316 protein-coding genes, 2 tRNA genes and 1 riboswitch (1 of these 319 only partly in view) are annotated in these 337,929 nt (G+C 67.9%); of the genes, 185 read left to right on the top strand and 133 right to left on the bottom strand.

The genetic code is table 11. The features are described 5' to 3' along the window. Window positions 1-323: 323 nt before the first annotated feature. Both DK26_RS14835 and DK26_RS14830 read left to right on the top strand, forming a co-directional pair. Window positions 324-2,357, top strand: a complete 2,034-nt coding sequence (locus tag DK26_RS14835; protein ID WP_066473738.1) for a M23 family metallopeptidase — start codon at window positions 324-326, stop codon at window positions 2,355-2,357. A gap of 30 nt (window positions 2,358-2,387) precedes the next feature. Next, window positions 2,388-3,305, top strand: a complete 918-nt coding sequence (locus DK26_RS14830; RefSeq protein WP_066473735.1) for an AEC family transporter — start codon at window positions 2,388-2,390, stop codon at window positions 3,303-3,305. A 36-nt stretch (window positions 3,306-3,341) separates the two neighbouring features. On the opposite strand, the gene gluQRS is transcribed toward DK26_RS14830, so the two are convergent. Then, window positions 3,342-4,232, bottom strand: coding sequence for a tRNA glutamyl-Q(34) synthetase GluQRS (gluQRS, locus tag DK26_RS14825; RefSeq protein ID WP_066473882.1), 891 nt, complete (start codon window positions 4,230-4,232; stop codon window positions 3,342-3,344). 89 nt (window positions 4,233-4,321) lie between these two features. Between gluQRS and DK26_RS14820 the strand changes: the two genes are divergently transcribed. Further along, window positions 4,322-4,963, top strand: a complete 642-nt coding sequence (locus DK26_RS14820) for a DNA-3-methyladenine glycosylase (RefSeq protein WP_066473732.1) — start codon at window positions 4,322-4,324, stop codon at window positions 4,961-4,963. A gap of 102 nt (window positions 4,964-5,065) precedes the next feature. Here DK26_RS14820 and DK26_RS14815 read toward each other — a convergent pair whose 3' ends face one another. Together DK26_RS14815 and DK26_RS14810 are read right to left on the bottom strand one after the other, a co-directional pair. After that, complete coding sequence (locus tag DK26_RS14815; RefSeq protein ID WP_066473729.1) at window positions 5,066-5,851, bottom strand: aldolase/citrate lyase family protein; 786 nt, start codon at window positions 5,849-5,851, stop codon at window positions 5,066-5,068. 176 nt (window positions 5,852-6,027) lie between these two features. Further along, window positions 6,028-6,351, bottom strand: coding sequence for a DUF1476 domain-containing protein (locus tag DK26_RS14810; RefSeq protein WP_066473726.1), 324 nt, complete (start codon window positions 6,349-6,351; stop codon window positions 6,028-6,030). Window positions 6,352-6,752: 401 nt separating this feature from the next. On the opposite strand from DK26_RS14810, the gene purC reads away from it, so the two are divergent. The 4 genes from purC (at window position 6,753) to purQ (ending at window position 9,153) form a co-directional block, all read left to right on the top strand. Further along, window positions 6,753-7,547 (top strand): phosphoribosylaminoimidazolesuccinocarboxamide synthase, encoded by a 795-nt coding sequence (gene purC / locus DK26_RS14805; protein ID WP_066473723.1) that lies wholly within the window; start codon window positions 6,753-6,755, stop codon window positions 7,545-7,547. 41 nt (window positions 7,548-7,588) lie between these two features. Then, window positions 7,589-8,128 (top strand): hypothetical protein, encoded by a 540-nt coding sequence (locus tag DK26_RS14800; protein ID WP_157089653.1) that lies wholly within the window; start codon window positions 7,589-7,591, stop codon window positions 8,126-8,128. An 82-nt stretch (window positions 8,129-8,210) separates the two neighbouring features. Next, window positions 8,211-8,453 carry a phosphoribosylformylglycinamidine synthase subunit PurS gene (gene purS, locus DK26_RS14795; RefSeq protein ID WP_066473714.1) on the top strand — a complete coding sequence of 81 codons (243 nt, stop codon included), beginning with the start codon at window positions 8,211-8,213 and terminating at the stop codon, window positions 8,451-8,453. A 4-nt stretch (window positions 8,454-8,457) separates the two neighbouring features. Then, complete coding sequence (gene purQ, locus DK26_RS14790) at window positions 8,458-9,153, top strand: phosphoribosylformylglycinamidine synthase subunit PurQ (protein ID WP_066473712.1); 696 nt, start codon at window positions 8,458-8,460, stop codon at window positions 9,151-9,153. Window positions 9,154-9,300: 147 nt separating this feature from the next. Here the strand turns inward: purQ and DK26_RS14785 are convergent, their stop codons facing one another. From DK26_RS14785 to DK26_RS14775, 4 genes are all read right to left on the bottom strand, one after another. Next, window positions 9,301-9,900, bottom strand: a complete 600-nt coding sequence (locus DK26_RS14785; protein WP_066473711.1) for a DsbE family thiol:disulfide interchange protein — start codon at window positions 9,898-9,900, stop codon at window positions 9,301-9,303. After that, window positions 9,897-10,073: a heme exporter protein CcmD gene (gene ccmD / locus DK26_RS28555; RefSeq protein WP_083533234.1), complete on the bottom strand. Its 177-nt coding sequence runs from the start codon at window positions 10,071-10,073 to the stop codon at window positions 9,897-9,899. Before ccmD ends, DK26_RS14785 begins: the two co-directional genes overlap by 4 nt. A gap of 13 nt (window positions 10,074-10,086) precedes the next feature. Beyond that, the gene (locus tag DK26_RS14780) at window positions 10,087-10,845 is read right to left on the bottom strand and encodes a heme ABC transporter permease (RefSeq protein WP_066473710.1); all 759 of its coding nucleotides are present in this window, start codon (window positions 10,843-10,845) and stop codon (window positions 10,087-10,089) included. Window positions 10,846-10,950: 105 nt separating this feature from the next. Continuing rightward, window positions 10,951-11,193, bottom strand: a complete 243-nt coding sequence (locus tag DK26_RS14775) for a hypothetical protein (protein ID WP_066473709.1) — start codon at window positions 11,191-11,193, stop codon at window positions 10,951-10,953. A gap of 210 nt (window positions 11,194-11,403) precedes the next feature. On the opposite strand from DK26_RS14775, the gene DK26_RS14770 reads away from it, so the two are divergent. After that, window positions 11,404-11,616 carry a hypothetical protein gene (locus DK26_RS14770; protein ID WP_066473707.1) on the top strand — a complete coding sequence of 71 codons (213 nt, stop codon included), beginning with the start codon at window positions 11,404-11,406 and terminating at the stop codon, window positions 11,614-11,616. A 21-nt stretch (window positions 11,617-11,637) separates the two neighbouring features. Here DK26_RS14770 and ccmB read toward each other — a convergent pair whose 3' ends face one another. Together ccmB and ccmA are read right to left on the bottom strand one after the other, a co-directional pair. Further along, on the bottom strand, window positions 11,638-12,306 hold the full coding sequence (gene ccmB / locus DK26_RS14765) for a heme exporter protein CcmB (protein ID WP_066473705.1): 669 nt from the start codon (window positions 12,304-12,306) through the stop codon (window positions 11,638-11,640). Further along, a complete protein-coding gene (ccmA, locus tag DK26_RS14760) occupies window positions 12,303-12,899 on the bottom strand; it encodes a heme ABC exporter ATP-binding protein CcmA (protein ID WP_066473879.1) in 597 nt (198 codons plus the stop codon). Before ccmA ends, ccmB begins: the two co-directional genes overlap by 4 nt. Window positions 12,900-13,157: 258 nt before the next feature. Between ccmA and acnA the strand changes: the two genes are divergently transcribed. From acnA to DK26_RS14705, 11 genes are all read left to right on the top strand, one after another. Next, window positions 13,158-15,857 carry an aconitate hydratase AcnA gene (acnA, locus tag DK26_RS14755; protein WP_066473702.1) on the top strand — a complete coding sequence of 900 codons (2,700 nt, stop codon included), beginning with the start codon at window positions 13,158-13,160 and terminating at the stop codon, window positions 15,855-15,857. Between the two features lie 257 nt (window positions 15,858-16,114). Continuing rightward, window positions 16,115-16,396 (top strand): acyl carrier protein, encoded by a 282-nt coding sequence (locus tag DK26_RS14750; protein ID WP_066473700.1) that lies wholly within the window; start codon window positions 16,115-16,117, stop codon window positions 16,394-16,396. A gap of 279 nt (window positions 16,397-16,675) precedes the next feature. Then, the gene (locus tag DK26_RS14745; RefSeq protein WP_066473698.1) at window positions 16,676-17,137 is read left to right on the top strand and encodes a 3-hydroxyacyl-ACP dehydratase FabZ family protein; all 462 of its coding nucleotides are present in this window, start codon (window positions 16,676-16,678) and stop codon (window positions 17,135-17,137) included. 2 nt (window positions 17,138-17,139) lie between these two features. After that, window positions 17,140-18,270: a beta-ketoacyl-ACP synthase gene (locus DK26_RS14740; protein ID WP_066473696.1), complete on the top strand. Its 1,131-nt coding sequence runs from the start codon at window positions 17,140-17,142 to the stop codon at window positions 18,268-18,270. 12 nt (window positions 18,271-18,282) lie between these two features. Continuing rightward, window positions 18,283-19,566, top strand: a complete 1,284-nt coding sequence (locus DK26_RS14735; RefSeq protein ID WP_066473687.1) for a beta-ketoacyl-ACP synthase — start codon at window positions 18,283-18,285, stop codon at window positions 19,564-19,566. Further along, entirely contained in the window at window positions 19,563-20,309 is a 747-nt protein-coding gene (locus DK26_RS14730) for an SDR family oxidoreductase (RefSeq protein WP_066473679.1), read from the top strand. Before DK26_RS14735 ends, DK26_RS14730 begins: the two co-directional genes overlap by 4 nt. A gap of 98 nt (window positions 20,310-20,407) precedes the next feature. Further along, complete coding sequence (locus DK26_RS14725; RefSeq protein WP_066473678.1) at window positions 20,408-20,656, top strand: CopG family ribbon-helix-helix protein; 249 nt, start codon at window positions 20,408-20,410, stop codon at window positions 20,654-20,656. Continuing rightward, entirely contained in the window at window positions 20,653-20,937 is a 285-nt protein-coding gene (locus DK26_RS14720) for a type II toxin-antitoxin system mRNA interferase toxin, RelE/StbE family (RefSeq protein ID WP_066473676.1), read from the top strand. Before DK26_RS14725 ends, DK26_RS14720 begins: the two co-directional genes overlap by 4 nt. Window positions 20,938-20,950: 13 nt before the next feature. Then, window positions 20,951-21,973 carry a zinc-binding dehydrogenase gene (locus DK26_RS14715; RefSeq protein ID WP_066473674.1) on the top strand — a complete coding sequence of 341 codons (1,023 nt, stop codon included), beginning with the start codon at window positions 20,951-20,953 and terminating at the stop codon, window positions 21,971-21,973. A gap of 211 nt (window positions 21,974-22,184) precedes the next feature. Further along, window positions 22,185-23,165, top strand: a complete 981-nt coding sequence (locus tag DK26_RS14710) for a lipid A biosynthesis lauroyl acyltransferase (RefSeq protein ID WP_282568038.1) — start codon at window positions 22,185-22,187, stop codon at window positions 23,163-23,165. 68 nt (window positions 23,166-23,233) lie between these two features. Further along, on the top strand, window positions 23,234-23,986 hold the full coding sequence (locus DK26_RS14705) for a DUF1223 domain-containing protein (protein ID WP_066473671.1): 753 nt from the start codon (window positions 23,234-23,236) through the stop codon (window positions 23,984-23,986). A gap of 10 nt (window positions 23,987-23,996) precedes the next feature. Here DK26_RS14705 and DK26_RS14700 read toward each other — a convergent pair whose 3' ends face one another. The 3 genes from DK26_RS14700 to DK26_RS14690 all read right to left on the bottom strand — a co-directional run bounded on the left by DK26_RS14700 (window position 23,997) and on the right by DK26_RS14690 (window position 26,227). After that, window positions 23,997-24,605, bottom strand: coding sequence for a TPM domain-containing protein (locus DK26_RS14700; protein ID WP_066473666.1), 609 nt, complete (start codon window positions 24,603-24,605; stop codon window positions 23,997-23,999). Between the two features lies 1 nt (window position 24,606). Continuing rightward, complete coding sequence (locus tag DK26_RS14695) at window positions 24,607-25,407, bottom strand: TPM domain-containing protein (protein WP_248309982.1); 801 nt, start codon at window positions 25,405-25,407, stop codon at window positions 24,607-24,609. A gap of 208 nt (window positions 25,408-25,615) precedes the next feature. Then, complete coding sequence (locus tag DK26_RS14690) at window positions 25,616-26,227, bottom strand: LemA family protein (protein ID WP_066473662.1); 612 nt, start codon at window positions 26,225-26,227, stop codon at window positions 25,616-25,618. A gap of 141 nt (window positions 26,228-26,368) precedes the next feature. On the opposite strand from DK26_RS14690, the gene ggt reads away from it, so the two are divergent. Then, window positions 26,369-28,132 (top strand): gamma-glutamyltransferase, encoded by a 1,764-nt coding sequence (gene ggt, locus DK26_RS14685; protein WP_066473659.1) that lies wholly within the window; start codon window positions 26,369-26,371, stop codon window positions 28,130-28,132. A gap of 25 nt (window positions 28,133-28,157) precedes the next feature. Here ggt and DK26_RS29685 read toward each other — a convergent pair whose 3' ends face one another. The 4 genes from DK26_RS29685 to DK26_RS14665 form a co-directional block, all read right to left on the bottom strand. After that, window positions 28,158-28,505 carry an RcnB family protein gene (locus DK26_RS29685; RefSeq protein ID WP_066473657.1) on the bottom strand — a complete coding sequence of 116 codons (348 nt, stop codon included), beginning with the start codon at window positions 28,503-28,505 and terminating at the stop codon, window positions 28,158-28,160. 314 nt (window positions 28,506-28,819) lie between these two features. Continuing rightward, window positions 28,820-29,299 (bottom strand): hypothetical protein, encoded by a 480-nt coding sequence (locus tag DK26_RS14675; RefSeq protein WP_066473655.1) that lies wholly within the window; start codon window positions 29,297-29,299, stop codon window positions 28,820-28,822. 3 nt (window positions 29,300-29,302) lie between these two features. Beyond that, window positions 29,303-30,529 carry a 23S rRNA (adenine(2503)-C(2))-methyltransferase RlmN gene (gene rlmN / locus DK26_RS14670; RefSeq protein WP_066473654.1) on the bottom strand — a complete coding sequence of 409 codons (1,227 nt, stop codon included), beginning with the start codon at window positions 30,527-30,529 and terminating at the stop codon, window positions 29,303-29,305. Between the two features lie 204 nt (window positions 30,530-30,733). Further along, entirely contained in the window at window positions 30,734-31,300 is a 567-nt protein-coding gene (locus DK26_RS14665) for a hypothetical protein (protein ID WP_066473651.1), read from the bottom strand. 220 nt (window positions 31,301-31,520) lie between these two features. Between DK26_RS14665 and DK26_RS14660 the strand changes: the two genes are divergently transcribed. Beyond that, window positions 31,521-32,492, top strand: coding sequence for an NADPH:quinone oxidoreductase family protein (locus tag DK26_RS14660; protein ID WP_066473648.1), 972 nt, complete (start codon window positions 31,521-31,523; stop codon window positions 32,490-32,492). Window positions 32,493-32,627: 135 nt separating this feature from the next. Here the strand turns inward: DK26_RS14660 and DK26_RS14655 are convergent, their stop codons facing one another. Continuing rightward, complete coding sequence (locus tag DK26_RS14655; RefSeq protein ID WP_066473645.1) at window positions 32,628-33,008, bottom strand: YkvA family protein; 381 nt, start codon at window positions 33,006-33,008, stop codon at window positions 32,628-32,630. 159 nt (window positions 33,009-33,167) lie between these two features. Here DK26_RS14655 and DK26_RS14650 point away from each other — a divergent pair, with 159 nt between their 5' ends. Beyond that, a complete protein-coding gene (locus tag DK26_RS14650; protein WP_066473642.1) occupies window positions 33,168-33,953 on the top strand; it encodes an SDR family NAD(P)-dependent oxidoreductase in 786 nt (261 codons plus the stop codon). 121 nt (window positions 33,954-34,074) lie between these two features. Here the strand turns inward: DK26_RS14650 and DK26_RS14645 are convergent, their stop codons facing one another. Further along, a complete protein-coding gene (locus DK26_RS14645) occupies window positions 34,075-34,707 on the bottom strand; it encodes a septation protein A (RefSeq protein WP_066473639.1) in 633 nt (210 codons plus the stop codon). Next, a complete protein-coding gene (gene ftsY, locus DK26_RS14640) occupies window positions 34,704-35,912 on the bottom strand; it encodes a signal recognition particle-docking protein FtsY (RefSeq protein ID WP_066473636.1) in 1,209 nt (402 codons plus the stop codon). The genes DK26_RS14645 and ftsY overlap by 4 nt, the downstream gene beginning before the upstream one ends. 164 nt (window positions 35,913-36,076) lie before the next feature. Between ftsY and DK26_RS14635 the strand changes: the two genes are divergently transcribed. The 3 genes from DK26_RS14635 to DK26_RS14625 all read left to right on the top strand — a co-directional run bounded on the left by DK26_RS14635 (window position 36,077) and on the right by DK26_RS14625 (window position 38,691). Beyond that, complete coding sequence (locus tag DK26_RS14635; protein WP_066473634.1) at window positions 36,077-36,757, top strand: RNA pseudouridine synthase; 681 nt, start codon at window positions 36,077-36,079, stop codon at window positions 36,755-36,757. A gap of 89 nt (window positions 36,758-36,846) precedes the next feature. Beyond that, entirely contained in the window at window positions 36,847-37,500 is a 654-nt protein-coding gene (locus DK26_RS14630; protein WP_066473632.1) for a DUF6875 domain-containing protein, read from the top strand. A gap of 21 nt (window positions 37,501-37,521) precedes the next feature. Beyond that, on the top strand, window positions 37,522-38,691 hold the full coding sequence (locus tag DK26_RS14625) for a GNAT family N-acetyltransferase (RefSeq protein ID WP_066473630.1): 1,170 nt from the start codon (window positions 37,522-37,524) through the stop codon (window positions 38,689-38,691). 13 nt (window positions 38,692-38,704) lie between these two features. Here the strand turns inward: DK26_RS14625 and DK26_RS14620 are convergent, their stop codons facing one another. The 4 genes from DK26_RS14620 to DK26_RS14605 all read right to left on the bottom strand — a co-directional run bounded on the left by DK26_RS14620 (window position 38,705) and on the right by DK26_RS14605 (window position 41,481). Next, entirely contained in the window at window positions 38,705-39,004 is a 300-nt protein-coding gene (locus tag DK26_RS14620; RefSeq protein WP_066473874.1) for a 4a-hydroxytetrahydrobiopterin dehydratase, read from the bottom strand. Between the two features lie 4 nt (window positions 39,005-39,008). Then, window positions 39,009-39,587, bottom strand: a complete 579-nt coding sequence (gene thpR, locus DK26_RS14615) for an RNA 2',3'-cyclic phosphodiesterase (RefSeq protein WP_066473628.1) — start codon at window positions 39,585-39,587, stop codon at window positions 39,009-39,011. Window positions 39,588-39,758: 171 nt separating this feature from the next. Continuing rightward, a complete protein-coding gene (locus tag DK26_RS14610; RefSeq protein ID WP_066473626.1) occupies window positions 39,759-40,814 on the bottom strand; it encodes an aldo/keto reductase in 1,056 nt (351 codons plus the stop codon). Between the two features lie 73 nt (window positions 40,815-40,887). Next, the gene (locus DK26_RS14605) at window positions 40,888-41,481 is read right to left on the bottom strand and encodes an arylesterase (RefSeq protein WP_083533248.1); all 594 of its coding nucleotides are present in this window, start codon (window positions 41,479-41,481) and stop codon (window positions 40,888-40,890) included. Window positions 41,482-41,674: 193 nt separating this feature from the next. On the opposite strand from DK26_RS14605, the gene DK26_RS14600 reads away from it, so the two are divergent. From DK26_RS14600 to DK26_RS14585, 4 genes are all read left to right on the top strand, one after another. Next, window positions 41,675-42,394: an ABC transporter ATP-binding protein gene (locus DK26_RS14600; protein ID WP_066473623.1), complete on the top strand. Its 720-nt coding sequence runs from the start codon at window positions 41,675-41,677 to the stop codon at window positions 42,392-42,394. 2 nt (window positions 42,395-42,396) lie between these two features. Continuing rightward, on the top strand, window positions 42,397-44,991 hold the full coding sequence (locus DK26_RS14595) for an FtsX-like permease family protein (RefSeq protein ID WP_066473620.1): 2,595 nt from the start codon (window positions 42,397-42,399) through the stop codon (window positions 44,989-44,991). Between the two features lie 219 nt (window positions 44,992-45,210). Next, window positions 45,211-45,984 (top strand): Bax inhibitor-1/YccA family protein, encoded by a 774-nt coding sequence (locus DK26_RS14590; protein ID WP_066473618.1) that lies wholly within the window; start codon window positions 45,211-45,213, stop codon window positions 45,982-45,984. A gap of 85 nt (window positions 45,985-46,069) precedes the next feature. After that, the gene (locus DK26_RS14585; RefSeq protein ID WP_066473616.1) at window positions 46,070-46,609 is read left to right on the top strand and encodes a GNAT family N-acetyltransferase; all 540 of its coding nucleotides are present in this window, start codon (window positions 46,070-46,072) and stop codon (window positions 46,607-46,609) included. Between the two features lie 3 nt (window positions 46,610-46,612). On the opposite strand, the gene DK26_RS14580 is transcribed toward DK26_RS14585, so the two are convergent. After that, window positions 46,613-46,981 (bottom strand): DUF2794 domain-containing protein, encoded by a 369-nt coding sequence (locus DK26_RS14580; RefSeq protein ID WP_066473614.1) that lies wholly within the window; start codon window positions 46,979-46,981, stop codon window positions 46,613-46,615. A gap of 345 nt (window positions 46,982-47,326) precedes the next feature. Then, a complete protein-coding gene (locus DK26_RS14575) occupies window positions 47,327-47,875 on the bottom strand; it encodes a peroxidase-related enzyme (protein ID WP_248309981.1) in 549 nt (182 codons plus the stop codon). Between the two features lie 223 nt (window positions 47,876-48,098). Here DK26_RS14575 and DK26_RS14570 point away from each other — a divergent pair, with 223 nt between their 5' ends. Together DK26_RS14570 and DK26_RS14565 are read left to right on the top strand one after the other, a co-directional pair. Continuing rightward, window positions 48,099-52,940 (top strand): NAD-glutamate dehydrogenase, encoded by a 4,842-nt coding sequence (locus tag DK26_RS14570; protein WP_066473612.1) that lies wholly within the window; start codon window positions 48,099-48,101, stop codon window positions 52,938-52,940. A gap of 13 nt (window positions 52,941-52,953) precedes the next feature. Continuing rightward, the gene (locus DK26_RS14565; RefSeq protein WP_066473611.1) at window positions 52,954-53,166 is read left to right on the top strand and encodes a Trm112 family protein; all 213 of its coding nucleotides are present in this window, start codon (window positions 52,954-52,956) and stop codon (window positions 53,164-53,166) included. Window positions 53,167-53,205: 39 nt separating this feature from the next. Here DK26_RS14565 and DK26_RS14560 read toward each other — a convergent pair whose 3' ends face one another. Next, entirely contained in the window at window positions 53,206-54,459 is a 1,254-nt protein-coding gene (locus DK26_RS14560; RefSeq protein ID WP_066473608.1) for a ubiquinone biosynthesis hydroxylase, read from the bottom strand. Between the two features lie 179 nt (window positions 54,460-54,638). Between DK26_RS14560 and DK26_RS14555 the strand changes: the two genes are divergently transcribed. From DK26_RS14555 to xth, 6 genes are all read left to right on the top strand, one after another. After that, the gene (locus DK26_RS14555) at window positions 54,639-55,505 is read left to right on the top strand and encodes an acyl-CoA thioesterase II (RefSeq protein ID WP_066473606.1); all 867 of its coding nucleotides are present in this window, start codon (window positions 54,639-54,641) and stop codon (window positions 55,503-55,505) included. Between the two features lie 300 nt (window positions 55,506-55,805). Beyond that, complete coding sequence (locus tag DK26_RS14550; RefSeq protein WP_066473604.1) at window positions 55,806-56,144, top strand: P-II family nitrogen regulator; 339 nt, start codon at window positions 55,806-55,808, stop codon at window positions 56,142-56,144. A 29-nt stretch (window positions 56,145-56,173) separates the two neighbouring features. Beyond that, entirely contained in the window at window positions 56,174-57,520 is a 1,347-nt protein-coding gene (locus tag DK26_RS14545; protein WP_066473602.1) for an ammonium transporter, read from the top strand. Between the two features lie 208 nt (window positions 57,521-57,728). Beyond that, window positions 57,729-60,308: a DNA translocase FtsK 4TM domain-containing protein gene (locus tag DK26_RS14540; RefSeq protein ID WP_066473601.1), complete on the top strand. Its 2,580-nt coding sequence runs from the start codon at window positions 57,729-57,731 to the stop codon at window positions 60,306-60,308. 190 nt (window positions 60,309-60,498) lie between these two features. After that, window positions 60,499-61,323, top strand: coding sequence for an outer membrane lipoprotein carrier protein LolA (locus DK26_RS14535; protein ID WP_083533247.1), 825 nt, complete (start codon window positions 60,499-60,501; stop codon window positions 61,321-61,323). 141 nt (window positions 61,324-61,464) lie between these two features. Continuing rightward, entirely contained in the window at window positions 61,465-62,280 is an 816-nt protein-coding gene (xth, locus tag DK26_RS14530) for an exodeoxyribonuclease III (RefSeq protein ID WP_066473588.1), read from the top strand. 27 nt (window positions 62,281-62,307) lie between these two features. On the opposite strand, the gene DK26_RS14525 is transcribed toward xth, so the two are convergent. After that, a complete protein-coding gene (locus DK26_RS14525; RefSeq protein ID WP_066473586.1) occupies window positions 62,308-62,772 on the bottom strand; it encodes a cyclic nucleotide-binding domain-containing protein in 465 nt (154 codons plus the stop codon). A 4-nt stretch (window positions 62,773-62,776) separates the two neighbouring features. After that, window positions 62,777-63,463 (bottom strand): response regulator transcription factor, encoded by a 687-nt coding sequence (locus tag DK26_RS14520; RefSeq protein WP_066473583.1) that lies wholly within the window; start codon window positions 63,461-63,463, stop codon window positions 62,777-62,779. 276 nt (window positions 63,464-63,739) lie between these two features. On the opposite strand from DK26_RS14520, the gene DK26_RS14515 reads away from it, so the two are divergent. From DK26_RS14515 to DK26_RS14505, 3 genes are all read left to right on the top strand, one after another. Next, entirely contained in the window at window positions 63,740-64,291 is a 552-nt protein-coding gene (locus DK26_RS14515) for a L,D-transpeptidase family protein (protein WP_066473578.1), read from the top strand. 152 nt (window positions 64,292-64,443) lie between these two features. Then, window positions 64,444-64,821, top strand: a complete 378-nt coding sequence (locus tag DK26_RS14510) for a glyoxalase superfamily protein (RefSeq protein ID WP_066473576.1) — start codon at window positions 64,444-64,446, stop codon at window positions 64,819-64,821. Between the two features lie 131 nt (window positions 64,822-64,952). Beyond that, window positions 64,953-66,722, top strand: a complete 1,770-nt coding sequence (locus DK26_RS14505; RefSeq protein ID WP_248309973.1) for a sensor domain-containing diguanylate cyclase — start codon at window positions 64,953-64,955, stop codon at window positions 66,720-66,722. A gap of 55 nt (window positions 66,723-66,777) precedes the next feature. Here the strand turns inward: DK26_RS14505 and DK26_RS14500 are convergent, their stop codons facing one another. Then, the gene (locus tag DK26_RS14500; RefSeq protein ID WP_184231708.1) at window positions 66,778-67,476 is read right to left on the bottom strand and encodes a YggS family pyridoxal phosphate-dependent enzyme; all 699 of its coding nucleotides are present in this window, start codon (window positions 67,474-67,476) and stop codon (window positions 66,778-66,780) included. Between the two features lie 90 nt (window positions 67,477-67,566). Between DK26_RS14500 and leuS the strand changes: the two genes are divergently transcribed. Genes leuS through holA form a run of 3 tightly spaced genes read left to right on the top strand, consistent with a single transcriptional unit; the run spans window position 67,567 to window position 71,767 of the window. Continuing rightward, the gene (gene leuS, locus DK26_RS14495) at window positions 67,567-70,191 is read left to right on the top strand and encodes a leucine--tRNA ligase (RefSeq protein WP_066473573.1); all 2,625 of its coding nucleotides are present in this window, start codon (window positions 67,567-67,569) and stop codon (window positions 70,189-70,191) included. After that, window positions 70,178-70,723, top strand: a complete 546-nt coding sequence (gene lptE / locus DK26_RS14490; RefSeq protein ID WP_066473570.1) for an LPS assembly lipoprotein LptE — start codon at window positions 70,178-70,180, stop codon at window positions 70,721-70,723. Before leuS ends, lptE begins: the two co-directional genes overlap by 14 nt. Before the next feature lie 18 nt (window positions 70,724-70,741). After that, the gene (gene holA / locus DK26_RS14485) at window positions 70,742-71,767 is read left to right on the top strand and encodes a DNA polymerase III subunit delta (protein ID WP_066473561.1); all 1,026 of its coding nucleotides are present in this window, start codon (window positions 70,742-70,744) and stop codon (window positions 71,765-71,767) included. On the opposite strand, the gene DK26_RS14480 is transcribed toward holA, so the two are convergent. From DK26_RS14480 to mnmE, 5 genes are all read right to left on the bottom strand, one after another. After that, window positions 71,768-72,655: a ParB/RepB/Spo0J family partition protein gene (locus DK26_RS14480; protein WP_066473558.1), complete on the bottom strand. Its 888-nt coding sequence runs from the start codon at window positions 72,653-72,655 to the stop codon at window positions 71,768-71,770. A gap of 33 nt (window positions 72,656-72,688) precedes the next feature. Further along, window positions 72,689-73,519 (bottom strand): ParA family protein, encoded by an 831-nt coding sequence (locus tag DK26_RS14475; protein ID WP_066473557.1) that lies wholly within the window; start codon window positions 73,517-73,519, stop codon window positions 72,689-72,691. Beyond that, the gene (gene rsmG, locus DK26_RS14470) at window positions 73,516-74,172 is read right to left on the bottom strand and encodes a 16S rRNA (guanine(527)-N(7))-methyltransferase RsmG (RefSeq protein ID WP_248309972.1); all 657 of its coding nucleotides are present in this window, start codon (window positions 74,170-74,172) and stop codon (window positions 73,516-73,518) included. The genes DK26_RS14475 and rsmG overlap by 4 nt, the downstream gene beginning before the upstream one ends. Beyond that, complete coding sequence (gene mnmG / locus DK26_RS14465) at window positions 74,169-76,058, bottom strand: tRNA uridine-5-carboxymethylaminomethyl(34) synthesis enzyme MnmG (protein WP_066473555.1); 1,890 nt, start codon at window positions 76,056-76,058, stop codon at window positions 74,169-74,171. The genes rsmG and mnmG overlap by 4 nt, the downstream gene beginning before the upstream one ends. 90 nt (window positions 76,059-76,148) lie before the next feature. After that, a complete protein-coding gene (gene mnmE / locus DK26_RS14460) occupies window positions 76,149-77,459 on the bottom strand; it encodes a tRNA uridine-5-carboxymethylaminomethyl(34) synthesis GTPase MnmE (RefSeq protein ID WP_066473553.1) in 1,311 nt (436 codons plus the stop codon). A gap of 61 nt (window positions 77,460-77,520) precedes the next feature. Between mnmE and DK26_RS29680 the strand changes: the two genes are divergently transcribed. Further along, window positions 77,521-78,144, top strand: a complete 624-nt coding sequence (locus DK26_RS29680; RefSeq protein WP_248309971.1) for a thioredoxin domain-containing protein — start codon at window positions 77,521-77,523, stop codon at window positions 78,142-78,144. After that, window positions 78,039-79,523: a thioredoxin domain-containing protein gene (locus DK26_RS14455; RefSeq protein ID WP_248309970.1), complete on the top strand. Its 1,485-nt coding sequence runs from the start codon at window positions 78,039-78,041 to the stop codon at window positions 79,521-79,523. Before DK26_RS29680 ends, DK26_RS14455 begins: the two co-directional genes overlap by 106 nt. An 81-nt stretch (window positions 79,524-79,604) precedes the next feature. Here DK26_RS14455 and rho read toward each other — a convergent pair whose 3' ends face one another. From rho to hemE, 3 genes are all read right to left on the bottom strand, one after another. Beyond that, entirely contained in the window at window positions 79,605-80,870 is a 1,266-nt protein-coding gene (rho, locus tag DK26_RS14450; RefSeq protein ID WP_066473551.1) for a transcription termination factor Rho, read from the bottom strand. A 226-nt stretch (window positions 80,871-81,096) separates the two neighbouring features. Further along, window positions 81,097-81,522: a protoporphyrinogen oxidase HemJ gene (gene hemJ / locus DK26_RS14445; protein WP_066473550.1), complete on the bottom strand. Its 426-nt coding sequence runs from the start codon at window positions 81,520-81,522 to the stop codon at window positions 81,097-81,099. A gap of 12 nt (window positions 81,523-81,534) precedes the next feature. Further along, entirely contained in the window at window positions 81,535-82,560 is a 1,026-nt protein-coding gene (hemE, locus tag DK26_RS14440; protein WP_066473549.1) for a uroporphyrinogen decarboxylase, read from the bottom strand. A 461-nt stretch (window positions 82,561-83,021) separates the two neighbouring features. Here hemE and DK26_RS14435 point away from each other — a divergent pair, with 461 nt between their 5' ends. From DK26_RS14435 to dnaQ, 5 genes are read left to right on the top strand one after another with little or no spacing between them, the layout of a single operon-like run. Continuing rightward, window positions 83,022-83,852: a pyruvate, water dikinase regulatory protein gene (locus DK26_RS14435; RefSeq protein ID WP_066473548.1), complete on the top strand. Its 831-nt coding sequence runs from the start codon at window positions 83,022-83,024 to the stop codon at window positions 83,850-83,852. Next, complete coding sequence (locus DK26_RS14430) at window positions 83,849-84,472, top strand: Maf family protein (RefSeq protein WP_066473547.1); 624 nt, start codon at window positions 83,849-83,851, stop codon at window positions 84,470-84,472. Before DK26_RS14435 ends, DK26_RS14430 begins: the two co-directional genes overlap by 4 nt. Before the next feature lie 17 nt (window positions 84,473-84,489). Next, the gene (locus tag DK26_RS14425) at window positions 84,490-85,320 is read left to right on the top strand and encodes a shikimate dehydrogenase (RefSeq protein ID WP_066473544.1); all 831 of its coding nucleotides are present in this window, start codon (window positions 84,490-84,492) and stop codon (window positions 85,318-85,320) included. Window positions 85,321-85,333: 13 nt separating this feature from the next. Next, on the top strand, window positions 85,334-85,945 hold the full coding sequence (gene coaE, locus DK26_RS14420; RefSeq protein ID WP_066473541.1) for a dephospho-CoA kinase: 612 nt from the start codon (window positions 85,334-85,336) through the stop codon (window positions 85,943-85,945). A 2-nt stretch (window positions 85,946-85,947) separates the two neighbouring features. After that, on the top strand, window positions 85,948-86,658 hold the full coding sequence (gene dnaQ / locus DK26_RS14415; protein ID WP_066473537.1) for a DNA polymerase III subunit epsilon: 711 nt from the start codon (window positions 85,948-85,950) through the stop codon (window positions 86,656-86,658). 9 nt (window positions 86,659-86,667) lie between these two features. Here dnaQ and DK26_RS14410 read toward each other — a convergent pair whose 3' ends face one another. Both DK26_RS14410 and secB read right to left on the bottom strand, forming a co-directional pair. After that, window positions 86,668-87,411, bottom strand: coding sequence for a TerC family protein (locus DK26_RS14410; RefSeq protein WP_066473535.1), 744 nt, complete (start codon window positions 87,409-87,411; stop codon window positions 86,668-86,670). Window positions 87,412-87,575: 164 nt separating this feature from the next. Beyond that, on the bottom strand, window positions 87,576-88,076 hold the full coding sequence (gene secB, locus DK26_RS14405; RefSeq protein ID WP_248309969.1) for a protein-export chaperone SecB: 501 nt from the start codon (window positions 88,074-88,076) through the stop codon (window positions 87,576-87,578). A gap of 254 nt (window positions 88,077-88,330) precedes the next feature. On the opposite strand from secB, the gene DK26_RS14400 reads away from it, so the two are divergent. Genes DK26_RS14400 through DK26_RS14380 form a run of 5 tightly spaced genes read left to right on the top strand, consistent with a single transcriptional unit; the run spans window position 88,331 to window position 92,219 of the window. After that, a complete protein-coding gene (locus DK26_RS14400; RefSeq protein WP_066473531.1) occupies window positions 88,331-89,059 on the top strand; it encodes a Tim44/TimA family putative adaptor protein in 729 nt (242 codons plus the stop codon). Continuing rightward, window positions 89,056-90,225: an MltA domain-containing protein gene (locus DK26_RS14395; protein WP_157089651.1), complete on the top strand. Its 1,170-nt coding sequence runs from the start codon at window positions 89,056-89,058 to the stop codon at window positions 90,223-90,225. The genes DK26_RS14400 and DK26_RS14395 overlap by 4 nt, the downstream gene beginning before the upstream one ends. A gap of 4 nt (window positions 90,226-90,229) precedes the next feature. Beyond that, window positions 90,230-90,793, top strand: a complete 564-nt coding sequence (locus DK26_RS14390; RefSeq protein WP_066473528.1) for a Smr/MutS family protein — start codon at window positions 90,230-90,232, stop codon at window positions 90,791-90,793. Further along, window positions 90,790-91,164, top strand: a complete 375-nt coding sequence (locus DK26_RS14385) for a helix-turn-helix domain-containing protein (RefSeq protein WP_066473526.1) — start codon at window positions 90,790-90,792, stop codon at window positions 91,162-91,164. The genes DK26_RS14390 and DK26_RS14385 overlap by 4 nt, the downstream gene beginning before the upstream one ends. Window positions 91,165-91,220: 56 nt before the next feature. Next, entirely contained in the window at window positions 91,221-92,219 is a 999-nt protein-coding gene (locus DK26_RS14380; RefSeq protein WP_066473524.1) for an adenosine kinase, read from the top strand. A 94-nt stretch (window positions 92,220-92,313) separates the two neighbouring features. On the opposite strand, the gene hemA is transcribed toward DK26_RS14380, so the two are convergent. After that, window positions 92,314-93,525: a 5-aminolevulinate synthase gene (hemA, locus tag DK26_RS14375; protein ID WP_066473853.1), complete on the bottom strand. Its 1,212-nt coding sequence runs from the start codon at window positions 93,523-93,525 to the stop codon at window positions 92,314-92,316. Window positions 93,526-93,696: 171 nt separating this feature from the next. On the opposite strand from hemA, the gene DK26_RS14370 reads away from it, so the two are divergent. After that, on the top strand, window positions 93,697-95,328 hold the full coding sequence (locus tag DK26_RS14370; RefSeq protein WP_066473522.1) for an aromatic amino acid ammonia-lyase: 1,632 nt from the start codon (window positions 93,697-93,699) through the stop codon (window positions 95,326-95,328). Between the two features lie 138 nt (window positions 95,329-95,466). Here the strand turns inward: DK26_RS14370 and DK26_RS14365 are convergent, their stop codons facing one another. The 3 genes from DK26_RS14365 to rpsO form a co-directional block, all read right to left on the bottom strand. Continuing rightward, complete coding sequence (locus tag DK26_RS14365) at window positions 95,467-96,102, bottom strand: pyridoxamine 5'-phosphate oxidase family protein (protein ID WP_066473514.1); 636 nt, start codon at window positions 96,100-96,102, stop codon at window positions 95,467-95,469. Window positions 96,103-96,244: 142 nt separating this feature from the next. Then, window positions 96,245-98,413: a polyribonucleotide nucleotidyltransferase gene (pnp, locus tag DK26_RS14360; RefSeq protein ID WP_066473511.1), complete on the bottom strand. Its 2,169-nt coding sequence runs from the start codon at window positions 98,411-98,413 to the stop codon at window positions 96,245-96,247. 259 nt (window positions 98,414-98,672) lie between these two features. Next, on the bottom strand, window positions 98,673-98,942 hold the full coding sequence (gene rpsO, locus DK26_RS14355; RefSeq protein ID WP_066473509.1) for a 30S ribosomal protein S15: 270 nt from the start codon (window positions 98,940-98,942) through the stop codon (window positions 98,673-98,675). 231 nt (window positions 98,943-99,173) lie between these two features. Here rpsO and DK26_RS14350 point away from each other — a divergent pair, with 231 nt between their 5' ends. From DK26_RS14350 to ligD, 3 genes are read left to right on the top strand one after another with little or no spacing between them, the layout of a single operon-like run. Then, window positions 99,174-99,410, top strand: a complete 237-nt coding sequence (locus tag DK26_RS14350; RefSeq protein ID WP_066473505.1) for a hypothetical protein — start codon at window positions 99,174-99,176, stop codon at window positions 99,408-99,410. Then, entirely contained in the window at window positions 99,410-100,285 is an 876-nt protein-coding gene (locus tag DK26_RS14345) for a Ku protein (RefSeq protein ID WP_066473503.1), read from the top strand. The genes DK26_RS14350 and DK26_RS14345 overlap by 1 nt, the downstream gene beginning before the upstream one ends. Before the next feature lie 18 nt (window positions 100,286-100,303). Beyond that, window positions 100,304-102,835: a DNA ligase D gene (ligD, locus tag DK26_RS14340; protein ID WP_066473502.1), complete on the top strand. Its 2,532-nt coding sequence runs from the start codon at window positions 100,304-100,306 to the stop codon at window positions 102,833-102,835. Here the strand turns inward: ligD and DK26_RS14335 are convergent, their stop codons facing one another. After that, window positions 102,836-103,207, bottom strand: a complete 372-nt coding sequence (locus DK26_RS14335; RefSeq protein ID WP_198162335.1) for a helix-turn-helix domain-containing protein — start codon at window positions 103,205-103,207, stop codon at window positions 102,836-102,838. A gap of 116 nt (window positions 103,208-103,323) precedes the next feature. Between DK26_RS14335 and DK26_RS14330 the strand changes: the two genes are divergently transcribed. Next, window positions 103,324-103,935 (top strand): NAD(P)-dependent oxidoreductase, encoded by a 612-nt coding sequence (locus tag DK26_RS14330; protein WP_066473499.1) that lies wholly within the window; start codon window positions 103,324-103,326, stop codon window positions 103,933-103,935. A 90-nt stretch (window positions 103,936-104,025) separates the two neighbouring features. On the opposite strand, the gene DK26_RS14325 is transcribed toward DK26_RS14330, so the two are convergent. Then, window positions 104,026-105,204: a fumarylacetoacetate hydrolase family protein gene (locus tag DK26_RS14325; RefSeq protein WP_066473848.1), complete on the bottom strand. Its 1,179-nt coding sequence runs from the start codon at window positions 105,202-105,204 to the stop codon at window positions 104,026-104,028. A 204-nt stretch (window positions 105,205-105,408) separates the two neighbouring features. On the opposite strand from DK26_RS14325, the gene ugpB reads away from it, so the two are divergent. The 5 genes from ugpB to DK26_RS14300 all read left to right on the top strand — a co-directional run bounded on the left by ugpB (window position 105,409) and on the right by DK26_RS14300 (window position 110,507). Beyond that, window positions 105,409-106,731, top strand: a complete 1,323-nt coding sequence (ugpB, locus tag DK26_RS14320; protein WP_066473498.1) for a sn-glycerol-3-phosphate ABC transporter substrate-binding protein UgpB — start codon at window positions 105,409-105,411, stop codon at window positions 106,729-106,731. Window positions 106,732-106,792: 61 nt separating this feature from the next. Continuing rightward, window positions 106,793-107,674, top strand: coding sequence for a sn-glycerol-3-phosphate ABC transporter permease UgpA (gene ugpA / locus DK26_RS14315; RefSeq protein WP_066473495.1), 882 nt, complete (start codon window positions 106,793-106,795; stop codon window positions 107,672-107,674). Window positions 107,675-107,813: 139 nt separating this feature from the next. Further along, a complete protein-coding gene (locus DK26_RS14310) occupies window positions 107,814-108,572 on the top strand; it encodes a creatininase family protein (protein WP_066473493.1) in 759 nt (252 codons plus the stop codon). After that, a complete protein-coding gene (ugpE, locus tag DK26_RS14305; protein WP_066473490.1) occupies window positions 108,572-109,420 on the top strand; it encodes a sn-glycerol-3-phosphate ABC transporter permease UgpE in 849 nt (282 codons plus the stop codon). The genes DK26_RS14310 and ugpE overlap by 1 nt, the downstream gene beginning before the upstream one ends. A 7-nt stretch (window positions 109,421-109,427) precedes the next feature. Next, window positions 109,428-110,507 (top strand): sn-glycerol-3-phosphate import ATP-binding protein UgpC, encoded by a 1,080-nt coding sequence (locus DK26_RS14300; protein ID WP_066473487.1) that lies wholly within the window; start codon window positions 109,428-109,430, stop codon window positions 110,505-110,507. 21 nt (window positions 110,508-110,528) lie between these two features. Here DK26_RS14300 and DK26_RS14295 read toward each other — a convergent pair whose 3' ends face one another. Next, window positions 110,529-111,281, bottom strand: a complete 753-nt coding sequence (locus DK26_RS14295; protein WP_066473484.1) for a sulfite exporter TauE/SafE family protein — start codon at window positions 111,279-111,281, stop codon at window positions 110,529-110,531. A 207-nt stretch (window positions 111,282-111,488) separates the two neighbouring features. Between DK26_RS14295 and DK26_RS28550 the strand changes: the two genes are divergently transcribed. Continuing rightward, on the top strand, window positions 111,489-112,172 hold the full coding sequence (locus DK26_RS28550) for a L,D-transpeptidase (protein ID WP_184231707.1): 684 nt from the start codon (window positions 111,489-111,491) through the stop codon (window positions 112,170-112,172). Between the two features lie 8 nt (window positions 112,173-112,180). Here DK26_RS28550 and DK26_RS14285 read toward each other — a convergent pair whose 3' ends face one another. Together DK26_RS14285 and DK26_RS14280 are read right to left on the bottom strand one after the other, a co-directional pair. Continuing rightward, window positions 112,181-113,065 (bottom strand): hypothetical protein, encoded by an 885-nt coding sequence (locus DK26_RS14285; protein WP_066473476.1) that lies wholly within the window; start codon window positions 113,063-113,065, stop codon window positions 112,181-112,183. A gap of 13 nt (window positions 113,066-113,078) precedes the next feature. Then, a complete protein-coding gene (locus DK26_RS14280; protein WP_066473474.1) occupies window positions 113,079-113,816 on the bottom strand; it encodes an IclR family transcriptional regulator C-terminal domain-containing protein in 738 nt (245 codons plus the stop codon). A 120-nt stretch (window positions 113,817-113,936) separates the two neighbouring features. Here DK26_RS14280 and DK26_RS14275 point away from each other — a divergent pair, with 120 nt between their 5' ends. The 8 genes from DK26_RS14275 to DK26_RS14240 all read left to right on the top strand — a co-directional run bounded on the left by DK26_RS14275 (window position 113,937) and on the right by DK26_RS14240 (window position 121,171). After that, window positions 113,937-114,797: a CoA-transferase gene (locus tag DK26_RS14275; RefSeq protein WP_066473472.1), complete on the top strand. Its 861-nt coding sequence runs from the start codon at window positions 113,937-113,939 to the stop codon at window positions 114,795-114,797. A 5-nt stretch (window positions 114,798-114,802) separates the two neighbouring features. Beyond that, window positions 114,803-115,573, top strand: coding sequence for a CoA-transferase subunit beta (locus tag DK26_RS14270; RefSeq protein WP_066473470.1), 771 nt, complete (start codon window positions 114,803-114,805; stop codon window positions 115,571-115,573). Then, window positions 115,570-116,280 carry a protocatechuate 3,4-dioxygenase subunit beta gene (gene pcaH / locus DK26_RS14265; RefSeq protein WP_066473468.1) on the top strand — a complete coding sequence of 237 codons (711 nt, stop codon included), beginning with the start codon at window positions 115,570-115,572 and terminating at the stop codon, window positions 116,278-116,280. Before DK26_RS14270 ends, pcaH begins: the two co-directional genes overlap by 4 nt. Next, a complete protein-coding gene (gene pcaG / locus DK26_RS14260; RefSeq protein WP_066473466.1) occupies window positions 116,270-116,851 on the top strand; it encodes a protocatechuate 3,4-dioxygenase subunit alpha in 582 nt (193 codons plus the stop codon). The genes pcaH and pcaG overlap by 11 nt, the downstream gene beginning before the upstream one ends. Before the next feature lie 193 nt (window positions 116,852-117,044). Continuing rightward, complete coding sequence (locus tag DK26_RS14255) at window positions 117,045-117,941, top strand: 2-dehydro-3-deoxygalactonokinase (protein ID WP_066473463.1); 897 nt, start codon at window positions 117,045-117,047, stop codon at window positions 117,939-117,941. Further along, complete coding sequence (locus tag DK26_RS14250; protein ID WP_066473455.1) at window positions 117,938-118,846, top strand: ribokinase; 909 nt, start codon at window positions 117,938-117,940, stop codon at window positions 118,844-118,846. Before DK26_RS14255 ends, DK26_RS14250 begins: the two co-directional genes overlap by 4 nt. A 141-nt stretch (window positions 118,847-118,987) precedes the next feature. Next, a complete protein-coding gene (locus DK26_RS14245) occupies window positions 118,988-119,512 on the top strand; it encodes a TIGR02281 family clan AA aspartic protease (protein ID WP_066473452.1) in 525 nt (174 codons plus the stop codon). Between the two features lie 159 nt (window positions 119,513-119,671). After that, window positions 119,672-121,171 carry a phosphomannomutase/phosphoglucomutase gene (locus tag DK26_RS14240; RefSeq protein WP_066473450.1) on the top strand — a complete coding sequence of 500 codons (1,500 nt, stop codon included), beginning with the start codon at window positions 119,672-119,674 and terminating at the stop codon, window positions 121,169-121,171. A 137-nt stretch (window positions 121,172-121,308) separates the two neighbouring features. Here DK26_RS14240 and DK26_RS14235 read toward each other — a convergent pair whose 3' ends face one another. Then, entirely contained in the window at window positions 121,309-121,746 is a 438-nt protein-coding gene (locus tag DK26_RS14235) for a pilus assembly protein N-terminal domain-containing protein (protein WP_066473846.1), read from the bottom strand. A gap of 493 nt (window positions 121,747-122,239) precedes the next feature. On the opposite strand from DK26_RS14235, the gene DK26_RS14230 reads away from it, so the two are divergent. The 9 genes from DK26_RS14230 to DK26_RS14190 all read left to right on the top strand — a co-directional run bounded on the left by DK26_RS14230 (window position 122,240) and on the right by DK26_RS14190 (window position 130,997). Then, the gene (locus DK26_RS14230) at window positions 122,240-122,410 is read left to right on the top strand and encodes a Flp family type IVb pilin (RefSeq protein WP_066473445.1); all 171 of its coding nucleotides are present in this window, start codon (window positions 122,240-122,242) and stop codon (window positions 122,408-122,410) included. 201 nt (window positions 122,411-122,611) lie between these two features. Continuing rightward, on the top strand, window positions 122,612-123,124 hold the full coding sequence (locus DK26_RS14225) for a prepilin peptidase (protein WP_066473442.1): 513 nt from the start codon (window positions 122,612-122,614) through the stop codon (window positions 123,122-123,124). 127 nt (window positions 123,125-123,251) lie between these two features. Then, entirely contained in the window at window positions 123,252-124,025 is a 774-nt protein-coding gene (gene cpaB, locus DK26_RS14220) for a Flp pilus assembly protein CpaB (protein WP_066473440.1), read from the top strand. Beyond that, complete coding sequence (locus DK26_RS14215; RefSeq protein WP_248309968.1) at window positions 124,022-125,533, top strand: type II and III secretion system protein family protein; 1,512 nt, start codon at window positions 124,022-124,024, stop codon at window positions 125,531-125,533. Before cpaB ends, DK26_RS14215 begins: the two co-directional genes overlap by 4 nt. A gap of 35 nt (window positions 125,534-125,568) precedes the next feature. Beyond that, window positions 125,569-126,309 carry a CpaD family pilus assembly protein gene (locus DK26_RS14210; protein WP_248309967.1) on the top strand — a complete coding sequence of 247 codons (741 nt, stop codon included), beginning with the start codon at window positions 125,569-125,571 and terminating at the stop codon, window positions 126,307-126,309. Next, window positions 126,309-127,565, top strand: a complete 1,257-nt coding sequence (locus tag DK26_RS14205) for a P-loop NTPase (RefSeq protein ID WP_066473437.1) — start codon at window positions 126,309-126,311, stop codon at window positions 127,563-127,565. Before DK26_RS14210 ends, DK26_RS14205 begins: the two co-directional genes overlap by 1 nt. Window positions 127,566-127,611: 46 nt before the next feature. Continuing rightward, window positions 127,612-129,006 (top strand): CpaF family protein, encoded by a 1,395-nt coding sequence (locus DK26_RS14200; RefSeq protein ID WP_248309979.1) that lies wholly within the window; start codon window positions 127,612-127,614, stop codon window positions 129,004-129,006. A 21-nt stretch (window positions 129,007-129,027) separates the two neighbouring features. Continuing rightward, on the top strand, window positions 129,028-130,008 hold the full coding sequence (locus DK26_RS14195; RefSeq protein WP_066473433.1) for a type II secretion system F family protein: 981 nt from the start codon (window positions 129,028-129,030) through the stop codon (window positions 130,006-130,008). An 11-nt stretch (window positions 130,009-130,019) separates the two neighbouring features. Continuing rightward, on the top strand, window positions 130,020-130,997 hold the full coding sequence (locus DK26_RS14190; protein WP_066473431.1) for a type II secretion system F family protein: 978 nt from the start codon (window positions 130,020-130,022) through the stop codon (window positions 130,995-130,997). Between the two features lie 221 nt (window positions 130,998-131,218). Here DK26_RS14190 and DK26_RS14185 read toward each other — a convergent pair whose 3' ends face one another. Next, entirely contained in the window at window positions 131,219-132,079 is an 861-nt protein-coding gene (locus tag DK26_RS14185) for a tetratricopeptide repeat protein (RefSeq protein WP_066473430.1), read from the bottom strand. Between the two features lie 136 nt (window positions 132,080-132,215). Between DK26_RS14185 and DK26_RS14180 the strand changes: the two genes are divergently transcribed. From DK26_RS14180 to DK26_RS14170, 3 genes are all read left to right on the top strand, one after another. Further along, complete coding sequence (locus DK26_RS14180; protein ID WP_066473423.1) at window positions 132,216-133,601, top strand: leucyl aminopeptidase family protein; 1,386 nt, start codon at window positions 132,216-132,218, stop codon at window positions 133,599-133,601. Window positions 133,602-133,682: 81 nt separating this feature from the next. Next, entirely contained in the window at window positions 133,683-134,036 is a 354-nt protein-coding gene (locus tag DK26_RS14175; protein ID WP_066473420.1) for a MarR family transcriptional regulator, read from the top strand. A gap of 44 nt (window positions 134,037-134,080) precedes the next feature. Beyond that, on the top strand, window positions 134,081-134,950 hold the full coding sequence (locus DK26_RS14170) for an NlpC/P60 family protein (RefSeq protein WP_066473418.1): 870 nt from the start codon (window positions 134,081-134,083) through the stop codon (window positions 134,948-134,950). On the opposite strand, the gene DK26_RS14165 is transcribed toward DK26_RS14170, so the two are convergent. From DK26_RS14165 to DK26_RS14115, 11 genes are all read right to left on the bottom strand, one after another. After that, window positions 134,944-135,888: a glyoxylate/hydroxypyruvate reductase A gene (locus DK26_RS14165; protein ID WP_066473416.1), complete on the bottom strand. Its 945-nt coding sequence runs from the start codon at window positions 135,886-135,888 to the stop codon at window positions 134,944-134,946. The genes DK26_RS14170 and DK26_RS14165 overlap by 7 nt on opposite strands. Further along, window positions 135,885-137,210: a thymidine phosphorylase gene (deoA, locus tag DK26_RS14160; protein WP_066473413.1), complete on the bottom strand. Its 1,326-nt coding sequence runs from the start codon at window positions 137,208-137,210 to the stop codon at window positions 135,885-135,887. Before deoA ends, DK26_RS14165 begins: the two co-directional genes overlap by 4 nt. Then, window positions 137,210-137,974 carry a deoxyribose-phosphate aldolase gene (gene deoC, locus DK26_RS14155; RefSeq protein ID WP_066473407.1) on the bottom strand — a complete coding sequence of 255 codons (765 nt, stop codon included), beginning with the start codon at window positions 137,972-137,974 and terminating at the stop codon, window positions 137,210-137,212. The genes deoA and deoC overlap by 1 nt, the downstream gene beginning before the upstream one ends. Window position 137,975: 1 nt before the next feature. Next, window positions 137,976-138,788, bottom strand: coding sequence for a purine-nucleoside phosphorylase (locus tag DK26_RS14150; protein WP_066473406.1), 813 nt, complete (start codon window positions 138,786-138,788; stop codon window positions 137,976-137,978). Window positions 138,789-138,848: 60 nt separating this feature from the next. Next, a complete protein-coding gene (locus DK26_RS14145; protein WP_066473404.1) occupies window positions 138,849-139,262 on the bottom strand; it encodes a cytidine deaminase in 414 nt (137 codons plus the stop codon). Between the two features lie 7 nt (window positions 139,263-139,269). Next, window positions 139,270-140,241 (bottom strand): ABC transporter permease, encoded by a 972-nt coding sequence (locus DK26_RS14140; RefSeq protein WP_066473403.1) that lies wholly within the window; start codon window positions 140,239-140,241, stop codon window positions 139,270-139,272. 3 nt (window positions 140,242-140,244) lie between these two features. Then, a complete protein-coding gene (locus tag DK26_RS14135) occupies window positions 140,245-141,345 on the bottom strand; it encodes an ABC transporter permease (protein WP_066473400.1) in 1,101 nt (366 codons plus the stop codon). Next, window positions 141,342-142,877 carry an ABC transporter ATP-binding protein gene (locus tag DK26_RS14130; protein ID WP_066473398.1) on the bottom strand — a complete coding sequence of 512 codons (1,536 nt, stop codon included), beginning with the start codon at window positions 142,875-142,877 and terminating at the stop codon, window positions 141,342-141,344. The genes DK26_RS14135 and DK26_RS14130 overlap by 4 nt, the downstream gene beginning before the upstream one ends. Continuing rightward, a complete protein-coding gene (locus DK26_RS14125) occupies window positions 142,874-143,611 on the bottom strand; it encodes an MBL fold metallo-hydrolase (RefSeq protein WP_066473396.1) in 738 nt (245 codons plus the stop codon). Before DK26_RS14125 ends, DK26_RS14130 begins: the two co-directional genes overlap by 4 nt. Before the next feature lie 25 nt (window positions 143,612-143,636). Further along, window positions 143,637-144,638: a BMP family ABC transporter substrate-binding protein gene (locus DK26_RS14120; protein WP_066473394.1), complete on the bottom strand. Its 1,002-nt coding sequence runs from the start codon at window positions 144,636-144,638 to the stop codon at window positions 143,637-143,639. 137 nt (window positions 144,639-144,775) lie between these two features. After that, window positions 144,776-145,546: an SDR family oxidoreductase gene (locus DK26_RS14115; RefSeq protein WP_066473391.1), complete on the bottom strand. Its 771-nt coding sequence runs from the start codon at window positions 145,544-145,546 to the stop codon at window positions 144,776-144,778. A gap of 175 nt (window positions 145,547-145,721) precedes the next feature. Between DK26_RS14115 and moeB the strand changes: the two genes are divergently transcribed. Then, complete coding sequence (gene moeB / locus DK26_RS14110; protein ID WP_066473388.1) at window positions 145,722-146,510, top strand: molybdopterin-synthase adenylyltransferase MoeB; 789 nt, start codon at window positions 145,722-145,724, stop codon at window positions 146,508-146,510. 10 nt (window positions 146,511-146,520) lie between these two features. Here the strand turns inward: moeB and gshB are convergent, their stop codons facing one another. From gshB to rsmI, 3 genes are all read right to left on the bottom strand, one after another. Further along, on the bottom strand, window positions 146,521-147,468 hold the full coding sequence (gene gshB / locus DK26_RS14105; protein ID WP_066473385.1) for a glutathione synthase: 948 nt from the start codon (window positions 147,466-147,468) through the stop codon (window positions 146,521-146,523). 68 nt (window positions 147,469-147,536) lie between these two features. Next, window positions 147,537-147,917, bottom strand: a complete 381-nt coding sequence (locus tag DK26_RS14100; RefSeq protein ID WP_066473382.1) for a YraN family protein — start codon at window positions 147,915-147,917, stop codon at window positions 147,537-147,539. Beyond that, window positions 147,914-148,846 (bottom strand): 16S rRNA (cytidine(1402)-2'-O)-methyltransferase, encoded by a 933-nt coding sequence (gene rsmI / locus DK26_RS14095; protein ID WP_066473379.1) that lies wholly within the window; start codon window positions 148,844-148,846, stop codon window positions 147,914-147,916. Before rsmI ends, DK26_RS14100 begins: the two co-directional genes overlap by 4 nt. A 174-nt stretch (window positions 148,847-149,020) precedes the next feature. On the opposite strand from rsmI, the gene DK26_RS14090 reads away from it, so the two are divergent. After that, a complete protein-coding gene (locus DK26_RS14090; protein WP_248309966.1) occupies window positions 149,021-150,238 on the top strand; it encodes a penicillin-binding protein activator in 1,218 nt (405 codons plus the stop codon). Between the two features lie 134 nt (window positions 150,239-150,372). On the opposite strand, the gene DK26_RS14085 is transcribed toward DK26_RS14090, so the two are convergent. Then, window positions 150,373-152,658, bottom strand: coding sequence for an NADP-dependent malic enzyme (locus DK26_RS14085; RefSeq protein ID WP_066473377.1), 2,286 nt, complete (start codon window positions 152,656-152,658; stop codon window positions 150,373-150,375). A 131-nt stretch (window positions 152,659-152,789) separates the two neighbouring features. Next, window positions 152,790-154,622: a methyl-accepting chemotaxis protein gene (locus DK26_RS14080; protein WP_066473375.1), complete on the bottom strand. Its 1,833-nt coding sequence runs from the start codon at window positions 154,620-154,622 to the stop codon at window positions 152,790-152,792. Between the two features lie 102 nt (window positions 154,623-154,724). Between DK26_RS14080 and mutS the strand changes: the two genes are divergently transcribed. After that, a complete protein-coding gene (gene mutS, locus DK26_RS14075) occupies window positions 154,725-157,457 on the top strand; it encodes a DNA mismatch repair protein MutS (protein ID WP_066473372.1) in 2,733 nt (910 codons plus the stop codon). 115 nt (window positions 157,458-157,572) lie between these two features. On the opposite strand, the gene DK26_RS14070 is transcribed toward mutS, so the two are convergent. Further along, complete coding sequence (locus DK26_RS14070; RefSeq protein WP_066473370.1) at window positions 157,573-158,829, bottom strand: TIGR03862 family flavoprotein; 1,257 nt, start codon at window positions 158,827-158,829, stop codon at window positions 157,573-157,575. After that, window positions 158,826-159,869 carry a GMP reductase gene (locus DK26_RS14065; protein ID WP_066473368.1) on the bottom strand — a complete coding sequence of 348 codons (1,044 nt, stop codon included), beginning with the start codon at window positions 159,867-159,869 and terminating at the stop codon, window positions 158,826-158,828. The genes DK26_RS14070 and DK26_RS14065 overlap by 4 nt, the downstream gene beginning before the upstream one ends. A 190-nt stretch (window positions 159,870-160,059) precedes the next feature. Between DK26_RS14065 and DK26_RS14060 the strand changes: the two genes are divergently transcribed. The 15 genes from DK26_RS14060 to phoB all read left to right on the top strand — a co-directional run bounded on the left by DK26_RS14060 (window position 160,060) and on the right by phoB (window position 174,427). Further along, complete coding sequence (locus DK26_RS14060; RefSeq protein ID WP_066473366.1) at window positions 160,060-160,413, top strand: metalloregulator ArsR/SmtB family transcription factor; 354 nt, start codon at window positions 160,060-160,062, stop codon at window positions 160,411-160,413. Beyond that, window positions 160,410-160,883: an SRPBCC family protein gene (locus tag DK26_RS14055; RefSeq protein ID WP_066473363.1), complete on the top strand. Its 474-nt coding sequence runs from the start codon at window positions 160,410-160,412 to the stop codon at window positions 160,881-160,883. The genes DK26_RS14060 and DK26_RS14055 overlap by 4 nt, the downstream gene beginning before the upstream one ends. A 65-nt stretch (window positions 160,884-160,948) precedes the next feature. Then, the gene (locus tag DK26_RS14050) at window positions 160,949-161,623 is read left to right on the top strand and encodes a glutathione S-transferase family protein (protein WP_066473361.1); all 675 of its coding nucleotides are present in this window, start codon (window positions 160,949-160,951) and stop codon (window positions 161,621-161,623) included. Window positions 161,624-161,662: 39 nt separating this feature from the next. After that, a complete protein-coding gene (locus DK26_RS14045) occupies window positions 161,663-162,136 on the top strand; it encodes an SRPBCC family protein (RefSeq protein WP_066473359.1) in 474 nt (157 codons plus the stop codon). A 144-nt stretch (window positions 162,137-162,280) separates the two neighbouring features. Further along, the gene (locus DK26_RS14040) at window positions 162,281-164,071 is read left to right on the top strand and encodes an SbmA/BacA-like family transporter (protein ID WP_066473355.1); all 1,791 of its coding nucleotides are present in this window, start codon (window positions 162,281-162,283) and stop codon (window positions 164,069-164,071) included. An 81-nt stretch (window positions 164,072-164,152) separates the two neighbouring features. Then, complete coding sequence (locus tag DK26_RS14035) at window positions 164,153-164,719, top strand: hypothetical protein (protein WP_198162333.1); 567 nt, start codon at window positions 164,153-164,155, stop codon at window positions 164,717-164,719. A gap of 337 nt (window positions 164,720-165,056) precedes the next feature. Further along, on the top strand, window positions 165,057-166,577 hold the full coding sequence (locus tag DK26_RS14030; protein ID WP_066473353.1) for an ABC-F family ATP-binding cassette domain-containing protein: 1,521 nt from the start codon (window positions 165,057-165,059) through the stop codon (window positions 166,575-166,577). 407 nt (window positions 166,578-166,984) lie between these two features. Continuing rightward, on the top strand, window positions 166,985-167,932 hold the full coding sequence (locus DK26_RS14025) for a lysylphosphatidylglycerol synthase domain-containing protein (protein WP_066473351.1): 948 nt from the start codon (window positions 166,985-166,987) through the stop codon (window positions 167,930-167,932). Between the two features lie 94 nt (window positions 167,933-168,026). Continuing rightward, window positions 168,027-169,076 carry an ATP-binding protein gene (locus DK26_RS14020; RefSeq protein ID WP_066473348.1) on the top strand — a complete coding sequence of 350 codons (1,050 nt, stop codon included), beginning with the start codon at window positions 168,027-168,029 and terminating at the stop codon, window positions 169,074-169,076. A gap of 108 nt (window positions 169,077-169,184) precedes the next feature. Further along, entirely contained in the window at window positions 169,185-170,210 is a 1,026-nt protein-coding gene (gene pstS / locus DK26_RS14015) for a phosphate ABC transporter substrate-binding protein PstS (RefSeq protein ID WP_066473338.1), read from the top strand. 77 nt (window positions 170,211-170,287) lie between these two features. Then, window positions 170,288-171,256 carry a phosphate ABC transporter permease subunit PstC gene (pstC, locus tag DK26_RS14010; RefSeq protein WP_066473336.1) on the top strand — a complete coding sequence of 323 codons (969 nt, stop codon included), beginning with the start codon at window positions 170,288-170,290 and terminating at the stop codon, window positions 171,254-171,256. Window positions 171,257-171,270: 14 nt separating this feature from the next. Next, window positions 171,271-172,104: a phosphate ABC transporter permease PstA gene (gene pstA / locus DK26_RS14005; RefSeq protein WP_083533225.1), complete on the top strand. Its 834-nt coding sequence runs from the start codon at window positions 171,271-171,273 to the stop codon at window positions 172,102-172,104. Window positions 172,105-172,128: 24 nt separating this feature from the next. After that, the gene (gene pstB / locus DK26_RS14000) at window positions 172,129-172,935 is read left to right on the top strand and encodes a phosphate ABC transporter ATP-binding protein PstB (RefSeq protein ID WP_066473334.1); all 807 of its coding nucleotides are present in this window, start codon (window positions 172,129-172,131) and stop codon (window positions 172,933-172,935) included. Between the two features lie 41 nt (window positions 172,936-172,976). Continuing rightward, complete coding sequence (phoU, locus tag DK26_RS13995) at window positions 172,977-173,699, top strand: phosphate signaling complex protein PhoU (protein ID WP_066473331.1); 723 nt, start codon at window positions 172,977-172,979, stop codon at window positions 173,697-173,699. Between the two features lie 29 nt (window positions 173,700-173,728). Further along, window positions 173,729-174,427 (top strand): phosphate regulon transcriptional regulator PhoB, encoded by a 699-nt coding sequence (gene phoB, locus DK26_RS13990; RefSeq protein WP_066473329.1) that lies wholly within the window; start codon window positions 173,729-173,731, stop codon window positions 174,425-174,427. 139 nt (window positions 174,428-174,566) lie between these two features. Here the strand turns inward: phoB and DK26_RS13985 are convergent, their stop codons facing one another. The 3 genes from DK26_RS13985 to DK26_RS13980 all read right to left on the bottom strand — a co-directional run bounded on the left by DK26_RS13985 (window position 174,567) and on the right by DK26_RS13980 (window position 175,633). Continuing rightward, window positions 174,567-174,887, bottom strand: a complete 321-nt coding sequence (locus tag DK26_RS13985) for a YnfA family protein (protein WP_066473327.1) — start codon at window positions 174,885-174,887, stop codon at window positions 174,567-174,569. Continuing rightward, window positions 174,884-175,009 carry a hypothetical protein gene (locus DK26_RS29865; protein ID WP_282568037.1) on the bottom strand — a complete coding sequence of 42 codons (126 nt, stop codon included), beginning with the start codon at window positions 175,007-175,009 and terminating at the stop codon, window positions 174,884-174,886. The genes DK26_RS13985 and DK26_RS29865 overlap by 4 nt, the downstream gene beginning before the upstream one ends. A 72-nt stretch (window positions 175,010-175,081) precedes the next feature. Continuing rightward, window positions 175,082-175,633, bottom strand: coding sequence for a GcrA family cell cycle regulator (locus tag DK26_RS13980; protein WP_066473833.1), 552 nt, complete (start codon window positions 175,631-175,633; stop codon window positions 175,082-175,084). A gap of 540 nt (window positions 175,634-176,173) precedes the next feature. Here DK26_RS13980 and DK26_RS13975 point away from each other — a divergent pair. The 3 genes from DK26_RS13975 to DK26_RS13965 are packed head-to-tail and all read left to right on the top strand — an operon-like array spanning window position 176,174 to window position 179,330. Then, window positions 176,174-177,394 (top strand): aspartate aminotransferase family protein, encoded by a 1,221-nt coding sequence (locus DK26_RS13975; protein ID WP_066473318.1) that lies wholly within the window; start codon window positions 176,174-176,176, stop codon window positions 177,392-177,394. Between the two features lie 2 nt (window positions 177,395-177,396). Further along, window positions 177,397-178,326 carry an ornithine carbamoyltransferase gene (gene argF, locus DK26_RS13970; RefSeq protein ID WP_083533224.1) on the top strand — a complete coding sequence of 310 codons (930 nt, stop codon included), beginning with the start codon at window positions 177,397-177,399 and terminating at the stop codon, window positions 178,324-178,326. Next, entirely contained in the window at window positions 178,326-179,330 is a 1,005-nt protein-coding gene (locus tag DK26_RS13965; protein WP_066473830.1) for an Hsp33 family molecular chaperone, read from the top strand. The genes argF and DK26_RS13965 overlap by 1 nt, the downstream gene beginning before the upstream one ends. A gap of 108 nt (window positions 179,331-179,438) precedes the next feature. Here DK26_RS13965 and argE read toward each other — a convergent pair whose 3' ends face one another. Both argE and apaG read right to left on the bottom strand, forming a co-directional pair. Continuing rightward, the gene (gene argE / locus DK26_RS13960; protein ID WP_066473827.1) at window positions 179,439-180,569 is read right to left on the bottom strand and encodes an acetylornithine deacetylase; all 1,131 of its coding nucleotides are present in this window, start codon (window positions 180,567-180,569) and stop codon (window positions 179,439-179,441) included. 44 nt (window positions 180,570-180,613) lie between these two features. After that, window positions 180,614-181,006, bottom strand: coding sequence for a Co2+/Mg2+ efflux protein ApaG (gene apaG / locus DK26_RS13955; protein ID WP_066473313.1), 393 nt, complete (start codon window positions 181,004-181,006; stop codon window positions 180,614-180,616). Window positions 181,007-181,221: 215 nt separating this feature from the next. Between apaG and DK26_RS13950 the strand changes: the two genes are divergently transcribed. The 3 genes from DK26_RS13950 to DK26_RS13940 all read left to right on the top strand — a co-directional run bounded on the left by DK26_RS13950 (window position 181,222) and on the right by DK26_RS13940 (window position 183,266). Then, window positions 181,222-182,394 (top strand): 2'-deoxycytidine 5'-triphosphate deaminase, encoded by a 1,173-nt coding sequence (locus tag DK26_RS13950; RefSeq protein WP_248309965.1) that lies wholly within the window; start codon window positions 181,222-181,224, stop codon window positions 182,392-182,394. Window positions 182,395-182,773: 379 nt separating this feature from the next. Beyond that, window positions 182,774-183,079: a hypothetical protein gene (locus DK26_RS13945; RefSeq protein ID WP_066473310.1), complete on the top strand. Its 306-nt coding sequence runs from the start codon at window positions 182,774-182,776 to the stop codon at window positions 183,077-183,079. A gap of 112 nt (window positions 183,080-183,191) precedes the next feature. After that, a tRNA-Gly gene (locus DK26_RS13940) sits at window positions 183,192-183,266 on the top strand. A gap of 529 nt (window positions 183,267-183,795) precedes the next feature. On the opposite strand, the gene DK26_RS13935 is transcribed toward DK26_RS13940, so the two are convergent. The 7 genes from DK26_RS13935 to DK26_RS13905 form a co-directional block, all read right to left on the bottom strand. Beyond that, on the bottom strand, window positions 183,796-188,019 hold the full coding sequence (locus DK26_RS13935; protein ID WP_157089650.1) for an autotransporter domain-containing protein: 4,224 nt from the start codon (window positions 188,017-188,019) through the stop codon (window positions 183,796-183,798). 119 nt (window positions 188,020-188,138) lie between these two features. After that, window positions 188,139-190,328 carry an autotransporter-associated beta strand repeat-containing protein gene (locus DK26_RS29860; protein ID WP_066473305.1) on the bottom strand — a complete coding sequence of 730 codons (2,190 nt, stop codon included), beginning with the start codon at window positions 190,326-190,328 and terminating at the stop codon, window positions 188,139-188,141. A 750-nt stretch (window positions 190,329-191,078) separates the two neighbouring features. Then, entirely contained in the window at window positions 191,079-193,367 is a 2,289-nt protein-coding gene (locus tag DK26_RS13925) for a glycoside hydrolase family 31 protein (RefSeq protein WP_083533222.1), read from the bottom strand. Between the two features lie 20 nt (window positions 193,368-193,387). Beyond that, window positions 193,388-194,455: a sn-glycerol-3-phosphate ABC transporter ATP-binding protein UgpC gene (gene ugpC / locus DK26_RS13920; protein WP_066473303.1), complete on the bottom strand. Its 1,068-nt coding sequence runs from the start codon at window positions 194,453-194,455 to the stop codon at window positions 193,388-193,390. Beyond that, complete coding sequence (locus DK26_RS13915) at window positions 194,455-195,507, bottom strand: carbohydrate ABC transporter permease (protein ID WP_066473300.1); 1,053 nt, start codon at window positions 195,505-195,507, stop codon at window positions 194,455-194,457. The genes ugpC and DK26_RS13915 overlap by 1 nt, the downstream gene beginning before the upstream one ends. Then, entirely contained in the window at window positions 195,504-196,454 is a 951-nt protein-coding gene (locus DK26_RS13910) for a sugar ABC transporter permease (RefSeq protein ID WP_248309978.1), read from the bottom strand. Before DK26_RS13910 ends, DK26_RS13915 begins: the two co-directional genes overlap by 4 nt. A gap of 83 nt (window positions 196,455-196,537) precedes the next feature. Continuing rightward, window positions 196,538-197,815, bottom strand: coding sequence for an extracellular solute-binding protein (locus tag DK26_RS13905; protein ID WP_066473292.1), 1,278 nt, complete (start codon window positions 197,813-197,815; stop codon window positions 196,538-196,540). Window positions 197,816-197,978: 163 nt separating this feature from the next. On the opposite strand from DK26_RS13905, the gene DK26_RS13900 reads away from it, so the two are divergent. The 10 genes from DK26_RS13900 (at window position 197,979) to DK26_RS13855 (ending at window position 211,597) form a co-directional block, all read left to right on the top strand. Continuing rightward, complete coding sequence (locus DK26_RS13900) at window positions 197,979-199,034, top strand: LacI family DNA-binding transcriptional regulator (protein WP_066473290.1); 1,056 nt, start codon at window positions 197,979-197,981, stop codon at window positions 199,032-199,034. A gap of 267 nt (window positions 199,035-199,301) precedes the next feature. Then, entirely contained in the window at window positions 199,302-199,886 is a 585-nt protein-coding gene (locus DK26_RS13895; RefSeq protein ID WP_066473286.1) for an ANTAR domain-containing protein, read from the top strand. After that, window positions 199,883-200,929, top strand: coding sequence for a CmpA/NrtA family ABC transporter substrate-binding protein (locus DK26_RS13890; protein ID WP_066473284.1), 1,047 nt, complete (start codon window positions 199,883-199,885; stop codon window positions 200,927-200,929). The genes DK26_RS13895 and DK26_RS13890 overlap by 4 nt, the downstream gene beginning before the upstream one ends. A gap of 309 nt (window positions 200,930-201,238) precedes the next feature. Continuing rightward, the gene (locus DK26_RS13885) at window positions 201,239-202,543 is read left to right on the top strand and encodes a CmpA/NrtA family ABC transporter substrate-binding protein (protein ID WP_066473282.1); all 1,305 of its coding nucleotides are present in this window, start codon (window positions 201,239-201,241) and stop codon (window positions 202,541-202,543) included. Window positions 202,544-202,546: 3 nt separating this feature from the next. After that, window positions 202,547-203,761, top strand: a complete 1,215-nt coding sequence (locus DK26_RS13880; protein ID WP_066473281.1) for an FAD-dependent oxidoreductase — start codon at window positions 202,547-202,549, stop codon at window positions 203,759-203,761. Continuing rightward, window positions 203,761-206,460 carry a nitrate reductase gene (locus tag DK26_RS13875; RefSeq protein WP_066473277.1) on the top strand — a complete coding sequence of 900 codons (2,700 nt, stop codon included), beginning with the start codon at window positions 203,761-203,763 and terminating at the stop codon, window positions 206,458-206,460. The genes DK26_RS13880 and DK26_RS13875 overlap by 1 nt, the downstream gene beginning before the upstream one ends. Window positions 206,461-206,498: 38 nt before the next feature. Beyond that, window positions 206,499-207,407: a nitrate ABC transporter permease gene (gene ntrB / locus DK26_RS13870; protein ID WP_083533221.1), complete on the top strand. Its 909-nt coding sequence runs from the start codon at window positions 206,499-206,501 to the stop codon at window positions 207,405-207,407. A gap of 10 nt (window positions 207,408-207,417) precedes the next feature. Continuing rightward, entirely contained in the window at window positions 207,418-208,209 is a 792-nt protein-coding gene (locus DK26_RS13865) for an ABC transporter ATP-binding protein (RefSeq protein ID WP_066473275.1), read from the top strand. Window positions 208,210-208,220: 11 nt separating this feature from the next. Further along, window positions 208,221-210,017, top strand: a complete 1,797-nt coding sequence (locus DK26_RS13860) for a NirA family protein (RefSeq protein WP_066473269.1) — start codon at window positions 208,221-208,223, stop codon at window positions 210,015-210,017. Next, window positions 210,014-211,597 carry a sulfite reductase subunit alpha gene (locus tag DK26_RS13855; protein WP_066473264.1) on the top strand — a complete coding sequence of 528 codons (1,584 nt, stop codon included), beginning with the start codon at window positions 210,014-210,016 and terminating at the stop codon, window positions 211,595-211,597. Before DK26_RS13860 ends, DK26_RS13855 begins: the two co-directional genes overlap by 4 nt. Before the next feature lie 38 nt (window positions 211,598-211,635). Here DK26_RS13855 and DK26_RS13850 read toward each other — a convergent pair whose 3' ends face one another. After that, window positions 211,636-212,625 (bottom strand): tripartite tricarboxylate transporter substrate binding protein, encoded by a 990-nt coding sequence (locus DK26_RS13850; RefSeq protein ID WP_066473261.1) that lies wholly within the window; start codon window positions 212,623-212,625, stop codon window positions 211,636-211,638. 80 nt (window positions 212,626-212,705) lie between these two features. On the opposite strand from DK26_RS13850, the gene DK26_RS13845 reads away from it, so the two are divergent. The 5 genes from DK26_RS13845 to DK26_RS13830 all read left to right on the top strand — a co-directional run bounded on the left by DK26_RS13845 (window position 212,706) and on the right by DK26_RS13830 (window position 216,407). Next, window positions 212,706-213,368 carry a GntR family transcriptional regulator gene (locus DK26_RS13845; RefSeq protein WP_066473258.1) on the top strand — a complete coding sequence of 221 codons (663 nt, stop codon included), beginning with the start codon at window positions 212,706-212,708 and terminating at the stop codon, window positions 213,366-213,368. Then, window positions 213,368-214,495 carry an enolase C-terminal domain-like protein gene (locus tag DK26_RS13840; protein ID WP_066473255.1) on the top strand — a complete coding sequence of 376 codons (1,128 nt, stop codon included), beginning with the start codon at window positions 213,368-213,370 and terminating at the stop codon, window positions 214,493-214,495. Before DK26_RS13845 ends, DK26_RS13840 begins: the two co-directional genes overlap by 1 nt. 246 nt (window positions 214,496-214,741) lie before the next feature. Beyond that, complete coding sequence (locus DK26_RS13835) at window positions 214,742-215,527, top strand: SDR family oxidoreductase (protein WP_066473251.1); 786 nt, start codon at window positions 214,742-214,744, stop codon at window positions 215,525-215,527. A gap of 83 nt (window positions 215,528-215,610) precedes the next feature. Further along, a complete protein-coding gene (locus DK26_RS29015; RefSeq protein ID WP_157089648.1) occupies window positions 215,611-215,781 on the top strand; it encodes a hypothetical protein in 171 nt (56 codons plus the stop codon). Between the two features lie 23 nt (window positions 215,782-215,804). Continuing rightward, window positions 215,805-216,407: an SCO family protein gene (locus tag DK26_RS13830; protein ID WP_066473248.1), complete on the top strand. Its 603-nt coding sequence runs from the start codon at window positions 215,805-215,807 to the stop codon at window positions 216,405-216,407. Between the two features lie 113 nt (window positions 216,408-216,520). Here the strand turns inward: DK26_RS13830 and DK26_RS13825 are convergent, their stop codons facing one another. After that, the gene (locus DK26_RS13825) at window positions 216,521-218,356 is read right to left on the bottom strand and encodes a glycosyltransferase (protein WP_083533220.1); all 1,836 of its coding nucleotides are present in this window, start codon (window positions 218,354-218,356) and stop codon (window positions 216,521-216,523) included. A 173-nt stretch (window positions 218,357-218,529) separates the two neighbouring features. Further along, complete coding sequence (locus DK26_RS13820; protein WP_066473246.1) at window positions 218,530-218,997, bottom strand: helix-turn-helix domain-containing protein; 468 nt, start codon at window positions 218,995-218,997, stop codon at window positions 218,530-218,532. Between the two features lie 76 nt (window positions 218,998-219,073). Here DK26_RS13820 and DK26_RS13815 point away from each other — a divergent pair, with 76 nt between their 5' ends. The 7 genes from DK26_RS13815 to DK26_RS13790 are packed head-to-tail and all read left to right on the top strand — an operon-like array spanning window position 219,074 to window position 224,461. Next, on the top strand, window positions 219,074-221,440 hold the full coding sequence (locus tag DK26_RS13815; RefSeq protein ID WP_066473243.1) for a heavy metal translocating P-type ATPase: 2,367 nt from the start codon (window positions 219,074-219,076) through the stop codon (window positions 221,438-221,440). 11 nt (window positions 221,441-221,451) lie between these two features. Continuing rightward, entirely contained in the window at window positions 221,452-222,072 is a 621-nt protein-coding gene (locus tag DK26_RS13810; RefSeq protein WP_066473240.1) for an isoprenylcysteine carboxylmethyltransferase family protein, read from the top strand. Continuing rightward, a complete protein-coding gene (lspA, locus tag DK26_RS13805) occupies window positions 222,069-222,596 on the top strand; it encodes a signal peptidase II (protein WP_083533219.1) in 528 nt (175 codons plus the stop codon). Before DK26_RS13810 ends, lspA begins: the two co-directional genes overlap by 4 nt. Then, entirely contained in the window at window positions 222,593-223,027 is a 435-nt protein-coding gene (locus DK26_RS13800; RefSeq protein ID WP_066473238.1) for a hypothetical protein, read from the top strand. The genes lspA and DK26_RS13800 overlap by 4 nt, the downstream gene beginning before the upstream one ends. Further along, on the top strand, window positions 223,024-223,149 hold the full coding sequence (locus DK26_RS29855; protein ID WP_282568036.1) for a hypothetical protein: 126 nt from the start codon (window positions 223,024-223,026) through the stop codon (window positions 223,147-223,149). Before DK26_RS13800 ends, DK26_RS29855 begins: the two co-directional genes overlap by 4 nt. A gap of 34 nt (window positions 223,150-223,183) precedes the next feature. Further along, window positions 223,184-224,104 (top strand): cation diffusion facilitator family transporter, encoded by a 921-nt coding sequence (locus tag DK26_RS13795; protein WP_066473237.1) that lies wholly within the window; start codon window positions 223,184-223,186, stop codon window positions 224,102-224,104. 54 nt (window positions 224,105-224,158) lie between these two features. Continuing rightward, window positions 224,159-224,461 (top strand): hypothetical protein, encoded by a 303-nt coding sequence (locus DK26_RS13790; protein WP_066473235.1) that lies wholly within the window; start codon window positions 224,159-224,161, stop codon window positions 224,459-224,461. A 4-nt stretch (window positions 224,462-224,465) separates the two neighbouring features. Here the strand turns inward: DK26_RS13790 and DK26_RS29010 are convergent, their stop codons facing one another. Next, window positions 224,466-224,630 (bottom strand): hypothetical protein, encoded by a 165-nt coding sequence (locus DK26_RS29010; RefSeq protein ID WP_157089647.1) that lies wholly within the window; start codon window positions 224,628-224,630, stop codon window positions 224,466-224,468. 214 nt (window positions 224,631-224,844) lie between these two features. On the opposite strand from DK26_RS29010, the gene DK26_RS13785 reads away from it, so the two are divergent. Next, window positions 224,845-225,483, top strand: a complete 639-nt coding sequence (locus DK26_RS13785) for a transglutaminase-like cysteine peptidase (RefSeq protein ID WP_066473228.1) — start codon at window positions 224,845-224,847, stop codon at window positions 225,481-225,483. A 23-nt stretch (window positions 225,484-225,506) separates the two neighbouring features. Here the strand turns inward: DK26_RS13785 and DK26_RS13780 are convergent, their stop codons facing one another. Next, window positions 225,507-226,130, bottom strand: a complete 624-nt coding sequence (locus tag DK26_RS13780; protein WP_066473225.1) for a DsbA family protein — start codon at window positions 226,128-226,130, stop codon at window positions 225,507-225,509. Window positions 226,131-226,317: 187 nt separating this feature from the next. On the opposite strand from DK26_RS13780, the gene DK26_RS13775 reads away from it, so the two are divergent. Then, window positions 226,318-227,373, top strand: coding sequence for a murein L,D-transpeptidase family protein (locus tag DK26_RS13775; RefSeq protein ID WP_066473222.1), 1,056 nt, complete (start codon window positions 226,318-226,320; stop codon window positions 227,371-227,373). Between the two features lie 126 nt (window positions 227,374-227,499). Beyond that, window positions 227,500-228,120, top strand: a complete 621-nt coding sequence (locus DK26_RS13770; RefSeq protein ID WP_066473219.1) for an SCO family protein — start codon at window positions 227,500-227,502, stop codon at window positions 228,118-228,120. Window positions 228,121-228,457: 337 nt separating this feature from the next. Here the strand turns inward: DK26_RS13770 and DK26_RS13760 are convergent. Next, window positions 228,458-228,533: transfer RNA gene (locus DK26_RS13760), tRNA-Ala, on the bottom strand. A gap of 173 nt (window positions 228,534-228,706) precedes the next feature. After that, entirely contained in the window at window positions 228,707-229,108 is a 402-nt protein-coding gene (locus DK26_RS13755) for a TIGR02300 family protein (RefSeq protein WP_066473204.1), read from the bottom strand. Window positions 229,109-229,417: 309 nt separating this feature from the next. Here DK26_RS13755 and cmk point away from each other — a divergent pair, with 309 nt between their 5' ends. Both cmk and DK26_RS13745 read left to right on the top strand, forming a co-directional pair. Beyond that, the gene (gene cmk, locus DK26_RS13750; RefSeq protein ID WP_066473819.1) at window positions 229,418-230,059 is read left to right on the top strand and encodes a (d)CMP kinase; all 642 of its coding nucleotides are present in this window, start codon (window positions 229,418-229,420) and stop codon (window positions 230,057-230,059) included. Window positions 230,060-230,274: 215 nt separating this feature from the next. Then, a complete protein-coding gene (locus DK26_RS13745) occupies window positions 230,275-231,087 on the top strand; it encodes a DUF1194 domain-containing protein (protein ID WP_066473817.1) in 813 nt (270 codons plus the stop codon). A 38-nt stretch (window positions 231,088-231,125) separates the two neighbouring features. Here DK26_RS13745 and DK26_RS13740 read toward each other — a convergent pair whose 3' ends face one another. After that, window positions 231,126-232,325, bottom strand: coding sequence for a multidrug effflux MFS transporter (locus DK26_RS13740; protein WP_066473202.1), 1,200 nt, complete (start codon window positions 232,323-232,325; stop codon window positions 231,126-231,128). A gap of 77 nt (window positions 232,326-232,402) precedes the next feature. Further along, window positions 232,403-233,821, bottom strand: coding sequence for a sodium:proton antiporter (locus tag DK26_RS13735; RefSeq protein ID WP_066473200.1), 1,419 nt, complete (start codon window positions 233,819-233,821; stop codon window positions 232,403-232,405). Window positions 233,822-234,033: 212 nt separating this feature from the next. Here DK26_RS13735 and DK26_RS13730 point away from each other — a divergent pair, with 212 nt between their 5' ends. Then, complete coding sequence (locus DK26_RS13730; protein WP_066473198.1) at window positions 234,034-234,822, top strand: class II glutamine amidotransferase; 789 nt, start codon at window positions 234,034-234,036, stop codon at window positions 234,820-234,822. Between the two features lie 62 nt (window positions 234,823-234,884). Further along, the gene (gene hrpB / locus DK26_RS13725; RefSeq protein ID WP_066473191.1) at window positions 234,885-237,383 is read left to right on the top strand and encodes an ATP-dependent helicase HrpB; all 2,499 of its coding nucleotides are present in this window, start codon (window positions 234,885-234,887) and stop codon (window positions 237,381-237,383) included. 6 nt (window positions 237,384-237,389) lie between these two features. On the opposite strand, the gene DK26_RS13720 is transcribed toward hrpB, so the two are convergent. Continuing rightward, window positions 237,390-239,531, bottom strand: a complete 2,142-nt coding sequence (locus DK26_RS13720) for a PBP1A family penicillin-binding protein (RefSeq protein WP_066473189.1) — start codon at window positions 239,529-239,531, stop codon at window positions 237,390-237,392. 314 nt (window positions 239,532-239,845) lie between these two features. On the opposite strand from DK26_RS13720, the gene DK26_RS13715 reads away from it, so the two are divergent. After that, window positions 239,846-240,241: a DoxX family protein gene (locus tag DK26_RS13715; protein WP_066473187.1), complete on the top strand. Its 396-nt coding sequence runs from the start codon at window positions 239,846-239,848 to the stop codon at window positions 240,239-240,241. A gap of 101 nt (window positions 240,242-240,342) precedes the next feature. Here DK26_RS13715 and trxA read toward each other — a convergent pair whose 3' ends face one another. From trxA to DK26_RS13685, 6 genes are all read right to left on the bottom strand, one after another. Then, window positions 240,343-240,663: a thioredoxin gene (trxA, locus tag DK26_RS13710; RefSeq protein WP_066473185.1), complete on the bottom strand. Its 321-nt coding sequence runs from the start codon at window positions 240,661-240,663 to the stop codon at window positions 240,343-240,345. Window positions 240,664-240,771: 108 nt separating this feature from the next. Next, entirely contained in the window at window positions 240,772-244,248 is a 3,477-nt protein-coding gene (gene addA, locus DK26_RS13705) for a double-strand break repair helicase AddA (protein ID WP_066473176.1), read from the bottom strand. Further along, window positions 244,245-247,349 (bottom strand): double-strand break repair protein AddB, encoded by a 3,105-nt coding sequence (gene addB, locus DK26_RS13700; protein WP_066473173.1) that lies wholly within the window; start codon window positions 247,347-247,349, stop codon window positions 244,245-244,247. The genes addA and addB overlap by 4 nt, the downstream gene beginning before the upstream one ends. Window positions 247,350-247,355: 6 nt before the next feature. Beyond that, window positions 247,356-248,114, bottom strand: a complete 759-nt coding sequence (locus tag DK26_RS13695; RefSeq protein WP_066473170.1) for a nucleotidyltransferase family protein — start codon at window positions 248,112-248,114, stop codon at window positions 247,356-247,358. 109 nt (window positions 248,115-248,223) lie between these two features. Further along, the gene (gene tsaE / locus DK26_RS13690; protein ID WP_083533215.1) at window positions 248,224-249,855 is read right to left on the bottom strand and encodes a tRNA (adenosine(37)-N6)-threonylcarbamoyltransferase complex ATPase subunit type 1 TsaE; all 1,632 of its coding nucleotides are present in this window, start codon (window positions 249,853-249,855) and stop codon (window positions 248,224-248,226) included. Beyond that, on the bottom strand, window positions 249,852-252,251 hold the full coding sequence (locus tag DK26_RS13685) for a PAS domain-containing sensor histidine kinase (RefSeq protein WP_248309964.1): 2,400 nt from the start codon (window positions 252,249-252,251) through the stop codon (window positions 249,852-249,854). The genes tsaE and DK26_RS13685 overlap by 4 nt, the downstream gene beginning before the upstream one ends. Before the next feature lie 517 nt (window positions 252,252-252,768). Between DK26_RS13685 and DK26_RS13680 the strand changes: the two genes are divergently transcribed. After that, the gene (locus tag DK26_RS13680; RefSeq protein WP_066473167.1) at window positions 252,769-254,694 is read left to right on the top strand and encodes an AI-2E family transporter; all 1,926 of its coding nucleotides are present in this window, start codon (window positions 252,769-252,771) and stop codon (window positions 254,692-254,694) included. A gap of 65 nt (window positions 254,695-254,759) precedes the next feature. Here the strand turns inward: DK26_RS13680 and ahcY are convergent, their stop codons facing one another. From ahcY to DK26_RS13650, 6 genes are all read right to left on the bottom strand, one after another. Beyond that, on the bottom strand, window positions 254,760-256,160 hold the full coding sequence (ahcY, locus tag DK26_RS13675) for an adenosylhomocysteinase (RefSeq protein WP_066473164.1): 1,401 nt from the start codon (window positions 256,158-256,160) through the stop codon (window positions 254,760-254,762). Between the two features lie 226 nt (window positions 256,161-256,386). Further along, on the bottom strand, window positions 256,387-256,725 hold the full coding sequence (locus DK26_RS13670; RefSeq protein WP_083533214.1) for an HPr family phosphocarrier protein: 339 nt from the start codon (window positions 256,723-256,725) through the stop codon (window positions 256,387-256,389). Further along, complete coding sequence (locus tag DK26_RS13665) at window positions 256,722-257,123, bottom strand: PTS sugar transporter subunit IIA (RefSeq protein WP_066473161.1); 402 nt, start codon at window positions 257,121-257,123, stop codon at window positions 256,722-256,724. Before DK26_RS13665 ends, DK26_RS13670 begins: the two co-directional genes overlap by 4 nt. A gap of 102 nt (window positions 257,124-257,225) precedes the next feature. After that, window positions 257,226-257,669, bottom strand: a complete 444-nt coding sequence (locus tag DK26_RS13660; RefSeq protein WP_184231704.1) for a serine/threonine protein kinase — start codon at window positions 257,667-257,669, stop codon at window positions 257,226-257,228. 5 nt (window positions 257,670-257,674) lie between these two features. Further along, window positions 257,675-259,480 carry a sensor histidine kinase gene (locus DK26_RS13655; RefSeq protein ID WP_066473155.1) on the bottom strand — a complete coding sequence of 602 codons (1,806 nt, stop codon included), beginning with the start codon at window positions 259,478-259,480 and terminating at the stop codon, window positions 257,675-257,677. Window positions 259,481-259,543: 63 nt separating this feature from the next. Further along, on the bottom strand, window positions 259,544-260,245 hold the full coding sequence (locus DK26_RS13650; RefSeq protein WP_066473148.1) for a response regulator transcription factor: 702 nt from the start codon (window positions 260,243-260,245) through the stop codon (window positions 259,544-259,546). Between the two features lie 138 nt (window positions 260,246-260,383). Here DK26_RS13650 and DK26_RS13645 point away from each other — a divergent pair, with 138 nt between their 5' ends. From DK26_RS13645 to DK26_RS13635, 3 genes are all read left to right on the top strand, one after another. Further along, window positions 260,384-261,133, top strand: a complete 750-nt coding sequence (locus tag DK26_RS13645; protein ID WP_066473144.1) for a DUF2470 domain-containing protein — start codon at window positions 260,384-260,386, stop codon at window positions 261,131-261,133. Between the two features lie 211 nt (window positions 261,134-261,344). Next, entirely contained in the window at window positions 261,345-262,955 is a 1,611-nt protein-coding gene (locus tag DK26_RS13640; RefSeq protein WP_066473142.1) for a phosphoenolpyruvate carboxykinase, read from the top strand. 35 nt (window positions 262,956-262,990) lie between these two features. Next, entirely contained in the window at window positions 262,991-264,013 is a 1,023-nt protein-coding gene (locus tag DK26_RS13635; protein WP_066473140.1) for a DUF4105 domain-containing protein, read from the top strand. Here the strand turns inward: DK26_RS13635 and DK26_RS13630 are convergent. Continuing rightward, on the bottom strand, window positions 264,004-264,744 hold the full coding sequence (locus tag DK26_RS13630) for a SprT family zinc-dependent metalloprotease (RefSeq protein WP_066473131.1): 741 nt from the start codon (window positions 264,742-264,744) through the stop codon (window positions 264,004-264,006). The genes DK26_RS13635 and DK26_RS13630 overlap by 10 nt on opposite strands. Window positions 264,745-264,840: 96 nt before the next feature. On the opposite strand from DK26_RS13630, the gene rhuM reads away from it, so the two are divergent. Beyond that, window positions 264,841-265,974 carry a RhuM family protein gene (gene rhuM, locus DK26_RS13625; protein WP_248309963.1) on the top strand — a complete coding sequence of 378 codons (1,134 nt, stop codon included), beginning with the start codon at window positions 264,841-264,843 and terminating at the stop codon, window positions 265,972-265,974. A gap of 10 nt (window positions 265,975-265,984) precedes the next feature. Here rhuM and phaZ read toward each other — a convergent pair whose 3' ends face one another. Then, window positions 265,985-267,286: a polyhydroxyalkanoate depolymerase gene (gene phaZ / locus DK26_RS13620; protein WP_066473127.1), complete on the bottom strand. Its 1,302-nt coding sequence runs from the start codon at window positions 267,284-267,286 to the stop codon at window positions 265,985-265,987. A gap of 195 nt (window positions 267,287-267,481) precedes the next feature. Between phaZ and DK26_RS13615 the strand changes: the two genes are divergently transcribed. Then, on the top strand, window positions 267,482-268,831 hold the full coding sequence (locus DK26_RS13615; RefSeq protein WP_066473810.1) for an ActS/PrrB/RegB family redox-sensitive histidine kinase: 1,350 nt from the start codon (window positions 267,482-267,484) through the stop codon (window positions 268,829-268,831). A gap of 139 nt (window positions 268,832-268,970) precedes the next feature. Continuing rightward, complete coding sequence (locus DK26_RS13610; RefSeq protein ID WP_184231703.1) at window positions 268,971-269,540, top strand: ActR/PrrA/RegA family redox response regulator transcription factor; 570 nt, start codon at window positions 268,971-268,973, stop codon at window positions 269,538-269,540. Between the two features lie 7 nt (window positions 269,541-269,547). Here the strand turns inward: DK26_RS13610 and DK26_RS13605 are convergent, their stop codons facing one another. After that, window positions 269,548-270,405, bottom strand: coding sequence for a hypothetical protein (locus DK26_RS13605; protein ID WP_066473115.1), 858 nt, complete (start codon window positions 270,403-270,405; stop codon window positions 269,548-269,550). A gap of 101 nt (window positions 270,406-270,506) precedes the next feature. Then, the gene (gene mmcB / locus DK26_RS13600) at window positions 270,507-270,971 is read right to left on the bottom strand and encodes a DNA repair putative endonuclease MmcB (RefSeq protein WP_066473113.1); all 465 of its coding nucleotides are present in this window, start codon (window positions 270,969-270,971) and stop codon (window positions 270,507-270,509) included. Window positions 270,972-271,084: 113 nt separating this feature from the next. Here mmcB and DK26_RS13595 point away from each other — a divergent pair, with 113 nt between their 5' ends. Both DK26_RS13595 and DK26_RS13590 read left to right on the top strand, forming a co-directional pair. Then, window positions 271,085-272,104 (top strand): glycosyl transferase, encoded by a 1,020-nt coding sequence (locus tag DK26_RS13595; RefSeq protein WP_066473111.1) that lies wholly within the window; start codon window positions 271,085-271,087, stop codon window positions 272,102-272,104. Next, the gene (locus tag DK26_RS13590) at window positions 272,101-273,033 is read left to right on the top strand and encodes an NAD-dependent epimerase/dehydratase family protein (RefSeq protein ID WP_066473109.1); all 933 of its coding nucleotides are present in this window, start codon (window positions 272,101-272,103) and stop codon (window positions 273,031-273,033) included. Before DK26_RS13595 ends, DK26_RS13590 begins: the two co-directional genes overlap by 4 nt. On the opposite strand, the gene DK26_RS13585 is transcribed toward DK26_RS13590, so the two are convergent. From DK26_RS13585 to DK26_RS13575, 3 genes are all read right to left on the bottom strand, one after another. Beyond that, the gene (locus DK26_RS13585; protein WP_066473107.1) at window positions 272,954-274,921 is read right to left on the bottom strand and encodes an SDR family NAD(P)-dependent oxidoreductase; all 1,968 of its coding nucleotides are present in this window, start codon (window positions 274,919-274,921) and stop codon (window positions 272,954-272,956) included. The genes DK26_RS13590 and DK26_RS13585 overlap by 80 nt on opposite strands. A gap of 84 nt (window positions 274,922-275,005) precedes the next feature. Next, complete coding sequence (locus tag DK26_RS13580) at window positions 275,006-275,602, bottom strand: TetR/AcrR family transcriptional regulator (protein WP_066473105.1); 597 nt, start codon at window positions 275,600-275,602, stop codon at window positions 275,006-275,008. 135 nt (window positions 275,603-275,737) lie between these two features. Further along, entirely contained in the window at window positions 275,738-277,228 is a 1,491-nt protein-coding gene (locus DK26_RS13575; RefSeq protein ID WP_248309962.1) for a cobyric acid synthase, read from the bottom strand. A 386-nt stretch (window positions 277,229-277,614) separates the two neighbouring features. Here DK26_RS13575 and DK26_RS13570 point away from each other — a divergent pair, with 386 nt between their 5' ends. Next, a complete protein-coding gene (locus DK26_RS13570; RefSeq protein WP_066473807.1) occupies window positions 277,615-278,769 on the top strand; it encodes an aminotransferase in 1,155 nt (384 codons plus the stop codon). On the opposite strand, the gene DK26_RS13565 is transcribed toward DK26_RS13570, so the two are convergent. The 6 genes from DK26_RS13565 to hisF all read right to left on the bottom strand — a co-directional run bounded on the left by DK26_RS13565 (window position 278,760) and on the right by hisF (window position 283,451). After that, window positions 278,760-280,148 (bottom strand): hypothetical protein, encoded by a 1,389-nt coding sequence (locus DK26_RS13565; protein ID WP_066473102.1) that lies wholly within the window; start codon window positions 280,146-280,148, stop codon window positions 278,760-278,762. The two genes, DK26_RS13570 and DK26_RS13565, sit on opposite strands and share 10 nt — an antisense overlap. A 26-nt stretch (window positions 280,149-280,174) precedes the next feature. Beyond that, the gene (locus DK26_RS13560; protein WP_066473101.1) at window positions 280,175-280,525 is read right to left on the bottom strand and encodes a RidA family protein; all 351 of its coding nucleotides are present in this window, start codon (window positions 280,523-280,525) and stop codon (window positions 280,175-280,177) included. 161 nt (window positions 280,526-280,686) lie between these two features. Next, a complete protein-coding gene (locus DK26_RS13555; protein ID WP_066473099.1) occupies window positions 280,687-281,133 on the bottom strand; it encodes a YqaA family protein in 447 nt (148 codons plus the stop codon). Between the two features lie 197 nt (window positions 281,134-281,330). Further along, window positions 281,331-282,305 (bottom strand): type I pantothenate kinase, encoded by a 975-nt coding sequence (gene coaA / locus DK26_RS13550; protein ID WP_066473802.1) that lies wholly within the window; start codon window positions 282,303-282,305, stop codon window positions 281,331-281,333. A gap of 55 nt (window positions 282,306-282,360) precedes the next feature. Continuing rightward, on the bottom strand, window positions 282,361-282,681 hold the full coding sequence (locus DK26_RS13545) for a phosphoribosyl-ATP diphosphatase (RefSeq protein ID WP_066473097.1): 321 nt from the start codon (window positions 282,679-282,681) through the stop codon (window positions 282,361-282,363). Between the two features lie 5 nt (window positions 282,682-282,686). Beyond that, window positions 282,687-283,451 (bottom strand): imidazole glycerol phosphate synthase subunit HisF, encoded by a 765-nt coding sequence (gene hisF / locus DK26_RS13540; protein WP_066473095.1) that lies wholly within the window; start codon window positions 283,449-283,451, stop codon window positions 282,687-282,689. Window positions 283,452-283,616: 165 nt separating this feature from the next. On the opposite strand from hisF, the gene DK26_RS13535 reads away from it, so the two are divergent. Next, window positions 283,617-284,417: a transporter substrate-binding domain-containing protein gene (locus DK26_RS13535; RefSeq protein WP_248309961.1), complete on the top strand. Its 801-nt coding sequence runs from the start codon at window positions 283,617-283,619 to the stop codon at window positions 284,415-284,417. A 145-nt stretch (window positions 284,418-284,562) separates the two neighbouring features. After that, window positions 284,563-285,282 (top strand): carbonic anhydrase, encoded by a 720-nt coding sequence (locus tag DK26_RS13530; protein ID WP_066473093.1) that lies wholly within the window; start codon window positions 284,563-284,565, stop codon window positions 285,280-285,282. Window positions 285,283-285,304: 22 nt separating this feature from the next. Here DK26_RS13530 and DK26_RS13525 read toward each other — a convergent pair whose 3' ends face one another. From DK26_RS13525 to hisB, 5 genes are read right to left on the bottom strand one after another with little or no spacing between them, the layout of a single operon-like run. Next, complete coding sequence (locus DK26_RS13525) at window positions 285,305-285,772, bottom strand: DUF29 domain-containing protein (RefSeq protein ID WP_066473091.1); 468 nt, start codon at window positions 285,770-285,772, stop codon at window positions 285,305-285,307. 32 nt (window positions 285,773-285,804) lie between these two features. Further along, on the bottom strand, window positions 285,805-286,548 hold the full coding sequence (gene hisA, locus DK26_RS13520) for a 1-(5-phosphoribosyl)-5-[(5-phosphoribosylamino)methylideneamino]imidazole-4-carboxamide isomerase (RefSeq protein ID WP_184231702.1): 744 nt from the start codon (window positions 286,546-286,548) through the stop codon (window positions 285,805-285,807). Further along, window positions 286,536-287,192, bottom strand: coding sequence for an imidazole glycerol phosphate synthase subunit HisH (gene hisH, locus DK26_RS13515; protein WP_066473087.1), 657 nt, complete (start codon window positions 287,190-287,192; stop codon window positions 286,536-286,538). Before hisH ends, hisA begins: the two co-directional genes overlap by 13 nt. Further along, window positions 287,189-287,674 (bottom strand): DUF2628 domain-containing protein, encoded by a 486-nt coding sequence (locus DK26_RS13510; protein WP_066473080.1) that lies wholly within the window; start codon window positions 287,672-287,674, stop codon window positions 287,189-287,191. Before DK26_RS13510 ends, hisH begins: the two co-directional genes overlap by 4 nt. Before the next feature lie 12 nt (window positions 287,675-287,686). Further along, a complete protein-coding gene (gene hisB / locus DK26_RS13505) occupies window positions 287,687-288,274 on the bottom strand; it encodes an imidazoleglycerol-phosphate dehydratase HisB (RefSeq protein ID WP_066473078.1) in 588 nt (195 codons plus the stop codon). A gap of 308 nt (window positions 288,275-288,582) precedes the next feature. On the opposite strand from hisB, the gene hslV reads away from it, so the two are divergent. From hslV to DK26_RS13420, 17 genes are all read left to right on the top strand, one after another. Next, window positions 288,583-289,152 (top strand): ATP-dependent protease subunit HslV, encoded by a 570-nt coding sequence (hslV, locus tag DK26_RS13500; RefSeq protein ID WP_184231701.1) that lies wholly within the window; start codon window positions 288,583-288,585, stop codon window positions 289,150-289,152. Window positions 289,153-289,223: 71 nt separating this feature from the next. Next, complete coding sequence (gene hslU / locus DK26_RS13495; protein ID WP_066473076.1) at window positions 289,224-290,531, top strand: ATP-dependent protease ATPase subunit HslU; 1,308 nt, start codon at window positions 289,224-289,226, stop codon at window positions 290,529-290,531. After that, complete coding sequence (murJ, locus tag DK26_RS13490; RefSeq protein ID WP_066473068.1) at window positions 290,528-292,123, top strand: murein biosynthesis integral membrane protein MurJ; 1,596 nt, start codon at window positions 290,528-290,530, stop codon at window positions 292,121-292,123. Before hslU ends, murJ begins: the two co-directional genes overlap by 4 nt. 52 nt (window positions 292,124-292,175) lie before the next feature. After that, a complete protein-coding gene (gene trpS / locus DK26_RS13485; protein ID WP_066473066.1) occupies window positions 292,176-293,246 on the top strand; it encodes a tryptophan--tRNA ligase in 1,071 nt (356 codons plus the stop codon). Between the two features lie 143 nt (window positions 293,247-293,389). Beyond that, window positions 293,390-293,884, top strand: a complete 495-nt coding sequence (locus DK26_RS13480) for a universal stress protein (RefSeq protein WP_066473064.1) — start codon at window positions 293,390-293,392, stop codon at window positions 293,882-293,884. 96 nt (window positions 293,885-293,980) lie between these two features. After that, window positions 293,981-294,547, top strand: a complete 567-nt coding sequence (locus DK26_RS13475) for a NifU family protein (protein ID WP_066473062.1) — start codon at window positions 293,981-293,983, stop codon at window positions 294,545-294,547. A gap of 173 nt (window positions 294,548-294,720) precedes the next feature. Then, window positions 294,721-295,404 (top strand): tRNA (adenosine(37)-N6)-threonylcarbamoyltransferase complex dimerization subunit type 1 TsaB, encoded by a 684-nt coding sequence (gene tsaB, locus DK26_RS13470; protein WP_066473049.1) that lies wholly within the window; start codon window positions 294,721-294,723, stop codon window positions 295,402-295,404. A gap of 2 nt (window positions 295,405-295,406) precedes the next feature. After that, window positions 295,407-295,907: a GNAT family N-acetyltransferase gene (locus DK26_RS13465; RefSeq protein WP_066473048.1), complete on the top strand. Its 501-nt coding sequence runs from the start codon at window positions 295,407-295,409 to the stop codon at window positions 295,905-295,907. Between the two features lie 84 nt (window positions 295,908-295,991). Beyond that, complete coding sequence (locus DK26_RS13460) at window positions 295,992-296,801, top strand: lysophospholipid acyltransferase family protein (protein WP_066473047.1); 810 nt, start codon at window positions 295,992-295,994, stop codon at window positions 296,799-296,801. A 124-nt stretch (window positions 296,802-296,925) separates the two neighbouring features. Beyond that, the gene (miaB, locus tag DK26_RS13455; protein WP_066473044.1) at window positions 296,926-298,278 is read left to right on the top strand and encodes a tRNA (N6-isopentenyl adenosine(37)-C2)-methylthiotransferase MiaB; all 1,353 of its coding nucleotides are present in this window, start codon (window positions 296,926-296,928) and stop codon (window positions 298,276-298,278) included. Between the two features lie 98 nt (window positions 298,279-298,376). Continuing rightward, window positions 298,377-299,531 carry a PhoH family protein gene (locus tag DK26_RS13450; protein ID WP_083533241.1) on the top strand — a complete coding sequence of 385 codons (1,155 nt, stop codon included), beginning with the start codon at window positions 298,377-298,379 and terminating at the stop codon, window positions 299,529-299,531. After that, a complete protein-coding gene (gene ybeY / locus DK26_RS13445) occupies window positions 299,528-300,124 on the top strand; it encodes an rRNA maturation RNase YbeY (RefSeq protein ID WP_083533212.1) in 597 nt (198 codons plus the stop codon). Before DK26_RS13450 ends, ybeY begins: the two co-directional genes overlap by 4 nt. After that, window positions 300,121-301,098, top strand: a complete 978-nt coding sequence (locus DK26_RS13440) for a hemolysin family protein (RefSeq protein WP_066473041.1) — start codon at window positions 300,121-300,123, stop codon at window positions 301,096-301,098. The genes ybeY and DK26_RS13440 overlap by 4 nt, the downstream gene beginning before the upstream one ends. Continuing rightward, entirely contained in the window at window positions 301,098-302,693 is a 1,596-nt protein-coding gene (gene lnt, locus DK26_RS13435) for an apolipoprotein N-acyltransferase (RefSeq protein ID WP_083533211.1), read from the top strand. The genes DK26_RS13440 and lnt overlap by 1 nt, the downstream gene beginning before the upstream one ends. A gap of 117 nt (window positions 302,694-302,810) precedes the next feature. Beyond that, entirely contained in the window at window positions 302,811-303,224 is a 414-nt protein-coding gene (locus DK26_RS13430; protein WP_066473030.1) for a helix-turn-helix transcriptional regulator, read from the top strand. 156 nt (window positions 303,225-303,380) lie between these two features. After that, on the top strand, window positions 303,381-304,586 hold the full coding sequence (gene metK / locus DK26_RS13425) for a methionine adenosyltransferase (protein ID WP_066473027.1): 1,206 nt from the start codon (window positions 303,381-303,383) through the stop codon (window positions 304,584-304,586). Between the two features lie 144 nt (window positions 304,587-304,730). After that, complete coding sequence (locus tag DK26_RS13420; RefSeq protein ID WP_066473025.1) at window positions 304,731-305,423, top strand: tRNA (guanine(46)-N(7))-methyltransferase TrmB; 693 nt, start codon at window positions 304,731-304,733, stop codon at window positions 305,421-305,423. On the opposite strand, the gene DK26_RS13415 is transcribed toward DK26_RS13420, so the two are convergent. Continuing rightward, the gene (locus tag DK26_RS13415; RefSeq protein WP_083533210.1) at window positions 305,398-306,486 is read right to left on the bottom strand and encodes a DUF2336 domain-containing protein; all 1,089 of its coding nucleotides are present in this window, start codon (window positions 306,484-306,486) and stop codon (window positions 305,398-305,400) included. The genes DK26_RS13420 and DK26_RS13415 overlap by 26 nt on opposite strands. A 265-nt stretch (window positions 306,487-306,751) precedes the next feature. Here DK26_RS13415 and rimP point away from each other — a divergent pair, with 265 nt between their 5' ends. The 8 genes from rimP (at window position 306,752) to DK26_RS13375 (ending at window position 317,135) form a co-directional block, all read left to right on the top strand. Continuing rightward, window positions 306,752-307,453 (top strand): ribosome maturation factor RimP, encoded by a 702-nt coding sequence (gene rimP / locus DK26_RS13410; RefSeq protein ID WP_349236328.1) that lies wholly within the window; start codon window positions 306,752-306,754, stop codon window positions 307,451-307,453. A 5-nt stretch (window positions 307,454-307,458) separates the two neighbouring features. Continuing rightward, window positions 307,459-309,051: a transcription termination factor NusA gene (nusA, locus tag DK26_RS13405; protein ID WP_066473021.1), complete on the top strand. Its 1,593-nt coding sequence runs from the start codon at window positions 307,459-307,461 to the stop codon at window positions 309,049-309,051. 37 nt (window positions 309,052-309,088) lie between these two features. After that, a complete protein-coding gene (locus tag DK26_RS13400; protein WP_083533209.1) occupies window positions 309,089-309,817 on the top strand; it encodes an RNA-binding protein in 729 nt (242 codons plus the stop codon). Continuing rightward, complete coding sequence (gene infB, locus DK26_RS13395) at window positions 309,814-312,657, top strand: translation initiation factor IF-2 (protein WP_066473013.1); 2,844 nt, start codon at window positions 309,814-309,816, stop codon at window positions 312,655-312,657. The genes DK26_RS13400 and infB overlap by 4 nt, the downstream gene beginning before the upstream one ends. A 156-nt stretch (window positions 312,658-312,813) precedes the next feature. Then, the gene (gene rbfA / locus DK26_RS13390; RefSeq protein ID WP_066473011.1) at window positions 312,814-313,263 is read left to right on the top strand and encodes a 30S ribosome-binding factor RbfA; all 450 of its coding nucleotides are present in this window, start codon (window positions 312,814-312,816) and stop codon (window positions 313,261-313,263) included. Further along, window positions 313,253-314,212 (top strand): tRNA pseudouridine(55) synthase TruB, encoded by a 960-nt coding sequence (truB, locus tag DK26_RS13385; RefSeq protein ID WP_083533208.1) that lies wholly within the window; start codon window positions 313,253-313,255, stop codon window positions 314,210-314,212. Before rbfA ends, truB begins: the two co-directional genes overlap by 11 nt. 89 nt (window positions 314,213-314,301) lie before the next feature. Continuing rightward, on the top strand, window positions 314,302-315,333 hold the full coding sequence (locus tag DK26_RS13380; RefSeq protein ID WP_066473009.1) for a proline racemase family protein: 1,032 nt from the start codon (window positions 314,302-314,304) through the stop codon (window positions 315,331-315,333). Between the two features lie 89 nt (window positions 315,334-315,422). Continuing rightward, window positions 315,423-317,135, top strand: coding sequence for a hypothetical protein (locus tag DK26_RS13375; RefSeq protein WP_066473006.1), 1,713 nt, complete (start codon window positions 315,423-315,425; stop codon window positions 317,133-317,135). 19 nt (window positions 317,136-317,154) lie between these two features. On the opposite strand, the gene thiE is transcribed toward DK26_RS13375, so the two are convergent. The 12 genes from thiE to DK26_RS13315 all read right to left on the bottom strand — a co-directional run bounded on the left by thiE (window position 317,155) and on the right by DK26_RS13315 (window position 329,554). After that, window positions 317,155-317,823 (bottom strand): thiamine phosphate synthase, encoded by a 669-nt coding sequence (gene thiE / locus DK26_RS13370; RefSeq protein ID WP_066473003.1) that lies wholly within the window; start codon window positions 317,821-317,823, stop codon window positions 317,155-317,157. Between the two features lie 90 nt (window positions 317,824-317,913). Beyond that, the gene (locus tag DK26_RS13365) at window positions 317,914-318,663 is read right to left on the bottom strand and encodes a hydroxyethylthiazole kinase (protein WP_198162330.1); all 750 of its coding nucleotides are present in this window, start codon (window positions 318,661-318,663) and stop codon (window positions 317,914-317,916) included. After that, window positions 318,660-320,552: a phosphomethylpyrimidine synthase ThiC gene (gene thiC / locus DK26_RS13360; protein WP_066472998.1), complete on the bottom strand. Its 1,893-nt coding sequence runs from the start codon at window positions 320,550-320,552 to the stop codon at window positions 318,660-318,662. The genes DK26_RS13365 and thiC overlap by 4 nt, the downstream gene beginning before the upstream one ends. Window positions 320,553-320,631: 79 nt before the next feature. After that, a riboswitch (TPP riboswitch) is annotated at window positions 320,632-320,736 on the bottom strand. 106 nt (window positions 320,737-320,842) lie between these two features. Then, on the bottom strand, window positions 320,843-321,055 hold the full coding sequence (locus DK26_RS13355; RefSeq protein ID WP_066472996.1) for a hypothetical protein: 213 nt from the start codon (window positions 321,053-321,055) through the stop codon (window positions 320,843-320,845). A gap of 177 nt (window positions 321,056-321,232) precedes the next feature. Beyond that, window positions 321,233-321,433: a hypothetical protein gene (locus tag DK26_RS13350; RefSeq protein WP_066472994.1), complete on the bottom strand. Its 201-nt coding sequence runs from the start codon at window positions 321,431-321,433 to the stop codon at window positions 321,233-321,235. Between the two features lie 74 nt (window positions 321,434-321,507). After that, entirely contained in the window at window positions 321,508-321,801 is a 294-nt protein-coding gene (locus DK26_RS13345) for a hypothetical protein (protein WP_066472991.1), read from the bottom strand. A gap of 135 nt (window positions 321,802-321,936) precedes the next feature. Continuing rightward, on the bottom strand, window positions 321,937-322,965 hold the full coding sequence (locus DK26_RS29850) for an OmpA family protein (protein WP_282568034.1): 1,029 nt from the start codon (window positions 322,963-322,965) through the stop codon (window positions 321,937-321,939). A 1,198-nt stretch (window positions 322,966-324,163) separates the two neighbouring features. Next, a complete protein-coding gene (locus DK26_RS13335; protein WP_066472987.1) occupies window positions 324,164-325,057 on the bottom strand; it encodes a polysaccharide deacetylase in 894 nt (297 codons plus the stop codon). Window positions 325,058-325,059: 2 nt separating this feature from the next. Further along, window positions 325,060-326,781 (bottom strand): ABC transporter ATP-binding protein, encoded by a 1,722-nt coding sequence (locus DK26_RS13330; RefSeq protein WP_066472984.1) that lies wholly within the window; start codon window positions 326,779-326,781, stop codon window positions 325,060-325,062. Between the two features lie 127 nt (window positions 326,782-326,908). After that, window positions 326,909-327,787, bottom strand: coding sequence for an ABC transporter permease (locus tag DK26_RS13325; RefSeq protein WP_066472982.1), 879 nt, complete (start codon window positions 327,785-327,787; stop codon window positions 326,909-326,911). Then, the gene (locus DK26_RS13320) at window positions 327,787-328,758 is read right to left on the bottom strand and encodes an ABC transporter permease (RefSeq protein WP_066472980.1); all 972 of its coding nucleotides are present in this window, start codon (window positions 328,756-328,758) and stop codon (window positions 327,787-327,789) included. The genes DK26_RS13325 and DK26_RS13320 overlap by 1 nt, the downstream gene beginning before the upstream one ends. 94 nt (window positions 328,759-328,852) lie before the next feature. Further along, the gene (locus DK26_RS13315; protein ID WP_066473790.1) at window positions 328,853-329,554 is read right to left on the bottom strand and encodes a creatininase family protein; all 702 of its coding nucleotides are present in this window, start codon (window positions 329,552-329,554) and stop codon (window positions 328,853-328,855) included. Between the two features lie 96 nt (window positions 329,555-329,650). On the opposite strand from DK26_RS13315, the gene DK26_RS13310 reads away from it, so the two are divergent. The 8 genes from DK26_RS13310 to DK26_RS13275 all read left to right on the top strand — a co-directional run. After that, the gene (locus DK26_RS13310) at window positions 329,651-330,202 is read left to right on the top strand and encodes a MarR family winged helix-turn-helix transcriptional regulator (RefSeq protein WP_066472978.1); all 552 of its coding nucleotides are present in this window, start codon (window positions 329,651-329,653) and stop codon (window positions 330,200-330,202) included. A gap of 161 nt (window positions 330,203-330,363) precedes the next feature. Continuing rightward, window positions 330,364-331,917 (top strand): ABC transporter substrate-binding protein, encoded by a 1,554-nt coding sequence (locus DK26_RS13305; protein ID WP_066473788.1) that lies wholly within the window; start codon window positions 330,364-330,366, stop codon window positions 331,915-331,917. 189 nt (window positions 331,918-332,106) lie between these two features. Then, window positions 332,107-333,054 (top strand): isoaspartyl peptidase/L-asparaginase, encoded by a 948-nt coding sequence (locus DK26_RS13300; RefSeq protein WP_066472966.1) that lies wholly within the window; start codon window positions 332,107-332,109, stop codon window positions 333,052-333,054. A gap of 160 nt (window positions 333,055-333,214) precedes the next feature. Continuing rightward, entirely contained in the window at window positions 333,215-334,255 is a 1,041-nt protein-coding gene (locus tag DK26_RS13295) for a 2-dehydropantoate 2-reductase N-terminal domain-containing protein (protein ID WP_066472960.1), read from the top strand. Continuing rightward, window positions 334,228-334,983 carry a glucose 1-dehydrogenase gene (locus DK26_RS13290; protein ID WP_066472959.1) on the top strand — a complete coding sequence of 252 codons (756 nt, stop codon included), beginning with the start codon at window positions 334,228-334,230 and terminating at the stop codon, window positions 334,981-334,983. Before DK26_RS13295 ends, DK26_RS13290 begins: the two co-directional genes overlap by 28 nt. A gap of 121 nt (window positions 334,984-335,104) precedes the next feature. Continuing rightward, on the top strand, window positions 335,105-335,314 hold the full coding sequence (locus DK26_RS13285) for a cold-shock protein (protein ID WP_066472955.1): 210 nt from the start codon (window positions 335,105-335,107) through the stop codon (window positions 335,312-335,314). Between the two features lie 547 nt (window positions 335,315-335,861). Further along, complete coding sequence (locus DK26_RS13280; protein WP_066472953.1) at window positions 335,862-337,076, top strand: ABC transporter substrate-binding protein; 1,215 nt, start codon at window positions 335,862-335,864, stop codon at window positions 337,074-337,076. Between the two features lie 99 nt (window positions 337,077-337,175). Then, window positions 337,176-337,929 carry the start of an ABC transporter permease gene (locus DK26_RS13275; protein WP_066473785.1) on the top strand. It continues 1,136 nt past the right edge of the window, so the window shows 754 of its 1,890 coding nt (coding positions 1-754); it begins with the start codon at window positions 337,176-337,178; the stop codon falls past the right edge of the window.

Raw genomic sequence — 337,929 nt, 5'->3', positions numbered from 1 at the left:
CTTCATGAAGTTTTTTAGACAAAGATGCAGAGAGACGAAATTTGGGCCGACAATCAAAGGCTTACGAGACAGGCCGCGGTGGGACACGGTCCCTCCGTGTATGACGCCCTCGAATCCAGCCTGGAGAGCGAGTCGGGAGGTCCGCCCGCAAAGGGCCGCATTCCCCCTTCACTGCCCTTCGCGCGCGGCTGCCCGTCCACTCCCGTGGGTTAGATTTGATTCCCACGCGCGAGGAAGGCATGCTCGTGTCGGTTTTTTAGGAGAACCTGCCGCCTGCGGCACCAGCCCGTCGGGCGATCAACGGATTCGGCCAAGCTCACCACATGAACGCCCCCCCCGAACTGAGATTGCCGCATGAGCCGCTCACGCCCGAAGCGGCGGCGCTGCTCGTCGATCTCGGCATCGATCCGCCGATCCAGCCGGCGGGCGCGTCCCCGATCGGGCTCGACCGGCGCGGCGTCTCCCTGCGCTGGCTTTCCGCCTGCATGCTGGTCGGCTCCTGCGGCGCGGCCTTGCTCGGCGGCGCGATTCTCGTGGCGATGCGCGGCGACACCAGTTTCGCCGAGCGTCCGGAGACGGTGACGGCGCGCCAGGTCAGCGGCGCCGGCGGCGGCGCCCGCAAGGGCGACAAGCTCGTCGCCGAACAGCCGATCGCTTCGGCCAGGCACACCGCCCGCGCCCCGATGTCCCAGCGCGTCGGCGACCGCGAGGTCATCAAGGTCCGCCCCTATGTGCGCCTCGCCTCGAATCTCTCACTGACCACCGGCGTCTATGCCACCAACATTCCGCCCTTCAATCCGCTGCGACTCTTCGCCGAGGGCGCTCCGGGTAGCGAACGCTATGCCGAGCCGGTGACGGAACTGCCCGATGCCGACGTCTCGATCACCAAGCGCGACCTCGCCGAACTCACCATCCAGTCGACCAGGGCCAATCTGAGCGACGCCGAGGTGACCGCGCAGATGGAAGAGGAGCGCGCCAACCTCGCCGCCAGCGACCGCCGGGCCGCATTGCCGATCCCGCCGCAGCTGATGCTCAGCCGCACGCTCGGCCAGGGCGCCGCGGCCGCGGCGACCGGCGATCTCCTCGGCTACGCGCCAGCGACCGACACCTCCTTCTCCGGCATCGAGGTCCGCGTCGTCCCCGAGAACGTCACCAATGCGCTGAAGGCGCCGATCGCCGCGACCCGCGAGCCGCAGGTCGAGGAGAAGCTGTTGATCACCCGCCGTGGCGAGAATTTCGAGACGGTGGTCCGCAATGCCGGCGCCAGCCGCGACCAGATCGTTTCGATGATCAACGCCTTCGGCGGCAAGGTGAAGGTCGCCGCCCTCCCGGAAGGCCAGGTGCTGCAGGCCCTGTTCGCTCCCGGGCCGCGGCCGGGCGACAGCCGCCAGATCGTCCGCGTTTCGCTCCTGGAAAACGGACGGCCGGCGGCCATGGTCGCCGTCAACGACAAGGGCGTCTTCACCCCCGTCGCCCTGCCTAGGGCCGAGCCGCTCAGCCCGCAGCAGAAGGCTCAGACCGGCAATGACGACGAGGAAGACGAGGACGAGGAGAGCGGCGGCTCCGGCGCCCGCCTCTATGAAAGCCTCTACGAGACCGGGTTGCGCCACGACCTGCCGCGTCCGCTGATCGACGAGCTCGTCCGCATCTTCTCCTATGACCTCGACTTCCAGCAGCGCGTGCGCGGCGGCGACAATCTCGAGGTCATCTTCACCGACGAGGATGAGGGCGACCGCCCCGAAATCCTCTCAGCCTCCCTGACGATCGGCGGCGAGACCCGTCAGGTCTACCGTTTCCAGGCGCCCGAGGACGGGCTGATCGACTATTTCGATCCGGAAGGTCGCTCGCTGAAGAAGTTCCTGCTGCGCAAGCCGATCAGCGATGCCGAGATGCGCTCCGGCTTCGGCATGCGCTACCACCCGATCATGCGCTATTCGAAGATGCACACCGGCGTCGACTGGGCGAACAAGATCGGCACGCCGATCCTCGCGGCCGGTAATGGCACGATCATCAAGGCCGAATGGGATTCCGGCTATGGCCGGCGCATCGAGATCCAGCACGCCAATGGTTACGTCACCAGCTATTCGCACCAATCGGCCTTCGCCAAGGGCATCGCCCCCGGCGTCAAGGTCCGGCAGGGGCAGGTGATCGGCTTCCTCGGCAATACCGGCCTCTCGACCGGCCCGCATCTGCACTACGAGGTCATGGTCAACGGCAACTTCGTCAACCCGATGAAGATCAAGGTGCCGCGCGGGCGCGAGCTCGAGGGCCGTACCCTCGCCGAATTCAACCGCCAGCGCGACGAGATCCAGGGGCTGATCGTCCGGGCCGGGGGCCAGACCGCGCAGGCGCGCTGAGCCTCGTTCCGCGCCGGAGCAAGACGCCCGATGCTGTCCTCGCTGCTGATCGTCCTGCCCGTCTTCGGCCTGATCGCGCTCGGCTATGGCGCGCGCTGGACAAGAATCCTGCGCGAGACGACCGGCGAAGGCCTCTCCGATTTCGTCTTCGTCCTTGCCGTGCCCTGCCTGCTGTTCAAGACGCTGGCGACGGCGGCAATCCCCGCCGACCAGCCCTGGGGCTACTGGATCTCCTATTTCACCGGGCTCGGCGTGGTCTGGCTGATCGCCCAACTGGTGGCGCAGCGCATCTTCAAGCGCAGCGGGCCGGAGCTCGTCGTTTCGGGCTTCGCCGCCGCCCAGTCGAACACCGTCTTCGTCGGCATTCCGATGATCCTCAAGGCCTATGGCGACGCCGGTGCCGTTCCGCTCGGCCTGCTGCTCGTCGTCCACCTGCCGGTGACGATGACGATCGCGACCCTGCTGGCGGAACGCGGTTCGGCCTCGTTCGCGCTGCTGGCGAAACGCCTTTTCACGCACCCGATCATCCTCGGCATCCTGCTCGGCGCTGCCGCCCGGCCTGTCATCGGCCACTTTCCGGCACCGCTCTGGACCATCATCGACCTGCTCGCCGCGGCGGCCGTGCCCTGCGCGCTGATCAGCCTCGGCATCGCGCTGCGCCGCTATGGCCTGGCCTCCGGCATCGGCTTGCCGCTGGTGCTGAGCACGCTCAAGCTGATCGTCCACCCACTGATCGTCTGGGTGCTGGCGACGCAGGTCTTCAACATGCCGCCAGCCTGGGCGGGCGTCGCCGTGCTCTTCGCCGCCTGCCCCTGCGGGATCAACGCCTATCTCTTCGCCGAGCGCTACCGCCAGGGCGTCGCCGATGCCTCGAGCGCAATCGCGCTGTCGACGGCGCTCTCGCTGTTCACCACCATCGGCTGGCTGACTTGGCTCGGGGCGGGTTGAACCACAGCGCGGCCGACTGGTCCGCCAGCGAGCGATTCACGTGAAACCAAGCTGCCGCCGGATCTCGGCAGGCGTCACCCCTTGCGCCCGCAGATCGGCGAGACCTGGCGACTGCCGGCTCTTCGCCAGCTTCTGGCCGGTCTCGTCGGCCAAGAGCCGATGAAAATGATAGAGCGGCGTCGGCAGTCCGAGCAGGCGCTGCAGCACGACGTGGATATCGGTCGCCGCCTCGAGATCGCGGCCACGCACGATATGGCTGACGCCCTGAATGGCATCGTCGACGACGACGGAAAGATGATAGCTCGTCGGCACATCCTTCCGCGCCAGCACGACATCGCCCCAGCGTGCAGGATCGACCGCGATCCGCTGCTCGTCCCCCGACGCATCGAAAACGGAGTAGGCAAAAGCGGGACAGGATAGATTCGCGCTTGCGAGCGCGCGATCCATGGCGAGACGCAGCACATGCGGTTCGCCGGCCGCCATCCGCTCGTCTCTCTCCTTTTCGGACAGGTCGCGGCAGCTTCCCGGATAGAGCGGCGCGCCGTCCGGATCGCGCGGCCAGGGCTTTCCGGTCTCCGCTTCGCGCCGCGCGACCGCCAGCTTCACATCCTGTCTCGAGCAGAAGCAGGGATAGACCAGCGCCATCTCCTGCAGCCGCGCCAGCGCGCTGCGATAATCGTCGAAATGCTCGGATTGCCTGCGGACCGCGCCGTCGAAACGCACACCGAGCCAGGCCAGGTCCTCGTCGATGCCTTGCTCGAACTCCGGCCGGCAGCGCGTCAGGTCGATATCCTCGATCCGTAGCAGCAGCTGGCCATCAAAGCGCGTGCAAAGCTGCGCACTGGTCAGCGCCGAGAGCGCGTGGCCGAGATGCAGCCGCCCGTTCGGGCTCGGAGCGAAACGGAAAACGGGTGGGGACTTCGCCATCGCCTCCTGTCTATGGTCGGAGCCGAGCGTCGCCAAGCCCGCGCTCTCCTGACAGGATCGGCGCAAACCTGCACCATAGATTGCCTGCCATGCCGAGAATCACCTGCGACGCCGATCTTGAGGAGGGCATGGCTGCCCTCGCCACCCTCGACCCCGCCTGGGAGCCAATCATCGCGCGCACAGGCATCCCGCCGCTGCGCCGGCGCGACAGCGGCTTTATCAGCCTCGCTTCGATCATCGTCTCGCAGCAACTTTCGGTCGCCAGCGCCCGGGCGGTTTGGGCAAGACTGGAAGGCGTGTTCGACCCGCTGACGCCGGAGCGGGTTCTGGTCGCGAGCGATGAGGAGATGCGGCTGTCCGGCCTGTCGCGGCCGAAACAGAAGACGCTGCGCGCCGTCGCGACCGCGATCGCCGAAGGCCGGCTTGACCTCGCCGGGCTGGAGACGGCGACACCCGAATTCGTGCATGAGCACATGACCGCCGTCTCCGGCATCGGGCCCTGGACGGCGGATGTCTATCTGCTGTTCTGCCTCGGCCACCGCGACGGCTTCGCCGCCGGTGATCTTGCCGTGCAGGAGGCGGCGAAGCTCGCCTTCGGGCTGGCGGCCCGGCCGAAACCGGCCGAGCTCCTCGCCCTCGCCGAGGCCTGGCGCCCCTGGCGCGGCGTCGCGGCCCGCTTGCTCTGGGCCTACTACGCCGCACTCAAGGCGCGCGAAGGCGTCAACGCCTGAGCATTTCCGAGCGAAGTGGGCTCCGGTTCGCGTGAAGAAAATGCGATGAACAAAGACTACGAGCACTCCCGCGCCTCGGAGAAGCGCGGGAGTGCTCGGGCTTCAACCCTTGATGATCTTGAGCGCTGCCTGGCTCGCCGCGCGCAGCAGGCCGGTATCGCTCATCACCGTGACGAGCCGCGCGCCCATCTCGACGCCCTGCTTGGCCCGCTCGGCGCTCGCCGCATAGAACGCGACCGGCTTGTTCACCGCATTGGCACGGGCCACGATATGGCGCACCGCGTCGTCGACCTCCTTGGCGGAGGCGTTGACGGAAGCACCGCCCGAGAGCGCGATCGACAGGTCGGAAGGGCCGACGAAGAGCGCGTCGATCCCGTCGAGGGCGAGGATGTCGTCGACGATCGCCATCGCCTCGCGGGTTTCGATCATCGCGAAGGTCAGCGAGAAGTCGTTGGCCTGCCGGAGATAGCCGTTCTGGTCGAGCCCGGAGGCGCCGAGGCCGCCATAGCTGCCCCAGCTGCGCTCGCCGTGCGGCGGATACTTGGCATAAGCGGCGAGGCGGCGCGCATCCTCGATCGTGTTGATCATCGGCGCGATCACGCCGGACGCACCGGAATCGAACAGCTTCGAGACGTTCTGGAACTCGCCGACCGCGATGCGTGCCAGGGCCGGCTTGCCGGCCGCGTTGATCAGCGGGATCGCGCGGATGACCTCGCCCAGCGTGATCGGGCCATGCTGCATGTCGAGCGTGACCGCGTCGAAGCCTTCCTGCGCCAGGATCGCCGAGACGCTCGGATCCGGGAGGCCGCACCAGGCGGAAAGCAGCGTCTCACCCTTGGCGAGACGGTCTGCGAGCGAGGAGAGCACGGTCGGCTTGGTGGCGGTCATCGGGCAGCTTCATCCGGTTGCGGCCGCTCTTCGTCGGCGGCGCGCTGAAACTGGACCCAATTGCGGGCCAAAGGCAAACAATCCGGCATGCACCCTGCTCGGGGACGCCTTGCGAATCGCGCGCCTTTCCCCACCGGCAGCCGCGCCTGCCGGGCGCGGCCCCGTGGCGAGGCGCCTCAGCGCCCGGCCTGGATCTCTTCGGCCGCCCGGATCAGTAGATCCTGCATGACCTGGCGGATCTCGGTGTCGCCGGCCGCGACATTGCCAGCCGCGAAATCGGCCTTGACCTTGCGCACCACGTCCTCGTCGCCGGCTTCCTCGAAATCGGCCAGCACGACCGACTTGGCATAGGCCTCGGCGTCGGCACCGCTCTTGCCGAGCTTCTCCGCAGCCCAGAGGCCGAGCAGCTTGTTGCGGCGCGCCATCGCCTTGAAACGCAGCTCCTCGTCATGCGCGAACTTGTTCTCGAAGGCATCCTTGCGCTGGTCGAATGTCGCCATGACGGTTCTGTTCCTCTCCGGAATCGCGGGGCTCGTGGCAGATCGGTCTAAATCGGCCTTCCCCGCCATATAGAATGCGACGGCCGACGCGGCTAGAGCACCTACCGCTCGGCGTGGCTCAACTTGGCAGGCCTCGGGGCTCCTGGCCTTGGCCTTGCTACAGCTCGTCACGGGCGGGGCGGTGGCGTTTCACGGCCCCTCGGCGCCCTTTGTTGCGTTTGCAGCGCGAAAGGCCCATATAGCGCGAAGCGTGGCAGTTCCGTTTGGAAGCATGCGCGCGAGAGCCAGCCGGATCGGCGCGTCAGGATCGAACTCGAAAGAGCAACGGGATTGCGCGACAGCGTGCTGAACAGGGCCAAGATCCCGCCGCGGGAAACCGCGACCAGAGAGAGGCCGACCCTTTGGATTTCCTCAAGCCACGGTATATCCCGATGAACCGCCGTCGTCGCATTTACGAAGGCAAGGCGAAAGTCCTCTATGAAGGACCGGAGCCTGGCACGCTGATCCAGCATTTCAAGGACGACGCGACCGCCTTCAATGCCAAGAAGCATGAAGTGATCGACGGCAAGGGCGTGCTGAACAACCGCATCTCCGAGCACATCTTCAGCAACCTGAACGATATCGGCGTCCCCACGCACTTCATCCGCCGCCTGAACATGCGCGAGCAGCTGATTCGCGAGGTCGAGATCATTCCGCTCGAGGTCGTGGTCCGCAACGTCGCCGCCGGCTCGCTGTCGACCAAGCTCGGCCTCGAGGAAGGCACGCAGCTGCCGCGCTCGATCATCGAGTTCTATTACAAGAACGACGCGCTGAACGACCCGATGGTCTCGGAAGAGCACATCACCGCCTTCGGCTGGGCGACGCCCCAGGAGATCGACGACATCATGGCGCTCGCCATCCGCGTCAACGATTTCCTATCCGGCCTCTTCCTCGGCGCCGGCATCCGTCTCGTCGACTTCAAGATGGAATGCGGCCGCCTCTGGGAAGGCGACATGATGCGCATCGTCGTCGCCGACGAGATCAGCCCCGATTCCTGCCGTCTCTGGGACATCAAGTCGAAGGACAAGATGGACAAGGACCGCTTCCGCCGCGACATGGGCGGGCTGATCGAGGCCTATACCGAGGTGGCGCGCCGCCTCGGCATCATGGGCGAGAACGAAAAAACCGGCCCGGCCGGGCCGCGCCTGGTGCAGTGAGCGCCGGGATCGCTGTCGAACCGACATCGAAACGGGGGCGCTTGCGCTCCCGTTTGCGTTTTGGCGCGCTGGCGCTGGCCGTCGTGCTGCTCGCCGGCTGCGCGGACCATTTCGGGCCGGGCCTCGTCCAGCTCGCCGCAGGCCGCGGCTGGGAGCCGCTGCCGATCCAGAGCTGGGTCGTCAATGACGGCATCACCCCGAAGGCGATCGTCTATTGCCCGCCTGAGGACTGCGTCCGCCCCGGCGTCGCCGCCCTGCTGAGCTTCGAGGGCCGCGAGGCGATCGAGATGGAGCGTGCGCTGGCGCTCGACCCCGCCCGACTCGCCCGCGCCTTCGCGAAGCCTGCGAACAGCAAAACGAAGAAGCCGGCCAAGCCGGCGAGCACCACCACCGTCTCGCGCTTCAAGCTCGACGGCACCAACGGCATCCTGGTCGAGATACGCGCCAAGGAGGGCCACCGCCTCGCGTCGACCGCGATCCTTTACGCCCGCAAGGACAAGGTGCTTTCGCTCGCCATCGCCGTCACCAATGATTCGCAGGCCGCCCGTGACTATGTCCGCGCCACCTGGGAAAGCCGCTGAGACAGCGTCCGAGACCAGCAAAGAGTTGAGCCGGCGCCGATTCACCGCTAAGCCACCGCCAAACTTCCGACCGGAGATCAAGATGAAAGCCCGCGTCACCGTCACCCTCAAGACCGGCGTGCTCGACCCGCAGGGCAAGGCCATCGAGGGTGCGCTCAAATCCCTCGGCATCGCTGGCGTCGGCTCCGTGCGCCAGGGCAAGGTCTTCGACATCGAGCTCGACGGCGCCGACAAGGCCGTGGCCGAGGAGACCCTCAAGGCCGCCTGCGAAAAGCTGCTCGCCAATACGGTGATCGAGAACTATCGCGTCGAGATCGGAGCCTGAGCCGATGAAAGCCGCCGTCATCACCTTTCCAGGCTCCAACCGCGACGGCGACGTCGCCAAGGCCTTGAAGCAGGCCGGCGCCACCGTCGCCCATGTCTGGCATGGCGACCACGAGTTGCCGGCAGGGACCGACCTCGTCGTGCTGCCCGGCGGCTTTTCCTATGGCGACTATCTGCGCTGCGGCGCCATTGCCGGCCGCGCCCATATCATGGATGCGACGCGGGCCCATGCGGCGCGCGGCGGCCTCGTGCTCGGCATCTGCAACGGCTTCCAGATCGCCTGCGAATCCGGCCTTCTGCCGGGCGTTCTCGCCCGCAACGCCAATCTGAAATTCGTCTGCAAGCGCCAGCATCTGCGCGTCGAGCGCAACGACACGGCCTTCACCTCCGCCTATGCCAAGGGGCAGATCATCGATGTCTGCATCGCCCATGGCGAAGGCAATTACATCTGTGATGCCGAGACCCTGGCCCGGCTCGAAGGCGAGGGCCTCGTCGCCTTCCGCTATTGCGATGCCGAAGGTCAGATCACGGCCGAGGCGGATCCGAACGGCTCGCTCAACCACATCGCCGGCATCTATTCGCCGAACCGCAATGTGCTCGGCCTGATGCCGCATCCAGAGAACCTGATCGACGGGCTCGTCGGCGGCACCGACGGGCGCGGCATGTTCGAGAGCCTGGTCAACGGCCGCAAGGCGGCCTGAGGCGCTCACCTCGTTCTCAGAGGGAGCGACGGCACGAACGCGCGCGCCCCATGAACACCGGTGTTTCGAGAAAGCTGCGCTCGTCGCAGCTTTTTTCGTTTCAAGGCGGGCTTCAGCAGTCCCGCCCGACCACGGCGCAGGCGCGCCTCACTTCACCAGTGCTGCCGCCTTCGCCAGCATCTTGGCGGCGCTTTCGCCGGTCAGCGCCCCGACATGCTTGTCGACGATGCGCCCGTCCGGGCCGATCAGGAAGGTCTCGGGCACGCCATAGACGCCCCATTCGATCGCGGCGCGGCCGGGACGATCGACCCCGACGGCCGAATAGGGGTTTCCGAGCGCGCCCAGGAAGCGGCGGGCATTCTCGGCCTCGTCCTTGTAGTTCATGCCCACCAGCACGACCTTGCCCTGCTTGACCGCTGGCGACTCGCCCATCGCGACCAGGAAGGGATGCTCGACCCGGCAAGGCGCGCACCAGCTGGCGAAGACGTTGACGATCGTCGCCTTGCCCTTGGCGAGATCGGCCATGCCGAAGGCAGGCACCTGCTTGCCGTCACGCTGCAGGCCTTCCAGCTCGGTCAGCGTGACCGCCGGCGCCGGCTTGCCGATCAGCGCCGAGGGGACCTTGCTGGCATCGCCGGAGAACAGGCCCGCCAGGAAAACCAGCGCCAGCGCCCCGAACAGGATGAGGGGTATGGCGAAAAGCCAGGGCGAGCGCCTGGCCGGCGTTTCAGCGGAGGTCTCGCTCATGACGTCTTCCGTTCGGAGCGGCGGCCGATACCCTGCTGTTCCAGCAGCGCCAGCGCGCGGCGCTGGGCCCGGCGGTCGAGCAGGATTGCTACAGCGAGCCCGCTGAGGATCAGGGCCGAGGCCAGATAGGCGGCGAGGATGAAGCCGCCATGGGGTCCAAGTCCTGTGATCATCGCGTCGCCCGCATCATTCTGCCGCCTGCAGGGACAGCCGGTCGAGGCGCTCCGCCTCGAGGATCTTCAGGGTCCGCACGCGCCGGCGCAGCAGTTCCGCTTGCATCGCGACCGCGTGTAGCCACAGCGCCGCCAGGGTGAAGCCGATGGCCAGGATCAGCAGCGGCCAGAGCATCGAGGTATGGATGGTCGGCCCGCTCAGCCGCAGCACCGAAGCCGGCTGGTGCAGGGTGCTCCACCAGTCGACCGAGAATTTGATGATCGGAATGTTGACGCTGCCGACCAGCGTCAGGATCGCGACCGCGCGTCCGGCCCGCGAAGGCTCGTCGATCGCGCGCCTCAGGGCGATGACGCCGAGATAGAGCAGGAACAGCACCAGCATCGAGGTCAGCCGCGCATCCCAGACCCAGTAGGTCCCCCACATCGGCTTGCCCCAGAACGAGCCGGTGAGCAGGCAGACCAGAGCGAACGCAGCCCCAATCGGCGCCGCCGCCTGCTGCGCGACATCGGCGAGCGGATGCCGCCAGATCAGCACGCCAAGCGCCGAGCAGGCCATCATCGAGTAGAACATCATCGCCAGCCAGGCGGCCGGCACATGCAGGTACATGATGCGGATGGTCTCGCCCTGCTGGTAATCGGCCGGCGCAACGAACCAGGCGAGATAGAAGCCGACGAGCAGCAGCAGCACCGCCAAACCAGCGATCCACGGCAGCAGCAAATTCGAGACACGCATGAAGCGCGCCGGATTGGCCAGTTCGATCAGGCTTGCCATGGGCTCGCGCTAAGGGACGGTGCTCTTCTTTCGACCAGAGAGCATGTAGCAACCGCCGGCCGCGCTCACAATCCGGCGGTTGCGCCTGCGACGTTAGAGCCGCCTCTAGGCCTCGTCCTTGTCCAGCGAATCGTTGGCACCGCTTTTGTCGACCACGCCGAAGCTGCCGGACCGCACACCTTCGCCCGCGAGCGCGAAGCCCTCGGCGAGCAGGCCGCGGCGCAGCAACTCCCGTACCGCGGCTGCGCGGCTCGGCATGCGCTTCTCGAAGCGCCAGTTCTCGACGGCTCGCAATTCCGCGGCACTGAGCATGATCTGCAGCCGCTCGCCGCGTTCAAGGTCCGACATGGTGCGCCCCCGCCGCACTGCAAATGAGTAAGTGATGATATAGGCGGCTCCTGCTCAAGCGCAAGCGCTGCCAACTCTTCAGCAACCACCGTCGGCTGAGCGTCATGCGCCGGAGCCTCAACTGGCGCAGGCTACTAACTAATTGAAATAATTATCTTTTTGTTGACTTGGAGGCCTTCGAACCCTAGGGTCACCGCAGGAGGGATTGCCATGCTCGTCAAGCTATCTGATCCCATGCAGCGGGAGATCGAGGCGACAGTGCGCCTCAAGGCCGGCGAGTCCCGCGTGCTCGATGTCTTTGCGGTCGCCGAAGAGGTGCAATTGCGCTTCCAGGACGCCAATGTCGCGCTGGAAGACATCGCCGCCCTCGTCGCCAGGCTGGGCGCGCAGAGTGGTTGCGCGCTCGAGCTCGACGGCGCCTGACCCAACCAGCGGCCTGAAGCCCTATTCCGACTGTCGCAGCGCAGCCGCGGCAGCGATGCAGCCGACCACGATCGCGCAAAGCGTGATCGCAGCGAGGATCAGCAGTGGTGTGCCGGCCGGTAGCGGCCCGCCGCGCGCAGCATCCACCGCCGAGACCCCGAAGATCAGCACCGGCACCGTCAGCGGCGCGACGATCACCGGCAGGATCAGCCCGCCGCGGCGCAGGCTCGCCGTCAGCGCCGCCGCCGATGCGCCGATGAAGCTCAGCGCTGGCGTTCCGACGATAAGACTCGCGACCAGCGGCAGGATCGCCTCGGCCGGCAAGGCGACGAGCAGGCCGAGCAATGGCGCCGCCAGCGCCAGCGGCAGCCCGGTCGTCAGCCAGTGCGTCACCCCCTTGGCGAACACCGCAAGCTCCAGCGGCAACGGCGAGGCGCGCATCAATTCGAGCGAACCGTCCTCCTCATCGGCCTGGAACAGCCGGTCGAGCCCGATCAAGGTCGAGAGCAGCGCTCCCAGCCAGAGGATCGCCGGGCCGATGCGCGAGAGCAGGTTGAGATCCGGCCCGAGCGCGAAGGGGATCAGCACGACCACGGTCAGGAAGAAGACCAGCGCGAGTTCGCCGCCGCCGCCGGCGCGGGCAGCAAGAGCAAGGTCGCGTCTGAGCACGGCAAGGAAAGCGCGCCTCACGGGCCGATCCTGAGTTCGCGCGCGGCATCGATGCCGAGCGGCCCATGCGTCGCCGCCAGGATCGCGCCGCCGGCGGCCAGATGCGCCTGCATCAGCCCGACCAGCATCTTCTGGGCATTCACATCGAGTGCCGCCGCCGGCTCGTCGAGCAGCCAGAGCGGCCGCGCCGCGACGAGAAGCCGGGCCAGCGCCACGCGCCGCCGCTGCCCGGCCGAGAGATAGCCGACCGGAAGTGCGCCGACATGCGGCAGGCCGACCGCTTCCAGCGCCTGTTCCGGCGTGGCGGCCGCGCCGCCGAGCAGATCCTGGGCGAAGCGCAGATTCTCCGTCGCCGTCAGCGCGCTCTTCAACCCGTCGCGATGGCCGACGAGATGGGCCGCCTCGGTCAGCGGCGTCTCGCCAAGCCCCTCAAGCCGGATCGTGCCGGCCTCCGGCCGCAGGCGCCCGCAGAGCATCGCGATCAGGCTCGACTTGCCGGCGCCGTTGCGCCCGGTCAGCGCCAGCGCCTCGCCATTGCCGAGCCGGAAGCCGACCCCCTCGAAGATCAGTCGCCCGCCGCGCCGGCAGACGAGGCCCTCGGCGCTCAATGTCAGGGTCTGATGGGAAATCTGCGTCACGAAACCCGCGCTTTTCCTCGAACATGCCGGCCCTCGCGGAGCGCGCATCGACCCTGTAGCGGCCTTCTTGGAATTGATCTATAGAACCCGTGGCTACGCCGCACGCCGATCCGGCGCGGGGCTCGGGCACTCCCGGGGCGGCGCGCGCGTCATGCGCAATAGGCCTTCGACCGGCTGATTCCGCAAGGGTCTCCGGCTCGCGACCGCAACCCCTTGATCAGGATGTAAGCCGATATGGCCTCGCTCGATTCTTTCAAATGTCGCCGCACCCTGTCCGCAGGCGGCAAGACCTACACCTATTATTCTTTGCCCGACGCCGAGGCGAACGGCCTGCCCGGCATCTCGCGCCTGCCCTTCTCGATGAAGGTGCTGCTCGAGAACCTGCTGCGCTTCGAGGACGGCCGCTCCGTCACCAAGGCCGATATCGAGGCGTTCGTCGCCTGGGCCGATGACAAGGGCAAGGCCGGCAAGGAGATCGGCTTCCGCCCCGCGCGCGTGCTGATGCAGGACTTCACCGGCGTTCCCGCCGTGGTCGATCTCGCCGCGATGCGCGACGGCGTCGTGGCGCTCGGCGGCGACCCCGCCAAGATCAACCCGCTCGTCCCGGTCGACCTCGTCATCGACCATTCGGTGATCGTCGACGAGTTCGGCACCCCCAAGGCCCTCGCGCAGAACGTCGAGCTCGAATACGAGCGCAATGAGGAGCGCTACAAGTTCCTGAAATGGGGCCAGGGCGCCTTCGACAATTTCCGCGTCGTCCCCCCCGGCACCGGCATCTGCCACCAGGTTAACCTCGAATACCTTGCCCAGACCGTTTGGACCCGGACCGAGACGGTCGACGGCGTTGAGGTCGAGGTCGCCTATCCCGACACCGTTGTCGGCACCGATTCGCACACCACCATGGTCAACGGCCTCGCCGTTCTCGGCTGGGGCGTCGGCGGCATCGAGGCGGAAGCCGCCATGCTCGGCCAGCCGCAGTCCATGCTGCTGCCCGAGGTCATCGGCTTCAAGCTGACCGGCTCGCTGCGCGAAGGCATCACCGCGACCGACCTCGTGCTCACCGTCACCCAGATGCTGCGCAAGAAGGGCGTCGTGGGCAAGTTCGTCGAGTTCTTCGGCCCCGGCCTCTACAATCTGACGCTGGCCGACCGCGCCACCATCGCCAATATGGGCCCGGAATACGGCGCGACCTGCGGCTTCTTCCCGGTCGACTCCGAGACGCTCGACTATCTCACCACGACCGGCCGCAAGTCGGACCGGATCGCCCTGGTCGAGGCCTACAGCAAGGCGCAGGGCCTGTTCGCGACCCCCGAGACGGCCGACCCGATCTTCACCGACACGCTCGAGCTCGATCTCTCGACGGTGCAGCCTTCGATGGCCGGCCCGAAGCGTCCCGAGGGCCGCGTCGACCTCTCCGCCGTCAAGGCCGGCTTCGCCGCCGCGATGGAGACCGAGTACAAGAAGGCCGCCGAGATCGCCCGCCGCGTCCCGGTCGAAGGCAAGTCCTTCGATCTCGGCCATGGCGACGTCGTCATCGCCGCCATCACCTCCTGCACCAACACCTCGAACCCGTCGGTGCTGATGGCTGCTGGCCTTCTCGCCCGCAAGGCGGTCGAGAAGGGCCTTTCGGTGAAGCCCTGGGTCAAGACCTCGCTGGCGCCCGGCTCGCAGGTCGTCGCCGAGTACCTGGCGAAGTCCGGCCTGCAGACCGATCTCGACCAGCTCGGCTTCAACCTCGTCGGCTTTGGCTGCACCACCTGCATCGGCAATTCCGGCCCGCTGCCGGCGCCGATCTCCAAGGCGATCAACGAGCAGGGCCTGATCGCCGGCGCGGTGATCTCCGGCAACCGCAACTTCGAGGGCCGCGTCTCGCCGGACGTGCAGGCGAACTATCTCGCCTCGCCGCCGCTGGTCGTCGCCTATGCGCTCGCCGGTTCGGTGCAGACGGACCTGACCAAGGAGCCGCTCGGCACCGGCAAGGACGGTCAGCCGGTCTATCTCAAGGACATCTGGCCCTCCAACAAGGAGATCCAGAGCTTCATCCAGCAGAACGTCACCCGCGAAATCTTCGAGGCCAAATATGCCGACGTCTTCAAGGGCGACGCGCATTGGCAGGCCGTGGATGCGCCGAAGAGCCAGACCTATGCTTGGGACGACAAGTCGACCTATGTGCAGAACCCGCCCTATTTCCAGGGCATGAACCGCCAGCCGGCCGCCGTCACCGACATCCAGGGTGCCCGCATCCTCGGCCTGTTCGGCGACAAGATCACCACCGACCACATCTCGCCGGCCGGTTCGATCAAGGCCGCCTCGCCCGCGGGCAAGTACCTGATGGACAATGGCGTCGCCGTCGCCGACTTCAACCAGTACGGCACGCGGCGCGGCAACCATGAGGTGATGATGCGCGGCACCTTCGCCAATATCCGCATCCGCAACCACATGATGGGGCCGAACGGCCGCGAAGGCGGCTACACCATCCACTATCCCAGCAAGGAAGAGCTGCCGATCTACGACGCGGCGATGCGCTATGCGGCCGAGAAGGTGCCGCTGGTGATCTTCGCCGGCGTCGAATACGGCAACGGCTCGTCGCGTGACTGGGCGGCCAAGGGCACTAATCTGCTCGGCGTCAAGGCCGTGATCGCCCAGAGCTTCGAGCGCATCCATCGCTCGAATCTGGTCGGCATGGGCGTGGTGCCGTTCACCCTGGCCGAGGGCACGAGCTGGGCCTCGCTCGATCTCAAGGGCGACGAGACCGTGACCATCAAGGGTCTGGCGACCGTCAAGCCGCGCCAGATGCTCGAAGCCGAGATCACCTCGGCCGATGGTAAGGTCAAGAAGGTGCCGATCCTCTGCCGCATCGATACGCTGGACGAGCTCGACTACTTCAAGAACGCCGGCATTCTGCACTACGTGCTGCGCGGCATAGCCGCCTGAGCCGAAACGCCGGAGCCGCAAGGTCTCGGCGAAGACTTCTCGGCAAAGACTTGGCGGCGTCTTGTCCGTCCCTCGGAACGCCCGGTTTGCAAACCGGGCGTTCTGTTCTTGCAGCGCCTCAAGGTTGTCCAATTCTGCACCGAGGTGTAAGGGGGCGATCACAGCCATTCCTCGGCGGGGGGCTTGGGGCAGGCGCGGGACCTTTCCGCGCCCGGATGCCATCCGCCTTCATCATTGAAAACGACGGGAGCACCCGCATGTCCGCCACGTTCGAGACGGTCGCCGGCATCATTTCCGAGACCTGCGACATTCCGCGCGAGAAGATCACGCCCCAGAGCCACGCCATCGACGATCTCGGCATCGATTCGCTCGCCTTCCTCGACATCGCCTTCGCGATCGACAAGGCTTTCGGCATCAAGCTGCCGCTCGAGCAGTGGACCCAAGAGGTCAACGAGGGCAAGGCGCCGGCCGAGCAGTATTTCGTGCTCGAGAACCTCTGCAAGCGCATCGACGACCTCGTCGCCGCCAAGGCGGCCTGAGCGCCACCACCTGGACAAATCGGTCCGATAGTCACCCTGCCGGAGCGGCCGATCCGCCCGGCGGCCTTGAGCGCGGCCGGCGCAACCGATAGAGCAGGACGCTGAAGCGCTGCGGCGAGGGGCTGGCCTCCGCGTCACGGCGCCTGGAGCGGAATGCGAAAAGGCGGCAACCGGTTTTTCGCATGCCGCTCCAGCTCTATTCATGAGAGACGGTTTCGGTCTCGGGCGAACGCCACGCGTTTCGTCCGACGGCGTCCGGCTCTAACCGGTTGGAAATGCATGCGCCTCGAATATTTCGACATGATCGATCAGGTCGCGAGCTTCGTTCCGGCGGAGAAGCGCATCGTCACCCGCTCGACCGTCCCTGCCGCGAGCCCGGTCTTCGAAGGCCATTTTCCCGGCCACCCGCTGGTTCCCGGCGTGCTGCTGACCGAGACCATGGCCCAGGCCTCCGGCTACCTGCTGCTGGCGCTCAACCGGCTCTCGCAAATGCCCTTCCTGATGATGGTCGACAAGGCGCGCTTCCGCACCTTCGTCGAGCCGCAGGCGGTGCTCGACGTCAGCGCCGAGCTCGTCCATGAGGGCTCCGGATACGCTGCGACCAAGGCGAAGATCACGATCGACGGCAAGCCGATCTGCGATGCCGAACTGCGCTTCCGCCTGATGCCCTTCCCCGCCGACATGCGTGCCTTGATGGAGGCGCGCATCGCCGCCATCGGCCTTAACCCGGAAGCGGCCTGACCATGGCACATGACGTCCTCATCACCGGCATCGGCCTCGCCTCCAGCCTCGGCGAAGGCATCGAGCCGCATGCCCAGGCGCTCGCCGCCGGCACGGCCCCGATCGTCGACGAGACCAGCTTCGCACCCTATCCGCTGCACCCGCTGAAGCCGCTCGAGCTCGACCGGCAGATCCCGAAGAAATCCGACCAGCGCCAGATGGAGCCGTGGCAGCGCCTCGGTGTCTATACGGCGGGCCTCGCCCTCGATTCCGCCGGGCTGAAGGACGATGCGCAGATCAAGAGCGAGCTGCAGGTCATCGTCGCCGCCGGCGGCGGTGAGCGCGACCATGCCGTCGATGCCGCCATCCTCACCGGGCTGCGCGGCGCCAATCAGCCCGGCCCGTTCCTGAACGAGCGCCTGATGGGCGACCTCAGGCCGACCCTGTTCCTGGCCCAGCTCTCCAATCTGCTCGCCGGCAACATCGCCATCGTCCACGGCGTCACCGGCGCCTCGCGCACCTTCATGGGCGAGGAGCAGGCCGGCGTCGACGCGATCCGCACCGCCCATGCCCGCATCGCCTCCGGCCAGGCGCAGGTGATGCTCGTCGGCGGCGCCTACAACGCCGAGCGCCGTGACATGCTGCTGCTCTTCGAGCTCGGCGGCTTCCTGCGCACCGGCGCCTTCGCCCCGGTCTTCGCCCGCGAGGATGCGCCCGGCATGATCACAGGCAGCGCCGCTGCCTTCCTGGTGCTGGAATCGGCCGAGCATGCCAAGGCGCGCGGCGCCCGTGCCCATGCCCGTCTGAGCCAGGTCGGGGCACATCGTAGCCGGCGCCAGCCCGGCTCGGTCGCCAAGGGGCTCGACGAGCTGCTCGCGGGCTTCGGATCGATCGCCCCCGGCGCACTCGCGGTTTCCGCCGCGACCGGCTGCGCCGAGATCACCGCCGAGGAGGCCGCTGCCATCGCCGCCGCCGCGCCGAAGGCGAGGCGCGTCGCCACCGGCGATCTCGTCGGCCACGCGGTAGAGGCCGCCTTCCCGGTCTCGGTCGCGCTCGCCGCCGCCGCGCTCTCCACCGGCGCTGCGGATGAGGCAATCGTCACCGGCGCCGCCCATTGGCGCGGCGAGGGCGCTGCCCGGCTGGTCAAGGTCTGAGGGAGGTTCGACATGACCGCTAGCCATCGCGACAGCCAGGGCCGTCCCATCGTCGCCGTCACCGGCCTCGGCCTCGTCACCTCGCTCGGCCAGGGCAAGGACGCCAACTGGGAAGCGCTGACCGCCGGCCGCTCCGGCATTCACCGCATCGAGCGCTTCCCGACCGAAGGCCTGCGTACCACCATCGCGGCGACCGTCGATTTCGTCTTCGACCGGCCTTTCGCCGCCCCAGAGCTCTCCGAGAAGCTGGCGACCCTCGCCGCCGAGGAAGCCGTCGGCCAGAGCGGCCTCGGCGAGCCCGGCGACTTCCCGGGCGAGCTCTTCATGGCGGTACCGCCGGTCGAGATGGAATGGCCGCAGAAGCAGGAGATCGCGCAGGCGATCGAGGGCGACGCCGATTACGACGCGTTGCTGCGCGCCGCCGCGACCCATAAATACAAGGCGATGCACGAGCTCTTCCTGTTCGGCGGCGTCGCCGAGCACATCGCCGAGAAGTTCGGCACCAAGGGCTCGCCGATCTCGCTCTCGACTGCCTGCTCCTCCGGCGCGACCGCGATCCAGATGGGCGTCGAGGCGATCAGAAGAGGCGAGACGCAGGCAGCCTTGTGCATAGGCACCGACGGTTCGGTCCATGCCGAGGCGCTGATCCGCTTCTCGCTGCTCTCGGCCCTCTCGACCCAGAACGACCCGCCGGAGGCCGCCGCCAAGCCGTTCTCGAAGAACCGCGACGGCTTCGTCATGGGCGAGGGCTCGGGCGCGCTGGTGCTCGAGGATTACGACCACGCTCTGGCCCGCGGCGCGACCATTCTCGGCATCATCGCCGGTTGTGGCGAGCGCGGCGACGGTTTTCACCGCACCCGCTCGAGCCCTGACGGCAAGCCCGCGATCCTCGCCATGCAGGACGCGCTCGCCGATGCCGGGCTGACGCCGGAGGATGTCGACTACATCAACGCGCACGGCACCTCGACGCCGGAGAACGACAAGATGGAGGCGATGAGCTGCTCGGCCGTGTTCGGCGAGCGCATGGCCAGCCTGCCGATCTCGTCGAACAAGTCGATGCTCGGTCATACCCTGACCGCGGCCGGCGCTGTCGAGGCGGTGATCTCGCTCCTGACCATCGCCAATGGCCGCATCCCGCCGACGATCAACTACCAACAGCCGGACGCCGCGATCGCGCTCGACGTCGTGCCCAACCAGGCCCGCGACGCCAAGGTCCGCACCGTGCTGTCGAACTCCTTCGGCTTCGGCGGCCAGAACACCTGCCTCGTCCTGACCGCGGAGCCGAAAGTACCATGACGCGGATCCTGGTCACCGGCGGCGCGAAGGGTGTCGGCGCCGCGATCGTGCGTGCGCTGGCGGGCGCCGGCCACGACGTCGATTTCACCTATCGCTCCTCGGGCGAACAGGCGCAGGCGCTCGCCGCCGAGATTGCGCAGGCACAGTCCGGCCGCGCGATCCGTGCCCTGCCTCTCGATCTCTCGGATAAGCCGGCGCTGGATACCTTCTGCGAGACCGCAGAGGACGAAGGCTATTTCGGCTTCGTCCACAATGCCGGCCAGCCCTATGATTCCCTCGCCGCGATGATGGTGCAGGACAAGGCCGAGGCGGCGATGCAGGTCAATTTCTGGGCCTTCACCCGCCTCGCCAAGAGCTTGGTGCGTGGCATGGTCCGGGCCCGGGCCGGGCGCATCGTCGCGATCGGCTCGGTCGCGGCGCTGCGCGGCAACCCGGGCAATGCCGCCTATGCCGCCTCCAAGGGCGCGCTGATCTCCTATGCCAACACGCTGGCGGTCGAGACCGGCAAGCGCGGCGTCACCGTCAACGTGATCGCTCCGGGCTTCGTCGATACCGACATGATGGCGCCCTACGCCGCCTATCGCGAGAAGATGGAAAGCCAGATCCCGGCCGGCCGTTTCGCCAGGCCGGAGGAGGTCGCCGGCCTCGCCGCTTTCCTGATGAGCCCGCCAGCGGCCTACATCACGGGCACGGTCCTGCCGATCGATGGCGGGCTGACGGCGCAGATGGGCGTCCATCGCTGAGTCCTGCACGAACGCTTCACGTGAAACATGGTAAACGCGCAGCGCTTGGCGCTGCGCCGCGAACTGCCTATGTTCATCCCGAACCGGAGTGAACCATCATGACGGCAGCTTTCACCATCCGCCTCGACGACGAAACCCTCGCCAAGCTCGACGCGCTGGCGGCAGACACCGATCGCTCCCGCAACTGGCTCGCCGCCAAGGCGATCGAGAACTACGTCGAGCTCAATGCCTGGCAGATCGATCAGATCAAAGCCGGGCTGGCGGAAGCTGATCGCGGCGAATTCGTCAGCGAGGCAGATCTTGATGCGATCGAGGCCGAAATTCAGGCCAAGATCGATCTTCCATGAAGATCGCCTGGACACCGCGCGCTCAGCACAATCTGCGTGACGCGGCAGGCTATCTGACGCAGTTCAATCCACATGCGGCGCTCGCTATGGTCCGAACCATCCGCGCGGCACCGCAACAGCTCTTGAACCACCCGGCAAGCGGCCGGCCCGGTCGCATCGACGGCACGCGGGAACTCGTGATCACCGGAACGCCCTATATCCTGCCTTACCGCGTGCGCCACGACGCCATCGAAATCCTCGCCGTCATCCACACCTCCCGGCAATGGCCGGACCAGTTCTGAAAGACGAAGCCCCATGCTCTCCCTCCAGCTCCATGGCGATCGCGACCTCCGTCTCGAACAGATCGATCCGCCGCCGCCGCCCGCTCCGGGCGAGGTGCAGATCCGGGTTCGCGCCGTCGGCCTGAACTATCTCGATCTCTGGGGTTTCCGCGGCATGGCCTTCGCCAAACGCAAGATGCCGCAGGCGGCCGGTGTCGAGGCAGCCGGCGAGGTCGTCGCGATCGGCGAGGGCGTCTCGCGCTTCCGCGAGGGCGACACGGTGACGATGTACGGCGCCGAGACCTGCGGCCATTGCAAGGCCTGCCGCGAGGGCCGCGACAATCTCTGCGAGAACGTTGCCGGGATCATGGGCTTCCATATCGACGGCTTCGCCCGCGAGATCATCAACCGGCCCGAGCGCCTCGTGATCAAGGCGCCGAAGGGCGTCAGTTTCGAGGAGGCGGCCTGTGCGCCGATCGGCTTCGGCACCGTGCAGCACATGCTGTTCGACAATGCGAAGCTCGAGCCCGGCGAATCCATCCTCGTTCATGCCGGCGGCTCCGGCATCGGCACCGCGGCGATCATGATGGCCAAGGCTATCGGCTGCACCGTCTACACCACGGTCGGCGACGACGAGAAAGGCGCCAAAGCCAAGGCGCTCGGCGCCGACTTCGTCGTCAACTACAAGACCGAGCGCTTCGAGGGCGAGGTGCGCCAGCTCACCAAGCGCAAGGGCGTCGATGTCGTCTTCGAGCATGTCGGGGCCGACACCTGGAACGGCTCGCTGCTCTGCCTGAAGCGCGGCGGCCGGCTCGTCACCTGCGGCGCCACCTCCGGCCCCTCGACGACGATGAACCTGATGCAGCTCTTCCAGCAGCAGTACCGGATCTTCGGCTCCTTTGGCTGCCGGATCGAGAACATCAGCCAGTCGCTCGACAAGATGGCGGCCGGCATGAAGCCGGTGATCGACTCGGTCTTCCCGCTCGCCGAATTCGAGAAGGGCCTCGCCCGGATCGAGGGCCGCAAGGTCTTCGGCAAGGTCATCGTCACGCTCTGAGACCCGGCCCATGCGCCGCGAGACTTGACGCGCCGGCCATGATCCCGCAAGTCGCGCCCCGGTACCCTTCCAAAGCCGCCGGCAGCGGTTTTCGCGGCGGTGGGGCGCCGGAACTGGAAATCGATCACGTTTCCGTATTCGCGCCTCCCTGCGGAATGCGACGTGATCCGGCGACGGGTCCGACCCGCGCCTGATGGGTCGGGCTCGTAGATTGAAGCGATTGAAGCAGTTCGCGACGCGCCTCGGCGCAGGCTTGATGATCGGGCTGGTGCGGGCGTTCTTCGCCTTCCTGCGCGCACTCGGGCCGGAACGCGCCTCAAATCTCGGCGGCTGGCTCCTGCGCAGCGCGAGCCCGCTGATCCCTGTCAACCGCGTCGCCTATGCCAATGTCCGCGCCGCCTTTCCGGGTATCGCGGATGCAGAGGCCAGGCGTCTCGTCCGCGGGGGCTGGGAAAATCTCGGCCGCACCGTAGCCGAATACGCCCATCTCAAGACGCTGTTCGACTATGACTACCACAACCCCGACCCGAACGGCCGCGTCGAGGTCGTCGGCATCGAGCACTTCGTCGCGTTGAAGGATGACGACAAGCCGGGGCTGATCTTCTCCTCCCATCTCGGCAATTGGGAGTTGCCGGCGATCTGCGCCGCGACCTACGACCTCGACACCACCGCGGTCTTCCGCGCTCCCAACGATCCGGCGATCGCGGCCGTGGTCCACGAAATCCGCTCAGGCGCCATGGGCGGGCTCGCCGCCGCCAAGCAAGGCGCGGCGTTCGCCATGCAGGGCGTACTCGAGAAGGGCGGCCATCTCGGCATGCTGATCGACCAGCATTTCACCCGCGGCGTCGTGGTTCCCTTCCTCGGGCGGCCGGCGCTGACCAACCCGATCCTCGGCAAGTTTGCCCGCCGCTTCGAGTGCCCGGTGCATGGCGTGCGCGTCATCCGGCTACCGAACCATCGCTTCCGCATCGAGTTGACGCCGCCGCTCGACCTGCCGCGCGACGCCAGTGGCGAAATCGACGTCACCGGCGCGATGGCGATGATGACCGCCGTCGTCGACGGCTGGGTCCGCGAACATCCCGAGCAATGGCTCTGGATGCATCGGCGCTGGCGGCCGAACATGATCAGCGCCGAGGCGCTGCGACAATTTGGGGAAAGGGCGCCGCTGGCCCCCGTTTTCAAGGCAAAGTGATTTCCAAGTGAGCAGGTACTGGCGCTTTTGGTAACGGACTGCTTGTATCTGGCACCGAGCTGAAACCGATGTCCGTCCGCAACCGCCTCTTCGCCACGCTCGCCGCCCTCCTCTTCGGCGGCCCGTTGGCGTTTGCGCAACAGGCGCCGGTGCAACCTAAAGCGGTGGTCGAACTCTTCACCAGCCAGGGCTGCTCCTCCTGCCCGGCCGCCGATGCGCTCTTCGTCGAGCTCGCCAAGGACCCCGGATTGATCACCCTGTCCTTCCCGGTGACCTATTGGGACTATCTCGGCTGGAAGGACACGCTCGGCCAGCAGGCTTTCACCAAGCGCCAGAAGCTCTATGCCAAGTCCCGCGGCGACGGCCAGGTCTATACGCCGCAGGCGGTGATCAACGGCACCAGCCACATAGTCGGCTCCGACCGGAAGGGCATCGAGAAGCTCGTCCAGGAACAGGGCGTGGCCGGCTTTCCGGTCAAAGTCTCGCTCAAGGAAGCCGACGGCGAGCTGAAAATCGCGCTCAGCCCGACCGAGGCCAGCACGAGCGAGCAGCCGGCCGGGGTCTGGGTCATCGCCTTCAGCCGGGCGACGGCCGTCCCGATCGAGCGCGGCGAGAACACCGGCAAGACCGTCACCTATGCCAATGTCGTGCGTGGCGTGACCCGGGTCGGCGACTGGTCGGGTTCGGCCGTCACCCTGAGCGCGCCACTCTCGGTGACCCAGCAGCCCAATGCCGACGCCTATGTCGTGCTGGTGCAGACCGACCAGCACCGGCGTGGCGGCCCGATTCTCGCCGGCACGATCCTGGGCGCGGCGCGCTGAGCCGACGGCCTTAGAGAATCACCACCTTGTTCGGGAGTTCGTCGACATCGTTGGCCGCTGGCGGCGCGTGGGCGGCCAGGACCTGACCGACCGCGGCGACGGCCGCCTCGAGCCCCTCGCGGAGCCGGCTCTCGCGCGCTGCGGCGAGCAGCGGCTCGATGATCCCCTTCCAGGTGGCCTCGTCGACCTTGCCGTCGATGCCGGCATCGGCGACGATCTCGGCATAGCGCTCCTGAACGGCGACATAGAGCAGCACGCCGGTCCGGCCACGCGTCAGCGTCAACCCGCGCGCCGTGAATTCACGCAGCGCCGCTTCATGCGCATAGCGCCGCTTGACGAAGCCGGGCACGAAGCGCCCGCCGCGACCATACCAGAGCAGGACGGCCAGCAGCAGCGCTGCCGCGATCAGCTGCAGCAGGAAAATCCGCGGCGCGCTCGTCATCGTCAGGGCCAGCAAGGGCCAGGGCACGAACACGGCGACGGCCAGCGCCAGAACCACCGGCACCGCGAGATAGCTGCCGGCGGCGCGGTCGACCACCACCACGATCTCGCCGGAGGTGCCCCGCTCGGCTTCGCGCACCGCCTCGGCGATGGCATCGCGATCGTCGGAATTCAGCATCTCACCAATCCCCTGAAGCCCCACCGCCACCTGACGAGCCGCCTCCTCCCGAGAAACCACCCGAGCTTGAGCCGCCTCCCCACCCCGAACTCCAGCCGCCGGAGGAGGAGCCACCGCTCCAGCCCGAGCCACCAGAGGGCGGCAGCACAATCCAGCGCCCGTCGCGCGTCCGGTGCCGGCGCGCCCCGCCGCTCGCCCGGCCGAGCTCGCGCATGAAGCTGACGATCAGGATGAACACCGTGATCATGACGAAGATCACGGCGAGATTCTCGGCCCAGGAGGTTTCGTCCTCCCTGACCTGCGCCCGGCGCTGCCATTCCTCGGCATCGCCAGTCAGGATCGACAGGATGGCGTCGACCCCGCCCTCGATTCCGCCGGCGAAATCGCCGTTCTTGAACTTCGGCGCCACCGCGGTGGTGATGATGACCTTGGAGAGCGCGTCGGTCAGCGCCCCTTCGAGCCCATAGCCCACCTCGATGCGGACCTTGCGCTCGTTCGGCGCGACCAGCAGCAGCGCGCCATTGTTCTTGGCCTTATCGCCGAGCCCCCACGCCCGGAACAACCCGTTGGCATAGTCCTCGATCGTCAGGCCCTGCAGCGAGGGCACGGTCGCGACGACGAGCTGGTCGGTGGTCTTCTCCTCATGCGCCCTTAGCTTCCCGGCGATGCGGGCGCTGGCCTCGCCGTCGAGCAGCTTGGCGCCGTCGACGATACGTCCGCTCAGGGCGGGGTAACTCGGCTCGGCTGCGGCGGCGAGGAACGGGAAGAAGAGGAAGAGCAGCAGGGAAAGCCATGCCGCAATGACAGGGCGAGCCAGCTTCTTTCCTTCTCCCGGGTGAGAGAAGGCGGTGCGAAGCGCCGGATAAGGGCCTGTCGTTTCCGCAGAAGGAACAACCACGCCGCTGCTCCTCTTCCGGAAAGGGCGGACGCTCACCCCTGCCCCTCTCCCACTCGGGAGAGGGGTTCCCCGCGCTTGCCCACGATCGGCAGAGTCCATTGAAGGACTTAAGTCAGAACTTCACCGCCGGCGGCCGCTCCGCCCCGGTCGTCGCCGCAAAACTCTCCATCGGCTTGGCGCCCCAGAACAACCGCGCCCAGATCACGCCCGGAAAGGTCCTGATCTCCGTGTTGAAGGCCTGCACCGCCTGGATGTAGTCGCGGCGGGCGACCGTCACCCGGTTTTCGGTGCCTTCCAGCTGCGATTGCAAAGCAAGGAAGTTCTGGTTCGACTTGAGATCGGGATAGCGCTCCACCGTGACCATCAGGCGTCCGAGCGCGCCGGAAAGCTGATTCTGCGCGTCCTGGTATTCCTTGAACTTGGCGGGGTCGGTGATGGTCGAGGCATCGACCTTGACCTGCGTCGCCTTGGCACGGGCCTCGATCACCTGCGTCAGCACCTCGCGCTCCTGCTGGGCATAACCCTTCACCGTCTCGACCAGATTGGGGATCAGGTCGGCCCGGCGCTGATACTGGTTCTGCACCTCGCCCCAGGCCGCCTTCGCCTTCTCCTCCAGCGTCGGCACGTTGTTGTAGCCGCAGCCGGCGAGAGCGAGGCCGAGCATCCCGACCAGCAGCAGGGCGAAGGAGCGGCGCAAGGCCGGCGAGGGTGCGAGGAGAACCATGGGACGAAACCTTGGCTGGAGCGGAAGAATCCGACGGCAGAGCATAGCTGCGCCGCGAGGCAGATCAAAGACACGCCGAGCATGGCGCGACGGGAGCGATTGGGACTAGTCTTAGCCGGCGCAAGGCGAGAGGAATGCACCATGCCGCGTACGCTGTCCCTCCTGGCCGGATTTTCGCTGCCCGCGGCCGGACTCTGGCTCGCACTCGGCGCGCCCGCCGCCGCACAACAGAGCCTCGCCCCGCCGCCGGAGGCCGCGACCGGCCGCACCGCCCGGACGATGGGCACCGCTCAGCGCTTCATGGCAGCTGCCGCCAACCCGCTCGCCGCTTCCGCCGGACGCGACATCCTGCGGGCCGGAGGCAGCGCCACAGACGCGGCGATCGCGATCCAGCTGGTGCTCAACCTCGTCGAGCCGCAGAGCTCCGGCATCGGCGGCGGCGCCTTCTTCGTACACTGGGACGAGACGGGAAAGCGCCTGACCACGCTGGACGGACGCGAGACCGCACCGAAGGCGGCAAGGCCGGATCGCTTTGTCGACCCTGACGGCAAGCCGATGAAGTTCGTCGACGCGGTGGTCGGCGGGCGCTCGGTCGGCGTCCCCGGCACCGTCAAGCTGCTCGAGGAGGCACATGAGCGCTGGGGCAAGCTGCCCTGGTCCGAGCTGTTCGCGCCGGCGATCAAGCTGGCAGAGGAGGGGTTTGCGATCTCGCCGCGCCTCGCGGGCCTGCTCGCGCTGGAGAGGACCCTGATCAAGGACCCGCGCGCCGCCGCCTATTTCTACGAAGCCGATGGCAGGCCGAAAGCGGTCGGAACCATCCTCAAGAATCCGGCCTTCGCCGCGACCCTGCGCGCCATCGCCGGGCGCGGTGCCGACGCCTTCTATGAGGGCGAGATCGCGCAGGACATCGTCGCGACCGTCACCGGCCACAAGGACAATCCCGGCGACATCACGCTCGAGGATCTCTCCGGCTACACGGTCGAGGAACGTGCGCCGGTCTGCGGCCGCTACCGCGTCTACATGCTCTGCGGCATGGGCCCGCCAAGTTCCGGCGCCATCGCGGTGCAGCAGATCCTCGGCATCGTCGAGACTGCGGACATGGCCCGCCTCGGCGCCGGTCCGGAAGCGGCGCACTGGTTCGCCGAGGCCGGCCGCCTCGCCTTCGCCGACCGGGCGCTCTATATCGCCGACCCCGCTTTCCTCAGCGTCCCCACCACCGGGCTGATCGACGAGGGCTATCTGCGCGGCCGTGCAGGGCTGATCAACCCCGACAAGTCGATGGGCAAGGCGACGGCCGGCGATCCCCCGAACAAGCGGGCCCAATTGCTCGCGCCGTCGGACGGAATCGAGAACGGCACCAGCCATATCTCGGTCGTCGACGCCGCCGGCAACGCCGTCTCGATGACCACGACGATCGAGGACGGGTTCGGCTCGCGCCTGATGACCAGGGGCGGCTTCCTGCTCAACAACGAGCTGACCGATTTCAGCTTCGCGCCGATCGAGGACGGCAAGCCGGTCGCCAACCGCGTCGAGCCCGGCAAGCGGCCGCGCTCCTCGATGGCGCCGACCATCGTTTTCGACGCTTTCGGCCGGCTCTATGCCGTCACCGGCTCGCCCGGCGGTAGCCAGATCATCGGCTATGTCGCCAAGACGCTGGTCGCCCTGCTCGACTGGAAAATGGACCCCCAAGCCGCCGTCGATCTCGGCAATTTCGGCAGCCGCAACGGCCCGACCGAGCTGGAGAAAGGCACCGAGGCGGAAGGCTGGAAAGCGGCGCTGGAGGCCAAGGGTCACGATGTCCGCCTGCTCGAGATGACCTCGGGCATCCAGGCCATCGTCAAGACGCCGGCCGGCTATCTCGGCGGTGCCGATGGCCGCCGCGAGGGCGTGGCGATCGGGGATTGAACCCCGACCGCCCTGTTACCCGACTTTACCGTGCGGCCGTGACCGCCGCGACCAGACCGGTCGCCATGCTCAGCAGCAGGTAGTTGTTGTCGATCTTGACCCAGGTCTGCCCGCGGCCCGGCGTGCGCAGGCCATGGCGGTGATAGTCCCGCACCTGGCCGTGCCGGCGCCAATCATTCATGCGCTGGCCCTTCGCCCAGCGATAGTGGCGGACCTCCTTCTGGCGGACATGGCCGCGACCGGGAACATGGATGACCTTCTTCTCGACATCGTAGGAATTGGAGCTAGGCCCATGGTAACGCGGCTGAGCAATGGCTGCAGAAGAAGCAATAACGATAAAGCTCGAAACAAGAATAATGGAACGTTTGAACATGGCTAAACTCCGTTGTTCGATAGATATAATTTAGCCATCAGGTATGAACCGAATCTGAATCGTTCCATTAATGTTCTGTAATGGTCAGGATAGGTGGAGTTATTAGAGCCAGATGGGAAAACTGCGCTCCGCAGAACGGTCCGATCGTCTTCGCCGTCGTTCCGGATGGAGCGGCGCGGAGCACCGGAAGCCATCGCAAAGCGTCCGGAATGGCGAGGCGGGGCGGAATACGCTTTGGTTTGGCTGCTGCCAGCTCTGCAGCGATCGCAAAGCGCTTCGCAGAGTTTGCGGACGCGCTTCGCGTCCTTTCGGGGTCAGGCTGGATCCGCCCGTTCCCCGCCGGCACCGCGCCCGGCGATCACCCAGTAGACGAAGCCGGAAGCCGCACCGACCAGGAACAGCGCGGAAATCACCTGCACCTCGGCGATGCTCGGCGCACGCGCCATGCCGAGCATGGCGAGCGGCAGCAGCGCCGCCAGGACACCGGTCAGGCCGCTCTGGATCAGCCCGCTGCGCAGGCGGAAGAGCTCGCAGCCGATCGCGACGAGCACGACCGGCGCCACCAGGATCGCGAAGCCGAGCCGGCCGAGCAGCGAGAACGCCGCATCCGCCGCCGGGCCGGGGTCGAAGCCCTGCGCCGCCATGTCGAAGAGAGCCGCCATCAGCCGCTCGAAGCCGCCGCCGATCAGCCGGCCGAGATCGGGCGAGACGACGCTCGCGATCAGGAGCGCGAACAACCCGGCGCCAGTCGCGAAAAGCAGCGCGAACGGGATCAACAGCAGCCAGCGCAGCATCGTTCAGCCCGCGAGCGCCGCAGGCTGCTCGGCCTCGCTTTGCTCCAGCATCAGCCTGGCTCTCGCCGAGAGCTTTTCGGTCTCGCTCTTGAGCTGGCCGCAGGCGGCGAGGATGTCGCGCCCACGCGGGGTCCGCACCGGCGAGGCATAGCCGGCACGGAAGACGATCTCGGAGAAGCGCTCGATCCGCTCCCAGTCCGAGCACTCGTATTTCGTGCCTGGCCAGGGATTGAACGGGATCAGGTTGATCTTGGCCGGGATGCCCTTGAGCAGGCGCACCAGCTCGCGCGCATCGGCGTCGCTGTCGTTCACGCCCTTCAGCATCACATATTCAAAGGTGATACGCTTGGCGTTCGACAGGCCCGGATAGTTCCGGCAGGCTTCGAGCAGCTCCTTGATCGGATACTTCTTGTTGAGCGGCACGAGCTCGTTGCGCAGATCGTCGCGCACCGCATGCAGCGAGATCGCCAGCATCGTGCCCATATCGTCGCCGAGCGGGCCGATCTGCGGCACGACGCCGGAGGTCGAGACGGTGATGCGGCGGCGGCCGAGCGAAAGCCCCTCATTGTCGGCGATCACGTCGATCGCGTCGCGCACGCCGTCGAAATTGTAGAGCGGCTCGCCCATGCCCATGAAGACGATGTTCGAGACGAAGCGCCCGCCATCATTCGGCACGAAGGCGCCGTCCGGGGCGCTGCGGTTCGGGAAGTCGCCGAGCCGCTCGCGCGCCACCATCAGCTGGGCGACGATCTCCTCGGTGGTGAGGTTGCGCACCAGGCGCTGCGTGCCGGTATGGCAGAAGGTGCAGGTCAGCGTGCAGCCGACCTGGCTGGAGACGCAGAGCGTGCCGCGGTCGACCTCGGGAATGTAAACGCACTCGATCTCGGCGCCGCGGTCGCGCGGGCCGGTCGGCGCCATGCGCAGCAGCCATTTGCGGGTGCCGTCGCTCGAAACCTGCTCGGCGGTCACCTCCGGCAGGTCGAGCGTGAAGCGCTCGGCGAGCGCGCTGCGCAGGCCCTTGCCGATCGTCGTCATCGCCGCGAAGTCGCGGACGCCGTAATGATAGATCCAGTTCCAGAGCTGGCCGACGCGCATGCGCCGCTCCTTCTCGGGAACGCCGATCTCGGCCAGCGCCTCGGCCATGCCGGCGCGCGTGCGGCCGACCAGCGAAGGGCGCCGCGAAACGGGTTCGACCGCCGGAGCGGTGGACGAAAGGGCGGTAACAGTCATCGGAACTCGGTTCGAAACGGGCCACCGGGCCCTGAATTTCCGCGGCTCATAGCATGAAAACCCGGCATCGTGAAATCACGAGCGAGCGGGCGGGCATGCATATGCGTCCGGCCCTCGGGAACGGACGCGATCGGCAAGGAGCGGAAAGGCCGCGACAGGGCGGCCATATCGAGGGAAGCGTGGCCTCTCCGAAGAGAGCAGGCGCTATTTGCAGGCGTCCTCGGCCCGCTTGACGATCTGCGAGATGCCGGCGAGCGAATACTTGTCGCTGGTCGGGTTGCCGCGCTTCGAGGTGCCCTTGATCTCGAGCGCCGAGCCCTTGCGCAGCGCGTCGAGCATGCGGCCTTCCTCGGCCGGATTCTTCAGCCAGACGTTCTGGCCCTTGGCGACGAGGACGAAGCGCTCGCTGCCGATGATCGCCTGATGCTCGACATCTTCCTTGAGGTCGAAGTTCATCACCAGGCTGATCTCGTTGCGCACGCCCTCGGTCGGCCGGTTCGAGATGAACAGTAGCCCCTCGACATCCTTGAGATTGGCGGGCGAGCGGCTCTCGGCCTTGGAGAGCGCGTAGCAGATCTTGGAGCGGCCCTGCTGCGAGGAAAAGGCCTGCCATTTGCCGGCGGTTTCGAGCAGCAGCGCCTGGCCCTGACCGCTGGGCGCGCGCTGCGCCATGGCTGAGCCCGGCGCCAGCAAGGCGAGCGCCGTCAGGCTGAAAAGGGCAGCCGCCGTCAGCGGGCGGCGGGCGGAGAGGGGAGCCGGCTTGCGAATCATGGATCGCCACTAATCATCAGAAATCTTAACGCCAGATGGAGGCTATGCGAGATCGGCGATCCGGCCAGCGCGCCACGGCGCATAGGATGTCACGATCCTGGCAAAAATGCGAATAATCCGCCGTGCTTTCCGAGCGGTTTCCCCCGCGGCCGCATCGTGCCAGCTTGTCGCGGATCGAGGCCGCGAGCCGGCCGAAAACTCCAGGAGGAACCGACTGCCGATGAAGGCTCTGCTCTGCGAGGCCCATGGCCCGGCCGAGACCCTGGTCGTCCGAGACCTGCCCGCACCTAAGCCGGGACCGGGCGAGATCGCAATCGAGGTCACCGCCGCCGCGCTCAACTTCTTCGACACGCTGGTCATCCAGGGCCGCTATCAGGTCAAGCCGGCGCTGCCCTTCTCGCCCTCGGCCGAATGCGCCGGCATCGTGAGCGCGCTCGGTGAGGGCGTGACCGGCTGGCGCGTCGGCGAGCGGGTCGCCGCCTGGCTCGGCCATGGCGCGGCGCGGGAGATCGTCGTAGTTGCCAGCGAGGCGGCGATCCGGATTCCCGACGGGCTGAGCGATCAGCAAGCTGCCGGGCTGTTCGTCACCTATGGCACCGCCATGCACGGGCTGATCCAGCGCGGCGAACTGAAGCCCGGCGAGACGCTCGCCGTGCTCGGTGCCGCCGGCGGGGCTGGGCTTGCCGCCGTCGAGATCGGCGCCCTGCTCGGCGCGCGCGTCATCGCCGGCGCCTCCTCACCGGAAAAACTCGCTCTGGCCCGCGAACATGGCGCGCAGGAGGGCCTGGACTATGCCGCGGACGATCTGCGGGCCGGTCTGCGCCGTCTCGCCCGCGACGGGCTGGACGTGCTCTACGACACGGTCGGCGGCGATCTCGCCGAGCCGGCGTTGCGCTCGATGGGCTGGGGCGGGCGCTATCTCGTCGTCGGCTTCGCCGGCGGCGCCATCCCCAAGCCGCCGCTCAACCTGTTGCTGCTCAAGGGCTGCGATCTGCGCGGCGTGTTCTGGGGTGATTTCGTCCGGCGAGAGCCCGCCGCCCACCGCGCCAATATGGAGCGCCTGCTCGGCTGGGCCGCCGAGGGCAGGATCCGCGCCCATGTCCACGGCGCCTTCCCGCTCGAACGCGCCGCCGAGGCCTTCGCGCTGATCGCGGAACGCAAGGCCCAGGGCAAGATCGTGCTGACGCCCTGAACTCCGCGGTCGTCCCGGGCGACCGTAGGGAGACCCGGGACCCATTCCGGAACCTTGTTCGGAAAGGCTCTGGAATGATCCCGGATCGGCGCGGCTTCGCCGCTTGTCCGGGATGACCACAGGGTTAGAGAGTTCTCAAAGATCGGCGAGGATCTTCTTGGCCCTTGCACGATGCTCGACGGTGATCGAGCCCGCCACCGCCGCAATCGCCGCGGCGAGCACCGCCGCATCGTCGGTGAAGCCGAGGAACGGCATGATGTCGGGCAGCGCATCGACCGGCAGCACGAAATAGCCGAGCGCGCCGAGCAGGGTGTAGCGCACGCGCCGCGGCGTCGCCGGGTCGCGCGCGCAAATCCAGGCGGCGAGCCCGTCCTCGGCGAAGGGGATGCGCTTCGCCACACGCCGGAGCAAGGCCATGAGCTCCGAGCCGAAGCGCTCCTCGTCGCGCAGGCTCCGGCGGATCGCCGCCATCTCCTCGGCGGTGAAGCGCTGGCTGAAGCCGAATCCCTCGCTCATCTTTCTCCTCCATGGCGCGCCAATGATGCGCGCTTTCGACGCCAAGATGTGGCCCCGCCCGCAAGCGTGCACAAGGGAGGCCGCTAGAATCGCTCTTGGAGGCGGAGCATCGCGCCTCTAAACCCCTTGCAGCAATGTCAAAAGCTTGAGGAACGCGCCATGCAGCTCGATTCGTCCCTTGCCGCCATCGTCACCGGCGGCGCTTCCGGCCTCGGCGAAGGCACGGCGCGCATGCTCGCCAGCCATGGCGTCAAGGTCGCGCTGTTCGATCTCAACGCCGAGCGCGGCGAAGCGATCGCCAAGGAGATCGGCGGGCTGTTCGTCGCCTGCGACGTCACCGACGAGGCCTCGGTCGACGCTGCCCTGCAGAAATCCCGCGCCGCCCATGGCGTCGCCCGTATCGTCGTCAACTGCGCCGGTGTTGCGCCCGGCCGCCGCGTCGTCTCGAAGAAGCGCGAGACCGGCGAGCTCGTCGCCCATGACCTCGCCACCTTCGAGAAGGCTGTCGCGATCAACCTGACCGGCACCTTCCGCCTGATCGCCAAATCGGCGGTGGCCCTGGCGACGCTCGATCCGGTCACGCCGGATGGCGGCCGCGGCGTCTTCGTCTGCACCGCCTCCGTCGCCGCCGAGGACGGCCAGATCGGCCAGGCGGCCTATGCCGCCTCGAAGGCCGGCGTCGTCGGCCTGACCCTGCCGGTCGCCCGCGACCTCGCCGGGGTCGGCATCCGCATCGTCACGATCATGCCCGGCCTGTTCGAGACGCCGATGTTCGCCGGCCTGCCCGACGATGCCCGCGCCTCGCTCGCCGTCTCGGTGCCGCATCCTTCGCGCCTCGGCCGGCCGGCCGAATACGCCGCGCTGGTGAAGAGCATCGTCGAGAACGACATGCTGAACGGCACCGCGATCCGCCTCGACGGCGCGATCCGCCTCGCGCCGAAATAAGGGAACGCGTCGTGCTCGGGCCCGCCCCGAGCATCTCTGGCCGGAGGAGGCTCCTGTCGCCGCCTTATCGTCAGGAGATTCTCGGGTCTGCGCTTCGCGCCGCCCGAGAATGACGCCCTGCCTAACCTTCCGCGCCCTCGCGCTTGATCTCGTGCTTCAGGATCAGCGGTGTCTGGGCCAGTGCGAAGATCATGGTCAGCGGCATCACGCCCCAGACCTTGAAGGCGACCCAGAAATCCTGGCTCTGGGTCCGCCAGACGAGCTCGTTCAGCGCCGCCAGCACGAAGAAGAACAGGCCCCAGCGCAGCGTCAGCTTGCGCCAGCCTTCCGCGTCGAGCTGCAGCACGCTGTCGAGCACCAGCGCCAGCAGGGATCGGCCGAACCAGAGCCCGCCGAGCAGCACGCAGCCGAACAGCGCGTTGACGATGGTCGGCTTGACCTTGATGAAGAAGGCATCGTCGAGCGCGATGGTCAGGCCGCCGAAGACCGTGACCACCACGGCGTTGACGATCGCCATGCGCGGCAGATGGTTCATCAGGATCTTCGACAGCGCCAGCGCCAAAAGCGAGGCGGCGATGAAGATGCCGGTCGCGACGAAGATGCGCCGGTCCGAGGCGACGCCGAACAGCCGGTCGCCATAGGAATTGGCGAAGAAGAACACGGCGAGCGGGCCGAATTCGAGCGCGAGCTTGAGCAGCGGGTTGATCGGCTTCGCCTTGCCCGCCTCCGTCGCGCCCGCTGCCGTTTCGCTCATGCCATCTCTCCCAATCCCGCCACGGCGCGCGCGAAATCGCGGGCCTGGAACGGCTCCAGATCGTCGACGCTCTCGCCGACTCCGATGAAATGCACCGGCAGCCCGAACTGGGCCGCCAGCGCGACGAGAATGCCGCCGCGGGCGGTGCCGTCGAGCTTGGTCATCACCAGCCCGGTGACGCCCGCCGTCTCGCGGAAGGCCTCGACCTGGCTGACCGCATTCTGTCCGACCGTCGCGTCGAGCACGAGCAATGCCGCATGCGGAGCCTGCGCATCGAGCTTCTGGATCACCCGCACCACCTTGGCGAGCTCGGCCATAAGCCCGGTCTTGTTCTGCAGCCGGCCGGCGGTGTCGATCAGCAGCACGTCGGTGCCCGCCGCCTTCGCCTTCTGCAGCGCCTCGAAGGCGAGCCCGGCGGCGTCGGCGCCTTGATTGCCGGCGACCACCTCGGTTCCCGTCCGCGCGCCCCAGACCTTGAGCTGTTCGATCGCGGCGGCGCGGAAGGTATCTCCCGCCGCCAGCATCACCGACTTGCCCTCGGCCCGGAACTTGGCCGCGAGCTTGCCGATCGTCGTCGTCTTGCCCGAGCCGTTGACGCCGACCATCAGGATCACGAACGGCTTTTTCGTGGCGTCGATCACCAGCGGCATGGCGACCGGGGTGAGGATCGCCTCGACCTCGCGCGCCAGGATCGCCTTAACCTCATCGGGCTCGATCTGCTTGTCATAGCGCCCCTCGCCGACCGCCTTGGCCACGCGCGCGGCGGTGGCGAGGCCGAGATCGGCCTGGATCAGGATGTCTTCGAGATCCTCGAGGGTCGCGGCGTCGAGCTTGCGCTTGGTGAAGAGGTCGGCGATGCCGGTGGTCAGGGCCGAGGAGGTCCGCGACAATCCGTCCGCAAGCCGCCGCCACCAGCTACGCTTCGGCTGGGAAGGCTCGGCTGCGACGATCGGCAGCGGTGCGTCCTCGCCGAGCAGCACCTCCGGAGCGAGCAACGGCTCGGGCTCGGGCTGAGGCTCCGGCTCGGCCGGAAGCGCGGGCGCAATCTCAACCGGGCTTTCCGGTTCCGCCACGGGTTCGGCGACCGGCTCCGGGAGTGGAGCGGTCTCGACGACCGGGGCAGCCGGCTCCTGCGGCCTGGGCTTCTCGTCCAGCCCGAACAGCTTCGAGAAGAAGCCGCGCTTTTTCGGTTCGGTCTCGCTCATCGCTTGCCCTGACGCCGCTCGCCGCGACACTTCCGGTTGCATGGCCCTGCGGCCTTCGTTAGCGCAATGCCATGAGCCAGCCGGACCGACCAGTCTTTTCGCCAGAAGCCGCGCCAGGGGAGCATCTCTCCGAGCCACCCTTCCCCCTGCTCTACCGCGATGCGATGATGCTCGTCATCGACAAGCCGGCCGGGCTGCCGGTGCATCGCGGCCCGCAGGCGAAAGGCCGTGTCATACCGGTACTGACCGACCATCTCGACGCGCTGCGCTTCGGCCTGCCGCGTCGCCCGGAAGCCGCCCACCGCCTCGACAAGGATACGTCCGGCTGCCTCGTCCTCGGCCGCCACCCGCGCGCCATGGCGCAGCTCAATCAGATGTTCCGCGATGGCCGGGTCGGCAAGACCTATTGGGCGGTGGTGGAGGGTGAGCCGGCCGCCGATGAGGGGCTGATCGACTTCGCGCTCGCCAAGCTCTCGCCCGATCGCGGCTGGTGGATGAAGACCGATCCGGCCGGCCTGCCCTCGCAGACCCGCTATCGCGTGCTCGGCCGCGGCCGGCTCGAGGCGACGCCGCTCGCCTGGCTGGCGCTCGAGCCGCTGACCGGGCGGACGCACCAGTTGCGCGTCCATTGCGCCGCGAGCGGCTGGCCGATCCGCGGCGACGAGATCTACGGCACCGCGCCGCGCAGCGGCGGACCCGGCCTGCATCTACATGCCCACGAGCTGGTCCTGCCGCTCTATCCGAAGCGCGACCCGGTCCGGGTCGTGGCGCCACCGCCGCCGCACCTGCATGCGGCGCTCGCCGCCTGCGGCTGGGCTCCCGGCGAAACCTTTCCGAAACCCTAACGGCGCTCCGGCCTTGCCCTATGGTCCGGTCAACCATTCCCTAAGCCGCGCCTGCTATCGCTGGTTGCAGAGGCGCGGAGCGCAGGATCATGCTGGAGCAGGTGGCGAGAACGGCTGAGGTGCGCAGCGCGCTTCTGAGCTTTGCGCAGGCGCGCGCCGAGATCGCGGCCCGGCCCGAGGCGAATGCCGCGCTGGCGACGCTCGCCGACTGGGTCGAGAGTTACCTGATGCGCGAGCATCCCGAGCTCGGCCGCACCGGCGCCGTTTGCCCCTTCACCCGCCAGGCGGCCCGTATCGACACAGCGCGGCTCGCGATCTGCGAGGCCGGGCCGGACGAGGAGGAGCGCGCCTTCGCGCTGATCCGCGGCAGCTTCGCAGCGCTCGACGAAATCCCCTGCAAGCCCAGCATGGCGCATTTCCGGACGATCATCGTCGGCTTCCCGCATTGCGACGGCGAAGCCGGACTCGCCATGCTCCAGCACGTGCAGAAGCGGAACAAGTTCCATTCGCTCAGCCGGCGCCGGATGATCGGCCTGATGCATGCGGAATCGGACGCGCCGGGCCTATGGAACCCTGATTTCCGGCCGTTGCGCTCGCCCTTGCCGGTGCTCGCCATCCGCCATCTCGTCGAGTACGACGCGCCATTCGCCGTACGCCACCCTTTGCTGCTCCTGCCCTATCTCGCCCATTTCAGGCTGGCCGGCGCCAGGCGCCTGATCCAGCATCTGCGCGGCCAGGCCTGAGCCGTGCTGGCGAGCACTGCGATGGCGGAGGCCGGAATCCGGCGTCCCACTGGCGATGCCGTCATGGCGCCGCTCGCGCTCGAAGTCCTGACAGATCGCGCCGCCTTCGAGGCGCTGAAGCCGGAATGGGACGACCTTTTCGCCCGCGCCGGCATGCCGCAGCAGCTCTTCCTGCGCCATGCCTTCCTGCGGCACTGGTGCGACCATTATCTCGATGTGAGGAGCCGCATCTGCATCCTCGCCGGGCGAAGCGAAGGCAGGCTGGTGATGCTCTGGCCGCTGGTGCGCAGACGCAGTCTCGGCCTCGACATCGTACAACTCATGGGAGCACCGGTCGCCCAGTTCGGCGATGTCCTGGTCGAGCCGGGTCCGGATAGACCGCGCTGGCTCGATGCCGGCTGGGACGCGCTCGACCGGCTCGGCGCCGACCTCTTCGAGATCCGCCAACTACGGGCCGATGCGGCCCTTTCCCGATCCAACACGGCGCTGCTGGTGCAGCGGCAGGACGCGCCCTTCGCCGACCTCGCGCAGCGCGTATCGGCCGAAGGTCCGAGCATGGCCTATCCGGCTCGCGAGCGCTCGAACTACCGCCGCCGCCTGCGCCGCCTCGCCGAGCGCGGCGAGCTCGGCTTCGGCGCCCTGACGCCGGGCGCCGAGGCGGGCGCGCTGGCAATGACAGCGGTGGCGATGAAGCGCCGCGCCCTCGCCCGGCACGGCATTCTCGCCCCGACGGTCGCCGATCCGCGCTTCCAGGATTTCTTCACCGCCCTCGCCAGCGACGCGGCGGACGAGGCGGGCCTGCGGCTTTCGACCATCACCAGTGCCGGTCGCCCGATCGGGATAGATATCTCCTTCGACTGCATGGGCCGCAGCTTCGGCCATGTCATCGCCAGCGATCCCGATTTCGAGCGCGAGGGCATCGGCCGCGTCCTGATCCATCAGGCCTTCGCCGGAGCCAAAGCACGCGGCAGCACCGTCTTCGACCTGCTCGCGCCGGCCGATCCCTACAAGCTCGAGCACGCCGATGGAACGGTCGCCGTCTACGATCTCGCCATGCCGTTGAGCTGGCGCGGTCGTCTCGTTTGCAAATTGGCGTTGCCGCGCCTGCGCCCGGCCTTCAGAGCCCTGGCGAAGCGTCTACCTACCGCCTGGGTCCGCCGCTGGCTGAAAGCAGGCCGGCAATCTGATTGACCGGCGGCTCCCCTCAGCCCGCCATCGCGTCCATGGCGCGCGCCATCCTGATGTCGAGTTCGGTCAGACCGCCGGCGTCATGGGTCGCGAGCGTCACCTCGACCGTCTTGTAGACATTCGACCATTCCGGATGGTGGTCCATCTTCTCGGCCAGCAGCGCGACGCGGCTCATCCAGCCGAAGGCCTCGCTGAAGTCGCGGAAGACGTAGCGCCGGCTGATCGCCTCCCGGCCCTCGGCCAGCTTCCAGCCGGCGAGGACCGCCAGCGCTTCCTGCCGCGCCTCGGGGCTGAGACGCTTGGGCCGATCGTTCATCATCTCACCTCCGCTCGGAAGCCGCGCGGCTCGGCCGGTTCGGATAGGCCGGGCCAAGCGGGTAGGCCGCCTCCAGCACATAAGGACCGCCGCCGATCGATTCACGCGAGGAGAACAGGGCGACGCGACGCGACGTGAAGCTGATCGGCCGCACGATCGGATGGGTCGCGAGATAATGCGCGACATCGAGCGGCGAGACGTCGCGCAGGCGGGCCAGCGTGACGTGCGGCAGGAACTTGCGGCCTTCGGCCGGCAGTCCGAGACGGCGCATCAACCGTTCCAGATCGGCCTGCAATTCGCTGAGCTGCGGCGTCGGCTGGACCCGCGCGAACACGGCGCGCGGCCGGTCGCCACCGAAGCTGCCGAGCTGGTCGAGCGTGATCGTCAGCGGCGGCGCTTGGACGTCGTGCAGGAAGCTGTCGACGTCATGGGCCATGCGCCGGTCGATATCGCCGAGAAAGCGCAGGGTGATGTGGTAGTCGGCCGGCTCGATCCAGCGCGCACCGATCAGCCCACCGCGATGCAGCGTCAGGGCCGAGGCGACCTCGGCGGGAATCTCCAGGGCAGTGAAAAGCCGCGGCATAGCCCTATCAGTGCCAAGCGTTTGTGACTCTGGCGAGACGAAGCCTCGCATTGCCGGACGCAACCGGCAAGCCGGCTCACAAGTGTTCGTCATGCTCGGGCCAGGCCCGAGCATCTCTCATTCGGAAATTCCCGGCTCTCCGCGTGGTTTCGGCCGGGAAAGGCGCGCCGCTTACGGGCAGGGATTGCCGAAGCGCTGGTGGACGGCGTCGATTTTCGCTTCGAGTTCGGCGGAAAGCGTCACCGCGGCCGAGCCGATCGCGGTCTTCAACTGCGCCATGCTGGTCGCGCCGATGATGTTGGAGGTGACGAAGCAGCGCGAGGTGACGAAGGCAAGCGCCATCTGCGCCGGATCGAGCCCGGCTTCGCGGGCCAAGCCGATATAGGCCCTGATCGCTTCCTCGGCGCCAACAGTCTCGTAACGCTGGCCGCGGGCGAACAAGGTGGAGCGCGCGCCGGCAGGGCGGGCACCATCGAGGTACTTTCCGGTGAGGTAACCCTGCGCCAGCGGCGAATAGGCCAGCAGGCCGACCTGCTCGCGCAGCGCGATCTCGGCCAGCGCCGTCTCGAAGGTGCGGTTAAGGAGGTTGTAGGCGTTCTGGATCGACTGGACGCGCGGGCGCCCGTTCTGCCCCGCCTCGGCGACGAAACGCATCGTGCCCCAGCCGCTCTCGTTGGAAAGGCCGAGATGGCGGATCTTGCCGGCCTTCACGAGGTCGGCGAAGGCGTCGAGCTGCTCGGCGATCGGCGTCTCGTCCGCCGCCGGTTCGAAGGCGGCCTTGCCGAAGCGGGTCGGGTTCGAGCCCCAGGCCATCGGCCGGTCGGGGAAATGGATCTGGTAAAGGTCGATATAGTCGGTCTGCAGCCGCTTCAGGCTCTTGTCGACCGCTTCCTCGATCTGCCGGCGGTTGACCCGCGTCGGCCCCTTGTCGTCGCGGAACCAGTCATTGGCCGAGCGGCCGATCACCTTCGAGGCGAGGATCACCTTGTCGCGATTGCCGCGCGCCTTGAACCAGCTGCCGATGATCCGCTCGGTCGCGCCTTGCGTCTCCGGCTTGGGCGGGATCGAGTACAGCTCGGCGGTATCGAAGAAGTTCACGCCCTGGTCGAGCGCATAGTCCATCTGCTCATGGCCTTCGGCCTCGGTGTTCTGCTGGCCCCAGGTCATGGTGCCCAGGCAGATCGCCGAGACCTTGAGATCGGTGCGGCCGAGTTGACGGTATTCCATGACGCAAGGCTCCGGAGACGGACGCGCCTTGCGCGCCGCGGACAGGGTAGGATGAGGCGGAAGGCGCCTGCGCTCAGGAGCGCGGGCGCAAGGTGGCGAGGAACCGCTCCACCGTCGGCAGGATGCGCGTCGCGATGACGCGCACGCCTTCCGCCGTCGGGTGTAGCAGATCGGGCTGGTTCAATACCCGGTCGCCGGCGATTCCGTCCAGAAAGAATGGATAGAGGATGAGGCCATGCTTCTCGGCGAGGCGGGGATAGAGGCCGTCGAAGCGCGTCGCATAGTCGCTGCCGAGATTGCGCGGCGCATACATGCCGGCGAGCAGCACCGGGATGCCGCGTGCCTTGAGCCTGGTCACGATCGCGTCAAGCGCCTTCTCCGCCACCGCCGGATCGATGCCGCGCAGCGCATCGTTCGCCCCGAGCTCGAGGATGACCCCGTCCGTTCCGTCGGGCACCGACCAGTCGAGCCGCTCGAGCCCGCCCTGCGAGGTGTCGCCGGAGACGCCGGCATTGGCGATCTCGACGGAAATTCCCTTCTCGCGCAGCAGCTTCTCCAGCACGGCGGGGAAGGCGGCGCTGCCGGGAAGATTGTAGCCGGCCGTCAGGCTGTCGCCGAGCGCGACGAGCTTCAGCGGCGGCGTCTGGGACTGGAGCGGCGTGGTCATGGCGTGAAAACCCAAAACGAAGGCGAACATCAGGGCCGCGGCCCAAAATCCGCGCAATGGCTGGATTCGGGCGCCGGAGCGCCCATATCGGTTGGCGGCCCCGGCCTTGCAGGCAACGGTCATGGCGGGTCTTTCTCCTTCGGCTCCGGAAGCGGCGCGTGGGAGCGGCATCGGATGGGATGAGAGCGGAAACATGGCGGTGAGCGAGCAGGGCCCCTCGGCGATCGAATTGCGCGACGTCGAACTCAGTCTGGGGCGCGGCGCCGCCCGCGTCCATATCCTGAAGGGCGTCTCGCTGGCGATCGCGGAGGGCCAGGCGACCGGTCTTACCGGCCCGTCCGGCTCCGGCAAGTCGACCCTGCTGATGACCATGGCCGGGCTGGAACGGCCCGATTCCGGCCTCGTCAAGGTCGCCGGCCAGGATCTCGGCGCCCTCGGCGAGGACGAGCTCGCCGTGTTCCGCGGCCGACGCATCGGCATCGTCTTCCAGTCCTTCCACCTCGTGCCGACGATGACGGCGCGCGAGAACGTCGCCCTGCCGCTCGAACTCGCCGGCGCCGCCGACGCCTTCGAGCGCGCCGGCGCCGAGCTGCGCAATGTCGGCCTCGGCGAACGCATGGACCATTACCCGGCCCAGCTCTCGGGCGGCGAGCAGCAGCGCGTCGCCATCGCCCGCTCCGTCGCGACCGATCCGGCGATCCTCGTCGCCGACGAGCCGACCGGCAATCTCGACGAGGCGACCGGGCGTTCGATCGTCGACCTGATCTTCGGGCTGCGGCGCGAGCGCGGCGGCACGCTGGTGCTGGTCACCCACGATCTCTCGCTCGCCGCCGCCTGCGACCGGACCGTCAGGCTCCGCGCCGGCCGGATCGAGACCCCGGCCGACGCCCCGCAGACGGCTCCGGTGGCCTGACCATGCATGCTCCCGTCAAACCGGCCGCGGCCGACCCCGTCCCGGCGCCGCGCGGCACCGGACTGAAGCTCGCTCTGCGCCTCGCCTGGCGCGATCTGCGCGGCGGCCTGCGCGGCTTCGGCGTCTTCATCGCCTGCCTCGCGCTCGGCGTCATGGCGATCGCCGCCGTCTCCTCGGCCTCACGTGGCCTCAGCGAAGGGCTCGGCCGCGAGGGCAGGCGGATTCTCGGCGGCGACGCCGCCTTCAGCCTGATCCACCGCGAGCCGACGCCGGAGGAACGCGCCTTCCTCGAGCGCCATGGCGCCGTCTCGACCATCGCCACCCTGCGCGGCATGGCCAATGCCGGCGAGAAGGGCTCGGCCCTGGTCGAAATCAAGGCGGTCGACGGCAGCTATCCCACCATCGGCGAGTTGCGCAGCGAGCCTGCCGGCTCAGCCATGGACCTGCTCGCAGCCCGCGACGGCGTATTCGGCGGTATTGCCGATCCCGTCCTGTTCGGCCGGCTCGATCTCAAGCCCGGCGACATCGTCCAGATCGGCTCGGCCCGCGTGCAATTGCGCGCCAATCTGGTTTCCGAGCCCGACAAGATCGCCGCCGGCGTCGGCTTCGGCCCGCGCCTTTTGCTCTCGCAGGACGCGCTGCGCGCCTCCGGCCTGCTGCAGCCCGGCAGCCTGGTCCGCTGGACCGCCCGGGTGACGCTGCCCGAGAACGCCGCTTCCGACGCCGCGCTCGATCAGCTCCTCGCCGACGCTGCACGCGAGCAGTCGCAGGCCGGCTGGGAGATCCGCTCCCGCTCCAACGCCGCGCCGAACTTCCAGCGCAATATCGAGCGCTTCACCCAGTTCCTGACGCTGGTCGGCCTGACTGCGCTATTGGTCGGCGGCGTCGGCGTCGCCAATGCGGTGCGCCGCTTCGTCGAGGCCAAGAAGCTCGACTTCGCCACGCTGAAGGCACTCGGCGCCACCGGCGGCCGGGTCGTGACCATCCACCTCGCCGAGGTCATGCTGGTCGCCGCCTTCGGCATCGCCATCGGGCTCGCACTCGGCGCAGCCGCGCCCTTCGCCCTGGGTTATGCGCTGGCCGACCGCCTGCCCTTGCCCTTCGAGGCAACGCTCGCGCCGGGCGAGCTCGCCATCGCCGCGCTCTACGGCCTGCTCACCGCACTCGTCTTCGCCATCATCCCGCTCGGTCGCGCCCATGACGTGCCGGTCTCGGCACTGTTCCGCGACCAGATCGAGCCCGACCGGCGCCGTCCGCGCTGGATCTATCTCGCCATCTTCGGCGCCGCGCTCGTCGGCCTCGTCGGTGTCGCGCTCGTCTTCGCCTATGAGCGGCGCATTGCGCTGATCTATATCGGCGTCGCCGGCGGGGTCTTCCTGCTGCTGCGCCTGATCGCCTGGGGGCTGATGGCGCTGGCGCGGCGCACGCCGCGGCCGCGCCGGCCGTCGCTGCGCATGGCGCTCGCCAACATCTACCGGCCGGGCGCACTGACGCCTTCGCTCGTGCTCTCGCTCGGCCTCGGCGTCGCGCTGCTCTCGGCGCTCGCCTTCATCGATGTCAGCCTGACGCGCCAGCTCACCCAATCGCTGCCGAAGACGGCACCGAGCTTCTTCTTCCTCGACATCCCCAACGCCCAGGCCAGCGCCTTCGACGAATTCCTTGCCAAGCAGCGCCCGGGTGCCTCGGTCGAGCGCGTGCCGATGATGCGCGGCCGCATCACCAGCCTGAACGGCGTGCCGGCCGAGCAGATCAAGGCGAGCGAGCAGATGGCCTGGGTGCTCGAGGGCGACCGCGGCATCACCTATTCAGCGACCATGCCGGAAGGCTCGCGCCTCGCCTCCGGGGAATGGTGGCCGGCCGACTACAAGGGCGAGCCCTTGGTCTCCTTCGACGCCCGCGCCATCGAGGGCCTCGGCCTCAAGCTCGGCGACACGCTCACCGTCAACGTGCTCGGCCGCAACATCACCGCGCGGATCAGCAACTTCCGCAACATCGAGTGGCGCTCGCTCGGCATCAATTTCGTCATGGTGTTCTCGCCCAACACCTTCGCCGGCGCCCCCCACACCAACCTCGCCACCGTGACGGTGACCGACGCCGCCTCTCCGACGGGCGACGCCGCCCTGATGCGCCAGCTCGCCATCTCCTTCCCGGCGGTGACGGCGGTGCGGGTCAAGGACGCGCTGGAAGCGGTGAATGTCATCGTCGCCCAGCTCGCCAGCGCGATTCGCGGCGCCTCGAGCCTCGCCATCGTCGCGAGCCTGCTGGTTCTGGCCGGGGCGCTGGCGGCCGGGCAGCGGGCGCGGCTCTACGACGCAATGATCCTGAAGACCCTCGGCGCCACCCGCCGCTTCATACTTTCGTCGTACGCCCTCGAATACGCAGGCATCGGCGTCGTTTCCGCCCTTTTTGGGCTCGTCGCCGGCGCGGCGGCCGGCTGGGGGGTCGTTACGCAAGTGATGAAGATCGAGTTTGTTCCAGACCCCACGGGCGCAATTCTTGCTGCGACTGCCGCGGTCGCCGTCACCGTCATGTTCGGATTGATCGGGACGTTGCAGATACTTTCGAAAGCGCCCGCTTCTCATCTACGCAATTTATGAGTTCGTTACGTCCGCGGCGCAGCGTAAACATGAACAAAGGGTAATGTTGCATCGAAACGCCGGCGCAGTTCTATCGCACCGGCCCGATTAACCATGGCCGCCCCTTGTAAGGCGGCGCATTCCCCCTCATATTCCGCACTGTCGCCACGAAGGTGGACGATGGTGGCTGTCGCAAGGGCGATGTCCGCCTTTGCCAACGGTTTCAGGGGAACTTTCTGCATGAGCAACTTCGACCGCAATGCTCCGGTCTGGGGTGCGGGCCGCGCACAGCAGACCAGCGCCGTCGAGATGGATCAGGGCCTGCGCTCGTTCATGCTCGGCGTCTACAACAACATGACGATTGGCCTGGCCATCACCGGCCTGTTCGCGATCGGCATCTCGATGCTCGCCATCGCCGGCTATTCGCCGACGGGCAAGGTCAACGCGCTGACGCCGCTCGGCCAGGCGCTCTATCTCAGCCCGCTGAAGTGGGTCGTGATGCTGGCCCCGCTGGCCTTCATCCTGTTCTTCTCGTTCAAGGCCGAGAGCATGAGCTCCTCGACCGCGCGCGCCATGTTCTTCGCCTTCGCGGCGGTGATGGGCGTGTCGATGTCGTCGATCTTCGTGGTCTTCACGGGTGAATCGATTGCCAAGGTGTTCTTCATCACCGCGGCGTCCTTCGCCGGTCTCAGCCTGTTCGGCTACACGACCCGCAAGTCGCTGTCGGGCATGGGCTCCTTCCTGATCATGGGCCTGATCGGCCTGGTGATCGCCTCGGTCGTGAACCTGTTCCTGGCTTCGAGCGCCCTGTCCTTCGGCATCTCGGTGATCGGCGTGCTGGTCTTTGCCGGCCTGACCGCCTGGGACACCCAGCGCCTGAAGGAGATGTATCTCTACTCGAACCTGGACCCGGAATCGGCTGCGAAGCTCTCGGTGAACGGCGCTCTGTCGCTCTACCTGAACTTCATCAACATGTTCCAGATGCTGCTCTCGCTGTTCGGCAACCGCGAGTAAGCATCGAGCGCCCAGGCGCAGATATCGAGCCCCGGCTGCAAAGCCGGGGCTTTTCTTTTGCCGTCACGCGCCCGATCCTGCCGGCATGCCCCCGGTCGATCTCTACATCCGCGATGCCGTCCCCGGCGATCTACCCGCCATCGCCGAAATCTACGCCCATGCGGTGCTGCACGGCACCGCCTCCTGGGAGATCGAGCCGCCGGATCTCGCCGAGCTGACCCGCCGCTTCGAGGCGATCGTGGCAGGCGGCTATCCCTACCTCGTCGCCGAGCGCGGTGGCCGCGTCCTCGGCTATGCCTATGCCAGCGCCTATCGCCCGCGCCCGGCCTATCGCGCCACGGTCGAGAACTCGATCTATGTCGCTCCAGGGGCGCAGGGCGGCGGCATCGGCAGTGCGCTGCTGGGCGCGCTCGTCGAAGCCTGCACGGCCCGCGGCTTTCGCCAGATGATCGCGGTGATCGGTGACGGCAACGGTGCCTCGATCGGTTCGCGGCGCCTGCACGAACGCGCTGGCTTCAGCCTGATCGGCATCGCCCGCACCGTCGGCTACAAGCACGGGCGCTGGCTCGACCAGATGTTGATGCAGAAGGAACTGGGCGCGGCCGAGAGGGAACCGCCGGAATAGGTTTCAGCTCACGACGCTCAGGCGCTTGTCCAGCACCCGCAAGACCCGGCCGAGCTCGGCGCCACGCTTCAGCACCAGCCCGGTCGCGCTGACCACCGAATAGGCGCCCTGCCGCCGCGCCAGCGACGGATCCTTGACGATGCGGTACAGCGGCACTTCGCTCGAGCGCCGGAACACCGAGAACTGGGCCTTGTCGCGCAGGAAATCAATGGCGTAGTCGCGCCATTCGCCGGCCGCGACCATGCGGCCATAGAGATTGAGCAGCTCGTTGAGCTCGCGCCGGTCGAAGGTGACGGAGGGCGGGGCGGCCGCCCCCGGGAAGGCGACCACAGCGCCCGCTCGATGCGCTGGCGGAGTTTCACTCTCGCTCATCGCGACTCCTGCCTGGCGATGGTTGGGCCATCGCTTCCGATCTGCGGGGATGATGACCCGCCAGCCGGGCGCTGACAAGCATGATCGCGAGCCCGCTCAAGACCGTGATCAACTTCATCGTCATCGCCATGATTTTGCCGCGCTTGCGCCAAGCGGCTGCCCTCTTGCGCGTCTCAACTCCCCTCGTTGCCTCGGCGGCCCGGCCTACCTGGCCCCGGACACGTCAGCCCCCCAGCCCCTCCGGCGCTGTGGCGGGCCGGGCCAACGAGTCGAGGCCAACTCACGGCTGGCGGTCACGCCGGCCGTTTTTCTTGTCTACTGCCTGCGCTGCGAGAGACCATCCTGCTACCGCACCGACCCGTGATATTCGGCATTGGGGCGCATATCGACCGCGGAGGCCATCCTGTTCGACATGTTGAAGAAGGCCGCGACCGCGCCGATGTCCCAGAGATCGCGCTCGCCGAAGCCCGCAGCACGCAGGGTCTGCCGGTCCTCCTCCTCGATCAGATGCGGCGTCTCGGTCAGCTTGACCGCGAAATCCAGCATGGCGCGGTGCCGGCGCGACAGCTTGGCGGCGCGGTAGTTCATCACGATCATCTCGCCGAGCACCGGATCGCCCGAGAGCTGGCGCACCGCCTGGCCATGGGCGGTCAGGCAGTAATAGCAGCGGTTCACGCTCGAAACCGCGACCGCAATCATCTCGCGCTCCAGCTTCGACAGGCCCGACGGCGCCAGCATCAGATCGTTGTAGAGCGCCGCGAAGGCCGAAAGCTTGGCATCGTCATGGGCATAGGCGAGCAGGACGTTCGGCACGTAGCCGAGCTTCTCCTCGCATTTGGCGAAATAGGCCTGCATCTCCGAGGACAGCTCGGCCTGCGGCAGCGCCAGCGCCATCACGGCCGGCGGCGCGTCCTGCTTCGCCGGCGCCTCGCCCACCATCGGTTTGTCATGCTTCTTCGTCATCTCTGCACTCCTTGCGCTGATTTCCGCGCGGATCGGGCACAACTTGCCGCTTCTGCGCCACATTGGTGCAATCTGGCTCCTGCCATGCGACGAAAGTTGCAGCGGCAAGGGAGCTATGTCATCGCTGCCGCAAAATAGCAGGGGGAAGACGATTATGGCCAAGCGCGAAGCGAACGCCACGGCTGCAGCAGTCGCAGCCATCGAATCCTCCGCCCGTGCGCTGGGCGCGGCGATGCCGGAGGACTTCCCGAGGCTGCTCTATGGCCGCACCGTCGCCGAGGACCTGACGGCACTTTCGCCGGAGATGCTCGCCCGCGCCGCCGCAGCCGCCTATGAGCATCTCGCCGACCAGCGCAAGCCGGGCGAGCCCAATCTGCGCTTCCGCGACGAGACCGTCGACGAGGCCGGGCGCGAGCGTCAGATCACGATCCTGGAGATCGTCAACGACAACAAGCCTTTCCTGCTCGATTCGACCCTGGCGGAGCTCGCCGAGCAGGGCTATGAGCCGCGCCTCGTCGCCCATCCGATCCTCGCCGTCGCGCGCAGCGCCGATGGCCGTTTCGAGGCGCTCGCCGGCGAGGCCGCGGCCCGGGCCCAGGAGGGCACCCGCCGCGAGAGCCTGATCCACCTTCATCTCGACCGGATCGACAGCCGCGAAGCGCGCGACAGGCTGAGCGCCGGCCTCGCCCGCGTCTATGTCGATGTCGGGCTCGCCGTCGACGACTGGGCCGCGATGCGCGGCCGGATCACCGAGGTGATCCAGTCCTACCGCTCGAACCCGCCGCCCCTGCCGGAGGACGAGGTCGCCGAAGCGCTGCAGTTCCTCGAATGGATCGCCAGCGACAACTTCACCCTGCTCGGCGTGCGGGACTACCGCTTCGCCGGCGGCGACACCGCCGCCGACCCGATCGATTCCTCCGGCCTCGGCATCCTCCGCGACTCCGATGTCCGCGTGCTCCGCAAGAACCGCGAGCTCGTGGTGATGACGCCGGAGATCCGCGCCTTCCTCGCCAAGCCGCATGCGCTGATCATAACCAAGGCCAACGTCAAGAGCCGGGTGCATCGCCGCGTCCATCTCGACTATGTCGGGGTCAAGCTGTTCACCGCCGATGGCCGGCTCGATGGCGAATTGCGCATCGTCGGCCTGCTCACATCGAACGCCTATACCGGCAGCGCCCGCGCCATCCCCTATCTGCGCCTGAAGGTGGCGCGCGTCGCCAAGCGCATCGGCTTCGACGCGGCGAGCTATTCCGGGCGCGCTTTGCTCAACGTCCTCGACGCCTATCCGCGCGACGAGCTCTTCCAGATCGACGTCGAGACGCTGGAGCGCTTCGCCCTCGACATCCTGCAGCTCACCGAGCGTCCGCGCATCCGCGCGCTCGCCCGCGCCGACGAGTTCGACCGTTTCGTCTCGATCCTCGTCTTCATCCCGAAGGACCGCTACGACACTACGGTCCGCCGGCGCGTCGGCGAATTCCTCGCCCGGATCTATCAGGGTCGCGTCTCGGCGGCCTATCCGGCCTATCCCGACGGGCCGCTCGCCCGCACCCACTACATCATCGGCCGCGACGAGGGGAAAACCCCGAAGATCGACCGCGCCACACTCGAAGCCGGGATCAGCGCGATCGTCCGCACCTGGGCCGACGGGCTGCGCGACGCGCTCGACGCCCAGAAGGCCGGTCCGAAAGCCCGCGCTCTTGTCGAACGCTATGTCGAGGCATTCGGCGCCGCCTATCGCGAGCGCTACGATGCCGCCGACGCGCTGATCGACATCGACATGCTGCAGAAGCTCTCGGCCGCACGGCCGCGGGCGGTCAATCTCTACCGCCGCGAGGGCGACGGCGCGACCCGCGCCAATCTAAAGCTCTTCTCCCGCGACGCCGCGATCACCCTCTCCGAGCGCGTGCCGATGCTGGAGAATATGGGCTTCCGCGTCGTCAACGAGCGCACCTTCAACATCAAGCCGCAAGCAGGGGAAAACGGCGCCGAGGCCCGCGTCTGGCTGCACGACATGACGCTGGAGCGCGCCGATGGCAGCGCCATCGACATCGAGCGCCTCGATCCGACGATCGAGGCGGCCCTGATGGCGCAGTTCCGCGGCTTCACCGAGTCCGACCGCTTCGACCAGCTCGTCCTGGCCGCCGGCCTCGCCTGGCGCGAGGCAGCACTGCTGCGCGCGCTCGGGCGCTATCTGCGCCAGATCGGCGCGCCCTATGCCCAGGACTACATCGCCGATGCGCTCGCCCGCCATGCCGGCATTGCGGCGATGCTGGTCAAGCTCTTTACCGCCAAGTTCGATCCACGGCTCGGCGAGGCGGCTCGCCAGAGTGGCATGGCCGCCGAGCGCGAGCGCATCGAGGCGGCCCTCTCCGACGTCACCAGCCTCGATGAGGACCGCATCCTGCGCCGCCTCGTCAACCTGATCGACGCGATCCTGCGCACCAACTTCTTCCAGCTCGGCGCCGACGGCCATCCGCGCGGCACGATCTCGTTCAAGTTCGCCTCGGGGCAGGTCGACGGCATGCCGCTGCCGCGCCCGCTCTACGAGATCTTCGTGTACTCGCCGCGCGTCGAGGGCGTGCATATGCGCTTCGGCAAGGTCGCGCGCGGCGGCCTGCGCTGGTCGGACCGGCCGCAGGATTTCCGCACCGAGGTGCTCGGCCTGGTCAAGGCGCAGCAGGTCAAGAACGCCGTCATCGTGCCGGTCGGCGCCAAGGGCGGCTTCGTGCCAAAACTGCTGCCGCCGGCCTCCGACCGCCAGGCCTGGCTGGCCGAAGGCACCGAGAGCTACCGCATCTTCGTGCGCACCTTGCTCGAGCTCACCGACAACCTCGATGGCGAGACCGTGGTGCCGCCGGCCGACACCGTCCGGCACGATGGCGACGATCCCTATCTCGTCGTCGCCGCCGACAAGGGCACCGCGACCTTCTCGGACACCGCCAACGCGCTTTCGGCCGAGAAGCATCATTGGCTCGGCGATGCCTTCGCCTCGGGCGGCTCGCAAGGCTACGACCACAAGGGCATGGGCATCACGGCGCGCGGCGCCTGGGAGGCGGTGAAGCGCCATTTCCGCGAGATCGACATCGACATCCAGACGACGCCGTTCACGGTGGCCGGCGTCGGCGACATGTCGGGCGACGTCTTCGGCAACGGCATGCTGCTCTCGCCGGCGACCAGGCTCGTCGCCGCCTTCGACCATCGCGACATCTTCCTCGATCCCGATCCGGATCCCGCGACCAGCCTGGCCGAGCGCCAGCGCCTGTTCGCCCTGCCGCGCTCCTCCTGGCAGGACTACGACAAGGCCCTGATCTCCAAGGGCGGCGGCGTGTTCTCGCGCCAGGCCAAGAGCATCGCGCTCTCGCCCGAGATCCGCGCCGTGCTCGGCTTCGACAAGACCCAGGCGACCCCGGCCGAGCTGATGACGGCGATCCTGAAGGCGCCGATCGACCTGCTCTGGTTCGGCGGCATCGGCACCTATATCCGCGCCGGCGAGGAGACCGACGCCCAGGTCGGCGACCGCGCCAATGACGCGATCCGCATCACCGGCGCCGAACTCCGCGCCAGGGTGGTGGGCGAGGGCGCCAATCTCGGCATGACCCAGCGCGGCCGCATCGAGGCGGCGCGCCAGGGCGTCCGGCTCAACACCGACGCGATCGATAACTCCGCCGGCGTCAACACCTCCGACGTCGAGGTCAACATCAAGATCGCGCTCGCCGGGGCGGTAAGCAGCGGCCGCCTTTCCGACGCGGACCGCAACACGCTGCTCGCCGAGATGACCGACGAGGTCGGCCTGCTCGTGCTGCGCAACAACTACCTGCAGTCGCTGGCGCTGTCGCTGACGCAGAGCCAGGGCATCGCCGCGACACCGCATCTGCGCCGGCTGATGGTCCAGCTCGAGCGCGAGGGCCGGCTCGACCGCACGGTCGAGTACCTGCCGCCGGACGCAGCCCTGATCGAGCGCGAGAAGCGCGGCGAGGGCCTGACCCGGCCCGAGCTCGCCGTGCTGCTCGCCTATGCCAAGCTCGCCCTGCACGATTCCCTGCTCGAATCGGCGGTGCCGGACGATCCCTATCTCGCCAGCGAGCTCGTCCGCTACTTCCCGCAGCCGCTGCGCGATCATTACGGGACCGAAATCGCCGGCCATAAGCTGCGCCGCGAGATCGTCGCGACCCAGCTCGCCAATGCCATCGTCAATCGCGGCGGCCCCGCCATCGTCACCATGCTGGCCGACCAGACCCGCGCCGAGGCGCCGGAGATCGCAGCCGCCTACGCCATCGCGCGCGACGCCTTCGACCTGATCGGTCTCAATGCCGGCATCGACGCGCTCGACGCGAAGATTCCCGGCAGGACCCAGCTCGGGCTCTACGGCGCGATCCAGGAGCTGGTCGTCGACCGGATGCGCTGGTTCCTGCGCCGCGGCGTCGCCAGGCCGGGCGCCATCGAGCAGACCGTCGCGCATTACGCAAAGGGTGTCGCCGCGCTCGCAGCCGCCCTGCCGACCGTGCTGCCGGAAGCGGCTGCGCAGGCCCGCACCGCCGGCATCGCGACCTTGATCGCCGAGCAGGTGCCCGAGGCGCTCGCCACCAGCGTCGCCAGCCTGCCCTGGCTGGCGCAGGCGACCGACATCGTCGACATCGCCGGCCGCAGCGGTGGCGACATCATCGAGGTCGCGCGCATTCATTTCGCTGCCGATTCGGTCTTCGGACTCTCCGCGCTCGCCGCCGCAGCTGCGAGCGTGCCTGCCACCGACGATTACGAGCGCATGGCGCGCCAGCGCGCCGTCGAGACCCTGACCGATGCCCATGCCGGGCTGACGCAGGAGATCGCCGCCGGCGCCAACGGCCCGGAGCCGCTGCAGGGCTGGCTCGAACTGCGGGGCTCAGAGGCGGAGCGGACGCGCGCCACCGTTTCGGCCATTGCCATGTCGGGCCTGTCTTTGCCAAAGCTGATGGTCGCTGCCGGCATGCTGGCCGATCTGCCGCGCCGGCCGGCCTGACGGAGATTTTGCGATGAGCACCGAAACCAAGTCCGGGGTTACCACGATGGCGCCCCGCATTGACCCGAAACTGCTGGAGATCCTGGTCTGCCCGATCAGCAAGGCGACGCTGGAATACGACGCCGCGCGGCAGGAGCTGATCAGCCGCGCCGCCAAGCTCGCCTATCCGATCCGGAACGGCATCCCGATCATGCTCCCGGAAGAGGCGCGCCAACTCGAGGGGTAGTGCCGTTCCTTCTCCCCTCGGGGGAGAAGGGTTTAGTAGCTACAGCATCTCGCCGCGCAGCAGGCGCGGCGCCTCGGCGGACAGCCCTGCCGCCTCGCGGATGAACATCCGCTTCAGCCCTGGCAGGCGCTCGACCACGCCGAGCCCGAGATCGCGCATCAGGCGCAGCGGCGTCGAATCGTTCGAGAACAGCCGGTTCAGCCCGTCGGTGACGACCCCCATCGCCACCGTGTCGAAGCGCCGTGCCTTCTCATAGGCCTCGAGCACGTCCGCGGCACCGGGATCGAGCCCGAGCCGGGCGGCATCGACGATCGTCTCGGCCAGCGCCGCGACATCCTTCAGGCCGAGATTGAGCCCCTGCCCGGCGATCGGATGGATGACATGCGCGGCGTCGCCAAGCAGTGCCAGCCGCTCGCCGACGAAGCTGCGCGCCATGCCGAATGACAGGGGATGCGCGCTGACTCGGCTTTCCAGCGCGATCTCGCCGAGCTGCAGGCCGAAGCGACGCTCGATCTCGGCGAGCAAATCGGCCTCGTCGAGCGAGAGCAGGGCCTCGACATTCTCGCTCCGCTCGGTCCAGACGATCGAGGAGCGGTGGCCGAGCCGGCCGCCATCCGGCAGCGGCAGCATGGCGAAGGGGCCGGATGGCAGGAAATGCTCGACCGCGAGGCCACCATGCGGCCGTTCATGGCCGATCGTCGCGACGATGCCCGATTGCGGATAGGACCAGCCGACCCAGCCGATCCCGGCCTTCTCGCGCAGCTTCGAGCGCGCCCCGTCGGCCGCGACAAGGAGCGCGGCCTGCACCGTCTCGCCCCCGGTGAGGGCGATCTGCATCGGCCCGCCATCGACGCAGTCGCCCGAGCGCACCCCTTCGGCGCGCAGCGTGACGCCGGCGGCCTTCGCCGCCTGCAGGAGCGTCGCGACCAGCGCACCATTCTCGACCATATGCGCGAAGGGCTGGCCGGGCTCGGCCTCGCCCTCGAAGGTCAGGAAGACCGGCCGCACCACATCGGAAGTGCGGCTGTCGGTGATCTGCATTTCCATCATCGGCGCGGCGGAGGCCTCGACCTCTTTCCAGGCGCCGAGCGCGTCGAGCATGTTGCGCGCCGCGGCGGCGACAGCATAGGCCCGGTTGTCGATGCGCGGTCTTGCCGCGACGGCGGGATCGACCAGCATGACGTCGAACCCCGCGCCGAGCGCCTGCTTCACCGCCAGCGCCAACGTCATCCCGGCGATGCCGCCGCCGGCGATCACGATGCGCGCCTGCGCGCCTTCCGGGTTCCGGTCCATCCCGCTCTCCGCCTGCCGGAGCCGCGGCGCTTGACGCTGGCCGGCGGCTCGTTGCTGATGCTGCTATCGTCTTGCCGGTTGTGTCTTGCCCGCCGCCCGGCCGGGCTGCAAGCCTCGTCCTGCCAAGTCTCTTCCCGGCAAAGCCTGCCGCAAGCCAGCCCGATCAAGAACCGCCGCCGATGAACAGCGTCCCCGACAGCCTGACCTCGATCCTCGACCTCAAGGATCTCGGAAACAACCGGTTCCAGGGTCGCAGCCCCCGCGTCGGCTGGCAGCGGGTCTTCGGCGGCCAGGTCATCGGCCAGGCGCTCTACGCCGCCTGCAAGACCGTCGAGGACCGCCAGCCGCACTCGCTGCACGCCTATTTCCTGCTGCCGGGCGATCCAGAGACACCGATCGTCTACGAGGTCGACCGCCTGCGCGACGGCCGCTCCTTCACCACGCGCCGGGTGCTGGCCTTGCAGAACGGCGCGGCGATCTTCGCCATGTCGGCCTCCTTCCAGGTCGAGGAAGAAGGCTACGAGCACCAGATGCCGATGCCGGATGTGCCGATGCCGGAGGATCTGCCGGATCGGGACGGCATGGCGCGGGACATCCTGCCCCACATGCCGCCTGCCGTCCGCGCCTATTATCAGCGCGAGCGGCCGATCGAGATCCGGCCGGTCGAGTTCGATCGCTATGGCGACGACTCGAAGCGGGAGCCTCGCTTCAACGTCTGGATCCGGGCCGTGAAGCCGCTGCCGGACGAGCCGGCGATTCATCAGAGCGTGCTCGCCTATGCCTCCGATCTGATGCTGCTCGATTCCAGCCTGATCGCCCACGGCACCACCGTCTTCGACAACCGCATCCAGGGCGCCAGCCTCGACCATGCGCTCTGGTTCCATCGCCCGTTCCGCGCCGATGACTGGTTGCTCTATGCGCAGGACAGCCCCTCGACCTCCGGCGCCCGGGGCTTTTCGCGTGGGCTGATCTTCGATCGGCAGCGCCGGCTCGTCGCCTCGGTGGCGCAGGAAGGCCTGATCCGGCCCCGGCCCGACCGCGACTAGCTGCCCGCTAGTGGCAGGCTTCCTGCCCGGCGTGAATTGGCGTCGTCCAGGCGCCAACCCGGCCATCACGGCGACCTCCCGCCTTGTTTTCTCGCACATGCCTGTTCTTTAGGCATATCGGCACGTTCCACCCCCGCGGATCGTGGCGGAATCACGGCATTGCCTCTCTTCAGGGCAATCCGGCAGTTGGCACGCGGCTTGATTGGCGAGAGCGACGGCGCGGAGCTCTGTTGCCCCGCGCGGCGCTAACGAGCTCGCCGGATTCTCGCTCCCGGCAGCGCAACCGGGGGTAACCCAGCCATGAAGATCGTGATGGCCGTCATCAAGCCGTTCAAGCTGGAGGAGGTGCGCGACGGGCTCACCGCCATCGGCGTGCACGGCCTGACCGTGACCGAGGTGAAGGGCTATGGCCGCCAGAAGGGCCATACCGAGATTTATCGCGGCGCCGAATATGCCGTGAGCTTCCTGCCGAAGATCAAGATCGAGGTCGCGGTCACCGACGAGCTCGTTCCGCAGGTGATCGAGGCGATCACCGCTGCCGCCCGCACCGGCCAGATCGGCGACGGGAAGATCTTCGTTTCGCCGATCGAGAAGGCCGTGCGCATCCGGACCGGCGAGACCGACGGCGACGCCCTTTGATTCCCGAGCTTTCGTCCAGGAGTTTGATGATGAATTTCAAGTCCCTCACCCGGGCCGGGATGGTCGGGATGGCGCTGGCGGCGGGCACCGTCGCGGCGCTGGCGCAGACCCCACCCGCGGCTCCGGCCGCCGCCGCGGTCGCCAATAAGGGCGACACCGCATGGATGCTGGTATCCTCGCTGCTCGTGCTGATGATGACGCTGCCGGGCCTGGCGCTGTTCTATGGCGGCCTCGCGCGCAGCAAGAACATGCTTTCGGTGATGAGCCACATCACCGCCACCGCCGCCATCATGATCATCATCTGGGTGGTCTATGGCTACAGCCTCGCCTTCACCGGCGGCGGTTCGCTGACCAGCTTCATCGGCGGTTTCTCGAAGGCTTTCCTCGCCGGGGTCAGCACTGAGACGACGACGGACACCTTCACCAAGGGCGTGGTCATCCCTGAATACGTCTTCATCTGCTTCCAGATGACCTTCGCCATCATCACCCCGGCCCTGATCGTCGGCGGCCTGGTCGAGCGCATGAAGTTCTCGGCGCTGCTGCTCTTCGTCGTGCTCTGGAGCGGCTTCGTCTACTTCCCCATGGCCCACATGGTCTGGTTCAGCGAAGGCTATCTGTTCTCGCTCGGCGCGCTCGATTTCGCCGGTGGTACGGTCGTCCACATCAATGCCGGCATCGCCGCTCTCGTCGGCGCGCTCGTCCTCGGCAAGCGCATCGGCTACGGCAAGGAGCTGATGTCGCCGCACTCCCTCACCATGACCTTCATCGGCACCTCGCTGCTCTGGGTCGGCTGGTTCGGCTTCAATGCCGGCTCGAACCTCGAGGCGACGGCCGGCGCTGCGCTCGCGATGATCAACACCCTGACCGCCACCGCCGGCGCCGCCCTCGGCTGGCTCTTCATCGAGTGGATGATCAAGGGCAAGCCCTCGCTGCTCGGCATGCTCTCGGGCATCATCGCCGGCCTCGTCGCCGTCACTCCGGCGGCCGGCCTGGTCGGCCCGATGGGCGCCATCGTGCTCGGCGCGATCTGCGGCGTGGTCTGCTTCTTCTTCTGCACCACGATCAAGAACGCGCTCGGCTATGACGACTCGCTCGACGTGTTCGGCATCCATGGCGTCGCCGGCATCATCGGCTCGATCGGCACCGGCATCTTCGTCTCGCCGGCGCTTGGCGGCGTCGGCGTCGCCGACTACGCGATGGGCGCGCAGGTCTGGAAGCAGACCGTCGCCGTCCTCGTCGCCGTCGTCTGGTGCGGCATCGGCTCCTTCATCCTGTTCAAGATCGTCGACGCGGTCATCGGCCTGCGCGTCACCTCCGAGCAGGAGCGCGAGGGTCTCGACATCGCCGAGCATGGCGAGCGCGCCTACAACATGTGACCCGGCCCTGCCGCGTTCCACATGAAACAGCGCCCCGGCGGGTCACCGCCGGGGCTTTTTGCTGGTTGCGGCGCCGATGACCGGTTCCCGCCCCGCTCCGACGCGCAAGGTTAAGCGGGTCTTAACCTCACCTTCCTAACCTGCTGTTTCGAGGGCGGGGCCCGGCGGCCATCGCCTTTCCAGACATCCGGAATCACGGCCCGCCCGCATGCGCACGATCCGACGCTCCTCCTCGCTGATCGACCGCTTGCCCGATCCCGTGCGCGACTTCCTCTCGCGCCGGGCGGCCGAGATCGTAGGCCTCGCGCTGCTCGCCCTGACCGCCGCAGTCGCGATCTCCTTGGCGACCTGGTCGGTCGACGATCCCAGCCTCAACAACGCCACCCGCGGCGCGGTCCAGAACCTGCTCGGCCGGCCGGGCGCCATGGTCGCCGACCTCGCCATGCAGCTCATCGGCCTCGGCGTCATCGCCATGCTGCTGCCGCCGCTTCTCTGGTCCCTGCGCCTGATCCGCGTCCACCTCTTCGACCGCAGCGCCCTCAAGCTCGCCCTCTGGGTCGCCGGCGTCGTCGCCACCGCCGCGGTCGCCAGCGCCCTGCCGGCAACGCCGCGCTGGCCGCTTCCGACCGGCATGGGCGGCGTCATCGGCGATGCCCTGCTGCACGGCACCCGTAATCTCGTCGGCATTTCCGGCACGGCGCTCGGCGGGCTCGTCGCCTTCGTCTATGCCGGCATCGCCATCCTCGCGGTCACCGCCGCGGCCGGCTTCGGCTTCGTCGTCGATGAGGACCCCGAGACCGACGAGGATGATGCCGCCTGGTCCGAGACCGACGATCGCCGTGACGACGAGCCGGGCTTCGGCGTGATCCTGGTCGGCTGGCTCGCCCATGGCGCGATGGCGCTGCGTGGCGCGATCCTGCGTCGCCTGCCGCAGCCGCCCTCGCTGGCGCGGGCCTCCGCGACGCCCGCCGCCTCGGCCCCCGCGCCGGCCCCCAGCCCGGCCGGGCGCGTGCGCCGCGAACCGCAATTCGCCGAGGGCGCAGCCCCCTATGCTCCGCCGGTGGCAGCGCGCGATTCCTTCGCCGGCGCCGGCCGCTCACGCGTCGCCGCCCCTGCCGATGTCGACGACGATTATGCCGAGGCGCAGGACCTGCGCGACCTCAACGCGCCGCGCGTCGCCCCGCCACTCACCGCGCCCAAGCCCGGCAAGCGCCTGTCACGCGAAGCGCAGCCCTCGCTGCTCGACCGCGACAGCTTCGAACTGCCGCCGCTGACCTATCTGGCCGAGCCGAAGAAGATTCCGGCGAACACCGTCTCAACAGACGCGCTGGAGCAGAACGCCACCTTGCTCGAAGGCGTGCTCGAGGATTTCGGTGTGCGCGGCGAGATCTCGCAGGTTCGCCCCGGCCCTGTTGTGACGCTTTATGAGTTGGAGCCTGCTCCGGGGACGAAGTCGTCGCGGGTGATTTCGCTGGCGGACGACATCGCCCGCTCGATGAGCGCGATCTCGGCGCGCGTCGCGGTGGTGCAGGGCAAGAACGCGATCGGCATCGAACTGCCCAACACCAAGCGCGAGACCGTCTTCCTGCGCGAATTGCTGGCGAGCCAGGACTTCGAATCGACCAAGCACAAGCTCGCGCTCTGCCTCGGCAAGACCATCGGCGGCGAGCCGGTGATCGCCGATCTGGCGCGCATGCCCCACCTTCTAGTGGCGGGCACCACCGGCTCGGGCAAGTCGGTCGCGATCAACACCATGATCCTCTCGATCCTCTACCGGCTGAAGCCGGAGGAGTGCCGGCTGATCATGGTCGATCCGAAGATGCTCGAGCTCTCGGTCTACGACGGCATCCCGCATCTGCTGACCCCGGTCGTCACCGACCCGAAGAAGGCGGTCGTCGCCCTGAAATGGGCGGTGCGCGAGATGGAGGAGCGCTACAAGAAGATGTCGAAGCTCGGTGTGCGCAACATCGACGGCTTCAATGTGCGCGTGGCGGAGGCAGCCACGGCAGGAGAGGTGATCACCCGCACGGTGCAGACCGGCTTCGATCGCCATACCGGCGAGGCGATCTACGAGGAAGAGGCGATGGCGCTCGAGCCCTTGCCCTACATCGTCGTCATCGTCGACGAGATGGCCGACCTGATGATGGTCGCCGGCAAGGAGATCGAGGGCACGATCCAGCGCCTCGCCCAGATGGCGCGTGCCGCCGGCATCCATGTGGTCCTCGCGACGCAGCGGCCCTCGGTCGACGTCATCACCGGCACGATCAAGGCGAACTTCCCGACCCGGATCTCCTTCCAGGTCACCTCGAAGATCGATAGCCGCACCATTCTCGGCGAAATGGGCGCCGAGCAGCTGCTCGGCCAGGGCGACATGCTCTACATGGCCGGCGGCGGGCGGATCACCCGCGTGCACGGCCCCTTCGTCAGCGATGCCGAGGTCGAGAAGGTCGTGGCCCACCTCAAGACGCAAGGGCGCCCGGACTATCTCGACGCCGTCCTCGCCGAGGAGGAGGAGGGCGCCGGCACTGACGAGGACGGCGCCGTCTTCGATAAGACCGGCATGGGCCAGGCCGAGAGCGACGACCCTTACGACCAGGCCGTCGCCGTCGTGCTGCGCGACAAGAAGGCCTCGACCTCCTACATCCAGCGCCGCCTGCAGATCGGCTACAACCGCGCCGCCTCGATCATGGAGCGCATGGAGAACGAGGGCATCGTCGGCCCCGCAAACCACGCAGGTAAACGCGAAATCCTCGTGGAGACCTCGCGCGCCCGGGAAGACGAAGACTGAGCCATGCCGGCGAGAACCGGGCGCGGGGCGCCGCCGCAGCACCTTCGGCCGCAGTATCGCGCGAAACCGGTCCTGAAATTGCCATGAGCAACGTGCAACCTCGCGTCAGTCGCGGCGTTGAACCCTTGCCGGCGTGCCTCGCCGTCACGATATTCAGCGCCAGCACCAGAAAATGGAACCGAGCCGCCTCATGAAGCCTTCGCTCCCCACGTCAGCCCTCGCAGCCGCCGCCATGGCGCTCGCGCTGGCGTCGGGCCCGGCCTTGTCGCAGCCGCTCGACATCCGGCCCGCGACCCAGCCGCCGGCGCCGAAGCAGCGGGCCATCCCCCTGCCGCCGACCCGTCCGCCCGGTCTCGGACTGCCGCGCACCGACGCCGCTGTGGCTCCGGCTGCTGCCGCGGTCGCAACCCCCGTCGTCACCGCCAACAACGAGCCGCAGCGGCCAGCGCCCGCCGCCAAACCGTCGCGCTCTTCCGCCCCGCTGTCGAAGCCGGAGGCGGTCGAGCGGCTGAACGCCTATTTCAACGGCTTCGCCACCCTGCAGGGCGACTTCATCCAGTTCGCCGCCGATGGCCGCCGCTTCGAGGGCAAGATCTATGTCCAGCGCCCCGGCAAGATGCGCTTCGAGTACCGTCCGCCGGTGACGATGGAAGTGATCGCCGACGGCACTTCGGTCGCGATCCGCGACAAGAAGCTGGCGACGCAGGACCTCTACTCGATCGGCCAAACGCCGCTGAAGTTCCTGCTCAAGGAGCATATGGACTTGGCGCGGGATTCGACCGTGACCGGCGTCAGCACCAAGGGTGACATCCTCTCGGTCAAGATCGAGGACCGCTCGACGCTCGGCGGCACCTCGAAGATTACCCTGAATTTCGACCTGACGGCCAACGAGCTCAGGCAATGGGTGGTGATCGACCCGCAAGGCTACGAGACCTCGGTCTCGCTCTACAATCTCGACACCCAGCGCCGGCCCGACCAGAAGAACTTCGTGATCAATTACGAACGCGTCCTCTGAGCCGCGCCGATAGGGGGTGGCACCGCTTCTCTTGGTTCGGGCCGCCTTAGAGCGCCGGAATGATGGCGCGTCTGCCGTAGCGCTTGCATTTCCGCGCGCGGCGACCCAGTTTCCGGCTCCCATTCCGACCGGATCCCGCGCGTGAAGCTCGACGTCACCACCTGGAACATCAATTCGGTACGCCTGCGCATCGGCCTCGTCACCGAATTCCTCAAGAACCACCAGCCCGACATTCTCTGCCTGCAGGAGACCAAGACGCCGGACGAGCAGTTCCCGGCCAAGGCCTTCACCGAGGCGGGCTACGCCCACCAGGCCTTCATCGGCAACAAGGGCTATAACGGCGTCGCCATCGTCTCGAAACTGCCCTTCTCCGAGAAGGAAGCAATGGCGATGTGCGAACGCAACGACGCCCGCCATATGAGCGTCGTGCTCGACAAGGGCGCCGGCGCCGCAGCCGGCATCGCCATCCATAACTTCTACATCCCCGCCGGCGGCGACATCGCCGACCCCGAGGCCAATCCGAAATTCGCGCACAAGCTGCAGTTCCTCGACGCGCTCGGTGCCTGGGGTGTCGCCAAAAATCCGGCGGGAAGGCCGAGCATCCTGGTCGGCGACCTCAACATCGCCCCCTACGAGCATGATGTCTGGAGCCACAAGCAGCTCCTCGACGTCGTCAGCCATACGCCGATCGAGACGCAGACCCTGGAAAAGCTGCGTAGCGAGCTCGGCTGGACCGACGCCGCCCGCACGCTGAAACCCGAGCCGGAAAAGCTCTACAGCTGGTGGAGCTATCGCGCCGCCGACTGGCAGGCCTCCAATCGCGGCCGCCGGCTCGACCATATCTGGCTCTCGGACGCTCTGAAGCCGACGCTGCGCGATCTCGAATTCCTGAGCGAGGCGCGCGGCTGGGAGCGCCCTTCCGACCATGTCCCGGTGACGGTCTCGCTCGAACTCTGAGCGCCCCACAACCGAAAACGGCGTCACTCAGCGCCAGTCGATCGCCCTGAGCGACATGCCGACCGAGGCGAGCTCGCCGGTGAATCCGGTCAGCCGCTCCTCGATCGCATGCGCGAGCGCCGCAGCCGAATCCGGCGATTCGGCCAGCACGCGCCGCATCACGCTGCGCGAGAGCTTCATTACCTGGGTCGGTTCGCGGGCAATCGCAGTTGCCGGCCGCTCCAGGGCCGCGAACAGGGCAAGCTCGCCGATCAGAGCACCCGGCCCGGCAATCTCCTCGGCTGGACGTCCGTCATCCTCGCGGCTGAGCGCGACAGCGCCGGAGACGACGAGAAAGGCGCCGTCCGAGCCCTCGCCACGACGAAACAGCACGTCGCCGGCGCGCAAGGTACGGCTTTCCGCCGCGAAGGCGACGAGGCGCAGCGCGTCGCGATCCATCAGGCTCAGCAGCGGTTGCCGGGCCAGGAATGCGATGTCGTCGTTGAGGGCCATGATCTCAGGGGTTCAGCCTATAGCCACCGGCATCGGTCACGAGGAGGCGGGCATTGGCGGGGTCGGGCTCGATCTTCTGCCGGAGCCGGTAAATATGCGTCTCCAGCGTATGGGTCGTCACCTGCGAATTATAGCCCCAGACCTCCTGCAGCAGGACTTCGCGCGCGATCGGCGTGCGCCCGGCGCGGTAGAGGAAGCGCAGGATCGCCGTTTCCTTCTCGGTCAGCTTGGTCTTCGAGCCCTTTGCGTTGACCAGCAGCTTCGAGCCCGGATGGAAGGTATAAGGCCCGACCTGAAAAACCGCGTCCTCGCTGGCCTCGTATTGCCGCAGATGAGCCCGGATCCGCGCCAGCAGTACGGCGAACTTGAACGGCTTGACGACATAGTCATTGGCGCCGGCCTCGAGCCCGAGCACGGTGTCGGCGTCGGAGCCCTGGCCAGTCAGCATGATCACCGGGCTCTTGAACCCGTTCTTGCGCATCAGTTTCACCGCCTCGCGCCCGTCCATGTCGGGCAGGCCGACATCCATCACGACGAGGTCGACGCGTTCGGCCTGGACCATCTTGACGCTTCCGGTCGCGGTCGCGGTCGTCGAGACCCGGAACTCGTCGTAAAGTGCGAGCTGCTCGGCGAGCGCGTCTCGCAGGCTCTGGTCGTCGTCGACGAGCAGGATATGATGCGTGGCTGACATGATGCCGATTCAGCTCGATTGCGTTCGCGCCAACACTAGAGCATGGCAGGAAAAAGTGGGAACCGGTTTTTCACGGAAGCCATTCGCCAAGCCTATGCCGGCGATCACGTTTTTCTCATTTGCTCGCTGCGGCCCGGCCGCCGCATGACGCTGGCGCACGCGAGAGCCGATTGCAAGCGAGCGTTCGTGTTCACGATGCGCTAACCCTCCGACGAGAATCTTGCAGCACACGCCCCGGCACAGGAGCCGGCAAGTCGTTTTGGACAGGGGCCCGCCGTGAGCAGAGCTGAAGACCATGCCGGCGGGCGCCGGCTGACACGGATCACCGTGGTGCGCTCGGTGCGCGATCGCCGCAAGGGCTTCCTGAAGGCCGGCGGCGCGGTCTTTCCCTGCGCGCTCGGCCGTTCCGGCATCATCGTCGACAAGCGTGAAGGCGATGGCGGCACGCCGCGCGCCGAATTGCCTCTACGCCGCCTGTTCTTCCGTGGCGACCGGCTTGCGCGGCCGGCGAGCCTTCTGCCCGTGCGCCGGATCGGCCCGCGCGATGCCTGGTGCGACGACACCAACGACCGGCGTTACAACCGGCTGATCGACCGCCCCCCGGGCGAGGCCGAGGAACGGCTCGCCCGCGCCGACCATCTCTACGACGTCATCGTCGAGCTCGGCTGGAACGATGCCCCGGTCAGGCGCGGGCGCGGCAGCGCGATCTTCTGGCATCTCGCCCGGCCCGGCTTCGCGCCGACCGCCGGCTGCGTCGCGGTCGAGGGCCATGTCTTCGCCAAGGTACTGCCGCGGCTGGCGCGCGCCTGCACGCTGGTGGTTCGCTAGCGGCGGCGCGTCTTAGCGGCCGGCAAGGCCTTGCAAAGCCAGCGGCTTCACCGATACTGGCCAGGAGCACCGTCTCGACGAACAGATCAGCGGGAGCGTTTCGGCCGGGCACCGTCCCACCGGCACGCTGCGCCGCGCAGCGGGACCTTGCCATGAACGATTACTCTCCTCGCCCGATCGGCTTCGGCCGCGTCGCCGCCATGTTCCCGGTCAAGGACATGGAGCGCGCGCACGCCTTCTATGCCGGCGTGCTCGGCTTTACGAAGACCTTCGAGAACGGCCAGCCGGTCGGCTTCATGATCCTGAAGAAGGACGGCGCCGAGATCCATCTGACCCTGCAGAAGGACCACAAGGCCGCACCCTTCAACATCGCCCACATGATGGTCGAGAACGTCGACGCCTTTCACGAGCTCTGCCGCTCGCATGGGCTGCGCATCGTCAAGGGCCTGCGCGACAAGGATTACGGCCTGCGCGCCTTCGTCTTCGAGGACCCCGACGGCAACCGCATCGACGTCGGCCAGCCGATCTAGCACCGGCGGCCGAGCGCATTCGAGCGCGCTCGTTCACGCGCCGCAAACCATCGTCCGCGACCGGTGGCATTCGTTAACGGACGATTCGCCGAAGCGACCGATCCTCTCCGGCGCTATTGCCGGGGAGGATCATGACAAAGCGCCTGTCACTGGTCGGGCTGGCCGATCGCCTGACGCTGCGCCAGCAGACCGCCGCCATGGCCGGCCTGCTCTGCATCGTCGTCGTCGCAGTATCGGCCGCCGGCGCCGCCTGGCTCGCCCGTCGCGACGCGGTTCGCGAGGCCAATCTCGAACTCGTCGCGCTCGCCCGCACGATGTCGGACCGGCTCGACCAGAACATGTTCGAGCGCTACCGCGAGATCAAGAATCTGGCCGAGATGGAGCCGCTGCGCGGTCTCTGGCAGGACAATCCCGCGCGGGTCCGGGCGGTGCTGATGCAATTGCAGGCGGGCCTCAGCGACTATGCCTGGCTTGGGCTCGCAGAGCCCAGCGGCAATGTCCGCGCCGCGACCCGCGGCATGCTCGAAGGCGTCTCGGTTGCCCAGCGCCCCTGGTTCATCAGCGGTCTCGCCGGTCCGGCGGTCGAGGACGTTCACGACGCCAAGCTGCTCGATTCCCTGTTGCGCAAGAGCCCGGACGACGCGCCCTTTCGCTTCGTCGACGTCGCCATGCCGGTTTTCGGGCCGACAGGCGCCAAGATCGGCGTCCTCGGCGCCCATCTGAGCTGGAACTGGGCCGGCACCCTGCGCGACAACGTCCTGCGCAACCATGATCCCGCGCTCGCCTCTGAACTCTGGGTGCTCGGCAGCGATGGCACCGTGCTGCTCGGCCCGAAAGACGCGAAGCGCTTCGGGGTAGCGGAAGTCGCTGGAGCTCGCCACGGCGTCTCCTTCGTCGACCGCTCCGACGATCAGCCGATGCTGACGGCGCTCGTCGCGACCAAGGGGTTGGATGACTATCCGGGCCTCGGTTGGGTTGTTGCCGCCCGCCGCCCGGTCGATGTCGCGCTCGCGCCGGCCAATCGCCTCACCGCCGTCATCGCCTTGCTCGGCCTGATCGTCGCGGCCATCGGTACCGCCCTCGCCTGGTTCCTGGCCGGCACCGTCACCAGGCCGCTGCGGACCCTCTGCCGTTCGGTTGACCTGATCGGCCGCGATCCGAATGCCGCCGGCATCAGGCGCCAGCACGGCTCGCGCGATATCCTACAGCTCTCGGCCGCGCTGAGATCCTTGCTGCGCCGCCTCGGGATAGCCGAAAAAGGCGCGCGTGACGCCGCCGCGACCATTCGCGACGTTCAGGTCCAGGCCGAAAAGCAGGCGCGTGAGGCCGAGGAAAAGACCCGCCGCCTCGGCTCGGACCTGCACACCCTGCAGATCCTCGCCGACACCGACCCGTTGACCGGACTGCTCAACCGTCGCGCCTTCCTGCCCTTCGCCGAAGACGCGATGAACTACTACAAGCGCTACCGCCGCAATCTCGGCGTGCTGATGTTCGACATCGACCACTTCAAGCGGATCAACGACACATTCGGCCATGCCGCGGGAGACGAGGTCATTCGCGCCGTCTCCAAGATCATCGCCGGCCAGATCCGGACGACCGACAAGGTGGCACGCTTCGGCGGCGAGGAGTTCGTCGTGCTGCTGCGCGAAACCGATGCCCAGGGCGCCGAGAATCTCGCCAACCGCATCCGCGAAGCGATCGGCGCGACCGTCGTGACGCAGGGCCTCTCCCAGATCGAGCTCACCATCAGCGTCGGCGCCGCCATCGTCTGCGAGCAGGACCGCGATATCGAGGATGTGATCGAGCGTGCCGACAAGGCGCTCTATGCGGCGAAGTCCTCCGGCCGCAACCGTGTCGTCCTGGCGGAAGCCGAAAGGGCGGCGGCCCCGGCCGACTCCTGAGCCGGTCGGCCATACCCGGCACTACCTGAAATAGGTCGGCGATATCAATCGCTTGTCAGGTAGTACCGTAGTCGCGCGCGCCGAAGATCGCGCTACCGACGCGCACATGCGTCGCACCGAGCTGGATCGCCGCCTCATAATCGGCGCTCATGCCCATCGATAGGATCGGCAGACCATTGCGCTTGGCGATCTTGGCAAGCAGCGCGAAATGCGGCGAGGGCGGCTCGTCGGCTGGCGGGATGCACATCAGCCCCTCGATCTCCAGCCCGTAGGTCACGCGGCAGGTGGTCAGGAAGGCGTCGGCATCGGCAGGCAGAACGCCACCCTTCTGCGGTTCGGCCCCGGTGTTGACCTGAACGATAAGCCGCGGCGCCAGGCCGCTGCGAGCGATCTCGCGCGACAATTCCCTCGCGAGGCTCTCGCGATCGAGCGAGTGGATCGTGTCGAACAGTGCCACCGCCTCCTTCGCCTTGTTGGACTGCAGCGGCCCGATCATGTGCAGCTTCGCATGCGGGAAGCGTTCGCGCAGTTCCGGCCATTTCGCCTTGGCCTCCTGGACGTAATTCTCGCCGAAATCGATCTGCCCGGCCTCGAGCGCCGGAAGGATCGCCTCGGCCGGCTTGGTCTTGGAAACCGCGATCAGCGTCACATCCTCCGGCCGGCGGCCGAAATCGCGCGCCGCACGCGCGATTGCCGCACGCGTCTCCTGCAATCCGGTCACTACATCCTGCATCGCGCCGTCCTTTGCCCGCATCGCCGCCAAGCCTTTCCAAACATTGACCCGGCGCGCCCGATGGTGTCCTAGTCCGGGCCAGTCCGATCACGCAAGAACGACACGATCAGCATGGCCGCCGAACGCTACAATCCGAAGGAAGCCGAGCCGAAATGGCGCAAGGTCTGGGATGAGCGCAAGCTCTTCGAGACCCGCAACGACGATACGCGCCCGGCCTACTACGTCCTCGAGATGTTCCCCTATCCCTCGGGGCGCATCCATATGGGCCATGTCCGCAACTATGCCATGGGCGACGTGGTGGCTCGCTACAAGCGGGCCAAGGGCTTCGCCGTGCTGCACCCGATGGGCTGGGACGCCTTCGGCCTGCCGGCCGAGAACGCCGCCAAGGCCAACAAGGTCCATCCGCGCGAATGGACCTACGCCAATATCGCGACGATGCGGACGCAACTGCAGTCGATGGGCCTGTCGCTCGACTGGAGCCGCGAGCTCGCCACCTGCGACCCCAGCTATTACCGCCACCAGCAGAAGCTGTTCCTCGACTTCCTGAAGGGCGGGCTGGTCGATCGCAAGACCGCCAAGGTCAACTGGGACCCGGTCGACGAGACCGTGCTCGCCAATGAGCAGGTCATCGATGGCCGCGGCTGGCGCTCGGGTGCCGTCGTCGAGCAGCGCGAGCTGACCCAGTGGTTCTTCAAGATCACCAACTACGCCCAGGAGCTCAACGACGCGCTCGACGGCCTGGAGCGCTGGCCGGACAAGGTCCGGCTGATGCAGAAGAACTGGATCGGCCGTTCTGAAGGTCTGCTGGTTCGTTTCGCACTCGAATCGAATGCCCTCGGGCAGGACGAGCTGGAGATCTACACCACCCGCCCGGACACGCTGTTCGGCGCCCGCTTCATGGCGGTCGCGGCCGATCATCCGCTGGCCAAGGCGGCTGCGGTCGACAATCCCGGGCTCCAGGCCTTCATCGCCGAGTGCAAGAAGACCGGCACGGCCCAGGAGAACATCGACAAGGCCGGCAAGCTCGGCTTCGACACCGGCCTGCGCGCCGTCCATCCCTTTGATCCCTCGTGGACTTTGCCGATCTATGTGGCGAACTTCATCCTGATGGATTACGGCACCGGTGCGATCTTCGGCTGCCCGGCGCATGACCAGCGCGACCTCGACTTCGTCAACAAGTACGACCTCGGCAATACCCCGGTGGTATGCCCGGAGGGCGTCGACCCCGCCAGCTTCGTGATCACCGACACCGCCTATACCGACGATGGCCGGATGATCAATTCCCGCTTCCTCGACGGTATGACCATTCCGGAAGCGAAAGAAGAAGTCGCACGGCGCCTCGAGGCGGAAACCCGCGGCAACCGTCCTGTCGGGCAGCGCAAGGTCAATTTCCGCCTGCGTGACTGGGGCATCTCGCGCCAGCGCTACTGGGGTTGCCCGATCCCGATCATCCACTGCGCCGATTGCGGCACCGTTCCGGTGCCGGAAGAGCAGCTGCCTGTGAAGCTGCCCGACGACGTCTCCTTCGAGAAGCCGGGGAACCCGCTCGACCATCATCCGAGCTGGAAGAATGTCTCCTGCCCGTCCTGCGGCAAGCCGGCGCGGCGCGAGACCGACACCATGGACACCTTCGTCGATTCGTCCTGGTACTTCGCGCGCTTCACCAATCCCTGGCTTGAAGCCAGCCCGACCGACCGCGGCGCGGTCGACCGGTTCCTGCCGATCAACCAGTATATCGGCGGCGTCGAGCACGCGATCCTGCACCTGCTCTATTCGCGCTTCTTCACCCGCGCGATGAAGGCGACCGGCCATGCCGGCGTCGACGAACCCTTCGACGGCATGTTCACCCAGGGCATGGTCGTGCACGAGACCTACCGGGCGCAGGACGGCAGCTGGGTCGAGCCCGGCAATGTCCGCATCGAGGTCACCGGCAGCGAGCGCCGCGGCTTCGACGTCGACACCGGCGCGCCGATAGAGATCGGCTCGATCGAGAAGATGTCGAAGTCGAAGAAGAATGTCGTCGACCCCGACGACATCATCGCCTCCTACGGCGCCGACACCGCCCGCTGGTTCATGCTCTCCGATTCGCCGCCGGATCGCGACGTGATCTGGAGCGACGAGGGCGTCCAGGGCGCCGCCCGCTTCGTCCAGCGCCTCTGGCGCCTGGTCAGCGAGATCGCCGCACGCACCGGCAACCGCGTCGCGCGTCCGGAAAGCTTCGGCGAGGCGGCCTCCCTGCTGCGCAAGGCGAGTCACCGTGCCCTGCATGCGGTCGGCGCCGATATCGAGCGACTCGCCTTCAACCGCTGCGTCGCGCACGTCTATTCGCTGACAAACGCCATCGCCAAGACGCTGGATGCTGCGGCCGAAAGCGCCGATCTGCCGGCCGACACCGCCTTCGCGCTGCATGAATCCGCCATGATCGCGACGCAGCTTGTCGCCCCGATGATGCCCCATCTCGCCGAGGAATGCTGGCAGGCCCTCGGCCTGCCGGGCCTCGCCGGCGAGGCCGCCTGGCCGGAGGCGGAAACGGAATTGTTACGCGATGACAGCATCATCCTGCCAGTGCAGATCAACGGCAAGAAGCGGGCCGAGGTGACCGTAGCGGCCGATGCCGATACGGTGGCGGTCGAGGCCGCTGCCCGCGGCTCGGAAGCCGTGGTCAGGGCGCTGGAAGGCCGGGCGATCCGCAAGATCATCGTGGTTCCGGGGAGAATCGTGAATGTCGTCGTCTGAAGCCGGAACCATCCGCCGCCGCGGCCGGCCGCTTGCCCTCGTCGCTGCGCTCACGCTGGCGGCGCTTGCCGGCGGCTGCTTCCGGCCGCTCTATGCCGACGGCACGGTGAGCAAGGTGGGCGACAATGTCCGCAATGCGATGCTCAGCATCGAGGTTCCCGAGATCAAGGGCCTCGTCGGGCACTATCTGCGCAACGAGCTGGTCTTCGAGCTCGATGGCGGCGGCGCCCCTGACCTGCAGAAGAAGTTCCGCCTCGTTGCCACGACCACCGAGACGCTCGAGGTCATCACCGTCGACTATGCCAATGGCCGCGCCGATTCGGCGATTCTCGTTGCCACGGCCGACTGGCAGTTGCTGCGCAACGGCTCTGGCGAGGTCCTGGCCTCCGGGCAAAGCGTGGTGCGCGCGCCCTATGAGCGTTCGACCCAGCGTTTTGCGACCTTGCGCGCTGCGCGTGATGCCCAGATCCGCGCCGCCAAGAACCTGGCCCAGCTGATCCGCGCCCGCATCGCCGCCGAACTCACCGCCTGAGCCGGCGGCGCGGCCGCCATGGCGACGATCAAGGCGCATGAGGCCGACCGGACGCTGACGCGACCGGACTCGGCTTGGCGGCTCTTCCTGTTCTACGGTCCCGATGCCGGGCTCGTCTCCGAGCGGGCAGCGGCGCTTGCCCGCGCCAGCGTCGACGATCCGCAGGACGCTTTCCAGCTCGTCCGGATGAGCGGCGACGACATCGCCGCCGACCCGCTGAAGCTGGTCGACGAGGCCAACACCATCGGCCTGTTCGGCGGAAGGCGCGCCATCCGCGTCTCGGTGACCTCAAAGCCTCTGCTGGCGGCCGTGGAGCCGCTGCTGGCGACGCCGTCCAAAGACGCCGTGGTCATCGTCGAGGCCGGCGACCTGCAGCGCTCCAACCCGCTCAGGACCGCCTGCGAGAAGGCTCGCAGCGCCCTCGCCGTGCCGTGCTATGGCGACGCCGCGCGCGATCTCGGCACCATCGTCGATGAGATGGTCCGGGCGGCCGGCAAGAGCATCGACCGGACGACGCGCGAGACCCTGGTCGGCCTGCTCGGCGGCGATCGCCAGACCTCGCGGCAGGAGATCGACAAGCTGATCCTCTACGCGGGTGAGGACGCCGCCGTCACGCTCGCCCATGTCGAATCGGTGGTCGGCGATACCGCCCAGCGCGAGCAAGCGAGCGTTGTCGACGCCGTCTTTGCCGGTCGTTTCGCCGCGCTCGATCTGGCACTCGCCAAGCTTGCCGGCGAGGGGCTGGACATGGGCGTTCTGCTCGGCGCCGTACTGCGCCATGCGCTCGCCCTGATGAAGGCACGCTTTGCGCTCGATGGCGGCCGCAGCGCCCGCGACGCCGTCGCCACCATGCGCCTGCCCTATCCCCGCCTGGCTTTGGCGGAAGCCGCGCTCGGCGCCTGGAACGCGGCAAAACTCAAGGACGCGGTGGCTGTGCTCGGCGCGGCGATGATCGCGGTCCGCCGCGATGGCGAGATGAGCAGGCCGGTCGCGACACGAGCGCTCTGGACGCTCGCCCGCATGGCAGGACCCGGCCGCGGCTGATCAGTCCTTCAGGCGCCGGCACAGCGCATCGAGCTGCTCCAGCGTCTTGTAAGCGATCTTCATTTCGCCGCCGCCATTGGCCCGGTGCTTGATCGAGACGCCGAGGCCGAGTGCCTCTTCCAGCGCCTTCTCGACGGCACGGGTGTCCGGATCCTTCTCCGGCCGCGCCGTCGTCACGGTGTTGGGCACGCTCTTGGTTTCCCCGCGCGCCTCTTCCTGGCCGAGACGCTCGATATCACGCACCGTCAGCCCCTGCTCGACGATCCGCTTCGCGACCTGTTCCGGATCCGAAACAGAGAGCAGGGCGCGCGCATGCCCGGCCGAAACCGCCCCTTCGCTGACCATTTGCCGCACCGGCTCCGGCAGCTTGCTGAGGCGCAGCGTGTTGGCGACATGGCTGCGGCTCTTGCCGATCACCTTGGCGAGATCATTCTGGGTATAGTCGAACTCGGCGATCAGCCGCTCATAGCCAGCCGCCTCTTCGATCGCGTTGAGGTCGGCGCGCTGCACGTTCTCGACGATGGCGATCTCGAGCGCCTCGCGATCATTAGCCTCTACCAGGATCACCGGCACTTCATGCAATTCGGCGCGCTGCGCCGCGCGCCAGCGCCGCTCACCGGCGATGATCTCATAGGCATCGAGCATGCCCGGGAAGGTCCGAACGATGATCGGTTGCAGGATACCGCGTTCGCGGACCGAGGCCGTGAGGTCATCGAGCTCCGCGTCGTCGAAGATCCGGCGCGGATTACGCGCACTGGGACGCAGGAACTCGACCGGCACCTTGCGCTGGCCGCGCGACCGCTCGATCGCACCGATCTCGTCTCCGACATCGCCGATCAGCGCGGCAAGGCCGCGGCCCAGACGTGAGCGCCCCTGTTCCTCCGCCATGGTCAACCTCTTGAACTTTCTAGACTTTCAGGATCAGGCCGCAGCCCGCAAGGTGCGCTCGCGCTTGATCACCTCGGAGGCCAGCCTGAGATAGGCCTGGGAGCCCGCGCAACGCAGATCATAGAGCAGCGCGGGCTTGCCATAGGACGGAGCCTCGGACACTCGCACATTGCGCGGGATCACCGTCTCGTAGACCTTGTCGCCGAGGAAGTCGCGGACATCGGCCATGACCTGGCCGGAAAGATTATTGCGCGGATCATACATGGTCAACACGACGCCCTGGATGATCAGCCGCGGATTGAGGCCGGCGCGCACCTGCTCCACCGTCTTCAGGAGCTGGCTGAGGCCTTCGAGCGCGAAGAACTCGCATTGCAGCGGCACCAGCACGGCATCCGACGCCGTCATCGCATTGATGGTGATCAGGCTGAGCGAAGGCGGGCAGTCGATCAGGATATAGGTCAGGTCGTTGCAGCGCTGGTCGTGCTCGAGCTCGTCGACCGCCTTTTTCAGGCGCTGCACCCGGTCCTTCTCACCGGCGATCTCGAGCTCGACGCCGAGCAGGTCGAGCGTCGAAGGTGCAATGAACAAATTGGGAACGGCCGTTGCCTGCATCGCGGCGCCAAGACCGATATCGCCACACAGCACGTCATAGGTCGAGGCACGCCGGCTTTTTCGGTCGACGCCGAGCCCGGTCGAGGCGTTGCCCTGCGGGTCGAGATCGATGATCAGCACCTTCTCGCCGATCGCCGCCAGCGCGGTGCCGAGATTGATTGCCGTCGTGGTCTTGCCGACGCCGCCCTTCTGATTGGCGAGGGCCAGGACACGAGGCCGGCCGGAGCTTGGCCGAGGGCCTAGGTCGTTCATGAGTCGGTCCGCTTCTGAGCATTGCGGATCACCAGGATACGCGCTGCCGAATCCGTAACGGAAGGAAACGTTGATGCCTGAATCTTCCAATATTTAGAAGCCTCGGTCAATTCGGCATCTAGATGTTGTCCCTTCGGAAAGACCCCGATCACACCGGTTCTCAACAGCTCTTTGCACCAGTCGAGCAGCAGCGGCAGCGGCGCGAGCGCCCGCGCCGTCACCACATCGACCTTGCCGTGGAATTGCGGCATCGCGTCCTCGATCCTGGCGGCGTGGACCGTCACAGCCGCACCCGTGAGCCTGGCGGCATGGCGCAGAAAGGCGCATTTGCGCGCATTGCTCTCGACCAGATCGATGTGTCCGCCGACTTCCGTCAATCGGATTCCAAGAACCAGGCCGGGAAAGCCGCCGCCGGAACCGAGATCGAGCCAGCGCCGCGCTTCCGGCGCGTGATCGAACAGCTGCAGCGAATCGGCGATATGCCGGGTCCAGACCTCGTCGAGCGTCGCGGTCGAGACCAGATTCTTGGCGCGCTGCCAGCGCTCAAGCTCGGCGACGAGGATCGCGAGGCGCTCTTCTGTTTCACGTGAAACAGGAGTCAAGCTCAAACCGCGTTGGCGGTCGCGGTTATCAACTGAACCCACAGTCATCATCCGATATCGAGAGCGGCGACTGATTTCCGGCGACGCGCATGGGCTGCGAGCAGCGTCAACGCAGCCGGCGTCATGCCTTCGATCCGGCCGGCCTGCGCCAGATTGGCGGGTTGGGCGGCTTCGAGCTTGGCGCGCAGCTCATTGGACAGGCCTGAGATTTCGGTCAGATCGAGATCCCGCGGCAGGCTCAGAGCCTGGTCGCGTTGATAGGAATCGATCTCCGCCGCTTGACGGTCGAGATAGACCGCATAGGTCGCGTCGGCGCTGACCCGCATGGCGACATCCGCGGGATAGCCCGCGAGATCGGGCCAGGCCTCCGCCAGCGCACCGAATTCGACGGCGGGATAGGACAGGATTTCGAAAAGGCTGCGCTTGACCCCGTCGCGGTTGACCTGCAGCCCAGCCGCAGTTGCTTCCGACGGTGTAAGGACCCGCTCCTTCAGCTGCTGCGTCAAGGCCGCGATCTGCTGCTGCCGCGCTTCGAACTTTCCGCGCCTGGTCTCTCCGACCAGCCCGAGGGCTATCCCGAGCCCGGTCAGGCGCTCATCGGCATTGTCGACCCGCAGCGACAGCCGGAATTCGGCGCGCGAGGTGAACATCCGATACGGCTCCGTAACGCCACGCGTCACGAGGTCGTCGATCATCACGCCGATATAGGATTGTGCCCGGTCGAGCACGATCGGCTCGCTGCCGCCGGCGCGCCTTGCGGCGTTGAGCCCGGCGAGCAGGCCCTGTCCGGCGGCCTCCTCATAGCCGGTGGTCCCGTTGATCTGCCCGGCGAGGAAGAGACCGCGGATCGCGCGCGTTTCGAGCCCGGCGGTCAGGGCGCGCGGATCGACGAAATCATACTCGATCGCATAGCCAGGCCGCAGCATTGTTGTGCGCTCGAGCCCCGGGATCGTCTTGAGCAGGCCGAGCTGCACATCCTCCGGCAGCGAGGTCGAGATCCCGTTTGGATAGACCGTCGGGTCATCCAGCCCCTCCGGCTCCAGGAAGATCTGGTGGCCGTCGCGGTCGCCGAAGCGGCCGACCTTGTCCTCGATGGACGGACAATAGCGCGGCCCGCGCCCCTCGATCTGGCCGGAGAACATCGGCGCGCGATGCAGGTTGGCCCGGATAAGCTCATGGGTGGCGAGCGTGGTCCGGGTGATACCGCAGGAGATCTGCGGCGTGGTGATCGCGCTGGTCAGCGCCGAGAACGGCTCCGGCGGATCGTCCCCGGCCTGCATGTCCAAGGCAGCCCAGTCAATGGTGCGGCCGTCGAGCCGCGGTGGCGTGCCGGTCTTCAGGCGACCGAGCGGGAAGTTATGACGCTCCAGGGTCAGGGAAAGCCCGACCGAAGGCGCCTCGTCGACCCGCCCCGCCGCGATCTTGGTTTCGCCGATATGGACGAGGCCGCGTAAGAACGTGCCGGTCGTAAGTACGACCGTTCCACAGCCGAATCGACGGCCATCGGCAAGGAACACGCCGCGGACCTGTCCTTCGTGGACATCGAGATCGAAGGCTTCACCCTCGATCAGATCGAGTCCGGAACAACCGCGGAGGGCAGCCTGCACCGCCTCGCGATAGAGCTTGCGGTCGGCCTGGGCCCGCGGCCCGCGCACGGCCGGCCCCTTGCGCCGGTTGAGCATGCGGAACTGGATGCCGCCCTGGTCGGCGCAGCGGGCCATGATGCCGTCGAGCGCGTCGATCTCACGGACGAGATGGCCCTTGCCCAGGCCGCCGATCGCCGGGTTGCAGGACATCACCCCGATGGTCGCGAGCTTGTGGGTGAGCAGAGCCGTGCGCGCGCCGAGCCGGGCGGCCGCCGCGGCGGCTTCCGCCCCGGCATGACCACCGCCGACGACGATCACGTCGTAATGCGTCGTTCCATTGCTGTCAGACATGCTTCTTCGCTAGCCAAGCCTTTCGGCGCGGTCAATGAAAACACCGGTGATCACGGCCTCATGCGACGAAATCGCTGCCTGGCAGCCGGCTTACTTGCCGATGCAGAAGCCGGAGAACAGGCTGTCGAGCACGTCTTCGACATCGATCCGCCCGACCAGCCGCTCCAGGGCTCGGGCCGCCAGCCGCAGCTCTTCGGCGATCAGCTCGGGCTGGCCATGATCGAGCGCCTCCGCACGGATGATGGCTGAGACCGCTTCGCCAACCGCGATCCGCTGCCTCTCGCGGGTCAGCAAGGCCGGCTCGGGGCTCGCCATGTCCCGCAAGCGCCCGCCGATCAGACCGACGAGTTCGTCGAGTCCTTCTCCGCTTCGCGCCGAGACCCCAACCTCTCCGGCCCGCTGCTCGCCCGGCAGATCGATCTTGGTCACGATCGCGAGGCTCGATGCGCCCTCCGGCAATGATACCGGTTCCGAATCGATCGCACGCAGGTGCAGGGTTAGATCGGCATCGGCCACGCGCTGCAGGGCTCGTCTCACGCCCTCGACTTCGATCTCATCCGCGCTTTCGCGCAGACCTGCGGTATCGACCAGCAGGACTGGTATGCCGTCGAGATCCAGCCGGACCTCAATCGCGTCGCGGGTCGTACCTGCGATTGGCGAGACGATAGCGACGTCGCGGCGGGCCAACGCGTTCAGCAGGCTGGACTTCCCGGCGTTGGGCGGCCCGGCCAGCACGACGATGAAGCCCTCACGCACCCGCTCTCCGGCCCTGAAGCTGCCCAGCGCGGATTGAAGACTCGGTAGTACCGTCCGCGCAATGCCGACCGCCTCCGCGATTAGCGGCCCCGAAACATCGCCCTCATCAGCAAAATCGATCTCCGCCTCGAGCAGCGTCATCGCCTTGATCAGCGCTGCACGCCATTCGGCTGCGGCGATGCCGAGCGCGCCTTCCATCTGACGCAGAGCCTGCCGACGCTGCCATTCCGTCTCCGAATCGATCAGATCGGCCAGCCCCTCGACGGCGGCGAGGTCGAGCTTTCCGGCCTCGAAGGCGCGCCTGGTGAATTCGCCGGGCTCCGCGAGGCGTAGGCCGGGCAGGGCGGTCAGGATCGACAGCAGCCGCGACAGCACTGCGCGCGAGCCATGGACCTGGAACTCGGCGACATCCTCGCCGGTGAAGCTCGCGGGCCCAGGAAAATACAGTGCGAGCCCCTGGTCGATCACCTCGCCATCGCGATCGCGCAAGGCGGAAAGCCTGGCGAGCCGCGGTTTCGGCACCGTTCCTAGAATCGTTTCGAGAACGAATCGGACATGGCTGCCCGAGACCCGCACTACCGCGACGCCGGCCCGGCCCGCGGCGGACGACAGCGCCACGATCGTCGGATAGGCTGCTCCAGTCATACCGCGCTCCTTCGCCGGCCTATTGCGTCAGCTTGGCCGGCCCCGTCCGGGAAGCCCGCTCATGAACCGCCTCAAGCACGCCGCCAGCCCCTATCTGCTGCAGCATCGCGACAATCCCGTCGACTGGTGGGAATGGAGCGATGAAGCCTTTGCCGAGGCGAAGGCGAGCCGGCGGCCGGTCCTGCTCTCGGTCGGCTATGCCGCCTGTCACTGGTGCCATGTCATGGCGCATGAAAGCTTCGAGGACCCCGCGACCGCCGCGGTGATGAACGAGCTCTTCGTGAACATCAAGGTCGATCGCGAGGAGCGGCCGGACATCGACCATGTCTACATGAGTGTGCTGCACAGTCTCGGTGAGCAGGGCGGCTGGCCGCTGACCATGTTTCTCGATTCGGGCGGAGCGCCGTTCTGGGGTGGCACCTATTTCCCGGCGACCGCTCGCTATGGCAGGCCGAGCTTCGTCTCGGTCCTGCGCCAGCTCGCCGCCATCCACCAGCAGGAGCCCGAACGCATCCGCCGCAATGCCGAAGCCATCCGCCATGCTTGCAACAGAGCGAGGCCGGGCCTTCCGGCGAAGCCGTGCCGGAACCCGATCTCGACGGCCTTGCTCGTGGCATTGCCCGGCGCTTCGACCGTGACCATGGCGGGCTCGCCGGCGCCCCGAAATTCCCCAATCCCGGTCTGATCGAATTGCTGTGGCGCCATGCCGAACGCAACGCCGACCATGATTCGCGCCAGGCGGCGAACCGGACGCTGGAGCAGATGGCGCGCGGCGGCATCCATGACCATCTCGGCGGCGGCTTCGCCCGCTACGCCGTCGATGAGCGTTGGCTCGTGCCGCATTTCGAGAAGATGCTCTGCGACAACGCCCAGCTGCTGCCGCTCTACGCGCTCGAGGCGGCCCGCACGGGCGACCCGCTGATGCTGCAGGCCGCCGAGGGCATCGTCGCCTGGCTGGAGCGCGACATGCTTCTGCCGGAAGGCGCCTTCGCCGCCAGTCTCGACGCCGATTCGGAAGGCGAGGAGGGCAAGTTCTATGTCTGGACCGCCGCCGAGCTCGCACAGCTGCTCGAGACGGACGACGCGGCCCTGTTTGCACAGCACTATGACGTGAGCGCCGAAGGCAATTGGGAAGGCCACGCCATTCTCAACCGGCTGGAGACGCCCGACCCCTCCCCGGAGATTGCGACGGTCCTTGCAGAACTGCGAGCCAGCCTGCTCACCGCCCGCGGCAAGCGCGTTCCACCCGGCCGCGACGACAAGATCCTGGCCGACTGGAACGGACTGATGATCTCGGGCCTCGTCCGGGCAGCCGGGCTCCTCAGGCGAAAGGACTGGGTCGCGCTCGCCGCCAATGCCTTTCGTTTCGTTTCCGAATCCATGGCGGATGGCGCTGGCCTCGCCCACTCCTATCGCGACGGCCGGTTGATCGCGCCCGGCTTTGCGCTCGACCACGCCGCGATGGCCGAGGCCGCCCTGGCCCTGCATGACTCAACTGGAGATCAGCACTACTTCGCTTTCGCTAGGAACTGGAGCCGGCATCTCGACAGGTACTACCGCGAGGCCGACTCAGGGCCGCTGCGCATGACTCGGACTGACTCTGCGGAACTTCCGGTCATACCAAGGCCGACTCACGACGATGCGGTCCCGAATGCTAATGGCCTCCATGCTGCCAATCTGCTGCGGATCGCTGCCCAGACCGGCCTGCCCGAAGATCGCGCGCAAGCTGACTGCTTCCTGACAGCCATACTCTTCGCAGCCTCGCGCGCGCCGATGGTACATGGCTCGGTTCTGAATGCCTATGATCTCGCGCGCAACGGCATCGAGATCGTCCTGGCGGGGCTGGACCGCGAGGCCTTCCGCGAAGCGGCATTGGCACTACCCCATCTGACGACGACGCTTGTCGACTGTCCCAATCCCGACGGGCTGCCGGCGGATCATCCCGCCCATGCCTATGCCAGGCAGGCCGGCAATGGGGCGGCCTTCATCTGCCGACATGGTGGCTGCCTGCCACCCGTCACGGAACCGAATCGATTGGCCGAGGCAGTCTCTGCCGCGCACTGACCTTCGATAAGGCGCCGCCAACGAAAAAGGCCCCGGCATAGAGCCGGGGCCTCTGCATTCCGCTGCGACGATGAACGCCGGTCAGGTGTTCATCGAGTCGAAGAACTCGGAGTTCTGCTTGGTCTGGCGCAGCTTGTCGATCAGGAACTCGATCGCGTCCTGCGGACCCATTGGGTTGAGGATGCGCCGCAGCACATAGGTCTTCTGCAGGTCCGAGCGCGGCGTGATGAGCTCTTCCTTGCGGGTGCCGGACTTGAGGATGTCGATCGCCGGGAAGATGCGCTTGTCGGCCACCTTGCGGTCGAGCACGATTTCCGAGTTACCGGTGCCCTTGAACTCCTCGAAGATGACTTCGTCCATGCGGCTGCCGGTATCGATCAGCGCGGTCGCGACGATGGTCAGCGAGCCACCTTCCTCGATATTGCGGGCGGCGCCGAAGAAGCGCTTCGGCCGCTGCAGGGCGTTGGCGTCGACACCGCCGGTCAGCACCTTGCCGGAGGACGGCACGACGGTGTTGTAGGCGCGGCCGAGACGGGTGATCGAATCCAACAGGATGACGACGTCGCGGCCGTGCTCGACCAGGCGCTTCGCCTTCTCGATCACCATTTCCGCGACCTGGACGTGGCGGGTGGCCGGCTCGTCGAAGGTCGATGACACGACCTCGCCCTTCACCGAACGCTGCATGTCCGTGACTTCCTCGGGCCGCTCGTCGATCAGGAGAACGATCAGGTAGCACTCGGGATGGTTGGTGGTGATCGACTGCGCGATGTTCTGCAGCAGCACGGTCTTGCCGGTGCGCGGCGGCGCGACGATCAGGGCGCGCTGGCCCTTGCCGATCGGCGCGACGATGTCGATGACGCGCGGCGAGAAATCCTTCTTGGTCGGATCCTGCACTTCGAGCCGCAGCCGCTCGTCGGGATAGAGCGGCGTCAGGTTGTCGAAATGGATCTTGTGCCGGATCTTCTCGGGATCCTCGAAATTGATCGTGTTGACCTTCAGCAGGGCGAAATAGCGCTCGCCATCCTTGGGTCCCCGGATCGGGCCTTCGACCGTGTCGCCGGTGCGGAGGCCGAACTTCCGGATCTGCGAGGGCGAGACGTAGATGTCGTCCGGGCCCGGCAGGTAGTTTGAATCGGAGGAGCGCAGGAAGCCGAAGCCATCCTGCAGGACCTCGACGACGCCTTCGCCGAGGATTTCGGTTTCCTTTGCCGCGAGCTGCTTCAGGATCGCGAACATGAGCTCCTGCTTGCGCATCGTGCTCGCATTCTCGACCTCCATGCCTTCGGCGAAGGCAAGCAGTTCAGTCGGCGATTTGACCTTGAGTTCGTGGAGTTTGATTTCCCGCATGGGGCACCTGGGTCTGGGTGTTAACGGCCCGGGCGGGGAGCCTCGGGCGGAGGCAGAGGAGGGAATCGACGGGATGGGGCCGGTGGCCCGCATGTCGGAATGTCGTGGTCGCCTGCGGGAGCAGCCGTGGCACGAGCCGTCGACGAGAGGAAGGACGCAAACAGAAAGCGCAACTTCTGATAGCTGCTTTCCCAGCGTCGCTCAAGCGGGAAACCGCGAGCGTGGTTCAGAACGGCTTGACGATCACGAGAATGACGATTGCCGCCATGATCACCGCCGGGACCTCGTTGAGGATCCGGTAGAAGCGCGCCGACTTGTCATTTCGGTCCTGCGCGAAGGCACGGACCCGGCCGACGAGATAGCCATGGATGCCCGACAGCACGAGGGCGAGCAGGAGCTTGCCGTGCAGCCAGCCGCCCTTGAACGCGAAGCCGCTCCAGGCGAGGTAGAGGCCGAGGATCCAGGCCAGGGTCATCGACGGGTTGATGATCCCCTTCAGCAGCCGCCGTTCCATGATCTTGAACGTCTCGGACTGGATCGAGCCGACCTGCGCCTCGGCATGGTAGACCATCAGGCGCGGCAGATAGAGCATGCCCGCCATCCAGGCGATGATCGCCATCACGTGGAAGGCCTTGATCCACTCATAGCTCACGGCGGCTAATCCTTAGGAACGAACCAGCTTCACCAGCTGCTCGACATGAGCGACCGGGGTCTGCGGCTGGATGCCATGGCCGAGGTTGAAGATAAAGGGCCGCTCCGACATCGCCTCGCGGATCGCCGCAACATCATGTCGCAGCGCCTCGCCGCCGGCGATCAGTGCCAGCGGGTCGAGATTGCCCTGCAGCGTCACTTCGGGATTGAGCGTAGCCGCAGCCCAGCGAGGGTCGACACCCCAGTCGAGGCCGATCCCGTCGGCGCCGCTGCATTGCGCCAGCCCTTCCAGCCGCGGCCCGGCGCCGCGCGCGAACAGGATCACCTTGGCCTGCGGATGCTTCGCCTTCACGCCGGCGGCGATCCGGCGCAGCGGCGCGAAGGAGAGCTTCTCTATCAGGCTCGGCGGCAGGGCGCTGGCGAAGCTCTCGAAGACCTGTACTACCTGGGCGCCGGCATCGATCTGGCGGTTGAGATAGACGATCGAGGCCTCGACCAGCCGCTCGATCAAACGGTCGAGGAAGACCGGATCGTTATAGGCGACGAGCCTGGCGGGAGCCTGGTCGGGTGTGCCCTTGCCGGCCAGCATATAGCTCGCCACGGTCCAGGGCGCGCCGCAGAAGCCGATCAGCGCGATCTCGGCGGGCAGAGCCGCCCGGACGCGCTCGACCGTCTCGAACACCGGCGCGAGCCGTTCCAGATCGAGTTCCTCGTCAAGCCTTGCAAGGTCACCCGCATCGCTGAGGGCTTCCAGCTTCGGGCCCTCGCCCTCTGCGAACCAGACCTTCTGGCCGAGCGCGTGTGGCACGACCAGAATGTCCGAGAACAGGATCGCCGCGTCGAAGCCGAACCGCCGGATCGGCTGCAAGGTGACCTCGGTTGCGAAGGCGGGGTTGTAGCAGAGATCGAGGAAGCCACCGGCCTTTGCCCGGACCTCGCGATACTCCGGCAGATAGCGCCCGGCCTGGCGCATCAGCCAGAGCGGAGGAATCGCCGTCTTTTCGCCAGAGAGTGCACGCAGGAAAAGGGAGGTGGTCATAGTGCTCGCTTGCCCTCGGCGGCGGTCCACCCACCGGCCTTAAGAGAATCTTTAAACTTTGAGAGTCTTTTGTTTTGACTCTTGGGGCCCCGGACATAGCCCGGCACAATCCCATCCACAACCGATCCACAGCCTGTCCGGGCTCGGGGTCGGAGGTGTCAGGCTGACTGCCGATCCGTTAAGAGCTTCTTAACGAATGGTAATCGGCGTTGACGTGCGCTGCGATGCCGCGCCTCGAAATGATTCACGTGAAACATCCGGTTCTTGTCCACACAGGCACGCCTGTTGAGGGAAAACGCCGGTTATCCCGGGGTCATCCGGACGCTCTGCGTAAAGCCCGACTTGTCCCCAGCCTTCCCCAGGGCTGATTCGCGGGCCTTCCCCGTCCGCAGGCGATTCCCATAGACCTCTTCGCGCGCTAGACCAGAAGCCTCAGGGGCCTGACGAGGCTGGGAGCAGTCGTGCCGCGCAATTATTTTCACCTGCATCTGGTCTCCGACGCGACCGGTGAAACCCTGATCGCGGTGAGTCGCGCCGCCGCGGCGCAATACGAGGCGGTGTCGGCGATTGAGCATGTCTATCCGCTGGTCCGCTCCGAGAACCAGCTTTCGCGGGTGCTCGCCGAGATCGAATCTTCGCCCGGCGTCGTGCTCTACACCCTCGTCGAACCGGAATGGGCCGAACGCCTCGAGAGCTTCTGCCGGGAGATCGGCTGCCCCTGCCTCTCGGTGCTGCAACCCGTGCTCTCGCTGTTCCAGTCCTATCTCGGCCAGGCCTCGGCGACCCGTCCCGGCGCGCAACACGTCCTCAACGCCGAGTATTTCCGCCGCATCGACGCGATGAACTACACGCTGATGCATGATGACGGGCAGCTCGGCGGCGATCTCGAAAGCGCCGATGTCATCCTCGTCGGCATCAGCCGGACGTCGAAGACCCCGACCAGCATCTATCTCGCCAATCGCGGCATCAAGACCGCCAATGTCCCGCTGGTGCCGCATGTTCCGCTGCCGTCGGAGCTTGAGCGTCTCAAGAAACCGCTGATCGTCGGCCTCGTCGCCAGCGCCGAGCGCATCATCCAGATCCGCCAGAACCGCCTGCTCTCGATGCGGGCCGACGACGAGACACCCTATGTTGATCCCGATGCGGTGGCCGATGAGATCGCCCAGTCACGTAGGCTCTGCGCCCGCAAAGGCTGGCCGGTCATCGACGTCACCCGTCGTTCGATCGAGGAGACTGCCGCGGCGATCCTCGACCTGCTGCGCGACCATCGCCTGAAGTTTATCGCGACGTGAGCGCTTCCGGTTCCTTCTGGCGTGGCGGCGCGGCCCTGGTCCTGGCGTCCGGGAGCGCGACGCGGCGCAGCATGCTGGAGAATGCTGGCCTGCCGATCGAGGCCATCCGGCCCGAAGTCGACGAGCGTGCCTTCGAGGCGGACTTCCTCGACGGGGGAGGCGAGGCGTCCGGCGTCGCCGCGACGCTCGCCGCCGCCAAGGCCCTCGCCGTCTCGCGGGGCATGCCGGGTCGCTGGGTGCTCGGCGCCGACCAGACCCTGACCTGCGAAGGCATCGCCTTCCACAAGCCGGCCGACGAAAATGCCGCCCTGCTGCAGATCGCCGCGCTGTCCGGCAAGCGTCATGAACTCACCTCCGCCTTCGCATTGGCTCGCGACGGCGTCGTCATCCGCAACGGAAGCCGGCAGGTCGGCATGTTCATGCGGGAGCTCGATGCCGGCTTCATAGAGCGCTATGTCACCGAGGCCGGCCCGGCGGCGACCGCGAGCGTCGGCGGCTATCAGATCGAAGGCCTCGGTGCGCAATTGTTCAGCGGCATCGACGGCGACCATTTCACCATTCTCGGCTTGCCCCTGCTCGACTTGCTCGCGGCTTTGCGCGAACTCGAGCTTCTTGCCTGAACCAACGGCTCCGACCCATGACACGCTGCTTCATCATCGGCCATCCCGTCGCCCATTCGCGTTCGCCCATGATTCATGGCCATTGGCTTGCCGAGCATGGCCTGGCAGGCAGCTATGAGCGCGTCGACGTGCCGCCGGGCGAGGTCGCTGCCTTCCTCGACCGTATCCGTTCGGGAGAATTCGCCGGCGGCAATGTCACCGTGCCGAACAAGGAGGCGGTGCTGCCGCTGCTCGACCATGTCAGCGAGACCGCGCGGCGCATGGGCGCGGTCAACACGATCTGGATAGAGGGCGGAAAGCTTCATGGCGACAATACCGACGCCTTCGGCTTCCTCGCCCATCTCGACGGTTCCGCGCCTGGCTGGGACAGCCGGGTCGGGACGGCTTTGATTCTCGGTGCCGGCGGTGCGGCCCGTGCCGTCGTACATGGTCTCGCCGAGCGCGGCGTCGGCCGTATCATCCTGGTCAATCGCAGTCCGGCGCGGGCTCAGGAACTCGCTGCGGATTTCGGCGCAAATGTCGAGGCGCGCCGCTGGGACGAGGCCGACGGGCTGGTCGCGGAGAGCGATCTCATCGTCAACACCACTTCGCTCGGCATGCAGGGCCAGCCGCCGCTCGAACTCGATCTTGCCGGCCTGCGGCTGGGAACGATCGTCGACGACATCGTCTACGTGCCGCTGGAGACCGCTTTGCTCGCCGAGGCGCGGGCTCGTGGCGGCCTGCCTGTCGACGGTCTCGGCATGCTATTGCATCAGGCGATCCCCGGCTTCGAACGCTGGTTCGGCGTGCGGCCGCAGGTGACGCCGGCGCTGCGGGCCCGGCTGGAAGCCGACATCCCGGCGGCATAGCGGAGGCGGGCGCATGACCTTTCTGCTTGGACTGACCGGTTCGATCGGCATGGGCAAATCGACGACCTCGGAGATGTTCCGTGCCGAGGGTGTGCCGGTCTACGATGCCGATCAGGCCGTGCACCGGCTCTATTCCGGTGCCGCCGCTCCCGAGATCGAGGCAGCCTTTCCGGGTGTTGTCGTCGATGGCGTGGTCGACCGGACGAAGCTCTCCGCCGCCGTGCTCGGCAGGCTGGAGGCACTGGCCCGCCTCGAGGCGATCATCCATCCGCTGGTCCGGGGCGAGGAGCTGGCCTTCCTGGCGCAGTGCCGCAAGGATGGGGCGGACGTCGCTGTCCTCGACATACCCTTGCTGTTCGAGACCGGCGGTGAGGGTCGCTGCGACGCCGTCGTCGTCGTCACCGCTCCGGCCGAGGTCCAGCGTGCCAGGGTGCTCGCCCGGCCCGGCATCACCGAGGACAAGCTAGAGGCGATCCTCGCCCGGCAGATGCCGGATGTTGAGAAGCGCCGGCGCGCCCACTTCCTTGTGGACACCTCGCGCGGCCTTCTGGCGGCGCGGCGGCAGGTCCATTCTATCCTCGTGGCCTTGGCCGGCCGTCCCGGCCGCGGCGAGCGGAGAGGCTGAACGTGCGCGAGATCGTTCTCGATACCGAGACCACCGGCGTCGAACCACTGAAGGGCGACCGCATCGTCGAGATCGGCTGCGTCGAGCTCGTCAACCATTGCCCGACCGGCCGCAACTATCACATCTACATCAATCCCGAGCGGAACATGCCGGACGGTGCCTTCAGGGTGCACGGGCTGTCCGAGGCGTTCCTCTCCGACAAGCCGGTCTTCGCGGCCGTCGCGGGCGAATTCGCTGCCTTCATCGCGGATGCCAAGCTGGTCATTCACAACGCCGCCTTCGACGTCGGCTTCATCAACATGGAGTTCGGCCGGCTCGGCATGCCGCCAATCGTTCCGGCGCTTGTGGTCGACACGCTCGCCATGGCACGGCGCAAGCATCCCGGCGCCAGCAACAGCCTCGATGCGCTCTGCTCGCGCTATGGCATCGACAACAGCCGCCGCACCAAGCACGGCGCGCTACTCGATTCCGAAATTCTGGCTGAAGTCTATATCGAGCTGATCGGCGGCAAGCAGACCAGTCTCGGCCTGGGTTCGGAACTGGCCGGAAGGCCGGGCGCCGGTCCGGCCGCCGCCATCGAGCGGCCGGTCAGGGTGCGCCCCTTGGCGCCGCGGCTCTCGGATGAGGAGCGCGCGGCGCACGAGGCCTTTGTCGGCAAGTTCAAGGCCGCGCCACTCTGGCGCGGCTATCTCGGCCTGGCCGAGGAAGGGTGAGGCGAGGCCTCAGCTTCCCTTGCGCCGGTCGGCCCGGCGCGAGAGCATGTTGAGGCCTTCGATCAGGGCCGAGAAGGCCATGGCGGCGTAGATGTAGCCCTTGGGCACATGGGCGCCGAAGCCTTCGCCGATCAGCGTGCCGCCGATCATCAGGAGGAAGCCGAGCGCCAGCATCACGATGGTCGGGTTCTTGTCGATGAAGCGCGCCAGCGGGTCGGCAGCAAGCAGCATGACCAGCACCGCAACGACGACGGCGATGACCATCACCGGGATGTGATCGGTCATGCCGACCGCGGTGATGATGCTGTCGATCGAGAAGACGAGGTCGAGCAGCAGGATCTGGAAGATCACGCCGCCGAAGGTCACCGCGGCGGCCGAGCCGCCCTCGAACATGTCGGGCCCGTGATTGGGGTCGACCTTGTGGTGGATTTCCTTCGTCGCCTTCCAGACCAGGAACAGGCCGCCGGCGATCAGGATGATGTCGCGCCAGGAGAAGGCCTTGCCGAACACCGAGAATATCGGGGTGGTGAGCTGGACGATGATGGCGACGGTCGAGAGGAGGGCGAGGCGCAGGATCAGTGCCAGACCGATGCCGATCTTGCGGCCGCGCGAGCGCTGATGTTCCGGGAGCTTGTTGGTCAGGATCGAGATGAAGATCAGGTTGTCGATGCCGAGCACGACCTCCATTGCGATCAGCGCCCCGAGAGCCGCCCAGACAGTGGGATCGGCGGCTAGTATCATCAGGGCGTCCATAGAAACTCCGGCAAGATTTTGAACCGGGCCTTCCGGGACGGAAGGCGCTTCGGTCATGCCGAGATGGGCGGCCCGAGCGCCGTTGCAAGGCGCAATCCGCACGCTGGTCACAAAAAAAGAGCCCTTCCGGGCTCTTTTCGTAGCAGTTCCTGTGTGCTTGCCACTCAGGAGGCCGGCGTTCCAGCCGCCGGCTGCTGGCTCTGCAGCTCCTCGAGCCGCTGGCGATAGAGCGCCGCAAAATCGATCGGATCGATGTAGAGCGGCGGGAAGCCACCATTGCGCACGGCATCGGCGACGATCTGGCGCGCGAAGGGGAAAAGCAGGCGGGGGCAGTCGATCATCACCACCGCATGCAGCTGCTCCTGCGGCACGCCGAGGATACGGAACACGCCCGCATAGCTCAGCTCGAAGGCGAACAGCGTCTCGTTGTTGGCGGTCGCCTTGCCTTCCAGGGTCAGGATCGCTTCGAACTCGGTCTCGCCCACTGCGTTCGCGGTGACGTTGACCTGCAGGCCGATCTGCGGACCCTGCTGCTGCTGGCCGGTGAGCGAGCGCGGCGCGTTCGGGTTCTCGAAGGAGAAGTCCTTGATGTACTGGACCAGCGTGTTGAGGCTCGGCCCCTGCTGGTTGGCGTCGCCCGCGCCATTGCCGTTTTCGTTGGCCATCGGTCCCATCGTCTTCTAGGCGGCCCTGACGGAAACTCCGCACTTTGGCGGAAACTGTCCGCCGTGCCGCGAGCGCCGGACTCGCGTCGGCTATCATGGCGGCCGTGCCGGCACAAGCTAAGGCTCTCTGAGAATGCTTGTCGCAGCCGGGGGGTGGATGTTACGAGCCTCAGTCACCATATCCCGCCGGGGTGTGGTGCAATGGCCGTGCGCCCGCTGGCGAAGATGTCTTTCAAGGTTCGGATCAGCCGTCGATGCAAAATCTCGATATGACGACACTGGTCTTCCTGGCCCTGGCGGTTTTCGTCGCCTGGAAGCTGCGTTCCGTGCTCGGCCAGAAGACCGGGCATGAAAAGCCGCCGACCGACCCGTTCCAGCGACGCGAAACGCCGCCGCTGCGGCCCGACCAGGCGCCGCAGGGCGATGCGCGCCGCGACAATGTCATTCGCCTGCCCGGCGCGGCCAATGATCCGACCGCCGATGAAGTGCCCGCTGCCGACCGCTGGAAGGACATCGCTCCGGCTGGCTCGCCGATCATTGCCGGCATCGAGGAGATCGCTCGTCAGGAGCCCGGCTTCGATCCGCGCGGCTTCCTCGGCGGTGCCAAGGCCGCCTATGAGACGATCGTCACCGCCTTCGCCCGCGGCGATCGCAAGATGCTGAAGGGTCTGCTCGCCAAGGAAGTCTATGAAGGCTTCGAGCAGGCGATCAGCGAACGCGAAAAGCGCGGCGAGAAGGCCGAGTCGAACTTCGTCTCGATCGACAAGGCCGAGATCACTGCCGTCGACGTCAAGGGCAAGACCGCTCAGGTCACCATCGCCTTCGTCTCCCAGCTGATCAGCGTCGTCCGCGATGCGCAGGGCAATGTCGTCGACGGCAGCGCCGACAGCGTCTCCGAGGTCAACGACGTCTGGACCTTCTCGCGTCAGCTCGGCAGCCGCGATCCGAACTGGCTGCTGGTCGCGACCGAATCGGCCGCGTGATCCGTGCCGCCGGTCTCGTTCTGGGGCTCTGGGCCGCAGGCGTATCGGCAGTGACGGCCAGCGCCCCACCCGTTCCCGCCGGCGCCCGCATCGAGCCCGTCATGGCCGGCGAGATCGCCGGCTGGACGCAGGACGACCATCGTGTGGTGCTGCGTCTCTTCGCTCAGGGCTGCGAGACCGATCCGCCGCTACGCCAGGGCGTCAGGCCTCCGCCCGGTCTGTCCACGCTCTGCGCCGAGGCTGCCGCCCTGCTGAAGGCCGGCGAGCCCGACCGGGCGACTGCCCGAAAGTTCTTCGAGGATCGCTTCGCCTTCTGGCGGGTCCGCCCGGCCGAGACGTCGCGCGGCTTCATGACCGGCTATTTCGAGCCGGAGTTCGAGGGCTCGCTGACGCAGAGCGCCGCCTTCCCGACGCCGCTCTACGGCCGCCCCGCCGACCTCGTCACCAAGATGCCTGGCGATGACTGGCCCGGTTTCGACCCGGCTTTGTCCTCGGCCCGGCGCGGCAAGCGCGGCCTCGAAGTGTTCCCAGATCGCGCCGCGATCGAGGATGGCGCGCTGGACGGCCAGGGTCTGGAAATTCTCTGGATGCGTGATCCGGTCGACCGTTTCGTGCTGCAGGTCCAGGGCTCCGGCCGGATCCGCCTGCCGGACGGCAAGGTCACCCGGCTGGTCTATGCCGGCCGCAACGGCCATCCCTACACCTCGCTCGGCCGCGAGCTCAGCCGCCGCGAGAACATCCCGCCGGCAGAGATGACCATGGACCGGCTGATCGCACGGTTGAAGGCCGATGCCGGTTTTGCCCGCGAACTGATCCGGCTCAACCGTTCCTTCGTCTTCTTCGCCCGCCGCGACGATCTCCCGCCCGAATCCGGGCCGATCGGCGCTGCCGGCCTGCCGCTGACACCATTGCGCAGCATCGCCGTCGACCGCACGGTCTGGCCCTATGGCACGCCGGCCTGGATCGCCGGCGAGATTCCTGACGGGACGGGTGGTTCGGAAGCGCTGTCGCGCTTCGTGCTGGCGCAGGATACCGGCTCGGCCATCCTCGGCCCGGCCCGGATCGACCTGTTCGTTGGTTCCGGTGCGGAAGCGGGCCATCGCGCGGGCCTGATCCGCCATTCCTTCGACCTGATCGTGCTCTGGCCGCGCGGGCGGGAGCGCTGAGGCGATGCCGCGCCGCCGTGGCAAATTGCTGTCCGAGGCCGAGATCGCGCTCTGGCGCCAGGTCGCGCGCACGGTGACGCCGCTCGCCGGTCGCAAGCCGGTCGAGGCGGAGCCCGAGCCCGAGATCCCCGTGCTCCAGCCCGAGCCACCGCGGCGGGCGCCGGCCGTGGCCGCGCCAAAGGCAATCACGGCGAAACCCGCCCCTCCGCCGCTCGCGCCGCTGGAAAGGCGGCTGCGTACCCAGCTGCGCCGCGGCCAGCAGAGCGTCGAGGCGGCGATCGATCTTCACGGCATGCGCCAGGACGAGGCACATGCCGCCCTGCGCGGCTTTCTGCGCGTCCAGCAGATGCGCGGAGCCAAGCTCGTCCTGGTGGTGACCGGCAAGGGCGGCGCCGGCGATTTTGCCTTCGGGTCGGAACGCGGCGTCCTGCGCCGCAACGTCCCGCATTGGCTCAGCCTCGCCGATCTGCGCCCGCTCGTGCTCGGCTTCGACGAGGCCGAGCAGCGCCATGGCGGTTCGGGCGCGCTCTATATCCGCCTGCGCCGTCCCCGCGGACCGCAATCATGACGCCCTATGGCCGCCGGGTCCGGGAACTGCGTGCCGCGCGCGGCGTCACCCTGGCGCAGATGGCACACGCCCTCGGTGTCACCCCGGCCTATCTCTCGGCACTGGAGCACGGCAAGCGCGGCCAGCCGACCTTCACCCTGATCCAGGGTGCGATCCATGTCCTCGGCATCATCTGGGACGAGGCCGACGAGCTGATCCGGCTCGCCGATCTCTCGCATCCGCGCGTCACCGTCGACACCGCCGGGCTGGAACCGGAAGCGACCCTGTTCGCCAACCGGCTCGCCCGCGAGATCGAATGGCTCGGCCCGTCCGATCTCGCCGCGCTGGCCTCGATCCTCGACAGTGCCGCCCGCCGCCGCGGCGGTGCTTGACCGGACCTGCGCTCAATGCGACACGCCCGCCCATCCTTCAACTTCCGGAACGCCTCATGACCTCCAAGCGCTACGACGTGCTCGCTCTCGGCAATGCCATTATCGACGTCATCGCCACGGCCGAGGAGGACTTCCTCACGGGCCACGGGCTGGTGAAGGGCTCGATGGCCCTGATCGACGAGGCACGGGCCGAGGCGCTCTACGCCGCCATGGGGCCCGGCAAGGTCATTTCCGGCGGGTCGGCCGCCAACACCATTGCCGGCCTCGCCTCTTTCGGCGGCAAGGGCGCCTTCATCGGCAAGGTCAAGGCCGACCAGCTCGGCGGCCTCTACCGGCATGACCTGACCTCGCTCGGCGTCGCCTTCGATACGGCGGCTGCGACCGACGGGCCGGCGACGGCGCGCTCCTTCATCATCGTGACGCCCGATGGCGAGCGCACGATGAACACCTATCTCGGCGCCTGCCAGGGCCTGTCCCCGGCGGATGTCGACCCCGCTGCGGTCGAGAACGCCGACATCGTCTATCTCGAAGGCTATCTCTGGGATCCGCCGGCGGCCAAGGACGCCTTCCGCAAGGCCTCCGAGATCGCCCACAAGGCCGGCGGACGCGTCGCCATCACGCTCTCGGATTCCTTCTGCGTCGACCGTTATCGCAGCGAGTTCCTGGGCCTGGTGCGCAACCGCATGGTCGATCTCGTCTTCGCCAACGAGCACGAGCTGAAGAGCCTCTACGAGACCTCGGATTTCGATACGGCGCTGGCCGGCCTGCGCGCCGAGAACGTGCTCGCCGTCGTCACCCGCTCGGAGAACGGCGCACTTGCGGTCACGCCTGAAGGCATCGTCGCCGAACCGGTCTTCCCGATCGAGCGCCTGGTCGATGCGACCGGCGCCGGCGATCTCTTCGCCGCGGGCTTCCTGTTCGGCCTGACCTCGGGCCGCGAGACCCGCGACTGCCTGCGTCTCGGCGCCCTCGCCGCGGCTGAGATCATCAGCCATGTCGGCGCCCGGCCGGATGTCGGCCTGAAGACGCTCGCCGGCAACAACGGCCTGCTCTGAAGAGGTTCGTCCGGCACGACCGCCGGACCTGCGACGACAAGAAAAAGCCCGGGCCGCAAGGCCCGGGCTTTGTCATTTCGGAAGCTCCTGCCGTTCAGGCGGCGCGCTGCAATCCGAGCGCGCCCCAGATCGTGCTCAGCGCCTGCACCAGGGTCTCGATATCCTCGTCCGAATGCAGCGGCGTCGGCGTGATCCGCAGCCTTTCGGTACCGCGCGGCACGGTCGGGTAGTTGATCGGCTGGACGTAGATCGAAAAGCGCTCGAGCATCTCGTCGCTGATCTGCTTGCAGCGCACGGCGTCTCCGACCATCACCGGCACGATATGGCTGGGGTTCGGCAGATGCGGGATGCCGGCCTCGTCGAGGCGCCGGCGCAGGGTCTGAACCCGGTCCCGCTGGCGGTCGCGCTCGACCGAGCTCGTCTTGAGATGCCGGATCGCGGCGAGCGCGCCGGCGGCGAGCGTCGGCGGCAGCGAGCTCGAGAAGATGAAGCCGGAGGCGAAGCTGCGTAGATAATCGCAGAGCGCTGCCGAGCCGGTGATGTAGCCGCCCATCACGCTGAAGGATTTTGCCAGCGTGCCCTCGATCAGGTCGAGCCGATGGCTCAGGCCGTCGCGCTCGCTGATGCCGCCGCCGCGGGGGCCGTAAAGGCCGACGGCGTGGACTTCGTCGATATAGGTCATTGCCCCGAATTCCTCGGCGATGTCGCAGAAATCGGCGACCGGGGCGATGTCGCCATCCATCGAGTAGACGGATTCGAAGGCGATCAGCTTCGGACGGGCCGGGTCCATCGCCTGCAGCTTGCGGCGCAGATCGGCGGCATCGTTATGGGCGAAGATCGCCTTGTCGGCGCGCGAATGCCGGATGCCCTCGATCATCGAGGCGTGGTTGAGTGCATCGGTCAGGACGATGCAGCCCGGAATGCGCGAGGCCAGTGTCGAGAGCGAAGCCCAGTTCGACATGTAGCCGGAGTTGAACAGCAGCGCGCCTTCCTTGCCGTGCAGGTCGGCGAGCTCGCGCTCCAGGAGGACATGGTAGTGATTGGTGCCGGCGATGTTGCGCGTGCCGCCGGTGCCGGCGCCGCAGCCGTCGATCGCCTCGTGCATGGCCTTCAGCACCACCGGGTGCTGGCCCATGCCGAGATAATCGTTCGAACACCAGACGGTGACCTCGCGCGGCCCGCCGCCGCCATGGAATATCGCGCGCGGAAACCGTCCGGCGCAGCGTTCCAGATCGGCGAAGACCCGGTAGCGGCCCTCCTTGCGGAGCTGGCTCAGCTCCTCGCGGAAAAAGCTCTCGAAATCCATCGCAACCTCCTGCGCCGCCTTCATTGTGCATTGCGCGCCGCAGGTAAAGGCGCAGCAATGTCGCGGGCCGGCCTGGGAAAGCGCGCGCAAGCGCCGACACCGGACCGCTAACAGCTTCCCATTTCCTGCGATCCGGTTCTAGATCGGGATCAACTGAAACGGGGACAGGCCATGGCCGTAACGATCGATGGACGCACGCTGAAGGGCAAGCAGGTGGTGCGCGTGGCGCGGCCCGGAGCCTCCGGCCGCTATGAGAAGGCGAGCCTCGCCCCTGCCGCCCGCGCCGCCATCGCCGCGACGCGAGCGCATATCGACGCGAACTTCATGAACGACGAGGCGCCGTTCATGTATTCCTTCAACACCGGTGTCGGCCTGTTCAAGGACCAGCGTGTGCTGATGTCGGAGATGACCGAATATCAGCGCAAGAGCGTCTATGCCCATGCAACCGGCGTCGGCGAGCCGTTCGCCGAGGACGTCACGCGCGCCACCATGCTGCTGCGTGCCAACGCCTTCGCCTCGAACTATTCCGGCCCGCAGGTCGAGCTGGTCGAGCGGCTGCTCGTCTGCCTCAATGCCGGGGTCCACCCGGTGATCCCGCAGAAGGGCTCGGTCGGCGCCTCCGGCGATCTCGCCCCGCTCGCCCATATGGCGGCCGCGGTCTGCGGCTTCGCGGAGGCCGAGGCGCTCTACAAGGGCAAGCGTATGCCGGCGCGCGAGGCGCTGGCCAAGGCCGGTCTCGCTCCTGATTTCCCGCTCGACGCCAAGGATGCCTCGGCGCTGATCAACGGCTCGACCGTCTCGCTCGCCCTCGGCGTGCTTGCGACCGAAGACGCCAGGCGTCTGATCAAGGCGGCCGATATCGGCCTTACGCTCTCGCTCGAGGCGATGCGCGGAGAGCTCGCCGCCTTCGACCCGCGCGTCCATGCGGCGCGCCCGCATCCCGGCCAGGCGCTGGTCGCGCGCAATGTGCTGAAGCTGACGCAAGGCTCGAAGCGCTGCTCGGCCTCGGCGCGCGAGACGATCTATCCCGACGAGATCGGCCGCACGCCCGGCAAGCCGCCGGCGCCGCGTGTGCAGGATGTCTACTCGCTGCGCTGCGCCCCGCAGGTCCACGGACCGGCGCGCGAGGCGCTCGACTATGTCTCCCGCATCATCGCGACCGAGACCAACTCGGCCACCGACAACCCGCTGATCTTTCCGTATGGCGGCGGCTACGAGGTGATCTCCGGCGGCCATTTCCACGGCCAGTATGTGGCCCAGGCGATGGATCTGCTGGCGATCTCGATGACCGATCTCGGCTCGATCTGCGAACGCCGGCTCGCCCGGCTGATCGACCCGACGCTGAGCTACGGCCTGCCGCGCAACCTGCTCGCGGGCAAGCGCGGGCTGAATACCGGCTTTGCCACCGTGCAGTGTTCGCTCTCGGCGTTGGTGATGGAGAACCGCACTTTGTCTTCGCCGGGCTCGGTCGATTCGATCCCCGGCAAGTCGAACGCCGAGGATCACGTCTCGAACTCGACCTGGTGCGGCCGCAAGGCTCGCACCGTGGTCGAGAATGTCGAGATGATCATCGCCGGCGAGATCCTGATGGCTTGCCAGGCGCTGTCGCTGATCGCCGAGACCGCCAAGGACCATCCGCTCGGCAAGGGCACGCAGGCGGCGCTGGACGCGGTGCGCGAGACGATCCCGCCCGCGCTCGACGGCGATCGCTGGTACGCGGCCGAGATGAACCAGGCGACGGCGCTGGTCCGCTCCGGCGCGATCGTCGAGGCGGTCGAGGCGGCGGTGGGGGGCTTGGAGTAGGGTCGAAGCTTCGCCTCTTTCGTCATGGTCGGGCTTGTCCCGACCATACACGCCTTCACTTCAATGCCCGTGTCCGGTGTCCAAGACGTGGATGCTCGCCACAAGGGCGAGCATGACGGCGCGGCTATTAAACGGTGCTCAGTACAACGTCGCCTTGACGCGCTCCGGCAGTGCCTTGTCATAAGCCTCGCCATCGAAGGTCTCGACCGCCGGCGCCCGCGCCGTGATCTCGCGCAGCATTGTGCCGGCGCTCGGCAGGCTGCGCTTGTCGACCTGCACCGCCGGGTTCCAGAGATCGGCCCGGACGACTGCCCGTGAGCACTGGAAGTAGACCGACTCCACCGAGACGACCATGACGCAGGCGGGCAGCTTGCCGGCCATGTTGAAGCGCGCGCACAGCTCGGGATCGCTCGAAAGCGTCGCAGTGCCGTTGACGCGCAGGGTTTCGCCGTAGCCGGGGACCAGAAAGAGCATTCCGATTCGATCGTCGAACAGGATATTCTTGAGCGAATCCAGACGGTTATTGCCTCTTCGATCGGGAATCAGCAGCGTTTTGGCGTCGCTGACCGTGACAAAGCCCGGCAGATCGCCGCGCGGCGAGCAATCCAGCCCATCCGGACCATTGGTTGCGAGCACGAAAAACGGCGAGGCGGCGATCAGCGCCGCATAGTTCGCGTCGACGTGATCGATCTCCTTGAGGAGCGAGGCCGGTGCGACCGGGTTCGGATAGAGCGAGGCGAGCTGGTCCAGCGAGGTGATGCGGTGGGCGGTCATGCCGGTCTCCGAGGCAGATAAGTCTAGACTATTTGAGTTCGCTGCGTCGCACCAGAGAAATCGCCAAAAGAAAACGCCCCCCGCATCCTGCGATGCGGGGGGCGTCCTGATTCACGTGAAACGCTTCGAGGCGCTTCAGACCTTACTCGGCCTGCTGCTTCTCGCGGCTCTTCTCGGCATCGCGGGCGGCCTTCAGCTTCTCGGTGATGTCCTCGCCGGTCTGCTGGTCGACGACCTTCATCGAGAGGCGGATCTTGCCGCGATCGTCCTGGCCGAGGAACTTGACCTTGACCTTGTCGCCTTCCTTGACGACGTCCGAGACCTTCTGGACGCGCTGGGCGGCGAGCTCGGAGATGTGGACGAGACCGTCCTTGGCGCCGAAGAAGTTCACGAAGGCGCCGAACTCCATGATCTTCACGACGGTGCCGTCATAGATCATGCCCGGCTCGGCCTCGGAAACGATCGACTTGATCCACTTGATCGCGGCTTCGATCGACTTGCCGTCGGCCGAGGCGATCTTGATGGTGCCGTCGTCTTCGATGTTGACCTTGGCGCCGGTCTTCTCGACGATCTCGCGGATGACCTTGCCGCCGGAGCCGATGACTTCGCGGATCTTGTCGACCGGGATCTTCATCGTCTCGATGCGCGGGGCATACTCGCCGAGCTGGGTGCGCGAGGCGGACAGCGCCTTGCTCATCTCGCCGAGGATGTGGTCGCGACCGCCCTTGGCCTGGCCGAGGGCGACCTTCATGATCTCCTCGGTGATGCCCGCGATCTTGATGTCCATCTGCAGCGAGGTGATGCCCGCGGCGGTGCCGGCGACCTTGAAGTCCATGTCGCCGAGATGGTCCTCGTCACCGAGGATGTCGGAGAGCACCGCAAAGCGCTCGCCTTCCAGGATCAGGCCCATGGCGATGCCCGCGACCGGCGCCTTCAGCGGCACGCCGGCATCCATCAGCGCCAGCGAGGTGCCGCAGACGGTGGCCATCGAGGAGGAGCCGTTCGACTCGGTGATCTCCGAGACGACGCGGATCGTGTAGGGGAACTCCGCCTTGGCCGGGAGCATCGGGCGGATGGCGCGCCAGGCGAGCTTGCCATGGCCGATCTCGCGGCGGCCGGGCGAACCCATGCGGCCGGTCTCGCCGACCGAATAGGGCGGGAAGTTGTAGTGCAGCAGGAAGGTTTCCTTGTAGGTGCCTTCCAGCGAGTCGATGAACTGCTCGTCATCGCCGGTGCCGAGCGTGGTCACGACCAGCGCCTGGGTCTCGCCGCGGGTGAACAGCGAAGAACCGTGGGTGCGCGGCAGGATGCCGGCTTCGGCGACGATCTTGCGCACCGTCTTGACGTCGCGCCCGTCGATGCGGATGCCGTCGTCGAGGATGTTCCAGCGCACGACCTTGGCCTGGGCTTCCTTGAACTGGCCGCCGACCTGCTCCTTGGTGAAGGTCGTCGTGCCGTCCGGCTCGGCCGAGACGAGGGCCTGGACCTTGGCCTTGGCGGCGTCGATCGCCTTGTAGCGCTCGGCCTTGGTGGTGATCTTGTAGGCGGCGCGCAGGTCGGCATCGACCAGCTTGAGGACAGCGTCGAGCACGACCGAGTTGTCGGCCGGCACGTAGTCGCGCGGCTCCTTGGCGGCCTTCTCGGCCAGGCGGATGATCGCGTCGATCACCGGCTGGAAGTGCTTGTGGCCGAACATCACGGCGCCGAGCATGATCTCCTCGGAGAGCTCCTTGGCCTCCGACTCGACCATCAGGACGGCGTCCTGCGTGCCGGCGACGACGAGGTCGAGCGCCGATTCCTTCACTTCGTCGATCAGCGGGTTGAGCTTGTAGGCGCCGTCGAAATAACCGACGCGGGCAGCGCCGACCGGGCCCATGAAGGGCACGCCGGAAAGCGTCAGGGCGGCGGAGGCCGCGACCATGGCGACGATGTCGGGATCGTTCTCCAGATCATGCTGCAGCACGGTGCAGATCACCTGGGTGTCGTTCTTGTAGCCTTCGGCGAAGAGCGGGCGGATCGGCCGGTCGATCAGGCGCGAGACCAACGTCTCCTTCTCGGTCGGGCGTCCCTCGCGCTTGAAGTAGCCGCCGGGGATGCGGCCGGCTGCGAAGGTCTTCTCCTGGTAGTTCACGGTCAGCGGGAAGAAGTCGAAGCCCGGCTTCGGCTCCTTGGCCGAGACGATGGTGGCGAGAACCACGGTCTCGCCATAGGTGGCGAGCACGGCGCCGTCAGCCTGGCGGGCGACCTTGCCGGTTTCGAGCACGAGCTTGCGCCCGCCCCAGATCAGCTCTTCGGTTTGGATGTCGAACATGGATTTTCTTTCGGTCGGATGCGATCCGCCCCGCGCCCTTTGGCCCATGGGCAAGACGGCAAAACGCTCGGTCGTACAGTTCAGCCGCGCCCGAGCGCTCGGCGATCCTGCCATGGGCGTCGGCGACGCCCGGTGGATCATGCGGAAAGCCGCCCCATGCGGCCGCCGCATTCAAGAAGGGTAATGCCGCACCATTGCGGCCGGCCCCTTGAAGAACCGCCCGGAGCGACGAGGCACCGGGCGGGAATTCATCTGGCGATCAGCGGCGGATGCCGAGCTTCTCGATCAGCGTGCGATAGCGGCCTTCGTTCTTGCCCTTGAGATAGTCGAGCAGCGAACGGCGCTGGGAGACCATCTTGAGCAGGCCGCGACGCGAATGGTTGTCCTTGTGATGGGACTTGAAGTGGCCGGTCAGATTGTTGATGCGCTCCGTCAGGATCGCGATCTGGACTTCCGGCGAGCCGGTGTCGTTCGGCTTGGTGGCGTGTTCCTTCACGAGCGCGGTCTTGCGCTCAGCAGTGATCGACATCGTGCTTTCCTTTGGTTCGAATGTTGATCTGGCGGGCCAGGCCGGGATGTCGTCCAGCAAGGTCCGAAGCCCGCATCGCCTCATCGCGGAGAGGATGCGCCGCCGGCACCTAGGGCCGGCTGGGTGCGGCATATACACGAAAACGCCGGAAAGGCTAGCGGCACGCACCGGAACCTTGGTCCGCCCCGCCGGTTGACGCTGAGCCAGCCAGTACTCGGGGGACACAGCATCATGCGCCACCTGCCGAAGGACCGCCTCATCGCCGCGCTCGGCGCCCAGCTCCTGGCGGAGCGCGAGACCCGCGATGCCTTGCGCGAGGTCATCGCTAATGGCCAACTTGATCGCGAAGTCTTGCTCGCCATCCTTGCCGACCCCGTGCCGGTCGTCACCAGCGACGAGCTCGCCCGCGCCGAGGCCTGGCTGCGCGCGCTGCCGCCAGCCCTGCCCACAAGGCTGAGGGCGGCGTGATGGCCCCGCGTCCGGCTTGGAAGGGTTATCTCAAGCTCTCGCTGGTCTCCTGCGCCGTCGAGCTGACCTCGGCGACCGACCATAGCGAGAAGGTCTCCTTCCGCGTCATCAATCGCCAAACGGGCAACACCGTCCGGCGCCAGTACATCGACAGCGTCAGCGGCAAGCCGGTCGATCCCGATGATGAGGTCAAGGGCTACGAGATCGGCAGCGACGAATACCTGCTCGTCGAGGAGGACGAGATCGACGCCGTCCAGATCGAGAGTTCCCACACCCTCTCCATCGAGCAATTCGTCGATCGCGCCGCGATCCCGCAGGTCTATTTCGACCAGCCCTATTATCTCAGCCCCTCCGACGAGGTCTCGGAAGAGGCCTTCGCGGTGATCCGCGAGGCGATGGCCAAGCAGAAGAAGGCCGGTATTGCCCGCATCGTGCTCTATCGCCGCGAGCGGCCGGTGATGATCGAGCCCTTCGACAAAGGGCTGCTGCTGACCACGCTGCGCTACGACAAGACCGTGCGCCAGCCGGACGAGGTCTTCGATGGGCTGCACAAGGGCAAGCTCGACCCGGAACTCGTCGATCTCGCCACGCACATCATCGAGAAGAAGCAGGCCAAGTTCGATCCGAGCGGCTTCGAGGATCGCTATGAGGAGGCGCTGCTGGCGCTGATCGAGGCCAAGCGCAAGGGCAGGAAACCGCCGGTCGCAAAGCCGGCCGAACGTCCCACCAATGTCGTCAACCTGTTCGAGGCGCTGAAGAAGAGCCTCGGCGAGGAAGACGACGCGCCGCGCAAATCCTCGTCTGCCGTCAAGAAGCCAGCGAGCGGCAAGTCGACGAAGAAGGCCGCCGCTGCCAAGACCAGGAAGAGTGCCTGACCCGCCGCGGAGGGCGCCATGGCCAATCTCGACCTCTACCGTTCGAAGCGGGATTTTTCGCGGACACGCGAGCCGAAAGGAGCGGCTGCGCGCCGCCGGAAGGTGAAGGACGGTGGCATCTTCATCGTTCACAAGCACGCGGCCCGCCGTCTCCATTACGATCTCCGGCTGGAGCATGGCGGCGTGCTCTGGTCCTGGGCGGTGACGCGCGGCCCAAGCCTCGACCCGGCTGAGAAGCGTCTCGCGGTCCATGTCGAGGACCACCCGCTCGAGTATGGCGGCTTCGAGGGCACGATTCCCGAAGGCGAATACGGTGCCGGCTCAGTCATCATCTGGGACGAGGGCAAGTGGATCCCCGAGGGTGATCCCGCTCGCGGCATGGAGAAAGGCCATCTCGCCTTCACGCTGGAAGGCCAAAAGCTAGGCGGCCGCTGGCATCTGGTCAGGCTGAAACCGCGCCGCGGCGAGAATCGCGACAACTGGCTGCTGATCAAGGTCGATGACGATTTTGCCCAGGACGACGAGGATATCCTCGAAACCGCGCCGGATTCGGTGATGTCAGGCAGGAGCGTCGAAGACGTCGGCGAGGATCCCGCAGGCGAGGTCTGGTCGACCGACGAGAAGCCTGCGAAAGGGCGCAAGCCCCGAGGCACCAGGTCCAGCATGGCAAAGTCCAAGGTACCCGGCCGCCCCGCGAAGCCCGAAGGCGAGCCGCTGCCGCGCTTCGTCGAACCCTGTCTCGCGACTTTGCAGGACAAGCCCCCGGCCGGTGAGCACTGGCTGCACGAGGTCAAGTTCGACGGCTACCGGCTGCAGGCGCGGGTCTCCGGCGGAAAGGTCAGGCTGCTCACCCGTACCGGACTCGATTGGACCGATCGTTTCGGCGACCGCATAGCCGCTGCTTTGATGGCACTTCCCTGCGAGACGGCGCTGATCGACGGCGAGGTCGTGGCGCTGGGCAAGGATGGGATTTCCTCCTTTTCGGCGCTTCAGGCCGCCTTGTCGGAGGGCGAGACTGCGAACCTCGTCTTTTATGCCTTCGACCTGCTTCATCTCAACGGCGAGGATCTGCGGGCGGAACCGCTGCTCGCCCGCAAGGAGCGGCTGGAGGAACTGCTGCAGGAAGCGGGCCCCGACGCTCCTCTGCGCTATAGCGAGCACTTCGTCGAGCCGGGCCAGACCATGCTGCGCCATGCCTGTCGCATGGGGCTCGAGGGCGTGGTCTCGAAACGGGCCGACGCGCCCTATCGCAGCGGCCGGGGCCGTGACTGGATCAAGTCGAAATGCACGCAGCGGCAGGAATTCGTCATTGCCGGCTATGTCCCATCCAAGGCGTCGCGCAACCAGCTCGGCTCGCTGGTTCTGGCCTTTCACGAGGATGGCGCCCTGAAGCCGGCTGGCCGCGTCGGCACCGGCTTCACCCGAAAGTCGGCCGCGGAGCTGAAGAAGCGGCTCGACGCGATCGCCGCCGAATCCGCGCCTTTCGAGGGGGCGGCGGGGCGCGAGCGTGGTATCGTCTGGGTGAAGCCTGAACTCGTCGCCGAGATCGCCTTCGGCTCCTGGACGGCCTCGAAGACGCTGCGGCACGCGGCCTTCCTAGGCCTGCGCGAGGACAAGCCGGCCGGCGACGTGATCGAGGAAAAGCCAGCCAGCGCCGGGGCGGACAAGCCTCGACGCGCGAGGACCGGGCGCAAGGCCAGGCCCGAAACCACCGTGACGCTGAGCAATCCCGACAAGCCACTCTGGCCCGATATCGGCTTCACCAAGCAGGATCTGCTCGACTACTACGCCAGTGTCTGGGAGCGCATGGCGCCCTTCGTCGTCGAACGTCCCTTGAGCCTGCTGCGCGCGCCCGACGGTGTGGGCGGACAGGTCTTCTTCCAGAAGCATGCTGGCGCTGGGCTGCACAAATCCGTGGCCCGGATGAAGGACAAGGATGGCGAGGAGCTGCTCTTCATCCGCAATTTCGACGGTCTTGCCGCTTTGGTCCAGCTTGGCACGGTCGAGATCCATCTCTGGGGTGCGCGGGTCGAGACGGTCGAGACACCCGATCAGGTGATCTTCGATCTCGACCCCGACAAGGGCGTGCCGATGGAGCGGGTGCGCGCGGCGGCGCTGACGGTCCGCCAGCGCCTTGACCAGCTCGGCTTCGAGAGCTTCCTCAAGACATCCGGCGGTAAGGGCTTCCATGTCGTCATGCCCTTGAAGCCCAAGGCCGGCTGGGACGAGATCAAGGCGTTCGCGCGCGACTTCGCCAAGGCGATGGAGCAGGCCGAGCCGAAGCTCTACACTGCGACCTTGTCGAAGCAGGCGCGGCGCGGCCGCATTTTCATCGACTATCTGCGCAATGGCCGCGGTGCGACTGCGATCGCCCCGTTCTCGACCCGCGCCCGTCCTGGCGCCGCTGTCGCCATGCCGGTCGCCTGGGAGATGCTGGAGAAGGGCCTCGCGCCCGATGCCTTCAAGGCGCCGAAGGTCATGGAGAACGGGCCGCCCGAGGACGCCTGGGCGCGCTTCTTCAGCCCGAAACGCGCTCTCAAGGGCCGCTGATCAGGCGGCAACCTCGCCGCGATCATAGCGCCGCTGCGCATCCTCGACCTCGCCGATATGCTCCTCGGCCCAGCGCGTCAGCTCCGCGACCGTGCCCGCCAGCGTCCGCCCGAGCGGCGTCAGCGCATATTCGACCGTGACCGGCACGGTCGCGAAGGCGCGGCGCGAGATCAGCCCGTCGCGCTCCAGGCTCTTCAGCGTCTGCGACAGCATCTTTTGCGAGATGCTGTCGATCCGCCGGCGCAGTTCGTTGAAGCGCAGCGTCTCCTGCTCGAGCAGGATCAGGATCAGCACTGCCCATTTGTCACCGATCCGGTCGAGCACGCGCCGGGTCGGGCATTGGGCGTTGAATGGGTCGGGGCGCTGCAGCATGGCGGTTTCCGATAGGTGACCTTGTGCGGCGAAAGTGCCTTCTTGAGTAAAAATCGCACAGGCGCCATCTGGTGTCCATCGGGATGTAGGTTCCCAACGGATACCAGGAGATCGACATGAATATCGCCCTGATCGGCGCAACCGGCTTCATCGGCTCGCGCCTGCTCGCCGAACTGACGCGCCGCGGCCACCAGGTCACCGCCATCGTCCGCAATCCCGAGAAGGTCCCGGCCGGCGCCGGCATCAGCGCCCGCAAGGGCGATGTCTTCGACCGCGATGGCCTTTCCGCCCTCCTCGCCGGCCATGATGCCGTGATCAGCGCGGTGCATTTTTCGGCGAGCGACGCTGCGACGCTGCTGGCCGCCGTCAAGCAGTCCGGCGTGAAGCGCTATCTCGTCGTCGGCGGCGCCGGCAGCCTCGAAGTCGCACCCGGCGTGAAGCTCTTCGACACCAAGGAATTCCCGGCGATCTATCTCGACGAGGCCAGGAAGGGCGGCGCCTTCCTCGACCTGCTGAAGGTCGAGACGGCGCTCGACTGGACCTTCCTCTCGCCTTCGGCGCTGATCCAGCCCGGCGAGCGCACCGGCAAATTCCGCCTCGGCAAGGATCAGCTTCTCGTCGACGCGAACGGCAACAGCGCGATCTCGGCCGAGGACTATGCGATCGCGCTGGTCGACGAGCTGGAAAAGCCCGCGCATTCGCGCCAGCGCTTCACCGTCGGCTACTGAACGCAGCCGTACTCTCTGGAAACCGCTGCGTCATCCCGGGGCAGGCCCGGGATGACGCCAAGTCGGCGAATGGTCAGCGGTCGCCGGCGCTCAGAGCAGCCCGCGCTTGGCGAGGTTGCGCATCAGATGCGAGGCGCCGAAGTGCCAGGGCTCGCACTCGTCGGTGCGGCGCATGCGGTTGATCAGCGCGCCGAGCTCGGGCGCGGCGATGGTGACGACGTCGCCGTATTTATGGGTGAAGCCGCCGCCCGGCGCGTCGCGATCCTGGATCGGGGCGAACATCGTGCCGAGATAGAGTGCCGCGCCGTCCGGATAGTGGTGATGCGGGTTGAGCATCTGCGCGGCGAGATCGGCCGGGTCGCGGCTGATCTTCGAGATCGAGGACGAGCCTTCGAGCTTGAAGCCGTCTTCGCCCTCGACGCTCAGCGTCACCGTCGTCTGGCGGACATGGTCGAGCGAGAACCCGGCATCGAAGAAGCGGATGAACGGGCCGATCGTCGCCGCGGCGTTGTTGTCCTTGGCCTTGCCGAGCAGCAGGGCCGAGCGGCCCTCGACATCGCGCAGATTGACGTCGTTGCCGAGGCTGGCGCCGACGATCCGGCCGTCCGAAGCGACGATCAGCACGATCTCGGGCTCGGGATTGTTCCAGGTCGAGGTCGGATGCAGCCCGGCATCGGCGCCGGTTCCGACCGCCGAAAGCGGCTGGCCCTTGGTGAAGATCTCGGCATCGGGGCCGATGCCGACTTCGAGATACTGGCTCCAGGCGTTCTGGGCGATCAGCACCTCCTTCAGGCGCATCGCCTCGGCCGAGCCGGGCTTCAGCTTGGAGAGGTCGTCGCCGATCAGCTTGCCGATCTCGCTGCGGATCGCCGCGGCGGCGGCCGGGTTGCCGCGCGCCTTCTCCTCGATGACGCGCTCCAGCATCGAGATCGCGAAGGTGACGCCGGCGGCCTTGACCGCCTGCAGGTCGACCGGCGTCAGCAGCCAGGGCTTGCTCGCGTCGCGGCCCTGGGCCGGCGTGTTGGCGAGGATCTCGGCGAGGCTGCCGATCCGCTCGCCCTTGGCGGCGGCGAGCGCGGCTGCCGGATCCTTGCTCTCGCAGAGATCGCGCATCGTCGCGAAGGCCGAGCTGATGTCGACGAGGTCTTCGCCGCGCAGCACGACGACGGAGGGGCCGCCGAGCTCAGGGCGCCAGACACGGCCGGCCAGCGCGGCGCGGGCGGCATCGGCCGGCAGGGTGTTGGCGGGCGTGAGCGAGAGCGTCGGCATCGTGATCGGGTCCATTCGGGCGGGCTTTCAGGCCGGGCAGAACAGCCGCTTCCGCAGGATTGTGCAAGTGCCCGGCGCTGCTTCCATCGCAGGGGGGCAATGTCATCGTTTTGTCATTGAAACGTCGCCCCGGCTTCATGCTAGCTTGCGCACCAACGACAAGAGCCGCCTGCGACGCATCGCAGGGCGGGAAGGGAGAATGCCATGACCGTGAAATTGACGACGCTTGCCTCCGTGGCCGCCTTCGCGATGGCTGCTGCCTCGCCGGCCCTGGCCCAGACCGAGATCCAGTGGTGGCACGCGCTGACCGGCGCCAATAACGACGTGGTCGTCAAGCTCGCCGAGGAGTTCAACGCCTCGCAGAAGGACTACAAGGTCGTTGTCGCCTATAAGGGCTCCTATCCGGACACGCTGAACGCCGGCATCGCCGCCTTCCGCGCCGGCAACGCCCCGCACATTCTCCAGGTCTTCGAGGTCGGCACCGGCACGATGATGTCGGCCAAGGGCGCCGTGAAGCCCGTGCACGAGCTGATGAAGGATGCCGGCGAGACCTTCGATCCCAAGGCCTATCTGCCGGCGATCACCGGCTACTACTCGACCCCGAAGGGCGAGATGCTCTCCATGCCGTTCAACTCGTCGAGCATGGTGATGTGGTACAACAAGGACGCCTTCAAGAAGGCGGGCCTGAACCCCGACGCGCCGCCCAAGACCTGGCCGGAAGTCTTCGAGGCCGGCAAGAAGCTCAAGGCCGCCGGCTTCGACAAATGCGGCTTCACCAATGCCTGGGCGACCTGGGCTAACATCGAGCAGTTCGGCGCCTGGCACAACATCCCGCTGTCGACCAAGGTCAACGGCATGGAGGGCTTCGACGCCGTCCTGACCTTCAACAAGGACCCGATGTTCCTGAAGCACTGGACCAATCTGGCCGAGCTGCAGAAGGACAAGACCTACGACTATTCCGGCCGCACCAACACCGGCGAGGGCCGCTTCACCTCGGGCGAATGCCCGATCATGCTGACCTCTTCGGGCTTCTTCGGCAACGTCAAGGCGAACGCCAAGTTCGACTGGGCCAATGCGCCGATGCCGTATTATCCGGAAGCCGCCGGCGCTCCGCAGAACTCGATCATCGGCGGTGCTTCGCTCTGGGTGATGGGCGGCAAGAAGGCCGAGGAATACAAGGGTGTCGCCAAGTTCTTCACCTTCCTGTCGAATGTCGATCGCCAGGTGAAGCTGCACACCGAGTCCGGCTATCTTCCGATCACCAAGGCCGCCTATGAGAAGGTCAAGGCTTCGGGCTTCTACAAGGACAAGCCCTATCTCGAGACCCCGATCCTCGAGCTCAACAACAAGGAGCCGACCGACAACTCCAAGGGCCTGCGTTACGGCAGCCTGGTCCAGATCCGCGACATCTGGTCGGAGGAACTCGAGGCGGCGCTGAACGGCCAGAAGTCGCCGCAGGCAGCGCTCGATGCCGCTGCCGAGCGCGGCAACCAGATGCTGCGCCAGTTCGAGCGCACGGCCAAGTAAGACCGCTGACCGGAGGCCGGGACTTTTCGTCCCGGCCTTCTTCTTCCTGCCAGGGCGGCCGATGCAGAAATACGCGCACTTCAAGGGCCTAACGATCCCGCTGCTTTTGCTGCTGCCGCAGCTCGCGATCACGCTCGTCTTCTTCTACTGGCCGGCGAGCCAGGCGGTCTGGCAGAGCTTTCTGCTGCAGGACGCCTTCGGCATCTCGACCGAATTCGTCTGGTTCGAGAACTATCGCCTGCTCTTCTCCAGCCCGGAATACTACAAGGCGCTGGTCAATACCGCGATCTTCTCGGTCTTCGTCGCGGGCCTGTCGCTGTCGATCGCCCTGCTCTTCGCGGTGATGGCCGACCGGGCCATCCGCGGCGCCGAGATCTACAAGACCCTGCTGATCTGGCCCTATGCGGTCGCGCCCGCCATTGCCGGCGTGCTCTGGATCTTCATGTTCGATCCCTCGCTCGGCATGCTGGCGCGCGGCCTTCGCAGCCTCGGCATCGCCTGGAATCCCAAGCTCGACGGCACCGACGCGATGACGCTGGTGATCATGGCCGCGACATGGAAGCAGATCAGCTACAATTTCCTGTTCTTCCTCGCCGGCCTGCAGTCGATCCCGAAGAGCGTGATCGAGGCCGCGGTGATCGACGGCGCCCGGCCGATGCGGCGCTTCTGGACGATCATCTTCCCGCTGCTCTCGCCGACCACCTTCTTCCTGCTGGTCGTCAACCTCGTCTACGTCTTCTTCGACACCTTCGGCATCATCGACACCGTGACCGGCGGCGGCCCCTCGGGCGCCACCACCACACTGGTCTACAAGGTCTTCTCGGACGGCAAGGGCGGCTCCGATCTCGGTGGCTCGGCGGCGCAGTCGGTCGTCTTGCTGATCATGGTGATCGGCATGACCGCCTTCCAGTTCCGCTTCATCGAGCGCAAGGTGAACTACTGATGGCCTCTGTGCTCGCCCTCCCGTCATGGTCGGGCTTGTCCCGACCATCCACGCCTTTGGTGGTCGAAGGCTGTGTTCAAGACGTGGATGCTCGCCACAGGGGCGAGCATGACGGCTGGACGAGCGGAGGCGCGCGCTGATGGCCTCCGTGCTCTGGCAGGAACTCACCGCCGACGAATTACGGGCCAAGGCGGCGAACGACGCCGTCGTCGTGCTCCCCGTCGCCTCGATGGAGCAGCACGGGCCGCATCTCGCCGTCGGCGTCGATACCGTCCTCTGCGGCGCCGTCTGCAAGCTCGCTGCCGAGCGCGCCGGCGATCTCGAGGTCGTCGTGGCGCCGACGCTCTGGTGCGGCATGGCCGAGCACCACATGGCCTTCGGCGGGACCTTCACCTTCGACATCCCGACCTATCGCGCCGTGCTGCTCTCGCTGCTGAAGAGCCTGGAGCGGCACGGTTTCCACCGTGTCGTCATCGTCAACGGCCATGGCGGCAACATCGCCGCGCTCTCGGCCTTCCTGCCGGATTTCGCCCGCGAGACCTCGCTCTCGATCCGGGCGACGACCTATTTCCTGCTGGCACAGCAGGAAATGGCGCCGTTCATGGAGGACCAGACCAGCGTCATGCATGCCTGCGAGGTCGAGAGCGCGATGATGATGGCGATCGCGCCGGACCTCGTCCGCAATGACCGGCTGCCGGAAGCCTTTGGCATGCAAGATGCCGACCCTGCGGCGCTGATGCGGCCGACCGTGGCGCGCTACCGGCCCTTCCGCGAGATGACCGAGACCGGGGTGATCGGCGACGCCCGCAAGGCGACGCCGGAAAAGGGCCGCGCTTTCCTGGATGCGGCGGCGGACACGCTCGCAAAGCTGCTGCGCGAACGGGGAGGGCATGGCTGATGGTCGAGGACCGCCGCCTCGGCGACGCGATCGCCTATACGATCCTGACGATCGGCGTGCTGATCGTCGCCTTCCCGGTCTGGCTGACCTTCGTCGCTTCGACCTGGGACAACGCCACCATCATCAACGGGCAATTGCCGCTCTATCCCGGCCCGCATCTGTTCGAGAACTACTACCGCATCCTGTTCGTCGGCACCGAGCGCACCACCCGCGAACCGGTGATCGGGATGATGTTCAACTCCTTCGTGATGGCGATGACGATCGCGCTCGGCAAGATCTTCATCTCGGTGCTCTCGGCCTATGCGATCGTCTATTACCGCTTCCCGTTCCGGATGGCGGCCTTCTGGATCATCTTCGTCACGCTGATGCTCCCCGTCGAGGTCCGCATCTTCCCGACCTTCAAGGTCGTCTCCGATCTGCGCATGCTCGACAGCTATCAGGGACTGGCCGTGCCGCTGATCGCCTCGGCGACCGGCACGCTGCTGTTCCGGCAATTCTTCATGACGATCCCCGACGAGTTGCTCGAAGCCTCGAAGATCGACGGCGCCGGCCCGTTCAAGTTCTTCAAGGACACGGTCTGGCCGCTCTCGCTCACCACCATCGCGGCGCTGTTCGTCATCCAGTTCATCTATGGCTGGAACCAGTATCTCTGGCCGCTCCTGGTCACCACCAAGGATTCGATGCAGACCATCGTCATCGGCATCCGCAAGATGATCGTCACCTCCGACGCCCTGACCGAATGGCAGCTCGCCATGGCCACCGCCATGCTCGCCATGCTGCCCCCGGTCTTCGTCGTCATCGCCATGCAGAGGCTCTTCGTGAAGGGCCTCGTGGAAACCGAGAAGTAAGCCGCCGATGGCTCAGGTCACGCTCAGCAACGTCAAGAAGGTCTACGCCGGCGGCGTCGAGGCGGTGAAGGGCGTCTCCTTCGACATTCCCGATGGCGGCTTCTGCGTCCTCGTCGGCCCTTCCGGCTGCGGCAAGTCGACCTTGCTGCGCATGGTCGCCGGGCTCGAGACGATCTCGGCCGGTGAGGTCGCGATCGGCGAGCGCGTCGTCAACCAGGTCGAGCCGGCCGACCGCGACATCGCCATGGTCTTCCAGAACTACGCGCTCTATCCGCATATGAGCGTCTACGACAACATGGCCTATGGCCTGCGCAATCGCGGCACGCCCAAGGATGAGATCGAGAAGCGCGTCGCCGAGGCCGCCCGCATCCTCGCCATCGAGCCCTTCCTGCAGCGCCGGCCGCGCCAGCTCTCCGGCGGCCAGCGCCAGCGCGTCGCCATGGGGCGCGCCATCGTACGCAAGCCGCAGGTCTTCCTGTTCGACGAGCCGCTCTCCAATCTCGACGCCAAATTGCGCGTCCAGATGCGCGTCGAGATCAAGAAGCTGCAGCGCGCTCTCGGCGTCACCGCGATCTACGTCACCCATGACCAGGTCGAGGCGATGACGCTCTCCGACAAGCTCGTTGTGATGAATGGCGGCCAGGTCGAGCAGATCGGCGTGCCCTCGGAGGTCTATCGCAAGCCGGCGAGCCGGTTCGTCGCGACCTTCATCGGCTCGCCGCCGATGAACCTTCTGCCCGGCAAGGTCGACGGCCCCGGCATCGTCGCGCTCGGCGAGGCGATCCTGCAGGCCCGCGACCTGCGCGAGGATCTGCCGGCCGGTACGGCGGTCGAGGTGGGCTTAAGGCCGGAGGATGTCGAGATCGCCTCGGAGGGCGCTGCCGGTTCCCTGCCCTTCGACGTCGATTTCGTCGAGGAACTCGGCGCGACCCAGCTCTTCCACGGCAGGCTCGCCGACCAGCCCTTCGTCATGCAGGCAGCCACCGGCGATGTCGCGGCGCAGCCGGGCCGGCTCTGGATCACCGTCGATCCCGACCGCGTCCATGTCTTCGACGCCGCCAGCGGGCTGCGTCTCGGCCGGGCCTGAGGGTTTTCGCGCCGTCGCCTCTCAGTAGCCGGCGGCGCGGCGCAGGAGGTCGAGGCCGACCAGGGTCAGCGCGGCCTTCACGGTGATCAGGAACCAGCGCTCGGGCAGCCGGTCGAGCAGCTTGGTGCCGGCGATCGTGCCGGCGAAGCCCGAGGCGATCATCGCCGCGATCAGCGGCACCCAGTCGGTGAAGGCGAAGCCGAGCGCGCCGAAGGCGAAGACCTTGAGCAGGTGCTGGAAGGTCTGGCAGGCGGCATGGGTCGCGACCAGCTGGCGCTTTTCCAGGCCGAGCGGCAGCAGCAGCGCCTGCACGAAGGGGCCGACGGCGCCGACGAACATGCTCACGATGCTGGCGAGCGCGCCGCCGATCACCAGCCCCGAGGAGGCAAGCCCGGGAATCTGCGGCTTCGGCACCCAGGTCATCGCCAGGATGAAGCTGCCGAGCAGGCCGAGCAGGATCCGCTCGGGCAGGGCGATCACGATATAGGCACCAATCACGACGCCGATGACCGACCCGGCGGTGAATCGCGCCACCAGCGGCCAGAGCGTGTGCGCCCGCTGCACGATCGTCCGGCCGACATTGGAGCCGAACTGGACGAGACCGTGCACCGCGATGACCACGCCGGGCGGCACCGCTCCGGCGAGTGCGCCGAGCATCGCAACCCCGCCGCCAATTCCGAAGGCCGCGGTGAAGGCCGAGGTCAGGAAGCTGACCGCGATCAGCAGGAACGCGATGGCCGGCGAGAGGCCGGTCGGAAGCAGCGTCGGGAGCATGGTGGGAGATTCCAGGCGAGGCTGCCCTTGTGGCATCGCCCACCTGCTTCGGCAACGCGGCGTGCGGAAACCATTCCGTCGATTTGCGCTTTACAAGCGCCGCCGCAAGGCCTTCCCTCACGTCAAGGCCGGAGCTGCCCGCATGAGGTCGTTCGACCCGCGGCAAGCAGAGAGCCGTTTCAGGTAGCGTCATTCGGGAGTAGCGTCATGTCCCGCCTTCTCGGCCTTCTGGCCTTCGTCTTCGCCGCACTTATCGGCCTCAGCACGGCGCAGGCCGGCGTCAATGTCCGGGTCGACATCGCCGCCCAGCGCATGACCGTCACCACCAGCGATGGAGAGGTCCACAACTGGGCGATCTCTTCCGGTCGCAAGGGCTTCCGCTCGCCGAACGGCGTCTACCGTCCGACCCGGCTGGAACGCAGCTGGTACTCGCGCAAATATGGCGGCGCCATGCCCCATTCGGTCTTCTTCCGCGGCGGCTACGCCATCCATGGCACGACGGCGGTCGGCGCGCTCGGCCGGCCGGCCTCGCATGGCTGCATCCGGCTCCACCCGGCCAATGCCGCCAAGCTCTTCGCGCTGGTCAAGAAGCACGGGGCCGGCGCGACAAGGATCGCGCTCAACGGTGCTGCGACCGACAATTATTCGCGCTTCGCCAGCGCCTCTGGCGGCAGCAAGGTCGCCAAGGCCAAGCTGAAGAGCAGCAAGAGCCAGATCGTCCAGGCCAGCAAGGCCAAGGCCGAGAAGGCGCAGTTCGCCGCCCGGCAGCGCAATGCGCCGGGTTGGGGTGAGGCGCGTGAGCAGATCCTGCTGCGGCCGGCCCTGCCGCCGGGTGCCTATGGCTACCAGCCCTATGGTGGCGGAGGCTATGGCGGCTCCGGCTGGCGCTGAGGCTCGCTTCAGAGCGCCTCGGCGGCGATCCGCATCCAGCCTTCGAGCGTCTCGCCTGGCTCCAGCCGTTTGAGCGGCGAGGCGGCGCGGACGACGGCCTCGCTCGGCGCGCCTGCGGCGTGGCTCTGCGGCTCGACGCAGAGGAAATCGGCGCCGCCCGGTGCCCAGACCACCGGGCAGCGCAGGCTCTCGCTCGCGCTGATCGTGATCGCAAACCCGGCGGAGGGCGTCTCGATCCGCGCCGTGCCGTCCCAGCCAAGGAAGCTCCAGGCCGTCTCGGCCCCGGTCGCGAAGACTGGTTTGCCGGCATAGGGCCCGCCGGCTTCCAGTGCCTGCGTCCCGGTTGCGCGGAACTTCTCGCCGAAGATCAGCGCGCCGCTCGCGGTCATACCGAGCCGCGTGTCGGCCGCGCAGGGAAACCAGGGGTGCAACCCCATCCCGAAGGGTAGGCCCGTGTCCGACTCGTTGGCGAGTGAAAGCGCAATGGTCATACCGGCCTCGTCGAGGCGGATTTCCTGCCTTGCCAGGTAGCGATAAGGGTCTGGACCGGCACTACGGCGATGGAGCAGCACGGTATGGCCGGCGCTCTGTTCAGCGACCTCCCATGCCGCCTGCCAGCCAAAGCCGTGGATCGTGCCGGAAGGATCGTTAGCCGGCACGGTAAAGCGGTTTTCGCCATCGTCGATGAGGCTGTCGAAAGCGCGGTTGGCGAAGGGCAGCATCGCCCAGCAACCGAACTTGTTCGGCGCGTTCGTCCAGGGCGCCAGCTCTTCCGGCGCATGCAGCAGCCTGTGCGAGCGGCCATCGGGCCCACGCCATTCCAGCGCGGCGACGATGCCGCCATGCGCGGGCGAGATCCGGGCGGCATAGGGGCCGGCAGCGAGGGCGAGCATGAGGTGGCTCCGTTCAGGCGATCAGGGGCTGCAGCAGCTTCTGCATGGCGCGCATGCGTGGCAGCAGATTGGTCTCGATCTCGTCGCCCGCAACGCGCTGGGACTGGACCGAAAGATTGAAGGCGGCGGCGACCTGGCCGCGGCCATTGACCAGCGGCATGGCGAGCGAGACCAGTCCGAGCTCAAGCTCCTGATCGACGATCGCATGGCCCTGGGCGCGGACCTCGACAAGCTTCGCCATCAGCGGCTCGATTTCGGTGACGGTGTTCGGGGTGAGCGGGCTCGGTCTGCCGGCGAGGATCCGGGCGCGGGCCTCCTCCGGATCGAGCGCGGCCAGCAGCACGCGGCCCATCGAGGTGCAGAAGGCCGGCAGCCGCGAGCCGACCGAGAGCCCCACCGACATGATCCGGCGCTGGGCCGAGCGGGCGATGTAGACGATCTCGTGCCCGTCGAGCAGGCTGGCCGAGGAGGATTCATGGGTCTCTTCCGAAAGCCGCTCCAGGAAGGGCTGGACGAGCTTCGGTAGCGCCGTCGAGGACAGCCAGGCATAGCCGAGCCGCAGCACGCGCGGTGTCAACCGGAAGAACTTTCCGTCGAACTCGGCATAGCCGATGCTCGTGAGCGTCAGCAGGCAGCGGCGGGCAGCGGCGCGGGAGAGATCGGTGGCGCGGGCGACCTCGGCGATGGTCAGCCGGTCATGGCCGGCATCGAAGCACTCGATCACCGCCAGCCCCTTTTCAAGGGCGGCCATATGGTCGGGCGAGGGCGGCGGGCGCCCCGCTTCGCTGCTTGACCCTGCCAAGACCTGTCCGTAAAGTTCGAAAATGAGAACGTTGTGCGGTTAACGCACAAACTACGAGGAGATGTCAAGGTGGCGAAATTCGTCTCCCTTCAGGAGGGGATCGAGGAGGTGCTGCGCGACGGCGACTCGGTCTCGATGGAGGGCTTCACGCATCTGATCCCGCATGCCGCCGGCCATGAGGCGATTCGCCAGGGCCGCAAGCGGCTGACGCTGATCCGGATGACGCCGGACCTGATCTACGACCAGCTGATCGGCACGGGTTGCGCCGAGAAGCTGATCTTCTCCTGGGGCGGAAATCCCGGCGTCGGCTCGCTGCACCGTCTACGCGACGCGATCGAGAACGGCTGGCCGCACCGGCTCGAGATCGAGGAGCACAGCCACGCCGCCATGGCCAACGCCTATGAGGCGGGCGCGGCCAACCTGCCTTTCGCTGTGTTCCGCGGCTACAAGGGCGTCGACCTGCCCAAGGTCAACCCGAACATCCGCTCGGTGACCTGCCCCTATACCGGCGAGGTGCTGGCGACCGTGCCGGCGCTGCGGCCGGATGCGGCGGTGATCCACGCGCTGCGGGCCGACCGCGAGGGCAATGTCCTGCTCGAAGGCATTGTCGGCGTGCAGAAGGAGGCGGTCCTGGCGGCCAAGCGCTCGCTGGTCACGGTCGAGGAGATCGTCGAGGATTTCGGGCCGCGCAATGCCAATGCGGTGATCCTGCCGTCCTGGGCTGTCACCGCCATCGCCCATGTCCCGGGCGGCGCCTACCCGTCCTATGCGCATGGCTACTACAAGCGCGCCAACGAGTTCTACATCGGCTGGGACAAGATCGCGCGCGAGCGCGACAGCTTTTTGTCATGGATCAAGGCGAACGTCCTGGAAAAGGGTCCTGATGCGTTCGCGCAATACGCTAGGCCCCAGCGTCAGGCGGCGGAGTAAGCGTCATGAGCCATACTCCAACCGAGATGATGACCATCGCGGCGTCCCGGCTGCTGACCAATGACGACATCTGCTTCGTCGGCATCGGCGCGCCCTCGGCCGCCTGCAATCTCGCCCGGCTGACCCATGCGCCCGGCATCACTCTGATCTACGAATCCGGCACGCTCTCGACGCGGCCTACCGTGCTGCCGCTCTCGATCGGCGATGGCGAGCTCTGCGACACCGCGCTGACCACCGTGCCGGTGCCGGAGATGTTCCGCTACTGGCTGCAGGGCGGGCGCATCACCATCGGCTTCCTCGGCGGCGCCCAGATCGACCGCTTCGCCAATCTCAACACCACCGTGGTCGGCGATTACGCCGCGCCCAAGGTCCGGCTTCCGGGCGGCGGCGGCGCGCCGGAGATCGCCAGCAATTGCGGGCAGATCTTCATCACCATGGCGATGGGTTCGCGCGCCTTCGTCGAAAAGCTGCCCTTCATCACCTCCTTCGGTCATGGCACCGGCAAGGGTGACCGCGAGAAGCTGGGCCTCAGGACCAAGGGGCCGACCCGGGTGATCACCGATCTCTGCGTGATGGCGCCGGATCCGGAGACCGCCGAGCTCAGCGTGATCTCGCTTCACCCCGGCGTGACCCGCGAGCAGGTTCAGGCTGGCTGCGGCTGGCCCTTGCGCTTCGCCGCCGATCTCACGGAGACTCCGGCGCCGAGCGACCAGGAACTCGAGGTGCTGCGCGGCCTGCATGCGCGCACCAGGCAGGCCCATGGAGTGGCGGCATGAGCCTGATCTTTCCCCGCACGGGGCTGCAAGCCCATCCGCTCAACAACTCGCCGGAATACCGGAGCACCCTGAAGCGGGCGCCCTCGCAGCCGCTGATCCTGCTGCCGCACACGCTGTCGGAGACCAGCGGCCCGGTCTTCGGCCATGCCGCGGTCGCCGAGGGCGATTCCGATCTCACCCGCCAGCATGCCGGCGAGCCGCTGGGCGAGCGCATCATCGTCAGCGGCCGCGTGCTCGACGAGGATGGCCGGCCCGTGCCGCATACGCTGATCGAGATCTGGCAGGCCAATGCCGGCGGGCGCTATGTCCACGTCAAGGACCAGCATCCGGCGCCGCTCGACCCGAACTTTACCGGCGCGGGCCGGGCCCTGACCGACGCCGAGGGGCGCTATCGCTTCGTCACGATCAAGCCCGGCGCCTATCCCTGGCGCAACCACCACAATGCCTGGCGCCCGGCCCATATCCATTTTTCGCTGTTCGGGCCGAGCTTCCTGTCGCGCGTCATCACCCAGATGTACTTCCCGGGCGATCCGCTCTTCCCTTTCGATCCGATCTTCCAGTCGATCACCGACGCCAAAGCGCGCGAGCGTCTGGTCTCGCGCTTCGACCTTCAGACCACCGAGCCGGAATGGGCGCTGGGCTACCAGTTCGACATCGTGCTGCGCGGCCGCGAGATGACGCCGACGGAGGAGCCGCATGAGCATTGACCGCAAGGCTCCGCTCGAACTGACACCCTCCCAGACGATCGGGCCGTTCTTCGCCTATGCCCTGACGCCGCGCGCCTATGGCGGCAAGGAACTCGCCACCGAGCAGGTCGCGCCCGAAGGCGTCGCCGGCGAGCGCATCCGCATCGAGGGCGTCGTGTACGATGGCGACGGCGTGCCGGTCGGCGACGCCATGCTCGAGACCTGGCAGGCCGATGCCGAGGGGCGCTTCAACGCGGCCGGCAATGCCGGCTTCACCGGCTTCGGCCGGGCCGAGACCAGCGCCGAGGGCGCCTATTTCATCGAGACCGTCCGGCCGGGCGCCCTACTGGGCCCCAATGGCGCGATGCAGGCGCCGCACCTTACCGTCTCGGTCTTCGCACGCGGCCTGCTGATCCGGCTGGCGACGCGGATCTACTTCGACGACGAGCCCGGCAATACCGCAGATCCTGTGCTCGCCCTGGTGCCGGAGGAGCGGCGCGCCACCTTGATCGCGCGCCGCGGCGCCGATGGCGTCTATCGCTTCGACGTCCGGCTGCAGGGCGAGGGCGAGACGGTCTTCTTCGACGTGTGAGGCACCGTGTTTCCGGGGCGGGCCGCCAGGCCTGAGCCCGGAAACCATGACCACGGGGCTTGACGGAAAGGCGCGGCCGGGGTTGCGTCGTCGTCCCGTTAACCTGCGGCTCTGGGTTCCGGGCTCGCCGCTGTGCGACGCCCCGGAAAGACGAAATGTTCCCGGCCGCCGTTCTGCCCAGCCGGAGCCTGCCATGCCTTCTCCCCTGATCGCGCTCGACTGGGGCACCACCCGCGCCCGCGCCTTCCTGATCGGCGAGGACGGCACGGTGCTGGACAAGCGCAGCGCCGATCGCGGCATTCAGTCGGTTCCGGCCGGCGGCTTCCCCGCCGCCTTCGAGGCGATCGCCGGGGATCTGCGCCGGGCCAATCCGGAGGCCGCCATCCTGCTCGCCGGCATGGTCGGCAGCCGCAATGGCTGGATCGAGGCGCCTTATGTCGCCTGCCCGGCGAGTCCGGCCGAGATCGCCGCTGCCGGCCTGCGCGTCACGCTCGATGACGGCACGGCCGCGACGATCGTGCCCGGCATGTCCTGCGACGAAGGCGCCTTCGACGTGATGCGCGGCGAGGAGACGCTGGTGGTTGGGCTCGGTCTCGGCGACGGCATCGCCTGCCTGCCGGGAACGCATTCGAAATGGGCCCAGGTCGAGGGCGGCCGCATCACCCGTTTCGCCAGCTTCATGACCGGCGAGGTCTACGGCCTCCTGCGCGAGCATTCCATCCTGTCGCGTCTGGCGGAAGAGCCGGCCGGTGAGGATGCCGCCGAAGGCGCGCGTCGCGGTATTGCTGCTGCCGCGCGGCCGGGCGGACTTCTCAATGCCGCCTTCGCCGCCCGCTCCGAAGTGCTGGCCGGGCGGATGAGCGGCGGCGCGGTCGGCCCCTATCTCTCCTCGCTGCTGGTCGCGCAGGAGATCGCGGCAGCGCGCGCCATGTTCGGCGGGCTCGAGAACCTGCACCTCGTCGCCGACGGCGTCCTTGCCCAGAGCTATGGCCGGGCGCTCGCGGCGGCCGGTCTCGACCATGATCTCGTCACGCCCGAGGCCGCCTTCGTCGCCGGCGTGGCGCGTCTCGCTGCGGATCTCCCGGCGTGATCGTCGTCTTCGGATCGCTCAATCTCGATCTGGTGACGCCGGTCGAGCGGCTTCCCGGCGCCGGCGAGACCGTGCTTGGCCCGGGTTATGCCCTCCATCCCGGTGGCAAGGGCGCCAACCAGGCGCTGGCGGCGCGCCGCGCCGGGGCGCCGGTTGTGCTCGTCGGCGCGGTCGGGCGCGATGCCTTCGCCGAGCTCGCCGTGGAGTTGCTCGCCGCCGATGGCGTCGATCTGACCCACCTTGCCCGCGTTGCGGCGCCGACCGGCGCCGCCTTCATTGCCGTCGATGCAAAAGGCCAGAACCAGATCGTCGTCGCCGCGGGAGCGAATGCCGCTGCCAGCGCCGATGCGGTCGCGGCGATGGGCCTCGGCGACGGCGATTTGCTGCTGCTACAGCGCGAGGTGCCGGAGCCGGAATGCCTTCGCGCCGCGCAGGCCATGCGCAGGGCCGGCGGCCGGGTGATCCTCAATCTCGCCCCGGCCGGCGTGCCGGCTCCGGAGCTGCTCGGGCTGACCGATATCCTGATCGCCAACGAGCACGAGGCCATGCTGCTGGCGCAGGGCCTCGGCTGGGCGGAAACCGAGCCCGACGCGATCGCGCAGCGGCTCGATGCCGAGCGCGGCATCGCCTGCATCGTCACGCTCGGCGCCGAGGGGGCCGTCGGCTGGCATGGCGGGGTACGCCGCCGGCTCGCGGCGCCTAGGGTCGCTGTTGTGGATACCGTCGCCGCCGGAGACAGCTTCGTCGGCGCCTTCGCCGCGGCGCTGCAGGCCGGCTTCGGCTTCTCGGGCGCGCTGCAGCGTGGCCTCGCGGCCGGCTCGCTCGCCTGCACGGTCGCCGGCGCGCAGCCGAGCGTGCCGCGTCGCGAAGCGATCGAGGCGCTGGTCGGGCAGAGCTTCCTGTAGATTTTGCGCGATCGGCTTGAGCAGGCGTTAAGTCTGCCGGGACGCCGCGCGGGCGAATCTCGGCCGGTTCGGCTTCCGATTCATCGTTCGTCAGCACTCTCCGCGGCTATCTCGCGGCGGAAACGCGCGAAAGGATGGCGGATGGCGCCGCGGCCGATCTTCTGGTCTCTGGGCATAGCCGGCATCACCGGCCTGTTGGCACTGAACCACGCGAACAATCTCGCCTCGGAGACCAAGGACGCGCGGGCGCTGCCTATTGCCCGCCCGGAGCCGCCGGCCAGGAGCCTGGGCGAGCGTCGTTCCCTGACGATCAGCGCCGACTACCGCGGCCACTACATCGTCCACCCTTCGATCGACAATTATCGGGTCAGGATGATGGTCGATACCGGCGCGACCATCGTCGCGCTGACCGATTCCGATGCGCGGGCGCTGGGCGTCAGGCCGGACCGCTCGGCCTATAATTACCCGCTCGGCACCGCCAATGGCGTGGTCAGGGGTGCCCGGATACGCCTTCGCGAGATCCGGCTCGGCGATATTCTCGTCCGCGACGTCGACGCTGTCGTGCTGCCCGCGGGCGCGCTCGGCGTGAGCCTGCTCGGCACCTCCTTCCTGCGCAAGCTCTCGGGCTATGAGGTCCAGGGCGGAAGGATGGTTCTGCGCGGTTGAGGCCTGCCGTTTCCACCGTCATTCCGATGGGCTATGCCGGCCTTGCGTCCTGGCCCTGTCATGCTCAGGCTGCATTCATGTAGCCTGTGGCCTTTGCGCTCTGCACGTTTCCTGCGGGTATTGGTTCCCTGCCCGCTCTCCTCGCAAATGGATGGCCCGATGTTTCCGAAGCCCCTGCCCGAGCTCTTCCCCAACACCTTCGAGTATGAATCGCTGCCGATGGTGAAGCCGACCGGCTTCCGCGAATACGATGCGCGCTGGTTCTTCGGGAAAGAGCTCAACCTGATGGGCGTCCAGGCCGTCGGCATGGGGCTCGGCACGCTGATCCGGCGCATGGGCGTCAAGCCCGAGATCGTCACGGCGCATGATTTCCGCAGCTATTCTTCCTCGATCAAGATGGCGCTGGTCACCGGCCTGATGGCCGCCGGCTGCAAGGTCCACGATATCGGCCTCGCAATGTCGCCGATGGCCTATTTCGCTCAGTTCGAGCTCGACGTACCCTGCGTCGCGATGGTCACCGCCTCGCACAACGATAATGGCTGGACCGGCATCAAGATGGGCGCCCAGCGTCCGGTCACCTTCGGTCCCGACGAGATGGGGCAGCTCCGCGACATCGTGCTTGCCGGCGACTTCGACCTGCCGGGCGGTGGCTCCTATCAGTTCGTGCCGGATTTCCCGGCGCGCTACATCGCCGACCTGACCAACCGTCCGAAGATCAAGCGCAAGCTCAAGGTCATCGCCGCCTGCGGCAACGGTACGGCCGGCGCCTTCGCGCCGCAGATCCTGGAGGCGCTCGGCTGCGAGGTCATCCGGATGGATGCCGAGCTCGACCACACCTTCCCGCGCTACAATCCAAACCCCGAAGACATGAAGATGCTGCACGCCATGGCCGACGCCGTGAAGCAGCACGGCGCCGATGTCGCGCTCGGCTTCGACGGTGACGGGGACCGCTGCGGCGTCGTCGACAACCATGGCGAGGAGATCTTCGCCGACAAGATCGGCGTGATGCTGGCCCGCGACCTCGGCAGGCTCAACCCGGGCGCGCAGTTCGTCGTCGACGTCAAGTCGACCGGCCTGTTCTCGACCGATCCGGAACTGCAGAAGCTCGGCGTCAAGACCGATTACTGGAAGACCGGCCACTCTTACATCAAGCGCCGGGTTCGTGACCTCAACGCGCTCGCCGGTTTCGAGAAGTCCGGACACTTCTTCTTCAACGCGCCGGTCGGTCGCGGCTATGACGACGGCGTCGTCACCGCCATCGCGGTGATCGACATGCTTGATCGCAACCCGGATAAGTCGATGGCCGAGCTCTATGCCGCCGTGCCGAAGACCTGGGGCACGCCGACCATGGCGGCGAAATGCGCGGACGAGATCAAGTACGGCGTCAGCGACAAGATCACCCAGCGCATCCAGGCAATGCAGGCGGCGGGCGAGAAGATCGCCGGGCAAAAGATCGCCGACGTCATCACCGTCAACGGCGTGCGCGTCGTCAACGAGGACGGCACCTGGGGCCTGATCCGCGCCTCCTCGAACAAGCCGGAACTGGTCGTGGTCTGCGAGAGCCCGGTCTCGGAAGCGCGGATGCGCGAGATGTTCAAGGCGATCGACGGCGTACTGCGCGAGAACCCGGAAGTCGGCGCCTACAACCAGACGATCTGAGCCGGGCCACGGCGCCGGCTCATGACCTTGACGAACATCTCATGCTCGCCGGTCGGCGAGCATGAGCATTTTGAACAGGCTTGCGCTGAAGAACGGCATGGCCGGCCGGCACAGGCCGGCAGATGTCGCTGCGAAATTTAGCGCTTCTCGTCCGTTGCAGCGGCGTTACGCGCCCTGTTCTGGCCGCCGACCTCGTCGAAGAAGCGCTTGACGTCACCGAGCTGTGCCGCGGGCTGGCAGACCGGCGTGCACGAATAGCTCTCGCGCTCCAGGCCGCGCTGCACGGTCAGCACCGAATCGGTCGCGGCGCGCACCCGTACGGACGACTCCGCGAGCAGCGTGCCGCTGGCGTCGAGCGCGATCAGATTGGTCACGCCGAAGCTCTTGCCGGTGACCACCATCACGCCATTGCGCTGGATCGCGACGTCGGCGATCGCGGGATTGCCGACGATCACCGTCTGCGCCTTCTCGGGCAAACGCACCACCTTGGCGTGATCGACGGTGACGATCACCGACTCCTGGTGGTTCTCCGCAGCTGCCGGAGAGGGGGCCGGCACCGAGCGCGTCTGCGCCATTGCCGGGGAGAAGGCGGGCACGCCGGCCGCGATGGCGGCGATGAGAACAAGCCGCGAGGCGGTCATCGCAATCAACATGGCTCGCGCCCCAAGATTTCCAACAGGCCGAGCAAAGCCGAAAATGATGAACCAATCCCTAAGATGGCGATCTTGCCGACGCGGCGCGGGTCCCTCTGTGCGGCAAGGCTTTGGGTAATGCGTTGAAGTTGGGAGATTCGGTACGCGGATGGGGGGTGAAAGGAAGTTATGAGCTTTCAGAAGCAGGCACGAATACTGAAGTATGTAAAATTATAGCAATATATATACGCATATTTAACTCCTGAATTTAAATAGGAACGTGTTAACCATCTAAGAAACACCTGCGTAGTTCTCCGAATTCTTGAGTCGCTTTAACTGATCAGCAATGCGGCCCGTGTAGCTTCGCAATTGTCGCTGACCGAAGCCGATCCAGAGCGAAGGCAGCAGTCAAACCGTGGTGCAAAAGGAGACTACCATGACCAAGTTTTTCGCTCGCTTCGCCAAGGACGAATCCGGCGCGACCGCCATCGAGTACGGCCTGATCGCGGCCCTGATCGCTGTCGTCGCCATTGCCGGCATGCAGCTCGTCGGCACCGCCCTGAGCAACATCCTCGGCCGTATCGCCGCCGCGCTGAACGCCGCCTGATCAGCGGCCGGACGGTCACGCATCGCCTTTGAGGCGAGAGCTTCGAACGCCCCGGCCCCGCCGGGGCGTTCCTGTTTCGAAGACGGCGCCTGCCGCCATCGTCTGCACGCGAGCCTGCCGGCCGGTCCCGGCCTTTCCGTAAGGCTTTGGTGAGGCATCGCGGCCCATGCTGGCGCAGCTGAATGCCCGGGAGACGAAGCCATGTCGCTACCGCTGATCGCCATCCTCGTCGTCTTCCCCGCCGCCATGGCCTATGCGGCCGCGAGCGACATCGTCTCGATGACGATCTCGAACCGCCTCTGCCTGCTGCTGGTCGCGGCCTTCGCGCTCTGCGCCATCAGCCTCGGCCTGAGCTGGAGCCAGATCGGCTGGCATGTCGCGGCCGGCCTTCTCGTCCTCTTCGTCGGCATCGGCCTGTTCGCGGCCGGTTGGGTCGGGGGCGGCGACGCCAAGCTCGTTGCCGCGACGGCGCTCTGGTTCGGCTTCGAGCCGCTCCTGCCTTATCTGCTGGTGACTGCGATCGCCGGCGGTGTCCTCACCATCATCTTGTACCAGTTGCGCCAGGCGCCACTGCCCGGCCGGGCGGAGAACTGGGCCTGGGCGAAGCGGCTGCACGGTGTCCAGCAGGGCGTGCCCTATGGCGTGGCGCTCGCGTTCGGCGCGCTGGCCGTTCTGCCGCAAACAGCGATCTGGCGCGCAGCGATCGGTCTCTAGAGACGGCCTTGGCCGGCTACCGGGGCCGATCCCGCCAAAAAGATACGTCCGGTTAACCATAAGTTGACGATTCCGGCGGCACGATCCGGCTGAAGGGCCAGTTCGTGCTGGCTGAGGATCGCCAGCCATGAGTCCCGCCAGAATCATCATCCTCGCAATCGCGCTGGTCGCCGGGCTGGCCGCGGCGCTGTTGATCAGCCGGCCATCCAAGACCCCCGCCGTAACCAAGTACGAGCCGGCGCCGACCACCGAGGTGCTGATCGCGGCCGTCGACGTCCCCGTCGGAAACCGGCTTGCCGCCGGCGATCTGCGCTGGATCGCCTGGCCGCTGGCGAGCCTGCCCACCGGCGTGATTCGCCGCGAGGACGCGCCGGAGGGCGAAGCGGAATTCGTCGGCCAGGTCGCGCGGGCGCAACTCTTCGGCTCCGAGCCGATCCGCCGCGAGAAACTGATCCGCACCGACGCCTCGGGCTTCCTCTCGGCCATCCTGCCGGCCGGCAAGCGTGCCCTCGCCATCACCACCGACAGCCGCGGCGCCAACACCGCCGGCGGTTTCATCCTGCCCAATGATCGCGTCGACGTGATCCGCACCACCCGCGACGACAGCAACAGCAAGGATGGCTCGCCGCCGTTCAGCGAGGCCGTCCTGGTCAATGTCCGGGTGCTGGCGATCGGCCAGAACGTTCAGGAAAAGAACGGCGACAAGGTCGTGGTCGGCGAGACCGCGACCCTGGAGCTCGACCCGCATCAGGTCGACATCGTCACGCTCGCGCAGAAGACGAGTTCGCTTTCCCTCTCGCTGCGCAGTCTTCAGGACGCGGGCGACCAGAGCCCCCCGGCCAGCGAAGGCGGGATGACCCTCGTGCGCTACGGCGTGACCAGCAAGGGCGTGAAGCCATGACCCCCGCCATGATCCTCGCCATGCCCGATCTTCGCGCCGGCCGCTCCAGGACCCTGCGTTCCCGCCTGTCCATCGCCCTGCTGCCGCTTGCGGCGCTGATCGCGGCTCCGGCTGCGCTGGCCCAGGACCGCGGCGCCGCCCCGGTGCTCAACGTCGGGGCGAGCGAGCATGCGATCTCGCGCAAGCTCGATCTCTCGATCGGGCGCTCGCTGATCGTCGAACTGCCGCGCGACGCCAAGGAAGTGTTCGTCGCCAACCCCAAGGTCGCCAACGCCGTCGTGCGCTCGGCCCGCAAGCTCTTCATCATCGGCATGGCCGATGGCCAGACCTCGATGTTCGTGATGGATGCCGAAGGCAGGCAGATCACCGCGCTCGAGATCGAGGTTGGTCGCGATCTCAACGTTCTGCGCCAGACCCTGCGCTCGGCGATGCCCCAGGCGCAGATCCAGGTGAAGCCGGCCGGCAATTCGATCCTGCTGGTCGGCACCGTCGCCAGCGCCTCCGAGGCGACGCAGGCCATGGATATCGCGAGTGCCTTCGTCGGCAATTCGACCACGGGAGGGCTCATCCAGACGACCAGCAAGGGCGCGGTGATCAATTCGCTGACCATCCGCGGTCGCGACCAGGTCATGGTCAAGGTCGTCGTCTCCGAGGTCTCGCGCAAGGCGATCAAGCAGCTCGGCATCAACTCGACCGGCGAATGGAAGCTCGGCAAGTTCAGCATCACGCCGTCCATCGACAACCCGTTCCCGCTGCAGCCGCAGGCGCTCTCGGCCACCGCGATCGGCGCCGGCATCGGCAACTCCACCAACTTCACGCTGCGCGCGCTGGAGCGCGCCGGCCTCGCCCGCGTGCTGGCGGAACCGACCGTGACCGCCATCTCCGGCGAGAGCGCCAAGTTCATGGCTGGCGGCGAGATGCCGACGCCGATGGGTGTGAACTGCGATACCGATCAGCTCACCCGTCGCAGCACCAACTGCACGATCCAGCTCCAGTACAAGCCGGTCGGCGTATCCCTGAACTTCACGCCGATCGTGATGTCGGAGAACCGTATCTCGATGCGGGTCGCGACCGAGGTCACCGAGCTCGACTTCGAGAACCAGATCCGCCTCAACGACAATCTCAACGCGCCGGCTTTCCGCGTCCGCAAGTCGGACACCACGGTCGAGCTGCCTTCGGGCGGCACGCTCGCCACCGCCGGGCTGATCCAGCGCATCTCGCGGCAGTCGATCAACGGCCTGCCCGGGCTGATGAACATCCCGATCATCGGAACGCTGTTCCGTTCGCGCGACTATCAGCGCGAGGAAACCGAGCTGATGATCGCCGTGACGCCCTACATCGTCAAACCGGTCGATCCTGGCCAGATCAACCGGCCCGATGACGGTTTCGTCGAGGCTCATGACGCCCAGACGATTCTGATGGGGCGCCTCAACAAGATCTATGGAACGACCAGCGGCGGGCCCGTTCCCCAGGCCTATCGCGGCCGCGTCGGCTTCATCTCCGATTGAGGGCTGCGGGCATGCATCTGCAAGGGATGGCGAGCGTGACGACAGATGACAGAACCCAGATGTGCCGTCGCCGCCCGGCGGGTCTCCTGCCCGTGCTCGCGGCTGCGCTCGCCCTCGGTGCCTGCGCCAAGGGCGACCTGACGGCGGGAGGCGCGCCCTTCGACACGCGCGAGCGCCATCCGATCATCCTGCGCGACGCGCCGCGCTCGCTCGACGTCTTCGTCGGACGCGCCGGTGGCGGGCTCGATCCGCGCCAGGCCGACGATGTCGCGCGCTTCGGCCAGGATTATCGGCGCAGCGGTCGCGGCGGTCTGGTCGCGGAGGTGCCGACGGGTACCGGGCGGGAACTCGCCGCGCGCGACACACTCGAGGGCATTCGCCGCTCGCTCGCGCAAGCCGGAGTTTCCCAGGGGGCGCTCCAGGTCAGGACCTATCCGGTGGCCGATCCCGGCCTCGCCTCGCCGATTCGCCTGACCTATGCCTCGCTGCAGGCCGGTCTGCCGCATTCCTGCGGCCAATGGCCGGAGGATGCCGGGGTCTCGAGCTACAAGACCGACGCCTCGAACCAGCCTCTGTGGAATCTCGGCTGCGCGACGCAGGCCAATCTCGCAGCGCAGGTCGCCGACCCGCTCGATCTCGTCCGCGCCCGCAGCGAAGGCCGGCTCGACACCCAGAAGCGCATGGAGGCGATCAAGAAGCTGCGCGAGGGCAAGGATCCGTCGACCGAGTATCGCCAGGAGCAGACCGCGATCAGCACCGCCGTCGGAGGCAAGTGATGGCAGCCGGTCCGCTTCACGAAACGGAAATGTCCGGCGAGGAGATCATCGCTCCGCTGCCGCGCATCACCCTGCAGGCCTTCTGCGAGACGCAGGAGGTCGCGACCGCCATGCAGGCGGTGACGGCCGACCGGCGCATGGACAAGGCGCAGACCCGTATCCAGATGGGCGGCCCGGCAGCGGCGGTCGAGGCGTTCCGTGCCGCGCCGACGCCGAACGTCATCGTTCTCGAGACGGTGACAGAGCCGTCGCGCCTGATCGCCAGCCTCGATGCGCTGGCCGAGAGCTGCGACCCCGGTACCAAGGTCGTCGTCATCGGCCATGTCAACGACGTCCAGCTCTATCGCGACCTGATCCGCCGCGGGGTCAGCGACTATCTGATCGCCCCGCTAGGCGTGCTCGACGTGCTGCGCACGCTCTCCGAACTCTATGCGACGCCCGGCGCCGAGACGCTCGGGCGAACCATCGCCGTGGTCGGGGCCAAGGGCGGCGTCGGCGCTTCGACCGTAGCGCATAATCTCGCCTGGGCGATCGGCCGCAATCTCGACGCCTCGACCGTGATCGTCGACCTCGACATCGCCTTCGGCACCGCCGGGCTCGACTTCAACCAGGACCCGCCCCAGGGCATCGCCGAAGCGGTGTTCGCGCCCGATCGCCTTGATGCCAACATGCTCGACCGGCTGCTGTCGCGCTGCAGCGAGAATCTTGCTCTGCTCGCGGCGCCGGCCGTGCTCGATCGCACCGTCGATCTCTCCGAGGATTCGCTCGATCTGCTGCTCGACCTGCTGCGCGCCAGTGTGCCCTGCATCGTGCTCGACGTGCCCCATCTCTGGACCGGCTGGGCCAAGCGCACCCTGATCGGGGCCGACGAGGTGGTGATCGTCGCCGCGCCCGAGCTCGCTTCCCTGCGCAACGCCAAGAACCTGATGGACCTGCTGCGCGCCGCGCGCCCGAACGATTCGGTGCCGCGGCTGATCCTCAACCAGGTCGGGATCGCCAAGCGGCCGGAGATCGATGCGGCCGAGTTCGCCAAGGCGCTCGGCGTCGAGGTGATGAACGCGATTCCCTTCGATGCGCAGCTCTTCGGCACGGCGGCCAATAACGGGCAGATGATCGCCGAGGTCCAGGCCGGCGGCAAGGTCGCCGAGGCCTTCGTCCAGATCGCGATGGCGCTGACCGGCCGCGGTGAGGCCAAGCGCGGCAAGCGCAGCCTGTTCGAGCCGCTGGTCGCCAAGCTGATGCGCCGGAAGGCCTGAGATGTTCGGCAAGCGCAACGCCACCCTGCCGGTCGCACCGGTCTCGATGGCCCCGGCGGCCGCCGCGAGGCTGGCCGAGTCGCGGCCCGCCGCCGTCGAGGCCCGGCGCCCGCCGCCTCCGTCGGCACCGGTCGAGAGCGCGAAGTCCGACGAATACTACCAGATGAAGAGCATGATCTTCGGTGCTCTCATCGAAGCGATCGACCTCTCTCAGCTCGCCAAGCTCGACGGCGAATCCGCCCGCGAGGAAATCCGCGACATCATCAACGAGATCATCTCGCTGAAGAACGTCGTGCTCTCGATCGCCGAGCAGGAGGAGCTGCTCGACGACATCTGCAACGATGTCCTCGGCTACGGACCGCTGGAGCCGCTGCTGGCGCGCGATGACATCGCCGACATCATGGTCAACGGCGCCGGCCGGACCTTCATCGAGACCGGCGGCAAGATCCAGCTCACCAATGTCCGCTTCCGCGACAATGCCCAGCTGATGAACATCTGCCAGCGCATCGTCAGCCAGGTCGGCCGGCGCGTCGACGAAAGCTCGCCGATCTGCGACGCTCGTCTCGCCGATGGCTCGCGCGTCAACGTCATCGCCCCGCCGCTCGCCATCGACGGGCCGGCACTGACCATCCGCAAGTTCAAGAAGGACAAGCTGACCCTCGATCAGCTGGTCCGCTTCGGCGCCATCGCCCCGCCCGGTGCCGAGATCCTCAAGATCATCGGCAAGGTCCGCTGCAATCTGGTGATCTCGGGCGGCACCGGCTCGGGCAAGACGACGCTGCTCAACTGCCTGACCAATTATATCGAGCACGACGAGCGCGTGATCACCTGCGAGGACGCTGCCGAGCTGCAATTGCAGCAGCCGCACGTCGTGCGCCTCGAGACCCGCCCGCCCAATCTCGAGGGCACGGGCGCGGTGACGATGCGCGACCTCGTCAAGAACTGCCTGCGCATGCGGCCCGAGCGCATCATCGTCGGCGAGGTGCGCGGCCCGGAGGCCTTCGACCTGCTGCAGGCGATGAATACAGGCCATGACGGCTCGATGGGCACGCTGCACGCCAACACCCCGCGCGAATGCCTGAGCCGTATCGAATCGATGATCACCATGGGCGGTTTCAGCCTGCCCTCGAAGACGCTGCGCGAGATGATCTGCTCCTCGATCGACGTGATCATCCAGGCGCAGCGCATGCGCGACGGCTCGCGCCGCATCACCCATATCACCGAGGTGATGGGCATGGAGGGCGACGTCATCATCACCCAGGACCTGATGCTCTATGACGTGCTGGGCGAGGACCCGAACGGCAAGCTGATCGGCCGCCATCGCTCGACCGGGATCGGCCGCCCGCGCTTCTGGGAGCGGGCGCGCTATTTCGGCGAGGAGCAGCGCCTGGCCGCCGCCCTCGACGAGCTCGAGAGCCAGAACGATGCGACCGCGGCCTAACCTGAGGAGCGGGACGACGCCATGGATTTCGGGCTGATCGCCGCCATCCTTCTTGCCGCAATCTCGGCCGGCGGCGTCGCCTATGCGCTTTTCTATCCGACGCTCAGCGGCCAGGTGCGCGCCGAGCGCCGGCGCAAGGAATTCGCGAGTCCCGTCGTCACCCGCGCTGCCGCCGATCGTGAGGCGCAGAATCGCGCCAAGCGCGGCCAGGTGGCGCAGAGCCTCAAGGATATCGAGAACCGCGAGAAGGCGCGCAACAAGGCGACGCTCGAGGTCAGGATCCAGCAGGCGGGCCTGAGCTGGTCGCGCCGGCAGTACTTCATCTTCGCCGCGATCACGAGCGTCGTCACCGGCCTCGTCATGCTCATGGCGTCCGGCAACGGCGTGATCGGACTTGCCGGGCTCGTCGTCGGTGCGCTCGGTGTGCCGGCCTTCTACCTGAGCCTGCGTCGCAAGAAGCGTCTGAAGCGCTTCTCGAACGAGTTTCCCAACGCGCTCGACATCATCGTTCGCGGCATCAAATCCGGCCTGCCTCTGAACGACTGTCTGCGCATCATCGCCAGCGAGGCGCAGGAGCCGGTCAGGACCGAGTTTCGCCTGATCGTCGAGTCGCAGACGCTGGGCCTCGCCCTTACCGATGCCGCGGCCAAGCTGTTCGAGCGCATGCCCTGCGCCGAGGCCAACTTCTTCGGCATTGTGCTGGCGATCCAGCAGAAGACCGGCGGCAACCTCGCCGAAACCCTGGCCAATCTCTCCCGCGTCATCCGCGAGCGCCGCAAGATGCGCGACAAGATCGCCGCGGTCTCGATGGAGGCCAAGGCCTCGGCGGCGATCATCGGTTCGCTGCCCGTCGTCGTCGCTCTGCTCGTCTACCTGACCAGCCCACGGTACATCGAACTGCTCTGGCTGACCTCGACCGGCCAGATCGGTCTGGCCGCCGGCCTGGTCTGGATGACGATCGGTGTGCTGGTGATGAAGAAGATGATCAGTTTCGACATCTGAAGGGGAGAAGGATGCTTGCGCTCCTCATCGACAAGGCCATGGATTTCCAGTTCATGCTGGCGCTGCTCGCGGGGCTTGCCGTGGCTGCGACGATCGTCACCGTCGCCACTCCGCTGGTGGAGGGCAATGCTCTCGGCAAGCGGATGAAGAACGTCGCGACCGAGCGCGACAAGATCCGGGCCCGTGAACGAGACCGGCTGGCGCGCCAGAAGGACAAGGTCTCCTTGCGCCAGGAGCCGAAGGCGTTCATGCGGCAGATCGTCGACCAGTTCAAACTCGGCGACTGGCTCGGTACCGAGAACGCCAAGAAGCAGCTCGCTCTGGCCGGTTTCCGCGGTCAGCAGGCCGAGATCGGCTTCCTCTTCTTCCGCGCGGTCACGCCGATCGGCCTGTTCCTGCTCGCGCTGCTTTACGTCAACTTCGTCAACGACTTCGGCCTGTCGCAGATTAACCGGATCGCGATCGCCATCGCCGCCGCCTATCTCGGCATCAAGGCGCCGGAGATCTACCTTTCGAATGCCACCAAGAAGCGTCAGTTCTCGATGCGCCGCGCCTTTCCGGACGCGCTCGACCTGCTGCTGATCTGCGTCGAATCCGGCATGTCGATCGAGCTCGCCTTCCGCAAGGTCTCGACGGAGATCGGCAGCCAGTCGGTGCCGCTGGCCGAGGAGTTCGCGCTCTGCACCGCGGAACTGTCCTATCTGGCGGAGCGCCGCCAGGCCTATGAGAATCTCGCGGCGCGAACCGGGCTGGAAACGGTGAAGTCGGTCTGCACGGCGCTGATCCAGGCCGAGCGCTACGGCACGCCGCTCGGCACGGCGCTGCGCACGCTCGCCCAGGAAAGCCGTGACCAGCGCATGAACGAGGCCGAGAAGAAGGCTGCGGCATTGCCGCCGAAGCTGACCGTTCCGATGATCCTGTTCTTCCTGCCGGTGCTGTTCATCGTCATCATGACGCCGGCCTTCATCAAGCTGATCGACATGAAGTGATCGCGGCGCAGGAGTGTGGCGCGGATTCCGGCCACCCTGACACCCTGCCGGCCGTGAACAGGCGCTTGGGGAAGGTTGCTACGACCCGCCTTGTCCCGAAAGGCGCGGCCTGCACCGGCAAGGCCGGCCAGGCGCGCTTGTGCCGTTCGAACGGCGCTCTAGGAGCTCGCGAGGTAACGTGCCGGTTTCGGCGTGGCTCCAGCGCCGGAGCGCAAGCCGCCTCAGCCGGCCTGGCCGCTCTCCGCATCGACCGGCGCCGGCGCGGGGCTGGCGGTGCGAGGCGCCTGTGCTTTGCCCTTGCCGCCGCGCAGCAGGTCCCAGCTGTTGGGCTGGCTGACCGAGCGGCGCAGATAGGCGACGGTCGCCGTCGCTTCGGCCGGGCTCATATCCTGGCGGGCGATCTGCTCCGCTTCCGGAAAGCGCCCCTGCAGCCCGAGCACCAGGACGAGGTTCTGCCGGACGCGGGCATCGCTGCCGGGCGCCGCGGCAGCCTCGCGCAGCACGCGCTCGGCCTCGGGCAGGCGCTTCGACAAGGCGAGCGAGAGGCCGAGATTGGACATCACCGTCGGCTCGTTCGGCGCCAGCCTGAGCGCAGTCTGGTAGATCTGCTGGGCGCGGTCGTGTTCGCCGAGCTGGTCCGCGACGGTGCCTTGCGCCGAGAGCACCCGCCAGTCCGGCTTCTCCGGAGTATGGGCGCGGCTCAGCACGTCGTCGGCTTCCTTCAGGCGGCCATTATCGGCGAGCGAGCGGCCATAGGCGCCGAGCAGTTCGAGGTCGTTGGTATGGGCCAGCACGGCGCCTTGCAGGACGGCGAGCGCCTGCGCGTTCTTGTCGAGCGCCCGCAGCGCCCTGGCGTAGAAGAAGGCGGCGTTGCGGTCCTTCGAGTTGGCCTCGTAGCGCTTGGCCCATTGCGCCTCCTCGGCGCGCCACTGCTCCTGTCCTCGTGGCTGGCTGGCGCTGTTGCTGATCGAGCCGGTGACGTCGCCCGGGCCGCCGCGCATCTGGCAGGCGCCGAGGGCGAGGCAGGCGAGGGAGACCGCGGCGAAACGACGGATGCGGGAGGATATCATGGGCTTGGACATCGGCCGGACTGCCTCGCCGGTTACGGAACACTGTTGCCTGCGGTGATAAAACGTTAACCCTAACGGACTGTTAACCAGCCGGATTCGCGTGGCTCACAAGGGCCGCCATGGTCCCCTTGCGAGAGGTTCTGCGCCCGTGCACGTTTTGCTTCAGCCCGCCGGTTCGCCTGCCATTCCCGTCCATTGCGTCGCCGCGGGTGGCTGGCCGGAGCTCAGGGCGGGCCTGGCGCCGCTGGCGCGCGCCTTCGCCCAGGCACAGGGCTTCGAGGCGCGCCCCGGCCAGCATGTCATGCTGCCGGATGCCAGCGGGGCGCTCGCCGCCGTTCTGCTCGGCGTCGAGCCGGCGACGGCCCGGCGGCGCGATCCCTTCGCGCCCGGCCGGCTCGCGGCGCTGCTGCCGGCCGGCGATTGCGCGCTTGCCGGCGAGATCGGCGAGCCTGGCCTCGCGGCGCTCGGCTGGCTGCTGTCGGCCTATCGCTTCGATCGCTACCGCAAGCCCAAGCCGGCGACGGCGCGGCTCGTCCTGCCGGCCGGCGTCGATGGCGAGGAACTGACCAATCTCGCGGAATCGACTGCGCTCGCCCGCGATCTCATCAACACCCCGGCCAACGATCTCGGCCCGGCCGAGATCGAGGCGGCGGTGCGGGCGCTCGGCGAGGCCTTCGGCGCCGATGTCACCAGCATCGTCGGCGACGACCTGCTCGCGGCCAATTTCCCGATGATCCATGCGGTCGGCCGTGCCTCGCCGCGGGCGCCGCGGCTGATCGATCTGCGCTGGGGCGAGGAGGGCGATCCCCGCCTGACCCTGGTCGGCAAGGGCGTCGCCTTCGATACGGGCGGGCTCAATCTCAAGCCCGATGCCAGCATGCTTCTGATGAAGAAGGACATGGGCGGCGCCGCCGCGGCCATCGCCGCGGCGCGGATGATCATGCAGGCGAAGCTGCGCGTCAGGCTGCGCCTGTTGGTCCCGGCGGTCGAGAATGCGGTGTCCGGTGCGGCCTTCCGCCCCGGCGACGTCTTGCAGAGCCGCAAGGGGCTAAAGGTCGAGATCGGCAATACCGATGCCGAGGGACGCCTGATCCTCGCCGACGCGCTGGCGCTGGCCGATGAGGAGGCGCCGGAGCTGCTGATTGACTACGCCACGCTGACCGGCGCGGCCCGCGTCGCGCTCGGCCCGGACCTGCCGCCCTTCTACACTCACGACGAGGGTCTGGCGGCCGAGATCGGAAGGCTCGGCATGGCGGTGAACGACCCGGTCTGGCGGCTGCCGCTCTGGCCGGCCTATGACGCCCTGCTCGATTCCAAGGTGGCCGAGGTCAACCATATCTCTGGCGGGCCGTTCGCCGGCTCGGTCACGGCCGCGCTATTCCTCAACCGTTTCGTCGAGAAATCCGTCTCCTACGCCCATTTCGACATCTATGGCTGGAATTCCTCGGCCAAGCCCGGCCGGCCGGAGGGTGGCGAGTGCCAGGGCGCCCGGCTGACCTATGCGCTCGCAAGGCAGCTCTATCCGGCGCGTTAAGCCTGTCTGGCGTCACCTGTTGCGCCGCCCTGGCGCTACGATAATGATACGGCCCCGTAACGATCGGGGGAACGGGCGCTCATGGCGCTGGAGATCAAACCGTCTCAGGCGCTCAAGCTCTGGCGCCAGGTCCATCTCGACCTGGTCCAGGACGCGCATTCCGACCTGTCGGTGCGCCAGACGGCGATCCTTTTGACGATCTATCTTGAGTTGCCGCCGCATACGGTGCGCGGCCTCGCCAGCCGTCTCGGCGTCACCAAGCCGGTGATCACCCGCGCGCTGGACTCGATGGGCAAGCTCGGTCTGGTGACGCGCCGCCGTGACGAGACGGACAAGCGCAATGTCGTGATCCAGCGCACGGTCGCGGGCGCGCTCGCCGTCGAGCATCTCGCCGATCTCGTGACGGCGCGGGCGCGCGAACTCGGCCCGGCATAAGCGGGCATCTTCGCCTGTTAACCCGGCAGCGATAGACTAGCGCCATGACACAGATTCTCGACCGCCGCCTCACTCCTGCCCGGCCCGATCTCGCCGCCCGCCATCTCGATGGCCAGGTCGAGGCGCTGGCCTTCGCCGACCCCGTGCCGATGCGCGTGGTGCTGCCCGTCACGCCGCTGCGCCGCGAGCCGCGCCCGGATGCGGCGCTGGACACGCAGGCGCTCGCCGGCGAGCAGGTCCGCGTCTACGAGCAGCATGAGGGCTGGGCCTGGGGCCAGCTCGTCGGCGATTCCTATGTCGGCTACATCCCGGAGGACGCGCTCGCGGGCGATGCGGCAGTGCCGACCCATCGCGTCCGGGCGCTGCGGACCTTCGTCTATCCCGGCCCGTCGATCAAACTGCCCCCGCTCGAGGATCTCTCGCTCGGCGCCATGCTCGCCATCACCGGTGAAAGCGGCGATTTCTTCGTCACCGCGCGCGGGGGGCACGTCTTCAAGCAGCATCTCTGTACCCGCGACGTGCACGAGCCGGATTTCGTGGGGGTCGCCGAACGCTTCCTCGAAGTGCCCTATCTCTGGGGCGGCAAGACCAGCCTCGGCCTTGACTGCTCGGCGCTGGTCCAGCTTGCGCTGGCGGCGGCCGGCATGGCTGCGCCGCGCGATTCCGACCTGCAGGAGAAGGGGCTCGGCGAACCAGTCACCTTCGACGAGGACCTCACAGGTCTGCAGCGGGGCGATCTTGTCTTCTGGAAGGGCCATGTCGGGATCATGACCGATCCTGAGACCCTGCTGCACGCCACAGCGTTCTCGATGAGCGTGATCCGCGAGCCGCTGCGCCCGGCGCGTGATCGCATCCTCGCCCGCAATGGCGGGCCGATCACCGCGATCAAGCGCTTCGCTGGCGCGGCTCAGTAGCCGCGCGCGGGATCGACGATGTGCTCGAGCGGCTCGCCCGCCTCGAGCCGCCTGATCTGCGCCGCAACCTGCGCCGCGACGGTCTCGGGTGCCGACATCGCCGCGTTGTGCGGGGTGACCGTCACCGAAGGGTGTGCCCAGAGCGGCGAATCCTGCGGCAGCGGCTCGGTCTCGAACACATCGAGCACCGCCGCCTTGAGCTCGCCGGCGGCGAGCGCGGCGAGGATGTCGGCTTCGACCTGGAGCCCGCCGCGCCCGGCATTGATCAGCACCGGCCCGCCAAGGCGGCCGTCGCGCGCCAGCCCCGCGAACAGGGCGCGGTTCAGCATGCCGCGCGTCTCCGGCGTCAGTGGCACGAGGCAGACGAGGATGTCCGTCCTTGCCAGGAACTCGGCCATGCCGGCTTCGCCGGAATAGGTCGGAACCCCGTCGATCGCCTTCGGCGAGCGGCTCCAGCCGGCGACGTCGAAGCCGATGACGCGCAGCTTGGCGACCGCGTCGAGCCCGAGCTCGCCCAGCCCCATCACGCCGACACGGACCTCGCGCGCCGCCGGCTGGTTGCGGTCGTCCTCCCAGATGCCCGCGCGCTGCTGCGCCATGTAGCGCGGCAGTTGTCGGAGCTGCGACAGGCAGTGCAGCACGACATATTCGCTCATCCGCGTCGTCAGATCGGGGTCGACGACCCGCGCGATCGGCACCTGCGGCAGCCGGGAATCGGCGAAGATGTGGTCGACGCCGGCACCGAGCGAGAAGATCGCCGCGAGATTGGGCAGGCCGGCGAGGCTGCCCTCGGGATGCTTCCAGCTCGCGACATAGTGCACGGCACGCCGGTCGAAGGGCTCGCCGAGCGTTACCACCGGCAGTTCCGGCAATAGGGCGGCGAAACGCGCGCGCCAGTCCTCGACATGCCAGACGGTCATTGCCACCAACAGGCTCATGGCTGGGATGCCTCCGTAACGGGAATGATCAAGGGGCCGCGTTCCACCGGGACGTCGCCGAGCCGGTAGGCGGCGCGCAGCCGCGCCTGCGCCGCCGAAAAGCCGGCCTCGTCGCGCGCATGGACGATGCCGAGCGGCCGGTCGGGTCCGACGCTGTCGCCGATGCCGGCGAGTTCGACGATGCCTACGGCATGGTCGATCGCGTCCTGCGGGCGCGTCCGCCCGCCACCGAGCGCGACCACGGCGAGCCCGACGGCGCGCGTGTCGATCTTCGTGACGATGCCGGCGCGTTCCGGCAGCACCGGCCGGACCAACGGTGCCGCGGCAAGGTGCGCCTGCGGGCGCTCCAGCAGATCGGCCGGGCCGCCCAGCGCCACAACCATGCGGGCGAAGCGCTCGGCCGCCGCGCCACTGGCGAAGGTGGCCTCGATCTTCGCCGTCGCCTCCTCGATGGTCGCGGCGAGCTTGCCGAGAAGCAGCATCTGCGCGGCGAGTGCCACCGTCACCTCGTGGAAGCGCGGCTCGCGCCGGCGCCCGGTCAAATGGTCGAGCGCATAGGCGACCTCGAGCCCGTTGCCGGCGGCGGAGGCGAGCGGCTCGTCCATGTCGGTCAGCAGCGCCGTGGTCGGCAGGCCTGCACCATTGGCGACGCTGACCAGCGCCGCGGCGAGTTCGCGCGCCTTCTCCAGTGGCGGCAGGAAGGCGCCGGAGCCGAACTTCACGTCCATGGCGAGGCCGTGCAGCCCGGCAGCGAGCTTCTTCGACAGGATCGAGGAGGTCAGCAGCGGGATGGTCTCGACCGTGCCGGTGACGTCGCGGATGGCGTAGAGACGGCGGTCGGCCGGGGCGAGATCGGCGGTCTGGCCGATGATGGCGCAGCCGGCCTCGCGCACCACCTTGCGGAAAAGCTCGAGCCCGGGCTGGGTGAGATAGCCCGGTACGGCATCAAGCTTGTCGAGCGTGCCGCCGGTATGGCCGAGGCCGCGCCCCGAGATCATCGGCACATGGCCGCCGCAGGCCGCGACCGCCGCCGCCAGCGGCAGGCTGACCGTATCGCCGACGCCACCGGTCGAATGCTTGTCGAGCGCCGGGCCCGGCAGGTCGCTCCAGTCGAGCACCGTGCCGGAATCGCGCATCGCCAGCGTCATCGCGACGCGTTCCTCAGCGTCCATGCCGCTGAAGAAGATCGCCATGGCGAAGGCCGCAGCCTGGCCCTCGCTGATGCCGCCATCGGTCAGGCCGGCGACCATCTGCCGGATATCGGCGGCGGCGAGCTTTGCACCGTCGCGCTTGGCAGTGATGATCTCCTGGGGCAGGCGCATCAATAGGCTCCGTCGGTGCGTTCGCCCGCGACGGTGCCGGCGATGATGTCGGCGAGCACGCCATAGAGCCCGCTGGCGCCGAAGCGGAAGGTTCTCGGCGTCGCCCAGCCCGGCCCCATGATCTCGTCGGCGAGATCGAGATAGGTCCGCGCATCGGCGAGCGTCCGCAGGCCGCCTGACGGCTTCAGCCCGACCGGCCGGCCCGACGCCTTGATCGCCTCCAGCATGGTCCGCGCCGCCTCGGGAGTTGCCGAGGTTGCGGTCTTGCCGGTCGAGGTCTTGATGAAGTCGGCGCCGGCGGCGATGGCGAGCTCGGAAGCCGCACGCACGGCACCCTGGTCGGGGTACTCGCCGGTTTCGAGAATGACCTTCAGCGTCTTGTCGCCGCAGCGCGCCCTGGCCTCGGCCACCATGTCGCGGGCGCTGGCGAGGTCGCCGGCGAGGAAGGCGCGCCAGGGCAGCACGAGGTCGATCTCGTCGGAGCCATCGGCGAGCGCCTCGGACAGGTCGTTCTCGATCAGGCTGCAATTGCTGCCGCCGGCCGGGAAATTGATCACGGTCGCGATCTGGACCGGCTGCTCGCGCAGCGCCCTTCGTGCCGTCTTGACGAATTGCGGCCACAAGCAGATCGCCGCCACCGGCCCGGGCGGCGCGACGGCGCGGGTGCAGAGTTGCAGCGCGCCGGTCTCCGTCGCCCGTTCCGAAAGATCGGTCAGGTCGAGCAGCCTGAGGGCGCGCAGCGCGAGATCGCTGTCTTCAGTCACGTCAGAGGTCCGTCAGGAAGGCGCGGAAGACGCGGCGCAGCCCGGCGGTCGCGGCGGCGGCGACGTCGCGGGTCTCGCCATGGCTCGGCGCGCCGCCGAGCATGCCGGCAGCCATGTTGGTGATGATCGAGATGCCGGCGACGCGTAGCCCGTGCCGCCGCGCCAGGATCACCTCCGGCACCGTCGACATGCCGACGAGATCGGCGCCGAGCAGCTTCGCCATCCTGATCTCGGCCGGCGTCTCGAAGCTCGGCCCGCTGAACCACATATAGACGCCTTCGCCCATATTGGCGCCGCTGGTGGCGGCGGCCTTCTTCAGCCGGGCGCGCAGATGCGGATCATAGGCGTCGACCATCGGCACGAAGCGGCCGTCGCCGACATCGCCGACCAGCGGGTTCGGCCCGTTGAAGTTGATGTGGTCGGTGATCAGCGCCAGGCTGCCGGGCCGCAGATCCGGCCGCAGCGAACCGGCGGCATTGGTCAGCACCAAAGGCGGCGAGCCGAACGCTGTCAGAAGGCCGAGCGGCACGCGCATGATCGCCGGATCGCCGGTCTCGTAGAAATGCGCCCGGCCCTCGAAGATCAGCACCTTCTTGCCGTAGAGCAGGCCATAGCTGACCTGCTTGGCATGGCCGGAGACCGAGCCCTGCGGAAAGCCGGGAATCTCAGCGAACGGTATCGAGACCGTATCGGTCATATCGTCGACGATGCGCCCGAGCCCGGTGCCGAGCACGATCGCGCAGTCGATGCCGCCATCGATGCCACGGTCGATCAGGACCGATGCCGCTTGGTCGAAAAGCGGATCCGCCGCCATAATGTACGCTCCATCGGCGCGCCGCGCGCGCCGTCTCAGGCGGCTCTCGGGCGCCGCAAATCACTTCGGCAAATTGGCCGGTCCGAAGGAGGCTGGCAACAGCTCGGCGAGCGAAAAGCGCGCCCGCACCCCGTCCGGCCCGGCGATCAGCACCGGCGTCTCCGGCGCCGCGAATTCGCGGATACGCTGGCGGCAGGCGCCGCAGGGCGTCACCAGCTCCTCGCCCGGCCCGATGACCAGGATGGCGCGGATCGCGCGGGCGCCGCCTGCGACCATCGCCGAGATCGCCCCGGCCTCGGCGCAGGCGCCGACCGGATAGGCGGCGTTCTCGACATTGCAGCCGGCATGGACGCTCCCGTCTGCGGCGAGGATCGCGGCGCCGACCGGGAAGCGTGAATAGGGTGCATAGGCGCGCGCCTGCGCGGCCTGCGCGGCAGTGAAGAGGGCGTCGATTTCGGTCGTGGCGGGGCCCATGGCGGGTTCAGCGTTCCTTGACATAGGGCAGGCCGGAGGCCTTGGGCGGCACTGCCTTGCCGATGAAGCCGGCGAGCAGGACCACCGTCATCACATAGGGCAGGGCTTGGATCGCCTGCACAGGTACCTGGCCGATGCCTGGTAGCGCAACGCCCTGCAGGCGGATCGCGATCGCGTCGAGCAGGCCGAAGAGCAGGCAGGCGAAGAGCGCCGGCCAGGGCCGCCAATTGGCGAAGATCACCGCGGCCAGCGCGATGAAGCCCTTGCCGGCTGTCATCTGCGGCAGGAAGCCGGCCGATTGCGAGACGGCGAGATAGGTTCCGCCGAGGCCGCAGAGCGCGCCGCAGATGATCACGGCGGCATAGCGCAGCCCGGCGACCGAGACGCCGGCCGTGTCGACCGCCGCCGGGTTTTCGCCGACGGCGCGCAGGCGCAGGCCGAAGCGGGTGTGCTTCAATACCAGCGCCGTCAGCACGACGCAGAGCAAGGCGAGATAGACCGGGGCGGCGTGGCCGGAGACGGCGATGTCGTAGAGCGGCCCGAGGACGGGGACGGATTTCAGCGTTTCGACCAGCGGCAGTTCGATCTCGCCGAAGCGCGCCGCGCCCTCCAGAGGCGGCGTGCGCCCGCCCTGGCCGTACCAGGCATTGCCGAGGATCACGGTCAGCCCAGCCGCCAGCATGTTGATGGCGACGCCGGAGACGATCTGGTTGCCGCGCCAGGTGATCGCGGCAAAGCCATGGACCAGCGAGAGCGCGACGGAAGCGGCGATGCCGGCGCCGAGCCCAGCCCAGGCCGAGCCGGTCTTGTAGGCGATCACCGCCGAGGCGAAGGCGGCGATCAGCATCTTGCCCTCGAGCCCGATATCGACGACGCCCGCCCGCTCCGACCAGAGCCCGGCCATGGCGGCGCAAAGAAGCGGCACCGAGAGCCTGATGGTCGAGTCGAGGATGACGGCGAGGGTCTGGACGATCTCCATCGCCTAGCCTCCGCGTCCGGGCCGCAGCGTGCCCGCGACCAGCCGCCGGAACAGCCCTTCCAGCGCCCCCGCGAACAGGATCACCACGCCGCCGATCACCACCACCATCTCGCGGGTGATGGTCGGCTTGTCGAAGGAGAGCTCGGCGCCGCCCTGGTAGAGTGCCCCGAAGAGCAGCGCCGCGAGCCCGACGCCGACCGGGTGGCCGCGGCCCATCAGCGCCACCGCGATGCCGACGAAGCCGTAGCCGGCGGTGAAATCGAGCACCAGCCGATGCTGCACGCCCATCACCTCGTTGACCGCGAGCCCGCCGGCTAGCGCCCCCGAAAGCGCCATCGCCACCATGGTGATCTTGGCCGGCGAGATGCCGGCATAGGCGGCGGCGCGCGGATTGGCGCCGACGGTGCGGATCGCATAGCCGAGGCGGGAGCGGTAGATCAGCAGCCAGACTGCGACGAGCGCGGCGAGCGCCAGCAGGAAGGCGCTGTTCAAGGGCGTCGTCGGCAGCTTCAGGCCGAACGGCGCCAAGAGCTGATGCATCGGCGTCAGCGTCGCATGCTTGGCGAAGTCGGCGGTCTCGGGCTGCATCGAGCCCGGCTTCCCGATCACCTCGACCAGGAGGTAGACGATCAGCGTCGCGGCGATGAAGTTGAACATGATCGTGGTGATCACGACATGGCTGCCGCGCATCGCCTGCAGATAGCCGGGAATGAAGGCCCAGACCGCGCCGCCCGCCGCCGCGGCGAGGATGGCGAGCGGTACCAGGAGGATGCCGGGGAGGGGCGCGAGCCAGAGGCAGGCCAGTGCCGCGAAGATGCCGGCGACCGTCGCCTGGCCCTCGCCGCCGATATTGAACAGCCCGGCATGGAAGGCGACAGCGACGGCGAGCCCCGTGAAGACGAAATTGGTGGCGTAATAGAGCGTGAATCCCAGCCCTTCGAGGCTGCCGAGCGAACCTTTCAGCAGCAGCGCCGTCGCCTCCAGCGGGCTCTCGCCGATGCCGAGCACGACGAGCCCGGCGACCAGCAGCGCGGCCGCGACCGAGACAACAGGCACGAGCGCGGTGTCGGCCCAGCGCGGCAGCTCGATCGGTGCGGCGCTCATGCCGCCCGCTCGCTGACGCCGGCCATCAGCAGGCCGAGATCGCGCTCGTCCGCCTCATCGGCGACGCGTTCGCCGGTGATCCTGCCGCCGCAGAGAGCCAGGATCCGGTCGGACAGCGCCATCACCTCCTCGAGCTCGACCGAGACCAGCAGGATCGCGACCCCGGCATCGCGCAGCGCGATCAGGCGGCGATGGATGAATTCGATCGCGCCGATATCGACGCCGCGCGTCGGTTGGCCGACCAGCAGCACCTTCGGCGCCCGCTCGATCTCGCGGGCGAGCACGATCTTCTGCTGGTTGCCGCCGGAGAATTTCGCCGTCTTCAGAGCGGGATCGGCGGGGCGCACGTCATAGGCCTGCATGCCGGAGAGCGCATGGTTGCGGACGGCCGCAGGCGATAGCAGTGGCCCCGGCCCGAAGGCCGGATCGTCGTGATAGCCGAGGATCATGTTCTCGGCCGCGGCGAAGGCGGTGACGAGCCCGGTCTTCTGCCGGTCCTCGGGGATATGCATCAGCCCGAGCCGGCGCAGATTGGCCGGGTTTCGGTCGGCGGCGTTGAGGATTTTGCCATCGAGGCGGATCACCCCGCGCGCCGGCTGGACGAGTCCTGCGAGCACGTCGAGCAACTCGCTCTGGCCGTTGCCGGCGACGCCGGCGATGCCGACGATCTCGCCTGCATGCAGCGTCAGGCTGGCATCGCGCAGCGTCTCGTGCCCGCGGCCGTCGACCACGCTGAGCCCGGCCGCCTCGAGCACCGGCGCACCGCGCTTGCGCGGTGCCTTCTCGACCCGCAGCAGCACGCGCCGGCCGACCATCGCCTCGGCGAGCTCCGCCGGCGAGGTCCGGGCCGTCTCAACATGGGCGACCATCTCGCCGCGCCGCATCACCGAGACCCAGTCGGTCACCGCCATGATCTCGCGCAGCTTGTGGGTGATCAGGATCACCGTCTTGCCCTGCGCCTTCAGCGCCCGCAGCAGTTCGAAGAGCTGGTCGGCCTCGGCCGGGGTCAGCACTGCGGTCGGCTCGTCGAGGATCAGCACGTCCGCGCCGCGGTAGAGCGCCTTCAGGATCTCGACGCGCTGCTGCAGCCCAACCGAGAGCGAGCCGACGGTCGCATCCGGGTCGATGGCAAGGCCGTACTGCGCCGAGAGCCTGGCGAGTTCGGCCCGCGCCTTGGCGACGCCGCGCTTCAGCCAGGGCCCTCCCTCGGCGCCGAGCACGACGTTCTCGACCACCGAAAGCGGCTCGACCAGCATGAAGTGCTGGTGGACCATGCCGATGCCGGCGGCGATCGCCTCGGCCGAGGAGCGGATGGCGCGCTTCTCGCCGCGCACCCGGATCTCGCCGGAATCGGCCTCGTAGAAGCCGTAGAGGATCGACATCAGCGTCGATTTGCCGGCGCCGTTCTCGCCGACGATGCCGTGGATCGAGCCGGCGGCGACCGTGAGCGAGACGTCCCGGTTGGCGGCGACCGGGCCGAAGGATTTCGAGACGCCGGAAAGTTCGATCGCGGCAGGCGCGGCGCCCGTCATAGGAAGAGGACCATGCCGTCATGGGCGCGGGTTTCGGGCAGCGGCTCGCTATGCGCCAGCATATCCGGCCCCATATGGGTCAGGATGAGGCGCGGCGTGTCGAGCGCGTCGCGATGGGCCGCGAGCGAGCGGTAGTCGAGATGGTTGGCCAGCACCCGGTCGAATGTGTAGCACTCGACGAGCAGCGCATCGGCACCCGCGGCGAGCGGGATCAGCGCGTCGGTCCAGGCGGTGTCGCCGGAATAGGCGAAGGTCTTGCCGCCTTGCCTCAGCCTGTAGCCCTGGCAGGGGCCGGCGCGCTCGTCATGCACCATCGCAAAGGCTTCGACCGCGATGCCGTCGAGCTCCGCCGGAGCCTCGGGCGTGACCTCCACATAAGTGATCGGGAAGCGCCAGCGATTGCTGGAGGCGCCGGGGAAATCGGTTTCGAGCGCATGCCGGGCCCGGTGCTCGATGCCTTCCGGGCCGGCGATGGTCAAAGGCTCGCGCCGGCGCGAGAGGAACTGTGCTTCGAGCAGGAAGGCCGGCAGCCCGCCGAAATGGTCGCCGTGGAAATGCGTGAACAGCAGGGTCGAGAGCTGGTTGCGCACGACGCCGGCCCGGTTGAGCGCGACCATGCTGGAGGAGCCGCAATCGAGCAGCAGCTTCGCCTCGCCCGCCTCGATCTGGAGGCAGGTGTTGAAGCGGCCGCCGGAGCCGAACGCGTCGCCCGAGCCGTGGATGGTGATCTTCATCGCGCCGATGCGGCGGTGCGAGCCGTTACATCGTGCACTTGGAGTCCGACATATAGTCGTGGACCTTGACCGAGCCGGCGATGATGTCGGCTCTGGCCTTGTCGGCGGCCGCCTTCATCTCGGCGCTGATCAGCGCCTTGTTGTTGTCGTCGAGCGCCCAGCCGACGCCGTCCTCCTTCAGCCCGAGCACCGAGACGCCGGGCTTCCAGCTGCCCTCGCGCGCCGCCTTGAAGGAGTTGTAGGCGGCGACGTCGACGCGCTTCAGCATCGAGGTCAGCACCTTGCCGGGATGCAGCATGTTCTGGTTCGAATCGACGCCGATGCCGAGCTTGCCGGCGTCCGCAGCGGCGCGCAGCACGCCGATGCCGGTCCCGCCGGCAGCGTGGTAGACCACGTCGGCGCCACGATCGATCTGCGACTTGGCGAGCTCGCCGCCCTTGACCGGGTCGTTCCAGGCGGCCGGGGTCGAGCCGGTCATGTTCTGGAAGATCTCGGCGTCCTTCTTCGCCGCCTTGACGCCCTGGACATAGCCGCAGGCGAATTTGCGGATCAGCGGGATGTCCATGCCGCCGACGAAGCCGACCTTGCCGGTCTTCGAGGCGAGGCCGGCGAGCAGCCCGACGAGATACGAGCCCTCATGCTCCTTGAACACGACCGACTGCACGTTCGGCAGCTCGACCACCATGTCGATGATGGTGAACTTCAGGTCCGGGAACTCGGCCGCGACCTTCTGCAGCGCGGTCGCCTGCGAGAAGCCGACCGCGATGATCGGCGAATGGCCGTCGCGCGCGAAGCGGCGCAGCGCCTGCTCGATCTGCGCGTCGTTGGTCGGCTCGAAATCGCGGAACTCGACGCCGGTGTCGGTCTTGAACTTCTCGGCGCCGATGAAGACGCCCTCGTTGAAGGATTTGTCGAACTTGCCGCCCTTGTCGTAGACGACCGCGGGCTTGATCGCGGTCTGGGCGGTGGCGGCGAACGCCGAAAGAGCGACGCCGGCCAGGGCCAGGGCGAGGGATTTCAGGCGCATGGAACCGTTCCCCTGTCACGCATGGAGCAGTTCCGCTGCCCCCTTATGCGGTCACGATGGCACGGCTTTTCGAAAGGGCCAAGCGGCTGCGCGAGAGGCACGCCGCCTGGCGTTTCGCAAGAGCTTCCGGGGTTCCGTCAGCCGCGCTGGATCGAGACCCCGCCATCGGCGAGGAAGGCCGTGCCGGCGACGAAGCTCGACGCATCCGAGGCCAGGAACAAGGCAGCCCTGGCGATCTCCTCGGGCTTCGCCATGCGCTTCAGCGCGTGGAGGCCCTCGACGAAGGCCAGCACCTCCGGCCCGGCATCGGGCGCGTTGGTGAAGCTCGCCGGCGTATCTGTGCCGCCCGGCAGCAAGGCGTTGACCCGGATTCCCTGGCTCCCGAGTTCGGCGGCGAGTGCCTTCACCAGCCCGATCTGCCCGGCCTTGCCGGCGGCATAGGCGGACATGCCGGAAAGCCCGGCGGTGTAGCCGACGAAGCTCGAGGTGAAGATCAGCGAGCCGCCACCGCGCGCCTGCAGCGCCGGCACCTGGTATTTCGCACCGAGGAAGGCGCTCGTCAGGTTGATCTCGATCAGCTCGCGCCAGGCGGCCGAGGACATCTCCGCGACCGGTGCCAGCTCGCCGACCACGCCGGCATTGTTGAAAGCGATGTCGAGCCCGCCGAAGCGCTCCGTTGCCGCCTCGACCAGACGCTGCGCCAACGCCTCGTCGCGGATGTCGCCGGCAATGGCCAGCGCCTCGCCGCCCGATGCGGCGATCTCCGCCGCCAGCTGGTCGAGCTCGTCCTGGCGCCGCGCCGTCACCACCACCCTTGCGCCTTCGCTGGCGAACAGGCGGGCGGCGGCGCGCCCGATCCCGGAGCTCGCCCCGGTGATAAGCGCGATCTTGTCTTTGAGAACCGTCATGGCTTTGCCTTTCATGCCGCAGGAAACTGCGGCGCGGTGATCGCAGCCGGCGGGATGGGGCAGACACCCGCTTCCTGTCACGGCATGGCACCCGATTCCCGGGCAGCCGAATTCCGCGCTACGGATCGCGAGCACCCGATTGCTGCGCGGGCGCGATCGGCCTAATCCTGAGGGCATGATGCTGAGCGACGCCGAGATCGAGCGCTATGCCCGCCATCTGGTGCTGCCGGAGATCGGCGGCCCCGGGCAGGCACGGCTGAAGCGTGCGCGGGTGCTGGTGATCGGCGCGGGCGGGCTCGGGGCGCCGTTGCTCGCCTATCTCGCTGCCGCCGGCGTCGGCACCATCGGCATCGTCGACGACGACCATGTCTCGCTGTCGAACCTGCAGCGACAGATCATCTTCGGCACGGAGGATGTCGGCGCCCGCAAGGCGGTGGCGGCCGCCGGTTTCGTCAAGCGGCTGAACCCGCATGTGCAGATCGAGGAATACGTCACGCGGATCGACCCGCACAACGCCCGCGCGCTCGTCGCCTTCTACGACGTCGTCGCCGAGGGCTCGGATAATTTCGCCACGCGCTATGCGGTCTCCGATGCCTGCTTTCATGAGGGCAAGCCGCTGGTCACGGCGGCGCTCGGACGCTTCGACGGCTCGCTGACCACGATCAGGGCACATGAGACCGGGCCGGATGGCGAGCCCAACCCGACCTATCGCTGCCTGTTCCCCAACGAGCCGCCGCCCGGCACGATCGCCCCCTGCGCCGAAGCCGGCATTCTGGGCGCGTTGCCGGGCGTGATGGGCTCGCTGATGGCGCTGGAAGTGCTGCGGACGATCGCCGGTTTCGGCGAGCCGCTGGTCGGCAGGCTGCTGCTGGTCGACGCGATGGCGATGCGCTTCGAGACGATGCGCTATCGCTGGGACCCGGAGAACCCGCTGAACGGGACGGCTGTCGCCGCCACGGGCTGAGCCGGGGCGCTCAGAGCGCCGCCCGCTTCGCCTCGATCACGTCGAAGAGCTGCGCCGCGAGATCCGGTCCGCCGAGCTTCTTGATGGCGCGGACCCCGGTCGGGGCGGTGACGTTGATCTCGGTCAGCTTGCCGCCGATCACGTCGATGCCGACCAGCAAGAGGCCGCGCTCCCTGAGCGCCGGGCCGATGCGCTCGCAGATTTCGAGCTCGCGCTTCGAGAGGTCGGTCGGCCGGGCCGCGCCGCCGCGCACCATATTGGCGCGCAGGTCGCCTTCCGCCGGCACGCGGTTGACCGCGCCGGCGGCCTTGCCGTCGATCAGGATGATGCGCTTGTCGCCCGCGGTGACCTCCTTCAGGAAGGCCTGGACCACCCAGGGCTCGCGGAAGAGGTTGGCGAAGAGGTCGCAGAGCGAGCCGAAATTCGGATCGCCCTTGCCGGTCTTGAACACGGTCGCGCCGCCATGGCCGTAGAGCGGCTTCATCACGATCTCGCCGAACTCCTCGCGGAAGGCCTCGATCTCGGCCTTGTCGCGGGTGATCAGGGTCGGCGGCATCAGCTCCGGGAAATGGGTGACGAACAGCTTCTCCGGCGCATTGCGGACCTCGGCGGGGTCGTTGACCACCAGCGTCTTGGGATGGATGCGCTCGAGCATATGCGTCGAGGAGACATAGGCCATGTCGAAGGGCGGGTCCTGGCGCAGCAACACCACGTCGAGCGTCGAGAGGTCGGTGCGCTCGGGCTGACCCAGCGTGTAGTGGTCGCCCTCGACATCGCGGACCTCGACCGGGTTGATCACGGCGGTGACCTTGCCGTCGCGCAGGGTGAGCTTGTCGGGGGTGTAGGTAAAGAGCCGGTGGCCGCGCGCCTGCGCCTCCAGCATCAGCGAGAAGCCGGTGTCGCCGGCAATGCGGACCTTCTCGATCGGGTCCATCTGGATGGCGACGTTCAACGGCATGGGAGCGCTCCGGTTGTGAGCGCTTTATCGAGCCTGCCGCCGCGCCAGCGCAAGGGGCTCGTCCTGCGTCAGAGCGTGAGCTCGAAGACGGCGGGGACATGGCGCGGCAGCCGCCAGGGCGCGAGGAAGACGGCATCGGCCCGCAAATGGCGCTGCATCGCCCAGGGATTGCGCGCCAGCCACTGCCTGATGCCCGCCTCGATCAGGCGCCTTTTGTCGGCGGTGATCGCGCCCGCCGCCGCGTCGAGCGCGGCGCGGCGCTTCACCTCGACGAAGGCGATGCTGTTGCCGCGTGTCATGATCAGGTCGATCTCGCCGCCCTTGCCGCCGAAGCGCCGTTCCAGCAGGCGATAGCCCTTGGCGCTGAGATAGAGCACGGCGAGCCATTCGCCGCGCCGCCCGGACAGGCCGGAATGGCGGGCGCGTCGGCTGCGGGCCGACTCGCTCACGGCGTCCGCGTCAGCTCGAGCGCGCGGGCATAGACCAGCCGGCGCGGCTGGCCGCTGGCCGCGGTGACCTGCGCCACCGCTTCCTTCAGCGAGAGTTTTTCGAGCGCTGCCCGCAGCGCCTCGTCGAGCGCGGCGCCGCTCGGGGCGAGGGCAGCGGCGTCCGGCGGGCCGATGATCACCACGATCTCGCCGCGGGCTTCCTCGGCCTCTCCGTAATGGACGGCGAGTTCGGAAAGTCGACCGCGCCGGACGTTCTCGTAGTATTTGGTCAGCTCGCGTGCGACTGCGCCCGGCCGCTCTCCGAGCACCGTCGCGGCGTCGCCCAGCATCTCGGCGAGCCGCCGCGGCGATTCGAAGAAGACGAGCGTGCCGGGGATCGCGGAAAGCTCGGTCAGCCGCGCCTTCCGCGCCGCGCTCTTCGGCGGCAGGAAGCCTTCGAAGAAGAAGCGGTCGGTCGGCAGGCCGGCGAGCACCAGCGCCGCCAGCACCGCGGAGGGGCCGGGAATGCCGGTGACCGGCAGGCCTTCCGCCACCAGTTCCGCGACCAGCTTGTAGCCGGGGTCGGAGACCAATGGCGTGCCGGCATCGGAGATCAGCGCGAGCTTGCCGCCCTGGCGCAGCCTTTCCAGGATCTTCGGGCGCATCTGCGCCGCATTGTGCTCGTGATAGGGCAGGAGCGGCGTCGCGATGCCGTAATGCGCCAGCAGCGTCTTAGAGGTGCGGGTATCCTCGGCCAGTACCGCATCGGCGGCGGCGAGGGTCGACAGCGCCCGGAACGAGATGTCCTTGAGATTGCCGATCGGCGTTGCGACGATGTGCAGGCCGGGCGCCAGCGGCTCGGCCTCGGCCCGCAGCCCGAAGGCCGTGTAGCTTGCCGGGGTATCTTTGGCGCGGCCCGGGAGCGGCGCGGCGGGGGAAGGCGCTGACATGGCGGCGAAACTGCCACAGCCGCTGCCGGGAAGCCATCGCGCCGGCGGCAACTCATAGTTAACAGCTTGAAAATACCATCCCTGGCTGGCAGGTATTTTCCCGTGGTCCGGGGGGATATGCACCGCCGGGCGCCGTCGTGACGATGCGCCCCGCCAGCAGTGGAGACGAAGCCCGTGTCGCGCCCAGTTGGAATTCCAGATCAGGCGCCCCTCGCCGGCGTCTCGCGGCGGCTGATTCTGGCCAGCGGCGCTACGCTCCTGCTCACCGCCTGCAGCGGCGGCCCCTCCGGTTTGCCAGGCTTCGACAGCGCGGGCGGTGGCGCTCCTGCGGCCCCGACCGGCCCGACGCTCGGGACCGGCTCGGTCAAGGTCGGACTGATCCTGCCGCTGACGGCGGAAGGCGCCGGCGCGACGGTCGGCAACTCCCTGAAGAACGCTGCCGAGATGGCGCTCGCCGAATTCCCCGGGGCCGACCTGACCTTGCTGGTCAAGGACGATCGCGGCACGCCCGACGGTGCCCAGGCAGCCGCCCAGGCGGCGCTGCGCGAAGGCGCCGAGCTGATCATCGGCCCGCTCTTCGCGCCCTCGGTCCAGGCCGTCGCGCAGGTGGCCCGCGGTGCCGGCAAGCCGGTGATCGCCTTCTCCAGCGACAGCAACGTCGCCTCGCGCGGCGTCTACCTGCTCTCCTTCCCGCCCGAGAACGACGTCAACCGGGTGATCGCCTACGCCTCCTCGCAAGGCCGGAAATCCTTCGCCGCGATGGTACCGGACACCGCCTATGGCAAGGTCGTCGAGGCCGCCTTCCAGCAGGCGGTGGCCGATCGCGGAGCCCGCGCCGTGGTGATCGAGCGCTTCGGGGCCGACGCCAACAGCATGCGCGCTTCGGCCGGCCGGCTGACACCTGCCCTGCAGCAGGCCGATGCGCTGTTCGTGCCGGGCGATGCCAATGCCATGCCGCAGCTCGGCCTGATCCTGCAGCAGGCCGGCTACGACCCGGCCAAGGTCAAGCCGCTCGGCACCGGCGTCTGGAACGACGCCGCCGTTGCCCGCATTCCTGCCATCCAGGGCGGCTGGTTCGCTTCGCCCGATACGGCCGGCTTCAACGCCTTCGCCGGCCGCTACCAGAAGCGTTTCAACAGCTCGCCGACCCGCACCGCGACACTCTCCTATGACGCGGTCTCGCTCGCTGCCGCGCTCGCTCGCACGCAAGGCAGCCAGCGCTTCTCCGAATCCGTTCTGACCAATCCCTCAGGCTTCGCCGGCGCCGATGGCGTCTTTCGCTTCCGCCCGGATGGGCTGAACGAGCGCGGCCTTGCCGTCCTCGAATTGCGCAACGGCCAGATCGTCACGGTCAACGCTGCCCCGCGCGATCTCGGCCCTCGGACGAACTGAGGCGCCATCGGAGCGTCATTCTCGGGCGAAGCGCAGCGCAGACCCGAGAATCTCTTGCAGGATAAGGCGCCCTTCACGGGCGCCTTTTTCGTCATGAGATGCCCGGGTCGGGCCCGGGCATGACGCGCGCTGTCTCACCCGCCGATATTGAACGCCGCCAGCGCCGCCATGTTGACGATGTCGGAATCCTTGGCGCCGAGCGGCACGATCTGCACCGGCTTGTCGAGGCCGACGATCAGCGGGCCGATCACGGTCGAGCCGCCGAGCTCCTGCAGCATCTTGGTCGAGATCGAGGCCGAGTGGAACGCCGGCATCACCAGGACATTGGCCGGGCCGGTCAGGCGGCAGAACGGGTACTGGCCCATCAGATCGCGGTTCAGCGCGACATCGGCCGCCATCTCGCCGTCATACTCGAAATCGACGCGCTGGTTGTCGAGGATGGCGACCGCTTCGCGCACCTTTGCCGATCGCTCGCCGGGCGGGTGCCCGAAGGAGGAAAAGGCGAGCATCGCGACCCTCGGCTCATAGCCCAGACGCCTTGCCACGCCGGCGGCCTCGATCGCGATCTCGGAAAGCTCGCGGGCCGTCGGCATCTCGTGGATCGCGGTATCGGCGACGAGCACGGTGCGCCCGCGCGCGACCACCACGGAGACGCCAATGACGCGATGGCCCGGCTTCTCGTCGATGACGCGGCGGACCTCCTCGAGCGCGATCGAGTAGTTGCGGGTAACGCCCGTCACCATCGCGTCGGCATCGCCGAGCGCCACCATCGCCGCGGCGAAATGATTGCGGTCCTGGTTGATCAGGCGCTGGCAGTCGCGGAACAGATAGCCCTGCCGCTGCAGCCGCTCGTAGAGATATTGCGCATAGGCGCTATTGCGGTGCGACAGCCTGGCGTTCTGAATCTCGATGCCCTTGGCCTCGAGATCGACGCCGAGGAAGGTCGCCGCCTCGCTGATCCGCTCCTCGCGGCCGACGAGGATCGCCTTGCCGAGCCCCTGGTTGACGAAGGAGGCGGCAGCGCGGATCACCTGCTCCTCCTCGCCCTCGGCGAAGACGACGCGCTTCGGATAACGGCGGACGCGCTCGGTGATGCGGTTGAGGGTGCCGGCGACCGGATCGCGCCGCGCCGAGAGCTGCGCCTTATAGGCGGCGGTGTCGACGATCGGCTTGCCCGCGACGCCGGTCTCCATCGCCGCCTTGGCGACGGCCATCGGCACGACATGGATCAGCCGCGGATCGAACGGCACCGGGATGATGTACTCCTTGCCGTAGCGCGGGCGCGCGCCCTGATAGGCGGCGGCGACCTCGTCCGGCACATCCTCGCGCGCCAGGAAGGCGAGCGCCTCGGCTGCCGCGATCTTCATCTCCATGTTGATCGTCGTGGCGCGCACGTCGAGCGCGCCGCGGAAGATGAAGGGGAAGCCCAGCACGTTGTTGACCTGGTTCGGATAATCCGAGCGCCCGGTCGCCATGATCGCGTCGTCGCGCACTGCCGCGACCTCTTCCGGGGTGATCTCCGGGTCGGGATTTGCCATCGCGAAGATGATCGGGTTCTCGGCCATGGAGGCGACCATTTCGGGGGTCACCGAGCCCTTCTGGGAGAGGCCGAAGAACGCGTCGGCGCCCTCCATGGCCTGCGCCAGTGTACGCCGGTCGGTCACGGCCGCATGGGCCGATTTCCACTGGTTCATGCCCTCGGTGCGGCCTTGGTAGATCACGCCCTTGGTGTCGCAGAGGATGACGTTGTCGGGCTTGAAGCCCATCGCCTTCAAGAGCTCGATGCAGGCGATGGCGGCGGCGCCGGCGCCGTTGATGACGAGCTTCGTGGTCTTGACGTCGCGGCCCGTCAGGTCGAGCGCGTTGATCAGGCCGGCGGCGGCGATGATCGCGGTGCCGTGCTGGTCGTCATGGAAGACCGGGATGTCCATCAGCTCGCGCAGGCGCTGCTCGATGATGAAGCATTCCGGAGCCTTGATGTCCTCGAGATTGATGCCGCCAAAGGACGGGCCGAGATAGCGCACCGCCTCGATGAACTTGTCGGCGTCCTCGGTGTCGACCTCGAGATCGATCGAATCGACATCGGCGAAGCGCTTGAACAGGATCGACTTGCCTTCCATCACCGGCTTGGAGGCGAGCGCGCCGAGATTGCCCAGGCCCAGAATGGCGGTGCCGTTCGAGATCACTGCGACGAGATTGGCGCGGGCGGTGTAGTCATAGGCGCGGCTGGGATCCTCGGCGATGGCGAGGACGGGAACGGCGACGCCGGGCGAATAGGCCAGCGAGAGGTCGCGTTGCGTCGCCATCGGCACGGTCGGAACGATCTCGAGTTTGCCCGGCCGGCCCTCCGAGTGGAACAGCAACGCTTCCTGGTCGGTGAAGGTCGGGCGGGTGCGCTTGATCGGGGGGCGGTCGTTCATGCGTTTGTTCTTTTTCACAGGCGTTTCCTCGGGGGGAAACGACCATAGGGCAGCGCCCGCCCGCTCCACAAGGCGCTATCGCTGACCGTGACTCGTGCCTCGCCGGAGAAAGTCGGGGGACGCCGAAGCGTTCAGAGGCGGCCGCGCACCCGTGATACGAAGTCGCCCACATAGCGATCCAGCTCGACCGATTGCTCGCTGACCCGCCGCGCCGCCTCGACCACCCGCGAGGCGGTTTCCCCGGTCGAGCGCGCTTCGTCGCCGAGGGCCGCGACATTGCCGGTCACCGTCGTCGTCGAGCCGGCGACCGCCTGCGCGTCGGCGGCGATGCCGGAGGCGATCGTGCCCTGCGTGTTGACGACCCGCGCGATCGCCCCCGAGGTCGTCTCGATCGTGCCCATCGTCACTTCGATCTGCCCGACGGCCTCGGCCGCGGTCGCGGCGGCGGCACGGATCTCCTGCAGCGTCGCAGCGATGTCGCGGGTCGCCTTCTGGGTCTGCTCGGCGAGGTTCTTGACCTCGCCGGCGACCACCGCGAAGCCGCGCCCGGCCGTGCCGGCCCGCGCCGCCTCGATCGTGGCGTTCAGCGCCAGGAGGTTGGTGCGCGCGGCGATGTCCTCGATGAAGTCGAGCACGGCACCGACCTGGTCGGCGGCGAGGGCGAGGCCGTTGACGTCGCGCCGGGTCGAGCGGACATGGCTCGCCGCCTCCTGCGCCTTCTCGGCCGCCAGCCCTGTCTGCCGGGTGAGCTCGCGGATCGAGGCGTCGATCTCCTCGGCCGCCAGCGCGACGCTGCCGACCCGGTGCGAGGCGAGCTGCGCCTGCTGGGTGACGTCGACTGCCCGCTGGGTGGTATGGTCGGCATTCGCTGCCATCTGCTGTGCCGCCTCGTGCATGTCGCGGGCCGATTCGCCGACCTGCCGCAAGGCTTTGCCGACGGTGACTTCGAGATTGGCCGCGAGCTCTTCGAGCGCCGAGCGACGCAAGGTTTCGATCTCGTCGCGCCGGGTCTCGAGCGTCTTCTCGGGCGTGATGTCGAGCAGGATGCCGTCCCAGATCACCGTGCCGTCGGCGAGGCGGCGGCTCGACGCCTCGCTGCGTAGCCAGACGATCGCGCCGTCGATGCCGGCATAGCGCGCCTCGAACCGCCAGAAATCGCCATAGCCCCTCGGGTCCGCGTGCGCCGCCTCGAAGCGCGCCCGGTCCTCGGGCAGCATCTTGCCGAGCCAGATTTGCGGATCGCGCTCGACCTCCTCCTTGGTGATTCCCAGCAGCCGGTCGATGGCGAAGGAGGCGAAATGATAGCTCAACGAGCCGTCGGGATGGACGATTCGCTGGTAGAGCGTGCCCGGCGCCCGCTGCATCAGCGTCCGCAGCCGATAGGCGTTCTCACGGCGCTCGCGGTCATTGTGCACGACGAGCCCGACCAGGATCGTGCCGATCGTGTTGACCAGGATGATCATCGGCACGGCCTTGCGCAGGAAGCGCTCGGCGACTGCCGCGTCCGGCATGAACAGCACCGAGAGCAGGAGGCAAAGCGCCCCGATCCCGCTCAGCACCACGAAGTCGCTCAGCCCAAAAGAGCGACGCTGCCGGTAAAGCCATGCCGCATAGGCGACGCCGGCGAGCGCATTGAGGAAGATGCCGGCGAGGCCAGTCGCCATGCCGGCGCCGCCCTGGCTGTAGCGCAGTGCCGCGAGCGGCAGGGCCGTCAGCACCGCTGAAATCGGCCCGCCGATCGGCCCGGCGAGGATGGCGAGCGTGTTGCGGGAATCGACGACGACGCCGGCTTCCACCACGAACGGGAAGGCCATGCTGCACAGCGCGGCCGCGGCGAACAGGGCGCCGATCGTGACCTGGCGCAGGATCGGCCGCTGGTCGAGCCAGGGCGCGACGACCGTCACCACCAGCGCGGCGAGCAGCAGGAAGGAAAGGCTCTCGACGAGGTTGATCAGCAGCGACATGGGGGCCTTCGGCCGAAAATGGCCAGGTCAGCCTGCTTTCAATTGTTGAAAGTCTCCCTAACGGATGGCCTTGCCGGCGCGATTTGATAGCGTGCCGGCGCGATGCACAGCACCTCTCCCCGCGACACCACGCCCCCTCCTGCCGCCGCCGGCGCGAGCGCCGATTCCGGCCGCGTCACGCCGATGATGGCGCAGTATATGGAGATCAAGACCGCTAATCCGGACAGCCTGCTGTTCTACCGGATGGGCGATTTCTACGAACTGTTCTTCCAGGACGCCGAGATCGCCTCGCGCACGCTCGGCATCGTGCTGACCAAGCGTGGCAAGCATCTCGGCGAGGACATCGCCATGTGCGGCGTGCCGGTCGACCGCGCCGACGACTATCTCCAGCGCCTGATCGCCGCCGGCCACCGCGTCGCGGTTTGCGAACAGACCGAAGATCCGGCCGAGGCCAAGAAGCGCGGCGCCAAATCGGTGGTGAAGCGCGATGTCGTCCGCCTCGTCACGCCCGGGACCATCACCGAGGAGCGCCTGCTCGAGCCCGGCCGCGCCAGCCTGCTCGTCGCCGTGGCGCGGCGCCGGCTCAGCGATGTCAGCTATGCCTATGGCATCGCCGCCGTCGACATCTCGACCGGCCGTTTCAGCGTGCTGGAAACCGATGCGCGCGGGCTCTCGGTCGAGCTGGCGCGGCTGGAGCCGCGCGAGATCGTCTGCCCGGACGCGATCTACGATGATCCGGAGCTCAAGGAGGTCTGGCGCGACACGCCTGCGGCGGTGACGCCGCTGGCACGCGAGGGGCTCGATCCGGCTTCCGGCGAAAGGCGGCTGAAGGAGTTCTTCGGCGTCGCCACGCTCGATGCCTTCGGCGCCTTCAGCCGCGCCGAGATCGCCGCCGCCGCTGCCGCGCTCGCCTATGTCGAACGCACCCAGTTCGGCGCCCGTCCGCCGCTCTCCGCTCCTCGCCGCGAGGGCGAGAGCGCGGCCATGCTGATCGACGCGGCGACGCGGACCAATCTCGAACTGACGCGCACCCTCTCCGGCGAGCGCGCCGGCAGCCTGCTCGCCACCATCGACCGGACGCAGACGCCCGGCGGCAGCCGGCTTCTCGCCGAGCGCCTGGCGGGGCCGCTGACCGATCCTGCCGAGATCGGCCGCCGGCACGATGCCGTCGCTGCTTTGGTCGAGTCTCCCGGGCTGCGCGAGGATCTGCGCCGCGATCTCGCCCGCGTTCCCGACATCGCCCGGGCCTTGTCGCGCCTCGCGCTCGACCGCGGCGGCCCACGCGATCTCGCCGCGCTCGGCGCCGGGCTGGAGGCGGCGCGCGCCATCGCCGCCGCCCTCCTGCGCCATGCCGAGATTCCACCGGAACTGCGCGAGGCGGCGCTGGCGCTCGGCCGTACCGACCCTGATCTCGGCGCGCGCCTTTCGGCGACGCTCGCCGACGAATTGCCACTGCTGCGGCGCGACGGCCGCTTCGTGCGCGAGGGCTTTGATCCTGCCCTCGACGAACTGCGGCTGCTGCAGGTCGATTCCCGCAAGGTCATCGCCCAACTCCAGGCCCGCTACGCCGCCGAGACCGACTGCCGCACGCTACGGATCAAACACAATTCCATGCTCGGCTACTTCGTCGAGGTGCCGCAGGCGGTCGGCGAAAGCTTCCTGAGAGAGCCTTGGCGCGCCGTCTTCGTGCACCGCCAGACCATGTCGGATGCGATGCGGTTCTCCTCGGTCGAGCTAGGCGAGCTCGAGGCCAAGATCGCCTCGGCCGCCGACCGGGCGCTGAAGCTGGAACTGTCGATCTTCGCCGAACTGACCGCGGCCGTGCTCGATCAGGCCGAGCCGATCAAGGGGGCGGCGCTGGCGCTGGCCGCGATCGACGTCGCCGCCGCGCTGGCTGAGCTCGCGGTCGATGGCGGCTGGACCCGGCCGCTCGTCGACGAGGGCGCCGCCTTTTCGATCAAGGCGGGCCGCCACCCGGTCGTCGAGGCGGCGCTGAAGCGCGAGGGACAGCCCTTCGTCGCCAATGACAGCGAGCTTTCGCCCGCCGGCAAGCGCCAGGATGGCCGCATCTGCCTGATCACCGGCCCGAACATGGCCGGTAAATCGACCTTCCTGCGCCAGAACGCGCTGATCGCCGTGCTGGCGCAGATGGGCTCCTTCGTGCCGGCGCAGAGCGCCCATATCGGCGTCGTCGACCGCTTGTTCTCGCGTGTCGGCGCCGCCGACGATCTCGCCCGGGGACGTTCGACCTTCATGGTCGAGATGGTCGAGACCGCGGCGATCCTGAACCAGGCCGGGCCGCGGGCCCTAGTCATTCTCGACGAGATCGGGCGCGGCACCGCGACCTTCGACGGGCTTTCCATCGCCTGGGCGGCGATCGAGCATCTGCACGAGGCCAATCGCTGCCGGGCCCTGTTCGCGACACACTACCACGAGCTGACCGCGTTGGCCGAGCGGCTCGACCGGGTCGCCAACGCCACCGTGCGCGTCACCGAATGGAATGGAGAAGTCGTTTTCCTGCACGAGGTCGTGCCCGGCGCCGCCGATCGCTCCTACGGCATCCAGGTCGCCAAGCTCGCCGGCCTGCCCCCGGCCGTGGTCGAGCGCGCCCGCGCCATTCTCGGCGAGCTCGAGAAGAGCGAGCGCGAGAAGCCGGTGGCGGCGCTGGTCGACGATCTCCCGCTCTTCGCCGCGCAATTGCGCAGCCCGCCTCCCGCGCCCGTGGTCGCGTCCGGCCCCGATTTGCTCAGGGAGACGCTTGCCGGGCTCGACCTCGACGAGATGACGCCGCGCGAGGCGCTGGAAGCGCTTTATCGGCTGAAGGGGCTGGGCTGAGATTGCCGCGCCGTCTTTCCGGGGCACTGCGCAGCAGCGAGCCCGGAACTCATGAACTCGACGCGGCTGGAACAGGCGGCGTCTGGGCCGAATCGGCCATCCAGAAATGTCGTGTTCATGGGTTCCGGGCTCGGGCCTCCGGCCCGCCCCGGAATGACGGGGAGGCGAGAAGCCTCTCGATCCCCTCGGCCGCGGCGACACCTGTCGCGAAGCAGGCCTGCAGCAGGAATCCGCCGGTCGGCGCCTCCCAGTCGAGCATCTCGCCGGCAACGAAGACGCCGGGCACACGCTTCAGCATGAAGCCCGCGTCGAACTCGTCGGCGAGGATGCCGCCAGCCGTCGAGATGGCGCGCGCGATCGGCGCCATCCCGGTCAGGCGCAGCGACGCCGCCTTGATCAGCCTGGCGAGAGCCGCTGGCTCGGTCGGCAGCGGGCCTTCGGTGGCCTCGCGCAGCACCGCGATCGCGACCGGCGAAAGCCCTGCCGCCTTGCGCAGATGGTTGCTCAGCGTCTCGCCGGCCCGGCGGCGTTCGAGGCGGGCGGCGAGCGCGGCCGCGTCGAGATCGGGCCGCAGATCGACGGCAAGCTCGGCATGGCCATCGCGTGCGATCGCTTCGCGCAGCGGCCCCGAGAGGGCATAGATCGCGCCGCCCTCGATACCGTCGGCGTCGATCATCGCCTCGCCCATGGCGTGCCGCCCGGCAAAGGAGAGGGCGATCCGCTTCAGCGGCTGTCCGGCGAAGCGCTCGCGCATCAACGCCGACCAGTCGACCGAGAAACCGGCATTGGCTGGGCGCAGCGGCGCGATCGCGACGCCCTTCGCCGCCAGCATCGCCTGCCAGCCGCCATCCGAGCCGAGCCTCGGCCAGCTCGCACCGCCGAGCGCCAGCAGCTTGGCGCCGGGGCGAAGCGTTTCGACCGTCCCGTCGCGATTCTCGAAGCGCAGGGCGCCGCTCTCGTCCCAGCCCGTCCAGAGCCGGCCGGAATGCAGGCTGACGCCGAGCCCGTCGAGCCGTGTCAGCCAGGCCCGCAGCAGGGGCGAGGCCTTCATCGCCTTCGGGAAGACCCGGCCGCTTGAACCGACGAAGCTCTCGGCGCCGAGCCCGTCGGCCCAGTCGCGCAGCGCCTGCGGTGGGAAGGCTCTGATCGCCGGCTCGAGCCAGTGGCGGGCCTCGCCATAGCGGTCGAGAAAGCCGTCGAGCGCCTCGGAATGCGTCAGGTTGAGCCCGCCGCGCCCGGCGAGCAGGAATTTTCGCGCCGGCGAGGGCATGCGCTCATAGAGCGCGACGCGCCGCCCGGCCTGCGCCAGCCGCTCCGCCGCGATCAGCCCGGCCGGGCCTGCGCCGATGATGGCGATGTCGGGTTCGCTCAATTGCCGAACACGGTGTTGAGCTGCGCGCCGACCAGGATGAAGCTGGTGCGCTTCGACATCTCTTTGAGACGAACCGCGCCGATATAGGTCATCGCCGAGCGCACCCCGCCCATGATCTCCTGCATCGTACCCTCGACCGGGCCGCGATAGGCCACCTCGACGGTCTTGCCCTCGGAGGCCCGGTACTTGGCGACGCCGCCCGCGTACTTGTTCATCGCCGTGTCCGAGGACATGCCGTAGAACACCATCGCGACCGGCACCTTCTCGCCGTCGCGCTCCTCATAACGGATCTCGCCCTCGCATTCGTCATGGCCGGCAAGCATGCCGCCCATCATCACGAAATCGGAACCGCCGCCATAGGCCTTGGCGACGTCGCCCGGCACAGTCAGCCCGCCATCGCCGCAGACCAGGCCCTTGAGCCCATGGGCCGCATCGGCGCATTCGATGATTGCCGAGAGCTGCGGATAGCCGACGCCGGTCATCTTGCGGGTGGTGCAGACCGAGCCCGGGCCGATGCCGACCTTGACGATGTCGGCGCCGGCCAGGATCAGCGCCTCGGTCATGTCGCCGGTGACGACGTTGCCGGCCATGATCGCGGCGTTCGGGAAGGCCTCGCGCGTCGCCTTGACCGTGTCGACGAACTTCTCGGTGTAGCCATTGGCGACGTCGAGGCAGATCTTGTCGATCGGCGCCTTGGCATGGACCGCTTTCAGCTTGTCATGGTCGGAATCGGTCGTGCCCAGCGAATAGAAGGCGTTGGCCGACCCCGGCTCCTTGAAGAAGGCGATCAGCTCCTCCGCGCTGTAATGCTTGTGCAGGGCGACCATGGCGCCGTGCTTCAGCAGGGCGCGCGCCATCGCCATGGTGCCGACCACGTCCATATTGGCGGCGATCAGCGGGAAGCCGCTCCATTCGCGGCCGGTATGGGCGAAATGGAAGCTGCGGTTGACGTCGACTTCCGAACGGCTGCCGAGCGTCGAGCGCTTCGGCCGGATCAGCACGTCCCGGAAGTCGAGTTTCGGATCGTTCTCGATGCGCATGGCGAAAGCTCCGGCGGCTGGCGCAGACGGTGAAATGGCGCACGCAGGGTAAGGGAGCGTGCCGGGACTCATAGCCGCTCGCAGCACTCGGAGGCAATGCGCCGGATGTCGCGCCGTGCTTCCGGCAGGAAACTTTAGCAGGCGCTAAAGTTTCTCTGGACAGCCTGCTCGAGCCGAGATACTTAAGCGCATGCTTCACCAACCAGACCAGCTCGATCTGATGTTCCAGGCCCTGGCGGATCCGAACCGCCGGCAGATGGTGCAGAGGCTCAGCGAGGGGCCGGCCAGCGTCAGCGAGCTCGCCGCTCCCTTGCAGATGACGCTGTCGGCCGTGGTCCAGCACCTCGCCGTGCTCGAAGGCGCCGGGCTGGTGCGTTCCCAGAAGATCGGGCGGGTCCGCAATTGCCAGCTGGAGACGCAGGCCCTGCGGGCGGCCGAGCGCTGGATCAGCGAGCGCCGCACGCTCTGGGAGCGGCGCTTCGACAGGCTCGGCGCCTTTCTCGCCGAGCAGGGCACGGAAACCGAGGAAGGGAACGGCACATGACGGAGCGATCGGTCGTCCATGCCAGCTTTGCGATCGAGCGTCGCTATGATGCGAGCCCTGCCCGCGTCTTCGCCGCCTTCGCTGATCCCGTCGCCAAAAGGCGCTGGTCGGCCTGCCATGACGAGGGTGGTCTCGGCCAGCACCAGCTCGATTTCCGTGAGGGCGGCAGCGAGACCATGCGCGGCGCGCCGGGGCCGGGCGGCGTCTACGCAATGAACGCGACCTTCCAGGAGATCCTGACGGACGAGCGCATCGTCTACAGCTACGAATTGCTGCGCGACGATGTGCGCCTGTCGGTCTCGCTGGCGACGATCGAGTTCCGGCGCGAGGGCGCCGGCACGCGCCTCCTCTTCACCGAGCAGGCGGCCTTTCTCGACGGGCACGACAAGCCCGATTGGCGCGAGCAGGGCACGGGCACCGGCTTCGACCGACTCGCCGATTATCTCGCGCTGGAGCAGGCGCCCGCCTGAACAGCCGTCCTATCGACCAAGTCCTTTCAACCCGCTCCCTTCTCGGAAAGCAGGAACGCGAAGCCATGTCCCTGACGCTCTTTTTCCATCCGCTCTCCGGCTTCTGCCAGAAGGTGCTGGTGGCGCTCTATGAGAACGAAACGCCGTTCACGCCGCATCTCGTCAATCTCGGCGATCCCGACGAGCGGGCCGATTTCCTGAAGCTCTGGCCGCTCGGCAAGTTCCCGCTGCTGCGCGACGATCGGCTCGGCAAGCTCGTGCCGGAGACCAGCCTGATCATCGAGCATCTCGCCCTGCATTACCCCGGCCCGGTTACGCTTCTGCCGGAAAACCCTGTCGCGGCGCTCGAGATCCGTCGGCTCGACCGGCTCTTTGATCTCTACGTCGCCATTCCCATGCAAAAGGTGGTGCTCGACCGGCTCCGGCCGGAGGAGAGCCGGGACGCTGTCGGCGTCGCCGAGGCCAAGGCGACGCTTGCCTCCACCTATGACGTGCTGGAAGCCGAGATCGGTGGGCGGCAATGGGCATTGGGCGAGGCTTTCAGCATGGCCGACTGCGCGGCCGCGCCGGCCCTGTTCTATGCCGAGCGCGCTTTGTCCTTCCGCGACAGCCATCCGCGCCTCTGGGCCTATTTCGAGCGCCTGCGCACGCGCCCCTCCTATGCCCGCGCCCTCGCCGAAGCCGAACCATTCTTCGAATTCTTCCCGCGTCGCGAGGGCGATGCCGGGCTTAGCCGCTGATCTCTGACAACCAACCGTGCAGTGAAAAGGAAAACGCTCATGAGCAGGACTCCCGTCACCCATGCGAGCTTCACCATCGAGCGTAGCTATGCCGCGTCGCCCGCCAAGGTCTTTGCCGCCTTCGCCGATCCAGCGATCAAGCGGCGCTGGTTCGCCGAGGGCGAGGGTTGGACGGTCGAGCAGTTCGACGTCGATTTCCGCGTCGGCGGCTTCGAGCGTAGCCGTTTCCGCTACCAGGGCGGCCCGCCGATCACCAATGAATCGGTCTATCAGGTGATCCAGCCGAACGAGCGCATCATCCTCGCCTATGCGATGGCGATCGACGGTGTGCCGCTTTCCGGCTCGCTGCTGACCATGGAGTATCTGCCCGAGGGCAGCGGTACGAAGCTCGTCTTCACCGAGCAGGGCGCCTATCTCGACGGCAAGGACGGCCCGGTCCATCGCGAGGAAGGCTCGCGCGAGCTGCTGGAGAGCCTGGCGCGGATCCTCGGCGAGGAAGCGAAGGCGGCCTGAAGGCTCCCGCCCGACGCCGTTCGCGCTTTCATTCAGCCACAGTTCATCCCCGGCTGACTAAGCGGCATCATGGGCGCGGCCTGAACTGGGAAAACCTGGCAGGCCGCCGCCCGCGATGTCGCGATCCGGGGGGATCAGAAGGTTGTGCTGAAGGCGCTCGACCAGCATGCCAGGGACGCCGGCCTGCCATCGGACTGGCAGGTCGCGAAGAGCTTTGCCCGGCTGACCGGCGGCTTCTGGGGTGGCGCCAACGCCGGCAAGGCCTGGTTCTGGTCGATCTCGCTGGCGAGCGCGATCATCCTCGCCGTCTTCGCCAATGTCACCGTCAACCGCTGGAATGGCTGGTTCTTCGACGCGCTCGAGAAAAAAGACGGCGAAAGCGCGCTGATCGCCATGGCGGTCTTCCCCGTGCTGGTGCTGATCGCTGCCGGCCTCGGCGTCGTCATCCTGGTTTCACGGGAAACATTCCAGGTCCATTGGCGCGCCTGGGTCACGGCAAGGCTCGCCGATGGCTGGATCGGCGAGCGCCGTTTCTACCGGCTCGGCCTCTCCGGCTACGAGCCGGCCAATCCCGAATACCGCATCGCCGACGATGTCCGCTGGGCGACCGAGCCGGTGGTCGACTTCGCCATCGGCCTGCTCTCGGCGGTGATCACCGCGATCACCTTCATCGGCATCCTCTGGAGCATCGGCGGCTCGCTGACCGTCTCGGCCGGGGGCACGACCTTCGAGATTCCCGCCTATATGGTGCTGGCGGCGATCGTCTATGCCGTGCTGGTCTCCAGCCTGATCACCTGGGTCGGCCGGCCGCTGCCGCGCCTGATCGCCGCCCGCAACGAGGGCGAGGCGCGCCTGCGCTTCTCGCTGATGCGCATCCGCGACCATGGCGAAACCATCGCGTTGTCGCGCTCCGAGACCGGGGAGCGCCGCGCCGTCGCCGCGACCTATGACAATCTCGTCGGGCGCTGGCTCGCCATGATCCGCCAGCGCGGCCGCTTGACCTGGATCACCAATGGCAGCGGCGCGCTGGTCCCGGTGGTGCCGCTCCTGCTAGCCGCCCCAAAATATCTCTCCGGCGAGATGTCGCTCGGCGATGTCGTCCAGGTCGCCGCCGCCTTTGTCGCCGTCCAAAATGCTTTCAACTGGGTGCTCGACAATTTCATGCGCATCGCCGAATGGCTCGCCTCGGCGCGGCGGGTCAACGAGCTCGCGGTCGCGCTCGGCGCACTCGATCATGGCCATTCCGGCGGCGAGATCGCGGTCGAGACCAGCGCCGATGGTTGCCTGCGGCTGGGTGATCTCACTCTCACCGACCGCGATGGGCGGACCCTTCTGGCCGATTTCGCGGTCGAACTGCCGCCGGGCGCGACGCTGCATGTCGCGGGCGAGCTCGGCCATGGCAAGGCGGCGCTGATCCAGGCGGTCGCCGGGCTCTGGCCCTGGGGCAGGGGCAGCGTCGCGCTGCCGGCCGAGGCGCGGCTCGCGGTGCTGCCGCAGAAACTGCATCTCTCGGAAGGCAGCCTGCGCGCCGCGCTCGATCCTGCCGGCGACCATAGTGTCGAGGCGGCCAAGGAAGCGCTGCGCAGCTACGGGCTTTCCGGCCTCGTGCCGCAGATCGACCAGCCGCGCGACTGGGACAAGGCGCTGACCACCGGCGATCGGCAGCGCCTGGCCTTGGCGCGGGCCGAACTCGCCAATCCCGACATCCTCGTGCTCGACGAGGCGACCAGCGGGCTGGAGACCGAGGCGGCGCTGGAACTGCTGGCGCATATCAGGGCGACGCGCCCGCAGGCGATCATGCTGCTGATCGGCCAGAGCCCGGGCTTCGCCGAGGTCTCCTGCCGCCATCTCACCATGCGCCGTGCCGGCGGCGTCGCCCGCATCGTCGCCGAGCCGGCGCGTCCAGTCGTCCTGGCCGAGGCCGGCGGCGGCTGACGATCTCCAACCAACCTTGCATTCAGCCGGCGTTCAGCCTCGCCCGGCGCTTCTTTCCCCCAGCCTTCACGGAGTTTTGCCATGCAGATGCACATCTGGGACGTCTATTGGGGCCTGCGGGTCGAGCAGTGCCCCTGCGACGTGCACTTCGTCGAATGGCTCGAGGAAGAGGGCATCACCGGCAAGCGGATCTATCATTTCGGCACCGGCGGCCATCATTACATCGGCATCCGCTGCGCCGAGCCGGAACTGGATTGCACCGTGCTCGGGATCACCGCCTCGCCGAAGGAATATGACGCCTTCGTCAAGCTGGCGATCGACAACCCGACGATCACCAAGAGCTACAGTGCCTATTTCGGCGACATCTACACCAGCAATGCCAAGCTGCTGCCGCGCTTCGACATCGTCACCCTGTTCCATTCCTGCGAGTTCCGCAGCGAGAAGAACGACGCCTATGGTGCGTTGACCGATCTCGAGGTCATGCAGCTCTTCACCGACCAGACCGATGCCGGCGGCCATATCCTGTTCTACACCGGCTCCTTCGCCTATGAGACGGCCAAGCCGATAATCGAGGAATGGGCGAAGTCGCGTCCCGTCGAGGAAATCGGTGAGTTCAAGACGCTCCGGATCTTCCGCAAGACCGCGTGAGGCTTGTCGCTTTCGTCGAACGGCGCTAATTCCCTTGCGTCGACCCACACGAGAAAGGAGGGCTGCGTGATCACGTTCTTTCGTCACCATCGTCAGCGCGGCCCCGTTCAGGCCCTGCAAGGCTAGCTTGCAGGGCTGACCTCAGAGGCGATCCCTTTCGGTTCTCTTTTCGGTCTGCCCTTCGTGGTGGCGCATGCGTCCGGCCTCATGGCTCGGATGATCTGCGCCCTGTTCCACTCAATCGAGCCGACGCCGTTCCGGCGTTTCGCATTCGAGGCATGGGGCGCCGGGGCGCGCCCCGTCGGATGACGGCTCGGGCAGTCCAGAGACCTGAACCATGACCATGATCAATCTGCGGAAGCTCGGCATCACGCTGGGCGCGCCGCTGTTCTCCGACCTCTCCCTTGCGATCGGCCCGGGCGACCGGCTCGGCCTCGTCGCCGCCAACGGCCGCGGCAAGTCGACCCTGCTGCGCTGCCTTGCCGGCACGGCCGAACCCGGCAGTGGCGAGATCACCCGCTCGCGCGGCCTGCGCATCGGCCATGTCGAGCAGGATATCCCGCCACGGCTTGCGGAATTGCCGTTCCGGGAGCTGGTGCTCGGCGCGCTGCCGGCGGACCAGGCCCAGAGCGAGCACTGGCGCGTCGAGGTCGCGCTCGATTCCCTCGGCGTGCCCGAAGCGCTGCGCCAGCGCCGGCTTCGGGAATTGAGCGGAGGCTGGCAGCGGCTTGCCATGCTCGCCCGCGCCAGCGTGGCAGAGCCGGATCTCCTGCTGCTCGACGAGCCGACCAACCATCTCGACCTTGAAAGGATCGGCGAGCTCGAGACTTGGCTGGCCGCTTTGCCGCGCGACATGGCCGTGGTCGTCGCCAGCCACGACCGCGCCTTCCTCGACGCCGTCAGCAACCGGACGCTGTTCCTGCGCCATGAGCGGTCGCAATCCTTCCCGCTGCCCTATTCGCAGGCCCGCATCGCCCTCGACGAGATCGACGCCGCCGATGCGCGCCGCTATCAGCGCGACATCAAGACCGCCCAGCAATTGCGGCGTCAGGCCGCCAAGCTCAACAATATCGGCATCAATTCCGGCAGCGACCTCCTGCTCGGCAAGACCAAGCAGCTCAGGCAGCGGGCCGGGATGCTGGAGGAGGCGGCCCGGCCGGCGCATCGCGAGCGCTCGGCCGGCGCGATCAGGCTCAGCCATGCCGGCACGCATGCGCGCGCCCTGCTGACACTCGAGGACCTTCCCGTCACGACGCCGGACGGAACCCTGCTGTTCAGGACGGGCAAGCGCTGGATCTGCCCCGGCGACCGCATCGTGCTGCTCGGCGCCAACGGCGCCGGCAAGTCGTGTCTGATCAACCTGATCCAGGCGGCGATCGCCGGGCAGGAGATTACTGGCGTCAGGGCGACGCCCTCGCTGGTCCCTGGCTTCGCCAGCCAGCAGCTGAGCGAGTATCCCGATGGCGAGACGCCGCATCGACTGATCAGCCGCCGCTTCGATGTCGGCGACCAGCCGGCACGCAGCCTGCTCGCCGGCGCCGGCATCGCGATCGACCTGCAGGAGAGCCCGATCCGGGTGCTGTCGGGTGGCCAGAAGGCGCGCCTCGCCATGCTGGCGCTGCGCCTCGCCCGGCCGAACTTCTATCTGCTCGACGAGCCGACCAACCATCTCGACATCGAAGGCCAGGAGGCGCTCGAAGCCGAGCTCACCGCGCAGGAAACCTGCTGCCTCCTGGTCTCGCATGACCGCAGCTTCGTCCGGGCGGTCGGCAACCGCTTCTGGCAGATCGAGAACCGGCGCCTGCTCGAGGTCGAGGGGCCGGAAGCCTTTTTCGCCCGGGCGGCCGGGCAGGGTTAGTCTTGGTGCTCCTTGTCTTGGTTCGGAAACGGACGTCATCCTGGGCGAGCGAAGCGCAGCCCGGGATCCATCGTAGAGCGCAGCGCCCGACGATGGATCCCGGAGCTGCGCGGCTGCGCCGCTTGTCCAGGATGACGAGCGTTCCGGCATATTGGTAGAGAGCCCGGCTGGGTGCCGCGGGTCCGTTCCGGGCTGTCACCGGACCGTCGCAAAGGGCGGTCCGGTAGCCCTGCGCGGGCCTCATGGCGCGCATTCGCCGCGCGGCTCGCGCTTGTGGTTCGCCGCCGAGGCGCTATCTCTCGGGTCCGGGCGGTCCCGCCCTCCCGCCTGCAATCCGCCTTGCCCGCCGAGACCCGGGCAGCAACACGACAAGAGCCCGCATGTCTTTCGGCCCGCACGAGCCAGGAATGCCGCTGCGCAAGCGCAGCCGCTGGTGGTGGCTCGGCCCGCTCGCCAGCGCTATCATCTTCCTGGCCTCGCTGGTCGTGCTCTACTTCATCGTCCGCGAGATCGAGCCCGGCGAGCTCGCCAAGGCCTTCGCCAATGCCAGCCTCCGGCAGCTTTCGCTGGCGCTGGCCTTCACCGCGCTGAGCTATCTCCTGCTCACCGGCTATGACGCGCTCGCCTTGCGCCGACTCGGCCTGTCGATCCCGTACCGCACCACCGCGCTCGGCTCCTTCACCAGTTACTCGGTCTCCTTCACGCTCGGCTTCCCGATCGTCACCGGCGGTACGGTGCGCTACTGGGTCTATGCCGCCAAGGGTGTGCGCGCCTCCGAGGTCGCGAGCCTGACCGTGATCGCCGGCCTGACCTTCTGGCTCGGGCTCGGCATGATCTTCTGCCTCAGCCTGTTCTACGCGACGGATTCGGTCGCGCAGCTGGCGCGCACCTCGCCTTTGGTGATCCAGGCGATCGGTGCCGTCACTGGCGTCGTCATCGTCGGCTATCTCTTCTGGGTCGCGACCGGCGAGCGCACCTTGCGGGTGCGCGGCTGGAACCTGCCTCTGCCCGGCCTCGGCGTGACGCTGGGCCAGATGCTGCTCGGTGCCTGCGAGGTCTCGGCCGCCGCGGCCGTGCTCTTCGTCCTGCTGCCGGGCGGGCACAACCTGCCCTATGAGAGCTTCCTCGCCGCATATATCTTCGCCTGCCTGATCGGCATCGCCAGCCACGCGCCGGGCGGGCTCGGCGTCTTCGAGGCGACGATGCTGATCGCCCTCAGCCGCCTGCCCTTCGAGCATGTGCTCGGGGCTTTGCTGCTGTTCCGGATCATCTACTACATCCTGCCCTTCATCCTGGCGCTGGTGCTGCTGGCGCTGAATGAGATGGGCCGGCGCATCCGGCGGCACGAGCGCTGAAGGGCCTCGTGACGGCAGTGTGAACACCATTCACTTTTGCTTTGCGTCCTACTCTGGGAGGGCGCGGCAGCAGTAGCCTCGCGGCGAGACAGGCATGCACGATCTGGTCGACCCCCTTGCTCCCGTCACCGCCGCCTTGATCGAGGCGGTCGGGGCCGCCGTGATCCTGCTCGACGAGCACGGAGCGATCCAGGCGCTGAGCCCGGTCGCGCGCTCGTTGATCGCCGGGCTCGAAATGGGCAAGCCGCTGGCGCTGGTGATGCGCGATCCCGATCTGATCGACGCCATCGAGCTGGTGTCGCGCCAAGGCGGCCGGCGAGCGATCGAGCTGATCGAGCGTGTTCCGATCGAGCGCACCTTCCGCATCCACATCGCCGCGCTGGCCGGCAGGGGTGAGCGCCGCGCGGTGCTGCTGACCTTCGAGGACCTCAGCGAGCAGCGTCTGACCGAGCGTATGCGCGTCGACTTCGTCGCCAATGCCAGCCATGAATTGCGCACGCCGCTCGCCTCGGTCCTCGGCTTTATCGAGACCCTGCAGGGGCCGGCCCGCAACGACGAGAAGGCTCGCGAGCGCTTCCTGCAGATCATGCGCCAGCAGGCCTTGCGCATGGCGCGCCTGGTCGATGACCTGCTCTCGCTCTCGCGCATCGAGCTCAAGGCCCATCTGGCGCCGCAGACCCCGGTCGCGCTCGGCGAGATCGCCCGGACGATCCTCGACGCGCTGGTCCTGATGGCGCGCGAGCGCGACGTCACGCTGGTGCTCGACCTGCCGCCGCAGCCCGTGGTCGTCGCCGGGGACCGCGACGAATTGCTGCGGCTGATGGAGAACCTCGTCGAGAACGCGATCAAGTACGGCCGGCCCGGCGGCAAGGTCGTGATCAGGATCGAGGGCGGCGCCGAGGCCTCGTTCAGCGTCCGCGACGACGGGCCCGGCATCGCCTCCGAGCACCTGCCGCGCCTGACCGAGCGCTTCTACCGTGTCGACAACGCCGCCAGCCGCGAGGCCGGCGGCACCGGGCTAGGCCTCGCCATCGTCAAGCACATCGTCCTGCGCCATCGCGGCCGGCTGACGATCGAGAGCGTCGTCGGCGAGGGCGCGACCTTCCGCGCGATCCTGCCGCTGCTGCCCGAGGCAAGCCGTTAACGCAATGTGACGGCTGCCGCTGCGGCTTGATGACGATCTGTCATCTGCCTGTCATATCGGCGGTGTTTTTGCGCGCCGCGACACCTTGCGACCCAGAGAGGATATCTCATGCGCAAACTTCTCATTCTCGCGGCCGCGGCTGTCGGGATCTCCGGCGCCGCCCAGGCTGCCGACATCACCGGCGCCGGCGCGACCTTCCCCTTCCCGATCTACGCCAAATGGGCCGAGGCCTATAAGAAGGAGACCAATATCGGTCTCAACTACCAGTCGATCGGCTCGGGTGGCGGCATCCGCCAGATCAAGGCCAAGACCGTCGCCTTCGGCGCCACCGACGCCCCGCTCAAGGGCGAGGACCTGACCAAGGACGGCCTGATCCAGTTCCCGACCGTGATGGGCGGCGTCGTTCCCGCGATCAACGTTCCCGGCATCGAGGCCGGCAAGCTGAAGCTGACCGGCCCGCTGATCGCCGAGATCTATCTCGGCACGATCAAGAAGTGGAACGATCCCAAGATCGCCGCTCTGAACCCCGGCCTGACCCTGCCCGAGGCCAATATCAGCCCGGTCTACCGCTCCGACGGCTCGGGCACGACCTTCGTCTGGACCGACTATCTCTCGCGCGTCTCGCCGGAGTGGAAGTCGAAGATCGGCACCAACACCGCCGTGCAGTGGCCGGTCGGCATCGGCGGCAAAGGCAATGAGGGCGTCTCCGCCTCGGTGAAGCAGGTCGCCAACTCGATCGGCTATGTCGAGTACGCCTATGCCAAGCAGAACAAGCTCGCCCATGCGCTCGTCCAGAACGCCGACGGCAACTTCCCGGCGCCGGACGACAAGTCCTTCCAGGCCGCTGCTGCCAACGCCAACTGGAACGAGGCTCCCGGCTTCGGCATCTCGCTGAACAACCAGAAGGGCGCGCAGGCCTGGCCGATCACCTCGGCCACCTTCCTGCTGATCCATGCCAAGCCGGAGAAGCCGGAAGAGACCCAGGCCGCGCTGAAGTTCGTCGACTGGGCCTATAAGAGCGGCGACAAGCTGGCGCTCGATCTCGACTACGTGCCGCTGCCGGCCAACGTCAAGGACCAGGTCCGCAACGCCTGGAAGGGCGTCACCGACCCGGCCGGCAAGCCGATCTTCTGATCGCCCTGCGACCACGTTAAAGGAAGGGGCCGGTTCCGGCCCCTTCGACCCGCCTGAAACCGACCGGAGTTCCTTCGATGGCTGCCGTGACTGACCAGATGGCATCGGGATTGCCCGCCATCCGCAGGACCCCGAAAGGCACCTTCGACCTTGTCTTCCGCAATGCCAGCTTCCTGGCGGCGCTCTTCGTGCTGGTCCTGCTCGCGGGCATCATCGGCGCCATGGTTGCCGGCGGCTGGCCGGCCTTCCGCGAATTCGGCTTCGGCTTCCTGACCTCGAGCGTCTGGGACACCCAGAACGAGCAGTACGGCGCCTTCCCCGCGATCGTCGGCACCTTGTCAACCGCGCTGATCGCCCTCGTCGTCGGCGTCCCGCTCTCGCTCGGCATCGCCGTCTTCCTGACCCAGCTCGCCCCGCCCTGGTTCAAGCGGCCGGTCTCGACCGCGATCGAGCTGCTCGCCGCCGTGCCCTCGATCATCTACGGCATGTGGGGGCTCTTCGTCTTCGTGCCGCTCTTTGCGGCCTATGTGCAGATCCCGCTCTCGAACATCGTCGAGGGCATGCCGATCGTCGGCACCGTCCTGTACTCGCGCTCGCCCTCGGGCCTCGGCATCCTGACCGCCGGCATCATCCTGGCGTTCATGATCATCCCGTTCATCGCCTCGATCACCCGCGACATGCTCGAGCAGATTCCCTCGGTGCTGCGCGAAAGCGCCTACGGCATCGGGGCGACGACCTGGGAGGTCGTCCGCCATGTGCTCGTGCCGCAGGCCGGCGTCTCGATCATCGGCGCGATCATGCTCGGCCTCGGCCGCGCGCTCGGCGAGACCATGGCTGTGACCTTCGTAGTCGGCAACGCCAACCGGCTCTCGGCCTCGGTCATGGACCCCGGCTCGACCATCGCCTCGCGCATCGCCAACGAGTTCAACGAGGCGCTCGGCCTGCAGCTTCATGCGCTGATCGCGCTCGGCTGCATCCTGTTCTTCGTCACCTTCGTCGTCCTCGTCATCGCGCGCATCCTGGTCGCGCGCGTCAAGTCGTTCTGAGGGAAGCGCGAGCCATGAACCTGACGCCTCCTTCCGCCTCCGCCGCGCCTGCGATGGTGATGACCCCCGAAGGCCCGTGGGGCCGCGTGCGCCCGGCGCGCCGCAATGCCGACCGGCTGATGAAGATCATCGCCACGGCGTTCACCCTCGTCGCCATCACCGTGCTGTTCTGGATCCTCGGCATGCTGGTGGTGAAGGGCATTGGCGGCCTCTCGGCCGGCACCTTCACGCAGATCACGCCCGGCCCCGGAACCGAGGGCGGCGGCCTCGCCGGTACCTATCTCGCCGAATACGGCCGGGGCTCGAAGCTCGCCAACCTGATCCGCTTCATCAACGACATCCTGCTCTCGGCGCCCTCGATCCTGATCGGCCTGTTCGTCTACGTCATCCTGGTCGAGCCCTTCCGCGGCTATTCCGGCTGGGCTGGTGGCGTCGCGCTCGGCATCATCGCGATCCCGGTCATCGTGCGCACCACCGAGGACATGCTGCGCCTCGTCCCGGCGCCGCTGCGCGAGGCCGGCTCGGCGCTCGGCGCCCCACCTTCCGTGGTCATCACCGCGATCACCTGGCGGGCCGCGAAGTCCGGCATGGTCACCGGCATCCTCCTGGCGCTGGCGCGCATCGCCGGCGAGACCGCGCCGCTGCTCTTCACCGCGCTGAACAACAATTTCTGGTTCTCGCCGACGCTGGTCGGCGGCGTCTCCAACCTGCCCGTGACGATCTATCAGTTCGCCTCGGCCCCTTACGAGAACTGGCAGCAGCTCGCCTGGGCCGGTTCGCTGATCATCACCGTCTCGATCCTTTTGCTCTCGCTTATCGCCCGGCGCATCGTGCGCGGCGGCAAGTGAGCACCACGTCCGATCGGAAGGAACATGTCGATGCTCTCGACCCTGGAACTCAGCCCGCAGGTCCTCGACGCCCAGGCGCCGATCCGGATCGCGGTGAAGAATCTCGATTTCTACTATGGCGAGCACAAGGCGCTGAAGAACGTCAATCTCAGCTTCCGTGACCGCCACGTCACCGCGCTGATCGGCCCCTCCGGCTGCGGCAAGTCGACCTTGCTGCGCATCTTCAACCGGATCTACTCGCTCTATCCGGAGCAGCGCGCCACCGGCGAGGTCCTGCTCGACGGCCGCAACGTCATCTCCAACGATGTCGACGTCAACGAGCTGCGCTCGCGCATCGGCATGGTCTTCCAGAAGCCGACGCCGTTCCCGATGTCGATCTACGACAATGTCGCCTTCGGCATCCGCCTCTACGAGAAGCCGCCGAAGTCGGAGCTCGACGACCGCGTCGAGGGCGCGCTGCGCCGCTCCGCGCTCTGGGACGAGGTCAAGGACAAGCTGAAGAGCTCCGGCATGGGCCTCTCGGGCGGCCAGCAGCAGCGCCTCTGCATCGCCCGTACCATCGCGCAGAAGCCCGAGGTGATCCTGTTCGACGAGCCGACCTCGGCGCTCGACCCGATCTCGACCGGCAAGATCGAGGACCTGCTCGAGCAGCTGAAGACCGATTTCACCATCGTCATCGTCACCCACAACATGCAGCAGGCGGCGCGCGTCTCGCAGTACACCGCCTTCATGTATCTCGGCGAGGTCGTCGAATTCGACGCGACCAACACCATCTTCATGAACCCCAACAAGAAGCAGACGCAGGACTACGTCACCGGCCGCTTCGGCTGACGCCTGCAAGTCCGCTCGCTCCCGCCACAGGATCCGCCCCGATGTCCGATCATATCGTCCGTTCCTATGATGCCGACCTCGAAGGGCTGCGCCGCAGCCTGGCCGAGATGGGCGGCATGTCCGAGCGCATGCTCGGCGATTCCACCGTGGCGCTGGTGCGCCGCGACACCGCGCTGGCCCAGAAGGTCATCACCGCCGACCAGCGGCTCGACAATCTCCAGCGCGACGTCGAGGAGAAGGCGGTGCTGACCATCGCCCGCCGCCAGCCGCTCGCCAACGACCTGCGCGAGCTGATCTCGGCGATCCGCATCGCCGCCGACATCGAGCGCGTCGGCGACCTCGCCAAGAACATCGCCAAGCGCGCGGTCGCGATCTCAGGCCAGTTCTCGCCGCCGCACCGCGCCGTGGTCGGGCTCGAGCACATGAGCCGGCTGGTCCAGGCTCAGCTCAAGGACGTACTCGACGCCTATGCCGCCAGCAACGAACAGAAGGCGATGGAGGTCTGGCGCCGCGACGACGAGATCGACGCGCTCTACACCTCGCTGTTCCGCGAGCTCCTAACGTATATGATGGAAGATCCGCGCAACATCACCTTCTGCACGCATCTTCTGTTCTGCGCCAAGAACGTCGAGCGCATCGGCGACCACACCACCAACATCGCCGAAACGATCCATTACCTAATCACCGGCCAGTCGGTGGAGGAGAGCCGTCCCAAGCTCGACACCACCAACATCCTGGTCGACCTGCCCGCAGCCAATGGCTGAGCGGACGGGCGCCTGAGCGGAGGCCGGACATGCCTGCACGCATCCTGATCGTCGAGGACGAGGAGCCGCTGACCCTGCTGCTCCGCTACAATCTCGAAGCCGAGGGCTTCGAGGTCGACAGTGTCGCGCGTGGCGACGATGCCGAGCTGCACCTGCGCGATCACACCCCCGATCTCGTCCTGCTCGACTGGATGCTGCCCGGTCTTTCCGGCATCGAGCTCTGCCGGCGCCTGCGGGCCCGTCGTGATACCGAACGCGTGCCGATCATCATGCTGACGGCGCGCGGCGAGGAGACCGAGCGCGTGCGCGGCCTCGCCACCGGCGCCGACGACTATGTCGTCAAGCCGTTCTCGTTGCCGGAGCTGATCGCCCGCATCCAGGCGTTGCTACGCCGGGTCAAGCCCGGCCATGTCGTCGGCATGCTGACCGCCGGCGATCTCGAACTCGACCGCACGACGCGGCGGGTTCGCCGCGCCGGTGCCGAGCTGCATCTCGGTCCGACCGAGTTCCGCCTGCTCGAATTCCTGATGCAGGCCCCCGGCCGGGTCTATTCGCGGGCCCAGCTGCTCGACGCCGTCTGGGGTCGCGACGTCTATATCGATGAGCGCACTGTCGACGTGCATGTCGGGCGCCTGCGCAAGGCGATCACCCCAGACGACGCCAAGGACCCGCTGCGCACCGTGCGCGGCGCCGGCTACGCCTTCGACGAGACGTTCGCCCGGGGCTGAGCGCTGAGTCTGCCCTCATCCTGAGGAGCCGCGAAGCGGCGTTTCGAAGGATGGTCCAGGAGGCTCCAGAACCAGCTAGAACATCCTTCGAGACGCGATTTGTGATCGCTCCTCAGGATGAGGGCTGAAGGTTCGACGCTCAACGCGGCGCGGCGACGATCACCGCCGCGCCGGCGAGGCAGAGGGCCGCGCCCGCGAGATCGAAGCGGTCCGGCGGCACTTTCTCGACCAGCCACATCCAGGCCAGCGACGCGACGATGTAGATTCCGCCATAAGCGGCGAAGGCACGCCCGGCGGCGGCGCTGTCGATCAGCGTCAGCAGCCAGGCGAAGAGCGCCAGCGCCACCAGCCCCGGCAGCAGCCACCAGACCGACTTGCCGAGCTTGAGCCAGGCCCAGAACGTAAAGCAGCCCGCGATCTCTGCCAACGCCGCGCCAAGATAGATCGCAAAGCTGGTCATGGCGCTTCCGCGAAATTGGCCGCGAGGCGGGTAAGGACCGAGCGGTAGGCCTCCGAGGCGAGCGGCGAGAGCTTTTCGGCGCTGACATACTCGACGGGCGCGGGGCATTCAGTGGCGCGCATCAGCGTCTCTCCACCAATGGAAAAGCCGGCCCGAGGGCCGGCTCCCAATCGTCTGCGCTGGGGCTCGCCGGATCAGGCGCGCACCTTGCGGTCGCGCCGGCGGTCGGTGGCCGGCTGGTAGGCGATGCGGGCGTGATAGCCGCAATAGGGCATGCCGGTCAGCGAGCGGCCGCCGCAGAAGCGGAATTCCGGCGAGGTCGGGTCGCCCATCGGCCAGCGGCACATGTATTCGCGCAGGTCCATGATGGTGACGCGCTCGGAGAACGGGATCACAACCTCTTCGGCCGGGGCTGCCGGGACGTGCTCTGCTTCCGGCTCCGCCTCGATCTCCGGGACGAATTGCGGGGCGAGCGCGGTGTTGCCGCGGGTCATGCCGCCGCCGCCCGCAGCCGGGCTCGCCATCGGATGGGCCGGCGGACGGGTCGTGGGCTTGCGCGGGCGCGGCGCGGCCGAGCCAGGATTCTTGGCGCGGCCCGAAAGGCCGAGACGGTGGACCTTGCCGATGACAGCATTGCGGGTGACGTTGCCGAGCTCGCCGGCGATCTGGCTGGCGCTCAGTCCGTCATTCCAGAGCTTCTTGAGCAGTTCGACGCGTTCGTCGGTCCAGGCTCCAGCTTCGCTCATCGATTTCACCTGTCTTCGTCATGCCTTGCCGATAGCGGGCGAGGCATAGGGAAAGATCATGGCGGAATCCGATATCGGCAGCGTCCGTCGGAGAACGGAAACCGCTACGCTCGGAACTGACGATACTGGAGACGCCGCACGAGATGTCGTATCTGACAAAGGGGACCATACAAGATGGCTTGACTCGCCCACAAGAGTCGCCGAATCGGAAATCGGCTTTTCCCCAGACAAACCTTCGATCCCGCAGCCGGGTGAGTCTATTTGGCAACGCTGCGGGGCCGGGCCGGAATTGACAGTGCCGGACCGCTTTTGCATAGTCTTCTCAATGCGGCCGCCCTTGGGGCGGCGCTTATGTTTTGAGCGATCCGGACTTTCGAGCGATGCGGCTGACGGCGCGACGAGAAAACGGGAAAGGCCTGCGACGATAACGTCGCCGCGGGGTCGCATCGTGCTGGCAGATTGCCGCCGCGCCCCGAACTACCGCTTCACACCCCGGCGCCCTGCGCTTTCCGTTACGTTCCGTCGCGAGGACCTCGCTCCATGAGCTCCGCTTCCGTTTCCGCCAATTCCTCCGTTCTGCTGCCGACCTATGCGCGCGCGCCCGTCGCTTTCGAGCGCGGCGAAGGCGCCTGGGCGATCACTGCCGATGGCCAGCGCTATCTCGATTTCGGCGCCGGCATCGCCGTCAACGCGCTCGGCCACGCCCATCCGCATCTGGTCAAGGCGCTGACCGAGCAGGCCCAGCGCATCTGGCACACCTCCAACCTCTACACGATGCCCGATGGCGAGAAGCTCGCCCGCCGGCTCTGCGAGGCGACCTTCGCCGAACGCGTCTTCTTCACCAATTCGGGCGCCGAGGCGAACGAGTGCGCGATCAAGATGGCGCGCAAATATCATGCGGCGCAGGGCCATCCCGAGCGCTACCGCATCATCACCTTCGAGGGCGCCTTCCATGGCCGCACGCTGGCGACCATCGCCGCCGGCGGCCAGCAGAAGTACATCGACGGCTTCGGCCCCAAGGTCGATGGCTTCGACCAGGTGCCCTTCGATGACGAGAAGGCGCTGCGGGCGGCGATCACGCCCGAGACGGCCGCGCTGATGATCGAGCCGATCCAGGGCGAGGGCGGCCTGCGCTCGGTGCCGATGCGCTTCCTCAAGCTGCTGCGCGAGCTCTGCGATGAGCACGGCCTGCTCCTGATCTTCGACGAGATCCAGACCGGCGTCGGCCGCACCGGCAAGTTCTTCGCCTATGAGCATAACGGCGTCGCGCCCGATATCATGGCGATCGCCAAGGGCATTGGCGGCGGCTTCCCGATGGGCGCCTGCCTCGCCACCGAGGCGGCCGCTTCCGGCATGGTGCTCGGTACGCACGGCACAACCTTCGGCGGCAACCCGCTGGCGATGGCGGTCGGCAATGCCGTGCTCGACGTCATCCTCGAGCCCGGTTTCATCGAGCGCGTCGCGCAGATCAGCTTGCGGCTGAAGCAGTCGCTAGCCGAGCTCAAGGACAAGCATCCCGACGTGATCGAGGAGATTCGCGGCCAGGGCCTGATGCTCGGCCTGAAGCTGCGCACCCCGAACACCGATTTCGTCGCCGAGGCGCGCGCCGCCGGCCTGCTCGTCGTCGCGGCCGGCGACAATGTCGTGCGCCTGCTGCCGCCGCTGATCATCGGCGATGCAGAGGTTGGCGAGGCGCTCGCGCGGCTCGACGCGGCGGCCAGCGCCGTCGAGGCGACGCTCGCCCGGCCGGCGGCGGAATGAGCATGGGGACCCCAGTGCGTCACTTTCTCGATCTCTCGGATTTTTCTGCCGGGGAACTCCGGGCCATTCTCAAGGCCGGCGAGGAGATCAAGACCCGCCGGCGTACCCCCGCCGCGGCCGGCGACCGCCTGCTCGAAGGCAAGGTCATCGCGATGATCTTCGAGCAGCCCTCGCTGCGTACCCGCGTCTCCTTCGATGTCGGCATCCGCGAACTCGGCGGCTCGCCGATGATGGTGACCGGCCAGGAGATCGAGCTCGGCGAGCGCGAGACCATCGCCGATACGGCGCGGGTGCTGTCGCGCTATGTCGATGCGATCATGATCCGCATGCTCGACCATGATTCCGTGGTCGAGATGGCGAAATACGCCACGGTTCCGGTGATCAACGGCCTGACCAAGCGCCAGCATCCCTGCCAGGTCATGGCCGATGTCATGACCTTCGAGGAGCGCAAGGGGCCGATCAAGGGCAAGCGCATCGCCTGGACCGGCGATACCAACAATGTCCTGACCTCCTGGGTGCATGCCGCCGGCCGGCTCGATTTCGAGCTCGCCATCGCGACCCCGGAAGAGCTGGCGCCGCCGCCGGCGCTGATCGACTGGGCCCGCAAGCAGGGCGCGAAACTCTCCCTGACGACGCGGCCGGAGGCCGCCGTCGAGGGCGCCGATTGCGTCATCACCGATTGCTGGGTCTCGATGGGCGACGAGGAAGGCACGCGCCACAACCTGCTGCGTCCCTTCCAGGTCGACGAGCGCCTGCTCGGCCGCGCCGAGAAGGACGCGATCTTCATGCACTGCCTGCCGGCATCGCGTGGTGAGGAAGTCACCGACGCGGTGATGGACGGGCCGCAATCGGCGGTGTTCGACGAGGCCGAGAACCGGCTGCATGCGCAGAAGGGCATCCTGGCCTGGTGCTTCGGCGCGGTGGCGGCCTGATGGCGGAGAACGATCCGATCGGCGCCCCGGCGCCCGACGACAGGGTCCTGCCCTTCGCGGTGCCGGCGCTCGACATTCGCGGCCGCGTCGTCAGGCTCGGTGCCTCGCTCGACCAGATCCTCGAGCGCCATCACTATCCCGAGCCCGTCGCCCGCGTCCTCGGCGAGGCGGCGGCGCTGACCGTGATGCTCGGCACGACGCTCAAGTCCGAAGGCCGTTTCCAGCTCCAGACCAAGAGCGACGGGCCGATCTCGATGCTGGTCGTCGACTTCAATGCACCCGACAGCTACCGCGCCATGGCGCATTACGATGCCGACCGCCTGGCGCAGGCGATCGACGCCGATGCGCTCTCGACCGGCGAGCTGCTCGGCCGCGGCCATCTCGCCATGACCGTCGACCAGGGCTCGGAGGCGACGCGCTATCAGGGCGTGGTCGCCCTCGACGGCCAGAGCCTTGAAGAGGCCGGCCACCAGTATTTCCGCCAGTCCGAGCAGATCCCGAGCCGGATCCGCCTCGGCGTCGGCACGGTCTTGACCGGTGGCGGTCTCGCCTGGCGCGCCGGCGGGCTGATCGTGCAGTTCATGCCGAACTCGCCGGACCGGATGCGTGCCGCCGACCTGCACCCCGGTGATGCGCCGGAAGGGCATGAGATCCTGGCGAGCGAGGACAATGACGGCATCGCCGACGACGCCTGGGCCGAGACCCGCTCGCTGGTCGGCACGATCGAGGATCATGAATTGCTCGATCCGACGCTGGAGAGCGAGCGTCTGCTCTACCGGCTCTTCCACGAGCGCGGCGCCCATGTCTTCGAGCCGGTTCCGGTACACGATGCCTGCCGCTGCTCGCGCGAGCGCGTGCTCGGCATGCTCAGAGGCTTCCCGCCCGAGGATCGCAAGGCGATGATCGCCGATGACGGCTCGCTGGCCGTCACCTGCGAGTTCTGCTCACGGCGCTACGGTTTCGACCCGGCCGAGGTCGAGGCGGAGATTTCGGCGGGAGGGTGAACCGGGCGCGTCATGCTCGCCCTTGTGGCGAGCATCCACGTCTTGAACTCCGGCCTCAGACAGCAAAGACGTGGATGGTCGGGACAAGCCCGACCATGACGGTATTACTTACGCCAGGCACTGTTCCATCAGCCGCCGCATGAAGGCCTCGCCGGCGGAAAACTGTTCCAGCGTGATGTACTCGTCCGGCTGATGCGCCTGATCGATCGAGCCGGGCCCGCAGACCACGGTCGGCAGGCCGGCGCGCTGGAAATGGCCTGCCTCAGTGGCATAGGCCACGGCGATGGTACTGTTGCGACCGGCCAGCCGCATCGCCAGCGTCTCGGCCTCCGAGCCGGGATCGGGGGCGAGGCCGGGAACGTCCGAGCTCATCACGGTCTCGATCGCGGCGCTCGGCGCCGTCTTCTGCATCCGGGCGAGCACTTCCTGCGACAGGGCGGCGAAGCGGGTCGGCACCGCCTCGGGATCGGAGCCGGGCAGGGTGCGGACCTCCCAGGACAGATCGCAGCGATCGGCCAGGATGTTGCGGGCGATGCCGCCCTGGAACTTGCCGACATGGATCGTGTCATAGGGCGGGTCGAACCGCCCGCTCTCGTCGATCTGCGTCTCGCGCTCATCGGCGAGGCGGACGAGCTCGGCTGCCAGCCTCGTACCGGCATGCACGGCGCTGGCGCCGAGATGCGGCTTCGAGGAATGCGCGGCGAAGCCGGTGATCCCGGTGAAGAAGGTGCGGATGCCCTTATGCGCATCGGCGATGTCGAGCGATGTCGGCTCGCCGACGAAGACCGCACGCGGCCGCGGCAGGCTCCTGCCCATCTCGGCGATGCCGTCGACGACGCCGAGGCAGGTGACCTCCTCGTCATAGGAGAAGAATAGGTGAATCGGCGTCTTGAGCCCGGCCGCCAGGAAATCCGGCACGAGCGCAAGCGCTAGCGCGACGAAGCCCTTCATGTCGACGGCGCCGCGGCCATAGGCCCGGCCGTTCTCGACATGCAGCGTGAACGGGTCGCGCGACCAGGCCTGTCCCTCGACCGGCACCACATCGGTATGGCCGGAGAGCAGCACCCCGCCGCGATCCTGCGGGCCGATCGTCGCGAACAGCGCGGCCTTGTCGCCGGTGGCATTGGGGAAACGGGTCGAGGCGACGCCCCAGCCGGAAAGATAATCCTCGACGAAGTCGATCAGCGGCAGGTTGGATTTGTGGCTGACCGTGTCGAAGGCGACGAGCCGGGCGAGCATGTCGAGCGGCGCATAGCGCTGCCCGACGGGAGCGGGGGAGACGTTCAATGCAGGACCTTCTTCACGTAAGGTGAATCGAGTGGAAACAGCGGCACTTCGACCTCGAAGGCCGCGCCGTCTTCGCCGAGCATGGCGTAGGAGCCGCTCATGCTGCCGTCCGGCGTCATCAGCGGGCAGCCGGAGGTATAGCTGAAGCTCTCGCCGGGCTGCAGTACCGGCTGCTTGCCGACGACGCCCTCGCCACGGACTTCGTGGACCTCGCCGCGGCCATCGGTGATCACCCAGTGCCGCGTCATCAGCTGCATCGTGCGCTCGGAGAGGTTCACGATCTCGATCGTATAGGCCCAGAAATACCGGCCCTGCTCCGGCGTCGACTCGGCCTCCATGAATTTCGGCGAGACGGTGACCCGCACGCCATGGGTTTCGGCCTGGTACATGATCTGAGGCTCCGTGCCCGCAGGCGCGGTCTTCTCCCGCCGGATGTCGTTCAGCCGTTATGCCCCGGAGCCGGCTTCGGGCTCAAGCGCGAAGCTTGGGCAGGACCCTGCGCCAGCGCATTTCCGGCGTGGACAACTGGGGCGAAAATGGTCTCGCAGGCGCGAAGGCGTTGGGCTTGCTGTATGATCGCCGCCTGTTTAGAGGTTCTGGCCCAATGGTGACATCCTCCGACATGCCGACCGAGCTCGCGGAGCCGGCCTCCGCCTCGCTCAGCGGCAAGTCCGGCGTGCTGCCGCGCCAGGACATCCGGACCCTCGTTAGCCGCGGCATGGTGCGGTCAAGCTCGGGGACGATCGACGAGAGCCAGTACCAGCCGGCGAGCCTTGATTTGCGCCTCGGCGACAAGGCCTATCGCGTTCGCGCCAGCTTCCTGCCCGGGCTGAACAAGAGCGTAGAGCAGGTCCTCGAGGACCTCGCCCAGGACGAGGTCTCGCTCGAGCACGGCGCCATTCTCGAGAAGAACTGCGTCTATGTCGTCGAGCTGATGGAGTCGCTGGTCGACCTGCCGGCGACGATCTCCGCCTTCGCCAATCCGAAGAGCTCGACGGGCCGCCTTGACGTCTTCACGCGGCTGATCGCCGACCGCAGCGAGGTCTTCGACAGTGTCGCCGGCGGCTATTCCGGCAAGCTCTATGCCGAGATCTCGCCGTCGAGCTTCTCGATCAAGGTGCGCAAGGGCAGCCGGCTCAACCAGCTCCGCTTCCGCCGCCGCGGCGGGAGCCAGGAGGAGGCTTCGGGTTTTCGTGTCTCGGACCGGGACCTGCGCCTCGTCCATGAACGCACGCCGCTGGTCGACGGGCCGGCGACGATCCGCAACGGCCTCGTCTTCCGCATCCATCTCGCCGGCGCCGGCGACGACGAGATCATCGGCTACCAGGCCCAGCGCTTCACCGATGTCATCGATGTCGATCGCGTCGGCCAGTACGCCGTCGAGGATTTCTGGACGCCGCTCTACACCAGGGGCCGCAAGCGCCTGATCCTCGATCCCCACCAGTTTTACATCCTTGCCTCGAAGGAGCGCCTGCACATTCCGGCGGGCTTCGCCGCCGAGATGGCGCCGATCGACCCCAGCATGGGCGAGTTCCGGGTGCATTATGCCGGCTTCTTCGATCCCGGCTTCGGCGTCGGCGCCGATGGCGCGCCCGGCAGCCGCGGCGTGCTCGAAGTGCGCAGCCATGAGGTGCCTTTCGTCCTGGAGGACGGGCAGGTCGTCGGTCGCCTCGCCTTCGAGAAGATGGCGGCCGAGCCGGACGCGCTCTATGGCGAGATCGGCACCTCCAACTACCAGGGCCAGGCCCTGAAGCTCTCCAAGCACTTCCGCAGCTAGAGCATTTTCGAGCGAATTGGATGCCGGTTCGCGTGACGAAAATGCGAGGTGGAAGCCACTTTTCCGAGAAATTCGACGCTTCGACAAAGCGATAGATCGCCAGTTCGCGTCCGGTAGGACGCGGCGATCTGGGCCCAACTTGGCTGCGTTAATGCGCGGCCAGCCAATCGTTTGTTAGCTGCGAATCCCGATCGCTTGTCCAATCGGCAAGCATCCTTGCGACAAAATGGCGATTTCGTGTCAAATGGCGCCAAGGACCGGATGCGACGCCGGTCAACGATCGGCGGCGCGTTCTTGTCCGTGTCACCGGTGGGGCGCATTTGACGCCCATCCGCTCCATGGCTTTCGTGGCCATCTATTTGCAGAGGAAGGATTTTTCATGCGCGCGCTCATCATCGCCGGCGTCCTCGCGGCCGGTCTCGCCGGCTGCCAGACCGTCGAGCAATCGGCGGCGGAAGCCGATACCGTCTGCCTCGATGCCGGCCATCGTCCCGGCACGCGCGCCTTCGAGCGCTGCCGCAGCGACGTCTTCCAGAGCTTCCGCCGTTCCAACGCTCAGGCCAGCAATGCGGTGGCGGCCGGCGTCGTGGCGGGTGCGGTCGGTGGCGCGGTCATCGCGGCCTCGTCGCGCTCGCGCTATGGCTACTACGGCTATGGCCGCTGCGGCTACTACGGCTGCTGGTAGGCCCTTATCGGCGCCGCGCGGGGCGACTGCCGCGGCGTCGCTCGATTTCCTCGACAATCTTGCGCAGGCCGGCTTGCGGGGCCGGCCGCCACCCGGCTATATCGACGGGTACGCGGGCGTAGTTCAGTGGTAGAACGTCAGCTTCCCAAGCTGAATGTCGTCGGTTCGATCCCGATCGCCCGCTCCAATTTCCCTTTGAAGCTCAGCTTGTTGTGGCGGCCTGCCGCTAAACGCGCGTTCCCCGCGTTCCCTATCGCGTTCCCCAACTCTGTTCAGCGGCTGTTCTCGCCGCCTCGGTGGGCGATTCGGGCCTTCGCCACTGTCGGGCTCTTTCCGATGGCGCCGCGCGAATAGCGGGAGCGCGTCGACACCTTTGCAGCCGGACGTTCGCCGAAAGCGCCGGCAGGCGACCCAACCCGGTCATTTGCGATGGTCGAGCCTTGGGGGGCGGCCCCGCGCCACAAGCTGTCGTCGGCAGTTTGCCAGCACGCCGACATGCGGGACATAAGTCGCGACCTGATGCTGGTCGCGCTGGCGCGCTGCGGATGGCGAAGTCACGCGAACCGGCAATGTTTTCATGGGTCGCGAGCTCTTCGGACGATCAGCGCGCGCGGCTCGCCCTATACTTCCGCGCCCGTGCAGGACTCGGCTGAAACGACAGCGCCGCCCAAGGGCGGCGCTGTCTGATCATTGGGCGCGTATCGCGTCGACTGCGCTCAGAACCTCACCGCGAGGTTCGCCTTGAAGGCGTGGTCCTGAGCGTCCTTGGCCATCTGTCCGGTGTAGGAGACGCCGAGCGTCGCGCCCTTGCCGATGGCGAGGTCGAGGCCGGCTTCCACCAGCGCGGCGTTCCGCGCGATCGGTAGGCCGGATACCGCGAAGGCGTTCGAGCCCGAGAAGGCCAGCGTCGCCACCGGATTGACGTCGCCGAAGGCGTGGCGCCAGGCCAATGCGCCGCGCAATGTTAGGTCCATGCCGCCCAGCATGAGGCTGGTCGATGCGCGCAGGCCGAGCGTCGAATAGCCGACGCTGGTATCGTCGCCGCGGCCGGAGAGCGCCGCCAACCCGCCGATCTCGCGCAAGCCGTCCGTCTGCAGGTTGACATAGGCCAGGCCGGCGAAGGGCTCGAGCGCGATCCGCGCGAGATCGAAGCGATAGCCAAGCTCGCCGAAGATCTGCGCCGTGCCCGCCTGATAATCGCCGGTCAGCCGTTCACCGAATCCGGCGAAGGAGACAGTGCGCCGGGTCGAGACGTCGTGCCAGGTATAGCTCGCGCCGGTGCGCAGGCCGAACGCACCCCATTGCCCGCCGCCATATACGCCGAGATGGTAATTGTCGCTCTCGCCGGAGGCCAGCAGGCCATTCGTTTTGAACTCGCTGTGGCTGTAGCCGGCGAGGACACCGATACGCATCGTATCGAACACGGCCATGTCGGCGCCGACCATCAGGCCGCCGGTCGAGCGCGTCAGCTTCGAGGCGTTGCCGTCGCCGTCGATCCGCCCCCAGGAGCCGTAGCCCTGCCCCCAGACCGCGAAACGGTCGGTGCGCGGCAGCGGCATCGGGCCCTTCACGGCCGGCGCCAGATCGGCGGTGAAGCCGTAGTTCAGCGTCGCCATCGGGGCGGCGCCGACCGTGCCGAAGGCCGAGCGCAGCCGGTCGATCGCGGTGGTGCGCAGCGCACCGCTCTCCTCGGCCAGCGCGGTCTGGGTCGAAGCATGGATCTCGCCCGAGAGCTGGCCGAAGGCGGTGCGCGCCGAGGCGGCATCGAGCATCAGCAGGCTGTTGTAGAGCGCGAGCGTGCCGCCAACCTGCGGCAGCGTGTTCAGCGCCAGCGCCGTGACGTACTGGTTGCGGGTCTGCGCCACCGTCTGGAAGATCACGGGGGCCGTGCCGGCGCCGGGATCGGCAGCCGGATCGCCCTGCTTCACCTTGATGGAGATGCCGGCCTCGCCGGTACGCGGATCGAGGCCGAGATCGAGGAAGGCCGACGTGCTCGTTACCGCCGTGAAACCGCCATTGATCCCGCCGGTCGCGCTGATGAGCGCATAGCGCTGGCCCGCCTGGTAGCTGGTCTGCGGGTCGAGCGCGGAGATCGTGACGCTGCTGCCGGTCAGCGTCGCCTGGCCGGTGACGATGATGCGGTCGGTGATGCCGTTGCCGCCGATCTCGGCGGCGAAGGTCGAGCCCGGCGCCATCACGAGATCGCCGTCGATCGTGATCGTGCCGATGGAGTTGCCGGGCGCCAGCGTGCCGCCGGATCTGACCGTCGTCGGGCCGACCGTGCCGTTGCCGCCGAGCTCGGCGCCGGAGAGCACCGTGACGGCGGAGCGCGACAGCGAGCCGTTGACCGAGAGCCGGCCGGCGGCGACCGTTGTCGCGCCGGTCAGCCCGCTCGTTCCGGTCAGCTTGAGGTCGCCGGCGCCGGTCTTGGTGAAACTGCCGCTGCCATCGATCGCATTGGCGAAGATGGCGAGGCTGGGCTGATCGATCACCAGCGCGCCATTGTTCAGGATCGTACCGCGGCCGAAGCTCGCCGCGGAGCCGGTTAGCGTACCCTTGGCGATCGTGGTGCCGCCGGTATAGCTGTTGCTGCCGGAGAGGGTCAGGGAGCCGGCGCCGAGATGCGCAACCGCGCCGCTGCCCGAGATCACGCCAGAGAAGCTGACGGCGTCCGAGCGATCGAAGGCGAGCCTGCCGTTATTGACGACATTGCCGGCGATCGAGCCCGTAGTGCCGCCGGCGCCGACCTTGAGCGTGCCGGAGGCGATCGTCGTGCCACCGGTGTAGCTGTTGCCGCCGGTCAGGGTCAGCGTGCCGTCGCCCAGGTGCGCAAGCGCGCCGCCGCCGGAGATCGCGCCGGCGAAGGTGACCGCGTCCGAACGGTCGAAGGCGAGCGTGCCGTCATTGACGACGTCGCCCATGATCGAGCCCGTGGTGCCGCCGGCGCCGATCTGCAGCGTGCCGCCGGTGATCGTGGTGCCGCCGGTATAGGTGTTTGTCCCGCTCAGGATCTGCGTGCCGGCGCCGGCCTTGACCAGTGCCAGCGCGCGGTCGCCGGGCTCGCCGTCGATGATCGTCCCGGTGAAGTTCGCCGAGCCGGTGGGCGGCGCGAAGGTCAATGTGCCGGAGGCCGTGGCGCTGCCATTGGCGACGACGCCGCTGCCCGAGAGCGAGCGCACGGTGACGGTATGGCCATCGGCCATCAGTGCCGCATTGGCGGCGGCCAGCGTCACGTCCGAGTTCGCTGAGAAGGCGCCGTTGGAGGCCGCTGTCAAGGTCACGCCGGCGCCGACCGAAGTGGCGCCACTGTAGCTGTTGCTGCCGCCGAGCACGGCCGCGCCGATATGGCTGTCGCTGTTGACGAAGGCGAGCGTGCCGCCGGCAGCGCTGCCGTCTGCAATGCTGCCGGACAGGGTGACCACCTGGCCGTTGACGTCGAGCGTGCCGCCGGTGGCATTGACCGCCACGGCATTGGCGAAGTCGTTGATGAAGCTCGTGCCGGCGCGGAGGGTGCCGCCGTCGAACGTCAGTCTGCCGGTGCCGAGCGCAGCGGCGCTGCCGGCCTGCAGTACGCCGGCGGAGATGGTGGTGCCGCCGGAATGGGTGTTGGGTCCCGACAGGACGAGCGTTCCGCTGCCGAGCTTGGTCAGGCTGCCCAGGCCCACGACGGAGCCGCCGAGCTCGAGTTCCGTGCTGGCCGCGACATCGACGCTGCCGGCGCCGTCGAGCGTCACCGGGCGGAACATGGCGAAGCTTGCCGTCGTCGCCAATGTGCCGCCGTTGAAGGTCAGGCCTGCGGCGGCATCGCCGAGGTTCTCGTTCCGCGAGACCGAGAGCGTGCCGGCATTGATGATGGGACCGCCGGTATAGCTATTGGCCGCGCTGAGCACGATCGTGCCGCCGCCGGTCTTCATCAGGCTGCCGCCGCCCTGGATGCCGGCGTTGATCGTCGCCGAAAGGCCTGTGTCGACGCGCAGCTCGGTGCCGGCCGCCGAGATCAGCAGCGCGCCCGGGCCGTTCAGAACATAGCCGTTCGTGCCGAATTGCAGCCCGGCGATCTGCTGGTTGGTCGCGATCGTCACCGTGCCGCCGGCTGCCCCGGCGAACACCGCCGTCAGGTCGTTCCAGGTCGTGTCGATGCTGCCGGAGGTGTTGGTCCAGTTCCTGCCGGCCGCGTTCCAGATGCCGCTGCCGCCATGGACGGTGCCGTTGGCAGTGGTGGTGGTGCCGTTCCAGTACTGCAGCGTCGCGGTGGTGGTGATCAGGTTGATCTGGCCCGTGGTCGTCGTATCCACGCGGAAATCATAGCCCGTGGGCACGATGCCGAAGACCAGGCCGCTGTCGATCAGCGCCCCGCCATAGTTGAACAGCCGGTAGGTGCCGTTGCTGAATCCCGATTGCGGCGAGAGGTCGAGCACGCCGTCGAACTTGAGGTTGCCGGTGACCTCGATGAGGTCGTTGACCCCGCTGCCGACAGTGCCTGGCGTGCCGAGCTCGTAGGAGAGCCGCGACGTGTCGTTCAGCACGAGCGAACCGACGGTGAGCGTGCCCGGGCTCGAGCCCGGCGCCAGGATGCCGCCGCCGGAAACCGTCACCGCGCCCGCGATGCTGCCCGAGCCAGCCAGCGTCGCGCCAGAGGCGACGGTAACCGCCGAGCTGCTCAGCGCGCTCTCGACCCGCAGCGTACCGCCCGCGACCGAGGTCGCGCCCGTGTAACTGTAGGAGGCGCCTGCCAGCGTCTGAGTGCCCGAGCCCTGCTTGACGAGGCCGCCCGTGCCAGTGATCGAGCCGGCGAAGCTCTGGTTGCTCGCGTCGCCGAGGGTTAGCGTGTTGGCACCGAGCGCGACGGTGGTGCCGGCGACGCCGGACAGCGCGCCGATGGTCTGGCTCGCACCCGCGGCGCTGATGTCGAAGCCGGCGCCCGCAGCTCCGAGTTGCACGGCCCCAGTTGCGGCGAGGCTGCCGCCGGCGCCGAGAGCCAACGTGCCGGCATTGATGGTCGTGCCGCCCGTATAGGTGCTGGCGCCGGCCAGGGTCTGCGTGCCAGTGCCCTGCTTGATCAGGCCACCCGTGCCGCCGATGCTGCCGCCGAAGGACTGGCGCGCCGCCCAAGCTCAGCGTATTGGCGCCGAGCGAGATGGTGGCGCCGGCGACGCCGGACAGTGCGCCGATCGTCGGGTTCGCGCCTGCGGCGCTGATGTCGAAGGAGGTGCCCACACCGGCGAGATTGACGGCGGCGCCGCTCGCCAGGCTGCCGCCAGCGCCGAGGGCCAGCGTGCCGGCATTGATGGTCGTGCCGCCGGTATAGGTGTTCGCGCCAGTCAGGGTCTGCGTGCCCGTGCCCTGTTTGATAAGACCGCCCGTGCCACCAATGCTGCCGCCGAAGGACTGGCGCGCCGCCCAAGCTCAGCGTGTTGGCGCCGAGCGCGACGGTGGTCCCGGCGACGCCGGCCAGTGCGCCGATCGTCGGGTTCGCGCCTGCGGCGCTGATGTCGAAGGAGGTGCCCACACCGGCGAGATTGACGGCGCCGCCGCTCGCCAGGCTGCCGCCGGCGCCGAGGGCCAGCGTGCCGGCATTGATGGTCGTGCCGCCGGTATAGGCATTCGCGCCGGTCAGGGTCTGCGTGCCCGCGCCCTGCTTGGTGATACCCCCGGTGCCGCCGATCGAGCCGCCGAAGGTCTGGTTGGTCGCGCCGCCGAGGGTCAGCCCGGTGGTGCCGAGCGAGATGGCCGTGCCGGCGACGCCGGACAAGGCACCGATGGTCTGGCCCGCCCCCGCAGCGCTGATGTCGAAGCTCGTGCCGGCCGTGGCGAGATTGACGGCGCCGCCGCTGGCCAGACTGCCGCCTGCCCCGAGCGCCAATGTCCCGGCAGTGATGGTCGTGCCGCCGGTGTAGGTGTTCGTGCCGGTCAGCGTCTGGGTGCCCCAGTCCTGCTTGACGATAGCGCCCGTGCCGGAGATCGAGCCGCCGAAGGTCGCGTTTGCCGCCGAGCCGAGGGTCAGACTGTTGGCGCCGAGCGTGACGGAGGTGCCGGCGACGCCGGACAGGGCGCCGATGGTCTGGACCGCGCCCGAAGCGCTGATGTCGAACGAGGCACCCGCACCGGCGAGATTGACGGCGCCGCCGCTGGCCAGGCTTCCGCCTGCGCCGAGCGCCAGCGTGCCGGCATTGATGACCGTGTCACCAGTATAGGTGTTCGCGCCGGTCAGGGTCAGCGTCCCGGCGCCGGTTTTCGTCAGGCCGCCCGCACCGGAAAGCACGCCCGACAGCACGTAGCTGTTTGACGCCTTGCCTGTCAGGCCGCCCGAGCCGATCGCGATCGCATTGGTCAGATTGAGGCCCGCCACGGACGAATCCAGGCCGCCGCCATCGGCCTGGATCGTGAGCGATCCGAAAGGCGCAGCGCTGCCGACCATCGCAGTGCCACCCATGAGGCTGACCGAGGATGCCGTCGTCGCGCCGGTCAGCGACCAGTCGCCGTTCTGGATCTGGAGCGTGTCGAAGTTGATGTAGTTGCCGAGCGTGAGCGAGCCCGTCGGCTGGCCGGGGTCCCGACCGAGGACGAGGGTGTTGGCCCCCCCGAGCCCGCCATCGACGATGCCGGCCGCCGCGAAACCTATGCTGACGCCGGGGAGGCCGACTACGCCGAGGGCATTGCCGTTGGAGCCTGAACCAGCAGAGACCGAGGATCCGGTGAGCGCCGTGAATGTGTTGGTCGCGCCGGCACCCAGCGACACGCCGCCCGTGATCGTACCCGCATTGGTGAAGCTGTTGCCCTGGCCGGGCGTTCCGGGGGCCTGGAAGGCGACCCGACCGTTGATCGTCGCGCCGGCGTTGTTGGTGAAGCTGACCTGCCCGCCGCCATAGGCCGCGACGACAGGCATGTCGCCAGTGGCAACCGTGAGACCGGCAAGCGCGGACGAGCGGATCAGACCGCTGTTCGTGATGGTCGAAGTGCCGCCTGTCCCGTTCTGCAGCGTGAGGGCCATGCCGGTCAGTCCGCTCAGGTTCACCCCGAGAAGGCCGGAGGTACCTCCCAGCGTAGCGCCGCTGTTGTTCGTCACCGAGACAGTGCTGACGCTTGCATTGCCGACCACGAGACCGGAGGACAGGATCGAGAGCTGGCCCAGAAGCATCGGATCGACGGTGCCGCTGTTGGTCAGCGACACGTTGCTTCCGGTAAAGCTCATCGCGGTCCCGCCCACGCCAAGCAGCACGCCGATGCTTGCGCCGGGGTTGATGGTCACAGTGAGGTTGTTTCCAGGGCGCGAATAGGATGGTGCCAAGGGGTTGGCAGCACCGCTGCAGGTGACGTTCGCGCCCGCAAGGATGCACGCAGCCTGGGCATCAGTCGTGCCTGCCGCGGAAAAGCCGCAGAGAAGAGCTGCGACCGACACCGAATGCACGAACCGCGATTTGGGAGGAATCCGCCGGCGGACCGCCGGCTGCTCGCACTTCGCCACTTCAGAAGTCTTCATGTCGCAGTGCCGCATAGCCGAATCGCCAGTCAATCTCACGGCGACGCTAGAGCGGGCCGAGTCCATGACAAAAGGTCACGCAAGAACGCTTCGCATGACTGCGCACACTTCTTGGGCAATAGTGTCTTCCGCGACACATTTCGACGCGCGCGCTGACGTCCGTCGGCATAGGCTTCCAGGAACATGGCGCGATTTGACGGAGGCGCAGGTCATTTCGGGGCAATTCGCAGGCGTGAACTCGCGAACGCCGAACGCACTCTAGGAGACCTGTGCGCGGGTTGGGGCAGACGGTGCCCTTGATGACCCATTCCATTGGGCTTTCCGGGGGAGAGAGCGGCAATGGCGCATCGTTCGATCGGTCAAGCGCGGCCTGATCGCGAGAAGGACAATGCAATCGGCGTCAAAAAACCGGCATCAAGCGGGTCGGAAACAGCCATGTCCTCGCCGGCTACCCCGACCCGCGATCAGCTCTCCTGCATGCTCGTCGCAGAAGCTTGCCGATGCCCGGGCGACCTCTCTCTATCGATAATCGCCTGATTCGATGTCCAGGATATCAATGCTGTCGACCGAGCCTGTGCCGCGTTGTCCCTGTTCGATCACGAGTTCGCCGCCGCGGACCACGAAGCGGATCGAAGTAGAGCCCTCACCACGCCAATCGGCGGTCTCGCCATCATCCTCGTAGAGTTCGCCAGTGGCTCCTTCGACGAGGCCACATACCAGTAGCCCGCGCCAATTGTCCGTCTGCGCGCGATTTCCGAGCGGGATCAGCGCCCCGGCGCGCAGGAAGAGCGGCAGGCGCCCGAGCGGCGCATCGACCGTGACGACGGCCCCGCCCGGATGATGCGCGCCGCTATGCCAGTCGTACCAGCCGCCTTCATGCACCGGCAGGTAGACAGAGCGCTCGCGTGCCCCTTCCTCCAGCACCGGCGCGACCAGCACGTCCGGGCCGAGCATGAAGACGTCGCCGACCGCAACCGCCGCCGCATCCTGCGGGAAGTCGTAGAACAGCGGGCGCACGGCCGGTATGCCGTCGCGGCTCGCCCGCCACATCTGGGTGTAGAGATAGGGCATCAGCCGGTAGCGCAGCGAGATCGCCTCGCGCACCTGCGGGATCATCTCCGGATACATCCAGGGCAGGTTGACGACGCCGTCATCGTTCCAGGAGTTCATCACCATGCGCGGCCAGAGCGCGCAGAACTCGTTGAAGCGGACGAACAGCTCGGGGCCGGGCGTCGGCCCATGGAAGCCGCCGACATCATGGCCGATCGAGAACATGCCCGACAGGCTCATATTGAGCCCCTGCGTCAGGTTGTAGCGCAGCGTCTTCCAGGCGGTCTCGTTGTCGCCGGACCAGGTCTGGGCATAGCGCGAGATGCCGGCGCAGCCTCCGCGCGTGATCGCATATTGCCGCTTGCCCGGCTCGCGCGCGGCTTGCGCCTCATAGGAGAGCTTGGTCATCAAGAGCGGCTGCGCCGGGCGGGCCAGCGCCTGCCGGAAGGGGCGGCCGTCGCCATCACAGACGGCGTCCTCGTCCCAGATCTCGTATTCGTTGTTGTCGTTCCAGACCGTGGTGAAGCCGTGGTCGAGCAGCGCGCTCTCGATGCCGGCGCGCCACCAGGCCCGGCCCTTCGGGTTGGTGAAGTCGATATGGAAGCCGAGCCCGTCCCAGAACTGCGCCACGGCCGGCTCGCCGGTCTTGGAGTCCTTGACCAGGAAGCCCTGCTCCAGCGCCTCGTTCAGGCGCGGATGGTCGTCGAGCAGGCAGGGCTTCAGATTGGCGACGGTGTGCATGCCGGCGTCGTTCAGCCGCTTCATCGTGCCCTTCGGATCCGGGAACTTGTCGCGGTTCCAGTTGAAGGCGTAGCGGCGATGGCCGATCTGGGTATAGCCCGAGCCGAAATGGAAGCTGTCGCAGGGGATGGCGTGCTTGCGGCACTTGGCGACGAAGTCGCTGATCCTTGCGTCGGCATCGGGAGCATCGGCGATCGCCATCGAGGTCACGCCGAAGCCGAAGGACCAGCGCGGCGCGAAAGCCTGGCCGCCGGTCAGCCAGGAAAAGCGCCTGACGACATCAGGCACCGTCGGGCCGGCCATGACATAGTAGTCGAGATCGCCATCGTCGCCTTTCCAGGAGCGGAACAGGCCATGGTAATTATCGAGCGTGCAGCCGAGATCGACGCTGCCGGTCGAGAGGTTGTCGTAGAAGACGCCATGGGCGCCCGCCTTCCCGTCGACGATGAAGAAGGGCAGCATCTTGTAGAGCGGGTCTGAAAGCTCGGCATCGAAGCCGCAGGGGTCGACCGCGTCGATGGCAAAGCGCCGTCCGGTCCGGTCGAGCGGGCCGGCTTTGTCGCCGAGCCCGTAATGCCGCTCGGCATAGTCGCGCGCCATGAAATGGGCGAGCGCGCCGGTCCGCGGCGAGATCAGATAGGCCTGTGTCGTGCGATCCTGCAGGAAGGAAGTGGCCTCGCCCTCGCGCCGCCAGGCGATGCCGAAGGGCGAGAGCGTCACCTCGGCGGAGAGGCCGCCGGCTGACAGCGTGACCTTGCCTTCATTCTCGCTGACGCTCGCCTGCGGGCAGGCAAAACCGGAAAGATCATCACGCGGACGCCCTTCATAAGGCGGCTCGAGCCCGCCCGGCGCGATCGACCAGCCGCGGTCGAGGCGGTAGCCGTCCTGCGGCTTCAGCGTCACCCGGCCGATATCGCCTTCGAGGATGCGGACAGCGATGGTCGCGCCGAGGCCGACATCGAACAAGGCGGCTTCGCCGTCGCGGCCGAGGTAGCGGCCTTGCGTCAGGGCTTTCATGGGATCTCTCTAGTCAGTCGTCAGGACCGGACAGCCCGGCCGTTCTCGTCGAACAGGTGCAGATGCTGCTGCGGGAAGGCGAGCGCGACGGCGGAGCCGCGCTGGTGCTCGCTCTGGCCGTCGAGCCGGAGCGTGATCTGCGGCAGGCCGCGCGAAGCGCCATAGAGATAGCTCTCGCCGCCGAGGCGCTCGACCAGCTCGATCGCGAGCGGCACGCCGCCATCCTGCGAAGCGAGCGCAAGGTGCTCCGGCCGAATGCCGAGCGTGACCGAGGCTCCCGCAGCAAGGCTCCCGGTCTGGCAGGGGATCTGGTGGCCGGCCTCGCCCAGCGCGACCGCGCCCGGCCTCACCACCTTGCCCGGCAGCAGATTCATGCGCGGCGAGCCGATGAAGCCGGCGACGAACAGGTTGTCCGGCCGGTTGTAGAGTTCGAGCGGCGTGCCGACCTGCTCGATCTTGCCGCCCTGCAGCACGACGATGCGATGCGCCAGCGTCATCGCCTCGACCTGGTCATGGGTGACGTAGATCATCGTGCCGCCGATCTCGGCATGGAGCGCGGCGAGCTCCTTGCGGGTGGCGACGCGCAGTTCGGCGTCGAGGTTCGAGAGCGGCTCGTCGAACAGGAAGATTTTTGGATCGCGCACAATGGCGCGGCCGATGGCGACGCGCTGGCGCTGGCCGCCGGAAAGCGCCTTGGGCTTGCGCTCGAGATAGTCGGTCAGGCGCAGCATGCCGGCGGCGCGCTTCACCCTTTTGTCGATCTCGTCGCGCTTGAAGCCCATGTTCTCCAGCGCGAAGGCCATGTTCGCGTAGACGCTCATATGCGGGTAGAGCGCATAGGACTGGAACACCATGGCGAGGCCGCGCTCGGAGGCCGGCAGCCCGGTGACATCGGTGCCGTCGATCGCGATCGTGCCGCCGGTGATGCTCTCCAGCCCGGCGATCGAGCGCAGCAGCGTCGACTTCCCGCAGCCGGAGGGGCCGACGAAGACGACGAACTCGCCATCGGCGACATCGAGGTCGATGCCGTGCAGCACCGTGGTCGCGCCATAGGCCTTGCGGACGCCGGAGAGGCTCAGTCCCGCCATTATTTCATTCCCGTATTGGCGATGCCGGTGGTGATGAAGCGCTGCAGGAAGACGAAGACCAGCGCGACCGGAAGCAAGGTCACCACCGTCATCGCGAGCAGGTAATGCCACTGCGTCTGCAATTCGCCCTGGAAGGCGTTGAGGCCGATCTGCAGCGTATAGGCCTCGGTCTTGGTCAGCACCGCGAGCGGCCAGAGGAACTCGTTCCAGCGCCACATGATCGAGAAGATCGCGAGCACGGCCAGCGCCGGCATGGCGAGCGGCATGACGATGCGCCAGTAGATCTGCCACTCCGAGGCCTTGTCCATGCGCGCCGCCTCGATCAGGTCGCGCGGCAGGGTCAGCATGTACTGGCGCAAGAGGAAGACGCCGGTCGGCGTCGCCGCCCCCGGCAGGATCACCGCCCAGAGCGAATTGACCAGGCCGAGCTTGGTGATGACGAGATAGACCGGCACCAGGATGATGGTGATCGGGATCATCAGCGTACCGATCACCATCAGCATCACCGCCGTCTTGCCGCGGAACTCGTAGATCGAGAGCGCATAGGCGGCCATCGAGTTGATCACCAGCGTGATCAGCGTCGCCACGACCGTGACGAAGACCGAATTCCAGAGGAAGCGCATGAAGGCGAAGCGCTCCAGCGGCTCGGTATAGTTCTCGGTCGCGAGCTTGAACTCGCGCACCGGGGTGCGTTTGTCGATCGGCACGCGGATGCTCTGGCCGGGATTGGCGGGGTCGATCATTTGCGCCTGGATGCCGATGCGGCGGACTTGCGCCAGCACCCGTTTCGAGCCGTCCTCCATTGTCACTTCGAAGAGCGGCAGCGGCTGGGCATGGCCCTCGACCCGGACCTCTTTTTGCGACATCGGCAGCAGCGAGGGCGGGAATTCGAGCAGGCCGGCCTGCGTCTTGAACGAGGACAGTCCGAGCCAGAGCACGGGGCCGAACATCAGGACGACGCCGAGGGCGAGATAGCTGTAGGCGGCGATGTCGGTCCAGTGCCAGCGGCCGGGATTGCGGCGGGCCACCGCCATGCGGGCGAGCCTGTTCATGCCGCCCCCTTGCGGCGACTCGCCGCGAGCTGGAGGAGCGTCAACGCAAACAGCACGACGCCGAGCACGACCGAAGCGGCCGCCGCCAGGCCGAAATTCTGGACCTGGTTGGCGAAGGCGGTTTCATAGATGTAGTGCACCACCATCAGCGTCGCCGTACCGGGGCCGCCACCGGTCAAGACGAAGACTTCGTCGAAGGTCTGCACGCCGCGGATCAGCGCCAGCACGATCACGACGATCATGTTCGGCCAGAGCAATGGCAGGGTGATGCGCCAGAACACACGCCAGCGCGGCGTCGCATCCATCTCGGCGGCCTCGTAGAGGTCGGCCGGGATCGCCTGCAGGCCGGCGAGCAGGATCAGCGTGTAGAAGCCCATATGGGCCCAGATCGAGACGAAGACGATCCAGAACATCGCCCAGCTCGGATCGACCAGGAACAGGATGCGCTCGCCGCCGAGCGAGGTGATCGCGGCGTTGAGCAGGCCGTCGCGCTGCAGGATCCATTTCCAGGTCAGCGCCACCACCACCGGCGAGAGCAGCACCGGGAAGAAGTAGACGGCGCGGAAGAAGCCGCGCGCCCGGATCTTCATGTTCAGCACAACCGCCGTCAGCAGCGAGAACAGCACCATCGCCGTGACCTGGAAGACGGTGAAGCGGGCGGTGTTGGAAACGCCGCGCCAGAAATGATCCTCGCGGCAGGAGGAAGCGTCGAGGAAGGAGCCGCAATCGAAGAGATAGGCGTATTGCTGCGCCCCGACGAAGGGCCGCTCCGAGGGGAACAGCCCCGCCCCGCCCGTCACCGAGAAGATGAAGTTGATGATCAGCGGCAGGAAGACGAAGAGCGAGAAGAAGGCGAGATTGGGCAGGAGGAAGACATAGGCCATCCGCCGCTCGCCGATCAGCCGCTGCAGCGCCTGCATCGGCCAGTCGATCAGCCGCATCAGCATCGCGAGAGGCGCAGCGAAGAGGCTCGCTGCGCCAGCGCGCTCCGCTTGCGCCGTCGGGAGGGGAGCGTCGGAGGTCATCCGCCTTACTTCTTGCGCTCGGCGATCTGCTGGGCGATGTCGGATTCGATCCGCTTGAAGGCCTCGTCGAGGCTGCCCTCGCCCGAGATCGCCTGGCCGAGCCGGCTGATCACCGCGTTGAAGATCACGCGGTTGTTGACATAGCCCTGCAGCTGGTAGGCGACCGGCGAGAGCTGCGCGACCTGATCCGAGAACACCTTGAGCGCAGCCTTGGCAGGGGCGCTGGCGCCCTGATAGTCGAGCCCCTTCGCGGCGATGCCGAGATGGCCGGGCACGAACAGCGAGCGGGCATAGAACTCGCTCAGCACCGGCTCGCTGGCGAGATACTCCATCACCTTGGCGACGGCTTCCGGGCTCTTCGTCGTCTTGATCGCGACGAGGCCGGCTCCGCCAGGCATGCCCGAGCAGGCGGCGGCGCCGCAGGGGGCGGGAACCGCGATCCAGTCGAAGGCGTCGCCGACCGTCTTGTCGAACTGGGCGATCTGCCAGGAGCCCGACTGGTACATCACCACCTGGGCGTTCTTGAACTCGTCATTGGCGCCGCGATAGGCGGTGCCGGAGACCGAGCCCCAGAGCTCCTTCTTCATCACGCCGTTGTTGTGCCAGTCATAGACCAGCTTGGCACCGCGCTTGAAACCGTCATCGATCACCGCCGGCTCGCCTTTGGCGTCGAACACCTTGGCGCCCTCGGAGATCGCGACCGAGAAGAAGCGGTGGCCGGAGCGGTCCATCGCCAGCGGGAACGGCGCCTGGACCTTGGCGGCAACGTCCTTGACCGCCTTGCCCCATTCCTCCCAGGTCGCCTTGGCGCCCGGCATGGCGATGCTCGCCTGCTCGAACAGCGTCTTGTTGACGAAGGGGCCGGAGACGGTGAGCTGCGTCATGAAGCCGGTAATGGCGCTGTTGTCGCCCTCAGGGCGCATCCAGGGCAGGAACGGCCCGAAATTCTTCTCCCAATAGGCGGCGTCCTTGAGATGCGGGCGCAGGTCGAGTGCGTAGCGGGCGACGCCGCCGAGATCGACGACGCGGGCGATGTCCGGCCCTTGGCCGGAGGCGAGCTGGACGGGCAGGTTCTCGGTGATGGCTTTGTAGGGCACCTGGTCGAGCACGACCTTGATGTCCTTGTTCTGGGCCTCGAAGCGCTTGAGCAGGTCGGTGATGACCTCGCCTTCATTGCCGTCCGAGTACCAGGCGATGCGCACCGTCGTCTGCGCCTGCGCCAGGCCAGCGGCGAGGAGGCCCGCGGACAGAGCGAGCGCGGAAATCCAGTGTTTCCTCAACATGTGCGTTCTTCCCTTGACCGTTGCCGGCACTTCGCAAGGTGCCTAGACTGACATAAGGCAAACGTTTGCCGCACTTGTCAACGCAACCTGTGCGCGGCATGGCTGCAAGGCCGGCTCGACCCGGCCAGGCCTGATCAGGCCGGGGCAACAGGGAGGCCGATGCATGACCGCCACGCTCGCGCGCTTAGAGCCTGCCGCCGCCTCGCTCGCCACCGTCGCGCGCGAGGCCGGCGTCTCGGTCGCGACCGTCTCGCGCGTCGTCAACGGCAAGCGCGGGCGCGCCTCGGCCGACACGGTCGCGCGGGTCGAAGACGCGATCGCGCGGCTGGGCTATCGACCCAACCCGGTCGGGCAGGCTCTGAAGCGCCGGGCCAGCCGTATCGTCGCGATGCTGTCCTCCAATCTCGACAACCCGGCCATGGCGGCGATTGCGGTCTCGACCGAGGCCGCACTGCGCAATGCCGGCTATGTGACGATCCTGTGCGACACCCATGACCGGCCGGAGCTACAGGACGAATACCTGGACGCGATGCGCCGCCAGTTCGTCGCCGGCTATGTCATGGTCAGTGCGGTCCGCAGCCGCGGATTGCAGAAAGCGGTCCAGCGCGGCGATCCGCTGGTGTTCGTCGCCCGGCGTAGCCCTTTCGGCGGCGGCACATTCGTCGGCATCGACGATCGCCGCGCGGGAGCCGATGCCGCCGATTACATGCTGGCTCGCGGCATTGCTCGCCCGGCGGTCCTCATGGCCGCGCAGAACGCCTCGAGCACGGCTGAGCGGGCCGCCGGTTTCATCGCCCGGCTTGAGGAGTGCGGCATCCCGGCCGGCGCCGTCCGGCGCGTCGGCGCAGAGGGGCTGAATCATATCGAGGTCGGCTATGCCGCAGCGACCGCGCTCGCCTCGGCAGGCGGCTGGCCGGCCGGCATCTTCTGCGTCAGCGACCTGATCGCCTACGGAGCTTATCGGCTGGCGCGGGAGCACGGCATCGCTGTGCCGGAGGCCTGCTCGCTGGTCGGCGTCGATGGTAACGCGTTGAACGCGTGGCTGGCGCCCTGGCTGACCTCGATCAGGATTCCCTATGAGCAGTTCGGAGGCCACATCGTCTCGCAGCTTGGGCTGCTATGGGGCGGCGGTGCGGGTTCTCACGTTCATGTCGGCCATGGTCGTTTGAGCATCGCGGCCGCGCGCCCCGCAACGCATGACCCACTCACGCCGGAATGATGGCCCCATTGCAGGCATGATTGCCGGAGACGGCCCGCTGGCGAAGGCTAGCCAGTCTACCCGAACCCGGGCCAGAGGCCGAAAAGAGCCGACGCTGCGTCGTCGGGTCGATCGCGGTCGCTCGCGCCATTTTCCAGATTGACTGATCAGGCCTCGGCTTCGCTCGCGAGTGTCCGAAGTCACGCATTGTCGCCTGCGCGCCTTGTCGGCGCTCCCCTTCTGGCCCAAATCCTGCAGTGCCGTGGCATTGCTTCCGCACCGGGCGAGATGGCCAGCAGCATCAAAATCCTGATCGTCGATGCCAATCCGGTTCGCGCCGCGATCATCCAGGAAGGCCTGCGCGAGGCGGGCCCGCATGAGATCGTGCTGCTCGCAGGCACCAACGGCCTCGTCGCCGCCATCGAGCGGCACGATCCCGATGTCGTGGTCATCGACCTCGAGAATCCGAGCCGCGACGCGCTCGCCGACATGTTCCTGGTCAGCCGTCATGTGAAGCGCCCGATCACCATGTTCGTCGACCAATCCGACGAGGCCTCGATCGAGGAGGCGGTCGAGGCCGGGGTCTCCGCCTATATCGTCGACGGGCTGAAGAAGGAGCGGCTGAAACCGATCCTGCAGACCTGCATCAGCCGCTTCAACGCCTTTAGCCGCCTCCAGCAGGAACTCGACGAGGCCCGTTCGCAGCTCGACGACCGCAAGACGATCGACCGCGCCAAGGGCATCGTCATGCGGCTGAAGAGCCTGACCGAGGAGGAGGCCTATGCCCTCCTGCGCAAGACCGCGATGAACGAGAAGCGCAAGCTCGTCGACATCGCCCGTTCGATCATCACGGCCGCCGAGGTGCTGAAATGACGCTGCATCTGCGGGTCGGCTTCATGCCGCTGATCGATTCCGCGCTGATCGTCGCCGCCAAGGATGAGGGCTTCGCCGAGGTCGAGGGGCTCGATCTCGAACTGGTGCGCGAGGTCTCCTGGTCGAACCTGCGCGACAAGCTCAATGTCCGCCTGCTCGATGCTGCCCATATGCTCGGCCCGGCCGCGGTCGCGGCGACGCTCGGCATCGGCGGCGTCAGGGCGCCTATGGCGGTGCCGATCGCCCTCAACCTCGATGGCAGCGCCATCACCCTCTCGCTGCGGCGCTTCGAGGAGCTCGCGAGGCTGGCGCAGGGCGACCTCGCCAATCCCATGGTTTCGGCGGCGGCGCTCGCCGCCTTGGTCGCACGCCGCAAGGCTTCCGGCCTGCCGCAACTCACCTTCGCTGCGGTCTTCGGCTTCTCAAGCCATACCTATCTGCTCTGCGAATGGCTGGCGAAGGGTGGGCTGAAGCTCGGCGACGACATCCGCTTCGAGGTGGTGCCGCCGCCGCAGACGGTGGAGGCGTTGAGCAGCGGGCGCGTCGACGGTTTCTGCGCCGGTGCGCCCTGGAACGCTGCCGCGGTCGCCGCCGGCATCGGCGCCATGCTTCATTGCGGCGTCGATCTGCGCCGCGACTGCCCCGACAAGGTGCTGGCCTGGCGCGCCGACGATGCCGACCAACGCTCGAATGCGGTGGCACGGCTCAATGCCGCGATCCTGCGGGCCAGCGACTGGGTCGGCGATCCCGCCAATGGCGAGCGTCTCGCCCTTCACCTGTCGCGGCCGGACCGGCTGGCGCTGCCTGCCGAACTGATCGAGCCGGTGCTTCGCTTCAGCCTGAGCCAGGGGGGAGGCAGGCCACCGCGCAAGGTCGAGCGCTTCATTCGTTTCGACCGGGAGGCATTGAGGCCCAATCCCGCCCATGCCGACTGGATTTTGGCGCGCATGGAGGCGGCAGGGCAGGCCGCGCGAACGGCCGATATGCTCGCGCAGGCGCGGGCGATGTTCCGGCCTGCCCTATTTATGGACAGTTCCTCCTGATCGGAAGTTCTGCATAGTTTTTGTGCTGTCGCGGATAAATTGTGCGCCGCAGCATCATCGCGCGAAATGCCGGATTCCAGGGCACTCGCCTCCTAACACTTTGAGAGTCTGTCACTTTCACGGCCGTCCGGCAGTTGGCACGCTCCTTGTAGGCATTCCAGTGACGCGGCCAAGGCTGCCCGCGCCGATTTCCTGACCGAACGCACAGCAACGCCGCTGTCGAACGTGCCTGACCGGGTGCATTCGCGCGGCGTTTTTCGTTCCGGCTGCTCCCCGACTTCGATCCGGCATTCCCAAGCGAGGCGATTGATGAGCGAGACGATCGAGACAAGAGCTAAACCCAGCCGCCGCAAGCTGCTGCGGCTCTCGGGCGCCGCGGCGCTGCTGGGCGCAGCGCGGCTCGCGCTGCCCGCCGGCGCGTTCGCGCAAGGCGCCGGCCCGGAGGTCAAGGGCACACGCCTCGGCTACATCGCCCTGACCGACGCTTCGCCGCTGATCATCGCCAAGGAGAAGGGGCTCTTCGCCAAATACGGCCTGCCCGATATGGACATCGCCAAGCAGGCCTCCTGGGGCGCGACGCGCGACAACATGGCGCTCGGCTTCAAGAACAATGGCATCGATGGCGGCCACATCCTGCGGCCGAAGACGCATCTCTACGCCACCGGCAAGGTCATGCAGAACGGCCAGCCCCTGCCGATGTACACGCTGCTGAATCTCAACGAGGACGGCCAGGCGATCTCGGTCTCCAACGAGTACAAGGACCTGAACGTCCAGAAGGACGCCGCGCCGCTGAAGCAGGCCTTCGAGCGCAAGAAGGCCGCCGGCAAGGAACTGACCGCCGCCATGACCTTCCCGGGCGGCACCCACGATCTCTGGATCCGCTATTGGCTCGCCGCCGGCGGCATCGACCCCGACACCGACATCAAGGTCATCGTCGTGCCGCCGCCGCAGATGGTGGCGAACATGAAGGTCGGCACCATGGACTGCTTCTGCGTCGGCGAGCCCTGGAACGAGCAGCTCGTCAACCAGAACATCGGCTACACCGCGCTGACCACCGGCGAGCTCTGGGCCCGACACCCCGAGAAGATCCTCGGCATGCGCGCCGATTTCGTCGACGCCAATCCGAAGGCGACGCAGGCCATCCTGATGGCGGTGATGGAAGCCCAGCAATGGGCGGACAGGATGGAGAACCGCCAGGAACTGTCCGAGATTGTCGGCAAGCGGCAATGGTTCAACGTCCCGGTCGGCGACATCAACAAGCGCCTGCAGGGCGACATCAACTACGGCAATGGCCGCGAGGCCAAGGGCACCAAACTCTACATGAAGTTCTGGGGAGAGGGCGGCTCCTCCTCCTATCCCTGGAAGAGCCTCGACACCTGGTTCGTCGCGGAGAACATCCGCTGGGGCAAGTTCGAGCCGACGATCGCCATCAAGGCGCTGGTCGACAAGACCAACCGCGCCGATCTTTGGCGCGAGGCCGCCAAGGCGCTCGGGGTCGCCGGGGCCCCGACCGGCGACAGCCGCGGCGTCGAGACCTTCTTCGATGGCGTCAAGTTCGATCCGGCGGCGCCGCTCGACTATCTCAAGGCCCTCAAGATCAAGCGGGTCGCCTGAGCCATGGCCGAGCCGCTGATCATCGTCGGAAAGGGCATGGCGGCGACCAGGCTGGTCGACGAGCTCAGCCAGCGTGCGCTCGGCCGCTATTCCGTCGCGGTGATCGGGGCCGAGCCGCGGCTCGCCTACAACCGGGTGCTGCTCTCGCCGCTGCTCGCCGGCGAGATCGCGGAAGCGGACATCGAACTGAAGCCCGCAGCTTGGTGGCGCGACCGCGGCGTCTCGATGCTCTACGGCAAGCCGGTCATCGGCATCGACCGGCGCGCCAGGACCGTGACATTGGCGGACGGCCCGACCTTGCCCTACGGCAAGCTTGTCCTCGCCACCGGCTCGAAGCCGCTGAAGCCGCCCTTCCCGGGCGGCGATCTGCCGGGTGTTGTGACATTCCGCGACACAGCCGATGTCGGGGCGATGCGTGCCTATGCGGCGCGCGGCGCGCGGATCACCGTCATCGGTGGCGGCCTGCTCGGGCTCGAGGCGGCCTATGGGCTGGCCCGCGCCGGCGGTGAGGTCACGCTGCTGCATCTCGTCGACCGGCTGATGGAACGCCAGCTCGATGCCGAGGGTGCGGCGCTCCTCGCCTCCGCCATGGCCATGCGCGGCGTCGAGATCCGGCTGAACAGCGCGACCAAGGGTTTCGTCGGGACCGGCAAGGTCGAAGGCGTCGCATTGCACGACGGCACGGTGATCCCGGCCGATCTCGTCGTCATCGCCATCGGCGTGCGGCCGAACACCGATCTTGCTGCAGCGGCCGGGTTAGATGTGGCGCGCGGCATCGTCGTCGACGATATCATGGCGACCAGCGATCCCGCGATCTCTGCGATCGGCGAATGCGCCGAGCATCGTGGTCAGGTCTACGGGCTGGTCGAGCCTGCCTATGAGCAGGCGCGCACCCTTGCCACCAGTCTCGCCGGCCGCGAGGCTGGCTATCCCGGCTCGCTGCTCGCGACCAATCTCAAGGTCTCCGGCGTCGGCGTCTTCTCGGCCGGCGAGTTCGAGGCCGGCGAAGGCGCCGAGACCGTGGTGCTGCGCGACCGCGCCGCCGGCATCTACCGCAAATTCGTGCTGCGCGAGGGCAGGCTCGCCGGCTGCGTGCTAGTGGGCGATACGCAGGGCGCGCTGTTCTATCTCGGCCTGATCCGCTCGCAGCAGGACATCACGCCGTTCCGCGCCGACCTGCCCTTCGGCGAGGCCTATTGCATCGGGGAGGCCGCCTGATGCGCCACGACGCCCCGCTCTCCGGCCGCTCCGGCCAGCCGGTGCGCACCACCTGCCCCTATTGCGGGGTCGGTTGCGGCATCCTGGCGACGCCGGACGGCAAGGGCGGCGCGGCGATCGCCGGCGATCCCGCCCATCCCGCCAATCGCGGCAGGCTCTGTTCCAAGGGCTCGGCGCTCGGCGAGACGCTCGCTCTGGGCTCGCGCGTTCTCCATCCGCTGAAACGCAATGGCAGCGGCGGCTATGCCCGGGTCTCCTGGGACGAGGCGCTGGATGCGATTGCGGCCGGGCTGAAGGCGATCATCGACCGTGACGGCCCCGAGGCGCTCGCCTTCTATCTCTCCGGCCAGCTCCTGACCGAGGATTATTACGTCGCCAACAAGCTCGCCAAGGGCTTCATCGGCACGCCGCATGTCGACACCAATTCGCGGCTCTGCATGTCCTCGACGGTCGCCGGCCATCGCCGCGTGCTCGGCTCTGACACGGTGCCGGGCTGCTATGAGGATCTCGACTGCGCCGACCTCGTCGTGCTCGTCGGCTCCAACGCCGCCTGGTGCCATCCGGTGCTGTTCCGCCGCATCCAGCAGAACCGCACGGAGCGCGGCGCCAGGGTCGTGGTCATCGATCCCAGGGTCACGGCGAGCGCCGAGGAGGCCGATCTCGTCCTTCCGCTGAAGCCCGGCTCCGACAGCCTGCTCTTCGCAGGGCTCTTGGTCCATCTCGCCGATGGCGGCCTGCTCGATGAAAGCTATCTGGCGCACCACACCAGCGGCTTCGACGAGACGCTCGCCAATGCGCGGGCGCTTGCGCCGAACCTCGCCGCCATTACCGATGGCACCGGGCTCCGGGCCGCCGAGATCTCTGCCTTCTACCGGCTCTGGGCCGAGACCCCGGCCGTCGTCACCGCCTGGAGCCAGGGCGTCAACCAGTCGGCGCAAGGCACCGACAAGGTCGCTGCGATCCTGCATTGCCATCTCGCCACCGGCCGGATCGGCCGGCCGGGAAGCGGCCCGTTCTCGCTGACCGGCCAGCCCAACGCCATGGGCGGGCGCGAGGTCGGCGGCCTCGCCAACATGCTGGCCGCCCATATGGGTTACGCCCCGGCTGAGGTCGACCGCGTCAGGCGCTTCTGGAAGGCGCCGAACATCGCCCGCCGGGAGGGGTTGAAGGCCGTCGCCATGATGGATGCCGTCGCCGAGGGCGGCATCAGGGCGATGTGGGTGATGGCGACCAATCCGGCCGTCTCGCTGCCGCGCGCCGACGCGGTGCAGAAGGCGCTCGCCGGGCTCGAACTCTTCATCGTCTCCGAGAACGTCCTCTCCAACGACACGCTGGCCGCCGGCCCGCACTTCATCCTGCCGGCCGCCGCCTGGGGCGAGAAGGACGGCACCGTCACCAATTCCGAGCGCCGGATCTCGCGCCAGCGCGCCTTCCTGCCCCTCCCGGGCGAGGTGCGGCCGGATTGGTGGATCATCTGCGAGGTCGCGCGGCGGCTCGGCTTCGGCGAGGCCTTCGCCTATGCCGGCCCGGCCGAGATCTATGCCGAGCATGCCGCCCTCTCGGCCTTCGAGAACGAGGGTAGCCGCGGTCTCGATCTCGGCGCCCATGCCGGCCTCGGGGGCCGCGACTATGATGCGTTGGAGCCGGTGCAATGGCCGCTGCCGGCCGGGCGCCCCGGCGGCACCGCCCGGCTGTTTGCGGATGGCGGCTTCTTCGCGCCGGGTGGCCGCGCCACCATGCAGCCTCTCGCCGTTCCCGTCCTCGCCAGCCAGCCGGATGCCGAGCGGCCTCTGCTACTGAACACCGGCCGCATCCGCGATCACTGGCACAGTATGACGCGCACGGGCTTGAGCGCCCGCCTGTCGGCTCACATCGCCGAGCCCGCGCTCTTCCTGCATCCGCGCGATGCCGAGCGGTATGGCGTCAGCGCAGGCGGTTTCGCCCGCGTCGCGACCGAGCATGGCGCCGCCGTGCTCAAGGTCGTGCTCGACGAGGGCGCACGACCGGGCGTTGCCTTCGCGCCGATCCACTGGTCAGGCGAGACCGCCTCCGATGCGCGCATCGGCGCCCTTGCGCAGGCTGCCTGCGATCCTTTCTCCGGCCAGCCCGAACTGAAGGCGACGCCGGCCTCGATCGCGCCGGTTGCCTATGCCTCGCAGGGCTTCGTTCTGTCACGGGATGTCTTTGCGCTGCCGCCGGGCAGCTGGTGGGCGAAGCTCGCCGTCGAAGGCGGCGAGGGGCGGCTCTTCGCCACCGATAGCGGCCCCGAGGCGCTGATGGCGCATGCGAATGCCGCCTTCGCCGGCTGCGAGCTCACCGAGATGATCGACCGGGCGGGCGGGGTCTATCGCTGCATCGCGACAAGGAACGGGCGCCTGATCGCGGCGCTCTTCCTCGCTCCCGCCGGGCGCGCGCCACTCTGGGACACTGTCAAGGCGGCCTTCGCCGTCGGCAGGGAGCCGGAGAACCGGCTGGCGCTGCTCGCCGGCCGCAGTCTCGACGGCATCGCCGAAGCGGGGCCGATCGTCTGCGCCTGCTTCGGCGTCGGCCTCAACGCCATTCGCGCCGCCTTCGCCGGCGGCCAGGCGCTGAGCGCCGGGGATATCGGGCGTCAGCTCAAGGCGGGCACGAATTGCGGTTCCTGCCTTCCTGAAATCCGCCGCATCGGGGCGCAGTCGCGCGAGACGGAGGCGGCATGACGGACGCGGCGCAGCAGCACGGACAAGGGAGTATCGCGATGGGACAGGCTGTCTCGAAGAGCGTTGCGGGCGAGGCGATAATCGTCGCGCTGCCGGGCGCCAAGGCTGCGGTCGTGGCATTGCCGCCCTTGGCCGCAAAGCCGCTTTCGGCGCGCGCGGCGTCCTGGCTCAGGGCGATCGCCGTCAACCTCCTGCCGCCGCTGCTCACGGTCGGACTGCTGCTGCTGTTCTGGCAGCTCGCCGCGTCCGGCCCGCAATCCTCGCTGCCGCCGCCGAGCAAGATCTGGAGCGAGGCGCGCGACCTGATCGTCGAGCCCTTCTTCTGGAACGGCTCGCAGGATATCGGCCTCGGCTGGCGCATCCTGGTCTCGCTGCAGCGCGTCGCGATCGGCTTCAGCCTGGCGGCGCTGATCGGCGTGCTGCTCGGCGCCCTCGTCGGCCAGTCGGTCTGGGCGATGCGCGGTCTCGACCCGGTCTTCCAGGTGCTGCGTACCGTCCCGCCGCTCGCCTGGCTGCCGCTCTCGCTCGCCGCCTTCCGCGACAGCCAGCCCTCGGCGATCTTCGTGATCTTCATCACCGCGATCTGGCCGGTGATCATCAACACCGCCGTCGGCATCCGCAACATCCCGCAGGACTATCGCAACGTCGCGCAGGTGTTGCGGCTGAACCAGCTCGAATTCTTCTTCAAGATCATGGTGCCCTCGGCCGCGCCCTACATCTTCACCGGGCTTCGCATCGGCGTTGGCCTGTCCTGGCTCGCCATCGTCGCCGCCGAGATGCTGACCGGCGGCGTCGGCATCGGCTTCTTCATCTGGGATGCGTGGAACTCCTCCCGCCTCTCCGACATCATCGTGGCGCTGGTCTATATCGGCGTGGTCGGCTTCATCCTCGACCGCCTCGTCGCCTTTATCGGCCATGTCGTCACCCGCGGCACACAGGCCAATTGAGGGACGGGCGATGAGCTATCTCAAGATCGATCATGTCGATAAACGTTTCGCCCGCGGCGCCGCCACGACCGAGGTTCTGAAGGATATCAGCCTCGTCATCGACAAGGGCGAGTTCGTCTCGATCATCGGCCATTCCGGCTGCGGGAAATCGACCCTGCTCAACATCGTCGCCGGGTTGACGCCGGTCAGCGCGGGGGCGGTGCTGCTCGAAGGCAAGGAGGTCAACGCGCCTGGCCCCGAGCGCGCCGTGGTCTTCCAGAACCATTCGCTGCTGCCCTGGCTCACCGTCTACGACAATGTCGCACTCGCCGTGAACAAGGTCTTCGGCGGCGTGAAGAGCAAGGCGGAGCGGCATGACTGGATCATGCACAATCTCGACCTCGTCCAGATGGGCCATGCCAGGGACAAGCGCCCGTCCGAGATCTCCGGCGGCATGAAGCAGCGCGTCGGCATCGCCCGCGGCCTCGCCATGGAGCCGAAGATCCTCCTGCTAGACGAGCCTTTCGGCGCGCTCGACGCGCTGACCCGCGCCCATCTGCAGGATTCGATCATGCAGATCCACGCCGCGCTCGGGAACACGATGATCATGATCACCCATGACGTCGACGAGGCCGTGCTGCTCTCGGACCGGATCGTGATGTTGACCAACGGCCCCTCCGCACGCATCGGCGAAGTGCTCGATGTCCGCCTCGAGCGCCCGCGCAAGCGCCTCGACCTGGTCTCGGACCGCACCTATATCGCGGCGCGCGAGGCCGTCCTGAAATTCCTCTACGAGCGCCACCGCTTCGTCGAGGCGGCGTGACGGCACCGGCCATGAGCAACGACTTCTCGCCAGAGCAGAAGCGCTATCTCGAAGGCTTCATGAGCGGCCTGCAATCGGCGCGAACCGCCCGCGGCCTCGGACCGCTCGGTGGGGCGGCCGGTTCCGGCAATGCTGCCCCGTCCGGCCCCGACAGGGAGCATGCCGACGCACAGGCGAGGACCATCGCCGGGGGCGGCAAGCTCGTTGATCAGGAGAAGTGGAAGGCGGCCGAGCACCCGTTCGACGCCTATGCCCGCTTCAAGCAGCAGGCGGGCTCCGGCACCTATCCCAAGCCCGAGGATAATTTCCGCTGGCGCTATCACGGCCTGTTCTATGTCGCCCCGGCGCAGGACAGCTATATGTGCCGCCTGCGCATCCCGAACGGCATCCTGAAAGCTTGGCAGTTCGAGGGCGTCGCCGAGCTCGCGGAGAAGTTCGGCGGCGGCTACAGCCACGTCACCACCCGGGCCAATCTTCAGGTCCGCGAGATCACCGCGCAGAACGCGCCGCTGCTGCTCGAGGGCCTCGCCGATCTCGGCCTCACCGCCAAGGGCTCGGGCGCTGACAACATCCGCAATGTCACGGGCTCGGCGACCGCCGGCATCGACCCGCTCGAGCTTCTGGACACGCGCTCGCACGCCCGCGCCTGGCACCACCACATCCTGAACGACCGCTCGCTTTACGGCCTGCCGCGCAAGTTCAATGTCGCCTTCGATGGCGCCGGTTCGATCGCGACGCTGGAGGACACCAACGATATCGGCTTCCAGGCGGTCGAGGTCGGAGAGGGAGCCTCCTTCGAGGGACAGCCAGTCGCGCCCGGCGTCTGGTATCGCCTCGCGCTCGGCGGCATCACCGGCCATCACGACCTCGCCCGCGACACCGGCATCGTCGTCGCGCCCTCCGATGCGGTCGCGGTCGCCGATGCGATCGTGCGCGTCTTTATCGCCAATGGCGACCGCACGAACCGCGCGAAGGCGCGGCTGAAATACGTGCTCGACGCCTGGGGCTTCGACAAGTTCCTCACCGCCGTGGAGGAGACGCTCGGCCGCCGGCTGGTCCGGGTCGACGGCGCCTTCGTCAAGCCGCGTCCGCTCTATGACCGGCTCGCCCATATCGGCGTGCACAGGCAGCTCCAGCCCGGGCTCAACTGGATCGGCGTCGCGCTGCCGGTCGGCAAGCTCACGGTGGCGCAGATGCGGACGATCGCGGCGATCTCGCAGGCCTGCGGCGACGGCGATATCCGCCTGACCGTCTGGCAGAACCTGCTGATCTCCGGCGTTCCCGACGCCAAGGTCGACGATGTCCTCGCCAATCTGAAGGCCACCGGGCTCTCGGCCGAAACCTCGGTATTGCGCGCCGGTTTGATAGCCTGCACCGGCGCGACCGGCTGCAAATTCGCCGCCGCTCACACCAAGGAGGATGCACTCGCCATTGCCGCCCATTGCGAGCCGCTGATCACGCTGGACCAGCCGGTCAACATCCACCTGACCGGCTGCCACCATTCCTGTGCCCAGCACTATATCGGCGATCTCGGTCTGATTGGTGCCAAGGTCCCGGTGAACGAGGAGGGCGACACCGTTCCTGGCTACGACTTCCTGGTCGGCGGCGGCTATGGCGTCGATGGCGGCATGGCCCGGCCCTTCCGCGAGAAGGTCAGGGCCGAGGAGGTGCCGGCTTTGGTCGAGGCGATCCTGCGCACCTGGCAGGTGCACCGCGCCGCGCCGAATGAGAGCTTCGTCGCCTTCGCCCGCCGCCACGAGATCGCGGCGCTGCTGGCGCTGGTCGCCGAGACCGGAGAGGCCGCATGACCGTGCAGACCCCGAACCCGCTCGTCCAGGTCCTACCGGAAACGGCTCCCTTCAGCGAGGAGCAGCGCTCCTGGCTCAACGGCTTCTTCGCCGGCCTGCTCTCGCTCGACAATGCCGGCGTCACCGCGCTCTCGCCAGCCGAGAACGCTGCGGTGATGGGCGAGGCCGATGACGGCGCGCCCTGGCACGATCCGGCCATGACGATCGCCGACCGCATGCAACTCGCCGAAGGCAAGCCGCTGCCGCGCAAGCTCTTCGCCGCGATGGCGCAGCAGGATTGCGGCCAGTGCGGCTATGTCTGCGAGACCTATTCGGCAGCGATTGCCGAGGGCAAGGAAGGCCGGCTCAATCTCTGCGCCCCCGGCGGCAAGGAGACGCTGCGCCAGCTCAAGGCGTTGATGGAGGAATGCAACGCGGCTCCGGTCGCGGCGCCCGCAGAGATCGCGCCAGCCACGCCGGCGGGGCCGCTCGGGCGTTCTCGCGAGAATCCGGTGCTCGCGACCTTTCTGTCGCGCCACAAGCTCAATGGCGAGGGCTCCGAGAAGGAAACCTGGCATGTCGAGTTCGATCTCTCCGAGAGCGGACTCGACTATATCGTCGGCGACGCCTTCGGCATCGTCGCGCAGAACGATTCGCGCCTCGTCGATGCGGTGATCGCACTGCTCGGCGCACGCCCTGATGCCGATCTCGGTGGCAAGACGCTGCGCGAGAAACTGCTGGCCGATTGCGCGCTCGGGCCGGCGCCGGACGCGCTGTTCCAGCTGATCTCCTATGTCACCGGCGGCGAGACCCGCCAGAAGGCCAAGCGGCTGTCAGCCGGCGAGGACCCGGACGGCGATCTCGAACGGCTCGACGTGCTCGGCACGCTGCACAAATTCTCCTCGGCGCGGCTCTCGCCCGAAGCCTTCGTCGAGGCGCTCGATCCCTTGCAGCCGCGGCTCTATTCGATCTCTTCCTCCTTCAACGCCACGCCCGGCCGGATCTCGCTCACGGTCGATACGGTCCGCTACAAGATCGGCTCGCGCCCGCGCTGGGGCGTCGCCTCGACCTATCTGGGCGAACGAGTCCAGCCCGGCGACAAGGTGCCGGTTTATGTCCAGCGCGCCCATGGCTTCGGCCTTCCGGAGAACCCGGAGACACCGGTGATCATGGTCGGCCCCGGTACCGGCGTCGCGCCCTTCCGCGCTTTCCTGCACGACCGCAAGGCGACCGGCGCCAAGGGCAGGAACTGGCTGTTCTTCGGCCATCAGCGCCGGGCGAGCGACTTCTTCTACGAGGACGAGCTCAATGCGATGAAGGACGCGGGCGTTCTCACCGGCCTGACCCTCGCCTGGTCGCGTGACGGCAAGGACAAGATCTATGTCCAGGACCGGATGCGCGAACGCGGCGCCGAGCTCTTCGCCTGGCTGGAGCAGGGCGCCCATTTCTATGTCTGCGGCGATGCCAAGCGCATGGCCAGGGACGTCGAGCGCGCCATGGTCGAGCTCGTCGCCGAGCACGGCAAGCGCTCGGTCGACGACGCCGTCGCCTATGTCGCGGCGCTGAAGAAGGCCGGCCGATATCAGGCCGACGTCTACTGAGCTTGCTCCGGCGCGGGTGAAGCGCCGGAGCGGTCGCTCTACTGGGCCTGGAGCGTGATGCTGGCCTTGCCGGCCACTTCCTTCCAGCGGGCGATGTCGGCCGCGAGGAAGCTCTTGAACTCGGCCGGCGAGTTGCAGACGGTTTCGCCGCCGAGCACAGCGAGCTTCTCCTGGATCTGCGTGTCGGCGCAGGCCTTGACGATCTCGGCATGCAGGCGCTCGACGATCGCCGGCGGCACGCCCTGTGGGCCGAGCAGGCCGAACCAGGCGACGGTCTCGTAGCCGGCAAAGCCGGACTCGGCGACGGTCGGAACGCTCGGCAGGGCCGGGGCGCGCTTGGCCGTGGTGACCGCGAGCGGCGTGACCTGGCCGCTGGTGACGAGGCCGATCGCCGGCGGCAGGTTCACCGCCATGAACTCGACCTGGCCGGAGACGATGTCGTTCAGCGCCGGGCCGGCGCCGCGATAGGGCACATGCGTCGCCTCGATCCCGGTCAGGACCTTGAGGTATTCCGAGTTCATATGCGCCGAGGAGCCGCTGCCGCCCGAGGCATAGCTGAGCTTGCCCGGATTGGCCTTCGCGTAGCTGATCAGCTCGGCCATCGACTTCACCGGCAGCTTGGTGCTGGCGATGAAGATGTTCGGCGCCTTGTAGACCAGCGAGACCGGCGTGAAGTCGCGCATCACGTCATAGGGGATGTTGGCATAGGTCGCGGCGTTGATGCCGTGCGAGCCGGCATTGCCCATGATGAAGGTGTAGCCGTCGGCTGCCGCGCGGGCCGCCGCCGCCGAGCCGACGACACCGCCGGCGCCCAGCCGGTTCTCGACCACGAAGGGCTGGCCGAGTGCGCTGCGCAGCTTTTCGGCGATCAGGCGGGCGGCGATGTCCGAGCCGTCGCCCGGCGCGCTCGGCACGATGATCGTGACCTGGCGTTCCGGCCATTGCTGCGCCGAGGCGGAGCTTGCCATGGCGGCGCAGCCGAGGGCCGCGACCAGCCCAAAGGCCATCCCGATGCCGATCCTTCTCATCGCGTTCCTCCAAACATGATCAAAAGATGTACTTCATATTGGGTTGACAGGATGCCTAACTCACTCTTTTGATCAAATCAATGCAGACCACCCAAAGCCGCGCCGACTCGGTCAAGGACTGGATCCGGGACGACATCGTCGCTGGCGGCCTCGCCTTCGGCGCCCGCCTGCGCATCGACGAGCTCGCCAGCCGCTACGGGGCGAGCCATATGCCGGTACGCGAGGCGCTGCGCAGCCTGGCCGGCGAAGGGCTCGTGGTCTCCGAAACGAACAAGGGCGCGCGCGTCGTCACGGTCGATCGCCGCCATGTCGAGCATCTCTTCACCGTGCGCATCGCGGTCGAGGTCGCGCTCGCGCGCCAGGCGGCTCCGGCGATGACCCGGGACCGGCTCGCCGAGGTCACGGCACTGGAGGCGGAACGCCTCGCCGCCGTGGAGCGCGGCGACTATGCTCAGGGCGTCGTCATCAACCAGGGCTTCCATCGACGCATTTACGAGGCGGCGGGCAATGGCGAGGGCCTGGCGGTGCTCGATCGCCATTGGCTGCTGCTGGCCGCGCTCTGGTCACGGCTCGGCTATCGCCCGGAGCGGCTCGGCGGCGTCGCCAGCGACCATGACCACATTCTGCGGGCCCTGCGCGACGGCGATGCCGAAGCCAGCGGGATCATGACCGCGGCCCATGTCACCAAGACGCGACAGGACCTGATGGACCTGATGGCGCAGCGCGGAGAAAGCCTGGCGTGATGCGAGTTCTGGACGATCCGATCAGTCAGGTGCGGCTCAGCATCGCCCGGATCACCGACAAGACGCTCTGGTCCTTCCTGGAGATCCGCTGCGCCTCCGGGGCCGAGGGCGTCGGCGAGGCGAGCCTTGCCGGGCGCGAGCGGGCGCTGCTCGATGCCGCCGTCGAAAACCTGCCGCGCTGGCTCGCCGGCGAGCCGCTGCCCGGCTTCGACACGCCGCCGCCGCTGCCGGTCGCAGCCCTGCGCACCGCGCTCGACGTAGCGCGCTGCGATGCCGCCGCGCGGGCCGAAGGCGTCGGCCTTGCGCACCGGCTCGGCGGCGCTGCGGCGGCCCGCATCCCGCTCTATGCCAACATCAACCGCCGCACCCGCGACCGCTCGCCCGCCGGCTTCGCGGCGAGCGCCGCGCATGCCATCGCCCGCGGCTTTCAGGCGGTGAAGATCGCGCCCTTCGACGAGGTCGGCCCCGCCTTGCGTGACGATGTCGAAGGGCGGAAGGCACTGGATGCGGGCATCGCCCGGATCGCCGCCGTCCGAGAGGCGCTCGGCCCGGACCGGCGTCTGATGGTCGATTGCCATTGGCGCTTCGGCGAGGCCCTGTCGGCGCGGCTCGTCGAGGCGATCGCCCCCTTCGGGCTCTACTGGCTCGAATGCCCGGTGGTCGAGGAACCCCGGCAGATCCCGGCGCTCGCGACGATGCGCAAGACGCTCAATGCCCGCGGCACGCTGCTCGCCGGGCTCGAGGAGTTCACCGGTGCCCCGGCCTTCCTCGCCTATGCCGATGCCTATGACGTGATGATGCCCGACATGAAATATGTCGGCGGCGTCGACGAGATGCTGCGCACCGCCGAGCAGCTCGCCGAGCGCGCCATCGCCGTCTCCCCGCATAATCCGACCGGGCCGATCTGCCATGCCGCGAGCCTCCAGCTCTGTGCCGCCCTGCCGGGCTTCAGCATGCTGGAAATGCAGCTCGACGAGACGCCGCTGTTCTGGTCGCTGGCGCAGCCCGGCCTGCCGCCGGTCGACGGCGGATCGTCCGCCCTGCCCATAGGCGACGGGCTCGGCGTCACCCTCGACCAGCAGGCCATCGGCGAGCTCACGACGGTGGACCTGCGCTTCTCGGCTTGAGGCTAAGGGGCGGCGCTCCTAGCAGAAGTCGAAGTCCACCCCCTCGTCGGCCTGCAGCACATGCTCGTCATGGAGCCCGCATGGTCGCGGCGCTGCGTGGCGGGCGGTTGCGGCAGCGCCTTGCGGCGTGCTTCCAGCGTTGACCGGAGCGCAGAAGGCGCCGGCGCTTTCGGGCGTGCGCCTGGTTCGTTCACCGCCTATCTTGCCCGCGTGCGTCGGATGCGCCGCGGGATGGAGAGCGATCGTATGGATCTCGGACTCAAGGGAAAGCGCGCGCTCGTCATCGGCGCCAGCCGCGGCCTCGGCGCCAGCATCGCGGCGACGCTCGCGGCCGAGGGTGCTACGGTCGTCGCTGCGGCACGCAATCTCGACGCGATCACGGGCTGGATCGCCGAACTGCCTGCCGAAAGGCGCGGGCGGGTCGTCGCTGCAAAGCTCGATCTCGCCGATCTCGCTTCGGTCGAGGCGCTGGCGGAGACGCTGATCGCCGAGGGCGGCGTCGACATCCTGATCGGCAATTCCGGTGGCCCGCCGCCCGGCGAGGCGCGCGAAGCGAAGCGTGCCGACTGGCTGCTGCACTTCGAGGCCATGGCGGCCAATCTCTTCCATCTCGCCCAGCGCCTGCTGCCGGGCATGGCCGAACGCCGCTGGGGCCGCATCGTCACCATCGTCTCCTCTGGCGTCGAGCAACCGATTCCGCGCCTCGCGCTCTCCAACGGCATCAGGGCCGCGGTCGTCGGCTGGTCGAAGACCCTGTCGGCCGAAGTCGCGGGGCTGGGCGTGACGGTCAACGTCGTGCTGCCCGGCCGTATCCACACCGAGCGCGTCGACCAGCTCGACGATGCGGCGGCGGTGCGGACGGGGGCGACGCGCGATGCCATCGCCAAGGCCTCGATGGCCTCGATCCCGGCCGGGCGCTACGGCCTGCCTCAGGAATTCGCCGATGTCGTCACCTTCCTCGCCAGCGAGCGTGCCTCCTATGTCACCGGCGCCAAGATCCGCATCGATGGCGGGTTGATCCGCGGCATCTGAGCTGCGGGCGGCTGGCAGCCGCGCTGCGGCGTGATGGCCGCTTCCGGCCGCGGCTGTCGAGCGCTACATTGTGAGGGATGGATATGTCGCCGCAGACCGAGATCCACGACGAGCCGTCGGCCTCGAAGGCTGTGCTTTGGCTGCTCGCCGGGGGCGTCGGCCTGCTGCTGCTCGCCGGGCTCCTGCTCTGGTGGCGCGAGGGTGATCGCCTGTTCACGGACGGGCTGATCGCCGCGATCCTGGCCTGCTTCTGACCGGCCCGGCCGGTCGACCGAGGATTCCTGCCTTGAACCGCCGCCTGATCCTGCCCCTCGTCGTTTTTCTGCTGGGTGCCGTCGCGCTCGCCGCAGCCGCCTTCATCACCTTCGCGCCGGCCGGTCGGCAGGCCGGCCAGAGCCTGGCGTCGAGCGTCGGCGGGCCGTTCGCGCTGACCAACACAGAGGGCAAGACGCTGACCGACAAGGATCTGCGCGGCGCGCCCTTCCTGGTCTTCTTCGGCTTCACCCATTGCCCGGACATCTGCCCGACCAAGCTGTTCGAGATCTCGGAGGTGCTGCGCGCTGCCGGCACCAAGGGCGAGAAGCTGCGGGCGCTGTTCATCAGCGTCGATCCCGAGCGCGACACGGTCGAGACGTTGAAGAGCTATCTCGGCTCCTTCGACCCGCGCATCATTGGTCTCACCGGCGACCGCGCCGCGATCGACGCCGCCATCAAGGCCTATCGCGGCTATTCCAAGAAGGTGCCGCTCAAGGATGGCGACTACACCATGGACCACACCGCGCTGGTCTATCTGATGGACAAGAATGGCGGCTTCGTCGGCGCCTTCAACATCGAGCGCCCACCGGCGGAAGCGGCGCAGGAATGGCTCCGTCATCTCTAGGGTCGATCCGCTCGATTGAGGCATCATTCCGGTGTTCCGCTTCGCTACGGCCGGAATGACGATACAGGCGAACCGGACGCTCCGGCGGCAGATCTCGACTGTCGGGCCGGAAGCTACTCCGGCGGCTTGCGATAGCGCGACGAGCGGGCGAGGCCGTGCTCCGTCTTGTTCCAGACGAAGCGCCGGTTGCAGTATTCGATGAGCGCGAGCCAGGCGGCGAGCGAGACCAGCAAGTAGTAGAGCGGCAGGCCGGGCAGCCAGCGCCAGAGGTCGACGGCGCCGCGCCGCCAGGCGCCGAGTGCCGGCACGAGGAAGACCACGCCGATTCCAGCACCGGTCAGGGTCAGCGTCGTCGCCGAGAGCAGAAGCTCGAGCGGGCTGTCCGGGTTCAGCAGCGAACCGTTCAGGACGGCGAGGATGAAGCCGAGCGCGAAGAACGGATAGCCGAGCGTGCCGAGCAGCGTGCCGAGCGCCAGCACCAGGAAGGTCAGCGTCGCGACCAGCCCGGCTTCGCGTAGCAGCCGGTGCGGCGCCAGAAGATGGCTGATCAATGTCTGCAGATAGCCCTTCAGCCACCGTGTGCGCTGCTTCATCCAGCTTTGCAGGAACCGCGGCGCCTCCTCCAGGGTCGCCGAGGGCAGGTCGGCGATGCGGCCGCCAGCCCGCACCAGGCGAAAGCCGATATCGGCATCCTCGGTGACGTTCCAGGCATCCCAGCCGCCGACCTTGCGCAGCGCCTCGGTCCGGAAATGGTTCGAGGTCCCGCCGAGCATGATCGGCAGGCCGCAGCGCAGCAGGCCCGGATTGAAGACATCGAAGAGCCCGGCATACTCAAGCGCGAAGAAGCTGGCGAGCCAGCCATCCCCCGTGTTGTCGATAACGAGCCGTGCCTGCAGGCAGACCAGATCCGCCTCGGCGCGCAGGAAGCGCGCGGCGGCAAGGCGCAGCTGCTGCGGGTCGGGCACATCCTCGGCGTCGAAGATCGTGAACAGCTCGCCCTGCGCTTCCGCCAGCGCGACGTTGAGGGCGCGCGGCTTGGTCCGCGGCGCGCCGCGCGGCACGATCACGACCTGCATGAACGGGGGCAATCGCCGCGCCGCTAGCGCCCGTCGCATGCCATGGTCGACCTCCTCGACGAGGATGCGGACATCGAGCTTGGAGGGTGGGTAGTCGAGCGCCGACAGGGCGCCGATGAGCTTGTCGAGCACCGCCTCCTCGCCGAACAGCGGCACGGCTACGGTATAAACCGGCAGGCGACCTTCATCGACGCGCCAACGATGCTCGCGCCAGAGGTTGGCCGGAGGTTTCTCCATCAGGCTCGCGAGGCGCAGCACGACGGCGCCGAAGAAGACCGGCCCCAGGGCCAGCGCCACACCCATCAACGTGCCGACCGGCGCGAGGGTCGTTAGCGCGGCGAGCAGGCCGACCATGAGAAGCACCAGCCCCTTCTGCGAGATGCTGCTGCCGGTGCGGGCGCTGAAGCGGGCCATGCCGGGCTCGTCGAGGCCGGCGGCCCGGCGGGCGAGCATGCGGGCGTTGCTGGCGCGCAGCGCCCGGGCCAGAGCCGAAGGCGTTACGATCACGAGGTCGTCGCGGCCCTGCGGCCTGCCCGCCATGAAGCGCCGCAGCGGCCTGCCTGCCGGCGGAGCGCAGGCGAAGCGAGTGGAACTGCCCGGCTCATGCGCAACCCGCGCCACGCCCTCGCGCATTATTGCGGAAACGTCGCCGCCCCGCAGCAGCGAAGGCGCCTCCGAAGAGAAACTCAGTTCGAACTCATGGGTGAGGCTCCGGTAGAACGCCTCTTCGCCGACGAGGCCGGAAGCGATCACCTGCCTTGCCGGGGAGACGCCGAGTCGGGAGGCGGCGAGCGCTGCCTGTCGCAGTTCGGCGGGAGGAACGCCATGGCTCGCGAGGAAGGCGATCTCGACCGGCAGGTCCGCTTCGGCCACGCCGCTCACGCAACGACACGGCCATAAGACCGCGCTCCCATCGTCGCCCCCCAGTGCCAGCGGGTCGTTTCACCTTCGTCGGCAACCTATGGTTGCTGTTTCGAGGTTGGGAGTCGAGCAAAATTCTGTACCTTCGCAGCAATTCCGGCCATTTCGGCCGGTATCGGCCGCGTTCAGCGCCAGGCGTCGGCGACGCCGCCCTGGTGATGAGCGCATTGCGAGTGGTCGGCGAGCGCCTCGATGATCGCGCAATCGCAGGCGTTGACCCCGCCGGAGCAGGTCGCGGCGATTCGTTCCAGCTCCTTCTCGAGCGAGCGCAGCCGCGCGATCTTGTGGCGGACCTCACCGAGATGGGCGACCGAGATCGCATGAGCCTGGTCGCAGGGCAGGTCGGGGCTGTCGGAGAGCTTCAGCAAGGTGCGGATGCTGTCGACCGAGAAGCCGAGATCGCGGGCATGCTTGATGAAGGCGAGCCGCTCGACATGGCGTCTGCCATAGCGGCGCTGGTTGCCTTCGGTCCGCTCCGGTGGCGGCAGCAATTCGACCTGCTCGTAATAGCGGATCGTCTCGACCTTGACGCCGGTCTGCTCGGCCAGCACGCCGATCGGAACGACACGTTCCAGATTCTTCCGGTCGGACATCGATTTTCCTCTTGAACCTCTAGTCACTTCAGATTGTATCTGGGGAGTCTCTGGACGCCGTCAAGCGGAGACGATCATGCGCGAACCCGATTCCGATGCCGCAAACCCGCTGTCCTGGCAGGTCACGGGCATGGATTGCGCGAGCTGCGCGGCGAAGATCCGCAGCGCTGTCGAGCGCCTGCCCGGTGTCAGCGATGTCCGGCTCTCGGTGATGTCGGAGACCTTGTCCCTGTCGCTCGCCTCAGGCGGGGCAACCGCGGCCGAGGTCGAACGCCGCGTCGCCGGCCTCGGCTATGCCCTGGCGCCCGCCAAGCCGGCGGCCTCCGCGCCCGCACCCGCGCCGTCCTCCTGCGGCTGCGGCCATGATCATGGGCACGGCGAGCACGGCCACGAGGCCGGCCACCGGCATGCGTCGCATGATGGTCACGACCACGCGCATGATCATGACCATGAGCACTCTCATGAAGACCACGGCCATGCGCATTCGCATAGTGGCGGGCGGGCCAAGGTCGATGCCAAGGCCGATGCCGGGCACGGCCTGCCCGGCCATGTCCATGAGGTGACGCCGGACGGCATGAGCTGGTACCAGTCCGGCAAGGGCCGGCTGGTGTTGCTCACCGGAACCCTGCTCGCCGGCGCCTGGCTGGCGAGCCTCGCCTGGCCGGCGGCTTCCTACTGGCTGTTCGTCGCCGCCTGTCTGATCGGCGTCGTGCCGGTGGCACGGCGCGCCTTCGCGGCGGCCGCGGCCGGCGTACCCTTCACCATCGAGATGCTGATGACGATCGCCGCGGCCGGCGCGCTCGTCATCGGTGCGGCCGAGGAGGCGGCGCTGGTCGTCTTCCTCTTCGCCGTCGGCGAGGTGCTGGAGGGCGTCGCCGCCGACCGGGCGCGCGCCTCGATCCGGGCGCTCGGAGATCTCGTGCCCAAGACCGCGTTGGTCGAGGAGAACGGCACGACGCGGCAGGTCGACGCCGCCGCGCTGGCGATCGGCCAGATCGTGCTGATCCGCCCGGGCGACCGGGTGCCGGCCGATGGCGAGATCGTCTCCGGCATTTCCGGCATCGACGAGAGCCCGGTGACCGGCGAGTCCGTGCCGAAGACCAAGGGCGTTGGCGATCCCGTCTTCGCCGGCTCGGTCAACCGCGAGGCGGCCTTGCGCGCCCGCGTCACCAAGGCGGCGCAGGACAACACCATCGCCCGCATCATCCGCCTGGTCGAGGAGGCGCAGGAGGCCCGCGCCCCGACCGAGCGCTTCATCGACCGTTTTTCGCGCATCTACATGCCGGCGATCGTGGCGCTCGCCATCGCCGTCGCGCTGGTGCCGCCGCTGTTCTTCGGCGGCGAATGGGCGGTCTGGATCTACCGTGCGCTGGCGCTGCTGCTGATCGGCTGCCCCTGCGCGCTGGTGATCTCGGTGCCCGCCGCGATCGCCGCCTCGCTCTCGGCCGGTGCCCGGCAGGGCCTGCTGTTGAAGGGCGGCGTCGTCATCGAAGCGGCAGCCAAGACCGGCACCGTCGCCTTCGACAAGACGGGAACCCTGACCGAGGGCACGCCGCGCGTCACCGAGGTGGTGGCGCTCGGCCGGAGCGAGCGCGCGGTCGTCGAGCTCGCGGCCGCGGTCGAGACAGGATCGAGCCATCCGCTGGCGCAGGCGATCCTCGCCCGGGCCGAGGCGCATCTCATCCCCGTGCGGCCCGCTTCCGAGGCCGCGGCCATTGCCGGCCAGGGCGTCACCGGCAAGCTCGACGGCGTCGCGATCTTCGTCGGCGCGCCGCGTCATGCCACGAGCCGCGCCGCCTTCGACATGACGGCGAAAGCTGCGGTCGAGCAGCTCGAATCCGACGGCAAGACGGTCGCTGCCGTCATCGCCGACGGCGTGCTCGCCGGGTTGATCGCGTTGCGCGACGAGCCCCGCGCCGACGCTGCGGCCGCGGTCGCCGAGCTCAAGGCGCTCGGCGTGCGCTCGGTGATGCTGACCGGCGACAATGCCCGCACCGGCGCGGCGATTGCCGGCGCGCTCGGCATGGACCACAAGGCCGAGCTGATGCCGGACGACAAGGTCGCGGCGATCCGCGAGCTCGCGGCACAGGCCCCGGTGATGATGGTAGGCGACGGCATCAACGACGCGCCGGCGCTGGCCGCGGCCGGGATCGGCGTCGCCATGGGCTCCGGCACCGACGTCGCGCTCGAGACGGCGGATGGCGCCGTCCTGAAGAGCCGTGTCCGCGACATCGCGGCGATGATCCGGCTGGCGCGCGCCACCATGGCGAACATCCGCGTCAACATCGCGCTCGCGCTCGGGTTGAAGGCGGTGTTCCTGGTCACCAGCGTGCTCGGCTACACCGGGCTCTGGGTCGCGATCCTCGCCGATACCGGCGCGACCGTGCTGGTCACCGCAAATGCGCTGCGGCTGCTGCGCTTCGACGCCGGCAAGGCGAGCTGAGGGGACTTGCGATGAGCGGCATGGAGATCGCCAGCTATCTCATGGTCGTGGTCTATGTGATCAGCTTCCTCGCCATGAGCGCTATCCTGGCGAAGGAGGCCGGTCGTCCGGTCTGGCTGTTCGGCAAGGGCGGCGAGAAGCAGGCCCTGCCGGCGCTGCTCTTCAAGCTCGCCTTTGCCGGGGCGGTGATCTGGCCGCTGCTGCTCGCCGCCTTCGGCAATCCGGTCGCGCATGACCCGCTGCATGCCGCGCTCGACGGCCCCTGGTACGATGTGCTCGGCCATCTCCTCGTCGTCATCGGCGCCTGCGTCGCGCTTCTGTCGCAGCGCTATATGGGCACCTCCTGGCGCATCGGCGCGGCTGAGGGCGAGCAGGGCGCGATCGTCGACAGCGGCCCCTTCGCGATCTCGCGTAACCCGGTCTTCGTCGGTCAGGCACTGCTGTTCATCGGTCTGTTCATCGTCCTGCCGAGCCTGATCCAGGCCGGGCTGACCCTCGCTCTGCTGGTTGCCATCCGCCTGCAGGTCGAAATCGAGGAGCGCGTGCTCGCCGCCTCGCTCGGCCAGCCCTATCTCGCCTATCGCGCCCGCGTCCGGCGCTGGCTCGGCGTCACCAGGCAGCTCCCTGCATGACGCTCTCCCGGAACATGGCCGGCGTCCTCGCCGTAAGCGCGCTCGCCGCCGGCCTCGACCAGGCCAGCAAATGGCTGATGCTCGCCGTCGTCATGGATCCGCCGCGGGTGATCGAGCTCGCGCCCTTCCTCAACCTGCGGCTCGGCTTCAACACCGGCATCAGCTTCGGCATGTTCCGCGACACGCTGGAGCGCTGGCCTGAGGTGCTCGGGCTGTTCAAGCTCGTGGTCGGCCTCGGCCTCATCATCTGGGCGGCGCTGTCGCGGCACCGCCTCGAGCGCATCGGCCTCGCTTTGATCGCCGGCGGCGCCTTCGGCAATGCGGTCGATCGCTGGCGCCAGGGTGCGGTCACCGATTTCATCGACCTGCACTGGGGCGGCTGGCACTGGCCGACCTTCAACGGCGCCGATATCGCGATCACGCTCGGCGTCATGCTGACGCTGTTCGCCAGCCTGCCGCTCGCCGACCGCTTTGCCGGCCCTGGCGCCGCACCGCAGAAGACCGAGCCGGAGGCGCTGCGATGATCGCGAACTGGCTAGCCCGGCTCGGCAGAGCTCTTGGCGAAGGCACGCCGCGTGGTCTTCTGCTCTCGCGCGGGACGGTGCTGCGCGCCCTTGCCATCGCGGCCATTGGCCTCGGCTCCTTCATCTATCTCGGCACGGTCCATAGGGAGCCGGTCGCGAAGCGCGCCGATATCGGTGTCGTCCATCCCTGGTCGCGCGGTGCCGCCCGCGCCGGCGAGCAGTACCCGATCTATGCGAGCTTCGCGAATGACGGCCGCGTGCTCGATCGGCTGATCGCGGTCGAGACACCCTTGGCGCGCGAAGCGGTGATGAAGGAGCTCGACCGCAGCAGCGGCGTCGTCATGCCGATCGAGCTCGACGAGCTCTCCATCCCGGCAACAGCAGGGTCTCGCTCCGGCCCGGTGCCCGGCAGATCACGCTCGTCGGGTTGAAGCAGGCCGTCGAGCCGGGCGAGACGATCCCCGTGACCTTCGTCTTTGCCCGTTCCGGGCGCGTGACGACGCAGGTGCAGGTCGAGAATCTCGGGCAGCAGGAGCATGCCGACCATTCCTGAGGTTGGCGTGGCGGGCACGAAGCGAGGAGCGGGCATGGCGGCAGGGCATTCCCATGGCGGCAGCGCGAAAGGCGGAACCGCGGCCGGCCGCCACAAGTCGCGCCTGGCTGCGGCGCTGGCGCTGACTGCGAGCTTCATGGTCGCCGAGGTGGTCGGTGCGCTCTGGACGGGCAGCCTCGCCTTGCTCGCCGACGCCGCGCATATGCTGACCGATGCCGGCGGGCTCGCTCTGGCCCTTATCGCGATCCGCTTCGCCGAGAAGCCGGCGACGCCACAGCGCAGCTATGGCTATGTCCGCATGGAGATCCTTTCGGCGCTGGCCAATGCGGTCGTGCTGCTGCTGCTCACCGTCTACATCCTCCACGAGGCCTATCAGCGCTTCCTGAACCCGCCGCCCATTCTTGGCGGCCCGATGCTGGCGGTTGCCACCCTTGGGCTGATCGTCAACCTGATCAGCATGAAGTTGCTCGCCGGCGGTTCTTCCGAGAGCCTCAACGTCAAGGGCGCCTATTTCGAGGTTCTGAGCGACATGCTCGGCTCGCTCGGGGTCATCGTCGCCGCGCTCGTGGTGATGGCGACAGGCTGGACCCTGGCCGACCCGATCGTCGGTGCCGGCATCGGCCTCTTCATCGTGCCGCGCACCTGGAACCTGCTCAGGCAGGCCGTCCATATCCTGATGGAAGGCACGCCGCCGGAGATCGACATCGCCCGGCTCGAGACCTCGCTGCTGGCGCTGCCCGGCGTCACCGCAGTGCACGACCTCCATGTCTGGACGCTGACCTCCGGGCTGGACGCGATGAGCGGGCACATCGTCGTCGCCGACATGGCCGATGCGCGGCCCGTCCTCGTCGCGGCCAACCGCCTGCTCGCCGATGAGTTCGGCCTGAAGCACACCACGATCCAGATCGAGGATGAGGCGGTCCGCCGGACCGACGGTCACGAGCAGCGCCTCTAATTTTGAGAACCGAGCCACCGCAATTCCGACACAGGCAGAGCCGAAAGCCGAACCATGGAATCGTTCATCGCCGCTTTGGTCTCGCTCCTGATCCTCAACCCGATCCAGAGCGCGATCACCAGCCAGCTCTCGGCGCTCGGCATCCCCCGTGACAGCGCCGAGAAGGTTGCGGCCTGCGCTCGCGCCGCGACGCCCGCGATTGTGACGCGCGTCGGCGAGAACCCGGTTTGGGCGGTCGGACAGGTCGTCCGCTTCTGGACGGGAGCGGCGAGCCCGGTCGTCGTGCTCGTCGAGATCGCGCCGCAATGCGCCGGCGCCGTCGAGACGGCCAAGCGCGCGATCGAGCGCTCAGTCTGACGCCTCAGGGCATCTGTGCGGCTGGCGCTGCTGGGCTCGCATGCGCCTTGGGATCGCTCAGATGCCGCCGGTCCTCGGCCTCGCGCATCCGCACCACGGTGACGGCGTAGAACAAGCCGGCCAGCACGATCAGTGCCGCCGCCAGCGCAGTGTTTCGTGATCTCATCATGATCGGATCACGCGCTCCTGTGGGCGCCGGAACAGCCTGGCTGCATGGCTCCGAAGGGCTGGGCTGGGCAGGGCGCAGCGCAAGCTCTCCTTAGGGTTGATGGCGAGGAAAGAAATATCAATGGAATCTGAATCTTAGGCGTAGAATTCGGCTCTCCGATTTTGCGCCGTCTCAAGTCGGCTCTGCGAGAACCGCTCCCGACAAGGAGAGCGTGATGACAGGCAGGCGGAACTGGATCGGAGCGGCATTCCTCGCCATGGCGAGCCTCGGCCTGGCTTCTGAGGCCCAGGCTTCGGGCACCACCGACCTTGCCCATCTCCATGCCGGCGAGCCCTCGCGCATGCCGATCGGCTGGGCGCAGTTCTGCGCCGACAATCCGGGCGATTGCCGGATCTCGCGCTCGCCGGCGAGCGTCGCGCGGCTCGACGACCGGTCGTGGAGCGAGCTGCTCGCGGTCAATCTGAGATACAACAAGACGATCGAGCCGATCACCGACCAGGACCAGTTTGGGGTCATCGAGAACTGGGGCTACGCCACGTCCGGCAAGGGCGATTGCGAGGACTATGTCCTTGAGAAGCGGCGCGAGCTGATCCGCTTGAGCTGGCCGATGTCGGCTCTGCTGATCACTGTGGTGATCGACAAGGAGGGCGGTGGCCATGCGGTGCTCACCGTCGTGACAGATCGCGGCGAGTTCATCCTCGACAACCAGACCGACAAGGTCCTGCCCTGGTCGAAATCCGGCCTGACCTTCATCCGGCGCCAGTCGCCCGAGAACCAGAATGTCTGGCTTGATCTCGGCCGCTTCCTCGGCCGGCCCGATGTCGTGACCGCGGCGATTGCGGGCTCGCGCTAACACCCGACCAGCGCTTCGCCGGCTCAGCGTCCGGCGAGGAGCGGCGCCAGGATCGCGTCGAACTGCGCGAGTGTCAGCGCCCCGACATGCTTCTCGCCATTGACGAAGAAGGTCGGCGTCGAGTCGACGCCAAAACTCTTGCCGCGCTCGGAAACCTGCCTGATGCCCTGGTAGAGGTCCTCGCGCTTCAGGCAGGCCTCGACGCCGTCCTTGCCCATGCCGGCCTGGCGCATCGCCTGGGTCAGCCCGTCCAGCGGCTTGTCGGAATGGGCCCAGCCCTCCTGCGTCTTGTAGAACATGTCGACCACCGCATACCATTTCTCCTCGCCGGCACAGCGCGCGAGCATGAAGCCGGCCATGGCGAGCGGGTCGAGCGGGAACTCGCGGATGATGAAGCGGACCTTGCCTGTGTCGACATACTTCGCCTTGAAGTCCGGCCAGGTCCTGGTGTGGAAGTTCATGCAGTGATGGCAGGTGAGCGAGGCATATTCGATCACCGTCACCGGCGCATCGGCCGCTCCGAAGATCTTCTCCGGCAGCGGGCCGGGTTCGAGCTGGCCGGAAGGGCCTTGTGCGAAGGCTGTCGCTGACAACGAGCCGGCAAGGCCGAAGGCGATGGACTGGAGGGCGAGGCGGCGGTCGAGCATGGCGTTGATTCCCGGTGGCTCGGGCCGGTCTGCGACCTCTAGTGATGTCAGGGTCAAGAGGGGAAAGGTTGCGACCGGGCTGCCGCCGCTTCACGAAATTGTCAGTTGAACCTCGACCGGCATGAGCTTGCAGGGTCGCGGGGCGCCCGTTCACCAGCCGTTAGCGATACGCCCCGACAATCCCGCAATGTCCATCCGCTCCCTTGCCCGGAACCTCCGCCGCCATGCGCTGCTCCTCGCCGGAGCCGTGCTGTTGTCTTCCTGCGTGGCGATGGAGGGCGACGATCGGCATTTGCAGCCGCTCCCGGTCGCGCTGGTCTCGCAGATGTCGGCCAAGGGCATGACGCAGGCCGACCCGATCCTGATCCGGATCTTCAAGAAGGAGAGCGAACTCGAGATCTGGAAGCGCGACCGCTCGGGCCGCTATGCGCTGCTCAAGACCTATCCGATGTGCCGCTGGTCGGGCCAGCTCGGCCCGAAGAAGCGCGAGGGCGACCGGCAGGCGCCGGAAGGGTTCTATACGGTCACCGCCGAGCTGATGAACCCGAAGTCGCAGTTCTATCTTTCCTTCAACCTAGGCTATCCCAATGCGCTGGAGCAGGCGCAGGGCTTCACCGGCTCGGCGCTGATGGTCCATGGCGCCTGCACCTCGGCCGGTTGCTATGCGATGACCGATGATGGCGTCACCGAGATCTACGGCCTCGCTCGCGAGGCCTTCGTCGGCGGCCAGCGCAGCTTCCAAGTCCAGGCCATGCCCTTCCGAATGACCCCGGAAAACATGGCGGCGCATCGCAACAACCCGAACATCGCCTTCTGGCGCAATCTCAAGGAAGGCTACGATCACTTCGAGGCGACCCGCCGCCCGCCCCGTCTCGCCTATTGCGAGCGCCGCTACGTCTTCGATCCGGCCGAGGGCGCCGGCCCCTTCGTGCCGGGCGCCGCCTGTCCAATCTACGAGGTCGAGCAGGACAGCCGCGATCTCGTCGCCCAGAAGCGCGCCCGCGACGAGGAGCGCACCGCCGGACTGGTCGCCTCCGGCACGCCGGCGATGAGCTATGCGCTGCGCGATGGCGGCATGCATGAGAGCTTCCGCACCCTGCTCAGGAAGATGGGGCCGGAGCGGATGCAGACCATGGTCGCCGGCAAGGTCGAGATCAGCAATCCCGACGCCGCGCTCGCCGACCCCTTCGTCGCCGACCCCGGCGAGCGCGCCCAGTTCACCGGTTCCATTCCGGCCCAGTAAGGGTGCGCACCAGCCCCTTTTTCGGCCCGGCGATCGACCGGGTGCGACGCTAGGCCGGTTTGATTTCGCAGCGGAGCTTGCCGAGAAGCGGGCAACGGCCGCGCGCCGATCTTTCAGGAATGCCCGATGCCGATCCTCCGCTGGATACGCTACACCGCCTGGACGGCGCTCGCCGTCATCGCCTTCGTCGCCGCTGCGATCCTGCTCGGCTGGTGGCGGGTCGACGGGCCGGGGGCTCCGGCCCGTCCGGCGCAGACCGCCGGCGCGCCGATCGATGTCGGCGGGCCGTTCAGCCTGGTCGACCATACCGGGCGCAGGGTCACCGATGCCGATTTCCGCGGCCGGCCGATGCTGGTCTTCTTCGGCTTCACGCATTGCCCGGAGGTCTGCCCGACGACGCTCCTGGACATCACCAACCAGCTCAAGGCGCTCGGTCCCGAGGCCGAGCGGCTGCAGGTGCTCTTCATCACCGTCGATCCCGAGCGCGACACACCGGCGCAGCTCGCGCTCTATCTCCAGTCCTTCGATCCGCGGATCGTCGGGCTCTCCGGCACGGTGGAGGAGGTCGAGGCGGCGGTGAAGGCCTACAAGGCCTATGCGCGGAAAATCCCGACCGAGGACAGCTACACCATGGACCACACCGCCTCGGTCTATGTCATGGACGCCGCGGGCCGCTTCCGCACCCTAATCGACTATCACGAGGAAGCGCCGGCGGCGCAGGCCAAGATCCGGCTGGTCCTGAAGTGAGGCGAGCCGGCTTGTCTGGCCCGCCGCTGGCAAGAGCGGCGGCGCCATCTGATGGCGCCGATCCCCCTCAATACGTGGCGAGGCGCCAGATGAGATTGCCAGTGATGGCATGGTCCTGGGCGCGCGAGCCGATCTGGCCGCGATAGGCCTGCCAGTCCAGCTTCGCCTCGGCGTCGAGCGCATTGCGGTCCGCGCTGCTTTGCCGTCTGGCAAGCGCTTCTTCAGCGCTGAGCCCGTGCAGCGCGCATCGAACGGTCTACGATATCAGGAGGCTGGTGAGCAGCGCCACAGCGCCGGTCGGAAACCGCAGATAAGCTGACGATCTACGGGAGGAGGATGGTGGAGCCAGGCGGAATCGAACCGCCGACCTCTTGAATGCCATTCAAGCGCTCTCCCAACTGAGCTATGGCCCCACTGTCGCAGCCACCTTGGGGAGTGGCTGGAATTCCTTTTTGCACCGGCTCCGGGGGAGCCCTGCGCTTCGTCGCGGCAGCGACGAAGCGCTCTATAGGCAGGCTTTCGCCTGGACACAAGCACGAATGTGAAGCGCGTCCCGCTTTTTCATTCGCGCCTGTGAAAAGGCGCCTCAGGCGTCCTCGTCGCCCTCGAGATCGCCGTCGATCAGGTCGGAGACGTCGTCGTCGCCTTCCTCGTCCTCTTCCAGGAAAGTGTCGTCGTCGTCATTGGCGCTGCCGTCGTCCTCGATCTCGATGTCGTCTTCGCTGGTGACGACGGCTTCCTTCTCGGACGCTTCCGCATCGGCCTCGTCGAGCGAGACGAGCTCGACCGCGCCGTCGGCGGCCTCGGTCTCATCCTCGTCATCGGCCGGCTTGGCGGCGACGGCGGCTGCCTTCGCCTGCGGCTCGAACACCGAGCGCGGATAGGACTGCCCGGTATAGGGGGAGACGATCGGATCCTTGTCGAGATCGTAGAATTTACGGCCTGTCACGGGACAAACGCGCTTGGTGCCAAGTTCCGGTTTCGCCACGGCGTCGGACCTTCGAGTTGCGTGCGGAAGGGGTTCTGAAAAGCAGGGGCGTCCGTTAGTCGGGCAGGGCGCGCCTGTCAAATGCTGATTTCTCCTGTGCCGACAGGCGGCAGGCCCGCCGGAAAACCACCGGGCTGCCGAACGCGGGCCTCGGCATGAAAAACGGCTCCCGCTTCCCCGCGCCATGCTCTAGAGCAGGAGGCGAAAAGTGGTAGCCGGCGCTGCGATGAGGTCGGCCCACCGCCCCTGCCTGCCGAGAGCCCAGAGACGCCCGTGGTCCTGTCGCAACAGCCCCTTCCATCGCCGGCAATCGCCGGCCGCAACCTTGTCATCGCCGTCGACGGCCCGGCGGCCTCCGGCAAGGGCACGCTGGCACGCCGCCTCGCTGCCCATTATGGCCTGCCTTACCTCGATACCGGCCTGCTCTACCGCATGGTGGCGCGCGCCATGCTCGATGCCGGGCAAAAGCTCGAGGATGCGCAGGCGGCGGAGGCGACCGCCGCCGGCTTCGACGAGACGGGCTTCGACGAGGCCGGGCTGCGCGGCCGCGAGATCGGCGAGGCTGCCTCGGTGGTCGCCGCGATTCCCGGGGTGCGGCGGGCGCTGATCGACCGCCAGCGCCATTTCGCCGCGGCTCCCGGCGGGGCGGTGCTGGACGGGCGCGACATCGGCACGGTGATCTGCCCGCAGGCGACGGTGAAGCTCTTCGTCACGGCGACGCCCGAGGTGCGCGCCGCGCGCCGGCACAAGGAACTGGCTGGCCGCGGCGACACGGCGTCCTTCGAGGGCATCCTCGCTGATATCCGCCGGCGCGATGCCAGGGACAGCGGCCGCGGCGATGCGCCGCTGAAGGCCGCCGAGGACGCGATCCTGCTCGATACCTCGGCGCTCGGCGTCGACGAGGCTTTCGCTGCGGCGCTGTCGATCGTCGAGAAGCGTCGGGCCGCCTGAGGACGGCAATGCGCGCCGGGGAAGTATCCGGAGCATCCTCCTGATGCGAAACCTGATCACGTTTGCGGGAACGTGCCCCGGACTGCCCAGCTTTCACGCTTGGCCTCGCCGAAAACTCGGAGCAGACTTCCATCACATTCGTTTGAAGCCGGCCTTCGCCCGAATCATCCTAGCGTTTCGGCGTTACGCTTCGACGACAGATGATGGAGGTGGCGATGCGGCCCTGGCTGTTCGGTCTCTTGAGTCTTTCGGCCGCGGCCCTGTGGCCGGCCACGGCGCCCGATGCCCAGCCGGCCACGTCGCCGCCCGAGGAGGTCGATGTCGCGCTGGTGCTGGCGGTCGACGTCTCCTATTCGATGGATCTCGACGAGCTCGCCCTGCAGCGCAACGGCTATATCGAGGCCTTCCGTTCGCGCCAGCTGCACGAGGCGATCGCCAAGGGCTCGATAGGCAAGATCGCGGTGACCTATTTCGAATGGGCCGGCGGCGACTTCCAGCACATCGTCAAGCCGTGGACGGTGATCGAGACACCGCAATCGGCGATCGCCTTCGCCGAGGAACTCGGCGAGGCGCCGACGCGGCGCGGTCGGCGGACCTCGATCTCGGGCGCGATCGATCTCAGCATGGCCCTGCTCGAGCAGAGCAATGTCGTCGCCCTGCGCCGCGTCATCGACATCTCCGGCGACGGTGCCAACAATGACGGCAGGCCGGTGACCCAGGCCCGCGACGCCGCCCGCGACAAGGGCATCTCGATCAACGGGCTGCCGGTGATGCTGAAGGCGGCGAGCTATTTCGACATCGACAATCTCGACGTCTACTACGAGGACTGCGTCATCACCGGGGTCGGCGCCTTCGTCATCCCGATCCGCGAACGCCACCAGTTCGTCGACGCGACCCGCACCAAGCTGGTCCGCGAGATCGCCGAGGTTCCCGCCGGCGAGGCGCTGATCCAGAAGGCGCAATCCCGCCCGCCCCGGGTCGGCTGCATGGCCGGCGAGCGGCAATGGCGCGACCGCATGGGCAATTGAAGGGCTGAACAGCGGGCGCCGGAGCGCAGGCTCTGCGCTCAGCTCTTGCCGGCTGCGCGCGTCGCGGCGCTGGCGCGGAACAGTACCAGGGTGGTCACGCCTATCGCGGACAGCACCAGCGGCAGCGGCAGCGCCGAACTCTTCAAGAGGTGGCCGACCAGCAGGCCGACGCAGCCCGAGAGCAGCATCTGGCAGAGCCCGGTGAGGGAGGAGGCCGCCCCCGCCCTGTCCGGGAAGGGCATCATCGCCGCCGCCTGGGATTGCGGCATGGTCAGCCCGACCCCGCAGGCATAGAGCGCCATCGGCAGGATCACGCCGAGCGGCCCGCCGAAGCCGCTGGCGACACAAACCAGCATCGCGAGCCCGCCGGCGGCGAGGCAGATGACGCCGAGTGCGATCACTCCGTCGAGCCCGCGCGAGCCGACCAGGCGCTGCGCCAGGATGGTGCCGAGAATGTAGCCGAGCACCATGCAGCCAAAGGACAGGCCATAGACCGGCGGCGACAGGCCGTGGATCCCGATCAGCACGAAGGAGGAGCCGGAGATGAAGGCGAACAGCCCGGCATAGGCGAGCGAGGTCAGGCTGACATAGACCCGGTAGGCCGGGTTCTGCAGCAGCACGCGAAAGCCGCGGAAGATCGCGAGGAAGGAGAGCTTTTCGGGCGAGCGCTTGCGGATCGTCTCCGGCAGGATCGTGACCACCACGCCCATGATGGCGACGGCGACGATCAGCGTGGCGACGAAGGTCGAGCGCCAGCCGAAGGCGTTCTGCAGCACGCCGCCGAGAGCCGGCGCGATTGCGGGCACCAGCCCCATGATCATGCCCATGCGGGCGAGCTCGCGGCCGGCGCGCGGTCCGTCATAGAGATCGCGGACCATGGCGCGGCCGAGCACGATCGGCCCGGAGGCGCCGAGCGCCTGGGCGAAGCGCGCGCCGATCAGCGCGTCTATCGAGGGCGCGAGCGCGCAGATCAGCGTGGTCACGAGGAACAGGCCAAGGCCGATCAGCAGCACCGGCCGCCGGCCGAGCCGGTCGGATAGCGGGCCCCAGATGATCTGCCCGGCGGCGAAGCCGAACAGGAAGGCCGAGAGCGTCGCCTGGGCGCCGGCGACGTCGGTGTTCAGGACACGGACGATCTCGGGCAGCGAGGGCAGGTAGAAATCGGTCGAGAGCGGCCCCAGCGCCGTCAGCATGGCGAGGACGGCGGTCATCGCCAGCGTGTCGGGGCGCAAGGTCATGGGCGGCGTCTCTTAGGTCGAACGCCGCCCGTTTAGGCCTGCCGCGCCACGCTGTCGAGGCGCGGCGGGGCATTCGCCTAGCGGAAGAAGATCAGCGTCTGCAGCAGGAAGATCGGGATCAGGATGCCGCCCGACCAGGCCATGTAGCCGAAGAAGCTCGGCATCGCGACCTTCCGGTCCTTGGCGATGGCGTAGACCATGAAGTTCGGGGCGTTGCCGATATAGGTATTGGCGCCCATGAACACGGCGCCGGCCGAGATGGCGGTCAGCGTCAGCGCGCCCGTGGCCATCAGCGCCTTGGCATCGCCGCCCGCGAGCTCGAAGAAGACGAGATAGGTCGGCGCATTGTCGAGGAAGGAGGACAGGATGCCGGTCAGCCAGAAATAGGCGACATTGTTGGCGCTGCCGTCCGCATTGGTGACCATGGCGACCAGCGAGGAGAAGGCGCCGTCCTTGCCGGCCTGCAGCATCGCCAGCACCGGGATGATGCAGGTGAAGATGCCAGCGAACAGCTTGGCGACCTCCAGGATCGGGCCCCAGCTGAACTCGTTGCCGGCGCGCACCGGCTTCGGCGTCAGCTTCAGCGAGAGCAGAGCGAGGCCGAGCAGGATCGCGTCGCGCACGAGGTTCTGCAGCTCGAGGTGGACGCCCTGGATCGTGAAGGTCACGTCCGGCTTCCAGTTCGCCGACATCAGGATGGCGAGGATCACGCCGCCGAGCAGCAGGATGTTGACCTTGCCATAGAGCTTGATGGCGCGGTCCGGCGTCGGATCCTTCAGCACCGGTAATCCCTCTTCCTTGCGGAACAGGTAGCTGTCGAGCGCGAAGAACAGCACCAGCAGGATTGCGACGGCGAAGGAGGTCTCCGGCAGGAGGTGCGTCGTCGTCCAGAAGAAGCTGACGCCGCGCAGGAAGCCGAGGAACAGCGGCGGGTCGCCGAGCGGGGTCAGCGAGCCCCCGATGTTCGAGACCAGGAAGATGAAGAACACCACGACATGGACGTTGTGGCGCCGGTTGTCATTGGCGCGCAGCAGCGGCCTGATCATGATGATCGAGGCGCCGGTGGTGCCGACGAAGCTTGCCATCACCGTGCCGATGGCGAGCAGTGTCGTGTTGGTCGCCGGCGTGCCGTGCAGGTTGCCCATCACCAGGATGCCACCGGCGATGGTGAACAGCGCGAAGAGCAGGATGATGAAGGGGAGGTATTCGAGCAGCGCCGTGTGCAGCAGCGCGCCGAGCGCAGGCTCGAAGCCGCGGAGCAGCATCAGCGGCACCAGAACGAGCACCGCCCAGAAGGCGGCGAACTTGCCGTAGTTGTGCTCCCAGAAATGCGGGAACAGGATCGGTCCGAGTGCGATCGAGAGCAGCATGCCGGCGAAAGGCAGGGCCCAGGCGACGCCCATGGTCGCGCCGCCAATGTCGCCGGCGGCCAGCGCGCTTTGCGGGAAGAGGGCGAAGGCGAGCGCTGCGCCCGCGGCCGTCAGGATCGATTTCAAGGCTTCCCCCCGCCCGCTTGGGCGCGGGACCGCTACTTCCAACCCTGTGCTGGTTATACGATGGCTATGGGGGTCGCAACCGCCGCCGCCCTGCCGGGCCGGCTGCGGGCGCACCGATTTCGCCTGCTCCAAAAAAGCCGTTATGGCAGCATTCATGCTTGTCGCGCAGATTGACCTTGCGGCGTCCTGCCGCGCGTGATTCGGGGCCGACCATGTGCCGTTTCCTCGCCTATGCCGGCGCTCCGGTGTTCCTGGAGGATCTCGTCGCCTCACCCTGCCATTCGCTGATCCACCAGTCGCTGCACGCCGAGGAGGCCAAGACCGGCACCAATGGCGACGGTTTCGGCGTCGGCTGGTATGGCGAGCGCCCCGAGCCCGGCCAGTACCGGGAGATCCGCCCGGCCTGGTCGGACGAGAACCTGCTCTCGATCGCCCGCCTCGTCCGCTCGCATCTGTTCTTCGCGCATGTCCGCGCCGCGACCGGCACGGCGAGCACGCGGGCCAATTGCCACCCTTTCGTCCATGGCCGGCATCTCTTCATGCATAACGGCCAGATCGGCGGCTATGGCCTGATCCGGCGCCGGCTCGAGAGCCTGATTCCCGATCCGCTCTACGGCTCGCGCGTCGGCACCACCGATTCGGAAGTGCTGTTCCTGCTGGCACTGGCGCGGATGAGCGAGGGCGAGCAGCCGGGCGAGGCTCTTGCCGGCGCGCTCGGTGACGCGCTTGCCCTGATGCAGGAGGCCGGCGTTCGCGAGCCCCTGCGCTGTGCTGCCGCGCTCGCCGATGGCGAGACCATCCATGCCGTCCGCTGGTCCTCCGACGAGAAGCCGCCGACGCTCTATCTCTGCGATCGCGGCGATGCGGTGGTGATCGCCTCGGAGCCGATCGACGCGGCGCGCGAATGCTGGCAGGCGTTGCCGCGCAACACGTTGGTGTCGGCCCGCGTCGGCGCGGTCAGCCTGCACCCCTTCGAGGTCGGGCTGCGCCGCGCCGCCTGACGGGGCGCCGGCCTGCGGCCGAAACGCTTGCGCAGGCGCTTGCCTCCGGGGCACATGCCGGCATGCGCAGCTTCGACACAGCCCTGCCGATCGACGCGGTCCTCGACGATCTGTCCGCCGCCCTGCGCGCACGCCCGAAAGCCGTGCTCGTGGCCCCGCCCGGCGCCGGCAAGACGACGCGCGTGCCGCTCGCCCTGCTGGACGAGCCTTGGGCCAGTGGTGGCAAGCTGATCGTGCTGGAGCCGCGTCGGCTCGCCGCCCGCGGCGCCGCTGCCCGCATGGCGCAGACGCTCGGCGAGCGTGTCGGCGAGACGGTCGGTCTGCGTGTCCGGCTCGGCTCGAAGATCGGCCCGAGGACGCGCATCGAGGTTGTCACCGAAGGCGTCTTCGCGCGGATGATCCTCGACGATCCCGCTTTGGAAGGCGTCGCGGCGGTGCTCTTCGACGAGTTCCACGAGCGCTCGCTCGATGCCGATTTCGGGCTGGCGCTGGCGCTCGATGCGCAGGCCGGGCTGCGCGAGGATCTGCGCATCCTCGTGATGTCGGCGACGCTCGACGGCGCCCGCGTTGCCCGCCTGCTCGGCGATGCCGCGGTGATCGAGAGCCAGGGCCGCGCCTATCCCGTCGAGACGCGCTATCTCGGCCGCGACCCGCTGAAGCGCATCGAGGATCAGGTCACCGAGGCGGTGCTCCTGGCTCTGAACGAGCAGCGCGGCTCGCTGCTCGTCTTCCTGCCCGGCCAGGGCGAGATCCGCCGGGTCGAGGAGCGCCTGCGCGAAAAGATCCGCGACGCCAGCGTCGAGATCGCGCCGCTCTATGGCGCGCTCGACCAGGCTGAGCAGGACCGCGCCGTGCTGCCGGCGCCGCTCGGCCGGCGCAAGATCGTGCTGGCGACCGCGATCGCCGAGACCTCGCTGACCATCGAGGGCGTGCGCGTCGTGATCGATTCCGGCCTGGCGCGGGTGCCGCTCTACGAGCCCGATATCGGCATCACCCGCCTCGTCACCCAGCGCGCCAGCCGCGCCGCCAGCGACCAGCGCCGCGGCCGCGCCGGCCGCACCGAGCCCGGCATCTGCTACCGGCTCTGGGATGAGGCCGGCAATGGCGCGCTCGAAGCCTTCGCCCGGCCGGAGATCCTCTCGGCCGATCTTGCCCCTTTGCTGCTCGACTGCGCCGCCTGGGGCGTCGCGGACCCGACGATGCTCGCCTTTCTCGATCCACCGCCCGCCCCGGCGCTGAAGGAAGCGCGCCTGCTGCTGAACGATCTCGAAGCGCTCGACGAAGGTGGCCGGATCACCGCCTCTGGCAAGGCGCTGCAGGCGCTGCCTTTGCCGCCGCGCCTCGCCCATATGGTCACCGGCGCCGCCGGCTTCGGCGAGGCCGGGCAGGCCGCGCTGCTGGCGGCCCTCCTGGTCGAGCGCGGGCTCGGCGGCGAGGCGATCGACCTCGCGGAGCGGCTGGAGCGCTTCGGGCGCGAGCGCGGCGGCCGCGCCGCCGACATGCGCCGCCTCGCCGAGGGCTGGGCGCGGCAGGCGGGAGCGAACGCGCCGAAAGGCGATGAGCGCACCCATTCGCCCGGCTTCCTGCTGGCGCTCGCCTTCCCGGATCGGGTCGCCAGGGCCCGCCAGCCCGGTTCCGGCCAGTATCTGCTGGCGAATGGCCGCGGCGCCGCCCTGGAGCCCGGCCAGCGCCTGGCGCGCGAGCCCTATCTGGTTGTCGGCGAGATGACCGGCAGCGCCGCCCAGGCCCGCATCCTCAGCGCTGCCGCCATCGACGAGACGGAGATCGCCGAACTCGCCGCCTCCGGCCTGATCCGCACCCGCCTGTCGGAACAGGCCGAAACCTCGTTCGACCGTGCCGCGAGGGCGCTGCGCGCCCGCGCCAGCCGGCGCTTCGGGGCGCTCGTCCTGGCCGAGCGTCCTTTGCCGGTCGAGGCGAGCGAGGAGAACGCCGTCGTTCTGGCGAAGGGCATCGCCGGCCTCGGCATCGCGGCGCTGCCCTGGAGCAAGGCGCAGGCGCAGCTGCGCGAGCGTGCCGCTTTCCTGCGCGCGGCCGAGGGGCCGGACAGCGGCTGGCCGGACCTTTCCGATGCCGGGCTGGCCGAGGGCGCGGCGGACTGGCTTGCGCCGCATATTATCGGCCGCACTTCGCTCGCCGCGATCACGCCGGGCGACCTCGACGGCGTGCTGGCCGAGCTATTGCCATGGGATCTGAAGCGCCGGCTCGATGCCGAGGCGCCGACGCACTTTGCCGCGCCGACCGGCTCGCAGCTCGCCGTCGACTATGGCGCCGAGGCCGGGCCGACCATTTCCGTCCGGGTGCAGGAGCTGTTCGGCCTCGCCAGGCACCCGGCACTGGCCGGCGGGCGCGTGCCGCTGGTGCTGGAGCTGCTTTCGCCGGCGCATCGGCCGATCCAGGTGACGCGCGACCTGCCGGGCTTCTGGCGCGGCTCCTGGGCCGCGGTGAAGGCCGAGATGAAGGGCCGCTATCCGCGCCATCCCTGGCCGGACGATCCCGCCGCCGCGCCGCCGACGACGCGGGCCAAGCCACGGGGGACGTGAGGCGCGCTACCCGCCGAACAGGCGCTCCAGGAAGTTCTTCTCCTGCGGCGGTGGCGGGGTCCAGGCCCGGTCGCCCTCGACCGTGCCCTGCGGGCGCGGCGCGATGCCGGCAACAGGCTCACCCGGCTCGAAGATCGACTTCGGCCCGCTATGCCACAGCCCGCCCGGCAGGGGCGCCGGCTGCTGGCCGGCATGGGCGGCCTTCATGAACTTGCTCCAGATCTCCGCCGGCAGGCCGCTGCCATAGACCCGCTTCATCGTGCTGTTGTCGTCATTGCCGAGCCAGACCGAGGTCACCAGCCGGGAGCTGAAGCCGACGAACCAGGCGTCGCGGAAATCCTGCGTGGTGCCCGACTTGCCACCCATCTCCCAGCCCGGGACATTCGCCTTGCTGCCGGTGCCGCGCACCATGGTCTCGTTGAACATGGCGTTCATCATCGACAGGATCTGTGGCTTCACCACCTCGCCGAAGCCCGAACCCTTGCGGGCATAGAGCACCTTGCCGGAGAGCGACTTCACCTCGCGGATGACATAGGGCAGCACGCCCTTGCCGCCATTCGCGAAGCTCGCATAGGCGCTGGTCAGTTCGATCGGCGTGACCTCGGAGGTGCCGAGCGCCAGCGAGGGATTGGCCTGCAGCGCCGAATTGATACCGAGGCGCTGCGCCACCCGGACCGATTCCTTCGGGCCGATCTCCTGGTTGAGCTTGACCACCACTGTGTTGAGCGAGAGCGCGAAGGCGGTCTGCAGCGTCACCGGGCCGCGATAGGTGCGGCTGTTGTTCTCCGGCTGCCAGCCCTTGATCGAGACCGGCGAGTCGTCGCGGATCGCATCCGGCGTCAGGCCGCTCTCCAGCGCCGCGAGATAGACGAAGGGCTTGAAGGCCGAGCCTGGCTGGCGCCGCGCGGCCGTGGCCCGGTTGAACTGGCTCTTGGTGTAGTCGCGCCCACCGATCAGCGCGCGCAGCGCTCCGTCCGGCGCCATCGAGACGATCGCGCCCTGGCTGACGCCCTGCTTGGCGCCCTGGGCGTTCAGGGTCTCGACCAGCATGGTCTCGGCGCTGGCCTGCAGCTTGGTGTCGATCGTGGTCAGGACTGTGACGTCGCCCTCGATCGCGCCGATGAAGTCGTCGAGTACGTCCATGACGTAGTCGGCGGCGTAGTTGACCGAGCCGGCGCCGGTGCGCTCGGCCGCCTCGGCCGGCGCGACCAGCGCGGTCTTGGCCGAGCTCTGCGAGATCAGGCCCTGTTCGGCCATCGCCGAGATGACGAGCTGCGCCCGCTTCTCCGCCGCTTCCGGATTGCGGTTCGGCGCAAGGCGCGAGGGCGCCTGGACGAGGCCGGCCAGCATCGCCGCCTCGGCGACTGTGACCGAGCGTGCCGACTTGTTGAAATAGCGCTGCGCGGCCGCCTCGACGCCATAGGCGCCCGAGCCGAAATAGACCCGGTTGAGATAGAGCTCGAGAATCTGGTCCTTGGTGTAGGTCCGCTCCAGCCAGAGCGAAAGGATCGCTTCCTGGATCTTGCGCGCGGCAGTCCGCTCCTGGGTCAGGAACAGGTTCTTGGCGAGCTGCTGGGTCAGTGTCGAGCCGCCCTGGACGCCGCCGCGCTTCGTCACATTGTTGACGACGGCGCGGGTCAGGCCGATCGGGTCGATGCCGAAATGCTCGTAGAAGCGCCGGTCCTCGATGGCGACGAAGGCCTTGGGGAGGTAAGGCGGTACCTCGCCGATCGTGATGGTTCGCCCGCCGGTCTCGCCACGATTGGCGAGCAGCGAGCCGTCCGCCGCCAGGATCGCGATGTTCGGCGGCCGCTTCGGCACGGTGAGCTGGTCGATCGGCGGCAATTGCGCGGCATGGTAGGCGACGACCCCGCCAACCCCGAGCACGGCCCAGAGCCCGAGGACGAGACCCCAATAGAAGAGCCGGCCGAAGAAGGAGCGGCCCTTGCGGCGCTGCTTGCGGCCACCGCGCCCTTCGGTCTTCTGACGGCGCGGTTGCTGGCGCGGTGCCACCCGGTTCGTTCCTCCGCGATAGTGGCGGTCCTCGACCGACAGGCGCAGTTCGTCGTCGTCGCGCTCGTAATCGTCGCGCGCGCGTTCGAATGAGGGCTCGCGCCGCTCTCCGCTCCGTCTCGTCCGGTCGTTCATCCCGCCCCGTTCAGGCCCCATTGCCGGCTTGTCTCAGGCTAGCCGGCCAACTTCCACACAGGATTCAAACATGGCGCTTTTAAGGGGTGGTTAAGCTCGCCACGCGGCCGATCGCCACCAAAGAGGCAAGTTTCCCGCACTGTTGCCGATTTGCCGTAGCCTTGTTTTGCTGCACTGCAAACGAAAATGTGAGTTGATCGCCTCCAGCCGGTCGCTGACAACCGCCCGGAGTGGTGAATCAGTTGTTTGCCAGCAATGGCTGCCATTCGAATGGAATTTCTCTAATCTAGTCTCGAATAGGAAAGAATTTCTGCATGCCACGCCTGGATTCACTCGGCCGCTTTGCTCCGCATTCGCTTGCCCTGCTGCGCATCGTCACGGCGCTGACCTTCTTCACCCATGGCACCCAGAAGCTCTTCGCCTTTCCCGTTGCGCCGTCCTGGGGCATGCCGGCTGTCTTCAGCCTGAGCTGGACCGCGGCGGTGCTCGAAGTCGTCGGCGGCCTGCTGATCGCGGTCGGCTTCTTCACCCGCCCGACCGCTTTCATCCTGTCGGGGCTGATGGCCGTCGCCTACTGGATGGCGCACGCGCCCAAGAGCTTCTACCCGCTGCTCAATGGCGGCGAGCCGGCCCTGCTGTTCTGCTTCATCTTCTTCTATATCTTCTTCGCCGGCCCGGGCTCCTTCGCGCTCGACAACCGCAAGGGCTGAAGCCTCCCGCTTCGCTCCAGCCGGCATCATGGTGCCGCAAAAACATAAAAAGGCCCGCCTTCCCCGGGGAAGGCGGGCCTTTTGGTTTCAGCCGAAAACCGTCAGACCGCGGCCGAGATCCAGCGCGAGAGATCGCTCTTCGGGGCGGCGCCGACCTTCTGCGAGGCCAGCTTGCCGTCCTTGAACAGCATCAGGGTCGGGATCGAGCGGATGCCGAACTGGGCCGGGATCTGCTGGTTCTCGTCGACATTCATCTTCACGATCTTGACCTTGCCGTCGAGCTCGCCGGCGATCTCCTCGAGCGCCGGGCCGATCATCCGGCAGGGGCCGCACCACTCGGCCCAGAAATCCACCACCACCGGCTTGCTCGACTTGAGGACATCGGCCTCGAAGCTCGCATCGGTCACTTTCGTCGTCGCCATGGCTGTCGCCTTTTCAATTTGCGGACGGCTTCGCGCCGTCGTTCGGAGTGGAAGCTATGAACCGAGCCCGCCAGGGTCAAGGCTGGCTCGCCTCACGATGAAGCAGGTCTACCCTGCCAAATTCGCCAGAACGGCATCGAGTTCCGCTGCGCTCGGCTCGAGCACGGCCATGGTCGCCGTATAGATCGCCAATGCCCTGACCGGCCGGCCCGGATAGATTTCGCCGACCAGGCGCCGGTAGACCGCGAGCTGCGCCAGCGTCGTCGCGGGCAGGGAAGCGGCGTCCTTCGGCGCCCGGGCCGCCGTCTTGAAATCGGCGATTAGCACCTCGTCATCGGTCGCCGCGAGCCTGTCGATCCGCCCGATCACCGGACGGCTTTGCCCGCCGGGCAAGATCACCTCGCCGGCGAGCGGGGCTTCGGCGAGGCTTCCGGGCGCGAACAGAGCCGCCAGCTCCGGCCGCTCGATCAGTGCCAGCGCGTCGGCGCTGATGCGCTGGCGGCGCCCGGCCGGAAGATTGGCCCCGCGCGCCTCCGCCAGAGCGCGGGCGGTCTCGCCGCGCCTTTCGACCGGCACCTCCGGCAGGATCTGGAGCAGGAGATGCGCCAGGCGCCCCGCCGCCGCCGCTTCGGCGAGGAAAGGGCCATCGGCCGGGCGGGCGGTCGCGTCGGCGGCGCCGAGCGCGTTGGAGGGCCGCAGCGGCGGCAGGGCCTCCTGCTCGGGCGGAGCGGAACGTGCGAGCCAGGCCGGGGCAACGGCGCCGGCCGGCGCGGCTTGCGTTTCGGCCTTAGCCTGCGCTTGCGGCCGCGAGACCATGAAGCGCCGGACCGTGCCGTTGCCATCGGGCGCCGCGACCTCGCCGAGGCCGCTCGCCGAGCCAGAGAGCCCGAGCTCGGCCATCGCATACCAGGAGCCCTCCGGCGCCTCGCCCTTGGCCTGCACGCCGCACAGGACGAGCCGCTCCTCGGCCCGCGTCATCGCGACATAGAGCAGGCGGTGATGCTCCTCGATCATCTGGGCGACGATCTCGTCCTTGGCGCCGCGGGTCGCGGTGGAATCGCCGGCCCTGGCCGGCGCCCAGATCGGCACCGGCACGCCGCCCGGCGTCTCGACGCCGATCAGCTTCGGCAGCCGCCGCTCGCCCGGCGCGACGCCGAGATCGGCGAGGATGACGACCGGCGCCTCCAGCCCCTTCGAGCCATGCACCGTCATCACCCGGACCTCGCCGGCGCTGGCCGAGAGATCGCGCTTCACCTGTGTCGCGACCGCGCCGATGTGGTGCAGGAAGCCGGCGAGCGAAGGCCCGTAGCGCCGCTCATGGTCGAGCGCAGCGCTGAGGAAGGCGTCGAGCGCGTCGCCGGCCTCTGGCCCGAGCCGCGCCAGAGCCAGATTGCGCCCGCCGCCGGGACCGAGCAGGCCGGCGAAGAAGCGAAACGGGCCATTGCGCCCGGCATCCTCGGCGAGTTCGGTCAGCCTTGCCTCGACCGCGGCATAGCGCGGCTCGCTCTCTGCGGCCTGGCGCAGCGCCTCGCGCAGGGAGCCTTGCCGTTCCGGCGCAAAGCGCAAGAGGTCGTCGTCGTCCAGCCCGAAGAGCGGCGTCTTCAGCGTGATCGCCAGCGCAAGATCGTCCTGCGGCAGCAGGATGGCGCGGCCGAGGGCGACAAGGTCCTCGATCGCCGGGTGCTCGGTGAGCGTCAGCCGGTCGCGCCCGGCGACGGGCACGCCGGCATCCTTCAGCGCCTTGACGATCGCCTCGAACAGCGCCCCGCGCTGGCGCAGCAGGATCATCACGTCGCCAGGCTTGAACGGCCGGCCGAGATCGTCATGGCCGGCCTCTTTCCAGCGCTTCAGCACCTCGGCGATGCGCGCGGCGAGCTTGACCAGCCCGGAGCGGCGCTCGGGCGCATCGACCGGTGTCGTCCAGGCGTCGGGCTTGTCGCCGGCATCGTCGGCGGAGATCGGCCAGAGATCGACCGCGCCGATCGCCGCCTGCCGGACCGTGTCGTGCCGCTCCGGCCCGGCGCCGCCGTCGAAGACGAGGCCGCGCCAATGCGCCTGCGGTGCGAAGACCGCGTCGACTGCCTGCATGATGTCCGGCGCCGAGCGGAAGGAGGTGTTGAGGCTGATCGGCGCGAAACGCTGGCCCGCCGCGTCCAGGCGCTTGCCCAGCCTGGCGCGCTCCTCGCCGAAATGCCGCGGGGCCGCACCCTGGAAGCCGTAGATCGATTGCTTCTCGTCGCCGACCACGAAGACGGTGCGCGGCCGCGCCTGATCGCGTGCGCCCTCGCCGGCGGAGAACTCCTCGGCGAGGCGGCGCAGGATCGCCCATTGCGCCTCGCTGGTGTCCTGCGCCTCGTCGAGCAGGATGTGGTCGATCCCCGCATCGAGCTTGTAGAGCGCCCAGGCCGGGTCGACCCGGTCGAGCAGCGAGCGCGTCTTGCCGATCAGGTCGTCATAATCGAGCAGCGAGCGCTGTGCCTTCAGGCGCTGATAGGCGGCGAGGATATGGGTCACCAGAACGGCCAGCGCATTGCTGCGCTCGCGCACGGCGATGGCGTTGAGCTGCTCGATGGCCCGGAGCAGGTAGCCGGCGACGGTATCGAGCGCCTCGTCGAGATGGGCCGGCAGGGCGCTGTTGCCCTTGCCGCGGACATGCTGGCTGACCGTGCCTTCGAGGGTCAGGATGCCGGCGCGGCAGGCGGCGACCGGGTCGATGCCGGCTTGCGCCGAGAGCGCGAGCCGCAGCGCCGCCGCCGCCTTCTGCCGTGTCGCGCTGCCGGCGTCGAAGCTGTCGATCAGCGCCGAGATGCCGCCGATGCTGGCGAGCTCGGCCCCGAAACGCTGCTGCACCGCCTCCGGCGTCAGCCCCGTCGCGATGCCGAGGAAGGCGGCGATACCGGCTTCCATCTCCTCCGGGCTGCGCGCCCGGCCCAGGCCGTCATTGAACAGCGCGCGCTGGTGCAGCGCTTCGCGCATGATCTGGTCGAAACTATCCTGCGCCGCCTCGCGCGCCATGAAGCGAAGCGCCCGCGCCTGCGGTCCCTCGGGCTCTGCGGCGGCGGTCGCGAGCAGATCGCGCCTGGCATCGCGCATCAGCTCGTCCTGGGCGAGATCGTCGGCGACCTCGAAGCGCGCCGGCACGTTCGCCTCGAAGGGCGCGCTCTGCAGAACGCGGGTGCAGAAGGCGTGGATCGTCTCGATCTTGAGGCCGCCCGGCGTCTCCAGCGCCTGCGCGAACAGTCGGCGGGCGCGGGCGAGCCCGGCGGCGCCCGGCGCCTGTCCGGTCAGCTTCGCAAGGATTGCGCGCAGCGTCTCGTCATCTGCCACGGCCCATTCCGAGAGCGCCCGGAACAGCCGGTTCGACATGTTGGCGGCGGCGGCCTTGGTATAGGTGATGCAGAGCATCCGCCCGGGCGCGACCCCGTCGAGCAGGAGCCGCAGCACGCGGTTGACCAGCACATGCGTCTTGCCCGAGCCGGCATTGGCGGCGACCCAGGCGCTGAGATCGGGCTCGGCCGCCAGTGCCTGGTTGGCCTTTGTCAGCTCGGGGATGACCCAGCCGGAAGGGGTCGCGTTGGCGCTCATGCCTCGTCTCCCGTCTCGGAGCCGAGGCCGGGCGCGGCCGACCATTCCTTGACCCGGGCGAGTTGGTCATAGGGGCTGGCATATTTGATGTAGGCCGGCGCCCGCCGCGAGACATAGGGCTCCTTGCCGGCCCTCAGCGCCGCAAGATGTGCGAGCAGATGCGCAAGATGGCGGGCGGTGACGTCGGCTTGGCTCTCGTCCTTGAAGGAGAGCTTCTTGTCCTTCTGCCAGCTTTTCGGGTCGTGGCCGAGTTTTAGGTACATAAGCGCCTCGACCGGCGCCGCCCTGACGGTGGGCGGAAAGCCGTGGCGCAGCGCGAGTTCGGCTTCGAGCGTCAATTGCGGTGCGAAGCCGAGCCTGACCTGCTCGTCGCTCGGCGGTGCTCCGGTCTTGAAGTCGATGATCCTGAGCTTGCCTTCGCGCGTCACCTCAATCCGGTCGGCGCGGCCGGTGAGCAGGATGCCGCCGCCGCCCGGCAGGGGAAACTCGCCTTGCGTGTCGTGCTCGACCGCGACCCTGGCGAGCTCCGGCCGGCGCCTCTCCTCCCAGCCGACGAAGTTCTGCACGATCATCAGGAAGCGCGGCCACCAGAAGGCGCGTACCTCCGGCGTCTCGTCAAACGCCCGGAACATCCGCTCGCCGATCTCGATCAGGCTCGCGGCGGCGCCGGTCGGCATCTGCTCGGGATAGGTCTCTGCAAACTCCGCGACGATGTCGTGCAGCAGCGAGCCGCGATCGGAGGCGCCGGGATCCTCCGCCATCTCCGGCAGGGCGTCGAGCTTCAGGATCTTGCGGGCGAACAGCGCATAGGGGTCGCGATAGAGCGTCTCGACCTCGGTGACGCTGAGCCGCTTCGGATGCAGATGCGGCGCTGGCACCGGCTTCGGCCGGCTCGCCGGCGTCGCCCGCGCCGGGGCGCTGAGCAACCCGGCCCAGCCGATCAGCTCGCGGCCGCGTGCCTCCGCCGCCTGCCAGGCATCGGCCGGCGTCACCGCCTTCAGCCGCTGCCAGAAGCGCGAGGGGATGGTCTCCGCCTCGCCGGCCTTGCGGGCGCGGGTCAGCGTCACCCTCCCTGCCAGCGCCGCTTGGACGAAGTCATGCGCGGTCTGGCCGATGCGCCGTTCCGGCGAGGTAAGGCCGAGCTCGGCCCGCATCGGCCGATTGAGGAAGGAATCGGTCTGTGTCGCCGGTGGCCAGACGCCCTCGATCAGGCCGCCGAGCACGACATGCTCGGCTTCGAGCAGGCGGGCCTCGAGCAGGCCCCAGATCTTCAGGCGGGGATGGCCGGGCTCGCGCCTGACCACGGCGCGCTCGTCGATCAGCCCGGAGAAGATCGCGATCCAGTCGCGCGCCCGCCCTTCCGTCGGGGCCTCCGCCAGCGCGGCCTCGATCTCGTCGAACAGCGCTGCCAGCGCCTCGCCATCGGGGCCGCGGAAGACCAGGGAACTGCCGGTCTCGTCGCTGCCGAGCGCCACGACGGCGGCGCGGGCAGCTCCGGCGACGTCGGCGAGCACCGGCTCGCGCCGGGCGAGCGCCGCCGCCAGCGGCGACAGGGCTGTGTCGAGGCGCGCGAGAACCTGCTCGGCGGCGCCGCGGTCCTCCGGCGTCAGCTTGCGGCGCGGGCGCGGCGCATGCTTGGCATCGATCAATTCCTCGATTCCGGCAAAGGCCCGGTGCAGCCCGGCAAGGCCGCGGCCGACTGTCTCGCCGCGCCAGCAGCCGATCTCCAGCGTCGCCGCGCCCTGGCGCAGCACGGCTTCGCTGAGGCCGAGCCGGCAGAGCGGATGCGCCAGCAACGCGACGAGTCCGGCCGGCGCGAACTCCGTCGCGACGGCATCGAGCACGAGGCGCAGCAGCGCGCCGGCGGGCCAGCGCCCGAGCGGCAAGCCGGCGGAGTCGTCGGCGACGATGCCCCAGCGCCGAAGCTCGACCGCGACGCGCTCGGCGAGGCCGCGATCGGGCGTGATCAGCGCCGCCCGTTCGCCCGGCCGTTCCAGCGCCTCGCGCAAGGCGAGCGCGGCAACGAGCGCCTCCTCGCGCTCATCGGCGGCCTCGACGATGCGCAGACCGGCGAGCGCCGTATCCGCCCCCGGCGCGGCGGCGATGCCGGCCCAGCCATCGGTCACCGTCGCCGGCAGCATGGCCTGCCGCAGCAGGTCACGCCGGGCGGCAAGCGCTTCGGCGGGCCGTGCGAGACACTCGACCTCCTCGCGGCCAGCTCCGATCACCTCCAGGAGATGATGCAGGGCGGCCTGCGGATGCGAAGGCGCGGGCTCGCTGGAGATTGCGCGCCAGGCCGGCTCCGGCAGGGCCTCGTCGAGGTCTGGCAGCACCACCGCGCCGTTCGGCAGGCGGGCGATCGTGGCGAGCAGCCTTGCCGTCGCCGGCACCGTGCCGGTCGAGCCGGCGGCGATCACCGGGCCGGGGAGGCCGCCGGCCTCCAGGCGCCGGCGCTCGGCCTCCAGCATGCGGTTGCGGAAATCGGCGGGGTCGCATTCGCCGCGCTCGGCAAGGATTGCCGGCCAGGTCTCGGCGACGATGTCGAGGAAACGGGCGTTGAACTGCCAGATCTCGTCGAAACGGGCGGCGTCGAGCCCGCGCAGCCGCTCGGGCGCGACGCCCTCGGTCTGCATCTGGTCGAGCAGGCCGGCGAGGTCTCCGGCGAGGCCCCAGGCCTCGGCGAGCGTCGAAGGCACCAGAGCCGGCTCGGCCGGGTCGAGCCGCAGATGCTGCCGGTTGGCAGCCTTGCCCCATTGTGCGATCAGCCGGGTCAGGATCAGCCGGCGCTGCAGGGGTTCGATCGGCGCGACGCGCGCCAGCATCTCGCCGGAGCCGGCGATCAGCGCGGTCTCGGCCTCGTCGACATCGCCGAGCGGCACGATGCGCGGCAGGAGCAGCGGCCGGCCGCCGAGCTTTTCGGACAGGATCGCCGCCAGGGCGCGGGCGGCGCGCTGGGTCGGCAGGTAGAGCGTCGTGCGCGACAGCGCCGTCGGGTCGGTGGGATCATGGGCCTTGCCGAAGCGCCCGGCGAGCAATGCCTCCGCCAATACCGCGAGAAACGGCGCGCCGGCCGGGATGCTGAACAGGTTGAGCCCGGCCATTGCCGCTCAAGCCCGATGGGCGGCGTAGGCGGCCTCCGCCAGCGGGATCGCCTCCGGCGTGCCGACATGCAGCCAGCGCCCTTCGAGCTCATGGCCGAACAGCCGGCCGGCGGCGATCGCCCGGTCGAACAGCAGGTTGAACGAGAACGAGCCTTCCGGCGTGTCGGCGAAGAGCTCCGGCTTGATGATCGCGACCCCGGCATAGACGAAGGGAGCGCTCATGGCCTTGCCGCGCCGCGTCAGCCGCCCCTCCGCATCGCGGAAGAAATCGCCGGCGCCGTCGAAGCCGACGCTGCCCGCGCGTTCCGAGAGCAGCAGCAGGAGGTCCATGCGGGTGGGATCCCAGGCCGCAGCCATGGCGGCGAGATTGGAGACGCCATTCTCGCTCCACAGCGAATCGGCGTTGACGCTGAAGAACGGCTCGCTTCCGAGTTCGGGCAGTGCCTTCTTGGCGCCGCCGCCAGTTTCCAGCAAAAGGCCGCGCTCGTCCGAGATGATGATCTGCGGCCGCTGGCGCGCCGCGACGTGCCGCTCGATGCGCTCCGGCAGATGGTGGACATTGACCACCGCCCGCTCGACGCCGGCTTCGGCCAGCCGGTCGAGCGCATGGTCGAGCATGGTCTTGCCGCCGATCGCGACCAGCGGCTTCGGCAGGGTGTCGGTGATCGGGCGCATGCGCTTGCCGAGCCCGGCCGCCAGCACGATCGCGCGGCGGATCGGCGGCGTTGTCGTCTGCGTCAAGCGAATCTCCTGGCCGTTCGGCATGTCGAGCCTATCAGCCACGGCGGCAGGATTCGCTCAAGTCCCGCGCCCACCACCGTGTCGTCCCAGCCGCAGCGAAGCGGAGCGCCGGGATGACGCAGATATGTGGTGCTCAGCTGGGCTGGCCGCCGTCGCCGGCATCCGGCCTGGCTTCTGCCTCTGCCTCCGGCTCGGCCTCGGCCGGCGCTTCCGCGGGTGTATCCGGCACGGCGAACAGCTTCGGCAGATGCGTCTCGTACCAGGCCTTGAGCTCGGCGAGGGCCGGATGCTCGAGATCGCGCCGCAGATAGGCCTCGATCCGTGGCAGGTGCTTCAGATAGCCCGGCTTGCCGTCGCGCTTGTCGAGGCGGGCGAAGATGCCGGCGATCTTGGTGTTGCGCTGCGCGCCGAGGATCGCATAGGCGCGGGCGAAGCCGGCGAGGTCGAACGCCGGGTCGTTGCCGCGCCGCGCCCCGGCATAGGCCGCGAGCAGCTTGAGCTCCAGCGCCGCCGGCACGTCGATGCGCGCATCCTGGCCGAGCGAGACCAGATCATAGGCGGGGTGGCCGAGCACCGCGTCCTGGAAGTCGATCAGCCCGAGCCGGGCATGGCCGACCCGGTCCGGCAGCCAGATCAGGTTCGGAGAGTGGTAGTCGCGCAGCGTCCAGGTCGCCGGCGTCTCGAAGATCTCGTCGAACAGCCTGTCCCAGATCCGGCCGAACTCTGCCCGCGTCACCGCCGGCAGCGTCACCCCGGCGATGTGGGGGGCGTACCAGTCGAGCACCAGCTCCGTCTCGATCGTCAGCGCCTCGCGGTCATAGTCGGGGATGACGTGGTCGCGCGCCTCGGCCACCGGCAGGATCGTCGGCAGGGCGTGGCGGTGCATTTCGGCGAGCAGCCGGGCCGCCGCCTCGTAGCGTTCAGGGATCGGCCCGTTCTCGTCGATCACCAGGCCGGGGCCGAGATCCTCGATCAGCAGGAGCCCGGTCGAGAGGTCCTGGGCGAGGATCTGTGGCGCCGAGAGGCCGAGCGAGCGCAGCCCCTTGTCCATCGCCACGAAGGCGTCGACCGTCTCGGCGAGATGGGCGATGGCGCTGTATGGCTTGCCCTGCCGGATCGCCGGCCCGTCCGGGCGCGGCGGCGAGATCATCAGGATCGCGGTCTCGCCGTTTTCCCGCGTCAGCCGCTCATAGGCCCGGCTCGAGGCGTCGCCGAGCATGAAGGTGCGGTCGGCATCGCTCCAGCCGGCGGCGTCGATCATCCGCCGTGCACCGACGGCGATGGCGAGCCGGGCGCGCCAGAGCACGCCGCCCGACAGGGTCGCGATCCGCCCGGTCTCAGGGTTCTCCGGATCGACTTCGATGACGATGTCGACCCGACGACCGGCCGGCAGGCGCGCCCCGGCGCGGTCCGGCCATTCCACCAGGGTGATCGCCCGTTCCAGATCCTCGATCAGCCCGAGATCGTCGAGCTCGTCGGGGCTGCGCACGCGGTAGAGGTCGGCATGCAGCAGCAGCCCCTTCGGCGCCTCATAACTTTGGACCAGGGTGAAGGTCGGGCTCGGCGCCTCCAAATCCGGGTCTTCGGCCAGCCGCCGCAGCATCGCCCTGGCGAGCAGCGATTTGCCGGCGCCCAGATGCCCGGAGAGCGCGACGATGTCGCCGGTCCTGAGGATGTCGGCGATGTCTCTTGCCAGCCGGATCGTCGCGGCCTCGTCGGCCAGGAGCACCGTGTGCATGCCCGCCTTGGCGGCTTCCTCGCTCATTCCGCGGCGTCCGAGATGCGCATGCCCTCGGGCGGGAAGACGGCGGTGACGCGGGTGCCGGCGCCCGGCGCCGATTCCAGTTCGATCCGGCCGCCATGCAGTTCGACGATCGAGCGGACGATCGACAGGCCGAGGCCGACGCCGCGATGGCGCGATCCCAGCGAATGGCTCTCGAACCGGTCGAACACCTTTTCCTTGACCTCGTCGGGGATGCCGCGGCCGTCATCGGCGACGGTGATGCGGATCTCGCCGCCGACGCGGCCGGCGCTGACCCGGATGGTCTGGCCCGGCTGCGAGAAGCCGATGGCGTTCGAGATCAGATTGAACAGGATCTGGCGAAGGCGCTTGCCGTCGGCGCGCAGCGGCCCGGTATGCGGCGCGATGTCGACCTGCAATGTCAGTTTGCTGTCGGCGAGGCGGTCCTGCAGCCCGGTCGCCGCCTGGGCGATGGTCTGCGCGACGTCGACCTCGTCGAGATCGAGCGACAGCGCGCCGTTGTCGATCGAGGCGAGGTCGAGAATGTCGTTGATGATGGCGAGCAGCGCGCCGGAAGAACGTACGATATGGCCGGCATAGTCGCGCTGCTTCTCGTTGAGCGCGCCGATCGTCTCCTCGCCGAGAAGTTGCGCGAAGCCGATGATGTTGGTCAGCGGCGAGCGCAGCTCGTAGGAAACGTGGTGGACGAATTCCTCGCGCAGCCGCGAGGCCTTCTCGAGCGCCTCATTGCGTTCGGTCAGCGCCCGCTCGACATTCACGCCGGCGGTCACGTCGGCGAAGGTGATCAGGGTCGCCCCGTCCGGCAGCGGCGCGGCCGTGCAGTCGAGCACCGAGCCGTCGCGCCGCGCCATATGGCAGCGGTAGTCTTCGCGGGCATCGCGCACGCCGGCGACGGCGCTGCGGATCTCGGTCCAGACCGCATCCTCAGGGAAGAGCGGCCGGCACAGGCCGACGACCTCGTCGATATGGGGCGTGCCGGCGGTGCGTTCCGGCGTCAGCTTCCAGAGCTGGGAGAAGGCCGGGTTGGAGAGCTTGAGACGGCCGTCGGAGCCGAACACCGCGACGCCTTCGCGCAGCGAGTCGAGCGTCTCGCGCTGGGTGCGAGACAGGGCGTTGAAGCGCGATTCCAGCGTGAAGCGCTCGGTCTCGTCGTCGAAGAGATAGGTCACGCCGCCCTGCGGATGCGGGCTGGCGACGACATGGATGGTGCGCCCGTCCGGCAGGTACCACCAATCCTCGCTGGCGCGGGTCGCGGTATAGGCGGCCTGCACGCCGGCCTTCCAGCTCCGGTAGTCGCCGAGCTCGGGCAGGCGGCGCTCGGTGCGCAGCCGGTCGAGAATCTCGCCGTCGCTGGGCCGGCTCTCCAGGAAATTCGGGTCGAGCGACCACAGTGTCTCGTAGCCGCTGTTGTTGTAGACCAGCCTTTGCGAGGCGTCGAAGACCGCGACCGCGGTCTTCAGCCGGTCGAGCGTGCTGACATGCGCGTCCATCTGGCGCTGCAGATCGGCGCGCACCGCCTCGAGCTCGCTCATGTCGGTGGCGATGCCGGCGGAGCCCGTAGGCGTCGGCGTCTCGAGTATGTCGACGATGCGGCGCTGGCCGGCCATCACCACCGGTGCCCGCATCGAGAAGGCGCGGCCCTGCTGGCGCGCCCTGGTCGCGGCTTCGCGCTCGGTACGGTCGAACAGCTCGAGGCCGTTCTTGACGACCTCGGCACCGTCGGCGGCCTCGACGGCCCTGGCATAGGCGGCGTTGGCCCAGCTCAGGCGACCATTGGCGTCGCGCGTCCAGACCGGCTGGGGCAGGCCGGCGAGCAGCGCGGCGAGCGTCGCCTGGTCGGCGCTGACCCGTACAAGCTCGTCCTGCAGCGTCAGGGCCCGGGCCCGTTCGCCGCTCGCCTCGCGCAACCGGATCACGGCGCGGCCGGCGACCGGGCGCCCCTCGGCATCGACATATTGTCCGCCCTTGGCCCGGAAGGTGAAGGCGAAGGCCTCGCCCCGCTCCTTCAGCGCCTCGGTCGCGACTTCCAGCCGCTTGGCGTCCGCTGGCGGTGCCCAGGAGCCGTAGGCGAGCGCCATCGCGGCTCCGCTCACCCCGAGGAAGCCGCTATCGCCCTCGAAGACCGGCTTGGCGCCGGGGCCGTCCCAGCTCAGCACCACCTGCGGGTCGGCGGCGAGCAGCGCGGCCAGCCTTTCCTGATGGCCACGCGCGGCTTCAAGACCGGCGGCAAGCTCGCTTTCGCGGCGCTGCCAGCGCGAGCGCTCGCGCACATAGAGGACCGAGGTCGTGGTGGCGAAGACCACGAGACCGGTGAACATCAGCGAGAGGCCACCGGCGCTGAGCGTGTCACCGTGTAGCGAGAGCAGCGATTCGGTCTGCGCGAGAGCGGGGCTCGGCAACAGGCCGCCGGCCAAGCCGGGAAGGGCGAGGCGGCTCGCCGCTCCGTCCAATCTGCGCCCCAACTGCCGTGCACGTCTCATCATCGCTTCCGTCATCTCGTCCGGCCAGCCTCGGATGGCCGGAATCGGATAGGACCGCCGTCATGGCGCGCATGCGCGACGGCTTCGGGGAATGTCCACGCCGCAACGCCGCAAAACCACCAGTGAACGAAATCCGGCCGCAACCCGCGTGGGCGGTCGATGGTCCGAATCACTGCCACTCTAATCATCGGGAGACTCCGGCAGGAAGAGCTTAATCGTTCGTAAAGCATGATGAGGCGCCTCGACCCCGGAAAGCCCTTTCGCTTCAAGGCGTATGCCGCTGCGGCCGTGGCGCCCGGCATTGGTGGTGAAAGCGGACGGGGCGCGCAGGAGCCGACTTTTCTCCGCTACGTCGCAGTTCCGCGGCTACCCGCTTCACGATCCGGATCATTCTCGGCCTTGCCGCGTTGTCGGCTCGAATGGACCGGGGGGTGCGATGGCGATCAGGCAAGAGAACGGGCAGGCGCGCCTGCCGGATTCGGGCAAGGCGGGGTCGCTCGCCGGCGCGGCGATCATGCCGGAGGCCCTGCCGCCATTGATGGTGCTGGTTGGCGCGATCGCGGTGCTCTACTTCGCGCGGGAGGTCTTCATGCCTCTCGCCATCGCGGTGCTCCTGACCTTCGCCCTGGCGCCGGTGGTCTCGCTCATCCGCAAGACCGGGCTCCCGCGCATGCCGGCGGTGATCGCCGCGGTCACCGCCGCCTTCATCGCCATCTCCGCCTTCAGCTTCGTCGTTATGACGCAGGTCGGGGAGCTGGCGCAGCAATTGCCGACCTATCAGTCGAACATCCTGACCAAGATCAGGTCGGCCAAGGATACCGGCGCCGGCAGCGGCATCGTCAAGCGGATCACCGATGCCGTCGAGCGTGTCGGCAAGGAGATCAGCCAGCCCGAGGATGCCGGCCAGACCGCCGAGAGTCAGCGCCCGGCGAGCCCGATCCTCGTCGAGATCTATTCGCCGGAGCGGCCGATCCAGCTGCTGACGAGCATGATCCTGCCGCTGGTCGGCCCGCTCGCGACGGCGGGATTGGTCATCGTGGTGGTTATCTTCATGCTGCTCGAGCGGGAGGACCTGCGCGACCGCTTCATCCGCCTGGTCGGTTACAGCGATCTGCACCGCACCACCGAAGCCCTCCAGGACGCCGGCAGCCGGGTCGGCCGCTATCTCCTGATGCAGCTCGTCGTGAACGTCACCTACGGCATCCCGGTCGCCATCGGCCTCTGGCTGATCGGCATACCCAATGCGATGCTCTGGGGCGCGCTCGCTATCATCCTGCGCTTCGTGCCCTATATCGGCCCGGCCATCTCGATGGTGCTGCCGCTTTTCCTCGCGGTCGCGGTCTCGCCGGACTGGTCGCTCGTGCTCTGGGTCATGGCGCTCTTCCTCGTCATGGAGCTGATCAGCAACAACGTCGTCGAGCCCTGGCTCTATGGCTCGGGGACCGGGCTCTCGCCGCTCGCGATCATCGTCGCCGCGATCTTCTGGACTTGGCTGTGGGGGCCGGTCGGGCTCGTCCTGTCGACGCCACTGACCGTCTGCCTCGTCGTGCTCGGCAAGCACGTGCCGCAGTTCCGCTTCTTCGAGGTGCTGTTCGGCAGCGAGCCGGTGCTCGATCCCGAGGCCAGGCTCTACCAGCGCCTGCTCGCCAATGACCCGGACGAGGCCACCGACCAGCTCGACGAGCTGCTCGAGGAGCAGACCCTGCCCGAGGTCTATGGCCGGGTCGCGATCCCGGCCCTGATCCTCGCCGAGCGCGACCGTGCACGGGGCGTGATGAGCGTCGAGCAGCGCGAGGGCGTCGCGGCGACCGCGCGCACGCTGGTCGCCAATCTCAGCGAGCTGTCGGAGCCCAGAGGCGAGCCGGATCAGGCCGAGGAGCACGAAGCCTCGAAGAACGGCGACGCGGCCGGGATGAATGGGCAGCTGCCGTCGCTGGCTGGCCGGAACATCCTCTGTCTCGGCGGCAGGAATGCGCTCGACGATGCGAGCGCCGCCATGCTTGCGCAGGCCCTCGTCCATCAGGGCGCGGACGCGTCGAGCGCCGGCTTCGCTGATCTGGAGGCCGCGCGGCTGCGGGAGCTGCTAGCCGAGGGGCCCGATGCGGTCCTGCTCTGCCTGCTGAGCCGCGATTCCCTGCGCCATGGCCGCTTCCTGGTGCGGCGCCTGAAGCGGGCCCGGCCCGATCTGCGGATCGGCCTGGTGTTCTGGCGCGACGCCGACGAGCCCCGCGGTGCCGATGAAAGCGCTGCCGCGCTCGACGCCGATTTCATCGCCCATTATATCGAGGAAGCGGTCGCCGGGCTCGTCCCGGCTCAAAGCGAGCCGGCAGCGGCGGCAGCGGCCGGTCGAGGGGCCGCCTAGAACGAGCGGCATGAAAAAAGCCCGGCGCGAGGCCGGGCTTTCGTCTTCTCAGCAGGTCTGGCCGCTCAGTAGCGGTAGAGCTCCGGCTTGAACGGCCCGGCCTGCGCCACGCCGAGATACTTCGACTGCGCGTCGGTCAGCACGGTGAGCTTCGCGCCGACCTTGGCGAGATGCAGCGCCGCGACCTTCTCGTCGAGGTGCTTGGGCAGGGTGTAGACCTTGTTCTCGTACTTGGCGTGGTGGTTCCACAGCTCGATCTGGGCGAGCGTCTGGTTCGAGAACGAGCAGGACATCACGAAGGACGGGTGGCCGGTCGCGTTGCCGAGGTTCACCAGGCGGCCTTCCGAGAGCAGGATGATGCGCTTGCCGTCGGGGAATTCGACCTCGTCGACCTGCGGCTTGACGTTGTCCCACTTGAAGTTCTTCAGGCCGGCGACCTGAATCTCCGAGTCGAAATGGCCGATATTGCAGACGATGGCGCGGTGCTTCATCGCGCGCATATGGTCGACGGTGATGACGTCGCAATTGCCGGTGGCGGTCACGAAGATGTCGCCGCGCGAGGTGGCGTCCTCCATGGTGACGACCTCGTAGCCCTCCATCGCCGCCTGCAGGGCGCAGATCGGGTCGATCTCGGTGACGAGCACGCGGCAGCCGGCCTGGCGCAGCGAGGCGGCCGAGCCCTTGCCGACGTCGCCATAGCCGGCGACGACCGCGACCTTGCCCGACATCATCACGTCGGTGCCGCGGCGGATGGCGTCGACCAGCGACTCGCGGCAGCCATAGAGGTTGTCGAACTTCGACTTGGTGACGCTATCGTTGACGTTGATCGCCGGGAAGGGCAGGCGGCCGGCCTTGGCGAGTTCGTAAAGACGATGCACGCCGGTGGTGGTCTCTTCCGAGACGCCCTTGATCGCGGCGCGGGTCTTGGTGAACCAGCCTGGATTGGCGGCCAGCTCGCGCTTGATCAGCTTGAAGAAGATCGTCTCTTCCTCATTGCCCGGCTTGTCGAGGAAGGCGGCATTGCCGGCTTCGGCCTCGGCGCCGAGGATGATCAGCATGGTCAGGTCGCCGCCATCGTCGAGGATCATGTTCGGCGTGCCGCCATCGCCCCAGGTCGCGGTGCGCAGCACGTACTCCCAGTACTCCTCCAGCGTCTCGCCCTTGATGGCGAAGACCGGCACGCCCGTCGCGGCGATCGCGGCGGCGGCGTGGTCCTGGGTCGAGAAGATGTTGCAGGAGGACCAGCGGACGTCGGCGCCGAGTTCGGTCAGCGTCTCGATCAGCACGGCGGTCTGGATGGTCATGTGCAGGCAGCCGGCGATGCGGGCGCCCTTCAGCGGGGCCTTGCCCTTGTGCTCGGCGCGGATCGCCATCAGGCCCGGCATCTCGTCCTGGGCCATGTTGATTTCCTTGCGGCCGTAATCCGCAAGGGTGATGTCCTTGACGACGTAGTCCTGCTTCGACACGGGAGCGCTCCAATCGATGGTTCTGTGATGATGGAGCGCTCTCTAGCAGGGGCGTCGGCCGAGCGCAATCAAAGATATAAAGATGTCTTTATGTCTTTCGCTGCGACACGGGAAACAGGTCATGCCCAGCCCGAGCGCGAGCGTCTCGTGCCGGGAACGCACGACCTGTATCTCGTTCTGCAGGAAATTCCCGGGCTAGCTCCGCCCGGCCTTAGAGGTCGAAAACCTACTCGCCTTCGCCGAACTTGTCGGCGACCAGCGTCTCCAGCGCCTTCAGCGCCTGCTGGGCTTCGCTGCCTCGGGCGACGACGGTGATGGTCGAGCCGATGCCGGCGCCGAGCGTCAGGATGCCCATGATCGAGGTCGCGCCGACCGTTTCGCCGCAGCGGGTCACGGTGATGTCGGCATCGAAATTCGAGGCGCATTGCACGAATTTCGCGGTGGCACGGGCGTGCAGGCCCTTCTTGTTGACGATCTCGAACTCGCCATGGACGGCGCCGGCCGGGATCTCGACCTCGGGGCAGTCGCAATCCTCTTCGCGCATCTCGTCCAATTCGGGCCTCATTTGCCAGCCAGTACGCGGCTGGCGACCGTGATGTATTTGCGGCCGGCATCCTGCGCGCTGGTGACGGCCTCGTCGAGGGTCTTCTCCTCGCGCACGCTGGCGAGCTTGATCAGCATCGGCAGGTTGATGCCGGCGACGACGTCGATACGGCCCGGCTCCATCACCGAGATGGCGAGGTTGGAGGGTGTGCCGCCGAACATGTCGGTCAGTACGATGACGCCGCTGCCGGTCTCGACCTGCTCGACGGCCGCGATGATGTCGCGGCGGCGCCCTTCCATGTCGTCATCGGGCGCGATGGCGATGGTGGCCAGGTTGGTTTGGGGGCCGACGACGTGTTCAAGGGCGGCGCGGAATTCCGTCGCCAGGTGCCCATGCGTCACAAGCACTAGTCCGATCATTCAACACCACCGGAGAGCGCCTGCGCGCCCGGACAAGGTCGCGGTTTATGCGGCAGGTGCGAAGGATAGGCAAGCCATTGTCTCGAACTCGTCGAATCCGACTTAGCCGGCATCGTGGAAAAGTCCGAGGGCAGTCAGCACCAGGCGCTCGTCGCCGGCCCGCCCCAGCACCTGCAGGCGCGGCAGGGCGATGCCGGCGAGGGTTTCGACCAGCTCTTCCGGCTCCGGCATGCGCTGCGGCTCGGTGCCGCAGTCGACGATTAGGCGGATCACCACCGCGGCGAGATGCGGCTCGGGCGTCAACCCGAGGCCGCGCCGCTCGACCAGCCCTTCCAGTGGCGCGACCGGCCGGGCGATCAGCCGCCCGGCATGCGCCGTGATCCGGGTCCGGTCGTCGGAGACCAGCCGGGCGAAGCGGCCCTGCGCCTTCGCGAGGCCGATCAGGGCCAGCGCCAGGCTCGACTTGCCGGAGCCGGCGGGGCCGCGGATCAGGATGCCATCTTCGCCGATCGCGACGGCGCCGGCATGGAGATTTTCAGAGCGCATTGAGGTCATGCCGGTTGCGGTGCCGCCGGCAGGCGCACGACGAAGCGGGCGCCGAGGCGCTTGTCCTCGCCCTCGGATTGCGCGGATTCGTAGCGGTTCTCGGCCCGGATCGAGCCGCGATGCGCTTCGACGATCTGGCGCGAGATCGACAGGCCGAGGCCGGAATTCTGGCCGAAGCCGTGCTCCGGCCGGTCGGTATAGAAGCGCTCGAAGATTCGCTCCAGCGCGTGCGGGGGGATGCCGGGCCCGTCATCCTCGACGGTGATCAGCACGTCGCCGGCGACGCGCGAGAGCTTGACCTTGACCGGCTTGTCCGCCGGCGAGAAGGAGCGGGCGTTCTCGATCAGGTTGACGATGACCTGGCCGAGGCGGGAATCATGGCCGAGCACGCGGAAGACGCTGCTGCCCGCAGGTGCGGCCGGCCGCTGCCCGCGCCGCTCGACCGAAAGCTCGACCTCGGGCTGGCCCTCGCGGCGGGTCTGGTTCTGCACCGAGACCACTGCCTCGAGCAGCTGCGCGACATCGAGTGGCACGGCATCGTCGCGGGCGAGCTCGGCGTCGAGGCGCGAGGCGTCGGAGATGTCCGAGATCAGCCGGTCGAGCCGCTTCACATCGTGCTGGATCACCGCAAGCAGGCGCCCGCGTGCCTCCTCCGTCCTGGCGAGCGGCAGGGTCTCCACGGCGCTGCGCATCGAGGTCAGCGGGTTCTTGAGTTCATGCGCGACGTCGGCTGCGAAGCTCTCGATCGCCTCGATGCGGTCGTAGAGGGCGCGCGTCATCTCGCGGAACGAGGTCGAGAGATGGCCGATCTCGTCATGGCGGCTGGAGAAGTCCGGCACCTCCTCGCGTGACTTGACCCCGCGGCGGACACGCTGGGCGGCGTCCGCGAGCTTGCGGATCGGTTCGGCGATGGTGCCGGCCAGCAGCACCGACAGCACGATCATCACGCCGGCGGCGACGGCGAAGACCTGGAAGATGGCGTAGCGCTCGGAGGCGATGACGGCATCGATGTCGCCGCCTTGCGTCGAGAGCAGCAGGGCGCCGCGCACGGCCCGAAAGCGCTGCACCGGAACCGCCACCGAGACGATGGTCTCGCCGCGGGTGTTGACCCGCACGACGCTCGCCGGAGAGCCGGCCAGCGCCCGGGCGACCTCGGTATAGGATTTGCCGTTGGCATTGGCGAAATCGTCATAGACCGGCAGGTCGGCGCGCCCGAGCCGGTTGCGGAACAGGTTCCAGGTCCGCTCCAGCAGCGGCGGCTCGTCGGATTCGCCGACGCGCGGCAGGTCGAGCCGCATGATGTCGCCGCGTGTATAGAGATTGCGCGAATCGAGCGTCAGCATCCCGTCCTTGTCGTAGATCCGGGCGCGGGTCTTGGTCGGGGTGACCAGCCGGCGCAGCAGCGGCGCGACCTTTTCCGGATTGATCGAGAAATCGAGCGGATCCTCGGCGATCGAGCCGCTCTCGCCGGCCTGCATCTGCAAGAGCTTGTCGGGGTCGATCGCGATCGTGTCGGTCTCGACCGTGGCCGAGGCGGCGATCGCGCCGGCGATGATCTCGCCCTGGGTCAGAAGGCTCTGGACCCGCGCCTCGATCAGCCCCTCGCGAAACTGGTTGAGATAGAGGAAGCCGACGAGCAGAGCGACGAGCCCGGCCAGGTTGAGCACGACGATGCGCCGCGTCAGGCTCGAGGCGGCGCGGGCCGACACGGCGCGCAGCGCCCGCCGGCCGATCAGCGCCAGCCGGCGGCGCAGCGTCGAACTCCAGCCCGGTGCGGCGGGGCGGGGCCCATCCTGTTCGATCGTCGCCATAACCGGCTCATACCCTCGCCATGCGAGCCTGTGAATCCGTTATCGGCGGCACCGATGCCGGGCTCAGCTCTCCTTGAAGCGATAGCCGACGCCGTAGAGGGTCTCGATCATGTCGAATTCGGCATCGACCTGGTTGAACTTCTTGCGCAGCCGCTTGATGTGGCTGTCGATCGTGCGGTCGTCGACATAGACCTCGTCGTCATAGGCGGCGTCCATCAGGGCGTTGCGGCTCTTCACCACGCCCGGCCGCTGCGCCAGCGACTGCAGGATCAGGAATTCGGTCACCGTCAGCGTCACCGGCTCGCCCTTCCAGGTGCAGGTGTGGCGCTCCGGGTCCATGCGCAGCAGGCCGCGCTCGAGCGCCTTGGCGTCCTCGGTGCGGGCGGGGACGGCCGCATCCTTGGCGCCGGCGCGGCGCAGGATCGCCTTGACGCGCTCGACCAAAAGGCGCTGCGAGAACGGCTTCCGGATGAAGTCGTCGGCGCCCATCTTCAGGCCGAAGAGCTCGTCGATCTCCTCGTCCTTCGAGGTCAGGAAGATCACCGGCAGGTCGGATTTCTGGCGCAGGCGGCGCAGCAGCTCCATCCCGTCCATGCGCGGCATCTTGATGTCGAAGATCGCGAGGTCCGGCGGATTCTGCTTCAGCCCGTCCAGTGCCGAGGCGCCGTCGGTATAGGTCAGAATCCGGTATCCTTCGGCCTCGAGTGCAATGGAGACCGACGTCAGGATGTTGCGGTCGTCGTCGACCAGCGCAATGGTTGGCATAAGGCTTTCATCTTTCGACGTTGCAATCAAAGGGTCCACTCTCGCGCGAGAACGGCCAAAGCATGGCTGCAATCTAGCCAAGCCAAGGCGGTTTCGCTACGTCTCCTTCGAAAAACCCGGCAACAACGGAAAAGTGCCATGGCGATCGATCCGATCCGCCCGACCGACGCGACTGCGCGCGGCCTGGCGAAGACCCTCCTGCGCAGTGCGCGCTCGGCAGCCCTGGCGACGCTGACTCCTGACGGTCACCCCTTCGCCAGCCTGACCAGCCTCGCCACGGACGTCGACGGCACGCCGCTGATCCTGATCTCCGCGCTCTCGGGCCATACCGGCAATCTCGAGGCCGATCCGCGCGCCTCTCTGCTGATCGCGCCCGGCGGAAAGGGCGATCCGCTCGCCCATCCGCGCATTACGCTGCTGGCGCGCGCCGAAAAGATCGAGCGCGACAGCGAGGACGGGCGGCGCATTCGCCGGCGCTTCCTCGCAAGGCAGCCGAAAGCCTCGCTCTACGCGGATTTCCCCGATTTTTCCTTCTTCGCCCTCAAGCTCGAGCGCGCCAGCCTGAATGGTGGATTCGGCAAGGCCTATGAGCTCGAGGCGCCCGACATCATGAGCGACTGCACGCAGGCGGCAGCGCTGATCGAGGCGGAGGAAGGTGCGGTCGAGCACATGAACTCCGACCACGCCGATGCGGTCGGCCTCTATGCGACGGCGCTGCTCGGTGCCAAGGACGGCGCCTGGCGGATCAGCGGCCTCGACCCGGACGGTTGCGATCTAGCCCTCGGTGATCAGGCGCTGCGCCTCAACTTCGACGAGCCGGTGACCAGCCCCGACGCGCTGCGCAAGACATTGGTCGCGTTGGCGGGGAAAGCGCGCGGCGCGGCCTGACCGCGACCATTCACCACGCCCGAGTTTTTAAACGATTTAGTTGGAGATCCCCCGATTGCGCGCTTTCCAGGTGACTTGAGCCGGCCTCATCATGCGCCTAAAGAGCCGTCGCATTCATCGCCCTTCCGCGCGGGTCGGCATGGTCTGACCCCGCTACATCCCCAAGCGCCGGCGTCCAAAGCAGGCGGCTACATGGCAGGAGGAATTGCCAGTGGAGACCATCGGTCACGTCAACGCCGCTTACGGCGCCGACAAATTCGGGCTGCAGCGACTCAAGGCGGTCTACTGGAATCTCGAGGCGGCGCGGCTCTATGAGGAGTCGCTGAAGCGCGGCGAGTCGCAGATCGCCCGCGGCGGCGCGCTCTGCGCCGACACCGGCAGCCATACCGGCCGCTCGCCCAAGGACAAGTTCGTCGTCAAGGACGCGCTGACCGAGAACACCGTCTGGTGGGAGAACAACGGCGCGATCTCGTCCGAGCAGTTCGATGTCCTGCTCGCAGATTTCCTGAAGCATGCCGAAGGCCGCGAGCTCTTCGCGCAGGACCTCTATGGCGGCGCCGACCCGGCCCACCGGGTCAAGGCGCGCGTCTTCACCGAGCTCGCCTGGCACTCGCTCTTCATCCGCAATCTCCTGATCCGCCCCGAGGCGGCCGAGATCGCCTCCTACGTGCCCGAGCTGACCATCGTCGACCTGCCGAGCTTCCGCGCCGACCCGAAGCGCCATGGCTGCCGCAGCGAGACGGTGATCGCCATCGACTTCACCCGCAAGATCGTGCTGATCGGCGGCTCCGCCTATGCCGGCGAGATGAAGAAGTCGGTCTTCACCTATCTGAACTACACCCTGCCGACCAAGGGCGTGGTGCCGATGCACTGCTCGGCCAATGTCGGTTCCAAGGACGATCCGGCCGTCTTCTTCGGCCTCTCCGGCACCGGCAAGACCACGCTCTCGGCCGATCCCGACCGCACCCTGATCGGCGATGACGAGCATGGCTGGTCGAAGGACGGCATCTTCAATTTCGAGGGCGGCTGCTACGCCAAGACGATCAAGCTCTCGGCCGAGGCCGAGCCGCAGATCTATGCGGCCTCGCAGCGCTTCGGCACGGTGCTCGAGAACATCGTCATGGACCCGATCTCGCGCGAGGTCGATTTCGACGATCAGACCAAGACCGAGAACACCCGCTCGGCCTATCCGCTCGATTTCATCCCGAACGCTTCGCGCACCGGCCGCGCCGGCATGCCGAAGAATATCGTAATGCTGACCGCCGACGCCTTCGGCGTGATGCCGCCGATCGCCAAGCTGACCCCGGCCGAGGCGATGTACCACTTCCTGTCCGGCTACACCGCCAAGGTCGCCGGCACAGAGCGTGGCCTGGTCGGCGTCCAGCCGGAGTTCTCGACCTGCTTCGGCTCGCCGTTCCTGCCGCGCCACCCGTCGGAATACGCCAATCTGCTGCGCGACTTCATCGCCAAGCACCATGTCGACTGCTGGCTGGTGAACACCGGCTGGACCGGCGGCGGCTACGGCGTCGGCCGGCGTATGCCGATCCGCGTCACGCGGCGCCTGCTGACGGCGGCGCTCGACGGCTCGCTGAACCGCGCCGATTTCCGCCGGGATCCCTATTTCGGTTTCGCCGTTCCCACCTCGGTGCCCGGCGTCGAGCCGCACATCCTCTATCCCGTCAAGACCTGGACCGACAAAGCCGCCTTCGCCGAGACCGCGAAGAACCTGATCGGCATGTTCGCCAAGAACTTCGAGAAGTTCGAGGAGCATGTCGACGATGCGGTGAAGGCGGCAGCGCCGACCAACTCGCTCGCCGCTTGAGCGTCTAGCATTATAGCGTGCTATGAGAGGCGGCGATGAGCCGCCTCTTTCTTTTTCTCCTGCAAGCACTGCTGACGCTCGTGGTTCTCGGAACCACGCTGTGGGGCGTTGGGCTTTTGGTCTTTCGCCTGCCGGGTGCGATCGGCATCGCGGGGGCCGTTGCCTTCGGGCTCGCGGGCCTCGCCGGTGCGATCGGCCTCTGGACCGGTGCGCCGCGGCTGCCCTTGTCCTTCGCCGTGCTCTTCATTGGCCTGCTCGGCTGGTGGAACAGCATGCAGCCCTCGCATCAGCGCGACTGGATCCCCGAGCTCGCCCGGCTGCCAGAGATCGCCCGCGAGGGCGACCGGCTCACCGTGAGCAATCTCCGCAATTTCCGCTGGCGCACCGAGGCCGATTACGACCAACGCTGGGAGACCCGCAATTTCGACCTGACCAAGGTCGAGGGCGTCGACCTCTTCCTCTCCTACTGGTCGGGCGAGGCGATCGCGCATCTTCTGGTCAGCTTCAATTTCCGCGATTCCCTGCCGCTGACCTTCTCGATCGAGGTCAGGCGCGAGAAGGGCGAGGAATGGTCGTCGCTCGCCGGCTTCTTCCGCGTCTACGAGATGGCCTATGTCGCGGCCGATGAGCGCGATGTCGTAGGCCTGCGCACCCATGCGCGTGGCGAGGACGTCCGGATGTTCCGCCTGCGCGCCTCGCCCGAACAGGCCCGCGAGGTGCTGCTCGCCTATGTCGCGGATGTGAACCGGCTGGCCGCGCAGCCGCGCTGGTACAACACCATCACCACCAACTGCACCACGGTGGTCTACAGGCTCGTCCGCTCCGTCTCCCCCGAGTCGAGCTTCACGCCGCGGCTCGATCCGCGCGTCCTGCTCTCCGGCTATCTGCCGGGCTATCTCAAGGATATCGGCGCGGTCAGGCAGGACATGCCGCTGGCGGAACTGGTCCGGCTCGGCAGGATCAGCGAGCGGGCGAAGGCGATCTCGCTCGACGATCCCGATTTCTCGCGCCTGATCCGCGAGGGCGTGCCCAAGCCCGAGAAGACGCCTCAGCCATAGCCGTGCAGCGAGGCGCCGTGGCGCTTCAGCCAGGCCTCGGCCTCCTCGGTGCGCGGGCAGAGCTTGTGCGTCACCGCCCAGAACCGGTGCGAATGGTTCATCTCCTTGAGATGCGCGACCTCGTGGGCGGCGAGATAGTCGAGCACCAAGGGCGGCGCCAGGATCAGCCGCCAGGAGAAGTTGAGATGGCCCTTCGACGAGCACGAGCCCCAGCGGCTGGTGGTGTCGCGGATGGTGATCTTGCGGGCGGGGATGCCGAGCGTCGCCGTATGGACGCGCACGGCACGTTCGAGATCGGCGAGCGCTTCGCGGCGCAGGAAGTCCTTGACCCGCCGCGCAACATGGGCGGCCTCGCCGCAGACTGCCAGGATCGGCTCGCCCTCGCTCGAAAGCGCCGCGCGGGTGACGCCGCGCACCTTGGTCCAGTGTACGATGCGATGCGGCGTGCCGCGTAGCGGCACCAGAGCACCGGGCTCGAACGGCACGCCGTCCGGGCGCTTGGCCATGCGCGCCGCGATCCAGCCGCCATGCTGCTCGGCGAAGCGCCGGCCGGCCGCGAAATCGAGACGCTCGGGCAGGGTGAGGGTAATCTGGCCGGTCGCCTGCGAGACGCGCAGGGTCAGCCGCTTTGCCGCGGCGCGGCGCTTCACCGCGACCGGATAGAGCATGCCGGCATGCGCGACCTCGATCAGCTCGGGATCGGGCTGCCGCTTGAACAGGGAGAACCGCATCGCCGCGATTGTGCGGGATTCGGGCGGTGAGAGGAAGGGGCGGGTAGAGGCTGAACGAAAAGCGCATCCTGGTGGGGCAGACCACACGCTGCGCTTGTGCACGGCCCTGCGCCCTCCACTTGCTTCTTTCGGCGGATTTGTATTCTCTTTGTTCTCATTCGGAAGGCAGAGGCGCGTATGGCTGGGGATCAGGTGGAGCCGGTTCGGCTGGAGGAAGATTCCGAGACGGGCGATCTCTTCCTCGTCTACGGGACGCAGCAGGGCCTGCGCATCGACATTCGCTATGAAGGCGAAACGCTCTGGATGACACAGGCGCAGATCGGGCAGCTGTTTGGCGTCGACCGGAGCGTGATCACCAAGCATATCGCCAATATCTACGAAGAAGGTGAGCTTGGTCCGGAATCAACTCGTGCAAAAATTGCACAAGTTCGGCGGGAGGGGCTCCGGCAGGTAAGCCGCCAGATCGAGCATTACGACCTCGATATGGTGATCTCGGTCGGCTACCGCGTCTCGTCCGCGCAAGCGACCCTCTTCCGCCGCTGGGCGACAGGCATCCTCGTCCAGTTCGCCAAGAAGGGTTTCGTCGTCGATACGAGGCGGCTCAAGGACCCGGGCAATGCCGGCCGCATCGCCGAACTGCGCGAGGTCATCCGCGACCTTCGCTCCGAAGAGGCGAATCTCTACCAGGAGCTGCGCCAGATCTGCTCGATGTGTCAGGACTACGATGGCTCGGCCGCCGTCGCGCGCGAATTTTTCCAGCGCACGCAAGCCAAGCTGGTCTATGCCGTGACCTCGCATACGCCCGCGGAAGTCGTCAGCCATCGTGCCGATTGCGAAGTGTCGGACATGGGGCTGCGAAGCTGGCCGGCCGAGAATATCCGCAAGCAGGACGTCACGGTCTCCAAGAACTACCTGACCGAAGCAGAGATCAAGGAGCTGAACCGCCTTACTTCGATCCTGCTCGACATCTTTGAAGACCAGCTCGATATCGGCAGGTTGGTCCTGATGGAGGAGGCTCGCCAGCTTCTCGACCGGCAATTGCAGAATCTCGGGCGCGCCGTGCTCCGCGGCGGCGGCTCGGTCAGCGCGGACCAGGCGAAGGTGCGGGCTGAAGCGCAATACGAGGAATTCGACCGCCGCCGGAAGCTGGAACGTCGGCGCGAGGCCGACGCCCATATCGCGGAACTCGCCGCCGAGGCGAAGCGCCTGCCGAAGCCGCCCCGGCGTTAACTTACCTGCCTCAGCCCGCGACCTTCAGCGCCTTGCGGGCAACCGCGGCGCTGTCATTGCGGCGCTCGCTGGCGGCCTTCATGTCGAGCGTCAGCATGAAGTCGGCGATGCGCGGCGCGATCTCGGAGCGGAAGCGCGAGCCGTTGAAGACCCCGTAATGGCCGACGCCCATCTGAAGGTACTCGGCCCGCAGATCGTCGGGAATGTTGACGCAGAGATCATGCGCCGCCTTGGTCTGGCCGACGCCTGAGATGTCGTCCTTCTCGCCCTCGACCGTCATCAGCGCGACGCGCCGGATCGCGGTCAGGTCGACCGGCTTGTCGCGGTGCATCAGCTCGCCCTTGGGCAGCGCATGCTGGACGAAGACCTTGTCGACCGTCTCGAGATAGAATTCCGCGGTCAGGTCCATCACGGCGAGGTATTCGTCGTAGAAGTCGCGATGCTTCTCGGCCGAGTCGCCGTCACCGTCGACCAGGTGCTTGTACATGTCGTAATGCGCGGTCAGGTGGCGGTCGAAATTCATCGCCATGAAGCCCGAGAGCTGCAGGAAGCCGGGATAGACCTCGCGGAAGGCGCCGAGATGCGGGAAGGGTACGCGCGTGATGCAGTTGCGGCGGAACCAGTCGGTGCCGCGCTCCATGGCGAGCTGGTTGACTGCGGTCGGCGAGCGGCGAGTGTCGATCGGCCCGCCCATCAGCGTCATCGAGCGCGGCGCGCTCGGGTCGCCTTCGGCCTCCATGCGGGCGATCGCGGCGAGCACCGGCACGGAAGGCTGGCAGACCGCCATGACATGGGTGTCCGGGCCGAGCTTCTGCAGCATGGCGATGACGTAGTCGATATAGTCGTCGAGGCCGAAGCTGCCGGCGGCCATTGGCACCAGCCGCGCATCGATCCAGTCGGTGATGTAGACCTCGTGATCAGGCAGGAAGGCCTCGACCGTGCCGCGCAGCAGGGTCGCGTAGTGGCCCGACATCGGCGCGACCATCAGCACCTTGGGCTGCGGCTTGCGCCGCTGGCCGACCTGCCGGTCGAAATAGATCAGATTGCAGAACGGGCGCTGCCAGACGACGCGCTCCTCGACTGCGACCTTGACGCCGTTCATCGTGGTGGTGTCGAGGCCGAAGGCCGGCTTGCCGTAGCGGCGCGTCGTCCGCTCGAACAATTCGCAGGAGGCTGCGACCGAGCGGCCGAACGGGGTGTAGGTCAGCGGATTCGCCGGGTTCTTGAAGGCCAGGTGCATGGCGTCCGACATGGCCCGCACCGGGCTGACCATCATATGGACCGCTTCATAGGCGTGATAGGCGAATGACATGGCAGCCCTCTCGTCCCGGCAATTTCCGTTTCGCAGTGCCAAATCCTGAATGCACTGCAACAGGGAAACGCAGCGTAGATAGAATTTGTTCTCATTCAATCGTTCAAAGGGCTAAGATTTCCTTGTGATGCCCGTTAGACACAGTTTTGCACCGCCGAAGTGCACCGCTCGTTCCGAGGATTGCGCACCCTGACCATGACCGACCTCTTCCCGGAAGCGCCGGTCCGGGCGCTTCGCCATCTGCGCCTCGACACGCTGGTGCGCCTGCGCTGGCTCGCCATCGCCGGCCAGAGCCTTGCCGTCGCCGGCGTGCATTTCGGCCTCGGCTTCACCTTGCCTTTCGGCTGGTGTTTCGTGGTGATCGCCGTCTCGGCCTGGCTGAACATCGCCCTGCGCATCCGCTTCCCGCTCAATCATCGCCTGCGCGAGGGGGCGGCGACCGCGCTGCTCGCCTTCGACATCCTGCAGCTCGCGGCGCTGCTCTATCTCACCGGGGGCCTGCAGAATCCATTTTCGATCCTGTTCCTGGCGCCGGTGATGATCTCCGCGACGGCGCTGCCGCCGCGCCACACGCTGGCGCTCGGCCTGCTGGCGGCCGGGCTTGCAACCTTGCTGACCTTCGCCCACTGGCCGCTGCCCTGGTCCGGCAGCGACCGCCCGGTACTGCCGCCCTATTATCAGGCCGGCAACTGGATCTCGCTGCTGCTCGGCCTCGGCTTCACCGGCATCTATGCCTGGCGCGTCAGCAAGGAGGCGCATGATCTCTCGGCGGCCCTTGCCGCGACGGAGCTGGTCCTGGCGCGCGAGCAGCATCTTTCGCAGCTCGACGGGCTCGCCGCCGCCGCCGCGCACGAACTCGGCACGCCTTTGGCGACGATCACGCTGGTCGCGCGCGAGCTCTCTCGCCTCGCGCCGCCCGAAGGCGAGATGGCCGACGACATCAACCTCCTGCGCGAGCAGGTCGACCGCTGCCGCGGCATCCTCGGCAAGCTCGCCTCGCTGCAGGACGACGATGCCGGTCCGCTCGACCAGCTCTCGCTCAGGCTCCTGATCGAGGAGGCGGCCGGGCCGCAGCGGCCTTTCGGCGTGCCCTTCGAGATTTCGCTGGTCGGCGACAAGCCGGAGCCCATCTGCCGCCGCAATCCCGGCATGATCTACGGGCTCGGCAATATCGTCGACAATGCCGTCGACTTCGCGCGCTCGAAGGTGACGATCTCGGCGCAATGGACGCAAGGCGCCGTCGTCCTGACCATCGCCGATGACGGGCCGGGCTTCACCTCGGAAGTGCTGATGCGGGCCGGCGATCCCTATCTTTCGCGCTCGCACGACAAGGAATCGCGCGCTGGCGGCGGCCTCGGCCTCGGTCTTTTCATCGCCAAGACGCTGCTCGAGCGCAGCGGCGCGGTGCTGGAATTCTCCAACCTGCCGCTGCCGGCGACGGGCGCTTCGATCCGCATAACCTGGCTGCGCGAGGTATTCGAACGCGATGATCGGCCGCTCGGGCCTTCAAATCCGGAGCTTTCAGCCCCACATGCGACAGCATGATGCCTTGCGGCGCGTCGCCGCGCCGGACATTCGATGCCGGATTGGCGTCGATGCGGGACTCGCGAACGCGTGCTTCGCATCGGCCCTGTTCCGGCTCTAGAGTAAGGAGCCGGGCCGGGGCCCGGAGGAGATGAAGGCGATGGAAGCGGCTCTCAACGCAGGCCAGGTTCAGGACAATGCGGGCAGGGACATGTCCCTGCTGATCGTCGATGACGACAAGCCCTTCCTCAACCGCCTCGCCCGCGCCATGGAAGGCCGCGGCTATCTCGTCCGCATCGCCGAATCCGTCCAGGCCGGCATTGCGGCGGTCGAGGAGTCCGCGCCGGCCTTCGCGGTGATCGATCTGCGCCTCGGCGACGGCAACGGCCTCGACGTCATCGCCCGGCTCAAGGAGAAGCGGCCGGATGCGCGCGGCGTCGTCCTCACCGGCTATGGCAACATCGCGACCGCGGTCAGCGCGGTGAAGCTCGGCGCCTATGATTTCCTGGCGAAGCCCGCCGATGCCGACGAGATCCATTCGGCGCTCGCCGCCTCCCCGGATTCGCGCCCGGTGCCGCCGGAGAACCCGATGTCGGCCGACCGGGTGCGCTGGGAGCACATCCAGCGCGTCTACGAACTCTGCAGCCGCAATGTCTCCGAGACGGCGCGCCGCCTCGGCATGCACCGACGCACCTTACAGCGCATCCTCGCCAAGCGCGCCCCGCGCTGAGATCCGCTCAGCTGCGACAGGGACGCTTGCCGCGCCTGAGGTCGATGGCGACATCGGCCAGCTCGGCGCGCATGCCGCAATAGGTTGCCCTGCAGGAGCCACCGGGATCGCGCGTCGTCAGCTTGCCGGCGGGCGAGACGACGAGCGTAAGCCGGCACGGACCCTTGACCCCTTCGAGCTCGAGCTGCCAGCCGGAGCCGACAGGCCGGCCGGTGCCTTCGACCCCGCAGGTATGTCCGTTCTGGCCGAGATGGTCGAGATTGATCTGGGCACTGCCCGAAGGCTCTACGTCGATCCTCAGTCGTGACGCACGGCTGGCGAAGCAATAGCTCCCTGGTTTGCGCAGACCCTCCGGACCGGCAGCGCCATTCTCGGCGGCCGCCGGTGCGGCGGAGGCGGCCCGCACGCCGCGGCACGGCGTGGCCGACAGCCGCCAGCGATGATCCGGTGTCAGCGAGGCGATGTCGGCGATCTTCCAGCCTTCGCCCGCCCGCACGAAATCGAAGCGGAAATGGTTGGCTATGCCGAGGCTGCGGAAGCGGGCCTCGACGACCGCGCGTTCGCCTTCCTGCCGAGGTTCCAGCCGCAAGGTCCTCGCGATTTCCCGCTCGTCGTAGTCCTGCCCGATGATGTGCAGGCCGAAATCGATGCACTCATCGCGGTCATTGGCATCGAACAGGCGCACCAGCGCCGGCTGGAAATAGCGATTGCGTGCCCCGGGCGCGCGCATGCGGTCGATCGAGCTGCGCGTCCCGCCACCCTCGTAGATCCCGCGGACGATCTCCTCGGGCGTCTGCGCCACGGCGCCGCCCGCAGCCGCAATGAGGCCGAGCATAGCGGCCGCAAGCCAGTTCAAGAGCTTCATCCCGACGCCTCCCCAAGGCCGGTCGAGCTCAACCGGTTAGCGCAAGCGCTGCCAGGGGTCATGCACTCTAAGGCGGTAATCCGATCACGCCCGCCGGGGCGTCAGCGCGGATCGGGGTCCTCCAGCGCCGCGAGCCGTCCCGCCGCGAGCTTGGCGAAGGCGATGGTCAGCATCTTGCGCCGGGCCGGTGCGAGGGGATGGCGCGGCGCCTCGCGCAGGAGCTCGCCGCCCCAGGCATCGGCGATGATCAGGCCGACATCTTCGGGAATGATCTCATGTGGGAATTCGGGCGCGACGGCGAACAGGAAGGCATCGCAATAGTCGCGGTAATCAGGCCATTTGCCGTCGACGCGATAGTCCTCCAGGCTCGACTTGACCTCGACCACCAGCAACTCCCCGCTCGACGACAGAGCGACAATGTCGCCGCGCCGGCCATTGGCGAAGGTCATCTCCTTGACGATGGCGTAGCCGCGGTCGCGCAGATGCCGGGCGGCGCCGCGGCAGACGGCGCGGGTGACCTCCGGCCGGGTGGGGGCCGGGTTGAGGGTGGATTCGGTCGTGCTCATCCCGGTATGTTCTTCTTTTGTGCCTGTCGGCGCAAGCTGGAATGCCGCTTTGCGGCGATGCCCCCGCAACAAGCTCTTGCGGCCGGCCGAAGGCTGGCTATGGTCCGCCCGCCTTGGAAACCTTAGCCCCAGCCCTGTCGACCATCCTCGCCGCCGCGGGCCTCGCCTGGTGGTTCTGCCGGCTGCTGCGCCCGCTGATGATGCGCTATGCACTGGCGCGGCCCAATGCCCGCTCGAGCCATCGCGTCCCGACGCCGCAGGGCGGCGGCATCGCCGTGCTCGCCGGTGCCTTCCTGGCACTGGGGCTGGTGCCCTTGCTGTGGCCGCTGCCGGCGGGAGCCGGCTCCGGCCTGCTCGTGGTGGTCGGAGCCGCCGTCCTCGTCGCCTTCGTCGGCGCGTGGGACGACATCCGTCCGCTGCCGGCGGGCCTGCGTCTCGTCCTGCAAATCGTCTGCGTCGCGCTGGTCGTGCTGCAGGGGGCGCCCGACATCCGCCTGCTGCCCGAAGTGCTTCCGCTCTGGGCCGAGCGCGGCCTCGCCATCCTGGCCGGTGTCTGGTTTGTCAACCTCGTCAACTTCATGGACGGCATCGACTGGATCACGGTGGCCGGCATCGTGCCGCTCTGCGCCGCGCTGGTGCTGGCGAGCCTGCAAGGCGGGCTCGACCCTGCCGCCGGCCTGCTCGCCGCCGCGCTGCTCGGCGGGCTCCTCGGCTTCGCCCCGTACAACCGCCCGGTGGCGCAAATCTTCCTGGGCGATGTCGGCTCGCTGCCGCTCGGCCTGCTCACCGCCTATCTGCTCTATCGCCTCGCCGGCACCGGCGCCCTGGCCGCGGCGCTGATCCTGCCGCTCTACCATGTGATGGACTCGACCATCACGCTGTTCCGCCGCCTCGCACGCGGCGAGAAGGTCTGGCAGGCGCATCGCTCGCATTTCTACCAGCAGGCCACCGATAACGGCTTCTCGGTCAGCGAGATCGTGGCGCAGGTGGCGCTGCTCAACCTCGCCCTGGTCGTCCTCGCCGGCTTCACCATGGTTTTCCCGGGCCTCTGGGCCCAGCTTGCCGGCCTCGCGGGCGCGCTCCTGCTCGTCGGGTTGCTGCTGCGCCGCTTCGCCCGCCGGCGCCCCGCATGAGCGGCGAGCGCGTCCTCGTCACCGGGGCGAGCGGCTTTGTCGGCCGCCACCTCCTGCGCGAGCTTTCGGCCGCAGGTTACAAGGTACGGGCGGCAGTCCGGCGCCCGGAGCCGGATGTCGCCGGGATCGAGCAGACCGTCATCGGCGACCTGGCCGGCCGGGTGGACTGGGGCGCCGCACTGGCCGGTGTCCGCCATGTCGTCCATGGCGCCGGTCTTGCCCATGCCGATTCCGAATTGCCGGAGGAGGCCTATCGTCTCGTCAACACGGACGCGACCCTGGCGCTCGCCGATGCCGCGCGGGAGGCTGGTGTCGCCCGCTTCGTCTTCCTGTCCTCGATCCGGGCGCAGAGCGGCCCGGCCAGCGACCGGCCGCTGAGCGAACGCGATGCGCCCGCGCCGACCGACGCCTATGGTCGCTCCAAGCTGGCGGCCGAGCAGGGGCTGGCGGAGCGCGATCTCGACTGGGTCGCCCTGCGGCCGGTTCTGGTCTACGGGCCGGGGGTCAAGGCCAACATGGCCGGCCTGGTCAGGCTGGCGCGCCTGCCCTTTTCGCTGCCGCTCGGCGGTCTCAAGGCGCCGCGCTCGCTGCTCGCAGTCGAGAATCTTTGCGGCGCCGTGATCTTCGCCTTGAGCGAAGCCTGCCCAGCTCGTCGCAGCTACATCGTCTCCGACCCCGGTGCGCTCGGCGTGGCGGAGATGCTCGCGGCGATGCGCGCCGGGCTCGGGCGTCGGCCGGGGCTGATCGCGGTGCCGCCGGCCCTGCTCAGGCTCGCGGCGCGCCTCCTCGGTCGTCCGGGAGTCTATGAGCGGCTCACGGGCGGGCTGGTGGCGTCGCCCGATGCCCTGCTCAGCGCTGGCTGGCAGCCGCGGATTGCGACGAAAGCTGCGCTGGCGCGGCTGGTGGCGTCGCCGGCTGGCGAAGTCTGAAGTCCGGGATCGCTTCGTCCAGCACCGCTTCGGCTCCGCGCCGGTCATGGGCGGCGACGGCGTGCTCCAGCTCTTCCAGCCAGGCGAGCATGCGCTCGCGCCCGGCGAAGATCGGCTTGGCCGCCATCACCCCGTCGAGCCCGGTCTCGGTCATCGGCTCGTCCTTGGCGAACAGGATCTCGTTCAGGCGCTCACCCGGCCGCACGCCGGTGACCGCGATCTCGATATCCGTGCCGGGCTCGTAGCCGGCGAGGCGGATCATGCGCTCGGCGAGATCGATGATCTTCAGCGGCTGGCCCATCTTCAGCACGTAGACGGCAGCGCGGTCGTCGGCAGCGTCATGCTCGGGCGCGTGCGAGGCGGCGCTCAGCACGAGGTCGCAGGCCTCGCGGATGGTCATGAAATAGCGGATCATGTCCGGGCTGGTCACGGTGACCGGCCCGCCGCGCTCGATCTGCGCCTTGAACTTCGGGACCACCGAGCCGACCGAGCCGAGCACGTTGCCGAAGCGCACGGCGACGAGGCGCATGCCGCGATTGCCGGCGGCGAATTCGGCGTCGCGCGCCTGCGCATACATCTCGGCGAAGCGCTTGGTCGCGCCGAGCATCGAGACCGGCTCGATCGCCTTGTCGGTCGAGATCATCACGAAGATGCCGGCGCCCGCTGCGATCGCCGCCTCGGTGACGGTGACCGAGCCGAAGATGTTGGTCTTGATCCCCTCGCCCCAGTCCGCCTCGAGATAGGGCACGTGCTTCAGCGCCGCCGCATGGATCACGATATCGGGCGCAAAGGTCTTGAACAGCGGGCCGATCCGGGCCTCGTCGCGGACATCGGCGAGTGCCCCGGTGACGCGCATCGGCAGGTCCTGCGCGGCGAGCGCCTCGGTGACATGGAACAGCGCCGGCTCCGAACTCTCGACAACCAGGAGCTCGGCGGCGCCGAAGGCGGCGCAGCGCAGGCAGATCTCGGAGCCGATCGAGCCGCCGCCGCCGGTGACGATGACGCGTTTGCCCTTCAGGAAGCCTTCCAGCCGCTCGCGGTCGATCTTGACCGAGGGGCGCACCAGGAGGTCCTCGATCTCGAGCGGCGCGAGCTCGCTGCCGCGCATGCCCTCGCCGAGCGTATCGAGTCGCGAGATCGGGATGGCGAGCTTGCGGGTCCGCGCCAGCCATTGGTCGGGCTCGGCCTCGGGCAGCAGCGCGCTCGGCGCCGCGACGATGCGCCGGAAGGGCTCGCCGCGCTCGGAGGCGTCGGTCGCGATCTGCTCGATCTGCGAGAGCAGCCCCAGCACCGGCACGCCGCGGATCGACTGGCCGAGATCGTCCTTGCGCGGCGTCAGGATGCCGACCGGGCGCATCTTGCCCATCGTGCCGGCCTCCATGGCGCGAATCACCACCTCGACATCGGCGCTGCGGCCGAGCAGCAGCGCCGGCAGCGTCGCCTCGCGGGCGGCATGCTGCTTCGAGCGCGAGTATTTGAAGTAGCGATAGGCCAGACGCGGGCCGCCGAGCAGGGCGGCCTGGACCAGCCAGTAGAGGAGGATCGCGATCTTGCCGAAGTAGAAATAGCCGTAGAGGTTCGGTGCGACGAGCACATAGTCGACGACCAGGAGAGTCAGCGCCAGGATGGTCACGGCCCGGACGATGTTGGACAGGTCCGGCAGCGAGGCGAAGCGCCATTTCGAGCGGTAGAGCTGGAAGAACCAGTAGACGATGCCGGCATAGGCCACGAAGAACGGCAGGAAGCTCGGCAGGTCGCGCATGCGCTCGTCGAACTGCGCGCCCTCGAAGCGGACCGCGAAGACGAACAGAATCGCCAGTGCCGTCATCGCCAGGTCGTGGACGATCACGGCGAGCTTCTTGGCGCCTTGTTTGGTGAGTTTCAGCATGCGCGGCGGGGTATCCCGCTCCCGTGAGGCCTTGTCAACGCAAGGCAGGCGGCGGGATCGCTTTCCCGTCGATAAGCCTGTCGTTCAGACGGCAGGCGCCCGGTGCCCGAGGCCGGCGAGAACGAAATCGACCATCTCGTCGACATCGGGGCCGGGCAGGGCGCCGCACTGGGTAAGCAGCAGCGGGTTGCAGAAGCGGATCATCGCGGCGCGGACGCAATAGGTCGCGATGCGCGCATCGCCGGGCGTGAATTCGCCCTTGGCCATGCCGTCGGCGACGACGCCGCGCAGGATCGCATCATAGCGCTCGACATGGGCGCGAATGACGTCCCAGCTCTCCTCCATGGCGCAGGCGACCATTTCGTGGAGCCGCTGATTGTCGAGATAGCGGGCCGAGTTGAGCCGGCAGGTCGTGGTCAGGATCTCGCGCAGCCGCTCGGCCGCCGGGCGCTTCTCGGCCGCGATCGCCGTCACAAGCGCCTCGAGCTCGGCCATCGAGCGTTCGGCGACGGCCTCGTTGATCGCCTTCTTGGAATCGAAGAAGCGATAGACGTTGGCGGGGCTCATCCGCAGCGACTTGGCGATGTCTGCGACGGTGGTCTTCTGATAGCCGATCTGGCGGAAGAACCGCTCGGCGACATCGACGATGTCCTGCCTGGTATCGCGCTCTAAACTGGTCATGCCAAGCGGCTTCCCGCTCCGGTTGTTCTCGTGTCGAAAGGACGCCATCAGTCATTATGACGTTTTTCGTCAATCGTCAACAATTTGACTTGGCTCGCTTTATTCAGGCGCTCCTGACAATTTCTTGACGCAAGGTCACGAAATCACGATGCTGCGCGAACGCGCCAGGGCAAGCAACGCTGCGATGTCGAGATGCGCGGCCAGATGGGCTGCGAGCGCATCGAGCGCGGCCTCGACGCCGGCCTCGTAACCCGGCCCGGCGGTGAGCCCACGCTCCGCGACGCCACCGAGCCAGGCGGCGCGCAGCGGGTCGGAGGCGAGCACGCCGTGCAGATAGGTCCCGGTGACGCGCCCGTCGCGGCTCTGCGCGCCCTCCGGTGTGCCTGCGACCCGGAAGGGTGCGCGGTCCGTGTCCGGCCCGGAACTGGCGCCGAGATGGATCTCGTAGGCCTGCCCGGTCGCGCCGCTTTCCGCATGCACCGCCGCAACCTCGCGCACCGTCTTGTCGGGCGTGAGCTCGGTTTCGATGTCGAGCAGGCCGAGGCCGGGCGCTTCGCCCGGCGGGCCTTCGAGGCCGAGCGGATCGCGCACCACGCGGCCGAGCATCTGGTAGCCGCCGCACAGGCCGAGCACATGCCCGCCGCGCCGGTGATGGGCGAGGATGTCGATGTCCCAGCCCTCGCTGCGCAGCCGCGCGAGGTCGCGCAGCGTCGTCTTCGAGCCCGGCAGGATGACGAGGGCGGCATCGCCCGGCAGCGGCTGGCCGGGGCCCACCAGCACGAGGTCGATCTCGGGCTCCTGCTTCAGCGGGTCGAGATCGTCGAAATTCGAGATGCCCGGCAGCACCGGTACCACGACCTTGAGCGCCGCACCCGGGCGGCGGGCGTCGCGCCCGAGGTCGAGCCCGTCCTCGGCCGGCAGGCGCGCCGCCTGCGGGAACCAGGGCACGATGCCGAGCGCGGGCCAGCCGGTGGCCGCCTCGATCGTCGTGATGCCCTCGCGGAACAGGCCGACATCGCCGCGGAAGCGGTTGATCGCGAAGGCGCGGATCATCGCCCGGTCGGCCTCGTCCAGCACCGCATGCGTGCCGACGAGGCTCGCGATGACCCCGCCACGGTCGATGTCGCCTACCAGAACCGCCGGCACCCCGGCTGCACGGGCGAAGCCGAGATTGGCGATGTCGCGGGCGCGCAAGTTCGTCTCGGCCGGCGAGCCCGCGCCTTCGACGATGGCGAGATCGGCGCCGTCGCAGAGCCGGTCGAAGCTCTCCAGCACCTTGGGCAGGAAATCGCCGCGTCGCGAGAAGTCGCCGGAGGAGAGGTGCCCGGCGACGCGGCCCTGCAGCACGATCTGGCTGCCGGTATTGCTCTCCGGCTTGAGCAGCACCGGGTTCATGTCGACATGCGGGGCGATGCGGGCGGCGCGCGCCTGCAGCGCCTGCGCGCGGCCGATCTCGCCGAGCGGCGTCGCCGCGGCATTGTTCGACATGTTCTGCGGCTTGAACGGACGCACTTTCAGCCCGCGATCGGCGAAGAGCCGGCACAGGCCTGCGACCAGCAGCGACTTGCCGACATTCGAACCGGTGCCGAGCACCATCAGCGCGGGGGTGGGGCGAAGCTGGGTCATGGCGCCTGATAGGCGCGGGCGCCGACGGCGGCAAGCAGATGGGCTGTCCTGAAAAAAGCTCACCGACCCACGTCAGCATCCTGCAGCCTCAAAGGGGCGAAGAAACCGCAGGCCGCTGTCGTGAATCGGCTGAGGGCGAGAAAATACTGATCGCTGACGAATGTCAACATTCTTCATTCCATAGTCTTCAAAGCGATTTCTGGCGCGTGCGAACCGCGGCGACGCATGCTATGGCCGCGCTGCCGCCAGGAGCGGACCGAGGCGACAAGCGTTTCTCGGGACGCTCCCATTTCTCCGACGAGGGACGGATTTGCGTCGCGGGCTCGAAGCGCAGGGCGCTTTGGTCGCGCAGCATCCGGCTCTCCAGCCGACTGCATGACGCCGCGATGAATCCGATCTTCTCCGCTCTCCAGACCAGCGTCTTCGAGGTGATGTCGCGGCTCGCGAACGAACACCGGGCCGTCAATCTCGGCCAGGGTTTCCCCGACGATCCCGGTCCGGAGGATGTCCGGCGCAAGGCTGCCGATGCGGTCATGGGCGGCTGGAACCAGTATCCGCCGATGATGGGCCTGCCCGAATTGCGCAAGGCGACGGCGACGCATTTCAAGCACTGGCAGGGGCTCGATCTCGATCCCGACACCGAGGTCATGGTGACCTCCGGCGCGACCGAGGCGATCGCCGGAGCCCTGATGGCGCTGGTCTCGCCCGGCGACGAGGTCGTGCTGTTCGAGCCGATGTACGACGCCTATGTGCCGCTCGTCCGCCGGGCCGGCGGCATTCCCAAGTTCGTGACGCTGAAGCCGCCGCATTTCGGCCTCTCGGAGGAGGCGCTGGCGCAGGCCTTCTCGCCGAAGACCAGAGTCGTGCTGTTCAACAATCCGCTGAACCCGACCGCGACCATCTTCAGCGACGCCGACCTCGACCTGCTCGCCGATTTCTGCCGGCGCCACGACGCGGTCGCGATCTGCGACGAGGTCTGGGAGCATGTCGTCTTCGACGGCCACCGCCACCGGCCGCTGATGAGCCGCCCCGGCATGCGCGAGCGCACCGTCAAGATTTCCTCGGCCGGCAAGATCTTCTCGCTGACCGGCTGGAAGGTCGGCATGGTCATGGCGGCGCCCGAGCTGATGCGCGTGCTCGCCAAGGCGCACCAGTACATCACCTTCACCACCCCGCCGAACCTGCAGGCCGCCGTCGCCTACGGCCTCGGCAAGGAGGACGGCTATTTCGAGGGCGTGCGCGCCGATTTCCAGCGCTCACGCGACCGTTTCGCCAAGGGGCTCACCGATCTCGGCTACAGCGTGCTGCCGAGCAAGGGCACCTATTTCCTCAATGTCGACATCGCCCCGCTCGGTGAGAACGACGACGTCGCCTGGTGCCAGCGCCTCGTCACCGAGAACGGCGTCGCGGCGATCCCGGTCAGCGCCTTCTATGCCGAGGGCGCGGTGCGCAATGTCGTGCGCTTCTGCTTCGCCAAGCACGATGCCACGCTGGATTCGGCGCTGGAGCGGCTCGCAAGCGCTGATCTCGCTCAGGCCTGACGCAGCTTGCTGACCAGGGTTCCGGCGCGGATCAGCGCCGGTTCGAAGCGTTTGGCGTCGGCGGCGAGGCCGAGGCCACGCAGGGTTTCGATCGCGCCCATCAGCTCGGCGGCGGCGGTTTCGGCTATCTGGCGCTCGCCGAGCTGCTCGGCGAGCCGGAGCCGGGCATCGGCGCGGTTGCCGGCGCTCTCGGCCCAGAGCGCGGGCACGATCTCGCGGCGCCGTTCCAGCAAGGCCGCGTCGAAGGCGGCGATCGCCTCCTCGAGCACCACGGGCTCGCGGTAATAGGCGGCAAGGCCGCAAAGGGCGGCACCGATCCGGTCCTGCACCTCGGCCCATTCGAGCGGGCGGCTGGTCTGCTGCCAGTCGTCGAGCACGCGCTTGAAGGCATTGATCGCCGCTTCCAGCGCCGCTGCGCCGCTGGCGCGCAGGCCGAGCGCGACATAGGCCCTGCCGAGCTCGAAGTTCAGCCGCGTCCACTCCGCCGGCATGGCGCTGCGCTCCATCGCCGAAAGCGAGGCGCGCAAGGCGGCGATGCCTTCCTCCAGGAGGGCGGCATCGTCCTCGGCCTCGCCGAGCGAGGTCAGGGCTTCGCCGAAGCGGCTCTGGATCGCGGCCCAGAGCGCCGGAGCCTGCTTCTGGGTGAGGTCGTCGAGAACGGTGCGGTAGATCTCGATCGCCTGGCGGGTCAGCCGCCGGTCGCCCTGCAGGCGCGCCAGCCCATTGATCGCCCGCGCCAGGCGCTGCTGCGTCGCCGCCCAGGGCACGGTCTCGTCGAAATTGTCGAGCTTGCTCAGCATCGCCCGGAAATGCGCGATCGAGGCGTTGAAGCCGGCCTTGTCGCGGAAATCGGCGCCGACCCGGGCGAGCGCGTCGCCCTGGAGCCAGGCATAGATGCGGGCCTGGTCGGGATCGGCGGAAGCTGCGATCAGCGCAGCCTCGCCAAAGCGCTGGGCGGCATCGTGATAGGCCTGCGCATTGAGGCGCAGCATCGCGACAGCGCCGCGATCGGCGCGCCCGGCTGCGGCGGCGAGCAGCTTCTCCTTCGACATCTTGTCGAGTGCGACCGTGCCGTCGAGATTGCGCAGCTCGGCCTGGGCGAGCGCCCGGTCGGCCTCGGCGAAACGGCCTTCGGTGAGCGAGCGCGCGGCGTCGGCGCGCAGTCGGTCGAGCTCCGGGTCGGCGGCGGAGGATTTCAGGAGGCGCTCGCGCAAGGCACGGAATTCACCGGCCTTGCGCCTGAGATCATGCTCGATGCGGCTGAAATCGGGCTTGCCGGAGGCTCCGCCCATCGCCGCGAGCACGGCCAGCAGCAGCGCGGGGGGCACGCCCTCGCGCTGCGAGACCCGCGCCAGGATGGCAGTGATTTCCTGGTTCATGCGCGCGGGCCCTATGTCGGTCTGTTTCAGCGGGCGGCGATGACCGCGATCTCGACGGTGAACTGCGGGCCGGCGAGCTTGGCCTCGACAGTGGCGCGGCCGGGGGTGTTGCCCTGCGAGACCCAGGAATCCCAGACGCCGTTCATCTCGGCGAAGGTCGACATGTCGGAGAGCCAGATGTTGACCATCAGCAGCTTGCTCTTGTCGGAGCCGGCCTCGGCCAGCAGACCGTCGATGATCCCGAGGATCTCCTTGGTCTGCTCGGCGACGCTCTTGCCCGCCGCCTTGTCGGCGACCTGACCGGCCAGGTAGACGGTGTCGCCGTGCACGACAGCCTTGGACATGCGGGGGCCGGGGGCGATGCGCTTGATGCTCATGACCTATCTCTCCAGTAGGATGGGGTTTGCTGGTAGCCCGAGACCTCGGGCTGCGCAATCGCCGCGAGCACCGGGCCGGGAAGCGGAGGCTGTTTTTCCGGCTATTATGACGCTTTCGCAAAGGGATAGGCAGCCACTTCGCGCCAGGTGACGCCCTGGGTCTAGGAGGCGGCGACCCAGCCGGCCCAGAGCAGGGCGTAGCGCGCCGCCTTGCCGAGGAAGACCAGCAGCACGAAGCGGCCGAGCGGGTAGTTCAGCGAGCCCGCGACGAAGGTCAGCGGATCGCCGCCGATCGGCAGCCAGGCGAAGAGCAGGGACGGCCAGCCGAAGCGGGCGAACCAGCCCTGCGCCTTGCCGAAGCGCGCCGGATCGGGTCGCAGCCGGGCCGGCAGGCGTTCGATCCCGCCACGGGCGATCAGCCGGCCGAGCCACCAGTTGACGACCGAGCCGGCCGTGTTGGCGATGCTGGCGACGGCGAAGAGCAGCAGCGGATCGACGGTCTTCGCGACGAGCAGGCCGACGAACACGGCCTCGGACTGGGCCGGCAGCAGCGTCGCGGCGACGAAGGCCGCACCCGCCATCAGGCCTAGGGACGAGAGGGTTTCCATTCAACGGTCCGAAGGCAGGCCGGAAGCTGAGCCCCCATCCTGAGGAGCTGCCCTCGGGGCCGCCCCTTGGTCGGCCCAAGGATAAACTCCGCAGCGTCTCGAAGGATGTTCTAGAGCGCACTGGAGCATCCTTCGAGACGCAAGGCTCGCACCTTGCTCCTCAGGATGAGGGATCGGAAACTCGGGCAGTTCCGGACTCAAAGCCGTCGCAGCGCGACCTGCTGGATGCGGTGGCTGGCGCCCTTGGTCAGGATCAGGCTGGCGCGCTGCCGGGTCGGCAGGATGTTCTCGCGCAGGTTCGGCAGGTTGATCCCGGTCCAGAGCTTCTCGGCGATCGAGAGCGCCTCCTCCTCGCCGATCTCGGCATATTTCCGGAAGAAGGAGCGCGGGTCGCGGAAGGCGGTCTGGCGCAGCGTCATGAAACGGTTGACGTACCAGCGATGCAGGTCGTTCTCGTCGGCGTCGAGATAGACCGAGAAGTCGAAAAAGTCCGAGACGAAGGGGATGACCGAGCCGTCCCGCGGCAGGCGGCTCGCCTGCAGCACGTTCAGCCCTTCGAGGATCAGGATGTCCGGCCGCTCGACGGTGACCTGCTCGCCGGGCACGACGTCGTAGACCAGGTGCGAATAGACCGGCGCGGAGACGGCGCGCTTGCCGGCCTTTACATCCGAGACGAAGCGCAGCAGCGCCGCCCCGTCATAGCTCTCCGGGAAGCCCTTGCGCTGCATCAGCCCGCGCCGTTCCAGTTCGGCATTGGGCAGAAGGAAGCCGTCGGTGGTGACGAGCTCGACCTTCGGCGTGTTCGGCCAGCGCGAGAGCAGGGCCTGGAGCACGCGCGCCGTGGTCGACTTGCCGACCGCGACCGAGCCGGCGACGCCGATGATATAGGGGACCTTGACCTCGGCCTCGGCCATCAGGAAGCGCTGGGTCGCCTTGAACAGCCCTTGCGTCGCGGCGACGTAGAGAGAGAGCAGGCGCGACAGCGGCAGGTAGATCGCGACGATCTCGTCGAGCGAGATCGGGTCGTTGATCGATTGGAGTCTGGTGAGATCCTCGACCGCGAGCGTCAGCGGCGTATCGGCGCGCAGATGGGCCCATTCGTCGCGCGTGAAGGCGCGATAGGGCGAGACCAGCTCGGGGTCCTTGGACGAGAGGGCGAGACGCTGGTCCATGGTGAAGCGACCCGCATTCCAGGCTTCGAGGTTCAACGCGTGACTCGCCTCGTGTTCAACGCGGGCGCGAGGCCTTTTCTGCCAGGCCGGAACGCCCCGTTCGAGCCTCAAGCTGGCTCAACACGTCCCGCAATGCAACATCACGAGCCCTTAGCACAACCAAAAGATGATAGAGCAGGTCGGCGCTTTCGGCGATCAGCTCCTCGCGATCACCCTTCACGGCTGCGATCACGGCCTCGACCGCCTCCTCGCCGAGCTTCTTGGCGGCCCGCTCCGGGCCGGCGGCCAAAAGCTTCGCCGTCCAGGATTCCTCTGGCGAGGCTGCGCCGCGCTCGGCGACGATGCGTTCGAGATCGGCGAGGGTGAAGCTCGTCATCGCAATCAGTCCAGCCGCATTGCGAGGCCTGCCGCCGCCATATGGGCCTTGGCCTGCGGGATGGTGAAAGTGCCGAAATGGAAGATCGAGGCGGCGAGCACGGCCGAGGCATGGCCGTCGCGCACGCCCTCGACGAGATGGTCGAGCGTGCCGACGCCGCCGGACGCGATCACCGGCACGGCGACCGCATCGGCGACCCGCCGCGTCAACTCGATGTCGAAGCCGGTCTTGGCGCCGTCGCGGTCCATCGAGGTCAGGAGGATCTCGCCGGCCCCCAGCGAGGCGACCTCGCGGGCATAGGCGACGGCGTCGAGCCCGGTCGGGTTGCGCCCGCCATGGGTGAAGATCTCCCAGCGCTCCGGGGCGACCTGCTTGGCGTCGATCGCGACGACGATGCATTGCGCGCCGTATTTCTGCGCGGCCTCGCGCACGAATTCGCGCCGCTTCACGGCTTCCGTCATGATCGAGACCTTGTCGGCCCCGGCCAGCAGCAATTGCCTGATATCCTCGAGCGAGCGCACCCCGCCGCCGACGGTCAGCGGCATGAAGCAGGCCTCGGCCGTGCGCGTCACGACGTCGAACAGGATGCCGCGATCCTCGCTGCTCGCCGTTATGTCGAGGAAGCAGAGTTCGTCTGCGCCGGCCGCATCATAGGCCTTGGCCGCCTCCACCGGATCGCCGGCATCGACGAGGTCGAGGAACTGCACGCCCTTGACGACGCGGCCGTCCTTGACGTCGAGGCAGGGGATAATGCGGGTTTTCAGGGTCATGTCTGCTTGCCGGCGAAAAGGCGGAAGGTCATCGCGCGCGACCCTAGAGCAAGCGCCCGGCGGTTGGAATGCTCTCGACTGCAGGGCCGCCCGCGATTGAAGCGGCCGCGGGCTCCTGCTTTCCTGACGCAAGGGCCGTCCGAGTCCACAAAGGGGAAGCCGTTCGTGAAGATCACCGCATTCGTCGCCGGCGCCGTCAGGGGCGCCGCGCTCCTGACCGCCATGGGCCTCGCATTCACCGGCGCGGCGCGCGCTCAGGCGCCCGCCAGCCAGCTCGACACGATCCTGAGCGCCGGCACGCTGCGCATCTGCACGGCGGGCGACTACAAGCCGTTCACCGTCGCCGTCGGCGAGGGCTATGAGGGCGTCGACATCGAGATGGCGCAGTCGCTGGCCAAGGCGCTCGGCGTCGAGCCGCGCTTCGTGCGCACCAAATGGGCCGATCTCATGCCGGATTTCCTCGCCGGCAAATGCGACATCGCCATGGGCGGCATCGGCGTCACGCTCGAGCGTCAGAAGCGCGCCTTCTATTCGGCGCCGACGCTCGCCACCGGCAAGGTCCCGCTGGTGCGCTGCGCCGACAAGGACAGGCTCCAGACCGTCGTCGACATCGACAAGCCCGGCACCACCGTGATCTTCAATCCCGGCGGCACTAATGAGCGCTTCGCCCGCACCAGCTTCAAGCAGGCCAAGCTCCAGCTGCACACCGACAATGTCTCGATCTTCGACGAGATCCTGGCTGGCCGCGCCGACGTGATGATCACCGAGGCGCGCGAGGCGACGATCCAGGAGAGGCTCAAGCCGGGGCTCTGTGCGGTCAACACCGACAAGCCGCTGACCTTCTCGGAGATCGCCTATCTGCTGCCGCGCGGCGACGTCGTCTTCAAGGCCTTCGTCGACCAGTGGCTGCACATCGCCAAGTCGACCGGCGAGTACCAGCGCATCTTCGACAAGCATTTCCGCTGACTTCGATATCGCTAATTCCACTCGGATTTGCCGGAGCGCCTTAACCGGAGCCCAACGCTCCCTTGTGCACTCTGCGCTGCCTGCCGCAAGGGCAGCGCAGAGATCGGGCCCGGCGCTCCGCCCGGGTCGCTTCGGGGGGAAGATCATGTGTGACCAATGCGCTGATGGCCTGTCGATGCCCGGCTCGCGCCGCGGCTTTCTCAGAGCCGGTGGGCTGATGGCGCTCGCCGCCTCCCTGCCTGCCGCGCTCGCCTTGCCTGCACCGGCACAGGCCCAGGGCGTCGGCGGCGACGAAGCCCTGAAGCGGCTGGTCGAGGGCAATGCCCGCTATTTCGCCGGCCAGCTCAACGAGCGCGATTTCTCGGCCGGGCGTGCTGCGCGCGCCGCCTCGCAATCGCCCTTCGCCTCGATCGTCAGCTGCGCCGATTCCCGCGTCGCGCCCGAGCTCGGCTTCGATCAGGGGCCGGGCCAGCTCTTCGTCACCCGCGTCGCCGGCAATTTCGTCAACAAGGATACGCTGGCGAGCCTTGAATTCGGGGCGCAGGTGCTCGGCTCGCAGCTCATTCTGGTGCTCGGTCATACCAGTTGCGGCGCGATCTCGGCGACGATCGACGTGGTCAAGAACAAGACCAAGCTTCCCGGCCACCTGCCGGCGCTGATCGAGGCGATCCGCCCGGCCGTCCTCGCCGCCCAGAAGGAGAAGCCGCAGGACATGCTCGAGGCGGCGACCATCGCCAATGTCAGGCTCAACGTCGAGAGACTGAAGAAGGCGACGCCGATCCTCTCGAAGCGCTTCGCCGAGAAGAAGCTCGTCGTGGTCGGAGGTGTCTACGATCTCGCCACCGGCAAGGTGAACCTGGTCTGATCGGCCCGCGGCAGGGCGGCCGTCAGCGCAGCACGATCTCGCGCGTTGCGATCGCCCTCAGGTCGTAAGGACAGGCCTCTGGAAAGACGGATGCCTCGAGCCCCGTCTCGCTGGAGGCCTCCAGACGTGCACGCCGATAGGCCCGGCCGAGCGCCTCGTCGAAACGCGGCTTGAGACCCGGGCTGTCCTTGAGGAGGTCAGCCAGTTCCAGTCGCTGGCTGGCGATGGTCAGGTCCCAACTCCGGCTGCGCTTTTCGGGCTGATGGTCCAATTTCAGCAGGTGCATGGTCAGAACGCGCAACGCGCTGACGAGCGAGTTGAATTCCGCTCGGCCCAAATCTCCGAGCTCCTCGGCAAGATTCGCGGCGTCCAACTCCGAGAGTCGGCCTTCGCGCAGCAGCGACGCTTGTTCAAGCGCCCAGCCATAGAAATCCTGATCGTACCGAATGGCACGCGAAGGACGCTTGCTCAGGATGCTCTGGCTCGCCATGGCGGCAGCATAGCACGGTGTCGTGCGGTTGGTCAGTGGCGAGCGTCCGCGAGCCTCGCCAGCGCGGCGGCGGGGTCGATCCGCCCGTCATAGAGGGCGCGGCCGGTAATGGCGCCTTCGAGGATCGCCGCATCGGGCGCGCAGAGCCGCTCGATATCGGCCATCGAGGCGAGGCCGCCCGAGGCGATCACCGGGATCGAGAGCGCATGGGCGAGCCCGATCGTGCCGTCCCAGTTGATGCCCTGGAGCATGCCGTCGCGGGCGATGTCGGTGTAGATGATCGCCGCGACCCCGGCATCCTCGAAGCGCCGGCCGAGATCGTCGGCAGCGAGCGCCGAGGTCTCCGCCCAGCCTTCGACCGCGACATAGCCGTCGCGGGCGTCGATGCCGACCGCGACCTTGCCCGGGAAGGCTTTTGCCGCCTCGCGCACGAAGGCGGGATCGCGCACCGCAGCCGTGCCGATGATGACGCGGGCGATGCCCTTCTTGAGCCAGCCCTCGACCGTCTTCATGTCGCGGATGCCGCCGCCGAGCTGCACCGGGAAGGCGACGCGCTTGAGGATCGCCTCGACCGCGCCGGCGTTCATCGGCTTGCCGGCGAAGGCGCCGTCGAGATCGACGACATGCAACCATTGGAAGCCCTGGGCCTCGAAGGTCGCGGCCTGGGCGGCGGGATCGTCGTTGAAGATCGTCGCCTGCTCCATGTCGCCCTGCTTCAGGCGAACGCAGCGGCCTTCCTTGAGGTCGATGGCGGGGAAAAGGATCAAGGCTTCCACCTCAGGAAATTGGCGATCAGCGCGAGGCCGAGCCTCTGGCTCTTCTCGGGATGGAATTGCGTGCCCGCCATGTTGCCCTGCGCAACCATGGCGGTGACCGGGCCGCCGTAATCGGTCAGGGCGAGCACGTCCTGCGCCCGTTCGGCGACGAGCGCATAGGAGTGCACGAAATAGGCGTGCCAGCCGGCGGGCCCGGTCTCGATCCCGTCGAGCAGCGCGTGCTCGTCCTGCTTGTGCAGGGTGTTCCAGCCCATATGTGGGATCTTCAGGCTCTCATCCTGCGGGCGGATCAGGCTGACATCGCCGGGAATCCAGCCGAGCCCTTGCGTGGTGACGTATTCAAGCCCGCGGCTCGCCATCAATTGCATGCCGACGCAGATGCCGAGGAAGGGGCGGCCCTTGCCGCGCACGGTGTCCTCGAGCGCCTCGACCATGCCGGCGACCGCGTCGAGCCCGGCCCGGCAATCCGCGAAGGCGCCCACGCCCGGCAGCACGATACGGTCGGCCGCGCGGACCGCGTCGGGATCGCTGGTGACGCGGATGCTGGCAGCGATGCCCGCTTCATCGGCCGCGCGCTCGAAGGCTTTTGCGGCCGAGTGCAGATTGCCCGAGCCGTAGTCGACGATCGTGACGGTCTGGCTCATCGTCCGCTCGCTTCGGGGAAGAGGCCGATCACCGGCGTCGGGCCGCTGGCGAAACGAGGAGGAGCGCTCGATGGAGCGACGGGGCGCGGCGGCTCGCCGGCCGGCAATGCGCGCTCGAAAAAGCGGCGCTCGGCGCTCGAAAGGTCAGCTGCCTCGACCACGTCGACCAGCCGCCAGCCCTTTCGCATCAGCTTGCGCGCGATCAGGTTCTGGCCCTCGAGGCCGAGGAAGATGCCGAGCGCCAGATGCGACAGCGAGACCGCGGCGAAGGAGAAGCCGAACTGCCGCTGCAGATAGACGATGCCGGCCCAGACCAGCGCATAGACGAAGAAGACGAGCCAGAGCCGCTTCAGCAAGAGCCAGACCCCGCCGAACAGGAAGGCCGACCAGGTGAAGCTTTCCGGCAGGACGCGGGCCTGCTCGATTTCCTCGCGCAAGCCCCCGGCGCCGGGCGGCGGAATCAGGACCTGATAGAATGCCATCGCATCGGCCCCTTACAGCGCGCCCTTGGTCGACGGCACGCGGCCGCCCTCGCGCGGATCGACTTCCAGCGCCTGACGCAGCGCCCGCGCCAGCCCCTTGAAGCAGCTCTCGGCGATATGGTGGGCATTGTCGCCATAGAGCGTCTCGACATGCAGGGTGATGCCGGCATTCATGGCGAAGGCCTGGAAGAACTCGCGCACCAGCTCGGTGTCGAAGCTGCCGATCTTCTGCGCCTTGAACTCGGTGCGGAAGACCAGGAAGGGCCGACCGGAGACGTCGACCGCGACACGGGTCAGCGTCTCGTCCATCGGCAGGTGGACGTCGGCATAGCGGCGGATGCCCTTCTTGTCGCCGAGCGCTGCTTTGAGGGCCTCGCCGAGCGCGATGCCGGCATCCTCGACCGAGTGGTGGTCGTCGATATGGGTGTCGCCCTTCACCGTGACCGTGGTGTCGATCAGCGAATGCCGCGCGAACAGGTCGAGCATATGGTCGAAGAAGCCGACGCCGCTCGAAATCTCGGCCTTGCCGGTGCCGTCGAGCACGAGCTTCACCGAGATGTCGGTTTCGTTGGTACGGCGCTTGACCTCGCCCGAACGCATGCTGGCCTCTGTCTCTTGCGGATTTGGCGTCGCTTTAGCAGGCGCGGAGCGCCATGGCCAATGCCCTGCGCTCGATTACGGCTTCCTTTGTCATCCTGGGTGGCCGCAGGCCGTCCCGGGATCCATCGTAGAGCTCGGTGTTCTCCAATGGATCTCGCCTCTCCGCTTCGCTGCGGCCAGCATGACGCCGAGGTTGTCGCGGCTTGTCCGGCATAGCCGCCCCGATCTCGATTCCTGCCCCTGCCCTTGATACCTGGGCTTCGCCTGAACATGTTGGCGGCACCCGTTCCGACCGAGACTGAATCGCGATGTCAGAGACCTCCAGCATTCCCAGCATGCACGCCACCACCATCCTGATGGTGCGCAAGGGCGGGCGCGTCGTGATCGGCGGCGACGGCCAGGTCTCGCTCGGCCCGACGATCATGAAGGGCAATGCCAGGAAGGTGCGCCGCCTTGCCAAGGGCGCGGTGATCGCCGGTTTCGCAGGGGCCACCGCCGATGCCTTCACCTTGTTCGAGCGGCTCGAGGCGAAGTTGGAGCAGTATCCGACGCAGCTGCTGCGCGCTTGCGTCGAGCTCGCCAAGGACTGGCGCACCGACCGTTATCTGCGCCGGCTGGAAGCGATGCTGCTCGTCGCGGACAAGGAGGTTTCGCTGCTGATCTCCGGCACCGGCGACGTGCTGGAGCCGGAGGCGAGCGAGCACGGCTCGGTGATGGCGATCGGCTCCGGCGGCAATTACGCCCTGGCCGCGGCGCGCGCGCTGGTCGATGTCGAGCCCGATGCCGAGACGATCGTGCGCAAGGCGATGAAGATCGCTGGCGACATCTGCGTTTACACCAACCACTCGCTCGTCATCGAGAGTCTGGAGGCGCCCTGAGCGCCGCAGCGGCGCGGCCGATCCGAGGCCGATGCCCTCATCATGCAGTTCATCCCGAACACGGAAACGCAATGACCACCTTTTCCCCCCGCGAGATCGTCTCCGAGCTCGATCGCTTCATCGTCGGCCAGAACGACGCCAAGCGCGCCGTCGCCATCGCGCTGCGCAATCGCTGGCGCCGGCAGCAGCTGGAAGGCCCGCTGCGCGAGGAGGTCGCGCCCAAGAACATCCTGATGATCGGGCCGACCGGCTGCGGCAAGACCGAGATCGCAAGGCGCCTCGCCAAGCTGGCGAATGCGCCCTTCCTCAAGGTCGAGGCGACCAAGTTCACCGAGGTCGGCTATGTCGGCCGCGACGTCGAATCGATCGTGCGCGACCTCGTCGAGGTCGCGATCGGGCTGGTCCGCGAAAGCCGGCGCAAGGATGTCCAGGCCAAGGCGCATGTCGCGGCCGAGGAGCGCGTGCTCGACGCGTTGGTCGGAGCGACGGCGAGCGCGACGACGCGCGACGCCTTCCGCCGCAAGCTGCGCGCCAACGAGCTCGACGAGAAGGAGATCGAGATCGAGGTCGCCTCGGGCGGCTCCGGCCAGCCCATGTTCGAGGTCCCCGGCATGCCCGGTGCCTCGATCGGCGCGATCAACCTCTCCGACATGTTCGGCAAGGCCTTTGGCCAGAAGGGCAAGCCGCGGCGCGTCCAGGTCAAGGACGCCTATGGCCCGCTGCTCGCCGAGGAGAGCGACAAGCTGATCGACCAGGATGCGATCATCCAGCAGGCGATCCGCGAAGTCGAGAACAGCGGCATCGTCTTCCTCGACGAGATCGACAAGATCTGCGCCCGCGAGGGCCGCGCCGGTGCCGATGTCTCGCGCGAGGGCGTGCAGCGCGACCTCCTGCCCCTGATCGAGGGCACCACCGTCGCGACCAAGCACGGGCCGGTGAAGAGCGACCACATCCTGTTCATCGCGTCGGGCGCCTTCCACGTCTCGAAGCCCTCCGACCTCTTGCCGGAGCTGCAGGGCCGCCTGCCGATCCGCGTCGAGCTCTCGCCGCTCGACGTCGAGGACTTCAAGCGCATCCTGACCGAGACCGAGGCCAGCCTGATCAAGCAGTCGGTGGCGATGCTGGCGACCGAGCAGGTCGAGATCTCCTTCGCGCCCGATGCGATCGACGCGATCGCCCGCATCGCGGTCGAGGTGAACTCTACGGTCGAGAACATCGGCGCGCGCCGGCTCCAGACCGTGATCGAGCGCATCCTCGACGAGATCTCCTTCACCGCGACCGACCGCGGCGGCGAGAAGGTCGTGATCGACGCTGCCTATGTCGAGGCCAGGATCGGCGATCTCGCAAGGAATGCCGATCTGAGCCGGTTCATTCTGTGAGCCTGCCGGAGGACGCTCCGGCAAAGCCTCCTTCCCGCCTCGCCCGCGATTCCCTTGTCGTCGGCGCGGCAACGATCCTGTCGCGCCTGCTCGGCTTTGCCCGTGACGTGCTGATCGCCCGCCTGCTCGGCACCGGGCCGGTGGCGGATGCCTTTCTCGCGGCGCTGCGGCTGCCCAATCTGGTCCGGCGCGTGCTCGGCGAGGGCGGGCTGAACGCGCCCTTCGTGCCGCTCTATCTCTCGATCAAGGCCGAGAGCGGCGAGGCGGCGGCGCGGCGCTTCGCCGGCGAGGCGGCGAGCCATCTCGGGCTGCTGCTGCTCGTCTTCGTCGCCCTGGCCGAGCTGTTCGCGCCTTGGGTCGTTCTCGGGCTGGCCGGTGGCTTTGCCGGCGAGCCCGATACGCTGGCGCTCGCCGCCTTCTACACCCGTCTGATGCTGCCCTTCGTGCTGCTGACGACGCTCGCGGCCTTGCTGGCTGCGCTGCTTAACGCCGAAGGACGCTTCACCGTCGCGGCGCTGGCGCCGGCGCTGATGAACGCGATCTTGCTGGCCGCCCTCCTCGTCGAGCTCTTCCGCGGCGGGCCGAGCGAAGAGCGCGCGACCCTGCTCGCCATCTGCCTCAGCCTGACCGGGCTCGCCCATCTCGCCTTGATTCTCGCCCAGTTGCGCCGGATCGGCCTGCCGCGCCCGAGCCTGCGCTGGTCGCCGGAGATGAAGCGGCTCGTCCGCACCGGCGGCGCGACCCTGCTCGCCGCATCCGCGGCGCAACTCGTCCTCCTGGTCTCGACCCAGATCGCCTCGGCGGAAGCCGGCTCGGTCGCCGCGCTCTATTATGCCGACCGCGTCTTCCAGCTGCCGCTCTCCTTCTTCGGCGTGGCGATGGGCACGGTGGTGCTTTCGGCGATGGCGGGCGAGCAATCGCAGGCGGAGCATGACGAGTTGCTCGGCCGCGCCTTGGCGCTCGGCCTCGCCCTCGCCATTCCCGCGGCGACGGCGCTGTTCTTGCTCGCAGAGCCGATCGTCTCCGTGCTGTTCGAGCAGGGTCGCTTCGGCGTTGCCGACCGCGAGCGAACCGCCGCCGCGCTCGCCGCCTTCGCCATCGGCCTGCCCTTCGCGCTGATCGCCAAGGTCTTCGGCCAGGCCTATTTCGTCCGGCGCCGGCCGCGCGTGCCCTTGCTCGCGGGCTTGGCGGCGGTGGTCGTCGCCGCCTGTGCCGGCTATGCCCTGCTCGGCTGGCGCGAGGCGGCGATGATCGGCGCACTGGCCGCGAGCCTCGCCTTCCTCGTCCAGGCGCTCCTGCTGGCTGGCTGCCTGCTGCGGGAAGGACTGTGGCGGCCCGACCGTGCGACGATTCGCACCATCCTCGCCAATCTGCTCGCAGCGGCACTGATGGCCGCGGCGCTCGCCGTCCTGTTGCCGCCTCTGCAGCCCTGGCTCGCCCTCGGCCAGCCGGCCTTGTCGCGCGCCGCGGCGCTGGCGGCGCTCTGCCTCGGTGGGGCGCTGGTCTATGGGCTCGCGGGCCTGATCCTCGGCGCTTTCGGGCCGCTGCTCTTGCGCCTTCGCGGCGCTTCCGTCAGAACGCCGCGTTCCTGAGCCGAAAATCCTCGGCTCGGGCCCGATAACGCCCCTGACGACGGAGCGCCCGATGGCTGCTTTCCTTCCCCGCGTCTTCTCCGGCATGCAGCCGACCTCGACGCTCCATCTCGGCAATTATCTCGGCGCCCTCGTGAATTGGGTGGCGATGCAGGAAACGCATGACTGCATCTTTTGCGTCGTCGACATGCACGCGATCACGCCGTCCATGGACGTCTGGGGCGGCCCGGCCGAGCTGACCCGCGCCACCCGCGAGGTCGCCTCGGCCTATATCGCCGCCGGCGTCGATCCCAAGCGCAGCATCATCTTCAACCAGAGCCAGGTCTCGGGCCATGCCGAGCTCGCCTGGGTCTTCAACACGGTCGCCCGCCTCGGCTGGCTCAACCGCATGACCCAGTTCAAGGAGAAGGCCGGCAAGGACCGCGAGAACGCGTCGGTCGGGCTCTACGACTATCCCGTGCTGATGGCGGCCGACATCCTGCTCTACAAGGCGACGCATGTTCCGGTCGGCGAGGACCAGAAGCAGCATCTCGAGCTGACCCGCGACATCGCCCAGAAGTTCAACAACGACTTCGCCGAGCAGATCGCCAGGCTCGGCACCGGCACCGGCGATCTGGGCTTCTTCCCGCTGGCGGAGCCGATGATCCAGGGTCCGGCGACCCGGGTGATGAGCCTGCGCGACGGCACCAAGAAGATGTCGAAATCCGACGCCTCGGATTTCTCGCGCATCAACCTGACCGACGATGCCGACACCATCGCCCAGAAGATCCGCAAGGCGAAGACCGATCCCGAAGCCCTGCCTTCCGAGGAGAAGGGGCTGGAGGGCCGGCCGGAGGCTGAGAACCTCGTCGGCATCTATGCCGGCCTCTCCGGCGCCACCCGGGCGCAGGTCCTCAGCCAGTTCGGCGGCGGCCAGTTCTCCGGCTTCAAGGGCGCCCTGGTCGATCTTTCCGTGGCCAAGCTCGGGCCGATCGCCGCCGAGATGCGCCGGCTGCTCGCCGATCCCGGCCATGTCGACGCCATCCTCAGCGACGGTGCCGACCGCGCCGATGCGATCGCGGCGCCGATCATGCGCGACGTCAAGGACATTGTCGGCTTCGTCCGGCGTCGCCAGGCGATCTAGTCTTTGATTTGAAACGACTATTCTGCCCGGCCGCGACTGGCCGGGCAGAATGCGGCCCGGGCGGCGCGCCCGGCCGGGGCTTGCGCTGACCTTGCGGCGCCTGCCACGATATCAGGCTCTGGAAGCGGCGACAGGCGGCGGCAATGGTCAAGAGACGGCGGTCCTATGAGACGGGCCATCGCCCGAAATTCCTCGCGGTGGTGGATGACAGCCCGGAATGTGCCAAGGCGGTGCGCTTCGCGGCCCGGCGCTGCGCCCGCGTCGGCGCGACCATCGTGCTGCTTGGCGTGGTCACGCCGCCGGCCGAGGAGAACTGGCTCGGCGTCGGCGAGGTGATGCGGGCCGAGGCTGAAGCCGAGGCCGAGGCGCTGATCACCGCGGCCGCCGCCTCGGTGCGTTCGCTCGCCGGGCTCGAGCCCGAGAAGGTCGTGCGGACCGGCGTCAAGGCCGACGAGATGGTCAAGCTGATCGAGGCCGACGAGGACATCTCGCTGCTGGTCCTCGCCGCCGGCACGGGCAGCTCCGGGCCGGGCCCGCTGGTCAGCGCGCTCGCCGGCAAGAGCGCCGGCACCTTCCCGATTCCGGTCGCCATCGTGCCCGGCCATCTCGCCGACGAGGAAATCGACGCCCTCGCCTGATCCGGCATGCCGGCGCGGCTGGAATGATTCCAGCGATGGGCCTATATCGGGAACAGGAACGGCGGCCTTGACCCGCCGGTGCCGGAGGTAAGATCGATGTTCATCCAGACTGAAGCTACGCCGAATCCCGCTACCCTGAAATTCCTGCCCGGCCGCAGCGTCTCGCCCGGCGGGCCGATCGAATTGCGCGATCCCGCGCAGGGCGATCGCTCGCCGCTCGCCTCGCGCCTGTTCGGCGTCAAGGGCGTCTCGGCCGTGTTCTTCGGCTCCGACTTCATCACCGTGACCAAGGCGGAGGGCGAATGGCCGCATCTCAAGCCCGCCATCCTCGGCGCGATCATGGAGCACTACATGTCGGGCGCGCCGCTGATGGCGGACGGCGCTGCGGATGCCGGCCCGGAGGAGAGCGAGGAAGAGTTCTTCGCCGACGAGGACGCGCAGACCGTCGAGACGATCAAGGAGCTGCTCGAGACCCGCATCCGCCCGGCCGTTGCCGGCGATGGCGGCGACATCACCTTCCGCGGCTTCAAGGACGGCACCGTCTATCTCGCCATGAAGGGCTCCTGCTCGGGTTGCCCCTCCTCGACCGCGACGCTGAAGCACGGCATCCAGAACCTGCTCCGGCACTTCCTGCCGCAGGTTCGCGAGGTCGAGGCGGTCTGAGAGCCGCCCCGCTTCGGTTCCTTCAACATTCTCCGGCGGTCATCCCGGCCGGAGCGCAGCGCAGAGCCGGAATCCATGCCTGAACCTTCATCGGTGATGTTCCGGCATAGGTCCCGGGTCTTCCTTCGGTCGCCCAGGACGACCGGCAACGTTTCATGCCGGATAGGCAATTAATGCGCATTCTCGCGATCGATACCGCGCTCGGCGCCTGCTCCGCCTGCGTGCTCGAGGCTGGCTCGGCGCAGCCCATCGCCATCGAGCAGGTGGCGATGGAGCGCGGCCATGCCGAAGCGCTCATGCCGATGATCGAGCGCGTGATGGGCAAGGTCGAAGGTGGCTTCTCCTCGCTCGACCGGGTCGCGGTCACCATCGGCCCCGGCAGCTATACCGGCCTGCGCGTCGGGATCAGCGCGGCCCGTGCCATCGCCTTCGCCGCCGGCATTCCGGCCGTCGGCGTCTCGACGCTGGCGGCCACCGCCGCCCCTCTGGTCGGGCGCGAGGGCGGCCGGGTGATCGCCGCCGCGCTCGATGCCAAGCATGGCCAGGTCTGGTTCCAGGCGCTGAATGCGCAAGGCAAGCAGCTGGTCTCGATCCGCCAGGTCAATCATCGTGATGCGGCCCGCTCCATCGGCGCCGGCCCGGTCTCGCTCGTCGGCTCGGCGGCGCTCGCCGTCGCCAACGAGGCATGGGCGATCGGGCTCGATGCCGTCGTCGTCGACGATGCCAAGGCTCCCGACGTGATCTGGGTGGCGCGGCTCGGCATGATCGCCGATCCGCAGAGCGCCCCGCCGCGCCCGCTCTACCTCAAGGAGCCGGAGACGACGCCGCAGGATCGCGCCCGCCTGCCGCGGCGCTGAGCATGGACTGGCTCGACCGCCTGCGCCGCCGCCGCCGCGCGGCCCCGGCCCGGACGGGCCGGCTCGACACGGCCCAGGCGCGCCACGTCGCTGCCCTGCATCATCAGGGAGGCTTCGCCCGGCTCTGGGATCCCGGCGAATGCGCGGCACTCCTGGCCGATCCCTCGGTTCTCGCCGATGGCGTTTTTTCCGGCAGCGCCGCCGAGCCCTCCGGCTTCGTGATGTCGCGGATCGCCGCCGACGAGGCCGAGATTCTCAGCATCGTCGTCGCCAAGGGCAGTCGCCGGGGCGGCCTCGCCCAGGCGCTGCTGGCGGGACATCTGGCAAGGCTCGCGGCGCAGGGCATCGCCCGGCTCTTCCTCGAGGTCGAGGAGGCCAATGCGGCGGCCGTCGGGCTCTACCGCCAGTTCGGCTTCGCCGAGGTCGGCCGCCGCGAGGGCTATTATCCGAAGCCCGACGGCAGCCGCGCCGCCGCGCTGGTGATGCGGCTCGACCTTGGCTGAGTTGCCCTGCCCGGCGCCTGCCATGGACGAGCGGACGGGCGGGGACTATAGCCGGAACCCTGTGAGCGGAGCTTTGCGCAGAGAATGAACGGCCTGGGTCCCGGTGCGATGCTGCGCATGGCGCTGATCAGTCTCGGCACGCTCGTCCTGATCCCGCCGCAACTGGTCTCGATGCGGCTCGGGCCGACTCACGGATTTCTGTTCACGCGACTGTTCCATCGCCTGGTCTGCCGCGGCCTCGGGGTCCGCGCCGTGATTCGCGGCAAGCCGCCCGGCCCCGGCGAGGGCGGGCTGATCGTCGCCAACCATGTCTCCTGGCTCGATATCCCCGTGCTCGGCGCCGTGCGGCCGCTCTCCTTCGTCGCCAAGGCCGAGGTCGCGACCTGGCCGGTGATCGGCTGGCTCTCAACCTTGCAGCGCACCGTCTTCATTGATCGCAAGCGCCGCGGCGCCACGGCCGGCGTCGCCGCCGAGATGGGCCAGAGGCTCTCGGACGGGCAGGCGGTGGTGCTTTTCGCCGAGGGGACGACCGGCGACGGCACCCGTGTCCTGCCCTTGCGCTCCTCGCTGCTCGGCGCCGCGCATGAGGCGGTGCGCGGCGAGGGGGAGGCGGAGGGCGAGGTGACGGTCTACCCGCTCTGCATCACCTATCTCGGCTATCACGGCCTGCCCGGCGGGCGGGCGGTGCGCTCGAGCCTCGCCTGGCATGGCGACACGGAGCTCGCGCCGCATCTGAAGTCGATCCTTGCGTCCGGGGCGGTCGATGTCGAGCTCGCCTGGGGCGAGCCGATCAGGATGGGCCGCAAGCTCTCGCGCAAGGAGGCGACGCGGCTCGCCGAGATCGCCATCCGCCGGGCCCGGCAGGAAGCCGTCACCGGCCGGTCACGCACTTGAGCAACTCTCTTCGGGGTTCTGTCGGAGCGGCCCGGATATTGCCTGCCTGCCTCCGGCGGCAGTATGATTCCCAAACTGTGGCCGACTGGGGTAAGGAGACGGGATTGAGGTCGGATCCGCGTTGATGAAGAAAGTCCACATCAAGTCCTATGGCTGCCAGATGAACGTCTATGACGGGCAGCGCATGGCGGATGTCCTGGGCGCCGAGGGCTTTGAGGAAACCGCGACGCCCGACGACGCCGACCTGATCCTGCTCAACACCTGCCATATCCGCGAGCGCGCGGCGCACAAGGTCTATACCGAGCTCGGCAAGTTGCGCGAGCTGAAGCAGGCTCGCAAGGCCGATGGCCGCGAGACCACCTTGGTCGTCGCCGGCTGCGTCGCCCAGGCCGAGGGTGCCGAGATCCAGCGCCGGCAGCCGGCAGTCGACCTCGTCGTCGGCCCGCAGGCCTATCATCGCCTGCCTGCCTTGCTGGCCGAGGCGCGTGCCAGCCGTGTCGTCGACACCGATCTGCCCCCGGACGACAAGTTCGGCCATCTGCCTGCGCCGAAGCCGGCGGCGATCCTGGCCCGTGGCATCTCGGCCTTCGTCACCGTGCAGGAGGGATGCGACAAGTTCTGCGCCTTCTGCGTCGTGCCCTATACGCGCGGCGCCGAGTTCTCGCGCCCGGTCGCGCAGGTGGTCGCCGAGGTCGAGCGGTTGGCGCAGGCCGGCGTGCAGGACGTCACCCTGCTCGGCCAGAACGTCAACGCCTATCATGGCGAGGGGCAGGACGGGCGGATCTGGGGTCTGGCGCGGCTGATGCACCGCCTCGCCGAGGTGCCGGGCATTGCCCGCATCCGCTACACCACCAGCCATCCGCGCGACATGGACGACGATCTGATCGCCGCCCATCGCGATCTGCCGCAGGTGATGCCCTTCCTGCATCTGCCGGTGCAGGCCGGCTCCGATCGCATCCTCGCGGCGATGAACCGCAAGCACACGGGCGACGAATACCGGCGGCTGATCGACAAGGTGCGCGCGGCCCGGCCCGACATCGCCCTGTCCTCGGATTTCATCGTCGGCTTCCCCGGCGAGAGCGATGCCGATTTCGAGGAGACGCTGCGTCTCGTCGAGGATATCCGTTTCGCCTCGGCCTATACGTTCAAGTACTCGCCGCGCCCCGGTACCCCTGCGGCGGAGCTTGAGACGCAGGTCGAGCCGGCGGTGATGGATGAGCGCCTGCAGCGCCTGCAGGCGCTTGTCGAGCGTCATCGCCAGGAGTTCAACCACGCCATGGTCGGCCGGACCGTCGAGGTGCTGCTCGAGCGCGCCGGACGTCATCCCGGCCAGCTGGCGGGCAAGACCCCCTATCTCCAGGCGGTCCAGATCGAAACCGCGACGCATCGCATCGGCGAGCGCGTCATGGTGACGATCGAGCGCGCCGGCTCGAACTCGCTGTTCGGCCGCGCCGTGCCGCGGGAGCTGGCTGCCTGAGTGCGTATGCCTAGAAGTCGAGTTGGGTTTCGTCGCGTGCCTCTGCCTGCCAACGACCCCCGCTCCAGGAGAAGACACCTTTGGCCCAGGCCGATCCGATGAACCCGAGACCCGAACGCGGCCTTCGCCGCGACCCGTTGGCGCTCCGCGAGGAGGTGCCGGCGCGCGCCGGCCTGTCCGGCACGGAAGTGGTGCTGTCCTTCGACGACAACCAGCTCGCGAGCCTGGTCTTCGGGCAATACGACCAGAACCTGGCGCATCTCGAGCGCCGGCTCGGTGTCGTCGTCAGCCCCAATGGCAACCACATCACCATCAAGGGGCCGCCGGATACCGCCGAGCAGGCGAGCCGCGTGCTGCGCACCCTCTATGCCCGCGCCAAGATCGGCGCTGCCGTCAATCTCGGCGAGGTCGACGGCGCGATCGAGGAGAGCAATGTGCAGCGCTCGCTCTTTCCGGCCGACAATGCCGGCAAGTCCGCCTTCGATGCCATCGTCACCCGCAAGCGCGGGCCGGTGCGGGCCCGCAATGCGGCTCAGGACGCTTATCTTCGCCAGCTCAAGCGTCATGAACTCGTCCTCGCCGAAGGCCCGGCCGGCACCGGCAAGACCTGGCTCGCGGTCGGTCATGCGGTCTCGCTGATCGAGCAGGGCGTGGTCGAGCGCATGGTGTTGTCGCGGCCGGCGGTCGAGGCCGGCGAGCGCCTCGGCTTCCTGCCGGGCGACATGCGCGAGAAGGTCGACCCCTATCTGCGGCCGATCTACGACGCCCTCAACGATTTCATGGAGGCGCGCCATGTCGAGCGGGCCCTCCAGACCGGCATGATCGAGATCGCGCCGCTCGCCTTCATGCGCGGCCGGACCCTGACCAATGCGGTGGTGCTGCTCGACGAGGCGCAGAACGCGACCTCCGTGCAGATGAAGATGTTCCTGACCCGCCTCGGCGAGGGCTCGCGCATGATCATCACCGGCGACCCCTCGCAGGTCGACCTGCCGCCGGGCCAGCGCTCCGGTCTGGTCGAGGCGGTCAGGCTGCTCTCGGGCGTCGAGGGCGTCGGCCATGCCCGCTTCGAGGAGGGTGACGTCGTCCGCCACGAGCTCGTGCGCCGCATCGTCATGGCTTATGAGGATGCCGCCAGGAAGGAACGCGACGAGCGCGAAGCCCGGCTCGCCAATCTGCCGCCGGCCGATGCCGGCCCGGTGGAAGGCGATGCCGACGGGCTGAAGCGCATGCTGTCGCGGGAGAGACCGCGATGAACGATCGACCTCGATCGCGGCGCGCCGCGCCGCGATCCGAGTTGCCGGCCGGGGGGCTGACGCTCGAACTGCGCCTGCAGTCGCGGCGCTGGCGCGAGCTCGGCGATATCAGGCCGCGCATCGAGGCGGCTATCGGCGCCGGCCTCGCCGAGGCCCGCCTGCAGCCGCTGGAAGGGGCCGAACTCAGTCTGCTCCTGACCGACGACAAGCGCATCCGCGCCGTCAACCGTGAATGGCGCGGCTTCGACAAGCCGACCAATGTGCTCTCCTTCCCGGCCGTGCCGCCGGAGCGCGTCGCGTCAAGCCCGGTGCTCGGCGACATCGTGCTCGCTCTCGAGACGCTGACGCGCGAAGCCGAGGCCGAGGGCAAAAACCTCGGCGATCATCTCAGCCATCTCGTCATCCACGGCCTGTTGCATCTGCTCGGCGAGGACCACGAGACCGAGGCCGAGGCGCAGCGCATGGAGGCGATGGAGACTGCGGCGCTCGCCCGCCTCGGCATCGCCGACCCCTATGCCGGAACCGACCCCCACCCCACCGAGCCCGCTCCCGCGGCGGCTCCTCGCAAGAAGCAGTCTTCACCCGCGCCATGAGCGACGACCCTCGATCTAGCACCACCTCCGAAGCCCCCGGCCGCGGCCTGTCCCATTGGCTCGGCCAGTTCCTCGACCGGCTCGGCCTGCGCCATGGCGGCTCGGTCCGCGAGGAGATCACCGAGGCCCTGGCGCAGGGGAGCGGCGAGATCGCCGATATCAGCCCGCAGGAGCGGGCCATGCTCTCCAATGTGCTCAGCCTGCGCGAGCGCCGCGTCGACGACGTCATGATCCCGCGCGCCGACATCATCGCGGTCTCGCTGGAGGCGACGCTGGCGAGCCTGCTCGCCTTGTTCCGCAGCGCCGGCCATTCCCGCCTGCCGGTCTACGGCGAGACTCTCGACGACCCCCGCGGCATGATCCACATCCGCGATTTCCTCGACTTCCTCGCGGCGCGTGCCGGGTCGCGCCGTGGCGGTGAGGGCGAGGTTCCCGATCTCGGCGCAGTCGACCTCTCCGTGACCCTGGCGCAGGCCGCCATCCTGCGGCCGGTGCTCTACGTCCCGCCCTCCATGCCGGCCGTCGACCTCCTGGTCCGGATGCAGGCGACGCGGACCCATATCGCGCTGGTCATCGACGAATATGGCGGCACCGACGGGCTGGTCTCGATCGAGGACCTGATCGAGATCGTCGTCGGCGACATCGAGGACGAGCACGACCATGACGAGGCGCCGACCATCGCGCCAGCCGGCGAGAACCGCTTCATCGCCGATGCGCGGGCGACGCTGGAGGATCTGAACGAGGCGACCGGTATCGATCTGTCGCAGGCCGAGGTTGCCGAGGAGGTCGATACGCTCGGCGGCCTGATCGTTACCCTGGCCGGGCGCGTCCCGGCGCGCGGTGAGTTGATCAAGGGGCCGGAGGGGCTCGAATTCGAGGTGCTCGACGCCGACCCCCGCCGCGTCAAGCGCCTGCGCATCCATCGCCGCGTCGAGGTCGCGGCCGGTGAGGCCACCGCTCCGGAAGCCCCATGATGGCATTGGCGGCTCTGGCCGATCGCGTCATCCTCGCCTGGGGCTGGCCGAAGCGCCTGATCGCCCTGGCGGCGGGCGCGAGCGGCGCGCTGGCTCTAGCACCGCTCGATCTCTGGCCGCTGCTCGTCGTGCCGATGACCGTCGCGGTCTGGCTGATCGACGGGGCCGTTGCCGATAGCCGCGCCGGGCGCTTCCGTGCCGCGGCGCTTGCCGGATGGTGGTGGGGCTTCGGCTTCCATCTCGCCGGCCTGTGGTGGCTCGGCGCCGCCTTCCTGGTCGAGGCCGACAAGTTCGCCTGGGCGATGCCGCTCGGCGTGGTGGCGCTGCCGGCTTTCCTGGCGCTCTTCCCGGCCCTCGGCTTTGGCCTCGCCCGGCTGCTCTGGCCGTCGGGAGCGGGGCGCATCCTCGTCCTCGCGGCGATGCTGGCGCTGTGCGAGTGGCTGCGCGGCCATGTGCTCACCGGCTTTCCCTGGAACGTCTACGGCATGATGCTGGCCGGGTCGGAATGGCTGGCACAGAGCGCCTCGTTGATCGGGCTCTACGGCTTGACGCTGCTCGCGGTCGCGATCGGCGCCGCGCCGGCGACGCTCGGCACCGGCGAGACCGCACGGGCGCGCTGGCAGCCGGTGGGGTTCGCCGTCGTCGCGCTCGCCGCCATGGCTGCCTTCGGCGCCTGGCGCGTGCCTTCCGAGCCTGTCGCGGCGGTCAATGGCGTCAAGTTGCGCCTGATGCAGCCCAATCTGCCGCAGGACGCCAAGTTCAGCCCGAGCAACAGCGAGATGATCGTGGCGCGCTATCTCGCGCTCAGCGATCGGGCGACCGGTCCGCGCACGCTCGGCGTGCAGGATGTCACCCATCTGATCTGGCCGGAATCGGCTTTTCCCTTTCTATTAGGGCGTACCCCACAGGCGCTGGCGCGTATCGCCGCGCTCCTGCCGCCGGGGGCGACCCTGATCACCGGGGCGGCGCGCGCCGGCGAAACCCTGCCGGGCGAGAGCCGTCCGCCGATCTATAATTCGATCCAGGTCGTCGATGACGAAGGTGTGATCACGGGAAGTTACGACAAGGTGCACCTCGTGCCCTTCGGCGAATACCTGCCGCCCTTTCTCGAGCGCCTGATCCGCGCCGTCGGCCTCTCCGAGTTCGTTTCCGTGCCCGGCGGCTTCGCCTCGGGAACGCGGCGGACCCCGCTACAGGTGCGCGGTCTGCCGCCGGCTGCGGCTCTGATCTGCTACGAAGTCGTCTTCCCAGGCGAGGCGATGCCGAGCGGACCGCGCCCCGGTTATATCCTCAATCTGACCAATGATGGCTGGTTTGGCCGCACAACCGGGCCTTATCAGCATCTGGCGCAGGCGCGGCTGCGGGCTGTCGAGGAAGGCCTGCCCCTGATCCGCGTCGCCAATACCGGGATTTCGGCCGTCGTCGACGGCTATGGCCGCATCCGTGCCTCGCTCCCCTTGGGCGAGACCGGGGTGCTCGACGCGACCCTGCCTCACGCCGGTCCGGCTACGCTCTATTCGCGGTTCGGGGATGTTTTTTTTGCATGCCTGATTGTAACATCTCTCTTGCTTGGGCTATGGCCACGTCGGAAGTGATCCCATCTGGAACTTTCCCGCGATTTGATCCGTGCTAAAGAGTTATCGTTGCGGGAGCTAAGCGTCGTTCGATCCGGACGGCGCGAGGAATGACGGAACGCGAGGCCGACGGCACCGATGTTGAAGAAAGTCCCAAACCCGATCGATCGCCATGTTGGCGCCCGCGTGCGGATGCGCCGCATGCTCGCCGGCGTCAGCCAGGAGAAGCTTGGCGAGGCGCTCGGGCTGACCTTCCAGCAGGTGCAGAAATACGAGAAGGGCGCCAACCGGATCAGCGCCAGTCGCCTGCAGCAGATCGCCCAGATGCTCGAAGTGCCGGTTTCCTTCTTCTTCGAAGGCGCGCCGAGCGGCGATGCACCTGAAGGCGGCTTCGCGGACATGGCCGCGACGACTTATGTCTCGGACTTCCTGGCCACCAGCGAAGGCGTCCAGCTGACCAAGGCCTTCGTCAGGATCAAGAGCAGCCGGGTTCGCCGCCGCATTGTCGACCTCGTCGAGGCTTTGGCGGAAGAAGCCGAGGAAAAGGCCTGATCCGGCGTTTCAGCGTTCGCCTCGTCGAACGATCGACCTCTCAAAACAATTTCTGACCTTGACGGCGAACGTTTCCGCTGCAAAGACGCTGCGCGTTTTTGCAAACCTGCCGGCCTATGCCTGCGGTCGCCTTCCCGCCACAAAGGATTTCTGTCCGTGTCACGCCAGAACTACCTCTTCACCAGCGAGTCCGTCGGCGAAGGCCATCCGGACAAGGTTTGCGACCGGATTTCCGACGAGGTCGTCGATCTCTTCTTCAAGGAAGCCGCCAAGGCCGGCATGGACTCCGCCCAGGTGCGCGTGGCCTGCGAGACGCTGGCGACCACCAACCGCGTCGTGATCGCCGGTGAGGTCCGCACCTCGCTCGACGAGAAGGCGATGAAGAGCAAGGTCAAGTCGGCGGCCCGCAAGGCGATCCGCGCGATCGGCTACGAGCAGGACGGCTTCCACTGGAAGAAGTGCAAGATCGACGTGCTGCTGCATGCCCAGTCGGCCGACATTGCCCAGGGCGTCGACGCCGCCGGCAACAAGGACGAAGGCGCGGGCGACCAGGGCATCATGTTCGGCTACGCCTGCCGCGAGACCCCGGAGCTGATGCCGGCGCCGATCTACTACGCCCACAAGATCCTCGAAGTCCTCGCCAAGGCCCGCCATTCGGGTGAGGGCGCCGCTGCCAAGCTCGGCCCCGATGCCAAGAGCCAGGTCACCGTCAAGTACGAGAACGGCAAGCCTGTCGGCGTCACCCAGATCGTGCTCTCGACCCAGCATCTCGACGACAAGCTCTCCTCGGCCGATGTCCGCAAGATCGTCGAGCCCTATATCCGTCAGACCCTGCCCGATGGCTGGATCTCGAAGGACACCGTCTGGCACGTCAACCCGACCGGCAAGTTCGTCATCGGCGGCCCTGACGGCGACGCCGGCCTGACCGGCCGCAAGATCATCGTCGACACCTATGGCGGCGCGGCTCCCCATGGCGGTGGCGCCTTCTCGGGCAAGGACCCGACCAAGGTCGACCGTTCGGCGGCCTATGCGGCGCGCTATCTCGCCAAGAACGTCGTTGCGGCCAAGCTCGCCGACCGCTGCACGATCCAGCTTTCCTACGCCATCGGCGTCGCCAAGCCGCTGTCGATCTATGTCGACCTGCACGGCACCGGCAAGGTCGACGAGGCCAAGCTCGAGGCTGTCCTCGGCGAGGTCATGGATCTGACGCCGCGCGGCATCCGCACCCATCTCGGCCTCAACAAGCCGATCTACGCCAAGTCGGCGGCTTACGGCCATTTCGGCCGCAAGGCCGGCCGTGACGGCAGCTTCTCCTGGGAAAAGACCGATCTGGTCGATACGCTGAAGAAGGCCGTCGCCTGATATCGGCCTCGGCATTCACGATCACGATGGCCGGGGCGTTGCGCCCCGGCCATTTTCTTTAGACCGGACTATTGCCGGAGCAGGTTGCGAGGCGTCGCAGCCCGCTCTTCGCGCGAACCCTGTTCCGATACCGAGGCGGCGGCGATGACAGACCAGCACGATCCCGACCGCGCCTTCTTCGGCCGGCGCAAGGGCAAGGGCCTGCGCGAAGGCCAGGCCGGCCGGATCTCCGACGCCTTGCCGCATTTGCGCCTGCCGGAAGGCGAGATTGGCGATCTCACCGCCCTGTTCCCCGTTCCCGTCGAGGCCGTTCGCCTCGAGATCGGCTTCGGCGGCGGCGAGCATCTGCTGCACCGCATGCGCGAGAGCCCGCAGATCGGCTTCATCGGCTGCGAGCCCTTCATCAACGGCATGGCGAAGTTCCTCGCGGTGATCGAGCGCGAGGGCCTGCGCAATATCAGGCTCTGGGATGGCGACGCTGCGCTGATGCTCCCGCGCCTGCCTGCCGGCAGCCTCGATGCCGCCGACCTGCTCTATCCCGATCCGTGGCCGAAGAGGCGCCAGCGCAAGCGGCGCTTCGTCTCGGAGCGGACGCTCGCCCTCCTGGCGCGGGCGCTGCGCCCGGGCGGGCGCTTCCGCTTCGCCAGCGATATCGACGACTATGTCGGCTGGACGCTGGCGCGGCTCATGGCCTCGCCCGATTTCGACTGGGCCGACGAGAACGCCGACGACTGGCGTCAGCCCTATCCGGGCTGGATCCGCACCCGCTACGAGGCCAAGGCGGTGCGGGAGGGGCGTGTTTCGAGCTATCTCACGGCGTTCCGTCGCGCATCCTGAGGAAGCCGAGCACGCGCTGCGCCGTGGTCGGGGTCAGGTTGCGGAAGCTGAGCCTTGCCCGCTCCAGCACCGGCGCCGACTTACCATCGCCCTTGCGCAGGCCGATCAGGGCCTTGGCGGTGTCCCAGGACCAGCCCATGCCGCGCGCGACCAAGAGCACCGCCTCGCGGTCCGGGCCGAAGACGATGTGCTCGGTCGAGGGCAGCGAGAGCCCGGCGAGCACCGCGACGCCGCAGATCGCATGCTCCGCCGCGCCCGATGTCGCATATTGGGCGATCACGGCCTCGTCGAGTTTGCCGGTCTCGTTCAGTCCCTTGATGTCGGAGAGCGCCGCGCCGAACTTGCCGAGATCGTCGCCGATCTCGGCCTCTGTCGACACGGTCTCGGCGCTGCGCTCGATCGCTCCCGCGACCGCGCCCGCCATGGCCGGCTCGAGCGAAGCCTCTAGGCGGCGCCGTGCCGAGTTCTTGGCGGCGACGAGCAGTTGTTCGGCGAGGTCCTCCGGCAGGTCGGCGCGGGTGCCGAGCGTCGCCTGCAGCGCATCGTCCTGGGCTGCGCGCATCACCAGCACGCCCATGCCGTGGCGCGAGAAGCGGGCGCTCGGGTTCGCCGCGACCGCATGGGTGACGACGCGGCCGCCGCGCAGGATCAGGAAATCGGTGACCGGTTCGCCCAGTTCCGGGCGCTCGGTGATGGCCAGCATGTGATCGCGGCCCTTGGCGGCCGAGATCGCGACGAGGTCGTTGTCGCTGAGGCGCGGCGAGGCGACGAGGACCGGCCGGGCCACCGCGATCTCGTCGAGCGCGAGCTGGCGCACGACGCCGCTCGGCGCATTAGGCACCTCCGAGAGCCGCTCCGACAATTCGATGCGGGCGCGCAGCTCGATCGCGCGGGCGAGGCGGCCGATGACGACGTCGAAGACGCTGATCTGATCCTCGGCCATGCCGGTCGCGGTACTCAGGAAGAGGTCGGTCAGCCTTGCCAGGATCGTGGCGCGCTCCTCGCTGGAGCCGCGCGCCATCGTTGTTTCCAGGTCGCGCAGCAGCGCTCCGACGGGACTCATCAACGCAACCTCTTCACCAGAACCGGCGGAAGGCTAGCAGGCAAGAATGACCAGCCGGTTAGCGGAAACCGAGAAACCGGCTCTGGCTGCCTTCGAAGCTTGCAAGATGGGCCGAACAGGACTAGATAGGGCGCCAACAGCTCTGGTTTCGGTGTAAGCCGGCGATCAAGAGCGGGCCCACCGGCCCGCTCTTTTTTGTTGGCCGAAGCCTTCCGGGCGTAGCGGTCGCCTCGGCGCCCGCAGACGGGATGATGGCGAGCCGGCAATGGGCGAGCAGGACATGCAGGATCAGGAAGAGCGGATCGTCGTCGAGACAGGCGTCGCCGCACGGGTCGCGACGATCGTCGAGCCGGCGATCGCCGATATCGGCTATCGCCTCGTCCGCGTCCGCATCAGCGCTCAGAACGGCTGCACCTTGCAGATCATGGCCGAGCGCCCGGACGGCACGATGACCGTCGAGGGCTGCGAGGCCGTCAGCCAGGCGGTGTCGCCGGCACTCGACGTCGACGATCCCATCCAGGCGGCGTATCATCTTGAGGTATCCTCGCCCGGCATCGACCGGCCACTGGTCCGCCCCGGCGATTTCGAGCGCTGGGCCGGCCATCTCGCGAAGATCGATACCAGCGAGCCGGTCGCCGGCCGCAAGCGCTTCCGCGGCATCCTGCGTGGCGTCAATGGCGGCGATGCCCTGCTGACCCGGGACGACGCGAAGTCCGAGGAGGAGCGCGACGTCGCGATCCCGATGCGGCTGATCGCCGAGGCGCGGCTGGTGCTGACCGACGCGCTGGTCACCGAGTCGCTCCGCCGCGGCAAGTCCGGCCTGCCGCCGGAAATGCCGCCGGCCGATGAAATCGCGATGCCTGCGCCAGGGCGCGGCAAGTCGCTGGGACCGCGCGATCCGAAGGCCCGCAAGCCGGCCAAGGGCGCGAAGCCGGCTCCCGAGCAGAACCGAGAAGAAGAGGAGTGAGTGCAATGGCTGTCAGCGCCAACAGGCTCGAACTGCTGCAGATCGCGGACGCCGTCGCTCGCGAGAAGTCGATCGACCGCCAGATCGTGATCGACGCCATGCAGGACGCCATCGCCAAGGCGGCGCGCTCGCGCTACGGCGCCGAGACCGACGTCCATGCCGAGATCAACACCAAGTCCGGCGAGCTGCGTCTGGCCCGCCATCTCCAGGTCGTCGACCTCGTCGAGAACGGCGCCACCGAGATCACCGTCGACGAGGCCAAGCGCCACAACCCGGCCGCCCAGGTCGGCGACGTCATCGCCGATCCGCTGCCGCCCTTCGATTTCGGCCGCATCGCCGCCCAGTCGGCCAAGCAGGTCATCGTGCAGAAGGTGCGCGAGGCCGAGCGTGACCGTCAGTATGACGAGTACAAGGACCGCATCGGCGAGATCGTCAACGGCGCGGTGAAGCGCGTCGAATACGGCAACGTCTTCGTCGATCTTGGCCGCGGCGAGGCGATCATCCGCCGCGACGAGATGATCCCGCGCGAGACCTTCAAGGTCGGCGACCGCGCCCGTGCCTATGTCTATGACGTGCGCCGCGAGCCGCGCGGCCCGCAGATCTTCCTGTCGCGCACCCATCCGCAGTTCATGGCCAAGCTGTTCGGCCAGGAAGTGCCGGAAATCTACGACGGCATCGTCGAGGTCAAGGCTGTCGCCCGCGATCCCGGCTCGCGCGCCAAGATCGCCGTGATCTCGCGCGATTCCTCGATCGACCCGGTCGGCGCCTGCGTCGGCATGCGCGGCTCGCGCGTGCAGGCCGTGGTCGGCGAGCTCCAGGGCGAGAAGATCGACATCATCCCGTGGTCGCCCGATGTCGCGACCTTCGTCGTCAATGCGCTGCAGCCGGCGGAAGTCGCGAAGGTCGTGCTCGACGAGGAAGCGGACAAGATCGAGGTCGTGGTGCCGGACGAGCAGCTCTCGCTCGCCATCGGCCGCCGTGGCCAGAACGTCCGCCTCGCCTCGCAGCTCACCGGCTGGGATATCGACATCCTGACCGAGGCCGAGGAATCCGAGCGTCGCCAGAAGGAATTCGTGCAGCGCACGGAGATCTTCATGAACGCGCTCAATGTCGACGAGACCGTCGGCCAACTGCTCGCCTCGGAAGGCTTCCGCTCGGTCGAGGAAGTTGCCTATGTCGAGCCGTCCGAGCTCGCCTCGATCGAGGGCTTCGACGAGGATACCGCTGCCGAGATCCAGGCGCGCGCCCAGGACTATCTCGCCGCCATCGAGGCCGAGTTCGACGAGAAGCGCCGGGCACTCGGCGTCGAGGACGAGCTGCGCGAGGTCGAGGGCGTCACCACCGCGATGATGGTCGCGCTTGGCGAGAACGACGTGAAGAGCGTCGAGGACCTCGCCGGCTGCGCCACCGACGACCTTGTCGGCTGGAGCGAGCGCAAGGATGGCGAGACTACCCGCCATGCCGGCTATCTCGATGGTTTCGACCTGTCGCGTCAGGATGCCGAGGCGATGGTGATGGCTGCCCGCATCAAGGCCGGTTGGATCGAGGCGCCGGAGCCGGCAGCCGAGACCGACGCCGAGGCAGAGGCGCAGGCCTGAGGACGACAGCCTGAGCACTAAGGCCGCAGACCGCGCCGTGGCGCCGCGGGCCGGACGCGAGGGTAGGGCGGACAAGGCCCAGGAGCGGACCTGCGTGGTGACGCGCGAGGCCCGCGCGCCCGAGGACCTGATCCGCTTCGTCGTCGGACCGGGCGACATATTGGTGCCCGATCTTCGGCGTAAATTGCCGGGACGTGGCGTCTGGGTCGGCCTCAGCGCCGCTGCAGTTGGTCTGGCGGTCAAGCGCAAGGCCTTCGAGCGTTCGCTGAAGCAGAAGGTCGTGGTTTCGGCTACGCTCGCCGACGAGATCGACGCCCTGATGGTGAAGGATGCCATCCAGGCGCTCGCCATGGCCAACAAGGCCGGTCTGGTCTCGACCGGCTTCGGCAAGGTCGAGACGCTCGCCGGCTCCGGCCAGGTTGCGGCGATCATCGCCGCGAGCGACGGCGCCGAGGACGGCAAGCGCAAGATCGGGCAGGCCCTTCACCGGGCCGCCACGGCCCGCGCGGAGGCCGGGCTGAAGCCGCGCAATATCCCGGTTGTCGCGATTTTCGCGGCGGCCGAACTGGAACTGGCGTTAGGGCGTGAGCATGTGATACATGCAGCCCTTGTTCCGGGACCGGCGACCGAGGGCTTCCTCTCGCGCTGGCGTCGGCTCGTCCGTTTTCGGACGAACGATGCTGGCGGGGCGCCGTCTATCGACCCGGCGGAATCCGACGCTGCAGATCAAACGAAGACCGAACCGGCAGGACCGAAAGCGGAATGACTGACACCAAGAACCCGGGCGACAAGACCTTGAGCGTGACGCCTCCCAAGACGTTGTCGCTGAAGCGGCCTGTCGAACAGAGCACGGTTCGGCAAAGCTTCTCGCATGGGCGTTCGAAGCAGGTCGTCGTCGAGGTCAAGCGCCGCGTCGGCGGCCATGAGCCCGCGGCTCCGGCGCCGGTCACGCGCGCTCCCCAGCCGCCATCCGCCCCTGTCCCGCCGCGCCCGCAGCCGGCCCCTGCTCGGCCGGCCGGCGGCATGCTCCTGCGCACGCTTTCGGACGACGAGAAGGATGCGCGCCTGCGCGCCCTGACCGATGCCCGCGCCAGCGAGGCCGAAGCCCGCGCCCGCGCCGAGGAAGAGGCGCGCCAGCGCGCTGCCCGCGAGGAGCGCGAGCGGGCCGAGCGCGAGGCCGCCCAGGCGCGCCAGCGCGAGGAAGAGGAACGCAAGCGCCAGGAGGATGAGCGCAAGCGCCGCGCCGACACCGCCATGCGCCAGCGCGAGGAAACCGCTGCGCCGCGTCCGGCCGCGCCGCCTGCCCCGGCCCCTTCGGCGCCCGCAGCGCCCCCGGCTTCGCCCGCGCCTGCGGCTGCCGCTCCGGCCCCCTATGCTTCGTCGCCGCGTCCGGCGCCGTCCGGCCCGCGCGAGTACGGCTCGCCGCGTCCGCCGATGCGCGATGTCGGCGCCCGTCCGCCGAGCCTCGATTTCCGCCGCCCGCGCCCCGACACGCCGCGGCCGCCGCGGCCCGACGCCAATGCCACGGCTGAGCCGCTCGTTGCCCGGCCCGCTCGCCAGGCGCCCGCCTCTGCTGGCGCTCCGCGCAGCCGCCCCGATGACGGTGAGGCGCGTCCCGCCTTCCGCCGCCCGGGTGGCAGCCCCGGCGGAGCGCCGCGCGGCGCGCCGGTTCCGGCGCCCAAGACCCCGAAGGCCGGCGAAAAGCCGCGCGGTCGCCTGACGCTCTCCAATGCCACGGGCGGGGATGACGAGCGTACGCGTTCGGTCGCGGCCTTCCGCCGCCGCGTCCAGCGCATGACCGGCCACCGCGCTTCGGACGTCGCCAAGGAGCGCGTGATGCGCGAGGTGATCATCCCGGAGACGATCACGATCCAGGAACTCGCCAACCGCATGTCGGAGCGGGGCGTCGACGTCATCCGCCTGCTGATGAAGCAGGGCGCGATGCACAAGATCACTGACGTGATCGACGCCGACACCGCCCAGCTCGTGGCCGAGGAAATGGGCCACACCGTCAAGCGCGTTGCCGAATCCGACGTCGAGGAAGGCCTGTTCGACACGCCCGATACCGACGAGGCGCTGGTTTCGCGTCCGCCGGTCGTCACGATCATGGGCCATGTCGACCACGGCAAGACCTCGCTGCTCGACGCGATCCGCAAGACCACCGTCGTCACCGGCGAGGCCGGCGGCATCACCCAGCACATCGGCGCCTATCAGGTGACGACGCCTTCGGGCTCCAAGGTGACCTTCATCGACACTCCCGGCCACGCCGCCTTCACGGCGATGCGTGCCCGCGGTGCCAAGGTGACGGACGTGGTTGTGCTCGTGGTTGCGGCCGATGACGGCGTGATGCCGCAGACGGTCGAGGCCATCAACCACGCCAAGGCGGCGAAGGTGCCGCTGATCGTGGCGATCAACAAGATCGACAAGTCCGACGCCAATCCCGATCGCGTGCGCTCCGAGCTGCTGCAATACGAGATCCAGGTCGAGTCGCTCGGCGGCGAGACGCTGGAAATCGAGGTTTCGGCCAAGACCGGCAAGGGCCTCGACACGCTGCTCGATGCGATCGCGCTGCAGGCCGAAGTGCTCGACCTCAAGGCTAACCCCGATCGCGCTGCCGAAGGCACCGTCATCGAGGCCAAGCTCGACCGTGGTCGCGGTCCGGTCGCGACCGTGCTCGTCCAGCGCGGCACGCTGCGCACCGGCGACATCATCGTCGCGGGCTCCGAATGGGGCCGCGTCCGCGCGCTGATCGCCGACACCGGCGCCCAGATCAAGGAAGCTGCGCCTTCGCTGCCGGTCGAGGTTCTCGGCTTCAACGGTACGCCCGAGGCCGGCGATCGCGTCGCGGTCGTCGAGTCCGAAGCGCGTGCCCGCGAGATCACCGATTACCGCGAGCGCCAGAAGCGCGATCGCCTCGCCGCCCGCGGCGCCGGCTCCGGTGCCGGCCGCTCGCTCGCCGAAATGATGCGCGAGCTCAAGGAAGGCGCTGGCCGCAAGGAGTTCCCGCTCGTCGTCAAGGGCGACGTGCAGGGCTCGGTCGAGGCCATCGTCGGCTCGCTCGAGAAGGTCGGCAATGACGAGGTGCGCGCCCGCGTGCTGCAGTCGGGCGTCGGCGCGATCACCGAGTCGGACGTCACGCTGGCGCAGGCCTCCGGCGCTGTCGTGGTCGGCTTCAACGTGCGCGCCCACAAGGAAGCGCGCGAGGCGGCTGAGCGGGCCGGCGTCGAGATTCGCTACTACAACATCATCTACAACCTGATGGATGACGTTAAGGACGCGATGTCGGGCCTGCTGGCACCGACCCTGCGCGAGACGATGCTCGGCAACGCCCAGATCCTCGAGATCTTCAACGTCTCGAAGGTCGGCAAGATCGCCGGTTGCCGCGTCACCGATGGCACGATCGAGCGTGGCGCCAATGTCCGCCTGATCCGCGACGGCGTCGTGGTCCACGAGGGCAAGCTCGCCCAGCTCAAGCGCTTCAAGGACGACGCCAAGGAAGTGGTGGCCGGCCAGGAGTGCGGCATGTCCTTCGAGAACTACCAGGACATGCGCGCTGGCGACGTCATCGAGTGCTATCGCGTCGAGGAGATCAAGCGCACGCTTTGAGCGTTCGCTTGGCAAGGGTCGGGCCTTGGCCCGCCCCTCTCCCGCGAGAGATGGCGCCCCTGAGGCGCGTGAACGTCACAAGATGGCCGGGCCGAGCCCGGCCATGACGCTTTGACAATCAGCGCTCATCCGGTCCGACTCCGGAGAACGAGAACCATGGCAAAACCCGTAAAGACCTCCGGACCCTCGCAGCGTCAGCTCCGCGTCGGCGAACTGATCCGCCACGCGCTCGCCGAGATGCTGGCGCGCGGCGAAATCCATGACGATGTGCTGGCGAAGCACGTCATCACCGTGCCCGAGGTCCGGCTCTCGCCCGATCTGCGGCTCGCGACCTGCTATATCATGCCGCTCGGCGGCCAGGACGTGGCACCGGTGCTGAAGGCGCTGACCGGCCACAAGCGCTACATCCGCGGTGAGATCGCGCATCGCGTGAACCTGAAATACGCGCCCGACGTCCGTTTTCTGCACGATGAGAGCTTCGCCGAGGCCGAGCGCATCGATGCCCTGCTCTATTCCGACAAGGTCCGCCAGGACATCCTGAAGCAGCCGCTCCGCATCGACGACATCGATCAAGACGAACTCCAAGACAAGCCCAATGACGACTGAAGAGAACGGCGCCGCCGCCGAGGCTGGCAAGGAAGCGGGCGGCAGGGAATTCGCGCCGCGGCCGAAGAAGCGCGACGTGCATGGCTGGGTTGTGCTCGACAAGCCGGTCGGCATGACATCGACCCATGCGGTCAGCGTGGTGAAGCGCGCCTTCTCGGCCAAGAAGGCCGGCCATGCGGGCACGCTCGATCCGCTCGCCTCCGGCCTTTTGCCGATCGCGCTCGGCGAGGCGACCAAGACCGTTCCCTTCGTGATGGATGGCCGCAAGGCCTATCAGTTCACTGTCGCCTGGGGTTCGCAGACCGATACCGACGACACCGAGGGCAAGGTCGTCGCGACCTCCGAGGCACGGCCGCAGGAAGACGCGATCCTGGCGCTGCTGCCGCGCTTCACCGGCACGATCCAGCAGGTGCCGCCGAAATTCTCGGCGATCAAGATCGCCGGCGAACGCGCCTATGACCTCGCCCGCGACGGCGAGGAGGTGACTCTGGAGGCCCGCCCGGTCGAGATCACCTCGCTGCGCATCGTCACGCATTCGCCGGAGACGACGACCTTCGAGGCCGAATGCGGCAAGGGCACCTATGTCCGTGCCATCGCCCGCGACCTCGGCTTGGCGCTCGGCTGCCTCGGCCATGTCGCCCATCTCAGGCGCACCCGCGTCGGCCCGTTCGCGATCGATGATGCCGTGACGGTCGAGACCTTGCGCGAGGGCCCCGAGGTGGCGGCTACGGCCCTGCAGCCAGTCGCGACCGCCCTGTCGCTGATCCCCGAGATCGTTATCCACCGGGATGCGGCGCTCCGGCTGAAGCGCGGCCAGAGCGTCCTGCTGCGCGGCCGCGACGCACCTATCGAATCGCAGGCGGTCTACACCACCTGTGGCGGCGTGCTGATCGCCACCGGTTCGATCGAGCAGGGCGAGTTCGTGCCGCACCGGGTCTTCAACCTCTGAGCCTCTCAAGCGCCGCTGCCGCTCTGGCGGCAGCGCGCGATCCGGCTAGGCTGAGCAGCGATGGCGGAGCCGCCATCGGGAGAGCAGCCATGCGCCTTGCCTATGTCGACTACCATACCTGTGGCGAGCCGGTCCGGATCGTGACTTCGGGCTACCCCGAGCTGACCGGCGCAACCATTCTGGAGAAGCGCCGGCAGGCCCGTGAGCTGCATGACGATCTGCGCCGGGCGATGATGCTGGAGCCGCGCGGCCATGACGGCATGTACGGCGTCATCCCGGTCGCGGCGAGCGGTCCCGAAGCGGCCTTCGGCGTGCTCTTCACCCATAATGAGGGCTACTCGACGATGTGTGGCCACGCCACCATCGCGCTCGGCCGCTATGCGATCGAGCATGGGCTGGTGCCGGCGGTCGAGCCGGTGACGCGCTTTGCCATGGAGGCGCCTTGCGGCCTCCTGCGCCTCGCCTGCGACGTCGCGGGCGGCAAGGTCGGCAAGGTCAGCTTCGAGAGCGTCCCGGCCTTCGTCGAGGCGCGCGATCTCGCGGTCGAGCTCTCCGGCTTCGGAACGGTCGTCACCGACATCGCCTATGGCGGCGCCTATTACTGCATCCTGCCGGCCTCGCGCTTCGGGCTCGACCTGTTCGCGACGCCGGTCGAGGAGATCGTCGCCGCAGCAGGCGCGCTGACCGATAGGGTGCGGGCGACGCGGGCGATCACTCATCCGCAGGAGCCCGATCTCGGCTTTCTCTACGGCACCATCGTCACCGACGAGGCCGGTCCGGAGGCCGAGAGCTTCAATCTCTGCGTCTTCGCCGAGCGCCAGATCGACCGCTCGCCGACCGGCTCCGGCGTGACCGCGCGCATGGCGCTGGACCATGCCAAGGGCCTGATCCCGCCAGGAAGGAGCCGCAGCTTCCGCAGCATCACCGGCGGAGCCTTTGCCGGCACGGTGGTCGGGCCGGTCGAGTTCGCTGCTGCCGGGGCCGCCACCGTTGCGGTCGCCGGCACGAGCCATCTTGCCGGGGAGGGCAGCTTCGTCATCGAGCCGGACGATCCGCTGCGCCATGGCTTTGCCCTGCCGCGGCGCTTCGCCGAGATCCCGGGCGCCCCGGCGCGGGGCTAGGAACGGCCCGTTCCGGCGTCATTCGCCGATCGCCGCAGGCTCCCGGTAAGGTTTTGCTGCCAGTCTCCCGCGCGACCAGGAAGGTGGGCATGGCGATGGGCACTGTGAAGACGCAGCGAGCACTCGCGGCGGAAGGCGACGCTGCCTGGAGCCTGCGTCGGCTCGCGTTCAGCCCTGCTTTCTGGCTGGCCCTCTTTCTCGCCTTTGTCCTCGCCGGGCTCGTCCTGCCGCTGCGCCTGCCGCTCGGCGCGAATTACTGGGACACCGCCGTCTATTTCGACGCGGCCCAACGCATCCACGAGGGCCAGGTCCCGAGCATCGATTTCTTCGCGCCGGTCGGCCCACTCGGCTATTACCTCGTCGCCGGCCTCGATCTCGCCTTTCCGAAGGCACACCCGATCCTGCTCGCCAACTGGGGCGTGCTGCCGGTCGCGCTGCCCCTGCTCGCGATCGTCGTCTTCCATGTCGCGCCGCGCTCGCGCGGGCAGGCGCTGGCCCTGCTGCTACCCTTCCTGCTTTTCGCCTCGCTGCCGATCAACCTGCACGAGCTCTACCCGCTGCCGGGCCTCGACGGCTTCGGCCATTACAACCGGCATATCTGCCTGCTGCTCTATGTGCTGGTGGCGACGCTGTTCTTCGTGCGCAGCCCGCTGCTCCTGACCTTGCTGGTTGGGGCGCTGATGCTGGCGCTGTTACTGGTCAAGGTCACCGGCGCGGTCAGCGGCTCCATGCTGGTCGGCTATGCCGTGCTGACCGGCCGGATGCGTTTCCGGGATGCGGCCCTCGCCGCTGGTGCCGTCATCGCGTTCCTCGCCCTTCTCGATCTCGGCACCGGCCTGGTTCGGGCCTATGTCGAGGACATCCTGACCCTGCTCTCGCTCAATACCGGGGCGTTGCTGCCGCGCTTCCTGACCGTGGCCTCGGTCAAGTTCAATGTCATCGGCTCGGTGCTCGTCCTGCTCGGCGTGCTGGTCTGGGTGGCCTGGCGCGACCGGCAGGTGACGGTCGGCGCGTTCCTGCGAGCACTTGCGGTTTCGACCACCGGCTGGCTCGCGGTCACCCTGTTCGCCCTCGTCCTCTTCGAGACGCAGAACACCGGCAGCCTCGAATTCATCGCGCTCTGGCCTTTGCTGCTGGCGATCCTGCTGGAATGGCGGGGGCGGACGGATCGGCTTCGCTCGCTGGTGCTGGTGCTGCTCCTCGCCGCGTCCCTGCCATCGGCGCTGATCTTCATCGAGCGCGGGGTCCGCGCCATGCTCGGCGCGCCGACCTACGAAGCCTTGCGCGTCGACGATCTCGGCCGGATCGGCCGGGTCAGCGTCAAGCGCGAGATCGCCGAACGCGCGCCGCTGATGCTGGACCATTACGCGCAGAACCAGCGCGCCTATGCCGATCTCGCCGGCAAGGGCCAGCTGCCCTCCTTCATCCTCTATTCCGCCATCGACTATCAGGCGACCTGGCTGCTCGAGGCCGAGCAGGGCATCGAGGCGATCCGAGCCTGGGAGAGCGCCAACAAGCGCGAGCTCAACGGCTTCTTCACACTGGATTTCGTTGACCTCTTCAATCGTCAGCTCGACCGAAGGCCGCCGCGCCACGTCCCGATCGGCATCGACCCTTTCCGCAGCAATCCGAAGGTGGCAGCCCAGGCGCTGGAGGATCTGCGCGAGCTCGATGCGATCATGGCGCCGAAATGCCCGCAGACCACGGCCCGCGGCATGATCCTCCAGCACTTCGCGAAGGCGTTGGAAGGGCGGACCAGGATCGCGCTCTCGCCTTGCTGGGACATGTATCTGAAGGGCTGAGGGGGCTGTCCCCTGGCGATCAGACCGGGGCCGCCAGCCGCCGCGCCAGCGCAGCGTCGACTGCCTCCCGTAGGGCACGGGCTGCCGCCGTGATGTCCTGCCCGCCGAACAGCGCCCCGATCACCGCAACGCCATCGGCGCCGGCGGCGATCACTGAGCCGGCATTGCCTGCGTCGATCCCGGCGATGGCGCCGACCGGAAGGCCGCCGAGCGCCTGTGCCGCGGCTAGGCGCAGGGCAGAATAGCCCTCGATACCGAGCGGCGCCTTGGCATCGTCCTTGTGCTGCGTGGAGAAGACCGCGCCGGCGCAGGCATAGTCGATCTTCGCGGCCGCCAGCTCGGGCAGGTCCTCGATCTTGTTCAGAGTCGCCCCGATGATGGCGCGCGGGCCGAGCAGCCGGCGCGCATCGCTGAGCTTCATGTCGTCGGCGCCGAGATGGACGCCATCGGCGCCCGCGGCGAGCGCCACGTCGACCCGGTCGTTGATCAGCAGCGGCACATTGGTGCCGTGCAGCGCCGAGCGGATGGCGCGGGCCTCGCGTACCATCTCGCGCGTCGTCTCGTTCTTGGCGCGCAGCTGGATCAGCGTCGCGCCGCCCTCGACCGCCTCGCGCGCCATGTCGGCCAGCGAGCGGCCGCGGGCGATCTGCGGGTCGACGATGCCGTAGAGGCTGATGTCGACGGTCATGTCGGTCTTCCTGTTCTCATCGTGCCGGGCGCCTTGCGGGCGCAGGGAGGCGAACTTGCCGCCCGGCGCTCTCGGCTCCCGCGGCGGGTATCACCCCGCCATGCGTTGCGCCAGCGTCGCCTCGTCGATGCCGGCGAGGGCGTCGACGAGCTCGACCGCGAAGCTGCCGGGCCCGCGCGAGCGTTCCGCCGCGATTTCGCCGGCGATGCCATAGGCCGTCAAGGCCGCCGCCGCGGCGATGGCCGGGTCCTTTTCGACGGCGCAACAGGCGGCGATCAGTGCCCCCGCCGCGCAGCCGACGCCGGTGACCTTGGTCATCAGCGGGTGGCCATGCGAGACCGAGAAGCTCGCCGCGCCGCTCTCGATCCGGTCGACCTTGCCGGTGGTGACACGGGTTACCCCTTCGGCCGCGGCAAGATCGAAGGTGAGCGCCGTCATTTCCGTGGCGTTGCCACGCACGACGAGGTTCGGCAGGCGCAGCACCTGCCGGGCGATGTGCTGGCGCAGCGGCGAGAGCTCGACGAAGACCGGGTCGAAGACCAGGGGCTTGCCCCGCTCGCGGGCCACCTCGAGCAGTTTCGGGATGGCGAGCTCGCTCTCGGCATTGATCGTGCCGATATTGATCAGGATCGCGCCGGCGCCTTCCGCCATCGCCGCGACCTCGTCGACATGGATGGCCATGGACGGGATCGCGCCGAAGGCGAGCAGCATGTTCGCCGTGATGTTCTGCGCCACCGTATTGGTCAGGCACTGCACCCGCGGGCGGTTCTCCGCCACGCGGGCGAGGACCGAGGCGACGCGCGCAGCGTCGACCCGGTCCATCGCCATGACCGCGCTCATTCGGCCGCCGGCAAATAGAGCTGCGCGCCCTTGTTGAGGAACTCCTCCGACTTCGCCGCCATGCCCTCGCTCGCCATGGCCTCCAGCGCCGCCCGCTCGTTCTCGCCCATCGCCAGCACCTCGGCGCGCAGGTCCTGGGTGATCTTCATCGAGCAGAACTTCGGCCCGCACATCGAGCAGAAATGCGCGACCTTGTGGGCGTCCTTCGGCAGCGTCTCGTCATGGAAGGCGCGCGCCGTATCGGGATCAAGCGCCAGGTTGAACTGGTCCTCCCAGCGGAAGTCGAAGCGGGCACGCGACAAGGCATCGTCGCGCAGCTTCGCCGCCGGATGGCCTTTGGCGAGGTCGGCGGCATGGGCGGCAATCCGGTAGGTGATCACGCCGGTCTTGACGTCGTCCCGATCTGGCAGGCCGAGATGCTCCTTCGGCGTGACGTAGCAGAGCATGGCGCAGCCGAACCAGCCGATCATCGCCGCGCCGATGCCGGAGGTGATGTGGTCATAGCCGGGCGCGATGTCGGTGGTCAGCGGTCCCAATGTGTAGAACGGGGCTTCGCCGCATTCGCGCAGCTGCTTGTCCATGTTCTCCTTGATCTTGTGCATCGGCACATGGCCGGGGCCCTCGATCATCACCTGGCAACCCTTCTCCCAAGCGGTCTTGGTGAGTTCCCCCAGGGTCTCCAGCTCGGCGAACTGGGCGCGGTCATTGGCGTCGGCGATCGAACCCGGACGCAGGCCGTCGCCCAGCGAGAACGAGACGTCATACTTGCGCATGATCTCGCAGATCTCGTCGAAGCGCTCGTAGAGGAAGCTCTCCTTGTGATGCGCCAGGCACCAGCGCGCCATGATCGAGCCGCCGCGCGAGACGATGCCGGTCACCCTGGAAGCCGTCAACGGAACATAAGGAAGCCGCACGCCGGCATGGATGGTGAAATAGTCGACGCCCTGCTCGGCCTGCTCGATCAGCGTGTCCTTGAACACCTCCCAGTCGAGCTTGATCGGGTCGCCGCCGACCTTCTCCAGAGCCTGGTAGATCGGCACGGTGCCGATCGGAACCGGCGAGTTGCGTAGGATCCAGGAGCGGATGTTGTGGATGTTGCGGCCGGTGGAGAGGTCCATCACCGTATCGGCGCCCCAGCGGATCGCCCAGACCAGCTTCTCGACCTCCTCGGCGGCGCCGGATGTCACGGCCGAGTTGCCGATATTGGCGTTGATCTTGACCAGGAAATTGCGGCCGATCGCCATCGGCTCCAGTTCGGGGTGGTTGATGTTCGCGGGGATGATGGCGCGCCCGCGGGCGATCTCCTCGCGGACGAATTCCGGCGTGACGAATTCGGGAACCGAGGCGCCGAAGCTCTCGCCATCGGCATGGCGCTCCCTCGCGCCTTCCAGCATGGCGGCGCGGCCGAGATTCTCGCGATGCGCGACATAGATCATCTCGGGCGTGATGATGCCGGCCTTGGCGAATTCGTACTGCGTCGCCATCTGGCCGGGCTTGGCTTCGAGGATCGGTCGCTCAGCCGGGCAGGCCGGGACCAGATGCTCTTCCGAGATGTTGCCGTTGTCGGCGGCGGTGACGGCACGGCCGGGCACGGTCGCAAAGCCCTGCGCGTCGAGCCAGGCCCGGCGCGGCTGGATCAGGCCGGCATTGAGGTCGATCTTCGCATCGGTCTCCGTATAGGGGCCGGACGGGTCGTAGATGCGCACCGGCGGCTCGGCATCGGTGGTCAGCACCACCTCGCGGAAGGGCACCCGCATCTCCGGATGCTCCGGCGCCGCGACATAGATCTTGCGCGAGCCGATGATCGGCCCGGTCGTCACGCCGGTGGGGGCGCCAAACTTGGACGCGGCCTTGGCGTTGTTCTTCTGGGGCTTGGTATGGGCGTTCATGGGATCTCCTCCTTGGTCCAAGGTTCAGGAGATCCGGGTGTCTGGACGGTCCAGTCGCTGTTATGCGGCTACAGATAGGGCGTAGGCCGCGTTCCAGTCCCTCCGCCGGTATGACCCGGATCAGGTTCGACGGGTTCGGCGTCGGACGCCATCTCAGCTCTTGCGAGCACCCCTCGGAACGAGGCGGAGGTTAGAGGCGGTCGAGAAAGGAAGCAAGCCGGCGCTGAGGCGGCGGCCATGTGGTGGCGGCATGCGGGAAAATCGGCGCTGCCGCTTGTGGTCGGCCCGGTTCAGATGGTGACGTCGAGATGCTCGCCCTGGCCGAAGGGCAGTGCGGCCTTCTGTTCCGCGATGCTGCGCTCCAGCATCTCGACCAGGCCACGCTGGGCATCGTCCAGCTCTTTCTGCATTTCGGCCTGCTGCGCCGGCTGGGGCCGCTCGATGGACCGCTCTTGGGGCCGGGCGACGAAACTCTCGCCGATCAGAAAAGACGAGTCGCTCATGCTCTCCTCCCTCGCCTCGAGGATACAGAACGCGCCTTACCCGAATCTGAATCCGAAGCTGCGAGTTTTGGCGGCGCCAAAGCACTTTCGAGCGAAGTGGGTACCGGTTCGCGTGAAGAAAGTGCGGTAATCAATGGACTGGAGCTATTTCGCGAAACGCGGATTAGCTCCAGTCGATCAGGCGGTGATGTCGAGATTGCCGCCCTGCCCGGCCGGCAGCGTGGCCTTCTGCTGCTCGGCCGATTGCTGCAGCATCGAGACCAGCGCCTGGTCGGCCTTGGCGTTCTGCTTGACCATTTCGAGCTGCATGGTCTGCTGCGTCGCGGCCGAACGCATGCTGATCATGCTCTGGGCGATCACGGTCGACATTTCGCTCATGGCAAACTCCTCGCCGCGACCATAGGCGGCGAGCCCTTACGCAAATCTGAATCCTCCCCGGCGCTCTCGAGCGATCAGGGCGCGATGATCGAAGGCACGCCCCGCGGCATCGGCAGGTCGCGACCCGGCTGGGCCGGGCCGCGCCGGTCGCGCGCCACTCGCTCGCGTTCGCGCCGGACTTCGGCGCGCTCGGCGGCCGGTTCGTCCCGCTGAACGTCGCCGACATTCGGTGCCATCGGCACGCCGGGCGCGCGCTCGCGCGGGATCGTCGTCATATCCGGGCCGGATTGCTCCTGCCCGGCCGCAGCCTCTGCAGCGATAAGCCCGATGAGCACGAGGCTCATCAGGAACCAGAATGATCTGCGCATGGGGCCCTCCTGCGCTGGTCGGGCCGGCAGCAGGCAAACTCCGGCCTGACCACAGAACGGGCGAGGGCGGCGAAGGTTCCATCGCGATTTGCAGATGCAGCCCGGGCGCTCGACAGGGAGCGCCCGGGCCTTTCATCACTGCGCGTTCTGGCCGGTCAGCAGCGGCGTGATCCGGCGCAGCGTCACGCGCCGGTTCTCGCGCGAGTCGCCCTGCGTCTGGACCTTGAGATACTGCTCGCCATAGCCCTGCGTCGTCAGGTTCTCGGCGGGAACGCCGAAATCGCGGGTCAGGATCTCGGCGACCGACTGGGCCCGCCGGTCCGAGAGCGAGAGGTTGTCGATGTCGGCGCCGACCGCGTCGGTATGGCCCTCGACCAGGAAGACCTCGTTCGGCGTGCGTTCGACCGCCTGCATCACGGCCTGCGCCAGCACGCGCAGGCGCTGCGCCTGGTCGGCGCCGACTGTCCAGGAGCCGGAGTCGAAGTTGATCGTGTCGACATCGACGCTGCGCATATGAGCTCGCAGGTCCGGCGAGTAGCGCACCTCGTCCAGCGTGTAGCGACGCGGGACGGGGGCGACCGGCGGGGCGGTGATCGTCTCGTAGATCAGCCGCTCATCGGCGTGCCCGGCATCGACGATGTAGCGCTCACGCGGGATGCGTAGCGGCGGCGGCGGCAGTTCGACGATCTCCTCGGCGAAGCGCGGGCGCGGTCCGTCGCGGCGCATATTGTCGATGATGATGACCTCGGCGCCGTCGCGCTCGCGCCGCGAGCGCCGCAGCAGCCGGCCATCGGCATCCGTCACTGTGACGATCTGCGTGCCGTCGCGGCGGTCATAGACCGTCACCGTCTCCTCGCCGCGGCGTTCGCTGCGGGTGTCGAGCCCGAGGTCGCGGAAGCGCTGGTTCTCGTCGCGCCGAATGATGACGCGGTCGTCATCGCCGCGGATAAGGGTCCGGCCGGGCTCGCGGATGATGGTGACGTCGCCCTCGCGCGTCTCCTGCCGCCGGCTGCGGACATCGTCGAGCCTGTCGGCGCCCCGCGTCGCCATGATGCCGCCGATCGCGGCCGCACCGAGCCCGATCGCGGCTGCGCCGCCAAGGCCGATGCCGCCGCGTCGCCCCTGTCGTTCAGGCGGCGGCAACTGGCCGGGCTGTCCCGGCATCCCGGGCTGGATGGGCTGGACCTGGCCGGGCACGACAACGGGTTGCGCGGGTGCGCCGGGCAATTGGCCGGGGGCGGGTGCAGCTTGCGATGGCGCGGCTCCCGGCTGCGGCGGGGCACCCGGCGCGCGGCCGGCGTTCGGAGCGGGGGCGGGTTGAGCCGGGCTGGGCTGGGCGGGCACCGGGGCGGGCGCCGGCTGGCGGTTGAGACCTGAGGGCGGCTGGACCGGCGCCGTCGGGGCAGGCGCCGTGCCGGGTTGCGGTTGGGTGGCGCGCGGTGCTGTGCCGGGTGCGGGAGCCGCCTGGCCGGGGCCGGGCTGGCGGTTCAAGCTTGGCGCTTGCTGCGACGGAGCTGCGCCCGGCTGCGGCGCGGCAGTGGGAGCCCGGCCGGCCGGCGGTACGACGGCCGGCTGACCACCGCTCGGAGCCGCCTGGCCAGGGGCGGGGCGATTGGGCGCCGCCGGCATCGCTGGCGCCGCAGGGAGCTGGCCCGGCGCGGTCTGCGCAGGACCGGGCCGGCGTTGGGCGCCCTCGCCCGACGGTGCTCCCGGGCCGCTGGGCCGGGTCGCCGGCGCATCCGGCCGCCCCGGCGAAGGTTGCGGCGCGATCTGGCCGGGAGCCGGACGTTGCGGTGCTGCGGGGATGGTGGAGGGCGCGCGAGGCGCTCCCTGCGGAGCCGAAGGTGCGATCTGCCCGGGGGCGGGGCCCGCCGGCGGTGACGGACGGCGCGGTTCTTCGGGCATGGCGGGCGCGGCCCGGCCGGCAGGGGGCGCCGCCTGCGGCGCGGTGGGCGGGCGCGGCATGTTCGGATTCACGCCGGCCGGCCGCTCCGGTGCACCGGGCCGAGCCGCCGGCGGCTGACCAGGCGCCGGACGGGCGCCGGGGCGTTCCTGCCCGCCTTGCGGAGGACGTTCCTGCCCGCCCGGCCGCTGGCGGCGAGGATCGGGACGGTCGTCATCGCCGGACTGGGCCTGGGCGAGCTGGAGCGATGGTGCGGCGAAACTGCCCTGCGATAGAGCGATGGCGGGGATCAGGGTGCCGAGCAGGAGCAGGTTCTTGGTGCGCATGATGACGTCCGTTTGCAGTTGTTCTTCCGGACATCAGCGCCCTCGCGCCCTGAATTCCGGATGAACCGAAAACGGCCGAAATCGGGCACGGTTCCGCTTCCCAAGCGGCAACCGGCCCGGTTTTGCGCGGACTTCAGAGTTCGGCCTGCGCCTTCACATAGGCCGCGATCTCGGCATGCGTCGCGAACCAGACATCGCCCTTGCCCTTGGCGTGCCGCACCAGCTCCTCGACGATCCAGAAGCGCGAGCGATAGGTGATGACGTGCGGGTGCATGGTGAGCAGGAACAACCCGCCATCCTCGTAGGCGCCGTCGAACTCGCGGCGGAAGATGTCGAACACCGCCTCCGGCGGCGTGTAGGGCCGCAGCGCCTGGAAGCGGTTCATGTTGAAATAGACCGCGTCGTCACGGATCCACTCGACCGGAAGCTCGACCATGCCGGTCGGCTCACCGTTCTCGATCAGCTCATAGGGGTCGTCATCGGCGAACAGCGAGGAATCGTAGAGCAGGCCGAGCTCGCGCTCGACCGCGAGCGTCACCTCGGAAAAATCCCAGGACGGGGTGCGCATGCCGACCGGCCTGACCCCGGTGATCCTCTCCAGCGTGTCGGCCGAGCGCAGATGCAGCTCGCGCTCGTTCTCCGGCGGCACCGCCGTGTTGACCTCGTGGATCCAGCCGTGAAGGCCGATTTCGTGGCCTTCGGCGACGACGCGGCGCTGCTCGTCGGGATAGAGCAGGGCGGTCACCGCCGGCACGAAGAAGCTCGCCTTGATCTGCTCTCTCGCGAGCATCGCCAGGATGCGCGGCATGCCTGCGCGGTTGCCGTATTGCCCCCAGGAGAGCCGGCCGACCGACTTGCCGCCATCGCGCAATTCATTGGTCTCGTGGTCGACGTCGAAGGAGAGGGCTACCGCGCAGCACGCGCCACCCGGCCAGCTCTTCGGCTTGAGATTACGGCCGGCGCGCACGCGCTCGACCTTGCCGCGCCAGGTTTCTTCCGACCACTGCCAGGGTTCGAGATCGTCCATCGTCATCCTCCAGTCGCGGCCGCCGCCGGCAGTACCGGCACGGCGGCGAGCAGTCGCTTGGTGTAGTCGTGCTGCGGCCGGTCATAGACCTCGGCCGCCGGGCCTTCCTCGACGATCCTGCCGCGATACATCACTGCCACACGCTCGCAGAGATGGCGCACCACCGAGAGGTCGTGGGAGATGAAGATCAGCGTCAGGCCGAGCTCGCTGCGCAGCCGCATCAGGAGGTTGAGGATCTGCGCCTGGATCGAGACGTCGAGCGAGGCGACCGGCTCGTCGCAGATCACCAGGTCCGGTTGCATGGCGAGTGCGCGGGCGATGGCGACGCGCTGGCGCTGGCCGCCGGAGAACTGGTGCGGATAGCGGCCGGCGAAAGCGGGATCGAGCCCGACGGCGCCGAGCCAGTCGCGGACGTAAGCCTCGGCCTCGGCCTTGCCGACCAGCCCATGGGCGCGCGGCCCTTCGCTGATACTGTCGCCGATGCGCATGCGCGGATCGAGCGAGGCGAACGGGTCCTGGAAGATTGTCTGGACGCGGGTGGTGAGCTTGCGCGGCGTCTCGCCGGCGCTCATCACCGGCCGGCCGGAGAGGCGCACTGTGCCGGCGCTCGGCGCGTAGATGCCAGCCGCCATCCGCCCCAGCGTGGATTTGCCGGAGCCGGATTCTCCGACGAGGCCGAGCGCCTCGCCGCGCCGCACTGTCAGGCTGACGGAATCGACGGCCAGAACCGATACCGGTGGCTTTGCGAGGCCGAGCCTCTCGGCCATTGCCCGCAGTGCCCCGGTGCGGGCCTCGAAGCGCTTGCTGACGCCGTCGAGCACGAAATAGGGCGCGGCTTCGTCGCCGGCCGGCTCGGCCTCCGCCGCCGGGAGGCGTGGCGGCGGAGCGGCGTCGGGAACCCCGCCACCGCGCAGCAGGTATGTGCCCGGCTCAGCCCGCGAGGGCAGGGCATCGAGCAAGGCGCGGGTATAGGGATGCTGCGGCCTGGTCAGCACGTCGAGCATCGGGCCGGCCTCGACGATCTCGCCCAGCCGCATCACCGCGACATGCTGGGCGATCGAGGCGACGGTGGCGAGGTCGTGGCTGATCCAGATCAGGGCGGTGCCGAGCTCGGCGACGAGCTCCTTCATCTCGGCCAGGATCTCGGCCTGGATCGAAACGTCGAGCGCGGTGGTCGGCTCGTCGCAGATGATCAGTTTTGGCCGATGCAGCAAGGCGATAGCGATGGCGACGCGCTGGCGCATGCCGCCGGAAAGCTGGTGCGGATAGAGGTCGACCGTCGCCTGCGGGCTGGGGATGCGCACCTGCGCGAGGCCCTCGATCGCGCGCCGGCGCGCCTCCGCCGCCGAGACCCTTTGATGGGCCTCCAGCGCCAGCCGGATCTGCTCGCCAATGGTCAGGACCGGGTTCAGCGTCATCAGCGGGTCCTGGAAGACCATGGAGACGGTCTTGCCGCGTAGCGCCCGGAGCTCTTCCTGCGGCAGACCGGTGATCTCGCGGCCCTCAAGCTTGACCGATCCTGCCGCGACGCGACCGGGTGGGTCGATCAGGCCGATGATCGAGAAGCCGGTGACGCTCTTGCCCGAGCCGGATTCGCCGACGAGCCCCATAACCTCGCCGCGCCGCAGCGAGAAGGAAACGCCGTCGACCGCCTTCACCACTCCGGCCCGGGTGAAGAAATGCGTGCTGAGGTCGGTGACCTCGAGGAGCGGGGCGTCGGTCATGGCGACGCCTTCTCCGTCATGCTCGGCCTTGTGCCGAGCATCCACGTCTTGAACACTGCCCTCGATCGACGAGGACGTGGATGGTCGGGACAAGCTCGACCATGACGAAATGGGCTCGTGCCCGCCCTCATCGCTTCAGCCTCGGATTGACCTGGTCGCGGACCTGGTCGCCGACGAGGTTGATCGCGACGATCAGCAGGATCAGGGCAAGGCCGGGATAGATCGAGATCCAGTAGCGGCCGGACAGCATGTACTGGAAGCCGTTGGCGATCAGCGCGCCGAGAGAAGGCTCGGTCACCGGCAGGCCGACGCCGAGGAAGGACAGCGTCGCCTCGAGCGCGATCGCGTTCGCCACCTGCACGGTCGCGACCACGATCAGCGGCGGCAGGCAGTTCGGCAGGATATGGCGCCAGACCACCTGCCGCGCCGGCAGTGGCGTCGAAAGGGCAGCCTCGACATAGTCCTTGCCGCGCTCGGCCGAGGCCGCGCCATGGGCGGTGCGGGCGAAATAGGCGTATTGCGCGGCGGCGAGCGCGGCGATCAGTTGCGCCTTGCCCTGGCCGAGCAGCGCCGAGATCACCAGCGCCAGCAGGATCGCCGGGAAGGCGAGTTGCAGGTCGATCACCCGCATGATGAAGGCCTCGCGCCTGCCGCCGAGATAGGCGGCGGAGATGCCGAGCGTGACGCCCACCGCGAAGGCGATGGCGCCGGCGACCAGCCCCATCTGCAGCGAGATGCGCAGCCCGTAGAGGATGGCGGAGAACAGGTCGCGCCCCTGCGCATCGGTGCCGAGCCAATGCGTGTAGCCGCCGGAGCCGACATAGCCGGGCGGCCGGCGGGCATCCATCAGCGCGAGCTTGGCGAGGTCGTAAGGGTCCTGCGGGGCGATCAGCGGGGCGAGCAGCGCGACGCCGACCAGCGCGACGACGACGGCGAGGGCAGCGACCGCGACCTTGCTCTCGCGGAACTCAGCCCAGAAGCGGGCGGCGGGCGAATCCTTGCGCATCAGGCCCGCCCCTTCCGCAGGCGCGGATCGAGCGCGAAATAGGTCAGGTCGACCACGAAATTGATCATGATGAAGACGAAGGCGACCAGCATCAGATAGGCAACCATCACCGGCCGGTCGAGCGACTGGATGGAGTCGATGATCAGCTTGCCGATGCCCGGCCAGGAGAAGATCGTCTCGGTCACCACGGCGAAGGCGAGCGTCGAGGCGAATTCGAGCCCGAACACCGTGACGAGCGGGATCGAGATCAGCCGCAGCACATGCCGGCGCAGCACCGTCCATTCCGAAAGCCCGGCGGCGCGGGCGAACTTCACCGTGTCGCTCAGCATCACCTCGCGGGTGCCTGCCCGCGCGAGGCGGGTCATCAAAGCGAGCTTGAAGAAGGCGAGATTGGCCGCGGGCAGCAGCATGTGGCTGAGCCCGTTGGCGGTCAGGAAGCTCCATTCGATGCCGAACAGCGCGGCGGTGTCGCCGCGCCCACCGGCCGGCAGGATCTGCAATTCGACGGCGAAGGTCATGATCAGCACGAGGCCGATCCAGAAGGTCGGCACCGAGAAGCCCAGGATCGAGATCGCCATGATCGTCTTGGCGAGGGCGCTGTCCGGCCGGTAGCCGGCATAGATGCCGGTGGGAATGCCGATCAGTGCCGCGCCGACCACGGCGGCGACCGTCAGCTCCAGCGTCGCCGGCAGGCGCGACAGGATCAGCTCCAGCACCGGCATCCCGAAGACGAAGGAACGGCCGAAATCGCCGTGCAGCACGCGGCCGAGGAAGGTGAAGTACTGCTCCCAGAGCGGCCGGTCGAGCCCGTAGCGGGCGATCGTCTCGAGCCTTATGTCCTGGCTGACATCGGGGCCGATCAGCACGTCGATCGGATTGCCTATGGCGTAGACGCCGACGAACACCAGCGCCGACATGACGAGCATGACTACGAGCGCCTGCAGGATGCGCTCGATGACGTGCGTCAGCATAAGCTGGACATTGCCCGGGTGATCCTCGCAGCCCCTGCCCCGGGTGACCGCGAGGCGGTCGAATGGGACCCGGAGGTTGCGGGACGATAATTCATTACGGCCAGCTCTCCACCATCGCCGCACGCGTCTCCTCGACGCCGACGCTCCAGAGCCGGAGCATGTCCTCGTCGGGTTTCTGGTAGCAGCCGTGGAAATTGCCGTCGCCGAGGATCTCGCGCTTCCGAGCCGGGTTGGCGGCCTGGTAGAGGGCACTGTCGAAGGGCGGCTTGACCGCATCCGGCATCGCGACCCCTACGAGCCGGTTCCAGGGGAAATTCTCCATCCAGGAGGCATGCGAGGCAGCCGGGTCGACCTGCCGGACCGCTGCCTGGAAGCGCTGCCCCGCCCACCAGTTGTGCATCTTGACGCTGGCGTCGGGTCGCCTGCCCATCCACTCGGTCGCGAAGGTCATCGCGGGCGAATTGCCGCCATGGCCGTTGACCAGCACGATGCGCCGGAAGCCGGAACGATAAAACCCCTCCAGCAGATCCTCGAGCAGCGCGATATAGGTGCTCATCCGCAGCGAGACCGTGCCGGGATAGGCGGTGAAGCCCGGCGTCATGCCATAGGCCTGCACCGGAAAGACCGGGATGCCGAGCGGTTCGGCGGCTTCGCCCGCGACCCGCTCGGCCAGGATCGCATCGGTGGCGAGGCTCAAATAGGCGTGCTGCTCGACGCAGCCGAGCGGCAGCACGCAGCGGTCGTCGCGCCTCGCCTGCTCCTCGATCTGCATCCAGTTCATCTCAGCGACGAGCACGGCCAAATCCTTGCGTTTCGGCAAAAGCACGTCATCCTTGACAGTGGCATAGGGGGTCGTCAAGTTCCACATGGAACTAAGTCAGGAAGTGCCGAGATGCGCCATGCACCGACTGCCTTGTCGAAGTTGGACAGTGAGCGCGAGGCCGCTCTGCGCAATCTCGATCCGCTGATCGTCACCAAGCTCTGGGACAATCCCTGCTGGCTTTCCTTCCGGCTGAACTTCATCGCCTTCCGCTTCAACGATCCGGTCTATCGCTGGATCGAGGCGCGCTACGGGCTGGTCCGGCCGGAATTCGTCGCGCTCTACGCGGTTGGCTTGAAGGGCGGCGTCGCCGCCAAGAACATCGTCGCTTCCGCCGGCCTGCCGAAGAACACGCTGTCGCGGGCGATCCAGAAGCTGCTCCAGCGCCGCCTGCTCAAGCGCGAGACCGACCCTGAGGATCTGCGCAGCTATGTGCTGGCGCTGACGCCGACCGGCCGCGCCATCTTCGACGAGACCATGCCGCGGATGGTGCAGCAGCAGGGCGCGATGCTCGGCACTTTGACCGAGGCCGAGCAGAAGCAGCTCTGCGAGCTCCTGGACAAGATGGTGATCGCCTCTCCGATCTGGCCTGCCGACCTCGAACCCGAAAGCAACCCGTCATGACCGAGACCTTGCCGCGCATCGATCACGTCGTATTCGGACGGGGGCGTCCGAATACGAAAAATGTGATCGACACTAAGTGTCTGGAGCATTGCTCACGCGAAAAACCGGTCTCCACTTTTTCGCGCAATGCTCTAGCCCCGCTCTGGCGCCGTGCCGCGCTCGTGGCCCTGTTCGGGGTTGCGCTCGCCGGTCCGGCGCTGGCCCAGAACCTGACCATTGGCGTGCGCGCCGGGCCTGAATCGATCGACCCGCATTTCACCGCGACCGGCACCCATGCGGAGGCGCTGAAGCATGTCTTCGACACGCTGACCTGGTCGGGCGACAAGCTGCAGATCGAGCCGCGCCTGGCGACGAGCTGGAAGGCGATCGAGCCCTCCGTCTGGGAATTCAAGCTGCGGCCCGGCGTCAAGTTCCATGACGGTTCCGATTTCACCGCCGAGGACGTCAAGTTCTCGATCGAGCGCATCCCGGTCGTTGCCGGGCCGAACCCGACGACGATCTATGTCCGCCGCGTCAAGGAGGTGAAGATCGTCGATCCGCTGACCGTCCACATCGTCACCGACGGGCCGGCGCCGAACCTGCCCAACGATTTCATCAGGCTCTTCATCGTCTCGCACAAGGCGGCCGCCGGCCTGACCAAGGACAATGCCAACGAGGCCTTCAACGGCGGCAAGGCGGCGATCGGCACCGGCCCCTACAAATTCGTCTCTTGGACGCCTAAGGACCAGCTCGTGCTCGACCGTTTCGACGGCTACTGGGGCGAGAAGGAGCCCTGGGCCCGTGTGCTGCGCAAGGAGCTGCCGAACGATGCTGCCCGCGTCGCCCAGCTCAAGGCCGGCCAGGTCGACATCATCGTGCGCGCGCCTGCCTCCGACGTGCCGACGCTGAAGCGCGATGCCAAGCTTTCGGTCGCGACCATCGACACCGTCTACGTCTTCAACATGGAGCTCGACATGCGGGACAAGTCCCCGCAGGTCAGCGCCAAGGACGGCTCGCCGCTGCCCAAGAACCCGCTGCAGGATGCCAAGGTCCGCGAGGCGATCGACCTCGCCATCGACCGCCCGGCGCTCGCCGAAATCGCGATGGAAGGGCTCGGCGCGCCGGTCAATCAGCTCGTGACGCCGGATATCGCGGGCTATAACAAGAGCCTGCCGCCGCTGAAGCCCGATCTCGCCAAGGCGAAGAAGCTGATGGAGGAGGCCGGTTACCCCAATGGCTTCAAGGTCGGCTTCTCCTTCACCAGCGATCGTCTGCCCGGCGACCGGCAGGTCGGCACCTCGATCGCCCAGATGCTGGCCCGCATCGGCATCGACGTGAATGCCAACGCCCAGCCCGGCGCGGTCTTCTTCCCGGCCCGCCTGCGCGGCGAGTTCTCGCTCTCCATGTCCGGCTGGGGCACGCTGACCGGCGAGGCGAACTACACGCTGTCCTCGGTGGTGCATTCGAACGACCCGGCCAAGAAACTCGGCGCCTTCAACGTGCTCGGCTACAAGAACGCCGAGCTCGACAAGCTGATCGAGGATGCCGCGGTCGAGATGGACGAGGCCAAGCGCAACGACCTCCTGGCGCAGGCCAACGCCATCGTCGCCAAGGATCGGCCGCGCCTGCCGATCGTCGCCGTCGGCTCGGCCTGGGCGATGCAGAAGGCCAAGGTGACGATCCGCCCGCGCGTCGACGAGGACACGCTGGCCATGGACATCAAGCCTGTGAAGTGAAAAGAGCTGGGGTCTAGTCTCCTCGCCCTCGCGGGGAGGGACTAGGGGCGGGGGCGCAAAGGTGCGCACCGCCACCCTCCGGCCTACTGCCTGACCCGATCCAGCGCCCCCGAGCGCTCACCCAGTCATTCGCCCCCTGCTCCTACCCTACCTGCACGGGGAGGGGGCTCGTCGAGGTTCACGATCACCATGACCATCGCTCTCGCCATCCATGGCGGCTGCGGCACCTTGCCCAAATCCGAAATGACCGACGCCGAATGGGCCGAGGCCAAGGCCCATCTCGCCAAGTCGCTGCGTGCCGGCTGGGCGGTCCTGACCAAGGGCGGCAGTGCCGTCGACGCGGTCGAGGCCGCCGTCGTGGTGATGGAGGATTCCGCGCATTTCAATGCCGGCCACGGCGCCGCCCTCAATGCCGATGGCGAGCATGAACTGGATGCCTCGATCATGGACGGCGCGACCTTGGCGGCCGGCGCGCTCTGCGCCGTCAAGCGCATCCGCAATCCGATCACCGCCGCCAAGGCGCTGATGCACCGGGGCGACCCGCTACTGCTGACCGGCCCGGCCGGCGACGCCTTCGCCCAGGCCGAAGGGCTCGACGTGGTCGCCAACGACTATTTCTCGACCGAGCGCCGGCGCAAGAACCTCGCCTCGATGAAGATCCGCGAGCTCGTCGGCACCATGGCCGGCGCGAGCGAGGCCGAGAAGCACGGCACGGTCGGCGCCGTCGCCCGCGATCGGGCCGGCCACCTCGCCGCCGCGACCTCGACCGGCGGCTACACCAACAAGCCGCCCGGGCGCGTCGGCGATTCCCCGATCATCGGCGCCGGCACCTATGCGCGCGACGGGCGCTGCGCCGTTTCCGGCACCGGCAAGGGCGAATTCTTCATTCGGTATTGCGTCGGCCACGAGATCGCGTCGCTGATCGGTTATGCCGGGCTCTCGCTGCGCGATGCCGCCGACCGCGCCATCGCCGAGCTCAGCGCCCACAAGATCGGCGCCGGCCTCGTCGCCATCGGCGCCGACGGCACGATCGTCGCGCCCTATAACTCCGAAGGCATGTATCGCGGCTGGGTCACACCGGACGGGCTCGTCCATGTCGCGACCCATGCCGATGTCGACATGGTGGGGCAGGCGTGAGCGGCGATTGTCTCCTCTCAGTCCTCATCCTGAGGAGGTCGCGCAAGTGGCCGTCTCGAAGGATGCTCCAGCTGTTTCCGGAGTCTTCTAGAGTATCCTTCGAGACGCGATCTGCGATCGCTGCTCAGGATGAGGGTCGTGGGTGGGAGAAGGCGGGCTCATGACGACGGAACCGATCCTGATCTGGGGCGCAGGCGCGATCGGCGGCACGCTCGGTGCCTATTGGGCGCGCGCCGGTGTGCCGGTGTTGCTGGTCGATATCGTGCCCGAGCATGTCGAGGCCTGCCGGACATCGGGCCTGGCGATCACCGGCCCGGTCGAGGAGTTCCGGCAGGTGGTGCCGGCGGTGACGCCGCAGGAGCTGACCGGCTTCTATTCCCGCATCGTGCTCGCCGTGAAGGCCGGCGCGACGGAAGCAGCGCTCGCCGCGCTGAGGCCGCATCTGGCCGAAGATGGTTTCGTACTCTCGGCCCAGAACGGGCTCAACGAGATCGTCATCGCAAAGGCGGTTGGCGAGGCCCGGACCATGGGCTGCTTCGTCAATTTCGGGGCCGACTGGCACGGCCCCGGCGAGATCCTCTACGGCAATCGCGGCGCCGTCGTCGTCGGCGAGCTCAATGGGGCGATGACCGGCCGGGTTCGCGAGATGCACCGGCTGCTCAAGCTGTTCGAGCCGGACGCGATCCTGACCGACAACATCTACGGCTATCTCTGGGGCAAGCTCGCCTATGGCGCGATGCTGTTCGGCACGGCGCTGACCAATGATTCGATGTCGGCGAATTTCGCCGATCCCGCCCGCCTGCCGGTCTGGCTGGCGCTCGGGCGCGAGGTCGGCGCGGTCGCGGCGGCGCGCGGCGTGACATCTCTCGGCTTCGGCGACTTCGATCCCAGGGTCTTCGCGCCGGGCGCGCCCGAAGGCCTGCAGGTCGAGACGATCCGCTGGCTCGCCGACTACACCTCAAAGACCGCCAAGACCCATTCCGGAATCTGGCGCGACCTCGCCGTTCGCAAGCGCAGGACGGAAGGCCAGCCGCAGATCGGCATCATCTCGGCACTTGGCCGAGAGGTTGGCGTGGCGACGCCGGCGCTGGAGAGGCTGGTCGCCCTCATCCGCGACATCGAGGACGGTCGCCGGCCGATGGCGTTCGAAACCCTGAAGGTGCTGATCGAACAATGCAGATCCGTTTCGACGACCGCGTAGCCCTGGTCACCGGCGCCGCGCAGGGCATTGGTCGTGCCATCGCCCTGGCGCTGGCCGAGGCCGGTGCGCGCATCCATCTCGTCGATCTCGACGCGGACGGTGTCGCTGCGGCGGCAAGGGAACTCGGCGCGGTCGCTCATGTCGCTGATCTCGGCGGGGGGGCGGCGGCGCAGGAGACGGTCGCGGCCGTGCTCGCCGCCGAGGGCGGGCTCGATCTCCTGGTCAATGCCGCCGGCGGCGTGCGCGGCCAGGTCGGCCGGCCGATCGAGGAGATCGCAGAGGCCGACTGGCGCGCCATCTTCGCCGCCAATGTCGACGCCGCCTTCTTCCTGTCGCAGGCGGCCGCCCCGGCGATGAAGCAGGCCGGCTACGGGCGCATCGTCAACATTTCCTCGGGTGCGGGCCTGCGGCCGAGCCTTACCGGCATCCAGGCCTATGCCAGCGCCAAGCACGCGCTGGTCGGGCTCACCCGGCAGCTCGCCTGGGAACTCGGGCCGCATGGCATCACCGTCAACTCGGTGGCGCCCGGCTTCGTCCGCTCCAACCCGGCGACCGAGCGGCAATGGCAATCCTACGGGCCGGAAGGCCAGAAGCGCTTGGTCGAAGGCATTCATACCCGCCGCCTCGGCACGCCCGCCGATATCGCCCATGCCAGCCTGTTCTTCCTCTCGGAGCAGGCCGGCTGGATCACGGGGCAGGTCCTGTCGGTCGATGGCGGCCGCTCCTGAACCCTCTCCCCGAAAGGGATGATCGGGCTCGTTGCTGAGCCGGATTGCCACATGTGCAAGGATCGCCCTAGAGTGCGCGCCGGGCGGCACTCGCCGCCTGCCGAAAGTGAAGGGAGAGCACGTGGCAACGGGCACCGTGAAGTGGTTCAATGAGACCAAGGGCTATGGCTTCATCACGCCGGACGCCGGCGGCAGCGACGTCTTCGTGCATATCAGCGCAGTCGAGCGCTCGGGCCTGCGCGGCCTGAACGAAGGTCAGAAGATCACCTTCGACCTCGAAGCCGATCGCAAGACCGGCAAGTCGGCGGCTGTCAATCTGAAGACTGCCTGAAGACCATCGCCTAACGAGGGTAGCGGACAAGCGGCGTCCGCTTCCCCGCCATATCGAACTCGTCAAGAACTGATGATTCCGGGCATTTCCGTCGCCGATCGGCGGCGGTCAGGAGCGCTGGTCCCGCCAAGCTCCGTTCGCGACGCAGGTCGCGCATAGCAGCATTCCCGCAAGCGATCAGCATTCGGCATGCTCCGGGCGGGCAGGCTCGTTTTGGCGCGCGGGCCGCTGCGTGGATTTGCGGTTGATTCGGCCCTGCTCGCACGCGCCATGGCGAGACAGCCGGCCTGAGCCCGGAACACCGAAAACAGGCACACGAACAGACCGACCGCCCACCCTCGCCTGCGATCGCCCCGCATTGCCTGCGAATGCGGCACGGGCGCCCAGTTTAGAACGATTGACAAACAAAACGGCAGCGCTGAGAATTCGTAGGTATACAAACGAATTTCCCTGCCGGCTTGGCGCCATCGATGTGCCCGGCTTAGGGTGGGGATCCGCGGCGAGGGGCCGCAAGCAAGAAGCCTGATCGAGCCAGTGGGGGACAGCCATGAAGATTGACCGTCGCCAATTCGTCAGCGGAGCCGCGATCGGTGCGGCGGCGCTGGCAACGCCCTCGCTGCTGCGCGCCCAGGGCGCGCCGATCAAGATCGGCGAGATCAACAGCTACACCTCCCAGCCGGCCTTCCTGAAGCCTTATCGCCAGGGCTGGGAACTGGCGCAGGAGCAGGTCAACGCCGCCGGCGGCGTGCTCGGCCGCAAGATCGAGACGCTGTTCCGCGATGATGCCGGCAAGCCCGAGGATTCCGTGCGCCTCGCCGGCGAGCTGATCAACGCCGAGAAGGTCGACCTGCTCTCGGGCGGCTTCCTCTCCAATGTCGGCCTCGCCATCGCCGACTACGCGCTCCAGAACAAGCGGCTCTACGTCGCCTCCGAGCCGCTTTCCGACGCGATCGTCTGGGCCAAGGGCAATCGCTACACCTTCCGCCTTCGCCCCTCGACCTACATGCAGGCCGCGATGCTGGTTGAGGAAGCCGCCAAGCTCCCGGCCAAGAAATGGGCGATCGTGGCGCCCAACTATGAGTACGGCCAGTCGGCCGCCAAATGGTTCAAGGAGCTGCTGAAGAAGGCTCGGCCCGATGTCGAGTTCGTCGCCGAGCAATTCCCGGCACTCGGCCGTATCGATGCCGGCGCGACCGTGCAGGCGATCGAGGCCGCCAAGCCTGATGCGATCTTCAACGTCACCTTCGCCGCCGACCTCGCGAACTTCGTCCGCCAGGGCAATACGCGCGGGCTGTTCGAGGGCCGCGCCGTTGCCTCGATGCTGACCGGAGAGCCGGAATATCTCGACCCGCTCGGCGCCGAGGCGCCGGTCGGCTGGATCGTCACCGGCTACCCGCAGGCCGATATCCAGACGCCGGACCACGTCAAGTTCCGCGAGGCCTACCGCGCGAAGTACAACGACTATCCGCGTCTCGGCTCGGTCGTCGGCTACGACACGATGAACGCCATTGCCGCCGGCCTTGCCAAGGCGGGCACGACCGACAACGAAAAACTCGTCGACGCGCTGAAGGGGCTGAAGTTCACCTCCGCCTTCGGCCCGGTCGAGTTCCGCGCCTCCGACCATCAGGCGACGCTCGGCGCCTATGTCGGCAAGACTGCGGTCAAGAACGGCAAGGGCGTGATGGTCGACTGGCGCTATGCCGACGGCGCCAAGTACCTGCCCTCGGATGCCGAGGTGAAGGCGCTGCGCCCGGCGGGCTGAAACCCGCTTCAATCTGATATTGACTAGATCCCGGCCGCGACCTTGCGTTGCGGCCGCTGGAAGAGCGCGTCCTTTTCGCCCGGTTCGATGGATGTCGGTATGATCGACCTGATTTTCGCGCAGACGCTGAACGGCCTGGCCTCGGCCTCGTCGCTGTTCCTCGTCGCCTGCGGGCTCTCGATCATCTTCGGCGTGACGCGGATCGTGAACTTCGCGCACGGCTCCTTCTACATGCTGGGCGCCTATCTCGCCTTCACGCTGGTTTCCTATTTCGGCGGCTCCGAAGCGCTCGGCTTCTGGGGCGGGGTGGTGCTCGCGGCGCTGATCATCGCGGTGATCGGAGCCCTGGTCGAGATCACCATCCTGCGCCGGATCTATCAGGCGCCGGAGCTCTTCCAGCTGCTCGCGACCTTCGGTCTCGTGCTGATGGTGCAGGATATCGCGCTGGCGATCTGGGGGGCGGAGGACAAGCTCGGCCCGCGTGCCCCCGGCTTCAAGAGCTTCGTCTTGCTGATGGGTAGCCGCTTCCCGACCTATGAGCTCTTCCTGATCGTGGTCGGGCCGATCATGCTCGCCCTGCTCTGGTTCCTGTTCCAGAAGACGCGCTGGGGCACCTTGGTGCGCGCCGCGACGCAGGATCGTGAGATGGTCGGGGCGCTCGGCGTCAACCAGCGCCTGCTCTTCACCTCGGTCTTCGCCTTCGGCGCCGGTCTCGCCGGCCTTGGCGGCGCGCTGCAGCTCCCGCGCGAGGCGGTCAATCTGCACATGGACCTGTCGATGATCGCCGAGGCCTTCGTCGTGGTCGTCGTCGGCGGGCTCGGCAGCGTTACCGGCGCCTATCTCGCAGCAGTGC

The organism is Allobosea sp. WAO (assembly GCF_001509835.1).
GTDB lineage: Bacteria > Pseudomonadota > Alphaproteobacteria > Rhizobiales > Beijerinckiaceae > Allobosea.
The sequence above is the reverse complement of the archived record's forward strand: the minus strand, read 5'-3'. Positions and strand labels throughout refer to the sequence as shown.

What these genes read in the sequence shown, in the direction of transcription:
- DK26_RS14835 (WP_066473738.1), top strand. Translation starts at nt 324, where the DNA reads ATGAACGCCCCCCCCGAACTGAGATTGCCGCATGAGCCGCTCACGCCC.
- DK26_RS14830 (WP_066473735.1), top strand. Translation starts at nt 2,388, where the DNA reads ATGCTGTCCTCGCTGCTGATCGTCCTGCCCGTCTTCGGCCTGATCGCG.
- gluQRS (WP_066473882.1), bottom strand. Translation starts at nt 4,232, where the DNA reads ATGGCGAAGTCCCCACCCGTTTTCCGTTTCGCTCCGAGCCCGAACGGG.
- DK26_RS14820 (WP_066473732.1), top strand. Translation starts at nt 4,322, where the DNA reads ATGCCGAGAATCACCTGCGACGCCGATCTTGAGGAGGGCATGGCTGCC.
- DK26_RS14815 (WP_066473729.1), bottom strand. Translation starts at nt 5,851, where the DNA reads ATGACCGCCACCAAGCCGACCGTGCTCTCCTCGCTCGCAGACCGTCTC.
- DK26_RS14810 (WP_066473726.1), bottom strand. Translation starts at nt 6,351, where the DNA reads ATGGCGACATTCGACCAGCGCAAGGATGCCTTCGAGAACAAGTTCGCG.
- purS (WP_066473714.1), top strand. Translation starts at nt 8,211, where the DNA reads ATGAAAGCCCGCGTCACCGTCACCCTCAAGACCGGCGTGCTCGACCCG.
- purQ (WP_066473712.1), top strand. Translation starts at nt 8,458, where the DNA reads ATGAAAGCCGCCGTCATCACCTTTCCAGGCTCCAACCGCGACGGCGAC.
- DK26_RS14785 (WP_066473711.1), bottom strand. Translation starts at nt 9,900, where the DNA reads ATGAGCGAGACCTCCGCTGAAACGCCGGCCAGGCGCTCGCCCTGGCTT.
- ccmD (WP_083533234.1), bottom strand. Translation starts at nt 10,073, where the DNA reads ATGATCACAGGACTTGGACCCCATGGCGGCTTCATCCTCGCCGCCTAT.
- DK26_RS14780 (WP_066473710.1), bottom strand. Translation starts at nt 10,845, where the DNA reads ATGGCAAGCCTGATCGAACTGGCCAATCCGGCGCGCTTCATGCGTGTC.
- DK26_RS14775 (WP_066473709.1), bottom strand. Translation starts at nt 11,193, where the DNA reads ATGTCGGACCTTGAACGCGGCGAGCGGCTGCAGATCATGCTCAGTGCC.
- DK26_RS14770 (WP_066473707.1), top strand. Translation starts at nt 11,404, where the DNA reads ATGCTCGTCAAGCTATCTGATCCCATGCAGCGGGAGATCGAGGCGACA.
- acnA (WP_066473702.1), top strand. Translation starts at nt 13,158, where the DNA reads ATGGCCTCGCTCGATTCTTTCAAATGTCGCCGCACCCTGTCCGCAGGC.
- DK26_RS14750 (WP_066473700.1), top strand. Translation starts at nt 16,115, where the DNA reads ATGTCCGCCACGTTCGAGACGGTCGCCGGCATCATTTCCGAGACCTGC.
- DK26_RS14745 (WP_066473698.1), top strand. Translation starts at nt 16,676, where the DNA reads ATGCGCCTCGAATATTTCGACATGATCGATCAGGTCGCGAGCTTCGTT.
- DK26_RS14740 (WP_066473696.1), top strand. Translation starts at nt 17,140, where the DNA reads ATGGCACATGACGTCCTCATCACCGGCATCGGCCTCGCCTCCAGCCTC.
- DK26_RS14735 (WP_066473687.1), top strand. Translation starts at nt 18,283, where the DNA reads ATGACCGCTAGCCATCGCGACAGCCAGGGCCGTCCCATCGTCGCCGTC.
- DK26_RS14730 (WP_066473679.1), top strand. Translation starts at nt 19,563, where the DNA reads ATGACGCGGATCCTGGTCACCGGCGGCGCGAAGGGTGTCGGCGCCGCG.
- DK26_RS14725 (WP_066473678.1), top strand. Translation starts at nt 20,408, where the DNA reads ATGACGGCAGCTTTCACCATCCGCCTCGACGACGAAACCCTCGCCAAG.
- DK26_RS14720 (WP_066473676.1), top strand. Translation starts at nt 20,653, where the DNA reads ATGAAGATCGCCTGGACACCGCGCGCTCAGCACAATCTGCGTGACGCG.
- DK26_RS14715 (WP_066473674.1), top strand. Translation starts at nt 20,951, where the DNA reads ATGCTCTCCCTCCAGCTCCATGGCGATCGCGACCTCCGTCTCGAACAG.
- DK26_RS14705 (WP_066473671.1), top strand. Translation starts at nt 23,234, where the DNA reads ATGTCCGTCCGCAACCGCCTCTTCGCCACGCTCGCCGCCCTCCTCTTC.
- DK26_RS14700 (WP_066473666.1), bottom strand. Translation starts at nt 24,605, where the DNA reads ATGCTGAATTCCGACGATCGCGATGCCATCGCCGAGGCGGTGCGCGAA.
- DK26_RS14690 (WP_066473662.1), bottom strand. Translation starts at nt 26,227, where the DNA reads ATGGTTCTCCTCGCACCCTCGCCGGCCTTGCGCCGCTCCTTCGCCCTG.
- ggt (WP_066473659.1), top strand. Translation starts at nt 26,369, where the DNA reads ATGCCGCGTACGCTGTCCCTCCTGGCCGGATTTTCGCTGCCCGCGGCC.
- DK26_RS29685 (WP_066473657.1), bottom strand. Translation starts at nt 28,505, where the DNA reads ATGTTCAAACGTTCCATTATTCTTGTTTCGAGCTTTATCGTTATTGCT.
- DK26_RS14675 (WP_066473655.1), bottom strand. Translation starts at nt 29,299, where the DNA reads ATGCTGCGCTGGCTGCTGTTGATCCCGTTCGCGCTGCTTTTCGCGACT.
- rlmN (WP_066473654.1), bottom strand. Translation starts at nt 30,529, where the DNA reads ATGACTGTTACCGCCCTTTCGTCCACCGCTCCGGCGGTCGAACCCGTT.
- DK26_RS14665 (WP_066473651.1), bottom strand. Translation starts at nt 31,300, where the DNA reads ATGATTCGCAAGCCGGCTCCCCTCTCCGCCCGCCGCCCGCTGACGGCG.
- DK26_RS14660 (WP_066473648.1), top strand. Translation starts at nt 31,521, where the DNA reads ATGAAGGCTCTGCTCTGCGAGGCCCATGGCCCGGCCGAGACCCTGGTC.
- DK26_RS14655 (WP_066473645.1), bottom strand. Translation starts at nt 33,008, where the DNA reads ATGAGCGAGGGATTCGGCTTCAGCCAGCGCTTCACCGCCGAGGAGATG.
- DK26_RS14650 (WP_066473642.1), top strand. Translation starts at nt 33,168, where the DNA reads ATGCAGCTCGATTCGTCCCTTGCCGCCATCGTCACCGGCGGCGCTTCC.
- DK26_RS14645 (WP_066473639.1), bottom strand. Translation starts at nt 34,707, where the DNA reads ATGAGCGAAACGGCAGCGGGCGCGACGGAGGCGGGCAAGGCGAAGCCG.
- ftsY (WP_066473636.1), bottom strand. Translation starts at nt 35,912, where the DNA reads ATGAGCGAGACCGAACCGAAAAAGCGCGGCTTCTTCTCGAAGCTGTTC.
- DK26_RS14635 (WP_066473634.1), top strand. Translation starts at nt 36,077, where the DNA reads ATGATGCTCGTCATCGACAAGCCGGCCGGGCTGCCGGTGCATCGCGGC.
- DK26_RS14630 (WP_066473632.1), top strand. Translation starts at nt 36,847, where the DNA reads ATGCTGGAGCAGGTGGCGAGAACGGCTGAGGTGCGCAGCGCGCTTCTG.
- DK26_RS14625 (WP_066473630.1), top strand. Translation starts at nt 37,522, where the DNA reads ATGGCGGAGGCCGGAATCCGGCGTCCCACTGGCGATGCCGTCATGGCG.
- DK26_RS14620 (WP_066473874.1), bottom strand. Translation starts at nt 39,004, where the DNA reads ATGAACGATCGGCCCAAGCGTCTCAGCCCCGAGGCGCGGCAGGAAGCG.
- thpR (WP_066473628.1), bottom strand. Translation starts at nt 39,587, where the DNA reads ATGCCGCGGCTTTTCACTGCCCTGGAGATTCCCGCCGAGGTCGCCTCG.
- DK26_RS14610 (WP_066473626.1), bottom strand. Translation starts at nt 40,814, where the DNA reads ATGGAATACCGTCAACTCGGCCGCACCGATCTCAAGGTCTCGGCGATC.
- DK26_RS14605 (WP_083533248.1), bottom strand. Translation starts at nt 41,481, where the DNA reads ATGACCACGCCGCTCCAGTCCCAGACGCCGCCGCTGAAGCTCGTCGCG.
- DK26_RS14600 (WP_066473623.1), top strand. Translation starts at nt 41,675, where the DNA reads ATGGCGGTGAGCGAGCAGGGCCCCTCGGCGATCGAATTGCGCGACGTC.
- DK26_RS14595 (WP_066473620.1), top strand. Translation starts at nt 42,397, where the DNA reads ATGCATGCTCCCGTCAAACCGGCCGCGGCCGACCCCGTCCCGGCGCCG.
- DK26_RS14590 (WP_066473618.1), top strand. Translation starts at nt 45,211, where the DNA reads ATGAGCAACTTCGACCGCAATGCTCCGGTCTGGGGTGCGGGCCGCGCA.
- DK26_RS14585 (WP_066473616.1), top strand. Translation starts at nt 46,070, where the DNA reads ATGCCCCCGGTCGATCTCTACATCCGCGATGCCGTCCCCGGCGATCTA.
- DK26_RS14580 (WP_066473614.1), bottom strand. Translation starts at nt 46,981, where the DNA reads ATGAGCGAGAGTGAAACTCCGCCAGCGCATCGAGCGGGCGCTGTGGTC.
- DK26_RS14575 (WP_248309981.1), bottom strand. Translation starts at nt 47,875, where the DNA reads ATGGCGCTGGCGCTGCCGCAGGCCGAGCTGTCCTCGGAGATGCAGGCC.
- DK26_RS14570 (WP_066473612.1), top strand. Translation starts at nt 48,099, where the DNA reads ATGGCCAAGCGCGAAGCGAACGCCACGGCTGCAGCAGTCGCAGCCATC.
- DK26_RS14565 (WP_066473611.1), top strand. Translation starts at nt 52,954, where the DNA reads ATGAGCACCGAAACCAAGTCCGGGGTTACCACGATGGCGCCCCGCATT.
- DK26_RS14560 (WP_066473608.1), bottom strand. Translation starts at nt 54,459, where the DNA reads ATGGACCGGAACCCGGAAGGCGCGCAGGCGCGCATCGTGATCGCCGGC.
- DK26_RS14555 (WP_066473606.1), top strand. Translation starts at nt 54,639, where the DNA reads ATGAACAGCGTCCCCGACAGCCTGACCTCGATCCTCGACCTCAAGGAT.
- DK26_RS14550 (WP_066473604.1), top strand. Translation starts at nt 55,806, where the DNA reads ATGAAGATCGTGATGGCCGTCATCAAGCCGTTCAAGCTGGAGGAGGTG.
- DK26_RS14545 (WP_066473602.1), top strand. Translation starts at nt 56,174, where the DNA reads ATGAATTTCAAGTCCCTCACCCGGGCCGGGATGGTCGGGATGGCGCTG.
- DK26_RS14540 (WP_066473601.1), top strand. Translation starts at nt 57,729, where the DNA reads ATGCGCACGATCCGACGCTCCTCCTCGCTGATCGACCGCTTGCCCGAT.
- DK26_RS14535 (WP_083533247.1), top strand. Translation starts at nt 60,499, where the DNA reads ATGAAGCCTTCGCTCCCCACGTCAGCCCTCGCAGCCGCCGCCATGGCG.
- DK26_RS14525 (WP_066473586.1), bottom strand. Translation starts at nt 62,772, where the DNA reads ATGGCCCTCAACGACGACATCGCATTCCTGGCCCGGCAACCGCTGCTG.
- DK26_RS14520 (WP_066473583.1), bottom strand. Translation starts at nt 63,463, where the DNA reads ATGTCAGCCACGCATCATATCCTGCTCGTCGACGACGACCAGAGCCTG.
- DK26_RS14510 (WP_066473576.1), top strand. Translation starts at nt 64,444, where the DNA reads ATGAACGATTACTCTCCTCGCCCGATCGGCTTCGGCCGCGTCGCCGCC.
- DK26_RS14505 (WP_248309973.1), top strand. Translation starts at nt 64,953, where the DNA reads ATGACAAAGCGCCTGTCACTGGTCGGGCTGGCCGATCGCCTGACGCTG.
- DK26_RS14500 (WP_184231708.1), bottom strand. Translation starts at nt 67,476, where the DNA reads ATGCGGGCAAAGGACGGCGCGATGCAGGATGTAGTGACCGGATTGCAG.
- leuS (WP_066473573.1), top strand. Translation starts at nt 67,567, where the DNA reads ATGGCCGCCGAACGCTACAATCCGAAGGAAGCCGAGCCGAAATGGCGC.
- lptE (WP_066473570.1), top strand. Translation starts at nt 70,178, where the DNA reads ATGTCGTCGTCTGAAGCCGGAACCATCCGCCGCCGCGGCCGGCCGCTT.
- holA (WP_066473561.1), top strand. Translation starts at nt 70,742, where the DNA reads ATGGCGACGATCAAGGCGCATGAGGCCGACCGGACGCTGACGCGACCG.
- DK26_RS14480 (WP_066473558.1), bottom strand. Translation starts at nt 72,655, where the DNA reads ATGGCGGAGGAACAGGGGCGCTCACGTCTGGGCCGCGGCCTTGCCGCG.
- DK26_RS14475 (WP_066473557.1), bottom strand. Translation starts at nt 73,519, where the DNA reads ATGAACGACCTAGGCCCTCGGCCAAGCTCCGGCCGGCCTCGTGTCCTG.
- rsmG (WP_248309972.1), bottom strand. Translation starts at nt 74,172, where the DNA reads ATGATGACTGTGGGTTCAGTTGATAACCGCGACCGCCAACGCGGTTTG.
- mnmG (WP_066473555.1), bottom strand. Translation starts at nt 76,058, where the DNA reads ATGTCTGACAGCAATGGAACGACGCATTACGACGTGATCGTCGTCGGC.
- mnmE (WP_066473553.1), bottom strand. Translation starts at nt 77,459, where the DNA reads ATGACTGGAGCAGCCTATCCGACGATCGTGGCGCTGTCGTCCGCCGCG.
- DK26_RS29680 (WP_248309971.1), top strand. Translation starts at nt 77,521, where the DNA reads ATGAACCGCCTCAAGCACGCCGCCAGCCCCTATCTGCTGCAGCATCGC.
- rho (WP_066473551.1), bottom strand. Translation starts at nt 80,870, where the DNA reads ATGCGGGAAATCAAACTCCACGAACTCAAGGTCAAATCGCCGACTGAA.
- hemE (WP_066473549.1), bottom strand. Translation starts at nt 82,560, where the DNA reads ATGACCACCTCCCTTTTCCTGCGTGCACTCTCTGGCGAAAAGACGGCG.
- DK26_RS14425 (WP_066473544.1), top strand. Translation starts at nt 84,490, where the DNA reads ATGACACGCTGCTTCATCATCGGCCATCCCGTCGCCCATTCGCGTTCG.
- coaE (WP_066473541.1), top strand. Translation starts at nt 85,334, where the DNA reads ATGACCTTTCTGCTTGGACTGACCGGTTCGATCGGCATGGGCAAATCG.
- DK26_RS14410 (WP_066473535.1), bottom strand. Translation starts at nt 87,411, where the DNA reads ATGGACGCCCTGATGATACTAGCCGCCGATCCCACTGTCTGGGCGGCT.
- secB (WP_248309969.1), bottom strand. Translation starts at nt 88,076, where the DNA reads ATGGCCAACGAAAACGGCAATGGCGCGGGCGACGCCAACCAGCAGGGG.
- DK26_RS14400 (WP_066473531.1), top strand. Translation starts at nt 88,331, where the DNA reads ATGCAAAATCTCGATATGACGACACTGGTCTTCCTGGCCCTGGCGGTT.
- DK26_RS14390 (WP_066473528.1), top strand. Translation starts at nt 90,230, where the DNA reads ATGCCGCGCCGCCGTGGCAAATTGCTGTCCGAGGCCGAGATCGCGCTC.
- DK26_RS14385 (WP_066473526.1), top strand. Translation starts at nt 90,790, where the DNA reads ATGACGCCCTATGGCCGCCGGGTCCGGGAACTGCGTGCCGCGCGCGGC.
- DK26_RS14380 (WP_066473524.1), top strand. Translation starts at nt 91,221, where the DNA reads ATGACCTCCAAGCGCTACGACGTGCTCGCTCTCGGCAATGCCATTATC.
- hemA (WP_066473853.1), bottom strand. Translation starts at nt 93,525, where the DNA reads ATGGATTTCGAGAGCTTTTTCCGCGAGGAGCTGAGCCAGCTCCGCAAG.
- DK26_RS14370 (WP_066473522.1), top strand. Translation starts at nt 93,697, where the DNA reads ATGGCCGTAACGATCGATGGACGCACGCTGAAGGGCAAGCAGGTGGTG.
- DK26_RS14365 (WP_066473514.1), bottom strand. Translation starts at nt 96,102, where the DNA reads ATGACCGCCCACCGCATCACCTCGCTGGACCAGCTCGCCTCGCTCTAT.
- pnp (WP_066473511.1), bottom strand. Translation starts at nt 98,413, where the DNA reads ATGTTCGACATCCAAACCGAAGAGCTGATCTGGGGCGGGCGCAAGCTC.
- rpsO (WP_066473509.1), bottom strand. Translation starts at nt 98,942, where the DNA reads ATGTCGATCACTGCTGAGCGCAAGACCGCGCTCGTGAAGGAACACGCC.
- DK26_RS14350 (WP_066473505.1), top strand. Translation starts at nt 99,174, where the DNA reads ATGCGCCACCTGCCGAAGGACCGCCTCATCGCCGCGCTCGGCGCCCAG.
- DK26_RS14345 (WP_066473503.1), top strand. Translation starts at nt 99,410, where the DNA reads ATGGCCCCGCGTCCGGCTTGGAAGGGTTATCTCAAGCTCTCGCTGGTC.
- ligD (WP_066473502.1), top strand. Translation starts at nt 100,304, where the DNA reads ATGGCCAATCTCGACCTCTACCGTTCGAAGCGGGATTTTTCGCGGACA.
- DK26_RS14335 (WP_198162335.1), bottom strand. Translation starts at nt 103,207, where the DNA reads ATGCTGCAGCGCCCCGACCCATTCAACGCCCAATGCCCGACCCGGCGC.
- DK26_RS14330 (WP_066473499.1), top strand. Translation starts at nt 103,324, where the DNA reads ATGAATATCGCCCTGATCGGCGCAACCGGCTTCATCGGCTCGCGCCTG.
- DK26_RS14325 (WP_066473848.1), bottom strand. Translation starts at nt 105,204, where the DNA reads ATGCCGACGCTCTCGCTCACGCCCGCCAACACCCTGCCGGCCGATGCC.
- ugpB (WP_066473498.1), top strand. Translation starts at nt 105,409, where the DNA reads ATGACCGTGAAATTGACGACGCTTGCCTCCGTGGCCGCCTTCGCGATG.
- ugpA (WP_066473495.1), top strand. Translation starts at nt 106,793, where the DNA reads ATGCAGAAATACGCGCACTTCAAGGGCCTAACGATCCCGCTGCTTTTG.
- DK26_RS14310 (WP_066473493.1), top strand. Translation starts at nt 107,814, where the DNA reads ATGGCCTCCGTGCTCTGGCAGGAACTCACCGCCGACGAATTACGGGCC.
- ugpE (WP_066473490.1), top strand. Translation starts at nt 108,572, where the DNA reads ATGGTCGAGGACCGCCGCCTCGGCGACGCGATCGCCTATACGATCCTG.
- DK26_RS14300 (WP_066473487.1), top strand. Translation starts at nt 109,428, where the DNA reads ATGGCTCAGGTCACGCTCAGCAACGTCAAGAAGGTCTACGCCGGCGGC.
- DK26_RS14295 (WP_066473484.1), bottom strand. Translation starts at nt 111,281, where the DNA reads ATGCTCCCGACGCTGCTTCCGACCGGCCTCTCGCCGGCCATCGCGTTC.
- DK26_RS28550 (WP_184231707.1), top strand. Translation starts at nt 111,489, where the DNA reads ATGTCCCGCCTTCTCGGCCTTCTGGCCTTCGTCTTCGCCGCACTTATC.
- DK26_RS14285 (WP_066473476.1), bottom strand. Translation starts at nt 113,065, where the DNA reads ATGCTCGCCCTCGCTGCCGGCCCCTATGCCGCCCGGATCTCGCCCGCG.
- DK26_RS14280 (WP_066473474.1), bottom strand. Translation starts at nt 113,816, where the DNA reads ATGGCCGCCCTTGAAAAGGGGCTGGCGGTGATCGAGTGCTTCGATGCC.
- DK26_RS14270 (WP_066473470.1), top strand. Translation starts at nt 114,803, where the DNA reads ATGAGCCATACTCCAACCGAGATGATGACCATCGCGGCGTCCCGGCTG.
- pcaH (WP_066473468.1), top strand. Translation starts at nt 115,570, where the DNA reads ATGAGCCTGATCTTTCCCCGCACGGGGCTGCAAGCCCATCCGCTCAAC.
- pcaG (WP_066473466.1), top strand. Translation starts at nt 116,270, where the DNA reads ATGAGCATTGACCGCAAGGCTCCGCTCGAACTGACACCCTCCCAGACG.
- DK26_RS14255 (WP_066473463.1), top strand. Translation starts at nt 117,045, where the DNA reads ATGCCTTCTCCCCTGATCGCGCTCGACTGGGGCACCACCCGCGCCCGC.
- DK26_RS14245 (WP_066473452.1), top strand. Translation starts at nt 118,988, where the DNA reads ATGGCGCCGCGGCCGATCTTCTGGTCTCTGGGCATAGCCGGCATCACC.
- DK26_RS14240 (WP_066473450.1), top strand. Translation starts at nt 119,672, where the DNA reads ATGTTTCCGAAGCCCCTGCCCGAGCTCTTCCCCAACACCTTCGAGTAT.
- DK26_RS14235 (WP_066473846.1), bottom strand. Translation starts at nt 121,746, where the DNA reads ATGGCGCAGACGCGCTCGGTGCCGGCCCCCTCTCCGGCAGCTGCGGAG.
- DK26_RS14230 (WP_066473445.1), top strand. Translation starts at nt 122,240, where the DNA reads ATGACCAAGTTTTTCGCTCGCTTCGCCAAGGACGAATCCGGCGCGACC.
- DK26_RS14225 (WP_066473442.1), top strand. Translation starts at nt 122,612, where the DNA reads ATGTCGCTACCGCTGATCGCCATCCTCGTCGTCTTCCCCGCCGCCATG.
- cpaB (WP_066473440.1), top strand. Translation starts at nt 123,252, where the DNA reads ATGAGTCCCGCCAGAATCATCATCCTCGCAATCGCGCTGGTCGCCGGG.
- DK26_RS14215 (WP_248309968.1), top strand. Translation starts at nt 124,022, where the DNA reads ATGACCCCCGCCATGATCCTCGCCATGCCCGATCTTCGCGCCGGCCGC.
- DK26_RS14205 (WP_066473437.1), top strand. Translation starts at nt 126,309, where the DNA reads ATGGCAGCCGGTCCGCTTCACGAAACGGAAATGTCCGGCGAGGAGATC.
- DK26_RS14200 (WP_248309979.1), top strand. Translation starts at nt 127,612, where the DNA reads ATGGCCCCGGCGGCCGCCGCGAGGCTGGCCGAGTCGCGGCCCGCCGCC.
- DK26_RS14195 (WP_066473433.1), top strand. Translation starts at nt 129,028, where the DNA reads ATGGATTTCGGGCTGATCGCCGCCATCCTTCTTGCCGCAATCTCGGCC.
- DK26_RS14190 (WP_066473431.1), top strand. Translation starts at nt 130,020, where the DNA reads ATGCTTGCGCTCCTCATCGACAAGGCCATGGATTTCCAGTTCATGCTG.
- DK26_RS14185 (WP_066473430.1), bottom strand. Translation starts at nt 132,079, where the DNA reads ATGTCCAAGCCCATGATATCCTCCCGCATCCGTCGTTTCGCCGCGGTC.
- DK26_RS14175 (WP_066473420.1), top strand. Translation starts at nt 133,683, where the DNA reads ATGGCGCTGGAGATCAAACCGTCTCAGGCGCTCAAGCTCTGGCGCCAG.
- DK26_RS14170 (WP_066473418.1), top strand. Translation starts at nt 134,081, where the DNA reads ATGACACAGATTCTCGACCGCCGCCTCACTCCTGCCCGGCCCGATCTC.
- DK26_RS14165 (WP_066473416.1), bottom strand. Translation starts at nt 135,888, where the DNA reads ATGAGCCTGTTGGTGGCAATGACCGTCTGGCATGTCGAGGACTGGCGC.
- deoA (WP_066473413.1), bottom strand. Translation starts at nt 137,210, where the DNA reads ATGCGCCTGCCCCAGGAGATCATCACTGCCAAGCGCGACGGTGCAAAG.
- DK26_RS14150 (WP_066473406.1), bottom strand. Translation starts at nt 138,788, where the DNA reads ATGGCGGCGGATCCGCTTTTCGACCAAGCGGCATCGGTCCTGATCGAC.
- DK26_RS14145 (WP_066473404.1), bottom strand. Translation starts at nt 139,262, where the DNA reads ATGGGCCCCGCCACGACCGAAATCGACGCCCTCTTCACTGCCGCGCAG.
- DK26_RS14140 (WP_066473403.1), bottom strand. Translation starts at nt 140,241, where the DNA reads ATGGAGATCGTCCAGACCCTCGCCGTCATCCTCGACTCGACCATCAGG.
- DK26_RS14135 (WP_066473400.1), bottom strand. Translation starts at nt 141,345, where the DNA reads ATGAGCGCCGCACCGATCGAGCTGCCGCGCTGGGCCGACACCGCGCTC.
- DK26_RS14130 (WP_066473398.1), bottom strand. Translation starts at nt 142,877, where the DNA reads ATGACGGGCGCCGCGCCTGCCGCGATCGAACTTTCCGGCGTCTCGAAA.
- DK26_RS14125 (WP_066473396.1), bottom strand. Translation starts at nt 143,611, where the DNA reads ATGAAGATCACCATCCACGGCTCGGGCGACGCGTTCGGCTCCGGCGGC.
- DK26_RS14120 (WP_066473394.1), bottom strand. Translation starts at nt 144,638, where the DNA reads ATGCGCCTGAAATCCCTCGCCCTGGCCCTGGCCGGCGTCGCTCTTTCG.
- DK26_RS14115 (WP_066473391.1), bottom strand. Translation starts at nt 145,546, where the DNA reads ATGACGGTTCTCAAAGACAAGATCGCGCTTATCACCGGGGCGAGCTCC.
- moeB (WP_066473388.1), top strand. Translation starts at nt 145,722, where the DNA reads ATGATGCTGAGCGACGCCGAGATCGAGCGCTATGCCCGCCATCTGGTG.
- gshB (WP_066473385.1), bottom strand. Translation starts at nt 147,468, where the DNA reads ATGCCGTTGAACGTCGCCATCCAGATGGACCCGATCGAGAAGGTCCGC.
- rsmI (WP_066473379.1), bottom strand. Translation starts at nt 148,846, where the DNA reads ATGTCAGCGCCTTCCCCCGCCGCGCCGCTCCCGGGCCGCGCCAAAGAT.
- DK26_RS14085 (WP_066473377.1), bottom strand. Translation starts at nt 152,658, where the DNA reads ATGAACGACCGCCCCCCGATCAAGCGCACCCGCCCGACCTTCACCGAC.
- DK26_RS14080 (WP_066473375.1), bottom strand. Translation starts at nt 154,622, where the DNA reads ATGTCGCTGCTGATCAACCTCGTCGAGAGCCTTTCCTTCCTGCTGCTC.
- mutS (WP_066473372.1), top strand. Translation starts at nt 154,725, where the DNA reads ATGCACAGCACCTCTCCCCGCGACACCACGCCCCCTCCTGCCGCCGCC.
- DK26_RS14065 (WP_066473368.1), bottom strand. Translation starts at nt 159,869, where the DNA reads ATGCGCATCGAGAACGATCCGAAACTCGACTTCCGGGACGTGCTGATC.
- DK26_RS14060 (WP_066473366.1), top strand. Translation starts at nt 160,060, where the DNA reads ATGCTTCACCAACCAGACCAGCTCGATCTGATGTTCCAGGCCCTGGCG.
- DK26_RS14055 (WP_066473363.1), top strand. Translation starts at nt 160,410, where the DNA reads ATGACGGAGCGATCGGTCGTCCATGCCAGCTTTGCGATCGAGCGTCGC.
- DK26_RS14050 (WP_066473361.1), top strand. Translation starts at nt 160,949, where the DNA reads ATGTCCCTGACGCTCTTTTTCCATCCGCTCTCCGGCTTCTGCCAGAAG.
- DK26_RS14045 (WP_066473359.1), top strand. Translation starts at nt 161,663, where the DNA reads ATGAGCAGGACTCCCGTCACCCATGCGAGCTTCACCATCGAGCGTAGC.
- DK26_RS14035 (WP_198162333.1), top strand. Translation starts at nt 164,153, where the DNA reads ATGCAGATGCACATCTGGGACGTCTATTGGGGCCTGCGGGTCGAGCAG.
- DK26_RS14030 (WP_066473353.1), top strand. Translation starts at nt 165,057, where the DNA reads ATGACCATGATCAATCTGCGGAAGCTCGGCATCACGCTGGGCGCGCCG.
- DK26_RS14025 (WP_066473351.1), top strand. Translation starts at nt 166,985, where the DNA reads ATGCCGCTGCGCAAGCGCAGCCGCTGGTGGTGGCTCGGCCCGCTCGCC.
- DK26_RS14020 (WP_066473348.1), top strand. Translation starts at nt 168,027, where the DNA reads ATGCACGATCTGGTCGACCCCCTTGCTCCCGTCACCGCCGCCTTGATC.
- pstS (WP_066473338.1), top strand. Translation starts at nt 169,185, where the DNA reads ATGCGCAAACTTCTCATTCTCGCGGCCGCGGCTGTCGGGATCTCCGGC.
- pstC (WP_066473336.1), top strand. Translation starts at nt 170,288, where the DNA reads ATGGCTGCCGTGACTGACCAGATGGCATCGGGATTGCCCGCCATCCGC.
- pstA (WP_083533225.1), top strand. Translation starts at nt 171,271, where the DNA reads ATGAACCTGACGCCTCCTTCCGCCTCCGCCGCGCCTGCGATGGTGATG.
- pstB (WP_066473334.1), top strand. Translation starts at nt 172,129, where the DNA reads ATGTCGATGCTCTCGACCCTGGAACTCAGCCCGCAGGTCCTCGACGCC.
- phoU (WP_066473331.1), top strand. Translation starts at nt 172,977, where the DNA reads ATGTCCGATCATATCGTCCGTTCCTATGATGCCGACCTCGAAGGGCTG.
- phoB (WP_066473329.1), top strand. Translation starts at nt 173,729, where the DNA reads ATGCCTGCACGCATCCTGATCGTCGAGGACGAGGAGCCGCTGACCCTG.
- DK26_RS13985 (WP_066473327.1), bottom strand. Translation starts at nt 174,887, where the DNA reads ATGACCAGCTTTGCGATCTATCTTGGCGCGGCGTTGGCAGAGATCGCG.
- DK26_RS29865 (WP_282568037.1), bottom strand. Translation starts at nt 175,009, where the DNA reads ATGCGCGCCACTGAATGCCCCGCGCCCGTCGAGTATGTCAGCGCCGAA.
- DK26_RS13980 (WP_066473833.1), bottom strand. Translation starts at nt 175,633, where the DNA reads ATGAGCGAAGCTGGAGCCTGGACCGACGAACGCGTCGAACTGCTCAAG.
- DK26_RS13975 (WP_066473318.1), top strand. Translation starts at nt 176,174, where the DNA reads ATGAGCTCCGCTTCCGTTTCCGCCAATTCCTCCGTTCTGCTGCCGACC.
- argF (WP_083533224.1), top strand. Translation starts at nt 177,397, where the DNA reads ATGGGGACCCCAGTGCGTCACTTTCTCGATCTCTCGGATTTTTCTGCC.
- DK26_RS13965 (WP_066473830.1), top strand. Translation starts at nt 178,326, where the DNA reads ATGGCGGAGAACGATCCGATCGGCGCCCCGGCGCCCGACGACAGGGTC.
- argE (WP_066473827.1), bottom strand. Translation starts at nt 180,569, where the DNA reads ATGCTCGCCCGGCTCGTCGCCTTCGACACGGTCAGCCACAAATCCAAC.
- apaG (WP_066473313.1), bottom strand. Translation starts at nt 181,006, where the DNA reads ATGTACCAGGCCGAAACCCATGGCGTGCGGGTCACCGTCTCGCCGAAA.
- DK26_RS13950 (WP_248309965.1), top strand. Translation starts at nt 181,222, where the DNA reads ATGGTGACATCCTCCGACATGCCGACCGAGCTCGCGGAGCCGGCCTCC.
- DK26_RS13945 (WP_066473310.1), top strand. Translation starts at nt 182,774, where the DNA reads ATGCGCGCGCTCATCATCGCCGGCGTCCTCGCGGCCGGTCTCGCCGGC.
- DK26_RS13925 (WP_083533222.1), bottom strand. Translation starts at nt 193,367, where the DNA reads ATGAAAGCCCTGACGCAAGGCCGCTACCTCGGCCGCGACGGCGAAGCC.
- ugpC (WP_066473303.1), bottom strand. Translation starts at nt 194,455, where the DNA reads ATGGCGGGACTGAGCCTCTCCGGCGTCCGCAAGGCCTATGGCGCGACC.
- DK26_RS13915 (WP_066473300.1), bottom strand. Translation starts at nt 195,507, where the DNA reads ATGAACAGGCTCGCCCGCATGGCGGTGGCCCGCCGCAATCCCGGCCGC.
- DK26_RS13910 (WP_248309978.1), bottom strand. Translation starts at nt 196,454, where the DNA reads ATGCTGATGCGGCTGATCGACTGGCCGATGCAGGCGCTGCAGCGGCTG.
- DK26_RS13905 (WP_066473292.1), bottom strand. Translation starts at nt 197,815, where the DNA reads ATGTTGAGGAAACACTGGATTTCCGCGCTCGCTCTGTCCGCGGGCCTC.
- DK26_RS13900 (WP_066473290.1), top strand. Translation starts at nt 197,979, where the DNA reads ATGACCGCCACGCTCGCGCGCTTAGAGCCTGCCGCCGCCTCGCTCGCC.
- DK26_RS13895 (WP_066473286.1), top strand. Translation starts at nt 199,302, where the DNA reads ATGGCCAGCAGCATCAAAATCCTGATCGTCGATGCCAATCCGGTTCGC.
- DK26_RS13890 (WP_066473284.1), top strand. Translation starts at nt 199,883, where the DNA reads ATGACGCTGCATCTGCGGGTCGGCTTCATGCCGCTGATCGATTCCGCG.
- DK26_RS13885 (WP_066473282.1), top strand. Translation starts at nt 201,239, where the DNA reads ATGAGCGAGACGATCGAGACAAGAGCTAAACCCAGCCGCCGCAAGCTG.
- DK26_RS13880 (WP_066473281.1), top strand. Translation starts at nt 202,547, where the DNA reads ATGGCCGAGCCGCTGATCATCGTCGGAAAGGGCATGGCGGCGACCAGG.
- DK26_RS13875 (WP_066473277.1), top strand. Translation starts at nt 203,761, where the DNA reads ATGCGCCACGACGCCCCGCTCTCCGGCCGCTCCGGCCAGCCGGTGCGC.
- ntrB (WP_083533221.1), top strand. Translation starts at nt 206,499, where the DNA reads ATGGGACAGGCTGTCTCGAAGAGCGTTGCGGGCGAGGCGATAATCGTC.
- DK26_RS13865 (WP_066473275.1), top strand. Translation starts at nt 207,418, where the DNA reads ATGAGCTATCTCAAGATCGATCATGTCGATAAACGTTTCGCCCGCGGC.
- DK26_RS13860 (WP_066473269.1), top strand. Translation starts at nt 208,221, where the DNA reads ATGAGCAACGACTTCTCGCCAGAGCAGAAGCGCTATCTCGAAGGCTTC.
- DK26_RS13855 (WP_066473264.1), top strand. Translation starts at nt 210,014, where the DNA reads ATGACCGTGCAGACCCCGAACCCGCTCGTCCAGGTCCTACCGGAAACG.
- DK26_RS13850 (WP_066473261.1), bottom strand. Translation starts at nt 212,625, where the DNA reads ATGAGAAGGATCGGCATCGGGATGGCCTTTGGGCTGGTCGCGGCCCTC.
- DK26_RS13845 (WP_066473258.1), top strand. Translation starts at nt 212,706, where the DNA reads ATGCAGACCACCCAAAGCCGCGCCGACTCGGTCAAGGACTGGATCCGG.
- DK26_RS13840 (WP_066473255.1), top strand. Translation starts at nt 213,368, where the DNA reads ATGCGAGTTCTGGACGATCCGATCAGTCAGGTGCGGCTCAGCATCGCC.
- DK26_RS13835 (WP_066473251.1), top strand. Translation starts at nt 214,742, where the DNA reads ATGGATCTCGGACTCAAGGGAAAGCGCGCGCTCGTCATCGGCGCCAGC.
- DK26_RS29015 (WP_157089648.1), top strand. Translation starts at nt 215,611, where the DNA reads ATGTCGCCGCAGACCGAGATCCACGACGAGCCGTCGGCCTCGAAGGCT.
- DK26_RS13820 (WP_066473246.1), bottom strand. Translation starts at nt 218,997, where the DNA reads ATGTCCGACCGGAAGAATCTGGAACGTGTCGTTCCGATCGGCGTGCTG.
- DK26_RS13815 (WP_066473243.1), top strand. Translation starts at nt 219,074, where the DNA reads ATGCGCGAACCCGATTCCGATGCCGCAAACCCGCTGTCCTGGCAGGTC.
- DK26_RS13810 (WP_066473240.1), top strand. Translation starts at nt 221,452, where the DNA reads ATGAGCGGCATGGAGATCGCCAGCTATCTCATGGTCGTGGTCTATGTG.
- lspA (WP_083533219.1), top strand. Translation starts at nt 222,069, where the DNA reads ATGACGCTCTCCCGGAACATGGCCGGCGTCCTCGCCGTAAGCGCGCTC.
- DK26_RS13800 (WP_066473238.1), top strand. Translation starts at nt 222,593, where the DNA reads ATGATCGCGAACTGGCTAGCCCGGCTCGGCAGAGCTCTTGGCGAAGGC.
- DK26_RS13795 (WP_066473237.1), top strand. Translation starts at nt 223,184, where the DNA reads ATGGCGGCAGGGCATTCCCATGGCGGCAGCGCGAAAGGCGGAACCGCG.
- DK26_RS13790 (WP_066473235.1), top strand. Translation starts at nt 224,159, where the DNA reads ATGGAATCGTTCATCGCCGCTTTGGTCTCGCTCCTGATCCTCAACCCG.
- DK26_RS29010 (WP_157089647.1), bottom strand. Translation starts at nt 224,630, where the DNA reads ATGATGAGATCACGAAACACTGCGCTGGCGGCGGCACTGATCGTGCTG.
- DK26_RS13785 (WP_066473228.1), top strand. Translation starts at nt 224,845, where the DNA reads ATGACAGGCAGGCGGAACTGGATCGGAGCGGCATTCCTCGCCATGGCG.
- DK26_RS13780 (WP_066473225.1), bottom strand. Translation starts at nt 226,130, where the DNA reads ATGCTCGACCGCCGCCTCGCCCTCCAGTCCATCGCCTTCGGCCTTGCC.
- DK26_RS13775 (WP_066473222.1), top strand. Translation starts at nt 226,318, where the DNA reads ATGTCCATCCGCTCCCTTGCCCGGAACCTCCGCCGCCATGCGCTGCTC.
- DK26_RS13770 (WP_066473219.1), top strand. Translation starts at nt 227,500, where the DNA reads ATGCCGATCCTCCGCTGGATACGCTACACCGCCTGGACGGCGCTCGCC.
- DK26_RS13745 (WP_066473817.1), top strand. Translation starts at nt 230,275, where the DNA reads ATGCGGCCCTGGCTGTTCGGTCTCTTGAGTCTTTCGGCCGCGGCCCTG.
- DK26_RS13740 (WP_066473202.1), bottom strand. Translation starts at nt 232,325, where the DNA reads ATGACCTTGCGCCCCGACACGCTGGCGATGACCGCCGTCCTCGCCATG.
- DK26_RS13730 (WP_066473198.1), top strand. Translation starts at nt 234,034, where the DNA reads ATGTGCCGTTTCCTCGCCTATGCCGGCGCTCCGGTGTTCCTGGAGGAT.
- hrpB (WP_066473191.1), top strand. Translation starts at nt 234,885, where the DNA reads ATGCGCAGCTTCGACACAGCCCTGCCGATCGACGCGGTCCTCGACGAT.
- DK26_RS13720 (WP_066473189.1), bottom strand. Translation starts at nt 239,531, where the DNA reads ATGAACGACCGGACGAGACGGAGCGGAGAGCGGCGCGAGCCCTCATTC.
- DK26_RS13715 (WP_066473187.1), top strand. Translation starts at nt 239,846, where the DNA reads ATGCCACGCCTGGATTCACTCGGCCGCTTTGCTCCGCATTCGCTTGCC.
- trxA (WP_066473185.1), bottom strand. Translation starts at nt 240,663, where the DNA reads ATGGCGACGACGAAAGTGACCGATGCGAGCTTCGAGGCCGATGTCCTC.
- addA (WP_066473176.1), bottom strand. Translation starts at nt 244,248, where the DNA reads ATGAGCGCCAACGCGACCCCTTCCGGCTGGGTCATCCCCGAGCTGACA.
- addB (WP_066473173.1), bottom strand. Translation starts at nt 247,349, where the DNA reads ATGGCCGGGCTCAACCTGTTCAGCATCCCGGCCGGCGCGCCGTTTCTC.
- DK26_RS13695 (WP_066473170.1), bottom strand. Translation starts at nt 248,114, where the DNA reads ATGCCGAACGGCCAGGAGATTCGCTTGACGCAGACGACAACGCCGCCG.
- tsaE (WP_083533215.1), bottom strand. Translation starts at nt 249,855, where the DNA reads ATGAGCGAGGAAGCCGCCAAGGCGGGCATGCACACGGTGCTCCTGGCC.
- DK26_RS13680 (WP_066473167.1), top strand. Translation starts at nt 252,769, where the DNA reads ATGGCGATCAGGCAAGAGAACGGGCAGGCGCGCCTGCCGGATTCGGGC.
- DK26_RS13670 (WP_083533214.1), bottom strand. Translation starts at nt 256,725, where the DNA reads ATGAGGCCCGAATTGGACGAGATGCGCGAAGAGGATTGCGACTGCCCC.
- DK26_RS13665 (WP_066473161.1), bottom strand. Translation starts at nt 257,123, where the DNA reads ATGATCGGACTAGTGCTTGTGACGCATGGGCACCTGGCGACGGAATTC.
- DK26_RS13660 (WP_184231704.1), bottom strand. Translation starts at nt 257,669, where the DNA reads ATGCGCTCTGAAAATCTCCATGCCGGCGCCGTCGCGATCGGCGAAGAT.
- DK26_RS13655 (WP_066473155.1), bottom strand. Translation starts at nt 259,480, where the DNA reads ATGGCGACGATCGAACAGGATGGGCCCCGCCCCGCCGCACCGGGCTGG.
- DK26_RS13650 (WP_066473148.1), bottom strand. Translation starts at nt 260,245, where the DNA reads ATGCCAACCATTGCGCTGGTCGACGACGACCGCAACATCCTGACGTCG.
- DK26_RS13645 (WP_066473144.1), top strand. Translation starts at nt 260,384, where the DNA reads ATGGCGATCGATCCGATCCGCCCGACCGACGCGACTGCGCGCGGCCTG.
- DK26_RS13635 (WP_066473140.1), top strand. Translation starts at nt 262,991, where the DNA reads ATGAGCCGCCTCTTTCTTTTTCTCCTGCAAGCACTGCTGACGCTCGTG.
- DK26_RS13630 (WP_066473131.1), bottom strand. Translation starts at nt 264,744, where the DNA reads ATGCGGTTCTCCCTGTTCAAGCGGCAGCCCGATCCCGAGCTGATCGAG.
- phaZ (WP_066473127.1), bottom strand. Translation starts at nt 267,286, where the DNA reads ATGTCATTCGCCTATCACGCCTATGAAGCGGTCCATATGATGGTCAGC.
- DK26_RS13615 (WP_066473810.1), top strand. Translation starts at nt 267,482, where the DNA reads ATGACCGACCTCTTCCCGGAAGCGCCGGTCCGGGCGCTTCGCCATCTG.
- DK26_RS13610 (WP_184231703.1), top strand. Translation starts at nt 268,971, where the DNA reads ATGGAAGCGGCTCTCAACGCAGGCCAGGTTCAGGACAATGCGGGCAGG.
- DK26_RS13605 (WP_066473115.1), bottom strand. Translation starts at nt 270,405, where the DNA reads ATGAAGCTCTTGAACTGGCTTGCGGCCGCTATGCTCGGCCTCATTGCG.
- mmcB (WP_066473113.1), bottom strand. Translation starts at nt 270,971, where the DNA reads ATGAGCACGACCGAATCCACCCTCAACCCGGCCCCCACCCGGCCGGAG.
- DK26_RS13590 (WP_066473109.1), top strand. Translation starts at nt 272,101, where the DNA reads ATGAGCGGCGAGCGCGTCCTCGTCACCGGGGCGAGCGGCTTTGTCGGC.
- DK26_RS13585 (WP_066473107.1), bottom strand. Translation starts at nt 274,921, where the DNA reads ATGCTGAAACTCACCAAACAAGGCGCCAAGAAGCTCGCCGTGATCGTC.
- DK26_RS13580 (WP_066473105.1), bottom strand. Translation starts at nt 275,602, where the DNA reads ATGACCAGTTTAGAGCGCGATACCAGGCAGGACATCGTCGATGTCGCC.
- DK26_RS13575 (WP_248309962.1), bottom strand. Translation starts at nt 277,228, where the DNA reads ATGACCCAGCTTCGCCCCACCCCCGCGCTGATGGTGCTCGGCACCGGT.
- DK26_RS13570 (WP_066473807.1), top strand. Translation starts at nt 277,615, where the DNA reads ATGAATCCGATCTTCTCCGCTCTCCAGACCAGCGTCTTCGAGGTGATG.
- DK26_RS13565 (WP_066473102.1), bottom strand. Translation starts at nt 280,148, where the DNA reads ATGAACCAGGAAATCACTGCCATCCTGGCGCGGGTCTCGCAGCGCGAG.
- DK26_RS13560 (WP_066473101.1), bottom strand. Translation starts at nt 280,525, where the DNA reads ATGAGCATCAAGCGCATCGCCCCCGGCCCCCGCATGTCCAAGGCTGTC.
- DK26_RS13555 (WP_066473099.1), bottom strand. Translation starts at nt 281,133, where the DNA reads ATGGAAACCCTCTCGTCCCTAGGCCTGATGGCGGGTGCGGCCTTCGTC.
- coaA (WP_066473802.1), bottom strand. Translation starts at nt 282,305, where the DNA reads ATGGACCAGCGTCTCGCCCTCTCGTCCAAGGACCCCGAGCTGGTCTCG.
- DK26_RS13545 (WP_066473097.1), bottom strand. Translation starts at nt 282,681, where the DNA reads ATGACGAGCTTCACCCTCGCCGATCTCGAACGCATCGTCGCCGAGCGC.
- hisF (WP_066473095.1), bottom strand. Translation starts at nt 283,451, where the DNA reads ATGACCCTGAAAACCCGCATTATCCCCTGCCTCGACGTCAAGGACGGC.
- DK26_RS13530 (WP_066473093.1), top strand. Translation starts at nt 284,563, where the DNA reads ATGTGTGACCAATGCGCTGATGGCCTGTCGATGCCCGGCTCGCGCCGC.
- DK26_RS13525 (WP_066473091.1), bottom strand. Translation starts at nt 285,772, where the DNA reads ATGGCGAGCCAGAGCATCCTGAGCAAGCGTCCTTCGCGTGCCATTCGG.
- hisH (WP_066473087.1), bottom strand. Translation starts at nt 287,192, where the DNA reads ATGAGCCAGACCGTCACGATCGTCGACTACGGCTCGGGCAATCTGCAC.
- DK26_RS13510 (WP_066473080.1), bottom strand. Translation starts at nt 287,674, where the DNA reads ATGGCATTCTATCAGGTCCTGATTCCGCCGCCCGGCGCCGGGGGCTTG.
- hisB (WP_066473078.1), bottom strand. Translation starts at nt 288,274, where the DNA reads ATGCGTTCGGGCGAGGTCAAGCGCCGTACCAACGAAACCGACATCTCG.
- hslV (WP_184231701.1), top strand. Translation starts at nt 288,583, where the DNA reads ATGTCAGAGACCTCCAGCATTCCCAGCATGCACGCCACCACCATCCTG.
- hslU (WP_066473076.1), top strand. Translation starts at nt 289,224, where the DNA reads ATGACCACCTTTTCCCCCCGCGAGATCGTCTCCGAGCTCGATCGCTTC.
- trpS (WP_066473066.1), top strand. Translation starts at nt 292,176, where the DNA reads ATGGCTGCTTTCCTTCCCCGCGTCTTCTCCGGCATGCAGCCGACCTCG.
- DK26_RS13480 (WP_066473064.1), top strand. Translation starts at nt 293,390, where the DNA reads ATGGTCAAGAGACGGCGGTCCTATGAGACGGGCCATCGCCCGAAATTC.
- DK26_RS13475 (WP_066473062.1), top strand. Translation starts at nt 293,981, where the DNA reads ATGTTCATCCAGACTGAAGCTACGCCGAATCCCGCTACCCTGAAATTC.
- tsaB (WP_066473049.1), top strand. Translation starts at nt 294,721, where the DNA reads ATGCGCATTCTCGCGATCGATACCGCGCTCGGCGCCTGCTCCGCCTGC.
- DK26_RS13465 (WP_066473048.1), top strand. Translation starts at nt 295,407, where the DNA reads ATGGACTGGCTCGACCGCCTGCGCCGCCGCCGCCGCGCGGCCCCGGCC.
- DK26_RS13460 (WP_066473047.1), top strand. Translation starts at nt 295,992, where the DNA reads ATGAACGGCCTGGGTCCCGGTGCGATGCTGCGCATGGCGCTGATCAGT.
- miaB (WP_066473044.1), top strand. Translation starts at nt 296,926, where the DNA reads ATGAAGAAAGTCCACATCAAGTCCTATGGCTGCCAGATGAACGTCTAT.
- DK26_RS13450 (WP_083533241.1), top strand. Translation starts at nt 298,377, where the DNA reads ATGAACCCGAGACCCGAACGCGGCCTTCGCCGCGACCCGTTGGCGCTC.
- ybeY (WP_083533212.1), top strand. Translation starts at nt 299,528, where the DNA reads ATGAACGATCGACCTCGATCGCGGCGCGCCGCGCCGCGATCCGAGTTG.
- DK26_RS13440 (WP_066473041.1), top strand. Translation starts at nt 300,121, where the DNA reads ATGAGCGACGACCCTCGATCTAGCACCACCTCCGAAGCCCCCGGCCGC.
- lnt (WP_083533211.1), top strand. Translation starts at nt 301,098, where the DNA reads ATGGCATTGGCGGCTCTGGCCGATCGCGTCATCCTCGCCTGGGGCTGG.
- DK26_RS13430 (WP_066473030.1), top strand. Translation starts at nt 302,811, where the DNA reads ATGTTGAAGAAAGTCCCAAACCCGATCGATCGCCATGTTGGCGCCCGC.
- DK26_RS13420 (WP_066473025.1), top strand. Translation starts at nt 304,731, where the DNA reads ATGACAGACCAGCACGATCCCGACCGCGCCTTCTTCGGCCGGCGCAAG.
- DK26_RS13415 (WP_083533210.1), bottom strand. Translation starts at nt 306,486, where the DNA reads ATGAGTCCCGTCGGAGCGCTGCTGCGCGACCTGGAAACAACGATGGCG.
- rimP (WP_349236328.1), top strand. Translation starts at nt 306,752, where the DNA reads ATGGGCGAGCAGGACATGCAGGATCAGGAAGAGCGGATCGTCGTCGAG.
- nusA (WP_066473021.1), top strand. Translation starts at nt 307,459, where the DNA reads ATGGCTGTCAGCGCCAACAGGCTCGAACTGCTGCAGATCGCGGACGCC.
- infB (WP_066473013.1), top strand. Translation starts at nt 309,814, where the DNA reads ATGACTGACACCAAGAACCCGGGCGACAAGACCTTGAGCGTGACGCCT.
- rbfA (WP_066473011.1), top strand. Translation starts at nt 312,814, where the DNA reads ATGGCAAAACCCGTAAAGACCTCCGGACCCTCGCAGCGTCAGCTCCGC.
- truB (WP_083533208.1), top strand. Translation starts at nt 313,253, where the DNA reads ATGACGACTGAAGAGAACGGCGCCGCCGCCGAGGCTGGCAAGGAAGCG.
- DK26_RS13380 (WP_066473009.1), top strand. Translation starts at nt 314,302, where the DNA reads ATGCGCCTTGCCTATGTCGACTACCATACCTGTGGCGAGCCGGTCCGG.
- DK26_RS13375 (WP_066473006.1), top strand. Translation starts at nt 315,423, where the DNA reads ATGGCGATGGGCACTGTGAAGACGCAGCGAGCACTCGCGGCGGAAGGC.
- thiE (WP_066473003.1), bottom strand. Translation starts at nt 317,823, where the DNA reads ATGACCGTCGACATCAGCCTCTACGGCATCGTCGACCCGCAGATCGCC.
- DK26_RS13365 (WP_198162330.1), bottom strand. Translation starts at nt 318,663, where the DNA reads ATGAGCGCGGTCATGGCGATGGACCGGGTCGACGCTGCGCGCGTCGCC.
- thiC (WP_066472998.1), bottom strand. Translation starts at nt 320,552, where the DNA reads ATGAACGCCCATACCAAGCCCCAGAAGAACAACGCCAAGGCCGCGTCC.
- DK26_RS13355 (WP_066472996.1), bottom strand. Translation starts at nt 321,055, where the DNA reads ATGAGCGACTCGTCTTTTCTGATCGGCGAGAGTTTCGTCGCCCGGCCC.
- DK26_RS13350 (WP_066472994.1), bottom strand. Translation starts at nt 321,433, where the DNA reads ATGAGCGAAATGTCGACCGTGATCGCCCAGAGCATGATCAGCATGCGT.
- DK26_RS13345 (WP_066472991.1), bottom strand. Translation starts at nt 321,801, where the DNA reads ATGCGCAGATCATTCTGGTTCCTGATGAGCCTCGTGCTCATCGGGCTT.
- DK26_RS29850 (WP_282568034.1), bottom strand. Translation starts at nt 322,965, where the DNA reads ATGCCGGGACAGCCCGGCCAGTTGCCGCCGCCTGAACGACAGGGGCGA.
- DK26_RS13335 (WP_066472987.1), bottom strand. Translation starts at nt 325,057, where the DNA reads ATGGACGATCTCGAACCCTGGCAGTGGTCGGAAGAAACCTGGCGCGGC.
- DK26_RS13330 (WP_066472984.1), bottom strand. Translation starts at nt 326,781, where the DNA reads ATGACCGACGCCCCGCTCCTCGAGGTCACCGACCTCAGCACGCATTTC.
- DK26_RS13325 (WP_066472982.1), bottom strand. Translation starts at nt 327,787, where the DNA reads ATGCGCAAGGATTCGCCCGCCGCCCGCTTCTGGGCTGAGTTCCGCGAG.
- DK26_RS13320 (WP_066472980.1), bottom strand. Translation starts at nt 328,758, where the DNA reads ATGCTGACGCACGTCATCGAGCGCATCCTGCAGGCGCTCGTAGTCATG.
- DK26_RS13310 (WP_066472978.1), top strand. Translation starts at nt 329,651, where the DNA reads ATGCGCCATGCACCGACTGCCTTGTCGAAGTTGGACAGTGAGCGCGAG.
- DK26_RS13300 (WP_066472966.1), top strand. Translation starts at nt 332,107, where the DNA reads ATGACCATCGCTCTCGCCATCCATGGCGGCTGCGGCACCTTGCCCAAA.
- DK26_RS13295 (WP_066472960.1), top strand. Translation starts at nt 333,215, where the DNA reads ATGACGACGGAACCGATCCTGATCTGGGGCGCAGGCGCGATCGGCGGC.
- DK26_RS13290 (WP_066472959.1), top strand. Translation starts at nt 334,228, where the DNA reads ATGCAGATCCGTTTCGACGACCGCGTAGCCCTGGTCACCGGCGCCGCG.
- DK26_RS13280 (WP_066472953.1), top strand. Translation starts at nt 335,862, where the DNA reads ATGAAGATTGACCGTCGCCAATTCGTCAGCGGAGCCGCGATCGGTGCG.